Genomic DNA, 415,615 nt, shown 5'->3' on the forward strand with positions numbered 1-415,615 from the left:
GCCGCCGCCCCCCCGCCCCCCCCCCCCCCCGGGGGGCCCCCCCCCCCCCGGGGGGGGGGGGGGGGGGGGGGGGGGGGGGGGGGCGACCAGCGTCATCGGGAGGCGTCCCACCGCGTCGCGCAGGGATCGCGCCGCTGTGTCGTAGTCGCCGTCGCGCTCCTGTGCCGCGATGTGCCGAGCGCGTGCGTATGCCTCGATGAGAGGAGAGAGGGGGCCGGCGGAGAGCCGCCATGGGCCCTCCGCCCGTGCATGGATCGCGGACAGGAGGACGCCCGCCTGGAGCGCGTCGGCCTCCTCGGGGTTCCCCTCCCCGACGACGGCCGCTCGGGTGAGCGCGTCCATGGCCCGCGCGTCCGCGATCCCTGCGGCCGCGGCGGCGATGGCCCGGGCGGGCGCGCTCGGATCGGCCGGATCCGTCTCGCGTCCGTGTGCGAGATCTCGTATACGGGCGACGTCGTCGAGCAGCGTCTTCGCCCAGGACCCGTGGCTCGCCGCCGGGACAGCAGCCGGGTCGCATCATCCAGGCATCCGAGCGCGAAGGCGGCACGGCCGGCGATCAGCGCCGCCTCGGCGCGGGCGTGGTCCGATGAGCGCCCCGCGACCTCGGCCGCCACCGTGAACGCTCCGTGCAGGTCGCCGCTGCGCAGCAGCCGTTCGGCGAGGGGGAGCAGCGCAGCAGGCGACGGGGCGTTCGGCGCCTCGCTCTGCAGCGCGTGCCATGACGCGATGCGCGGTTCCGGGAGTAGAGCGCTCGCCCGGCTCAGCGAGCGGTGGACCTCCTTCCGATGCGCCGCGTCCTCCTCCTGGAGAAGCACCGCGCGTAGACGATCGTCGCGGAAGCGGAAGCGACCGTCGAAGAAGGCCAGCGCACCCGTGCTGCGATCGCTCAGCACGACCGCGATGTCGACGGCCGCGGCGGCGAGCAGCACGTCGGTCCGATCCGAGACCATGTGCGCCGCGACGGTCAGCAGCCGAAGCGATGCGGGATCGAGGTCGGCGACGATGCCCTCCACGGCCTTCCTGATCGCCCGAGGCGCGGGAAGCGGGTCGGGCAGCACGGCGTCGCCGAGCACCTGCTCGCGGGAGAGCACAGAGGCGATCCCGCGCACGGCGGCCGGATCGTGACGAGCGAAACGGGTGATCCGTGCGGCCACGTGCGGAGCGGGGCGCAGGCCGGTCGTGGTGTGGATGGTGCGCATCGCGGCGTTGATCCGCTCCACCATGCGCGTCCTCCGATCCGTGTCGTCCGCGGCCGACCGCCGCACGTCGCCACGCTAGAGCGACGGCGTTGACACGCCACTGCGCGCCTGTGGACGCTCCTGTGCGCCGCAGGGTTCGAGGCGGCAAGGGGGCGTGCCTAGACTGAGCGGATGCGTGCCCTCACCGAGGATCAGATCCGCGCGTCCTTCGTGAACGCGGTTCCCGACGAGGCCGCGGCCGTCTCGATGCCGCACGATCTGCTGTTGATCGAATGGGACTATCTCGACTTCCTCGCCTGGCGGGATCCGGTGCTCGGAAAGCAGGGCTATGTCATCGTCGAGCGGGAGGAGCGTCCGGTGGGCGTCGTGTTGCGCGCGTCGGACCCGGGGCGAACCCGTTCGGGGATGTGCGACGTCTGTCACACAATGCAGCCGGGCAACCAGGTGGTGCTCTTCGCTGCGCGCCGTGCCGGTGAGGCCGGGCGTCGGGGGTCCAGCGTGGGCACCTACCTGTGCGCCGACCTCTCCTGCCACGAGAGCGTGCGGCTGGCTCCGCCGCTCGCACCCAGTGAGATCCGCGCGGAACGGCACGCCGATCGTCGCCTGGACGGCACGGAACGGCGCATGAACGCCTTCGTCGACGCGATCCTCGCCGAAGGCTGAGGAACGGCGCGGCGGAGGCCCTCGAGGAACGCCTAGGCTGGTCGCGGATGCGCCTGCGGTCTCCGGCGGCGCTCCGGCCAGCGTCGTCCGAGCACGAGGAGCTTTCGATGTCCGCCCCTATCCGCCTCACCATCGAGGACGGGCTCGCCCGTCTCACCCTCAACCGCCCACGGCGGCTGAACGCCTTCAACGCCGAGCTGGCGCACGCGTGGGCGGAGACCACCGAGGAGGCGGTCGGCCGGGACGACGTCGGCGCGATCCTCATCGACGCCGAGGGGCCGGCCTTCTGCGCCGGCGGGGACGTGCTCGACATGGCGCAGACGATGGGCTCCGGCGGCGACATCGCAGAGCTCGCCGGCGTGATCAACCGCGGGATCCGTGCGCTGACGGAGTCCTCTGTCCCGGTGGTCGCCGCCGCTCAGGGGACGACCGCCGGTGGTGGTCTCGGAATCCTTCTCTGCAGCGACTACGCGGTGATCGGCGCGGATTCGCGGCTGGGGAGTCTGTACGCCAACATCGGTCTCACACCCGACCTGTCGGTCTCGGCGCAGCTCGCCCGCGCGATCGGTGAGCGCCGCGCTCTCCAGCTCGTGCTCCAGGACCGCCTTCTCGACGCCAGGGAAGCGGTCGAATGGGGGCTCGCGGCCGAAGCGGTGGCAGGCGAGGACGCGGCGTCTACCGCTCTCGCGGTCCGGGCACGGGCCGAAGAGGTCGCCCGCTTCTGGCTCGCCGGGGCCTTTCGCGCCTATGGCGAGGCGAAGCGCCTTGTCCGTTCGCAGCCGGATCGCACCTTCGCGGAGCAGCTGGCGGAGGAGGCACGGACGATCGGTGCCTCGTTCGATCGCGAGGAGGCGACGGTACGCGTGAAGGCTTTCGCAGAGGCGTCGGCGAAGCGCGGAGCCTGAGCACTCCTCCACGGCCGGCGAGGATCGTCCGTCGTCCACAATTCCGGGGCGGGACCTCTCCTCGCCGGGCGTGCGCGTGCCAGGATGAAAGGACTTCCGGACGAGAGGATCGCCATGTCGGAGCCCACGGCGCAGCCGGCCAAGAAGCCGAACACCTCCCTGCTGCTGCGCGGAGCCATCTGGATCGCCATCGGCGCGCTCATCGCCGCAGCCTTGGTCTGCGTCGTGTGGGTGCTCGTGGGCGATCAGCAGAATCTCGTCGGGCGCGCCTTCCTCACGATCCTGCTCCTCGCAGGCTTCGGAGGGATCGCCATCCTCGAGGCCAGCCTCGCGCCACGGCGCCCCGACTGGCTCGCCGTGGTGAGCATGGTCTCCTGGATCGTGGCGCTGCTCGTCGGTGCGGCGAAGATCTGGCTGCCCGCCGACGCCCCGAACGGCTTCGGCACGCGGGGCGTGGTCGGGACCGAGAGGTTCTTCCAGTTCCTGCTCGCCGTTCTCGTCCTGCAGCTCGCGGTCGTGCACGTTCGGATCTTCTGGAGGGCCGCGCAACGCTATGTGACGACGTTCACTCGGGTCGTCGCGTACACGACGTTCGTGTTCCTCGGCCTGCTCGTCTCGTTGCTCGTCTTCTTTCTCACCTTCCCGAACGTCTTCCATTACTCTGCGCTGTACTGGAGGATCGTGGTGGCTCTCACGATCCTTACCGCCGTAGGGTCGATGCTCATCCCGCTGCTCAACGCCCTCTTCGCGCCGAAACGCTCCCTGGGCGCCTTGCCTCCGACTCCTGGCTGGCCGACGTACGCTGACGGGATCACGCCGCTCCCGGTGCTCCATGATGGCTCGCCCGACGGGAACGCGTACTACGCTGGCGCTCCCACGGCGGAGGCGGCCGCCGCGGCTGCCGTCTCTGTTCCCTTCGTTCCCTCCCCTCCCGTTCCTCCGGTGCCTCCCGTCATTCCTCTTCCGCCGACTTTCGGAGGCCCCGGCGCCCCGGCGGCATCCGAGGTCGCCTCGATCGTCCCGGGCACCCCGCCGCCGGCCGACGCAGAGCCGCCTGTGTTCCCCGCCGCTCCGCCCGCCGCGCCGACCCGGCCGCAGCCGTGACCTCGGCGGAAGCGCTCCGTCTTCTCGCCGCGGAGATCGCGCAGGAGGCAGGCGCGCTGGCGCGTCAGCGGAGAAGCGAGGGCGTGGCGGTCGCTGCGACCAAGAGCTCGCTCGCCGACATCGTGACCGAGGCCGATCGCGAGGTCGAGGCGCTCATCAGGGCGCGCCTTGCCGAGGAACGCCCTGATGACGGTTTCCTCGGCGAGGAGTCGGGAACGCAGGACGGCACCTCAGGGCTGACCTGGGTCGTCGATCCGATCGACGGCACCGTCAACTATGCCGGCGGTTTCCCGTCATACTGCGTCAGCATCGGCGCGGTCGAGGGGCAGGTCACGCCCGAGACCTGGAACGGGGTCGCGGGTGCGGTGTTCGCTCCCGTCCTGGGCGAGCTGTTCACCGCGGCGCGTGGTGAGGGAGCATGGCTGGGGACGAGCAGGTTGCGAGTCTCGGAGCCAGGGCCAGCGGGGGCGTTGATCGCGACCGGATTCGGATACGACCCCACGACCCACGACGGAGACCTCGACACGGTGCGTCGCGTGATGCCTCTGGCCCGCGACCTCCGTCGGATCGGAGCAGCCGCCATCGATCTCAGCTATGTCGCCGCCGGGCGTCTCGACGGCTACTTCGAACGAGGCCTGAAGCCGTGGGATCTCGCCGCGGGCATGCTGCTCGTCCAGGAGGCGGGGGGAGCAGTGCGGCGACCGGATCCGACGGGAACATCGCGGGCGATGACCGTCGCGGGGTCGGTGGGCCTGGTCGACGAACTGGTCCTGCGCATCCGTGGCGTCCGTTGAGGCCCCGCGACAGCGTGCGAAGACGACCATGGCGAATCCTCTCCGCTCCTTGTAAGGTTTTCTCGATCGCTCTCCCGTCATACCCGACGGCGGGGGAGTCGGAAACCCGAGAGCCGTCCCCGCGGCTGATCCAGGAGTGACCCCTTGACTCTTGACCCCCCTGCGCCCGAGCCTGCGCCGACCCGTCGCTCGCTCCGTCAAGCGGCGCTGTCGGCCCGTGGCGGGGGTCCGGTCGAGCGTGCAGTGCTGCCGTCTGCCCACGGTCCCGGGGCTCTGCGTTCCCGCGCCGGTCGCCCCGGCTCCGGACAGGCCGCTCCGTCCTCACGTCCCTTCTCCGCTGCGCCCACCTCTGCTCTCCCCGCGGCCGTCGCTCCGTCTCCCTCGTCCTCCGGCCCGGAGACGGTGACGCTGACCGTCGCTGCCGCCCGGGAGCTCGCGGCGCGCCTGATCGCGGGCGAGTCGGAGCAGATCGCGACGGAGAACGTGCTCCGCCGTCGCCTTTCGCATGACCGCGACGAGGCTGGAGGGATCGAGTCGTCGTTCCCGGATTCCGGGGTATCGGGATCGCTTCCCGCGGTCGCCTCCGACGAGACGATCCAGGGCGCTGCCGCCGCGGTGTCAGCGAGCGGCACGCGAGTCTCTTCTTCTCCCGCTGCCAGACCGGTCCGCCCAGCCATCGCCCGACGGCGCATGCGGTGGTCCTTCCGGCGGATCTCTGCTGTGGGCGTGCCGGCAGGAGCCATGGGGTTCGCAGCGCTGCTCGCGATCGCGACGGTCCTCCCGACGCAGGCGATCGCCGGAGCCTCGGCAGAGTCGACAGCGGCATCGCTGGTGACGGCGGAGGGCAAGCCGGTGGACCGAGGGTCGAGAGACGGCATCCAGGCCTTCGTCTCCGGGACCGATGTGCCGCGCGCCACGCTCTCCGGCGCCGAGGGCTTCACCGCCGTCTCCCAGGCGCAGGTCGCTGCAGAGTCGGGAATCCGCTTCTCGGACTCGCTCTACACGAACGACAGGGCGGCGAAGATCCAATGGCCGTACGTCGTCGGGGTCGCGATGAGCTCGCCCTTCGGAATGCGTGACGGTGTGATGCACGAAGGCATCGACCTCGTGCCGGGCAATGGCGCCCCCATCCAGGCGATCGCCGACGGAACGGTGCGCCTGGCGTCCGAGAGCGATGGCGGCTACGGGGTCGGCGTCTACATCGATCATCTCATCGACGGGAAACTCGTCACCAGCCACTACGCGCACATGCAGTACGGGTCGTTGAGGGTGAAGACGGGCGACACGGTCAAGGTCGGCGATCCCGTGGGGCGCACGGGGGACACCGGTCACTCCTTCGGCCCGCACTTGCACTTCGAGCTCATCGTCGACGGCACGAAGATCGACCCTCTGCCGTGGCTGCTCGCGCATGCGGGGCGGCGTTGACCCGATTTCGGCGAGAGCGCCAGGAATGGTATTCTCGTCTGGTTGCCCGCGAGGGCGGCATGCCCCGATAGCTCAGTGGCAGAGCACTTCCATGGTAAGGAAGGGGTCGTCAGTTCAATCCTGACTCGGGGCTCGCAACATCCGGTCCGCCGGATGCCGTGCGGCAGGGTAGCTCAGTTGGTGAGAGCGCACGACTCATAATCGTGAGGTCGCGGGTTCAAGCCCCGCTCCTGCTACAGACAGCCCCGGATATCCGGGGCTTCTCCTTTCAGGGCAGAGGATTGCTCGCCGCGATCCGCGCGGCGAGCAAGGCTCCTCGCCCGGCGTACCGAGACCTCGTCACGAAGCTGAGGCGGTGCGGATCCTCACCTCGCGCTCCATACGCTTCTCATGGCGCTGCCTGCCTTTGAGCGCCTCGGCCTCCCGGTTCTTCGGCGGAGCGTTCGTCACGAGCTGGTCCAGCATCCGGCGGGTGGCCTGGGCGATCTCGTCGATCGCCTGCTCGAACGCCGGAGTGTTCGCGCGGGAGGGGCGGGTCGACCCGCTGACCTTCCGGACGAACTGGAGGGCGGCCTCCCTGACCTCGTCGTCGGTCGTGGGCGGCTCGAAGTTGTGGAGACAGCGGATGTTCCGGCACATGCCGCCGACGATAGCCCTGCTTCCGGGGGAACGCCACCACGGGCGGCGGCACGCCTCAGCTGCTCGTCTGCCCCCTGAACCATCGCGTGGGGATGTCTCCACGCTGCCATTCGAGAAGCCGCTCCATCGCATGCGCCGCGATCTCGAGCATCTGCTCGCGTGCTGGGTCGACCTCGGCCTGGGCGATCTCTTTGGCCTCGACGGCGACGAAGAAGAGGCGGTGGATCTCCTCACGTTGCGTGGCCACCCAGTGCACCACGGGCATGTCCTCGTGGTCGAGCAGGGCGACCGCCCTGACATAGTGCTCGTTCCGGCGGAGGCCGTTGAGGGCTGGATATCTGGCGACTTCGATGTCGAGCCCCGCCGCGGCCTCGGAGGTGAGGAGCTTGCAGAGTTCGATGATCGCCTCGGCTTGGCGGTCCTCGCGGCGGTGCTTCTCGCTCTGGCGCATCTGACGGACGACGAAGTAGGCGGCCACCGCGGCGGCGGCGATCGGCACTCCGACGACGGCGATGAGATCCCACAGCACATCGAGCGCTCCGCCCCCGTGCGATGCGAGCCAATCATGCATGTGCCCCCCCTATGTCGCAGATACGTCGGGGGCGAGGGGGAATCCGTCACGCGGCAGTCGGCGCTCTGGAGACGGGCCGGCGGCTCCTCCTGGCGCGCGGACGGGTTCTCCCACCGTTCGTGGAGGAGACGGTCAGCGCGCTTCCCGTTGGGAGGAGCATCGTCGTCTCCTCGGTCTCCGTGAACCTCAGTCGGCGAGGAGCGGGCGGGACCACTCTCACGGGAGTGCATGACGAAAGGAGCAGCCATGAAGAACATGCAGGGGATCGCCCTCGCGCTGCTGGTCACGGCGGGTCTCGTCGCGGCCGCGCCCGGGACGATGGCGGCGGAGGCCGCCTCCGCGAAACTCATCGTCGGCGGACACGATGTGCCTCAGGACGCATACCCGTTCCAGGCCTCGCTGCAGCTGGCAGCGAGCGGGAAGCACCATTGCGGCGCGACGCTGGTCTCACCCACGACGCTCGTCACCGCGGCTCATTGCGTCTTCGACGAGCAGAAACAGGAGTTCCGTCCCGCTCAGCTCCAGGCCGCGATCGGGCGGGTCAGCCTGTCCGACGTCGGACGGGGCGAGGAGAGAGGGATTGCCGCGATCGCCATCGATCCACGATATGACCGGAACCGCTCCTACGACATCGCCTATCTCTCGTTGACGGAGCCCGTGACCGACATCGCGCCGGTCGCCCTCCCTGCCCCCGACGCGCGTTCGCCGCTCGCGGCGCCGGGCCGCATGGCGACCATCGTGGGATGGGGCTACACCGAGGCCGATCCCACCCCGCTCCCCGACCGACTTCAGGGTGCAGACCTGCCCCTCCAGCCGGCGAAGAGGTGTGCGGCGGAGCTGTGGCACGAGTCCGCCTTGCGGCTGTGTGCCGGCGGCGCAGGGAAGGGGGTGAGCTTCGGCGACAGCGGCGGACCGCTCCTCGTCGACGACGGCGGCACGGTGACGCAGATCGGGATCGTGTCCAGCAGCGGCGAGACACCGGGACTGGGTGGCTTCACCTCTCTCCTCTCTCCCGACGTCCGTTCCTGGAAGCCGGATCTCTCCGAGCCGACCGCGTGACCTGAGGGGCGGGACCAGCCGGGTGCCGAGGCATCGGTCGCGCGAGCCGCATCCGGCGCAGGACGCCCAGAGGACGGACGATCCGTGCGCGAGAGTAGGCTGGGTCGCGCTGCGCCTGGGCGCGTGGCAGACAGGAGAGAGCGTGGGCGAAGGCGTCGTCGAGAGGATGCGAAGCCCGCGCGCCTACGCGGCCTTCGTCGGGACGGGCCTCGTGGCCGGCCTCCTCTCTGGTCTCTTCGGGGTCGGCGGCGGCACCGTCATCGTCCCGCTGCTCGTGCTCGTGCTCGGATTCGACCAGCGCCTCGCCGCGGGCACGTCTCTCGCCGCGATCGTCCCGACCGCGAGCATCGGCGTCATCTCCTACGCCGCATCCGGCTCCGTCGCCTGGATCCCCGCGCTCATCCTCGCCGTCGGAGCCGTGATCGGCGCGCAGATCGGCACCCGTCTGCTCCCGCGCATCTCGCAGACCGTTCTGCGCTGGTGCTTCGTCGGCTTCCTCGTGGTCGTGATCGTGAGCCTCTTCCTCGTGATCCCCTCCCGGGACGCGGTCCTGCATCTGACCTGGCTGACCGGGCCGCTCCTCGGCGTCGTCGGCCTGTTCACCGGCGTGCTCGCGGGACTGATCGGCGTCGGCGGCGGGGTGATCGTGGTGCCTGTCCTGATGCTCGCGTTCGGGACCAGCGATCTCGTCGCCAAGGGGACCTCGCTCCTGATGATGATCCCGACAGCGCTTTCCGGGACGATCGGCAACATCCGCCACCGCAACGTCGACCTGCTCGCGGCGGGGATCATCGGCGTCTCCGCGTGCACCACAACGGCGCTCGGCGCCTGGCTCGCGACACTCATCGATCCCTTCCTAGCCAACGTCCTCTTCGCCGCGTACCTCGTCGTCATCGCGGCGCAGATGGCGGTCAAGGCGATCCGGAGCCGCAAGCGTCGGGACTGATCCCTCGGCACGGCGGCATGGCGGATATCGGCCGGGCGGATCGAAGGGACGGGACGGCGCCTCGATAGGATCGAGGGGTGCCAGTGAACCCCGAGCTCGTCGGCCGCGCATTCGCGCAGACCGCGCCTTACCTCGTCGGACGGGAGAAGGTGCGCGAGTTCGCGCGCGCCGTCCTCGCCGACGCCCCGCAGCACTCCGACGTCGAGGCCGCACGGGCGCTCGGCTACGCGGACGTCGTGGCGCCACCCACCTTCGCGATGGTGGTCCAGGACCTCACCCTGCAGCAGCTCCTCGGCGAGCCGGACTCCGGGATCGTCCTGGCCCGGACCATCCACGCGGAGCAGCGGTTCGCCTACACGCGGCCGATCGTCGCCGGAGACGAGCTGCGCGCACAGCTCCGGGTCACGGGGATCCGCGCCCTCGGCGGGAACGCCATGGTCACGAGCGAGGCGGAGATCACCGATGGTGCCGGAGACCACGTCGTGACAGCCACCTCGGTGCTGCTGGTCGGAGAGGGGGAGTGATGTCGTACAGCCTGGGAGACGTCGTGGCCGAGCGGACGATCCACCTCACCCGTGAGTCGCTCGTCCGCTACGCGGGGGCCTCGGGGGACTTCAACCCCATCCACTATCGCGACGACGTCGCGGCCGCGGTCGGCCTTCCCGGCGTGCTCGCCCACGGGATGCTGACGATGGGGCTCGCCTCGTCCGTCGTCGTCTCGGCGCTCCCCGGCACCGCGCGTCTGATCGATTACGGCGTCCGGTTCACCAAGCCGGTCGTCATCGATCCCGACGCGGGGGCGGACGTCGAGGTCTCGGCGAAGGTCGGGGCGGTGGACGACGAGTCTGTGCGCATAGACCTCACGGTGAAGCACGCCGGGACGACAGTGCTCGTTAAGGCCCAGCTGCGTGTCGCGGCGGACTCGCTCTGACATGGGCGAGATCGACCCGATCCGGCTCGCCGAGCTGACGACGCTCCAGACCGGCGCGGCCCCCGCGCGCATGATCGACGCCGAGACGACCGACGAGCTGGTCGCCGCGCTCCACGACGTCTGGGAGCGCGGCGAGGAGTGGTTCGTGCTCGGCGGCGGTTCCAACCTCTTCGCCGGCGACGAGTCTTTCGCCGGCACGGTCGTGCGCATCCGCACGTCCGGGATCGAGACCCTGCCCTCTCCGCACCCCGGCCGCGTCCGGCTGCGCGTGCAGGCGGGCCACGACTGGGACGCGCTCGTCGCGTACGCCGTCGAGCACGGCCTCGCCGGGATCGAGGGCATGTCCGGGATACCCGGGACGGTCGGCGCAGCGCCGGTGCAGAACGTCGGCGCCTACGGTCAGGAGATCCAGGAGACGCTGGTCGAGGTCGAGCTGATCGACGAAGGCGCTCCGGCCCCTGTGACGGTCCCCGCCGTCGACCTCGGACTTGGCTTCCGCACGTCCGTGCTCAAGCACCATTACGGGTCGGTGCCCCAGCGGCGTGCGGTGATCCTGTCGGTCACGCTCGACCTCGCCGAGGTGGGCGAGGGAGGGCGTCTCGTGCGGGGGGAGCAGCTCCGTCGCGCTCTCGGCCTCGCGAACGACGATCCGGTGCCTCTCGCCTGGGTGCGGGAGCGGATCCTGGCGACGCGGTCCGCCAAGGGCATGATCTTCGACCCTGCCGACGCCGACACCCACGGCGCGGGGTCGTTCTTCCAGAACGCGATCGTCCCCGAGGCGGTGGCCCGGTCGCTGCCGCCGGAATGCCCCCGGTGGCCGGTGGCTCCCGACCTCGACACCGTCACGGTCATCCCGCTGGAGTCGTATGACGGGCTCGTCCCGGTCCCGCGGCGCGCATCCTCGGACGTCAAGGTCAGCGCTGCCTGGCTCATCGAGCACTCCGGCATAGGCAAGGGGTTCCGGCTGCCACGGTCGCGTGCCGGGGTCTCGACCAAGCATGCGCTCGCGCTCACCAATCGCGGCGGAGCCTCGGCAGGGGAGGTCGCCGAGCTCGCACGATTCGTCCAGAGCCGCGTGCACGCGGAGTTCGGCCTGCTGCTGCAGCCGGAGCCGGTGCTGGTAGACGTCGAGCTGTAGGCGCGGACGACCTGCGGGACAGCGGTCCGTGCGCAGGTCGGGACGGCCGCGGCGGATGAGGACGCGGCCGCCCCGAAACCGTCAGCCGCCGACGACCTCGGTGACCGCGCGGCCGGCGAAGGAAGGGATCGCGAGGCCGGTGAGGCGCGGCTCCGATGAGGTGATTCCCTCGGGGATCCATCCCTCGCCGAACATCGCCGCGGCCGCCGCCCCGGCGAGCGCGGGGAGGGACGCGGCGTTCCGCGGCTGCGCGAGGGCACCGAGGAGCAGGTCGTCGGCGCTCGTCGCGTGTGAGACGTGGGCCACCAGGAACCCGAAGGTCTCGGGCGCGGCGATCGGGTAGCTGTAGATCCAGTCGCCGACCCCGATGCTGAGCCGTCGGGCGCGATCGAGGGGCCCGTCCAGCGGATCCCCCCTGGTGTGCGCGAGAGGCGGAAGAGGATGTTCTGCATCGCGACGGATCCCAGTTCGTTGTCGTCGACGCGCACCACGGTGCCGAGCGCTTGGTACTGGGGGTCGGCGACCACCCCGCGCACGTCGTAGACGGGTGCGATCGCGGCCGAGGCCTCTTCGAACCGGGCGACGACCTCGTCGGCGTCGTGCCCTCCGATCCAGCTCTGGACCGCCGCGTCGAGCTCGTCGGCGTGCCGCGCCCGATCGTGCCCCGACGTGAACCATGGCTCGTCGAGGAGGTCCGCCCGGCCGACCAGGGTCATCACCCGCTCCGCGATCGACTGAGAGCTCGTCGAGACGGCCAGCCACACCCCGTCGCGCGAGCGGTAGACGTTGCGAGGGGCGTTGTTGACCGATCGGTTGCCGGTGCGCGGCTGGACGATGCCGAGCTGGTCCCACGCCGTGATCTGCCCTCCGAGAAGCATGAGGATCGGCTCGATGATGGCCATGTCGACCACCTGCCCCGATCCGTCGCGGTCGACGGATCGGAGCGCCGTCATCACCGCGAACGCGGTCGCGAGCGCGGCGATCCCGTCGGCCAGGCCGAACGGGGGCAGGGTCGGCGGCCCGTCCGGCGCGCCGGTGAGGGCGGCGAACCCGCTCATCGCCTCGGCGAGGCTGCCGAACCCGGGGCGGGAGGCGTAGGGGCCGAACTGCCCGAACGCGGTCACGCGGGCAAGGACCAGCCGTGGGTTGGCCTCGAGCAGCCGCTCCGGCGCCAGTCCTCAGCGCTCCAGCGTGCCGGGGCGGAAGTTCTCGATCATCACGTCCGCCTCGGCGACCAGGCGCAGGAGCAGCTCGGCGCCGGCAGGCTGCCCGAGATCGATCGTGACGGTGCGCTTGTTGCGGCCGAGCGTCTTCCGCCAGAGGTTGACGCCCTCCTTCTGCGGGCCGTGTCCGCGCGAGGCGTCGGGGCGAGAAGGGTGCTCCACCTTCACCACGTCGGCGCCGAAATCGCCGAGGAAGGTCGCGGCCAGCGGACCGGCGAACAGCGTCGAGACGTCGAGCACGCGGACGCCGGCGAGCGGGGACGGCGATGGAACGCCTTCCAGATCAGGGCTCTCGAACACGCGTCATGATAGCCACGTCCGCCCACAGCGTGCGGGGCGGCCCTGCACGCTCGGCGTCAGGCGAAGAGGCGCTGCAGACGCTGGACGCCCTCCAGGAGGGCGTCGTCGCCCAGGGCGTAGGACATCCGGATGTAGCCGGAGGGCCCGAAGGCCTCGCCGGGAACCACAGCCACCTCGGCCTGGTCGAGGATGAGGTCGGCGAGCTCCAGCGAGGTCGTCGGCGTCACCCCGCCCCAGGTGCGCCCGAGCAGGCCTTGGACATCGGGATAGACGTAGAAGGCTCCGAGCGGGTTGGGCACGACGAGCCCATCGATCGTGGAGAGCTCGGAGACGATGAGGCGGCGACGGCGGTCGAAGGCCTCGCGCATCTGCTCCGCCTCGGTCTGGGGACCGGTGAGCGCGGCGATCGCGGCCTTCTGCGCCACGTTGTTCACGTTGCTGGAGAGATGCGACTGGAGGTTCCCGGCGACCTTGATCGCGTCGGCCGGGCCGACCATCCAGCCCACCCGCCATCCGGTCATCGCATAGGTCTTCGCGACGCCGTTGACGAGGATCGTCTGCCCCGCGGCTGCGGGGACCGCCTCGACGATCGACATGGCCTTGACGCCCTCGTAGGTGAGGTTCTGGTAGATCTCGTCCGAGATGATCCAGATGCCGTGCTCGACCGCCCATTCGCCGATCGCCCTGGTCTCCTCGGCTGTGTAGACCGACCCGGTGGGGTTGGACGGGGAGACGAAGACGAGCACCGTGGTACGCGGGGTGCGTGCGGCCTCGAGCTGCTCGACCGTCACCTTGTAGTCCTGGTCGGCCCCGGCGAACACCTCCACCGGAACGCCGTCCGCGAGACGGATGGCCTCGGGGTAGGTGGTCCAGTAAGGGGCGGGCAGCAGGATCTCGTCGCCGGGGTTCACCACGGCCTGGAAGGCCTGGTAGACCGACTGCTTTCCACCGTTGGTCACGATCACCTGGCTCGGCGAGACCTCGAGACCGGAATCGCGCAGCGTCTTGGCGGCGATCGCCTCGCGCAGGGCGGGCAGGCCCGCGGCGGGCGTGTACCGGTAGCTGGCGGGGTCGGCGAGCGCCTCGGCCGCGGCGGCGACGATGAACGACGGCGTCGCGAAGTCGGGCTCGCCAGCGGCGTAGGAGATGACGGGCTTGCCCTCGGCCTTGAGGGCCTTGGCCTTGGCGTCCACCTTGAGGGTTGCGGACTCGGCGATGGCGGAGAGCTTGCGGGAGAGAGGTGCGCGTTCGGTCACCCTCCGATGCTACTGGGACGCCGCGCGTGTCGTGAGGATATGTCGGGACGGGAGGGGCATGCTCAGCGGCGGTCGATTCGGACGAGGTCGTCGAGTCCGGCGAAGGCATCGCGATCGCGGGTCACCAGCACGAGGCCGTGGGCGAGGGCGGTCGCGGCGAGCATCCTGTCCATCACGTGGGCGCGCGCTGACGAGCCGGCCGAGACCAGCCGCATCAGGATCGTGTCGTAGGCCTCCGCGCAGCGGTCGTCGAAAGGGAGGCCTTCGCCGAGGACGGAGCGCAGCGTGGTGAGACGCGCATGTCGGGCCTTGTACTCGGCGAGCGAGGTGGTCGTGTGGAGCCCTTTGAGGAGCTCGGCCCAGCTGAGGGCGCTCACCTGGAGGGCATCGAAGTCTGTCAGATCCGGTGGCGCCTCGCCCTGACCGGAGGAGGCGATCAGGATGTTCGTGTCGAGAAGCGCCCTCATCGCGACCAGGCGTCGCCGCCGCCGTCGAAGTCACCACGCTCGTCGCGGAGCTCTCGCGCCCAGGAGCCGTCGAGCGGCGTCGCGCGCAGGAGGGAGAGGAACTCGTCGGGCGACGCTCCGGGATCGCGGAGCGGAGGGACCAGACGCCCGATCTCGCGGCGATGACGGGTCACGACGTACGTCTCGCCGCGTTCCACCTCGTCGAGAGCGCGCGTCGGGTTCTGCCGGAGCTCGCCGACGGAGATGGTCTTCATCCCGATATTCTAGCAAATGTAGACAAAGGGCGTCAGCGCTCGACGAGGACGCCGTCAGCGTCGGCGTGGAGGTGCGCGCCAGGCCGGAACCGGACGCCGGCGATGGCGAGGATGATGTCCTCCTCGCCCGCGCCGGTCTTCGTGCTCTTGCGCGGGTTGGTGCCCAGGGTCTTGGCTCCCAGGGGCAAGGCGCCGATCGCGACGCTGTCACGGATCGCGCCGTGGAAGATGCGCCGTCCGCCGAAGGAGCGCAGCTGCCCCGTTCTCCCTGCGTTCCCGTCGCGAAGTCTGTCGCAATCGAACCGGTCAAGCGGACAGATCTCGCGACGGGAACACCGGGGCGGAGAGACGGGAGGGCGCCTCGGGCGGGGCGCTCAGCCCACCTCGACCAGGTGGGCGGCGTAGGCGCCGGTCGTGAGGAACGCCGGGAACTCCTCGCGCAGCGCCACATCGCGGAAGACGTCTGCCGCGTCGTCGAAGCGGTCGCCCTCGCGGCGGTCCACCGTGGCGAGCACGTCGCGGATCAGCCCCTCGACATGCTCCACCGTGATCGGGGTGCCGTCGGCGGTGGTGCGGTCCTGGTGGATCCACTGCCACACCTGCGAGCGGCTGATCTCGGCGGTCGCGGCGTCCTCCATGAGGTTGTCGATGGCCACGGCACCGAGGCCGCGCAGCCACGCCTCGATGTAGCGGATGGCGACCGAGACGTTGTCCCTGACCCCATCGGCGGTGATGGGACGTCCGATGTGCACGTCGAGCAGGTCCTCCGCCCGCACCTGCACGTCGTCGCGCTGCCGTTCCAGCTGGTTCGGACGTGTGCCGAGCACGGCGTCGAACTCCGCCTGCGCGACGGGGATGAGGTCGGGATGGGCGACCCACGTGCCGTCGAAGCCGTCACCGGCCTCGCGCTTCTTGTCTGCGGACACCTTCTCCACAGCCAGGGCGGTGACCTCGGGGTCGCGACGGTTCGGGATGAAGGCGCTCATGCCGCCGATCGCGAACGCGCCTCGCCTGTGGCAGGTCTTCACGAGCAGCTCGGTGTAGGCACGCATGAACGGCACGGTCATCGTGACCTCGCTGCGGTCGGGAAGCACGAAGCGCGCGCCTCGGCCGCGGTAGTTCTTGATGATCGAGAAGATGTAGTCCCAGCGTCCGGCGTTCAGGCCCGCGCAGTGGTCGCGCAGCTCGAACAGGATCTCCTCCATCTCGAACGCCGCGGGAAGGGTCTCGATGAGCACCGTCGCGCGGATCGTCCCGTGCGTGATGCCGAGGTACTCCTCGCTGAAGGAGAAGACGTCGTCCCACAGCCTCGCCTCCTCGCTCGACTCGAGCTTGGCGATGTAGAAGTACGGGCCGCGACCGGCGTCGATGAGCGCCTGAGCGTTGTGGAAGAAGTACAGGCCGAAGTCCACCAGCGAGCCGGAGGCCGCCATCGTCCTTCCGGTACGGTCGGTGAAGCCGATGTGCTGCTCCACGAGGTGCCATCCGCGAGGGCGCATCACGATGGTCGGTGTGCGCTCGGCCGTGACGCGGTACTCCTTGCCCTCGGCGTTCGTGAAGGAGAGCTCGCCGCGGATCGCGTCGCGCAGAGACAGCTGGCCGCCGATCACGTTCTGCCAGGTGGGGCTCGTGGCGTCCTCCTGGTCGGCGAGCCAGACGCGAGCGCCCGAGTTCAGGGCGTTGACGGTCATCTTCGGGTCGGTGGGGCCGGTGATCTCCACACGACGGTCCTCCAGGCCGGGGCCCGCGCCCGCGACGCGCCAGTCGGCGTCCTCACGGATGTGCGCCGTGTCCTCGCGGAAGCGGGGGTCGTGCCCGTTGCCGATCTCGAACCGGCGGCGCATGCGATCGGCGAGACGGTCGTGGCGACGGCCGGCGAAGCGGTGGTGGAGCTCGGCCAGGAACGCGAGGGCCTCTGGCGTGAGGATCTCGTCGAAGCGGTCGCGGAGGGCCCCGGCGACCGTGATCGCCGGTCCTTGCCGAGTGGTCGGCGTCGATGTGGTCGGGGGAGCGGTGGGAATGGTCATGACAGGGGTCCTTTGCAGAGCGGAAGCGGCGGGAGGCTGTGCGAGCCGACCCGCCGGCGGTCAGTGGAACTGGGCGGTCTCGGTGGAGCCGGCGAGGGCCAGGGTGGCGCTCTCGGGGTTGAGAGCGGTCGAGATGACGTCGAAGTAGCCGGTCCCCGCCTCGCGCTGGTGCTTGGTGGCGGTGTACCCGGTCGCCTCGGCGGCGAACTCGGCCTCCTGCAGCTCGACATAGGCGCTCATGGCGCGTTCGGCGTAGCCGCGGGCGAGATCGAACATCGAGTAGTTCAGGGCGTGGAAGCCGGCCAGCGTGATGAACTGGAACTTGTAGCCCAGGTCCGCCAGCTCCTGCTGGAACGTCGCGATCTCGGCGTCCGACAGGTGGCGCTTCCAGTTGAAGCTCGGCGAGCAGTTGTACGCCAGGAGCTTGCCGGGGTGCCGGGCGTGGATCGCGGTGGCGAACTCGCGCGCGAGCTCGATGTCCGGCTCCCCGGTCTCGACCCAGAGCAGGTCGGCGTAGGGGGCGAAGGCGAGCCCGCGGCTGATGACCGGCTCGATCCCTGCGCGGACCCGGTAGAAGCCCTCGGACGTGCGCTCTCCGGTGGTGAACTCTCGGTCGCGTTCGTCGACGTCGCTCGTGAGCAGATCGGCGGCGAGTGCGTCGGTACGGGCGATGATGAGCGTCGGCACGTCGGCGACGTCGGCGGCGAGGCGGGCCGCGTTCAGCGTGCGGATGTGCTGCAGGGTGGGCACCAGCACCTTCCCGCCCAGATGGCCGCACTTCTTCTCGCTCGCGAGCTGGTCCTCCCAGTGGATGCCGGCGGCGCCGGCCTGGATGAGCGACTGCGCGAGCTCGTAGGCGTTGAGCGGGCCGCCGAAGCCCGCCTCCGCGTCGGCGACGATCGGCGCCAGCCAGTCCCGGGTGACCTCGCCCTCGGCGTGCTCAAGCCCGTCCTGGCGCAGCAGCGCGTTGTTGATGCGGCGGACGACCGCCGGCACCGAGTTGGCCGGGTAGAGGGACTGGTCGGGGTAGGTCTGCCCGGCGAGGTTGCCGTCGGCGGCGACCTGCCAGCCGGAGAGGTAGATGGCCTTCAGGCCCGCGCGCACCTGCTGCACGGCCTGGCCGCCGGTGTAGGCGCCGAGCGCCCGGACGTAGTCCTCGGTGTGCAGGAGGTTCCAGAGGTTCTCGGCTCCTCGGCGGGCGAGGGTGTTCTCCTCGCGGACCGTGCCGCGGATCCGGATGACGTCCTCGGCGGTGTAGGTGCGCTCGATGCCGTCCCAGCGGGGATCGGCGTCCCAGATCGCCTGGAGCTCGGCCGCGGTCTGCGTCTGGTCGCCCGAGCGGAGGCCCGCAGGGCGGGGGGTGGGGTTCGTCATGTCTTCTCCTCGGTGGGGCCCGGCGACGATGCCGGGGTGGCGTGCTCCCACTCTGTGTGAAATTCCTCCTTCCACTTGACCGATTCAAGAGAGAATTTCATCGAGATTTCTGTTTTCGTGACAGACTCGGTCCCATGAGCACTCTTCGGAGCCCAGAAGACGCTGATGCGCTCACCATCGGCCGCCGGGTGCGGCGGCTGCGAACGTCGCGAGGCATGACCCTCGAGGAGCTCGCCTCGGCGGTCGGGCGGGCGCCGAGCCAGCTCTCGATGATCGAGACGGGCAAGCGCGAGCCGAAGCTGACGCTGCTCCAGGCGATCGCCCGCGCGCTGGGGACGACCATCGACGCGTTGCTGGAGGGGGAGCCGCTCGATGAGCGCAGCACGATGGAGATCGCCCTCGAGCGCGCGATGAAAGGGCAGACCTTCCAGGCGCTCGGCATCCCGTCGTTCCGCATCGGCAAGGTGCTTCCGTCTGAGGTGTTGTCGGCGCTGCTCGCGCTGCACGGCGAGATCGAGCGGCTCCGGGACGAGCGCGCGGCCACCCCGGAGGAGGCCAGGCGTGCGAACGTGGAGCTCCGCGACCTCATGCGGCGGCAGGACAACTACTTCGCCGACCTCGAGGCGGAGGCGGCGCGGCTCCTCGCCGCCGTGCGCCACCCCGGCGGACCGCTCACCCAACGCACCGCCTCAGAGATCGCCGCGCATCTCGGCTTCACGCTGCACTACACGGCGGATCTGCCGCAGACCACGCGCAGCGTCGCGGATCTCGCGAACGGCAGGCTGTACCTGTCCCCTCGTGTGCAGGCGAAGGGGGATGCGCGCACCGCGGTGCTCCAGGCGCTGTCGAGCCGGATCCTCGGCCATGCCGAGCCGCGGAGCTATGCGGAGTTCCTTCGGCAACGGGTGGAGACCAACTACCTCACCGGAGCGCTGCTCGTGCCGGAGGGACATGTCGTGCCGGTGCTGCAGGAGGCGAAGGCGCGGCGGGCGATCTCGATCGAGGATCTTCGTGACGCCTACTCCGTCTCCTACGAGACCGCCGCGCACCGGTTCACGAATCTTGCGACACGGCACCTGGGGATCCCCGTGCACTTCCTCAAGGTGCACGAGTCCGGCACGATCACGAAGGCCTACGAGAACGACGACGTGAACTTTCCGACCGATCGCCTCGGCGCGATCGAGGGGCAGATGTGCTGCCGGCGGTGGACGAGCCGCGTCGTCTTCGACGTGGAGGACCGGTTCAACCCGTACTACCAGTACACCGACACGGGGAACGGGACCTACTGGTGCACGGCGCGGGTGGAGCCGTCGAGCGAGGGGCTCCATTCGGTGAGCGTAGGCGTGCGGTTCGACGACACGCGCTGGTTCGTCGGGCGGGACACCCCGAACCGCGGCGTGTCGAAGCACTCGGTCGAGACGTGCTGCCGACGCGCCCCTGCGGAGCTGGAGGAGCGCTGGCGGAAGAACTCGTGGCCGAACGTCCGCACGCCCCGAACCCTTCTGGCGACGCTGCCGACCGGGGCGTTCCCCGGCGTCGACACGACCGACGTCTATGAGTTCCTCGACGCCCATGCCCCGGCCTGATCCCGGGCTCGTGGGGGAGGCTGGCTGCCGTTGATCCGCGTCCGTGCTCCGCTCAGGGGCGACGACGGTCTGAGGGTGGCGGAGACCCCGGACACGCCCGTGGTCCGGAGCCTCCGCCCTGCTTTCGAGTCAGAGGATCTTCATGTAGAGGTCTCCCCAGGACTGCGATCCGGCTGACGGGACGATCAGCCACTCGATCTCCAGCGTGGTCTCCGCGTTGAGGTTCGCGTTGTGCATGGACGTCTGCGTCTCGGTCCTTTCCCAGGTGCCGGTATAGCCGCCCTGGAGTCGGAGCAGCCTGACGGCGGCGGTCTCGGCGCCGTCAGGCCCGTTGTCCGGTGCGCCCTCCGGGGCCTTCTCGAGAGGGATGTCGGTTCCGACGGCGATGTCGAGGGAATGGGCTGTCCGCGTCGAGTCGCTGCGGCTGTCGATGTTCACGAAGGTCTCCCGCAGGGTCAGCGCCCCCTTGGCGTACACCGCCTGCCGTCTCTCCCCGAGCACGCTCTCCGCAGGAATCCGCTCGATCCCTGCCAAGGAGAACGTCTCGACGTCCGTCACGTTGGTCAAGGTCGGCGCCGTCCTCTCCAGCCACATCGGGACGCCGCCCGGTCGCCGAGAGTTGACGTGCCCGGAGAAGGCCTTTCCTCGATCGCTGTGCGTCAGGCTCAACGACAGGGTCTCCTCGACGGTCCTCCCGCCCAGGCTCAGCGTCATCGGCATCGTGCGGCGTTCGTCGATCCAGAGCGGGAGCTGCGGGTCGCCCGTCTTCACCACGGGGATCCTTCTCGCTGCCAGAACCCACGGGTCGCGGGTGCTGCGCTGATCCCGCGTCCCCTCGCCCCCGACGCCCGCAGACGTGGCGGACCCCGCCGGTGCGCTGGCGGCGGAGTCCGCGTGCGCGACGGGCAGGCATCCGGCGACGACGGCGAGGGCAGCCGCCCAGGCCCCGGTCGTCCGTGTCCATCTCCGCATCGTCGTGGTGGCGCTCCTGGTCATCTGTGTTCCTTTCTCCTGCGCTCGCACTCACGAGCGCCGTCCGTCTTCGAGCCGCCGGTCCTGGTGGCCGTCGCGTTCCGGGCACACCGGGAGGGCGACCGGAGAGCCGGCTTTTCGCATGCTAGTCTGATCATACTAGTTACATGATGATGAGTGAGGTTTCTATGTCTGTTGTGCGGAGCGTGCGCGTCCGGGGTCTGCGGGCCTTGGTCGGCGTCTCTCTCGTGTCCTGCATCGCGGTCGGCGCCGTGGGCACGGCGGCGCCGGCCTTCGCCGAGAGCGCGGCGCCTTCCGTCGCGGACGTCGGTCCCGACGTCGTGCTCAGCGGAAGGCAGCCTTCTGTGGAGTCCGAGTGGTACTCGAAGGACGGGAAGGAGTACGCGAAGTTCGTCGTCGACGTCGAGGCGTATCGCGACAGGCTCACCGATGCTCCGAGCAAGCTCAAGGTGACGGTGACCGCGAAGGACCTCCAGGGCAAAAGCCTGCTGTGGGGCTGGAGTCCGAACAGCTCGGACGTGACGCTGGCGGCCGACATGATGCTCCTCCGCAACGGGATCACCGCGGCGAGCCCGGCCGTCAAGGAGGAGGTGCGGCACAAGACGGATGACGACGGCTCGCTGACCGAGCTGTCCGTGACCCACGTGTTCGACCTGTACGGCGTGTCCGGAGCGTATGCGGTGAAGGTGACCCCCGCGGTGCTGGGCGGCTACTGGGGCGGGGGTACGGGGGGCTTCACGAAGGGGAACATCTACCCCAGGACCGAGACCTTGGAGATCGTCCTGGGGAAGTCCCTTGGCGTGCCGGTGGGCAAGGCGTCCGACACGGGCCCGTGGGCCGTCGGCGGAGGAACGCCGAACAAGTCCGAGATCAAGTGACTCCCGTTCGGATGGCGAAAACGGAGGAGGTCTCGTCATGAGTTTCCGTGAGCGGTCCCGCCAGACGCCGCACGGCGGGAAGAGCAGGGCCTGGGTCGGCTGGGTGGCGGCGGTGGGAGTCGCCGTCGTGGTCGCACCGATCGCCGCGGCCGATCCCGGCTCCGGGTTCTCCGGCGGCGCGCCGATCGCGGCGCCGGCGATGTCGGGAGGCCAGGGCGACCGAGGGCACCAGTATTCGCCGACGCCGGAGTATCAGGGCGAGCTGCCCGCCGCGTTCTACATCGTCGACGTGCGTCCGCCCGAGGAGGTGTTCCGGGACGGGTTCATGCCGCAGGGGCCGCAGGGAGACCTGCTGGGGCATGCGTGGCTTCCCTCGGGTGTGCCCGCGGGCCCTTTCCGCGACGTGCCCAGCGGGTTCATCCGTGCGGCGGGCACCGAGCAGGGGCGGGACGTCCTGCTCGGACAGCAGTGGCAGCGCCGGCCCTGGGTCTACCGGGTGGCGCCGGGTCCTGATCTCCATCACCTCCGGCAGAGCCTGCGGGCCGTGGCGGACAACGCCTGGGCGCGGGTTGCCGAGGCAGCCTGCCGCGGTGATATGGAGGCGCGGATGATCTGGACAGACTATGCCGAGATGGCCGAGGAGTGGCTCCGCCGGCAGGCTCATGTCGGCGGACGCCTGGACGAGTGGGTGGGCACCGACGTGATCACGCCCGATCGCATCCAGGACGCCAGGCAGGTCCGATGGGACGAGGTCCGGCAGGCCGAGGGCTTGGGCCCTGTGGTGCCCAACACTCCCGCGCCGGGGCGCTCGGGGGCGAACCCTGAGCTGATGAGCGTGCCCGCGACCAGGGAGCTGTTCACCGGCCTCCCCGGCCAGGAGCAGGCGCGTATCACGGGACGAGGGGCGCAGCTCCCGGTCGTCGGAGGGCCTCCCGACATCGAGGCGCCTCGCGGCAGCCACCTCCCCTAGAGGTCGAGACCGGTGAGGATCGCGGCGAGCCTGCGTTTCGAAGGCCACGTCTCGGGGGTGCGGGAGACGCAGGAGCGGACGCGGCGTCGGATCCCGGACAGGTCGCGTGGCGCCGGAGAAGGCCGGGGACGGAGGTCGTCGTCAGTCCCGGGCGGTCTGCAGCGCGGCCCAGAGCTCGGCGCGGGCGGGGAAGGACCCGAGGTCGGTGCCGAGAAGGCCCGAGGCCAGGGCGATCCGCGACCGCAGCGTATGACGATGGATGCCGAGGGTCGCCGCCGCCGGCTCCAGCCGGGCGTCGTGCTCGAGCCAGACGCGGAGCGTGCGTTCGAGGTCGCCGTCCTCGCGATCGTCGTGTCGCCGCAAAGGCGCGAGCAGCGACTCCGCCACGATCCGCGCCTCGTCGGTCGCGAGCGCGCTCAGCACGCTGGACTCGGCCGCCTCCGCGAAGTGGAGCACGCCGAGCGCAGGCTCTCGGCTCTCCGTCCCTCCGCCGCGGCCGGCGCGTCGCAGGGCCGTGAGCGCTTGGGCGTGGGCGCGGGAGAAGGCGCCGTAGTCCTCAGGGGCGGAAGCGCCGATCCGGAGGCCGATCTGCTCCGCCGCCTCGTCGAGAGCGCCGGCCTCGGCGGCGGGAAGGCAGATCACCAGACCGTCCGCCGACTCGGCGAGGAACACCGACGCCCCTGCGTCGCGGCGGTGCTCCCACCATTCGACGGCTGCACTGTCCCGCCCGCCGGTGGACACGGCGACCACGATCGGCGCCGACGGGAGCGAGCCGAGGACGCGGCGGGCGAGGGACGGGTCGTCGGCGAGGAGGGAGGTGAGGAGCTGACCGTGCAGCCGTCGTCGGCTACGGGCGAGCTGCTCGCTCTGCTCCAGGGAGAGCCCGGCCATCGCGATCACCGAGGTGACCACCGCCCTGCTCTCCGGATCCAGAGCGCCGGCGGCGATGGCGATCACGCCACGGAGATGTCCGGCCCGGCCCAGGGTGAAGAGAGTGCAGGGGCCGTTCCGCCCCTCGATCGTCCGGCTCGCGGAGGCTCCGCGTGCGAGGAGGTCTCCTGCGGCGACGGAGACCTCCTCGACGCCGGCCTCGCCGGGGACATCGGGGCCGGAGCCGGGCCCGTCGAGGCGGCTGCCCGTGGACCCGGCGGCGGATGCGCCTGTCGTTCGCGGTCCGCCGTGCACGAGGGCGCCGGCTCCGTCGTACATCCCCACCCAGCACCCCAGCCGTCGGGAGAGCTCGGTGAGGGTCGACTCCAGGCCGTGTGGACGCAGGGCGGCGAGAGCCAGGGCCCGCTGAGTCTCCAGCGCCCACGTGCGCCGGGCGTAGGCCTCGGCGGCGATCGCCTCGGCGTGGGCGCGGGCGATCGCGATGAACGGCGTGCCGTAGGGGACCTCGAACAGGGCGATCTCCTGTGCGGCGCAGGCGGTGACGAGCTCCTCGGGGATGCCCGCTCGATGGACGTCGGTGCCGAAGCCGAGTGCGAGGACGCCTCGGGCCGCGAGTCGCGCGACGTAGTCGGGGATGCGCGCGGGGTCGTCGTCCGAGAACTGCGTCCCGGTCGTGAGGAGCACGAGGTCGTCGGCGAGGAACGGCGTCGGATCGGCGAGGTCTGAGCTGTGAACCCACCGGACGGGCCGGTCAAGCGCGCCGACGGCCGGCCGTTCGTCGGAGACGAGGCGAAGGCCCAGGTCGCGTCGGCCCAGAAGGGTGCGCAGCGTCGGGGTCGAAGGCTCCACGATGCCTCCCGGTCAGAAGTCGTTGTACGAGGTGGCGAGTATCTGTCGACGATTGTACGATCCGGCGAATGCATCCGCCGTTCCGGCGTCGTAGCCTCAGCCTCATGACCCTCATCGACGACCTCCCCACGATTCCTGCCGGTGGCCCGTCGCTTCCGCAGGAGCGACGCGTCGTGACCCCCCTCCCCGGCCCCCGTTCCACGGAGATCCTCGCCCGCAAGGCCGACGCCGTCGCGGCCGGAGTGGCGCACACCGTGCCCGTCGCCGCGGTGGCGGCAGGCGGAGGCGTCGTCGTCGACGCGGACGGCAACTCGCTGATCGACCTGGGGTCCGGCATCGCCGTGACCTCCGTCGGCAACGCGCACCCCGCGGTCGCCGCGGCCATCGCCGCCCAGGCGGCACAGTTCACGCACACCTGCTTCATGATCTCCCCGTACGAGTCGTACATCGAGGTCGCCGAGACCCTGAACCGGCTCACCCCCGGCACGTTCGCGAAGAAGAGCGCCCTGTTCAACTCCGGTGCCGAGGCCGTCGAGAACGCGGTCAAGATCGCCCGCAAGCACACCGGCCGTCAGGCCGTCGTCGCCTTCGACCACGGCTATCACGGTCGCACCAACCTGACCATGGCGCTGACGGCGAAGTCGATGCCCTACAAGAGCGGCTTCGGCCCGTTCGCGCCCGAGGTCTACCGGGTGCCCGGCTCCTACCCGTATCGCGACGGCCTCACCGGGCCCGAGGCGGCGGCCCGTGCGATCACGCTCATCGAGAAGCAGATCGGCGCCGGCAACCTGGCGGCCGTCATCATCGAGCCGATCCAGGGCGAAGGCGGCTTCATCGTGCCTGCCGACGGGTTCCTGAACACCGTCGTGGACTGGTGCCGCGCGAATGGCGTCGTCTTCATCGCCGACGAGGTCCAGACCGGGTTCGCCCGGACCGGCGCGATGTTCGCGAGCGAGACCTTCGGCATCGAGCCCGACCTCATCACCACGGCGAAGGGGATCGCCGCGGGCCTCCCGCTCGCCGCGGTCACCGGTCGGGCGGAGATCATGGACTCCGCGCACGCGGGGGGGCTGGGCGGCACGTACGGCGGCAACCCCGTCGCCTGCGCCGCCGCGCTCGCCGCGCTCGCCGCCTTCGAGAACGAGGGACTGATCGAGCGTGCCCGACAGATCGGGACGACCCTCACCGGCCGCTTCACCGCGCTCCAGGCGACCGATCCCCGTGTCGGCGACGTCCGCGGGCACGGCGCGATGATCGCCGTCGAGTTCGTGCGCCCCGAGACGGGGGAGCCGGATGCGGCTCTCACCTCCGCGATCGCGAAGGCCGCGATCGCCCAGGGCGTGATCGTCCTCACCTGCGGCACGTTCGGGAACGTGATCCGCTTCCTCCCGCCGCTCACGATCGGGGACGACCTGCTCGCCGAGGGCCTCGACATCGTCGCCGCCGCGCTCGCGGCGGCCTGAGACCGCTGACCGCGACCCGGGTCGGGGGATACCGGGTCGCGGTCGGCCTTACCCTCATCCACAACGAAGGAGTTGCCATGAACATGCAGGAGCTCAGCCGCGACGTCGTCGTCATCGGCGCGGGCGCCGCGGGCCTCACCGCCGCCAACGAGCTGCGCAAGGCCGGCTTGTCGGTCGCCGTCCTGGAGGCGCGGGACCGTGTCGGCGGGCGTCTGTGGACCGACGTCATCGACGGCGCGATGCTCGAGATCGGCGGGCAGTGGGTCTCGCCCGACCAGGACGCGCTGATCCAGACGATCTCCGAGCTCGGGCTTGAGACGTTCAGCCGCTACCGTGAGGGCGACAGCGTGTACGTGGGCCCGGACGGCCAGGCGAAGCGCTTCACGGGGGAGATGTTCCCCGTGTCGGCAGAGACCGAGCGCGTCATCGCCGAGGTCACCGAGCGTCTGGACGCGATGGTCGCCGAGATCGACCCCGACCGCCCGTGGGCGCACCCCAAGGCCGCCGAGTGGGACGCGGTCTCCTGGGACGCATGGCTGCGTGCGCAGACCGACGATGACGAGGCCGTCCGCAACCTCGCCTTCGCCACCGGCTCGGCGATGCTGACCAAGCCCACGCACGCCTTCTCCCTCCTGCAGTCGCTGCTCATGGCCGCGTCGGCGGGCTCGTACTCGCATCTGGTGGACGCCGACTTCATCCTCGACAAGCGCGTCGTGGGCGGGCTCCAGCAGGTGCCGCTGCTGCTGGCCGAGCGTCTCGGCGACGACGTGCTGCTGAACCAGCCGGTCCGCACGCTCGAGTGGGGCGAGAACGGCGTGATCGCCACGACCGATTCGGTGACCGTCAGCGCGCGCTACGCGATCCTCGCCCACGCCCCCGTGCTCTACAGCCGCATCTCGTTCGTGCCGGCGCTCCCGCGTCGTCAGCACCAGCTGCACCAGCACCTCTCGATGGGCTTCGTGATCAAGGTCCACGCGGTCTACGAACGCCCGTTCTGGCGCGAGCAGGGCCTGTCCGGGACCGCGTTCAGCCCGTACGAGATCTCGCACGAGGCCTACGACAACACCAACCACGGCGACGAGCGCGGGACGCTCGTCGGGTTCGTGAGCGATCAGAACGCCGATGGCGTGTTCGAGCTCTCTGCCGAGGAACGCAAGGAGCGCATCCTCGAGTCGCTCTCGCACTACTACGGTCCCGAGGCCAAGGACCCGGTCGTCTACTACGAGAGCGACTGGGGGAGCGAGGAGTGGACCAGGGGAGCCTACGCCGCCAGCTTCGACCTGGGCGGACTCCACCGGTACGGGAAGGACCTGCGTGAGCCGGTCGGCCCGATCCACTTCGCCTGCAGCGACATGGCCGGCGCCGGGTATCAGCATGTCGACGGCGCGATCCGGATGGGCCGGCTCGCCGCCGCGCAGATCGTGGAAGCGAGCCGGGCATGACTGCCCCCGTCGTCGTCGGCTACACGGCGACGGACGCGGGCGGCGATGCCGTCGCCCTCGGCGCCAGGCTCGCCCGCGCGCTCGACACCAGCCTGCACCTGGTGATCGTGCTGCCCTACGAGGGGACCAGGAGCGCCGCCGTCGCACCGGAGCGTGCCTACGAGGACCATCTCCGTGCACAGGGAAAGAGGTGGCTGCGGGACGCGATGACCTCGGTGCCCTCCGACCTGGAGCGTCACGGACACGTCCGCTTCGCGGACTCCTACGCGGAGGGCCTGATCGCCGCCGGTGAGGAGTTCGGCGCGCGGCTGATCGTCGTCGGCACGGCCCGAGGCGGCCTCTTCGGCCGGCACACGCTCGGGAGCGTCGCCTCCGAGCTGCTGCACTCCTCGACGATCCCGGTGGCCCTGGCGCCGGCCGGCACCGCCCAGGCGGTCGACCTGCGCCTCCCGATCGGTCGGATCACGATCGCCGTCGGCTCCCGCCCCGGCGCCGAGGCGCTGCTGGAGGAGGGCACCGCGCTCGCAGCGGACTCGCGCAGCGACGTGCGCCTCGTCTCGCTCGTGCCGTTCGACGCGCCCCCCGGTCTCGACACCGGCGAGCTTCGCCAGGTCGGTGCTGCGCATGGCGAGGGCGTCCTCGCCGCTGCACGCGCCGTGCTGCCGGAGGGGATCGCCGTCGAGACCGCGCACGCCCCGGGGGACAGCGTGGAGGACGCGGTCGCCCACCTCGCCTGGCTTCCCGGCGAGATCGTCCTGGCCGGCTCCAGCCGGCTCGCCCAGCCTCGTCGTCTGTTCCTCGGCTCCACCGCGGCGAAGATGCTGCACGAACTGCCCGTCCCCATGATCGTCGTCCCGCGCAGCCGCAGGACCTCCACAGACTGAAGCCACCATGTCAGAGAAGTCACACACCGTCGTGTCCGACCCCGTCACCACCGGCATCTCCCAGAAGGGCCTGTCGGCGGGGACGCTCGGCCTCATCGGCGCCGTCGTCCTCGGCGTCTCCACGGTCGCACCGGCCTACACCTTCACCGCTGCGGTGGGGCCGACCGCCTCGGCGGTGGGCACGCAGGTGCCTGCGATCATTCTCGTCGGTTTCATCCCGATGCTGCTCGTCGCCTTCGGGTACCGCGAGCTCAACCGCGTGATGCCGGACTCCGGGACCTCCTTCACGTGGGCGACCAGGGCCTTCGGCCCGTGGATCGGATGGATGGCGGGCTGGGGGCTCGTCGCGGCGACGATCCTCGTCCTCTCCAACCTCGCGGGCATCGCGGTCGACTTCCTCTTCCTGCTCATCAGTCAGATCACCGGCAACGGCGACGTCGCCGAGCTCACGCGCAACCCGTTCATCAACGTGGCCGTCTGCCTCGCGTTCGTGGTCGCCGCGACCTGGGTCTCGTACCGCGACCTGCGCACCTCCGAGAAGCTGCAGTACTGGCTGGTCGGCTTCCAGGTCGTCGTCCTCGTCGTCTTCGCGATCACGGCGATCGTGCGGGCCGCCTCGGGCGACGCCTTCGACCCGACCCCGTTCGACCCCAACTGGTTCAACCCGTTCGCGGTCTCGTCCTTCTCCGCCGCGGTGGCAGGGCTCTCCCTGTCGATCTTCATCTTCTGGGGCTGGGACCTGACCCTCACGATGAACGAGGAGACGAAGGACCCGGAGAAGACGCCTGGACGTGCGGCGACCATCGTCGTGCTCACGATCGTCTTCCTCTACCTGCTGCTCGCCGTCGCCATGATCATGTTCGCCGGCGTCGGAGAGGGACCTCTCGGCCTGGGCAACCCGGACATCCAGGAGAACGTCTTCTTCGCCCTGTCGAACCCGATCATGGGCCCGCTCGGCTTCCTCGTCTCGCTCGCCGTGCTCACCAGCTCCGCCTCCTCGCTCCAGGCGACGTTCGCCTCGCCTACGCGGACGCTGCTCGCGATGGGCCACTACGGCGCGCTGCCGAAGAGGTTCGGCAGCGTGCACCCGCGCTTCTTCAGCCCCGGCTACGCCACGATCGTCGCCGCGATCGTCACGAGCGTCTTCTACGCGGTCATGCGCTTCGTCAGCGAGAACACGCTGTGGGACACGATCCTCGCCCTCGGCATGCTGATCTGCTTCTACTACGGCCTCACCGCGTTCGCCTGTGTCTGGTACTTCCGGCACCAGTGGTTCGACTCCGTGCGGGACGTCTTCTTCAAGCTCCTGTTCCCGCTCGTGGGCGGGGTGATCCTCGGAGTGCTCTTCGTCACGACGCTCATCGACACGATGGACCCGGCATACGGCAGCGGCTCGGAGATCTTCGGCGTCGGCCTCGTGTTCGTGCTCGGCATCGCCGTGATCGCGATCGGCATCGTGCTGATGATCGTCCAGGCCGTCCGCGAGCCCGCGTTCTTCCGCGGCACGATCCTCGGCACCGACGCGCCGCCCAGCGCCAGGGCTCGTCGCTCCTGACCGACCTCCAGAGAAAGAGATGCCATGACCACGCAGATCGCCCCGAACGAGCAGGAGCTCCTCGACCGCGTCCCCACCGGACTGTTCATCGGCGGGCAGTGGACCACGGCGGAGCGCACGTTCGACGTGCAGGACCCCGCGACCGGCGCGGTGATCCGCACGATCGCGGACGCCACGCCGGAGGACGGCCTGCGTGCGCTCGACGCCGCGGTCGCCGCGCAGGACGCCTGGGCGGCGACCCCTCCGCGCACCCGCAGCGACATCCTCCGCAGGGCCTTCGACCTCGTCCAGGCCCATAAGGAGGACCTGGCGCTCCTGATGACCCTGGAGATGGGCAAGCCCCTCGCCGAGGCACGCGGCGAGGTCGTCTACGGCGGCGAGTTCCTGCGCTGGTTCAGTGAGGAGGCCGTGCGGATCTCGGGACGCTACGGGCTCAATCCGGAGGGCACGGGACGCATGGTCGTCTCGCAGCGGCCGGTGGGACCGTCGTTCTTCATCACGCCGTGGAACTTCCCGTTCGCCATGGCGACGCGGAAGATCGCTCCCGCGCTCGCGGCCGGCTGCACCGTGATCATCAAGCCGCCGGCGCTGACGCCGCTGACGACGATGTTCTTCGCCACGCTTCTGGAGGAGGCAGGACTCCCCGCCGGTGTCGTGAACGTCGTCCCGACCTCCCGCTCCGGTGCGCTGTCCGGGCCGATCATCGCGGACCCGCGGTTGCGGAAGCTCTCGTTCACCGGGTCGACCGAGGTGGGTCGTCGGCTCATCGCGCAGGCAGCCGAGGGCGTGCTGCGGGTCTCGATGGAGCTCGGCGGGAACGCGCCGTTCGTCGTCTTCGAGGACGCCGACCTGGACAAGGCGGTCGAGGGTGCGCTGGCGGCGAAGTTCCGCAACATCGGACAGGCCTGCACGGCGGCCAACCGGTTCATCGTGCACCGTGACGTCGCCGACGAGTTCGCTCGCCGGGTGTCCGCCCGTGTCGAGGCGATGAAGGTCGGCCGGGGCACCGAGGAGGGCGTGGCCATCGGCCCGCTCATCGACGCGGACGCCGTGGCGAAGGCGGGCGAGCTGGTCGGCGACGCGGTGGACCGCGGAGCCAGGCTGCTCGCCGGCGGCAACGCCGTCGACGGCGTGGGGACGTTCTACGAGCCCACGGTCCTGACGGACGTCGTGGCCGGCAGTGCCATCCTGCGCGAGGAGATCTTCGGACCGGTGCTCGCGATCGCCACTTTCGCCGACGAGGCGGAGGCCGTGCGGCTGGCCAACGACACCGAGTACGGCCTGGTCTCGTACGTGTTCACCGAGGACCTCGCCCGGGGGCACCGGATGATCGACGCGCTCGAGACGGGCATGATGGGCCTCAACGTCGGGGTCGTGTCCAACGCCGCGGCGCCGTTCGGAGGGGTCAAGCAGTCCGGGGTCGGACGCGAGGGCGGATTCGAGGGGATCCATGAGTTCCTCTCCACGAAGTACACGCTGATCCCCACGGACTGACCACGCAGCTCCGTCCACCACCAGCAGCCAACCGAGAGGACTCCGACATGACCGAGTACGCCGTCGTCAATCCGGCCACGGGCGAGACCGTGGCCACCTACGACACCTTCACCGACGCGCAGATCGACGACGCGGTCGCCCGTGCGCACACCGCCGCGGCCTCCTGGGGGCGGACCCCGGTCGCCGAGCGGGCGGCCGTGATCCGCCGCATCGCCGAGCTGCACCGTGAGCGCCGCGAGGAGTTCGCCGAGATCATGGTGCGAGAGATGGGCAAGCCGCTCGCGGCGGCGCGGGGAGAGGTCGACTTCGCCGCGGACATCGTGGAGTTCTACGCGGACAACGCGGAGCGGATCACCGCCGACCAGCCGCTGGAGATCCTCGGCGAGGGCACCGCGGTGATCCGTCGTGCACCGCTCGGAGCGCTCTTCGGCATCATGCCGTGGAACTTCCCGGCCTACCAGGTCGCTCGTTTCGCCGCGCCGAACCTGGCGCTGGGCAACACGATCATCCTCAAGCACGCGCCGCAGTGTCCGGAGTCGGCGGCGCTGCTCGAGGAGATCTACCGCGCGGCGGGACTCCCCGAGGGCGGCTACGTCAACGTCTACGCGACCAACGAGCAGTCCGCCGCAGTCATCGCCGACCCTCGCGTCCAGGGCGTCTCGGTGACCGGCTCGGAGCGGGCCGGCGCCGCCGTCGCCGAGGTCGCGGGACGCAACCTCAAGAAGGTGGCGCTCGAGCTCGGCGGATCCGATCCGTTCATCCTCCTCTCCACCGACGACCTGGACGCGACCGTGCAGGCCGCGGTCGACGCGCGTCTGGACAACAACGGCCAGTCCTGCAACGGAGCCAAGCGCTTCATCGTGGTGGACGCCCTGTACGACGCGTTCGTGGAGAGGTTCGTCGCTGCGCTCGCCGCGGTCAAGGCATCCGACCCCATGCAGGAGGACACGCTTCTGGGGCCGCTCTCCTCTCTGGCCGCGGCCGAGCGCCTGCAGGAGCAGATCGACGCCGCCGTGGCGCAAGGTGCGACCCTGCTCACGGGCGGCACCCGCGAGGGCGCTTTCTTCGCGCCCACCGTGCTCGCCGACGTGACCTCGGAGATGGACGTCTACCGGGAGGAGCTCTTCGGCCCCGCCGGGACCGTCTACCGTGTCGCCGACGAGGACGCCGCAGTGGCGCTCGCGAACGACACGTCCTTCGGCCTCGGCTCATACGTGTTCACCACGGATCCTGTCCAGGCGGAGCGCGTCGCGAATCGTCTCGAGGCGGGCATGGTCTATGTGAACGTCGTGCTCGCCGACAGTCCTGAGCTGCCGTTCGGCGGGGTCAAGCGCAGCGGCACCTCGCGCGAGATGGGCCTGCTCGCCGCGGAGGAGTTCGTGAACAAGAAGCTCGTCCGCGTGGGCTGAGCCCTCCGCAAGCCCGGCATCGCCCGCGCCGCGGGCGATGCCGGGCTTTCTGTGTCAGGGGACGGCGCGGGGGGATCGGAGGGACGTCATCAGAGACAGGCGACCTTCGTCGCCTCGGGCCGGCTGCCCCTCCGGGACGAGAGCCCTCTCCCGTGCACGGCAAGGGGTAGCCTCGAAGGACCGGTCCCTTCGCGAGAGGATGCCATGACCACCGTCGCCGAGAACATCGTCCAGACTCTCCGTGCGAACGGGGTGAAGCGCGTCTACGGGATCCCGGGGGACTCGCTCAACGGATTCACCGATGCGCTGCGCAAGGACGGCGGGATCCGCTGGGTCCATGTACGCCACGAGGAGTCGGCGGCGTTCGCGGCCGCCGCCGAGGCCGCCCTCACCGGCGACCTCGCCGTCGTCGCCGGGTCCTGCGGGCCGGGCAACCTGCACCTCGTCAACGGGCTCTACGACGCCAACCGCTCACGGGTCCCGGTTCTCGCCATCGCGGCGCACATCCCGACGAGCGAGATCGGCACCGCCTACTTCCAGGAGACGCACCCGCAGGAGCTGTTCCGGGAGTCGAGCGTGTACGTCGAGTACGTCGCCGACCCCGGGCAGATGCCGCGGCTGCTGGAGATCGCGATGCGGACGGCGATCGAGCGTCGCGGCGTCGCAGTCCTCGTCATCCCCGGCGACGTCGCGCTCGCCGAGGTCAGGGCTCCGCGCGTGACGGTCCTCGAACGAGCCCGCCCCGTCGTCGTCCCGAGCGCGGAGGAGCTGGAGAAGGCCGCGACGCTCCTCAACGGCGCCGGGCGCGTCACCATCCTGGCCGGCGCGGGTGCGCAGGGCGCGCACGAGCCGCTCCTCGCGCTCGCCGACCGGCTGGCCGCTCCGATCGTGCATGCTCTCCGGGGCAAGGAGTTCGTGGAGTACGACAACCCGTTCGACGTCGGGATGACGGGGCTTCTCGGCTTCGCCTCCGGCTATCGGGCGATGGAGGGCGCCGACGCGCTGCTCGTGCTCGGCTCGGACTTCCCGTATCCCCAGTTCTACCCGGCGTCGGCCACGACGATCCAGGTCGACATCCGCGGCGAGCAGCTGGGCCGCCGGCACCCGCTCGACCTCGGGCTGGTCGGAGACGTCGGGGCCACGGCGGAGGCTCTGCTGCCGCGGCTGCGCGCGGGGCGGGATCGCGCCCACCTGGAGGACGCCACCGCGCACTACCGGAGGACGCGGGCGAAGCTCGACGAGCTCGCCGTGCCCTCGCGCGGTTCTGCGCCCATTCATCCGCAGTATCTCGCCCGCCTGCTCGACGAGGCCGCCGCGGACGACGCGGTGTTCACCGCGGACGTCGGCTCCCCGACGGTCTGGGCGGCGCGGTACCTGAGCATGAACGGCCGGCGCCGCCTGATCGGCTCCTTCACCCACGGGTCCATGGCGAACGCCCTGCTGCATGGGATCGGCGCACAGGCGGCTGAGCCGGAGCGACAGGTGGTCGCTCTCGCCGGCGACGGAGGGCTGACGATGATGCTCGGCGAGCTGATCACGCTGACGCAGAACGAGCTGCCGGTGAAGACGATCGTGGTGAACAACTCCTCCCTCAACTTCGTGGAACTGGAGATGAAGGCGGCGGGCTTCGTCAACTACGGGACCGGCCTCACGAACCCCGACTTCGCGGCCGTCGCGCAGGCGATGGGGCTCTTCGCGCGCCGGGTGGAGCGGTCAGAGGACCTCCCCGGCGCGTTGCGCGAGGTGCTCGCGCACGACGGCCCCGCCCTCCTCGACGTCGTCACCGAGCGGCAGGAGCTGTCGATGCCGCCGAACGTCACCGCGGAGCAGGTCAAGGGGTTCGCGCTCTACGCCATCCGCACGGTCCTGTCGGGGCGGGGCGACGAGCTGCTCGACCTGGCGAAGGCGAACTGGCGCCAGCTCTTCTGAGCCGGCCGGGTCAGTCCTCGGCGAGTGCGCGAACCTGGGCGGCCTCGGCGGCGCGACCCTGCCGCTCCAGGACGTCACCGAGCTCGAGCGCGGCGATCTGTCGGAGCGGCGGGACCTGCTCCGCCTGCTCCAGGACCGCACGGTAGGCCGCGATCGCGTCCTCGTCGCGCCCGTTGCCGCCGAGCACGCGGGCGGCGAGGAGCGCGGCGCTCCCGGCGGACTGCGCGTCTCCGGCCGCCGCATATCCGTCCGATGCCGTGAGGGCGGCCGAGACCGCCTCGTCGACACGGTCCATGGCGGCGTAGGCCCGCGCCCGAGAGTCGGTCACGTCGGCGAGCAGCCACGACGCCTCGTTCTCCGCCGCGAGGCGCTCGACCTCGTCGAAGAGCGCGAAGGCGCGCTCGTCCTGCTTCGCGCCGTAGGCCTGGCCGAGGTTGTGCAGCACCTCGACGACCGCGCCCAGCGCGTCGGGGGCGGTGCGGACCAGCCCGGCCGCCGCCTCGAGCGTCTCCACCGCCTCGTCCTGCTCGCCGAACTGTCCGAGCAGGCGCGCCTGCTCCAGCATCGCCATCGCCTGGTCCGCGGGCGCCTGCGCCTCGCCGAACAGTTCCGCGGCGTAGCCGAACGCGCCGTAGGCCTGGCCGTACTCCTCCGAGGCGCGCAGCGCGCGGGCGAGCATCGAGACCGTCATCGCCCGGCTTCCCGAGGAGACCTCGGCCTCCTCCTCCAGCTTCAGCACGTCGCCGAACACCTCGGCGGCCTCCGCCCCGTCGCCGGCGGCGAGCATCGCCCGGCCGACGCGGTACTTCGCGCCAGCCACGTCGCCGCCTTCCTGCTCGGCGAGGCGCGCGGTGACGCGATAGCGAGCCAGGGCCTGCTCCGGCTCGCCCGCGTCCTCCCAGAGCGCTCCTGCGAGCAGCTGCGCGTTGGCGAGGGCGCGGCGACCCCCGAGCTCGGCGAGGAGGCGGCTGAGCTCGTCGGCGTCTGCGGCGCCCGCGGCGAACTCCTCGCGGCCGCCCCGGATCCGGGCGCGCACCTCCAAGGCGCGGGCGCGGATGCCGGCGTGGGCGTCGGGATCGGAGAGCAGACGCTCGACCTGGACGAGGACCGCGTCGGTGTCGTCCTTCTGCAGCAGCGCCCCGATCGCGGCGAACACCGTTCCCCAGACCATCCGCGGGTCGTCGGCGGCGGCGAAATGTCGGGCCGCCTGCTCGGCGAGCTCGAGGGCCGCGTCCGGGTCGTCGCCGATGCGATGGGTCGCAAGGGTCAGCGCCATGTCGCCGCGGACGGAATCGGGAAGGCCCGCCGAGTCGGCATAGGCCAGGCGGAGCTCCTGATCCTCCTCCGGGGTCGCCTCGCCGAACATGGCGAGCCCGAACCGCTCCTCCACGGCAGCCTGCTCGTCGTCGCCGGCTTCGCGGAGGGTTCGCAGACGGTCGGGGAGCAGCGCCAGGGCCTCCTCGGTGCGGTCGAGATGCGCGAGCGCGGCCAGGCGCTGACCCGTGAGGATCACCCGTCGGCGCAGGTCGACCCCGTCGATCGCGTGGGGCAGAGCCTCCAGGGTCTCGTGCGCCGCGCCGAACGCGGCGAGCGCGATCGTCCGGCGGTACCAGCCGTCGGCGTCGGTGGGAGTGGTGTCCGGCGCAGTGGCGGGCAGCACGTCGGTGCGGATCGGGACGACGAAGTTCTCGGTCGCGAGCGCACGGGCGTCGGCGAGGCGACGGGCGTGGTTGTCGGAGCCGTCGCGCTCGTCGAAGCCCTTGCCGAGGCGCTCCGCCGCCGCCCACGACGAGACGGCGAGCTCCGTCGCGGTCCACGGCCCCTCGTGCGGTCCGAAGAAAGGGACGAGCTCGGGGGCGTCGGCCCCGCGCACGGGGGCATCGCCGTGACCGGCCGCGGTCACGCGGTCGAGGGTCGTCCCGATTGCGGTCAGCATCGAGAAGTGTGCCCGGACGTTGAGGCGGTCGTGCGCGAGCCATCCGATGTGCCGCTCGACGAGCGTGATCGCTCGTGCCTCGTTGCCGGTGATCGCGCAGAAGACGATGTTGCGGGCGATCGTGCCGAGCATGTCCGGGTTGTCTTTGGACAGGCGGTAGCTGCGCAGGTGCGCGGCCTTCGCCTCCTCCGGCTTCTCCTCGTGCAGATAGGGGATGAGAGAGATCGAGAGCGCGTGCTCCGGCTCCTCGCCGCAGGAGTATCCGCCCTCGATCATCTCCTCGACGAGACGGATCGCCTCCGGCTCGCGCCCGGTCTCCGCGAAGAACCCGGCGATCTGGCTCCGGCCGCAGGCGTCGCAGTGGCTGTGCGAGTCGCGCGGGGTCGCCTCCAGCCGGACGCGCAGCCGCTCGGCGTCATCGAGGCGCCCTGCCGCGTGCGCGTCCTCGAAACGCGCCATCAGCACCCCGCTCATGCCGAGACCCGCGGCCCGGTAGTGCGACTCCATGTCATCGAGCACCGCGCTGATCTGCTCCGGGGCGAACGCGGGCGAGGATCGCAGCGAGGACGCCATCCACTTGAACTGCCAGAGGAGGTCGGCGGCGCCGTTCTCGATGTCGGCGGGGAAGCGGGCGGGGTCCGCGTCATGCCGGGCGAGGCACCAGGCGAACGAGTTGAGCATCAGGTCGGTGAGTCCGCCCATGTTGGCCGAGGCGGTCTGCCGCATCCTGGCCTGATACTCCAGCTGCTCGTCCCCGATCTCCACGGCCAGCGCGACCGCCTCGTTCACGAGGTTCTGCTCGTGCGGCCCCCAGGGTGTGCGATCGATCTCCTCGATCAGCTGGGCGAAGCGCTTCTTCGGGCGAGGCATGCGGGTCTCCTTGGGGGTGTCGGAGGCGGCGACGGGACGAGGGCAGGGGTGCTCAGTCAGCCAGCGGCGGCAGCGGATGGATGGGGATCCCGGCCGAGAGGGCGACGAGGTCGGCGAGGGCCCCGGTCATGAGGGCGCGGTCGGCGTCGCCCAGCGGGCGATGTCCGGCCAGCAGAGCCTGGATGTACAGCAGCTGCACGGTGCGCGCGAAGACCGCGTCGTCGGTGACGTCGCGGAGGGCGCGCACCACGCGGTTCGACCAGTTCAGGCACAGTCGTGCGGCGAGGTCATCGCTCTCGCGCCCGAGGCCTGCCACGTCGTCGATGCGGTCGAGCACGCCGCCCCACAGCGCTCCGGTGATCCCCTTCGTGCGCGTGCGGTCGATCCGACGCAGCACGGCGGGATCGGCGACGTAGAGGGCGGGGAGCTCGGGCTGGTCGATCGTGCGGACGACGACCGCGCAGCCGATCTCCGCCAGGACCCCGCCGGCGCGCTCCTCGAGGGCGAGCGCGGCGGCACGGTCGTCCAGCGGCGGGGGGTCGAGACGGTCGAGCTCGCCCACGACGTCCACGCGCTCGACGGATACAGCAGGGTAGAGGTCGGGCAGGTGCCTGAGGAGATCCGCGTCGTAGAGGTAGCCGCCGTTGACGAGGATCTGGTCGCTCCTCCCGATCCCGGCGACCTGGCGGAATTCGTCCACGCTCTCGGCGTACCGGATCTGGGGGAAGCGCTCCACGAGGTCGCCCACCGTCATCGTCCCGCGGGTGGTCTCCACGGTCAGCCATCGGGTGATGAAGCGGGCCAGCTCCTCGTCGTGCCGGATGAGTGACTTCAGGCCGACCTCGTGCACGGCGACGAACTGCGCGAGCCGATGGGGCTCGCGTAGCCCGAGCTCCAGCACCCATCGTCGGATCCCCGCCCCGAGCTGCTCGCGCACGTGGGCGAGCGCCGCGTCCTCGACGAGCGACTCGCGGCTCGCGGTGGGGGAGAGCGCGGTGGAGTCCACGACGGCGCGCACGAAGAACGCCCAGTCGGGGAGGACGTCGTCGGCGCGCTCGGAGAGCAGCATCCGTCCGAGGTACATCCGCGTGGCCTGGCGGGCGCCCGGAGGCGGCGCGAACGGAAGGACGTAGGCGATGCCCTGCGTCCCCGTCCCCGGCTCGGAGAGCTCGATCATGTCGAGCGGGGCTGCGCCGAGCAGGTCCCTGCCGTACTGGAGAGCGTCCTCCGGGGCGTCGTGCGCCGAGAGGAAGGGTGCGGAACGGGTGATCGTCGCCGTCGAGCCGGAGGGAAGCTCGAGCTCCACCTCCACGGGGAGGAACTCGGCGAAGACGGTCGCGAGCTCGCGCACCGCCTCGGTGCGCAGGAGGTCGCCCTGGTCGAAGCGCGGAGTGAGGTGGACGCTCGTCCCGATGGGAAGGTCTCCGTCGAGCTCGCGGACGCGGAAGGTGCCGCTCGCCGATCCGATCCACTCCACCGGCGCGCCGCCACGGGCGCTGCGGGAGCGGATGACGATCTCGTCCGCGACCATGAAGCAGGACAGCAGACCGATGCCGAACTGGCCGAGGTAGTCGCTGCGGGGGAGGTCGAAGATGTCGCGCTTGGAGCTGCGGCCCACCGTGGCGAGGAGATCGGCGACCTCGGCGGCGGTGAGGCCCACTCCGTCATCGGTGAGGACGAACTCCTCGCGCTCCTCGGTGAGCGGGAGGATGCGGATGCGGCCGCCGCCGCCGTCCACCTCAGCGCGTGCGGCGATCGCGTCTCTCGCGTTCTGCAGGAGCTCGCGCAGGTAGACGCGCGGGCTGGAGTAGATATGGCGGCTGAGGAGGTCGACGACGCCTCGCAGATCGACCTGGAACTGCTGCTCGTCCGCGCTCATCATCGCTCCCTCCCGCGCACTCTTCCTCTGTCCTCTGCAACAGGATGGTGCTGGAGTCCGCGTGCCGAGCCTAACAACTCCGCTCTCGCCTGCCCACGAACCTCTTGGACGCGCCCGGGAAACCATCGGGGCGCAGACCGTTTCGACCCGGGGCGGAGCATGCCGTACACTGGTCGAGCAGTAGATGTCTGCATTCTTTCGCCGTGCCCTGGTCAGCGACCGGGTGGCGGAAGAAGGCGGGCGGAGGCCCCCGGGTCTCTAGGGCGGTAGCTCAATTGGCAGAGCAGCGGTCTCCAAAACCGCAGGTTGCAGGTTCGATTCCTGTCCGCCCTGCGCGTCAGCTCGTCGCTGACACACGAAAGGTACATTGAGGATGGTTCAGGACGCATCGGACGCTGTGGTCTCCGCAGCGAACGGCGGGGGGAGCCCGGGCAAGAGGCTGGGCTTCTTCGGACGGATCGCGCTCTTCTTCCGCCAGGTGATCGCCGAACTCCGCAAGGTCGTCACGCCGACGCGCAAGGAACTCGTCAAGTACACCCTTGTCGTCCTGGGGTTCGTCGTGGTGATGATGGGTCTCGTCTACGGGCTCGACCTGGTGTTCTCGTGGCTGACGACGCAAGTCTTCGGGGTTCCCGGGAAGTCTGCGTGACCCCGCGGCCGAAGCGCCGAACCTGACCGAAAGTGGAGCAAGTGTCTGAACGATTCACCGACGACGCCGACTGGGCCACCGCCGCAGAGCAGTCCAGCGAGGAGGACGAGGCCCAGGAGGGCAGCGTCCTCTCCGAGGAGGAGCGCGCCGTCACCGCCGCCGAGCAGGTCGCTCTGCACATCGAGGGCGACGGCGAGATCGAGGACATGGACGAAGACATCGACATCGAAGACCCGGAGGCGGACGCGATCGTGAACGACGCTCTCAACCTGGACGAGGCGGCGGAGTCCGAAGCCGCAGCCGAGGTCCTGAACGACGCGGTGGCCGAGGAGGCCGCCGATCTGGAGGCCTCGACCGCTGACGAGGTCGCTCCCTACGACGGCCCGGACGTGAACGGCGAGGCCGACGACGAAGGGGCGTCCGAGGAGGACCCCTACGAGGCGTTCCGCCTTGACCTGCGCATGCTTCCGGGCAAGTGGTACGTCATCCACTCCTACGCCGGCTTCGAGCGCAAGGTGAAGGCCAACATCGAGCAGCGCAAGTCGACGCTCGAGGTGGAGGACGACATCTATCAGGTCGAGGTCCCGATGGAGGACGTCGTCGAGATCAAGAACGGCCAGCGCAAGATGGTCACGCGCGTCCGGATCCCGGGCTACGTGCTCGTGCGCATGGAGCTCAACGAGGACACCTGGTCGGTCGTCCGCCACACTCCCGGCGTCACCGGCTTCGTCGGCAACGCCCACAACCCGACGCCGCTCCGTTTCGAAGAGGCCTTCAACATGCTGAAGTCGCTCGTCGAGGTCAAGGACGTGCCCACGGCCAAGGCCGTCGCGGCCAAGGGGGGCACGGCGGTGGCCCGTCCGCTCGCCGCCGAGATCGACTTCGAGGTCGGCGAGACCATCACGATCAAGGAGGGCTCGTTCGCCGGCCTTCCCGGATCCATCTCCGAGATCAAGCCGGAGAGCGGCAAGCTCACGGTCCTCGTCTCGCTGTTCGAGCGCGAGACCCCGGTCGAGCTGTCGTTCGACCAGGTCACCAAGATGATCTGATCCCGCAGCGGGTCCGCGAAAGCCCTGTCGGCGTGTCCGGCAGGGCTTTCGCGTCCCGGTGCGTCCCGCTGTTCCTCGTGTCCCAGCGATCCCTCTGGCTGAGCGGCATGAGCGGGATCCATGAGGTAGACTCGGGTGGTTTGCGGCGTGCTTTCGGCATGTCCGCGAACCCCACCGCGTCCCGGAACCGCCGGGTCCGCGGGAGAGCGGCTGCACACGGCATCCGCTCGAGAAAGGAAGAGAAATGGCACCGAAGAAGAAGGTGACCGGCCTGATCAAGCTTCAGATCAACGCCGGCGCCGCCAACCCGGCGCCGCCGATCGGCCCCGCGCTCGGTCAGCATGGCGTCAACATCATGGAGTTCTGCAAGGCGTACAACGCCGCGACGGAGTCGCAGCGCGGGAACGTCATCCCCGTCGAGATCACCGTCTACGAGGACCGCAGCTTCACCTTCATCCTGAAGACCCCGCCGGCCGCCGAGCTCATCAAGAAGGCCGCGGGTCTGCAGAAGGGCTCCGCTACGCCGCACACGGTCAAGGTCGGAAAGATCACGAAGGATCAGATCCGCCAGATCGCCGAGACCAAGCAGGCCGACCTGAACGCGAACGACCTCGACTCCGCGTCGAAGATCATCGCCGGGACCGCCCGTTCCATGGGCATCACGGTCGAGGACTGAGGGAGATAACGATGGCTACCAAGTCCAAGGCTTACAAGAACGCCGCCGCGAAGATCGAGGCGGACCGCTTCTACACCCCGACCGAGGCTGTCGCCCTCGCGAAGGAGACCGGCTCGGCGAAGTTCGACTCGACCGTCGAGGTCGCGTTGAAGCTCTCGGTCGACCCTCGTAAGGCCGACCAGATGGTGCGCGGCACCGTCATCCTCCCGCATGGCACGGGCAAGACCGCCCGCGTCATCGTGTTCGCGACCGGCCCCGCGGCCGAGGCGGCGATCGCGGCGGGCGCCGATGAGGTCGGCGGCGCCGAGCTCATCGAGAAGGTCGCCGGCGGCTGGACCGCGTTCGACGCGGCTGTCTCCACCCCGGAGCTCATGGGCCAGGTCGGCCGACTCGGCAAGGTTCTCGGCCCCCGCGGTCTGATGCCGAACCCGAAGACCGGCACCGTGACCCCGAACCCGGCCAAGGCCGTCGAGGAGATCAAGGGCGGAAAGATCGAGTTCCGCGTCGACAAGCACGCCAACGTGCACTTCGTCGTGGGCAAGGCCTCGTTCTCGGCTGAGCAGCTCGACCAGAACCTCGCCGCCGCGCTCGAGGAGATCGTGCGGCTGAAGCCGTCGAGCTCCAAGGGGCGCTACATCCAGAAGGGTGCCGTGTCGACCACGTTCGGCCCCGGCATCCCGCTGGATGTCAACGCCATCTGAGCCTGACGCTCACGTCACGAAGGCCCCCGCTTCGGCGGGGGCCTTCGTCTTTGCATCTTTCTTCGACGGCGGCTCCTCGTTCCCGTCGCTGGATCTGTCGCCTTCCGGACCCTGTGGCGACAGACCTCGCGACGGGAGTGACCGAGGGCAGGGGAGTCAGCCGAGAAAGACGGGCAGGAGCAGGCTGACGCCCATCACGACCAGGATCGCGGCGATGGCCGTGTCGAGGATCCGCCATGCACGCGGGGTGCGCAGCCAGCGCCCGAGGTGGCGCGCGCCGAACCCCAGACCGAAGAACCATACGATGCTCGCGAGGATCGCGCCGCCGGCGAACAGCCAGCGCTGCTCGCCGTGCGTCGCCGCGATGGAGCCGATCAGAAGCACGGTGTCCAGATAGACGTTGGGGTTGAGCCAGGTGAAGGCGAGGGTGGCGAGGACCACCGGCGCGAGCGGGCTGCGCGTGAGCGTGGCGGCGCGCCCGGTCCCTGCGCGCTCGCCCTGGACCTCCGCCGGGACGTCTTCCGCCGGAGACGGAGCGCTCCCTCCGAGAGCAGAGCCCGCGTGCGCCGGGGAGGCGTCGGCGAGGAGCGCCTCGCCATCCGCCTTCCACGCTCGCCGGGCGGCGAGGACTCCGTAGAGGATGAGCGAGACCGCGCCCGCCCAGCGCGCGACCACGATGAGCCACGGCAGTGACGAGACGACGTAGCCGAGGCCGGCGGTGCCGACGAGCACGAGCATCGCGTCGGAGGTCGCGCAGATCAGCACCACGGGCAGCACGTGCTCTTGGCGCAGCCCCTGGCGGAGCACATACACGTTCTGCGCGCCCACGGCGACGATGAGCGAGAACATGAGCCCGAGGCCGGCGAGGAGCGTGAGCATCCTCCGAGGATAGAGATGTCTTTGCCTTCACCTCCAGCGAAGTCTTCTTATGTGAATTTAGGATCGCTTATGTGCAGCTGGATCCGGACTTCGCGCGGACGATCGCGACCGTGCTCGACGAGGGCAGCTTCGACTTGGCCGCCCGCCGGCTGTCGCTCACGCCGTCCGCGGTGAGCCAGCGGGTCAAGACTCTCGAGCAGCAGCTCGGCCGCATCCTGCTCGTGCGCAGCAGGCCCGTGCGCGCGACCGAGGCAGGAGAGGCGGTGGCCCGGTTCGGGCGGCAGGTCGCGCTGCTCGAACGTGACGCCGTGGCCGGCTTCGGTCTCGCGGGCGAGTCCGAAGGCGTGCGGATCCGGGTGCCGCTCGGGGTCAACGCGGACTCGATGGCTACCTGGTTCCTCGCGCCGCTGTCCCGTCTCGCGGAACGCCATGAGGTGGAGTTCGACCTGCACCGGGACGACCAGAACTTCACAGCCCGGCTGCTCGAGTCCGGCACGGTGATGGCCGCCGTCACCTCCGAGGCGGAGCCGGTCGGCGGCTGCAGGGCGGAGCCCCTCGGCGCGCTGCGCTACGTCGCGGTGACGACCGCCGTCGCCATGGAGCGTTGGTTCCCCGCCGGGGTCACCGCCGAGGCGCTGTCGATCGCGCCCTTCGTCGACTTCGACCGTCGCGACCTCCTGCAGCACGACTGGCTCCGTGCGCGAGGTGTCGACTCCTGGACGGTTCCGCGGCACTACGTACCCGCCTCCGCCGACTTCGCGGCGGCCGTCGAGCTCGGGCTCGGCTGGGGGCTGTTGCCGGTGATGCAGGCCGAGGCGGCGCTCGCGACGGGGCGGCTGGTGCGTCTCGACGAGGCCGAGACCGCGGTCCCGCTGTTCTGGCAGCAGTGGAACCTGCGCTCTGCCCTCCTGGACGCGATCGCGGCCGAGATTCGTGCCGAGGCGTCCCGCGTGCTCGGCTGAGCGAACCGGATGCGGTGCCGGGGCGAACCGTGTGAACCGTCGTGCATCGATGGCGGATCGCCGCGGATCGCCCCGAGCCTCCCTGGTGCCGCGTGGCTGCGCGCCATAGGGTCGTGGCATGGCCTCTGAGCGCATCACGCTGACCGTGCCCGGCCCCGCGGGCGACCGGGAGATCGACCTGTCCAACCCGAACCGGGCGATCTGGCCGGCGCCGGAGAAGGGGCCAGGCGCAGGGACGCCGATCACCAAGGCCGAGCTCGCCGAGTACGTGCAGGCCGTCTCCGTCCCGTTCCTCGCGGCCAACGGCCACCGTCCCGTCTCCCTGGAGCGTTTCCGCGACGGGATCGGCGGCGAGAGCTTCTTCTCGAAGAACCCGCCGAAGGGGACGCCGGACTACGTCGAGAACGTCATGGTCACCTACAACAGCGGGCGTCGTCATCCGCAGCTCGTCCTCACCGAGGCCGCGGCCGTGGTCTGGGCCGTGCAGATGAACACGGTCGTCTTCCATCCCTGGGCTTCGGTCGCAGACGACACAGACAACCCCGTCGAGCTGCGCATCGACCTCGACCCGCAGCCGGGGACCGGGATCGCGGACGCGATCGTCGCCGCGCACGAGCTGCGGTCCGTGCTGCGGGAGGCAGGGCTCGATGCATTCATCAAGACGAGCGGCAACCGTGGCCTGCATGTGTTCTGCCCGATCGTCCCCGAGCACGAGTTCCTCGTCGTGCGGCACGCGGTGATCGCGGCCGGGCGCGAGCTCGAACGACGAATGCCGGATCGTGTGACGACGAACTGGTGGAAAGAGGAACGCGGCGAGCGCGTCTTCGTCGACTTCAACCAGGCCAACCGGGACAGGACCATGGCCGGCGCCTACAGCCCCCGCGCGCTTCCCGGGGCGACCGTATCCACCCCCATCGCCTGGGAGGAGCTGGACGATCTCGATCCCCACCGGTTCACGGTCCGCACGATCCCGCGGCGCCTTGAGGAGGTCGGCGATCCCTGGGCGCACATGTCCCGGAGTGCGGGCCGGATCGACGCGCTGCTGGAGTGGTGGGAGCGGGACGTGGCGGACGGGCTGGGCGAGCTGCCCTTCCCTCCCGAGTTCCCGAAGATGCCGGGGGAGCCGCCGCGCGTGCAGCCGAGCAAGAAGGTCGCCGCGAACTGGGATGAGAACGGCGAGCCGGTCGGTCCCTGATCCGCTTCCGTCGAGACTCCCGATCGGCCGGTGGAAACCCGGTCAGTCGATGACGTCGGCGAGGTCGTAGCCGGCGACGGTCTCCAACTGCTCGTACGTGCACGAGCGGGGCTCTCTGTCCTCCCGCCACCGGGCGAACTGGACGGTGTGCCGGAACCGCCAGCCCTCCAGCTGGTCGTAACGGACCTCGAGCACGCGTTCGGGGCGCAGACGGACGAACGAGACGTCCTTGCCGCCGCTGAAGCGGGAGCGCTCGCCCTCCCCGGTGACCGCCGCCCCGGTCTCGTCCCGTTCCACGAGGGGCGCCAGATCCTCGACCAGCTGCTGCCGCATCGCGTCACTCCACGCCGCCACGCCGCCGACCTGCCGCAGAACGCCGTCGTCGCCGTACAGACCCACCAGGAGCGAGCCGACACCGGATCCGCTCTTGTGCACCCGGTAGCCGAGCGCGACGACGTCGGCCGTACGCGCGTGCTTGACCTTCAGGAGCGTGCGCTTGCCCGGCGCGTAGGGGTGCGCGAGCGGTTTTGCGACGATCCCGTCGAGCCCGGCGCCCTCGAACTCCGCCAGCCATCGGGATGCCAGTCGCGGGTCCTCGGTCGTGCGCGTGAGGTGCAGCGGATGGGCGGCGCCGGCCAGGAGCGCCTCCAGACGTGCGCGACGCTCGGCGAACGGACGCTCGCGGAGATCCTCCTCGCCGTCGGCGAGGAGGTCGAAGGCGATGAACATCGCGGGCGTCTCCGTGGCCAGACGCTGCACCCGCGATTCGGCAGGGTGGATGCGCTGGCTCAGCGCCTCCCAGTCCAGGCGCTGCGATCCCGGCACGCCGGTCGCCACCACGATCTCCCCGTCGAGGAAGCACGGACGAGGGAGGAGGCGGGGGACAGCGTCCACGAGCTCGGGGAAGTACCGGGTGAGCGGCTTCGCGCCCCGCGAGCCGATCTCCACCTCGTCGCCGTCCCAGGCGAGGAGGCCGCGGAAGCCGTCCCACTTCGGTTCGAACAGCAGTCCGCCTTCGACCTTCGCCGGATCGGGGACGGCCGTCGCCGCCTTGGCGAGCATGGGTGCGGGGATCTCGTAGCGCATGGATCCATCCTGGCGTCCGCCGCGCCGGCGGGCCAGAGGCGAACGGGGTGGCGCCTCAGGGGGCGAACAGGTCGGCGAGCCCCACGCGCTCCCCGGCGTCCTCGAGCACGGTGCGCGCGGCATGCCACCCGGCCATGCCGTTCACCCCCGGCCCCGGCGGCGTGGCGGCGGACGCCAGGTACACGCCCGGCATCGGAGTGCGCCAGGGGGCGCGGGAGAGGACCGGTCGTGCCACTGCCTGACGCATCGTGAAGGCGCCGCCGAAGATGTCCCCGCCGATCTCGGCGGGATTGAGGCGAACACGGTCACGGGGGCGCACCGCGTGATGCGCGAGGATCCGGTCACGGAACCCGGGGGCGAACCGCTCGATCTGGGCGGTGACGAGCGCGGTCGCGTCGATGCCTGCGTCTGCGGGCGCGTGGATGTAGGCCCACAGCACGTGGCCTCCCGAGGGAGCGCGGCTGTCGTCGAGCACCGAGGGCTGGACGGCGAGCACGTAGGGGCGCTCGGAGACTCGTCCCTGTGCGACGGCGTTCTCGCTCGCCCAGATCTCCTCCCTCGTTCCTCCGACGTGCACAGTCGGAGCGAGAGCGACCTCGGGATTCGTCCACGGCACGGGGCCGTCGAGGGCGAAGTCGACCTTCGCCGCCGCCGCGCCGTACCGATAGGCGCGGATCGCCCGGGCATAGGACGGCGGGACATCGGGCATCGTCAGCGCGAGTCGGGGCGAGGTGTTCAGGACCAGCACATCTCCGTGGCCGGGCGTCCCCCAGTCCAGCCTCGACAGGTCGTGCACCGGAACGCCGGTGTGGATCGCGCCGCCGTGTGCGCGCAGGTCGTCGGCGAGAGCGTCGGCGATCCGCTGCGCACCGCCGCGGGGGTACGGCCAGCCGCCCGCGTGCGCCTGAGCCATGAGCAGGAGGCCGGCAGCGGCCGCGCTGAGCGAGGGCAGCGCGGTGTTGGCATGCGCGACGACACCGGCCACCAGCGCCGCGGCCTCCGGGGTGCGGAACGTCCGGGCGGCCAGCGGCGTGCCCTGCTCAAGCATCCGCAGACCGAAGCGGACGGCGGAGACCGGATCGTGGGGGAGGCGCAGCAGCGATCCGCCGGTGAGGTCGAGCACGCCCTCGATGCGCGAGCTCAGCGGCCGTAGCAGCGCGCGCCAGGCGCGGCCGTCCTGGCCGAGCGCATCGGCGGTCCGCTCCACGTCTCGCCAGGCGATCGCCGCTCGCCCGCCGTCAAGGGGGTGCGCATATGCCGCCTCCGGCATGATCCACTCGATCCGGTCTCGTCCGAAGGCGCGGAAGAACGGAGACGAATACGCGGCCGGGTGGACGGCGGCGCAGACGTCGTGCACGAAGCCGGGCAGCGTCGACTCCTCGCTGCGCACGCCGCCGCCGATCGCGTCGGCTGCCTCCAGGACCTGGACGGCAAAGCCGGCACGGGCGAGGGACACGGCCGCGGCGAGACCGTTCGGGCCGCTCCCGATGACGGTGGCGCGGGGCATGCGGCCAGTCTCGCACGGCGGATGCGGAGCCGGCGGACGCGTGGGATCCTGGAGGGGATGAACGAAGTCCAGGGCCCCACTCCCACCGGCACCTCCCGTCCCTACAAGTCGCTCGCGGAGGCGCTGCGCGCACATCGCGTCCCCGCCGAGAACCATGACCTCATCACCGCGATCGCGGACGCGGTCGGAATCAGCACCTTCATCGACCGCGGTCGCTACATCGAGGCGATCCGTCGCGGGGACGGGGCAGCGCTGCACATCGGGAAGACGTACACCAACGGTTTCGCCGAAGACGAGTCGATCCTCGTGGGCGGTCGCGCGCTGTCGCTCGCCCCGAGCGAGGGCCGCCCGCCGTACTTCTACGTCACCCATCCCAGTGCGCTCCCCGATGCGCCGGCGGTCAGGCGTACGGCCAGCGGCCGGGGCGCGAGCAGGCCGAGGCCGACGCCGCGGACGCCGAAGCCGGCCGAGCGGGACTACGGCGTCTGCGACGTGTGCTTCATGGTGAAGACGCCGTCCGGTGGGTGCGCCTGCGACTGACCGGACGGCGTCTCGCCGGAGCGCGGCTCAGACGAAGGCGCTCATCCCGGTGATGTCACGTCCGAGCAGGAGAGCCTGCATGCTCTCGGTGCCCTCGTAGGTGTGGATCGCCTCGATGTCGGCCATGTGCTGCATCACCCCGTTCTCGAGCAGGATGCCGTTGCCGCCGAGCAGATCGCGCGCGGTGGCGGCGATGCGCCGGGCGGTGCGGGTGTTGTGGAACTTCGCGAGAGACGCCTGTGTGGGGCGCAGCTCGCCGGCGGCGTCGAGATCGGCCATCCGCCGACAGAAGAGCTGCATCGAGGTCAGGTCCTCCAGCATCTGCGCGAGTCGCTCCTGGACCATCTGGAACTTCGCGAGCGGCTTGCCGAACTGGATGCGCTGCGTGGCGTAGGCGAGGGCCGCCTCGTAGCAGGCGGTGGCGTGACCCAGCGCCGACCAGGCCACACCGGAGCGGGTCGCATAGAGCACCGTCGAGGCGTCCTTGAAGCTCCGGGTCCCCGGGAGCACGGCCTCGAGCGGGACGCGCACGTCCTCGAGACGGATGTGTGCCTGGTGGATGCCGCGGAGCGAGGCCTTGCCGGCGATGACCGTGGCCACGTAGCCCGAAGTCTCCTGCTCGACGAGGAAGCAGCGGACGGCGCCGTGCTCCGGTGTCCCGTCGTCGTCGACGCGCGCCCAGACGAACGTGATGCCGCCGGAGGCGCCGTTGCCGATCCACTTCTTCGCGCCGCGGATGATCCACTCATCGCCTTCGCGTCGCGCCGTCGTCTCGAGCGAGACCGAGTCCGAGCCGTGGTCGGGCTCGGTGAGCGCGAACGAGGCGAGGACGGTGGCCTCGGCGATCGGCTTCAGCCAGCGGTCCTGCTGTGCGCTGCTGCCGAAGAGCGCGAGGGTGCGCAGGGCGAGTCCTCCCTGCACGGCGAGGATGGTGCCGAGCGAGCCGTCACCGCGGGAGATCTCCATGTTCACCAGGCCTGCGGCGAGTGGGGAGAGGCGCGTGAGCGCGGGGTGATCGACGCCGTCCACGACGAGATCACAGTCGCCCATCCGGCGTGCGGCGTCGAGCGGGTACTCCGCGCGGTCCCAGGCGTCGGCCATGCGGGGGGCGATCTCGTCGACGTAGGCGCGGGCCCGATCCCACGCCGCGCGGTCGGCGTCGGAGACGTCGGCGAAGACGGCGTAGTAGTCGGTGTCCTGCCGGCCCGTGACGTCGTAGGACGTGACGCTCTCGCCGGGAAATGGTGTTGCGCTGCTCATGGGGGCTCCATCCGATATGAGACCCAGTCTCACGTTCTCCGGGACAGCGTACCGCCGTGCGGGTTCCTGCAGGGGAACGGGTCGTCTCTGCGCGGATGAGGCTGCGACCGGCGGCCTCGGCGAAGGGCGGTTTCGGTGGCAGGCGCCCCGCGTGCTGTGCCGTGGCTAGCCGAGATCCTCGCGCAGGCGCCGGGTGATCTCCGCCATGGGCATCGAGCGGGGGAAGACGGCGACGACCATGGCATCGTCCTCGGGCGCTGTCGCCGTGTCGGGATGCACGGCGAAGCGTCGCATCACGTCATCCAGGGCCCGGCGCAGCACCGTCACGGGAACCCGCCCGCCACGGAGGAGGCGGCGGAGCACGTGGTTGTGCGCGGCGGTGACGTGAGCGGCGAAGCCGACGGCGTCGAGGGGGTCCATGCCGGGGAGAGACCGGCGCAGGTAGTCGTCGAAGAGGCGTTCGTATCGGAAGACGGTGACGATCTCGCGGTCGCGGAGGACCGGCTCCTTGCGGACCACCTCGTAGCGGCGACGTGCGAGCTGCGGGTCGTCGGCAAAACGCCGGAACACCATGACGGACGCCTCGCACACGGCCGCCCAGGGATTCGGGTGCGGACGATCGAGGTAGTCCCGCAGGGCGGTGAGCAGCTCCTCGTGGTCGGCGAACACGACGTCGTCCTTGCCGCCGAACTGCCGGAAGAAGGTGGAGCGTGAGATTCCCGCGGCCTTGGCGATCTGCTCGACCGACGTCGCGTCGAAGCCGTGCGTGGCGAAGAGGTCGAGGGCGGCGGCGACCACGGCGGTGCGTGCGGCGGACACGTCGGCGTGCTCTGTCATAGGACGAGAGCCTAGTCCCGCGCACGTGCAGCCGATGCGGGGGCCTGCGTCCCCTGCGTCGGTGTGAGCTTCGTGCGTCCGCTACATGGTGTTCAGGCGGAGGGGGTAAGCTGAGGGATTGGTCGATATCTCGACATCGAGAGACTTTTCCGGACCACAATCCCAGTGAAGGAAACGCAGTGGATCTGTACGAGTACCAGGCACGAGACCTTTTCGAATCCTACGGAGTGCCGGTGCTCGCCGGCATCGTCGCCGACACCCCCGAGGAGGTGAAGGCAGCGGCCGAGAAGCTCGGTGGCGTGGTCGTCGTGAAGGCCCAGGTCAAGACCGGCGGTCGGGGCAAGGCCGGCGGCGTGAAGGTGGCCAAGAGCCCGGACGAGGCCTACGAGGCCGCCAAGGCGATCCTGGGCCTGGACATCAAGGGCCACGTGGTCCAGCGCGTCATGGTCGCCGCCGGCGCCCGGATCGCGAAGGAGTTCTACTTCTCGGTGCTGCTGGACCGCGCCAACCGCTCGTACCTGAGCCTCTGCTCGGTCGAGGGCGGTATGGAGATCGAGCAGCTGGCGGTCGAGAAGCCCGAGGCGCTCGCGCGCGTCGAGGTCAACCCGCTCACCGGCATCGACAAGGACAAGGCGCTCGAGATCGCCAAGGCCGCGAACTTCCCGGGGGAGCTGCTCGACGCGGTCTCCGACGTGTTCGTCAAGCTCTACGAGGTCTACAAGGGCGAGGACGCGACCCTCGTCGAGGTCAACCCGCTCGTCCTCACCGAGGAGGGTGAGGTCATCGCCCTCGACGGCAAGGTGACTCTCGACGACAACGCCTCCGAGGTGCGTCACCCGCAGCACGAGGAGCTCGCAGACAAGGCCTCGGAGAACCCGCTCGAGGCCAAGGCCAAGGAGGCCGGTCTCAACTATGTCAAGCTCGACGGCCAGGTCGGGATCATCGGCAACGGCGCGGGTCTGGTCATGTCCACCCTCGACGTCGTCGCCTACGCCGGCGAGCGCCACGGCGCCGTGAAGCCCGCGAACTTCCTCGACATCGGCGGCGGCGCCTCGGCCGATGTGATGGCGGCGGGCCTCGACGTCATCCTCGGCGACACGCAGGTCAAGAGCGTGTTCGTGAACGTGTTCGGCGGCATCACGGCCTGCGACGCCGTCGCCAACGGCATCAAGGGCGCGCTGGAGAAGCTCGGAGCCGCCGCGACCAAGCCGCTCGTCGTGCGGCTCGACGGCAACCGGGTCGAGGAGGGCCGGGCGATTCTCGCCGAGTACGCCCACCCGCTGGTCACGCTCGCCGCCACCATGGACGAGGGCGCCGACAAGGCCGCTGAGCTGGCGAACGCCTGAGGCTTCGAGAAGAACTGAGGACAGAGAACAATGTCGATCTTCATCAACAAGGACTCCAAGGTCATCGTCCAGGGCATCACCGGCGGTGAGGGCACCAAGCACACGGCGCTCATGCTCAAGGCGGGCACCAACGTCGTCGGCGGCGTGAACGCACGCAAGGCGGGCACGACGGTCTCGCACACCGACAAGGACGGCAGCGCCGTCGAGCTCCCCGTCTTCGCCTCCGTCACCGAGGCCATGGAGAAGACCGGCGCCGACGTGTCGATCGCCTTCGTGCCGGCCGCGTTCACCAAGAGCGCCATGATCGAGGCGATCGACGCCGAGATCCCGCTGCTCGTGGTGATCACCGAGGGTGTGCCGGTCGGCGACAGCGCCGAGGCATGGGCCTACGCGACCGAGAAGGGCAACAAGACCCGCATCATCGGTCCCAACTGCCCCGGCATCATCACCCCTGGCGAGAGCCTGGTCGGCATCACGCCGGCGAACATCACGGGCAAGGGACCCATCGGCCTCGTCTCGAAGTCGGGCACCCTGACCTACCAGATGATGTTCGAACTGCGCGACCTGGGCTTCTCCACCGCCATCGGCATCGGCGGCGACCCTGTCATCGGCACCACCCACATCGACGCGCTCGCCGCGTTCGAGGCCGACCCCGAGACCAAGGCGATCGTGATGATCGGCGAGATCGGCGGCGACGCCGAGGAGCGCGCGGCCGAGTTCATCAAGGCCAACGTCACCAAGCCCGTCGTCGGCTACGTCGCGGGCTTCACCGCCCCCGAGGGCAAGACGATGGGGCACGCCGGCGCGATCGTGTCCGGCTCGGCCGGCACGGCGCAGGCCAAGAAGGAGGCCCTGGAGGCTGCGGGCGTGAAGGTCGGGAAGACCCCGTCCGAGACCGCGGCGCTCATGCGCGAGGTCGTCTCCGCGCTGTAAGCGCGATCGCGAGGAGGGCTCCGGGCTGCGGCTCGGGGCCCTCCGTCGTTCCGAGGGTGGCACGGTCGTCCGTGCCACCCTCTGAGCTCTCCCGGACAGCGGAGCGGGGAGGACCGGACACGGACATCGGCCCTCCCCGCCCGCGACACGGGCGTGGGCTGCTCAGCCGGCGAGCAGTGCCTCGATCGGGCCACGCGCGAAGAAGACCACGAACCCGGCCGTGACGATCCACAGCAGCGGGCTGATCGTGCGGGCCTTGCCGGAGAAGGAGCGCACGAGCACCCAGCTGATGAAGCCCGCGCCGATGCCGTTGGCGATCGAGTAGGTCATGGGCATGACGGTGACGGTCACGAAGACGGGGAAGAGCGCCCCGAAGTCGGTGAGGTCGATGAAGCGGATCTGGCTCATCATGAGTGCCCCGACGATGACGAGCGCCGCCGCGGCGACCTCGGTGGGGACGATCGAGACGAGGGGTGTGAAGAACATCGCGACGGCGAAGAGAAGCCCCGTCACGATGTTGGCGAAGCCCGTCCGCGCCCCTTCGCCGATCCCGGCGCCGGACTCGATGAAGACCGTGTTCGAGGAGCCCGAGGTGAGCCCGCCGGCGACCGCGCCGACGCCCTCGACGATCAACGCGGACTTCAGGCGGGGGAAGTTGCCGTTCTCGTCGGCCACGCCCGCCTCCTTCGACAGCCCGGTCATGGTGCCCATGGCGTCGAAGAAGTTGGTGAACACGAGCGTGAAGACGAGCATGAGCGCCGCGAGCGCGCCGATGCGGCCGAAAGCGCCGAAGAGGTCGACCTGGCCGATGAGGGAGAGGTCGGGGACGGAGATCAGCTGCGCGGGGAGCTTCGGCTCGGTCAGGCTCCATCCGCCGGGATTGACCGTGTCGCCGGAGACCTTGGGCCCGATGTGCCAGATCGCTTCCACGACGACCGCGAGCACGGTGCCCGAGACGAGGCCGATGAGGATGCCGCCTTTGACTCGCAGCGCGACGAGCGCAGCGGTCGCAAGCAGGGTGACGACGAAGATCAGCGTCGGGACCGTGGCGACCGATCCGCCGATCCCGAGGCCCACGGGCGGAGAGTCGCTACGGGTGGAGGTGACGAAGCCGGAGTTGACGAATCCGATGAAGGCGATGAAGAGCCCGATGCCGACGGTGATCGCCAGCTTGAGCTGCATCGGCACGGCATCGAAGATCAGCCGCCGCAGCCCCGTCGCGCTCAGCAGGACGATGATCAGACCGTTGACCACGACCAGACCCATCGCCTCGGCCCACGTGACCTCGCCGACGACGGAGAACGCGAGGAAGGCGTTGATCCCGAGACCGGCGGCGAAGCCGAACGGGAGGCGCGCGACGAGACCGAACAGGATCGTCATCACCGCCGCCGTGAACCCGGTCACGGCGCTGAGCTGCACGAAGCCCAGCCTCGTGCCGTCGACGTCGGCGGTCGTCGACAGGATGATCGGGTTGAGGATCACGATGTAGGCCATCGTGACGAAGGTGACGACGCCGCCGCGGACCTCCGCGCCGAAGGAGGAGCCGCGGCGGGTGATCTCGAAGAAGCGGTCGATCGCGTTGCGGGGCTCGGCGGGGGGCGCCGCCTGTTCCGCGGCAACGGGGGACGGGGGGACAGTTGACATGGGGAAACCTCCGTATCGACGCTAGCGCCTCGATGCGCTCGCGCGCGTCCCCGGGGCGCCGCGAGGAAGAGCACATAGGCTCGGGGAGACATGCAACGCCTTCTCATCGTGCTCCTCGCCGCCGTCGACGCGGCCGTCGCCGCTGCGGTGGGACTCGTCGCCCTGCTGGCTCCTCTGACGATCCTGTGGACCCTCGCCTTCGGCGTCGACGCGGAGTGGGGTGCGCTCTGGCCTGCCACCTCGGTGCTGTGGCAGCTGGGCCATGCGGTTCCGGTGGAGGTGGCCCTGCCAGCCGACGTCCTGCGTGGTGTGGGGATCTCACCGGACGCCGCGTCCTTCGCGATCTCGGTGCCGCCGCTGGCGCTGCTCGCTTTCACCGTGATCTTCGCGGCACGATCGGGCCGCCGCGCGGCGCGCGCGGGATCGTGGATCTCCGGCGTCCTCGGCGGCACAGCCGCGTTCGCCGCGTTGGCCGCCGTCGTCGTGTTCACCGGACGCCTCGACCTGGCGACGACCCCCTGGGTGCTGGGCATCGTCGCACCGTCGCTCGTCTATCTCGTCGGACTGCTCGTCGGGGCGGTGGCGACGGCATGGGCGGATGGCGACGGGGGCGTGATCGACGCCGTGCACGACCGGGTCGACGGCTGGGGCGACGGGGCGGGCATCCCGGGTGACACCGTCCGCGGGGCCGCGGTCGCGCTCACGACGCTGCTGGGCGCGGCCGGGGTCGCGTTCGCCGTCGCCGCGTTCCTTCGCGGGGGAGAAGCGGTCGCGCTCTATGAGTCGCTCCGGGTGGACGGTCTCGGCACCACCGTGATCTCGGTCGGACAGCTGGCCTACGTGCCGACGCTGTTGGTGTGGGCGGCGGCCTGGATCGCCGGTCCCGGCTTCGCCGTCGGCGTCGGAACCGCTGTGTCCCCTGCAGGCACCCAGGTCGGCGCGGTGCCCGCGGTTCCCGTGCTCGGCCTGCTTCCCGAAGTCTCCTCGCCCTGGGCGCTCGTCGTCGTGCTCGTGCCGATCGCCGCCGGAGCGCTGGCCGGGTGGACCGTGCGATCGCGCGCCGTCTCTCTGACCGGCGACCATGGGATCGGAGCCCGGGTCGCCACGGCGGTCGGGATCGCCGTGCTGGCCGGTGCCGGCGCGGCGCTCCTCGCGGCTCTGTCCTCGGGCTCGCTGGGCCCCGCCCGTCTCGCGCAGGCGGGACCCGCGCCGGGGCCGTTCGCCCTCGCCGTGGGACTCGAGGTTCTCGTGGGTGCGGCGATCATGCTGCTCGCGCCGCGGCATCGGAGCGAGCGGCTCTCCGGCGCGCGGCTAGACTGAACCCGTGCTCTCGGTCGCCGTCCTCATCTCGGGCACCGGCTCGAACCTCCGTGCCCTGCTCGACGCGGCAGCGGACCCCTCCTACCCCGCGCGCATCGTGGCGATCGGCGCCGACCGTGAGGCCGAGGGCCTCGCACACGCCGAGGAGTTCGGCATCCCCTCCTTCACCGTCCCCTGGAGCGGCCACACGAGCAGGGACGCCTGGGGAGAGGAGATCGATGCCCAGCTGCGCATCTGGCAGCCCGATCTCGTGGTGCTGAGCGGCCTCATGCGACTGCTCCCTCCTGCACTGGTCGCGGCGTGGTCGCCGCGGATCATCAACACCCATCCGGCCTATCTCCCGGAGTTCCCCGGCGCGCACGGCGTCCGCGACGCGCTGGACGCGGGGGTGGACCAGACAGGCGCGAGCGTGATCGTCGTGGACGACGGCATCGACACCGGCCCGATCCTGGCGCAGGAGCGGGTCCCCGTGCTCCCCGGCGACAACGAGCGTTCCCTGCATGAGCGGATCAAGCCCGTCGAGCGTCGGCTCCTCATCGACGTCGTCCGACGAATCGCCGCGGGCGAGCTCGCTCTCGATGGCGGCAGGCCCGCTCGCGCGGCCGAGACCCCCTGACCCCGTCCCCCACCCGGAAGGAACCCTCATGTCCGGCCCTCGCCACGATCCGTCGCTCTATCGCCCCCGTGACGTCGTTCCCGTTCGTCGCGCTCTCGTCTCCGTGAGCGACAAGACGGGCCTCGTGTCGCTCGCGCAGAGCCTTGCGGACGCCGGGGTCGAGATCGTCTCGACCGGCTCGACCGCGCAGACGATCCGGGACGCGGGTCTCGCCGTGACCGACGTCGCCGCCGTGACGGGCGTGGCGGAGATGCTCGACGGCAGGGTGAAGACCCTGCATCCGGGTGTCCATGCCGGCCTCCTCGCAGACCTCCGACTCGAGGACCATGAACGCCAGCTCGCCGATCAGGGCATCGCGCCGTTCGAGCTCGTCGTCGTCAACCTCTACCCGTTCGTGGAGACCGTGGCCTCCGGCGCCGCGGGCGATGACGTGGTCGAGCAGATCGACATCGGCGGGCCCGCGATGGTTCGCGCAGCGGCCAAGAACCATGCGAACGTGGCGATCGTGGTGTCGCCGGAGTCCTATCCTGCCGTCGTCGAGGCGGTCGCCGCGGGCGGGACCACCCTGGCTCAGCGCCGCGAGCTCGCCGCCCGCGCGTTCGCTCACACCGCTGCCTACGACTCCGCGGTCGCGCAGTGGTTCGCCGAGGGGACTCTCGCCGAGACCGGGGACCTCCCGGCGCACCTGACGATCAAGGCCGAGCGCCTGGCCACCCTGCGATACGGGGAGAACTCCCACCAGCGGGGCGCGATCTACACTCGCGCCGGCGGCCACGGCATCGCCCAGGCGACACAGCTGCAGGGCAAGGAGATGTCCTACAACAACTACGTCGACGCCGACGCGGCGCTCCGCGCGGCCTACGACATGGTGCTCCCCGCCGTCGCGATCATCAAGCACGCGAACCCCTGCGGAATCGCGACGACCGCGCCGAACGCCCTGGACCCGATCGCGAGTGCGCACCTGCGCGCGCATGAGTGCGACCCGGTCTCGGCATACGGGGGCGTGATCGCCGCGAACGGCACCGTGACGCTGAAGATGGCCGAGAACCTCAAGGACATCTTCACGGAGGTGATCGTCGCCCCCTCCTTCGAGCCGGAGGCGCTCGAGGTCTTCAAGGCCAAGAAGAACCTGCGCCTGCTCCAGCTCCCCGCGGACTGGCAGCAGGAGCGCATGGACGTGCGCCTCGTCTCCGGTGGTCTCCTGCTGCAGGACGCGGACCGCTTCCCCGACGACATCGTCTCGGTGGCCAAGGACTGGGAGCTGGTGTCCGGCGAGCGCCCCGACGAGGCCGAGATGGAGAACCTCATCTTCGCCTGGAAGGCGTGTCGGGCCGTGAAGTCCAACGCGATCGTCCTCGCCAAGGGCAACGCGACAGTGGGCGTGGGCATGGGACAGGTCAACCGGGTGGACTCGTGCCGGCTCGCCGTGGAGCGCGCGGGCGATCGCGCAGCCGGATCCGTCGCCGCCTCGGACGCGTTCTTCCCGTTCGCGGACGGCCCGCAGGTGCTGATCGACGCCGGCATCTCCGCGATCGTCCAGCCGGGCGGCTCGGTGCGCGACGACGAGGTCGTCGACGCTGCGCGCAAGGCGGGCGTGACCATGTTCTTCACCGGAGAGCGCCACTTCTTCCACTGAGCGCACTCGCTCTCGGCGAGGGCCTCCGCTCCTTTCACTGCGATGTCCGATTCCCGCCAGCCGGTGGGGTCGGAAGGTGGCAGGGTGGAGGACATGAGCCTCTTCGGGATGACCTTCGACGAGCGATACCGTGCGATCAGCGCGCGGGATCCTCGTTTCGACGGTCAGTTCGTCACCGCAGTGCGATCGACCGGGATCTACTGTCGTCCCAGCTGCCCTGCGCGCACCCCCAAGCCCGTGAACGTGACGTTCTACCCCACGAGCGCGGCCGCGCACGAGGCCGGATACCGGGCGTGCAAGCGATGCCTGCCCGAGGCGGCTCCTGGCTCTCCGGACTGGGACCTGCGCGGAGACGCCGCGGCACGGGCGATGCGGCTCGTCGCTGACGGCGTCGTGGAGCGGGAGGGTGTCGGCGGGCTCGCACGGCGTCTGGGCTATTCCCCGCGGCACCTGACCCGGCTGCTCTCCGCCGAGCTGGGCGCCGGCCCGCTCGCGCTCGCCCGTGCCCATCGCGCCCACACCGCGCGCATGCTCCTGGTCGGCACGGATCTGCCCATCGCGGACGTGGCCTTCTCGGCGGGCTTCGCCAGCGTCCGGCAGTTCAACGACACGGTACGGGAGGTTTTCGGGATGACGCCGGGGGAGCTGCGCTCCCGTCGCCAGGCGGCCCGCCGGACCCCGCCCCCGGGCTCAGCGCCAGAAGTCGCGGCTGAGGCGCCTGGGACCATCGATCTCCTGCTCCCGTATCGGGAGCCGTTCGACGCCGAGGGCCTCTTCGCCTGGATGCGCGCTCGCGCCCTGCCCGGCATGGAGAGCGCGGGAGAACGGTCGTTCGCCCGTCATCTCCGCCTCGACGGCGGGCCTGCGTGGTTTGAGGTGCGACAGGACGAGAAGGGCCGGATGCATCTGCGCGCACGTCTCACGCAGCTGGGCGATCTGGCCCCTCTCGTCTCGCGTGCGCGGCGTCTGTTCGACCTCGACGCGGACCCCCTCGCGGTGGACACCTCGCTCGCCGCGCATCCGGAGCTCGCCGCGCTCGTCGCCAGAGTGCCGGGGATCCGCGTCCCGGGGGCGGCGGACGCACAGGAGATGCTCATCCGCGCGATGGTCGGTCAGCAGATCACGGTCAGCGCGGCGCGGACCGCGCTGACCGCGCTGCTCGAGGCGCTCGGCGAACGCGTCGGCGAGGGGGAAGGAATCCTCTTCCCGACCATGAGCGCGATCGCCGAGCGGGGCGCGGAGGTCCTGCGGGGGCCGGCCGCGCGCATCCGGTCCGTCGTCGGTGCCGCCGCTGCGCTCGCCGACGGCTCTCTGCCGCTCGGGCTCGGGGACGACGGGGCACGGCAGCGTGAGGCGCTCCTGGCGATGCCGGGGATCGGGCCGTGGACCGCGGACTACGTGCGGATGCGGGTGATCGGTGATCCGGACGTCTTCCTCCCCGGCGACGTCGCCGTGCGGGCGGGCGCGGCGGTCGCCGGCCTCCCTGCCGAGGCCGGCCCTCTCGACCGATGGGCGCTCCGCGTCGCTCCGTGGCGCAGCTACCTCTCCGCCCATCTCTGGCGAACCGCGCCTGTGCGCCCTGCCCGCGCCGCGGCCCGCCCCGCCGCCTCCCGCCCCGAGCCTGCTCTTCCCGTCCCTGCCAGCGTCGTGCCGGCAGGGACGGATCGCCCATGACCGGATCTCCCACGACCAAGGAACGCCTATGACCTCTCTGCTCCAGACCGTCGACACCGCCGACGGCGCTTTCACCTTCCTTCTCGACGAGGACCGCCGGGTGCTCGCCTCCGGGTGGACCTCCGACCGCGGCGCGGTCCTGCGCCGTCTGGCCCCGGCGGATCGTCCGGCCGACGTGCGAGCGGCCGTGGCCGGCGAGGCGCGCAATCCCGCCGCGGAGGCCGTCGAGGCCTATTACGCCGGTGAGCTCGCCGCGATCGAGGACGTCGAAGTGATCCAGCGCGGCACCGCCATGCAGAACGAGGGATGGACGGCTCTGCGCCGTATCGCCCCGGGGCTACCGCTGACCTACACCGTCTTCGCCGAGGCGTTGGGCAGGCCACGCGCGGTACGCGCGGCGGGGTCGATCTGCGCCCGCAACGCGGCGGCTCTCTTCGTGCCATGCCATCGGGTGCTGCGCAGCGACGGCTCGTACGGCGGGTTCGCCTGGGGCGTCACCGTGAAGGAGAGCCTGCTCGCCCGGGAAGCGGGAGCCTGAGGGGAGGGGGCAGGCACTCGCCCGGACCTGAACCCTGGCCGAATCTGGCGCCGGTTCGGCGAGGACCGGGACTGGGCAGGCCGACCATCGCCGTCCCGACCGCTCGTCCTTCCCGACGAAGAGCTCCCTCCGTGCGCACCGTAGGATCGGCCCCACCGGAAGCCGATCGAAGGACGCCCATGAACGAGCTGCACCGTCGCGCCGTCGTCGCCGACACCCACAACGACCTGCTGGACGCGGTGTCCATGCGTTCGCCGGACCACTGGTCGGCGTTCTTCCGGTCGCAGTGGTATCCGCAGCTTCGCGACGGCGGGGTGGGCATCCAGGTGCTGCCGGTGTTCATCGACGAGCCCTTCCTCCCCGAAGGGGCGCTGCGGCGCACCCTCACCATGATCGAGGCCGGTCATCGGGTCGCGGAGGGAAACGTCGACGTCGTGGGCCTGTGCCTCGACGGCGCTGACGTGGACCGGGTGCTGCAGAGCGGCCGGATCGCCCTCGTCCTGGCTCTCGAGGGGATGCCGGGGCTGGACGGCGACGTGGCGATGCTGGAGACGATGTACCGGCTCGGCATCCGGATCGGGTCTCTGGCGCACTTCGGACGTGGCGCCTTCGCCGACGGCAGCGGAGAGGACGCGACCGGGGGGGGCGCCTGACACGGGCCGGGGTCAGGGCGGTCGAGGAGATGGAGCGACTGGGGATGATGTTCGACGTGAGCCATCTGGGTGCGCCCAGCGTCGGCCATGTGCTCGAGATCGCGACTCGCCCGCTCCTGGCCACGCACTCCTCGTCCCGTGCGCTGTTCGACCACCACCGCAACCTCACCGACGACCAGGTGTCCGCGATCGCGGCCGGTGGCGGAGTCGTCTGCGTGAACTTCTTCGCGCCCTATCTGCACGCCGACGACCACTCGATCGACCGGCTCGTGGATCACATCGAGCATCTCGCGGAGGTCGGCGGGATCGCACATGTGGGGCTCGGCCCGGACTTCGTCGAGGAGGTGCTCGCCGACACCACGCCGCCGTGCTGCGTCGTCGACGAGATCGAGGGCGTGCCGCTGGGGAGCTATATCCCCGGGCTCGAGGGGCCGTCCGGTCTTCCGCTCGTCACCGAGGCGCTGCTCCGACGAGGCTGGCCCGAGGACGATGTCCTCGCGGTCCTCGGCGGCAATGTGCACCGCCTGTTCCAGGCGGAGCTCGGCCGCCCAGGGGGCGCGCGCTGAGCCCGGACCGACGCCGTCGAGGGCCGGGAGGACAGAGACGCCCCTCCGGCCCTCATCCGCATTCGCATTCGCATTCGCGACGCCAGGGAATCCCTCTTGCAGAGGAATGGTCTCTTTCAATAGTCTGAAAGGCTGTCGCGCCGACCGGCCGATGCCGCCGAGCTCTGAGGAGGACGTCATGCCCACGATCACCCCTGCGTCGATCACCCGCGATGTCCCCAGCCCGGCCTACGCTCTTCCGCAAGGACCCGTCGTCCGCAACGGGTGACCATCGGCTATCCGCCTTTTCCGTACGGACGGTCGCGTCCGCCTCCTCTCCTTCCCCCGCCCCCCTTCCGCCTTTCGTCGTCTCCTCAGAGAAACATGTCCTCCACGTCTTCGTCGTCGTCCCTGTCCACCGTCGCCGCCCTGTGGCGGCTGAAACCCTTCGTCCGGCCGATCGTCCCGCGTCTGGTCGGCGGCGCGCTCAGCGCGCTCGCCGCCGCCGTGATCGCCCTGATGATCCCGATCGTCCTCGAACAGATCGTGCGTGGCCCGATCCAGAGCGGCGATGTGCCCCTCATCGTCTGGGGTGCCGTCGCCGTGCTTGCGCTCGCCGCGGGCGAGGCCGCCATGGTGTGGCTGCGGCGGTGGTTCGTGCTCACACCGGCCACCGAGGTCGAGTTCCGCATGCGGTCCGACCTGTACGCACGCCTGCAGACGCTGCCGGTCGCGTTCCATGACCGCTGGCAGTCGGGTCAGCTGCTGAGCCGCATGATGCAGGACATCAACCTCATCCGTCGCTGGCTCGCCTTCGGCATGATCCTCCTCGTCGTGAACCTCCTCACGATCGTCATCGGGGCCGTCCTGCTGTTCCAGTGGCACTGGCTGCTCGGCACGATCTTCCTCGTCACGGGCGTGCCGATGTGGATCCAGGGCTACTTCTTCGAGAAGCGCTACGGCATCCTCACGCGCCGCAGCCAGGATCAGGCGGGCGATCTCGCGACGAGCGTCGAGGAGAGCGTGCACGGGATCCGCGTGCTCAAGGCCTTCGGCCGTGGCCCGCACGCGCTGCGACGGTTCAGCCGACAGGCCGAGACCCTGCGCGAGACGGAGCTGAGCAAGGCCCGTGCCGTCGGGACCATCTGGTTCTGGCTCGACCTGATGCCGCAGGTCGCGTTCGGGCTGAGCCTGGTCTGCGGGATCTGGCTCATCGCGCAGGGCGCGATCGCGCTGCCTCAGCTCTTCGCCTTCTTCGCCATGGCGACGGTGCTGCGCTGGCCGATCGAGTCGATCGGGTTCCTCTTCTCGTTCCTGCTCGACGCGCGCACTGCCACGGACCGTGTGTTCGAGATCTTCTCCGAGACGAACACGATCACCGACCCGGCGAAGCCGAGGCATCTCGCGGAGCCGCGAGGCCGGCTCGTCTTCGAGGGTGCACGGTTCCGCTACCAGGATGCGCGCCCGGAGGAACGTGACCTGCTCGACGGGATCGACCTCGTGCTGGAGCCCGGGGAGACGATGGCGCTGGTGGGCCTCACCGGGTCCGGGAAGACGACGCTCACCACTCTCCCCGCACGGCTGTACGACGTGACCGGCGGGCGGGTGACGTTGGACGGCGTGGACGTGCGCGATCTTCCGCTCGCCGAGCTCCGGCGACATATCGCCATGGCGTTCGAGGACGCGACGCTCTTCTCCGCCAGCGTCCGGGAGAACGTGCTGCTCGGCCGCGCGGATCTGGACATGCGGAGCGAGGAGGCCGAGCGGGTCCTGCGCGAGGCTCTCGGCGTCGCCCAGGCGGGCTTCGTCGACACCCTCCCCGAAGGGGCGGAGACGATCATCGGTGAGGAGGGGCTGAGCCTGTCCGGCGGCCAGCGCCAGCGTCTTGCCCTTGCACGAGCCGTCGCGGCGGCCCCCAAGGTCCTCGTTCTGGACGACCCGCTGTCGGCGCTCGACGTCGACACGGAGGCGCTCGTGGAGGAGGCGCTGCGTCACGTCCTCGCCGAGACGACGGCGCTCGTCGTCGCTCACCGTCCCTCCACCGTCGCCCTCGCCGATCGGGTCGCGTTGCTGGAGCAGGGGCGGATCACGGCCGTGGGCACGCACACCGAGCTGCTGCGGTCGAGCGCGCACTATCGGCACGTGATCTCGAGCCTCGAAGCGGAGGAGGCGGCGCGGACGGGGGCGATCCCGATCATCGTCGACTCAGGGCCGTCGGAACCTGCGTCGCCGGACTCTCCCGGGGGCGGTGCGTCCGCCCGGACCACCGACGAGACCACGGAAGCCACGGAAGAGGAGGTGCAGGCATGACCAGCGCCATCGCGGGCACCCAGGACGAGGACCGCTCGAACTACACCCGTGAGGAGAGCCGTGCCATCCGCAGGCGTTCGCTGCGCCTGCTGAGCTCGCTCATCCATCCGTTGCGTGCGCGCATCGTCTTCGCCGCCGTCGTGCTCGTTCTGTCCACAGCGCTGCAGGTCTCTGGTCCGATCCTCATCGGGATCGGCCTCGACAAGGCCCTGCCCGTGCTCGTGCAGCGGGCGGACTGGATGCCGACGATCGTGGTCGGCGTCGTGTACCTGCTCGCAGGCGTCGTCGGATCGGCGCTGATCGGCTGGTATGTCGTGATCGCCGCGCGCATCACGCAGGCCGTGCTGCTGGATCTGCGCAAGCGCATCTTCCTGCACACGCAGCGGCTGAGCCTGGAGTTCCACGAGTCGTACACCTCGGGCCGCATCATCTCCCGACAGACGAGCGACCTCGACACGATCCGCGAGCTCTTGGACGGCGGTCTGAACAACCTCGTGTCCGGGGTGCTCTTCGGCGTGTTCACCTTCATCGCGCTCGTGATCGCCGACTGGCAGTCGGGGGTGATCCTCGCCCTCGCCGGGATCCCGCTCGTGCTCCTGATGCGCTGGTTCTACAGCCGCTCGCAGCTCGTCTACCGAGAGTCGCGCGTGATCAGCGCGAAGGTGATCGTCCAGTTCGTCGAGACGATGACCGGCATCCGTGCCGTGAAGTCCTTCCGCAAGGAGCCGCGCAACGAGGAGACCTTCGATCGCCTCGCCGGTGACTACCGTGACGTGAACCGTCGCTCGATGGTGCTGTTCGGCACGTTCGAGCCGGCGCTCATGGGTGTCGCCGCGCTGACGCTCGCCCTCGTCGTGCTCTGGGGCGGGATCCGGGTGTCGACCGGTGTGCTCGGTGTCGGCGTGCTGCTCTCGGCCGTTCTCTACGTGCGGAACTTCTTCGCGCCGATGCAGGAGATCGCGATGTTCCTGAACTCCTACCAGTCGGCGACCGCGGCGCTGGAGAAGGTCTCCGGCGTGCTGGAGGAGGAACCGAGCGTGCCGGACCCGGCGCGGCCCGTCGAGCTGAGAGAGGCGCGGGGCGCGATCCGCTTTGACGACGTGACTTTCGGGTACAACGGCGAGAAGACGATCCTGCCCCAGTTCGAGCTCGACATCCCGGCCGGTCAGACGATCGCACTGGTGGGGACGACGGGGGCGGGCAAGTCCACACTCGCCAAGCTCGTGTCGCGTTTCTACGACCCGACGCGGGGCGCGGTGACCCTCGACGGCGTGGACCTGCGCCGGCTGCATCCGAAGGACCTGCGGCGCGCGATCGTCATGGTCACGCAGGAGGCCTACCTGTTCAGCGGCACGGTGGCGGACAACATCGCTCTCGGCAAGCCCGACGCCACGCTCGACGAGATCCGTGCCGCCGCGCGGGCGGTCGGGGCGGACGAGTTCATCTCTTCGCTCCCGGACGGCTACGACACCGACGTGAACAAGCGCGGTGGTCGGGTCTCGGCCGGACAGCGGCAGCTGATCTCGTTCGCACGCGCCTTCCTCGCGGATCCTGCCGTGCTGATCCTCGACGAGGCGACCGCGTCGTTGGACATCCCGTCTGAGAGGCTGATCCAGGAAGCCCTGCAGACGCTGCTGGCCGATCGCACGGCGATCATCATCGCGCACCGGCTCTCGACGGTCGCGATCGCCGACCGCGTCCTGGTGATGGAGCACGGAAGGATCATCGAGGACGACACCCCGGAGGCGTTGATCGCGGGCACGGGGAAGTTCGCACAGCTGCACGCGGCGTGGCAGCAGACTCTGGTGTGACGCGCAGGCCCGGCAGGCGTCCGCCGCACATATCGCGCGGCGGGCGCCTGCGCGCCGAGGGCAACAATACGGTCGGGTCGAAGAAACCTTGTCGGTCCGTTGAGCTCGTTTGATCCGACGAAGTTGAGGTCGTCCGGCATTCGGGAGTACTGCGGCATCGCGGTGCCTCATCGCCGCCGGCGTCTTTCGGCAGGGCTGAGATGCAGCCCACGGGCTATCGAGCCTCCGACGGTGCGTTCGACCTCTTCCCATCGGTGCACGATCTGCTCGTACGTGAAGCGGAGGACGGTGTAGCCGCGCTGGACGAGCTCGGCGTCGTGCCGCACGTCGCGAAGCCGGTCGGATCGACTCGTGTGGTGGGCGAACCCGTCGAGCTGTGCGACGAGATGGGAGCCGATGAGCACGTCGACGTCGTGTCCCGCGAGCCGGACCTGCTGGCGGAGGGGCACGCCCCAAGGGCTCAGGCGTACCACGAACATCGTCTCGGGGCCGGAGTCGGAGAGGCCGCGGACGATCTGCGCGTACCGGCGTGAGCGGGGATCGGGCCAGCGGACGCTCGCCAGGGACTCGACGTCCAGCCTCTCCGCCCTCACCGCCGACTCCCACATGGTGAGAGCGTCCTCCTGGAAGAAGCAGCTCGCGATGTGGGCAAGCGCGTCCTCGATCGAGGACTCCAGCCGTCGCGGCCCGCGTTCGACGATCGCCGCCGCCCAGTGCAGACGGGCCTCGATCATCGGACGCCGTCCGTGGGGCGGGAGATGAAGGTGGAGCTCCTCGCCGGCGGTAGGAGGGATCCACCAGCCGCGGCGACGGGCGAGGGACAGGCATGTGAGCCGCCCTCCGGCTCTGGCCACGGCGAGGAGGTCAGCCGGCGCGTCGGCGACGCCGATCCACGTGGAGCGCAGACGGAGGACGGTGCCGCGGGCGATCTCGGAGCGCACCTGCGTCGGCGGATAGCCATGCTCGGACGCCTGGGCCCGATGCGCGACGCCGCCCTGCCTGCGCACCCAGTCTCGGAGTTCCATGACGGCGAGCCTGCCTCGGCGACGGCGCCTTGGAGCCCGCGTATACAGGACCGGTGGACAGGTCCGCGGAAGCCGCGTCGGTGGAGGGGCGGCGCTTTCGTCGGGTGAGAGCACCTTTGTCGGTCCAGAGGAGGTTGTGAGACCGACAAAGATGGTCCGGCCCGGCAAAGTGCATCCCTGACGGGCACAGGCCCGCGCGCAGGCGCCCCTCAGGACGGGAGGACGACGGCGGGCGATTCTGCGCGACGATGCAGAAAGAGGAAGGCGACGGGGCCTCGGTGGGGGAGGGGATCCGAAGCCCCGCCGCCGGTCGAAGGGGGTGACTCGACCGCGGAGCGGACGGATCACCGGGATGCGCTACGAGCTCACACGGACCTCGGCGATGACCTCGGCGTACTCGGTCTCGCCCACCGGGGTGAAGCCGACCCGGTGGAAGAACGCCTCGGGCCCGTCGTCGCCGGCCTCGTAGATGACGTCCACGTGGTCGAACCCGCGTCGGCGTGCCTCGTCGATGAGGCTCTCGACAGCGAAGCGTCCGACGCCGCGACCCTGATCGTCCGCATCGACGTTGATCCGCCAGAGGACGGAGCGGAAGTGCGGCTCCGGCGCCTCCGCGTCGAAGTTCGCGCTGACGAATCCCACGACCTCGTCACCGTCGAGCACCACCCGCTGCCAAGAGGTCTGCGGGTTCATGACGGTCGCCGCGATGCCATAGGAGACCGGCGCGAGGAACTGCTCCTGCCCGGGCTTCAAGGACAGGTTGTTGACAGCGACGATCGTCGCGGCGGAGAGTTCGACCAGTCGCAGATCCGTCATGCACCCAGGCTAACCCCTCCGGGTGCCGGGGCGACAGCGGACAGGCAACTCACAGCAGGATGCCGCTCAGGTATCTTGGTATCGAGACAAATGCCCGCGTGAAAACGGAGAGAGATCCCGGTGACCGACGACGCCATCATCTACACCTACACCGACGAGGCCCCGGCTCTCGCCACCGCGTCCTTCCTCCCGATCGTCCAGGCCTACGCCGGCCAGGCCGGCATCGAGGTGGAGACCAGGGACATCTCGCTGGCGGGACGCATCCTCGCCGCTTTCCCGCAGAAGCTCACCCCCGAGCAGCAGGTCAGCGACGCGCTCGCCGAGCTCGGCGGCCTCGCGACGCTCCCCGAGGCCAACATCATCAAGCTGCCGAACATCTCGGCCTCGATCCCGCAGCTGAAGGCCGCCATCGGGGAGCTCCAGCAGAAGGGCTACGACATCCCGGACTTCCCGGACGAGCCGGCGACGCTCGAGGAGAAGGACGTCCGCGCCCGATACGACCGGATCAAGGGATCCGCGGTCAACCCGGTTCTGCGCGAGGGCAACAGCGACCGTCGTGCGCCGCTGGCAGTGAAGAACTACGCGAAGAAGCACCCGCACCGCAACAAGCCGTTTGCCGAGGGATCGAAGACCCGGGTCGCGACGATGGGGCACGACGACTTCAAGTCCAACGAGAAGTCCTGGGTGGCGGCGAGCGACGATGTCCTCAGCATCCGTCACACCGCCGCCGACGGCACGGTCACCGTGCTCAAGGAAGGCCTCAAGGTCCTTCCTCGCGAGATCGTCGACGCGACCTTCCTCTCCGCGGCGAACCTCGACGCGTTCCTCGCAGAGACCCTGGCGGCGGCGAAGGCCGACGACCTGCTCTACTCCGTCCACCTCAAGGCGACGATGATGAAGGTCAGCGACCCGATCATCTTCGGCCACGTGGTCAAGGCGTTCTTCGCCGACGTGTTCGCCCGATACGGCGAGCAGCTCGCCGCCGCGGGTCTCAGCGCGAACGACGGTCTGGGATCGATCCTCGCCGGTCTGTCGGACGTCGCCGGCGGCGCGGAGATCGCCGCCGCATTCGAGAAGGCCCTCGCCGAGGGGCCGCGTCTCTCCTACGTCAACTCCGACAAGGGCATCACCAACCTGCACGTGCCGAGCGACGTGATCGTCGACGCGTCCATGCCGGCGCTGATCCGCAACGGCGGCAAGCTCTGGGGCAAGGACGGCGGCGAGGACGACACGATCGCGGTCATCCCCGACTCGTCCTACGCCGGCGTCTACCAGGCCGTGATCGACGACGTGATCGCGAACGGCCCGCTCGACCCCGCCACGATCGGCACCGTGCCGAACGTGGGCCTGATGGCCCAGGCCGCGGAGGAGTACGGCAGCCACGACAAGACGTTCGAGATCGCCACGGCCGGTCTGGTGCAGATCCTGGACAGCGAGGGCAACGCCCTCATCGAGCACGAGGTCGGCGCCGGCGACATCTGGCGGGCGACGCAGACCAAGCACATCGCCGTCATGGACTGGGTGAAGCTCGCCGTCACGCGCGCCAGGGCGACCGGTGCCCCCGCCGTGTTCTGGCTCGACGCCAATCGCTCGCATGACGCGCAGATCATCGCGAAGGTGCACCAGGGGCTGGCGCTCCTGGACACCCACGGCATCACGATCACGATCCTCGCCCCGGAGGAGGCCACCCGCTACACGCTCGCGCGCATGCGGCACGGCCTCGACACCATCTCGGTGACCGGTAACGTGCTTCGCGACTACCTCACGGACCTCTTCCCCATCCTCGAGGTCGGCACCAGCGCGAAGATGCTCTCCATCGTCCCGCTGCTCGCCGGCGGCGGCCTCTTCGAGACCGGGGCCGGCGGATCCGCGCCGAAGCACGTGCAGCAGCTGGTCGAGGAGGACTACCTCCGCTGGGACTCGCTGGGCGAGTTCTTCGCTCTGGCCGCCTCGCTCGAACACTTCGCCGACCGGACCGGCAATGAGAAGGCCCGGGTCCTGGCGGAGACGCTGGACGCCGCCACCGGAACCTTCCTGGAGGAGGATCGGTCGCCCGGCCGTGCGCTCGGCACGATCGACAACCGCGGCAGCCACTTCTACCTCGCGCTGTACTGGGCTCAGGAGCTCGCGGCGCAGAAGAAGGACGCGGTGCTCGCGAACGCCTTCGCTCCGGTCGCTCAGGCGCTCGCCGCCGACGAGCAGAAGATCGTCGCGGAGCTGGCCGCGGTCCAGGGAGCGCCGGTCGACATCGGCGGCTATTACCGCCCCGACGCGGCCAAGGTCTCGAAGGCCATGCGCCCGTCGGCGACGCTGAACGCCGTCATCGACGCGATGGCCTGATCAGGGGACCGGTCCTCGGCGACCGGGTCGACATGACAGAGGGCGGGCGCCACGGCACCCGCCCTCTGTCATGTCCGCGCTTTCGGCGTCAGTAGTGGACGTCGACCTCGACGCCCTCCGGCGACCAGTTGTAGAGCCACTGCGCACGCCATTCGGGCATGCCCACGCAGCCATGGCTCATGGGCGTTCCAAAGCTCGAGTGCCAGTAGACCCCGTGGAACGCCTCGTCACCGTTGAAGTACATGACCCACTTCACCTCGGGCTGGAAGTAGAACGGCGCCTGGGTGAGGTCCCGATTGCCCATGTTCTGCTCGTCGAGCTTCCAGTTGACCGCGAACGAGCCGGTGTGCGTGGCGAACTCGCCCGCGCCGGTGGAGACCGCCCAGGAGTCGACGACGGCGCCGTTCTCGATGGCCGAGACCGTCTGCGTGCTGAGGTTCACGTCGATCTTGCGCAACAGCGCGGTCGTCTGGAACGGGGTCTCCTTGACCGGCAGCTCGAAGTTCGCGCCGCCTCCTGAACCGAGCTGGCTCGCGAAGGCCGCTCCGACGCCGGACACGTCGCCGAGCTCGCGCCCGGTGACGCCGGGGACGATGCTCTCCAGCACCTTCCCCGAGGAGTCCACGACCGATCTCGCGTTGACGGGCTGACGATTGACCTGGCCGGGGAGGGCGTTCGCCGCGTTCTGGATCGCCGCCGCGTCGGCCTTGACGGTCAGCGCGCCATCAACGTTCGTCACCGAGAGCCAGCCGGCGGCGACGGCGGGATCGATCGGCACCGTGCGCTCGCCGCCGACGTAGAAGCCGACGGAGGAGAGCATTCCGTTGAGCTTGTCGACCATCGCCTTGGCGTCTGCGTCGGTGACGTCGGGGGCGACCTCGGCCGCGGCGGCGTCGAAGGCGACCGAGCCCTTCCCGTCGGCCATCGCCGCGGTGATCGCGGACGCCACGGCGTCGAGATCGACTCCCTTGCCGTTCGTCGCCGGGGTGGCGACGTAGGCCTTGGACGCGGGGTCGAAGGCCACGCCCGCCTCAACGGGGTCCTGATAGACGGAGGGGAGCCGGGCGCGCAGGATCTCCTCGGCTGTGCGAGGGTCGAGTGCGACCTCGCCGGGCGTCGGCGCGGGCATCCAGGCGGTGACGTTCCACATCGGATGTTCGGCGAACGCCTTGTCGGCCATCGCCGTGGCGTCGATGTGCGCGCCGAGGTCGGAGCCCTTGACGGTCACCTCCTCGCCGTTCGCGTCGGTGAAGGCGATCGGGATGTTCGCGATGCGACTGCTCAGGGCGTCTGCCGCGGCTCCAGGGGTCATTCCACCGACCGGGACGCCGGCGATCGTCACCCCGGGGGCGATGAGGACCGCGGAGGCGACGCCGGCGCCGATCGCGAGCACGCCGACGCCGATCGCGATCCATCGGCCGATGTGACGTCTCTTGCGCGGCGTCTCGTGCGGAGCCCATTCGACCGGGCGGCCGTCGTCGGGTCCGTCCGTCGCAGGGGGCACGACGCCTGTCCCGCCCGGCGCGCCCTCGAGCGGCGCGCCCTCCTGAGGGCGGGCGTCGTGTGCTGCGGTGCTCTGCGGTTCGGTTTCCGGCGCGGTGCTGTCCGGCTCGGCACCGTCGACGACCGGCGTCTTCCCGGTCGCGGCGCCCGGTGCTGCTATGAGATCTGTCACGGTTCACACCCCCTGTGGCGCACAGACGTCCACATCTTGATCATCGTACGGGATCGTGATAACAGAACGGCAACGGAAGTCTGGGAGCCGGTGCCCACGCCGTGAGGCGTGTCGGTCAGGAGCCTTGGCAGAGGTTCGTGAAGGCGGCCATGCTCTTCGACGCCGCGGCCTGGAGGGCGGGGAAGCCGGCCATGGCGGCCGGATCCTTCTCGAGGAAGGCCTTGCTGAGACCGTCGGTCAACGCGGTGAAGCTCTGGCTCACCGCCGCGGCGGCGGAGCTGACCTGCGCGTTGGTGATCTTCGCGGTCGCACCGGAGAGCGAGTCGGCCATCGTGAGGTAGGCGTCGACGGCCGCGCCGGGGTCGGACACCGCCGCGGACATGTCGAACGAGGCGATCTCGCTCCCCGCGGTCGTGATCGCCGTGGTCACCAGATCGCACGCCTCGGCGAGACTCTGCTCCTCGGCTTCGGCCGCACCGGTGTCTGTGGCGGCCGGGGGAGCGGAGGCGGCTCCGGCAGGCGGGGTAGACGTTGCCGTGTCCGGGCTGCTGCAGGCGGCGAGGCCGAGGGGCGCGACCACGGCGAGGACGAGAGCGGCGAGGCGACGGTTCATCGGGTCCTCCTGGGCGGCGGCGCGACGGCTGACTGTGCGTGCCGGTGATCGAGCCGGCACGCACAGTCAAGCACAGACGCCTGGCGTCGGGCTCAGAAGCGGGAGGGCGTGGATCAGGCGGGATCCACGACCGCGAGACCGTCGATCTCGACGAGCATCTCCTCGCGAGGGAGGCCGGTGAACACGGTGGTCCGGGAGGGCAGCACGCCGCTGGTCGTGTGGGCGGTCACGAACTGCCCGTAGGCCTCGTTCATGATCGGGAAGTCCTCGCGCTTCGTAAGGTACACACGGAGCATCACGACGTCGTCGAAGGTCGCACCCGCGGCCTCGACGATGGCCTTGACGTTCTCCAGCGTCCGGATGGTCTGCGCCGCGACGTCACCCGGGAACAGGTACTCGTTGGTCGTGGGATCCACCGGGCCCTGGCCGGAGACCTGGACGATCGGGCCCTTGCGGACCCCCTGAGAGAACGTGTGGGCGGGAGCGGGAGCAGCGTCGGTGGTGACGCGGGTCTTGGCGGTCATGTGTCCCAGCCTATTTCGTTCGGCGTCCGCACATATCCGCCTGCGGGCGATAGCGTGGACGTGTGCCTCTTCACATCCCCGATCCTGTCCTCGGTCCCTGGGCGAAGAGCGTGCCGCCTCGGCTGCATGGGCTCGCCCTGTCCGCCCTCCCCGCGGCGGGCGCGCGGCTCTCCGAGTTCGGCACTCCCGTGCTGGCCGTGCACGAGGACGCGATGGCGCATAACGAGGCGACGGTCTTCGCCTGGGCGGCGGAACGAGGACTGCGCCTGGCGCCGCATGGCAAGACGACCATGGCTCCCGCGCTGTGGCAGCGCCTGATCGACGCCGGCGCCTGGGGCATCACCGTGGCCACCCCCTGGCAGGCCGAGGTCGCGATCGAGGCGGGCGTCGAGCGTGTGCTGATCGCGAACGCCGTGACCGATGTGGCCTCCGCCCGCCGCCTCGGAGCGCACCTCGCCGCTGATCCGACGCGTCGGATCCTGGTCTGGGCGGACGCGGTCGTGACTGTCGACATCCTCGCCGAGGGACTGGCGGACGCAGTCCGGCCGCTCGACGTGCTCGTCGAGCTCGGCGGCGCCCACGGGCGTACCGGAGCGCGCACGGTGACGCAAGGCGAGGACATCGCCCGGGCGATCGCGGCGGCGCCGGGACTCCGTCTCGCCGGTGTCGCGGGCTATGAGGGTCCCTTCGGGCCGGATCGCGGCAGCTCCTCGGTCGCGGCGGTCGATGCCTACCTGGAACGGATGACGGAGCTCTTCGGGCGGATCCGCCCGCTCGTGGACCGTGCCGCCCCTCCGATCATCAGCGCCGGCGGCAGCGCATGGCCCGATCGCGTCGCCGCGGTCTTCGCCCCCCTCGCCGCCGAGGCCGAGGTGGTGCTCCGCTCCGGCGCGTTCCAGATCCACGACGACGGCTTCTATTCCCGGATGGCGCCGTTCGGGTCCGTCGTCGACGGCCCGCCACTGCGCGCGGCGATGCATGCCTGGGCGCGCGTCGTGTCCCAGCCCGAGGAGGGGCTGGCCCTGCTCGACGCGGGCCGGCGCGATGTGCCGTTCGACATCGACCTGCCGGTTCCGCAGGGCGTGGCCGGTGAGGTCACGGCGCTCAACGATCAGCACGCCTTCCTGCGGACTGCTCGGGCTGAGACGGTCGAGGTGGGGCAGGTCGTCCGACTCGGCCTCTCGCACCCGTGCACGGCCTTCGACAAATGGCGGGTGATCCCGGTGATCGATGATCCCGACGCGGATGACCCGCTGGTGATCGGTGCGGTGGCGACATGCTTCTGAACCTCAGCACGACCATCGCCGGGGACGGCGGGACGCGTGTCTATCGCGGCGCGACGGTGATCGACGGCACCGGATCCGCGCGCTTCGTCGCCGATGTCGTCGTCGAAGGCGGCAGGGTCGTCGCGGTGGCCCGTGCGGGGATGCAGAGCGGCATCAGGCTCCCCGATCCTCTTCCCGAGGGCAGCGTCGAGATCGACGCCCACGGGCTCGCCCTCGCTCCCGGTTTCATCGACATGCACGCGCACAGCGACCTCGCGGTGCTGCGTGGCGCGGACCACGCGGCGAAGCTGCTGCAGGGCGTGACCTGTGAGGTGATCGGTCAGGACGGGCTCGGCTACGCGCCCCTCGACGCCGCGACGGCCGATGCGGTCGCGGGGCAGATCGCGGGGTGGAACGGCGTCCCGGAGCAGAACGCGCCCCGCACCATGGCGGGCTTCCTCTCCGAGATCGATCGGGCCACGGCCGGCAACGTCGCCGTGCTCGTGCCGCAGGGGAACCTCCGGATGATGGTCGTCGGGCACGAGAACCGCTCCGCCACCGGGGAGGAACTGCGGCGGATGGGCGAGATCCTCGGTGCGGCGCTGGACGCCGGCGCCTTCGGGATGTCGAGCGGGCTCACCTACACCCCTGGCATGTACGCGGACACCGCCGAGCTCGAGCATCTGTGCCGGGTCGTCGCCGAGCGGGGCGGATACTGGGCGCCGCACACCCGCAGCTATGGCGGCGCGGCGTTGTCGGCGTACGCGGAGGCGCTCGACATCGGTCGTCGCACGGGCTGTGCGATCCACCTCACGCACGCCACCATGAACTTCCCCGCCAACCGCGGACGGGCCGAGGAGCTGCTCGCGCTCGTGGATGCGGCCATCGCCGACGGCGTGGACGTGACGATCGACACCTACCCGTACCTTCCCGGGGCGACGACCCTCGCGGCGCTCCTCCCGAGCAGGCTCGCGGCCGGCGGCAACCTCGTCGCGACCGTCGCCGCGCTCGACGAGGCGGGGCGCGAGGCGGTCCGCGTCGAGCTGGAGGAACTCGGCTGCGACGGATTCCACGGCGAGCGGGCGGACTGGTCGCTCATCGAGGTCTCCGGCACGGGGGTGGCCGATCTGAACCGGCTCGTCGGACGCACGATCGCGCAGATCGCCGAGTCCGAGGGGCGACGTCCCGTCGATGTCGTGCTGGACACCGTCGTCGCGGACGCGGGCGCAACCGGGGTGCTCATGCACATCGGCGACGAGGAGAACGTCCGCAGGATCATGCGCCACCCGCGGCATACGGCCGGAAGCGACGGCATCCTGATCGGCGCGAAACCTCACCCGCGGGGATTCGGGACCTTCCCGCGCTATCTCGGTCGCTACGTTCGCGAGCTCGGCGTGCTCGGGCTCGAGGAGGCGGTACGGCATCTGTCCGGCACACCGGCCGAACGGCTGGGCCTCCACCTCGGCGACGCGCCACGGGGGGTGATCCGCGAGGGGGCCACCGCCGACCTCGTCCTCTTCGACCCCGCCGCCGTCATCGACGTCGCGACGTTCGACAAACCGCGGCAGGCGCCGGTCGGGATCGTCGAGGTGCTGGTCTCCGGTGTACCCGTGGTGCGCGACGGCGCGGTCACGGGGGCGACCCCTGGACGAGCACTGCGGATGTCACCGCCGCCACACCGGGCGACGATCCCGCACGCCGACGGGATGATCGATCCGATCGCCCCGCCCTTCCACTGGACGCGGTCCACCCCGGTGCTCGGGGACGACGCGTTCGCGGGGGCCGCGGCCCTGCTCCGCGCCGAGGCGGACGCGGCTCCGGGGGACGGCGGCGCCGCCGTCCCCCGGACGCCGCCGATCCGTCTCCTCACCGACCCGGCTCTCGGCACCGCCGCCGACGCCGCCGGACGCATCGGCGCGGAGGCGTTTCGCGTCACTGTCGCCGCCGACGGCGTCGAGGTCCGCGGGGCTTCACCTGCCGGGGTCTTCCGCGGGGCCACGGTCCTGGCCCAGCTCCGTGCTCCCGAGAGGACCGAGGCACGTATCCCCGCAGGAACCTGGTCTGGCGCTCCCGCCTACGCCTGGCGTGGTGTGATGCTCGACGTCGCCCGCCACTTCCGTCCGGCGGAGGACGTGCGACGGCTGATCGACCGGTTGGCGGAGCTCCATCTGAACGTGCTGCACCTTCATCTCACCGACGACCAGGGATGGCGGTTCGAGGTGCCGGGGTATCCGCGACTCGTGGAGGTCGGCGCACGTCGTTCGGCGACGCAGCGCGGGCACGGCCCTCTCGCGAGGGTGGAGCCGGGGGTGCACGAGGGGTATTACACGACCGCCGAGCTCCGCGCGCTCGTGGGCTACGCCGCCGAGCGCTTCGTCACCCTCGTGCCGGAGGTGGAGCTTCCCGGACACGTGCAGGCCGCGCTCGCGGCCTATCCCGAGCTGCGCAACGCAGACGTCGCCGACGCTCCCGAGGAGGCGTGGCCCTCGTTCGGCGTCAACCCCAGGGTGCTCGCGCCCACGGAGGCGTCGCTCGCCTTCGGGCGCGCGGCGATCGACGCCCTCTGCGACGTCTTCGACTCACCCTGGATCGGGATCGGCGGCGACGAGGTGCCGGTGGAGGAGTGGGAGCACAGTCCCGCCGCCCAGGCGCGCATGGCCGAGCTGGGTCTTCCGGACGCCCACGCGGTGCAGCCGTGGTTCACGCGCGCCTTCGTCGCACACGTCAACTCCCGCGGGCGCACGGCGCTCGCCTGGGACGAGGTGCTCGAGGGCGATGTGCCGGAGGGCACCAGGGTCGCCGCCTGGCGCGGGCCCGTCGCGATCGCTGATGCGCTGCGCCGGGGCATCCCGGTCGTCGCCTGCCCCGACCTGGAGGTCTACCTGGACTACCGGCAGGCGGAGTCTCCCGATGAGCCGGTTCCGGTCGGGCCGCCGCTGACCATCGAGCATGCGTACACGCTGACGCTTCCGAACGGGGTCGAGGGCGGCCAGGCCAACGTGTGGACCGAGCACCTTCCGACCCGCGACCGGGTGGACTTCGCGGTGTTCCCCCGGCTCCTCGCGACAGCGGAGCGGCTCTGGCAGGGCGGCGTGCCGGGGGAGTACGCGGGATTCGCTGTCCGCCTGCCCCTCGGGCTCCGCCGACTGGCGGCGGCAGGAGTGCGCTATCGGCCTCTGGACGGACCGGCTCCCGCCCAGCGACGTCCGGGGATCCCTGGAAAGCCGATGACCGTGGAACGGCGCAAGGAGATCGTCGCCGGCCTTGTGGCGAGGGTCGTCGAGCGACAACGACAGCACCCGGCAAACCCCTGACCGGGGCGAAGATTCTCAGAGTAACGTTTCGGTAACCGGGCGAGGGGACACGGTCGGTGGAGCTTGCGCTCCGCCCTGTTCGTAAGGTGTACTAACAAACATGTCGGAGACGGTGGGGCAGGTTCGCCCGCAGAAGGAGGGGTCGTCGGCCGCCGCCACGGCCGACGGCGTCGCGGATCCGCACGCCTTCGGGCCGGGGCGAAACCTCCGGAGCAAGGGCAAGGTCCTCCCCGAGCACGCCCGCGGCCACAACCGCTCGCTCGTGCTTCAGACCCTGTACCACGCGGGAGCGATGAGCCGGGCCGACCTCTCCCGGGAGACCGGCCTCACACGCGTGACCATCTCCGACCTCGTCGCGGAGTTCATCGCGGACGGCATCGTCGTGGAGAAGGGGATCCGCGAGACGAACGGACCGGGCAAGCCCCCGATCCTCATCGACATCGACCGCGGGGGGCACCGGATCATCGGACTGGACCTCTCCGGACCCGGCGTCTTCGCCGGCGCTCTCCTGAGTCTGGACGGAGAGGTACGCGAGCGGTTGGAAGTGCCGCGTCCTCATGGCGGAGATGCCGCATACGAGGCCGTGCGCGCCCTTGCCTCGGATCTCGTCTCGTTGTCGCCCGTGCCCGTCTTGGGGATCGGCGTCGGCGCTCCGGGCATCGTGCGTCCGGACGGCATCGTCCTCAGCTCGCCGAACCTCGGGTGGAACGACTTCCCGCTCGAGCGCCTGCTCGGCACGGCCCTGGACCTCCCCGTCCTCGTGCGCAACGACGCGAACGCGGCAGCTCTCGCCGAGTACACCTTCGGCGCGGCGAACTCCGACATGCTCCTCGTCAAGATCGGACGCGGCGTCGGGGCGGGGTTGATCTCCGGCAGCCAGCCGCTCGTCGGCAGCCGTTACGCCGCAGGCGAGATCGGGCACGTCGTCGTGGGCACCGACGGCGGCCCGCGCTGCATCTGCGGGAAGAACGGCTGTCTCGAGGCCTGGCTCGGGGCGAACGGCCTTCGGCAGCGCCTGGAGGAGGCGGCGGACAGCGCGGAGCGCGACCGCGTGCTGCGCGACGCGGGCACCCGGCTCGCGGTGGCCGTGGCCCCGGTCGTGGCTGCGCTCGACCTCTCCGAGATCGTCCTGTCCGGCCCCGCCGACCTCCTGGACGGGGCGCTGCTGGAGGCGGCGAGGGCGACGCTCCTCGAACGCACCCTCGCCGGCGTCTTCGACGACATCGTGGTTCGCCTGACCACGCAGGAGGACATCGTCCTCCGTGGGGCGGCGGTCATGGTGCTCTCGAGCCAGCTGGGAGTGTCCTGAACCGATGAGCGAACTTCGTTCGCGCCGTCCTGAGGCGGTCGCGCACTGATGACCGTGCCGGAACGGGCCGGAGCCGGAGAGGCCCGGTCGATGCGACTCGGCCTGGACGTCGGCGGGACGAAGACCGACGCGGTGGCGCTCGACGGGACCGACCGGATCGTGGCACGCGTGCGCGTGCGCACCGGGTGGGGACGGGACGCGGTGGTCATGACGATCCTCGACGCGATCGCCGCCCTGCGGGCGGAGGGTTCCTTCGATCACGACGCCATCGCGTCGGTCGGCGTAGGGATCCCCGGGCTCGTGGACGCGGAGGGCGGTCGTGTCCTGCACGCCGTCAACCTCGGTGTGCAGGAGCTCGAGCTGGCGGCGGCCGTGCGCGAGGCCCTCGATGTCCCGTTCGCCGTCGAGAACGACGTGAAAGCCGCCGCTCTCGGCGCTGCCGCGCTCCACGGAGACCCGCCGTCGATGGCATACCTGAACCTCGGCACGGGTGTGGCCGCGGGCATCGTGGTCGACGGCGCGCTCTGGCGTGGCGCACGGGGGACGGCCGGCGAGGTGGGGCATATCTCGATCGACCCGCGTGGACGTCTCTGCGGCTGCGGACAGCGTGGCTGCGTGGAGTCGTTCTGTGGCGGCGGCGCCGTCGCCAAGGCCTGGGGACGCCCGGGGGAGCTGCCGATCCTGGACATCTTCGACGCGGCAGAGGGCGGTGACGCGACGGCGCGGGAGCTGCGTGAGGGGATCGCGTATGGCGCGGCCTCCGCGGTGCGGATCCTGGTGCTCAGCGCCGACGTCGAGACCGTGGTCCTCGGGGGTGGTCTCACCGCGCTGGGTGATCGGCTGCGGGGTGTGCTGACGCGCCGGCTGCGCGAGGAGGCGGAGGTCTCGGCGTTCCTTCGGTCGCTCCGTCTGGATGAGAGGATTGAGATGCTGCCTGCCGGATCCCCCGCGGCGGCACTCGGTGCGGCGCTGGTCGGCGCCGCGCACGATCGCGTCGGAACCGAACAGGGAGCAGAGAGTCATGGCTGAGGTCGTCATCGTCGAGAGCGCGGAGAGCGCGGGAGAGCTGGTCGCTGAGGAGATCGCGCGACTGATCGCAGCTCGTGCGGACGCAGTGCTGGGACTGGCGACCGGGTCGACGCCGCTCCCCGTCTACGCCGCTCTCCGCTCGCGTCTCGCCGGCGTCGACGTCTCGCAGGTGCGTGGCTTCGCCCTCGACGAGTACGTGGGGATCGATCCCGCGCACCCCGAGAGCTACCGATCGGTGATCACGCGCGAGGTCGTGGAGCCCCTCGGCCTGAACCCGGAGCTCATCCACGTGCCCGATGGCGCGACCGACGGCGTGGAGCATGCGGGCGCTGACTACGACGCGAAGATCAAGGCCGCAGGCGGGGTCGACCTGCAGATCCTCGGGATCGGCACGGACGGACACATCGGCTTCAACGAGCCCGGCTCCTCCTTCGCCTCGCGCACGCGCGTCAAGACGCTGACCGCACAGACCCGGGAGGACAACGCACGCTTCTTCGACTCGATCGACGACGTGCCGATGCACTGCATCACCCAGGGGCTGGGCACGATCCTCGAGGCTCGACACCTGGTGCTGCTCGCGTTCGGCGAGGGCAAGGCCCAAGCGGTCGCCGACGCCGTCGAGGGGCCGGTCGCGGCCGTCCTCCCTGCCTCGGCGATCCAGCTCCACCCGCACGCCACGGTCGTGGTCGACGAGGCGGCCGCCTCGCGGCTGAGGCTCTCCGACTACTACCGTTACACCTTTGCCCACAAGCCGGCTTGGCAGGGCATCTGAGGCGGCCCCGCCGGGTTGCGGCGCCGTGTGCGCGAGGCCCCGCGAGGAGCTTGTGAGACGACCCAGCGAGCGAGCCTCAGCGAGGCCAGGCGAGGGGGAGCAGATGCTCCTCGCTGAGCGGCGCGAGCGGGATGTCCGCGACGTCGTCCGGGGTAATCCAGCGGAGCTCGGCCAGCTCGGCCTGGACCCTGACGTCGGACTCCTCGGCACGGACGGCGAAGGCCGTCGCGATCACGCGGTGACCGGGCTCGTTCGCCGCAGCGGACACGAAGACGCCGAGCGGCCTCATCTCCGCGGGGGCGACCCGCATCCCCAGCTCCTCGTGGAGCTCACGGGCGAGCGTCTCCGCAGCGCTCTCACCCGGTTCCGGCTTGCCGCCGGGCTGCATGAACCGTACGGTACCGGTCTTGCGCACCACCAGGGCTCTGCCGGCGGCGTCGGTCACGACCGCGGCGCTCACGTGGATGTCAGGCAACGGATCCTCCTCTCGCGGCGAACACCTTCCCGGGATTGAGGATCCCGGACGGGTCGAAGACGCGGGCGATCCCACGCTGGATCTCCCACTGGTCCTCGCCCAGCTCCTCGGCCAGCCAGCGGCTCTTGAGTACGCCGATCCCGTGCTCGCCGGTCAGGGTCCCGCCCAGGCGGATCGCGGCCCGGAAGAGCGCGTCGGCCGCCCGCCAGATCTCTGGCGGCACCTCCGGGCCTTCGAAAACGAAGTTCGGGTGCAGATTGCCGTCGCCGGCATGCGCGACGGTCGGGATCGTCAGACCGAACTCGCGCTTGATCCGTGCGATCTCGTCGAACATCGCCGGCAGCGCGCTCCGTGGCACCGCGACGTCCTCGATCAGAGTGGTGCCGAGGGCCGCCATCGCGGGGTGCATCGCCCGGCGGATCGCCAGGAGCCGCTCGCCCTCCTCCCGGTCGCGCGAGAGCGTGACGGCGCCTCCGGCGTCCCGCAAGGTCGTCGCGATCCGACCTGCCTCGTCGACGGCAGCGGGACCGTCGGTCTGGATGGTGAGCTGAGCGGTCCCCGGCGCCGGGGCGGGGAGGGCGAGGAGAGAGTGGACGGCGGCGAGGCTCGTCCCGTCCATGAGCTCCATGATCGCGGGCTGCACGCCGGACGCAGTCACTGCGGCGGAGGCGACGGCGGCCGCACGTACGTCAGGAAACCCGGCGATGATCGTGCACGGGGCGTCCGCGCTGAGGCGACGGAGCTTGAGCGTGGCGCCGACGATCACGCCGAGCACGCCCTCGGAGCCGATCACGAGCGACGTGAGGTCGAAACCGGTCACGCCCTTCACGCTCCGGTGCCCGAGCCGCAGGAGACGCCCGTCGGCCAGGACGAGGTCCACACCCAGCACGGCGTCGCGCACGACGCCGTATTTCGCGCAGAGGAGCCCGCCGGCCCCGGTGGCGATGTTGCCGCCGACGGTCGAGATCTCCCGACTCGCGGGGTCGGGAGCCCACCACAGGCCGTGCGCGGCAAGGGCGCGGCCGAGGTCGCCGCCCAGGACTCCTGGTTCGACGACGGCGAGGAGGTCGTCGGGCCGGACCTCGAGGACCCGGTTCATCCGCAGCGTCGAGAGCGCGATCTCGCCCGGGCCGGCGTTCGCGCCGCCGGCGAGTCCGGTTCCCGCGCCGCGCGTCACGACGGGAGTGCGGGTCGCGTGCGCGATCCGCATCGTCTCCTGCACGTCGGCGACCGTCTCGGCATGCACGACGGCGAGCGGAACCCCGGGCGATGAATGCCCGGACTGGTCGGCTCTCGCCTCGGTGCGGGCGACGGTCGAGGTGTCGACACGCGGTCCGAGAGCGGCGCGAAGCCAGTCGACCGCCTCGGTGCCGCTCAACGTCTCATCCGAGGGCGCGACGACCGGCGACAAGGCCCGTGGCGACGGCCACGACCGCGAAGCCCAGCCCCACCCAGGTCTGGCCCATCGACCACCAGGCGATGGTCACTCCGGCGTAGATCACCAGCTCGACGACCGCACGGATGAACGGGTGCACGACCAGCACGGGTCGCGGAGAGAGGAACAGCGCCCAGATCACGAGGACGATGAGCGGGATGCCGATCGCGGAGACGACGTTCCATGGCAGCGACCAGGCGACGAGGCTCCACAGCACGAGCGAGGCGAGCGAGACCAACAGCACCACGACCCGCACGATGTCGAGGAGCGTGGCGCGGGGTCTCATCCCCGGGATCGTCGAGGGCTGCGAGGCGGAGGACATGCCTCCAGTTTATGGGGCCGTGGCCACCGCGCCGGTCGAGGTCTGCTCCGTCGGAGCAGACGGTCCGACGAGGGCTGGTGCCGGCGTCGTCACGACGAGGTCAAGCGGCTCCTCGGCCGGAGCCTGGTCCTCTGTGCGGGCCGGTTCCTCGGGGGCAGGCTGTGTGGCGGCCGAGGGGATCTTGATCACCGGGGAGTCCAGGACCGGGGTGGGCTCCGGTGTGGGGGTGGGTTCCGGCGTGGGCGTGGGCGTGGGTGTGGGCGTCGGTTCGATCGGGGCGGAGCTGCAGGCGGAGGCGTTCGCCCTGATCGTGTCGAGGTTCGTGATGGTCGCGGGCCCGACCTGCTGGTCCTTGACGTAGCGGAACTCGACCGTCGTGCCGAGGATGATCTGCTGGAACGAGGGGCGGATGTCCGATACGCCCTTCCCCGTCGTGTCGAGGGTCGCGCCCGTGATGCGATCCGTGCTGCCGCCGAGCAAGGCCTGAACCGTCGCGCCTGCGGCCCCGGTGATCGGCACGTAGTAGTGCAGGGCGCCCAGGGCGCCGTTCGGCTCGATGACACAGCGGATGTTCGTCAGGTCGATGGACGGAGAGCCCTCGGGGAGCCCTACCGGAGGCTCAGGGTCGACCGGTTTCTCCGGATCCACCGGCTTCTCAGGGTCGACCGGCTTCTCCGGATCCACCGGCTTCTCGGGCTCGGCCGGCTTCTCGGGCTCGGCCGGCTTCTCGGGCTCGGCCGGAGTGTCGACTCGGGCCGGTGTCTCGGCGGCTGCCTCAAGGACCGGCGCGTTCGCCGGTGGCTCGGTGGGTGCGACGACGGGAGCCGTGGGCGGCGGGGTGTCGAGAGGCAGCGGCTTGGCGACCTGGGCGTTCGACGGCGTCGCGACCTCTGCGACGATCCCTGGAGCGCCGGACTCGATGGCGCTGGGCTGCGACGTCGACGCGGGCTCGGCGACGAGTCCCGGCACGACGGCACCGGCGACGAGGGCGCCCGCGACCACCAGAGCCGCCGACCCCACGCCGACGAGAGCTCCGACGCCCGACACCACGCCCGCTCCGCCGGCAGCGGCGCCGGTCGATCCGCCGGCGGCAGCACCAGCAGTTCCGCCTGCGGACCCGCCGGTGCTCCCGGCCGATCCCACCGCGTGCGCGGCGGCGCCCGTCGTCCCCGCGCCCCCGGCGACCACCGCGCCCTGGACGACGGCGGACGGCATCGCCGCCAGCGCGACGACAGGCACGGCGACCGCACCCTGAAGCGTCGCGAGGTAGGTGCCGGCCCCGGTGACGCCCAGCACGAGCGGCAGCAGGACCAGAGCGAGGCGGTGCGAGACGTCCTTGGCCTCTGCGGCCACGATCATGCAGCGCGCGCAGTCCTCGAGGTGAACTTCGAGCTTGGACCGATCCCGCGTGCCGAGGTTTCCTCGGGAGTACGCGCCGAGACGCTCGATGGTCCACTCGCATTCGGAACCCATCTCCGCCGAGCGGAGGTGGGCCTGGATCCATGCCTCGCGCAGGCCCTCGCGGGCGCGGAAGGCGAGCTGCGACGTCGCGCCGGCCGTCATGCCGAGCAGCGGCGCGATCTCGGCCGGCTTCATCTGCTCGATCTCCGAGTACCAGAGCACCTCCTGCCAGCGGGTGGGAAGGCTCCGGAACGCCTGCGCGGTGAGGCTCTGGTCCAGGGCGTCGTTCGCAGCCTGATCGGTCGTCGACGGGTCTGGCACGGTGTCCAGCTCGTCGATCGCGGACTCGCGACGGGCGCGACCCCAGCCGGCAGCGGTGTTGCGGATGCTTGTGAAGAGATAGGCGCGGAAGGAGCCGGTCGGGCCTCCGCCTTTGAGGATCGCCTGGTAGATGCGAGCGAACGACTCCTGAACGAGGTCGTCGGCGTCGAAGGAGGCCGTGACCGATCGGGCGACGGTGATGCCGGAGCGGTAGTGGCGGCGCCAGAGCTCGGCGAAGGCCTGGGAGTCGCCCGATCGGGTCCGCAGGATCAGCTCCGCGTCGCCTCGGGGCTCGTCTGCGTCCGCGATGTCCGCGGGGAAGGAAGTCTGGTCGTCGCTCATACGTCGTTTCTCATCGGTGTCGTGGGTGCGCTCTCATGAAGAGAGACGCAGGTTCCCTCGATTCATCACGTCGGTCCTCCATTCTTCACCCTTGGGCTGGGAAGAGCCAGAGCGGCGAGGGATTTCGTCGCGCCGAACCCGTGGGGGTGACGGGTCTCGAACTTTTTCCTCAGAATTTTTTCGGCATCGCGTAATGAACCGTGGGGGACCGCATCTCATCCCGTAGAGACAGTCACGCAGGACTCCACCGGGGGGCGGAGGAACGCGGGGCGGCCGACGGTGGGGATTCCGCCGGCCGACAGGTCTCGGGAGCCTCGGGGGAGGAGTTCCCGGACCACTGCTCTCAGGAGAAAGGCCGGGAGATCACGCGCTGGGGAGCGAAGATCTCCCGGCCTCCACTCTCAGTCCCGGAGGGGAGCAGCCCGGCGAGACCGGCCGCTCAGATCGCGGTCGGTCCGCCGGTCCAGACCCGGACGACCTTCAGGTCGCGGTCGAGCAGCACCGCGTCGCCCGCGAGGCCGGGTGAGAGCGCACCGATCGCCGCAGCGGCCCCGATGGCCCTGGCGGGCGTCGAGGTCAGCGCGCGCACCGCCTCAGCGAGCGGCACCCCAGCCGCGACGGCATGCCGCAGCGCGACGTCCTGGGTCAGGGTGGAGCCCGCGATCGACCCGCTGTCCACGCGGGCCACGCCGTCGGTGACGGTGACCCGCAGTGAGCCGAGCACGTACTCGCCGTCCCGGGACCCGGCGGCGGCCATCGCGTCGGTCACGAGGGCCACCCGCCCCGGCGCCTCGTCGAAGACGAGCTTGATCACGTGCGGGTGCAGATGGATGTTGTCCGCGATGGCCTCGAGCGTCACCCGGGGATCGGCGGCAGCGGTGAGCACGGGGCCGGGGTCGCGATGGTGGATGGGACGCATCGCGTTGAAGGCATGGGTGAGGATCGTCGCGCCGGCATCGAAGGCGGCGCGCAGAGTGTCGTCGTCGGCGTCCGTGTGCCCCACCGCCGCGGCGGCGCCGGAGGCCACGACGAGGCGGATCGCCTCGAGACCTCCGGGAAGCTCGGGGGCGAGCGTGACCTGCCGGACCGTCCCCCGCCCTGCGTCCAGGAGCCGGCGGACCTCGTCGGCCTGCGGCGCGCGGAGCAGGTCGGGGTCGTGAGCGCCCTTGTGGCCCACGTCCAGGAAGGGGCCTTCCAGGTGCGAGCCGAGGATGTCGTCGTCGGTCTCGGTCAGATCCGCGATCGCCGACACGGATGCGGCCAACCGGTCGATGGAGGCCGTGACCAGGGAGACCACGGCGCGTGTGGTCCCATGGGAGCGGTGCATCGCTCGAGCGGTCCGGATCGCCTCCGCCCCGTCGTCGAACGCCGCGCCGGCGCCGCCGTGGCCGTGGATGTCGATGAAACCGGGGGTCAGCAACGCCCCGGGGCCGGCGATCGCCGTCGCGTCGACGAGGCGGTCGGCGGGCGTCCAGTCCGCGCCGTCGCCCCGTGCGACGATCCGGCCGTCCTCGAAGCGCACCCAGGCGTCGTCGGTGATGGTCCCTTCCGAGATGACGCGGGCGGAACGCACGACGAGCGAACCGCTCGTCGTGCTGTCGATCAGGCCGTCGGACATGCGCTCTCCTCTGCGGACGGAAGGGCGAGGTCTCGCCCCGGCGGTCTCTGACGCGACATCGCAAGATCGGTCAGGAAGGACCATGAACAAACCTACCCTCGCCCGCGTCGCCGAGCGAGCGTCACGCCACTCGCGTGGTCCGCTCGGTGCGCCCGCCTGCGGTCGGCTATGCTCGGGAACGTCGCGACTGGCGTCTGGGTGGGCCAACCACCGGGGAGCGACCGTTACGGATTCGACCGCGCGCCTGGGCCGATGAGGAATCTTTCCGTCGTCAAAGGAGAACGCCATGACAGACCCGTCCTTCAACGCGCCGCTCGCCGAGGTCGACCCGGAAATCGCCGAGGTCCTCGAGCGTGAGCTCAACCGCCAGCGCTCGTACCTTGAGATGATCGCGTCGGAGAACTTCGTCCCCGTCTCGGTTCTGCAGTCGCAGGGGTCCGTCCTGACCAACAAGTACGCCGAGGGCTACCCTGGGCGCCGCTATTACGGCGGCTGCGAGGAGGTAGACGTCGCCGAGGAGCTCGCGATCGCGCGGGCCAAGGCGCTGTTCGGCGCAGAGTTCGCCAACGTCCAGCCGCACTCGGGTGCCACGGCCAACGCGGCCGTGCTGCACGCGATCGCGCGACCCGGCGACACCCTTCTCGGGCTCTCGCTCGACCAGGGCGGCCACCTCACCCACGGCATGAAGATCAACTTCTCCGGCCGGCTCTACGACATCGTCGCCTACGGCGTGAACCCCGAGACCTCGACCATCGACATGGACGAGGTGCGCCGTCTCGCGATCGAGCACAAGCCGAAGGTCATCATCGCGGGATGGTCGGCCTACCCCCGCACGCTCGATTTCGCGGCCTTCCGGGCGATCGCGGACGAGGTAGGGGCCCTTCTCTGGGTCGACATGGCCCACTTCGCCGGCCTCGTCGCCGCGGGCCTGCACCCGAACCCGGTGCCGCACGCGCACGTCGTCTCCTCGACCGTGCACAAGACGATCGGGGGTCCGCGCTCCGGTTTCATCCTCACCAACGACGCCGAGATCGCGAAGAAGATCAACTCGGCCGTGTTCCCCGGCCAGCAGGGCGGGCCGCTCATGCACGTGATCGCGGCGAAGGCGACCGCGTTCAGGCTGGCCGGGACGCCGGAGTTCAAGGAGCGGCAGGAGCGTGTGCTGCGGGGCGCGGCCATCATCGCGGACCGACTCTCTCAGCAGGACGTGAAGGACGCGGGCATCGCCATCCGTTCGGGGGGAACGGACGTGCATCTCGTCCTCGTCGACCTCCGCGACGCCGAGATCGACGGCAAGCAGGCGGAGGACCTCCTGCATGAGATCCACATCACCGTCAACCGCAACGCCGTGCCGAACGACCCGCGTCCGCCGATGGTGACCTCGGGCCTGCGCATCGGCACCCCAGCACTCGCGACCCGTGGCTTCGGCGACGCCGAGTTCACCGAGGTCGCGGACGTGATCGCCCTCGCTCTGCTGCCCGGCGCCGACGTCGAGGCGCTTCGTGCGCGCGTCGACGCGCTCGCAGCCGCCTTCCCGCTGTACCCGGGCCTCAACCAGTAACCCGACCCGTCCCGCGCGACGGCGTCCGCGCGGGGAGACGGCAGCCTGTGCCGTCGTCTCGTCGTGGGTGCCGTCTCGCGGGGACACGACCGTGCGGAAGGAACGAAGGACGATGACCGCGAAGATCCTCGACGGGAAGGCCGCATCGGCCGAGATCAAGGCGGAGCTCGCAGAGCGCGTCGCCATGCTCCGCGCGAAGGGAGTCGTGCCCGGCATCGCGACGGTGCTGGTCGGCGCGGACCCCGCATCCCAGCTCTACGTGGGCATGAAGCACCGGCAGTCCGAGGCCGTCGGCATGAACTCGATCCAGCGTGAGCTCCCGGCCGATGCGACGCAGGAGGACGTTGAGCGCGTCCTCGACGAGCTCAACGCGGATCCGGCCTGCCACGGCTACATCGTGCAGCTGCCGCTCCCGACGCACCTCGACACCGACGCGATCCTGGAGCGGATCGATCCCGCCAAGGACGCGGACGGACTCCACCCGACGAATCTCGGGCGTCTGGTCCTGAACGTCAACGCGCCGATCGAGACCCCGCTGCCCTGCACTCCGCGCGGTGTGATCGAGCTGCTTCTGCGCAACGGCTACGACCTCAGGGGCAAGCATGTCGTCGTGGTGGGGCGCGGGGTCACCATCGGTCGGTCGATCGGCCTTCTGCTGACCCGGCGCGAGCTGAACGCCACGGTCACGCTCACCCATACCGGTACCGTCGACATGCCGCGGTACCTGCGTGAGGCCGACGTGATCGTCGCCGCGGCCGGCGTCAAGCACCTCATCCGCGCCGAGGACGTGAAGCCGGGCGCGGCCGTGCTCGACGTCGGGGTGACGCGTGAGGACGACCCCGAGACGGGACGGGCGAAGGTGTACGGAGACGTGGACCCCGCCGTCGCGGAGGTCGCCGGCTGGATCTCGCCGAACCCGGGGGGCGTCGGGCCGATGACCGTGGCCCTGCTCATGACCAACGTCGTGGAGGCGGCCGAGCGCGGCGCCTCCTGAGACGGTGTGCCCCGCTGGATCAGCCGAGCTCGTCGAGCATCCGACGCTGCTCCGGCGTGAGCCCGTCCTTCAGCTCTTCCCGTCCTGCTCGCGTCGCGGACGGGTCGGTCGGGGGTGTCGGCACGGGCGGAGCGTCCGCGCTCTGCTCCTTCCGACCGGACCCGCCGATCCGCGACTCCGCGGCGTCGTAGAGCTCTCCGGCCTTGGTCTGCACGCGATCGTCGATCTGGTCGTAGACGACCCAGGCGATGAGGAGGACGAGCGGAGGGATCACATATCCCCAGAAGAAGCCGTTCACGCGCACGCCGCTGAGCACGACCGTCGCGATCCAGACGATCAGCTCGACGACGAAGACGATGCCGTACTGCACGGTCTTCTCGCCGACGCGGGTGCGCGACGAGGCTGACCTCGCGGCGGCGCCGCGGAAGGCCCGGGCGAGGACGGGCTTGAGGAGCATGGACGCCGCGGTGAGGATGACCGCGGCCCATAGCGCGCTCCATCCCACGCGCACGGCGGGAAGGAGCAGCCCGATCGCCAGCAGGACGACGACGTTGAACACGTAGAGCGAGGCGACGCGTACCACGAGGTTTCTCATGGTCTCAGGGTGGCACACCTTCATAGGAGCGGGAAGGGCGTGGGGGGATCGCGGCGGGAAAGGAACACGGCCCGTCAGCGTCGAGACGCCGACGGGCCGTCGCCCGGCCCGGGTCAGGCGCGGTCTCTGCGTCGCCGCGCCGCGAGCGCCGTGGCCATCGCCCCGCTGCCCAGGAGCAGGAGGCCTGCGATCCCTGCGAGGCCGATCTCGCCGCCGGTGGCCGGGAGCGTCCCGGAGCCGCCCTTGCCTCCGCCGGACGGCGAGGGCGAAGGCGTCGGCGTGACCGGGGTCTCTTTCGCGATGACCTCGAATGCCGCCGTGGCGATCGTCGCCCTGCCCGCGGTCAGCGTCACCGTCCTCGTGCCCGCCGCGGTCGTGGAGCCGGACGGGAGGGCGGCGCTGAACGTGCCGTCCTCATCCGTGCGCACGGCGATCGGGGCGACCCCGCTCACGTCGACTCCGAGAACCAGATCGATGTCAGGGGCGAGGCCCGCACCGGTGACTGTTTGCGCGTCGCCTTCGCGCACAGAGACCGAGGCCACGGCGATCGCGGGCTCACCCGGCGCGCCCAGCGCCTCGCGGACCGCATCCGAGGCTCCGACCACCGGAAGCGTCACCGATGTGACCGAGGTGTCGACCGTGAGATCGGTGGACGTCGGCGGCAGCAGGGAGGTCTCCGTGTCGCTCGAGGCGATGAGGAGCTCGATCGCGTGACCGGCCTGAACCCGGTAGTCGACCGGGACGAAACCGAGCCTGAGGTCATACGAGGTCCCCGGGACCACCGTCTCGGTCGTGCGGATGTCCGTCCGGTTCTGCGGGTCGGTCCACGCGCGCGAGATGATGCGCGAGGTGCCGTCAGGGGAGCGGTCGGCGATCGCCAGCGTGATGTTCGCGGCGGGGCGGTTCAGCGCGATGCCGAGCGCGGCCGAGGCCTCGCCGCTCAGGCGAAGCTCGGTCGCGAGCGGGGCGCTCCGGTAGACGAGACGGTTCGGCGAGCTCGGCGCGCTGACCAGGTCCTGGAGCGAGATCGTCGAGTCGTCCGCGATGGTCTTCGTCTCGACCGCGCCGGTGCGAACCTCCGACTCGAGCGCGCCCACACCGGCGCCGCCGGCGGTCGGGAAGAACGTGACCTCGCCGGCGTCGACGTTCGGGAAGTCCGTGTCGTCGAACCAGGTCGTCCTGTCCTCGGCCTGGATGCGCACGCCGGAGTCGTTCTGCGCGCCGTTGTCCACGCCGAGCAGGTAGTGGGTGAACCACCGGTTCAGGTCGCGGGTCCACCCGGCCGCCGCGGGGAGGGAGCCCAGGTTGATGTGGCTGTACTGATGCAGGTAGAGCTTGGTCGGCACGCCGTTCGCCCGCATCGCCCGATACCAGTCGGTGGACTGGCTCACGCGCACGTTGAGGTCGCTCTGTCCGTGACCGATCAGGGTCGCCGCGCGGACGTCGCCCGCCCAGTTGAGCAGGTTGCGCTCGTCCCAGAAGTCGTTGTAGTCGCCCGACGCGCGGTCCTCCTTCTCCACGAACTCCTGCGCCGTCGGGGTGCAGCGCGCGCGGGCGGCGTCGTCAGGGAGGAGCGCGAGGACGTAGTTGTCGAGGTCCTCGCCCTGGTAACCCTGCGGGCCGTACATGCCACCGGCCACGTGGTAGTACTCATAGAAGTTCGACACCGGCGCCATGGGCGCGATCGCCTCGAGCCCCTCGACGCCGGTGGTCGCGGTGAGCAGCGGTAGGGCGCCGTCGTACGAGGTCCCCGTCATGGCGACCTTGCCGGCCGACCAGGCGGCGGAGCTCACCGGGTTTCCTGTGGCGTCGCGTGCGGTGACCCCGTCCTTGCCCGTGAGCCACTGGATCACGGCTTTGTTCGCCTCCGCCTCCTCGCGGTTGAGCATCTGCGGGCAACCGGTCGACTTGTTCGTCCCGACCGTCGACACCGCCATGAAGGCGAAGCCGCGGGAGAGCCAGTATGCGCCCGAGGGCGTCCCATAGGGGGAGTCGGAGTCGCCGGGGCGGTTCCATTCGCCGAACGCCGGCGTCGGCTTCGGCTGGCTCGGGTCCCAGAGCTCGCGGTACGGATTGTGCTGCGGCACCGCCTTGATCCCGCCGTAGTACGGGCTCGCGGCGATCACCGTGGGCACCGTCACCCCGCCGGCGGCGACGTTCGGCACCGAGAGCACGGCGTAGATCTCGTCGGGAGCGCCGTCGTGGTCGGTGTCGACGTTCGTCCTGATCCAGACCTCGCTCTTGGTGATCGCCTTCGGGTCGAGGGTGGCCTGCACCTGACCGTCGACGATGACGGGCTCGTAGGCGGAGGTCGCGGTCGAGGCCCTCTCCGTCGCCGGCGTCTCCGACCCTGCGGTAGGGGCCGGTGTCCCGGCGGGTGCGGAGGAGGAGACGGGTGCAGGAGTGGCCTCCGGCGAATCCTCGTCGTCGGCGAATGCGGAGGTGCCGGTGAGGACGGTGGCGGCCAGCGTCGCCGCCGCGAGGGCGAGACCGGTCACGGTGCGACGTGAGGGAAGGGAAGTCACGAACGAGGCTCCTTGGGGTGCAGTGCGAGGGAGCCGCGTTGCTCCGCCGCATCGTGCCGAGACGACACTGCGCATCACCCTAGCGAGGTCTGACGGATACCGCCTCTCTTTCGTCGCATATGGGTACATCCGCTCGGGACATGAAGGTGCCTGAGCCCGGTCGCGGGACCGGAGGCCCGTTCGCCAGCGTGGCCGGCGTGAGGATGCTCAGCCCTGGGCGTGGCCGAGGGTGCTCTCGATGCCGGTGATCCGTGCCTGCTCGTCGAAGCGGAAGGTCGCGGAACCGCTGGGGTCGGCGACCGTGGCGCCGCCGTAGGAGGCGTCGGTCCACTGCAGCGTCCAGCCGGCGAGACGGGCGAGGTCCCAGACCGACGTGCGGGGATCGGCGAGAGCCAGCGTGGAGAGGATCCGGGGGAGAGCGGACACGGCGTCCGCCACGGTGAGGGGAGGGAGGGGCGCGTCGAGCAGGAAGACGGCACGGGTGCCGCCGCCGACCGGCGCGGAGTAGTAGGGGGCGCGTCCGGCGATCTCGACGGCGACCGCGCCGACCTCATGCGCTGCCTGCACGATCCACTCCTCGGCATCGGCTCCGACGCTCGGCGGGAAGGCGAGCTCCGGCTCGGCGAGCGCCGCGATGCCGTGCGTCGTGCCGTAGTCGCGCAGTGCGGCGGAGACGCCGTCGTCGTCGCCTTGCGGGTGCGCCCAGGCCCAGAGCAGCGAGCGGGGTCCGGGGGCGAGCGTGGCGATCAGGTGCGCCCTGGTCACGAGCTGGCGACCAGGATCGTCGTTCGCCGTGAAGGTGAGCGTTCCTGCCGGGATGTCCGCGTCCCAGCGGTGCCCGCCGAGGGCGTCGGTCGCGGCGACCAGCTGTTCCTGGCGGAGGGCCACGAAGAGGGAGGCGCGGTCGGCGAGAGGAGCGAGGGCGTCGAAGCTCATGTCCCCAGTCTCGTTCGCGAAGCTATGAAAACGCCAGCGATCTCCACCGACTCGCGGTTCGCCGGCACGGCCGTGTCATCGTGCGGAGCCCCGCCGGCAGGACGAGCGGTCAGTAGCTGGCGCGGGACGCGTCGCCACCCGTCGGGATGAACCGGCTCGCCAGGGCCTCGGACGCGCGGGCCAGGAGCGCGACGTCGGCACCCACGGCGACGAAGCCGGCGCCCTGATCGAGGTAGGCGTCGGCCGCGACCGGATCGAAGGCGTTGACGCCCACCGGCTTGCTCGCGGCTCTGACGGCCTCGAACGTGCGCGTGACCGCGGCGACGACCTCGGGATGGTCCTGCTGGCCGAGGTGTCCCAGCGAGGCGGCGAGGTCGGAGGGCCCGACGAACACCGCGTCCACGCCGTCCACCGCGGCGATCTCCACCGCCGCCTCGACGCCGACGGCGTTCTCGATCTGCACGGTCAACGAGGTGTGCCGCGCCGAGTCGCGGAGGTAGTCGTCCACGCGGTTCCACCGCGCGCTCCGCGCGAGGGCGCTGCCCACTCCGCGCACGCCCTCCGGCGGGTAGCGGACGGCGCGCACAGCCTCGCGGGCCTCGGCGGCCGAGGACACCATCGGGACGAGGATGTTCTGTGCCCCGAGGTCGAGGGTCTGCTTGATCGCCACGGTGTCGTTGGACGCCACCCGCACGAGCGGCACGATCGGATAGGCGGCGGCGACCTGCAGCTGGAGCAGCACCGACTCCAGCGAGTTGGCCGAGTGCTCCATGTCGATGAGGAGCCAGTCCAGGCCGGAGCCGGCGGCGACCTCGGTCACGAGCGGGCTGCCGGAGCAGGCCCACATCCCGATGAGCGCGCGGTCGGACGCCTCCAGACGCTCGCGGAAGGAGGGGGCTAGACGAAGCGGCATGTGACGGTTCCCATCGGTCCGTAGTCGCACAGCACGCTGTCGCCGCGAGAGACCCACATCGGGCGGGTGAACGACCCCGCCAGGATGATCTCGCCCGCCTCCAGACGTGCGCCGTGCTGGTGGAGCTTGTTCGCGAGCCAGGCGACGCCGGTCGCCGGATGGTTGAGGACGCCGGCGGCGACACCCGTCTCCTCGATCGTCTCGTTGCGGTAGAGCATCGCCGACACCCACCGAAGGTCGATCCGGTCCGGCCGCATCGGAACGCCGCCGAGGACCATCCCGCCGTACGCGGCGTTGTCGGAGATCGTGTCGACGATCGTGCGCCCCTCCAGCTCGATGTGGGAGTTCAGGATCTCGAGCGCCGGCGTGACGTACTCGGTCGCGCGCAGCACGTCGAAGAGCGTGCAGTGCGGTCCTTCGAGCGGCTCCTGGAGGACGAAGGCCAGCTCGACCTCGACCCGTACGTTGGAGAAGTCGTCGAACGGGATGACAGAGCCGTTCTCCCACACCGTGTCGTCGAACATCACCCCGTAGTCGGGCTCGGCGATGCCGGTCGCCTGCTGCATGGCCTTGGAGGTGAGCCCGATCTTCCGGCCGACGAGACGGCGTCCCGCAGCGATCCGCGCGTCGCGCCACACGCCCTGGATCGCGTAGGAGTCCTCGACCGTGGCCTCCGGGTAGCGCGCCGTGATGCGGGGGATGACGCTCTTGGCCCGATCGGCCTCGGCGAGCTCGTCCGCGATCTGCGCGATCGTGTCGGGGTTCAGCATGACCTCATCCTCTCTCTTCCCTTCGCCCTGGCGTGGGGGTCAGAGCTGATGGCCGAGCTTGTACTCGCCCTGCTTCCACTCCGGCATCGCCTCGTCCTCGCCGGAGCGGGTGTAGGAGAAGCCGTCCGCACCGATCGTGACGGCCATCTCGGACGAGTCGGTGCGGGCGACGACCGGCTGCGGATGGCCGTCGAGGTCGAGCACGAGCGACGCATCGGTGTACCAGCTCGGGACCACGGGGTTGCCCCACCAGTCGCGGCGCTGGTTGTCGTGCACGTCCCAGGTGACGACCGGGTTGTCGGGGTCGCCCGTGTAGTAGTCCTGCGTGTAGACCTCGACGCGGTGGCCATCGGGGTCGCGCAGGTAGAGGTAGAACGCGTTGGAGACGCCGTGACGGCCTGGGCCCCGTTCGATCGCGTCGGAGCGGCGGAGGGCTCCGAGCTTGTCGCAGATCGCCAGAATGTTGTGCTTCTCGTGCGTCGCGAAGCACACGTGGTGCATCCGCGGTCCGTCGCCGCCGGTCATGGCGGTGTCGTGGACGGTGGGCTTGCGGCGCATCCAGGCGGCGTACACCGTGCCCTCCTCGTCCTGGATGTCCTCGGTGACGCGGAAGCCGAGGTCCTGCATGTGCTTCACCGCGCGGGGCACATCGGGGGTGACCTGGTTGAAGTGGTCCAGCCGCACGAGCTCGCCCGGCGTGTGCAGATCGTAGCGCCACGACATCCGCTCGACGTGGTCGGTCTGGTGGAAGAACTCGTACGGGAAGCCGAGCGGATCGATCACGCGCACGGAGTCGCCGACCCCCTTGACGAAGCCGGAGGGGTTGCGGCGCACGTCGCAGCCGAGCTCGGTGTAGAAGGCGACGGCGAGGTCGAGGTCGGCGGACGTCCGCACCCGGTACGAGAAGGCGGCGACCGCGGCGATCGGACCCTTGCGCAGCACGAGGTTGTGGTGGATGAACTCCTCTGTCGAGCGGAGGTAGATCGTCTCGTCGTCCTCCTCCGTCACGTACAGCCCGAGCACGTCGACGTAGAACTGCCGGGACGCGGCGAGGTCGGTGACGACGAGCTCCATGTAGGCGCAGCGGAGCACGTCCGGCGGTGGGGAGGAGGGGGTGGCGACGGGTCTGTCGGTGGCGATCGGCGCCTCCTGACTGACGTAGAAGCCGGAGGAGGTGAGGGTCATGTCTGCCCGATTGGTCATGTCAGCGTCCTTGCGTGAGTCGGAGTCTGCTCCCGTCGCGATATCTGTCGATGCCCGGGGTCCGGAGCGACGAATATCGCGACGGGAAGCAAGAGAGGGAGGGGCTAGCTCTTGCCGAAAGTCGGATTGTGCGGGGCGCCGAGCGTGATGTGCACGCTCTGCTGGTCGGTGTAGAAGTCGATCGACCGGTAGCCGCCCTCGTGCCCGAGGCCCGAGGCCTTCACCCCGCCGAACGGCGTGCGGAGGTCGCGGACGTTGTTCGAGTTCAGCCAGACCATCCCCGCATCGACCGCTTGCGCGAAGTTGTGCGCGCGCCTGAGATCGTTGGTCCAGACGTAGGCGGCGAGGCCATACCTCGTGTCGTTGGCGAGGCTCAGCGCCTCCTCCTCGGTGTCGAAGGGCGTGATCGCGACGACGGGGCCGAAGATCTCCTCCTGGAAGATCCGCGCGTCGGGGGACACGTCGGCGAACACCGTCGGGGCCACGTAGTTGCCCGTCGGGAACCCGTCCGGGCGTCCGCCACCGGCGACGAGGCGACCCTCTGTCTTGCCGATCTCAACGTAGCCCATGACCTTCTCGTAGTGCTCCGGGTGCACGAGCGCGCCGACCTCCGTGGCGGGGTCGTGCGGGTGGCCGACCTTGACGCGCTTCGCCTGGGCCGCATAGCGCTCGACGAACTCGTCGTACACCTCGCGCTGCACGAGGATGCGGCTGCCGGCGGTGCAGCGCTCTCCGTTGAGCGAGAAGACGCCGAAGATGCACGCGTCGATCGCGACGTCGAGGTCGGCGTCGGCGAAGACCACGGCCGGGCTCTTGCCGCCGAGCTCCATCGAGAGCCCCTTGAGGAACGGGGCCGCGTTGCCGAAGATGATCTGTCCCGTCCTGCTCTCGCCGGTGAAGGAGATGAGGGGCACGTCGGGGTGCTTCACGAGAGCGTCCCCTGCCTCCTCACCGAGGCCGTTGACGAGGTTGAAGACGCCCTGGGGGAGACCTGCCTCCTCGAAGATCCCGGCCCAGAGCGACGCCGAGAGCGGGGTGAACTCGGCCGGCTTGAGCACCACCGTGTTGCCGGTCGCGAGCGCGGGGCCGAGCTTCCACGACTCCAGCATGAACGGTGTGTTCCACGGGGTGATGAGTCCCGCGACGCCGATCGGCTTGCGGTTGACGTAGTTCATCTGTCGGCCCGGCACCTTGAAGGCGTCGTCGGCCTGCGCCACGATGAGGTCGGCGAAGAAGCGGAAGTTCTCCGCCGCGCGACGCGCCTGGCCCAGCGCCTGGGTGATCGGCAGCCCCGAGTCGAAGGACTCCAGCTCGGCCAGACGAGCGTCGCGCGACTCCACGATGTCGGCGATCCGGTGCAGCACGCGGCTCCGCTCGCGGGGGAGCATCCGCGGCCACGGGCCTTCGGCGAACGCGCGACGGGCGGCCGCGACGGCACGCTCGACGTCGGCCTTCTTGCCGGCGGCGGCGTGCACGTACGTCTCGTTCGTCACGGGGTTCAGCACCTCGAACGTGTCACCGTCGAGGGAGTCGACGAACTCGCCGTCGATGTAGTGCTGGATCTTCTCCGGCAGATCGGCCGGAGCGTAGGCGTCGGTCATCGTCGTCCTTCTGTCGTGGTCGCGGTGGGATGCGGGCTCTCGCTCTGTCGCGCGTTCAGGAACGCGTCCATCGTGCGCCAGCGGTGGTTGCGTGCGGCCAGCTCGATCTCGAGCGGGTCGGCGCCGGCGAGGATGAGGTCCAGGATCTGCCGGTGCTCCTCCACGGAATGTCTGGCGCGTCCCGGCACGAAGGCGAAGGTGGAGTCGCGGATCCCCGAGAGGCGCGCCCAGCCGCGGTGCACGAGGTCGAGGATGTGCGGGTTGGGGCAGGGTTCATAGAGCACCGAATGGAACCGGCGGTTGAGCTCGGTGAACGCGTGCGGGTCGAAGTGGTCCAGGAGGGCGCTCATGCGCTCGTTCACCTCCGCGGCGCGCTCGATCGTCGCCGCGTCCAGATACGGTGCGGACAGCGCCGTCGCCGCGCCCTCCACGAGCCCGAGGGTCTGCATCGTGTGTACGTACTCGCTCTCGTCGACGAGCGCGACCCGTGCGCCCACGTTCCGCTCGAACGTCACCAGCCCCTCGGCCTCGAGCCGGCGGATCGCCTCGCGTACGGGGACCACGCTCATCCCCAGCTCCTCGGCGATCGTGCCCAGCACCAGGCGATAGCCGGGGCCGAACGCGTGGGAGGCGATCCGCTCACGGACCCAGCCGTACGCCTGCTCCGACTTGCTGCCTCCCCGGACCGCGACGTCCTGTGCCGCGCTCATCTGCTCCCCTTGCCCGTCTCGTAGATCCTGCGCCAGTCGGCGTTCATCGGGAAGAGGCCGTCGACCGGGTGTCCCGCGGCGACCTGCTCGGCGATCCAGGCGTCCTCCTCCTCCTGGGCGAGGGCGTCGTCGACGACCTCCTCGACCAGCGGGGCCGGGATGACGATCACGCCGTCGCCGTCACCGACGATCACATCGCCGGGCTGCACCGTGGCGCCGCCGCAGGAGATCGTCATGTCCACGTCCCACGGGACGTGCCTGCGACCGAGGACCGACGGGTGCGCGCCGCGGGAGAAGACGGGGAGCCCGATCTCGGCGACGGCGTCGAAGTCGCGCACGCCGCCGTCGGTGACGACGCCGGCGGCGCCGCGGACCGTGGCGCGCAGAGCGAGGATGTCGCCGAGCGTTCCGGTGCCGGACTCGCCACGGGCCTCGATCACGATGACCTCGCCTTCGGCGACGGCGTCGAAGGCGCGCTTCTGGGCGTTGTAGCCGCCGCCGTGGGCGGCGAACAGATCCTCGCGCAACGGCACGAAGCGCAGCGTCTTGGCAACGCCGACGATCTTGGCGCCGGGGATGTTCGCGGAGACGCCCTCGATGAAGCAGGAGTGCAGCCCGCGCTTGCGCAGCTGTGAGGAGAGCCCCGCCGTCGGCGCGGCCTCCAGCTTGGCGCGCAGCTCGGGGGAGAGAGCGGGGCCGGCCGGCTTCTCTGCCGGAAGGCCCGCGGCCTCGCGCGAGCCCCAGGCTTCAGCGCGCTGCAGGTCGTCGACCGCAGGGAGGGATCCGAGCGCGGGATCGAACGGCGTCTCTCCCTGCACGACCGTGGTGCGCAGCGCGCCGGAGGACGGGGCGCCGGGGGCTTCCGGTGCGTCGACCTCGACTTCGACCACGTCGCCGGGCACGATGACGCTGGACCCGGCGGGAGTGCCCGTGAGGATCACGTCGCCCGGCTCGAGGGTGAGGTGCTGAGACAGATCGGCCACGAGCCGCGGAAGAGAGAAGAGCAGGCCCGCGGTCGTGTCGTCCTGGCGGAGGTCGCCGTTGACCCACGTGCGTACCCGGAGGGAGGCGGGGTCGACGAGCGCCGCGTCGATCAGCACAGGTCCGAGGGGCGTGTATCCGTCGCCGCCCTTGGAACGGACGTTGGAGCCCTTGTCGTTCGCCCGTAGGTCGTAGAGGCCCAGGTCGTTCGACGCCGTCACGAAGGCGACGTGCGACCAGGCGTCGTCGAGCGCCACACGGCGGGCGGCTGTGCCGATCACGAGCGCGATCTCGCCCTCGAAGGCGAGCAGCTCGGTGCCGGCGGGGCGCTCGACCCTGCCGTCGGTGCCGGCAACGGAGCTGGCCGGTTTGAGGAAATAGGACGGGGCGATGGGACGCCGGCCGCGCTGGTCCGCGCGCGAGACGTAGTTGAGGTGGATCGCGATGATCTTGCCGGGCCGGGGAATCGGGGCGGTCACAGGTCGCCTCCTCACAGGTCGGGACGGACGGAACGTCCGTGTTGCGTCGTATTCGAAATCGTATATTATCAGTTCACCCCTCGGCAAGCAGCACGCGTTGCCGTGACGATGAGGTCACTTCGCAAAGGAGATCCCCCCAATGAGCGGGCAGCCACAGCACGGGTTCACCCCCACCGGCACCATCGCGACCCCCGCCGATCGGCGGCGTGTCGTTTTCGCCACCGTCGTCGGCACCACGGTCGAGTGGTACGACTTCTTCATCTATGCCACCGCGGTCGGCCTCGTCTTCGGGCAGCTGTTCTTCGCGCCGCTCGGCGCCAACAGTGCGCTCGTCGGCTTCGCCACGGTCGGTGTGAGCTTCCTCTTCCGCCCGCTCGGGGCCTTCCTCGCGGGCCATTTCGGCGACAAGGTGGGCCGCAAGGCCGTGCTGATGTGGACGCTCATCATGATGGGAGCGGCCACCGCCCTCATCGGCATCCTCCCCGACTACAGCGCGATCGGACTCGCCGCGCCGATCCTCCTTGTGCTGCTGCGCATCCTGCAGGGGATCTCTGCGGGTGGCGAATGGGGCGGCGCGGTGCTCATGGCGGTCGAGCACGCGCCCAAGGCCAAGCGCGGGATCTTCGGCGCCTCGCCACAGATCGGCGTCCCGCTCGGCCTCCTCCTCGCCTCCGGCGTCATGGCCGTCATGGCACTCGTCGCCCCCGGCGACCAGTTCCTGGCCTGGGGGTGGCGGATCCCGTTCCTGCTCAGCGTCGTGCTGATCCTCGTCGGCTACTACGTGCGGCGAAAGGTCGAGGAGAGCCCGGTGTTCACCGAGCTCGCCGAGCGCAGGGAGGAGGCGAGGATGCCCATCGTGCAGCTCTTCCGCCGGCACCTCCTGCTCGTGATCGTGGCCGCGCTCGTCTTCGCGGGCAACAACGCCGTGGGCTACATGACCACCGGTGGCTACATCCAGGGTTACGCGACCGACCCCAAGGGGCCGCTCGCGCTCGACCGAGGTCCCGTGCTGTGGGCGGTCGCCGGGTCTGCCGTGACCTGGCTCCTCTCGACCCTCGTCGCCGGCTGGGTGTCGGACCTGGTCGGTCGGCGGACCACGTACATCGTCGGGTGGGTGCTGCAGCTCGGCGGCGTCTTCACCCTCTTCCCGCTCGTGAACACGGGGAGTGTCGGCGCGCTGTTCGCGGGCCTGGCGATCCTCACCATCGGACTCGGGTTCACATACGGGCCTCAGGCCGCGCTGTACACCGAGCTGTTCCCGGCCTCGATCCGTTTCTCGGGCGTCTCGATCTCGTACGCGATCGGTGCCATCGCCGGCGGCGCCTTCGCACCGATGATCGCGACGGCGATCGTGCAGAACACCGGTTCGACTCAGGCGGTGACCTGGTACCTCGCCGGGATGACGGTCCTCGGGCTCGTCGCCACCCTTCTGCTGCGCGACCGCAGCGGCATCCCCCTCGGCCCCGACCACGAGGCCGAGCAGTCGGTGAGTCCGATCCACGGCCTGGCCAAGGCCTGATCGGTCGTCGGCGGACCCGACGGCGGGAGTCGCGGGTCAGCCTCCGAGGGAGTCGCGGATCGTCCGGGCGGAGCGCTCGAGGCGATCCGCGATCTCCTCGTCGGACAGGCGGGTCGCCACGTGCACGACCGCGAGCGCGGTCGGAGGCTGTCCACGGGCGTCGAGGGGCACCGCGACCGAGCGGACCGTCGGGATGACCTCGTCGTGACTGGTGGCGAACCCGCGGGCACGAACCGTCGCCACGTCGGCGCGGAGGATCGCCGAGGCGTCGGCGGGCCAGTCCGCGTCGGGGAGCTGCGCGAGGATCGCCTTCCCCGGCGCGCCGACGGTGGCGGGGTGGCGGGCGCCCGGACGCTGTGCCACGCTCGCGATGGCGTGTCGAGGCTCCACGCTCGTGAGCGTGATGCACTCCTCGCCGTCGAGCACCGCGAGGAAGCACGTCATGCCGAGGTCGTTCGCCACGGCGGTCAGCTCCGGCAGGGCCTCGGCCTGGAGGTCGTGGGCGACCCCTGCCGCGAGGGCGGCCATTCGTGGCCCGAGGGCGGCGAGCCCCGCGGAGTCGCGGATGACGAGACCGTGATCCTCGAGCGTCCGCAGGAGGCGGTAGGCGATCGAGCGGTGCACCCCGAGGCGTGCGGCCAGCTCGTCGATCGTCAGGGGGCTGCGGGCGTCGGAGAGGATCTCCAGGATCCGGATGCCGCGGCTCAGGGTCTGCGAGGCGGGAGTGGCGGACATGGAGCTCCTTCCGGGTGGTGAAACGGCGAAGGTTCTTGAGCGGCGGATCCGGTCTCCGCTACTATGTTCAATAGTAGAACATTGTGTTCGTATATAGAATACAAGCCAGGCTGACGGTGCCGTCAGGAAGGGAACGACGACGATGCAGTTCCATCACCACGGATACGTCTCCGGCGACCCGCGCGTGCAGCCCATGGCCGAGCAGGGCGCCGCGCGCCCGTCCGAGCTCCCCGACGAGATGGATGTGCTCATCGTCGGGTCGGGACCCGCCGGAATGCTCCTCGCCGCGCAGATGTCGCAGTACCCCGGGGTCTCGACGCGCATCATCGAGCGGCGGGACGGACGTCTCGTGCTCGGTCAGGCCGACGGCATCCAGCCGCGCAGCGTCGAGACCTTCCAGGCGTTCGGCTTCGCGGAGCGCATCGTCGCGGAGGCCTACAACATCGCCTGGATGAACTTCTGGGGCCCCGACCCCGAGAATCCCGCGAACATCGTGCGCACGACGCGCACCGAGGACTACGCGCTGAAGATCAGCGAGTTCCCGCATCTGATCGTGAACCAGGCGCGTGTGCTCGACTACTTCGCCGAGGCGGCGGCGCACGGGCCAGGACGCATCGTGCCCGACTATGGGATCGAGTTCCTCGGCCTCACCGTGCACGGCGAAGGCGAGCACCCCGTCGAGGTGCGCGTGCGCCATGTCGCGGGTCACCGCGCAGGGGAGGAGCGCACCGTGCGGGCGAAGTACGTCGCCGGCTGCGACGGCGCCCGAAGCGGCGTGCGCGAGGCGATCGGGCGTAAGCACGTGGGAGGGTTCGCGGCGCACGCCTGGGGCGTGATGGACGTGCTCGTGAACACCGACTTCCCGGACTGGCGCACCAAGTGCGCCATCAACTCCACGGCGGGCAACATCCTGCACATCCCGCGCGAGGGCGGCTACCTCAGTCGGATGTACATCGACCTCGGCGAGGTCGCCGCCGACGACAACCACCAGGTGCGCCAGACACCGATCGAGACGATCATCGAGAAGGCGAACGCCATCCTGCACCCCTACACGCTCGACGTGAAGGAGGTCGCCTGGCACAGCGTCTACGAGGTCGGCCACCGCGTGACCGACCGGTTCGACGACGTGGAGGAGGGGTCGGGGCGCACGCCCCGGGTGTTCCTTGCCGGGGACGCCTGCCACACGCACAGCGCCAAGGCCGGCCAGGGGATGAACGTCTCGATGCAGGACGGCTTCAACCTCGGCTGGAAGCTGGGCGCGGTGCTCACCGGCCGCAGCCCCGAGGCGCTGCTGTCCACCTACTCCGCGGAGCGCCAGCCGGTCGCGCAGCAGCTCATAGACTTCGACCGCGAATGGTCTTCGCTCATGGCGCGCAAGCCCGAGGAGATCTCCAACCCGCAGGAGCTGGCGAACTACTACCTCGCCACGGCGGAGTTTCCTTCCGGGTTCATGACCCGGTACGCGCCGTCCTCGATCGTGGCCGCCTCCTCCCGGCAGGAGCTGGCCACGGGGTTCCCCCTCGGCAAGCGCTTCAAGTCTGCCGAGGTCGTGCGGGTCTGCGACGGCAACCCCGTGCATCTCGGTCACCATGCGCGCGCCGACGGGCGCTGGCGGATCTACGCCTTCGCCGACGCCCTCGTTCCGGGAGCGCCCTCCCCGCTCGCGTCGTGGGCGGCGTGGATCGGCTCGCCTGCCTCGCCCGTCCTGCGGCACACTCCGGCCGGCCGGGACGAGGACGCCGTCTTCGACGTGAAGGTGATCTATCAGCAGCCGTTCCAGGAGGTCGACCTCGGCGTCGTTCCCCCCGTGTTCCTGCCGACGTCGGGACCGCTCGGCCTCACCGACTGGGAGAAGGTGTTCGCCGCCGCGCCCAGCGCGTGGACCGAGACCGACATCTTCGAGGAGCGCGGGCTCTCGCGCGAGGGCGTCGTGGTCGTGGTGCGGCCCGACCAGTATGTTGCGGCGATCCTGCCTTTGTCGGCGACGACCGAGCTCGCGGAGTTCCTGGACGGGGCCTTCCTGCCCGCCCGCTGACGCCCGCCTGCGCCGGCGCCGCCCACCTGCGGGCCGACACGCGAGGTCAGCGGATGCGCGTCGCTCCGCCCGAGACCGCGATCCCGCCCGTCGCGGGGACGGTCACGGTGAGCAGGCTGGGCCGGCCCACGTGCTCGCCCTGCCGGATGCGGATCGTCTCGTCCGGCCGGACTCGTCCGATCGCACGCAGGTAGGCCCCGGTCGACGCGGCCGCCGACCCCGTGGCGGGGTCCTCGGTGATCCGTCCGACGGGGAAGAGGTTGCGTGCCCGGTACTCGTCCGGTGCGGAGCGGTGCAGCACGGTCACCGTGCCGGTCCATCCCCGCTCGGCCATGAGCGTCGCCAGCGGTGCCGGCGCGAAGCGGAACTGGTGGAAGAGCTCCGCGTCGGCGAGCACGATGATCGGGTGCCAGTTGCCGGCGAAGGCCTCGCGCGGAGGGAAGGCGGGGTCGAGATCGTCGAGGGCGAGCCCCAGGAGGTCGAGCAGCCGCCCGAGCGCTCCGGGGTCGATGTCGCGTACCTCGGGGGCGACGCTCGTGAAGGCCACCGTGGTGCCCGATTCCGTCACCGTCGAGGTGAGGAGCACCTCGCCGACGGAGGTGTCGAACACCATCTCGCCCGCGCCGTCCCGCTCCGCGAGCACGACCGCGGTCGCGACGGTTGCGTGGCCGCAGAACGGCACCTCGGCGCCAGGAGACCAGTACCGGATCGGATAGCGGCGCACGCCGTCGCGCACCTCGCCTCCAAGCACGAAAGCGGTCTCGGGATACCCCACCTCCGCCGCGATGCGCAGCATGTCGGCGTCGTCCAGCGTCGCGGCGTCGAGCACCACGCCTGCGGGGTTTCCGCCGTCGGGCGCGGCAGCGAAGGCGGCGTATCTCAGGACCTCGGGGGACTCGTCCGCGCTCATGTCCCCGAGCCTATTCGGAGGGCACGGCATGCCGCTCGCGGTTCGGCTCTGAGCGGAGAGACGGGTCGCAGGCGCCGAGGTCAGGAGTTCACGCGGATGATCTCCTGCTGATAGGGGGCGATCACGGTGCCGGAGATGCGGAGGTCGAGCACGAGGAACCGGCGCACGGCGGGGTCTTCTCCTGCCCAGGCGGCGAGGCGGTCGAGGTCGGCGAGCGTGCGGACGACCACGCCCTCGGCGCCGACCGCCGCGGCGAAGGCCGCGAAGTCGACCTCCGGGATCCGCATAGGGCCCTCGGCGAGTCCCTTGAGCCCGTAGAGGTTGACCTCGGCGCCATAGGCGGCGTCGTTCCAGATCACGGCCATGCTCCGCCCTCCGGCCGCGCGCACGGCCGACTCGAGGTCCGCGATGGCCATGAGCCCGCCGCCATCGCCGCTGGTGAGCACGACCGTCGCCTCCGGCCGGGCGGCCGTCGCGCCGACGACGCTCGGCCATCCCTGTCCGATGGACTGGAAGGCGGTGCCGACCATCATCATCCGATCCGGGGAGGAGACCGGCCAGTACATGTTGGCCCAGCCGATGAAGTGTCCTCCGTCCGAGACCACGATGCGGTCGTCGGGGAGCAGCTCGGCGATCCGGCGGGCGGCCGAGCGCGGATCGAGACGCCCGTCCGGCGCGAGCTCGTCGCCGGGTGCGTAGGCACGGGCGGCCGCGACGTCGACGCTCTCGCGCCATCCCGATCCCGAGGGGCGGTCGAGCCGTGCGACGAGGGCCTCCGCGACGAGACGGGCGTCACCGCGGACGAAGCCGCTCACGTGTGCATGGGTCGCCGCCGGGGCGACGTCGACCTGGAACACCCGTGTGCCAGGCGCGAAGAGCTCGCCGAAGCGCATCGTGAACTGGTTGAGGGAGGCGCCGAAGACCACTGCGACGTCGGCCTCGCGGACGACCGCCATCGCGCCGTCGGCACCGAACCCGCCGGTGACGCCGAGGTCGTAGCGCGCGTCGGGGAACACACCGCGCCCGAGCGCCGACGATGCGGTGAGCGCTCCGGTCGCCGCGGCCAGGGTGCCCAGAGCCTCGCCCGCCCCCGCCAGCCAGGCGCCGCGCCCGGCGAGGAGGAACGGACGGCGCGCGGCGCGCAGGGCGCCGGCGATCTCGGCGACCATCCCCTCGGCGAACTCCCCGGCCGGGGCGAGCGGGGCGGGGATCCGGGGGGCCGGCGCGGCAGGGACCTCGCCCGCGTCACGCGCGGCGACGTCGTAGGGGATCGCGAGGACGACGGGGACCCGGTACGTCAGTGCGTGCTCGACGGCGATCACGGTGGTGGCTGCCGCGTCGGCGCGGCCGGTCGTATAGGTGCGGGCGCCGACCGCGGAGGCAAGTGCGATCTGGTCCACGTCCCAGGGGCGGGGGCCGGAGGTCGGCTCGTCGCCGACGACGAGCACGAGCGGGATCCGTGCCTGGACCGACTCCGCGAGCGCGGTGAGGGTGTTGGTGAAGCCGGCCCCGTACGTGGCCGTGGCCGCGGCGATGCGGCCGGACGCGCGGTAGTGGGCGTCGGCGGCGACGACGGCTCCCTGCTCGTGGCGCACGGCGACGAAGCGCGCGCCGGTCTGCCTCTCGATCGCGTCGAGGAAGTAGGCGTTCCCGTTTCCCATGACGCCGAAGACGGCGTCGACGTGCTGGGCGAGGGTGAGGGCGACGTGGGCGGAGACCGAGGACATGGGGATGCCTTTCGAGACGGATAACGGAAGGGTCCGTATGTGTCTCGCCTCGCACACGTCGTCGCGCGCGAGCTTCGTGCCCCTTTTTCGAGCACCGGCGGTCGGGGATGCCGGACGTCTTGATCCTATCGACGGATCGGGGCGCCGAAAGGGCCAGAGCACGGTCGCGGGATCTTCCGGCGTTCTCGCGGTGACCCGCGTGGCAGAGTTGAGGCATGACGGATGCACCGGTCGAGCGCGAGACGCTCACGTGGGACGGCTTTGGCGTGGCGACGAGGGATCTTGCGCGCCGGATACTGGACAGCGGCTTCGAGCCCGAGGTGGTCGTCGCGATCGCCCGCGGCGGGCTGCTGCCGGCGGGTGCGATCGCCTACGGTCTCGGTGCGAAGAACTGCGGCGCGATCAACGTCGAGTTCTACACCGGCATCGGAACGGTCCTGGACGCTCCCGAGGTGCTTCCGCCGGAGCTTGACATGGAGTACCTGAAAGGGCGGCGGGTGCTGCTCGTGGACGACGTCGCCGACTCCGGTCGGACCCTCGCTCTCGCCGTGGATCTGCTCCGGGGCAAGGGCGCCGATGTGCGCTCGGTGACGATCTACGCCAAGCCGTCCACGATCCTCCAGCCCGACTTCGCGTGGAAGGACACCGATCTCTGGATCGACTTCCCCTGGTCGTCCAAGGGCACCGTCCGGGAGGAGGACGCCGGGCTCCCCGGCTCCGCCTGATCCCGTCCGCGGCGCCCGCTCAGCGAAGGCGCCCGTAGGCGTGAAGCGGGTGCTCGACGAGCTCCGCGACCCGGCGGAGGAAGGACGCGGCGTACCCGCCGTCGCACACCCGGTGGTCGAAGACGAGCGAGAGCTGCGCGATGCGGCGAGGGACGATCCTGCCCTTCACGACCCACGGCCGCTCGATCATGCGGCCCACCCCGAGGATCGCGACCTCCGGGTGGTTGATGATCGCGGCGGATCCGTCCACGCCGAGCGAGCCGTAGTTGTTGAGGGTGAAGGTCGATCCCTGCAGGCGCTCCTGCGGCGTCCTGCCCTCGCGGGCGGTGGCGGCGAGCTCCCGCAGCGCGGCGTCGAGCTCGTCCACGCTCAGCTCGTGCGCGCGGGGGAGCACGGGCACCAGCAGGCCTCGCGGGGTGTCCGCGGCGACGCCGAGGTTGACCCCGTCGAAGGTGACGATCTCGCCGGCGTCCTCGTCGAGGCGCCCGGCCAGCAGCGGGTGCTCGGACAGGGCGATGAGCACGAAGCGGGCGACGAGCGCGGTGATCGAGGGAGCCGAGACCCCCTGGTCCGCCATCTTCCGCCGCAGCCTCCAGAGGCGGGTGGCGTCGACGTCCACCCAGACGGTCGCCTCAGGGATCTCGGCCCGGCTGAGGCTGAGCTTCGCGCTCACGGCCTTGCGCAGCGGCGACATCCTCTCTCGCGCCGCGACCGAGAGCCCGTCCACGGCTGCGGTGCCGGCGATCGGAGCGGCCGAAGCAGCCCGGCGGGGCACGGCGCCAGCCGAGGTCGCGCCCACGACCGCGCGCTCGACGGCGGCGGCCATCACGTCGGCGCGCGTGATGGCGCCGTCGGACCCGGTGGGCGTGATCGCGAGGAGATCGACGCCGAGGTCGCGGGCGAGCCGGCGCACGATGGGCGACCGGACGGCGACGGCGCGGTGGGCGGGAACCCCGGGGCCGGCGATCTCTCCGCCGTCGCGGGGCGCAGAACGTCGCACCGATGCGACGCTGCCGGCCCGATCCGAGGGCCCGGCCGGAACAGCGTCGGTCGATCCGGCAGCCGGGACGAGCCTGGCGCGCCGTCTGCCGCCGCCAGTGCGCGCAGAGGTGCCGTAGCCGATCAGCACGTTGCCGGAGCCGGCGCGCTCCTCCGCGCGGTACGCCTCGTGCTCCACCTGTTCCCCGGACGGCTCGGAGCCCGACGGCTCCGGCCTGGATGCCTCGGCCTCGGACGGAGCGTCCCTGTCGTCACCGACCTCGAGGACGGGTGCTCCGACGTCGATGGTGTCGCCCGGCTCGCCGTGCAGGGCGAGCACGACGCCGGCGAACGGCGAGGGCAGTTCGACGATGCTCTTCGCGGTCTCGACCTCGGCGATCGGCTGGTCGGTGCGGATGACGTCGCCGACCTTCACGAGCCACTGCACCAGGCCCGCCTCGGTGAGCCCCTCGCCGAGGTCGGGTAGGCGGAACACGTGGGCGGTCGCGGTGGTCATCGCTTGCTCCGCTCGTCCGCCTCGGCGTCCTCGTCCCAGTGGAGGGTGTCGATCGCATCGAGGAGCCGGTCGGCGTCGGGAAGATACCAGTGCTCGAGCTTGGGCGGTGCGAACGGCACGTCGAAACCCGTCACACGGCGCACCGGCGCCTCGAGATGCTCGAAGCAGCGCTCGGACACCCGCGCCTGGATCTCGGAGGCGACGCTCACATAGCCCGGAGCCTCGGCGAGCACGACCGCGCGGCCGGTCGCGCGCACGGCGGCCGTCACGGTCTCGTCGTCGAACGGGGAGAGCGAACGGACGTCCACGACCTGGACGCTGCGGCCTTCGCCCGCCGCGATCTCGGCCGCCTCCAGGGCGACCGAGACCGAGGCGCCGTAGGTGAGCACCGTGACGTCGGTGCCGTCCCGGGCGATCCGTGCGGTGCCGAGGTCGGCGACGACCGACGTGTCCACCTCGCCCCTGGACCAATACAGCTTCTTCGGCTCGAGGAAGACGACCGGGTCGGGGGAGGAGATCGCCGCGCGGAGCATCGAGTAGGCGTCCTGCGGAGTCGAGGGCGTCACGACCGTGAGCCCGGGGGTGTGCGCGTAGTAGGCCTCGGACGAGTCGCAGTGATGCTCCACACCGCCGATCCCGCCGCCCACCGGGATCCGGATCACGAGCGGCATGCGGATCCCGCCGCGGGTGCGGTTGGTGAGCTTGGCGACATGGCTCACGACCTGCTCGAAGGCGGGGAGCGCGAACGCGTCGAACTGCATCTCCACGACCGGGCGCATGCCGTTCATGGCCATGCCGACGGCGGTGCCGACGATGCCGGACTCGGCCAGCGGCGTGTCGAAGCAGCGGTCCTCGCCGAAGCGCGCGGCGAGACCGTCGGTGATGCGGAAGACACCTCCGAGCGCTCCTACGTCCTCACCGAAGACGACGACGCCCGGATCGTCGGCGATCGCGTCGGCGAGGGCGCGGTTCAGCGCGGCGGCCATCGTCATCGTCTCGACCGGGGGCGTTCCCGTCCGGTCCGTCCTGCCTGCCTCCTCGGAGCGGCGGGCGGTACGCGGATCGTCGTGCATGAGGGTCATCGGGCACCTCCGGCGGTCGGGGCGGCGGGGGTGCGGGAGAGCTCTCCCCGCAGCAGTCCCCATTGCTCGTCGAGCTGGCTCGACCGCTCCGTGCGGACGAACCGGAACAGGTCCTCGGGGTCGAGGTCGGCGTCGGTGTTGAGGGCGATGCGCAGCTCCTGGGCGATCCGCTCGGCGCCGGCGGCGAACTCGTCCTCCGCCGCATCGTCCAACAGACCCTCCGCGAGGAGATGGGTGCGGAGACGCCGCAGCGGATCCCTCGCGAGCCATTCCTGGACCTCGGCGCGCTGGCGATAGCGCGTGTCATCGTCGGCGTTGGTGTGCGCCTGCATCCGATAGGTGTGCGCCTCGACGAGGGAGGGTCCTTGCCCCGCCCTGGCACGAGCGGCGGCCTCGCCCAGCACGGCGAGCACCGCGGCGATGTCGTTGCCGTCGACCCGCTGCCCCGGCATGCCGTAGCCGATCGCCTTGTGTGCGAGCGATGGCGCGTGGGTCTGCCGCGAGAGCGGCACGGAGATGGCGAACTCGTTGTTCTGCACGAAGAAGACCACCGGGACCTGGAACACGGCGGCGAAGTTCATCGCCTCGTGGAAGTCGCCCTCGCTCGTCGCGCCGTCGCCGCACAGCGCAAGCACCACGGTGTCCTCGCCGCGACGCTTGGCGGCGTAGGCGAAGCCGACTGCGTGGAGCAGCTGGGTCGCCAGGGGGGTCGCCTGCGGCGCGACCCGGCGCAGATGCGCGTCATAGCCCGAGTGCCAGTCGCCCTTCAGCAGCACCATGGCTTCGTCGGCGGGGACGCCACGGGCGATCACCGCCACCGAGTCGCGATAGGTGGGGAAGAGCCAGTCGTGTCCGCCGAGCACGAGGGCGGCGCCGATCTGGCAGGCCTCCTGGCCGTGCGACGAGGGGTAGACCGCGAGGCGCCCCTGACGCACGAGGGCGCCCGCCTGGTCGTTGATCCGCCGGCCTTCGACGAGGCCCCGGTAGGCGCGCAGGAGCGTGTCGGGGTCGGGCAGCGCGTAGACGTCGTCCTGGACGGTCACGCCGTCCGCGTCGATCAGCTGCACCGGGAGGTGCCGAGGGAGCAGGTGTTCCTGCATGGTCGTCCGCCTTCCTTGCCGAACCGGGTGAAGGTCAGTCTCCGCGTCGAGGGGCAAACGTCCAAGATGGAGGAGAGAAACGTGGACGAATGTGTGCATGTTCGGGCTGTTCCCGGCAGAGTGTCTTGCAGGACATGGACGTTCGGGCGGCGAAGGAGCCGAGGATGATCGAGATCGACGCGGTGGATCGGGCGATCCTCGCCGAGCTCAGGCGCGATGCGCGGGCGTCCATGACGGCGATCGCTGACGCCGTGCACATCTCCCGTGCCGGGGCCCACGCACGGATCAAGCGTCTTACCGACGCGGGCATCGTCACGGGGTACACCGTGCGCACCGATCCCGTGCTGCTGGGACATCACGCCTCGGCCTATGTCATGCTCGCGATCGAGCAGGCCACGTGGCAAGACGTGCGGGACCGGCTCCGGCGTATCCCCGAGATCGAGCACATGGCTCTCGCCGGCGGCGACTTCGACGTCATCCTCCTCGTCCGGGCTCGCGACGCCCGCGATCTTCGCCGGATCGTGCTGGAGGACATCCAGGCGATCCCGTCGATCCGCTCCACGCGGACGACCCTGATCTTCGAGGACTACTCGCTCGTCTGAGGGGGATCACGAGGACGCGCGACCGTCTGCGCGTGTTCCTGGTCTCCTCCGTGGCGCCGTGAGGCCCTCCGCGGGGCCTTGATCCCCTCGGCAGGGAGGAGGTAGCTTGTCCCGCATGATGACGGACTCCGCACGGGACGGGGCCGGGACATCCGTGCCGGCGTCCGGGGCGGCGGCCGTGGACGGGCGTCCGGCAGGCTCCTTTGTCGAGTCGAAGGCGTACGGCCTGATCGCGGCCCTCCTCCTCGGCTTCGGCGGGTTTCTGGCCCCCGTCGCAGGGTGGCTCGTGGGAGTCGTGATGGTGCTCACGAGCAGGCTCTGGCGACGGTGGGAGAAGGCGGTCGCCCTCCTGCTGCCGGTGGTCGTCGCGGTCGTGACCGCCGTCGTCTCGGCCGTGGGATCGTCGATCGCGTCAACCGCCTCCGGCGCCGGAGAAGCGCGCAACCCGCTCGTGCCGGCGTCCTACGAGCTCTGGCATGCCGGGATCGTCGGCGTCGTCGTGCTCGTCCCTGCGTGCGCCGCCTGGCTGATCTGGCGACTGATGCGCACGCCGGACCGCTGAGGCCAGGACGCGGGCGGGACGGGCTCCGGGTCAGCGGACGGTCAGCAGGATGTCGTCCCCGTCCGCGGCGACCTCGACCGAGGTGAGATCGGGGACGACGACATCGGGAGAGTGGGCCGCAGAGGCCTCGCCGACGCCGACCACCCGCATGCCCGCGGCGCGGGCGGCAGCGATGCCGGCCGCGGAGTCCTCGAACGCGATCGCGTCCGCGGGAGCGACGCCCAGGCGCTCGGCGCCGAGGAGGAAGCCCTGGGGGTCGGGCTTGGAGGCGGTGACGTCCTCCGCGGTCACATGCTCGGCCGGGACGACGAGGCCGGCCGCCCGCATCCGGGCCGTCATGAGGGGGACGTTGGCCGAGGTCACGATCGAGTGGCGCAGGCCCCGCAGCGCGGCGAGGAAGACGCCGGCGCCGGGGATCTCGACCACGCCGGCGACGTCGCCGCTCTCCCGTGCCAGCATCTCGTCGTTCTCGGCGAGGTTGACCGCGTGGTCCCGTTCGGGGAGCAGGATCGCCATGCTCTGGTGCCCCTGTCGTCCGTGCACGACCTCCAGCACCCGTCTCGTGTCGAGGCCGTGCGGCTTCGCCCACTGGAGCCAGAGCCGTTCGACGACCGCCGTGGAGTCGACGAGGGTTCCGTCCATGTCGAGCAGCAGGGCGCGGGCGCGAAAGGTCTGGGCCATGCCCTCAGCGTAGACGGCGCCGAGGGCGGGGCATGACCGGCGGGCCGCCAGCGTCGAGGGGCGGCAGGGTCGCCGACCGGCCGGATCGGTGCGAGGTTCGCGCGTCGCGTCCTACAGTGAAGGACTGTGGACGGCGCAGACGGCAGGCGGATCCGGTCAGAGACGATGCCGGAGTGGTGGAGGACCCGGGCGCGGCGGGTCCGTGAGCTCCTCCGGGGGCTGAGGACGCCGGCGCGGTCCACGGAGACGGTGGAGTCCATCGCCCTGCTCCTCGGGGCGGCGGCCTTCGCCGTGGGGTTCCCGGTGTCGTATCTGCTGTTCGCCGGCAGCACGCTCGCCATCACCGGAGCGGGCTCGATCGGCTGGTACGCGGCGGGCGGCGGGGCGATCGTCACGGCCGTCGCCTTCGTGCTCGGGCGGGTGGTGGTGCGGCCGGTCGCGGGGTCGCCCGACGAGCCCCGCGACGGGTTCAGCGTCCCCGGCGACCGTCTTCGCTGGTACGACCTGGTCGCGATCGGCGCGGCCTACTCGACGATCGCGCTGCTGGGCTGGCTGGGCGTCGCCGAGCTCCTCGCACTGTGCTTCACGGACGCCCCGGTCTTCGCGTTCCCCGGGTCGGTCCTCGTCGGCGTGGCCTTCGCCGTCACCGCCTATGTGGCCTTCCTCGCCGCGACCGAGCTCCGTCCGATGTCGCTCTCGCTGGGTCTGGCGGTCTTCCTCGTCGTGGGGGCCTTCGCGAGCATGCTGGCCTCCAGCGACGCGCACTGGTGGCAGGACAACCTGTCGGCGCTGGGGATGACGACCAACGAGGCCTCGTCCGTGTTCAACCCGATGCTCGTGCTGTCCGGGATCATCGTCGCGACCCTCGCCCGCTACGCCACCGCGGGGCTTCCGGCGCACGAGCGGCGCCAGCGTCGGGGACGGCTCGTCGTGCGGGTCGGCCTGATCCTCATCGGCCTGCTGCTCGCGGCCGTCGGCGTGTTCCCGGTGGACGTGTTCTTCCTCCTGCACAACACCGTCGCGACCGGGATGGCGGTGTGCTTCGCGGGAGTGGTCTGCGGGCTTCCCTGGGGCTGCTGCCCCGCCTGCCGCGGGTGTTCTTCGGGCTCGGGTACGTGTACGTGGCGGTGATCGCCCTGCTCGCGATCCTCTTCGCCGTCGGGTACTACAACCTCACCGCGGTCGAGCTCATCGCGGCCGTGCTCATCTTCAGCTGGATCATCGTGTTCCTGCGCACGACCGCCAGCGTCACGGCCCCGGCGCGGTTGCCGGAGCCGCGCGGCACCGGCGCCGTCGAGACGGTCGTCCCGTCGCGACGAGCGCCGGGCTGATGCAGCTCTGTCGGACCGCGTGCGCGATACGGTCCGACAGAGCGCGGCCGATCCGACGTCTCACTCGACGAGCTTGCCGGCGGTGTCCACGTCGCGGATGAGGACGGCGATCTCCTCCGGCACCGGCGGGATCTCCTCTCGGACGACGCCCGTCCGGGGCGACCACACCAGGTTCACCTGGAGGGCGGGATCGAGGTCGGGGTAGTCGCTGCGGTTGTGGCAGCCTCTGGTCTCCCTGCGCTCGAGCGCGGCCTCGAGAGTCGCCCGTGCGGCCAGCGCGGAGGAGCGGAGGTCGAAGGCATGTGCGAGGTCCTGGAACCCGGCGAGGTCGGGGTGGATCCCGATGCGGGCCATCCTGGCCTCGATCGCGTCGAGCTCGGCGAGGCCGGTGCGCAGCCCCTCCTCGTTCCGCACGACGCCGGCGTGGGCGGTCATGGTGTCGCGGATCGCCCGCTGCAGCGCCCTGACGTTCTCCGGGCCGTCGGCGGCGAGGAGATCGTCGATCTCGGCGCGGGCCTGCGCGACGGCGGCGGGGGAGCGTCGCGGCGCGTCGGCGTCCCTCGCCCGGGACGCGGCGGCACGGCCGACGATCCGCCCGAACACGAGCAGCTCGATGAGGGAGTTCCCCCCGAGCCGGTTGGCGCCGTGCAGTCCGCTGGCGGCCTCGCCGATCGCGTAGAGGCCGTCCACGTCGGTCCGGTGGTCCTCGGGATGCACCCAGACGCCGCCCATCGAGTAGTGCGCGGTCGGGGCGATCTCGATCGGATCGGTCGTGATGTCGAGCATCTGCAGCTCGAGCATCGTCTGGTAGACGCGGGGGAGCCGCGTCATGATCGTCTCGCGGGGGAGGTGCGAGACGTCCAGCCAGACGCCGCCGCGGGGCGTCCCCCGTCCCTCCGCGATCTCGGTGAAGGCCGCGAGGGCGACGCGGTCGCGGGTGGAGAGCTCCATCCGCTCCGGGTCGTAGCGCGACATGAAGCGCTCGCCGAGCGCGTTGCGGAGGATCCCGCCCTCGCCCCGCGCGGCCTCGGACACGAGGGTCCCCGCGGCGTCCTCCGGCTCGATGATCCCGGACGGATGGAACTGCACGAGCTCGGGGTCGCGGATCCGTCCGCCGGCCTCGACGGCGAGGCGGAACGAGTCTCCGGTGTTCTCGTCGCGGCGGGACGAGGTGCGGCGCCAGATGCGGTTGTGGCCGCCGGCGGCGAGGATGACCGCATCGGCGCGGATGAGATAGCGCGTGCCGTCGACGAGGTCGAACCCGTACGCGCCGAAGACCGTGCCGTCGTCCACGAGCAGACGCGTGACGTACACGGTGTCCATGATCGGGATCCGCAGCTCCTCGGCCCGGTCGACGAGGGTGCGCTGGATCTCCAGCCCGGTGTAGTCCCCCGCGAAGGCCGTGCGGCGATAGGTGTGTGCGCCGAAGAACCGCTGCGAGATGCGACCGTCGTCCTCACGGGCGAAGTTCATCCCGTAGCGTTCGAGGTCGCGGATGCCATCCTCCGCGCCCTGGGTCACGATCTGGACCGTGCGCGGGTCGGCGAGGAAGTAGCTCTCCTTGATGGTGTCCGCGGCGTGCTGCTGCCAGCTGTCGGCGGGGTCCATGGTGCCGAGAGCCGCGTTGATGCCGCCGGCGGCGAGGGAGGTGTGCGCGTCGTGCCGGGGGCGTTTGCCCACCGCGATCACGTCGACCCCTTGTTCGGCTGCCTCGATGGCGGCGCGCAGGCCGGACCCGCCGGTGCCGATGACGAGGACGGAGGTGGAGACGAGGCGTTCTGCTCCCGGAGCGCCCGGGGTGCGCGTGTGCTTCATGCGATCAACGCTAGAAGCGGCGTACTCATTACTCCAATGCATAATCCTGGTCGTATCGATGCGGCTAAGCTATGGTTATGAACCTCGAACAGCTCCGCGGCTTCGTCGAGGTCGCTCGCACCGGCAGCTTCACCAGGGCGGCCGCCGATCTGCACCTGGCCCAGCCCTCGTTGAGCCGGCAGATCTCCACCCTGGAGCGCGAGCTCGGCTCGGACCTTTTCCATCGGGCGCGCGGCAACATCGCGCTCACCTCGGCGGGGGAGACGCTTCTGCCCTATGCGCGGCGCATGCTCGCCGATGCAGAGGCGGTGCGTCAGGAGATGGACGAGATCGCCGGGCTGCGGCAGGGAAGGGTGCGCCTCGGCACCCCGCCGTCATTGTGCGCGAGCATCGTCGCGGAGGCGCTCGCCGCCTTCCGGATCGCCCATCCCGGGGTCGCGATCGAGATCGTCGAGCGCGGATCCCGGGGGCTCATCGCCGCGCTCGGCGAGGGCGCGCTGGATCTCGCCCTCGTGACCTCCTCGGATGCGGACGCCGTCATCCCGGTGAGCCTCACACGCATGGCGCTGCTCAACGAGGAGCTCGTGGTCGTCTCGGCAGCCTCACATCCGCCGCTGATCGGCCGCGGGCCGCTCATGCTCGCCGACGTCGCGCGGATCCCCCAGGTCGCGTTCCCGCGCAGCTACGACCTGCGGGCCACGACGGACGCGGCCTTCGCCGCTGCGGGGCTCACGCCGGCCATCGTCGTGGACGGCCCCGAGATGGACGCGGTCCTGCGTTTCGTGGAGCGGGGCGTGGGGATCGCGATCATCCCGGCGACCATGAGCATCGGGCGGGACGGGCTGCGGGCCACTCCGCTCGCGTCGCCGCGGCTCAGCCGCACGGTGAGTCTCGCACACCGAGCCGACGTCCGGCCCACCAGGGCGGCGGCGGTCATGCGGGACACGATCGTGGCGACCGCCGACGCCCTCGTCGGCGCGGGCGCCTTCGTCACGCGCGCCGACTGACCGGCCCCGAGGCGCGGCGCGGGACCGGCGGCCGGATCAGCGGGACGCGGCGGCGGCGAGCACCTCGACGATGCCCCGATAGGGACGCTCGGCGGCCCGGCTCATCCCGAGCTCGCATGCGCGGTTGCACGATGCGTGCAGCTCGGCGTCGATCTCGCGCACCTCGGCCGCCTCGGCCGCGGTCGCGGATGCGGTGAGCTCGGGGTGGAGCATCCCGCGGTCGCCCGCGAAGGCGCAACAGCCCCAGGCGTCCGGCACATGGACCTCTTCGGCCACGGCGCCGGCCAGGGCGAGCAACGCCGGGGTCGATCCCAGATGAGTGGAGGAGCACGTCGGATGGACCGTGATCGAGGCGGCGCGCGGGAGATCGCCGAGCGCGGGGAGCACACGGTCACGCAGGAATGCGACGCCGTCCACGATCTGCAGCGGCTCGGCGCTCGGAGCGTCGCGGAGGAGCCCGAGGAAGCCCTCCGTGCAGGAGGACGCGTCGCACACGACCGGGATCGCCCCCTCGCGGGAGGCCGCGACGACGGCGGCGACCACACGGTCCTGCATGCGCTGCTTCCCCGGACGGTACCCCTTGGAGGACCACGGGGTGCCGCAGCACAGCGCGTCGATGCCGTCGGGGACGTGCAGGCGCACGCCCGCCTGGGCGCACAGGTCCTGGAAGCTGCGCTGGAGCCCCGGCCCCTCGCCGGCCGGCCCGAACATCGCGCTCTGACAGGACGGCAGGTATACCGCGTCGGCCTCTCCGGCAGGCGTCGAGACGGCGACGGATCCGCGACGGGTGCCTCCGCCGGGAAGGTCCTCGCTCCACAACGGAAGGGTGTCCGCGCCGAGGACGGCTCTGGCCGCCGTGTTCGCGATCGTGACGAGCGGCGCCGGCGTCGCCTTCGCCACGGAGAGGGCGGTCGCCGCGGTGCGCGTCATCGTGCCCCAATGTCCGGCCGCCGCGTTCCACACCGTGGCGGCCGGCGCCTTCGCGCGCTCCGCCCTGAGCCGCCGGACGAGGTCCCCGGTGTTGATCAGCACCGGGCACGCGGTCTGGCACATGCCGTCGACGGCGCAGGTCTCCACGCCGTCGTAGCGGTAGGAGTCGTCCAGCTCGGCGGCGAGCGCGGTGTCGCCCGCCGCGCGCGCCTGCTCAGCGGCACGGCGCACGACGATCCGCTGCCGCGGGGTGAGGGTGAGATCTCGGCTCGGGCAGACCGGCTCGCAGTAGCCGCACTCGACGCAGCGGTCCACCTCCTCCTCCACCGGCACGGGCACCTTGATGTCGCGCAGGTGTGCCTCGTCGTCATCGGTCAGCAGCACTCCGGGGTTCAGGATCCCCCGCGGGTCGCAGGCCCGCTTGAGCTCCTGCATCACCGCGTAGAGCTCGTCGCCGTACTGGCGCCTGACGAACGGGGCCATCGCTCGACCGGTGCCGTGCTCGGCCTTGAGCACTCCGCCCTGTGCGAGGACGAGGTCGACCATGTCGTCGGTGAACGCCGCCAGCCGTGTCCTCCCCTCCACGGTGTCGAAGCGGTCGGTGATCATGAAGTGGATGTTCCCGTCCTTGGCGTGGCCGAAGATGACGGATCCGACGTACCCGTGCGCGTCGAAGAGCGCGGTGAGGGCTGTGCAGGTGTCGGCCAGACGTTCGACCGGGACGGCGACGTCCTCCAGCAGTGCCGTGGTGCCGGAAGGGCGGGCGCCCGCGATCGTGGTGTAGAGACCCTTCCGGATCTGCCAGAGCCCGGCGCGTGTCGCGGCATTGCTCGAGAACGTGGCGGGAAGCGTGAGGGAGAGGGCGGGGAGGAGGGTGTCGGCGTCGGCGATCCGTGCCCGCAACGCCTCCTCGTCCGGCTCCTGGTACTCGACGAGGAGGGCCGCGTGCTCCGCGACCTCCAGCGCCGCGATCCCGCCCGCCGGGTCCGGCGTCGTCCGGGCGACGCGCAGGCTCGCCGCGTCCATGAGCTCGATCGCGGCCGGACCCGTGGCGACGAGCGAGGGAAGGGCCTCGGTAGCCTTGCGCAGCGACGGGAAGACGAGGAGCGCGGTGGCGACCCGCGGATGCGCGGGGACGGTGCGGAAGACCGCCTCGGCGACGAATCCGAGAGTTCCCTCGCTGCCCACGAGCAGGTGGGCGAGGATGTCGACTGGGTCGTCGAAGTCGAGGAAAGCGTTGACGCCGTAGCCGATCGTGTTCTTGATCGCGAAGAGCCGCCTGATGGTCGCGACCGACGCGGCGTCGGCCCGCACCCGGTCACGGAGTCCGGCGAGGGCGTCGTGGAGAGCGGGGCGGGCGGCGCGGAGGCGCGCGTCGGCGTCGGGGACGGCGGTGTCCAGCGTCGTCCCGTCGGCGAGGACCATGGTCATCGAGGCGATGGTGCGGTACGTGTTCTGCTCCGTGCCGCAGGACATGCCGCTCGAGTTGTTCGCCACCACGCCGCCGATCGTGCACGCGATCTCGCTCGCCGGGTCGGGGCCGAGCTTACGCCCGTGCCGCGCGAGCCGTGCGTTGACCTGCCGGACCGTCGCCCCCGGCTGGACGCGTACGAGCGCGCCGTCGTCCTCGATCACGATCCGGCGGAACGCGCGGCGTGTGTCGATCTGGACTCCGTCGGCACTCGCCTGGCCGCTCAGGCTCGTGCCACCGGAGCGGAAGGCGATGGGGGTGCCGGCGTCGTTCGCCGCGGCGAGCACGCGCGCGACCGCCTCGGCGTCCTCGGCGACGACGACCGCGCGCGGGAGCAGCAGGTAGTGCGAGGCGTCATGCGCGGCCGCGTGTCGGTCGATCGCGCGGTCGCGCACGGCCTCCGTGCCGAGGAGGGCGCGGAGCTCGTCGATGAGGGGATCGGTGGCGGAGGGGATGGACACGGGTCTTCTCCAGGGGGGGCGTCGGGGCGTCGGGGCACGGATGTCAGATGCGACGCAGGGAGGCGGTGGCGTCGCGGGAGCGTCTGAGGGCGTCGATCGTCTCGTCGTGGCGGCGCTGGGCGGCTCCGATGAAGACCGCGTCGACGACGGCGAGCTGCGCCATCCGGCTCACCATCGCGCCGGCCCGGAACGCCGATTCCCTGGCGTAGGTGAACAGGACGTGGTCGGCGGTGTGCGCCAGCGCGGACGAGGGGGAGGAGGTGACGCCGATCGTGGTGGCGCCCCCCTCGTGCGCGGTGGCCACGAACCGTACGGTCTCGTCGGTCGCTCCGGAATGGGAGAAGGCGATCGCGACCGTGCGGGGGGCAGGGACGGCGGCCGAGGAGAGCGCCTCGTGCGGGTCGGCGAGGACGATCGCGCTCCGTCCGATCCGGAGGAGCTTGTGGCCGAGGTCCGCCGCGACGTACCAGCTCGCGCCGATCCCGTAGAGGAGGATCCGGTCCGCGCCGTCCACGGCGTCCACGACGGCCTCGAGCACGGTGTCGTCGAGGCGGGCGATCGTCTCTTCCAGGGCGAGGCGTTCCAGCGCGGCGAGCTTCTCGACCGCCTCCCGCAGCGAGTCCTCGGCACGGATGTCCGAGCCGTAGTCCGCGGATCCGGTGAACTGGGCGGACTCCCGTCCGAGCTCCGAGGCGAGGGCTCGACGCAGCTCTCCGTAGCCGCCGAGTCCGATCGCACGGCAGAAACGCACGACGGAGGCGACGGAGGACCCGCACGCCTCGGCGAGCTCGGTGATCGTCATCTCGACAGCCATGCCGGGACGCTCGCGGATCGCGACGGCGATGCGCGACTGGGACGGCGGGAGCGTGGCGGACGCGGCGTCGATCGTGGTCTGGATGCTCACCTGAAACATTGTTCCATTCAATGGGTCAATTATGTAGCATGTTTCCATGCATGTCTCGGCGACCGTCGCCGTCGACCTCGGGAAGTCGCGTTGCCGACTCGCCGTCGAGGGCGACGGCCCCCGCATCTTCCGCGACGGTCCCGGCACGCCGGGGCTGGCCGTCGATGGCGGTGTGGAGCAGGCGGTCGCGGCGATCCGTGGCCTGCTGCAGGAGGCGCTCGTCGCGCTCTCGGACGCGCCCTCGTTGCGCGTGGGCGTCGGTGCCGCGGGTGCGCTCGCCGACCCTGATGCCTCGGCCCTGCTTGCGGCGATCCTGGCCGACGCCGTCGGCGCCCCCGTCGCCGTCGCCTCCGACGTCGTGACCGCGCACGCCGGCGCGCTGCGCGGCGGACCGGGGGTCCTGCTCATCGCGGGGACCGGCGCGGTGGGGTTCGGGGTCGACGAACACGGCGCACGGCAGGCCGACGGCTGGGGCCCCGAGCTCGGCGACCTCGGCAGCGGCTCCTGGCTCGGGCGGGAGGCGGCTCGCGCCGTGCTTCGCGCTCGAGACGGGCTGGGGCCGGAGACCGCGCTCGCCGCCGCGTTCGCGGACCACCTCGGCGCCGCGGACTCTCCGATCACCTGGCTCGCAGGCGACACGCCGATCGCTCGACGGCTCGCGACCGCGGCGCCTCTCGTGCTCGACCTGGCGGATGCGGGAGACCCGGTGTCCGTCGCGATCCGGGACGAGGGCGTCCGCCTGCTCGCGGCCACGGCGCGCGCCGCGACCACGCACCTTGCGGCGGACGGGGACAGGACGCCTTCTGCGGCTGTCGCCCTCCACGGCGGCCTCCTCGACCATTCCGGCTATCGCGCCGCGGTCTCCGAGGCGCTCGCCGCCCATGATCTCGACGTCCGCCCCTCCTCGGGCGACGCCCTCACCGGTGCGGCGATGATCGCCGAGAACCGGGCTCCCCTCCACGAAAGGTTCGTGCACCGTGCAGGATGACGTCGTCCACCTCCGAGATCTCATCGACGAGCTGGCAGGCCTCGCCACCGAGACCGCCGACACCGGGCGAGGCGATCTCGACCTTCTGCCCACGATCGACCTCGTCCGGCGCATGAACGCCGAGGACGCCCGCGTCCCCGGTGCCGTCGCCGCGCAGGCGGAACGGATCGCGGAGGCCATCGACGCCATCACCGCACGGTTCCGTCGAGGCGGCCGCTTGATCTACCTCGGCGCGGGGACGGCGGGACGCATCGGCGTGCTCGACGCCTCGGAGTGCCCGCCGACCTTCGGCACGGATCCGTCACAGGTGGTCGGCATCATCGCCGGAGGGGACGTCGCCATCCGCTCCGCGGTCGAGAACGCCGAGGACGACGCCGAGGAGGCGGTGTCCGCGCTCCGCGCCCTGGGCGTGCGCGCCGAGGACACGGTGGTCGGCATCTCGGCCTCGGGCCGGACGCCGTACGTCCTCGGCGGGCTCGCCGCGGCGCGCGCGGCCGGGGCGTTGACGGTGGCGGTCGCCGCGAACGCCTCCTCGGCGATCGGTGCCGCGGCCGACATCGCGATCGACGTGGAGGTCGGGCCGGAGTTCCTCACCGGCTCGACCCGTCTGAAGTCGGGGACGGCGCAGAAGCTCGTCGTCAACATGCTCTCGACACTGTCGATGATCAAGCTCGGCAAGACCTACCAGGGCGTGATGGTGGACCTCCTCGCGACCAACGAGAAGCTGCGGGCGCGCTCGGTGCGCACGATCACCCAGCTCACCGGATGCTCGATCGACGAGGCGGTCGCCGCGCTCGGCCGTGCGGAGGGGTCGGTGAAACTCGCCCTCCTCCTGCTGATCTCCGGGGCTGAGCCCGAGACGGCGCGCACGGCGCTCGCGGCGTCGGGCGGTCTCCTGCGCGAGGCGATCGCCGTGCTCGCCTGAGCGCGGGTGCGTGAGCCTGGCTTCTGGCGCGTTCCTGAACGAGGGACGTCCGGAGGGACGCCGCGCGCCGCGTACCCTTGGTGAGGGACGATCCGCCCTCACCACCGCGCCGGCATCCCACGGCGCACGAATCGCATGCAAGGACGCTGATGAACGATTTCGCGGCACACCGCGACGACTGGAACGCACGGGAAGAGCTGGCGGAGCGGATGATCCCGCTCATCGGCGGGCTGAAGCGGGACCACGACGTGGTCACCTCGCTGCACGGCCATCGCCTGCTCGGGCTCTCGACGACCGGGCTGCTCGAGGTGCACGAGCGGATCGCCGGCCTCGGCCACGGCGAGGCCGCGCTCAAGGACACCCTCGCGGTGCTCGAGGCTCTTCGCGACCTCGCCCCCTCCGCCTCCTCCCTCGACGTCGCGCGACTGGCTGCGGGAGCGGCTGAGAGCGGGGAGGACCTCCGCACGCATCTGCGGCGCGTGCTCGCCCCCGCCCTCACCGGCGTGGCCGTCGCCGCCGAGCCCACCGATGTCGTCCTCTATGGCTTCGGCCGGATCGGGCGCCTCCTCGCGCGCATCCTCATCGCGCACACCGGCGGAGGGAGCGGTCTGCGGCTGCGGGCGATCGTCGTGCGCAAGGGATCTGAGAACGACCTCGTCAAGCGCGCCTCTCTTCTGCTGCGCGACTCCGTCCACGGCCGTTTCGAGGGGTCAGTGGACGTGGACGAGGCCGCGAACCAGATCATCGCCAACGGGACGCGGATCCAGGTCATCTACTCGGACGACCCCGCCACTGTCGACTACACCGCGTACGGCATCCATGACGCGATCGTGGTCGACAACACCGGCCGCTGGCGCGACGAGGCGGGGCTGCGCCGCCACCTGGAGTCCTCCGGCGTCGCCCGCGTTCTGCTCACGGCCCCGGGCAAGGGCGATCTGAAGAACATCGTGCACGGCATCAACCACGACCGCATCGAGGAAGGCGACCGGATCCTCTCTGCCGCCTCGTGCACGACCAACGCGATCACCCCGGTGCTCAAGGCCGTCGACGAGGCGTACGGGATCGTGCGCGGTCACGTCGAGACCGTCCACTCCTTCACGAACGACCAGAACCTCATCGACAACTTCCACAAGGGGGATCGACGTGGCCGGTCGGCGGTGCTGAACATGGTGATCACCGAGACCGGAGCGGCCAAGGCCGTCGCCCGCGCGCTGCCCGAGCTCGCCGGCAAGCTCACGGGCTCGGCGATCCGTGTGCCGACGCCCGACGTCTCCCTCGCCGTGCTGCATCTCGCGCTGGAGAACCCGGCCACCAAGGACGAGCTCAACGACTACCTCCGTCGGGTCTCACTGCACTCGAAGCTGCGTCAGCAGATCGACTATGTGGAGTCGCCCGAGGTCGTCTCGACCGACTTCGTCGGCTCTCATCGTGCGGGGATCGTCGACGGGCTCGCGACCATCGCGAACGACCGGGACGTGGTCCTCTACGTCTGGTACGACAACGAGTACGGCTACTCGTGCCAGGTGGTACGCGTGATCGAGACGATGGCCGGGTCGCATCCCGTCGTGCTGCCGGTGCGGCGCGAGGTGACCCTGCGCGGCTGAAGGCGGCGCTGCCAGCACGGGATGTCGACGGAGCAGGGCAGGATGGGCGCATGAGCACCCTCCTGTCCGAGCGGCTGCGCGCCCATCGGCTCACAGCCCCGGCCTCGACCGTCGTCGGGACGGCGAGGCACATGCTGGCCGTGCAGGCGCAGGACTTCCTGGCAGGACGGTGGGCGCTCGGCGTGCGGACCACCGGCGCCCCGCGCCTGTCCCGTGTCGACGCCGCCTTCGCGCGCGGCGACCTCGTGCGGTCCTGGACCATGCGCGGGACGCTGCACATCGTCCCGGCCGCCGACCTCCGCTGGATGCTGTCGGTGACGGCGGAACGGCAGCTGCGTCAGGCGGCGACCCGGCATCGATCCCTCGGCATCGACGCCGAGATGATCGGCCTCGTCGAGCGCCGACTGCGCGAGCGGCTGGCAGACGGAGGGCGCACCAGGGCTCAGCTCTTCGCCGACATCGAGGAGCTGGGCATCGATCCGGCCGGGCAGCGCGGGGTACATCTCCTCTGCGCGCTGTCGCTGCACGGTGTGCTCGTGCAGGGACCGGTCGTCCGACGGCCGGGCGCGGTGTCCCGTGAGCAGCTGTTCGTCCTCGCCGACGCGCACGTCCCGGAGGCGCCGGAGCCGGACGACCCGCTCGCCGAGTTCTTCATCCGCTACGTCGACGGACACGGTCCGGCCACCGCCGCCGACTTCGCCTGGTGGGCAGGGCTCCCCCTGGGAGTGGCGCGGGAGGCGGTCGAGCGCGCGGCCGGCCGGGTCCGTGAGCCGGAACCGGGGGTCTTCCTGGCTGCGTCCGCGCCCCGCAGAGCGCGCGGCGCGGACGACACCGCTGTCCACGCGCTGCCGATGTTCGATGAGTACTACATCTCCTACGCCGACCGCGGTCCCGTCGCCTCGGCCTCGGCGGCCGCCCTGATCGGGCCGGGGAAGAACGGCATGGTGCGGGCGAGCCTCATCGCGGGCGGCCGGGTCGTCGGCGCTTGGGCGCACTCCGCGGCCGTGGGACGCCATCGCGAGGATCCGGTGGCCGAGCTCTTCGCCGCGCTCGGCGAGCCGGTGGCCGCCGTCGTCGCGCCGGAGGACGTCTCGGCCGCTCTCCGGCGCTATGCCGACTTCCTCGCCTGACCGACCCGACGGCGCACCCGGAACCGTCGCCTGCGCGCTGCCTCGCCGTGCCGTCGCGCTGCCGCTATTCGCCGGCGTGACGATCGAGGAACGAGTAGACCTCGTTGTCGTCGACGCCGGGGAACGCGCCGCGGGGGAGCGGGGAGAACATGTGGGTGTGCACCCGGGCGCTCGGCCAGGCCTTTCCGGCCCATCGCGTCGCGATCCCGTCCGGCGCGCGACGACAGCAGGAGTCGTCCGGGCAGGTCGAGGTCGCCCGATGCGTCGTCTCCCTGCCGCGCCACCACCGGGCGTCGTCGAAGGGCACCCCGACCGTGATCGAGAAGCCTCCGCCGTCGGCCGAGCCGGTCTGGGTGGAGCACCAGAACGTCCCGGAGGGCGTGTCGGTGTATTGATAGTGCTCCGTGGTGCGGTTCTGCTGACTGAACGCGGCACGCGCCGAGAACTTCCGGCACACGCGCTGGCCCTCCACGGCGCCGGTGACGTCCATGGGGAGGGGGAGGTCGTCGTTCTCGTAGACGCGGGTGATCGCGCCGGTCTCGTCCACCCGGAGGAAGTGCAGCCGCATGCCGAGGTGCTCGGTGAGGAGGTTGGTCATCCGCATCCCCGCGGCCTCATGCGTGACCCCGAAGGCGTCGCGGAAGTCCTCGACGGCGAGGTTCCGGTCCTTCTTCGCCTGCTGCAGGAAGGCGACGCCCGCCGTCTCCGGGATGAGGCAGCAGGCCGCGAAGTAGTTGATCTCCAGACGCTGCTGGAGGAAGTCGGCGTAGTCGGTCGGAGGCGTGTGGCCGAGGAGGCGGTGCGCCATCGCCTGCAGCGCCATCGACCGCAGCCCGTGACCGCCGGGGATGGAGGCGGGCGGGAGATAGATCCGGCCGTTCTCCACATCGGTGACCGACCGGGTCGAGTGCGGGAGGTCGTCGACGTACAGGAGCTCGAAGCCCAGCTGCTCGGCCATGATGCTCACGGTCCGGTGCGTGAGCGCCCCCGTGCTGTGCCCTGCGGCCTTGAGCTGCTTCTCTGCCAGCTGCTCGATCTGCGGCAGGTGGTTGTTGTGCTCGCGCATCCGCACGCGGAGCTCGGTGTTGGCGCGGCGTGCCTCCTCCGGCGTCGCGATCGCCTCGCGTTCGCGACGATGCAGCTCACGATGCAAGCCGAGAATCGACTCGATCGTCTCGTCTGACATGCCCTTGGTGACCCGGACGGGGGCGACGCCCAGCTGACGGAACACCGAGCTGCGCTGCGCATGCTCCAGCTCGATCTCGAGCGCGGCGCGACGGTTGGGCGGCTCGTTCGAGATGAGGTCGGAGACCTGCGTGCCCGTCGCCTCGGCGATCGCCTGGAGCAGGGAGAGCTTGGGTTCCCTCTTGCCGTTCTCGATGAGGCTGAGCTGGGATCCGGCGACGCCGACCGTCGCTCCCAGCTCATCAAGCGTCAGACCGCTCTGCGTGCGGTGATGACGGATGCGGTGTCCGAGGGTCGCGAGCTCGAGTCCGTTGGCAGCCATTCCTTGATGATAGCGAAAGAATCAGATTTCTTATCTGAACTTTCATCCCGAAAGAGTCTCGATAGCGCTCAAGAATGGTCTCAACGCCCGCCTCTTCCAAGGAGCAGACATGGCCATCGCTGAGACGTCCACCCCGCGCACCCCCGCCGTCGCACCCGTGCGTGCGTTCGGCTCGGCGCCCGAGTACGACACTCCGGCGTTCGCCGAGCTCGCCGCCTGGGTCGAGGAGGTCCGCGCCCTCACCCAGCCCGCCGCAGTGCACTGGGTGGACGGCTCACGCGCGGAGAACGACGCGCTTCTGCGTGCGCTCGTGGACGAGGGCAAGCTGATCAAGCTCAACCCCGAGTGGCGTCCGGGCTCCTACCTCGCCCGCTCGCACCCGAGCGACGTCGCCCGCACCGAGGGGCGTACCTTCATCGCCTCCGAGCGCGAGGAGGATGCCGGCCCCACCAACAACTGGGCCGACCCGGCTGTGATGCGCGAGAAGATGAACGGCCTCTTCGAGGGCTCGATGCGCGGTCGCACGATGTACGTCGTGCCGTTCTCCATGGGAGCGGTCGGAGGCCCGCTCTCGCACATCGGCGTCCAGATCACCGACAGCGCCTACGCGGTCGCCTCGATCGGCATCATGACCCGGGTGGGCGCCGCCGTCACGCGGCAGATCGCGGAGGGCGCGCCGTGGGTGCGCACCGTGCACACCGTCGGCGCCCCGCTCGCCCCAGGAGAGACGGACGTCGAGTGGCCCTGCAACGACGAGAAGTACATCGTGCACTTCCCGGAGACGCTCGAGGTCTACTCCTACGGATCCGGCTACGGCGGCAACGCCATCCTCGCGAAGAAATGCTTCGCGCTGCGCATCGCCTCGGTGATCGCCCGCGACGAGGGGTGGCTCGCCGAGCACATGCTCCTGATCCGCGTGATCGATCCGAAGGGGAAGGCCTACCACGTGGCCGCCGCGTTCCCGTCGGCCTGTGGCAAGACCAACCTCGCGATGCTCCGTCCGACCATCCCCGGGTGGCGCGTCGAGACCCTCGGCGACGACATCACCTGGATCCGTCCCGGTGAGGACGGGCGCCTCTGGGCGATCAACCCCGAGGCGGGCTTCTTCGGAGTCGCCCCCGGGACCGGCGAGTCGACGAACGTGACGGCTGTGGAGACGCTCTGGGGCAACACGATCTTCACGAACGTGGCATTGCGCCCAGACGGCGACGTGTGGTGGGAGGGGCTCACCGACGAGGCGCCCGCCGAGCTCATCGACTGGCAGGGGCAGCCCTGGACGCCGGACTCCGGCCGTCCTGCGGCGCATCCGAACTCGCGCTTCACCGTCTCGGCGGCGCAGTGCCCGCAGATCTCAGAAGACTGGGAGCAGGCGGTCCCGCTCGACGTCATCCTCTTCGGCGGGCGGCGGGCGTCCAACGTGCCGCTCATCGTGGAGGCGACGGACTGGACGCACGGCGTGTTCCTCGGCTCGACCATCTCGTCCGAGCGGACCGCCGCTGCGGAGGGGACCGTGGGCGAGCTCCGTCGTGACCCGTTCGCGATGCTGCCCTTCTGCGGCTACAACATGGCCGACTACTTCGGCCACTGGTTGGCAGTGGGCCGCAGCGCCCGTTTCGATCGTGCGCCGAGGATCTTCCAGGTCAACTGGTTCCGCCGCGGCGAGGACGGCCGCTTCCTGTGGCCGGGGTTCGGCGACAACGCCAGGGTCATCGACTGGATCGTCCGTCGCGTCTCCGGCGAGGTCGGCGCGGTGGACAGCCCGATCGGACGCCTGCCAAAGACCGAGGACCTCAACCTCGAGGGGCTCGACATCCCCGAGGCCGATCTCGAGGAGCTGTTCACGGTCGACAGCGAGGCCTGGGGCGCGGAAGCCGATCTGACGGAGGAGTTCTACGACACCTTCGGAGACAAGCTCCCCGCGGCGCTTCGCGCCGAGCTGGCCTCCCTGCGCTACCGGCTCGCGCAAGCCTGAGCCGTGCGTCTCGTCGCCTTCCTCACAGCGGAGGCGGCCCCACGAACCGCGGCGGCGGGATGTCAGGGACGAACAAGCTGAGTGGTCCCCGGCATTCCGTCGCCGCGTCCTGTCATCGCGGAGACGGCTGTGCTCATCGTCTTCCGTACTTCTTGTGCACCGCCTGACGGCTCACGCCGAGAGCGCTGGCGATGGCCTGCCAGGAGTATCCGGCCACGCGTGCACGGCGGACCTGCGTCTCCTCGGCGCGAGCGATCTGGGCGCGGGCCTCGGCGAGCCGGTGCAGCTCTGCCAGCGGCTCGCCCCGGGGATCCATCGTCGAATCGGTGCGCGGAACGGACATCGGGCCTCCTCGGACAACTGCAGCGCTTCCTTCGAAACACTGCAGTCGTCAACTTACATTGACTAAACCGCTTTCGTCAAACAAAGTTGACGAAAGCGGTTTGATTGGATGACTGCATGCTTTTTCCGCTGAAGGCCAGACCGGGCGATCGCATTGCCGTGCTCTCGCCCTCCTTCGCCGCTCCCGCGGTTTCCGTGGCGCTGCATGAGCAGGCCATGGCGCGGTTGCGCCAGACGACCGGCCTCGTCCCCGTCGAGTACCCCACCACTCGGCTGAGGGGGGCAAGTCCGGCAGCCCGGGCGGCTGACGTGAACGCCGCGTTCGCGGATCCCGACATCCGTGCGATCATCGCGACCATCGGCGGAGACGATCAGGTCCTCGTCACCCCGCATCTGGACCCTTCGCTGCCGCGCACCGATCCGAAGCCCTTCCTCGGGTACAGCGACAACACGAACATCCTCTCCTGGCTCTGGCGTAACGGCGTCGCTGCCTTCCACGGCGGCTCGACCCAGATCCATCTCGGCGCCGGGCCGGAGGTCGACAACATTCACGCCCGGTCGCTCCGCGCTGCACTGCTCGAGGGCGGCGCCATCCTTCTCACCGAACCGGGGGAGTCCGAGGACTTCGGGCGCCGGTGGGAGAGCCCCCGCTCGCTCGTCGAGTTCGGAGACCGGAGCGAGAGCGGCTCATGGACCTGGTCGGGGCCGGAGCACCGTGTGGCCGGACGGACGTGGGGCGGTTGCTTCGAGGTGCTCGATCAGCTCGCTCTCGCCGATCGTCTGCCCGCGGCGGGCGAGCTCCGCGGCGCGGTACTCCTGCTGGAGGCGAGCGAGCGGCTGACGTCGGTGGAGACGATCACCTCCTGGGTTCGCGGGCTGGGGGAGAGGGGGATGCTCGCCGAGGTCGCCGGCGTCCTCGTCGCGCGCCCGCCGGTGAGCACCTTCGACGCGGTCCCGCCGGCGGAAGAGGCCCGACGGATGAGGGGCGCCCAGCGCGACGCCGTGGTCGCGGAGATCTCCCGCTACAACCCGGAGGCGGTCGTGTGCGTGGGCGTGCCGTTCGGGCACACCCGCCCGCAGTGGATCCTGCCCTACGGCGGCGAGGTCGTGCTGGACGGGGCGGCTCGGACCGTCACCGCTTGCTACGGCGACGTCGAGGCCGGGACAGGAGCGCGCCGCAGGACTACGCTGACGGGATGATCTACGAGCACCTCGGGGCTCGGCCCCGGATCGACGACACCGCCGTCATCGCGCCGTCCGCCGTGGTCTCCGGCGATGTACGGATCGGCCCGGGATGCCAGGTCCTGCATGGCGCGGTGATCACCGCGGAAGGCGGCCCGATCGTCCTCGGCGAGAATGTGATCGTCATGGAGAACGCGGTCATCCGGGCGAGTGCCACAGGCCCCGTGCACATCGGCGACCACGTGCTGATCGGCCCCGGGGCCTCGGTCTCCGGCGCGACGATCGCGGACGAGGTCTTCCTCGCCACCGGCACCCGAGTCTTCAACGGCGCACGGATCGGCGAGCGCGCGGAGGTGCGGATCAACGCTGTCGTGCACCTGCGCACGACCCTTCCCGCCGACGCCGTCGTGCCGATCGGCTGGGTAGCCGTGGGGGACCCGCTGCGAGTGCTGCCGCCCGACCGGCATCACGAGATCGCGGCGGCCCAGCAGGAGCTCGACTTCCCGGGATACGTCTTCGGCCTTGACCGCGAGACACCGGATCTCATGGTCCAGCTCACCGAGCGCTATGGCCGCTCGCTCGCCCGCCACGCCGACGACCGCGAGATCGGCTGAGCCCTCAGAGCCGATCTCGAAGGTCAGGTCAGATGACGCCCTGCGCGAGCATCGCCCCGGCGACGCGCTCGAACGCCGCGCAGTTCGCACCCACCACGTAGTCGCCGGGAGCGTCGTAGCGCTCGGCGGCGTAGAACGCGGCGTGGTGGACGTCGGCCATGATCTCGCGCAGCCTCTGCTCGCTCTCGGCGAAGCCCCACCGCTGACGGGCGGCGTTCTGGCTCATCTCCAGTGCCGAGGTCGCCACGCCACCGGCGTTCGCGGCCTTGCCAGGGGCGAACAGCACGCCGGCGCGCTGGAACACCTCGACGGCCTCGGGCACGCAGGGCATGTTCGCACCTTCGGCGACAGCACGGACGCCACCGGCGACGAGCGCCCTCGCAGACTCCTCGCTCAGCTCGTTCTGCGTCGCGGACGGGATCGCGATGTCGACCGGGACCTCCCAGACGTTCCCACCCTCGACGAAGCGGGCACCGGGACGCCGCGCGGCATATTCGACGATGCGTCCGCGCTCGACCTCCTTGATCTGACGGAGAAGGGCCAGGTCGATCCCGGCGTCGTCGCGGACGTAGCCGGACGAGTCGGACGCCGTCACCGCACGCGCTCCGAGCTGCTGCGCCTTCTCGATCGCGTAGATCGCGACGTTCCCCGACCCCGAGACCGCCACGCGCTTGCCCTCGAGGGATTCCCCGTGCACGTCGAGCATCTCCTGCACGAAGAACACGGCGCCATAGCCGGTGGCCTCCGTGCGCACCTGCGCGCCGCCCCAGCCGATCCCCTTGCCGGTGAGGATCCCCGACTCGTGACGGTTGGTGATCTTGCGGTACATGCCGAACAGGTAGCCGATCTCACGACCGCCGACGCCGATGTCGCCCGCGGGGACGTCGGTGTGCTCGCCGATGTGCCGGTACAGCTCGTTCATGAACGACTGGCAGAAGCGCATGACCTCCGCGTCGGACCTGCCGTGCGGGTCGAAGTCGGATCCGCCCTTGCCTCCGCCGATGCCCTGGCCGGTGAGCGCGTTCTTGAAGATCTGCTCGAAGCCGAGGAACTTGATGATCGACAGGTTGACCGACGGATGGAAGCGCAGCCCGCCCTTGTAGGGGCCGAGAACCGAGGAGAACTGGATCCGATAGCCGCGGTTGACCTGCAGACGCCCGGCGTCGTCGATCCACGGCACGCGGAACATGATCTGTCGCTCCGGCTCGACCAGGCGCTCCAGCACGCCGTTCTCCCCGAGCTCCGGGTGCTTCTCGAGCACCGGGGCGATCGAGTGCAGCACCTCGTGCACGGCCTGGTGGAACTCCGGCTCGTGCGGACTGCGCGCCTGCACGGTGTCGAAGACGGGCTGCACGGCGGGGGCGAGCGGGTGGAACTCAGGGGCGATCGTAGAGGTCTCGGTCACGCGAGGACTTTCTGGACGAGGAGACGAGGGGAGCGATCGTGTCGCGGGGGAGCCGGATGCGGCGCGAGGTTTCACTCTAGCGCGGCCTCAGCCGGTGTTCTGCAGCCCGGCGGCGACCCCGCTCACGGAGAGCAGGAGCAGTCGCTGGAGATCCGGCGGGGTCGGCGCCGTCTCGTCCGCGGCCGCCGCGCGCAGACCGCGCAGCGCGCGCAGCTGCAGCAGCGAGAGCGCGTCGACGTAGGGGCTGCGCATCTTCACTGCCCGCTGCAGCACCGGTTTGTCCTCCAGGAGCTCGGATCCGCCGGTGAGGCGGATCACCCAGGTGCGGGTGAGCTCCAGTTCTTCCAGGACGAGCGCGGCGAGCTCGGGGCGGTCGCCCAGGTCGAGGTAGCGGCGCGCGATTCGGAGGTCGGTCTTGGCCAGGCTCATCGCGACGTTGTCGATCATCGTGTGCAGAAGAGGCCAGTCGCGATACGCCGCACGCAGCACCTCCTCGTCGCCGACCGCCTCCAGGGCGGTGCCGAGGCCGAACCAGCCGGCCAGGTTGATCCGCGCCTGGGTCCACGCGAAGACCCACGGGATCGCACGGAGGTCCTCAAGCGACTCGACCGACAGGCCACGGCGCGCGGGCCGGGAGCCGAGCGCGAGCAGGCCGATCTCCTCGAGCGGGGTCACGGTCGCGAACCAGGGCGCGAACCCGTCGGCGCGCACGAGCGAGAAGAAACGCTCCCGGGAGGCCGCGTCCATGGCCGCCGCGACGTCCGCGAAGCGCGCGGCGGCCTCGCTCGTACGGCGCTCGACCTCGGGGGAAGAAGCGAGGAGCGTCGCTGCCGCGACCTGGTCGATGTGGCGCATCGCGATCGCCGGCTCGCCGTACCGGGCGAAGATCACCTCTCCCTGCTCCGTGAGCTTGAACCGGCCGTCGACCGAGTGCGGCGGCTGGGCGAGGATGGCCGAGTTCGCGGGTCCTCCGCCGCGGCCCAGCGCGCCGCCGCGGCCGTGGAAGAGGGTCAGCTCGATCCCGGAGTCCCGTGCCCAGCGCGCGATCTCGGCCTGGGCCTCGTAGAGCGCGAGGTTGGCGGCGACCGGTCCGACGTCCTTCGAGGAGTCGGAGTACCCGAGCATGACCTCCAGGCGTCGGCCGGTCTGGGCGAGGCGGGAGGCGAACTCGGGATGCGTCACGACCTCGGCGAGGATGCCGGGGGCGGCCTGGAGGTCGGCGAAGGTCTCGAAGAGCGGGACCACGTCGAGCACCGGGCCGCCGCCGTCCGGGAAGGCGCGGCGGGCGAGCCGGTGGACGTTCACGAGGTCCTCCGCGGACCGGGTGAAGGAGACGACGTAGCGGCCCGCCGCGCGCGGTCCCCGCTCGCGCTGGATGTCGGCGATCGCGCGGAAGACCTCGAGCACCTCCTCGGTCTCCGCGCTCAACGCCCCGCCGGCCTCCAGCTCGGCGAGCGCCCGCGCGTGCACCTGCGAGTGCTGGCGGACCTCGAGCTCGGCGAGGTGGAACCCGTAGGTCTCCACCTGCCAGACGAGGTGCTGGACGCCGCCGAAGGCGTGGCGCAGGGCGCCGGCCGCCCGGAGCGACTCCTGGACGACGCGCAGATCCGCGAGCAGATCGTCGGGGCCGGCGTAGCCGTGATCCTCGCCCTGACGGGTGGCGGCGATGCGACGGGCCAGGAGCAGCAGCACGCGGCGGTGCGGCTCGTCGGGCGAGCGCTTGGCGATCTCCGCGGCCGCCGCCGGGTCGTCCTCGCTCAGACCCGCCCATAGGCGCATCAGCTCGTCGCTGGGCGGGGTGTCCCCGGCATCGAGGGTGAGCGTGCGCCCGATCCGCTCGAACGCACGCTCCAGGCCGCGGAGCACATGGTCCGCGGCGATCGCTGCGGCCTCTCGGGTCACCGTCGCGGTGACGAAGGGATTGCCGTCGCGGTCTCCGCCCACCCAGGAGCCGATCCGCACGAACGCCGGCGCCAGCGGTGCGGAGCTGCCGGACTCCTCGCCGCGCAGCTCGTCGTCGATCCGGCGGTAGACGTGGGGGACCGTGGTGAACAGCGTCTCGTCGAAGACGCTCATGACGGTGCGAACCTCGTCGGCGGGCGCTGGCTTCTCGGCGCGGAGCGGAGCGGTGCGCCAGAGGGTGTCGATCTCCTCCAGCATCCGGCGGCGGGCGCGGTGCTCCTCCGCGCCGCCGGTGCTCGCGGCGTCGTGCTGCACGAGCAGGGCGGCGAGACGGCGGATGCTCGACGACACCGCCCGGCGGCGGGCCTCGGTGGGATGGGCGGTGAAGACGGGATGGAAGCGGAGCGCGCTCAGCCTGCGACGAGCCTCCTCCTCGCCGACCTCGTCGCGGAGACGGGAGAAGGCGGCGGCCACCGTGTCGGCGGCGTCCTCGCGGCCGGGGCGTCCGGCGCGCTCGCGGAGCACGCGGACACGCTGATGCTCTTCGGCGAGGTTCACGAGATGGAAATAGGCGGTGAAGGCACGGGCGACCTCGTCCGCCCGTTCGACCGTGAAGGAGTCGGCGATCTCGACCGCCCGCTCGAAGGCATCGGAGCTCTCGTCCGTGTACGCCTGGATCGTGGCGGTCCGCAGACGCTCGACGTCCTCGAAGAGGCCTTCGCCGCCGTACTCGCGGAGCACCTGGCCGAGCAGGGCGCCGAGCATCCGGACGTCGGCGCGCATCTCGTCGGGGATCCCTCTCCCGGCCTCGAAACGGCCGACGAGGGCGATGGCCTCGGTGGTGGTGGGTTCGGGGGTCACGGTTCGAGGGTAATGCGCCCGCGGCGTGCCCTCGAACCCGCAGGCGGGGCAGGGCGGACATACGATGGACACGATGTCTTCCCGTCTGCGGCTTCTCCGCTCCCAGCAGTTTCCGGCCATCCTCCTTCTCACGGTCGCGGGGCTCGGGCTCCTGCTCGCCAACACTCCGGCCCACGACGGTATCGCCGGCCTGCTGGAGACGCACCTGGCGGTGCCCGGCACGGCGCTCGACCTGTCGATCGAGCATTGGATCTCCGACGGGCTCCTGGCGGTCTTCTTCTTCGTCGTCGCGCTCGAGCTCCAGTACGAGCTGACGCGGGGGGACCTCAACAGCGCACGCAAGGCGGTGCAGCCCGCGATCGCGGCCGCCGGCGGGATCCTGGTGCCGATCGCGCTTTACCTCCTCATCGCGGGCGGCCCCGAGACGAGCAGCGGATGGCCGATCCCGACGGCGACCGACATCGCCTTCGCTCTGGGCGTTCTCGCGGTCTTCGGCCGGGGAATCCCGTCGGCCGTTCGGGTGTTCCTGCTCGCCCTTGCCATTCTCGATGACATCGTGGGGATCGTCTTCATCGCGGTGGTCTTCGCGAAGGACCTGAACCTGGGTCTGCTCGCCCTCGGCGTCGTCGCCGTGATCGTGTTCGGTGTGCTGAGCCGACTGCTGCGCGGTCCGGCACGGCTGCCGGTGGGGATCCTCATGGTCGTGGTCGGACTGGTCGCCTGGGGGCTCGTGGCGTCCTCCGGCGTGCATGCGACGATCGCCGGTGTGATGCTGGGCCTCGTGATGGCGCCGCGGCCGGCTGACGCGGCGCGGCATGTGCTGGAACCCTGGGTCAACGCGATCGTGTTGCCGCTGTTCGCCTTCGTCGCCGCCTTCGTCGTGATCCCGCAGGTGTCGCCGACCGAGCTCTCGCCGGCTTTCTGGGGTATCGTCATCGCCCTTCCGGTCGGCAAGGTCCTCGGGATCGCAGGGTTCGGCTGGGTCGCGATGCGCATCCGCCCCCGCGGTGCACCGGCGGCCATCCCCTTCCCTGACCTTCTCGCCGCAGGAGCCCTCGGCGGCATCGGGTTCACCGTGTCGCTCCTGCTCGCGAACCTCGCCTTCGCAGGCGAGCTCGCTCTCCGCGATCAGGCGATCCTCGGCGTGCTCGTCGGATCCCTCGTCGCGCTCGCCCTGGCGGCGCTCCTCGTGTCCGCGCGGGCACGGGGCTACCGTCGCGCCGCCCAGGACGCCGCATGAGCGCGGTCGGCAAGGGGACCGATCCGCGGGATCCGCTCCGCGCGGCCGCCGAGACGATGCGGGACGTGCGCGACCGATGTGCATGGTCGCAGCGGATGACGCACCGCGGGCTTGTGCCGTATCTGGTGGAGGAGTCCTACGAGCTCATCGACGCGGTCGAGACCGACGACAGAGCCGGGCTCCGTGAAGAGCTGGGCGACCTCCTCTGGCAGGTGCTCTTCCACGCGGCGATCGCTGCGGAAGACCCGGACGAACCCTTCGACGTCGACGACGTCGCCCGCGCCGTCACCGAGAAGATGCGGCGTCGTCATCCGCATGTCTTCGGCGACGCCGTGGCGACGACGCCGGAAGAGGTGCTCGTTCACTGGAACGCGGCGAAGGCCGCGGAGAAGAGCACACGGCGGAGCGTGCTCGACGGTGTCCCTCGGGGGATGCCGGCGCTCGCGCTCGCGCAGAAGCTCTTGGGCAGGGCAGACGGTGTCGGCGTCGGGATCCCGGCTTCCTCGCCGGGTGAGGCGCCGTCGGCGCCGGCGTCCGAGGCGGAGCTGGGAGACGCGCTCCTCGCCCTCGTCGCCCGGGCACGGGGGGCCGGATGGGACGCGGAGCGGGCGCTCCGCGAGCGGGTGCGTGCGCTCGAGGACGAGGTGCGCACGGCCGAGGGCTGAGGCGGAGCGTGTCGCGCGACCTGGGATGATGGATGCGTGGCCACCGTGAACCCTCCGCGCGGGATGCGCGATTTCCTTCCTGCCGACAAGGCGCGCCGGGAGCGCGTGCTCGCCGTGATCCGGGAGCGGTATCGGGCGCATGGCTTCGACGAGATCGAGACCCCCGTGGTCGAGGAGTACGACCGTCTGCATGCGGGGATCGGCGGCGACAACGAGAAGCTCTCCTACGCGATCCTGCGGCGAGGTCTCGACGCCGACGCGATCCGTGCGGCCGCGGACCAGCCCGCCGGGCTGTCCGACCTCGGGCTCCGTTACGACCTCACCGTCCCGCTCGCCCGGTTCTACGCGAGCAACCGCGGGCAGCTGCCCGGTGTGTTCCGCTCGATCCAGATCGGCCCGGTCTGGAGGGCGGAGCGCCCGCAGAAGGGGCGTTACCGCCAGTTCGTCCAGTGCGACATCGACGTGATCGGGGATGACTCCGCGCGGGCCGAGGCCGAGCTCGTCGTGGCATCGCTCGACACGATCGACGCCCTCGGGCTCGACGGCGGCACGGTCCGTGTGAACGACCGGCGCGCCCTGGACTGGATGCTCGACTCCTTCGGCTTCGCCGGCCCCGAGCGTCCCGGCGTGCTCATCACCATCGACAAGCTCGACAAGATCGGCTCGCAGGGCATCGTCGCCGAGCTCCGTGACCGTGGGGCGACGGTAGCGGCGGTCGACGCCTTCGAGGCGTTCCTGCGCCGCCCTCGGACCACCGAGTACCACCCGTACGGGGAGCGGCAGATCCGTGCGGCGCTGCCCGAGGGTGCGCCGGACGACGTCATCGCCCACCTCGTCGGACTCGGGGAGGCCGTCGCGGCGGCCCGCCCCGCGGCCGACGGCGCCGATCCCGTGCCGTTGGCCTTCGATCCCTTCCTCGTCAGGGGCATGGGCTATTACACCGGCACGATCCTCGAGCTCGCGCACCCCTCGGTCGACTACTCGCTCGGCGGTGGCGGGCGATACGACGGCATGATCGGCCGTTTCCTGGGGCAGGACGTGCCCGCGGTCGGGTTCTCGATCGGCTTCGAGCGGATCGTCGACCTCGTCGCCGACCGTGAGCGGGACGCCGCTTCGGCCGTGGTGCTCGTGCATGATGCCGACGTGCCGGTCGCCGAGCTCCTCGCGCACAAGGCCGCCCTGCTGGCGACCGGCGGCGTGGGTCGCGTGCGCCTGGAGCAGCGGACGAAGAACCTGAAGGCGCTCCTGGAGCGTGCGTCCGCCGACGGGTACACCACCTTCGCTTCGGTGCGGGCGGGCGACGCCGTCGGCGCCGTGGAGCTGCGCCCGCTCGGCTGAGTGGCCCGTCCGCCATCTCGCGGTCATTCGCCGTTCATCCGATCAGGGTGGGATCGGCGCATGGCTCGTGCACGCGGGAGGCTCCCGGCCGCCAGAGCGACGGCGCTGAGCGTCACCGTCGTGGCGATGGCGGTGACGACGGTCGGTGCGCTGCGACTCACCCTTGTCCGTCAGGCCGCCCTCGCCCGGCGCCGGATCGGAAAGCCCCTCGGTGAGGACGCCGTCGACGCCGACCGGGTGTGGCGGCGACGACTCGACGGCGCACCGCTCGATCTGCTGCTGCTGGGCGACTCCCTCGCCGCCGGGCTCGGGGTCGAACGGCGGAAGGACACTCTCGGCGGTCGTCTGGCCCGATCCGTGGCGCGTCGGCTGCGCAGACCGGTGCGTCTGCGCACGGCGGCGGTCGTCGGCTCCGAGTCGCCCGACCTCGAGGCGCAGCTCGATGCACTGCCCCGTCGCTACCGCCCCGAGGTCGCGGTGATCGTCGTCGGCGGCAACGACGTGACCCATCGGATCCCGACCACGGTCTCGGTTCGTCATCTGGACGCGGCGATCGCGCGGCTGCGGCGATGCGGTGCCGAGGTGGTCGTGGGGACCTGCCCCGATCTCGGCGCGCTGCGTCCGGTGCCTCAGCCGCTGCGCCATCTCGCGTCCCGGATCTCGCGGCGTCTCGCCGAGGCCCAGGCGAAGGCCGCGGCAGCGGCTGGCGCCGAGCCGGTGGACCTGCATCGCGCGGTCGGACCGTTGTTCGCGCAGGAACCGGACGAGATGTTCAGCCGCGACCGCTTCCATCCGAGCGCGCTCGGCTACCGGCGCACCGCGGAGGCTCTGCTCCCCGCGGTCGTGCGCGGAGCAGAGCGGGCCCTCAGGCGTCGGGGGCGACCTCGGTCGGCGGCTGCGTGAAGGCGGCCGCCCACTCGGCGACCCTTCGTGCGCTCTCCTCGGGGGAGAGGTCCTCGACGCGGGTCATGATCGACCACCGGACGCCGAAGGGGTCGCGAATGCTCGCGTACCGATCGCCGGAGACGAAGGTCGAGGGCTCCTCCCGCACGGTGGCGCCCGCCGCGACCGCACGTGCCACCAGCGCGTCGACGTCGGAGACGTACAGACCGAGCGAGTAGCAGTCCTCCCCGCCGGCGGGTGCAGGGACGAGGCGGTACTCCGGGCTCGGCTCGCCCAGCTGGAGCAGGCCGAGGCCGAAATCGAGATCGGCGTGCGCGACGACACCGCCGAACTCCGTCACATCGACGACGCGGGCGCCGAAGACGTCGCGGTAGAAGGCGATCGCCTCCGCGGCGCGAGGGATAGCGAGAAACGGGGTGAGGGAGGTCGCCGTGTTCGGGCGGCCCTCCGTCGTGTGCACGCCGGTCACGCCGGTCGTGGGGGTCTCGTTCGTGGTCATGACCTCACGGTATGGATGTGCTGTCGCCCACGGCTTGAAGATCCGCGACACCTTGCGGTCCTACGCTGGTGCACATGGTGAACCCCGCGCGTGGCGTGCTGTATCCGGACCGGCTCCCCGCGTTCCACCGTCTCCCCGCCCCGCCCAGCGCCGAGGAACTGGTGGACTGGATCTGGATCCCGGAGTGGAAGATCGAGCCAGGCGGAACCTCGCGGCAGGAGGTCGTCGCCTATCCCGCGCTCAACCTCGTGGTCGAGCGGGACGGGGTCTCGATCATCGGGGCGACGACGCGGCTCAGCCACCGTGATCTCGTCGGCAGCGGATGGGCGGTCGGCGCGCTCCTGCGCCCCGCCGCCGTCATCGCCCTCGTCCCCGATCCCGCAGCCCTTCGCGACGGCGCCCGCCAGCTGGACGCCCCTGGACTGCTCGACGCGGTCCGGTCCGCGATGGCGACAGGCGAGGGGCGTCGGGAGCGTGCCGCGTCGGCGCTCGCCGCCTGGCTGTCGCGACGCGTGGGCCCTGTTCCCGAGCCCGCCAGGCAGGCGAACGCCATGGCGGACCTCCTCATGGGCGACCCTTCGGTGCGCGATCCGGAGGCTGCTGCCGCGCGGCTCTCCGTCTCGGTGCGAACGCTGCAGCGGATGGCCCACCGGGCGGTCGGCCTGCCGCCCGCGGCGATGATCCGGCGTCGGCGCCTGCAGGAGGCCGCGGCGCTTGTGAGAGAGGGCCATGATGTGGATCTCGCGACGATCGCCGCAGATCTCGGCTACGCCGATCACGCCCATCTGACGAACGACTTCCGCGCGGTCCTCGGGTTCACGCCGTCGGCGTACCGCGCCGGCCCGCGCTGAGTCGAAGGCGGACGACGCGGAGGAGCAGACCTGCGGCGAGGACCGCGACCCCGACCGCCGAGGACGTGGGCGGCAGGGTGAGGACGAGGAGGAGGCATCCTGCCGTTCCGCCGGCGGCGGTCGCGCGACGGCGCAGCGATCCGGATCGGTACCGGGAGAACGCCGCGAGGTTGGCCACGGCGTAGTAGAGCAGCACGCCGAACGACGAGAAGCCGATGACGCCGTGCAGGTCGGTGAGCAGGACGACGAGGGCGACGATGCCGCCGGCGGTGAGCTGGGCGCGACGCGGCACCCGATGCACGGGATCGATACGGGCGAGAAGGCGGGGGAGATCGGACTCCCGCGCCATCGCGAGCGTCGTGCGACCGATGCCGCCGAGGAGGGCGAGCAGGGCGCCGAGAGACGCGGTGGCCGCGGCGATCCGCACCGCCGTGTCCGCCCACGGGCCCCAGCCGGCCACGGCCACGACGTCCGCGAGCGGCGAGGCGGAGGAGGTGACGTCACCGCCGAGGGCCAGTGCGACGGCGCCTCCGACGAGAAGGTAGGCGCCCAGCGCGCCGCCGAGCGAGATCGCGATCGCACGGGGAATGGTGGTCGCCGGTTCTCGGACCTCCTCGCCCATCGTGGCGATTCTGGCGTAGCCGGCGAAGGCGAAGAACAGCAGTCCTGCACCCTGGAGCACTCCGTACGCCGTCGGGTCGGGGAGCGGGGCGGGAGCGGCCGCGGGAAGCGCGACCCCCGCGGCGATCACCACGAGCGCGAGACCGAGGATCGTGATCACGACCAGAGCCTGCGTCGCTCGCGCCGTGCGGGTCACACCGAGACAGGTCACGACGGTGAGCGCGACGACCGCCAGCGCGGCGACCAGAGAACGGAAGGGAGGCGGAGCGACGTAGGCGGCGAACGTCATCGCCATCGCCGCACAGCTCGCCAGCTTGCCGATCACGAAGCACCAGCCCGCGGCGTACCCCCACCATGGTCCGAGCTCCGCGCGGCCGAAGGCGTAGGCGCCGCCCGAGACCGGATGGGTGGCGGCGAGCCAGGCGGAGGAGGAGGCGTTGCAGAACGCGACGACCGCCGCGACGCCGAGGGCGATCCAGAGGCCTGCTCCTGCAGCGTCCACGGCCGGTCCCCACACGGCGAAGACACCGGCGCCCATCATCGCCCCGAGACCGATGGCCACCGCGTCCGGGAGCGTCAGCCGGCGTGCGAGGGACATCCCCTCATCATGCCCCGCTTCGGTGAACGGCGGGTGTCCGGCGCCTCAGGTCGTGCGGGGACGAGGAAGGCGCAGAAGCAGCGGGGTGTCGGCGCCGAGGAAGACGGTCTGCTCGCTGGGGATCAGACGCCCGAAGTCCCGGATCGGGTCCTCGGTGCCCGGGTTGCGGAGAAAGAGCGGGTGGGCTCCCGAGGAGACCTGGAGGCGTAGTCGTGATCCACGGCCGAACCGGTGGGCGATCGGCGCGAGTACGATCCGCACTCGCCGTCTCGTTCCGGGCGCGGCGTCCGGACCGAGACGGAGGTAGCCGTCGGTGATCATCCGAGACACGTCATGGGTGTCGACCTCGCACAGGCGGACGAACACGTCCACGCGGGGATTGGACGAGGCGATCTCAAGATCGACGACGGGGGATCCCATGATCAGCTCGTCGTCGTCGAGCCGCGCGGTGGTGAACGTCAGGACGTCGTCGCGGCGTTCCCTGACCTCCTGCCGGCGGCGCCCCGCCGAGAACGGGTTGAGCGTGCGTCCGCCGGCACTGGGCGTGGGGTCGGCGGGGTCGTAGCGATACGTCGCCGTCCCCGCGGGGCGAACCCGCCCGTGATGCTCCAGCGTGCCGTCCGCCTCGGCCTCCCAGACCTCGGACGTCGCCGGCGGCGGCCATTCGGCGAGATCCTGCCAGCCGCCGCCTCCGGTGACCTCGACGCGCACGGCGGGCCCGGCCATCGGGTCGTCGAAGCCGCGAAGCGCCTCGCCCGCGCCGACGGCCAGCGTCTCCGGTGCGCCGTGCCGCCAGTCGCCTACGATCAGGCGCACTGGCACCCCTGCCTCTCGCAGCGCGGCGTAGTCGTCGAGCTGTCCTTCCAGGAAGAGGTCCTGCCAGCCGGCGAGCAGCACGGTCGGCGGGATCGTCGCCGGGTCCTGCGCGAAGCGCAGAGGCGTCCACCACGGATCGCCCGCGTCACTGTGCTCGATCCAGTCGCGGAAGAACGGCGGGTCTCCGGCGCGGGCGCGGACGACGGCCTCCGCGGGAGGGAGAGCGAAGGACGCGCGGCGCAGGCGACCATACGACAGCAGCATCCGCCAGAGGCGGGACACCGCAGGGTGCTCCTGCAGGTCGAGCGCGTAGGCCCAGGCGAGGAGGGTCTCCATCCCGAAGCCGCCGCCGCGGTAGAGGATCGCGTCGTCGAAGGAGCGTGCCGAGACGGCGACGCCGAGGGCATCCGGACGCTGGTCCTCCTCGCACATCGCCCACTGGGTGACGCCGAAGTAGCTGCCGCCCCACGTGTGCACCGGGCCGGTGGCCCACGGTTGGGCGCGCAGCCAGCGCAGGGCCGCTCGTCCGTCGGCGGCCTCGTTGTGCAGCGGGTCGAAGGTCCCCTCCGACCCGAAGGTGCCGCGGCAGCTCTGAACCACGACGTGGTGTCCGCGCTCTGCGAAGAACAGGGCGGCGCCGGCGATGCTCTCGCGACCGTACGGCGTCCGGACGAAGAGCGTGGTGCCGCCCGCTCCCTCCGCGCTCCAATGGTCGGTGAGGAGGGCGTTCCCCGACCCGCCCGGAACGCGGAGGCCTCGCTCCACGGTCACGCCGCTATGCGTGGGAGGGGGCATCCCGGGGGTGCGGGTGAGCAGGCGATGCTCGCGGCGGGCGGCGCGGCTCAGCCGCGGCGTCGATCCGCTCATCGTCCTCCCTCGGTCAGATCGCCGCGATCGCGGCAGTCGGCGTCGCCGGCGTGCAGATGCCGCGCTCTCGACGGGAAAGCCTAGTCACGCCGCCGATGGCCTTCCTGGGCCGCGGGGGAGGGGTCTGCCGTCAGAGGGGTGGTCATCGCCCCTCTGTCACCCGCTTCTTCTCGCGGACGTACACCTCGCGGCGGACCCTTGCGACCACGTCGCCGCCCCGATCGGTGATCTCGGTCTCGAACCACTCCAGGACCTTCGCGCCTCCGCGGGCGCGCTCGCGCACAGCCTCGGCCCGCTCCCGGGGGACGTGGAACTCCGCGGTGAGCACACCACGGCCCGGTTTCAGGAACTCGATCTCGCCCCGGGTGTCCCAGACCACGTAGTCGCGCCCGAGCTGGTGCATCAGGAGCATGAAGAAGTACGGATCGGTCATCGCCGACATGGACCCGCCGAACGCGGTCTTCACGTAGTTGCGGGTGAAGAGGTTCACGTGGAGCTCCACGGTCGCGTGCGTCCAGTCCTGACTGAACCGGCGGACGCGGATGCCGCTGAACAGGTGGGGGAGCCACAGGCTCATGCCGACGGCGAGACGGCGGGGCGTGATGCGCATGAGGTCAGTGTGGACCGGACCACCGCCGAGGGCGAACCGGATGGAGGGTGGCGACAATAGTTCTATTTGAGTTAGAATTATTGACTAAGGACAGGTGAGGAGGTGACGATGCTGATCCGGGTCGATCCGGGGGCCGCCCGCCCCATCTACGAGCAGATCGCCGCATCTGTCCGCACCGACATCGCCGCCGGGCGGCTGCGCCCGGGCGATCGTCTCCCGCCCGCCCGGGAGGTGGCCGCGGCGGTGGACGTCAACGTGCACACCGTCCTGCGCGCCTACCAGCAGCTCCGCGATGACGGGCTCATCGATCTGCGTCGCGGCCGTGGGGCGATCGTCGCGGCGTCGGCGGCCCCGCTCGCCGAGCTCTCGCACGAGATCCGTGCCCTCGTGGCTCACGCCGCCCGCCTCGGTCTCTCGCCCGCCGCCCTCGCCGCTCTCGTGAAGGAGACGACGCCATGACGATCTCGAACGCCATGACGGCATCGATCGCGGAGATCCACCGCGCCAGAACGCTCTTCCGATGGGTCGGGCTGTATCTGCCGCTCGTCCTGCTCCTCGGAGCGCTCGTGACCGTCGCGATCTGGCTCCCGCGACTGCCGGATCCCGCAGCGATGCACTGGGGGCGGAACGGCGCGGACGGGTTCGGCCCTCGGTGGACCGCGCTGGGCCCGCCGTTGCTGGGCATCGCCGTCGTGCTCCTCATCGGCCTGCTCGCCCTGTCTGCGCACCGGCTGCCCGGTGCGGGAACCGCGCAGAACCGGGGCGGTGTGGTGACCGATCGCGAGGGCGTGCCGCGATGGTCGGTCACGGCGCGCTTCCTCGGGGCGATGAACCTCGGCCTGGCCGGTCTCCTGTCCTTCCTGGCGATCGTCGCCGCGGGGGTTCAGCTCGGCCTCGTGGACGCCCGGCAGGCTCCCGACATCGGGCCATGGATGCTCCTGGGGGCCGCCCTCGCGGTCGTGCTCGTCGTGGCGGGCTGGCTCCTCCAGCCGCGGGTGGACTCTGTCGCGGACGTCGCGACGCCCGCCGAGCCCGCGCCCCTCGGGGACGACGAGCGCGTCGCCTGGATCGGCACCGCGACGATCGGCCGGGCAGGGGCGTGGGTGCTGGGGCCGCTCCTGCTCGTGACCTTCGCGCTCGCGGTGGCCTTGGCCGCGACCGGCGGGCCGATGGCGTGGGTGTTCCTCCTCGTCATCGTCCTGGTCTCGGTGGTCGCGGCGGTCAGCTCCGTCTTCCATGTCCGGGTGTCGTCGGGCGGGCTCTCGGTGCGCTCGCTGGCCGGCTGGCCGCGGATCCGCATCCCGGCCGACGAGATCGACGCCGTGGGAGTGGTTCCCGTCGCGCCGATGGCCGACTTCGGCGGCTGGGGCTGGCGGATCGGTCTCGACGGACGGATGGGCGTGGTCCTCCGGGCCGGCGATGCGCTGCAGGTGCGCCGCCGGGCGGGGCGGACGATCGTGGTGACGGTCGACGACGCGGATCAGGCCGCGAGCGTCCTCGCCGCGGTGGTGGCGCGTCGTCGCAGGGAAGGATCCGGGGACTCTCGGACGATCGAAGGAGATTCGGAATGACGGAGACGAACGCGTCTGCGGGAACTCGGCCGAACGGTGTGCCCTGGGCCGCGGTGGTCCTCTATGTCGTCCTGGCGTGCGGTCTCGCCTGGCTGGTCGCCCTGCCGCTGTGGCTGGGCGACGGCCTTCGCGAGCCCTTCGCGCCGCTCTTGCTGCCCGTGATGATGTACACGCCCGCCGTGGCCACGATGCTCGTCGTGCTGATCCTCCGCGTGCCGGCGCGTGGCGAGCGGCTGCGGTTCCTGGGCATGTGGCCGCTGCGGCCGGCGAAGCGCGTGGTGTGGATGTGTGTGCTGGGCCTTCTCGCTCCGGTCGTGCTCGTCTTCGCCGCGGTGCTCGTCGCAGGCGCGTTCGGCTGGATCCGGCTCGACCTTCTCGGCTTCTCCGGCTTCGAGGAGGTGTTGCGCGCGCAAGTGCCGGAGGGGACGCCGCTCCCGCCCGCGGGGCTGCTGATCGGTGCGCAGCTCGTGTCGATCCCGATCGCCGCGGCGACCGTGAACGCGCTCGCCGCCTTCGGCGAGGAGCTCGGCTGGCGGGGGTTCCTTCTCCCCGCGCTGCGCCCGCTCGGCACGGCGACCGCGCTTCTCCTCCACGGCGTTGTCTGGGGGCTGTGGCACGCGCCGATCATCCTCCTCGGCTACAACTTCAACCGCCCGGACCTCGTCGGAGTGCTGCTGATGACGGGTGGCTGCATCGCCTGGGGCGTTCTTCTCGGGTGGCTGCGGCTCCGTTCGGGCTCTGTGTGGCCAGCCGTCTTCGCCCACGGTGCGCTGAACGCGTCGGCGGGGATGTTCGTCTGGTTCTACGCGGCCGGCACCACGACTGACCTGGCATTATCGGGCGCGCTGGGCGTCGCCGGCTGGATCGTCTGCGCTGTGGTGATCGCGGCGCTCGCCCTGAGCGGGCAGTTCCGCCGGCAGCCTGGGCTCCGCCCGTCCCCGGAGATCACGACCGGTCGGCCGCGACCCTAGCGGCCGGTCGCACGGGCGTCGTCGCTGGGTGAGAATGCGCAGACACTCCTCTCGTGAGCGTCACGTCAATGGAGGACGGAGGAGCCGACGCCATCGGCGGTCACCGAGTCCAGCACGATCAGCCGCTCCCAGTTGGAATTGCTCTGAGCGATGAACTGACGATGTCGGTCTGACGTCTGATATTCGTCGTGTGCGGCCGCGTTCTCCCAGACGAAATGGAAGGAGACGGTGAAGGCGGTGTAGTTCTGCAGATAAGGAACCTGCTGGTGCCGGACGAGCCCGGTCGCCAGCACTGCTGCGCTGAACCCGATCTGTCCAGGGTGACCGGTGAGCAGCCGGCGTCCGAGCTGCAGCTGCCTCTCGACCGCGTCGGAGCCGGTGTCCTTCATCAGGATGTAGATGCTGTGGCGGATCGTGCCTCGCTCTTCCGACGCCATCGATGTCTCCTTGCTCCTTCGCGTCCTGGTCGACGCCTCGGTCTCGGTGATCCTTGGTTATCACGGAGCATGCGGTTCGCAGACGCCCGTGCGGAACATCTCGGCTTTCGGCACGGTTTTCTCCCCGAACCACGGAGCAATGTCACGGCTATGGCGTCGTTCGCAAGGCCGGACAGAATGTCTCCGATTCGCATTCAAAAGAGAAACCCTGGGTTGACCGTGAAAAACAGGTTCCTAGACTCTGGGTCGACCGCGTGAATGCGCGGAGGAAGAGGGGGACGATGGATCGCGCCCAGCAGATCTTGAAGGATTCGGCAGTCAATCGGGGCCCGGCGTTCGATGAGGAGACCCGTAAGAGGCTCGGTATCGTCGGCCGGCTGCCCTCCGCCGTCGAGGACCTGGGCACGCAGGTGGCCCGGAGCCTGCGTCAGCTGAAGCAGCTTCCGGACGATCTCGCACGGTACATCTATCTGGACGCGCTGCACGACCGGAACGAGACCCTGTACTACCGGCTGCTGGTGGACCATCTCCCGGAGCTTCTGCCGATCGTCTACGACCCCACGATCGGCGACGCCATCATGGAGTGGTCGCACGACTACCGGATCTCCCGGGCGGTGTACCTCTCGATCGACCGTCCCGAGGACATCGAGGAGTCCTTCGCCTCGCTCGAGCTCGGCCCGGACGACGTCGACCTCGTCGCGGTGTCCGACGCGGAGCAGATCCTCGGCATCGGCGACTGGGGCGTGAACGGGACCGACATCGCCGTGGGCAAGCTGGCGATCTACTCGGCGGCGGCCGGGATCGACCCTCGTCGGGTCATCGCCGTGAACCTCGACGTCGGAACCGACAACGAGACCCTGCTCAACGATCCGCTGTATCTCGGGAACCGCCACGCGCGTGTCCGCGGCGCGGAGTACGACGCCTTCATCGACAGGTACCTGGCGACCGTCGCCAGGCTCTTTCCTCAGGCGCTCCTGCATTTCGAGGACTTCGGCGCGTCGAACGCGCGCCGCATCCTCTCGGAGAACACGGACCGCTATCGGATCTTCAACGACGACATGCAGGGTACGGGAGCGATCGTCCTTGCCGCCGTGATCTCCGGCCTTCGGATCACAGGCCAGCGGTTCGCCGATCAGCGTCTGGTGGTCTTCGGCGCGGGAACCGCGGGGACGGGCATGGCGGATCAGATCTGCGCCGCGATGAAGCGGGACGGCCTCTCCGACGACGAGGCGCGGCGCCGCGTCTGGCTCATCGACAGGAACGGGCTGGTCATGGACGACATGGCGGACCTGCCTCCCTACCAGCAGCCCTATGCGCGCTCCGCCGCAGATGTCGACGGATGGGGCTCGGGACCGTTCGACCTTCTCACTGTCGTCACACGGGTCAAGCCGACGATCCTCCTCGGCACGTCGACCGTCCGTGGGGCCTTCACGAAGGAGGTCGTCGAGGCCCTCGCCGCGGGGACGCCGACTCCCATCCTCCTGCCGTTGTCGAACCCGACGAGCCGCATCGAGGTGATGCCGGAGCAGGCGATCGCCTGGTCGGGCGGCCGGGCGCTGGTCGCCTCCGGCATTCCCGTCGAGCCGGTCGAGTTCGAGGGCAGCCGCTACGAGATCGGGCAGGCGAACAACGCGCTCCTGTTCCCCGGTCTCGGGCTGGGGGTGATCGTGTCCGGCGCAAGGCATGTCACGGACGGGATGCTCTCCGCCGCCGCAGAGGCGGTCGCAGGGCGGGTCGACGTCAGCCGTCGTGGCGCGGCCCTGCTTCCGCCGGTACAGGATCTCCGCGCCGTCTCGGCGACCGTGGCGGTGGCCGTCGCGAAGGCGGCCGCGTCCGACGGGGTCGCCACTCGTGAGCACGACGACCTCGTGCAAGCCGTCCAGGATGCGATGTGGCTGCCCGTCTACCAGAAGCCGGAGGCGTGGGGCGGATGGTGATACCGAAGATCCGCGACATCCCGATCGGCATCGATGCGCGCGGCGCCCGACAGGAGTTCGACAGCATGGGCGCCGTCGAGGTGCCGGCGGACAGATACTGGGGTGCGCAGACCCAGCGCTCGCTCGTCCACTTCTCCATCGGTCACGATCGCATGCCGAAGGAGGTCTACCACGCGTACGGCCTCGTCAAGAAGGTCGCGGCCATCGTCAACGAGCGCACGGGGCGCCTCCCGGCATGGAAGGCGAGGGCGATCATCCGCGCGGCGGAGGAGACCAGCCGAGGCGAGCTCGACGAGCACTATCCGCTCTACGTCTGGCAGACGGGCTCAGGCACCCAGAGCAACATGAACGTCAACGAGGTGATCGCGAACAGGGCGATCCAGCTGCTGGGCGGGCGGCTCGGCTCGCAGAGCCCTGTCGCCCCGAACGACGACGTCAACATGGGGCAGTCCAGCAACGACACCTTCCCCACGGCGATGCACATCGCCTCGCTCCAGATGATCGACGATCGGCTCCTCCCACAGCTCGCGAAGCTGCGGGAGACGCTCCACCGGAAGTCCGAGGAGTGGATGAGCGTGGTCAAGATCGGGCGCACGCACCTCGAGGACGCCGTGCCGCTCACCGTGGGGCAGGAGTGGTCCGGGTACGCGGCGCAGCTGGACGCCTGCGCCGCTGAGCTGGACCACGCGCGTCGAAGCCTGCAAGAGCTGGCGATGGGCGGCACGGCGGTCGGCACAGGCCTGAACGCCCCGGAGGGTTTCGGAGCCGCCGTCGCCCGTGAGCTCTCGGAGCTGACCGGCACGGCCTACGCGACCGCGCCGAACAAGTTCGCGGCATTGGGCTCCCTCGACGCCATGGTGCGGGCCCATGCCGCCCTGCGGGGCATCGCCGTGGCCGCGATGAAGATCGCGAACGACATGAGATGGCTGGCCTCGGGGCCGAGGAGCGGGATCGGAGAGCTCCTGCTGCCTCAGAACGAGCCCGGCTCCTCGATCATGCCGGGGAAGGTCAATCCGACGCAGTGCGAGGCGATGGTGATGATCTCCATCCAGGTGATCGGCAACGACACCGCCGTCGCCTTCGCAGGCTCGCAGGGAAACTTCGAGCTCAACGCGATGCGCCCGCTGATCATCAACTCCTTCCTTCACTCGGCCGAGATCCTCGCCGACGGGATCGACAGGTTCCTGCGCTACTCGGTAGCCGACACGGCGCTGAACCAGGAGGTCATCGGCGGCCATGTCGAGCGCAGCCTCATGCTCGTCACCGCGCTGAGCCCGGAGATCGGCTACCGGCGGGCCGCGCGCATCGCCGAGCAGGCCCTGGCGAAGAACCTGTCGCTCCGCGATGCCGCCATCGCCAGCGGCCTGGTCACCGCTGAGCAGTTCGACCGGGTCGTGGATCCGACGAGGATGACGGGGACGGGCCTCGCCGGCGCCTAACGTGAGGCCCGTCCCCGGCGCGACGACGGTTGACGGCGACGTCGTGGACGGATTTGCTGGGAGCATGGCCGAACCGACACCGCAGAGCTGGCGCGCCGCCGACGACTACCTTGCCGACATCCTCGTCGGCCACGATCCCGCGCTGGAGGCCGCGCTCGCCGCGCAGGCCGCCGCAGGACTGCCGGCGATCGAGGTCGCCCCGGTCAGCGGGAAGCTGCTGAGCCTCCTCGTCCGCATCGCCGGCGCGCGGCGGGTGCTCGAGATCGGCACTCTCGGCGGATACTCGACGATCTGGCTGGCGCGCGCGGTCGGCGACGGGGGACGCGTCGTCACGATCGAGGCGGAGCCGGGGAACGCCGCCGTCGCGCGGTCCAGCATCGACGTGGCGGGGGTGGCGGATCGGGTGGAGATCCGGGTCGGCCGTGGCGCAGATGTGCTGCCCGGGCTCGTCGGGGAGGAGCCGTTCGACCTCGTGTTCATCGACGCGGACAAAGAGTCGAACACCCTGTATCTCGACTGGGCGGCGCGCCTGGGGCGGCCAGGAACCGTCATCGTGCTCGACAACGTCGGACGCGAGGGAGAGATCGTGGACGGGACGTCGACCGATCCCAAGGTCGTCGGCACCAGAGCCGGGCTGCGGATGCTGGGCGAGGACCCGCGGTTCGACGCGACCGCCCTGCAGACCGTCGGCGTGAAGGGCTGGGACGGCGTGGCGCTCGCCCTGGTCGTCTGATCGTCGGCATGACGGGTCGGCCTCTTCGCGCGACGGGCGCTCGCTAGACTGAGAGCGGACCGACGCCGCTCCACCTTCCCTTCCCTTTGAGCAAGGAGCACACCCGTGGCACTGATCGAGGCTGTAGGCGCACGCGAGATCCTGGACTCGCGCGGCAACCCGACCGTCGAGGTGGAGGTGCTCCTCGATGACGGCATCGTGCAGCGCGCCGCCGTCCCCTCCGGAGCATCGACCGGTGCCTTCGAGGCGTACGAGCTCCGCGACGGCGACAAGGGCCGCTACGGGGGCAAGGGCGTGCTGAAGGCGGTCGAGGCCGTGATCGACGAGCTGGGCCCGGCGATCGAGGGCGTCGAGGCGAGTGAGCAGCGCGTCATCGACGAGATCCTCGTCGAGGTCGACGGCACGGACAACAAGAAGCGAGTCGGCGCCAACGCCATCCTGGGCGTGAGCCTGGCAGTCGCCAAGGCCGCGGCCGACTCGGCCGACCTCCCGCTGTTCCGCTACCTGGGCGGTCCTCACGCGCATGTCCTGCCGGTTCCGCTCTTCAACGTCATCAACGGCGGAGAGCACGCTGACAACGGCATCGACATGCAGGAGTTCTTCCTCGCGCCGATCGGAGCGGACACTTACGCGGAATCGCTCCGCTGGGGCGTGGAGACCTATCACGTCCTCAAGGCCGAGCTCAAGGCCGCCGGCTACGCGACTGGCCTCGGCGACGAGGGCGGGTTCGCTCCCGACCTTCCCAGCAACCGTGAGGGGCTGGACTTCCTCGTCAAAGCGATCGAGAAGGCCGGCTTCACCCCTGGCGCCGACATCGCACTCGGTCTCGACGTCGCGGCCACCGAGTTCTTCCGCGACGGGGTCTACCGTCTCGACGACAAGGACTGGGACGCCGCCGCCCTCACCGAGTACTACGTCGGCCTGGTGAACGACTACCCGATCGTCACGATCGAGGACGCCCTCGCCGAGGACGACTGGGACAACTGGAAGGCGCTGACCGATGCGCTCGGCAGCAAGGTCCAGCTCGTCGGCGACGACCTCTTCGTGACCAACCCGGCGCGCCTCGCCGACGGCATCGCGCGCGGCGTCGCGAACTCGCTCCTGGTCAAGGTCAACCAGATCGGCACGCTCTCCGAGACCCTCGACGCGGTGAGCCTCGCACAGCGCTCCGGGTACACCGCGATGCTCTCGCACCGTTCCGGGGAGACCGAGGACACCACGATCGCCGACCTCGTCGTGGCGACCAACGCCGGCCAGATCAAGGCCGGTGCGCCTGCCCGCAGCGAGCGGGTCGCGAAGTACAATCAGCTTCTGCGCATCGAGGAGGAGCTGGGTGACGCCGCGGTGTTCGCCGGGCGTTCCGCCTTCCCGCGCTTCAAAGGCTGACCAGGGGTTCCTGCGCAGCGACGCGACCTGAGCGAAGGGGGAGTCATGGCACGACGGCCGGCTCCCCCTTCGTCGTCCTCACGGCAGGACCGTGTGACCGCGACGCCACCCGCCGTGACGGAGCAGCAGGGCGATCGGCGCTCTGTCGACGTCCGAGGATGGGTCGGCGGCATCCGGCTCTCCGGGTTCATGGCCATCATGCTCTCCCTCGTCGTCCTCGGAGCCTGGGTGCTGGTGCCTACCTTCGGCACCTACCTCGAGCAACGGCAGAAGATCGCGGCGTTGGAGCAGTCCGCGAAGGTGACGTCCGACAAGATCGCGGAGCTCAAGCAGCAACGGGAGCGTTGGAAGGATCCGGCGTTCATCACCACGCAGGCCAGGGAACGTCTGTTCTACGCCAAGCCGGGTGAGGTGCTCTACCTGGTCGACAACGATCTGGATCCCGCGCTCGTCCCTCCGGAGCAGGCCTCGGTGAGCGACAAGGTCCAGGAGAAGCCCTCGGACTGGATGCCGCAGCTGTTGCGGAGCCTCACCTTCGCAGGGCTCGCCCAGCCGGTGACCGACGCGCCGTCCGGTTGAGCCGCCGCCTCCTCGAGACGGGACGCGGCCCGTCTCGAGGAGGCGTCCAGCGCGGCCTCGGGCGCTCGTACAGGCGCGTCCCTTACGCTGGAGCGGTGACCACGCCCCCCTACGCTCCGCCCACGGACGCCGAGCTCGACGTCGTCTCCGTGCAGCTCGGTCGCGCAGCCCGTGGTGTGGTCGGCATCGCGGCGCGGTGCGTCTGCGGGAACCCGACCGTGGTCGCAACGAACCCGCGTCTGCCCGACGGCACGCCCTTTCCGACCTTCTACTACCTCACTCACCCCGCGGCGACCGCTGCGATGTCGACGCTCGAGGCGACCCAGGTGATGCCGGAGCTCGCCGCGCTCCTCGACGACGCGGAGACCTCGGGGTCCTATCGGAGGGCGCACGAGGCGTATCTCGCTGACCGGGCGCGCTTCGGGGAGGTCGCCGAGATCGACGGCGTCTCAGCCGGAGGGATGCCGACGCGGGTGAAGTGCCTGCACGCGCTCGCCGGCCATGCGCTGGCGGCGGGGCCGGGCGTCAACCCCATCGGCGACGAGGCGCTGCGCCGCTCGTGGTGGTCCCCGGAGAAGTGCGAATGCGCGCAGCCCGGTGCCGCCGCCCGGCCGGGGGCCGCGGAGGCGGAATGAGCGGGGCGTCGTGACGGCGGTCGATAGCGCGCGCTCGCTCCGCTCCGGGCTGCGCATCGTCGCGGGAGCGGTGGCGGTCGCGGCGTCGGCGCTGCTGATCGCGGCGAGCCCGACACCCGGCCCGAGCCCGAGCACGGATCCGGTGCAGGCAGCCGAGTATTGGCTCGACGGGGCGCGCGTGCGTGATGCCTGGGCGGTCACCCGGGGCGCGGGCGTGACCGTCGCGGTTATCGACACCGGCGTCGCCAAGGGGCCGGCCTTCGACGCGGCGGTGACGGACGGGACGGACGTCTCCCAGCTCGGGAGTCCGGATGGACGGACGCCGATCGGACCGATAGACCCCGAGCACGGGTCTCTCGTCGCCTCACTCGTGGCAGGACGACCCGGACCGAACGGAGCCGGGATGATCGGCGTCGCGCCCGAGGCGAACCTGCTCGCCATCTCGGTCGGGTTCGGCGCGTCCGCGCCGGTCCCGTTCGCCAAACAGGTCGCGGACGCGATGGTGTGGGCGGTCGACCACGGCGCGAAGGTCATCAACCTCTCCTTCACCACCAACACGCTGGACTGGGATCGGAGTTGGGACGATGCCTTCCTCTACGCCTTCCAGCACGACGTGGTCGTGGTCGTCGCGGCGGGGAACCGAGGGAGCGGAACCACCTCGGTCGGGGCTCCGGCCACGATCCCCGGTGTGCTGACCGTCGCCGGAGTGGACCAGCACGGCGTGGCGAGCCGGTCGGCTTCGACCCAGGGGATCACGATCGGGGTGTCCGCTCCGAGCGAGGGGCTCCTCGGAGTCGCCCCCGACGGGCAGGTGATCCGGTGGGACGGCACCAGCGGCGCGGCCCCGATCGTCGCGGGCATCGCCGCCCTCGTCCGCTCGGCCCATCCCGATCTCGACGCCGCGAACGTGATCAACCGGATCATCCGCACGGCGAAGCCCGCGCCGTCGGCCGGCACGGCGGCGCCGGATCCGCTGCTCTACGGCTCGGGCATCGTCGACGCCGCCGCCGCGGTCTCCGGCACGGTGCCGTCGGTGTCCGAGAACCCCATGGGAAGCCTCGAATCCTGGGTGAAGCTGTACCGGCGGTCGGCGCCGACGCCGGCGCCGACCGAGACATCCGCGCCCTACACGGTGCCGCCGCTTCCGCCCGCGGAGTCCGCCGCCGAAGCCGGGTCGGCTTTCATCCCGTCACGGGAGACACTGCTGTACGGGACGCTGCCGCTCATCGCCGCGACCTCCGCAGGGGTGCTCATCGCTCTCGCCGCGAGCGCCGCCGTGCGCCGCATCCGCATCGGTGCTCGTCCTGCACCTGTCTCCTCGGAAGCGCGGCCACGGGAGGGGAGGGGAAGCGGCACGGCGTCGCCCTCCGCCTGATCGATCCCCAGCGGGCGCACATCGCCGTGAGATACCCTGCCGCTCGCTGAGGTCACGGTCCCTGGTAGTCTGGTTCCGCTTGGCGTCACCGCAGCTGCCCGGCGCATCCGAATCGGCGCGCGCCCGACGCACGCCAATACCCTGACGACGAGGAGCAGTCCCCCCGTGGCGAAGAATCCTTCTGTGCCTAAGATCCTGATTGTCGGCGGAGGCTACGCGGGCTTCTACACCGCGTGGAAGCTCGAGAAGCGCCTGCGCAGGGGCGAGGCCGAGGTCACGATGGTCGACCCGCTCCCGTACATGACGTATCAGCCGTTCCTTCCGGAGGTCGCGGCAGGGTCCATCGAGGCGCGCCACTCCGTCGTCGCCCACCGGCGTCACCTCAAGCGCACCACCGTGCTCACCGCGAAGGTGACCGGCATCGACCACGCGAACAAGGTCGCCACGATCACCCCGCCGGTCGGCGAGTCATACGAGTTCGGGTACGACCAGATCGTCGTGACGGCCGGAGCGGTGTCCCGGACCTTCCCGATCCCCGGGATCGCCGACAACGCGATCGGCCTGAAGACGGTCGAGGAAGCGGTCGCGATCCGTGACCGGGTCATGTCGAACTTCGACAAGGCGGCGTCCCTCCCGCCGGGTCCGGCGCGTGACCGCCTGCTGACGGTCGTCGTGGTCGGTGGCGGATTCGCAGGCATCGAGGTCTTCGCGGAGCTCCGTTCGCTCTCGTCCGCGCTCGTGGCGAAGTATCCGCAGATCTCCTTCGAGGACACTCACTTCCACCTGATCGAGGCGATGGGGCGGATCATGCCCGAGGTCTCGCTCAAGACGAGCGAATGGGTGCTCAAGGACCTCGCCAAGCGCGGAGCGAACGTGCACCTCGACACACAGGTCACGGGAGCGGTCGACGGGAACGTCGAGCTCTCCACGGGAGAGGTCATCCCGACCGACGTCATCGTCTGGACGGCCGGTGTGATGGCCAACCCGACTGTCGTCCGCGGCGGCGACCTCCCCGTCGAGGAGAGGGGCCGTATCCGGACCCGCGCCGACCTGCGCGTGGGCACCGAGGAGGAGTTCGTCGAGGGGGCATGGGCGGCTGGCGATGTCTCCGCGGTCCCCGACCTCTCGGGCGGCGGTGTGGGAGGCTATTGCGTCCCCAACGCGCAGCATGCGGTTCGCCAGGCCAAGCTCCTGGCGAAGAACCTCGTCGCCGTGCTCCGCGGCGAGGAGACCAAGCAGTACTTCCACAAGAATCTCGGTGCCGTCGCAGGGCTCGGCCTCTACAACGGTGTGTTCCAGTCCGGCAAGATCGCGATCAAGGGCTTCTTTGCCTGGGTCGCGCACCGGGGTTACCACGGACTGGCGATGCCGTCGTGGGAGCGCAAGTGGCGTGTGCTGTGGGGCTGGTGGCACAACCTGTGGCTCGGTCGCGACATCGTGAACCTCGAGACCGTGCAGAACCCGCGTTACGTCTTCGAGGAGTTCGCCGCTCGTCCGCGCCCGGCTGCCGACGCGGCGCCGGTCGCCTCGGCGCCGGCGGAGAAGGCCAAGGCCGCTCCGGCAAAGGCGGAGAAGGCCGCCGCGTCCTGACGGATCTCTGCGACCCTCTGCGTGAATGCCCGTGTCCTCCGACACGGGCATTCGTCGTCTCCGGCGGGGGCCGGACGGCGGCGGGGTCGGTCGATCGGAGCCGCGCGGACGTGGGTCAGTGGAGGGCACGACGGGGGATGCGCCGGTGGGCACCCGTCGCGTGACCTTTCGACGGTAGCCGTGTCGGGGCGTCGCGGCGGTGCTATGGTGGCCCGCAATGCGCCGCGGCGCATCGGTCTCGTTCGTTCAGGCGCGTGACGCGAGGAGGTCTCGACCATGTCCGAGAAGCGCATCAGGGTGAACCCGTTGCATCGCCGTCCGGGGGACGCGTCGTCCGTCAGCAAGGACCGGATGCCGGCGCACAGCATGGACCCGCTGAGCGCGTACCACATCGTCCGTGACGAGACCATGCTCGACGGGAACGCCCGGCTCAACCTCGCCACGTTCGTCACCACCTGGATGGACGAGGAGGCGCAGCGGCTGTACGCGGACGCCTTCGACAAGAACATGATCGACAAGGACGAGTATCCGCAGACCGCGGCGATCGAGACCGCCTGCCAGCGGATGATCGCGGATCTCTGGCACGCGCCGGATCCGGACACTGCTCCGGCCACCTCGACGGTCGGCTCTTCCGAGGCCTGCATGCTCGCCGGCCTCGCGTTGAAGCGGCGGTGGCAGCACCGGCGGAAGGCGGCGGGCGCAGAAGTCGAGCGGCCCAACCTCGTGATGTCCAGTGCCGTCCAGGTGTGCTGGGAGAAGTTCTGCAACTACTTCGAGGTGGAGCCCCGTTTCGTGCCGGTCAGCGCCGAGCACCCGATGCTCGACGGGTCTCTCCTGGGCGACTACGTGGACGAGAACACCATCGGCGTCGTCGCGATCCTCGGCGTGACGTATACCGGTGCCTACGAGCCGGTCGGCGAGATCGCCGCCGCGCTGGACGAGATCGAGCGGCGACGGGGCCTCGATGTGCCGGTCCATGTGGATGCGGCGTCCGGCGGCATGGTCGCTCCCTTCCTCGACGAAGACCTCGTCTGGGACTTCCGGGTGCCCAGGGTCGCATCGATCAACACGTCGGGGCACAAGTACGGCCTGGTCTATCCGGGCCTGGGCTGGATCATCTGGCGCGACGAGGACGCGCTCCCCGAGTCGATGGTGTTCCGGGTGGACTATCTGGGCGGCGACATGCCGACGCTCGCGCTCAACTTCTCCCGACCCGGTGCGCAGGTGCTGCTCCAGTTCTATCTTTTCCTCCGCCTCGGGAGGGAGGGCTATGCCGAGGTCCAGGGCGCTTCGCGCGCGGTGGCCTCGTATCTTGCTGACGGGATCGGCGCGATCGACGCATTCGAGCTCGTGAGCGACGGCTCCACCATCCCGGTCTTCGCCTGGCGCCTGAAAGAAGGGCCACGGAACTGGACGCTCTACGACCTCTCCGACCGGCTGCGGATGCGGGGATGGCTCGTCCCCGCATACCCGCTCCCCGTCGACCTGCAGGAGATCGTCGTGCAGCGGATCGTCGTGCGCAACGGCATGACCCACGACCTCGCCGAGGCGTTGCTGAGGGCGCTCCGAGACGAGGTCGCCTACCTGGAGGCGCTGACGTCACCGCTGCCCCGCGGCGACGAGCGCGGCGGATTCCGTCACTGAGAAACCTCTTCGGGAGTCAGAGGGAAGACCCCCGCGGCGCTCCGTCGAGCCCATCTCCCCACGGCGACATATCCACCGGTACGGGCTCGGCGCGACGACCCGCCTCATGTCCGCCGCCGCATCGGCACGGATGCGAGCCGCATGGGATCGGCGCGCCGACCAGCATCTCGCCGTGCTCGAGGAGCACCGGGACCCGGCCGCCGCCGCGGCACGCTCCCGCGCTCATACGAAGGCCGCGCCCTGGGCCCCAGAGGTGCGTCCCGTCGGCAGCAGACCGGCCGTGCTACCCGGACGCCGGAGCAGTCGGCGATGCTTGGCGACGGCATCGACCTGCAGGCATGGGCAGACGCCGCCCGCGCCCTAGGCGGAGCAGCCTGGGGCGAGTTACCTTGGAGGAGTCGCCAACGAACGCCGGACGAGCGATGGTGACTTCGCATGCTGACAGAGATCGAGGTTCCCGTGGACCCCACATCGAACGCCGCACACGAGACCCACGCCAAGCGCCCCGGCGGCGGCGTCATCACCGGCTGGGTCGCCGTCTTTCTCGCCGGCCTCCTCGCCTTCCTTAACGCGACAACGGCAACGGAAGCCGGCTGGCGGGCGTTCTTCATCGCCTGCGGAGCAGTGCTGATCGTGGGAGGCGCGATCCTCATCGCACGCTGGTACCGCACGCAAGGCCGCTCCGAACAGCACAGCTCAGACTGAACCCGCCCTGACACGACGAAGACCCCGCACCCTCCGAGAATGGAGGGTGCGGGGTCTTCGTGCGGTGTCAAGCTGCTCGCAGGTAAGTATCGGATCCTGAGAATTTGGCCGATCGTTGCCCGTCGCGTTCTATGTTCTGAACAGGGATTACCGGTGCCCCCGCTGGGATTCGAACCCAGACTGAAGCGAGTTTAAGTCGCCTGCCTCTGCCGTTGGGCTACGGGGGCCTCCGCGCCAAGGGCACGATTCGAGCCTAATGCCGTGAAGCGGACGCACGCCGTAGGGTGGGGGAGTGCTCGACCTCACCGCCGAACAGAGCAGTATCGCCGCCAACGGTCTCCCGCGTCGCTCCGGGCCGTCCGCGAGGCGTCCGTGGGAGGACCCGGCTCGCTGGTGGCCCAGGCTGAGCACCGCCACGGTTCATCTTCCCGCGCCTGTCGGGGCGGTCGACCTCGACGCCCTTCGCTACAACGCGATGGACATGGCGGTGCGGGCGGGCGGTCTGCCGATCCGCGTCGCGACCAAGTCCGTCCGGGTGCGCGCGGTGCTCGATGCCGTCCTCCGTCTCCCCGGATACCGAGGCCTCTTGGCCTTCACCTTGCCCGAGGCGCTGTGGCTCGCCGAGGAGCACGACGACATCGTGCTCGCCTATCCGACCGTCGACCGGCAGGCCCTCGCTCGCCTGTTCTCCGACGACCGGGCCGCGGCACGCATCACACTCATGGTCGACGACCTCGCCCAGCTCGACCTCATCGACGCGGTCGCCCCTCCCGCACAGCGTCCGAGCGTCCGCGTCGCGATCGACGCCGACGCCTCTCTCCGCTCAGCGGCGCTCGGCCACATCGGCGTTCGCCGTTCGTCGCTCTACACGCCTGAGGAGGTCGCCCGATTCGCCCGGAAGGTCGCCGAGCGCGACGGCTTCCGCTTGGTGGGGCTGCAGATGTACGAGGCGCAGATCGCCGGGCAGGGCGACGCGACGGGGAGCGGCGACACGCTGATCCGCCTGGTGCAGGCACGGTCGAGGGAGGAGCTTCGAGCCCGGCGGATCGAGATCGTCCGCGCGGTCGAGGGGCTCGTCCCGCTGGAGTTCGTCACCGGCGGAGGGACCGGGTCGCTCGAGTTCTCCGGCGGCGACCACGCCCTCACGGAGATCACCGCGGGAAGCGGCCTGCTCGCCGGCCACCTCTTCGACGGCTATCGCTCCTTCTCGCCCGCGCCGGCGGCGGCGCTCGCCTTCGACGTTGTGCGCCGCCCCGCGCCGGACATCGCCACGGTCCTCGGCGGAGGGTGGATCGCCTCGGGTCCGGCGGTGGAGTCACGCCAGCCCCGGCCCGTCTGGCCGCGAGGTCTGCGGACGATGCCGCGCGAAGCGGCGGGTGAGGTCCAGACGCCGCTGCGCGGCCCTGAGGCGGCCGGCCTGAGGATCGGCGACCGCGTGTGGTTCCGGCACGCCAAGAGCGGCGAGGCAGCCGAGCGGATCGAGCGATATCACCTCGTGGACGGTGACCGGGTGATCGACGAGCTCCTCACCTATCGCGGTGAAGGGAAGGCGTTCCTGTGACCAGACCAGGTGGAACGTGGCAGAACTGGGGGCGGTCGGCATCCGTCCGTCCGATGCGGGTGGAGCGCCCGCGGAGCCCGGAGGGTGTGCAGCGCGCGGTCATCGCCGCAGGGAGGCAAGGGCTGCGAGTCAAAGCCGTCGGCGCCGGGCACAGCTTCACAGGCATCGCTGTCGCCCCGGACGTGCTCCTGGAGCTCGACGAGCTGCAGGGACTGGTGGCGGTGGACGAGGAACGGCAGAGAGCCACACTGCTCGCGGGGACCCGGCTGCACCGCATCCCGGGTCTTCTCGCGCCGTATGGACTCGCGATGGAGAACCTCGGCGACATCGACCGGCAGTCGATCTCCGGGGCGATCTCGACCGGCACCCATGGCACAGGGACGCGGTTCGGCGGTCTCGCCACGCAGGTGACCGGTGTCACGCTCATCACCGCCGCAGGGGAGTTCCTGCGGATCGACGAGGGGAACCAGCCCGAGCTCCTGCCCGCAGTCGCCCTGGGTCTCGGCGCCCTCGGCGTGATGGTGGAGGTCACCCTCCAGTGCGTCCCCGCGTTCGTGATGCACGAGATCGACAGGCCGGTGCCGCTGGAGGAACTCCTCACAGACGTCCATGAACGCGCGGCGGTGACCGACCACTTCGAGTTCTACTGGTTCCCGCACACCGATGTGGCTCTCACGAAGAGCACCGAGCGCCTGCCCGCCACCGCGACGCGCCGTCCTCTTCCGGTCGTGGGGAAGTGGATCGACGAGACGCTGCTCTCCAACGGCGTCTACCGGGCGGTGTGTGCGGCGGGAGCCGTGGTGCCGGCGATCACGCCTCCGTTCAGCAGGCTCGCCGTCCGCCTCACGGGTGATCGTGAGTACACCGACCTCTCGCATCGTGTCCTCACGCAGCGCCGCACCGTGCGGTTCCGCGAGATGGAGTACGCGATCCCTGCCGCGGAGGTCGTGCCCGCATTCCACGCGGTCAGGCAGCTCATCGCGCGGCGCGGATGGCGGATCGAGTTTCCGATCGAGGTGCGCTTCGCCGCCGCCGACGACCGTTGGCTCTCGACCGCTCACGGACGCGAGACGGCGTACATCGCGGTGCACCGCTATTGGCGACACGACCCCCGCGCGTACTTCGATGCGGTCGAGCGCATCATGCGCGAGCACGGTGGCCGACCGCACTGGGGGAAGCTTCACACCCTTGGCCATGAGGAGCTCGCAGACAGCTATCCGCGGTTCGGCGACTTCCTCGCGTTGCGGGAGCGGATGGACCCCGAACGTCGTTTCGGGAACCGCTATCTCTCCCGTGTGCTCGGCGAGTGAGGCTCGGTCCACGGTCCCAGGGGACGTCCGGAATCGGGGTCTAGGATGAGAGAAACGCGCTGAAGGGGGGCTGCCTTCCATGGAAGGGCTCGTTCCGGTTCTGATCGTCATCGGTGTGATCGTGGCGCTGGCGGTCATCGTCGGCATCTACCTCTGGTCGACGTACAACTCGCTCGTGCAGCTCAACGTGCGCGTGGACGAGGCCTGGAGCGACATCACCGTCCAGCTCAAGAGACGCGCGGATCTCGTGCCCAATCTCATCGAGACGGTGAAGGGCTATGCCTCCCACGAGAAGGCGGTGTTCGAGAACGTCACGCGCGCGAGGGCAGAGACCCTTGCCGCGCAGGGCCCGGCCGAGGCGGGAGTCGCCGAGGGGCATCTCCAGCAGGCGCTGAAGAGCCTCTTCGCGGTCGCCGAGGCGTACCCGCAGCTGCAGGCGAGCCAGAACTTCCTGCAGGTGCAGCATGCCTTGGTCGACACAGAGGACAAGGTCCAGGCGTCGCGCCGGTTCTACAACGGGGGCGTCCGAGAGCTGAACACCAAGATCAAGGTCTTCCCGAACAATCTCTTCGCCCGCAACCTCGGCTTCGCCGAGCGGGAGTTCTTCGAGGTCGTGGACGGCGCGGCGATCGCCGAGCCGCCTCGCGTCCAGTTCTGACCCGCGGAGGTCCCTGCGGGAGGGGGCTAGGCCGTCCTCCTAGCGGCGCTGCGGCTCGGGAGTGATCTGGACAGCGTAGGCTGCGGCCGCGAGCTCGGCCATCTCGCCAGGTCTGCTGACGCGATGACCGGTCAGGTCCTCGACCCGCCGGAGCCGATATCGGACCGTGTTGGGGTGGCAGTGCAGCAGTTTCGCCGACGCGGACGCCGACCCGCCGGCGTGGATGTAAGTGTCCAACGTCTTCAGGAGGACGATGCGATCGGTCTCCGGGAGATCGAGGACGGGTCCGAGGACCTCGTCGGCGAGTCGCCCGGCCTCCTGGAGGTCGGCGGCAATCATCGCGGCGATCGGGCTCGCCGCGATGGTGCGTACTCTCGTTCCGGTGTGCGCGGTCGCCAGAAGCGCGGCTCGCGCGAGCCGCAGCGCACGCGGGCCGTCGGTGCGGGAGCGGAAGGGCGGGCTCACGCCGACCCTCGCGGTGGAGGAGGTTCGGAGCACGGCGAGGACGTCGTCGATGGTGATGGCGCCGGAGAGCGCGACGACTCCGAGGTGAAGAGCGGGTGTGTGCCGCCAGCCCGAGACGCAGCCGCGCTCCGCGAGGTGACGGGCGATCCCGGGAAGCGTCTCCTCGCTCTGCGCGGCAACCACGACGAGATCGGCTTCGCGGGGGAATCCGAGGAGGAAGGCGGCTTCCCAGGGGCCTGTGCCCTCGCTGGCCTGCCCGGTCAGCAGCACCTCCACGAGCGCGGCACGACGGCGCTCCTGCGTGACCAGCCGCTCGGCCATGGCGGAGCGGTACGCCTCGGTGAGGGCGGCGGCATGCTTGTCGGCCGCGTCCCAGATCCGTGCCGAGACGGACAGCAGGCGAGTGAGCGGCTCCGTCCGCGTGCTTCCCGAGGCATGCTCGACGAGCGCGGTCCAGAGCACGCCGGACGCGATGCGGCAGATCTGCAGGACCTCGGGAAGGGGCGCATCCTGGTACGCCCGTCGCCGCCCTGTCCGCTCGGGGATGGAGAGGTCTGGAGGCGTGTCCGGATCGCAGAGCGAGCGCAGAAGGAAGCGGAGGTCGTCCTCGATCGATCCGCGAAGCTCTTCGGCGGAGACGCGCGTCCCGTCGCGATAGACCTCCAGGGTCTCGCCGGCGCGCCGGTACGTCTTCTCGACCAACGGCGGAAGAGGGAGCTCGCTCCACAGGGCGAGCTCGTCGGAGCATCCTGCCGTCATCGGCTCTCGATGGCGGCGAGCGCGGCGGGGTCGTTCCCGATCGCATGCGCTGCGGAGAGATCTCCTCGCTGATCGAGGGGCGCCACGAGAGGAGGGCTGCCCTTCCGCCCTCTCTTCGGTCCGGGAAGCGCACCCGAGTGCTCGTCATCGAACATCTGGAAGGAGCGGTCCGCCAACGCCGTGTGCACGCTCGCCGGTCGCGGCCGGTAGACGCGGGTGTTCTCTTCTCGTGTCATCTCTCGCACAACGCCCCCCTCTTGCGGTACTCGGTGCAGAACGACCGAGGATCAGGACATCCTCACAGCGCGGGAGCGAAGGTGTCGACCCTGCTCCGCAGGAGGAACATGTTTGGTCGTGAGTCCTCACGCTGTCGCCGCGAACGACACCGGTTGTCGTCGGATCCAACGTCTCCTGAGCGATGTGGACGTCGCGGGAGGGGGAAAGCGTTCGGCGGGTCCGGCGCTGGTGCAGCACCTCGCGTCACGCGACGGCGTCGACGTTCTCTGACTCCTCGGCCTGGGCCTGCGCGAACGCGGCTTCCGTCCGATGGTGATCGTGGCGCGTGGAGGTCGGGTGCAGCGCCTGCAGCACGGCGGCGAGGTCATCCGTCGCGTCGCCCCAGCGGGAGATCGAGACGTGCTCCAGTCCTTGCCATTCCGCGGCCCGGAGGAGCTCGGCGGCGATCCGCTCCGTGTCGTGCCCCGGTCGGGCCTGAGGCTCCCACCACGCCGACTGCACGCGCAGGGTGGAGGCCGGGCGGTCCGCTTTCAGATCGACGCGGGCCGCGATCCGGTCGCCGACGAGCACGGGGAGCGAGTAGTACCCGTAACGGCGCTGGGCCGCAGGGGTGTAGATCTCGATGCGGTAGTCCAGCTCGAAGGCGCGCAGTGCGCGATCGCGGAACCAGACGACCGGGTCGAACGGCGTGAGGAGGGCCGTCGCCTCGATCCGCCGGGGGAGCGAGGCATCCGCATGCAGCCACGCCGGGACCGGGCGCCCTCCGCGCTCCCAGCCGCGGACGCGGACCGACCGGACCTCTCCTGCCTCCTCCAGCTCTTCGAGGGCTCGCAGCACGGCCGGTCGGTCTTTGATCCGGTAATAGTCGGCGAGATCGGCCGCCGTCGCCACCCCGTGTGAGCGTGCGGCCCGACGCACCAGCTCGCGCACCGCCTCTTCGCGGGAGACGACACGCTCCCTGGCGCCGGCCGGGATGACGTGCTCGGCGAGAGCGTAACGGCGCTCGAAACCGGTCCGACCCGCGATCGCCACGTCGCCGATCCGCCAGAGATGCTCGAGAGCGTGCTTGACCTCGTCCCAATCCCACCAGGATCCACGGTTGCGAGGCGCGTCGCCACGGATGTCGGCGGGTCGCGACGGTCCGCGGTGACGGAGCTCGTCGCGGACCCAGTCGAGCGTCTGCGGTGACCCCCCGCCCCAGGATCCGCCGTTCCTGGCGCGGAAGGCCTCCATGCGGAAGCGCCATAGCGCCCAGTCGTCGATGGGGATGAAGGTCGCCTCGTGCGCGAGGTACTCGACGTAACGAGATGTGCGCGTGAGGAACGCGCGGTCGACGACTGCCGGATCATAGACGCCGAGCCGTGAGAACAGGGGCATGTAGTGCGAGCGGGCGAACACGTTCACGGAGTCGATCTGCAGCACGCCCATGCGCGCCATGGCGGTATGGACATGCCGCGCCTGAGGGTGCTCGGGCCGCCGTCGGGAGAAGCCCTGCGCGCCCAGGGCGACGCGGCGGGCCTCTGCGGCGCTGAGGGTGTCGGTCACGCCGTCAGCATACGGTCGGCGACCGACATCGGGCGGTCCGTGCGCGCCGTACACTTGGCGGATGAGCGACGAGAGCCGACCCCGCCTCCGCGACCTCCTCCAGAACCGGACCGTTTCGGGCGATCTCGACCAGACGTTGCCCTCCGGCCTGCGCATCGCGACCGCGTATGCCTGGCGGTTCCTCGTGATCGCCGCTGCGGTGGCCGCCTTCGTCTGGCTGGTCATCCAGCTGAAGCTCCTGGTCATCCCACTCCTGGTCGCGCTCCTCGTGGCGGCCCTGCTCTGGCCCGCTTTCGAGGCGATGATCCGTGGCCGTGTGCCGCGCTGGCTGGCGATCGTCGTCTGCGTCATCGGGACACTCGCGATCGTCTCCGGCCTCCTCTGGCTCGTGGTGTGGCAGATCACACAGCAGTGGAGCGATGTGCAGCATCGCACACAGGAGGCGATCGGCACCTTCCGTGCGTTCCTGATCGACGGCCCGTTCCATCTGTCGGCCGGCCAGATCGAGGAGTACATCTCGCAGGGGCTCGGGCTCCTCCAGGAACAGGCGCAGACGCTCTGGTCGGGAGCGCTCGCGATCGGCACGACCTTCGGGCATGTCGCGACCGGTGCCGTGCTCGCGCTCTTCATCCTCCTCTGCCTCCTGGCCGACGGCGCAGGGATCTGGCGCTGGAGCGTACGGCTCTTCCCCCAGAGCGCGCGAGCGGCGGTCGACGCTGCGGGGCGAAACGGGTGGTCCACCGTGGTCAACTACGCGCGCACGCAGCTGCTGGTCGCCACGATCGACGCGGTGGGCATCGGACTCGGCGCCTTCCTGCTCGGCGTCCCGCTGGCGATCCCCGTGGCGGTCCTGGTCTTCCTCGGCTCGTTCATCCCGATCGTCGGTGCCGTCGTCACCGGGGCGCTCGCGGTGTTCCTCGCGCTGGTCTACAACGGTCCGTGGATCGCGCTCTGGATGCTCGTCGTCGTGCTCGCAGTGCAGCAGCTGGAGGGGCACGTCCTGCAGCCGCTCCTCATGGGATCGGCCGTGAAGGTCCATCCGCTCGCCGTCGTGCTCGTCGTCGCAGGCGGGGCGATGATCGCCGGCATCCCCGGCGCGCTCTTCGCCGTGCCGTTGGCGGCGTTCGTGAACGTGGCGGCCGTCACCATCAGCAGCGGGGCCTGGCGCACCGGCGCCGATCCGAACGGGGACTACATCTGGAGCACCGTGCCACGGGCACGAAGAGGAGAGACACGATGACGACAGCCGATCAGATGCCGACCCTCGCCGAGATCGAGACCGCGGCCCGTGGTCTCGACGGCGTGGTCACGCACACACCCGCTCTGCCCTCGCGGGCGCTGGCGGACGCGATCGGCTCGCCGGTGCTGCTCAAGATGGAGAACCTTCAGCGCACCGGCTCGTTCAAGCTCCGCGGCGCCGTGCACCGCCTCTCGCGGCTCACTCCGGAAGAGCGCACCCGAGGGGTGGTGGCGGCCTCGGCCGGGAACCACGCACAGGGGGTGGCCTTCGCGGCGCAGGCGCTAGGAATCCCCGCGACGATCTTCATGCCGATCGGCGTGCCGGTGCCCAAGCTCCTCGCCACGCGCGGTTACGGCGCCGAGGTGGTGCTGGAGGGCGAGACGGTCGCCACCTCGCTCCGCCTCGCGGCCGAATACGCGGAGCGGACCGGAGCAGTGCTCATCCATCCCTTCGACCATCGCGACATCGTGGTGGGACAGGGGACCCTCGGGCTGGAGATCGTCGAGGACGTCCCCGACGTGGACACGGTCATCATGGGCATCGGCGGCGGAGGGCTCATCGCCGGTGTCGCCGCAGCGGTGAAGGCGGCCGCGGCTCAGCGCGGACGCGAGGTCAGGATCATCGGCGTCCAGGCGGCGAACGCCGCGGCGATGCCGCCGTCGCTCGAGGCAGGAGAGCCGGTGGAGATCCAGACGACGCCGACGATCGCGGACGGCATCCTCGTCGCCAGACCGGGCGACGTGCCGTTCGGGATCGTCCGTGCCCTCGTCGACGAGGTCGTCACGGTGACAGACGATGACATCGCCAGAGCGCTCCTCGTGCTCCTGGAGCAGGCGAAGGTCGTCGTCGAGCCCGCGGGCGCGGTCGGCGTGGCCGCCCTCCTGGCCGGGAAGGTCTCCGCGACGGGCACGACGGTCGCTGTGCTCTCGGGCGGCAACATCGATCCGCTGCTGCTGCAGCGCGTGGTCGCGCACGGTCTTGCCGCCTCAGGACGCTACCTCACGATCCGCATCCCGCTGCCGGATCGCCCTGGCCAGTTGGCCCGGGTCTCCGAGCTCATCGCGCACGCCGGCGCGAACGTCATCGAGGCGATGCACACGCGGCACGGTCACGGGCTGCAGATCAGCGAGGTGTTCCTCGAGCTGAGCGTGGAGACCCGAGGGGCGGAGCATTCCGAGCTGACGCTCGACACCCTCCGGGCTGCGGGCTTCGAGCCGATCGTCGTCCCGGACTGACCCGGCGAGGCCGGCTGACCGGCCGTCGGAAAGGGAGAGGCGCCGGCAACGTCCTCGGGACGTGCGGCGCCTCTCCGGCGAGGCCGGTCAGCCGGCGAAGGTCTCCACCTTCAGGATCTCGACCGCGATCGAACGTCCGCTCGGCGCCTCGTACGAGGTCTTCTCGCCGACCTTGAGACCCTGGATCGCGGAGCCGAGGGGGCTCGCCTCGCTGTACACGTCGAGGTCCGTGCCGCCGGCGATCTCGCGACTGCCGAGAAGGAACACCTCTTCGCCGCCGGCGACGAGCGCGGTCACCACGGTGCCGGGCTCGACCACGCCGCGGCTCGCCGGCGCCTCGCCGACCTTGGCGGTCTTCAGCAGCTGCTCGAGGGTGCGGATGCGGGCCTCCTGCTTGCCCTGCTCGTCCTTGGCGGCGTGGTATCCGCCGTTCTCCTTGAGGTCGCCCTCCTCGCGGGCCGCCTCGATGCGCTTCGCGATCTCCTCGCGGCCGACGGTGGACAGGTGCTCGAGCTCGGCGACGAGACGATCGTACGCCTCCTGCGTGAGGAAGGGGACCTGAGCGTCGTTCGACACGGCGATACTCCTTTGATTCGGATCCCGACGACGAAGCCCGTCGGGATATGGCAAGACGCCCCGGCACCGTGCCGGGGCGTCGTTGATCGAGACGAGCCTATGCGACCCAGCAGGAGTTCACCAAACCCGTCGTCGCCAGCCCCAGGGTCGGCACGGTCTCGACGAACGCCCTCGCATGCTCGGACGAGGCAGGGTACTCCACCACGCGCCAGCCGACGATCCCGAACTCCTCGTCCTGGGCCTCGACGATGCAGTGCACAGGTCGGTCGCGGGGTGCGGTGATCTGGAAGGACACGGTCACCGTGTGCTCGTCGACCACCTCATAGCCCGTACGTGTGGCCTCGACGTCGTCGGCTGTCGCCGCCACGGTGATCCACCCGGCTGCGCCCACGGCGAGGACCGAGAGGGATCCGAGGACGATCCAGGGGAGACGGCCGCGAGGGGTGCGTCCGTAGCGCTCGTCGAGCTGGGCGGGCGTCGTCACGGCGGGGCTCTTCCGATCGTTAGGCTGGTTGTTCCAGGCTAACGCGTGATTCCGGGAAGGCGGACACATGATCGATGCGCTTCTGCGGACGGCGGTCTCGCCGACTCCGTCGCCGACGCCCGCCGTCGACCCGACCCTCGTCACCCCCGGGCCGGTCGGCTTCGCAGTGATGGCGCTGCTCGTGGTCGTGGTGGTGGTGATCGTCTGGGACATGCAGCGCCGTATCCGTCGTGTGCGCTATCGCGAGGAGGTACGCGAGGAGCTCGACGCCGAAGAGCGGGCGGCAAAGGACGGAGTCGCCGAGGACGGCGCGCGCGCCACGGCGGTGGCCGACGAGCCGGGCGAGGACGGGATCTCGGGGCGCTGGCGACCCGATCCGCGCTGACAACCTCGCGTGACATCGCCGCGCGGGGGTCAGCCGGAAAGGCCGAGCGACGGCGACGCGGGTGAGAGCGCGATGAGAAGGCACGCGGTCCAGTGACAGAGGAACGCCAGGACCGTGCAGACGTGGAAGATCTCGTGGAACCCGAAGTGCCCCGGCCACGGGTTCGGGCGTTTGAGCGCGTAGACGACCGCGCCGAAGGTGTAGAGCAGCCCGCCGACGAGGACGAGCACCATCATCGCGACGTTCGCGTTCACGAGATCGACGATGTACATGACCGCAGCCCATCCGAGCAGGATGTACAGGGCCACGTAGAGCCAGCGCGGCGCGTTGATCCACAGCACGCGGAAGAGGATCCCGAGGATCGCTCCGCTCCACACGAGGACGAGCAGCAGGGTGCCTTTGCCGGGCGGCAGGGCGAGGGTTGCGATCGGCGTGTACGTGCCGGCGATGAGCAGCAGGATGTTCGCGTGGTCGATGCGCTTCAGGATGCCCTTGACGGTGGGGCCCCAGTTGAAGCGGTGATAGACCGCCGAGTTGCCGAAGAGGAGCAGGGAGGTGGCCATGAAGACCGCCGACGCCCACTTCGCCGGGGCGCCCTGGGCGAGGGCGATGAGCACCACGCCGGCGGCGATCGCGACGGGGAACGTCCCCGCATGGATCCAGCCGCGCCAGGTCGGCTTGATCTCGGCGTGCGCGTCCTCCGCCGCGGCGTCCAGCAGGGGGAGCTGAGGCACGTCGGGAACACGGGGGCGTGGGGTGGCTCTGCTCATGCGCACACTCTAAGCCGCTCCGCATTCCGTCGGCCGTACATATCCCGTGCGACCACGGGGAGTCGCGTCCCGCCCGGCGGTCGTCGTATCTGCACGGTAGCGTAGGGACGTGAGTGCTCGGTCAGATCAGGGGAGCGGTCCGCTCTACCGGCTCTACATCCGCCGCCTGCGGCGCCGGATGGACCCGTCGGCCATGCCGCATCACGTCGCGATGATGATCGACGGCAACAGACGCTGGGCCCGACAGCTCGGCTATGCGTCGGCTGCGCACGGCCATCGTGCCGGTGCGGCGAAGATGCGTGAGTTCCTGGGCTGGTGTGACGACCTGGGGATCCGAGTCGTCTCGCTGTACCTGCTGTCGGCGGACAACATCGTCAAGCGCGACTCGGCTGAGATCACGGACCTGATCGAGATCATCGGCGAGCTCGCCGATGCGCTGTCCCACGAAGGGAACTGGCGGGTCAAGCACGTAGGCCGGGCAGAGATCCTGCCCGAGCCTCTTGCCCGCGTTCTCGCCGAGGCCGAGGAGCGCACCCACGGGCACACGGGACTCCACGTCAACCTCGCTGTCGGCTACGGCGGACGCAACGAGATCGTCGACGCGGTGCGAAGCATCGTGTCTCACCATGAGGCCTCCGGAGGGACGCTCGAGGATCTGGCCGCGCACCTGACGCCGGAGATGATCGGCGAGCATCTCTACACGGGAGGACAGCCCGACCCCGACCTCGTGATCCGCACGAGCGGCGAGCAACGCCTGAGCGACTTCCTGCTGTGGCAGAGCGCGCACAGCGAGTTCTACTTCGTCGAGGCGTTGGGTCCTGATCTGCGTGAGGTCGACTTCCTGCGTGCGATCCGCGACTACGCCGACCGCGATCGCCGTTTCGGCAAGTGACCGTGCGAGTCCCCCGCTGGCGCGGAGGCGTCCGTGCCAGACTGGCGCGGTGAACGCGATCCAGGACTACCTCGACTCCTTCGCCGAGACGACGGGCTATCTGAACTGGGGCGCCTTCGGACCCATCTCCCCCGTGGTGCGTGCGGCGACGGTCTCCGACACCGCGCTCCTCTCGACCGGACGCTCCGATGCGCTCGCCGAGGTCTGGGAGCGGGCGACGGAGGCGCGCACGGGCCTCGCGGCGATGCTGGACGCGTCAGTCGACGAGATCACACTGCACGCGGCGTCCTCGCCGGCCCTCCAGCATGCGCTCGCCGGGCTTCGTGGTCACGTCGTCGCCTCGGCCGCGGAGTTCCCGAGCGTCACCGTGACGCTCGACCGTGCCGCCGCGGCGTCCCGCGGCGTGCTCGTCCCCCGCTGGATCGCGCCTCCGGCAACGTATGTCACCCCGGAGGCGGTGGCCGATGCGCTGGACGACGAGGTCACGGCGCTGATCGTCAGCCACGTCGACTTCCGCAGCGGCTACCGTGCCGATCTCGGGGCGCTTCGTGACGTCCTCGGTCCCCGCCGGCTCCTCATCGTCGACGCCGTGCAGTCGTTCGGCGTGGTGGACGACGATCTCACTGTCGCGGACGTGGTCGTCGGACACGGCTACAAGTGGCTGCGAGCCGGGCGCGGCACCGGCTTCGCGCGCTTCACCGCACGCGCGAGGGAGCAGATCGAGCCGGTGCTCAGCGGGTTCACGGCGACCAGCGCCCCGGGGCTTCCGGCCGACGAGCTTCCTCCGCCGGCGGCGACCGGACAGGCCTATGCGACGAGCTCGCCCGACCACCTCGCGGCCGGGCGCCTGGCCGCTGCCCTGGGTGAGGTCGGGGCGGTGGGGGTGCCGGCGATCGCCGAACGGCTTGCGGCGAACGTCGATCTGGTGATCGAGAGCGCAGACCGCCACGGCGTGCCCGTGTCCTCTCCGCGGGAGCGGGAGCAGCGGGCGGGTCTCGTCGTGCTGACGCCCGCGGACGCGACCGGTCTCGGCATGGTCTTGGCGGAGGCCGGCATCACGGTGACGGTGCGCGACGGTGCTGTGCGCGTCGCGCCCCACGCCGGGACCGATGCGGAGACCCTCGATCTGCTGGACGACGCGCTGGCATCCGCGAGGAAGTTCATCTCCCGGTAACCGGACTGTCGCGTGTCGGAGCACGAGGACGACCCCTTGCGGTCGTACGTTCAGGGCATCGGGCACGGTGCCCGATCGGGTCGGCCTTCGGATCGCGACTCGTGGCCCCTGGTCGACTCGCCTAGCACCGGGAAGGATCCCGGGTCGGGAGAGGGTCGTGGCCGCACAGTCCATCAACAAGGCAGCACACCGGATCACCGCCGAGACCGAGGCGGCGTCCCCGCTCGATCAGGAGCTTCGCACCTATGTGCTCGACACGTCCGTGCTCCTGTCCGATCCGCACGCGTTCTTCCGTTTCGCCGAGCACTCCATCGTCCTCCCGGTCGTCGTGATCGGCGAACTGGAGGCCAAGCGTCATGACCCTGAGCTCGGCTTCTTCGCGCGAAAGGCGCTGCGCCACCTCGATGAGCTGCGGGTCGAGCACGGGCGGTTGGACTTCCCCGTTCCGATCGGCGAGGGCGGCACTCTTCGTGTCGAGCTGAACAACACCGACCAGAGCGTGCTTCCGAGCGGGATCCGACTGAACGACAACGACAGTCGCATCCTCGCGGTCGCGATGCACCTCGCCCAGGACGGCCAGGACGTCACGATCGTCTCGAAGGACCTGCCGATGCGCGTCAAGGCGGCCTCGCTGGGCCTGAACGCAGAGGAGTACCTGGCGGAGCAGGCGGTGGACTCGGGATGGACCGGGATCGCGACGCTGAACCTGTCCGGTGACGAGATCAGCGATCTCTACGAGAGCGAGGTCGGCTCCAGCGAGGAGGCACGGGGTCTTCCGGCGAACACGGGCCTGATCATCCATTCCGAGCGCGGAGCGGCGCTCGGGCGGATGACCGGCGACGGAGAGTTCGCGCTCGTCCGGGGCGACCGCGAGGTGTTCGGCCTGCACGGTCGCTCGGCGGAGCAGCGCATCGCGATCGACCTGCTCCTCGACCCGGACGTGGGAATCGTCTCGCTCGGCGGCAGGGCGGGGACAGGGAAGTCGGCGCTCGCGCTCTGCGCCGGGCTGGAGGCCGTCCTGGAACGCCACCAGCAGAAGAAGATCATCGTCTTCCGGCCGCTTTTCGCCGTCGGCGGTCAGGAGCTGGGATATCTGCCCGGCGACCAGGGGGAGAAGATGAACCCCTGGGGTCAGGCGGTCTATGACACGCTCGGCTCGGTCGTCTCCGGGAACGTCCTGGACGAGGTCGTGGAGCGGGGGATGCTCGAGGTCCTTCCACTCACGCACATTCGTGGACGCTCGCTGCATGACGCCTTCGTGATCGTCGATGAGGCGCAGTCCTTGGAACGAAACGTCCTCCTCACCGTCCTGAGTCGCATGGGACAGAACTCCCGTGTCGTCCTGACACACGATGTCGGACAGCGCGACAACCTGCGGGTCGGGCGTCACGACGGCATCGCCAGCGTGATCGAGACGCTCAAGGGGCATGATCTGTTCGGGCACGTGACGCTGCAGCGTTCCGAGCGATCCGCGATCGCGGCCTTGGTGACCGAGCTCCTGGAGGGTGGCGAGCTCAGCTGAGGGCAGGAGGGGCACCGGCTGCCCGGTGCCCCTCCTGTCGCGACGGTCACGACACCGGCACGGCCGTGACGACGAGGTTGTCAGCGAACTGGGCGGCGGCTCCGACGGACGTGTCGATACGACCGGCGCAGGTGACGAGGACGAGCTGACGGGGGCCGGCGGTGGCCCACATCGACGGGTCGAGGCCGTCCCTGGCCACGACCGTGGCGGCGGTGACGTACCAGTGCCGTCGGGCACCGGCGCCGTCGGCGGTGACGATCCGATCGCCGGGTCGGAGCGCTGACAGGCGCGCCATCGGCGCGAACCGGCCTGTCCGGTCCACGACGTGTCCGGCGATGAACGTCGATCCGGTCTCGGCCTCCAGGGGCGCGCCGTCGGTGAAGACGGCCGCCTTCTCGGGGCTGGGGACGGCGAAGTCGCCCTTGTCGTCGAGGCCGAGGGGGACGAGCGGGACACGAAGCCCCGCAGCCGGAGCGCTGAGCATGTGCGGGCCGAGATCCTCGGCGATCGGAGCGGGCGAGGGAGTGACCTGATCCGGAGACAGCGTGAAGACTCTCGGGGCCTCCAGCGCTGCCCGTGTCGTCGCCGTTCCCGCATGATCGAGGAGGCGGGCGAATCCGAGGCAGGCGACGATCGCCCCCGCCGCCGTGATGAGGACGAGGACGATCGCGACCGTGATCCGTGGGCCACGGCGGGTCGACGGCGCGCCCTGGCGGGATGTCTCCGTGAACGTCATGGGGCCTTCCTGTGTGAGGCGGAGAAGCGGGGCCTGTGCTCCGTTTCGGGGGAGCACAGGGCACAGGCCCCTGGGTGACCCGTGAGGAGGGGACGCTCGGGTCCGCTCCCGCCCCACGGGTCGGTCTTTGTCACCCGGCGGTCATTCGGCGGCGCTCGGACCCGTGTCCGAGCGCCCAGGCCGTGTGCGGAGCATGAGAGGGGCGGTCGCCACGCCCGCGACCGCGAGGCCGCCGAGGCCGGTCATCCCGAGGGAGAGGAGGAGGTCGTCCTGCGCGAGAGGGCCGCCCGTGTGCGCCCTCGGGCCTACGGGTGCGCCCGCGGACTCCGGCGTGGCCGACGGGGCGACGGACGCAGGGCTCGGCGTGGGGACGGGGGACGGGGCCGGCGTGTTGACGATCGCCCCGAACGACGGGTTCATGTCGCTGCCGCGGACCACGGTCGTGAAGGCCTTATCCGTCCTGTCGTAGCCGGCGGGGGCCTTTGTCTCGGTGAGCATGTAGGAGCCCTTCAGGATCCCCTCGACGCGGATCCTCCCGGCGTCCACGTCCCTGTCCAGCGGGCCGTTGTCGGCGACGGTCCTGTCGTAGCCGGACGGGCCGATGAGGCGGAACTCGGCGCCGCCCAGCAGTCGGCCTTCCCCGTCCTCCTTGGACCAGGACAGCGAACCTCGGTACCCGTTGGCCTCGCCGCCGCCGGTGTCGTAGAGCATGTCGTACCTCGCGGTCAGATCGCCCGCGGTCGCGGTGTTGGTGAGGACCGTGTCATCGGGCACGTCGCCGTCAACCGTCATGTCGTACGCGACCCAGTACGCCTGCCTGCCGGTGTCGTTGACACTGTCGGGCGTGAAGGCCACGGTGAACGAGTGAGAGGTCTCGTCGTACGAGACGCTGTAGAGGGACGGGTCAAGGATCGTGGTGGTGATGGCGCCGCTCGCGTCCCGCACCCTGGTCTGTGCGAACAGGCTCTCCTTCCTCAGCCGGGTCCTCGGGTCGTACACGTCGCGCACGACGAGTCCCGCACGGGTCAGGTCGTCGCCCGGGATACCGAAGTAGTAGTGGATGGTCCCGTCCGCATCCTCCGTATGGCCCTTGTAGAGCGTCGAGGGGAGGCCGCCCTGACGGGCCATGATCTGAGTGTCGGTGTGCAGCGTCCGGCCCGTTCCGGTGCTCCAGTCCAGGCCCGCGCCGTTCGTGGGTCGCGTCGCGATGACGGTGAACGTCGCCTCGCCGCTCACCCGGCCGTGGGTGCTGACGTAGTCGGTGAAGGTACAGAAGGCGGTCGTGGCGGTGACGGCGCAGTCGGCGACCGGCACGCCTGCCGGGTCCGTGATCGTCCGCGACCCCAGCCGACCTTCGACCTTGTCGCTGAAGTTGATCGTCACCCGGTCTCCTTCGACGGCATCCTCCGGAACCGTGTAGACGACGGTGACGTCGATGGTGGTTCCCGTCTCCACGGTCCTCGGTGCGGTGGAGAGGTCCACGATGGTGTCGATCTCCTCTGCCTGTGCGGCAGGAGCGACGGCGAGCGCCGTTCCCGCGCCGACCAACAAGGCGACGGCCGCGCCGGTCAACGCTCGGATTCCCGAGCGTGTGGTCGTCTTGCTCATGCGTTGATTCCCCATTCGGTTCTTCTCTGTTGCGAGTCGGAAGCGGCTGTCTGCGCGGCTGGACCGGCACGGAGCCGCCGTCGATCGCGCTGGCCTCGCCCCGGCCGCGTGCCGCACGCCGGCACATATGGCGTCGTCGAGGCGGGAGTCGTGTTCGGTTCGTCCGCTGCGGAGCCGGTCTCAGACACGGCTGCCGTCGGAATCCGGCGCAGCACGGCGCCATCGTCTGCCGGCGGCTCTGATCCGCAGCAACTCGTCCCGCTCGTCAGCAGGCCATCCCGCCCGTCTCGACGAGTCGGTGCCGTCGTCGGCCAGGGCTGTGTCTGCTTAGGCTGTTCTGCTGGCACGCGTCGAGGAGTCCTGTAGGACCCGCATCACACGCATGCCGACCGTCTCGGCCGAGATGCCGGAACGGTTCCAGCGATACCCGGTCGGTGCCGCTGCTCCTTTTGACACGGTCCCGGCGGATAGAGGCTCGTCGACCGTATCGTGCCGCCACGACTCGGCCGCCCCCGCGCCCAACTCGATGACACGTAATACATTACTGTATTTTTCCACCGCGTCCATCATTTTTGATGAGTCGAGAGAGGCGGCAGATGCGAGGCGTCGTGGGGCGACGTCCGCGAGAAGGTTGTCTCTGCGAAAGCCGGATCAGGCCTCGTCCGTCGGATCCTCTTCGTCGGCCGCGGCATCGCGGCGTCTGCGCGAGGCGAGGAAGGCGAGTCCGGCGACTGTCAGCGCCCCCGCTCCCGCCAGGAGCGCGCCCACGCCGCCGCCGCCCGTCGTGGCCAAGCTGCCGGCCTCGGAAGCAGGCGGGATCACGGGCGTCGGCGAGGCGCTCCCGGTCGGTACGGACGACGGAACGGGTGTGGGCGTCGGTGTCGGGGTGGAGGTCGGTGTCGGAGTGGGCGTCGGAGCCGTGAGGGGGAAGACCTGGACGATGGACGGGCGCGGCACGACGGTCGAGCCGCCGCCGGCGGTCATGAGCGGCGCGGGCCTCATGGCGTCGGGGAACCGGGAGGACGGCGCCTCGAACGAGCCGTCCTCGCCCGGGTGCTGGACCGCCACGAAGACGTGGCCCTCCTCGTCATGGATGACCGGTCCGCACGTCTCCGCCTCGCGCGGAACCGAGAGGAACTGCTCGACCTTCCCCCGCTCGGGTCCGTCCAGGACCACACGGAAGAGGCCGTCGTTGTAGCCGATCGTGCTGGGTGCGCCGTCCGTGGAGATCCACAGGTTTCCCGCCGAGTCGAACGCGAGGTTGTCCGGGCAGGAGATGGGCGAGACCTGGTCCGCCGGGAAGCCGGAGAAGTAGGCCGTGGGGTTGGTGGCGGGATCCCCGGCGACGAGGAGGAGCGTCCAGGTGAAGGTCCTCGCCGTCTGGTCCCCGGCGCTCTCGGTGATCTCCACGATGTGCCCGTCACGGTTCTGCGCACGCGGATTGACCTCGTCTGCCGGGGCCTTGCCACTGGTGCCGCGGTTGCTGTTGTTGGTGCAGGCCACGTAGACGCGCCCGGTCGCAGGGTGCGGTTGCACGTCCTCCGGCCGGTCCATCTTGGTGGCGCCCGCCCGGTCCGCGGCGATCCTGGTGTACACGAGGACCTCTTCGACGGTCATTCCCTCGATGGCCGAGACGCCGTCGAGGACGAGCGGGAGCCACTCCCCGGTGCCGCCGAAGCCGCCGTCGGAGGGGACGGCGCCGGACCCGTCGATCTCCGCGGCCGGCGAGTCTCCGGAGAAACGGGCGACGAACAGGTCACCGTGCTCCAGGAGGGTCATGTTGTGAGCGCGGTCGCCGTCGACGAAGGAGTCCCGGGAGACGAACTTGTAGAGGTAGTCGAAGCGCTCGTCGTCCCCGGTGTAGGCGACGACCTTCCCGTTCGCCGCCACGATGACGTTCGCGCCCTCATGCTTGAGGCGCCCGAGAGAGGTGTGCTTGCGCGGCGTCGAGGTGGGGTCGGTGGGGTCGACCTCGACGATCCAGCCGAATCGGTTGACCTCGTTCTCGTAGCCCGGGGTGCGGGCGTCGAAGCGCTGGTCCACCTCTTCCCAGCCACGCGCGGTCGCGGCGTCTTGCAAGCCATAGCGGCGATCCGTCGCCGAGACGCCCTCGGAGCGGAAGTAGCCGTTGAAGTTCTCCTCCCCGCTGAGGATCGTCCCCCAGGGCGTCGTCCCGCCTGAGCAGTTTCCGAAGGTGCCCAGAGGCGTGGTGCCCGCCGGATCATCGACGGTCCGCAGGAGAGCGGAGCCCGCGGCGGGCCCGGTGAAGGCATAGGGGGTGTCGTCAAGGAAACGACGGTTCAGCGGCGCTCCGACGACCGGCGTCCAGGGCGCGGTCTCGTCCTCTCGCCGCAGCTCCACCACACTCAGGCCGTGGGCCTTGAGCCCGACCCGACGCACCCGGTCGGGGTCGTCCGTGAGCTGCGAGGAGGGGAACATGATCCCCTCGTTGGTGTACTCGTGGTTGACGAAGAGGATCGCCGTGGTCGCTGAGGTGCGGATGACGTCGGTGTAGTCGACGTTGTAGCCGAACTGCCGAGCCTGCGCGTCCGGCGTCTGGTCGTTCACGTCGAAAGCCGGGCTGTCGGCGAACAGCGGGTCACCCCAACGGATGATCGGCGTCCAGTCGAAGCCTTCCGGCACGACGAAGCCGTCGACGGTGTGGGCGATCGGCTCGATCGGCGCGAAACCGAAGGCGCCGCCCGCGCCGACCGGCGCCAGGGGCATCCCCGTCGAAGCGGTCGCGGGCTGCACGCCGGAAAGAGCGGGAGCGAGGACGATCGTGGCGGCTCCGACGGCGCCGAGGCCGAACAGCGCGCGCCGAGAGAGCTGGGCATCCACGATGTCGCGGAAGTAGCCGTTGGACGACACGTTGCAGACGCCCTTGGAGCATGCATCTCCGCATTTCAGGTGGCAGGTGACGGCGCTGCGCTTGCCCTTGACGTGCTGCGCCATGGGCAGCGAGGTGCGACCGACGTTGATGACCATGTGAGCTCTCCTTGGCGCGGGAACGGCGGCCGGCCATCTGCCGGACCGGCTGTCTCCGCAGGACAGCACAGCAATCTCCGGTGTCCGGATGGTGACGCCCATCCGAAATCGGGGTGACCGAAGGCCGGCCTCCCCGAGAACGCGAAGGAGGCGGCGAGGTCTACCTCGCCACACCTTCCGACCCGGCTCACCTCATAGCCGGTCGTCGGCGAGGATCACGGGAGGCATTGCCCGCCGTGAGGGGTGTCGCTCTCCTCGGGGTTCCGCACACAGGGCAGGGGATAGGTCATGGGGTCGAAGGGCGCACCCGTGTCGCGGAGCACTGCATTGGTCAACGGGAGGCCATAGACCTGACTGAGGTAGGTGACCCAGGTGCGCACCTCGCCGCGCCCGAGGAGACGCTCGAAGCGGACGACCTCGGCGACGTCGATCGCGGAGGTGAACGTCGTGGCTCCGATGCTCGCGGCGCCGATCGTCATCCAGGGGACCGGGGGCGTCTCCAGGGGGAACGTCGCCGGCTGGCCTTGCACCGGCTCCGTGGCGAGATTCCCAAGACAGAAGTTGATGCTCCCCGATACCTTGCGGACGCCGTTCTCGACGTACCACCGGGTCGCGAAGACGCGCCAGGAGCCGATGCCGTACCCGGAGCCGCCGTCGAAGGCGCCATAGTCGACGACCCGCGTCCCCCAGATGCTTCCTCCCACCTGGTGCGGGAGCTTCTCGTAACCGTTGTCGCCCAGATAATGGCTTTGCAGCGCATTGCCGTCGATCCGGGAGGCGGGCCCGTTGGGTCGCATCTTCCCATCCGCGTCTGCATGGCCGATCAGCTGCGACCACTGGGCGGGTCCGTCCCGTCGGTCCCCGACCTGGCCGTCGCGGACACGCGCCACGACGATGACGGTGAAGCTGCTCGTCGAGGTCGCCGCCGGCACGGGAAGGACCAGTTGCGTCTTCGCCCCGCGATCGAAGCGCAGGGCCGGACGTCCGCCTGGGCCGTCGCAGATCAGGCGCGGTCGTGCGTCCAGGGGTGTGTTCCACCCCGAGAGCGTGCGGAGAGCGGGATCGAGGGTGACGGCGTCGGGGCCGTTGGGGATGGCGGACTTCCACGTGCCCACACCCTCATAGGTGGCGGCGATCACGTCCTCTGCCCGAAGCCAGGCTGACGGAGTGGCTCCTCCGGCCGGCGCCTGCCGGGCGGGGGCGGTGTAGCTGACGGTGACGGGATCGGAGAACGGTCCATTGCCTTTGGTCGCTGTGCTCCCGAAGAAGCGATAGCTGTAGGTGGAGCCGGAGGCGACCCGGTCGATCATCCCCTTGGACTTGGCAGGGTCGAAACCGAGAAGGCTAGTCCATGTCGACGCGGCTGTCGCGACCCCGTTCGTGCGCTGCACGCTGTACCAGTTGTACGCCGAGCCACCCCCGTCGGCCATGTCCCAGCTGAGGTTCACTCGGTTGCCGGGGAGAGCGACCCCGCGGAGGGTAGGTTTCGCGATGGGGCGCGGCCCCTTCGCCATCCCGTCGATCTCCGGGATGCCGCGCACCTCCCAGACGACAGCCTTCCGAGCGGCACCGGGAAAAGCCGGGTAGAGGCGGAGCACGCTGTCACGCTCGAGCGCCTCGGTGTCGATGTAGGCGCCGGAGGAGCTGATGAAGGCTCCGCTCTCGTCCGTCGTCTGGGCGCCGTTGTCGATCGTGTAACGGTTCCAGGTGAGTCCGCCGTCGACGCTCGTGAAAGCGAAGAGCGAGGACGTGGGAAAGGGGGTCCCTGCATAGCCTTGCTCGCCGGGGACGTAGGTGTTGCCGTTCATGTCATGGTCGTCCACCTCGGCTGCCACGACGACGACCAGGCCCGAGGACGTGTATGCCATCGTGGGCATGGCGGCGTGGAGGCCGTCGCGGTGGGGGACGAGCTTTGTACGGGTGACGGCGCCGGTCTCGGGGTCGACCCGGGCGACCCACGTCGAGCGATGACGCCTGTTGTCCTCGATGCTGGCGCCGGGACTCTCATCGGGATCGGCCCACGCGGCGCCGACGATCGGCACCCCGCCCGCGCCGACCGCGACGCGTGCCCCGACAGCGTTGTTTCGCATGTGGTGGGGTGTGCTAGCGGTGAAGGGCGGTCCGGGAAAGACCACCTTCACATTCCCGGGAACCAGCACCGAAGGGTTCGCGGGGTCGTACATCGGCGGACGGAACGTCTCGGGAGCAATCCCCGTCGACGGGTCGCTGCCGGGCTGCCGCCAGGTGTGCCCGCCGTCGTCGGAGCGCATGATCGAGATGTCACGGCGCGGCCAACCGTTGGTCTGTCGGTCCTCGGACACCATGAACTCCGGGACGGTGTACATGATGGACGACGTGCCGCTCCCCTTTGCGAAGGCGATGTCGTGACCGTAGACCGCCAGGGTGTCGCCAGGGACCAGGTCGTCTCTGCCTCCCGGAGTCGGGTAGGTCCCGTGGGCCATCGGATGGGTGAGGCCGGGAAGCACCCACGGCCCGGCTCCCGTGTCGCGGCGCCTCGTGTTCGGACGATCGACACGGACGAAGGTCTGCCGCTCCGACACCCATCGGAGGAGCAGGACTTGAAGCTCGTTGCCTCGGGCCACGAGGTAGAGATGTCCGGTGTAGGGGTCGCGGAAGAACCGTCGGTAGTAGGAGGAGTTGTTGACGGAGCCCGGAGAGGACATCACCGTCGACCATGCGTCCTCTGTCCGCCCCGATGTCGCCTTGACGGCGTGAGGGCGCGTCGATCGCTGCAGGTAGAGCCCGGTGCTGTTCGCGTAGGTCGGTCCGTGCGACGAGGCGTGGGCGATCACCGTTCCCTCCTCGGTGACGGCGACCGACGCGCCGCGATGGCCGACGTTGGTGGCGTCGTACCAGGCTGTCATGACCTCCGCCGCCTCTTGGGCATGTCGGTTGTTCTTCGGATAACGGACGACAGTGAGCTTCCCCCACAGCACCCATGATTGTGGCTGGGCCTCGGGGACGAACAGCGTGTCGGCGACGTAGACGGCGTCGGCATCGGACCAGATCGGGTTATGCAGTCCGATGGTGGACGGCACTCGTCCCGCTGCAGCGTCGCCTTTGACGGTGACCCAGCCGTCCTGGGTCACCTGAGGGCCTTGAGGTGGGAAGATGCTGCCCGTCGAGTTCAGCGAGGCGAGGACCGTTCCCGTCACGGTCAGCACCGTGGTCTTCGGCGTCACGTTCGGCGGGAGGGCGCCCCCCGCCGGCGCGCCACCGCGAACGCCCTCCACAGCGTTCGCGGCGGGGCTGGCGGTCAGCGCGGCGGCGGTGATCCCGGCACCGACACCGAGGAATCCTCGTCGACTCACTCCCTGCGGAACGGCATCGTCTGTTGTCTCGGTCATCTATGCTCCTCGATTCGGGACTTCACGCCGAACGTAGCGAGCGAGGGGTCGTCGGCTCAAGGCCGGCGCGTCGCTCATCGTCGCGCGGCCGATACCCCGAAGGGGCCGAGAGGACGGATCCTCTCGGCCCCTTCGGGGATGATGACGGGCGTCAGCCGGCGTGCGTCATCGACAGCAGATCGAGCTTCTGGTCCAGCACGTCGAGGGTGATCTCGCCGCGCTCGACGTAGCCGAGGTCGATCACCGCGTCGCGGATGGTGATGCCCTTGGCGACGGCGTGCTTGGCGATCTTGGCGGCCGCCTCATAGCCGATGACCTTGTTCAGCGGGGTCACGATCGACGGCGACATGCCGGCGAAGGCCGCAGCACGCTCGAGGTTGGCCTGCAGCCCGTCCACGGTCTTGTCCGCGAGCACCCGCACGGCGTTGGCGAGCAGCCGGATGGACTCCAGGAGCGCGGTTCCCATGACCGGGATCGCGACGTTGAGCTCGAAAGAGCCAGAGGCGCCCGCCCACGCGACGGTCGCGTCGTTGCCGATCACCCGCGCGCAGACCATCAGCACGGCCTCGGGGACGACCGGGTTGACCTTGCCCGGCATGATCGACGAACCCGGCTGCAGGTCGGGGATGTGCAGCTCCCCGAGCCCGGTGTTGGGCCCAGAGCCCATCCAGCGGAGGTCGTTGTTGATCTTCGTCAGCGAGACGGCGATCGTGCGCAGGGCGCCGGACGCCTCGACGAGGCCGTCGCGGTTGGCCTGGGCCTCGAAGTGGTCCTTGGCCTCGCTGATCGGGAGCTCGGTCTCGGCCGCGAGGAGCGCGATGACCTTCTGCGGGAAGCCCAGCGGGGTGTTGATCCCCGTGCCGACCGCGGTGCCGCCGAGCGGCACCTCCGCGACGCGCGGAAGCGCGGCCCGCACGCGCTCGATCCCGAGACGGACCTGGCGGGCGTAGCCGCCGAACTCCTGGCCCAGGGTGACCGGCGTGGCGTCCATGAGGTGGGTTCGACCGGACTTGACGGCGTCCTTCCACAGCTCGGCCTTCGTCTCCAGAGCGACGGCGAGGTGGTCGAGCGCGGGGATGAGCGTGTCGATGAGCGCCTGGGTGACGGCGATGTGCACCGAGGTCGGGAAGACGTCGTTGGATGACTGCGAGGCGTTCACGTGGTCGTTGGGATGCACGTTCGCGCCGAGGATCCGTGTCGCGAGCGTGGCCAGGACCTCGTTCATGTTCATGTTCGAGGACGTGCCGGACCCGGTCTGATAGGTGTCGACCGGGAACTCGCCGTCGTGTCGTCCCGCCGCGACCTCGTCCGCGGCCTGGGCGATCGCGTCGGCGATGGCGCCGTCGAGCGTCCCCAGCTCCTTGTTCGCGAGGGCCGCGGCCTTCTTGATGCGGGCGAGCGCGGCGATCTGCGTGGACTCCAGACCCTTCCCCGAGATGGGGAAGTTCTCCACGGCACGCTGGGTCTGTGCGCCGTACAGGGCGTTCACGGGCACGCGCACCTCGCCCATGGTGTCGTGTTCGATGCGGTACTGCGCTTCTTCGCCGCTGTGCTGGGTGTCGGTCACTGCTTGTTCCTCCGGATGTGACGGGAAATGCGGCCGCTAGGCCGAGGTGGCGAGGGCCGCGTCGTCGGCGAGGCCCACGGAGACGATGGGCACTGCGGTGCCCTCGGTGAGTCGGTAGTTGGCGCCGACGATGCCCAGGCGCCCCTCGGCGACGGCGGCACTGATGAGCTCGGACGACTGCAACAGGTCGGCGACGGTGTTGCGCAGATGCTCCCGTCCGACGAGCTCGGCGTCGATGTCCTCGGGCGTCGTCCCTCCGGTCTGGGCCAGCACCTTGCGGGCGGCGGGGATGATCGGGGCGATGAGCTTCCAGATATGCGGCGGAAGCGGCGTCGCGTCGATCGCGGTCCCGTCGATCGCGGCCCGCACCGCGCCGCAGCTGTCATGCGCGAGGACGACGATCAGAGGGACGCCGAGGACCTCGACCGCGTACTCGAGGCTCGCGACGATCGACTCGCCGAGCACCTGCCCGGCGTTGCGCACGACGAAGAGGTCGCCCAGTCCTTTGTCGAAGATGATCTCGGCGGACAGTCGCGAGTCCGAGCATCCGAAGAGCGTGGCCATCGGCGCCTGGCCCTCGGCGAGCTCGTGCCTCTTCCCCACATCCTGGTTCGGGTGGGCGGGCATCCCCGCGACGAATCGACGGTTGCCGTCGAGCATCTGCCGCCAGGCCTCGTCGGGGGTCAGCCGGGGGAGCGGCCACGTGGTCATCGTGCCTCCTGCAGGGCGTCGAGCTGGGGGGAGATCTCGGTGGCGAGTGCTGCGGCAGCCTTCACGCTCAGCGAGCCGTAGATGAGGACGTAGTCGGCGCCGGCCTGCGTGCCGATGGCGTAGGAGACGTTGCCCGTGTCGTCGGGACGGGCGATCTTGTACTCGTCCCATTCCCGGCCGGCGATGGTCACGGTCCCGGCCGCGGCCGTGCCCTTGAGCGGGGAGGCCGCCCATGTGGCGGTGGCGCGCATGGCCTGGGCGATGTGCGCGAATCCGCGGGCGGTCTCGTCGGTCGGGGCGATCGTCACGTCCCAGACCGGAACCGATCCGCCGACCAGCTCCGCCCTGTTGACCGCCCAGCCATCGGGGACAACGGGGACGACCACCGGGTGGCCGACGGCGGTCTCGGCGTTCGCGGCGATGCCGGAGAGGTCCACAGGTGGGCGCGGGGCGGGCTCGCCCCGCGGGACGATCAGCACGATCACGAGGACGAGGGCGAGGGTCACGATGATCGCCGCGATGAGCCCGGTGAAGGTCTGGCTCGACCGATACGCGGCGGAGGAGGCGGCCTTGCGCTCGGCGGTCTCCTGAGGGGTCTCCGGTCGGCCGAGCTCTGCGACGACCGGGGCGCTGTCGCGACGGCTCACGAGGGGCTCCCCTCCGTGTCGGCGCGGGCGGCGTCAAGGCGCCGTTTGGCGCCGAGGAGCCACTCCTCGCATCGCGCGGCGAGGGCCTCGCCGCGCTCCCAGAGGGCGAGAGACTGCTCAAGCGTGGGCGCGCCCTGCTCCAGCTCCGCCACCACCCGGACCAGTTCGTCCCTGGCCTGCTCGAAGGTGAGCGTCGCGGGATCGGCGGGACGCGTCGCCCCCGGGCTCGCGGACTCCTCGCTCACGGTCACCCCTCCATCCTAGCCGCGCGGGGTCGACGTCCCGCTTTGGCGCCCGTCCGGTGCGGGGGAGGGAGCGGTGGTCTCAGGGACCTCGCCCTCGGAGACCGCGCGGAGCGAGCCGCGGTCGACGGTGATCGTGAGCGGCACGCCGGCCGGGGCCGCTGCCGCGTCGCGGAGGATCACGCCGCCGTCGAGGTGCGCGATCGCGTAGCCGCGGGCGAGGGTGGCGGCGGGGGAGAGCGCGCGGAGCGAGGCGCGCAGCTCCGCGGTGTGCCTCGCTCCCTCGTCCCGGAGCCGGGAGACCGACTCGCGGCCGCGTGCGACGAGGAGATGGACCTCTTGCGCGCGACGATCGATGAGCGGCTCAGGGGAGCGGAGGACAGGGCGTGATCGTAGCTGCTCGAGCTGGGCAATGTCATGGGTGACGCGCTGCACGACACGGGAGAGGGCGCGCGTGCGCAGCTGTGCCACGAGGGTGCGCTGCTCGCCGACGTCGGGGACGACCCGTTTCGCCGCGTCCGTCGGAGTGGAGGCTCGGAGGTCGGCGACGTCGTCCAGAAGCGGATGGTCGTTCTCGTGCCCGATCGCGCTGACGACCGGAGTCGTCGCTCCGGCCACGGCGCGGATCAGCCGCTCGTCGCTGAAGCCGAGCAGCGTCTGTGGATCGCCGCCGCCCCGGGCGATGACGATGACGTCGACCTCGGGGTCGGCGTCGAGGGCGCGCAGCGCCGCGAGCGTCTCGGGCACGCAGCGCTCGCCCTGCACCGCCGCATGAACGGTACGGAACCTCACCTGCGGCCACCGCAGCTCGGCGTTGCGGTGCACGTCCTTCTCCGCGTCGGAGTTCTCCCCGGTGATCAGCCCGATCACGTGGGGGAGGAAAGGGAGGCGTCGTTTGCGCGCCGGATCGAACAGCCCTTCCCTGCGCAGCTGTGCACGAAGCCGCTCCAGACGCTCCAGCTGGTCGCCGAGTCCGACGTGCCTCATCGACGAGACCGCGAAGCCGAAGTCGCCGCTCTTGACGAAGTAGTCGGCTTTCACCGCGGCGACGACGTGGTCGCCCACAGACAGGTCCCCGGGGATCCGGGGGCGGACGCTCGACCAGATCCGGATCGAGATCTGTGCGTCCGAGCGGGTGTCCTTGAGGCGGGCGAACACGTTGCCGCCCCGGAGGTTCCAGGCGGTGATCTCGCCCTCGACCCAGACCGTGTTCCACCGGGCGACGAAGTCGCGGATCGTCGCGTTCAGACGCGCCACGGAGGTGGGCGCGTCGGCCGTGGAGTCGCGGGGAGCGACCGAATCAGCCGGAGGGGCCTCTCCGGGCACGGGGACGGGCTCGAAGGAGGTCATCTCCAGCTCCTCCTCGGGTGCCACGCCGGTAGACTCGGCATGTGATGTCGACTGCTGTCCCGCTGCCCGTGCCGCAGGTGCCTCGTGCCCGCCGGACCGCGCCGCGAGAGCGCCTTCAGGATAACCCGGTGAACGGGCGCAAGCGTGTGCTGCTCGCGGCGCCGCGCGGATACTGCGCCGGTGTGGACCGGGCCGTCGTCGCGGTGGAGAAGGCCCTGCAGCGTTATGGCGCGCCGGTGTACGTGCGCAAGCAGATCGTGCACAACATCCACGTCGTCACGGAGCTCGAGGCTCAGGGAGCAGTGTTCGTCGACGAGGTCGACGAGGTGCCGGAGGGCGCCCACGTCGTCTTCAGCGCCCACGGTGTGTCGCCGGCCGTCGTGTCGGCGGCGGCCGACCGGGGACTGCACGCGATCGACGCGACCTGCCCGCTGGTCACCAAGGTCCACCGCGAGGCGGTGCGGTTCGCTCGCGACGACTACGAGATCCTGCTCATCGGGCACGAGGGGCATGAAGAGGTCGAGGGGACCGCAGGAGAGGCGCCGGACAACGTCACGATCGTCAACTCCCCGGACGAGGCGGACACGGTCGAGGTCAAGGACCCGTCCAAGGTTGTCTGGCTCTCGCAGACGACGCTGTCGGTGGACGAGACGATGGAGACGGTGAACCGGCTTCGCAGCCGGTTCCCCGAGCTGCACGACCCGCCCTCGGACGACATCTGCTACGCGACGCAGAACCGTCAGGTCGCGATCAAGAAGGTCGCCGCCGAGGCCGACCTGGTGATCGTCGTCGGATCCGCGAACTCCTCCAACAGCGTCCGGCTCGTCGAGGTCGCGCTGGAGCACGGGGCGAAGGCCGCGTATCGCGTGGACTACGCCGACGAGGTGCGTCAGGAGTGGCTCGAGGGCGTCGTGACGGTCGGCGTGACCAGCGGCGCCTCGGTGCCCGAGGTGCTGGTGGAAGAGGTGCTCACCGCGCTCGCCGAGGCCGGATACGGCGACGTCGACGAGGTCCGCACGGCCGAGGAGGACCTCATGTTCTCGCTGCCGAAGGAGCTCCGCCAGGACGTCTCCGGTCAGCGCGACGAACGAGCGCTCGGCGGAAGGGTCGGCCGCTGACCGTGTCCGAGCCCCGTCCGCAGTTCGGTGAGTACGCCTCGCCCGAGGAGCAGAGCCGTCGGGCCGGACGGGAGTTCGTCCCGACGAATGCGCTCGCCCCGGGCGTCACCGCGCCGTCCTCCGTCGCCGCGTCACCGCCCGGCCGGGCGGTGGTCGGTGCGCATGATGCAGACACGAACGGGGCTGCGGATACCACCGCGGAGCGCCCGGTCCGGCCGATCGACCGTGCGGCGACCATCGCGCTCCTCGCCTATGGCCTTGTGAACGTGATCCTCACCGTCATCTCCTATCGTGACGTCCCTCGTCTGATGGACCAGAGCCTGGAGATGCTCGGGGTCGGCGGGAAGTTCACCAGCTTCGAGGCCGGACGGACCTGGGGCACGATCGCATCGGTCGTCCTCATCGCAGGGTGGACGGTCACGGCCGCCTGGGCGGTGACATGGCTGCGCAGGCGACGACTGACGTGGTGGATCCCGGTCGTCGGTGCCGTCGTCTTCACGATCGCGGCCGCGATCTGCCTCACCGTGCCGATGTTCGGCGATCCTGCGTTCGTCTCCTATCTGGACACGATCCGCGGCGGCTGACCAACTGCCTGGGTCTCGACCCGCCGCTCGATGAGCCGTTAGCCTGCCATCCGACGGGCCGAAACGGATACGGCGGCGTGGATGCGGCGATGCCCCGGCTCGCAGGATCCAGGGCATCGCCGCATCCACGCGGAAGTCGTCAGCTCTGCGACTTCCCGAACGAGCCGAGCTGACGGGTCGACTCGGCCACTCGGGCGGCCATCGCCGACTCGGCGACCTTGCCCCAGGCGCGCGGGTCGTAGACCTTCTTGTTGCCGACCTCGCCGTCCACCTTCAGGACGCCGTCGTAGTTCGAGAACATGTAGCCTGCGATCGACCGGGTGAAGGCGTACTGGGTGTCGGTGTCGATGTTCATCTTCACGACGCCGTTCGCGACCGCGAGCGCGATCTCCTCGTCCGTCGACCCGGAGCCGCCGTGGAAGACGAGGTCGAGCGGCTTCGGGCCGGTGCCGTACTTCGCCGCGACCTGCTCCTGGATCTCGCCGAGCAGCTCGGGGCGGAGCTTGACGTTGCCCGGCTTGTACACGCCGTGCACATTGCCGAAGGTGAGGGCGGCGATGTATCGGCCCTGGTCGCCGAGGCCGAGGGACTGGACGGCCTGGTCCACGTCGGCGAAGGTGGTGTAGAGCGCATCGTTCGAGCCCTCGTGGCGGACGCCGTCTTCCTCGCCGCCGACCACCCCGATCTCGACCTCGAGAATGGCGTTGATGTTCTTCATTCGCGGGAGGAGATCCTTGGCGATCTCGATGTTCTCCCCGAGGGGGACCGCCGAGCCGTCCCACATATGAGACTGGAAGATCGGGTTGCGGCCGGCCCTCACCTCTTCCTCCGATGCGGCGATCAGCGGCTCGACGAAGCCGGCGAGGGCGTCCTTCGGGCAGTGGTCGGTGTGGAGGGCCACGGTGACGGGGTAGGACTTGGCGACCTCGGTGGCGTACTTGGCGAAGGCGAGGGCACCGGTCGCGCGCGCCTTGACCGTGTGACCCGCGAAGTAGTCGGCACCGCCGGTGGTGACCTGGATGATGCCGTCCGAGCCGGCCTCGGTCAGGCCCTGCAGCACGGCATGGATCGTCTGCGAGCTCGAGACGTTGAACGCGGGGTAGGCGAAGCCGCCCGCCTTCGCGCGGTCGAGCATCTCTGCGTACTGATCCGGGGTGGCAACGGGCATGGCATCTCCTGTGCTGAGCGACGGTTTGCTCTGCCACTCTATCCCCGTGCGATCCGGGGTTCTGATGCCTGATCCGCGGTGGACGACGGGCTGATCTTCAGCCTTGTAAAGAACCTCATATCTTTCGTTGAACACATGTGCAAAACCGCGAATCTCTGCGCGCAGCCGCCCTAGGCTGACCTTCATGGTGAGCCTCACAGCCGATCTCAGCCCTCTTCGCCCCGACCGTAACCTCGCCCTGGAGCTCGTCCGTGCGACGGAGGCCGCGGCCATCCGTGCCGTCCCGTTCATCGGCCGCGGTGCCAAGGAGGAGGCCGACGGCGCTGCGGTCGACGCCATGCGCGCCTTTCTCGGCACCGTCGACTTCGACGGGGAGGTCGTGATCGGCGAAGGGGAGAAGGACAACGCGCCCATGCTCTTCAACGGCGAACGGGTCGGGACGGGCCGTGGCCCTTCCTGCGACATCGCCGTGGACCCGATCGATGGGACCTCGCTCACCGCGGCGGGCCGCCAGAACGCCCTCTCGGTGATCGCCGTGTCCGATCGAGGCACGATGCTCGACGCGTCGAGCATCTTCTATATGGACAAGCTCGTGACGGGTCCGGCCGGCGTCGGCGTCGTCGACATCCGCCTCCCTATCGGCGAGAACATCCGCCGTCTCGCGGGGGCGCTGGACAAGCCCGTCGAGGAGATCGTCGTCTCCGTGCTCAACCGCCCGCGGCATGACGATCTCATCCGGGAGATCCGCGAGGCCGGCGCCGGGACCCGTCTGATGTCGGACGGCGATGTGGCCGGCGGGATCAACGCGGCGCGCCATGGTGCTCGGACCGACATGTGCGTGGGGATCGGTGGCAGCCCGGAGGGGATCGTCACCGCCTGTGCGATCAAGGCGCTCGGCGGTCACATCCAGGGCCGGCTCTGGCCTCGCGACGACGAGGAGCGCCAGCGCGGCATCGACGCCGGGCTCGATCTGGACAAGGTCTACGAGGCCGACGACCTCGTGCAGGGCAACAACACGATCTTCGTGGCGACCGGTGTGACCGATGGCCAGCTCGTGGCCGGCGTGCGCCGCGAGAGCGGATACGTCTACACCGAGAGCGTCGTGCTGCGCAGCGCGTCTGGCACTCTCCGCCGGATCGCCTCGGAGCACCTCGTCTCCAAGTGGCTCTGAACGTCGGCCGCCGGTCTTCGTCCTGAGCCGATCGGCCGCGCACGAGGCGGCCGATCGGTGGTCCGCCGCCTCGTCCCGCTCAGGAGGCGGTCAGTGGAACGTTATCGAGCCGGTACCCCGGATCGGCCGTGGCGTGCGGCGGATCAGTCGATGACTGGCACAATGGAAGCCGTCTGCACCGCATCGGCGCCGGGCGTCGAGCAAGGAGAAGGGCGAGCGGATGACTTCCGAGAACGTGTACCGGCACACGACGGTCACTGACACCGGCACGGTCACCGTCGTCGAGATGGATCCCTCTCGACGCGCTGATGTGCTCTTCCGTGTACGGCGCGAAGAGGGGCACGAGATCAGCTCCTGGTGGATGATCGGCGCCTTCGTGTTGTTCTCCGGCGCGGTGATCGCGATGCTCAGCTTCGTTCCCGGCGGGGCATGACGCCTTTCGGCTCGTTGGTCTGACCCTCTGCGCCATCTCGGACCTCCGATCCCTGCTGTGCAGTGGCTCGCGTCTGCGCGATCTCGGGAGAGCGTGAGGGCATCCTTCATCGGCGACCCTCATCCGCGGCGTGTTCGGTCGGGGCGTTCTCGGCGATCCTCGTTCGGATCTCGCCGAGCTCGGCGCTGATGCCGAGGTCGGGGTCGATGACGGGATCGTTGCCGACGTCGAAGCTCTCCTTTGCTGCTGCGTCGTCATCGGGGTCGAGGTCCGGGGCTGCGTGCGGTGTCGGGACGGTCAGCTCCTCTGCGGTGAGGCGACGGGTCCCCTCGGCGATCATCGCGGGCGCCGTCAACGTGCCGGGGTCGATCCCGGGAAAGCGCCGGGCGGTCACGAGCACGCGGCTCTCAAGGGATCCGGCGAATCTGTTGTAGCTGTCCACTGTGCGCTCAAGGGCACGACGCAGGTCGTCTGCGTGATGGGCGAGCACGCTGAGCCGGTCGTACAGCTGCGTGCCCAGAGAGAGCAGGGTCCGCGCCTCTTCCGACACCTCCTGCTGCGTCCAGGTGTAGGCGACGGTCTTGAGGACGGCCCAGAGGTTGACGGGGGAGGCGAGCGCCACTCGCTTGCCGAAGGCGTGGTCGAGAAGGGTCGGGTCCTCGTCGATCGCGGAGGCGAGGAGCGACTCGCTGGGCAGGAAGCAGATGACGAACTCTGGCCCGGCGTCGAGCCCGGACCAGTAGGCCTTCTTGGCGAGCGCGTCCACGTGTGCGCGCACGGCCTTGACGTGCTGCTGCATGAGCGGCCGGCGCCGCGCGTCGTCGGCGGGGCTCAGGGCGCTGGCCTCCAGATAGGCGTCCAACGGCACCTTCGCATCGACGGCGATCGAGGCTCCGCCGGCGAGGCGGATGACCATGTCCGGCCGTCCTCGCCCGGCGTCGGAGGTGATGGTGGCCTGGAGATCGAAGTCGACGTGCCGGGTGAGCCCTGCCGCTTCCACCACCCGCCGCAGCTGCGTCTCCCCCCAGACGCCGCGGGTCGCGGTGGAGCGCAGGGCGCCCGCGAGCGACTCGGTCGTCGCCCGCAGCGCCTCGTCGGACTCGTGTGCCCGCCGCAGCTGCTCGCTCAACGCGCCGAACTGGGCGTGACGGTCCTGTTCGAGCGCGGTGACGGTTCGCTGCATGACATGCAGCGTCTCGCGGACCGGGGCGAGCGCAGTGAGGACGGCGTTCTCCTGCTGGGTGCGCTCGGCCGCGGCGCGCTGCTCGGCGCGCGCATGCTCGACCGCGTCGCGATAGAGGTCGTACTGACGGTCGCGCTCATCGCGGAGCGCGTCGGCCTCGGCGGCTGTGCGGGCGATCTCCGAGGCCGCCCGGGAGCGGGAGAGGAGCCAGCCCATGGCCACACCGACGACGAGCGAGATCAGAGCGATGAGGGAAACGGGCGTGGCATCCATAGGGGCATGCTGCTCCTGGCCACCGACATCGGGGCGGAAGACGAGGCGGAAGGGTCGGAGCGTCGCTAGGGTCGTGCGGCGTACTCGCCGAGAACCGCCCGCATCCCCGACAGCCCGAACTGCTCTGCGATCAGAGCGGCAGGGTGCCCGCCCGCGTTCTGATCGGCTCCCGCGTCGAGCAGCATCCGCAGAAGCTGCTCGTTGCGCCGGAACACCGCGCAGGCGAGAGCTGTCTGACCGTGGGAGTTGACGGCGTCCGGGTCCGCGCCGCGGTGCAGGAGGTTCGCCACGACCTCCTCCTGCTCGGCATAGGCGGCCACGATCAGGAGCGTGTCTCCGCGGGGGTTGCGGACGTCGAGCGGGACTCCCGCATCGATCATCTCCCCGAGGGGGCCGGTTCGACCGGTACGGGCTAGGTCGAAGGTGCCCTCGATCACCTCGGGGCTGAGGGCGGGCGTGCTCTGGTCCGTCATTCGTCCATTGTCGTGTCCTGTGGCAGGGAGGGTGCTGACCGCGTCAGGCGGCCGCCTGCTCTGCCCTGGGGGTCGGAGCCGCCGCGATGCGCACGCCCAGGGAGGCGGCGAGCTCGTCCACCGAGTCGGCCCCGGAACGTCGCGCGGCGTCGATCACGATCTGGGCGCAGGCGCGGGCGTCCGCGAGGGCGTCGTGATGTGGGAAGGCGTCGAAACCGGCCGCTGCGGCTGCCACGGGCAGTCGGTAGGAGTCGAGGTCGTACACCTTGCGAGCGACATGCAGGCTGCACAGCGAGCGGTAGGGCGGGGGCTCGTCGCCTGTCGCCTCGCAGGCGCGACGGAGCACGTTCAGATCGAACCCGGCGTTGTGCGCCACGAGCACGTCGGCGCCGGCGAACCCGCACAGCCGGTCGAGCTGCTCGCTCCACCCCGGGGCGTCGGCGACCTGCCAGGCCTGGATTCCGTGGATCCGGACGTTCCACTCCTGGAACTCGTCGTGCCCGGCCGGCGGCCGGATGAGCCACCCGCTGCTCGCGACGACTTCTCCGTCGCGGACGCGCACCAGCCCGACCGAGCATGCCGACGCCGGACTGGAGTTCGCCGTCTCGAAGTCGATCGCGGTGAAGTCCAGGGGCACCCGTCCACTCTCTCCCGCTCGGCGGATGACGCGGCGCAGGCGCGCCGGGGTCACGTCGATGCGCAGGCGTAGCCTGAGGACATGGACACGGAACGCGCGACGAGCTTCGGGGCGGAGACCGGCAACTACGACGCGGGGCGACCGGAGTATCCGGCCGACGCCGTCGCGTGGCTGCTGGATCCGTTGCCCTCCGGGACGCGTCGAGTGGCCGACATCGGCGCGGGCACGGGCAAGCTCACCCGGGCGCTGGTCTTGCTGGGCGCCGAGGCCGTGGCGATCGACCCCGATGCCGCGATGCTCGCGGCCCTCTCTCGGAACCTGCCTGACGTCCCGGTGCACGTCGGCACCGCCGAGAGCCTTCCACTGGCGGATGCGAGCGTGGACGCCGCCGTCTTCGGCCAGTCCTGGCACTGGGTCGATCAGGCGTCCGCGTCGAGGGAGGTCGGACGGGCCGTCCGTCCGGGCGGTGTGATCGGAGCGATCTGGAACGTCCGCGACGAGCGCGTGGACTGGGTGCGGCGCCTGACCGCGATCATGCACGGAAGCCCCGCCGAGCGGATGGTCGCCGACGGAGGACCGCGTTTCGTGGCGCCGTTCGGCGGCGTGGAGTCGTGGCGTGGGGAGTGGTCGCGTCCGATGACCCGTGCGCAGCTGCATGCGATGGCCCGCTCGCGCAGCTACATCATCACCGCGCCCGCTGAGGAGAAGGAGCGCGTGGCGCGGGAGATGGACGCGCTGTTCGACGAGATCGGACTCGTGGGGGAGGGGACCGTCGACCTGCCGTACGTCACTGTGGCCTTCCGGGCCCGCCGCGCCTGATCATCGCCGGCGCGCTCGAGATGAAGTTCTATTCATCGTTTAGTCGTCCCACATTGGTTCGTGCATCCTGGCTCGAATCTCGGCATCGTCGGCCTCGGAGTCGATCTCAGGTCGGGAGTTGGTCCCGTGCAATCGCGGAACGGTGTGCACGGACTCAAACCACTCGGTTGGGAGTTCGTGTGCCTTGGTGGCGTGGGTCGTAACCTGAGCTGCAATCGCGTTGCCTCTTACGCGCAACCAGACGGCAGCTATCAGACCTTGCTGATCGAGGTGAAGCACCGTTGGAGCAAAGTGTTGACTGGAGACCGGTGTGAGCTGTCCGATCCGTTCGCCATCGATTCGGATTTCGATCAGACTTTTCGGAGCTTTAGCGGAACCGCCACGAATGATTGAGAGCGTGCCGATCACCAAGGCGTCGCCGTTCGCAGTCACGTACTCGGCGAGGATCTCCTGGTGATTCTCCTCTCCGGTCACCTGCAGCGAGCCGCCCCAGGGGAGCATGCTGTAGCCCTCAAAAGGTGGATCATTGATCGGTAGGAGGAGATGTGCGTCGTTGAGGGCGACACGGACGTTCGCGTGGTGGCGGAGTTTGCGGGTGTCCGAGTAATCGCGCCGCGCGACAGCCCAGATCCGGGCGCCGACCGCCGGAACGAAGCCCGCCTGGACGACTTGTTGTGCGACTGGTTGGATAACCGCGGCGACTTCCTTTTCGAGATAGCCAACGTGATGTCCGCCGATCATCACCTTGACGGCGTTTCGATCATGGGGATTGGAAGGCTCGGGAACCAGCAGGGCGACGAGTGAATCATCGACGATCTCCTGATCGAGCTTTGGGCTCCTGCCGAGTGCTCGATGCACCTCATCTATGCGCGCGAACTCGCCGGCAACCTCAGTTTCGGGGCGTCCGTTGCAGCCTGGCAGATAGAATGGCGGAAAAGACACTGCACGGGCTTCGAGCTCTTTCGCTTCGCGGAGCGCGCGTGCTTTGGCCTCGAGTCGTTCGCGAGCTCGACTTTCTTCGAGTTCCCTTTCCTCACGCTTCCGTTGGGCTTCGCGACGGGCTTCCACCTCTCTTGCGAGCCTCTCCAGTTCGGCCCGTTCACGTTCGCGCCGCGCTGCTTCCTCTCGTGCCGAGCGTGCCTGTTGGCGCATCTCGCGGCGAGTCATCGGGCGCTCCGCGCTCTGAACCGGAAGCTGCATAAGCGGATCGGTCCCCTGAACGCCGTTGTCTGCGACGTGGTCCGTCCAGGTGCTCCCGTCCCAATAGCGGTATTGATGGCGGCCCGTCGGGTCCGGGTGCCAGTCTGCCAGGGGAATTTCGTTGCTCATCATGATCCTGTCCAGGGGAGCGCGTTATCGGAGGCGCAATCTTGATTTGATCATGGCACTACCTCGGCGAAGAAACCTGCCCAACTGCTGGAGTAGTCGGCCTCACGCCGAGCACGGAACGTCGCGTCCGCCGGTAGACTCGTGCCCCGTGGCTCTCACCATCGGAATCGTCGGACTGCCCAACGTCGGCAAGTCCACCCTCTTCAACGCCCTCACCAAGAACGACGTGCTCGCGGCGAACTATCCGTTCGCGACGATCGAGCCGAACGTCGGCGTGGTGAGCCTGCCTGACCCGCGGCTGGACGTGCTCGCCGGGATCTTCGGCAGCGAGCGGATCCTCCCCGCGACGGTCTCGTTCGTCGACATCGCCGGCATCGTCCGTGGCGCGAGCGAGGGGGAGGGACTGGGCAACCAGTTCCTCGCCAACATCCGTGAGGCCGACGCGATCGCGCAGGTCGTGCGGGGCTTCGCGGACGACGACGTCGTGCACGTGGACGGGTCGGTCAACCCGGCTTCGGACATGGAGACCATCAACGCCGAGCTCATGCTCGCCGATCTCCAGACGTTGGAGAAGGCCCTCCCTCGGTACGAGAAGGAGGTGCGGGGGAAGAAAGCCGACCCTGCCGTCCTCGACGCCGCCAAGGCTGCGAAGGACGCCCTGGAGCGAGGCCAGTTGCTCTCCACCAGCGGCATCGACCTGGCGCCGGTCAGGGAGCTCGGCCTGCTGACGTCCAAGCCCGTGATCTTCGTCTTCAACGTGGACGAGGCGGTGCTCACGGACGCTGCCCGCAAGGCGGAGCTCGCGGCGCTGGTCGCGCCCGCGCAGGCGATCTTCCTCGATGCGAAGATCGAGTCCGAGCTCATCGATCTCGACCCCGCCGACGCCGCCGAGCTCCTCGCCTCGACCGGTCAGGACGAGTCCGGCCTCGACCAGCTCGCGCGCATCGGCTTCGACACCCTGGGACTGCAGACCTACCTCACCGCCGGCCCCAAGGAGGCGCGGGCCTGGACCATCGGCAAGGGCTGGAAGGCGCCGCAGGCCGCAGGCGTCATCCACACCGACTTCGAGAAGGGCTTCATCAAGGCGGAGGTCATCTCGTTCGACGACCTCGTCGAGACCGGCTCCGTCGCCGAGGCCCGCGCCAAAGGCAAGGCCCGCCTGGAGGGCAAGGACTACGTCATGCAGGACGGCGACGTGGTGGAATTTAGGTTCTCGAACTGATTCTGGGTCGGTTGTTCTTGGTTCGAGTCCAGGTACTCCAGTAAGACAGATAGCCCAGGAGATCCGCTTCAAAACGGATCACCGGGCTTCATTTGTGCGAGGTCGCCGCGAGCGCATCCCCGGGGAAATCCCCGGAAACTGCGCAGTGTCTTGCGCCCTTCGCTACTCGGTCGGGCCGAGCTGTTGTTCCAGGAACTCGGCGTAAACAAACTTCCAGTGGCTCAGCTGGATCAGCGAGTCGTAGACATCCATCTCGAACATCCCTGCCCACACGTCGTCCTTCTTCTGCCCCATCTTGCCAGCGGCAGCTCGCTTTCGATTCCAGTGCACGTGGCCCGTGTACATGGCCTCGTTGATGACATCGATCGGTTTACCAGAATGGTGCAGCGACATGGCGAGTTTGGTATCGAACCCTTGGATGGTACATGCCAGTATGTCGGCCATTTTGATCAGGTATCCGTTCATCAGCTTGTTCTGGATGAGCCGATAACGGTTGTGTCGCTTGGCGGCGATGGGATCGATCTCGTTGAGCCTCCGCCCGACGATTCTCCACACCTTCTGGAAGCTCCCATCTTCATCGGACTTCTCCAACTGGCGCAGGGTAACAAGCGCTCCTCGCATCGTGTCGGCCGGGGGTAGGTTGCGCTCAACTTGTCCTCCGCCAGACTCTTGCGCATGGAACGTTATTCCGCCGTCGAAGCTCAGCACGGTCATGGAGGCCAGGTCGCGGCACGTGTGCACGAACTGTTGAAGCAGTTCGACCTCGTCCTGCGAGTAGTTCGCCCTCGGGAAGCTGTCGGGGTCAGGTACATGAAAGACCTGCCGCAACATCTTCCACCAATACTGAAAAGCCTCAGGCCGTTGCGCATATTGGGAGTAGGGCGCGCGCGATTCAGGCGTCTGGCGCAGGAGCCAGGCGCGGAACGGCTCAGTGTGAAGAGTGACGGTATCGGTATTCGGGTCGGGCATGGTACCTCGGTGGTTATGGCATCGTGCTGCGCGGGTGCGCGTTCAAGCTGCACGCTACAGCTGGCCACTGACATTGCCGATCTGCGGAACCGGAGCGGCGGCGGGACGGCTCGCGACTGCGGCGAGGCGGGCCATGTCGTCGGTGTGGTCGGCGCTGAACAGGTTCAGGTAGCGCTTGTGCATGGCGGCGATATCGGCGTGGCCCAGATACTCTGCTCTACTCGAAGAGGCACGTAGCTCGCAGCGATACTGCTCACATGCGAGTACCGGATGGGGCAGGAAGGCGGACAAGATGCCTATCTGTAACGTAACCTGGTGGAGTTCCGCTTCAACGTCTGACGTCTGGTCGATGAGAACGCCGTCAGGGGGACGTGCCGCGGATGGAGCGCATGTACGAAGAGCATCAGCCCGACTCGCCCGTCCTGCAGTGCGTGTGGCAAGCGCGGGCGACGAAGGATGAACGTTACCTCGTCCCGGCGGTCGAGTACTGGGATCTGTGGTTCGCCCGTGCACCTGACGGAAAGGTGCGCGCGGGCCTGGCTGGTCCGACTCGGCCACCGCTGGGTCCGCTCGACGATCGGGGAGCATAGTTGGGGCGTTCAGCTGAAGGCTCATGTCGTCCTGCCTGGAGTGAGCAAGCAGCTCCTGCTCGGCGGTGAGCAGCAGCTCGTTGTCGAGGCCGGGCACGTCGTGATCGCGCAGCATGTCGTGGCGTTCCCGGAATTCGACCTTGAGGCCTTCGCCGATCGCCTTCTGGAGCTCGATGTCCTGCGCTGCGACGACGATGTCCTGCGCCTGCTCTCCGGCGATGATGCGGGATACTCGGAGCGGCACCGGCAGCGCCGGGTGCGCGCCGCAACCGGCCTCACGCGCAAGCAGATCGAGCAGCTGTCCCGAGCCCGGGAAGCGTTCACCCTGCTGCTGCAGGGGGTGTCGCCGAGCGAGAGCGCCGCGCGGTGCGGGTTCGCGGATCAGGCGCACTTGACCCGCTCGTTGAGAGCTTTCCACGGCCAGACACCGGCCCAGGTGCTGTCGAGCCGATGATGGCGGAAACGTTCAATACCGTCACTGTCACCGGATGATGGACTGAGGACGTCGCATCCACCGCCAGTACAGGAGCAAACGATGTCTGCACCCGCCGCCCCCGAGGGCTATGCCACCGTCAACCCGTTCATCATCACCACGAACGCCGATGAGCTGACCAGGTTCGTGATCGAGGTCTTCGGCGGCGAGGAGCGCGCAGAGGCCCGCACGATCGATGAGGACGGGTTGCTGCTGCAGGCCGAGGTGCGCGTCGGTACGACCACCATCATGCTCGCCGAGCGCAAGCCCGACTGGCCTTTCACGCCGAGCTTGCTCCAGGTCTACGTCGATGACCTCGACGCGGTGCTCGAGCGCGCTCTCGCGCGCGGGGCGCGTCTGGTCACGAAGCCGACCGACTTCTTCGGCACGCAGTTCGCTCGCGTGCAGGACTCGAGTGCGAACCTGTGGTGGATCTGGCAGCACGGTGATGCGGTCTGGGCCGCCGAAGACGGCGAGAACGAGTGGGCGGCCGAGGGCGCCATCGAAGGATGGGGTGGGGTGTCGCCCGAACTCGCCTACATCCACGACACCCCGCTGGAGGCGATGACCGCCTTGCGCGACCCGAGGGGCTCGCAGCACTGACCAGGGCTGTCAGTCAGAGGTCGCTCCGTCCGCAACGTGCGGTTCCAAGTTAACGCCTAGCGTTATTGACGCGGGGCGTTATATGATGGGTGCGTGATCAGGTCGTTCGGGAGCAAGGAGACCGAACGACTGTGGAGTCGTGAACGCGTCCCGTCGATCGATCCCCGGATCCACTCGGTGGCGCTGCGTAAGCTTCGCCAGGTGGGATCTGCGCAGTCGCTTGACGATCTGCGCGTCCCGCCGGGCAACCGGCTCGAAGTGCTCAGGGGCGATCGGCTCGGCCAGCACAGCATCAGGATCAATGACCAGTGGCGGATCTGCTTCGTGTGGACAGACGCTGGACCAGAGGAGGTGGAGATCGTTGACTATCACTGACAAGATTCCTCCGATTCACCCGGGTGAGGTGCTCATGGAGGACTTCATCAAGGGGTTCGAGATCACGCAGAACCGCCTCGCGGTGGCGATCGGGGTGCCTCCACGGCGTATCAACGAGATCGTGCACGGCAAGCGGGGCGTTACCGCGGACACCGCGTTGCGCCTGGCGAAGTACTTCGGTACTTCTGCGGAGTTCTGGGTCAATCTGCAGAGCCACTACGAGCTCGACCTCGCAGAGGACGTTGCGGGGGCGCAGATCGCGTCGATCACGCCGTTGAAGGTCGCGTGAATGCGATCCGTCTGACGGGGCGTCTTCTCTGCGCTGACAAGATCGAGGCGGCTATCGTTCTGCGCCATCTCGATCAGCACATCGCGCTCACACGTGCGGAACCGGGATGTCTTCAGTTCAACGTCGAACCGACAGGTGACCCGCTCGTCTGGACGGTCCGCGAGAGGTTCGTAGATCAGACAGCGTTCGACGCGCACCAGTCGCGCGTCAGAGCAAGCGAGTGGGGTCGAGCGACTGCACGCATCAAGCGTGGCTATGTGATTGTGCCAGACGTGATGGTGTCAGACGCTGACGAACGGTGACGTCGCGCTCGAGGGTTGACGTCGCCCTGCGACGCGACGCGGTAGAGGAGCTCCGCTTCAACGACTGATCCCGGAGGCAGAGCGCTGTCGAGCCCCGAGGCAGGGCACAGGAGCGCAGTCGTGCACGCCCCGTCTATGCGGTTGCGGGCCCCTAGACTTCCGCTGTGCATGATGCTCCCCCCAGCACCCGGAGCACCGGGAAGATGCTCCTCATCGCTGTGGCTGTCGTGGCGGTAGGCGTGCCCTTCGTGCTCGCGGCGTGGATCGGCCTCATCTTCCTCGCGGAGCACCTCGAGCTGAATCTGACCGCGAACGAGGTGTTCGCCTGGCTCCTCGCGGTGATCGTCGCGTCCGTGCTCTGGCCGATCGCTTTGCGCGCGACGCATCGGCTGTTCTGGGGGCAGCGCCAGCGCAAGCTCGGAGGCCCAGACCCGGCCAAGGGTGTTCCCGGGCCGCCCGTGCCGAAGGTCGGCGTGACGCGTGGCGATCGTCTGGGGCGCATCACCGTCGTCGTTCTCGGCGGGCTTGCGCTGCTGGTCATCAGCGGCTCACAGGAGATCACCGCGCTGCTCACGGTCGGGATCGGCTCGGCGAGCAGCGGCCCGCGCTCGGCGTGGCTGCTGCTGCAGCTGGCGGTCTTCCTGCTGCTCTTCGCCCTGTTCCTGCCGGCCCTGTGGCTGACCGATCGCGTGCTGAGGAAGGTTCCGCGGACGGATCCACGCCGGATGGCCCTCGAGATCCGGCAGGACTGGTACCTCGCCGCTGTGACGGCGTGGGTGATGTGCCTGATGCTCGGATACCTCTTCGCCTATCTCGTGCTCACCCGCCTCTGAACGTCGGGTTTCTCGGCAAGTGACCACCACCGTCGAGCGAACGCAGGGCTCGTACCGCCGGGGTCCTCGGCGAGCGATGCGGGCAACGGCCGACAGCAGTGTCCGTCAGCCGAGCGGGAACGGCCCGAAGCGGCCCCAGGCGATGAAGAGCATGGCAGCGAGGAAGACGAGATCACCGAGGAGTTCCTTGTGCTCCGCCCGGCGGATCCGCTCGGTGACGGCGCCCGCCATGTAGAGGGCCATGCCCGAGGCGGCCATCGGAACGAGGACCGGCGCGATGTTCAGCAGCGCGGGAAGGATCAGTCCGAGCCCGCCGAGGATCTCGACGACCCCCATGAACTTCACGTTGCCTGGCGTGAAGTCCAGCGGCCAGCCCAGCTTGGCTCCGTACTTCTCATAGGGAGCGACAAGTTTGACGATGCCGCCTGCGACGAACCCGATGGCGAAGACGGCCGCGACGACCCAGAGTGCGATGTCCATGGTCAGCCTTTCCGATTGCGATGCGTACAGAGAGTAAGACGAGTTGTCGTCGCCGTGCGTGTCAGGGCCACGGCAGGGAAGAGTATCGGACGGCGGGCGAGGGCGCTCCGGCTCCCGGTGTCCTCGCTCTCTCGCCGGGTAGGCTCTTTGCGGGAAGATCCCGTCCGCAGGCAACCCCGCAGAGAGACGAGAATGACGCAGAACAGCATCTTCGAGCCCGACGGCCGCGCCGTCCCGTACTTCGACGAAGGGCACGGGGAGGGCCCGGCCCTCGTCCTCATCCCTGGGCGTGGCCTCGAGGGAGGAGCGCTGGGCTCGGTCGCGCACATCCTCGCCGAGGAGGGATACCGCGTCGTCCGGATCGGAGCCCGCCGCGTGTCCGACGACAAGCAGGTGACGCGCGAGGAGTGGATCGAGGACGTCCTCGCGGTGATGGACCACATCGGCCTCGGCAGCGCCTGGATCGGCGGGCACGGTGTCGGCGGCACGGTCGCCCGTGCCCTCGCCGCCGCGCACGTCGATCGCGCGGACGGCCTGCTGCTGCTTGCCGTGGAGGACGAGGACATCGCCCTCCCGTCGAGCCTGCCCGTGCTCATCATCCAGGGCAGCGATGACGAGGTCATGCCACCGGCGAACGGCGAGAAGCTGCGCGCCACGGCGCCGGAGCGGGCGAGCCTGGTGACGATGGCCGGCGGAGAGCACCTGTTCCCGGTGACGCACGCGGTCGACACCGCCTTCGCGATCGAGGACTATCTCGCCTGGGACTGAGCCCCCGGAATTGAGTCCTCGGCACTCAGCACCCGAGGCGGAACGGCCGGGGCGGAAAGGTCGGGGCGTGCAACGGTAGCCGGCGGCTCGGGCCTCGGCTGAGCTCGCCCGGCGCGGCAGGGCGTCACCGCGGGACGGCGTGACGCGCAGGCCTCACGGAACTCGCCCCCCTGGATGTCGACGTCGGGTGTCAGGATAGGCGCATGCCGGAGTCGCCAGAGGTGCAGGCGCTGGTCGAGTTCCTCGACGAGCGGATGAGCGGTCGTGCCGTGGCCGGGGTCGAGGAGGTCGACCCGCGGGCGCTGAAGACGAGGGAGCGTCCGCCGGCCGGACTCATCGGCGCGCGGATCGCTGCCGTGCGCCGATACGGCAAGCACCTCGCCCTGGACACGGACGCCGGCTGGCTCGTCGTGAGCTTCGGGCGCAACGGATGGATCCGGTGGAACCCTGGCGACGGCGCTCCCGCGGGCGCGGCGCAGCGGGTCGCCAGGATCGTGCTCGACGACGGCGCGCGGGCGGATATCGTCGAGACCGGTGACTTCCTGGCCGTGGGGCTGTGGGCGGTGGATGCGCCGGCGGACGTCGCTGCCATCGCCGCGCTGGGTCCTGATCCGCTGGCGTCGGACTTCGTCGCGGACGACCTGGAGCGGGCTCTGGGGACGCGACGCAAGCAGCTCAAGGCCTTGTTGCAGGAGCAGCGCTCTCTCGCGGGGATCGGCAACGCCTATTCCGACGAGATCCTGCATCGCGCGCGACTGTCTCCGACGGTCCACGCCGCCGCTCTGTCCCGGTCCGAGCGCGAACGCCTCTTCGTGGCGATGATCGATGTCCTGCGCGGAGCGGTCGACGATCGGCGAGGGCTCCCGCCCGATCGCCTCAAGCAGGCGAAGGTCGCGGCGATGATCGTGCACGGTCGGGGAGGGACGCTCTGTCCGGTCTGCGGCGCCACGATCGTGGATCGCGTCTTCGCCGGCGCGTCCGCTCAGCTCTGCCCGGTCTGCCAGGCAGGCGACGAAAGGTGAGCATGACGCGCTTTCGTCTCCACGGCGGAGGCTGCGTAGGCAGGGATCGCGGCCGAGGCAGCGCGAGATCCTGATCGCTGTCCGACGGGAACGCTGGTCAGACGGCGACCTTCTCCTCACGCAGCCGGGGTGTGACGCGACGGGCGGGATGGAACCCCGCCTTGTCGGCATAGAAGGCGCGGATCACGTCCATGTCCGCCCCGACGTCGCCGGTGAGCTCGATCGTCGGCCCGAGACCGGTCGTCATCGTCGTCCGATCGACGTAGCCGAGGGTGACCGACATGCCGGTCTCGCGCGCGATCCGGTAGAACCCGGACTTCCAGTGCTCATGCGCGCCCCGAGTGCCGTCGGGGGTCACGACGAGCCCGAAGACCTCGCCGGAGCGCACGCGCGCGACGACGCCCTCGACGACCCGCCCCGGATCCGCACGATCGACGGGGATGCCGCCAAGCCTGCGCATGATCGGGCCGCGCCAGCCGGCGAAGAGGCTCTTCTTGCCGAGCCAGCGCACGTCGACGCCGAGCCGCCACGCGATCGCGAGCATCAGCACGAAGTCCCAGTTCGACGTGTGGGGAGCGCCGACGAGGACCGTCGGTCGGGTCGGCGCCGGCTCGCTCGCGAGCCTCCAGCGGCTGAAGGCCCAGAAGAGGCGGGAGAGGAGGCGTCGGAACATCCCGCAACGATAGGCCACCGCGTATGCAGTGCACGGCATGCGTCGGCGCCCGCGCTAGCATCCCGACATGAGCAACATCTCGCGTGCCCATCTGCTGCGGGTCCGGGCGCTGGTGTCTCTCGTCGTGGGGGTCGCTGTCGGGGCGATGGCGGGCCCAGGACTCGGGGTCGCCGCAGGGGTTCTCGCCGGATGGGGTGCCCTCGCCCTCGTGAGCACCGTGTGGGTGCTGGCGGTGGTGTGGCCGATGGATGCGGCCCAGACCCGATCGCATGCGACGGTCGAGGACCCGGGGCGTCGGGTGGCGCGGGCCATCGCGGTCCTCGGAAGCGTGGCGAGCCTTGCCGCCCTGCTCGTGGTCGTCGTGCAGGCCCGACATGAGCAGGGTGCGACGCAGCTGCTCCTCGCCGGGATCGCCGTGGTGAGCGTCGCCGCCTCGTGGGCGCTCATCCAGGTCGACTACATGCTCCGCTACGCGCGTCTCTACTACACCGCTCCGGTCGGCGGCATCGTCTTCAACCAGGAGGAGAACCCGGAGTACACCGACTTCGCGTACTTCTCGGTCGGTCTCGGCATGACCTACCAGGTCGCGGACACGAACGTCACACAGAACGCGTTCCGTCGTATCGTGATCGCCCAGACGATGCTCGCCTATCTCTTCGGTGCGGTGATCCTCGGGACGATCATCAACCTGCTCACCGGTCTCAGCTGAGACCGGCGTCTGCCGGCTCGTCGCTCTCGGACGAATCGGGCTCCCAGCGGAGGAGGTCGCCGGGCTGGCATTCGAGGACGTCGCAGATCGCGTCCAGGGTGGTGAAGCGCACGGCTTTCGCCCGGCCGTTCTTGAGCACGGCGAGGTTGGCCGGGGTGATGCCGATCCGCTCCGCGAGCGTGCCGACAGACATCTTGCGGCGCGCGAGCATGACGTCGATGTCGACGGTGATGGGCATCAGACCACCTCGTCCAGCTCAGCGCGGAGATGCCGTGCCTCGGTGTCTGTCGACACCGCCTGCGCGAGGAGCGCGCGCATGACGACGACGAGCAAGGCGACGCCGGCGATCACGAGCGAGGCGCCGCAGACGAGGCCGACGGCGCCGGGAGCGGTGTCGCCGAGAGCCAGGACGATCGCGAGGGCGAGAGCGAGCAGGGCGGCGGCGGCGATCGCCCCGATGATGATGTCGACGTAGCGGAACGCGCGATGAGAGAAGACGGCGCCCTGCCCGGTGAGAGTGAGGAGGAACCAGATGCACACGCCGCACACCTGGAGCGTCATCACGCCGAGCACGGCCACGATCACGAGGGCGACCCGCGTCCACGGATCCTCCGCGGTGAGGTCGTTCCAGAACAACGGGACGAAGACCGCCTGCACGACGAGCGACCCGGCGAGGGCGATCACGATGATGGCCTTGAGAGTGGGGACCAGCGGCTTCGGCATGGATATCCTCTCGTTGATCAATAGAAAGCTATCGAATAACGATAGCTGATGATCGCCTGGACCATGCGCGGCGAGAGTGCGACGGAGCCGCCGCAGCCGAGGCGTGCGGCGGCTCCTGAGCCGTTGCCGACCGGGCGTCAGACCGGTTGGGGGAGGACCGAGAAGGACACGGCTCCCTCCTCATCGACCGCGGCGTCGAGGACTTTGTCGGACAGCGCGATGGCTGCCCCCTCCTCGAGATAGACATGAGCGCCCGGAACGCTGAGGACCGCGTCCTCGGGGTCGGGCTGGGGGACCACGACGACCGCGAGCCGGGACTCCCCGGCCGGGCCCATCGTCGCGGTGTGGATTCGCAGGCCGGCGTCCTCGGCGTCGCTCTGGCGGTTGACCAGAGTGGCGACGATGGCGGAGGCGTTGTCGGTCAGGGTGAGCACGTCGGGCTCTCCTTCCGGTTGCGGACATGCGGCGGTCGCCGACATGTCCGGGCCACGATTCCGGATCGATCAGTGAGCCTCAACCCCCTTGACGGTGATTCGGAGGGTCTTCCCACGGCATTCCCATGGACGAGGACGAAACGTCACGGCGGGAGGAGACCCTGACGTGGGTGGACGCCATGGATCAAAGACCGTGCCCCTGGCCCCGCCGCGTGCGTCGCAGGACGCCCGGCACGGCGTACCAGAGCCCGGCGACGAGCAGGACGGCGCAGACGAGCGTCGCGATCCCCGCTGTCCTGCCGATCGTGAAGTCCACGATCAGCGTCGTGACTCCCACAGTCAGCAGGCCGATCACGATGAGGTCGACGGCGACGATCCGGGCGGTCACGTCGACGAGCTCCGCTTTCCGGTGCTGGCGGAACAGGGCACGGTGCAGGCATACCGGAGTGACGGCGAGGATCGTCGCGATCGCGGCAAGGGCGACGAGAACGACGTAGAGACCGACCTGCTCGGGGGCGAGGGACGAGAAGCGAGGCTGGAACGCGACGGCGAGAAGGAAGCCGGTGAGGATCTGGGTGCCCGTCTGCATCACACGCAGCTCTTGGAGCAGCTCGTCCCAGTTGCGGTCGGCGCGTTCGGCGGACGACTCGTCTCTTCCGTCGTCGAAGGATCCCACCGGCTGTACGGTACTCCGCGTGATGCGGTCGCGGAACCCTCAGTACCGATCGCGCAGTACCGATCGCGGGATCCGCTCAGGTCGCGGATCCTGGTTCTGCCGACGCGGGCGGGGAACGGTGAGCCGTCTCGCCCGCGCCGCCGTCGCGCAGCGGGCGTACGATGGAGCGATGACCAGTCAGACGGACGCGAGGAACGCATCCGAGACCCCGCGAGAGGATGCTCACCGGCCGCTGTCGTCGCCGCCCGGCCTCCTCGTCCTGCCGTCGGACAGCGATGCCCGAAGCTGCAGTGGGGGCGTCTGCGCCCTGCCCGGCGCGAAGAGCGCCGACGCCTAAGCCTTCGCCTCGCCGCGGGCGTCGCTGGCCATCTTGCGCCCCTGACCTCTGGTCGCCCTCCGTGGTCCGATGGTGTGGCTACGAGGACGGCAGGGGACAGGATGGGCCCGACCAACGCCGAGGCCCATCCCGTTCGCCGGATCAGTGACCGGCGGGCATCCCCTCGGCACCCTCGGGTGCCTCCTCGGGCTTGCGGACGAAGAACGCCCCGACGATCGTGATCGTCAGAAGCACTGCGCCGATGAGGAACGCGGCACGAGCGCCGGAACCGCCCGCAGCGGCCTCGGCGGTGCCGGAGGCGGCCGTCGAGGCGGTCACCGCCGACATCACCGCGATCATGAGGGCGATCCCCGCGGCGCCGGCGACCTGCTGCGTGGTGGACAGCACCGCGCTGCCGTGCGAGTAGAACTGCGGCTGGATCGACGCGAGCGATGCCGTGAACAGCGGGGTGAAGGTGAGGGCCAGCCCGATCGACAGGATGGTCTGCACTACGGCGATCGTCCAGACCGGCGTCGACTCGCTGACGGTCGTGAAGAACCACAGGGACGCGGTCGCGATGATCGTGCCGGGAACCAGGAGCACGCGTGGCCCGCGGGCGTCGTACACGCGCCCGATGAGCGGTCCGAGCAGACCCATGGCGAGCGAGCCGGGAAGGACCAGCAGACCGGTCTCCAGCGCGGAGACGTGCAGCACACCCTGGAGGTAGAGCGGCAGCACGGTGACCGTCCCGAAGAACGCCATCGACAGCACGAGCATCATGAGGATGGAGATCGAGAAGTTCGTCGAGCGGAAGACGCGCAGATCGAGCAGCGCGTCGTCGACCTTCTGCAGCGCCAGCTGACGCCAGACGAACAGCACGAGCGCGACGACGCCGACGGTGAGCGACACGGTCATGACCATGCCGGACGAGGCCGCGGCCGCCGCGTCGGCGCCGTGACCGCCCCCGCCGATGCGGGTGAGACCGTAGACGAGTCCGCCGAAGCCGAACGCGGAGAGCACGATCGACAGCACGTCGATCGGCGCGTGCTTGGGCTCGCCGATGTTGTGGATCCACTTGGCGCCGACCCCGAGAGCGATGAGCGCGATCGGGAGCACCATGCCGAAGATCCAGCGCCAGCCGACCGAGTCCAGCATGAGGCCGGCGACCGACGGGCCGATCGCAGGGGCCAGCGACATCACGATGCTGACGCGGCCCATCATGCGCCCGCGGGACTGCGCGGGCACGAGCGTCATCAGCGTCGTCATGAGCAGCGGCATCATGATCGCCGTCCCCGAGGCCTGGACCACGCGGGCCACGACCAGCAGCGGGAAGCCGGGGGAGAGGAAGGCGATGAGCGTGCCGAGCGAGAACAAGGACATCGCGGCGATGAAGACCTGGCGCGTCGTGAACTTCTGCAGCAGGAACCCGGTGGTCGGGATCACGATGGCCATCGTGAGCATGAACGCCGTGGTCAGCCACTGGGCGTCGACGGCGGTGATGCCCAGATCGCCGATGAGGTGCGGGATCGCCACGCCCATCGTCGTCTCGTTGAGGATGGCGACGAACGCGGCGGCGAGCAGGAGCCAGATGATCCGGCTCTCGTCGCGGCCGATCGCCCCGGGGGCGGCGGTCGCGGGGACCGAGCCGGTGTCGACGTGGGACAAGGGTGCCTCCAGGCGGAATCGAAGAAGGAAGGAAAAGCGAGGGATGGAGGTAGCGGAGTGCGCTGAGACCTTACAGCGTAACCACTGCCTCCGACATTCCATTCCCCGCTGCTCTGTTCCGTCCCTCGCGGCGGTCGTTTCCCGGTCGGGGGAGACGAATACGCTGAAGTCCATGAGCATGGGCGGAGTGGGTGGCGGCCGGGGCGGTTTCCGCGGTGTGGACGAGGCGGCTCAGCGCAGGCTCAACGCCCAGGCTCCGCAGGTCGACGGCCTCGGCCGCCGTGTGGCGGCGCTGTTCCGCGACTACCGTGGCCGCCTGCTTCTGACGGGGATCCTCGTCGTCCTCGGCGCGGCGATCGCCGTGGTCCCTCCGCTCATCGTGCAGCGGATCTTCGACGACGCTCTCTTCCCGGTGGCCGGCGGTGGCCCGCACCTTGACCTTCTGCTCACGCTCGTGCTCGCGATGATCGGGCTCTTCCTGCTCTCCGCCGTTCTCGGCGTCGCGCAGACCTGGCTCACCGCGACCGTGGGCAACAGCGTCACCGGAGATCTCCGCGTCCGTCTGTTCGAGCACCTGCAGGCGATGGAGCTGGGCTTCTTCACCCGTACGAAGACCGGGGTGATCCAGTCGCGTCTGCAGAACGACGTCGGCGGCGTCTCCGGGGTGCTGACGAACACCGTGACGAGCATCCTCGGGAACACCGTCACCGTCGTCGCCTCTCTGGTCGCGATGATCCTGATCGACTGGCGGCTCACGCTGATCGCGGTCGTCATCATGCCCGTCCTCGTGATCGTCCAGCGCCGCGTCGGCCAGGTCCGGGCTCGGATCGCGGGGGAGACCCAGGAGTCGTTGTCGGAGCTGACCTCGATCACCCAGGAGACCTTGAGCGTCTCGGGGATCCTGCTGTCCAAGTCCTTCAACCGGCAGCGGACAGAGTCGACGCGGTATCAGGACGAGAATCGCAACCAGGTCCGGTTGCAGGTGCGTCGTGCGATGAGCGGCCAGGGGTTCTTCGCGGTGGTACAGGTGATCATGTCGTCCGTGCCTGCCATCATCTATCTCGTCGCCGGATATCTCGTCGCCGGCGGGACGGGGGCGATCACCGCGGGCACGATCGTCGCCTTCACCACCGTGCAGGCCCGTCTGCTCATGCCGCTCATCGGCCTCATGCGTGTCGCGTTGGACGTGCAGACCTCGTCCGCGCTGTTCGCCCGGATCTTCGAGTACCTCGATCTCGTGCCGCAGATCCAGGACGCTCCGGCCGCGATCCCCGTCGCCGAGGCTCCCGGTCCTCGCGGTCGCATCGAGTTCCGCGACGTCGTGTTCCGCTACCCGGATGCGACCCCCGATGCTCGTCCGACGCTCGGCGGCGTCTCGTTCGTCGCCGAGCCCGGCGCGCACGTCGCGTTCGTCGGCCCGTCCGGGGCGGGGAAGACCACGATCCTCTACCTCGCCCCGCGGCTGTATCAGGCCGACGGCGGGGAGGTGCTGTTCAGCGGCGCGGACGTGCGGTCGCTCACCCAGGAGTCGATCATCGACGAGATCGGCATCGTCTCCCAGGACACGTACCTCTTCCATGCCTCGATCCGGGAGAACCTCCGCTACGCCAAGCCCGACGCGACCGAGGAGGAGCTCGTCGCGGCCTGCACGGCCGCGAACATCCACCATGTCATCGCGGGGTTCGAGAACGGCTACGACACCGTCGTCGGCGAGCGCGGCTATCGCCTCTCCGGTGGAGAGAAGCAGCGCATCGCGATCGCCCGCGTGCTCCTGAAGGACCCTCCGGTGCTGCTTCTGGACGAGGCGACCTCGGCGCTCGACACGGTCTCTGAGCGCGTCGTCCAGGAGGCGCTGGACGAGGCGGCGAGGGGGAGGACGACGCTCACGATCGCGCACCGTCTCTCGACCGTCATGGGCGCCGACGTGATCCACGTGGTCGAGGGCGGACGTATCGTCGAGTCGGGCACCCATGCAGAGCTGCTGGCGCGGGGCGGGCTCTACGCCGATCTCGCCGCGCAGCAGGTCGCCGCCGCCCGGGTCGAGGGCGACCTCCCCGACTGACCTGACCGGTCTCGTATCAGGGGTCGGGACCGTGCGGGGGCTCGTCCCGTGACGTGCTCGTTCCCTGAGGGTCACCAGGTCAGGGCGTCGGCGAGCGTCGGGTCCGGAGAGGTGCGCGCGTACTCCGGCAGGGCGCGCAGGTCGGAGAGGAACGTCGTGAGCGTCGCCGCGTACGCCGGGTCGGGGTGGTTCGCGGCGATGCGCGCGAGCGGGGGCACGTCCATCGCGAGGATGAGGTCCAGCCGTGCGACGACGGCGTCCGATGCGCCTGCCGCGAGAAGCACGTCGATGCCGCCGCGCAGGGCGGAGAGATAGTCGCGCAGAGTGGGGAGACGGTCCTTGGCCTGGGTGATCGAGGTGCCCTCGGCCCGGAGGCGCCAGTGCACGGCGACATCGGGGAGCACGTCGAAGGCCTCTGCGCGTGTATACATCTGCTGGGCGATGATCTGGTCCTCGTAGGCGACGCCGAGGGGGAACCGTATGCCGTCCCAGAACTTCGCACGGCTCACCTTCGACCACGCCACGATGTTCCCTGAGGCGTGGGGATGCTCTCGGATGGTGGTCCGCTGCCGGGGCGGCGAGGTCGAGGCAGAGACCCAGGGCTGCACGCGACCTGGGCGGTACACGCCGTCCGCGCCGGCCCGGGTGCGCACGTACGCGGCGACCGCGAAGTCGCTGCCGGTCTCGGCGAGCGAGGCGGTGAGACGGGTCAGCGCCGTGGGAGCCAGCTCGTCGTCACCGTCGAGGAAGCCGAGATACGGGGTGTCGACGAGGTCCAGGGCGGTGTTACGTGCGGCGCTGAGGCCTCGGGGCTGGTCGTGTCGGACGAGGACGAAGCGGGGGTCCGATCTCGCCGCGGCCGCGAAGATCGCTCCCGTCGCGTCGACCGAGCCGTCGTCGACGAGGATCGCCCGCCAGCGACGCTCGGTCTGAGCCTGGAGCGAGGCGAGGGCCGCCGGTGCGTAGCGTTCCACGTCGCGGCCGGGAACGATCACGGTCACGAGGGGGCTCACCCGTTCGAGTCTAGGACCGTTCTCGTCAAGGTATCAGGATGCGACAGCGGCCACGGCCTCGCCGACGAGAGCGGCGAGGCGTTCCGGGGCGTCGCCGGGGAGCCCTTCCCGGCCGACGGTGAACCGCACCGATGTCAGGGCGTCCTCCGGGGCGATCCCGAGGGCGAGCAGCACATGCGAGGGGTCATCGCTGCCCGCGGCACAGGCTGAGCCGCTTGAGGAGACGACCCCGCGTCGTTCGAGCTCCAGCAGCACAGCCTCGCCGCTGACGCCGGCGAACGTGAAGCTCGCCGCCCCTGGGAGGCGGTCTCCGGCAGGGGCGCCGGTGAGTCGTGCGGACGGCACGGACTCCCGCACTCCGGCGATGAAGCGCGCGGTCTCGGCCCCGACGCGGCTCCTGGCTTCCTCTCGCTCGGCGTCGGCGATCTCCAGCGCCATGGCCATGCCGACCGCGCCGGCGACGTTCTCCGTCCCCGACCGGCGACCGCGCTCCTGCCCGCCGCCGTGCAGGAGAGGTTCGAGGGGCACCCGTCCGCGCACGGCGAGGACGCCGATGCCCTTGGGGGCGCCGACCTTGTGCCCGGCGATCGAGATCGCGTCCGCACCCAGGCCCGCGATCGGCAGCCAGCCGGCCGACTGCACGGCGTCCACGTGGACAGGGACACCCGCGACCGCAGCGACCGCCGCGAGCGCGGGGACCTCTTGGATCGTGCCCACCTCGTTGTTCGCGTGCCCGAAGGAGATGAGAGCGGTGTCGGGGCGAAGGGCGTCGCGGAGGTCGGTGGGAGCGATCCGCCCCGTGTCGTCGACCGGGACGAGGGTCGTCTCGACATCGTGGAACCGGCGGAGGTAGTCCGCCGACTCGAGGATGGACTCGTGTTCGATCGGCGTCGTGACGAGATGACGGCGGCCCTGCGCTCGCGCGGCGAGGACGATCCCCTTGACGGCGAGGTTGTTCGCCTCGGTCCCGCCCGCGGTGAAGACGACGTCGCCGGGGCGCATGCCGAGGACCTGCGCCACCCTGACGCGTGCGTCGGCCAGGGCGTCTGCCGCCGCCTCGCCCGCGGTGTGATGGCTCGACGGATTGCCGAAGACCCTGGTGAGGTAGGGGACCATGGCCTCGAGCACCTCGGGGCGCACGGGCGATGTCGCCGCGTGATCGAGGTAGCGCAGTCCGGACACGATCGCCTCAGTCGATCCGCACGTCCAGGCCGAGGTCCAGCGCCCTGGCGGAATGGGTGAGCGCGCCGACGGAGATGACGTCGACACCGGTCTCGGCGATCCCGCGGACGGTGCTGAGGCCCACGCCTCCCGACGCCTCCACGATCGCACGTCCGTCGATCAGCGCCACGCCGTCGCGGAGATCGTCGAGCGTGAAGTTGTCCAGGAGCACGGTGTGTGCGCCTCCGGCCAGGACGGGCTCGATCTGGTCGATCCGGTCTACCTCGACCACCGCATGCACGGTGTGCGGGAGGGAGTCGAACGCCTGGCGCAGCGCGGAGGCGAGGTCGGCTCCGCCCCGCTGCAGCACCGCGAGATGGTTGTCCTTCGCCATGACGGCGTCGGAGAGGGAGAAGCGATGGTTGCGTCCGCCGCCTGCGGAGACCGCGTGTCGTTCGAATGCGCGAAGGCCGGGCGTGGTCTTACGGGTGTCGGCGATGCGCGCGCCCGTCCCCTCGACGGCAGCGACGTACGCGGCCGTGAGGGTCGAGATCCCGCTCATCCGCTGCGCGAAGTTGAGGGCGACGCGCTCGGCGGTCAGCACGGAGCGAGCGGGGCCGGAGGCCGTCGCGAGGACGTCTCCCGTGACGAACGGATCGCCGTCCGCAAAGTGCAGATCGACGATCACCGAGGGATCGGTGAGGGCGAACGCCGTGGCGAACGCCTCACCGCCGCTGAAGACGCCCGGCTCACGGGCGACAAGGTCCGCGGTGGACGACGCGTCGGCGGGGATGAGCGCGGTGCTCGTGAGGTCGCCCCAGGGAGCGTCCTCCTCGAGAGCGGCGCCCACGACGCGGGTGAGGATCGCGGGGGTCAGGACGGAGAGGGTCATCGGACTCCGATCGGGGCGGCGGCCGGCTCCGCGGCCGCGATGTGGTGAGCACCGGCCGGGACCGGACGGGCGAGAGCGGCGGAGATCATGGCCTCGGCGAGCAGGAGGAGGTTCGCATCCTCCTGGGCGGCGGGAGACGACGTGGCGGGGGAGAGCGGGCCGAGTGCCTGCGCCGAGCGCCAGGAGTGAACGGTTCGAAGCGCGTCGCCCAGCCCCGCCGGTGTCCGGGCGAGGCCGACCTCGTCCCACATGAGGCGCTGCAGTGCGGTGCGGAGATCCGTCGAGGGGGCTCGCGGACGCGGGTCCGCCGGGTCCGCCGGGCGGAGGGACGTGGTGTCGGGAGCCGAGATGGGCCGGCCCGCCGGGGCGGGCACAGCTCCCTGCGGCAGATCGGCTGCGGCGGAGGACGTCTCGAGAGCCGCTGCAGCCCGCGCTCCGAACACCGCCCCCTCGAGGAGGGAGTTGGACGCGAGGCGGTTGGCCCCGTGCACCCCGGTTCGCGCGACCTCGCCGACCGCGTACAGGCCGGGGATCGACGTGCGGCCATCGGTGTCGGTGCTGACCCCGCCCATCAGATAGTGCGCCGCAGGGGTGACGGGAATCGGCGACCGTGCCCAGTCGAGGCCGCGCTCGCGCGTCACCCGGTCGATCGTGGGGAACCTCCGCGCGAGGAACGTCGCTCCCAGCGCTGTGGCGTCCAGATGCACGGGAGACCCCTGCTCCGCCGCGCGGAGCGCGATCGCACGGGCGACGACGTCGCGGGACGCGAGCTCGCCGTCGGGGTGGGCGTCGAAGACGAAGCGGCGTCCCGTGTCGTCGACGAGGACCGCGCCCTCGCCGCGCACGGCCTCGGAGATGAGGAACGCGGGCGATCCGACGGCGAGGACCGTCGGGTGGAACTGCACGAACTCCAGGTCGCAGACGGCGGCGCCGGCGCGAAGGGCGGCGGCGATCCCGTCGCCCGTGGCGCTCCGGGGGTTCGTGGTGTGCGCGAACAGCTGGCCGGCCCCGCCGGTGGCGAGGATCACGCGATCGGCGTCGATGAGGACCGGCCGTCCCTCGATGAGGAAGCGGGCCCCGCGCGCCGCCCCTCCGGTCAGCTCCAGATCGGTGAGGAAGGCGTGCTCGCGGACGGCGATCGCGCTACCGCGGACCGCCGCGGTCAGCGCGAGGGAGATCGCGGCGCCGGTCGCGTCCCCGCCGGCATGGGCGATCCGGGCCGCCGAGTGCGCGGCCTCCCGCCCGAGCAGAAGCCGGCCGTCGCCTCCTCGGTCGAAGCCGACTCCCCGGCCCACGAGTTCGGCGATCGTCGCGGCGGCGGCCTGGACGAGCACGTCCACGGCGACGGGATCGCTCAGGCCGTCGCCGGCGGCGAGGGTGTCGGCGGCGTGCGCGGCGGGGCCGTCGCCGGGGCCGTACGCTCCGGCGATGCCTCCCTGCGCGAACGCCGTCGCCCCGTCGGCGAGAGCGCCCTTGAGCGCGAGCACCACCTCGTGGCCGGCCTCCTGCGCGTGCAGGGCGGTCGTGAGGCCGGCGATCCCTGCCCCGACGACGAGGATCTTCATCGAGCCGTGCTCTCCGCGTCCGCCGGCGGCTTCGCCGCGAGCATCCGCTCCAGGGCGATCCGCGCGGGATCGGCGACGTCGGCGGGGACGGTGATCCGGTTGGGCGTGCGTCCGGCGACGAGGTCCTCCAGGACCCAGGCGAGGTATCCGGGGTGGATGCGGTACATCGTCGAGCAGGGGCAGACGACCGGGTCGAGGCAGAAGATCTCGTGCTGCGGATACTGGGCGGCGAGACGCCGCACGAGGTTGATCTCGGTGCCGACCGCGAAGACCGTGGGCTCGGTGGCGGCGGCGATGGCCTTGCGGATGTAGTCGGTCGATCCTGCCTCGTCGGCGGCGTCCACCACTTCCATCGGGCACTCGGGGTGCACGATGACCCGGACGCCGGGGTGCTCCGCGCGTGCTTTGTCGATCTGGTCGACGGTGAACCGGCGGTGCACCGAGCAGAAGCCGTGCCAGAGGATCACTCGTGATGCGCGCAGCGTCGTCGCATCGTTCCCGCCGAGCGCTCGCCGCGGGTTCCACATCGGCATCCGCTCGAGCGGCACGCCCATCGCCTTGGCCGTGTTGCGGCCGAGGTGCTGGTCGGGGAAGAAGAGCACCCGACGACCGCGGGCGAACGCCCACTCCAGCACCGTCCGCGCGTTGGACGAGGTGCACACGATCCCGCCGTGACGCCCGACGAACCCCTTGATCGCGGCCGAGGAGTTCATGTAGGTCACGGGGACGACGGGCACGAGCCCGTCGGCGTCGGGCTCGTCGAGCGGTCCGAGCACGTCGGCCAGCTGCTCCCAGCACTCCTCGACCTGATCGATGTCGGCCATGTCGGCCATCGAGCAGCCTGCGGCCAGGTTCGGCAAGATCACCGACTGGGCCGGACCGGAGAGCAGATCCGCCGTCTCCGCCATGAAATGCACGCCGCAGAAGACGATCGCCGACGCGTCTGAGCGTTCCCTGGCGGCGGTGGCGAGCTGGAAGGAGTCGCCCACGTAGTCGGCGTGCCGTACGACCTCCTCGCGTTGGTAGAAATGACCGAGCACGACCACGCGGTCGCCGAGCGTCGCCCTGGCCGCACGGATGCGCTGGTCGAGCTCCTCCTCGGAGGCCTCGCGGTACTCGGCGGGCAGCTCGCCCTGGCGGGGTGCTCCGGCGGGGATCACGTCGCCCATCGAGGATCCCGGCCCGTAGCCAGGGATCGTGTCGAAGTTCCAGGGGCCGGCCGCGAGATCGGTCGCGCAGGTCGCGTCCGTCGAGGCCCCGGCGACGATCGCCTGGATCGCGTGATCGACGGAGGCGTCGCGGAGCGTGGGGGAGGGCAGGGGGCTCGGAGTCATGACGTCCTTGTCTCTTCGGGGGCGAGCGGGCCGCGGTCGGCCAGTTCGACGTCGGTGTTGTAGCGGTACAGGCGTGCGGGGCGATGGCTGCCGGTGCGGAAGTTCTCGGTGGGGATGAGGTTTCCCGCGCTCTCCACCTGGCGGCGGAAGTTCGCCGGATCCAATCGGCGGCCGAGGATGGTCTCGTAGGCCTCTCGAAGCTCGGCGAGGGTGAACTCCGGTGGCAGAAAGCCGTGCGCGACCCGGCTGTAGCCGACCTTGCTCCGCAGCCGCCAGAGTGCGTAGTCGATGATCTGGGCGTGATCGAAGGCGAGCGGGGGGAGGTCCGCCGCGTCGTGCCAGTCGACGTTCTCGGGGGCGAGGCCGGTCGCGCGATAGGCGGCGCTCTGGGCGTCCACGGCATCCGAACGGAGGAGCGCCCAGTACACGACCGAGACGACGCGGTCGGGCGAGCGGTTCACGGCGCCGAAGGCGTAGAGCTGCTCGAGGTAGGTCGGCGTGAGACCGGTCGTCTCGCCGAGTGTGCGTGCGGCCGCCTCCTCCAGGCTCTCGCGCGGGTCGAGCCAGCCCCCGGGAAGCGCCCGGCAGCCGCGGTGCGGATCGCGGATGCGGCGGACGAGGGGGAGGGAGATGCGCTGCTGCCCGTCCGTCTCGCGGCGGAGAGTGAGGATCACGGTCGACACGGCGACACGGATCACGGACCCCTCGCTTCGAGTCACCATGACCTTAACCTCATGGGGTCGATCTTAGAGTCCCACTGACCAGAAGTCCACCTTTCTGACGAGTGCGGTACGCACGCGCGCACGCTAGAGTGAGCGGGACAAACGAATAAGGCCGTACGATCCGTGCGGGAGAGCCCGGTGCACGCAGCCGGGCACCGAAGGAGCAAGCCTCCCCGCCAATCTCTCAGGTATCCGCACCGCCCGGATCCGGCCACTCTGGAAAGCGACTCCCGTCCCGGGGGTCCGCCGACGGTGAAAGCCCCCTCCGCACTGGTGCAGGGCGAAGCTCTCAGGCCCATGACAGAGGGGGAGTTCTCGGATGCCCGCGCCGCGGGCGTCTCACCGATCCGCGGGAGAACTCCATGACCGAACCCCGTTACACGTCTCTCCGAGAGCGCCATGAGGCGCTTGGGGCATCCTTCACGGACTTCGGAGGCTGGCAGATGCCGGTCCGCTACACGTCCGATCTCGCCGAGCATCACGCGGTACGCCAGGCCGCAGGCATCTTCGACATCTCCCACATGGCCGAGTTCACCGTCGTGGGCGCCGGAGCAGGGGACTATCTCGACAACGCGCTGGCAGGCCGTCTGTCTGCGCTCGCCGTGGGCAAGGCGAAATACTCGCTGCTGCTGGCGGAGGACGGCGGCATCATCGACGACGTCATCGTCTACCGTCTCGCCGACGACGACTTCCTCATCATCTCCAACGCCGGCAACCGTGAAGCGGTCCGCGCGGCCCTGCTCGCTCGTGTCACGAGCGACGAGGTCGCCGTCGAGGACGTCTCCGACGCCTACGCCCTCATCGCGGTGCAAGGGCCGAAGGCCGAGGCGATCCTCTCGGAGACCCCGGGTATCGATGACGTGTCGATCCCGTGGGCGGAGCAGAAGTACTACGCCTGGGCGTCTGCGACCTACGACGGCACGGCGATCCTGCTTGCGCGCACCGGCTACACCGGCGAGGACGGCTTCGAGCTTCTCGTCGCTGCCTCGGACGCGTCGACGCTGTGGGACGCGATCCTCGCCGCGGGCGAGAGCCACGGTCTGGTCCCCGCCGGTCTCGCTGCCAGGGACACGCTGCGACTCGAGGCCGGCATGCCCCTGTACGGCCACGAGCTGACCCGCGAGACCAAGCCCGCTCAGGCCGGTCTCGGTCGTGTCGTGGTCGCCGACAAGGAGCGTTTCGTCGGCAAGGGCGCCGTGATCCCGGCGGAGGACGCCCCGGTGCTCGTCGGCCTCGTCGCGGAGGGCCGCCGCGCCGGCCGTGCCGGCTACGCCGTCGTCCTGGAGGACGGCACGGCCGTCGGCGAGGTCACCAGCGGCGCTCTGAGCCCTACCCTCGGCCATCCGATCGCGATGGCGTACATCGCGCCCGAGGCCGCTGACCAGACCCTGTTCCTGGACGTGCGGGGGACGAGGATCCCCGCGACCGTCACCGCCCTGCCTTTCTACCGGAGGAAGAAATGACCGATCTGAACAACCTGCGCTACAGCGAAGAGCACGAGTGGGTCGCTGTCGACGGCGCCTCGGCGACCATCGGCATCACGGACTACGCGGCCGAGAAGCTCGGCGATGTCGTCTTCATCGAGCTTCCCGCCGTCGGCACCGAGATCGCGGCCGGATCGGTCGTGGGCGAGATCGAGTCGACCAAGTCGGTCGGCGAGCTCTACGCCCCCGTGAACGGCACGGTCGTCGAGGTCAACGACGCCGTCGTGGACGACCCCTCGCTCGTGAACGCCGCGCCCTTCGAAGGCGGCTGGCTGCTCAAGCTCGCGATCGACGAGAACGCCGCTGACGGCCTCCTCGATCGCGACGCGTACGTCGCCATCACGGAGGGCTGAGAGAGTGACCGCGTTCTCCGACCGGCACATCGGGACCACCGCCGAGGCCCAGCGAACGATGCTCGACGCGCTGGGGATCGCGTCGGCCGAGGGGGAGCGTCCCGTCGACGCGCTCATGCGTGAGGCGGTGCCCGCCGCGATCCGACGTGACCGCTCCGCCGGATCCGCGCTCCCGCCTGCCGCCTCCGAATCGGACGCGCTCGCGGAGCTCCGCGCCCTGGCCTCCCGGAACACCGTGAATCGTTCCATGATCGGTCAGGGCTACTACGGCACGATCACGCCGAGCGTGATCCAGCGGAACGTCCTGGAGAACCCGTCCTGGTACACGGCCTACACGCCTTATCAGCCGGAGATCTCACAGGGACGTCTGGAGGCGTTGATCAACTTCCAGACGATGGTGTCCGAGCTCACCGGACTCGACACCGCGAACGCCTCGATGCTGGACGAGTCCACCGCGGTCGCCGAGGGCATGCTGCTCGCGCGACGCGCCTCGAAGGCGGCGTCGAACGTCTTCGTGATCGATGCCGACGCCCTGCCGCAGACCAAGGCGCTGCTCGCCACGCGCGCGGACGCCGTCGGGATCGAGCTCGTCGAACGCGACCTCACGGGGGGAGAGACCCTGCCGGAGGCGCTGTTCGGCGTGTTCGTGCAGTATCCGGGCGCCTCCGGGCGGGTCTGGGACCCCTCCGCCGTGATCGAGGCGGCCCACCTCGCCGGCGGACTCGCCGTCGTCGCCGCGGACCTGCTCGCCCTCACCCTCCTGGCCTCGCCGGGATCCCTGGGAGCAGACGTTGCCGTCGGAACGACGCAGCGCTTCGGTGTGCCGATGGGCTTCGGCGGGCCGCATGCCGGCTATATGGCGGTTCGGTCGGGCCTGGAGCGCCAGCTCCCCGGACGCCTGGTCGGTGTCTCCCAGGACGCGGACGGGCATCCCGCCTACCGCCTTTCACTGCAGACCCGCGAGCAGCACATCCGCCGTGAGAAGGCCACGTCGAACATCTGCACCGCTCAGGTGCTCCTTGCCGTGATGGCCTCGATGTACGCGGTCTATCACGGCCCGGACGGCCTCCGTGCGATCGCGACCCACGCGGCGACCAAGGCCCGTCTCCTCGCCGCGCAGCTCGAGAAGGCCGGCGCCGAGGTCGTGCACGCCGACTACTTCGACACCCTCACGGTCCTGACCCCCGGACGAGCTGCCGAGATCGTCCGCCGCGCGCACGATCTCGGCATGCTGCTGCATCTCGTCGACGCCGACACCGTGAGCGTCTCCACCGACGAGACGACGACGGACGAGGACATCCTCCGCGTCGCATCGGCGTTCGGAGCGGGGGAGGAGCCGTTCGCCTACATCCCGGCGACGAGCCTGCCCGCCGCGCTGTTGCGGCAGGACGAGTACCTCACGCACCCTGTGTTCCGCGCGCACCGGAGCGAGACCGCCATGATGCGCTATCTCAAGGCGCTCGCGGACCGTGACTACGCGCTCGATCGTGGCATGATCCCCCTCGGCTCGTGCACGATGAAGCTCAACGCGGCCACCGAGATGGCCGCGATCACCTGGCCGGAGTTCGCTCAGCTGCACCCGCTGGCCCCGGCTTCGGACGTGGCGGGGACGCTCGAGCTCATCGACCAGCTGGAGGGCTGGCTCGCCGACGTCACCGGCTACGACGCGGTGTCCCTGCAGCCCAACGCCGGCTCGCAGGGAGAGCTCGCCGGACTCCTCGCGATCCGCGGCTACCATCTCGCGAACGGAGACACGCAGCGCACGGTCTGCCTGATCCCGTCCTCCGCGCACGGCACGAACGCCGCCTCCGCGGTGCTGGCGGGAATGAGTGTCGTGGTCGTGGCCTGCGACGAGCTGGGCAACGTCGACCTCGCCGACCTGCGCGTGAAGATCGCAGAGAACGCAGAGACGCTCGCGGCCCTGATGATCACATACCCCTCCACCCATGGCGTCTACGAGCACGATGTGCTCGACATCACCGCCGCCGTGCACGAGGCGGGAGGACAGGTCTACATCGACGGCGCGAATCTCAACGCGCTGCTCGGCTACGCCCGGTTCGGCGACCTCGGGGGCGACGTCTCGCACCTCAACCTGCACAAGACGTTCGCGATCCCGCACGGCGGCGGCGGACCAGGCGTCGGTCCCGTCGCGGCGAAGGCTCATCTCGCACCGTTCCTTCCCGGGCACCCGCTCGCGCAGCGGGCGGAGCACGCGGGGGGCTTCGTGTTCGAGGGCGGCCCGGTGTCGGCGGCGCCGTACGGGTCCGCCGGCGTCCTGCCGATCTCGTGGGCGTATGTGCGGATGATGGGCGCGGACGGCCTCCGCGACGCGACGGCGGCGGCGGTGCTCGCCGCGAACTACGTCGCTGCGCGCCTGGAGGGCCACTTCCCCGTGCTCTATACCGGGGAGAGCGGTCGTGTCGCGCACGAATGCATCCTCGACCTCCGCCCGCTCAAGGAGACGACGGGCATCACGGTGGACGATGTGGCCAAGCGCCTCATCGACTACGGCTTCCACGCCCCCACCATGTCGTTTCCCGTCGCGGGCACGCTCATGGTCGAGCCGACCGAGTCCGAGGACCTCGACGAGCTGGACCGTTTCGTCGAGGCGATGATCCATATCAAGGCCGAGGCCGACGCGGTCGCCGCCGGGCAGTGGACCGCGGACGACAACCCGCTCGTGAACGCTCCGCACACCGCGGTCTCGCTCATCGCGGGGGAATGGGCGCATCCGTACACGCGCGAGCAGGCCGCCTACCCGGTTCGCTCGCTGACGACCCGAAAGTACTGGGCTCCGGTGCGTCGTATCGATCAGGCCTATGGCGACCGCAACCTTGTGTGCGCCTGTCCGCCGATCGAGGCCTTCGCCTGAATCCCGACGATCAGTGGTCGAACGCCCCGGACCCGCTCCGGGGCGTTCGCGTATCCGACAGGCGTCGGACGCCGACCGGAGCGCCGCGGAGGCGGATGGAGCGGCGGGCGTTCACGGTCGCGTGGCGGCACGACGGGCGGCTCCGTTGTTGTTACCGCTGCGTAACAGTTGGCCGATCTGTCACCGGAGCGGAGGATCGCCCGGTTAGGCTCGGTTCATCCCTACGCATTCGACGAAGAGTGCGCAGTTGACGTAATCAGTCCACAGGAGGACACAAGTGAAGCGCAACAAGATCGCCCTTGCGGGCATCGCGCTGCTCGCGGCGGGCACCCTCGCGCTCGCGGGCTGCGCAGGCGGATCCAACCCCGACAGCTCCGGCAAGCCGGCGGCGGGGGGCGACGCCTCGGCCATCATCAAGACGAACGGTTCGGAGCCCGAGAACCCGCTGATCCCGACCAACACCAACGAGGTCGGCGGCGGCAAGATCCTCGACTCGATCTTCGCGGGTCTCGCCTACTACGACGGCAAGGGCGCGCTGGTCAACGACATGGCCGAGGAGATCAAGGTCGACGGCCCGACGAAGCTGACGGTCACCCTCAAGAAGGGCCAGAAGTTCAGCGACGGCACCGAGGTCAAGGCCGACAACTTCATCAAGGCCTGGGACTTCGGCGCGCAGCTCTCCAACAAGCAGCTGAACCAGTCCTGGTTCTCCGACATCGTGGGCTTCAACGCCGACGCGGACTCGCCGCTGACCGGACTCGTGAAGGTCGACGACACGACGTTCACGATCGAGCTCACCAGCCCGGTCGCCGCGGACTTCGCCACGCGTCTCGGCTACTCCGCGTTCTACCCGCTCCCCGACGCCGCCTTCAACGACATGGCGGCGTTCGGTGAGAAGCCGATCGGCAACGGCCCCTACAAGCTCGCCGAGGGTGAGGCCTGGAAGCACGGCGTCAGCATCGACCTCGTCAAGAACGAGGACTACCAGGGCGGGCGCAAGGTCCAGAACGGCGGCCTGACGATCACGTTCTACTCGTCGCTGGACGCTGCCTACGCCGACCTGCAGTCGGGCGAGGTCGATGTGATCGACGCGATCCCGGACACCGCGATCTCGACCTTCGAGAGCGACCTGGGCGACCGTGCGGTCAACCAGCCGGCCGCGATCTTCCAGTCCTTCACGATCGGTGAGCAGGTCGCTCACTTCTCGGGCGAGGAAGGCAAGCTCCGTCGCGCCGCGATCTCGATGTCGATCGACCGCCCGGCGATCACCAAGACGGTCTTCAACAACACCCGCACCCCGGCCGGCGACTTCACCTCCCCGGTGATCGACGGCTGGAGCGACAAGCTCGAGGGCGCCGACGTGCTGACCTACAACAAGGACGAGGCGAAGAAGCTGTGGGCCGAGGCCGACAAGATCTCGCCGTGGTCGGGCACCTTCCAGATCGCGTACAACTCCGACGGCGGCCACCAGACCTGGGTCGACGCGGTGTCCAACTCGATCAAGAACACGCTCGGCATCGAGGCGGCGGGCGCTCCGTACGTCGACTTCGCCACGCTCCGTTCCGCGGTCAACGCCCGCGGCGCTGACGGCAAGCGCACGATCCAGACGGCCAACCGGTCCGGCTGGCAGGCCGACTACCCGGCGCAGTACAACTTCCTCTTCCCGCTGTACTCCACGGGCGCGTCCTCGAACGACGGCGACTACGCCAACCCCGAGGTCGACAAGCTCCTCGAAGAGGGCGCTTCGGCGACCGACGCCTCGAAGGCGACCGAGGACTTCGAGAAGGCTCAGGAGATCCTTCTGAAGGACCTCCCCGCCATTCCGCTGTGGTATTCGAACGTGTCCGGTGGCTACGGCGAGAAGGTGCAGAACGTCACCTTCGGCTGGAACTCCGTGCCGCTCTACTACGAGATCACCAAGACGAAGTAATCCCCGTGGGGCACTGAGCCGCGAGGCGGCGACGCGGAGTCGTCGTCGCCTCGCGGCTCGTCCTGTGGGAACGTCACCTCCACGAAAGGAGAGGGATGCTCTCGTATATCATCCGGCGTCTGCTGCAGTTGATCCCCGTGTTCTTCGGGGCCACGCTGCTCATCTACGCCCTCGTCTTCCTCATGCCGGGCGACCCGATCGCGGCGCTCTTCGGCGACAAGCCGCCGAGCCCCCAGCTTCTCGCTGCGGTGCGCGCTCAGTATCACCTGGACCAGCCGTTCCTGGTGCAGTACTACTACTACATCCTGGGCGTGTTCCAGGGCGACATGGGCACCACGTTCTCCGGCCAGTCGGTCAACGAGGTCCTGTCCCGGACGCTCCCCGTCACCGGGCGCCTGGCGATCATGGCGATCGGGATCGAGTTCACGCTGGCGATCATCATCGGAACCATCTCCGCCCTCCGCAAGGGCAAGATCTTCGACAATGGGGCGCTGGTCGTCTCGCTGGTCTTCCTGTCGATGCCGATCTTCGTCGTCGCTTTCCTCGGTCAGTACTTCCTCGCGATCAAGCTGGGCTGGTTCCGTCCAACCGTCGGTGGCCAGAACGACTGGGGCGACCTCTGGCTGCCCGCGATCGTGCTGGGCCTGAGCCTCTTCGCCACCAGCATGCGACTCATGCGCGGCTCGGTGCTCGACACGCTCAACCAGGACTGGGTCCGCACCGCGTACAGCAAGGGCCTGCCGCGCCACCGGGTCATCCCGGTGCACGTCCTGCGCAACTCCCTCATCCCGGTGATCACAAACTCCGCCACCAACTTCGGCGTGCTGCTGGTCGGCGCGACCGTGACCGAGCACATCTTCAACATCCCGGGCGTCGGCAACACGCTGTTCCAGGCGACGTTGAAGCATGAGGGACCCACCATCGTGTCCTTCGTGACGGTGTTCGTGATCATCTACGTTCTCGTCAACCTGCTCGTGGACCTGCTCTACGGGCTGCTCGACCCGAGGATCCGCTATGTCCGATGAAAGAAACGCGCACTACGTCGCTCCGGTGACGGAGATCCCCGCGGCGACAGACGCCGTCAGGGTCTCCGGCAAGCCGGCGAGCCTCTGGCGGGACGGGTGGCGTGACCTCCGTCGCCGACCGATGTTCTGGATCTCGCTCGCCGTCGTCGCGCTCGTGCTGCTCATGGCGGCCTGGCCGACGCTGTTCACGCAGACGCCGCCCAACAACGGCTGTGAGCTCTCCAACTCGAACGGCGGTCCGGCTGCAGGTCACCCGCTCGGGTACACGTTCCAGGGCTGCGACATCTATGCCCGCATGGTGTGGGGCTCACGGACCTCCGTGAGCGTCGGCCTGCTCGCCACACTGATCAGCTCAGGCATCGGTCTGATCATGGGGGCGCTCGCGGGGTACTACGGAGGATGGGTCGACGCGGTGCTCTCGCGCATCGGCGACATCTTCTTCTCGATCCCCTACATCCTCGCGGCCGTGGTCGTGATGACGGTCTTCTCGCAGTTCCGCAACGTGCTCACCCTCGCGCTGGCGATCGGTGGGTTCGCCTGGGCCTCGACGGCCAGGGTCGTCCGCGCCGAGATCCTCCGGGTGAGGCAGGCGGAATACGTGACCGCGTCCCGAGCTCTGGGGCGCTCGCGCTTCAGCACTCTGGTCGCCCACGTGGTCCCCAATGCGATCGCGCCGCTCCTCGTGCTCGCCACCCTGTCGCTCGCGGCGTCGATCGTGGCCGAGGCCACGCTGACGTTCCTGGGAGTCGGGCTCGGCGGAGACACGATGTCCTGGGGCAACGACATCAGCCAGGCGCAGTCCTCGCTGCGCGTTGCTCCGATGGCGCTGATCTACCCCTCCATCGCGCTCACGGTCACCGTGCTCGCGTTCATCATGCTGGGCGAGCTCATCCGAGACGCCCTCGACCCGAGAGCGAGGGCCAGCCGATGAGCGCTCCCGCGGAGAGCGGCGCCACCGCGCCGATCCTGAGCGTCCGCGACCTCAAGGTCGCCTTCAAGGGGCAGGACGGACTGCGCGAGGTCCTGCACGGCGTGAGCTTCGACCTCTACGCCGGGGAGACGGTCGCGATCGTGGGCGAGTCGGGTTCCGGCAAGTCGACCACCGCGACGGCGATCGTGAACCTGCTGCCGGGAACCGGCCGGGTCACCGAGGGCAGCATCGCGCTCGACGGGCGGGAGCTCACGACGCTCAGCCGCCGTGAGATCGAGCAGGTGCGCGGCCGGGACATCGGCTTCGTCCCGCAGGACCCGATGGCGAGCCTCAACCCCGTGTGGCCGATCGGGTTCCAGGTGAAGGAGGCGATCCGCGCCAACGGCATCGCCCAGGGACGCGACGCGGTCAAGGCCAGAGCGGTCGAGGTGCTCCAGCAGGCCGGTCTTGCCGACGCCGAGAAGCGGCTGCATCAGTATCCGCACCAGTTCTCTGGCGGCATGCGCCAGCGCGCCCTGATCGGGATCGGTCTCGCGGCCGACCCGAAGCTGCTCATCGCCGATGAGCCCACCTCGGCTCTGGATGTGACGGTGCAGCGCGTGATCCTGGATCACATGGCGACGCTGACCAGGGAGCGCGGGACGTCCGTGCTGCTCATCACGCATGACCTGGGTCTCGCCGCCGAGCGCGCCGAGAAGATCATCGTGATGAACAACGGCACGATCGTGGAGTCGGGGCCGAGCAGGGCGATCCTGGAGAACCCGCAGCATCCGTACACCAAGCGACTCGTCGCGGCGGCGCCCAGCATCGCCTCGCAGCGCATCCAGGCCGTGGTCGAGGACCGCGGCGTGGAGACCATGGAGGACCTATCGGACATCCCGCCGACCGTCCGTGTGTCAGGTCTCACGAAGGACTACAAGATCCGCCAGGGCGGGTTCCGCAGCGAGCCTTTCCGTGCGGTGGACGACGTGTCCTTCGAGATCCCGCGGGGGAAGACGCTCGCGCTCGTGGGCGAGTCCGGATCGGGCAAGTCCACGGTCGCGAAGATGATCCTCAAGCTCGAGGAGCCGTCGGCGGGCACGATCGAGATCGACGGGAAGGATGTCTCGCGCCTCTCCAACGCCCAGGCGTTCGCGCTCCGGCGGCGGATGCAGCCGGTGTTCCAGGACCCGTACGGTTCGATGGACCCGCTGCGCAACATCGGCAACACGATCGCCGAGCCGTTGAGCATCCACGGCATCGGCGACACCGCGTCGCGGCGTGAGCGGGCGCTCGAGCTGCTCGACCAGGTGTCGCTGCCGCGGGAGATCGTCACCCGATATCCGAACGAGCTCTCCGGAGGCCAGCGCCAGCGCGTGGCCATCGCGCGTGCGCTGGCGCTCAAGCCCGACATCGTCGTCCTCGACGAGGCGGTCTCGGCGCTGGACGTCCTGGTGCAGGCGTCGATCCTGAAGCTCCTCGCCGACCTCCAGTCGGAGCTGGGGCTGACCTATCTGTTCATCACGCATGACCTCGCGGTCGTCCGTGTCTCCAGCGATCTCGTGTGCGTCATGGAGAAGGGGCGAGCGGTCGAGCAGGGCACGGTGGACGAGATCTTCGCCAACCCGCAGCAGGAGTACACGGACCGTCTGTTGCAGGCGATTCCCGGCGCCTCGATCACGCTGGGAGGCGGCGGCTCGTGAGCCCCGCGGAGCGTCCGGAGGGCGGGCGGACCTACCGCTCGCCCTCGGGCGTCATCTCCCTCGTGATCGCCGCCGCGCTCGCCGTCTTCCTCCTGGGCGACGCCGTCGTACGGGGGAGCTGGACGCAGATGCTGTCCTACGCGCCCTGGGTCCTGCTGGCGCTGTGGATCGTGTACGAGCTGGTGTTCGTCTCGGCGGTGCACGTGGACGACGACGGTGTCCTGGTGCGCAACCTCTTGCGGCGCACCGCCTTCGGCTGGCGCCGTGTGAAGGACGTCGATCTGCGGTGGCAGCTGGAGTTCGCGCTGGACGACGGCACGAAGGTGTCGTGTTTCGGCGGGCCAGGCCGCTCCCGCCCGCCGCGGCAGACCGGGCGCGGCGGCGATGCGGAATACAAGGTCCCGTCGAGCCTGCGCACCCTCACCGAGGTCCGGGACCGCTGGGAGGCGGCGATCGACGCCAGGGACCGTCCGGGAGCCGAGGCTCCGATCCGCCGCAGCTGGGATGTGCCCGCGCTCATCGCGCTGCTCGTGATCCTGGCCTGGGCGGCTGCCGCCGTCGTCATCGCCTATGCCTGACAGGCCACAGCGCCCGGCGACGGCAGGTTCGACGCCGCCCGCGTCGGCGCTGCGAGCCGGGGCAAGGTGACGAGACTGCATCTCCGTCACGAGACCTAGTAGCAGATCGGCCGTCTCGTGATGCAGATGCAGTCTCGCGGACACGCGCACGACGGCACTCACAGTCGCCTCTCACGGCCGAGCGAGATCAGCGTCCGGAGTCTCGCCTCCTGCGGCTGACCGGCGACCGGCACACCGGCGGCACGCAGTAGTCGTCCCAAGCGGTGCGGCGTGCTGACATCGTCCCAGCCCCATCGCACCACAGGGCCGATGTTTCGACGCAGCCGTGATTCCCGGTCCTTCTCCGCCGCGATCGCCTCTGGTGCATCTCGGAACGCTCCGGAGTACTTCGCGAGCCCGTCCGCCTCGCCGATGAGGGGCACCGAGGGCCAGAAGAAGTCCGCTCTGTCTTCCTTGCCTTCGGTGCGGAACCTCGTCTGCACCTCCGGGATCGCCAGTCCGGACCATTCGATGGCCGCGAGGCTCAGCGACTCCAGGACGCTCTCCGGCTTGCCGGTCGCGCGGGACAGCGCCCACCGTGCGTGATCGCGGTTGCGCGAGGAGGAGCGCGTCTCGTTGACCGCCTGGAGGACATCGGAAGTGAGCCCCGTCGTCGTGCGGAGGAGCGCGTCGGCGAACGCGAGTCCCTCGGCGGAGGGGGTTGTTCGCGCGATGTCGACGACGGTGTCCGCGACGGATGTGGCGGTGATGCCGTCGAGCGACACGAGGTCGCGGTGGTCACGGGAGGTGTATATGCGTACATTGGCGTTGCGTCTGCTCGTCCCCGTCATGTCTATGATGTGGACGAGCTGCGAAGGCCCGCCGATGACGACTCCCCGGAGAGCGGCGGCCGCGCGGTGGCTGAAGATCGTGTCGGGGCGCGTTGCCGCCACCGCACGGACTTTCGCGACGTACTGCTCCCAGGGCGGGCTCGTGCGCCACGCATCGGCGTCGACGTAGACGCCGGGGACGACGCGGACGAAGCGTCCCCCGCGCCATGCGCGGTTGATCGTCATGGCCGCCGCATGTTCGCCTGCTCTGATGAGCGGGAGTGGGGAGAGGAGGGGGCTCAGCGATTCGAGCGCGGTCGTCATGCTCCCAGGTTCCGCGAGACCGAGCCGTTCTCTTGCCCGAATCACGTGATTGGTGAGGAGAAGCGCCGAACCGTCGCCTGTGCAGGGCCGGCGCCGCTCGCCTTTCTCCTGGCGAGACCGCCGGAGTGTCCGCGGGAGGAGCGCTCTTCGGCGGGTCCGTGAAGGGTGCGGCTCAGCCGGGAAGGCCGAAGAGCGCGGGCCAGGTCGCGGCGGCCCAGGGGTAGCCGACGAACGCTGCCGCATCGATGAGGAAGTGCGCGACGAGGAACGGCAGCAGGCGTCCGGAACGCTGGAAGAGAAGCCCGAAGAGCAGGCCCATCGCGAGGTTGCCGACGAAGGCGCCGGGACCCTGGTACAGGTGGTAGCTGGCGCGGAGGACCGAGGTGGAGAGGATGATCGGCCACGGTCCCCAGCCCAACTGCCGCAGCCGGTGGAAGAGATAGCCGAGCACCACGAACTCCTCCTGCACCGCGGCGCGGGCGGCGGCGAGGAGGAGGACCGGGACGGTCCACCAGTGAGCAGACTGCGCACCGGGGTCGACCGAGACGAAGAGGTCGAGCGAGCGGCCGACGAGGTAGAGCGCGATCCCCGGGATCCCGATCGCGAGGACGAGGCCCGCCCCGATGCCGGCGTCCCGTCCGATGCGTCTGCCGTCCAGCCCCAGGGCGCCCAGACGGGGGCGCATCGGCTGCCAGAGCAGAAAGCACACGAGCAGCACCGGCACGATCGAGAAGCCGATCCCCAGCACCTGGTACACGAGATCGAACACCTCCCGGTCGCTGCGGGAGGGGTTGAGCGTCGCGGTCTGATCGCTCAGCGGCCTGCTGTCCGTGAGCCGGTACGCGAGCTGCACGATCGCGTAGATCGCGGACTGCCCGAGACCCAGGGCGAGGACGATCGCGATCTCCCCCCACAGCCGGGCGCGGGAGGGAGCAGGGGAGTCCATGGGGCACGATGCTACGCGCTCCCGCTCCGCCACGGAGAAAGCCCCCGTTCCGGTGCGTTATCCTGGAACGTCGGAATCCCGGCGCATCCCACTCGCATCCTTAGGACTCCTGCATGGCGCACGCCCTCCGCACAGACCTCCGCAACGTCGCAATCGTCGCCCACGTCGATCACGGCAAGACCACGCTGGTGGACGCGATGCTCCGTCAGACCGGATCGTTCGGCGAGCACTCGCACGTCGAGGAGCGCGCCATGGACTCGAACGACCTGGAGCGCGAGAAGGGCATCACGATCCTCGCCAAGAACACGGCGATCACCTACAACGGCGCGCACACCGAGACTCCGGTCACCATCAACGTGATCGACACTCCCGGCCACGCGGACTTCGGCGGCGAGGTCGAGCGCGGACTCTCGATGGTGGACGGCGTGGTGCTGCTCGTCGACGCGAGCGAGGGCCCGTTGCCGCAGACGCGTTTCGTCCTGCGCAAGGCGCTCGAGGCGAAGCTTCCCGTCATCCTCCTCGTCAACAAGACCGACCGCCCGGACGCCCGTATCGCCGAGGTGGAGGGTGAGGCGCACGACCTGCTGCTGGGTCTCGCCTCGGACCTCGTGGACGACGTCCCGGACCTCGATGTCGACGCGCTGCTGGACGTCCCCGTCGTCTACGCCTCGGGGCGTGCCGGCGCCGCCTCGCGCAACCGCCCGGAGAACGGAGCGCTGCCCGACAACGACGATCTCGAGCCGCTGTTCGAGGCGATCCTCGAGCACGTCCCGGCTCCGTCCTACGACGACGAGGCGCCGCTGCAGGCCTGGGTGACCAACCTCGACTCCAGTCCGTTCCTCGGGCGGCTCGCGCTCCTGCGTGTCTTCAACGGCACGCTCAAGAAGGGGCAGACGGTCGCCTGGGTACGCCACGACGGCACCCACACCAACGCCAGGATCACGGAGCTGCTGAAGACCAGGGCGCTGGAGCGCTACCCCGCAGAGAGCGCGGCGCCCGGCGACATCGTGGCGATCGCGGGGATCGAGGAGATCACGATCGGCGAGACGATCGCCGATCCCGAGGACGTGCGTCCGCTCCCGGCCATCACCGTCGACGACCCGGCGATCTCGATGACGATCGGCACGAACACCTCGCCGCTGGTCGGCAAGGTCAAGGGGCACAAGCTCACCGCCCGCATGGTGAAGGACCGCCTGGACCGTGAGCTCATCGGAAACGTGTCGCTGAAGGTCGTAGACATCGGCCGTCCCGACGCCTGGGAGGTGCAGGGGCGCGGAGAGCTGGCACTGGCGATCCTCGTCGAGAACATGCGGCGGGAGGGCTTCGAGCTCACCGTGGGCAAGCCTCAGGTGGTCACTCGCAAGGGAGAGAACGGCAAGGTCCAGGAGCCGTTCGAGCATCTCACGATCGATGCGCCGGAGGAGTACCTCGGCGCGATCACGCAGCTTCTCGCCGGCCGCAAAGGCCGCATGGAGGGAATGACCAACCACGGCACCGGCTGGGTGCGCATGGAGTTCGTCGTCCCCTCGCGGGGTCTCATCGGGTTCCGGACCGAGTTCATGTCGACGACCCGGGGCACCGGGATCGCCAACGCGATCTCCCACGGATACGACGACTGGGCGGGGCAGATCGTCGCTCGCGCCTCTGGCTCGATCGTGGCCGACCGTGCCGGCGTCGCGACGCCCTTCGCCATGATGGCCCTTCAGGAGCGGATGAGCTTCTTCGTGCAGCCCACGGAAGAGGTGTACGAGGGCATGGTCGTGGGCGAGAACACCCGGGCCGATGACATGGACGTCAACATCACCAAGGAGAAGAAGCTCACGAACATGCGCTCCTCCACCGCGGACGAGCTCGAGCGGCTCACCCCGCCACGGCAGCTGTCGCTGGAGGAGAGTCTGGAGTTCGCGCGCGACGACGAATGCGTCGAGGTGACACCCGAGAAGGTCCGTATCCGCAAGGTGATCCTCGACCAGACCATCCGCGCTCGTGAGACCGCGCGACAGAAGCGCCAGGACGCGAACGCCTGAGCCCGAGCGGCCCCATGCCCCGCCTCCGTCGAGGCGGGGCATGGTCGTCTCGCTCGGCGGAATGACCGTGCTTCTCGCGCGACGCGAGCAGTCAGCGCAGCTCCGAGATCAGGACGGCCATCGTTCCGGGCTCCAGCGCCTCGAAGACGTGTGGGGCGTCGCCCGGATAGCTGAGGTAGTCGCCGGGCTCCAGAGACTCGGCCGCGTCTGCCGGGCCGACGAGGGCGGTGCCGGACACGAGGACCACGTGCTCGGTGGTGCCCGGATGGTGCGGGCGTGAGCGGCGGGGTTCCCCCGGCTCGGCCTGGATGAGATACACGTCACGGCGCGCGTGGGGCGGACAGGCCGACAGGAGGGTCGCACTGTAGGGCGCGGCGGAGGAGGGGACTCGGGGCGCTTGGCCGAGGTCCCGAGCCCGGATCAGCGTCGGTTCGGTGGCGGGACGGTCGACGAGGTCGGCGAAGGGGATCCCCAGTGCGTCGCCGAGCGCCCACAGGGTCTCGACGTTGGGATTGCCTGACCCTCCTTCGAGCTGCGAGACGGTGGCCTTGGAGACGCCGGCCCGTCGGGCGAGCTCGGACACGGAGATCCCCGCCGTCTCCCGCTCGCGGCGGAGGGCGTGGGCGATGCGTTCGCGAAGCTCCATGTGTTCAGTATCACAAACGACCGTTCACCTTGACGATCATTCTGCGGATGTCCAGAATGGTGGACATGCGTTCGGTGAAGCGAACACGCGCGGGGGAGCCCTCCGCCGAGGAGGTCGAGACCCGCATCGCGCGGCGGGAGGCGATCGGGGTCGTGATCGCCACGAGCGCCTACGGCATCTCCTTCGGGGCGCTCGCGGTGGCCTCAGGGCTCGACGTGTGGCAGACCTGCGTGCTGAGCCTGGTCATGTTCACCGGAGGCTCGCAGTTCGCGTTCGTCGGCGTCATCGGGGCGGGAGGGATCGCGGCCCTGCCCGCGGCGATCGCCTCGGCGGCGCTGCTCGGCGTGCGGAACGTCGCATACGGGATCCGGATGTCGCCGGTGATCGGCGCCGGCTTCTGGAAACGCCTCGCCGCCTCGCATGTGACGATCGATGAGTCCACGGCGGTCTCGCTCGCGCAGACCACGATCAGGGCGCGTACCCTCGGGTTCTGGCTGACCGGTCTCGGCATCTATGCCGGCTGGAATCTCAGCACCCTCGTCGGCGCTCTCCTCGGCGACGTGCTGGGCGATCCCCAGGCCTACGGCCTCGACGCCGCGGCCGCCGCGGCGTTTCTCGCTCTCCTCTGGCCTCGGCTGAGGCAGCGGCAGGCGATCGTCGTCGGCGTCGCCGCGGCGGTCGTCGCCACGGCGCTCACGCCCGTCCTGATGCCGGGTGTGCCGGTGCTCATCGCCGCCCTGGTGGCGATCCTCGTCGGATGGTTCAACCTCTTCGCCCCTGCGTCGGCGGAGCGGAACGCGAGCGAGGAGGCGCGCGGGTGACCCTGTGGAACGCGGTGCTGCTCGCCGCGATCGTGTGCCTCGGCCTCAAGGGCATCGGATACCTCGTGCCGCCGTCGGTGCTCGAGGCGCCCCGCCCCGCCCGCATCTCCGATCTGCTGACGGTCGCGCTGCTCGCCGCTCTCGCGGCGGTTCAGACCTTGGCCCTGGGCACGGCCGTCGTCGTGGACGCGCGGGTGCCGGCCGTGCTCGTCGCCGCCGGCCTGCTCTGGCTTCGGCAGCCGTTCCTCGTCGTGGTCATCGCCGCCGCCGCGGTGGCGGCGCTGCTGCGTCTCATCGGCTGGGCCGTCTAGCATCGCCGTCGATCGGCCAGGGGGACGAGCGCGCGAGCGGACGTGCGTCTCCCGGCTCAGGCTCGCGGACGCCGCTGCTCCCATCGCTCCCTGGTGAGGAAGGCGAGCTGCCCTGTCTTGTCCGGCAGGCGCACCTGCGGGCCGAGGACGAAGCCGGCCTTCCGCTCGAAGAAGGCCACCGCTCGCTCGTTGCGGACGTCGGGCTCGACCACCAGCCGGTCCACCTCGACACGGGAGAAGACGAACTCGGCGACCAGATCGATCAGGTGCAGGGAGAACCGAGGGACCGGCGCGCCGCGATCCCCGATGAGGAAGTGCAGGCCCACGTCGCCGGGCAGCGTGTCGTAGACGTCGCCGAGCGGATCGTCCTCGGGGGCGTATGCCTGCAGCAGCGCGCTGCGGGTTCCGTCGCGGCGCACGACGAAGGCGTGATGGGTGGGTAGCCCGTCGACGTAGAGGTACAGATCCCGCAGCTCGTCGCGGGGGAGATCCGCGAGCCCCCAGAAACGGGACTCCGGACGGGTCACCCACTCGTGAAGCAGGTCGATGTCCGCGAAAGGATCGAGCACGACGAACTCGACGTGCCCGATGGTCGGTGAGCGGGTCGTGTAGACGAGCGTGCCGGCGGGGCCGCTCACCAGACGGTCGGCTCGCATGGCGGTCATCGCTCTCCTGTTCTCGCCGGGGCGTGCGGGGCGGTGGGGGAGCCGGCGGGCTCGTCGGGGGTGAGCGCGCTCCAGTCGGTGACGACGCGTGCGGGGCGGACGTCGATCCAGCGTGGATGCTGGTCGGCGAAGTGCGGAGACCTCGGATCTCCCGAGGCGCCGAACGGCACGTTCCACAGGCTCTGCTCGCGGTCGGCCAGGTCCCAGGCCCATCGTGCGACCGAACCTCGGATGCTGCGGTCGGTGAGGCCCGGCACCGACCCGGTGCAGCGGACGGCGTCGCCGTCGCCGTCGAGCGGGGTCGTCATCCCGGCCCCGGGCGGGGTCACCCCGGGGAGGTCGGCGAGGACGTGCAGCGGCAGCATTCGGTGGGTCGAGCCCCAGACCGGTGCCGTGGCGGCCTGGCTCAGCGAGGACACCAGCATGCCGGAGACGTCCGGCCGCAGGGCGGGATGGCCGAGCAGGCGGGGCAGAGCCATGGCCACCTGCCCTTCGACGCTCATCCAGGGCTCGAAGATCGCGCCGAAGCCATGAGGCGCGCGCAGGGGCGCGACAAGCGGATGCGCGACGACCGCCTGGACGAGGGCCGTGCGCCATGCCGCGAAGACGCCGGCGCCGCGGGACGCGGCATCCATCCGGCCATCCCATCGAAGGAGCGCTGCCCTCGCCTCCGCGGCCGGCGCCGGGAGATCTCCCGTGGGCAGGAGGGCGAGCAGCGAAGTCCGAGCGCCGCTGACGGTGTCTCCCCAGATCTCCGTGAAGCCCGTGCTCCGACCCGGCCTGACGGTATCGAGCAACTGCGCGATGCGCTCTGCCCTGTGTGACGAGGGATAGGCCCAGCCGTAGTCGACCTCTGGCCGGGACGGGCGCTGATTGGCGTCGACCGCGACGTCGGAGACCACTCTGGCCGGGGCGAGTCTCCGGTCCGGGACGGGGCCGACCGTCTCGGCCCGCAGCGCTCTTCGGCGCCCGGCTCTCGGGCGCTCTGGCAGCCTCCCCACGGTCGCGGACAGCACGGTCCCCTCGCGGTCGGCGGCCAGGACGCGGTTGACCGGGTCGACCCAGGAGGAGAACGCCTCGATCACTTCCGTGGCCGTGCGCGCACGCAGCAGAGGAAGGAGCGCATCGCCGCCGAGGTCGGTGTTCGTCCGTGCGGGCTGCCGGATGCTCCATCCACGCAGCTCGTCGCCGTCGGGGCGCAGTTCCGTGACCACGCATCCGCGGGCCGTCTCCAGCGCCTCGACCGTGGGGCCCGGCCCACCGCCGCGCATGTGGACGACGGAGCGGTGCACGTCGACCGGCTCCCAGCCGTCCGGCCCCCGCGCCTCGTAGCCGTCTCCCCGCGTACGGAGCCGCTCCTCGAACACGTCGACGCTGTGAGCGACCGCGTTCGTGACACCCCAGGCCGCTGAGCCGGTGTGCCCGAAGTGCGGGACGCCGGGAACCCCGGGGAAGGCGAGGCCGACCACGTCGAACTCGTCGCAGGCGAGGCGGATCTGCTGGTAGACGCCGGGGAGCTCGAGAAGACGGTGCGGATCACCGGCGAGCAGAGGCAGCCCGCTGGCCGTCCTCGTTCCGTGCAGCGCCCAGGCGTTGCTCCCGGCCGTGGGCAGGGTCTCGTCGTTCCCGTCGTCTCCGGCGAACACGTCCACCCACGGATCCCCGAGGGTGGCGGCGACGTGCTCGCGCCACAGCACGCTCGGGAACGTCGAGAAGAGGGCGTGCGCGACGTGGAGGACGCCGAGAGGGTCGTGATCCTCCCATGGCGTGAGCGGTCGCGTGTCGCCGAACCGCTCGTCGAGGACACGGAACTCAGCGACGGCGGACGCAGAGTCGCGCAGTCCGATCCGCACTCCCGCGGCGTAGTCGGCCACGAACCTCCCGGACGCCTCGTCGAGACGGGAGTACGCGCGTCGTGCGGTGTCGTCGAGCCGTGCGCGGCGCGCGAAGACGTCCCACGCCAGGCCAGCCTCTCCGATGAGCTCGGAGAGGCGACCGGCTGCCCGCAGCCGATCGACCTCGATCTGCCAGGCGCGGTCGCGTGCCGTCACCTCGCCCTGTGCGCGGGCGAGGTCTCGCACGTCGGTCGCGCGGATGTGCGGGATGCCCAGCGCGTCTCGGAAGACCTCCGCCATCCGTCAACCCGCCGCCGTGACGGGCCGCGTCGCTCGGGCGTCCCCCGCGGCGACGCGGGCCGCCACCCAGGTGATCAACGGTCCGGCGGAGGAGGGGCGGAGCTCAGGCATGTCATCGACTCCTTGATTCGGCTGCCCATCGTAAGCACAACAAGGCGTCGGAATACAGGTCCGTTTTGTCGTATATCGGCTCATAGCTGCGATGGCTAGGCTCGTCTCGTGCGTGATTCCAAGCTCTCCCGGGTGTTGTCGTGGGTCGGGACGCTGATCGTCGGTGCCGTCTACGGCCTGGCAGCGACGATCGGCCACGCCGCCATGATCGGCCCGCTCCCGGTCGGCCTCGTCGCCGGGGCGATCTCGTGCGCGGCGCTGCTGATCGCCATTCGCACTCTCACCGGCGACCGCTGGGCTGTGGTTGCGGCGGGCCTCGGCATGATCGCCGCGGTGCTGGTGATCTCGGGTCGCGGTCCCGGCGGGTCGGTCGTGGTGCAGAACGGTCTCCTCGGACAGGTCTGGACCTACCTCGCCGCGGGCATCGTGCTGCTCGTGATCGCCTGGCCGGACCTCTCTCGGCTGCGCGCCTCGGCGCTCACGGACGGGGCCACCCCGCAGCCCGGCGCGTCACCGACGCCGATGGCCGGACGTAGACTGGAACCGTGACTTATGTGATCGCTCTTCCGTGCGTCGATGTGAAGGATCGTGCCTGTATCGACGAGTGCCCCGTGGACTGCATCTACGAGGGAGAGCGTTCTCTTTACATTCATCCGGACGAGTGCGTCGACTGCGGCGCCTGCGAGCCGGTCTGCCCTGTCGAGGCCATCTACTACGAGGACGACCTCCCCGAGGAGTGGGCTGATTACTACAAGGCGAACGTGGAGTTCTTCGAGGAGATCGGCTCCCCGGGCGGGGCGGCCAAGGTCGGAGTGATCCATCACGACCATCCCATCGTCAAGGCGCTTCCTCCGCAGGGGCAGTAGCCGATGAGCGTCCGCGACCTCGCCGGCTACCCGTGGGACGCCGTCGCGCCGTATCGTGAGCGTGCAGCCGCGCATCCCGGGGGGATCGTGGATCTCTCGATCGGGTCGCCCGTCGACCCCACCCCCGAGGTCGTCCGCCGGGCCCTGACCGATGCCACGGACGCGCACGCCTACCCGCAGACCGCGGGCACCCCGACGCTGCGCGAGGCGGTCGTGGCCTGGTATGCGCGCCGCCGGGGCGTGCCCGATCTCCGCGTGGAGAACGTGCTGCCGACGGTCGGCTCCAAGGAGCTGGTCGCCCTCCTCCCGACGCTGCTCGGGCTGGGAGAGGGCGATATCGTCGTGCACCCCCGTGTCGCCTACCCGACCTATGAGGTGGGCGCACGGGTCGCCGGGGCCACCGCGGTTCCCGCGGACGATCCCGCGGAGTGGCCCGAGGGTGCCCGCCTGATCTGGATCAACACACCGGGAAACCCCGACGGACGGACGTGGACCGTCTCCGAGCTCGCGGCGGCGGTGCGTCGGGCCCGCGAGCTCGGCGCCGTGCTGGTGAGCGACGAGTGCTATGCGGAGTTGGGGTGGGACGGCCCCTGGGCGAGTCAGCCCGTGCCGTCGGTGCTCGACCCGCGGGCCACCGGAGGAACACGATCCGGTCTGCTGAGCGTGTACTCGTTGAGCAAGCAGTCCAACCTCGCCGGATATCGAGCCGCGTTCGTGGCGGGCTGCGCGACCGTCGTCGGACGCCTGCTCGACGCGCGCAAGCATCTCGGGCTGATGCTGCCGGCGCCCGTGCAGTACGCCATGACCGTCGCGCTCGGCGACGACGAGCACGTTGCCGCGCAGAAGGAGCTCTACCGGGAGCGCAGGGAGCTGCTGCTGCCGGCGGTGCGGGCCGCCGGATTCCGGGTCGACGGCTCCGAGGCCGGGCTCTATCTGTGGGTCACGGAGGGGCGCGACGCGTGGGAGTCGCTGGGACGGCTCTCCGACCTCGGCATCCTGGCCGGTCCGGGCCCGTTCTACGGGACCTCTTCGGGCGAGCACGTGAGGCTCTCGTTGACCGCGACGACGGAGCGGGTGGCCGCCGCCGCGGAGCGCCTGCGCGCCGTTTCGCCCTGAAACTGTAGCTTCGCACGGCAGAACCGCGCCTCTCTTGGGGGATGTCACAGTTGGCCTGTGCGCGGACTAGGCTGTAATGGCGATTCGGCCGGCCCGGCCTCGGCACCACGCCGCACATCGCCCTCGACGAACAACCCTTGCAAGGAGGTCCGCGTGAGCGCAGCGGGAGATCGGCCCACGAAGGCGACTCTGACGATCGGCGACACGACCGCCGAGTTCCCGGTCCTGCATGGCACCGAAGGCCACGACAGCATCGACTTCTCGACGCTCACGCGGCAGACCGGACACACCGCTCTCGACTACGGGTACGTCAACACCGCGTCGACCAAGTCCGAGATCACCTTCATCGACGGCGACCAGGGAATCCTCCGGTATCGGGGCTATCCGATCGACCAGATCGCGAAGAACTGCACCTATCTCGAGGTCGCCTGGCTCCTCATCTATGGCGAGCTGCCCACGCCCGCCGAGCTCGCCGACTTCGATGAGCGCATCCGCCGCCACACGTTGCTGCACGAAGACCTCAAGCACTTCTTCTCCGCGCTCCCGCACACGGCGCATCCGATGTCGGTGCTGTCCTCGGCCGTGGCGGCGCTGTCGACCTACTACGAGAACGAGTCCGATCCGCACAACCCGGAGCATGTCGAGCTCAACACCGTGCGGATGCTCGCGAAGCTGCCGGTGATCGCCGCCTATGCCCACAAGAAGAGCGTGGGGCAGGCGTTCCTCTACCCGGACAACTCTCTGAGCTTCGTGGACAACTTCCTCAAGCTCAACTTCGGCGTCATGAGCGAGCCGTACGAGGCCAACCCGGTCATGTCGAAGGCGCTTGAACTGCTCCTCATCCTGCACGAGGACCACGAGCAGAACGCGTCGACCTCCACCGTCCGCCTCGTCGGCTCCACCGGGGCGAACCAGTTCGCCTCCATCTCCGCGGGCATCCAGGCGCTCTCCGGTCCGCTTCACGGTGGCGCGAACGAGGCCGTGCTGACGATGCTCGGTCAGATCCGTGACTCGGGACAGAGCGTGCAGCGCTTCGTCGAGCGGGTGAAGAACAAGGAGGAAGGCGTCAAGCTCATGGGCTTCGGGCACCGGGTCTACAAGAACTACGACCCGCGTGCCAAGCTCGTCAAGGAGGCGGCGGACGAGGTCCTCGCCGAGCTCGGAGTCACCGATCCGCTTCTCGACCTCGCGAAGGAGCTCGAGGAGATCGCCCTCGCCGACGACTACTTCAAGGAGCGCCGGCTCTACCCGAACGTCGACTTCTACACGGGCGTCATCTACAAGGCGATGGGCTTCCCCACGCGCATGTTCACGGTCCTGTTCGCGATCGGCCGCCTCCCCGGCTGGCTGGCGCAGTGGCGTGAGCTCCAGAACGACCCCCAGACGAAGATCGGCCGTCCGCAGCAGCTGTACACGGGATCGGCGGCCAGAGACTTCCGTCGCGCCTGACCCAGGCCCGAAAGAGAGACGCCCGCGCTCCGCGCGGGCGTCTCTCTTTCGGAGGATGCCGAAGACTCGGACGGGCGGTGAGCCCCCGCCGCAGCACCCCGGGGCGAGGATCAGCCCCGAGGACGACCGGCGCCCTGGCCTCGGCCCGTGCCCTGGCCGGCTGCGCGGCCCTGGACGGAGCCGTGGCCCTGGCCGGTGCCTTGCCCGGAACGCCGCCGGCGCCGCCGCCGTGAGGGCGCGTCGCCAGCCGTGGTCGAGGCGTCGGCGCCGGGCTGACGCCCGCCGTTCTCCGTCGACGGAGCCGTCCGCCTGCCCGACGGGCGGGACACGCCTCCGGCGGGCTTCCTCTTCGCCGTGGGCCGGGGCGCGGGCGCCGCCTTCGGGGCGGGGCGGACGTGCGCCGCACGTTCGCCGACCAGCTCCTGCACGGTCGGGGAGTCGGCCGAGACCTGCTCGATGGCCGCCGCGATGCTGGCCTTGCGGAGCAGGGACTTCACGTCCTGCCGCTGCTCCGGGAGGAGCACCGTCACCACGGTCCCCGCGGCCCCGGCGCGAGCGGTCCGGCCGGAACGGTGCAGGTACGCCTTGTGCTCGGCCGGCGGGTCCACGTGCACCACGAGATCCACCCCGTCCACATGCACGCCGCGGGCCGCGACATCGGTGGCGACGAGCACACGGACCCCGCCGTCGTCCGGATCGCCGGAGAACGCCGCGAGGTTGCGCTCACGAGCGCTCTGGGAGAGGTTCCCCTGCAGGTCCACGGCGGGGATGCCTGATGCGGTGAGCTGCTTGGCGAGCTTCTTCGCCTGGTGCTTGGTGCGTGTGAAGAGGATCCGGCGGCCGGTGCCGGCGGCGAGGACGTTCACGAGCGCCTTCTTCCCCTCGGCGTCGGCGACCTCGAGCACCCGGTGCGTCATGTCGCCGACGGGGACGCTCGCCTCGTCGACCTCGTGGCTGACCGGGGAGGTGAGGAACCGACGGGCGAGCACGTCGATGCCGTTGTCGAGCGTCGCGCTGAACAGCAGGCGCTGACCGCCCGCCGGCGTGGCGGCGAGGATCCTGGTGACGCCGGGGAGGAAGCCGAGGTCAGCCATGTGGTCGGCCTCGTCGAGCACGGCGATCTCGATGGCGTCGAGGCGGGCGACCCCCTGCTTCATGAGGTCTTCGAGCCGACCAGGGCAGGCCACCACGATGTCGACGCCGCGGCGCAGCGCCTCCTCCTGCGGGCGCTGGCTCACGCCGCCGAAGACGGTCGTCACCTTCAGGCCCGCGGCGCGGGCGAGCGGGGCGACCGTCGCCGCGATCTGCGAGGCGAGCTCGCGGGTGGGCGCCAGGACGAGGCCGCGCGGGTGCCCTGAGCGCGCCTGCCGGCCCGTGAGGCGAGTGACGAGCGGGATCGCGAAGGCGAGGGTCTTGCCGCTCCCGGTGCGGCCACGACCGAGGAGGTCGCGCCCGGCGAGCGAGTCCGGCAGCGTGTCCCGCTGGATCGGGAATGGCTCTGTCTTGCCGGACTCGGCAAGAACGGCGGCCAGCGGCGCGGGTACGCCGAGTTCGAGGAAGGAAGGCACAGTGGGCTCCATCGTGCGCGTAGACGCGCGGTAAGGGACGGGGTTGGCGATGGCGCAGACGGACGATCCGTGCGCATGGTTTCGCCGTTCGAAAGGCCAGTCGATGCTGGGGAGCCGGAAAGGCTCGCTGTGGTCCGCAGAGACCCCGTGACGACGACGCAGCCGCCGGGAGGTCCGGACGACCTCCACAGTCTACCCGGGATGGGGGCCTACGCGTGCAGCGCCTCGTTCAGGGCGACGCCGACACCCGTGCGGCGGACCGCCTCGACCGCGCCGGAGAGCGAGTTCCGGCGGAACAGCAGGCCGTCGCGGCCGGACAGCTCCACCCCCTTCACCACGGGGCGGTGGCCGTCCGCGGTCGGCCCCTCATCGGCGAGGACGACCTTCGTCCCTCCGGTGACGTACAGGCCTGCCTCGACGACGCAGTCGTCACCCAACGAGATGCCGATCCCCGCGTTCGCGCCGAGCAGCGTCCTGGCGCCGATCGAGACGCGGTGCGTCCCGCCGCCGGAGAGCGTGCCCATGATCGAGGCGCCGCCGCCGATGTCGCTGCCGTCTCCGACGACGACGCCCTGGGAGATGCGCCCCTCGACCATCGAGGCGCCGAGCGTGCCGGCGTTGAAGTTCACGAAGCCCTCGTGCATCACGGTCGTCCCCGGCGCGAGATGCGCGCCGAGGCGAACGCGAGAGGCATCCGCGATCCGAACGCCTTCGGGGAGGACATAGTCCGTGAGCCGAGGGAACTTGTCGACCGACTGGATCTGGATCCCCGCGTACTGGAGCAGCGGGCGCAGGCGCGCGGCATCGGCGGGGAGCATCGGGCCCGCCGACGTCCAGGCCACGGTGGGGAGGTACGCGAAGATCCCGTCGAGATTGAGGTCGTTGGGGCGGACGAGCAGGTGCGAGAGCGCGTGCAGGCGAAGGTAGGCGTCGGCGGTGGAGGCCGGCGCCGCGTCGAGATCGATCCCGAGCTGGATCAGTTCGGTGGCCACGTTGCGCTGTTCGTCCTCGCCCGCGAACGCCTCCCAGGTCGCGGACGCCGCCGCGATGTCCCCGGCCGACGGCGTCTCCGAGGACACCTCGGGGAACCAGGCGTCCAGGACCGTGCCGTCCCCGGCGATCGTGGTCAGTCCGGAGCCGAAGATCGTGCGCGCGTCGCTCATGCCCTCTACGGTATCGAATCCCCTCCCGGACCCACGAGGCGGTCCGGGCGGCTCACGGCCACCTCAGGGAGAGGCCGGAAGCGCCCACTAGGCTGTGATCCATGCGCCTCGATCTGTCCTCGTCTTCCATCGAGCTCACCCGGGCGATCTGCGACATCCCCAGCGTTTCAGGCGGCGAGGGCGTTCTGGCCGACCTCATCGAGGAGGCGGTGTCCGCCGTCCGTCACCTCGAGGTCATCCGACACGGCAACACGGTGGTCGCCCGCACCCGGCTCGGCCGTCCGCAGCGGGTGGTGATCGCCGGGCACATCGACACGGTGCCGATCAACAGCAACGTCCCGACCCGCGAGGTCGAGGTCGACGGCGCTCCGTTCCTCTGGGGGAGGGGAACGGTCGACATGAAGGCCGGCGTGGCCGTTCAGCTGAAGCTCGCCGCCGAGCTCGCCGAGCCCGCGGTCGATGTGACGTGGATGTGGTACGACAACGAGGAGGTCGAAGCCTCACGAAACGGACTCGCGCTCCTCGTGGCTGCGCGTCCGGACCTCTTCTCCGCCGACTTCGCGATCCTCGGGGAGCCCAGCGATGGCCAGGTCGAGGGCGGGTGCAACGGTACCCTCCGCGCGATCGTGCGCACCGAGGGCGTCCGTGCCCACAGCGCCCGGGCATGGATCGGGGAGAACGCGATCCACCGCGCGGCGCCGATCCTTGCGCGGCTCGCGGAGTATCGCCCGCGCGAGGCGACCGTGGACGGCCTCGTGTACCGGGAGGGGCTGAACGCCGTCCGGATCAGCGGCGGAGTGGCAGGCAACGTCATCCCCGACGCCTGCGAGGTCGAGGTGAACTATCGTTTCGCGCCGAACAAGACCGCCGACGAGGCGGCAGCCCACGTGCGCAACGTCTTCGCGGGGTTCCCCGTAGAGATCACCGATTCGGCTGAGGGCGCGCGGCCCGGCCTCGACGCCCCGATCGCGCAGAGATTCGTCGCCGCCGTCGGTGCGACGCCGATGCCGAAGTACGGCTGGACCGATGTCGCGCGCTTCTCGGCCCTGGGCATCCCGGCCGTCAACTACGGACCGGGTGACCCTCATCTCGCTCACCATGACGATGAGCGGGTGCCGCTCGCCCAGATCGTGGCCGTCGAGGACGGGCTTCGTGCATGGCTCCGTGGCGCAGAGGCCTGAGATGACAACGCTCCCGGCTTTCTCCTCGTCCCCGGTGCGCCGCCGCTCCCTGACGCGCCTGTTCGTCCGGATGCCCGCCAGCGTGGGCGTTCTCCTCGTCTACGTCGCGGCGAGGGTGGTGACCACGGGAATGTTCGCCGTGGGCACGCAGCTCTCTGGACCGAACTCGCGTTTCGGCGTGAACGCGGGGATCGGCGACTTCGTGCTCGCGTGGGACGCGCAGTGGTACTGGTACATCGCCCTCCACGGATACCCGACCCAGCTCCCGCTCACGCCGGACGGTGCGGTCGCTGAGAACTCCTGGGCGTTCATGCCCCTCTACCCCTGGATCGCGCAGATCGTCGGGTTCCCCTTCGGAAGCTGGGGCGTGGGGGCGATGATCGTCTCGCTCGTCTCCGGCTACGTGGCCTGTCTCGTGATGTATCGGATGATGGCCCGCAAGATCGGACGCACTGCAGCGCTCTGGTCGGCCGTGTTCCTCGCCGCGGGGCCGCTGGGAGCACTGTTCCAGATCGGGTACGCGGAGGCGCTGTTCATGGTGTTCCTGCTGCTGGCGCTGGACGGCCTGATCCGTCGTCGTTACGGGAGGATCTACATCTTGATCCCGCTCATGGGCTTCTCCCGTCCCGGGGAGCTGGCCTTTGCGCTGCTGCTGGGACTCGTGCTGGTGATGCGCTGGCTTCGTCGGCGGAGCGATCCGCTTCACGGACGCGAGGTCGCGCATTTCTTCGCCCTCGGGGCGCTCGGAGTCGTGGTCGGCTTCGCCTGGCAGATCATCGCGGCGGTGGCGGCAGGCCGTCCGGACGCCTACCTGGCGACCGAGCTCGCCTGGCGTCGCAACTGGATCCGAGGGAGCGCCGGCGACTTCTTCCCCTTCGAGGGGTGGATCACGGCCGCGCAGATGTGGTTCCGGATCTGGCACCTGCCGCAGTGGCTCGGCCTCGTCGTCCTGGTGCTGCTGGTGATCGCCGCGGTGGCGATGCTGCTCTTCGGGCCGCGGGTGCGCAGGCTCGGGCCCGAGATCCGACTCTGGAGCGCCAGCTACCTCCTCTACCTGCTGGCGGTCTTCTTCCCGCAGTCCAGCACGTTGCGGCTGCTCTTCCCGCTCTCTCCGCTCTGGGGAGCGCTGGCGATCCCGCGGGCGAAGGGATTCCGCTGGGGAGTGCTCGTGGTGTGTCTGATCCTGCAGTGGCTGTGGATCTACAACGTCTTCGCCATGGGGAACACTTTCTGGCGGGTCCCCTGACCGCTCCCGACACGGATCGCGGGCGGTGCACCCGATAAGATGTTCCTGTAGACCACCGAGGAAAGGGAGCACCGCGATGGCAGCGATGAAGCCGAGGACCGGAGACGGACCCATGGAGGCCGTGAAGGAGGGGCGCCTCATCATCGTCCGCGTTCCGCTCGAGGGCGGCGGCCGGTTGGTCGTCTCCGTCAACGACGCCGAGGCAAAGGAGCTTCACGACGTGCTCGGTGCCGTCGTCGGCGCCTGAGCCCGTTCAACCTCCCGGAGGGGCGGTCGTTCTTCGGAACGGTCGCCCCTCCGGCGTTCGAGGCCGACCTCGGACCTGAGAGGTCGATCTCAGTCCTGAGCGGGGAGGCTGGTGAGCTGGAGCAGCCCCTCGCCCGTGCTGGAGAGGGCCGCGAGGACCGCAGGGGACTGCTGGGTCTCCTGGATCAGCGAGCGATAGGCGACGGTCACCGCGTCGCGCTGCACGGGATCGGCGACGCGCCCGCCGCCGAGGACACGGGGGATGAGCACCGTGCCGCCGGCGCGTACGAGACGCAGCCCGTGCTCGACATATTCGATGACGTTCTCGGGATCGGCGTCGACGAGGACGACGTCGTATGCGGCCTCGTTCATACGTGGCAGGACATCGGCCGCGCGGCCTGCGATGAACCGCGCGCGGGTGGGCGCGACCTTGGCGTCGTGGAAAGCGGAGCGTGCCGCAGCGAGGTGCTCGGGCTCGTTGTCGATCGAGGTGAGCACGGCCCTCGGCGCGCCGCGGAGCAGCCACAGCCCGGAGACGCCGGCTCCCGTCCCGATCTCGACGATCGAGCGGGCCCCCGTCGCGGCGGCGATCACGGCGCACTGCGCTCCGACGGCCGGGCTGATCGGCGTCGCGCCGAGCTCCATCGCGTGGACCCTGGCGCGCGCGATGGCGTCCGGCTCGACGATGGCCTCACGCACGTATCGTGCGTTCGCGTCCTGCTCGCTCATGGTTCTTTCTCCGCCTCGGTGAGCCCTGCGGAACCTTCCCGGCCGCGGGCCTCTTTCCAGCGTAGAGGCAGCGGACGTGCGCGACCGCCAGGCGCGGCGGTAGCCTTGTCACATGTTCTTCGGCCTGACCATCGAGAAGATCCTTCTCATCGGCGTGATCGCCGCGCTCCTCATCGGGCCGGAGCGCCTGCCTCAGTACGCGGAGCGATTCGCCCAGTTCGTCAGGCGTGCCGGCGAGTTCATGCGCGGTGCGAAGGACAAGGTGAAGGAGGAGGTCGGTCCGGAGCTCAACGACATGGACTGGCGCAAGCTCGACCCCCGCCAGTACGATCCGCGCCGCATCATCCGGGACGCTCTCCTGGACGACTCGCCTCCGGCGTCGGCCGCTGTCGCCGCGACGGCGACGACGGCCGTGGCGGCCTCGGCCGCCGCGTCTTCTCCGGCCAGCGCGCCGCCGCCGCGCGTGTTCTCGGCGGCGGAGCCTCCGCCATACGATCCCGAGGCCACCTAGGCCGGGTCGAAGGCCGCAGATCGCCCGAAGAGGGCGTTCTCGGCCGATCAGCGTGTCGGGGAGAGCGGGAGGGACCGTCCGACGAGGCGCCGCCCCTCTCCCTCCACGGCGTCTGCGAGCCTCTCGATGGCCTGTGCCGCCGGATCTCCAGGATCTGCGAGCACGATGGGCATGCCGTCGTCGCCTCCGGCGCGCAGGGCTTGGCTGAGCGGCACCGAGGCGAGCAGCGGGACCGGATCGTTCCCGGCGGAGAGAGCCTCGGCGACGGTCTGTCCGCCGCCGGCCCCGAAGAGGTCGAGTACCGTGCCGTCGGGGAGGGTCAGCGCCGTCATGTTCTCGACCACGCCGATGATCCGCTGGCCGGTCTGCCGCGCGACCAGGCCGCTGCGGATCGCCACCTCGGCGGCGGCCTCCTGCGGCGTCGTCACGACGAGGACCTCGGCGTGGGGGAGCAGCTGGCCGAGGGAGATCGCGATGTCCCCGGTCCCCGGTGGCATGTCGATGAGCAGGACGTCCAGGTCGCCGAAGAACACGTCCGTGAGGAACTGCTGGATGGTCCGGTGCAGCATGGGACCACGCCAGGCCACGACGGACTCGCCGTCGCGGAGGAACATCCCGATCGAGATCGCCTTCACCTCGTGTGCGAGGGGAGGGATGATCAGATCGTCGATGCGGGTGGGCGAAGGCACGGTGTCATCCCGCCCCATGCCGAGGAGCGCGGGAATCGAGAACCCGTGCACGTCCGCGTCGATGAGGCCGACGCGCCGGCCGCGTGCGGCGAGCGCGACGGCGAGGTTCGCGGTGACCGACGACTTGCCCACTCCGCCCTTGCCGCTGGTCACGGCGATGACCCGGGTGAGCGACTCCGGTCCGAACGGCATCTGCCGGGTGGGGCGTCCCTCCCGCAGCCTCTCCGTGAGGGCGCGTCGTTCCTCCGGGGTCATGACGCCGACGTCGACGGCGACCTCGTCGATCCCTGGCACCGCGGCGGCCGCGCGGCGGACGTCGCTCTCGATCCGGGTCGCTGCGGGGCAGCCGACGATCGTCAGCGCGATCCCGACTCTGGCACTGCCGGCCTCGACCGTGATCTCGCGGAGCATGTCGAGCTCGGCGAGCGGACGACGCAGCTCGGGATCGACGACCGCCCCGACGGCGCGACGGACCTCGTCGGCGATCGTGGCACTCATCGACCGGGCTCCTGCGCCCGACGCCCGTCGTCCTCGTCGCGCAGTTCGGCGAGCAGGGCCTTGAGCTCCTGGCGCAGCGCGTCACGGGTCAGCGGCTGCGCGGTGTGCTCCTCGAGCGCCATCCGCAGCGCGACGATCTCTCTGGCCAGGTACTCGGTGTCGGCGAGGTTCCGCTCGGCACGCTGACGATCCTGCTCGATCTGCACACGGTCGCGGTCGTCCTGTCTGTTCTGGGCGAGCAGGATCAGCGGGGCCGCGTAGGAGGCCTGCAGGGAGAGGATGAGCGTCAGGAGGGTGAAGTTCGTCGCGGCGGGGTCGAACTGCCACTCGCGGGGCATCGTGATGTTCCATACCAGCCAGATCGTGACGAAGACGCTCATGCCGATGAGGAAGCCCGAGGTGCCCATCCCGCGAGCGAAGGCCTCGGAGAACCGGCCGAACCGGTCGCTCGAGCTCTGCGAGCCGCGAGCGCGCATGCCTCCGAGCCCGCGAGGCGCGTCCAGACGAGGCCCGTTGCTGCGCGCCATCATCCGACGCTCCCGTTCATGGGCACGGCGCCAGGGGAAGAGGTGCGGCCGCTGAGGGCCGCGTGGTGCTCGTCGTCCACGCCATGCGACCGCCAGTCCTCGGGGAGCAGGTAGTCGAGCACGTCGTCGACGCTGACCGCGCCGACGAGCCGATGGGCCTGGTCGACGACGGGGAGCGAGACGAGATCGTAGCTGGCGAGCATACGCGCGACCTCCTGCGCCGATGCCGTCACAGGCACGGGCTCGAGACTGTCGTCGACGATCGCGCCGAGACGCTCGTGCGGGGGATAGCGGAGCATCCGCTGGAAGTGGACGACGCCGAGCAGTCGTCCGGTGGGCGTCTCGAACGGCGGGAGCGTGAGGAACACCGCGGCGGCGAGCGCGGGATGCAGCTCGTGCCGCCGGATGAGGGCGAGCGCCTCGGCGACGGTGGCGTCGGCGGAGAGGATGATCGGCTCCGGCGTCATCAGGCCGCCGGCAGTGTCGGGGCTGTAGCGGAGGAGCATCCGGACGTCCTCGGCCTCCTCCGGCTCCATGAGCTCGAGGAGGTGCTCGAGACGGTTCGGCGGCAGTTGGGCGAGGAGGTCCGCAGCGTCGTCCGGCTCCATCTGGTCGAGGATGTCCGCCGCCCGCTCATCGCCGAGGCGGTCGAGGATGTGCATCTGCTCGTCCTCGGGCATCTCCTCGAGGGCGTCGGCGAGGCGTTCGTCCGGGAGCTCCCCCGCCACCTCCATCCTGCGTTGCTGGGGAAGGTCGAGGAGCGTGTTGGCGAGGTCGGCGGGGCGCAGTTCGGAGAAGCTCGCAACCAGCTGTTCCGCCGACTGCGCCTCGCCCGTGCGGCGCTGCTCGCGCACCTCGCTCCACGCGGCGAAGGTCGTCGGGCCCTTGGCGAACGGGGAGGCGCTGGTCTTGGGCTTGCGGAGGAAGAGCTGCCCCACCGACCATTCCCCGAGCCGGTTGGGCTCGATCGCGACGTCCTCGATCACGGCGGTCCCGCTCCCGTCCGCGAGGTCGACGCGGCGGCCGAGAAGCTCCGCCATGACGCGCACCTCGCCGTTGCGGGGCTTGAAACGCCGTACGTTCATGAGCCCCGAGGTGATGACCTGTCCCGTGCTGATCGAGGTGACGCGGCCGATCGAGAGGAACACCTGGCGGCGGCCGGGGATCTCGCACACGAGTCCGATCACCCGAGGGGCCGCGGTACTTCGGTACACGACGACGACGTCCCGGACCTTGCCGAGCCGATCGCCGGCGGGGTCGAACACGGCGCAGCCGGCCAGGCGCGCGACGAATACCCGCTGTGTGCTCATGGGATCAGTGTAATGTCCGGGAATCGTGTATCTTGAGGGGGCTCGTGCCGGGGTGCGGTGAGCTGAACCTTCTCCGATGGGAGAGGCGAGAGCCGAGCGGAAGTCCTGCCAGGGGGCAGGCGCGGGGGATTTGGGGTGTGTTCTCGAATGTTGAGGGCAAGCAGGGGGCGTCTGCCGTGGCGGCGTATCCTCTCTGGAATAGGTGTGGTTCTCGTTGTGGGAGCAGGGGTGTTGACCCCGGGGGCGGCATGGTCGGCGGAGGGCCTTCAGAGGGTGGACGCTCCAGGAGCGGACATGGTGCCTTTCGACTCTTCGGAGCCGGCCGTGATCGGATCGGGTGGCTTGCCGACGATCTTCGTTCGGCTCGATCGTCCCGATGGGGCGGGGCACGTGACGACTCCAATTCCGAACAATGCTGTGCGCAGATTCGAAGCGATCGCGTTCAATTCGGCGGACAACTTCTTGTATGCCGTTGACTTCGACCTGAACATGTTATTGCGAATCGACAGCACGGGATCATTCGAGGACCTTTTCGGGCTGCCACATCCGTCCCCTGGGTCATGGGAAGGAGGGACGTACACGTCCGCGACCTTCGGAGCTGGGAGCGATGCGAACATTCTCTACCTGTTGCCGGGCTACGGACTTCGCCGCTTGACGACGGTGGATGTGACGACGGGGCAGTCGGCGGCGGTGCAGCTCTCGCAACCGGTCCCGGGCAATGACATGGTCTACAAGGACGGGCTGCTCTGGCAGTTCAACCAGGATTCCGCCTACCGGATCGATCCGTCCACGGGGGGCGTCGACGTATTCGACGCGACAGCCCTGGGCCTAGCCGTTCAGGCGTCCTATAGGTCCTACGACGCTCAATGGCTCTACGGTAACGGGAACGTCGGCATCGCGCAGGGGGATCATGTGTATCAGATCTCCATCTCCGGCCCCGACTCCGAGCATCCCTCGTTCCGCCTCGTCGACGATGCCCCTGCGGTGATCGAGTTGACTGACGGGACTTCGATCGCAGGATCTCCGGTAGACGTAGGACTGTCCCAAGGCGGAGACGAGACCTTCACGCCCGGCAGGTCATATGAGTACACGATCACGCTGACCAATAACGGCGGGGGAACCTCGAGCGGCTCACGAGTCGAGGGCACCGTCCCTGTCGGACTGCTCTCCCCGGAGGTATTGACGCCCGGCTGCACGATCGCCGAAGGCTCTTTGGCCTGTGCTTTCGGCGCGATGCAGGCGGGGGCCACGAAGACCATCCTGGTCAGGGGGACCGCTGCCGACGACTCGACGGAGGACGCCCTTCGCAGCACGGTGACGGTGGTCGGGAACGAGGCCGACCCGGTGGCAAGCAACGACGACGCCGTGTTCGCGCCGAAACCTGTACCAGCTCCGGCTCTGTCACTGCAGGCGTCCGTAGACAGAACGAGCGTGACCGGTGCGGGACAGGGGATCGTCTTCTCATTCCCGGTGACAAACACCGGAAACGTGGAAGTACGGGATGTGTCCGTCTCCAGCGGTGGAAAGGTGAGTAACGCGACCTGCCCCGCAGATGCCGCGGCGCTCGCCCCGGGGGCGACGGTGACCTGTTCGGCGGTGTACATCGCCGTCGACGCCGATCTCACAGGCAACCCGATCATGGCCACGGTGACTGCTGCAGGCATCGACCCTGACGGTGGCGCCGTGGTGACCGGACCTGTGACGACCTCGGTCGAGACGGTGCTCCCAGAGATCTCGGAGACTTCCGCACCGGTCACGCCTGCTCCGACGACGGTGGTGACCCCGCGCCCCTCCGGGTCAGGGTTGGCCGCCACCGGCGGTGCGAGCATGGCGGTTCTGGGTGCCGTCGCGGTCCTCCTGGTCATGGCGGGGGTCGCTACGCTGGCCACCCGGCGTCGCGCGTAGCCGTCATTCCGCCGGCAGGACGCTCCGGTTGGCTGGTCGTCGCCCCGCATCTGCCGATCAGGTGGTCCGTGGGAGAATGGAGGGATGAGCATGATGAACCGTCCGCCAGGCACCGCCGAGGTCGGCGAGACCGTCGCCTCGGTGCGCGAGTACGAGGCCGCGCAGAAGCTGGTCTCCACGCTCATCGCAGGAGAGGTCCCTGCGCGTGACATCGCGATCGTCGGAATGGGCGTGCGCACGATCGAGCGCGTCACCGGACGCCTCGGGTACGCGACGGCGGCTCGGTCCGGGGCCATGAACGGCCTTCTCATCGGGCTCTTCCTCTCCGCGATCTTCGTGCTGGGGAATCCTGCCGCTCCGATCCAGGCTTTCGTCGGCGTGCTGTTCGTCGGCGTCGCGATGGGGATGATCCTGAGTCTCGTGACATACGCGATCGTGCGCCGCCGCCGTGACTATGCGAGCGTCATGCAGCTGGCCGCCGACCACTACGAGGTGACGGTCTTGCCCGGTTCGCTCTCGAAGGCTCGGCAGGTGCTGGGCCGGTCGTCGGCTCCCGCCCGCCCGGCCGCTCCCGCAGCGGTGGCTCCCGATGCGGCGCCACCGCGCTACGGCGAGCGCGTGTCGCCCGGAACGACGCAGGTCCCTGCTGCCCAGAGCCCTGCCCAGGACCCTGGGGCACCGCAGCCGGCTCCCCGATCGGCGTCGCAGGACGAGGAGCCGCCGCGGTATGGCGAGCGCATCGCTCCTCCTCCTCCGGCTCGTTCGGCTGCCGAGGCCGCGGCAGCTGCCCCGTCTGGGAATCCGGCCGCGGACGGCGCCACATCCGCGGCCCAGCGCGCCGGGCGTGCAGCGTCTGCCCCTGAGATCGACGCGGTGGACGGGCCCGAGACCCCTCTCCGGTCCGCTGTCGGCACTGCGGCCGACGCCGAGTCCGAGGCGGAGCAGGCGATCGCTGCCGACTCCGAGCCGTCTGGCGAGGCCGGGTCCGCGGCGCCGGAGGGGGACGGCGAGTCCGCCTCGCGGCCATGACCTCCGTCCCGGAGCAGGCCGCCGAGCGCGAGATCTCTGTGACGGTCCCGCTCCCGGCCGGTCCGGTCGAGATCCCCGTGGTCATCGGCGAGGTGGACGGCGCGGAGGCGACGGTGATCGTCGCGCACGGCGCCGGCGCGGGCAAGGACCATCCCTTCCTCACGGGCTTCACCGATGCGTTGCGGCGCGAGGGGCTCTCGACCGTGCGTTTCGACTTTCCCTACGTCGTCGCGGGGCGGCATATGCCGGGCCCGGCGACCCATGCCATCCTCGCGTGGCGGGCCGTGGTCGACGCCGTCCCCGGCACAGGGATCGTCGTCGGCGGTGGCAAGTCCTACGGCGGGCGGATGGCGTCGATGGCCGCCGCGGAGGGTCTCGCCGTCGATGCCCTGGTCTATCTGGGCTATCCCTTGCACCCACCGGGGAGGCCGGAGAAGCCGCGGACCGCGCATCTGTCGGCCGTGGCCGTGCCACAGCTCTTCATCGAGGGAGCGAACGATCCGTTCATCCAGCCTCTCGCCCAGTTCGACGAGGCTGTGGCGATGTGTCGTGATGCTCGGGTCACCTGGGTCGAGGGCGGAGGCCACTCCTTCGAGGTGAAAGGGCACGCACGCCCGGCGGATGAGATCGGGGCCTCCCTCGCGCCGGCCGTCGCGGACTTCGTCCGGACGCTCTGACGGCCCCGGCCGGCACGGAGACCTTCGCGGAGCGGTCGAGCAGCGCCGGTGTCGCGGCCGAGAGCCCCTCCGCCCGCCGCAGCGCGCGACGGACGGAGGACCCACTCAGCTCTGAAGCCTCGCGATCCACGCCTCGACCTCGGCGGAGGTGCGGGGGATGTCTGCCGAGAGGTTCACCGGCCCCTGCTCTGTCATCAGGATGTCGTCCTCGATACGGACACCGATGCCGCGATACTCCTCGGGGACAGTCAGGTCGTCGATCTGGAAGTAGAGGCCCGGCTCGATCGTGAAGACCATGCCCGGCTCGATGAGGCCGTCGTAGTACATCTCGCGACGGGCCTGTGCGCAGTCGTGCACGTCGATGCCGAGGTGGTGGCTCGTGCCGTGCACCATGTAGCGGCGATGCTGGCCGCCGCGATCGGCGTCGAGCGCCTCCTCCGCCGAGACGGGCAGCAGGCCCCACTCGGCCGTGCGAGCCGCGATGGCCTCCATGGCGGCCTCGTGCACGGCCCGGAAGGGGACGCCCACCTTCGCGGCGGCGAAGGCGGCGTCCGCGGCCTCGACGACCGCGTCGTACACCCGGCGCTGCACCGGGCTGAAGGTGCCGGACACGGGGAGGGTACGCGTGATGTCCGCCGTGTAGAGGCTGTCGGTCTCGACACCCGCGTCGACGAGGATCAGGTCGCCGGGGATCACCGCCCCGTCGTTGCGGGTCCAGTGCAGGTAGCAGGCGTGCGGCCCGGAGGCCGCGATCGTGTCGTACCCCTCCCAGTTGCCGTCGCTGCGGGCGCGCTGGTGGAAAACACCCTCGACGACGCGCTCGCCCCGGGCGTGGGCGATCGCGCGGGGGAGGTCGCGGATCACGTCGGCGAACCCGTCGGCGGTGATCGCGACCGCGCGCCGCATCTCCGCCACCTCGTACTCGTCCTTCGTGAGGCGCAGCTCGGACACGAAGCGGGTCAGCTCCTCGTCGGCGTCCACGACGAGCTCGCCCTCGACGGTGGTGAGGGCGTCGAGGTGGGCGGTGGCGACCCCCAGATCGGCTGCCACCGCGGCCAGCGACGGTCGCGGCCCGATCCAGAACTCTCCGATCGTGGCGTCGGAGTAGAACTCCGCCGTCGTGCGGTCGGCACGCTCGCGGAAATACAGTGTGACCTCGTGGCCTTCGGACACGGGCTCGAAGACCAGCACCGAGTCCGGCTCAGAATCGGTTGCCCAGCCGGTGAGGTGCGCGAAGGCCGAATGCGCGCGGAACGGGTAGTCGGTGTCGTTGCTGCGCTGCTTGAGGGAGCCGGCGGGGACCACCAGGCGCTTTCCCGGGAACGCCGCGGACACTGTTGCTCGCCGCGCCGCCGCGTACCGAGCCTGGGCACGTGCCGAGGGGGCGGACGCCGGGCGTTCGGCCCAGCCGGAGGAGATCGTGTCGAGGAAGCCCTGAGGGAAGGGCTGGCGTCGGTTCGTGACCGAGGTGGTCTTCTCTGCATCGGGGGTCGTCGTCGACTCTTCGATCGTGTCGTGGTCTGCGGTGCTCATGTCTCCAGTCTCTCACCGCCCGTGTCACGCCGCACGGTGCCGGCCTGTCCCTCGGACACGCGCCTCGGGCGGGAGCCGAATAGGCTGGGAGGATCATGTCCGAGCCCGTTTCGTCCTCGACGCCGTCGTCTCGGCGTCCCATGGCCTGGCTTTGGGTGTTCGCCGGCGATGCGATCCTCGTCCTCGTCTTCGCCACGATCGGCCGGGCCAGTCATGAGCGCGGGCTCAGCGTTCTCGGCGTGCTGGAGACGGCATGGCCTTTCCTCGCGGCCCTCGTCGTGGGTTGGATCGCCCTGCGCGCCTGGTCGGCGCCGATGGCGGTGATCCGCACCGGTCTGCCGCTGTGGGGCATCACGGTGGCGGGCGGGATGGCGCTGCGCGCGCTCTCCGGAGCCGGCGTCGCGCTGCCCTTCGTCATCGTCGCCGCGGCAACCCTTCTGCTCCTGCTCGTCGTCTGGCGCCTTGTGGCAGGCCTCGTCGCCCGGAGTCGATCCCGTCGCCTGACGCGCTAGTCGCCCGGCAGCACCGGCATCATCGCGCGGGCTCGAGCTGTGCGATGAGCGCGCGGTGGTCGCTCTCGCCGTCCGTGGCGTCGAGCACTGCCGACCCGCTCGCCCGCCATTGCGGAGTCGCCATGACATGGTCGATCGGAGCGCCGGCGAGAGCAGGGAGCGACGATGGCCACGTGCCGAGGATCCCGGACCCGGAGCGCGAGGCGACGTCGCGGCAGGCGCCCATGTCGCCGCCGTCCTTGCCGAGCGAGGCCATGTGGTCGAGCGTGGCGTTGAAGTCGCCGGCGAGGATGACGTTCCCGCCGGGGCACTGGTCGGCGATCCAGCGCAGGTCCTCTCGCCATCCGTCCATGTCGTCGGGACGAGGCGCGACGGCATGGACGGCGACGACCGTAGGGCCCTTGCCATCCACGGGCATGACCACCGCGCTCGGAACCGAGCTGGTGTTGCTCGTGCCGTCGGCCGAGGACTCGAGCACTGAGTAGTCGCCGAGATCAGGGGAGATGAGGATCGTGGTCTGCCAGGAGTCCGGCCCCTTCTCCACGTCGGGCCGGAACTGCACGTGGTGCACCCACATGGGGTGGTTTTGATCACGGAGCATGATGGCGATCTGCTCCCCGACGTCCTCGGTCGTCTCGGGGAGCGCGACGATGTCGGCCTTCTGCTCGACGATGGTGCGCGCGATCTCCGCGGCGGGAACGGCCTCGCCGGCCGTGTTCCAGGCGAGCACTCGCACGCTCTCCGCCGTCTTGGCCGGCAGCCCGGCAGGGGCGAGACCGCGGATCGCGCCGATCGTCGCGGAGGCGCCGGCTCCGAGGAGGGCGATGATCGCGATCGACGCGGCGAAGCCGCGCAGCGGGCGGGCGAGGGAGAGGAGGAGCGCCAGCAGGAAGATTCCGACGTACGCGACGACGAGAAGCCCCCGCGCCGCCACGAGCTGGGTGAGGGGGAAGGTCTGCTCCAGGTGGAAGAACTGCGGCCAGGTCAGGACCGCCGTGGCGATCACGAAGAGCACGGTGAGCAGGATACCCAGCAGTCGAAACATCGTGCACGAGCCTAGGGGACGTCCGCTGTGAGACCACTGGTGCGGACGTCTACGGCAGAGCGCCCTCCGCGAACGTGGGGGTGGCGCTCGCTACGCTCGAGGGATGACGGAAGACGCGCCGACCGGACGGTTCCACGGGCCGAGCGATCTGCATCTGCACTCGAACCGCTCCGACGGCACGGAGCCGCCGGCCGAGGTCGTCGCGCAAGCGCACGCGCACGGGGTGCGCACGATCGCGCTCACCGACCATGACACCACGGCCGGATGGGAGGAAGCGCGCGCCGAGGCGGTGCGCCGGGGGATGACCTTCATCCCCGGAATGGAGCTCTCGACGAGAGAGGGCTGGCGTAGCATCCACATGCTCGCCTACCTCTTCGATCCCACCTCCCCCGAGCTCGTGGCCGAGATGGAACGGATCCGTGACGACCGCATCGGGCGTGCGGAGCGGATCGTCCGCAACATCGGACGTGACTACCCGATCACCTGGGAGGACGTGCAGACGCAGACCTCCGGCGATGCCACCGTGGGGCGGCCGCACATCGCCGACGCGCTGGTCGCCCTGGGGCTCGTCGCCGACCGGTCGGCGGCCTTCGCCGGGATCCTGCATCCGCGCGAGGGCTACTACGAGGGGCACTACGCTCCCGACCCGGCGCGCGCAGTACGCCTCATCACCCGCGCCGGCGGGGTCGCCGTGGTCGCCCATCCGGCGCCGTCGGGGCGGAGTCAGATGGTCCCCGTCCCGCTCCTGGAGGAGCTCATCGCGGCGGGCCTCGCGGGGGTCGAGATCGACCATCGGGAGAACACCTCGTCAGGCAAGCGGGTGCTGAGGGACCTCGCCGCAGACCATCGCCTCATCGTCACCGGGTCCAGCGACTACCACGGCGCAGGCAAGCCCAATCGTCCGGGCGAGAACACCACGGCGGACGCGATGGTCCGACGGATCCTGGAGCGCGGCACCGGAGCGACGGCGACCTTCCCGGACATCTGAGCCTAGGGCGAGAGCGGGTCGACGGTCGGCTAGCGGGTCGCTGTCCGACCGTCGGTGGCCGGTCAGGCGCCGGTCGCGGGCGCGTTTCCGGTGCCGCCGCGGCGACGACGACGGCGCCGCTGCGGCGCGGCCTTGCCGTCATGGTGCTCGGAGCCCTGGCCGTCGTGCGTGCCCGCACCTTCGGCGGTGCGATCCGTGGGCGCGGTGTCGGTGTTCGTCGCGGTCGGCGCCGCCGTCTCGGCGTCGCCGGCGAACGTGGCGCCTACCCGCTCCGCGTCCGATGCTCGGCGACGGCGACGGCGGCGACGCGTGCCGCTCTCGGAGGTGCCTTCGGCCGCCGCGTCGGCGGCGCGCTCGGGCTGGCGCGGCTTGCGAGCCGGCCTCTCCGCCGTCGGCGCGGTCACGATACGGCCCTTGGTCCCCGCGGGGATGTCGAGGTCCGCGTAGAGGTGGGGGCTGGAGGAGTAGGTCTCGATCGGCTCGGGCTGGCCGAACTCCAGCGCCCGGTTGATGAGCGCCCACTTGTGCAGGTCTTCCCAGTCGACGAAGGTGACAGCGATCCCGGTGCGACCGGCGCGGCCGGTGCGGCCGGCACGGTGCAGATAGGTCTTCTCCTCGTCCGGGATCGTGTGGTTGATCACGTGCGTCACGTCGTCGACGTCGATGCCGCGTGCGGCGACGTCGGTCGCGACCAGGACGTCCTTCTTGCCCGCCTTGAACGCTGCCATCGAGCGCTCACGCTGCTCCTGGCCCATATCGCCGTGCACGCCCCCGACGTTGAAGCCGCGATCGCTCAACTCGTCCACGAGCCGCTGCGCCGCGCGCTTGGTACGGGTGAAGATGACGGTCTTGCCTCTTCCCTCGGCCTGCAGGATGCGGGCGATGACCTCGTCCTTGTCGAGCGAGTGAGCCCGGTAGACGAGATGGCGGATGTTGGCCTGCGTGAGCCCTTCGTCGGGATCGTTGGCCCTGATGTGGATCGGGTTCGACATGAACCGGCGGGCCAAGGCCACGATCGGGCCCGGCATCGTCGCGCTGAACAGCTGGGTGTGGCGGACCGCGGGGACCTTCTGGAAGATCTTCTCGATATCGGCGAGGAAGCCGAGGTCGAGCATCTTGTCCGCCTCGTCGAGAACGACCTCCGTCGCGTTCGAGAGATCGAGGAGCCGTTGCCCTGCGAGATCGATCAGACGGCCGGGCGTGCCGACCACGATCTGCGCGCCGGCCTTGAGCTGCTCGATCTGACCTTCGTAGGCCTTGCCGCCGTAGATCGCGACGACGTGCGTGGAGCGCCCCGAGGTCAGCAGGTCCATGTCCTCGTACACCTGGACGGCGAGCTCGCGGGTGGGGACGACGATCAGCGCCTTGACACCAGGCGCCGGGTTCTGGCCGAGTCGTTGCACGACGGGGATTCCGAAGCCGAAGGTCTTGCCGGTGCCGGTCTTCGCCTGACCGATGATGTCCTGGCCGGGAAGCCCCAGCGGGATCGTCTGCTCCTGGATGGGGAAGGCATCCACGATGCCCTTCGACGCGAGAGCGTCGACGATGTCCTGATCGATGCCGAGATCGGCGAATGTCGTCACGTGTTCTGCAAGCCTGTCCGGCAGCCCCTCGCTAGGTCGGGGTCCGCCTCGAAAACGGATCCACGCCGTTTCTCGAAGCACAGGCGCGGGGCTCCGATCCCTCGCCGGAGCCTTTCCAGAGTACCCGAGGAGGCCGCGCCGGTGGTGAGGCCGCGCGGAGGCGAGCGCGGGGCGCAGTAGGCTGAGCGGGTGGTGAGGTGGTTCTGGCAGCGCAAGACGCCGCGGCGTTCGCTCGTCCTCCGCTCACGGGGGGATTTCGGCGACACCGCACGCGTCGACTTCGCCGAGCTCGCGCCCGACCTGAACACGTTCCTGGGCCAGGCCGCCTACCTGCAGCTCGGGTACTTCGAGACGCTCACCCGGCTCATCCGCGCGACTCCTGAGCTGGGAGAGAAGGAGGCGCTCTCACGTGCGGCCGGCGCGGCGCTGGAGAAGCATCGGGGCATCGTCGAGGTGATCCGGAGCCGGGGCGACGAGCCCACCGAGGTCATGCTGCCCTTCCGTGAGGAGCTCGACGCGTTCCGTCGCAAGACCATCGGCGTCCGCCCCCGCGAGACGCTTCTCGCGGTCTACCTCACCGCAGGCATGCTCGACGATTTCTATCTCGCGCTCGCGTCGGGCTACGGCAAGAGCGGAGACCGGGTGGCGGAGATCCTCGCGCGCGACGATGCGCGCGACGAGATCGTCGGCATCATCCAGGACACGATCACGAGCGATGAGGAATGGCGATCCCTGCTGTCGATGTGGGGTCGTCGGCTCGTGGGCGACACGCTGCTCGTCGCACGTACCGCGTTGCGGCGCCCGGAGCCGGGTGCGGCGGACGATGCGCGCGTGGAGCCTGTCTTCACTGAGCTCATGGGCGCGCATGCCCGGCGGATGGACGCGATGGGACTGGCGTCCTAGCAGAGGCTTCTCTCCGCGGTTCCGTCGCGCGCGACGAACCGGGTGCGTGAAGGAGACGTCTGGCGGTCTTCCGGCTCCTGCAGGGGCGCTCGCGACGGGGAGAAGGGACCAGCGGGACGCGGCTCAGATGCCCAGCGCGGCGCGCTGGGCGGCATCGGACCGGCGACGCATCGCGGTGAGCGTGACGGTGGCGGCGACGCTCGCCGCGACCCCGCCACCGATGGCGAGCAGCCAGAGCCAGAGGCTGTTCTCGCCGAGCCCGGACCATTGGCCGATCGTGTAGGCCACGGCAGCGACCGCCGTCGAGACCGCTGGCGCCACGGCGAGCCCGCGGAGACCGCGAGACGGCACGAGGAAGTGCACCGCGATGCCAAGGGCGCAGGCGGCGATGATCGCCAGCAGGATGTACATGGCCGACCGCTCAGGCGACGAAGCCCACCCGGCGGGACTCTTCGGTGCCGAGCTCCACGTAGCCGAGGTTGGCGGTGGGGACGATGTAGGAGTTTCCCTTGACATCGGAGAAGGTCACGTGGCTCGCGTTCTGGTCGAGCGCGGACGTGATCTGACCGCGGACCTCGTCGGCAGGAGTGCTGGTCTCGAAGCTCAGCTCGCGGCCGGTGTTGATGATGCCGATGCGGATTTCCACGGGTGCGCTCCTCGCAGGTCAGGACGGCGGTACAGACATCGACTCTAGCGCGGGCTGGCCGAGCCGGGCCGGCCCGAGGGGGCGTGGCCGCCCGTGTTCGCGGACAGCGATTGTCTGTCGCCGCGGCTAGCGTGGAGGGATGCCAGAGGACCCCCGTCAGAGCGACGTCGTCACCGCAGCGCCTGACGCCTCCGGCACCGTCATCGGGGCGCCGGGGACGGGCAAGACCCATGCGCTGATCGAGCGGGCGGCACGGCTGCTCACCACGGAGGACGAACCGCTCGGCGTCGATGAGGTGCTCGTCCTCACGCCCAATCGCCAGGCGGCGACCGCCCTGCGCGACCGACTCGGCGTGCGGATCGGCGTCGCCACGCCGGGACCATTGGCCCGTTCGCTGGGGTCCTTCGCCTTCCAGATCGTGCGGGGGACGATGGTGCATGCCGGGCTGGAGCCCCCCGCCCTCCTGACCGGCGCCGATCAGGATCGCCTCATCGCCGACCTTCTCGAGGCCGATCCGGACGAGGACAAGGCTGCCCGTGGCGACCAGATCCCCTGGCCGCCGGAGATCGGACCGGCCGTCCGGGCCTCGCGGACGTTCCGCTCGGAGCTGCGGTCGTTCCTCGCAGAATGCGTCGAGCGCGGGGCCACGCCCGAGGAGCTGCGTGCGACCGGACGACCCGCCTGGGTCGCCGCGGCCGCCTTCTCCGAGGAGTACCGGCGGGTGCTCGATCGGCTCCGCTCCGCGCACCGGGACGCGGCGGAGCTCCTCGCCGAGGCCGGTACGATCCTGCGCACGGCCCACGCCGCCCGGCTGGGACCCCTCGGACGCCTCAAGGCCGTCCTCGTCGACGATGCGCAGGAGCTCACGGTCGGCGGCGTCGCGATGGTGGCGGCTCTGCGTGCGCGGGGGGTCGCGGTCATGGCGTTCGGCGACCCCGACATCTCCTCGGGCGCTTTCCGCGGCGCGGGACCCGAGCTGTTCGCGCAGCTCACGGGCGTCCTCGGCGACGTGTACGTTCTCGACCGTCCTCATCGGCAGGACGAGGCTCTCGTCGCCCTCACTCGCACGGTCACCCAGGCGATCGGCGCCGCCGGGCGCGTGGAGCACCGGCGTGCTCCCTCGGCTCCGCATCTCTCGCCGTCCCCGATCGAGGAGGGCGCGCCTGCGGTCGAGGCCTTCCTCGCCCCGTCGCCGCACGAGGAGATCGACCGGATCGCGGCAGCGCTGCGGGAATGGCACGTCATGGCGGGGATCCCCTGGGAGCGGATGGCCGTGATCGCGCACGACACGCGCCAGGTGAGCGGGCTGGAGACCGAGCTGGCCGCACGTGAGGTGCCCACTCGCGCAGCGGGCGTCCAGCGTCCCCTGGGGAGCGAGGGCGTGGTCCGCGACATCATCGGCGTGCTCCGGCTCGCGCTCCTCCCCGTCGAGGAACGCGGAGCGGAGGAGCTCGCCGAAGCCCTGCGCACGCCGTTCGGTGGTCTGGACGGGGTGGGACTGAGGCGGCTGCGGGCGCGTCTGCGTCACCGCGAGCTCGAAGGAGGCGGATCGACGCCGGCGAGGGAGCTTCTTCGCCTGGCGCTCGCCGAACCGGGCCAGCTCACCCTGATCGACACTCCTGAGGCGAGGGTCGCCGACCGCTTCGGCACGATGCTGCGCGACGTGCACGAGGCGGCCGTGCGCGGGGAGACGGTCCACGACCTCCTGTGGCGGGTCTGGGACGCCGCCCGCGCCGTCGACGGCCGACGCCTCGCCGCTGCCTGGCAGGAGAGAGCCAGCGCGCCGGGCGGAGCGGAGACGGCGCGGGCGCTGGACGCCCTGGTCGCGCTCTTCGACGCGGCCAAGCGCACGGTCGAGCGGGGCGGCGAGAACCGGCCCAGGGCCTTCGCGGATGAGATCCTCGGCAGCGAGGTCCCGGAGGACTCGCTCTCCTCTCCCGAACGCCCGGGCGTGGTCACCCTGCTGACGCCTGCGACCGCCCTCGGGACCGAGTTCGACGCCGTGGTGGTCGCCGGGGTGCAGGACGGCGTGTGGCCCAACGTCCGACTCCGCGGCGGACTCCTCGGCTCCTGGCAGCTGGCGGAGGCGCTCGCGGCCGGACGCCGTGGGGAACCCGAGCATGAGCACAGCGCCCTCGACCGTCGTCGTGCCGCGCTGCATGACGAGCTCCGGCTCTTCGTCCGCGCGCTCTCCCGGGCCAGGCGCCGGCTGCTCGTGACTGCCGTGGACGATGACGAGAACGGCCCGAGCCCGTTCTTCGCCTTCCTCCCTCCGCCGACGCCGCCGGACGACGAGCGCGGTGCGCATCCGCTGACCCTGCGCGGTCTTGTCGCCCGTCACCGCCGGACTCTCACGACCTCCGCCGAAGCGACCGCGCGTGCAGAGGCGGCGGGGCAGCTGCGGCTCCTCGCGGAGGCAGGCGTCCCCGGTGCCGACCCCGTGGAGTGGTACGGCGGGCTCGCACCGTCGACGACGGCGCCCCTCCGAGACCTCGCGGCCGCCGGGGTTCGCGTGTCGCCGTCGCGGCTCGAGTCATATGAGGAATGCGGGCTGAACTGGGCCGTGACCGCTCTCGGCGGCGACACGGCCGTGCCGCCGTCCGCCGGGATCGGGACCATCGTGCACGAGGCCATGGAGAGGGTGCGCGACGGTGACCTCGAGGCGATGCGCGCCGTCCTCGCCGAGCACTGGCCGGAGCTCGACTTCGAGACGCCCTGGATCGCGCGCAAGGAGCGCCGGCGCGCCGAGCTGTACGTCGACCGCCTGCACGCCTATCTGAAGGCGGTGACGCGCGAAGGTGGCGAGGTGATCGCCGCCGAGACGGCGTTCCGTTTCGCGGTGGACATCGGGGGCGACGCCGAGGAGGAAGCGGAGGAGCGGCTCGCTGCCCACCCCGTCGACGAGCAGGACACCGCGGGCCAGGCGCTCGTGAGCGGCGTGATCGACCGGGTGGAGGTCTATCCTCCCGGCGCCGGGGAGCATGGTCCCGCGCGCGGCCAGAGGTGGGCGCCGATGGCGGGCGGAGGCGACGACCGCCGGGTGGTCGTGGTCGATCTGAAGACCGGCAAGTACGAGCCGGACACCGAGGCCGCGGTCGCCGAGCACGCCCAGCTCGCCGCCTATCAGGTCGCGGTAGAGCAGGGGCTCGTCGAGGGCGCCGATCCTGACGCGCTCGCCGGCGCGCGGCTGGTGATCGTGTCCAAGACGGTGGGGAAGAGCGACTACCGGATCGCGCATCAGCACGCGCTCGCCGACGAGGAGCGGGCGGCCTTCCTCCGCAGGGTCGCGGACGCCGGGCGAGGCATGGCCGCGAGCAGCTTCACCGCCCAGGTCGACGCGCACTGCGCGGACACGCAGGTGCGGGTCTCGCCGTGTCGCATCCACACCATCGGGGCGGTGAGCTCGTGACCGCCTGGGCAGACGGATTCGGCATCTGCGCGACCGATCTCGCCGCGGCACTCGGCCAGCCGCTTCCGACGGCGGCACAGCAGCGGGTGATCGAGGCTCCTCCTGAGCCGGCACTCGTCGTGGCCGGAGCCGGCAGCGGGAAGACCGAGACGATGGCCGCCAGGGTCGTCTGGCTGGTCGCGAACGGGCACGTCCGCCGAGACGAGGTGCTCGGCCTGACCTTCACTCGCAAGGCCGCGGGCGAGCTCGCCGAGCGCATCTCCGCACGTCTGGCGGTCGTGGACGAGTACGGGCGCCGCGGGCTCCTCCCTCATCTGCCCGAGCTGGTCGCCACCGGTGCTCTTCGTCGTGTGGACGAGGCGGCCCCGGGGCGTCAACGGGAGACGGTCCGCACCCACCTCCTCGACGAGCTCGCCGCAGCGCGGAGGACCGGCTGGGATCCGGCGGCTCCGCGTGGCGCCGAAGACCTGATGATCCGTCCGCGTGTCTCCACGTACAACGCGTTCGCGGATGCGATCGTGCGCGAGCACGCGCCCCGGATCGGGCGGGATCCGGAGGCGGCGATGCTCAGCCAGTCGGCCTCCTGGCTGCTGGCCAGGACCGTCGTCCTCCGCGCCGATCTCCCCGGCCTGGAGGAGATCGACCGCGCGCTGGGCGGCGTGATCGACGCGGTCCAGCGCGTGGCGGGGGAGGCGCTGGACCATCGGGCCGATCTCGACGAGATCGAGCGGATCGCGCTCGCCCAGGCCGCTGCGTTCGAGCCCTATCGGACGAACGCGGCGGTGGACGCCGCCGCGGTCAATCTCTCGGCGATGCCCGTGCTCGTCCGACTCGTTCGCGAGTACATCGCGGAGAAGGGGCGGCGAGGGGTGCTCGACTTCGCCGATCAGGTCGGTGGCGCGTTCGACATCGTCGAGTCGGCGCCCGACGTGCGAGCCGAGCTCCGTGAGCAGCACCGTGTCGTGCTGCTCGACGAGTATCAGGACACATCTGTCGTGCAGACGCGCTTCCTGTCCGCGTTGTTCCACGACGCGCCGGTCATGGCGGTCGGCGATCCTCACCAGTCGATATACGGCTGGCGGGGGGCGAGCGCCGACAACCTCTACGGCTTCGCACGGGAGTTCGCTCGTGAGCAGACGGCCCGCAGCTACAGTCTGATGACGAGCTGGCGCAACGACCGCCGGATCCTTGATGCGGCCAACGCGGTCCTGGCGCCGCTGCAGCGACCCGGGCTGGACGTCCCGCCGCTCGAGCCGCGGCCGGGGGCAGGAGACGGAGGCGTCGCCGCGCGGTTCCCGCTCACGGCGGATGAGGAGGCCGCGGAGGTCGCGGCCTGGTTCGTGGAGCGACGAGCTGCCCATCGCGCGGCGGACGGGAACGTGCGTCCCCACACCGGCGCGATCCTCTTCCGCTCCAAACGTCACATGCAGAGCTTCGCCAACGCCCTCGCCCATGCCGGGGTTCCGCACCGCATCCTCGGTCTCGGCGGTCTCCTGTCCACGCCCGAGGTCGTGGACGTGGTCTCGGTCCTGCGGGTGCTGCACGATCCGACCGCGGGATCTGCGCTCATCCGCCTGCTGGTCGGGCCGAGATTCGCCGTCGGCGTCGCCGACATGGCGGCGTTGCACGACCTCGCGACGACCCTCGCGCAGCGCGACGGCGCCCTCGTGCCGCTCCCGGACGAGGTGCGTCAGCGGCTGCGCTCCTCGCGGGGGGCGGACGAGGCGGTGTCGATCGTGGACGCCGTCGACTTCGTGCGGGGGACGCCGGACGACTATCGTCTGCTGGCGTCGATCACGCCGGAGGGGAGGTCGCGTCTGCGAGCGGCGGGGGAGATGCTGGAGCGGCTGCGGCGCGCGGCGGGCCAGCCGATCCCGGAGCTCGTCCGGCTCATCGAGCTGGAGCTGCGGCTGGACATCGAGCTCGCCGTGAACGAGACGCGAGGACCGGCGCGCGTCGCCATGACCCAGCTGCGGGCTTTCGGGGACGAGGTGCGGGCCTTCCTCGCCGCTGACGACCGAGGAACCCTCGGCAGCCTTCTCGCCTGGCTCGACAAGGCCGAGAGCACCGACGAGCTGATGCCTCGTCCCGAGCCCCCGGAGCCTGGGGTGGTCCAGCTGCTCACGATCCATGGCTCGAAGGGACTGGAGTGGGACGCGGTCGCAGTGGTGCGGCTCGTCGAGGACGAGCTGCCCGGGCGGATCGCCGACACCTCCGGCTGGTTCGGCTTCGGCGTGGTCCCCTTTCCCCTGCGCGGCGACAGCGATGCACTGCCGTCCTTCCGGTGGGATCCGGACGAGGCGATGGAGACAGCCGGCGCCGACCCGTCGAGGCGTCACAAGGCGGCGCTCGACTCCCTTGCGGCGGGCTACACGAAGGCCCATCCGGCGGGCGGAGCCCTGCGGCGGTTCAAGGACGCCTATCGCGACTATCAACGGCAGGAGGAACGCCGCCTCGCCTACGTGGCGGTGACCCGTGCACGCAGCGATCTCCTGCTCACGGGGTCGCACTGGGCCGGCCAGAAGAGGCCGCGCCGCCCGAGTCCGTTCCTGCAGGAGGCGATCGAGGCATGGGGGCTCCCGCCGATCGGCGAGACGGATCCCGATCAGAACCCCTACGAGGGCGCGGCTCTCACCGTCACGTGGCCGCTCGACCCGCTCGGTGCCCGCCGCGACGGGGTCGAGGCCGCGGCGGCGGCCGTCCGTGCCGCGGCGGAGACGGGCTCGCGGCCCGCACCGAGCCGCGAGCTGGAACGTCTGCTCGCCGAGCGCGCCGCACGCCTCCGCGGCATCGACGCCGACGCTCCGACGCGCGTGCCGGCGTCCCGGTTCAAGGACTACGTGAGCGATTTCCGTGGCACGGTGCGCTCCCTGGCCCGGCCCATGCCGGAGCGCCCCTACCGCCAGACCCGCCTGGGCACCCTGTTCCATGCGTGGGTCGAGCATCGGTCGGGACTCGTCGGGGCGGGGCCGGTGCTCGACGACGCGCTCTGGGAGGGGGAGGACGCGGAAGGCGTCGGCGCCGACGAGGGAGCTCAGGCCGACGCCGCGGACCTCGCCCGGCTCCGCGAGATCTTCGAGAGCTCCGAATGGGCGCCTCTCCAGCCCATCGCGGTGGAGACGGAGATCGACTTCACGCTGCCGCCGATCGAGGACGAGCCGGGACGGATCGTGATCTGCAAGCTGGACGCCGTGTACCGCCGGGAAGGGGGGCGCATCGAGATCGTGGACTGGAAGACGGGGCGCCCGCCCGCGACGGCATCCGAGCGCGAGGAGCGGATGCTGCAGCTCGCGCTCTACCGGCTGGCCTATCACCGGCGGTATGGGGTTCCGCTGACGGAGATCGACGTCGCGCTGTACTACGTGGCGGACGACCTCGTCATCCGCGGCGATCGGATCTACTCCGAGGAGGAGCTGGTCCAGCGCTGGAACGCTGCGCGGGCGGCACGCTGAGCTTCGGCCTCGTCCGCCGACGGGTCGTGCGTGTTACCGCGCGTGCCATCCGACCGGGGACGGGCATCGGGCTCGTCGAGAGCCGAGCGGGCGGCCGTGAGGGCGTCACTGAGGTCGCTCGTCGGCTCCTCATCCGCGGTCGCCGCTGTTCCTGCCCTGGCGGTCGCGGCATCGTCCATGGGGAGGTCGCCGTCCCGGAGCGTCCCGGGGGCGGCGTCCTCGGGGAAGGGGAGAGCACCGCGGGGGCCGAACGCGGCCGTGTCGTCGGCGATCACTCCTGCGAAGGTCCGCGGGTCGTAGGCGTCGGTCTGCATCGAGGTGTCGATGTCGGCGGGAGCATGCTCCGGGACGCTCTCGAGCGCTACCATCGCCTCGTCGACCCCCGCGCCGGGGCCAGGACGAGGCACCAGATCGTTGCGGACGCCGTCGGCGAGCGCGTCGAGCAGCTGCGCGGCGTCGTCGACGATGTCGTCTCGCCGGGTCTCGTGGCCATGGAGCAGCCATCGAGCGAACTCCAGCTCGGCGAGCATCCGCGAGCGCGCGCGAAGTGCCGGATCCGGGGCTCGCAGGGTGGTCGCCGCATACGCCCGAAGCACGTCCTCGGTGGCGTCCGGGGCGGATGCGAGCCAGGCGAGGTCGGTGGCGGGATCGCCGATCGAAAGCCCGTGCCAGCTGATCACGCCCGAGACCCGGGGGCCGAAGGCCTCGTCGTCCTCGTAGAGGAAAGAGGTGTCGGTGGCGCCCCCGAGGATCACGGTGGACTCGAACCGCCAGAGCTCGTCCGACTCGACCGCCTCACGCCAGCGGACCGTGAGACGGGCGGAGACTCGGCCGGTCGCCGCGGCGCGGTCGACGAGAGTCCGGACGTCCTCCCGGATCTGTACGGGGGAGCGGTCGGAGAGCCCTGCGCTGCGCACGATGGACATCGGCAGCGCGTGGATGCGTGCGATCGCGGCTCCTGCCGCCTCGGCGGTGCCACGTCCGGCAGGGATGTTCCCGGCCTCCACCTGGAAGCCCGGGACCAGCGACGTCACCAGGGCCGGCTGATCGCCGACACGGGTCTGTCCGAGCAGATCGGGGGCGAGGAAAGGGAGCAGCTCTCTCGCACCGGGGGTCAGCGCGCGGAGGGCGAGGGCCTCCGCGGAGAGCTCCGCCGCGGTCTCGTCGTCGCGGGAGACGCGGATCGTCGCTTCGCGGCCGTCGGCCAGGGTCGCCACCGCGGAGTCGAACCGGGCGTCACCGCCGGAGGTGAGCGCGCGGGCGCCGACGACCTCGGCTCCGGGCACGGCAGCCGTGACCGCCGCGGCTAGAGTGAAGGGAGTGCGAGCCATGCCACCAGGTTAGGTCGGTGGCGCCGTCCGCCCGGCCGCGCCACGCCTGAGACGGCCACGCCCGCGAGAGAGGGAGCGGATGATCGCGAGGGAAGGAATCCTGGATCGCGTCGGAGGCGAACGGGAGCTTCCCGGGATCGTCGACCGGCTGCGCGAGCAGGAGGACACGCGTGTCCTCCTCGTGCATCGCGGTCGTGCCGTCGTCGACGAGGCCGGGGTGCTCCGTCTCCTCACCGTCGTCGAGGCGCAGTCGTCGTCCACCGGCGACGCGGACGGGATCCGATGGGCGCTGATCGGACGCCGCGCGGATCGGTCCCCGGTGCTCCTCGCCGCGCTTCCCTCGAACGCCGAGCCTCCGGGGGATGAGCGGTGGGGCGGCATCCGCGAGATCGCCGCGATGTTGCCTGACGAGGACGCCGAGATCCTCGTCACCGGAATGGCCCTGGCCGGCTGGCTTCTGGAAGCGATGTTCTGTCCGATCTGCGGCGCGGAGGCCGAGGTGCGTCAGGCCGGGTGGTCGCGGCACTGCGCCTCCTGCGTGCGCGATCTCTTCCCCCGCACCGATCCCGCCGTGATCGTAGCGGTCGAGAGCGCGGACGGCGAGCGACTGCTGCTCGGCGCGAACGCGGCTTGGGCAGGGCGCGTGCACTCGTGCTTCGCCGGCTTCGTCGAGGCGGGGGAGTCCCTCGAGACGACGGTGCATCGCGAGATCGGCGAGGAGGCCGGGGTGAGGCTGCGTGACGTGCGATACCGCGGGTCGCAGCCGTGGCCGTTCCCGCGATCGCTGATGATCGGCTTCCGGGCGACGGCGATCGACGAGGAAGAGGCACACGGAGACGGCGAGGAGATCGTCGCCGTGCGCTGGCTCACGCGTGCCGAGATCGGGTCGGCACTCACCGGCGACGGCCCTGTCGCCCTCCCCGGTCCTGCGTCGATCGCGCGCGCCCTCATCGAGGACTGGCACCGGGAGCGCGTATGAGCGCCCTCGACGGGCTCGACGCCCGGCAACGCGAGGCCGCATCCGTCCTGCGCGGACCTGTGGCCGTGCTCGCGGGTGCGGGGACCGGGAAGACCAGGGTCATCACCCACCGGATCGCGCACGGCGTGGAGACGGGGGCATATTCGCCGGCACGGGTGATGGCGGTGACCTTCACAGCCAAAGCCGCCGGGGAGCTGCGTGGCCGGCTGCGGGCGCTTGGGGTGGAGGGCGTGGCCGCGCGCACCTTCCACGCCGCCGCGCTGTCGCAGCTCAACTTCTTCTGGCCGCAGCTGGCAGGGAATCCCGCGCCGAGGATCGTCGACAACAAGGTCCGGCTTCTCGCCCAGGCCGCCGACACCCTCCGGATCCGACCCGACACGGCGACCCTCCGCGACGTCGCCGCCGAGATCGAATGGCGCAAGGTGTCGATGCTCTCGATCGAGGAGGCGGCCGCACGCGGCCGCGCGGTCGGTCGGCTCGACCCCCAGGCTCTCGCGGACATCGCCCGTGCGTACGAGGCGTTGAAGGACGAGCGCCATCAGCTCGACTTCGAGGACGTGCTGCTTGCCTGCGCGGGGATGCTCGAGACGGAGGCAAGGGTCGCTGCGGCCGTGCGCGAGCAGTACCGCCACTTCACGGTGGACGAGTTCCAGGACGTCTCGCCGCTCCAGAACCGTCTGCTGGAGCTCTGGCTCGGCGAGCGGCGAGACCTCTGCGTCGTCGGGGACGCGTCACAGACGATCTACTCGTTCGCCGGAGCCGACCAGCGTTTTCTCCTCGATTTCGAGAGGACCTACCCGGACGCGACCGTCGTTCGGCTGGAGACGAACTACCGCTCGGCCGAACCGGTGCTCGCTGCGGCGAACGCGCTCATGCGCGGGCGTCCTGGCGCACTGGAGCTGGTGCCCGCGCGTGCCTACCCGCAGGCCGAGCCTCCCACCGTGACCGCCTTCGATCTGGACACGGACGAGGCGGCGGGTGTGGCCGCGTCGATCTCGCGGCGGCTGGCCGAAGGGGTGCAGGCGCAGGACGTCGCGGTGCTCTACCGCGCGCATTCGCAGTCCGCGCTGATCCTGCAGGCCCTCGCGGTGCGGGGGATCGCGGCGACGGTGCTCGGGGGGAAGCGCTTCTTCGACATGCCGGAGGTCCGCCAGGCCGTCCTCGCGCTTCGCGGCGCGGCCGTGGCCCCGACGGATCGGGGCTTCCTCCCCGCGGTGCGCGACGTGCTTCGCGGTCTCGGCTTCACGGATGACCCGCCCGAGGCCGGCGGTGCCCTCCGCGACGGATGGGAGGCGCGCAGGGCGTTGCTGCAGCTCGCCGAGGACGCGGGACCCGGGATGACGCTCCGCACCTTCAGCGACGCGCTGCTGGCCAGAGCGAAGGATCAGCACGAGCCGGCGATGCAGACCGTCACGCTGTCGACGCTGCACGCCGCCAAGGGGCTGGAATGGCCACACGTGTATCTGGCCGGATGGTCGGAGGGTCTGCTGCCGATCTCCTACGCCACCGGCCTCGATGCGGTCGACGAGGAGCGGAGGCTTGCCTATGTCGGGATCACGCGGGCCGCGCGAACGTTGGCAGTGAGCTGGTCGCGGGAATCGGCGCGTGCGGAACGGCGAGCGTCGCGGTTCCTGGGAGAGATCGGCAACGGCATTCTGCGTGAAAGCGCACCGAGCGCGAGGCGCGCCGCCCCTCCGCGGTGATCCGGACGATCCGAGACGATCCGAGCCGGATCGTCTCGGCGTCCTCCGACAGCAGCTGCGCGAGGACGTCCGCCGCCGCCGCGATCCGTCGCAGCGGCACGCGCCCCGGCGGCCGCCGCAGCATCTGCGTGTGCACCGCCGCCCAGGCCGGGTCGTGATCGCGGTCGCCGGCGTCGCGGCAGGACAGGCAGGGCGTCCGCCCCGGGACCACGAGCGGGCCGATCGTCGCACCTGCCGCGTCGAACGAGAGCGGAAGATGCGGACGGTCGTCGGCGAGGGCGGCCGTGGAGTCGACCGCGGCCGAGACGCCGGCCGCGACGGGCACGAGCGTTGCTGTGTCATCCTCGGCGCCCGCCATGTCCAGACCGGAGTCAGCCAGGGCCTCGCCGAGTCGGATCGCCGTCTGCGGGTCGATGTCCGGGAGCACGGTCAAGCGGACCAGGCGCGGCTCCGACGAGGCGACCAGGACCGGTGCGAGGTGCTCGCGCAGTGCACGGGCCGCGGCTCGTGGCGCGCCGCACTTGTGCGCCACGAGGTCGAACGAGAGCGCGGGGACTCCCGTCCGGAGCGCATGCAGCAGCCGTTCGATCCAGGCCTCGCCCGCGCTCAGCGTCAACACGGCGTCGGGGCCGAACTGGACCGTCTCGGCGTCCCGCCAGAGGAGCGGATGCGCGGGGTCGAGGAGGAGGGTCGGCATGGACAGATTCTCGCCGGCACCACCCGTCCACGGATCGCCGATCTGCGATCCGTGGAGAACTCGTCCTGTTCGGCAGCGGGGGAGGAGCCGATCAGACCGGCCTCTCGCCGCCGTTCGGGTCCGCTCCCGGGTCCTCCGTCCTGCCCTCGGTGCCGGTCTCGTCGGAAGGGCTTGTCTCGCCGGGAGAGCCGTCCCCTCCCGGCGAGGCCTCAGAGCCGGGTGCGCCCTCGGCGAACTCGCCGTCCAGGAGCCGTGTCAGTGCCTCGTCCATCTCATCAGGCTGGGGCTGCTCGCCGCGGGCACGAGCCTGAAGGCGGGCGACGAGCGCCGACGGGTCGTCGATGTCGTCCGCGGTCGGCATGAGGTCGGGATAGTCCCACAGGGCATCACGGTCTGCGACACCGACCGCGTCTGTGACTGCCTGCCACATCGCTGCGGCCTCGCGCAGGCGCCGGGGGCGGAGCTGGAGGCCGACGAGGGCTCCGAGGGCATCCTCCGCCGGGCCGCCAGCAGCCCGGCGGCGCCGAGCGGCCTCCGCGATGCGCGGGCTTTCGGGCAGACGCGCGGTCGCCGCCGATGTGACGACGTCGACCCACCCGTCGATCGTCGCGATGAGGTTCTCCAGACGCTCCAGCGCCTCGCGTTGAGCGTCGGACTGCGCGGGGAGGAGAGCGCCTCCCTCGATCGCCGCGCGCAGCTCCTCGGGGTCGCTCGGGTCCAGTCGGCCCGCCACGTCTTCGAGCGCGTCCATGTCCACGGCCACGCCACGGGCGAAGTCGGTGATCTGCGACATGACGTGCAGATGGAGCCAGCGCGCGTGCCGGTACAGCCGTGCGTAGGAGATCTCCCGGGCGGCGAGGTACAGCGCGATCTGGTCCTCGGGGATCTCCAGGCCCTCGCCGAAGGCCGCGAGGTTCTGCGGCACGATCGCGGCCGTGCCGGCAGGGAGGACCGGGATCCCGACGTCGCCGCCGGAGACCACCTCGAGGGAGAGGTTCCCCAGCACCTGGCCGAACTGCATCGCGAACACCGAGGATCCGAGGCCACGCATCAGGCGACCGGCGCCTTCGACGATCCCCCTCATCTCCTCGGGAGTCTGCCCCTGCAGAGCTGTGGTCAGCGCGTCGGCGATGCTGGTCGACACCGGTGCGGCGACCTCCTTCCAGATCGGAAGGGTCTGCTCGACCCATTCGCCGCGGGTCAGAGCCTTGGGCGGTGCGGAGAGCTCCGAGATCGTGGTCGCCTCGCCCACCCACAGGTCGGCGAGGACGAAGGCGTCGGCGATCGAGGAACGGCTGCCGTCGGTGACGCCCTGTCCCTCGCGGTTGGCGATGTGCAGCGCCTGGCGGAGCGTCGCCTCCCACGGGTCGGCGCCCGTTGCGCCTTGCATCTGCTGCAGGAAGGCCGTCATCATCGCGGGGTCGATCCGGAGGCCTTCGAGACCTTCCATCCCGTCGAGGGCACTCAGATCGAGGTCGTCGCCCTGGGCGCCCAGCATCTTGCGCAGGAACTCTCGGAAGTCGTCGGGATTCGGGTCGTTCTCTGCCATTGCCAGGCCCTCTCAGCACGTGTATAGCCGCTGCGTCCTACGCTAGTCACACGGAAGCGGATCGCGGCCCGTCCAGGACCGCATCGCTGTACGCCGGTCGCGAACGACCACCCGCCGGCCGTCAGTCAGGAGGATCAGTGACGCCCACGCGCGCACGCAGCCGTTCGGCGACGATCGGAGTGACGGCGCTCGTCGTCGCGCTCGTCGGGCTCCTCGTGATCACCTTCCTGCCGTTGCCGTATGTGATCCAGCAGCCGGGGCCGGTGTACAACACCCTCGGCGAGGTGGAGGACAAAGAGGGCGTCAAGACGCCGCTCATCACCGTCGCGGGCGCGCAGACCTATGAGACCGGCGGGGCGCTCGACCTCACGACCGTGCAGGTGGTCGGCAACCGCGAGCGGACGCCCTCGTGGATGGAGCTCATCTCCGCCTGGATGGACCCGTCGCGCGCGGTCGTCCCTCTCGACGCGGTCTTTCCACAGGGGGTGACGACCGAGCAGCGCAACCAGCAGAACCAGCTGCTCATGGTCAACTCCCAGCAGGAGGCGATCGCCGCTGCGCTGCGTGAGCTGGGCTACGAGGTGCCGGTGACGATCGAGGTCGATGCGGTCACCGACGACGGCGCGGCGAAAGGGGTCCTGCAGAAGGACGACCGGATCACGGCGATCGACGGGAAGGGGGTCGTCGACGTGGACGCGCTGCGCGCCTTCGTCCAGGACAGCGCCGGTGCGCCGCTCGCGCTCACGATCGACCGTGACGGGACCACCCAGGAGCTCACGGTGACGCCGAAGCAGCAGGAGGTCGACGGCACGCCCACGTGGCTCCTCGGCGTCACTCTGCGGCATGAGTACGCGTTCCCGATCGATGTCAGCCTCCGTCTCGACGACGTCGGCGGTCCGAGCGCCGGGATGATGTTCGCGCTGGGGATCATCGACGTGCTCACCCCCGGCGAGATCAACGGCGGCCAGCAGGTGGCCGGTACGGGCACGATCGCGGCGGACGGCAGCGTCGGCCCGATCGGCGGGATCCGACAGAAGCTGTATGGGGCCCGCGGTGCGGGCGCGGAGTATTTCCTCGCGCCCGGCGCGAACTGCGGCGAGGTCGTCGGCCACGTGCCAGACGGTCTCACCGTGATCCGCACCGACACGCTCAGTGACTCGCTGACGGCGCTGAAGACGATCGCGGATCACGGGGACGTCGGCGCCCTGCCCACCTGCACTGCGTTGCAAGGGTGACGGCGATCCCTGCCCAGAGCCGATCCGCCTGGCTCTGGCGTTCGCGACGGGCGAAGGGCGGCTCGCGCGGTCTCAGGCGCCGCTGAAGGACGCCGACCTAGGATGGAACGGTGACCACGACCTCGGCGCCGAAACCGGCCACACCTCGCACCTCCCGACGCATCCTGACCGTCTCGGTGGTGATCGTCGCCGCGCTCATCGCCGGCTTCTTCGCCTTCGCGTCGCTCTACACGGATTTCCTCTGGTATGAGCAGCTGAACTTCTCCGAGGTGCTGACCACACGGTGGATCGCGACCGCGGCGATGTTCCTCGTCGGCTTCCTCGGCATGGCCGTGCCGCTGTTCGTGGCCATCCAGCTGGCCTACCGGCTGCGCCCGGTGTACGCACGACTGAGCTCTCAGCTCGACCGCTATCAGGAGGTCATCGAGCCGCTGCGGCGTCTGGCCATGTGGGGCATGCCGGTGTTCTTCGGACTGTTCGCCGGCTTCGCCGCGGCGGGGCAGTGGGAGACCGTGTGGCTGTGGGTCAACGGCACGGCGACAGACACCGTCGACCCGCAGTTCGGTCTGGACACCGGCTTCTACATGTTCGCCATGCCGTTCTATCAGGCGGTCCTCGGCTTCGCCTCGGCTGTGCTGATCCTCTGCCTGCTCGTCACCGCTCTCGTGTCGTACCTCTACGGATCGGTGCGCGTCGGGCAGGGCGAGCTGCGCATCTCGAAGGCGGCGCGCATCCAGCTCGCCGTGCTGGCAGGTCTTTATCTCCTGGTCCAGGCGGTCAGCCTCTGGACGGACCGTTACAAGACACTCGTGACACCGGACGACAGGATCACCGGCGCCGCCTACACCGGCGCCAACGCGACCATCCCCGGTCTGTCGATCCTGGCGATCCTGGCCGCCGTCGTCGCGATCCTCTTCTTCGTCACCGCGCTCGTCGGACGCTGGCGCTTCCCGCTCGCCGCGACGGCGCTGCTCGTGGTCGCCGCGCTCGTGGTCGGCATCGGCTATCCCTGGGTCGTGAACACCTTCCAGGTGAAGCCGAACCAGAACGCCCTGCAGGCGGAGTACTACCAGCGCAACATCGACGCGACCAAGGCCGCGTTCGGGATCGACCAGCTCGAGACCACGGCGTTCAAGGCGAAGACCGACGCCCAGCCCGGACAGCTGCGCACCGACGCCGACACCACGGCGTCGATCCGCATCCTCGACCCGAACATCGTGTCGCCGGCGGTGCAGCAGCTCGAGCAGTACCGCAGCTATTATCAGTTCCCCGACACGCTCGACGTCGACCGCTACCAGATCGACGGCACGACGCAGGACACCGTGGTCGCGGTCCGCGAGCTCGACACGGCGAAGCTCGGCGACGCACAGAGCTGGAACAACAACACGGTCGTCTACACGCACGGCTACGGCCTCGTCGCCGCGGCGGGCAACAAGCGCACCGCCGACGGAGAGCCCCAGTTCCTCGAGCGCGGCATCCCGTCCGCGGGCTTCCTCACCAACAGTGAGAAGTTCGAACCGCGCGTCTACTTCGGCGAGAAGTCGCCGCAGTACTCGATCGTCGGGGCGCCCGAGGGAGCGGACGACGTCGAGATCGACTACCCACGCGGTGGGGACGGCTCGAACGAGACCAAGACCACCTTCCGTGGCGACGGAGGTCCGCGTATCGGGGACTTCTTCACGAAGATGCTCTACGCGCTGAAGTTCCAGTCCGAGCAGATCCTCTTCTCCGACTATGTGAACCAGGACTCGCAGATCCTTTACGACCGCAACCCCAAGACCCGTGTGCAGAAGGTCGCGCCCTACCTCACGCTCGATGAGGACCCGTACCCGAGCGTGGTGGACGGGCGGATCGTCTGGATCATCGACGGATACACGACCAGCTCGACCTACCCGTATTCCAAGAGCGTGAACCTTCCGCGGGCGATCAACGACAACAACGCCAACGCGCCGGGCTTCGCCACCGAGGACGTCAACTACATCCGCAACTCCGTCAAGGCCACCGTCGACGCCTACGACGGCAAGGTGACCCTCTACGCCTGGGACGATCAGGACCCGGTGCTGAAGACCTGGCAGAAGGTCTACCCGTCCGCGCTCAAGTCGGTCGCCGACATGTCGGCAGACCTCATGAGCCACGTGCGGTACCCCACCGACCTGTTCAAGGTGCAGCGGTCGATGCTCGGCGTCTACCACGTCGACGACGCCCGTTCCTTCGCCCAGCAGGACAACCGGTGGGAGACCCCGGATGACCCCCAGGACAGCGCGAAGAAGCAGGCGCCGTACTACCTGAGCATGAAGATGCCGGGGCAGGAGTCGCCGCGGTACTCGATGTTCACGACCTTCATCCCGTCCTCGCAGGGCGCGAACAGCCGAAACGTGCTGATGGGCTACCTCGCCGTCGACTCGGATGCCGGCTCGACGGCAGGCAAGAAGTCCGCGTCGTACGGGCAGCTGAGGATGCTCGAGATCGACGCCGACACGACCGTGCCCGGTCCCGGTCAGGTGGCGAACACCTTCAGCTCGGATCCGACGATCTCGCAGCAGCTGAACGTGCTGAAGATCGGCCAGTCGGAGGTGCTCCACGGCAACCTCCTGACGATCCCGGTCGGAGGCGGTCTGCTCTACGTGCAGCCGGTATACGTCCAGGCCTCGAAGGGCACGAAGCTCCCGCGCCTGCAGAAGGTCCTCGTGGCCTTCGGCGACAGGGTCGCCTTCGCAGACACCCTCACCGCTGCGCTCGACGAGATCTTCGGCGGTGACGCGGGGGCGGCGGGCGGCGACAGCAACACCCTGGTCACTGATCCCGGCGGCACGGTCGAGCAGAAGCCGCAGACGGCAGACGCGCTCCGAGCGGCCGCGCTCCAGGAGGCGAAGGCGGCGATGACGGAGCGTGATGCCGCGTTGAAGGCCGGGGACCTCGCCACGTTCGGCGCGGCAGACAAGAAGCTCGCCGACGCGGTCAACAAGCTTCTCGAGCTCGAGGCCCAGGCCACGGGCCAGGGCGACGCCAACCAGAGCGGCTCGAGCAAGTAGGCCCCACGATCGAAGGGCGCTCCCGAGAGGGGGCGCCCTTCGATGTTCCCGCACGCGATCGCTCCGGTGGGATGACTCCTGCCTCGTCAGGATCAGGCGGGCGCCACGAGGCAAAGATAAAGGCCCTCGATCCGGATTTCTCCTGATCGAGGGCCTTCTTTTGTTGCGGGGACAGGATTTGAACCTGCGACCTCCGGGTTATGAGCCCGGCGAGCTACCGAACTGCTCCACCCCGCGGCACAAGAAACGACTCTAGCACGGCTGCCGGAGGCGGTCCAAATCGAGGCGGATGGGGAAGGATGAGGGGATGACCGAGGGAAGCGTCGTCGTCGCCGTGTGTCAGTTCGCCCCCACGCGCGATCGTGAGAGCAACCGCGCCCGTGTCGCCGCGCTCGCGACCGAGGCCGCAGAGCGAGGCGCGCGGGTGATCGTCCTCCCCGAGTACGCCAGCTACTTCGTCGACCCCCTGGACGGGACGCTGGGGGAGAACGCCGAGTCGCTCGACGGGCCGTTCGTGCGCTCGCTCCACGCGCTCGCGGTCGCACACGACGTGATCCTCGTCGCCGGCGTCGTGGAGCGCGCGGAGACGGAGGGGCGCGTGCACAACACCGTGGTCGCGGTCGCCGCGGACGGCATCCGGGCCCGTTACCGCAAGCAGCACCTCTACGACGCCTTCGGCCAGACCGAGTCCGACTGGATCGCGGCGGGCGAGACAGGCGCGGCGGAGACCTTCGAGGCAGGCGGCCTGCGCTTCGGGGTGATGACCTGCTATGACCTTCGGTTTCCCGAGGTGGCCCGTACTCTCGCGGATGCGGGGGCGGAAGTGATCCTCGTCCCCGCGGAGTGGGTGCGTGGCCCGCTCAAGGAACGGCATTGGACGACGTTGCTCGCCGCGCGGGCGATCGAGAACACGGCGTACGTCGTCGCGGCCGACCACCCGGGACCGATCGGCGTCGGCCTCTCGGCGGTGGTCGATCCGCAGGGGGTGACGGTCGCCGGCATCGGAGCGGGGGAAGGGGTCGCGTTCGCCGTCCTCACGCGCGCCGCCGTCGAACGGACCAGAGAGGTCAACCCCGCGCTGCGTCTGCGTCGCTACCGCGTCGTGCCGGATGAGACCGGGCACTGAGGCAGCGGCAGCGCCGCAGGCGGAGGCGCTGTCAGCCGCGGAGGAGGGCCAGGCGCTCGGATGCCTCGCGGATCACCTCGGGCCGTTTGCAGGCGGCGAAGCGCACCAGGCCGGCGACGTGGTCGACATGTTCCGCGCGCACGAAGGCGGTGAGCGGGATCGCGGCCACGCCCGCGCGCTCGGGAAGGGCGCGGCAGAACTCGGCGGCGTCCCTCCCGCCGAGGGCTGTCGCATCAGCCACGGTGAAGTACCCGCCACGGGGCGGGAGGACGTCGAACCCGGCGGCGCGGAGTCCGTCGCCGAGCAGGACGTGCTTGCGGTGCAGCACCGCGGCCGCGTCCTGGAAGAAGGCGTCGTCCAGGCGCAGCCCGACGGCGACCGCGGACTGGAACGGGCCGCCGTTGACATAGGTGAGGAACTGCTTCACCGTGAGGACGGCGGTGATGAGCTCCGCTGGGCCATGCACCCAGCCGATCTTCCATCCGGTGACCGAGAACGTCTTGCCCGCAGACGAGATCGTCAGCGTGCGCCCGGCGGCCCCGGGCATCGTCGCGATCGGTTCGTGGGCGCTCTCGAAGACGAGGTGCTCGTAGACCTCGTCGGTGACGATGACGGCATCGTGCCGGTGTGCGAGCCGGACGATCTCGTTCCGCGCCTCGGCGGAGAGGACCGTGCCGGTCGGATTGTGCGGATCGTTCACGAGGATGATCCTGGTGCGATCGGTCACCGCCGCGGCGAGCTCTTCGAGATCGGGCTGGAAGTCCGGGCGGCGGAGAGGGACGGTCCGCAATCGGGCGCCGGAGAGGGCGGCGGCTGCGGCATAGGAGTCGTAGAACGGCTCGAATACGACGATCTCGTCGTCCGGGCCTTCGACGAGCGCCAGAAGAGTCGCGGTCAGCGCCTCCGTCGCACCGGCGGTCACGATGACCTCCCGGGCGGGGTCGACCTCGATCCCGTAGAAGCGCCGCTGGTGCTCGGCGATCGCGGCGAGCAGGTCGGGGACGCCGCGCCCTGGCGGATACTGGTTGTCCCCTCGGGCGATCGCGGCGCGGGCGGCCTCTCGCATCGCGACGGGGCCGTCCTCGTCCGGGAAGCCCTGGCCGAGGTTGAGTGCTCCGGTCCGCGCAGCGAGCGCGGACATCTCCGCGAAGATGGTGGGTGCGACGCTCCCGTCGGGCGAGAGGAGACCGGCCCCCGCGGCGGTGCGGCGCCACGCGCCGGTCACGGTTCCCATGCCGTCCAGGCTAATGGCATAGAGGAATCCCAAGCCGGGCATAGGAAAAGCACAGCCGTCGGCGTCACTCTGGAGGAGCAATGTCCGAAGGAGCAGAAATGAACGATCAGACCCCTCGCCCCGAGTCCGGTGCCGGTCACGACGTCCCCGCCGCGTTCTCGTCGAACACCTCCGTGCCGACAGGCGCTCCGTCGGGCGACCCGGCGTTCACGAGCACCGCGCAGACGGAGCCCATCCCACCGGGGGGCACCGCTCCGCTCGGGTCGAGCCATGGTGTGGCCTCCGGAGGCGCCTCCTTCGGCCCCGCCGCGCAGCCTGAGTCCGCGATGCCCGCCGCGCCCAGGGAGAAGCGGAGCGTCGGCGGAGCCACCATCGCGGCGATGGTCATCGCCGCCGCCCTCGTAGGCGGGGCGGCGGGGTTCGGCGCCAGCGCCCTCGGTGGTGCCTTCGCCGCGCAGAGCTCTTCCTCTCCCGCGGCCGGTCCGTCTACGGTCACCGTCAACAACCCCGAGTCGGTCTCGGCGGCGACCGGGGTCGCGGCGAAGGTCGTGCCCTCGGTGGTCACGATCGAGGTGCAGGGCGGCTCCTCCAGCGGCAGCGGGTCCGGGGTCGTCCTGGACAAGAAGGGCAACATCCTCACCAACGCGCACGTCGTGACTCTCGACGGCGCCGCCTCGAACCCGGCGATCCGAGTCACCACCTCTGACGGGCGCATCCTGAACGCCACCGTGGTCGGAGTCGACGCGACCTACGACCTGGCGGTCATCAAGGTCGAGGATGGCAGCGGCCTCACCCCGATTGAGTTCGCGGACTCCTCCAAACTCAACGTCGGCGCTCAGACGATCGCCGTCGGCGCCCCGCTAGGCCTGTCCAACTCGGTCACGACCGGCATCGTCAGCGCGCTCAACCGGAGCATCCAGATCCAGTCCTCCGCAGCGCCGGACAACGGCTCCGACCAGTCACAGGACCCGAACCAGCAGGACCCGGATCAGCAGCCTTTCCAGTTCGACATCCCCGGACGCGGGCAGCAGTCCTCCGGCGCGAAGGCTCAGATCTCCATCTCGGTCATCCAGACCGATGCGGCGATCAACCCGGGCAACTCCGGCGGCGCTCTCGTGGACGGCGACGGCAAGCTCATCGGCATCAACGTCGCGATCGCGAGCGCGGGCAGCAGTCAGTCCGGCGAGCAGTCGGGAAACATCGGCGTCGGCTTCGCGATCCCCTCGGACATCGCCAAGCGGGTGTCCAGCGAGATCATCGAGAAGGGCACCGCCACACACGGTCTGCTCGGTGCCACGGTGCTGGACGCGAGCAGGGTGCAGGGCGCACAGGTGGTCGGCGCGGCGATCAAGGACGTCGTCGCCGGCGGTGCCGCGGAGGCGGCGGGGCTGAAGTCCGGCGACATCGTCACCGAGTTCAACGGCACGCCGATCACCGGCGCGAGCGACCTCACCGCGCAGGTGCGCGCGGCGGCGGCCGGCAGCAAGGCGGAGATCACGGTCGTTCGGGACGGACGTTCGCAGAAGCTCACGGCGACGCTCGGGGCCATGGGATCGTGACCGCGGAGGAGGAGCGGCTGCATCCGTGACTCGCCACCCCGGCTCCCTCAGGAAAGGACGCCACCCCGCGATAGGCTCGCGGGGTGGCGTCCTTCTCCTTTCGCGCGGGCAACGCCGGGAAGCTCCTCCGCATCCCCTTCTACCTGGCGGGCCGCATCGCCAACGCGGTCGTCCCGCGGGGCGACCGCTGGGTCTTCGGCTGCGGGGCGGGGATCGGCGACGGAGCTCTGGCCCTTTGGCCGATCGTGCGGGAGCAAGGGCACCCTGCGGTCTGGCTGACAGGGTCGGAGCGCGAGGAGACAGATGCTCACGCGCTCGGCATCCCGACACTGCCGAGAGACAGCCTGCGGGGCTGGTGGGCGACGGCTCGCGCGGGCGTGGTGGTGGTGACCCACGGCCTCGGCGACGTGAACCGATACGCCTCCTCCGGTGCCTTCGTGGTGCAGCTCTGGCACGGGATCCCGCTCAAGCGCATCGGCCTGGACTCGCCGGCGACCGTGCAGAGCGCGATCCTTCCCGGGTCCGGTCTCGTGCGTCGCGTGCTCGGCCTCCTCTACCGCGAGACTGCGCGGCGGATCCGTGTGCTCCCTGCCGCCTCGGACCGAGCTCGCGGCCGCCTCGAGTCCGCGTTCGGGCTCGGGGTCGAGCAGGTGCTCGTCACCGGTGAGCCGCGCGTGGACGTGCTCTCCGCCGGCACGCCGGGCGAGCGCAGGGCGGCCGCGGAGGAGCGATTGAACACGGTGACCGGTGCACTGCCTCTCGATGCGCGCGTGCTGCTGTACGCGCCGACATGGCGCGACGGCGCCCCCGACCCGGCGGTGCCGTCTGCGGCGGAGTGGGCACGGATCCTGCGTCTTCTCGAGGACCGGAACGCGGTGCTTCTGGTGAGGTCGCATCCTCTCGGCGAGGGCGGCTATCAGCCTCCGGCCGACGCGGACCGGATCCGGCTGATCGGGGCGTCGGTCCTCGCCGACGTGACCCCGATCCTGCCGGCTGTGGACGTCTTGATCACCGATTACTCGTCGCTCGCCTACGACGTGGGGCTCCTCGGGATGCCGGTCGTGTATCTCGCCCCCGACCCCGAGGACTACGCTCGCAGTAGGGGCTTCTACGGAGCGTATCGCGACGTGGCAGGGGACGACTTCGCCCGGGATTGGGGCGACGCGCTGGTCCAGATCGACCAGGTGCTCGGGGACCATGACGAGTTCACCGCGCGCTCTGCGCGATCCAGTACTCTGAGCGCCGAGATGCATGCGTATCGCGATGGGCGCAACGCCTGGCGCGTCTACCGAGCGATCCGCAGCCGGGTCGTCCTCGGGCCGAAGGGAGCCGAATGACCAGCGTCCTCGTCCAGGAGGAGAAGGAGACGCTCGTCGTCTCGGGTACGGGTCCCCGGCCCTCGCAGGCTGCGCTGATCGGTCCGCGGGCGCGGGCGACGGGGCGGGTCTCAGGCGGCGGCAAGACGTGGAAGGCGTCGTTCCCGCTTCGTGCATCACGGTGGGGCGGCGCCGCGTTGCCGCTGCCCGCAGGGGAGTACCGCCTGGAGGTGGAGGGGCAGGACCTCTCCGGGCTCATGCTCGGTCCGACGCTGCTGCCGATCCTCCGGGTCGCGGTGAGCGGCGCGCGCGTCGACATCGCCGCTCCGCTCGATCCCGCCCACGAGACCCCTGAGGGGCAGCTCGCGCTGGAGGGTCGGTACCTCGCCCTCCCCGGCGGCACGGAGAACGCGGTTTTCTTCGAGAGCTTCTACGGGCAGAGCACCGGGTGCAATCCCGGGGCGATCGATCGCGAGCTCGCCGCCCGTGCCCCGGGCGTCACTCGTTACTGGAGCGTGACGGACCTGTCCATCGCGATCCCCGACGGCGCCGTCCCGGTCGTCGAGGGGTCGCCGGAGTGGTGGCGCGCCCGCGGCGCCGCACGGTTGCTCGTCGTCAACGACTGGCTCCGACGGCGTTTCGATCGCAAGCCTGGTCAGCGGGTGCTTCAGACATGGCACGGGACGCCGCTCAAGCGTCTTGCGCTGCACCGGCCCGGATTCCGTCCCCGGCGTGCGCTCGCGGTGATCCGGGAGTCGCGGCGCTGGGACGCCCTGCTCGCGCAGAACCCCTACGCCGCACGCGTCCTGCGCAAAGCCTACGCCTTCCTCCGCCGGCCGGTCTGGGTCGACGGCTACCCGCGCAACGACGTCCTGGTGACGGGCGACGCCGGTGCCGTCCGCACCCGGCTCGGCATCGGCGAGGGCGAGACCGTCCTCCTCTACGCCCCGACCTGGAGAGACGACCGCACGGAGATGGTGGACTTCGTGGACCCCGAGGACCTGGCGCGCCGGGCCGATGCGGTGGTCCTCGTCCGTGGGCACTCGCGCACGATCAAGCCGGGGCGCGACAGAGACGGCGCGCGCGTGATCGACGTGACCGGCTATCCGGACACCGGAGAGCTGCTGCTGGCGGCCGACGCGCTCATCACCGACTACTCCTCGGTGATGTTCGACTTCAGCGTCTCCGGCAAGCCGATGTACTTCCTCGTCCCTGACCTCGAGCACTACCGGGGCAAGCTCCGTGGGTTCTACTTCGATCTTGCCGCGCGCGCCCCCGGGCCCCTCGTGCGCTCACAGGACGAGCTCGTCGACGCGCTCGCTGACCTCGGCACGGTGGCGAGATACGCCGATCGCTACGTGTCCTGGCAGGCGCAGTTCAACGCCCGGGACGACGGCGCCGCAGCCGCACGCGTGGTTTCCCGCATCCTCGATCTCGGCTATCTGCGGCCCTGACGGCTCGTCAGGCCCCGGCGGCTCAGGGCAGCGGCGTGTTGCGAGTGCCGAGACGAGACGCGTCGACAGTGCCGCGTGCGCCACGGAAGACCCCGCCGAGGAACCCCAGGGCCCAGGAGACGTGCATCGTGGGGATCACGATCAGGGTCCAGAGCCGTTCCGAAAGGTCGCGGGGAGGATCGGAGCGTCGGCGCGGGGCGATAGCGAGGGCGACGATGAGAAGGAGATAGGCGGCGATCGGCAGATAGACGATCGAGGCGATCGCCGAGGCGACCCCGTCGAGGACGCCCGTGAGCTGCAGGGTCGCGATGAGCGCGGCGAGGACGACGTTCAGCACCAGCGCCGGCGGAGCGAAGAAACGGAGGCCGTTGCGCCGGCCGTATCGCCGGACGAGCTCTCCGCGCCATGCTCCGGTCGCCCGGAACTGACGGGCCAGTCTCGCCCAGCTCTCTCGTGGCCAGTAGGTCACGGCCAGGTCGGGGTCGAACCAGACTCGGTGCCCGGCGCGTCGGATCCGTAAGTTCAGCTCCCAGTCCTCGCCGCGCCGGATGCTCTCGTCGAATCCGCCCACTTCGTCGAGCACATGCCGTCGCATCACGCCGAGGTAGGCGGACTCCGCCTCGCCCTCCCGGGTCCCGCCGTGGTACGAGCCTCCGCCGAGCCCGGCGGGGGAGTTGTAGGCCCTTGCCGCCGCGCGTTGGAACGGCGTCCGCCCGTCTGCCCGCATCACGCCGCCGACGTTCGCGGCACCGGTTCGACGCAGGGTGTCGATGGCACGCCTGGTGTACCCGGGCGCAAGCTCGGAGTGGGCGTCGACACGGACGATCGTGGCATAGCGGCTCGCCGCGATCGCGGCATTGAGTCCGACGGGGATGTGCGCGGCCGGGTTGTGCACGATCCGTAGGCGCCGGTCGGCGGACGCCAGGCGCTCGGCGAGTGCCGTGGTGCCGTCGGTGGAGGGGCCGAGAGCGAGGATGAGCTCCATCGGGCCGTCCACATCCTGCGCAAGCACGGAGGACACCGCGTGCTCCAGGTATCCGTGCTCGTTCAGCACGGGCATCACGAACGAGACGCCCGCGGGCAGGGGGGTGCTGTCGTTCGCCACCCGATGATCATGTCATGTGCTGCGGACCCACACCTGAGCGTTCCGCTCGCTCGGTACCCTTGAAGGATGGCCGCTGTCTCGGATGCCCGCAAAGCGTATCGACTCCTGCGCCGCGCGCTCGCCTCCCGGGCCGCGGTGCAGCGCGTGCGCCGTGCCGTCGAGGCACAGCCGTCGCCGAGGGGGCGTTTCCGCATCGCCGTCTATTACGCGGACGGTCCCGTGAACATGTACCAGATACGCCAGTGGTACCGGCCGTTGGCCGAGCTCGGCGAGACCTGGCCCGTCGTGGTCCTCTCGCGTTCGGCGACGGGCGCGGAGGCGTTGCTCGAGGACGCCGCGCTGCCGGTCGCGTTCGTGCAGACCGTCCGCGAGCTGGAGCAGTACCTGGCGGAACAGGACATCCGTATCGTCCTCTATGTCAATCAGAACACCCGTAATTTCCAGATGTTCCGTTACGGCCGGCGGTGGCACGTCTTCATCAACCACGGCGAGTCCGACAAGATGTACATGACGACCAACCAGTACAAGGCGTACGACTACGCCCTGGTCGCGGGTCAGGCGGCCCGCGACCGTCTGGCTCGGGTTCTGTGGGATTATGACATCGACCGACGCACGCTCGTGATCGGCCGGCCGCAGACGGATCACTATTCGGGGACGCTTCCGTACGTCGAGGACGAGCGTACGGTCGTGCTCTATGCCCCCACCTGGGAGGGGGATCGTCCTGCCGCCCACTATGGATCGATCCGCACGCACGGGGAGGCGCTTGCCGCCGCGGTGCTCGCGAGCGATCGGCACCGGCTGATCTACCGCCCGCATCCCCGGAGCGGGGCCGTCGATCCCGAATACGGTGCCGCGGACCGCCGTATCGTGCGGGCGATCGAGATGGCGAACGCCGCTGACCCGGGTGCGGCGCACGTGTACGACGACGGTCCCGATCTGGGCTGGCAGCTGGCCGCCGCCGACGTCGCGGTCGTCGACATCTCGGCGATGGTCTATGACCGCCTCGCCGTGGGCAAGCCCTTGCTCGTCACCCGTCCGGCAAACCCGCAGGCCCAGATCGACACCGGCGGCTACCTCTCCGAATGCGAATGGCTGGGCGCGGCCGATGCAGGACGGATCGTGGCGGAGACCGACCGGATCCGCGATGACGCGATCGCAGCCGAGCGCCTGGAGCGGTGGGTGCGCCATTACTTCGGCGACACCGCCCCGGGGGCTGCCACAGCCGCTTTCCATGCTGCGATCACCGAGCTGATGGACGAGTGGGAGCGTTGGCACGGTGGCACGGCCCCTACGCAAGGGCTGGCCGAGGAGGACCCGGCGGATCGTGCCGACGAGGACGACTCCGATCCGGAGCTCGGCTAGCGCGTTCCCGTCTGTGCCGGCCTTGTGAGGCGGCATGGTCTTTATGCCCTTGGCATTCAGTCAGGTTCATGTATGCCTGCATGGTTCGAGCGGATCGCCACGATGCTGGAGGTATGAAGGAACCCCGGTCGAGAGCCTCCGAGCATGTCGGACGGCTCGTCGGGGATCTGCGGACCAAGGCCTCTCTCAGCAGAGCGAAGCTCGCTGCGCTCGCCGACATGGATGTGTCGCATCTGGCGCGGATCGAGGGAGGGAAGGGCAATCCCACGCTGTTCGTGCTGATCCAGCTCGCGACGGCCCTCGAGGTCCCGCCCACCGTCTTCCTGGAGGGGCTGTCGGCGTCTGATCTGCCGGAGGATGTGAAGCCCTATTCCGAGGCCGGGTACCGCAAGGCGCTGCGTGCGCTCCGCGGACGTGCGCGAGACTGGCCTCAGACGACGAATCGCCAGACATACTCCAACCCGTCGCCGGGGCGGAACCACGCGAGCGTGAGCACCAGATCATCGGGGTCGGCGTCGCACAGGCAGATCTCCAGCTGCTCTCCCTGCTCCACGCGGCCCCATAGCTGAGTGCGCTGCGCGCCGCTTCCGGTGCTCGCGAATACGCGGACGAAGTCCACTGCGCGTGTGTCTCCGTTGGTGACGACGGGATGAGCGCGATCCCGCCGGTCGATGGTCCATGGGACGGCATAGGCGGGAGTCTTGCCGGCGTCGTCGAGCTGCAACATGCGGTCAGCGTAGGGAGGGGCGGGGACGAGGTAACCGTGTGGAGGGCCTCGGGACCGGAGCCGGTGGAGAAGAGAGGACTTCCTCGGGGATGTGCAGGGACCTTGGCGGGTCAGCGGCCCTCGTCGGCGTCGTGCGGGACGTCCCGGCGACGTACGGCCTGGACCGCCTTGCGCCCTGCCCAGCCGATGCCGCGTGCCGCCGTGCTGGCCGCGCCGATCGCGGCGGAACCGGTGAACTGCGCGCCCCGGAGGAGGCGGGACTCGAGCCGCTCCGCCCCGGGAACGGGTTCGAGCTCTGCGGGAAGGACGGCGGGTGCCGGCCCGAAGGCGCGGCGGGAGGTGACGAGGACCCGTCGTCCGAGGATGTTGTTGCCTGCTCCGCCGACCGCGGCGCCCACGCCGAACGGGAGGGCCTTGCCGAGGAAGGAGGCGCCTCCGCGCGCCGCGAACTGCTTGACGAAGGTCGTCTTGAGCCGATCGACCAGCGGGCCCACGGCCGCGCGCGGGAGTGTCTTGGTCACCAGCTCACCCCAGTAGGCGCCGCGGCTGCCGGCCCGGCCTGTCGCCTGGCCGGCCAGCTGCGAGACGAGGGCGACCCCCTCCTTGCCCATCATGAGGGTCATGACCAGGGCGCGGGCTCGATCGGGGTTCGTGACCGAGATGCCGTGGACTTCGGCGACCGACTGGGCGAACAGCGCGGTGGACTCCACGAACCCGGCAGTCTCGACGCCCGACAGGGCGAGGGTCACACCCGTGGTGATGCCGGGGATCACCGCTGTGGCCCCGACCGCCGCTCCGCCGGCCGTGACCGCGGCGAGGTACCGGCGTTCGAGGGAGCGGACGATCTCGTCCGGCGTCGCCTCCGGGTGGCGCAGGCGGATGCTGCGGATGTGCGCGAGGACCAGGGGACGCTGTACGGCCAGCACGCGGTCGATCCCGCGCACCCACAGCGGATGCCCCTCGGTACCCGCAGGCGGCTTCCCGCCGTCCCAGGGGGCGTCGTCGGGGAGCGAGTGGATCTTGTGCACCTTCCCGGTCATGCAGTGATCCTATGACCGCATCCCCGCGAGAACGTCGAGCCCCGGGGATCGGCGGCAGGTCAGACGTAGAGGTTCGCGCGCTCCAGATCCTCGGCGAAGTCGACCTCGACGGCGTAGAGGTCGGAGATGTCCATGGGCTCGATGAGGACGCCGTTCTCAGCGATCGCGAGCTCGAGGCCGCGCTCGAAGTAGTCCTGATCGTCCACGCGCTGGAGCTGCCGCATGAACGCGGTCTTGTGGGCAGAGGAGACGTAGTTGATGCCGACCGCCTCGCCGATGCCCTCGACGACGGTCTTCGAGAGCTCTTTGATGTAGCCTTCGGCGCCGATGGTGTACTTGACCTCTTCATCGCTGACCTTCGCGGTGTTGACGGTCACGAAGGACTGGTCTCGCTCGATGAGGTCGATGGCACGCCCGAGCACGAGCGGGTCGAAGACGACGTCGCCGTTCATCCAGAGCACGCCGGCCTTGCCCGTGGCGCCGAGGCCGCGCAGAAGGCTCTTCGACGTGTTCGTCTCGTCGTAACGCTCGTTGTGCACATAGTTGACGTGCGGGAAGGCCTCGACGATCGCCTCGGCCCGGTAGCCGACGACCGTCGTGATGCGAGCGTCGTCGCCGAACGCGGCGCGGATGTTGTCGTGCTGCTGTCGCATGATCGAACGGCCGTCCCCGAGCTGTGTCAGCGGCTTCGGGAGGGCGCGACCGAGTCGCGAGCCCATGCCCGCAGCGAGAATGATGGTCTGAAGAGTCACAGAACGGCTCCTGTTGCGTGTGTTCACGGTCGATTCATCGACGGGACACTTCTTCGTGCCGCCGATCATGCTATCGAGCCGGGCTGGGGATGCCGGAGGCGATCTCCCTCCCGTTGTCGTTTCGTGACCGACTGCACGGGTGGCTTTCAGGAACCGAATCGGGTCAGAAGCGAGACTCACGACGTTTTCCGCGGTCGATCCGGCATATTGCGCGGGCGGATTGATACCCTCTGTGGGTGACCGCCCCTCTGCCTGACTCCTCGTCGCCTGATTCGAACGCACCGGACGAGACCGCCGAGGAGAGCGGATCGCCCGGCAGCCTCCCTGTGGCGGGGGAGAGCACCGGGGGAGACGCGGGAACGGCGGATCGAGCCGCGAAGCCGACGGCGGCGCGCGGCGGACGAGCAGGTGAGGCGGCGAAGCGCGGCACCACGGCGAAGGCCAAGGCGACGAAGACGGCGGCGGTCAAGGCGCGGGCCACGCAGACGGCCGCGAAGAGCGCGGCGGCCAAGGCCACGGTGGCGAAGGCGACGGCGGCGCGCACGGCGGCGGCGAAGGCGGCGGCGTCCAAAGCCCAGGAGGCAAAAGCGGAGGAGAAGGCCCACGAGGCCGAGGACGAGGCGGCGAGGGTTGCGGCGGTCAAGGCGGCGACGCCGAGGGCGAAGAAACCCGCGGGCCCGGCGCCGAAGGCATCCACGCGGAAGACGACGGCTCCGGGGGCGTCGAAGGCGCAGAGCCCCGCGACGGCAAAGAGCCCCGCGAAGAAGGCGACGCCAGCGGCGAAGAAGGCCGGGACGACCGCAACGACGGCGAAGAACAGGGCCGTTGCGGCGAAGCGGCCGCTGGTGCGCGCCGAGAACACGACCGACGTCGCCGAGGTGAACGCTCCGACCGTGCGTGAGGCGGTTCGCGCGGAGGCCGATTCGACCGGGACCGCTCCAGCCTCCGTCGACGAAGGCGCGGTGACATCGTCCGACGGGGAGACGACGGAGGACACGGCGACGCCAGGAGACGAGGAGCAGACCCCTGCTGAGACCTTCGCCGGGACGGGCGAGCCGGACGCGGACCAGTACGCGCTCGTCGTCCGGGGCCTGGCGAAGACGTTCGGCGACCATCGCGCGGTCGACGGCATCAGCCTCACCGTGCCGGCCGGCTCGTTCTACGGGATCGTCGGACCCAACGGCGCGGGTAAGACCACGACGCTGTCGATCGTCGCCGGGCTCCTCAGCGCGGACGAGGGAACGGTGCACGTCTGCGGTGTCGATCAGAGGAAGGATCCGCAGGAGGCCAAGAGGCTCATGGGCGTCCTGCCGGACCGGCTCCGCACCTTCGACCGTCTCACGGGCAGGCAGCTGCTTCACTACTATGGGCTCCTTCGTGGCCTCGCGGCCGACGTCGTCGAGAAGCGCACCGCGGACCTGGCTCGCGCCTTCGACCTCACGGGAGCCCTCGGGCGGGTCGTCTCGGACTACTCCGCCGGCATGACCAAGAAGGTCATGCTCGCCGGCGCGATGATCCACTCGCCCCGGGTTCTCGTCCTCGATGAGCCCTTCGAGTCGGTCGACCCTGTCTCGTCGGGCGTGATCCTCGACATCCTGGGGGCCTATGTCGCGCACGGCGGGACGGTCATCCTGTCCAGCCATGGGATGGACCTCGTGGAGAGGGTCTGCTCGCGGATCGCGATCATCGTGGGCGGGGAGGTGCTCGCAGAGGGGACCGTCGACGAGGTGCGTGCGGGACAGACTCTGGAGCAGCGTTTCGTCGAGCTGTCCGGCGGCGCCGGCGAGGTGGAGGGGCTGGAGTGGCTGCACGCGTTCTCCGACTGAGAGTGGCGCTCCTGGCAGGAGCCGTCCGTGGCGACCGTGCGCGTGCCTCCCGTATGCTGCTGGCGCTCCTCCTCACCGCGGCGGCCACGGTCATCGCCGTCCTCGCGATCCTCAGCCTCGCCTCGGGGGCGATCGCCGTGGCGCGAGCCGTGATGGTCACCGGCGGCTCGGCCATCGTGCTCGGGTTCTTCCTCGCCCCGATCCTCGCCGGCGCGGTCGACCAGCTCGATCCGCGACGGTTCGCCGTCTTCGGCCTGGACGACCGCCGACTGCCGGCGGCGCTCGCTCTCGCCGCCCTGTTCAGTGTTCCGTCACTGGCACTCATCGCGGTGGAGGCTGCGTCCGCCGTGACCACGATCTCGCTCGGCGCACCCTGGCCGATCGCCGTGCTCGGCGCGTTCCTCTCGCTCGCGACCGCAGTGCTCGCCGCTCGGATCGGCATGGCGCTCGCCGCGATGCTCCTTCCGGAGCGGCGGTCCAGAGAGCTCACCGGACTGTTCGCGCTGGCCGTCGTCGTGGTGGCCGTGCCGGTCGGCGTCTTCGTCGCCTCTTTGGGGTGGAACGGGAACGCCCCGGAGACCCTCGCCGGGATCGCCGCCGTCCTCGGTTTCACTCCGTTCGGCGCGGCTGCGGCATTCCCGCTGCACGCCGCGGCGGGTAACCTCCCTGGCACGTGGGTGACCGGGGTGCTCGCGGTGCTCACCACCGTCGTTGTCGCCGTCGTCTGGGCGTGGCTGGTCCGGCGGGCCTTGACCACGACCGAGCGCCCGACGGCCGTCCGCGAGCGGCCGGGGCTCGGCTGGTTCGCGCTTCTGCCGTCCAATGCCTTCGGAGCGATCGCTGCGCGCAGCCTCGTCTACTGGCTGCGCGACCGGCGTTACCTGGTGAACATCGTGATCGTGCCGGTGGCGGGAGTCCTCGCCGCGGTCCCTCTTCTCGTCGCGGGCGTGCCGCTCCCGCTCGCCGCCGCCCTCCCGGTCCCGATCATGGCGCTGTTCTTCGGATGGCTCCCGCACAATGACGTCGCCTATGACTCCACTGCCCTGTGGACACATGTCGCGAGCGGTGTGCGAGGGCTTCCCGACCGACTCGGCCGGCTGGTCCCGGTCCTGCTCATCGCGATCCCGGTGCTCGCCGTCGCGATCTCCGTGACGCTCGCCGTGATCGGACGATGGATGCTCCTTCCGACGGTGACCGGTGTGGCGATCAGCCTCCTGCTCTCCGGGCTCGGTCTCTCGAGCATCGCCTCCGCGGTCTCGCCCTACGCCGTCTCTCGTCCGGGAGACAGTCCGTTCCAGCAGCCGCAGCGTTCTGCCTCTCGGGGACTGCTCGGTCAGTCTCTGGCCCTCCTCGGACCGATCGTGCTGAGCGGGCCGACCCTCGCGCTCGCCTGGTTCGCGCTCGTCGACCCGGAGGCATCGGTCTTCGCGCCTCTCTGGGCCGGCCTCCTCACTGGCTCTCTCGTGCTCATGATCGGCGTGCTCGTCGGCGGGCGCGTCTACGAGCGCAGTGGCGAGCGGCTGATGGAGTTCGTCGAGACCGCTTGATCGGCGGCAGGCCGGAGCCCTCCGAGGCGTGCACGGCTAGAATCGCGCTATGAGTACCCCGCTGGACGCGCCCGATCAGGGCGGTGTCGCCACCCTGGACCGCGAACTCGAGCAGCTCCTCGAGGAGGAGCTTCAGGAGCCGGGAGACCATGAGCGGTTCTCCCACTACGTGAAGAAGGAGAAGATCCTCGAGTCGGCGCTCACCGGAAAGCCGGTGCGCGCGCTGTGCGGCAAGAAGTGGACTCCAGGTCGTGACCCGGAGAAGTTCCCGGTCTGTCCCACCTGCAAGGAGATCTATGAGTCGATGGCCCGCTGAGCCGACCGACCTGTCGTGCTCAGCCCGCGTCGACGAAGACGGTCGGGATCGCCGGATCCGACTTGCTGAGCGCCAGAGCACGTACCGGCAGCTCCTCGCGAACCCGAAGATGATGCTCGCGAGCGGCGACGGTGCCGGCCGTGCCCTCGGCAGATCGGTCGATCTCACCGTGATCGACAAGGGTCACCTGCAGTGCTCGTCCGTCCGGATGATCGGCCGCCGTCCCCACCTCTTCGAAGCCGTCGGCCACCGATATGGTCTCGGACCGGGCAACGCCGTCGGCGAGCAGACGGAAGGCCGCCTTGCGTCCCCCGTGCGACGCCTTGTCCTGTGACGCCTTCGCGACTGCGACCCAGGCGCCGTCGGAGCCCTGCCGGGCGACGAGCTTGTAGACCATGCTGGCCGTCGGATACCCGGATCCCGTGACGACCGACGTCCCCACTCCGTACGCATCCACGGGGGAGGCCGCGAGGGCGGCGATCGCGTACTCGTCGAGGTCGCTCGTCACTGTGATGCGTGTGCCTGTCGCGCCGAGCTCGTCGAGTTGCGCCCGTACCTCGGCGGCGACGAGCGGGAGATCGCCGGAGTCGATCCTGACCCCTCCTAGTCCGGTTCCGGCCACTCGGATCGCCGTCTCGACGCCGCGTCGGATGTCGTAGGTGTCCACGAGCAGTGTCGTGCCCGCGCCCAGCGCGTCGACCTGGGCGCGGAAGGCGTCCTCCTCGGTGTCGTGCAGGAGAGTCCACGAGTGCGCTGCGGTCCCCATCGTCGGGATGCCCCAGCGGCGTCCCGCCTCGAGGTTGCTCGTCGCACCGAAGCCGGCGATGTACGCCGCTCTCGCTGCGGCGATGGCGGAGTCCTCGGCCGTGCGTCGGGAACCCATCTCCGCCAGCGGTCGGTCTCCGGCCGCTATCGCCATGCGGGACGCGGCGGTCGCGACCGCCGAGTCGTGGTTCAGCACGCTGAGCGCCAGCGTCTCCAGGATCACCGCGTCGGCGAACGTGCCTTCGACGGTGAGGACGGGGGAGCCGGGAAAGTAGAGCTCGCCCTCGCGATAGCCGCGGATCGTGCCGCCGAAGCGATAGCCCTCCAGATAGCGCAGCGCCTCGGTGTCGACGACCTTCCCGTCGCGGAGATAGCGCAGTTCGTCCTCGCCGAACCGGAAGTCCCGCAGCAGGGAGAGCAGGCGCCCTGTGCCGGCGACGACCCCGAACCGGCGTCCGCCGGAGAGACGGCGGGAGAACAGCTCGAACACGGAGGGCCGGGAGGCGGTGCCATCGCGCAGCGACGCCTCCAGCATCGTCAGCTCGTAGCGGTCGGTCTTCAGCGCGGTCGAACCGGTCATGACCGACAGTGTATGGCCGTGGAGGGTGAGGGGCCGCGAAGGCAGAGCCGGAGGTCGGGCTAGGCTGGGGGACCATGAACGACGCGCCGATCGGCATCTTCGACTCCGGTGTCGGCGGGCTCACGGTGGCGAGGGCCATCCGCGCGCAGCTGCCCCGCGAATCGTTCGTCTACATCGGCGACACCGCGCACACGCCCTATGGCCCCAAGCCCATCGCGGATGTGCGTCGTTATGCGCTCGACGTGCTCGACACCCTCGTCGACCAGGGCGTGAAGATGCTCGTGATCGCCTGCAACACCGCCTCGGCCGCGATGCTGCGCGACGCCAGGGAGCGCTACGCCGTTCCGGTGGTCGAGGTGATCGGCCCCGCCGTTCGCCGGGCGATGTCGACGACGCGCAACGGGCGGATCGGCGTGATCGGCACGGTCGGCACGATCGGGTCCCGTGCCTACCAGGACATGCTGGAGGTGAACGAACGGCTCGAGGTCTTCGCCGCGGCGTGTCCGCGCTTCGTCGAGTTCGTCGAAGCCGGGATCACCGACAGCCCCGAGGTGCTCGCCGTGGCGGAGGAGTATCTCGCACCGCTGCGCGCCGCCGACGTCGACACGCTCGTCCTCGGCTGCACGCACTACCCGTTCCTTCGCGGCGCGATCGGCTACGTGATGGGCGAGGGGGTCTCGCTCGTGTCGAGCGACGACGAGACAGCCGGCGACGTGTTCCGCCAGCTCGTCCGTGGTGACCTGCTCGCGTCGCAGGACGCCACCGCGAGCTATGTCTACGAGGCGACCGGCGACTCCGCCGACGACTTCACCGCGCTCGCCAACCGGCTCATGGGCCGCGAGGTGCGCGACGTCCAGCTCGTGCAGACCGGGGTCATCGACCTCCCGGGCGCAGAGAGGCTCCGGGGCTGACCCGGACACGCGATCGATCGACAGAGGAGAGACAATGACCGAGGCGAGTCCCCAGGACACCGTGCGGGCCGACGGGCGCGCCGTCGACCGCCTGCGTACGATCACGATCGAGCGCGGATGGAGCGCCCAGGCGGAAGGCTCGGCGCTGATCAGCTTCGGAGGCACGAAGGTGCTGTGCACAGCCTCCTTCACGAACGGGGTCCCGCGTTGGCTGACCGGCAAGGGCAAGGGCTGGGTCACGGCGGAGTACGCGATGCTGCCCCGGGCGACCAACGAGCGCAACGACAGGGAGAGCGTCAAGGGCCGGATCGGCGGCCGGACACATGAGATCTCCCGGCTCATCGGCCGGGCGTTGCGTGCGGTCGTGGACACCAAGGCCCTGGGGGAGAACACGATCGTCATCGACTGCGACGTGCTTCAGGCGGATGGCGGCACGCGCACCGCCGCCATAACCGGAGCGTACGTGGCTCTCGCGGACGCGATCGAGTGGGGACGACGAAAGCGGTTCATCGGGCAGAAGGCCACCGTGCTGCACGATTCGGTCGCCGCGGTCTCCGTGGGGATCATCGACGGCGAGCCGATGCTCGACCTCGCCTACGTCGAGGACGTCCGGGCGGAGACCGACATGAACGTCGTCGTCACCGGTCGTGGCCTGTTCGTCGAGGTGCAGGGGACGGCGGAGGGTGCGCCCTTCGACAAGCGGGAGCTGGACGCGTTGCTCGAGCTCGGCGTGAACGGGTGCGCCCAGCTGCGCGAGCACCAGATCGCGGCGCTGTCCGCATGAGCCGCCGGGTCGTCCTCGCAACGCACAATCCACACAAGATCGAGGAGTTCGGCGCGATCGTCGCCGTCACGCGCCCCGATGTCGAGGTGATCGGCTATGACGGGCCCGAACCGGTGGAGGACGGCATCACGTTCCGCGAGAACGCGCTGATCAAGGCCCGCGCCGCCGCCGCTCACACCGGCCTTCCCGCGCTCGCCGACGACTCGGGGATCTGCGTGGACGCGCTCGGCGGCGCGCCGGGTGCGTTCTCGGCGTACTGGGCCGGACAGCGGAAGGACGCGGTCGCCAACCGGGAGCTGCTGCTCGATCAGCTCCGCGACATCCGCGACCCTCGGCGTGGCGCACGGTTCGTCTCCACGATCGCGCTCGTGATCCCGCGGGAGGGGGACGTCGCGGTCGAGCATGTCGTCGAGGGCGTCTGGCCAGGGCGTCTGTCCGCGAGCGCCCGGGGGGAGAACGGCTTCGGATACGACCCCGTGTTCGTCCCCGACGGTCAGCCGGCGGGGAGCGAGCGGACGCTGGGCGAGTGGTCGGCCGAGGAGAAGAACGGGGATTCCCACCGTGCGCGAGCCTTCCGGGCGCTGGTCCCGCTCCTCGCCGCCCTCTGAGGCCGCGCGGCTACTGAGAATCGTTACCCTTCCCGAGTAGACGAAACGGCCCCGGGATCGCCGTCCCCAGCCCTAGCCTGGAGGCATGCACGATCACGCACCCGCCCAGGGCGGCATCCGTTCCGCCGGCAACCGGCGGCTCCTCGCGATCTCGCTGACCATCACCGCCACGGTGATGATCGTCCAGGTCGTCGGCGCCCTCCTCTCCGGCTCTCTGGCGCTGCTCGCCGACGCGGCGCACATGTTCACCGACTCCTCGGCGCTCGTGATCGCGCTCATCGCGAGCGCGGTCGCCGCGCGCCCGGCGGACGACCGTCGCACCTTCGGCTATCAGCGGGCCGAGGTCTTCGGCGCGCTGATCAACGCCGTCATCCTCATCGTGCTCTCGGTGAGCGTGGCGGTGCAGGGCGTCCAGCGCCTCGTCGAGCCCGGAGAGATCGAGGTCGCGGGACCGCTGATGCTCACCGTCGCCGTGGTCGGGATGCTCGCCAACGCGACGTCGATGTGGCTCCTCAGCGCGGCGCAGAAGAAGAGCATCAACGTGCGCGGGGCCTACCTGGAGGTGATGGGGGACCTCATCGGCTCGGCCATGGTGATCGTCGCGGCGATCGTCATCGTGACCACGGGCTGGATGCCGGCCGACGCCATCGCCTCGCTCGTGATCGCGGCGATGATCGTGCCGCGGGCGATCGTGCTCCTGCGTGAGGTCTTCTCTGTGCTCGCCGAGTCCGCGCCGAAGGGAACCGACGTGAGCGACATGCGGCAACACCTGCTGGAGACCCCCGGCGTCACCGGCGTCCATGATGTGCACGTGTGGCAGCTGACCCGTGGCGCTCCCGTCTTCACCGCGCACGTCTCGGTCGATCCGGCTCTGATCGCCGCCGGGCGTTCGGCCGCCTTGCTGGAGGAGCTGCAGGCCTGCCTCGCCGATCATTTCGACGTCGAACACTCGACGTTCCAGATCGAGCCGGCGGACCGCGCGGGGTGCGACGCCGTCCACGCCTGAGGTCGAAGCGGGCGCGGCGGCAGGGTCGCCGGCGAGTCATCCTGAGGGATGACGACGGTACCGCCCGCGAGGGACGACGTCTCGGGCGGATCCGCGTAACGTCGCGGAAGACCCGAACCGAGGAGCAGCATGCCCTATCTCGATCTCGCCGTCATCGCCGGACTTCTCGCGACCCTCCTCGTGGGCTTCCTGACCCGGCGGCGCTCTCCGCTGATCGTCTCGGCGGTCGGAACGGCGGCCCTCGTGGCGCTGGGGGTCGCCTTCGTGGCGGAGGGGTCGCGATGGCAGCTGGTCGCCATCGCCGTCTCCGCCCTCCTCGTCGCGGGAGCGGTGCTCTGGGCGCGCTCCGGTGGCTCGCGAGGACTGGCCAGGGCCTCCGGCGTCGCTCTCGCCGTCGTCCTGGTCGTGCTCGGCGGCGCGGCGTGGGGGCTGCCGCCCGTGCACGTCCCCGCTCCGGGCGGGCCGTATGCGGTCGGGGTCGCCTCCACCGTATGGGTCGACGATGCCCGTGATGCCCGAGGCGGCGACGGCGGGGAAGGACGTCGATCGATCCCCGCCACCATCTGGTATCCGGCGTCGAGCACGGGGGACCGGACCGAATACCTCCCCGACCGAGGGAGAGCGGACGAGCTGGCCACGGCCCTCGCCGCGCAGTACGGGATGCCGCCGTTGCTCCTCGACGGTCTCCTCCGCGCTCGAGCGAACGCCTCCTGGGACGCACCGGCGGAGGAGGGATCCTTCCCAGTGGTCATCGCCTCACCGGGGACCTCCAGCACCCGTTGGCTGATGACGTCGTGGGCAGAGGAGATCGCGAGCAGGGGAACGGTCGTCGTCGCCGTCGACCATCCCTACGACGCCGTGGCGGCCGAGCTCCACGACGGGGGCACCGTCCGTGGCGATCTGACCACGACCGGCGACGACATGCTCGACCAGGCGCTCGCCGACGGCTGGGCGAGGGTGCGCGCCGCCGACATCCTCGCTGTCGTCGACGAGCTGACGCAGGCCGGTGACCGCCTTCCGGCGCTGCACGCCGCGGACCCGAGTCGCATCGTCGCCGCAGGACACTCACTGGGCGGCGCCGCGGCCGTCGAGGCGGCGCGGCTCGATCCGCGGATCCGCGGGGTCGTCGACATCGACGGCATGCCCCGCTCTCCGGCGGGCACGGTCCTCGGACGCCCTGCCGTGTTCGTCGTCGCCGGTGACGCAGATCCCAACCCGGTCTACGACGCCGCGGTCCTGGGGTACCTTCGGGACGGCGCGGCGGCGCGGCTGACAGTCGACGGGGTGACCCATCTGAGCCTCGTCGACACGGGACTCCTTCTCGCTCCTGTCCCGGGGATCACCGGTCTTCGCGGACCGGAGGGGCCGCGGCTCGCCGCACGGGCGACGGAGATCGTCCTCGATGCGGTGACGACGGGGACCGATCCGGACAGCACCGCCCTGGCCGCCCTGGGACGGGTCGGCTGACGCGCCGCGGCGCCGTTCGTCCCGGGTCAGGTGTCGATCGTCAGGGCTCGATCTCGATCTCGATCTCGCTCTGGTCCTTGTCCGGGCGCAGCCCGCGCCATCGCGCGTGACGGAGGATGCGGTCGGGCGTCCAGTTGGCGTACTCGACCTCGCCGACCAGCCGCGGCTCGACCCAGAGCGCGTCGGACGCGTCGGCGGGCGGGACGAGATCGACGGGGCAGGTGTCGACGCGGAGGACGTCGAGCTCGCGGCCGAGATGCATGAGCATCCGGTCCGTGAATCCGGTGCCGACGCGTCCCGCGTAGCGAAGACCCGAAGGCATCGCTCCGTCGGGGACGGCGAGGAGCAGCGAGCCGATCCGGCCCGAGCGATCGCCTTTGCCAGGACGGATCCCGACGACCACCACCTCCTGCGTTCTGGTGTGCTTCACCTTGAGCCAGCGCGACGAGCGCCGGCCGGGAAGATAGGGGGAGGCGGGATCCTTGACCACGATCCCCTCCAGTCCCAGACGGGCGCTGGTCTCCAGCGCCGCTTCGACGTCGTCGAACACGGGCGGGACCACGACCGCGGCATCGCATCCCTCCGCCATCCGCTCGAGGAGCTCACGGCGGTCGCGCAGCGGCAGCCGTGTGACGTCATGGCCGTTCAGGCTCAGCAGGTCGAACAGATGGTAGCGGACAGGGACCCGCACGACCTCGCGCTCGATCTCTCTGGCACGGGTCAGGTGCATCCTCGCCTGCAGCTGCGTGAAGCTCGGCCGCCCCGTCCCGTCGAGTGCGATGATCTCTCCGTCCACGACCGCGTCGTCGACGGAGAGGTGCGGCGCGCCGTCCGCGGTCAGCTCCGGATAGCGTCCGGTGATGTCGGTGCCGCTTCGGGCGCGGAGCGTGAGCCGGCCCTCCCGGTCTCCCTCCCGATGCCAGGTGCCGATCGCGCGGATCCCGTCCCATTTGATCTCCGCCCAGCCGCTCAGCGTCCGCACGCTGCCCGGCGTGCCGTGCTCGGCGAGCATCGGCAGCGGCGACGTCGAGGCCTCGGGAGCGGCAGCGGACTGTTCGGGGTCCGCCGCCCGGGGTACCCCGACGGCCGGCGCCGGCGTGTGGCGTGCCCGTCGCCGCGAGCCGTGGTCCACCATCCGGTGCAGCAGCCACGAGGATTTCTCCCCTTCGCCACTGGTGCGGATGAGAGCGAGTCTGGCGGTGCCGAGAGGCCCTCCTGGCCGCCCGGTGAAGGTGCCGATCACCTCGTCCTCCCGCCATTTCTCCAGCTCGACCGTGCCGGTGTCCCACACGGTCATCTCGCCGGCGCCGTACTCGCCGTGCGGGATCGTCCCGGCGAACGTCAGATACTCCAGCGGATGGGGCTCTGTCATCACCGCCAGGTGGTTGCGGTCGGTGCGGGCCGGGACGCCCTTCGGCACCGCCCAGCTGACGAGGACTCCCGCGTCCTCGATGCGCAGGTCATAGTGCAGGCGCCTGGCGTGATGCTCCTGAACGACGAAGCGACGGGCCGTCCCGCTCGCGCCGGGAAGCGGCGGTCCGTTCGGCATCGGCTCCGGCGTCTTCCGCGCGTCGCGCTTGTCGAGATACGAGATGAGGGCGTGAGGCTCGTCGTCGCTCGCGTCGAGCGCATGGAACGGATCGACCCCTGCCGCGACGCGGTCGAGCACCTCGTCGAACCTGAGCTGGCGGAGCGAGGGGTCGTCGAGCTCCGCCCAGGTGCGAGGCGCGGCCACCCAGGGTTGCGCTCGTCCGCGGAGCGAGTACGGCGAGATCGTGGTCTTCTTGCCGTTGTTCTGGCTCCAGTCGATGAAGACCTTTCCCGTGCGCAGCGCCCGGGACATCGTGCTGATCGCGAGCTGCGGATGATCGGCCTCGATCGCCCGTGCCAGCTCGTGAGCGACCGCGGAGATCTGCTCGCTCGTCTGTGTGCCGGGCAGCGCGGCGTAGAGATGGATCCCTTTGCTGCCGCTGGTCACCGGGACGGGCGGCAGGCCCATTCCCTCGAGGATCGGCCGCAGCAGCCGGGCCACCTCCGCGCACTGGGCGAGATCGGCGCCGGGGCCGGGATCGAGGTCCAGCACGATCCGGTCGGGATCCCGTCTGATCCCGTCGGCGTCGAACCGCCATTGGGGGACGTGCAGCTCGATCGCGGCGATCTGCGCGAGCCAGACGAGTGCGGGGACGTCGTCCACGAGCGGATAGTCCTTCGGGCCTCCCGAATGCTCGATCGGCAGCCGGCGGACCCAGTCGGGCGCCCCCGGCTCGAGCTGCTTGGCGAAGAACGGCGTCGTCGGCGCGGCGGCGGTGCCCACCCCGTCGACCCAGCGCTTACGAGTGACGGGCCGCCCCGCGAGGGCGGGGAGGAGGGCAGGGGCGATACGGACGTAGTAGTCGATGATCTCGCCCTTGGTGGTTCCGGTCTCGGGATAGACGACCTTGCCGAGGTTGGTGACGCGCAGGCGCCGGCCGCCCACGTGGACGACCTGCTCGTCGTCGCCCCCTCCGCTCCCGGCCGCGCCGGTTGTCCTGCCTCCCATGCGCCCAGGCTAGCCGCCGTGCGCGCCGTGCGCGCCGTGCGCTGGTGCGAGGGGAGCGACTGGTGTGTACTGGTGCGATGAGGACGATCTGGAAGGGCGCGCTCACCTTCGGCCTGGTCAACGTGCCGATCAAGGTGTACTCCGCGACCGAGGACCATGACGTGCCACTGCATCAGGTCCATGCGGCCGACGGCGGACGGATCCGGTACCAGCGCACATGCGAGGTGTGCGGCGAGACGGTCGCCTACGCCGACATCGATCGCGCGTTCGTCGAGGACGGGCAGACGGTCGTGCTCACCAAGGAGGACCTCTCCGCCCTCCCCGCTGAGCGCAGCAGAGAGATCGACGTGGTCGAATTCGTCCCCTCTGATCAGGTCGACCTGCTCACCTTGGACAAGGCGTACTACCTGGAGCCGGACTCGGCGTCCCCCAAGGCCTACGTTCTCCTGCGGCGCACGCTGGAGCAGACCGACCGCACGGCCATCGTGCGATTCACGTTGCGTCAGAAGACCCGGCTGGCCGCTCTCCGCGTTCGCGGGGACGTGCTCGTCCTGCAGACCCTGCTCTGGGCCGACGAGGTACGGGAGGCGGCATTCCCGGCGCTCGACGAGCCCGTGAAGATCTCGGACAAGGAGCTGGAGCTCTCGGCGAGCCTCGTCGAGAGCTTCTCCGGGGACTTCGACCCTGCGGCCTACGTCGACGAGTATCAGGCGGAGCTCCGCACCCTCATCGAGGCGAAGATCGAGAAGGGGGAGTCCTTCGAGGTCGCGGACACGTTCGACCAGCCGGAGTCGGGCGGTGGCGAGGTCATCGACCTCATGGAGGCCCTTCGCGCGAGCGTCGAGCGCTCACGCGCGGCGCGATCGGAGGGGGAGCGGGCGAAGGACGCGGGCTGAGCCGTGTCGTCCTTCCGCCCGCTCGGCCGGGGTGCGGCGTTCAGCCCTCGACGGACGGAGCGGCCTCTGGCGCGGCGGACGCCTCGCGCTCCTTCTTGACCTTGCGACGCTCGGAGAGGTAGTGCCAGAGCGTGATCAGCGCGGTGCCGCCGACGGCGATCAGCAGGATGACGTCGATGTACTTCGTCACGAGGTCGGCGACCCACGGGATGTAGGCGATCAGATAGCCGACCATGGTGAGCCCGAAGCCCCACAGCAGCGCGCCGATGAGGTTGTAGAGCGTGTACTTGCGCCACGGCATGTGGCCGACCCCGGCGGCGACCGGCGCGAAGGTCCGCACGATCGGGACGAAGCGGGCGAGGATGACGGTCAGACCGCCGAAGCGCTCGAAGAAGGCGTTGGTGCGTTCGACGTTCTTCTTGCTGAACAGTCCGGACTCTTTGCGTTCGAAGACCGCGGGTCCGCCCTTGTGGCCGATGATGTATCCGACCTCGCCGCCGATGAAGGCCGCGAGCGCGATGAGCAGGGTGACGACCCAGATGTTCACTCCGAACACGTTGTTCGTGTTGGTCAGCAGCCCCGCGATGATCAGGAGGGTGTCGCCGGGCAGGAGGAAGCCGACGAGGAGACCGGTCTCCGCGAAGACGATGAAGCAGACGACGAGCAGGGCCCAGGGGCCGGCGGCGCCGATGATGGTCTGCGGGTCGAGCCAGGGTATGAGAGCGGCGTGGTGCACAGGATTCCCGTCGGTATGGTGTCGGCGGTCAGGACCGTCCGCAGGGTGCGGACGGGGTTCGCGGCGCGCGAGCGCGTGCTACTCCGTGCGGAAGGTGGGACTTGAACCCACACGCCCGGAGGCACAGGAACCTAAATCCTGCGTGTCTGCCAGTTTCACCACTCCCGCGGGTCGGTTCAGTCTACTGATCCGGATCCCCGGCTTTCCTGGGGGTTGACCCCCGGTTTCCGGGAGGGATTCCCCGACCTGTGGATAACTTTCGAGGCGTGACGGCGGATCTTGTCAGGATGCACGGATGAGCAGTTCCCCCGCGACCGTCGCCGAGCGCGTCCGCGCCCGGCTGCGGGCCGAGCGAACCGACCCGTCGATGGATCCCGACGGCGCCCGCCGTATCGCGCAGTTCGAGGTCCGGCGGCACAACGATCTCGCCCTGGCGCGCGGTGGGTCGATGATCGACGACGAGGCAGGCACGGTCCGAGACATCCTGGCCGGGGTGAGCGGTTTCGGCGCTCTGCAACCGCTCCTCGACGATCCCGAGATCGAGGAGATTATGTCCATGCACCGGGGTAGGCCCGAGGCTACACCACGCAGAACGGCCCCTGGGTGCTCCCGCCGTCTGCGGGGCCCAGGGGCCGTGTCTCGGGCAGCGGTTACTTAACCGCGACGAAGACCTTGTCCGGCACCATGCCGGGCCGGATGGCGAGAACGCCCTTGTCGATGTCCACTGACGGGACGGCGATGGCTACGCTTCCCGAGGCGCTTGCGCCCTTGTAGATGACGTCGATGGGCATGGAGTCCGGGAGGACGGCAATGGCCTTGGTGCGGTCAACGGTCTGTCCGCCGGCGGTGACGTAATCGACGCCGACCAGAGCGGGCGTCGCTCCGTTCGCATCGTCGCCTGTGTAGGTGACGGTGTAGTTGACGGTGATGTACTGCGAGCCCTCCGGGGCGGGCTGGTTGAACTGGTTCGCCTCGGCGACGGTCTGCTGCGCGTCGAGGTTGACGCTGTTGACGACGACGGTCCAGTCCTTGCCCGTGATCGTCGAGCCCAGCGCGGCGGGGTTCTCTCGGGTGCCGCTCTTCGCCTCGGCCGCGGGCTTCTCGGCGGCCGGGGATGCGGCGGGCTTGCCACCGCTCGGCGGGGTCACTGAGGGGGCGGAGCACCCGGCCAGGGCGAGGGCGCCCGCGAGGGCGACGCTGGCGAGGGCAAGAGAGCGCTTCATAGGGATTTGCCTTTGCTGTGAGACGTAAATGGAACTGCTATGCGAAGACTAGCGGGTCGCGCGGACATCGCGCATACGCGCGTATCTCTTGGCCCGCCGGGCCCGCATGTAGCGTGCGGTCGGTGGCAGGATCACCAGGGCCCAGAGGAGCGCCCCGAGGGGGAGCGCCACCTCCGGGGACAGGTAGTCGGGAGCGATGTTGGGCATGGTGGTGTCCTTAGAAGAGCGGGGGCGGGGTTTCGGAGATGATGTCTCCGCCAGGGAAGTGGAGATAGCGTCCGGATCCGGTGACCTCTTCGCACCTCAGCCTCAGAACGCTGGGTGCGGGAGTCTCCGCCCCGCCCCGCTCCAGATATTCGACAAGGGCCTTGAGTCGCGCGACACTGTCGCGGGCCTGCCCGAGCGAGAGGTTGCACGCCTGACAGAGGAGGCCACGGACGCAACGGCCACACGACGCAGCGCGGGACGGGCAGCATTTGTGGTCGTGGTCGATGTGCCACTCGTGCCGCCTCGAATCAGTCGATCCGCAAGCGGCGCACTTGGCGGCGCTCAGAAGCATGTCGAGCTCGTCAACGGTCATGCCGTAGCGGGCGGCGCGATTTGCGAACGCAGGGGTGCCCCGGCGCGCCGCCGTCTCAGGTGTGTACCGGCTCCCGGCCTTGGTGCACCTGGGGCTACAACGACGGTGGTTTCCCCGCTTTGGGGTGAAGGTGGACTCACACACGACACACGTCCGCGGAGTAGGGTCGAAGCTCACCGGTCTGCCTCCTCAGCGCCGAGCGCCGCACGCATGGCGGCGATACCCTCCGAGCGGAGGCGCTGAACCTTCGAGCGGGTCATGCCCCGGCGGTGCGCGATCTCGCTATCGGGCAGCGGGTCGAGGTCCGTGAAGCCGTAGGCGTCACGGATGATGCCTCCACGTACCGAGTCGACGGCGGTGAATGCGATGGCGCAGGTCGCCGCGTCCTCGACGGTGGCGTAGCCGCGCTCTTCGGTGAGGCCAGTAATCTGCGTGTCCCATCCGGCGCCTCCGGTGAGGCTTCCTCCCGAGAGGCTGATGTCGCTTCCGGGCGATGCGGTAGAGATATGGGCGACGTGACCCTCGAAGCTGTCAGCGTCTATCGCTGCGCGTACGGCGTGGATCGTCTCATCCGCCATACCGAGCGCGCGAGCGGCGGCCATGACGTCGCCGCCAGCGCCTGCCTCTCGGCGAGCCTGGTAGAACTTCCGCCGCGTCCGGGCGGGCACGCTGAGGCCGGGGTGGAGGCCGTACTCGTGTTCGGTCTCCTGCGCTTGATGCCCCAGGCGTCGCGCAACGCGCTCCGTCCCATCGCACGAGGCCACCGTCTCCCAGAACGCGAGAAGGACGTTGGCGCGCGCCTCGTCAGAGGTCACGTTCCCGCCGGAGCGGGTGACCTCTCGCGCCACGAGCGCACGGAGGGCGGGCGCGTACTGCATGAGGAGGTCGTTCTTGGCGTCGTTGTCCCCGTGCTGTGCGCGATCGATGAGCGAAAGCTCCGCCTCAAGTTCGAGCGGCGCCACGCCGCCGAGCGGCAGGTCGAAGATGGCGGCGATAGAGATGGTCGCGGTCATGGCGGTCCCTTCGGTGGTGTCCCTGGGTCGGGACAGGTGTCCCTATGTCGGGACAGATTTGGATAACGAAAACGCCCCGTGAGGCGTGGTGACAGTCTGTCCCGACATAGGGACGTTGTCGATGCGACACGCCGCGGTGTCCCGATATAGGGATAGGATTTGAGGTATGAGTCCTCGTGGAACTACTGCTGCTCCAGGGCGCCTAGCCCAATCGGTTGCGCGCTCGCTCTTCGCTGGCGCCCCGTCTCTCCGTGAGCTTGAAGAAGCGACGGGGTTGAGCCGGAACTATCTGCACGAGCGCGCCACCCTCAAGAAGCCGCTGACGCTCAATGACGTCGAGGTCCTCTGTCAGGCGATGGGCCTGGGTGACCCCACGGCGTTCATGGTCGAGGCGGCGAAGGCGGCGCGCTAGCTCTCCGATGGTCTGCGCTGGCTCTCGGATATTCGAACATCCGTTCGAAATTGGAGTGTGCCGGTACCCTCGGACATTCACCTACGCGCGTATGCCTGCCCATGCGTCCCGGGCGTCTGTGAGTGAGCGTGCGGCGTTGGTCGCTGTCTCGCTGATGTCCTCCAGTGCGACCTCTGTTTCCAGCACGGCGGCGCGGAGGCGGAGGCGGCGCTCGTCGGTGGCTGTGTCCTCGGTGGGCCGCGAGACGCCGCCTGACCCCCGCTCTGGAGTGTCGAGTCGCTTGGATGGTCCGAGGGGTGGGAGGTAGTCGAGACCGATGGTCTTGGCGTACTCCTTGCAGAGGATGACGAGGGCGGATCCGGCGGCGCGGATGCGAGCGGCGGGGCTCAGGGTCACGGGGTTTCCTTTCGTGGGTAGTGGGTCAGGCCGCGTCGAGCTCGGCGGGGACGTGGTAGCCAGAGCCCCAGGAGCGGCCGTAGACCTCTGGATCGCTGACGATGGGGATGGAGTAGAACGAGGACTCCATGAGGCGGCCGATTTCGTGGATGACCTCCTCGGCGTCGGCGGCGTCGGCCTGCGCGATGAGCTCGTCGTGCACGGGCAGGAGGAGCGTGTCGCCGAGGCCAGCGTCGAAGATGTCGACGATGGCCTGCGCGAGGAGATCGCGCGCCGTGCTCTGTACGACGTAGTTTGTTGCTGCGTAGAGCCGGTCACGGTCTAGCGGGAGGTGTCTGCCGGAGACCGTGATGACCTCGCGCTTCCCGTACTGGGCCCGGGACTGGAGGCGGGCGCCGTAGCGCTTGATGCCCGGGAACGTCGCGTCGTATGCCGCCATTGCGGGTTTGACATCGGCGATGGGGACGCCCGTCTGTCGCGACACCGTCGTTGCCCCGCCGCCGTAGACCTTGCCGAAGCCGATAGCCTTGGCGACCTTGCGCTGTCGCTTGGTGAAGTCGGGCCCGAAGACCTTGGCGGCGGTGAAGTCGTGAAGGTCGGTCCCGGACTTGATCGCCTCCATGAGCGTCTCGTCCTGGCAGAGCGCCGCTAGCACGCGCATCTCCACCTGGGAGTAGTCGGCGGCGATGATGAGCTTCCCGGGGTCAGCGATCATGGCTCGACGGATCGTCCAGTCGCCGGAGGGGAGCTGCTGGAGCGGCGGCTTGGAGATGCTCATGCGGGCGGTGCGGGCAGACAGTCCCCCGATGGTCGGATGGATTCGGTCATCGCTGTCCTTGAGCTTGAGGAAGGACTCCACGTAGCTCGTGCGCCACTTCCCGGCTCGCTTGGCGCGGAGGACGGCGTCGGCGAGAGGGTTGGGGGTGCGGGACTCGATGGGACTCCACTGGTCGTCGAGGTCCGCGAGCGACATGAGGACCGCCTTGTCGACCTTCCACGCACCCGAGGGGGTCTTCTCGGTGAGTGCCTCGCCCATGCCGAGGAGTGCGTCGGCGACCTGGGCGGTCGAATTGACGTTCTCGACGCCGTAGCGGGCGGCGGTCTGGGCGAAGTGCTCAGCCTCGTCCGCGAGTCGCTGGTCGAGGGTGTGGACGTAGGGGACGTCGATGAGGACGCCTCGGCGCTCCATGACCATGAGGAGTCCCTGGAGATGGTGCTCGAACTTGGACAGGTCGTTGAGGCCGAGGTCCTTGATGATCGGGGCCAGCTCTGCGAAGAGACGAGCGCCGAGGAGCACGTCGAGCCCGGCGTAGCGGACGTACGTCGGATGATCGATAGGGATGTGCGCCCAGCCGTCGTTCTTGGTGCAGGGCTTCCCGGTCTGGGGGTTCTTGATCGAGCGGAATACGGCGTTGAGACCGTCCTGTGTGTCAGGCGCGCTGTCGTCGACGTAGATGGCCGCAAGCTCCTTGAGCCGGAGGCCCGCCCCTCCCTCGCTCTGCTGTCGGGGGTCGATGAGGTGGGCGAAGACTCGGGTGTCGAAGGTCCGGGAGACAAGTTCCTCGAAGGGCACGCCGACGTGGCGGTCGAGCACCTTGAGGTCGTAGGGGGCGTTGTGCATGGTGAACGCCAGCGGCATCCGGAGCGCCTTGGCGATCACGTCACGGAAGATGTCGGCGCGGAGTACCCAGGCCTCTCGGGCGTCGCCGATCTGGAAGAGGCGTAGCTCGAATCCAGGGGCGTAGATGTCGAGTCCAGAGGTCTCCGTGTCGACGCAGAGCACCTTGCCGGCGCGGGACAGGAAATCGTAGAACCCGGTCAGCTCCGAGCGGCGCTCGGGCATATAGATGTGGCACTCGTCCCCGGCGAGCGAGTGGGTGAAGTGGATCATGCGGAGGGTCTCCGGTGTCGGCGTGCCCCGCCCTCCCAGGAGATCAGCGGAAGGGCGGGGCGGACGGGCAGGGGAAGGGAGCCTTAGCTCGTTGATGTCTGCGTGCGCCGCTCGGCTGCATCGGCGACGATCTCTGCGCGCTTACGGTCGAGTCCCTGATCGACAAGGACGGAGATGATCGCGCTGCGCGAGATGGTGGCGTCGTTGATGTCACCGAGCGCGGTGAGACAGGCGAGGGCGATGTAGTACTCCTCGCCGTCTGCGAAGCGCGCGAAGACGTCTCCGACAGCATCGAGCGTCGCGTCAACAACCTCGACGAGATCACCGATGGCAGGCTCCTGCTCCCCCCGGAACTCGACCCGGCCCCCGAGGGTGTCCGAGTAATACGGGGCTGAGGTGACGCGGTGCGTTGGGTGGAAGGCCATAGGTGTTCCTCTCAGAGAACGGCGTCGAGGTCGGCGCCGGTTATCGGTGTCGTTGAAGAGGGGGCCGGAGTGCTCACGCCTGCTCGCGCGATTTTCGGGGCGACTTCTTCCGGCTCGGCGTGCACCCGCGGGGCGCGCTTGATGCCAGCGAAGACGACGCCAGTAGAGGCGCGCTTCTGGTGGGCGCCGCGCTCCTTGAGCGCTCCGTAGAACGCCCGCTGGCTCCAGCCCTGGAGGTCCCGGAGGTTCTCCTCCTCGGCCCAGGTGCGGAAGTCGTTCCAGAGCGTCTTGCCCGCTACCTTGTGCGCCTCGTCGTCGTCCAGTAGGTACTTCCCCGGGAGGAATCCCTGGAGGATGTCGGATGCAGCGCGGTACTGGCGGTTCGCGTCGGCGACGGTTCCCGGGTCTCCGAGGCCCTGCTCGTACCATTCCCTGGCGCCGCGGACGGCCCAGGCGAGGATCCCTTGTGCCTCGTCGAGGAGCTTGGTCGCGAGTCGCGGGTCGCGCTCATGCGGCGCGAAGTACCTGTCCCAGTTGACGAGCTTGACTCGCCGCCACAGGCCCTCATCCTGGCCGCGGAACTGGGGCTCGAAGTTAGTGGCGAGCTGGAGGAGAAACTCGGGTCGGAACTCGAAGAACTCTTGTCGCATGAAGCGGGCGGCGATGAGGTCGCGACCGGTGACGCGCTTGAGCACAGCTTCGGCCATACGCTTGCCCTGCTCGCCCTCTGAGGCCATGACGAGACGGGCGCCCTTGAGCGCGGCGAGGTCGTTGGGGATCCCGCCGGACGGCTTGGTCTCGAAGGTCGAGAAGGGTGTCGTCGTCGTGATCTCGCGGAAGACCTCGGTGAGGGTGTCGGTGAAGACGCTCTTGCCGTTCGCGCCCTTGCCCAGGTGGATGACGAAGCACTGCTCGGTCGTGTGGCCGGTGATCCCGTAGCCGATCAGGCGGCGCATGAATCCAGGCATGGCGGGGTCTCGCGGGAAGACCTCCCCGAGGAACGCCTCCCAGCGGGCGGCCGTGGCCTGCGGGTCGTAGTCCAGAGAGATCCGTCGGGAGAGGAGGAGCGACGGATCGTGTGGCCGGAGTTCGCCCGTTTTGAGATCTACGACCCCGTTCCGGACGGCCAGGAGGTCCGGGTGCCGGTCAAAGTCGTTGATGCTGGCGGGGACTCCTTCGACGGCCTGGAGCTCGCGGAGCATAGAGTCGATGCCGCGGGTCGTCTGGACGTGTGCCGAGTAGCGCTGGAACCGGGTGGCGCGCCTCTTGTTACGCTCGCGCTCCTCCTCGGTAGCGCCTTCCGTTGCCGCCTGCGACGCCTCACGGGCGAGACGCTTGACGATGTCGGCGACGGCCTGCGCGTGGGTGCGGACGGCCTGCCGATCGTCGATGCGCCAGACGCCGTGCTCCAGGAGGAGGAAACCGGCTTCCGCGGTGAACTTCACGCCCGAGTCGCGGGAGGAGAGGTAGTCGCGGAGGTAGCGGGCCCCTCCGAGATCGGACAAGGCATATTCCGTCTCGTCCCAGGCGAGGAGCGCGGCCTCGCGGTGCTTGACGGGCTTCGCGTGAGTGATTGCACGAATGACCTCCCGGGAGAAGCCCTGCCGATCGCGAGCCCGCCAGTCGGTAAGGTCGAGGCCGTCCTCCAGATCGAGCACCCGGACGGAGACTCCCCGCGAGGCGAGCCCCTCGGCGAGGGTCGCAGAGAATCGGCGGCCTGCCGGGTCGCCGTCGCCCGCGACCACGGCCTCCCGGTCGCCGATCCAAGAAGCGACCTCGTCGACGACCGCGGGGTTGTTGACGCGCGAGGCCCCAGCGATTCCGATGGTGTCGTAGCCGAGTGCTGCTCCGGTGAGTGCGTCGCCGGGCCCCTCGCAGATGAGTACCTCGGGCCAGCCCGACGAGCCGGGGAAGAAGCCCAGCGGGGACCACGAGCCGCCCTCGGGTGACTTCGGCCCCTGCCAACGGACAGCGGCGTCCCTCTCCAGGGCACGAGCCTGAAAATTCCGGGCGATACCCTCCGGCGTGCGGAAGGGGACCACGAGGCGAGGGCCACCACCGATGTCGTCCACGTAGCCGAGGCCGAGGCGCGCGATGTCCTCCGGCGCGATGCCGAAGCGGTCCGCCGCGTATGCGTAGGCCTCGACGACGGGCTTGCCTCCGTGCGGCGCGCCGGTCAGGGCGGAGGCGTAGCCGTCGAGACGCATGGCGAGGCCAGCAATGGCGCCAGGCGTAGCCGGAAGCGCCGCGGTGGCACGCTTGGTCCGCGGGACATCGTCGCCTGCGGTCATCGTCGCGAGGTCGCGCATTGTCAGGCCCAGGGCCTTGACGACATCTGACGTCGCGCACATGGCGCGGCACTTGACGAGCACCTTGCCCGAGTCGGAGACGGTCACGCGGAGAGAGGCGTGGGAGTCCGAGTGGGACGGGCATGTGGCGAGGTAGCCGTCGGCGGTGTCCTCGACTCCGTCGAGCCTGGCGAGAAGATCGGTGAGGGTCATAGAGCGGGCCCCTTTCAGAGGAACGTGCTGAGGATGTGCTCGGCGAGGAGCGGTGGGACGGCGTTGCCGATCTGGAGGAAGCGCTTGGTCTGGGGACCCTGGAAGGGGAAGGCCGCCGGGTAGGACTGGAGCGTCGCGGCCTGCGCGGTCGTGAGGCGGAGGGCGCCGTCCATCTGCCGTTGCGTGCCGGTTCGGTAGCCCCTCCGGGGGAGTCGCGGATCCCCGGCGACAGTGGGCTCGGGGATGTCGATACGGCCCCAGGCGGCAACAGCCTCCGGGCTTGGTCGCCGGGCGCGCTCGGATGTCGGCCGCTCAGTGTCCAGCGCGGGACCGATCCGCCAGCCTCCTCCGCTCCCGTCGAGGGTCGGCGCCGGGGCGGTTATGGGCCGCTCGTAGGGGATGCTTCCGCGCTTGGACCGGCCCCCGTCCGCGTCCCGAGCCACGGCCGTGAAGTTGTTGGTCCGGACTGTGTATCCGTCCGCAGCCCAGGCCTTCCACGAGCACGCCGTCTCGGTGACCGTCTGGGCCGGCTCTGACGCCGGGCGAAGGTCGCGAGCGCGGTAGGCAACACCTTCGACGACAACCTCATCGCGGCCGTCGGAGACGCGCGGGCGTCCGACAAGGGTGTCAGACGCCCAGCCCAGCGCCTCCGCCATCGAGACCCACGGGAGGACACCCTCGTCGAGGCGCTGCGGGTCGCGGCTGTAGTAGCGGGAGTGAGTCGGCGTCGGGAGCGAGGCCTCGGCGCCGTCACGGCGGGCCACGAGGATGGCGCGGCGTCGCGTCTGCGGCACACCGTACTGCTCGGCGTTGAGGACGCCGACCGCGACCGAGTAGCCGAATTCGGAGCGGAGGACGTCGCCGATGGCCTCCCACACAGGGAGCACAGTCGGCACCTGCTCCAGCGCCACGAAGGTCGGGCGGAAGCGGGCGACGTAGGCCAGGGGAGTGAGGACGAGGGCCGTACGGTCGTCGAGCCCGGCTCCGGCGCTTCGGAGGTCGACGGACGGGTCCGCGGCGGCCGGGATGAGACGGAAGACGTCGTCGAGGGCACGGCGGCCAGCGCCCTTCCCGGCCACGCTGAACGTCTGGCACGGCGGCGAGGCGATGAGGATGGTCCGGTAGTCGTTCGCGAAGCCTCCGGCGTCGAGCCAGAGTTCAAGGCCCCGCTCGGCTTCGGGGGAGCGGCGATCCTCCAGGCCGTCCCAGACATCGCGGAAAACGGTGGACATGCCCGCGGCGTCGCGAGTGGCTACGGCCTCGGGCACGATCTCTACGCCGTGCTCCTCGATCCCGAGGCGCTGACATGCGACGCCCCAGCCCGACCCGGCGAACAGATCGAGCGCGACGAGTGGTTGGTCGTGTGTGGTCGCCATACCAGGCGGCCCCCTCTCTGCGTTCGTTGACGCTGAGGAGGGGGCCGCGGGGCGGAGAGGTGCCTAGTCCGCCTGTCCAGTCGTTGGCGGTGCAGACTGGAGGGTCCGAAGGAGGCGAGTGAAGGTGGCGATGTCCATTACGGCGTAGCCTTCGGCTGTCGACTTCCTGGGGCGCTTGATGAAGGCGACGCCGTAAGGCTGGCCTGCTCGGGCGGACTGGACGTTGGCACCTGCAACGCCGTCGCGGAGCGCGGAGGCCAAGTCCTTGTAGGCCTTGCACTGGCCTGCGAAGGGGTCGATGCCGTGGACGTCGCCGGTATCGAGCTGGCCGGTCTGGGCGACGCGGCGCGCCGGGATGCCGTTGTCTCGGAGGTAGGCGACCACGTCGGACTCGTAGGCGGTGCCCTTGCGCTTGGCGGCGTTAGCCACGGAGCACCTCGGCGAAGGCCTCCGGGGCCTCGGCGTAGCGGAGATACGCCTGGCCGGTGCCGGTGCCGTGGCTCACGATGGCAGCTCGGCCACGGGCGTCTCGCGCCAGCTCGGCAACCTCATCGGCGCTCATCGGGCGGTCCTTCTGCCGATGCGCCGGAACGGCCCCAGGGCAACGATGGTCCGCTCCAGGGCGGTGAGGATGCCCTCGTACGCCGGATCGCTGCGACCAACACGCTCCAGCCGGGCGCGCGCGGTCTCGGCGCGGGAGAGCACGGTGCGAGCCTCAGTCAGTACATCAGAGACACGGTGGCCGTCACGCTCAGCGCTCATCCCGCGTGCTCCTTGATCTTGTCGGGTCGGAAGCCCGCCCAGCGGTCGATGATGCGGCCGACGCTGTCGCGGGCCTCTACGATGGGCGCCGACGCGAGGCCGGAACGCTTGAACCCGTCGAGCTCGGCGGCCCGGGCTGGCGTGTCGATGCCGGGGCACTCATCGACCGCGAGGCCTTCGCGGAGGGCTGTCTTGATGGTCATGTCGCACTGCGGGCAGTGCGCGAGGCTCTTGGTGTGGACGGTGAGGGTGGTCATGCGGCCTTTCGGAAAGATGGGGAAGCCCCCGCCCGGGGGTGAGCCGAGCGGGGGCGGGGAGAGGGCAGCGTCAGCGTGCGCGGATCGCTGACGAGATGGCGTTACCGGTGCCGAGGATGAGGCACCATCCCAGGGTGAGGAGAGCGGTGAGGCCTGCGACAGCGGAGCCCGTCACGCCGAGCGCGGGGAAGATCAGGACCCCGGCGAGGACCGGGATACCGATGTAGACCAGGGCCGTCGCGATGACCGCGAGGACGAGGACCAGGATCACCGTGGCTGCGATGCCCCTGGTCGTCTTCGCGTTCCTGTCGATGAATGTGGCGGTCACGCGGCACCCTTGACGATGAGCTCGGACTTGGTATAGCTCACGGTCTGTCCCGCGCGGGGGCCGTTCTTCGCGACGAAGGAGACCGGGGACAGCTTGAGGGTGGCGGCGACCGGGCCTTCTGCGGCTTCGAGCTTCTCGTCGACTCCGTTGTAGGCCAGGTCGGAGGCGAAGCCCCACGACCCCGTCTTGAACTTAAAGACGCCGAGGTCGGGCTCGTCGGCGAGGCGGAAGAAGAGATCGATGTCAGGGATGGCCCCGATGTCCTTCTTGGCCTTGCGTTCGGCGAAGGTCAGATCCGCGTCTGGGTCGCGCTCGTCGGTGGGGTGTCCCTGCTCGTCGAGGATGTGCTCTCCGTCGCTGACGTAGATTGGCTTGCCGGAGCGGCCCCAGAGGACCATGCGCTGGCGGAGGTCGCTCGCCTTCTCGATCACGATGTCAACCTCGGTGGAGGCGGTGAAGACCTCGATGTTGTCCTCGCCCTTCGAGGCCCACTCCTGCGGCTCGTCTCCTCCCAGAAGCTCGTGAATCTTCGCCGCGACGTCAGGGTCGCCGGTCGTCATGCGCCACTCGTCGAGAGCCTGCGGGCGGTCGTCGATCATGTGGCCGGAGCGGAAGCGGCCGACGACATCGTCGGCGAACTTCTGACGGGGCTTCGGCTGATTGGCGGGGTCGGTGCCCCAGATTTTCAGTGCCATGTAGTGCGGTGTCTCTTCTCTGTGTCGGTCAGGCCGAGGGCCTGCTGTGTCGGACGTTGAGGAGGGGGCCTGGGAGCGCCGAGGTGCTCAGCGCCCTTTCTTCGCGACTTGGTTGGGTCAGGCCAGGTCGTCCAGGAGGGAGTGGACCTTGGGGTCGCCCGGCTCGTAGGCGTCGATGATGTCCTCGGGGCGTGCGGCCGTCGGCGGCCGGGTCATGCGCGGACCCAGACGCTGAGGAGTGCCGTGATGAGTTCGGCGCCCTCGGCCATGGTGAGCCCGCCCTGCTGGATGACGGTGACGACCATCGCGCACGCCCCGAAGCGGTCGAGCGCATCGGTCATGAAGCGAGTCCCTTAGGTACGTCGTCCCCTTCCAGGAGGACCTTGAACGACAGGCGGGCGGCAGAGTGCCAGACCACGACCCCCTCTGGCCGGTCGAACCCGGGAGCCACCATGGAGCCGTGCGTACGGAGGTACTCGACGAAGCGGGGGACCGCGTCGATAGAATCCTGTCCGAGGGTGGCGTTGAGGATCAGCACGACTCCCAGGCCGGGGACGGCGGAGAGGTCGGTGAGCCCCCAGCGGCCAGCGTTGAAGAGCGAGAAGCGGCGCTCCCCGTTCGTCAGGCCGTAGCCGCGCTGGATCCCGGAGCCCCACCATTCGCCATAGTGGCGACCCGGGCCGAGGGTGCCGACGAGTGCCTCGGCGTTATCCCGGACGTAGGCCGCGAAGCCGAAGTTGTCGGCCTTCGGCGTGATGAACCGGGTGCGTGACTGCGCGAAGACGACGAGCTCGTCGCCATGGGGTCCCACGACGTCGATGGCGTAGCCGTCGTCCGCCGGATCGAGGAGACGCTCTACGGCACCCTCGGCGTCGCGGACGTGCTCAAGCTCGGCGATGGGCACGATGACAACGGCCGCATTGGTGCCGTCGATCTTCTCCGTAACCAGAACGCTGCGATTCAAGCGCGGGATCTTAGGCCACGGCTCGAAGGGGACGCTCATCGGCGGGCTCCCTTCGGACGTGGAGTGACGGTGGTGAAGCGGGAGACGAGGTCCGCGCGGGGGTGGATGCCGTAGCCGTCCGCCCAAGCGACCGTGTATCGGTCACCGGGGAGGACGTCGGCGACCCGCCCCCATCGGTCGGGGTCGAGCGCGAGCGCGACGTTGTCACCCTTGCGGAGAGCTTTGGGGCGCTCGGGATAGAGGTGGACGGGGCCGAGGGGCTTGGGGCGTGGGGCGTTCATGCGGCGGCCTTTCGGTCGGACCTTGCGGCGGCGAGGTCGAGGCGATGGACGATGCGGCGGCGGGCCCGCGAGCCAGGCGGCAAGGCCAGGGCGGCGCGGAGCTTGTCGGCCCGGCGGCGCTCGGTGCGCTCGCCGGGCGTCTCCCGCCCGGCGTATACGTGCATGCCGGGGCGCTGGAGGCCGCGGAGGATGGCGAGCTGGAAGGAATTGGACTCGGTCATATGCGGAGGTCCTTTCAGAGCCCGCGAATCATGCGGAGGGTGTATGCGGCGTGCGCCTCGTCAGCGGGGAGGCTTGCGCCGTCCCGGATGATGAGGTCGCTCAGGCCGTGCTCGTAGCCGAGACGGTCGGTCAGCGCGTGCGCGGTGCCCGTGACGTCGACGAGCCACAGGTCGGAGTCCTGATCGATGTAGACGCCGGGCGCGAGGTCGTCGGGCTGGGGGTCGATTCCGGCGCTCATGCCACGCTCCTCTTGGAGCGTCGGGTGGAAGGCGCGGCTGAGGGCGAAGCCGGCTCTGGATCTGGCTGACTGCCCGAAGGGGCGTTGAACGGGCCGTAGAGAGAGGCGAAGAAGGGAAGATCGAGGATCGGTGACTCGTGCGTCGTGTCTCCGACGGAGACGACTGCGAAGGCGGCGCCGGGATCCGTGATGCGGACGACCACGTTCTCGTCGACGGTGGAGATGTATTCGCCAGGAATGGAGGGGATGGTGATGTCGGTACTTGTCATTTGATTCGCTCCCTTTCTGTGGGGTCGGACGTTGAGGAGGGGGCCGGGGTGTGCGGGACTGCCCAGGCAACGAGAAAAGGCCCCCGGCGTCCGTCTCATGCATGACGGGCCGGGGGCCAGATGGTTGCCGCTAGACGGCTAGCTGCGGGCCGGGGAGGCTCGGGCGGTCGTGACCTCGGTAGTACGCGATGGCTGCTAGTACCTCCGCGATTCGGCGGGACCTGCGAGCGCCCATGTGGGGGAGCACGGCGGCCATGACGGCCTCCGCCCGCTCGCCGGACACCTCCGCGTTCCAGGTCGGCGAGGCGGGGGCTTGGCGGAGCGACAGACGCTCTCCAGTGCCCATGAGCCGCGCCGCACGCTGGACGATGTCGCGGTCGGTCATCTGGACCCGCACGCGGGCGTAGCGTCCGCGGTGAGCGTCGAATGCTCCCTCGCCCTCAAGGAGACCGGCGAGCCAGATGGCTGACTCACGGTCGATGTCAAGGGCGGACGTCACTCGATGAGCCCCTGGGCGACAGAGCGGGTCACTCGGAGACCTCCTCATAGGGAGCGAAGCGGCTAGCCGGTCCCCAGAAGTAGTGGCGGGGCCCTCCGGTGCGAGTCGAGACGAGGCCCGCGACGGCTCCCTCGCGGGTGAAGAACGGGGCGATCTTGTCCTGGTCGCGGTCGAGGACTCCGTAGTCGCCGTCGTTGAGGCGGACGAGGACGTAGCGCTCGGGGTCGGTCGGCGGGTTCGGCGTGTGGGCGAGTTCGTCGGCGAGCTTGTGGAGCTCGTCGGCGAGCGAGGTGAGGAACGCCGACTTGTCGGCCTGGAACTTCAGCGTGACAGGAACGGTCGCGTGGGCGGATGCCATGATGGTGGTGCCTTTCAGATCTTGGCGCGGGGTGCGCGTCTGCGTGCGGTGGATGGGGCGATGGAGCCAGGACCGGAGGCCACGGGCACTGAGACGACGGTCTTCTTGAGGTCGTCCCATTCGAAGACGGCGCGGAGATGCCTGAAGACCTCGAACATTTCCTCGTCGGCCCGGACGGGCGTTAGATGCCAGCCTTCGGGGCGAATGTGGAGCACGGCGGCACCGTCGCTCTTGACATTCGGGACGCGCGTTCCGTCCGGGCGGAGGATGTGCTTGGCGAATCGGTATGCTGCGAGCTGGAGACCGACCTCTTCATGGACGCCGGACCTGGTCGTCTTGTTGTCCATGTAGATGACCTGGCCGTCGATCTTGGCGACCGCGTCGAAAGAGCCGGCATACTCGTGCGTGTCATCCCAGACGGTTTCCTCCATGTGGAGGTACTCGGGCTGGCAGACGTCGAGGAATTCAGCGAAATGGTCTCGGTATGGCTGGAGCGATTCGTGGACGTACTTCACCGGGTCCCCGCCAGCCATGCGCTCGAAGATGTCGTGCGCCGCGGTGCCGATGTCGGCGGCCTTCTTGGTCACGCGCCGGGGCGCGCCCTTGAGCATGTCGATAGCGGCCTCTGGATCTCGCCGCATGTAGTCCTGGAGGACGTCGAGATTGTTGACGGCCTCCTCGGCGACAAGCTTGGCGGCCCAGTATTGGAGGAAACTCTTGTCGAGATTCTTGAGGATGGACGTGACGCCGGGGTACTTGTCCCCGGTCGTGGGCTCGACATAGAAGCGGGAGCCCATCCGCTTGATGGTGTTGACCTTGGGCGTAGTCACGCCGTGTGGCCTCCTTTGCGTCGATGGATGGTGACGTTGAGGAGGGGGCCGGTAGTCGCCGGGGTGCCCAGCATGCCGCCGGAACGGACGGGCGATGTCGAAGTGTCAGTTCAAACCGACACTCCCTATTCCTCTATGAGGCGAGCTCTCTCTCATAGGTGGAATAGAGAGTGTCGAAACGAACCGACACTTCGACACTGGTCCGGGCACGCAAAAGAGCCCCCGCCCGCCTCGGGGTGAGGGGAGCGGGGGCTCAGTCAGCTACAGCGACGAGACAAGCTCGTCGACCTCAGTGGACAGGTCGGATAGGGTGCCGTCGTTGACGATCCGGCGATTGTCGACGAAGTCGTCCAATGCCGTCTCCGACGAGTGCGTATCCTCCGCGGCGTCGAGGTCTGGACGGACGACTCGGACCGTGGTGCCGCCCTTGCGCTCGATGAGCTCGGCCTCGTTGGGGAAGCGGACGTCGGTGAAGACGAGCGCCTCGCCCTCGGCGGCGGCCTTCTGGATCCGGTGCTCGGCCAGGACGATCCATACGTCGTCGCCGAGAATCTCGCGGAGCCCGTGCTTGGCGCCGAGCGTGTCGCGGACGCCCTCCGTACCGAGGCGCTGGAGGAAGCGTCGGAACTCGGGGTACTCCTCCTTGGCGCGCTCGTAGCCGTGCTCGGCGAGGGCCTCCGAGTACGTCACGTAGTGCACGAGGTGGTGCCCGCCCCTCGCGTCTTCCACATGGACGCCCACGACGGGGTCAATGGCAAGCGCCATGTCGCGTAGCGGATCCGCGAAGGCCGCGACGGCGTAGCCGTGATCAGCGAGTCGGCTGGCGGCGGTGTTCTTGCCGGAGCGCTTCTTGCCGAGGAGGCCCACGAGTGGGGCATCCGACTTCGGGGCGTAGAGCCCTGGGGTCGTCGGCTTGATGATCGGGTAGTCGGCGGTCACTGGGCGGCTCCCGGCTTGAAGGTCCGGATCTGCTCCAGGAAGCTGGCGCGCTCCTCGGGGGTGACGCCGTAGTAGTTGTCCCGCCCCCTGACGATGGCGAACGCCTCGGCGGCATTGATGACGGCAGCGCGCGGGCCGTTCTCGAAGTCCTCGATGCTCTCGACATACTCGCCGTAGCTGTTGCAAGAGCATCCGCTGTCATGGAGCCAGAAGAACAGGCGGCGCGACTTCGAGTAGTAGACGCCCAGGGAGTCCCAGGAGTACATTTCTCCGCTGTCGAGGCGGGCGACCTCCTCGAAGTCCTCGGTGCCCTCGACCGGCTCATACTCCCAGGTGTCGCGATTGAGCTTAGTTAATGCGACCATTAGGCCGTCTCCTCTCCGTCGATGAATAGACGCTGAGGAGGGGGCCGGATGGCGGACTGATGCCTACTAGTGGCGGCCGTTCGGTGGGCCGCTGGGGATCAGGGTGCGGATGTACGCGCGATGCGCGCGCTCGCACGCGCCGCGGAGCGTCATCCCGTACCCCAGCAGCTCGCCCTGCATCGTGACGCGGTAGCGCGGAGAGCCATCCACGCGCCGGAGCTCGATCACGGCGTACTCCCGTCCCAGGCCGTCACGGAGACGCCAAGTGCCGAGCGGGTCCTCCTCGGCGGCCATGATCGGATGCCATCGCATGCGGGGATTGTACGCCGCATGTCGGACACCGCCCCTACTCTGGGGTCATGCTCATCGGTCTGATCCGTCCCCGCGAGACCCGCACGATCCCCGTCCAGGGCCACGAGCTCGACGAACTCCAAGAGCGGATCACGGCGGATACCCCGCCCGGGTGGGAGACGATCTCCGCCCCGGTGTCCATGTCGAAGCGCGACACGACCCTTACCGCGGAGGGGACGATCGCGCGGCGTGACGGGCTGGAGGAGATCGAGGCGGAGGACATGGACGGGATCCTCGCGAAGGTCCCCGAGGGGTACCAGTTGCTCTCCGTCCGGGCGGTGTAGATCGGATTCGAGTCTCCCCTGGACACAGATTCCACATTGTGTGTAATATCGAGGTATCGGAGGAAGCCACGAGGGCAGGCCTCACGAGGACGGGGAGTCCACATCATGGAGATCACTACCACCAGCGAAGAGCGCTACGGTCGGACGGTCTACCACGTCTACCGCAACGGCGTCGCCTTCTTCCTTACGACCGCGGGTTACACGATCGCGGAGGAGCTGGATCTGACCGAGGCCATCGCTGAGGCGCTGCCCGCGCAGTATGACGTGCGCTATCACCCCGCCCGGTCGGCGATCGGCTCGGAGGCGTACTGGGCGATCACTGAGGGCGACAGGACGGTCGCGAAGGCGCGGCGAGTGGAAGACATCGTCCCGGCTGCTCTGCGCGCCGCTGAGGCCCCGAAGCGCCAGCCGGTGAAGCCTGCGGCCGAGGAGCCCGCCCAGGTGCCGCTGCGGTCTGCGGCGGAGGTCTTCGGCCGGCGAGTGGTCCGCGTGATCAATCACGGCGACGACCACACCACCACCTACTACAGCGACGGAAGTTCCTACGACAACGAGATGGGATGGACCCGATGACCACGACCACCGACTACTTCGCCTGGAAGGCCCGTGAGGTCTTCCAGGCGGCGGGAGGGGACCCGGCTCTTGCGGGCCCCCTCGGGGAATGGGCGCGGACGGCGAAGGGCCGCGCAGACGCATCAGGGGTGCTCGTCGCCCAGGATGGGGCGATCCTCGGGGAGACGGTGCGGATCGGTCGCAGCCCCCAGGTGACCGCCTCTCACGTGAAGACGGAGACCGCTCGACGGTGGGGGCTCACGGTGACCGAGGTTGGGCTCGCGGTCGGGCAGGTCTCCCGCGCATACGGGCAGCCGGTCATCCACCTCACCGTGGCGGACCTCACTATGGGGGCGGGGCCACGGTGAGCCCGGCGGAGCTTCGGTCGATCCGGGAGCAGGTGGGGTACTCGATCGAGGACCTTGCCCGCGCCCTGAGCAAATCCCGGTCGATCATCCAGAAATGGGAGGCGGGGAAAGCGCCAATCCCCGGGGCCGTCGCGGGAGATATCGAGGCGATGCAGGACGACTATCAGGACGACCTGGAGAAGGCGCTGGCCCGTGCGGAGTCGGAGATCATCGTCTGGCCGGGCCCCCTCGATGATGACTCCTGGGATGCCACGGGGCGCCCGTCCCGGTGGTGGCGGCAGATCGCGGCGCAGTGCCGACAGGAGCACGGCTCCCGGATCATCTACCGCTCCGAGCCGGTCCACGTCCCGCATGACCCGATGAGCCTCCTGGAGGAATCGTGAGCTGGAATTTCATGCAGGTCGAGGTCATCCCCGACGACAGGCTCATACGCCCGATGATCGGCCCAGGAGGGCTCACCCGCGACCAGGCGCGAGCCGAGGTCCGCTCGATTCTCGCCCGGTTCGCGGAGATCCAGCCCGCCGTCCGCTCCCTCGTCACCGCTTGGGAGAAAGACGCGGACGACACGGTCTATGCGGGGCCTTTCACGTGGACGATCTACGAGGCCGAAGACCCCCGCGGCGGAGCGATGGAATGGCTGGAAGACTACGCCGACACGATCCGCAAAGCCGGCGTCCCCGTCACCATCGCCGCTCTCCCCTGATACTCTGCCCATACCTCCCTGCCACAGCGGGGATGACCCCAACTCGGTTGTAGACGACCACCCCTCCCCGCACACGGGGATACAACGACGAAAGGCCCCCACCCTCCAGATGCAGAGGATGGGGGCCAAGTCGAGTGTATGGCGTTAGACGCCAGGGGCGAGCGACGGCGAGCCGGAGCCCGACGCCGCAATGCCCTTGAGGAGGGACACCAGAGCGGCGACGCCCGCGCCAGCGGCGACGCCGATCCATGCAGCGGGGCTACCGATATCAAAGCCAGTGGCGGTCAGCGCGGCCAGCGCGCCGCCGGCGGCGGATGTGATGACCCGCTCTACGAGGTCCGCCCAGAAGCGGGCTGTGAAGAGCGCGGGACGCGAGTCGAGGGCGGTAGCCGCTCGTCGCTCGGCCCGCGTGCGGGGGAGTGTCATGGGTCTCCTTCGACTTACTGGAAGAGCGCGGGGCCGACCTTGCCGAGGACACCGCCGATGACGGCAGCGGCCCCAGCGACGATCCAAACTTTGCGCTCAAGGGACCGGATTCGGGTCTCGTGGTCCTTGATCTGATCGGACATGGACGGCACGATGGCGACAGAGTCGCGGACCTCTGTGACGAGGTCGTAGACCTCGCGGAGAGTGATGACGGCTGGCGCCGGGCCGACGGGCCCAGTCATCGTCACGACGCCTTTCCGAGGAGGCCGTTGACGGCGTCGCGGAGGGACTGGAGCCACGAGCGGGAGACGGGGATGTCGTCCGGCTTGGGGACCGGAGGGTTCGCGATCTCCTGGGCACGCTCGACGATCCGGTCGAGGTCCATCGATGGGCCAGGGCAGGCCGTGGCGCCGATGCTCGGGTCGAGCTTGATACGCGCCTCGTCATGCCCGAGTACGTGCTCTCGGTCGATGGGGAAGCCGTATCGCTTCGCGGCCCAGGCGACGAGGGCGGCGATGGTCTCGTGGGACTCGTCGGAGATGACCCAGGTTGGCGCGCCGCTGACGTTCTGCGTCTCGACGGTCACGGCCTGCTGGTCGATGGTACGGCCGGTCGTCCACTGGCGGTCGTCCGGGTGGACGATCTTGTAGGCTGTGCCGTCCGAGCCGACAAGCCAGGTTGGAGAGACCTCGCGGTCGTTCGCCTCCATGAAGCGCTTGACCTGGTCCTCGGCGGGCCGAGTGTCGGCGGCGTGGTGGACGATGAAGTAGCTGACCCTGCCCGTGCGCTTCTCACGGTTGTCGCTCCAGCGCCCGGCCCACCTACCTGGTACGGTCGGGTCGTCCTCGCGGGTAGGCGGCTTGGTGGGCTCGGGCTTCGGCTCTGGCGTCGGCGTCGGCGTCGGCGTCGGGGCCGGGGCCGGGCCCTGCCCGTTCAGGTCGGCCAGTCCGTCGACGCTTCGAGGGGAGAGGCCGCCGAGCCAGAACCAGGCAGCGGAGTGGGCGCCGCGGAGCCATCGGTCCTCGCCATCGATCTTCTCGCCGCGCTTCCATCCATTGAAGTCACCGACCTCGTTGGGCTCCAGGAAGGTCACCTGAGGGGCCTTGGTAGTGGCGTCAGAACGGCCCTTGACGCCGTCGGCGTCGGCGCGGCGCTGGTGCTCCGCGATCGGGGCGTCACCGAGGTACGGCAGGCCGTCGAGGCTCATCGGAGTGAGGCCACCCGTCCAGAAGTAGAGGCCTGAGTAGGCGCCCTTGGCCCACTGGATGATGCCGTCCACGTTCTCGCCGTAGACCCATCCCGCGAAGGTGCCGATCTCGCCTTCGACGAGGAAGGCGTCGGCGACTTCCGGGGAGACTGTGGTCGGCTCCCGTCGAGCCCGAACGCCTCCAGCACCGGCCCGACGCTGGTTGGCTTCAAGGGCTGCCGGGAGAGCTCCGTCAAGGGATCCGGTGTACTCGTAGTGCCAGCCCTCGGGGCGGGAGAAATAGTGCCCGGCGTTGGTGAAGCCGTGCGCAGGTGCGATCTCTACGAGGACGTTGGACCGGTGAGTGCCGATGGTCGTGACCCCGTTGTCCTCGCCGCTGTCGTAGAGGTCGAGGGCACGGGGTCCGATGGGGCCGTCCTCCTCGTGGTTGGAGGTTCCGGGGTAGGCGGCCAGTGCGCCGCCATTCTGATACGCCCGCCAGGCCTCCCACTGCTCCTCGCGGGTGCGGGTAGCGTCGCGGATGTGGAGTTCGCAGCCGGTGCGGGCGAGGAAGTCGGCGGCGAGGCCGTTGAAGGCGGCGGCGACGTGGACCTCGACACGGCAGCCGTCAATGTAGGTGTAGGAGTAGGCCATTGGCCCCCTTCAGTGTGAATCCGTGGTCGGGAGAGATCGGGCACGCAGAAGCCCCGCACGGTGGCGGGGCGGGAGGCAGTTTTTCGAGGTGCCCAGCTCGGCAGGGTTTACCCGCGGGTGTAGTAGACCCCGTTCGATCCCACGCCGGAGGAGTTGTTGACCTTGACGAGGACGTTTCCGGGGGTGCCGGAGGGCATGGTCGCGGTGATCTGGGTGGCGGTGGTGGAGAGGATCGTCGCTGCCGTCCCGCCCACGGAGACCTGCTGGGCTCCGGCCAGGCCGCGTCCGGTGATGGTGATGGTCGCCCCGGCACCGGCCCCAGAAGGGGTGATGCTGTCGATGATCGCCGGAGTGAACGTCGCCCCCGTGTAGAGGCTCTTCCACTGGGAGCCGTTGCAGACCGCGGGACCCACCCCGAGCCCGACGAGCCCGGAGGCGTTGGAGTTCCAGCAGGCGGCCCCGGCTGTAGGGATCACGGTGGTCACGTCGATGGGGAGGGTGGGGTCGGAGACCGTCACTCCCACGTCGTACCCGCCACGGGCCAGGACGCTCCCGGCCGGCATGCGGATCGCCCCATGGATCTCAGACCCCACCACGGACGGGTCAAGGAAGGTGATCTTCCCGCCCGCTTCGCTGGTTGCGGTGACGTTGGAGAGGTAGACCTTGGTGGGTCCGGCGGTGGAGAGGATGCGCCCCCCGGTGGGGTGGGTGAGGGCGACATCCTGCATCCGCACCACCATCGCCGACCTGACCCGGGCATTGTTCTCCGTCTGGACGACGTTCGTCGGGGACTCCACATCCTGGAGGGTGAGGCGGGCGATCGGCCCACGAATGTGCACGATGCCCCGCGACCCGGCCTCGCCACGGGCTTTGGTGACGGACAGGTCCGTGATCGACCCCTGCGCCGCACCCACGTACGCGACCGTCCCACCGGTCCCGGACCCGCCCCGGGCGGTACACCCAGAGATCCTGACCACCCCCAGCGGGGCATCCGCGTAGAGGGCGTGCGTCTGACCGTTGTTGCCGATCCCGACCCCGGCGAGGGGCCGGTTGTGGATGTTCTCCACGACGAGGTTGTCGATCTTCACGCCGCGGGACCCGTCGAGGATGTGCACCAGACCCCCGTCACTGGTGGACTGGCGGTTCACGGAGCTGTTGCGGATGGTGATGTTGCGGGCGTCGCAGCCGGACACGATACCGAGACCGCCCAGACCACCCGCACCAGACCCCTGGAAATACAACAGCCCCTCCGTCGCACCCGATGTGGAGTGCTCGGCGGGCACGATCACATGCACATCCTCGAAAAGCACGTTCGTGGCGGTGGTGTCGCCGACCTCATCACCACGGATACACAACGGCCGCGTCCGAGTCGTGCCACTCACGCCGCGGACCTGGACGTTGCGGACCTCGGTGTTGGTGCCGGAGATGAGCTTGAACGCGGCGAGGGAGCCGTCGGGGTAGATGCCGGACGCTTCGACGCCGATGACATCCCCGATGACATCCCCGTACGGGTACCAGTCGGTCGAGGTGATGGCGAGCATGTCGTCATGCGTTTTCCCGTACAGGCCGGAGACGGTGCCACCGGACGCGGGACCCTGGATATGCACACCATCCGACCAGGAATCGAAATGGATGTCCCGGACATCCCACCGCTGGACGTCCCCCAGCGAGATGGCGTATTTCCCCGCCTTGGAGAGGATCGTGAGCCCGTGCAGTTTCAGGCCACGGACGCGACGGGCGCGGAGCACATGCGTGTGCCACCGCACCCCCGGGCTGTTGCCCTTGTCCCAGACACCGCCGATGACCTCCACATCCTGCGCAATGTCATACACCTCCGCCACGCCCGCCGTCACCAGGTGAGAACAGGCACCACGGACAGTCGCCGTGTCCCCCGTGACGGACACGATCTCCCCGTACGCGATCACCCCGTACTCGATCGTGGAGTGGTAGACGGCGATGGCACGGCCCACGTCCGCTGCGGTCAGCCCCAGCGACGCAGACGACACCCGCACGAGGCCGGAGGCTGTCGTGCCCGGGACGGTGGTCGCATCGGACACACCCGTCCTGAGTGGGGCCACCTGGCCGATGTGCGCGAGGTTCGACGTAGAACCGGGGGCAAGGCGGATCGTCGCCCCACGAGCATCCACCGTCGTCCGGGACGGGATCACCACCGCACCCGACACCAGAAAATCACCCACCAGCGAGACACGGCGACGGATACCAAAAGTGGATGTCGCCGCGAGAGCCGCGTTCAGCATCGCGGTTGCGTCGGTGGACACGCCGGGCGAGGTGACGACCCTGTCGAAGTTCTTGACGAGGGCGAAGCGGGTCTCGGAGGGGACACCCACAAGCTCGGCGATAGCCTCGTCCGCGGGTACGGCGTTCATACCAGGAAGACCCCGGTCTCCCTGGTCGCCCTTCTCACCTTTGGTTCCTTGAGGCCCGGGGATGGCAATGGTCTTGCGGTCAAATATCTGCATCGTGTGGCCGCCTTAGTTTGCCTGGACGAGGAATTGGACTGTGAGGTATGGCTGCAAGTTGTTGTGCGGCTTTCCTTCGCCGGAATCGCCAGTCTGGCGGCCCGCTGGGTAGTCGCCGTCTTCACCGGCCGTTCTCAGCCAGGTCCCGGGGCTGGGTGCCCAGGTTCCAGTGTTGCCGCCCTTAGAGACGACGACATTCCAGAAGTGGTCGGTGTGGCTGTGCTTTGCATTCTCTTCGGCCGTGAGAGCGTGCGTCTTCGCGCCGCCCGTTCGTCCGGGAGAATTGAATTCCGGCTGTGAGAGATCGAGGCCTACGGGGACCCGCCCGTTGAAGTTAGGCAGTGCGAAGGTTGAAACGCCATCGCCGGGTCCGTAGGTAGTGCCGATCAGAGAGAATAGCTCGTGGTACTCGGTGCGCGAGAGGTTACGGCCGTCGAGGGGTTGCTTTCCTTCAGGGATAGGGCCTGTGAGCCACATGGTGACGGTGCCAACGGGGTCCTTGCCGCCCGCTGGATCGGGGTCGGGCTCTGGCTCCACGCTTGCCGCGACCGTCGCCGCCTCCAGGTGGAAATAGCCGTCAGCGAGCCGTTCGGTGTGGCCGTCAGGTGCAGTGATAGTCACGTGCCAGTCGCCTCCTTCGCGGGCGTCCCACGCGGGGTCTTTAAGGGTGTCTGGCGTGACGGTGAAGGTCGTCACGCCGTTTGCGGAGGTGGTCGCGGGGAGGCGGGCCCATGTCTCGCCGAGGCTGGACTTGAGCACCAGTTCCCCGGCCCACCCGCTCAGGTCCTTGGGCGCGAACGTGGCGCCGTCGGTAGACTGTTGCCACTCGACGCCCCAGCGGTTTACGGCATCGCGGAAGAGGATGACGTCGCCCCGGCCGCTGTCTTCGGTCAGTACGCTCATATGGTCCTTTCTCAGACGACGGAATATCCGGCGTAGACGGAGAGATTGGCGATATTGCTTGGCTGTGCGGTGAATGGCGCTGGATTTAGTGGCTTCATCTGGAACTCCACTAGAACAACGGGCGGGAGAGGAGCGAGTTCACGCACAGAGGACACGGTCAAGATATTCTGAACAACGCTCGTTCCGGCGTCTTTCGCGGCCGGGATTTCAGCGGAGGGTGTCCCATTGATGAGGATTCGGCAATGCGATGTCGTCAGGCCGCCGCTCGTCATGTCGAGCACGGTTCCCTGCGCAGTTGCCTGCACGACCACACGGGACTTATCCGTGGGGGAGGTCAGGCTGACGCTCGCGACGGTCTGCCAACTGGCGTTCCCGGAGAGTCCGAATCCCTTGTTGACCTCCTCGGCGGACTCCACCTGAGGGAGGCGGGTGACGAGGTCGGTGAGCGCCTGGATCTGTGCCTGGAGCTTCCGAACGACCTGGTAGGAGGCGGTACCACCGGGGGCCGATGCCTCGCGAGCGAGGGCGGCGTCGGCTTGCATCTGGCGTCGGACTGCGGAGAAGGGGTCCGCGTCGGCTGGGTCATATCCCATTGCGCTGTCGTCCTCTCACGGCGAGCCACTCGGAGGCGTCGCCGGAGACGGCGAGGATCTTGAGCGGTACCTCGGTCGGCCCGTAGGCCGGATGATTGATGCGGACATTCGCCCAGTCGCCCGGGTGCGGAGCGTGACGGCGGTGGACTCGGAGCTCGTACACCTCGGGGAACGTCGTCCCGCGCTGCGCGCGTTCGTCGGTGTGAGCCTTGAGCGTGGAGAGCTCGGAGACGCTCGCGGCCGACGTCAACGCCTTCTGCATCACGGGCCAGCCGATCTCGGTGAGCGCGGGGGTCTGCGAGCGGGCGGCGAGGACGATGTCGTCTGACCGTCCGCCGAAGCCCCACACGTCGGATGCGAGGAGCGATGCGTCCTCGGAGATCCGGACGAGGGCGACACCCTGACGCGGCAGCAGGGTGTTCCACCTGTGCGTGCTGTCGATGAGCTCCGGCGCGCCCTGGAGCGTGAAGACGATTCCTCCATCGGGACGGAGGAACGGCGTGAATCGGAGCTCGGGCGCGTTGATGACTCCCGTGAGGAGTTCCAGACGAGACGCGACGGTGTTGAGCTCCCAGCCCTTGTAGCTGCGGACGTACGTACCGCCCTCACGCTCCGGCGTGAGGATCGGCAGCGTGCCCCAGGCGAGCGCCAGGTCGACGAGGTCGGCAGCGATGTCCACGTAGGAGCCCCGGAGCTGGGTGAACCACTCTGGGGCGGGGTTGTCCTCGTCGATGAGCACCTCGCCGTCGACGAACTTCTCGCGGAGGGAGGGGTTGAGGACGAGCCGGTCTTCCAGCGTGCGCCAGATGGAACCGGCGGCGGTGATCGTGTAGCCCGTCGGCGTAAGTTCGCGGTCGGTCACGGGGCCGGCGCAGAGGACGGACTCCCCGTCGATGACCGCGAGAATCGTCCGAGCGGCGTGCGTTCGTTGCCAGACCTTGAGCCGCTGGGACTCCCGCGTCCAGCTAGAGGAGACGCGGATCTCGCCGTACGCAGAGTTATAGGGGAGCTCGAAGGTGAACTTTCCAGGAACCCGCGCGAGCCGATTTCCGGTGCGGGTATCGAATGCAACGACTCTCAGCGCCATCCCGGCCGCACCTCCACGGCCACATGTGCGGCGTCCGAGTCGATGACCAGGGGGCTCCGGCCGGGAGGCAGAAGTGGGACGTCGTCCTCGATGAGGCCCATGGTGACGTCGCTTCCGCGGGCGTCTCGGGCCGTGCCGGTGCGGAGGTCGATGGTGATGCTCTGCGAGTTGCCCACCCATCGGATTCGGTGCCCGGCGAGCGACACGTTGATGCGCGTGGCGCGGCCCGAGGTGACGATTCGCCAGGGGAGGACTGGGGTCCCCCCTGCGTTCTCGACGTGGTCGCCGCTGAATGCGGCGCGACGTCCGTACTTGATCGGGTCCGGTGCGGTCACGATGAGCGAGAAGGCGACGGCGTAGTCGTCGAGGCGCTTGAGGGTCGGGGCTGCCGACTGGAACGCGGTGATCTCGCGCGCTCCGTGCTCATCCTCGACCACGACCGGGAACTCTCCGTCGAGGGATGCGAGCCAGTCCTCCGCGGCGGCACGGGCGAGAGTGGAGGTCTCGGCGACGTGCGCGCCGCGGATGGTGACTGTGCGCGGTGAGAGGAGGAATCGGGACGGCCAGTAGCCGCCGTCCCCGTCTGGCACTGGATCGGATGTGGCACGAGGCGCGGGCGGGGTGTACCAACCATCTAGGCCCTCGTCCTCCAGCCACCAGGTGGAGGGCCGGAAGAGGCGATAGGCGCGTCCGTCGGAGAGGACACGCTTGTTCACTGTGACGCGGATGGCTACCTCCGTCGGAGTCGATCGGCGACGACCCCGGCGGCGAGCTCGGGGTCGTTGGTGTGGACATGGATGTCGGGGCCGCTGTAGTCGCGGTCCTGGTCGCCTCTGAGTGCTTCCGTCTGCCGGTCGATGGAGCCGGTCAGGCCGCCCCGAGGGATGGCCTTGGATACGTCGGCAGTGAGGGCGAGATGCGTTCCGTCTGCGGCGTTGATGGCGCTGTTCGCCATGTCCTCGGTGGCCGACTCGACACGGCCGGTCATCGATTCGATGCCGAGTGCGAAGCCCTCGCCGACGAAGGCGCCGAGGCCTTTGAAGACCCGCGATGGCGACTTAATGCCGAGGATGCTCTTTGCCCAGTCGACGACACCATTGAATGTGTCGGCGATCCGGTCCATGAGCCAGCCGACCATGTCGGAGATTCCGTTCCAGAATCCGCGGATCAGATCGCCGCCGGCAGAGACGAGCCAGTTTCCGATCCCGCCGATTACGCTCATTATGCGGCCATAAATGCCGCCAATGACACCCATTACGGCGTTCACGCCATTCTGGACGGCGCCGGTAATGGCGTTCCAGATTCCGGAGAAGAAATCTGCGACCGCGCCCCAGACGGAATTCCACACTGCCTGAATATTGCGGACGGTGCCCATGACGAATTCTCCGACTTGCAGAAGGATTGGCGTCAGGAATGCAACCAGGCCATTCCAGATATCGGTGAAGAATGACGATATTCCGGACCAGATTCCGTTCCACCATTCGGCGACCGCTTGGAAGGTGGTGGTGATGGCGGAGGCCACGGCCTCTACGATCGGGGAGACCAGGGAGGCAATGAGGTTCCAGGCCCAAGTGACCGCGGCGACAATTCCGTCCCAGATAACCTTTAGTGCGGCGGCGGCAATAAGGAAGACGTTCACCCAGGCTTCGACGTAGAAGCGGATCATTCCGCCGATCACGTCAAAAACGGGCTTTAGGAAATCAGAAATTGCGGTCCAGACTCCGATGAAGAAGTCGGAGATTCCGGTCCACAGTCCGACGAAAAAGTCGGAAAGCCCGGTCCAAATGGCGGTGGCGACGTTGACAATGTTCGCCCAGGCTTCGCCAAGCCACTTCATGAACCCTTCCCAGATCGCGCGTCCTACATCGGTCTGAGTGAAGAACCAGATGAGACCGGCGACGAGAGCGGTGATCGCCGTGATGACGAGCACGATCGGATTGGCATTCATGACCGCATTGAAGACGGCCTGTGCGGCAGCGGCGATCTTGGTGGCGTTGCTGACGACTGTCTGAATTGCGCCGTACACCTTTGCAGCGGCTCCGGCCACGAGCATCGCGCCCTGTGCGCCGTAGGTGACGGCGATAAGCGCGGTCTGCACGGCGCGGAATCCGGCGATGGCGAGGACGACGCCTCCGATGACCCCGCCGACGGCGGCGAGGGCTCCGAGCCAATCGCGGTTCGCTACTACCCAGCCAATAACTGCGGCGACCGCCTGCACGACCGGCGGCACGATGGCAGCGACAGCGGCGGCGATGCCCGCGAGCACGCTCCCGGCGAGCGGCAGGAGGGCGGCGAGGAGGTCCGCGGCGGCGCTGACGAGGGACGCCATGGCCGCCGCCAGCGCCGGGAGCGATGGGGCGATGGCGGTGAGAACCGACCCGAGCGCCTCGCCGACGATGGGGAGCGCTGCGCCGAGAAGAGAGGCGAGCGCGCCGACCGGGGAGAGGAGCGGGAGTGCGGTCTTGGCGCTGGACCCGAGCGCGTCGAAGACGGCGCGGATTCCGTCGCCGATGGGAGCGAGGGTGTCCTTGACGACTCGCCCGAGCCCGAGGAAGGCCTCGCGGAGGCCGAGGATGACGCCGACGGGGACGTCGCCCTCCTGGAGTCGCAGTGCGTCGCGGGTCTTGCTGCTGAGGTCGCCCGACACGAGGAGGTCGAGGACTGCCGGGATCTGCGTCCGAAGAGCCTGGAGCGGCGGATTGATGGCGCTCTGGATGCGCTGGCCGAGGGGGCCGAGGGTCTTCTCAAGGCGGCTCTGAATCGAGTCCGTGACCGACGTGACGACGTTGAAGAATTCCTTGAAAAGCGGGAAGATGCCGCCCGTCAGCGTGGCTCCGAGGCGGGAGAATGCAGCCCGCATGTTCGCGAGCGCCCCCTCGGTCGTGTTCCCCGATGCGAGCGCCGCGCCGCCGATGTTCGCGGCCATGGCGGCGTTGAAGGTCTCGAAGTCGATTTGCCCCTTGGAGACCATCTCGGAGATCTCCGCCGAGGTCTTGCCGAGTTGCTTGCCGAGGAACTGGAGGACGGGGACCCCGCGGCTCGTGAGCTGGAGGAGGTCGTCGCCCTGGAGCTTCCCGCGGGCGGCGACGGAGCCGAAGATCGCGCCCATGCTCTGGAAGTCGAGCCCGGCGATAGTCGCGGTGTCGGCGACGGTCTTGAGGACGCCCGTGAGCTGCTCGCCTGGGGCGATACCAGAGGCGACCATGGACGCCGCGACGGACGCGGCTTCGCCGAGGCCGAAGGCGGTACCCTTCACGCTGGCGAGGGCGTTGTCCATGATGCCCTTGACGGCATCTGCGGAGTGGCCGAGGCCGGTGAGCTTGGCGGTGGCGTTCTCGATCTGCATCTGGCGTGCCAGGCCGCCACCGATGACGGCCTTGAGGCCGGCGTATCCGACGATGGCGCCGCCGATGCCCGCGGCGAGCTTGGCGAGCGGCGCGGCCATGCCAGACATGAGGGAGGCGCCTCCACGGCGCCCGGCCTCCAGCATCTGCCCGTCGACGTCCTTGGAGAGGGTCTTGCCGAAACCCTTGGCGCTCGGGATGATCGAGAGCGTTGCGTAGCCGAGATTCTGCGCCATGGGGCTCCTAGGTCTGGGGTGCGAGGCGCGCCGCTTGGGCCTCCAGTCGGGAGCGGAGGTCGCGGTAGCGGTCGGCGCGAGAGATCGCCGAGGGCTTGGCCGGGTGGGGCTTGCCGGTGAGCGCGTGGAAGACGTCCGCGAGGAGGAAAGAGTTGACGTCCCATCCGGCGGCGGAGTCCGGGAGGCTGAGACGGCGGAGGGCGGCGTCAGGGGGGAGGTGCTTGATGAGCACGGACAGCCGCCGGAGGGAGAGCTCTCCGCGGTAGAGGTCGCCGAGAGCGACGCCGTAGAAGCGGATGAGGTCCGCCTCTATGGCGTCGCGAGTGTCTCGGCGTCGCAGTCTCGCGGAGAGCTCGCTCAGTTTCCCGCGATGCCGATGGCCTCCTGGACGGCGGTCATGAAGCCCTCCAGGTCGGACACCTGCGGGCAGGCGGCCTTCATAGCTCGGAAGTCGGCGGCGCTTAGGACTTCGCGGAGGAAAGTGATGATCTTGCCGTCCTCGAAGCGCTCCAGCGCCTCCGTGGACCACGCGCTCGACGGGGCGAGCTTGTAGGTGTGTCCGGCGTAGTCGAAGGAGATGAGGTCGTTGAGGGCCTCGGCGGCGGTCGGGTTCGAGGTGGTCTTGCGTGCGGCCATGGGGTCGCTCCTTTGCGCGGGTGGGGTGTGGATGAGGTGCGCGGGTGGTATGGCAAAGGGGGAGAGACCCCGCGCGGATCTCTCCCCCTCGTGAGGGGTGGTTACGCTGTGCGCTTCCAGGTGACGGTGCCGTCAGTGACGGTGTCGCCCACGGCGGGTGGCGTCGGGGCGGTCGTGCCGGACTTGCCTGCGCTGGTCGCCTGGAGGGTGGCGCCACCGCTGAGGGAGACGACCGCGTCCAGTGCGTAGGAGGTGTTGGCCTTCCACGCCGACGGGGCGGCGGCCTCGGGGTCATGCTCGATGTCGGTGTAGAGGACGCCGTCGGAGTCCGGGAAGATAATGACCGTGATGTCGTAGACCGTCGGGTCCTTCTCGTTGTCCTTGATCTCGGCGACTTCCTGCACCTCGGCGACGGACACGACGCGGCGGCGGATGCGGCCGTTGTCGCGGGTCTCGAAGCCGATAGCGAAGCGGTCTCCTGCGGTGGGGACCTTGACCGTCGCCTTGCGGACGCCGCCGGTCGAGGTGCGGGTAGAGCCCGGGTTGATCAGGCCGAAGGTCACCGCGTTGTCTTCGAGGGCGACGAAGCGAATCGTGCGCTTGTGCTTGCTCTTGGAGCGGCGGTAGAGGAGGCCGCCCCAGGCGTAGCGCTCGGAGGTCTCGTCCTCTCGCTTCTCGGTGAAGCCTTCCTCGCCGTCGAGGAGGCCGGCTGGCTTCCAGGAGGCTCCCCAGGGGGACACGAGGTCTTGGGGGCCAGCGGTGAGGACGGGCGCGATGTAGACGTCAGCACCGGCCCAGAGGTTGGTAGCGGCGGGGTTTCCTGCCATGTGTCAGTCCTTTCGAGGGATTGAGCGTGGGCGGAGATGCGCCGTCACGCTCACGAGCGCGAAGAGAGCGCCCGTGTCGGGGTCGGTGCCGGAGACCGGCCCGGAGCCGGGGGAGAAGCCGCGGATTGACTCGGATGTCTGCTCGGCGAGGAGCACGGCCTCGATGAGGGAGGCGCGGTCGAGTGCGCGGCCCTCGTCGGTGTCGTAGACCGTGATACGGACGAGTGCGTCGGCTGATGCCGGTCCCCGCGTCGGTGGATTGGAGCGCGTCATGATCCACGGTGGGATGGCGCCGGTCTTCGGGTCCTTGGGCGGTTCCTTCGTCGAGACGGTGGCCGTCTCGCCGTAGGCGGGGAGGACCTCGCGGAGGAGGTCTCTGGCGGAGCGCTGAACATTCGGGAACAGGATTGGATCCGTCATCGGATCCTCCGGGCGTTCATCTCCAGACCTGCCGCGGTGGCGGCCATCGAGAGCGTGCCGTGCTTCGCTTCGAGAGCGATGCCCGCGGGGTGTGCGATGGTCACTCCCGATGCGGCGCGGTCAGTGGTGTAGTCCTCGACAACGATTCGCGCTGGGCCGTCATGGGCCGTGACCTTCGCCAGGGATCCGACCGTGGCGGCAGCCTTGCTGACTGCGGCTCGTGTCTCTGCGCCGTTGAGGAGCGCCTTGATTGCACCTCGGTTGAGCCGGACGGTCATTACGGGATCACCGCCGCGGAGCGCTTGAGGCGGGCGGAGGTGAGGGTTCCTGCCGCGAAGGAGCGGCGAACGCGCGGGGTGGTCTCGACGTCCCAGCACTCGCCCTGAGCGGTGACGACGCGAGTGGTCTTCGGGTCGAAGCTGAGCCGTCGGCCGACGACGAGGAGCGCCTCGTCCTTCTCTAGGGTGATGCCCTCGGACTGGACGACGACGCCAGCGGCGGTCCCGCGGACGATATTCGCGCGGGGGACGCGCTTGAGTGCGGCGGGGTCCCAGACGAAGGAGATGACGGGGTCGCCGTCCGAGTCGGCGTCTGTGATGCCGGTCCACAGGGCGACACCGGCCTCGGCGGAGGTCTCAGAGATCAAGCGGGACCTCCAGCCATGGCGTAGGACGGGAACCGTCCACGGGGACGTAGAACGTTCGGTAGGGGCGGGCGGGGCCGTAGGCGGACGGCGTCCGGGCGGAGCCGACGAATCCGCCGCGCCGACCGGTCGCGGCCTTGAGAATCTGCGCGAGCTCGCGGGGCGTGAGATACGCGCCGGAGGTCTCCGACAGGCCAACCATGTGCTCGCCGAAGGTCTCTTGGTGGAGCCCACGGGGGTTCTCGAACTCGCGGCGGGCGGCCTTGAGGATGACGACCCGGACGACGCTTGGGGTCTCCTGTCGCCAGCGATCAGCGACGGTGTCCGCGACCTCGCCGAGGACGAGGGCGATCGCGTCTTCCAGCGCGGAGGCGAGGCGGATGGAGTCCTCCTCCATGTCGATTCGGTCGGCTCCGATACGAGCGACCAGGTCGTCGATGGTGGGGAGGGAGGGCATGTCTTGACTCCTCTGCGTCGGAGGGACAGGGGACACCGGGGGCCCAGGTGAGGGCCCCCGGCGCAGAGGATGGTTAGACCAGGGTCGAGACGTCCGGGACGTGGATGATCCCGCCGTTCGGGACCGGCTCGAAGGTCACCTTGCGAGTAGCCCGGTCAACCTTCTTCTGGAATGTCGGCAGGATCCCCACGCCGACGAAGGTGGCGAGGATCGAGCGATCCACGGTCTTCATCGCGTCGTAGTCGCGGAGGTAGCGGATGCTGTACCCGCCCGCGTTGGTCATGGCCCCGAAGCTCGCGCCGGCCGGGACGGCGGGGGCACGGGTGACGAGCGTCACGCTGGAGCGGTGGAAGGCGAGGATCTCGTTCTCCGCCACGCGGGTCGACTCGATGAGCGTGAAGCCCGAGACCTTGCCGACAGAGCCCTCGCGGAGAGCGGCGGTGGAGCCGGACTGCGAGGCGTCGACGATGGCCTTGGCGTTCAGGAGGTCAAGGTAGACCTGCGTGCCGACGACCAGGTTGAGGCCGTCCGCCGGAATGTGCCGGTCGAGGAGGACCTTGCGGAGGCCGGAGAAGAACTTCACCGGGTTCGCCGCGTCGTACTTGAGGGTGCCGAGGTCAGCCGCGGGCACGGCCAGGAGCTTCTTGGCGAGGCGGTCCTCGATGTCCTCGGCGATGGCCGCCGCCTGCGGGCGGAGCACCTGGCCGGAGAAGTCGGTCAGGTTCAGGTTCAGATCGGCCTCCGACAGCGGGACGGCCGAGTAGACCATCTTCTTGTCGAGGTTCAGGGTCGTCCCCGACTCGATGATCGCGTCGAGCTCGATGTTGCTCGTGACGTCGTCGATCTCGCGCTCACGCGGAAGCAGGACGTTCGGGAACTTGATCTTGATGGGGCGGTTGGCTGTGCCCGGGGCGAGGAACTCGTCCTGGTAGTCGTGGCCGACGAGGGCGCTGAGGTAGGCGTCCTCCTGGAGGAGCTTGGCGGCGACTACGGCGACCTGGGGGGCGTCGTAGTCGAAAGTGTGACCGGTGCTAGTAGGCATGCGGGCCTTTCAGGTGGAGGATTATCGGATGGCGGCGACGATGGCGTCGGCGTCGAACGCCGGGGCGTCGTCGCCTCCGTGGCCGGGAGTGAGCGCGGCCTTGGGGCGGGAGGAGAGCACGGGCTTGGGCTCCGGCTCCGGGGTGTCCTTGTCCGACTCGCCCAGTGCTGCGGTGAGGTCGGCGATCTGCTGGGCGATGGCCTCGTCGGTCTCGCCCGTGATGAAGCCGTGGAGCTTCTCGGGGAGCCCCGACCTGGCGAGCACTGCCTCGCGTCGGGCCGCCTTGAGGTCGCTTTCGGCGCGTTCGGCTCGGGCCTGAGCCTTCTCAAGCTCGGTCTTGTCGGCGTCGGCGCGCTCCTGCTCTGCCTGCTCGTAGGCGTCGAGCTTCGCCTTGAGCGCCTTGACGTCATCGCGGGAAGAGGTCAGGGCCTTCCAGGCTGTGGCGGCGTCGAAGTCGTCGCCCCACGGGTGCTCGGCGGCCTCCTTGGGCTCGTCAGCGGGGGCGGGGTCGACGTTCGGGTCGGTGTCGGACATGCGGCGTCTCCTTGGACGTTGGGCACCCTCCGGCCTTGCGTGGGGTGCTGGTGGTGCGTGCGGGCACGCAAAAGGCCCCCAGTGGTGTGCTGAGGGCCCGGGGTACGGTTAGGCGGCGAGGACGTGTGCCTTGAGGCGGTCTGCGCGGCGTCGGGCTCGCTGTGCGTCGGTCTTGCGTCGGCGCATGATCTCCGCGAAGGAATGCTCGCCGGCCTGCGGTAGGAACTTCTCCGGCACAGGCATGCCTCGGGACTCGTACCAGGCGCGCATGGTCGCGCGCTTGTCGGCGTCCCAGGCCTCGCGGTAGAAGCGGGCTTCGGGGCTCCAGCCTCCGTCTGGCTCGTCGTAGGTGACCAGACGAACGGAGCATCCACAGCGGTCGTGCGCTCGGAAGCTGACCGTGTCCTCGGAGTAGACAGGGCCTCGCGAGACGAGCATCGCGCAGAAAGCGCACGGGTTGCCGTCGGAGACCCGCGCCCATCCGCGGATGCGCTTGTGCGCACGGGCGAGGCGCGTGAGTCGGTTCCGGCCAGCGTTGAGCACCTGTCGCTTCGCCGAGCCGAGCATGGCGGACTTCGCGACAGCGAGCGCCTCAGCGACGGGGAGGCCCTGCCGGTGAAGGTACTCAGCGCGGGAGAGCGCCTGCGAGGAGGCGGCGGAGAGGGAGGACTTGATCACTGCCGCGGGTCGAGGATCGGCGGTCACCGCGGGCATACCCGTGGTGTCGAGACCCTTGAACGCGAGGAGCTTGCGGTAGTAGTCGTCAGCTCGCCGCTCCGAGAGGATGCGCCCGGCGCCGATGAGGGTGACGGCCTTCTCGCGGAAGACGAGGAACGTCTTGGCGAGGTCAGCGGGGTCGACGGTCTCGTCCCAGAGTCGGGAGAGCGCGGCCTGGACGGTCGCGGCCTGGCGTACCTGCTGGGCCATGTGCGCCTGGGCCATGGCGAGGGATGCATCTGCCATGCGCTGGTGCCCCCTGCCTAGGTAGATTCGAGCCCTGCGGCGTCGGTGGTCGGCATTCGAAGCGAGACAGGCACCGCCCCCGTAAACTCCAGCCCGTCCAGCCCCACGCGCTCGGCGGCGTCGGCCGGGTCGGCTCCGGCTCGGATGAGCACTCCGAGTGCGTCGGCCTTCGCCTTCTCTGCCGATGGGTCGATCGAGGGCGGCGCGGCAGTCTGTCGGCTGATCTCGGCGGTGAGCTCCGCGAGCGGGTCAGCCGCCTGGAGCTCTCGCCACCGCTGGAGCTTGGAGTCGGTGACGCCGGGAACGTCGTCCCACAGCGCTTCCTTCGGCACACCAAGGCTCTCGGCGAGCTGCGCGAGCGCCGCCACCTTGGTCTGGATGACTTCGCCTGTCGTGTCGCGCCAGCGGACCTCGGCTTCTGCGGGCGGGGTCTCGTCACCGGCGGCCTGTGCGGCGAGCCGGAAGACCTGCTCCCACGCCTCTCCGAAGAGGAGTTGGTACTCGGCGATCTTGCGGTTCGTCTTGTGGCGGCGGGCGTACAACGCCTCGCCGGTCACGTTCGTCATGTTGCCGGCGAAGAGGTCAGCGTCGATCTGGGCGGCGGCGGCCAGCGAGGACACCGCGAGCTTGTACTCGGCGTGGTGGTCGGCAAGCTGCGTCTGCGCGAAGTCTCCGAACTTAGCCTCGTGGGAGTCCGAGATCCAGAGGCGGTTGACTGCGGCCTCGAACCCCTCCAGCGGCTCGCCGAACGTCGGAGAGTCGGGGTTGTCGTCCGTCGGGATCGCGAGGCCTGTGGCCCAGCGCTGACGGAAGCTCGCGTACTGCATGCCGATGAGGATGTTGAAGACGGCCTCGTTGATGCGGTCCTGGTGGCCCTTGAACGGGGTCACGATGCCCACGGCTTGGCCGTCGAGCCTGTCGCGGAAGCGGACGAAGGGGACGACGCCCAGGTCGTGCGTCGCGCGGCTCTTCTCGACGTAGTCGGCGTTCTCGGTGCGAGAGTAGGTGACGACCTCGTTGCCCTCGTACACTTCGACGAGGCGGCCCTTGCCGTCTGGGGTCTTGCCTAGGCGCCGGATAGCGACGACAGGGAACTCGTCGTCTTCGTCCTCGTACCACGCCATCGACCGGAGCGACGAAAGCGGCTTGATGAGCGGTCCGCGGTCGTCCTTGCCGGGCAGCACGAGGACGTAGGCAGCACCGTACTCCAGTGCTCCGCGGTGCACGATCGACTGGCGTGCGTCCAGGCCGTTGGCCTGGAAGTATCGCCACACGGGCTCGTTGGCGTCGTTGGTCGCCGTGCGGAAGCCGTCGAGGGCGAGCGCCTGGGAGAACTCCGTCGGGATCAGGGGGAGCCAGTTGGTCTTGGACCGCTGCGCGAGATGCTTGAATTCGGCCTTCGCTCCCTGTGGGGTGTACGGGTCGTCGTGGTCGCCCTCCAGGTAACGCTTGGGGAGCCCGAGGCGTCCGTTGCGCTGGAGGTCCTGGTCGAGTTTGCCGTCGAGCTCCGCGGCGCGCGCGGGCGTGATTGCCATGTGGCACTCCTTGGGGATCGGGGCTAGAAGCCGTAGAGGCGGCCGGGGGTCTTGCGTCGCTTGCCCAGGCCATCGGCCAGGACGCGCGACCGGGCCATCCGCGCCAGCACGAGGGCGGCGAGGGCGTCGACCTTCTTGGGTGACTCGCGACTTTCCTTGCCGAAGTAGACGCCCCAGCGGTTGATCCGGCGGCGGGCGTTCAGGACGTGACGGGTGAGGATCTCGGCGCCGTTGAGCCCCTGGGATTCGCCGGCCAGGAGGCCATGGCTAGTCCAGGGGAGCTCCCGGTCGGTGATGTTCCGGTGCAGTGCCTCGACGGCGCGGGTGGTGTCCATCTGGTGACTGCGCATGTCCCAGCCCACGGCGTGGCGGGTCGTGGCCTTGACGAGGAGTCGTTCGCCGTAGGCGTCTCGCCAGGCGTCGATGTCGGTCTCCCAGTAGGCGACGTCTGAAAAGAAGGCGACGACGTCGAGGTGGGAGAAAGCGAAGTCGACGGCATCGCGGACGTCGGCCTTGGGGACTGCCCAGCCCTGGCCGGCAGGGCCCTCAGGCTTCTCCCAGATCGCAAGGAGGAACGGGGCGCCGTCGTCGACGCGCACGGCGACGAGTGCTGTGGAGTCGTCGGTGAGGGAGCCGTCGAAGCCGAGGACGACGGTGTCGCCGGAGCGGTAGCCGGTCGGCTTCATCGGGTCGCCGAGAGCGAGCGGCGGCACCTCGGCGCGGTTTGCGTGCCATTCGGCGGGGGAGGTCCAGGCGTCAGCGGCGGCGATGATCTGGTTGAGGTAGAAGCGGCGGGCCTGCTCGGGCGGGAGGTCCGGGTCGTAGAACTCGCGGAGGATTCGGTCGAGGTTGACCCAGTGGGAATCGCCGTAGGCGAGCCGGAGGCCCTCGCGGACGGCCTCTCGGGCGGAGAGGTCGATGTCGTCGGGAGCTTGCCGCGAGTCATAGAGGATTCCGTCGGCAGCGGCGCGGCCCTCGCGGATGGCGAGGTACGCGAGATAGGACTTCTCGGCGACGGAGTCCATACCGGGCTCATGCGCGTTGGTCGTCTCGATGGAGCGGCCGTCCACCTTGCCGAGGTTTCGTCGGATCACGTCGGCGAGGTCGTGGCCGCGGTTGCCCTTGGTCCAGTGGTGCGTTTCGTCGAGGATCGCGAACGTATAGCGGCCGCCCTCAGCCGTGGCCGCGGAGGCCGTGACCGCCACGAGCTTGCCGCCGGTCGGGGTCAGGATCCTCGTCATGCCGATGTCGAGGTAGTCGACGAGTGCGGGCGACGAGGCCATCGCCCGGATGGCGTCGGTCGTGTTCTTGGTCTGTGTCTCGGAGACTCCCGCGATGACGACCCAGGGCATCGGGTGTGGTGCCCCGTAGAGGATCCCGTCCTCTTCTACGGGTACTACGGGGCCGCATAGCTCGGCGAGCGCGATGGCGCCGAGGAAGGGCGACTTGCCCCACCCCTTGGCGCGGCGGAGGACGGCACGGCGACAGGAGAAGCGCCAGCCCACGGCGCGGCCGAAGCTGTCGAGCTTGGTGGGCTCCACGGCGTAGAAGTGGAGAATGAAGTTCCTCTGCTCGGCCGTGAGCTTGATGAGAGCGTCGACCCCGTCGGGGCGGTAGAGGGAGGCCTCGATCCAGTCGGAGACAACGTCGCCGATCGTGTTTCCATCGGCGGGGAAGGGCGGCAGGAGGTCGAGCAACGGCGGCCTCCTTCGGCGATCAGAATGGGGCGGCGCGTGTGTTGGGCGTTACGTTCGCCGGGCGGCCAGCCCAGCGCTTGTTGGCGAGGGCCGAGGCGGCGGCGGATGCGCCGGAGCGGTTAGAGAGCCCGAGGCCCCGGATGGAGTCGAGGGCGGCGCGGCGGTACTGGCGCACCTCGGAGATGAGAGGATGGGCGACGTCCTGGCCCATCGAGCCCTTGACCATGAGCCCGTCCTCATTGATCTGGGACTGCATGTTGTCGGCCTCGGACAGGAGGTCACAGGCGGCGTAGAGGGCGCTTAGCGACGACTTTTCGAGGTCGGGGTGGTCCTCGGAGACCTCGCGGAATACGCGCTTGGCGCCAGCCGACCAGGAGGTGCGGGCGCGGAAGGTCGAGGCCATGGCGTTCCTCCCTCGGTCGATTCGAACAAAACTTCGATTTGGGGGCACTCGGAAAACGGGAGGGCATGCGCATCTACCGGCTGACGCTATGCCGTACCGGGCTGGCGCTTAGGGGTGCCTGGTTGAAATGAAAATGCGGCTGGAGATTGCGGGACAATGAAGAACAGAATTTCGAATTATCGCGCAAATGCGTTTATCGGAATGCCGGATGTGGTTCCGCTTCACGTCGTTGCGTGAGTCGCGGTCGGCGGGCGGCGTGGCCCTCGGCCGAACTCTTGCGGCCGTGGTGCCAGGAGCACAGCGATTGGAGGTTGTCCTCGTCGTGGTCATTTCCACGGGTCTTGTGGTCAACCTGGTTCGCCCACGCCCCACAGATGCGACCCTGAGAATCGCGAGCCTGACACCGGTACGAATCGCGGCGGAGCACGCGCACGCGGCGCACCGGCCAATCGTGGGGCAGGTCAGCCTTCCGGGCGCTTGTTTCCCATCCCATCGGCGAGCACCTCCTCAAGGCAGACGAGAGTACCCCTCCGCTCAAGCCGGGGACAGCGAGCGGAGGGGCGGGGCCCTACCGGGCATCTACGCCAGGGGTAGGGCGGCGACCGGGGCCCGAGGGGAGGCGGGCGCATCCGGAAGAACTATTGGGGGGCAGTCGCTCTTATCACCTACCCGTCCACGACGAGCGACCTTTACCGGGTGGCATGGCCCCGACCCACATAGGCTTGCGAGAGGGCAAAGGCTCATCAGCATTTGTGGGCTTGCATACCTCCCAGGAGTCGAACCTGGCACGCGCGGTTTTGGAGACCGCCGCTCTTCCGCTGAGCTAGAGGCATAGATGCCGGTAGAACACAACGACCGGCGGCGTCAGGGGACGTCTCCCCACGTAGGTGTATCCGGGCGCTACCCGGCCTCACTACGGTGGCTGTCCCGCGCCGAGGAGTCGAACCTCGGTGCACGGGCGGGGGACCGATTCACTCCCGGCTACGGCGGGTGCCCATCCTCCGCCCCCTCGGTCCTAGAGGGGCGTTAGGGCGATTTCAAGTGCGTCGGTACGCCAGGGGTCGAACCTGGAGCCTCCCGCGCTTCAAGCGGGCGCTCTGCCAATTGAGCTACGAACCGTGGTGGGGGAGTCGGCCGCGATATCGGCGCGCGCCGGTCCCGGCGTCGTCTAGATGGCAGGTCTCGAACCTGCGACCTCCCGGTCCCAAACCGGGCGCTCTACCTACTGAGCTACATCCAGAAGCGCCCGGCTCGCTGAGATCTCGCTGGGCGGCCAGCCGCGGGGCTAGCGGGGCTGGGCTGGTTGTTCCCTCGCCTGGATTCGAACCAGGATTGCCCGGTTCAGAGCCGGGGGGCCTGCCAGTTAGCCGACGCGGGAGTAGCCTCCGTGCCGGGCCGCTATCTGTATCAGCGCGCCCGGGCGACGGAGTCACGGTGTGGCTATGTGGGCCTCTATCTAATAAGGGGGCCGCGGGTGCTCACGCCGGCTCACGGGGTTCCTCGGCGGGGATCGTCTGTAGGAAGCCCTGGATCTCGTCGTCGCCGAACGGAGGCGGGCCCAGCGTAAACTCGGCCACAGCAAGGCACTTGCCGAGGGCAGCGACCCAGGCGCGTGTGTCGTGACCGGCCATGCGGCCGTCGTCCAACGCGAACGCGACTATGGACCCGGCGTGGGCGACGATATCGGCTGACGCGAGGCCCGGATTACCCGGCGCCGCGTTCCGCCATCTCACGAGGAGCTTGTCCAGCGGGGCGGTAGCGAGCGACCCTGACTCCTCGGGCTTTGGGTGCTCCATGATCGGCATTGCGGCTCCTTCCGTCGGGTGTGGGCATTGAGGAGGGGGCCGCGCATCGGCGGACTGCCCGACATAAGCCAATCGCTGATAATCGGCCGACATAAGCAAAGACCCCCGCGCCGGGATGAGCCGGTACGGGGGTCTTGAGATGGGGCTAGCTGTTCCGGGCTCGGCGTCCCGATAGGTGCACATCCCACCACGAGCGGTCTAGGCCGCGCCAGCCGTACTCGTCGCCGAGGGCCCGCACGGCCTCATCTCGGTTGCGGAAGTCGCCGACGAAAGTGAGCTCAACCGCGCCGATTCCACGGAGATCCTCGATGTCCTCCTCACTGAGGGCCGATGGTAGGCGGGCGGTGTACTCGGTCATGCGCTCAGCCTTTCACACACAGGATCGTGCTTAGGCGCTCGACGACGTCGACAAGGTCGCGCTGTGCGGCGACGACGTTCTCGATGTCCTTGTACGCGAGCGAGATCTCGTCGATGACGCCCTCATCCGTGCGCGCCTCGATGCCCTGCATGGTGCGCTTGACGTCGTCGACGGTGAAGCGCTTCTTGGCGGCGTTGCGCGACATCTTCCGTCCGGCGCCGTGGGAGGCGCTCTGGAAGCTGGCCGGGTTGCCCTTGCCGCGCACGATGTAGGAGCCGGTCGCCATGGAGCCCGGGATGAGGGCGAACTCGCCGTCCTTGGCCGAGATGGCGCCCTTGCGGGTGACGATCATCTCGCGGCCGTCGATGACCTCCTCGGCGACGTAGTTGTGATGGCAGTTGATTTCCTCGTCGAAGAGGACGACGTAACCGACGCGGTCGCCCGAGGAGTCGAAATGCGCGCGAAGCTCGCGCTTGACGAGTTCCATCATGATCGTCCGCGAGTGCATGGCGTACTCCTGCGCCCAGCGGAGGTCGTGGAGGTAGGCGTCCATCTCCGGCGTGCCCTTGTAGAAGAGGGAGAGCTCGCGGAGGTGTTCGGGGAGGTCGGCGTTCGCCGGGAGCCCGCGGGCGATCTCCATATGCCGCTGGGCGAGCGTGTTGCCGATGCCACGGGATCCGGAGTGCAGGGTGATCCAGATACGGCCCGAGGAGTCCGTGCAGAGTTCGATGAAGTGGTTACCGCCGCCGAGGGTGCCGAGCGCGTCCCACGCGCGGGACTCCTGCTCAGCGACAGGGGCGCGAAGGGCGTCGAAGCGGCGCATGAGCGCGTGCGCGGCGCCAGCCTCGATCCCGTGCCGGGCGTCATGCTGGCGATTGTGTACCGAGAAGCCAACAGGAACCACGGCCTCGAAGCGAGAGCGGAGACGCCGGAGGTCGGTCGCTGTGAGATCTTCCAGCATGAGCGACGTCCGGACGGCGTTGACGCCACAGCCGATGTCCACGCCGACGGCGGCAGGCGCGAGGGCCTGCTCCATGGCGATGACGGAGCCGACGGTGGCGCCCTTGCCGAAGTGGACATCGGGCATCACGCGGAGGCCGTGGAGGCCGGGGAGTTCGGAGACGTCGCGGAGCTGCTGGAGCGCAGCCTCTTCGATGGTCTCCTCCTCCGCCCAGGAGAGGACGGTAGCGGAGGTGCCGGTGAGGGAAACGGGGAAAGTCATGATGCGCCTTTCAATACGAGGTGGATAAGGGGCAGGAGCACGAAGACAGCGAGGAAGCTGATGTAGGAAGCGATGACGAGCTCGTCGGAGGAATATGGGCGACGGGAGGTCATCGGGTGCTCCCGCCTGGTTGGTGCGTAGACTCCCGGTCATGAGCCGCGACCGCGCCTACTACCTGCTCGCCGGGATCGCCATGATGCTCGGCTTCGTGACCACCCGCGGCCAGCCGTCGTTCTGGGATGGGATCGGCTGGGGACTCGCGGTAGGAGCCGTCGCGGCGTTCGTCGCAGCCTGGGTTGCCGGGAAGCGGGAGACTCCGACCACAGGTGAGTCCTCCGACTGACCCGAGGTACGAGCCTGGCGGATGCACCACCTGGAAGACCGCACCCATCGCAACCGCCTCATCGATGACGGCTGGGATGTCCTTGTAGTCGGGGTCGAGGCCGGCCCGGATCTGCCCCATACGCACGACCAAGTCGAACCGCGAATGCTCGCTGTCAGCCATCGTGCTCATTTCGCCTCCTCGCTCCCGACTGGGCGGTCTGCCTGCTCGTCGTCGTGTATGGCCTTGAGCTTCTTCGCGAGCGAGTAGAAGAGCCGCGCGGCGGTGAGCTTGTCCACCCTGAGACCCTTGAGCTCGGTTGCGATCTGGTCGCCCTCCTCGCGGAGGATCACGATGCCGAGAGCTCCGCGGCCGTCGATGACCTCCATCTGAATGTCGTCCATCAGCTCGTCTCCTCGCTCCCGTTTGGGCGGTCTGTGGCGGTCCAGTGGTGGATCACGTCCTCATCGCTCATCGCATCGTGATCCGCAGGGCACAGCGACTCACCACACCCGCTCATGCGTCGTCTCCGAACGTGTCGCACGCGGCGCAGCAGGGGCTTCCGTTTGGGCGGTCTGTGTGGCACCCGCACACGCATTTCGCCACGCCGCCGATGTACTCCGGGTTGGTCTTCCCGGTGCATCGGCCGCGATCGTAGACGAGGCAAGCCGCGCTCAGGTCATAGGGATGCATCATCGCTCTGCGCTCCCGTTTGGGCGATCCGTGGCCACGCCGAGCGCCGCGCGAACAGCGTCGTCCATCGCCAGGCGGGCTCGTGCCGCATCGACCTTTCGGCGGCATCCCGCGCAGTCGTCCGGTCCCGACCCAGCATCGAGCCCTTCGAGGTCGCTGGGCAGGATGAAGACGAAGCCTGTCCCACAGAGCGTGCGGTTGTCGGCGTCGTAGTAGTGCGCCTTGCGCGCGTTCGGGGGCCAGTACCACCCCTTCCCATCTCGGATGCGCTCAGCGGTCGCCAGGCGCATCACGCCGGACCTTGCTCGATCGGCGTTCATCGTTCACTCCCGTATGGGCGTTTCGGGATGGCGACGAACAGGAAGCAGGCTGGGCATCGGGGGCCCCAGTCGGTCCAGATGAGGGTCACGTCACCACATCGCGGGCAGGTCGGTTCCTCTGCGGTCCTACTCATCGGTCCTCCTCACTACCGTCTGGGCGGTTGGGCGCTCCGGTCCAATCGATCCCGCAGCGGCAATAGGCGTCGCCGCACTCTGGACAATCAGCGTCTCGCCTCCCTGGCGAACAAGTCAGGGCGGTCACCTGCTCAGGCGTGTACGTCATGCTCCGTCTCCTTCCGTCTCGATGTGGCTGTGCTCGTCATGCGGGATCGGACGCCCGGCGACCATGCAGAAGCGTGACCTCCGCTCCCCGCATCGCCCACACCCCGATCCCGCCAAAGCGCCGCGCGTACCAGGCATGCCCGTAGCGATCACAAGCGGTCACGGCCAGATCCTCCCGTCTCGTCAGCGGGAACCGGCAGCCACGGATATCGGACCTTGGTCGCCAGGACGACCCGGTCCGGCTGGCCGGCCGGGTCACGCTCCTCATTGCCCCTCCAGAGCGTTGCCTCGGCCTCTGCGTACTCGCGCAGAATGGTCTCGGATTCGAGCGGCTCCAGAGTCCCGTCATCCTCGCGCCAGCACGCGGCATACCAACGCCGCCCTTCGCCCTGCCCGGCCAGTGCGGCGGCGCGCACCTCGGCAGCCCACCGCACCCCATCCTCGAAGCCCGCCATCATCAAGTCCGCGTCATACCGGTCACGGATGTTCGCATGCGAGTAGCGGCTCAGATACTCGGCACGGATCTCGTCATCGGTCGGCGTGTAGTCGCTCATTTCAGCTCCTCCTTCATGCTCTTCGCGAGGTTCGCGATGTTTCTTCTCCCCCACGCCGCCGCGCTGGCACATGCGGAGCGTGTCGGCGGCGATCCGCGCGACGTACTCGACCGTCTCGGCGCGCACCTCAGCATCGTGAGCGACAAGCCAGCGGTCGAACTCTTCGGCTGTGATCGGTGGCCAATAGTCCACTGCGGAGCGCCGCACATCTTCGGTCGTCGGCGTGTAGTCGCTCATCGGATCTCCTCCCTCGGCTCGGCGTACTTCAAGGTCAGCCCGGCGCACTCTCGCCGTGCGTACCCGTAGTGCTTCCACGCCGGGGTCACGTCCCGCCACCCCTGGCGGTCGAAGAAGATCCGCTTGCCGCAGTTCTTGCATCGCTCCATCGCACTCATCGGTTCCCTCCCTCGGCTGCCTCGCCCTGCACGGTCGGGGTGTCTGGCAGCATGTCGAGGATGCGCTGCGCGTGATACCGGAACTTGTCGCCCTGGTTCTCGCAGTACAGGCGCACGCGCTCCAGCGCCGCTGCCGGCTCGCCCTGCACGGTGCGGCTGAAGCCAGCAGCCCACCGCGCGCCCCGCTTGAACGCCGACGCACAGTAGGCGTCGAGTTCCTTGACCGAGAACACCGCGCGCGTTTGCGCTTCTGAGTACTCGCGGTCGATCGGCCAGATGCGCCGCGCTTCAGCTTCCCGCTCGTCGTCGGTTGGGGTGCCCTGCTCGGGGCGGCGGAAGCGCACGCCGGCCAAGAAAGCGCGTTCCGCGACATCAGCGAAGGCTTCGTTCTCCGCCGCCAGCTTGCTCTCCGGATACTCGGCATCCGCATACGCCTGCGCAGCCATCCGCTCGTCCTCGGTCGGGGCGTGCGCCTCGCCCTGGACGGTGCGGTGGAAGCCGGCAATCACACGATCCGCGGCCGCAAACGAAGGGGCGCGGCGTTCTGCGACAGCCTGCCAGAAGAAGCCCTCATAGGTCTTCTGGGCGACAGGATCGCCCAAGAACGCATCCGAGGCCGGCTCGGAATCCCTCCAAGCCTCGGGGTCAATGAGGCGCGCTAGCGCTTCCCGGTCGTCGTCGGTCGGGGCGTGCGCGGCATCGACCACGGCGACCAGATCGCGGGCCAGCTCGTCAAGCACCCGCTCGTCCTGCTCAGCGGAGTGAGACACCCCCATGTGGGGCACCATCTTCTCGTCGATCATCCGGCGCACCTTCTCGACCAACTGCTCACGGCTCATTCGTCGACGCTCCTTCCCACAAGCTCGCTCCCCATCGGCATGCTGAGGACGATCGCGTCACCGTCCACACGCCAGGACGCGTCTCCGGCGCGTCCGTAGAACTCCTCGACCGCCTCAAGAAGCTCGCCGAGGTCGCCGCCCCGGACGTACGTCACGTCAGAGTGCTCCGTCTTGCGGTACCGGCTGATGGTCATGCTCCCGTCGCTCCCGCCTCGATGTACGGGTTGGTCTTCACGTTCTGGTAGCCGATCGCGCCGTACTCGTAATCCGCTCGCAGCAGTCCGGCCCTCTCGCCCTCCGCCCACGCTTCGGCTTGTGCGCGCCGGATCAGAGGCATGAGGGCGTCGGCCGCGTCCTCGTACATCTCGACCAGCCATGCCTCTGCATGACCCTCGTCAAGCCAATCGGCCAGGGTGCGTGCGATCTCGCCTCGAATGTCGGTCATAGCCCCAGCCCCTCTCGAATCATCCGCGCCGCCTGCACGTCCTGATCGCCGGTCAAGCCGGCGGCTTCGATGAAGCCCGGCTTCGATTCATTCGGCATAGACCAGAGCGCGAGCAGGTTCGCGATGCGCTGCTGCTCCACCAGGGCGAGCACAGCTTCCGCGACGGCGAGCGTCGCGTTGTTCTGCACGGACTCGCTAACCTGGCCCTCCACCTCCTGCTGCTCGTGCGCCCAGTCGATGTGCATCCGCGCTTCGGCGGCGTGGTCGATACGGTCACTCATCGGTCTCTCCCTCTTCCTCCAGATGCCCCCGGATCAGGTGTGCGAGGCATGCCGCATGCCATTTCCAGCAGCCGTCCCAGTGCGTCGCCACGCGCCCGTGATGCTCAGCGATCACGTCATCCACGACCGCGCGAATCGGATCACTCATCGACGCCCCGAAGGACATAGACGGTGTCTGCGGGCTGGACGGTGGCCTCCCACGCGCGGAGGATCGCGAGGTCGTGGCCTGCGGCGGACTCGAAGCCACGGATCTCGGCGACCTTGTCGTGCCCGAGGTGGAGGTCGGAGGTGTAGAAGGTGCGGGGCTGACGTTTCATCGGGGGAGGTCCAATCCTCGGCGACTGGCCTCCGCGATGAGGCGGGAGAGGTCGTCGCGGTCGAGTTCGGCAAGGCGGCCGAAACCCTGTCGCTTGTTCGCGCGTGCGCGGCTGGCGGTGGCGCGGATCCGGCGTCGTAGCTGGCGGTCGGTTACCTCGGGCATCGGGCCCTCGTAGCGGCATCGTCGGGCATGCTGACGGGCGGACTTGCGATGGTGGGCCTCACTGCCTCCCACCGTGAGGACGTATCCGGCGAGGATCGAAGCCGCGAGGATCACGAACACGCCGAGGATGACGGCGGACTGGGGAGTGTTCACGGCCAAACCGCCCCTTCACGTCGCAGGAGGTCCTGAATGCGAGTCGCAAGTTCGACCTCCCGGGGGCCCGCCGAGGGATCGGCGAGTGCCTCATCGGCCTCTTGCCAGATGGCCCACGCGAGGCGGCCTACGCGAGCGGCCATGAAGGCAGCGCCAGAGGCGAACTTGATCCGGTCCTCGACGTTCCCGGGGTCGGGGTAGCGCCGGTCGGCCTCCTTGAGCACGGCGGCGTGGGTTGCGGGACCGAGGATGTACTCGGACTCGGAGATTGTGGTGGTCATGCGCGGTCCTTCCAGACGGTGGCGGCGAGGACCGGCTCGTGGCGGACACGGCGGTCGTGCGGCTCTACCAGGTCGTCGTCGGTGGCCGGGGGAGCGATGTCGATGGAGATGGAGAGGGTGGTCATCGGGGATCCACCTCCTTGCCGAGCGCCAGGCGGACGAGTAGATAGACGCCAGCGCCCAGGGCGATTGGCGCGGCGATGGGCCAGATGAGGAAGGCGAGAGCGATCCGGGCCGTCCACGTCGCGAACGATGGGTCGCCCTGGTCGAAGTGAAGGAACAGGGCGAGCACAGCGCAGCCAAGGAAGCCGACGATGGCGAGGCCTAGATAGGTCTGGAGTAGGACGAGACTGAGCATGTGGGGCCCTTTCTTCAACGTGATTCGTTGAAGAGGGGGCCGGAGTGCCCTGGGCTGCTCAGTGTCGAAGTGTCGGTTCGTTTCGACACTCTCTATTCCACCTATGAGAGAGAGCTCGCCTCATAGAGGAATAGGGAGTGTCGGTTTGAACTGACACTTCGACACTACGAGGTCTCCGCCGGCGCCCTCCGACGAGCGGAGGCCTACTCGGTGGCCTCTCCCGCCCACAAGATGCGCATGCGTTCGTGCGCGTGAAATCGAGCGCCGGGGTACGGGGCAGGTTTCACGATGACGCGATCGATCGCAAGTCGGAGGAGCGCGCGCGCTTCGAGGACCGGCGCGGTCTGGATCGCAGGCAGGGAGAGTTCCGGGTCGAGTAGCCCGGCGAGATTGGCCTCTGGCTCGGGGAGAGCCTCCAGCGCCCCGCGGGCGTCAGTGATCTGAGCGGCAAGAGCCCCGACGATCCTCTCGTGGCGCTCGGGCGGGAGCACACCGCGTACGTAGTGGTCATGGTCCGCCGCCTCCACCTTGGCTTCTAGCGTTCGCAGACGCTCGCGCAGCTCCTCCCGCTCGCGGAGTGGGGCAGGGTCGTTGCGCGCAAGCCACCGATCCGCGACGGCCGCGAGGAGCGGGTCGTCGGGCTCCAGCTTGGCGAGACGGTGCGCCCACTCCCGTTTGACGGCGTCCTCCAGCACTGAGAGCGTGACACTCAAAGGGCGCAGGCACGGGTCGCCGACATAGTCCCGCTTCCGGCATCTGTACGCGTTGCCGAAGGAGTTGCAGGTACGCTGGCACGAGTCGCAGATCACGAGCCCGCCTCCGAGCAAGGTCTCCGGCTGGCGCACGGCCCGCATGCCTCGGCCGTATCGCCGGAGCCGTGAGTCGAGCTCGGCCAGGAGGGCCATGCGCTCTCCCTCGGAGACAATCGGCGGCTCTCCCTCGGCCATAAGCGATACGGTCTCGCCCGTGTCGGGGTCGCGCCATGGGTGGAGGTCGGAACCCTGGTAGCCCGCGGCTCTCTCCTCCCGGTGATCGGGTACAAGGCCTGCCAAGGCGGGCGATCGCAGAACCACCGACATGGTCGACGATCGCCAATGGGAGGCGCCGCGCCGGGTAGGGATACCGCGGGCGTTCCAGTCTCGGCAGACGCTCAGCATGGTCTCTCCATCGCGCAGCCGCTCGTAGGCCTCCCGCACAAGGGGAGCCTCAGTCGGGTGCCGTCGGAGCTTTCGGTCTGCGCCGACGATGTAGCCGAAGGGGGCAGAGCCCCCGAGATACCGGCCCGCCTTGCGCTCCACCTCCTTCTTGGCACGTACTCGTATCGACGCATTCGCCGACTCCGCCCGTGCTTGCTCCGACACGATGACAATTACCATCCTTGAGCCAGGAACGGTCGAGTCCAGCGAGTCCTTGAGGAAGAAGAGCCGCCCCCCTGCGGTGTCGACAGCGTCCAGCACCGTGCCCACCTGTCCGGCACCCTGGCGGCTCAGACGGTCTAGCTTCCAAACGGCGAGCGTCCCGACCTCTCCGGAGGTCACCGCATCGACGGCGGCGTCGAAGCTAGGCCGCTTCACTCCCCGCTGGTACCCGGACTTACCGGCGTCGCGCCAGACCTTGCGCACGGTGAGCCCTTCACGTGCGGCCCAGGAGCGGAGGTCCGCCTCCTGACGTTCGATGGAGTCCTTGCCCTCCTTGTCGATGGAGAGTCGGAGGTAGAGGTCTACCAGGTCGGCGTGGGGCATACAGGGTCCTATTCGTGATCGGTGGCGCTTAGGAGGGGGCCGAGCCGCCCCTTACTGCTCGGTACATCAACCGAGCCTCCGAGGAGATCTGGCTGAACGGTCCCGACCGCGTCTTCGTCGCTCGCGGCGGACGGAGCGAACGGCTCGCGATCCGCATCACCGAGGCCGAGCTGCGCGATCTCGTCGAGCGCATGCTGCACAGCACGGGGCGGCGCGTCGACCTCGCTCAGCCGTTCGTGGACGCCTCTCTCCCGGACGGGTCGCGGCTGCACGTGGCGATCGCCGATACTGGTAGGTCCGATTGTTGAAGAGTGCACTTTTCGCGCCTTTTTCGTCGATGATGCGGAGGTTCACGCGCGAAGGGTGTTGGCGGCCATGCCTGAGCACGGTAGGTGAACATCCGGTGACAAAGCCATCGCGAACTCGCGGATTGATTCGATAGATGTCAATATAGAAGCATGTCGAATCAAGAAGTCGAACTGGTCATCGTCGGGTCCGGTCCCGCCGGATACACGGCGGCGGTCTACGCGGCGCGTGCGGGTCTCGCGCCGGTCGTGATCGCGGGCTCGGTGACCGCGGGCGGTGCGTTGATGACGACGACGGAGGTGGAGAACTTCCCGGGCTTCGTCGATGGCGTGCAGGGACCGGAGCTGATGGAGTCGATGCGGGCGCAGGCCGAGCGATTCGGCGCTCGGATCGTCTACGACGACGCGATCCGCCTCGAGCTCGACGGCGACGTGAAGACCATCGAGACCGGTGCCGGGGCGACGTACCGGGCGCGGGCGGTGGTCCTCACGATGGGTTCCGCGTACCGCAAGCTCGGCCTCTCCGAAGAAGAGCGGCTGTCGGGGCACGGAGTGTCCTGGTGCGCGACGTGCGACGGGTTCTTCTTCCGCGAGCAGGAGATCGTCGTGGTCGGCGGCGGGGACTCCGCGATGGAGGAGGCCCTGTTTCTCACCCGGTTCGCGTCGAAGGTGACCGTCGTGCACCGCCGGGACGAGTTCCGCGCGTCGAGGATCATGGCGCAGCGCGTGCTGGAGGACCCGAAGATCGAGGTCGCCTGGAACAGTGAGGTCGCTGCGATCCTCGGCGATGAGCAGGTCACCGGGCTCACGCTGCGCGACACCGTCACCGGGGCCGAGCGCACGCTCGACGCGACGGGGGTGTTCGTCGCGATCGGGCACGACCCGCGTTCCGAGCTCGTGACCGGGCAGGTCGACACCGACGCGGACGGGTATGTGCGGGTCGCGCACCCGTCGACGCGGACGAACCTGCCCGGGGTGTTCGCGGCCGGGGATCTCGTCGATCACACGTACCGGCAGGCGATCACCGCCGCGGGCACCGGCTGCGCGGCCGCGCAGGACGCCCAGCACTACCTGTCGAACCTCGAACCCACCACCGTTCCTGAGCTTGCTTTGGAGGTCTCCGCATGAGCATCGTCACTCCCGTCACCGACGCTACTTTCCGGGCTGAGGTGATCGAGTCCGAGCTACCCGTCGTGGTCGACATCTGGGCGACCTGGTGCGGCCCGTGCAAGGCGATCGCCCCGATCCTGGACCAGCTCGCCAGCGACTACGCGGGCCGGGTGAAGATCGTGAAGGTCGACGCCGACCAGAACCCCGAGACCGTGACCGCGGCCGGCGTGACCTCGATCCCCACCCTCGGGTTCTACCGGAACGGAGAGCGGGTGGACGTGCTGATCGGCGCGCACCCGAAACCCGTCTACGTCGCGAAGATCGAAGAGCTGCTCGCATGACCGACACCCTGACCCGCACCGCCCCGAAACGGCTCTCCACCCTCGACAAGTGGCTTCCGCTGTGGATCGGCTTCGCGATGGTCGCGGGCCTCTTGCTCGGTCGTTTCGTGCCCGCACTTTCTGACGCGCTCTCTGCGATGGAGGTCGGCGGGATCTCGATCCCGATCGGGCTGGGCCTGCTGGTGATGATGTACCCGGTGCTCGCGAAGGTCCGCTACGACAAGGTCGCCGCCGTCACGGGCGACAAGAAGCTCCTCGTCTCCTCGCTCGTGCTGAACTGGCTCGTGGGGCCCGCGGTGATGTTCGCGCTCGCGTGGATCTTCCTGCCCGACCTGCCGGAGTACCGGACCGGGCTGATCATCGTGGGTCTCGCGCGCTGCATCGCGATGGTCGTGATCTGGAACGATCTCGCGTGCGGTGACCGGGAGGCGACCGCGGTGCTGGTCGCGATCAACTCGGTCTTCCAGGTCGTGATGTTCTCGGTGCTGGGCTGGTTCTACCTGACCGTGCTGCCGGGCTGGCTGGGGCTGGATGCGCAGGGGCTGGAGATCTCGGTCTGGCAGATCGCCTTGAACGTGCTCGTGTTCCTCGGCATCCCGCTCGTCGCGGGCTTCGCGTCCCGGTTCATCGGCGAGAAGCGCAAGGGGCGCGACTGGTACGAGGAGAAGTTCCTCCCGAGGATCGGGCCGTGGGCGCTCTATGGGCTGCTGTTCACGATCGTGCTGCTGTTCGCCCTGCAGGGCGAACAGGTCACCTCCCACCCGATGGACGTCGCCAGGATCGCGCTGCCGCTGCTGGTCTACTTCGCACTGATGTGGTTCGCCGGCATCCTGCTGGGCAAGGCACTCGGTCTGGGCTACGCGCGCTCCACGACGCTCGCGTTCACCGCCGCGGGCAACAACTTCGAGCTCGCCATCGCGGTCGCGATCGGCACCTTCGGCGCGGCATCCGGCCAGGCCTTGGCCGGGGTCGTCGGCCCGCTCATCGAAGTGCCCGTGCTCGTGGGCCTGGTCTACGTCTCACTCTGGGCCGCGAAGGCCTGGTTCCACACCGATCCCTACGCCACCGAATCGAGGACGTCATGACCGACACGACCGTCATCTCTGACGCCGACGCGTGCGCACCGTCCACGGCGCACGCGATCGGCACCGAGGCCGCCACGACCGTGGCCGGGGCACTGAAAGCGCTCGCTGACCCGCTGCGGCTGCGGATGCTCTCCGCGATCGCGACCGACCCGCGCGGCGAGTCCTGCGTGTGCGACCTCGCGGACCTCGCCGAGGTGTCGCAGCCGACCGTTTCGCACCACTTGAAGGTGTTGAAGGAGACCGGGATGCTGCTGTCCGAGCGCCGCGGCACCTGGGTCTACTACCGCATCGCCCCGGGCAAACAGCGCGCCGTCGCAGCCCTCCTCGACGCGTTCGCTCCCGCCGCGGCCGTCACCGACGACCCCGAAGACACCGCGGCACGGACCGCGGCCCTGCAGCAGATGGACGCCCGAGTCACCAGGCTCGCGGAGGAGCTCGCGGACGAGCTGGCCGGGCTGAACCGGGACCTCGTGATCGCGATCGTGCGCGAGTCCTACGCCGGCCTGGTGCGTTCGGCGAAGCTGACGGCGCACATGATCCCGCTGACCGAGCGGTTCGCCCGGCAGCGCCTCGCCGACCTGACGCGGGACCGCTCGGCCGGGGTGCCGCAGGTGTTGTTCGTCTGCGTGCAGAACGCGGGCCGCTCCCAGCTCGCCGCCGCGATCGTCAACCAGCTCGCCGACGGCCGCGTCGTCGCACGCTCCGCAGGATCCGCCCCGGCGTCGGACGTGCACCCGCACGTGCGCTCGCTGCTCACCGAGATCGAGGGCGCGCAGGAGGCCGAGACGGCGTTCCCGAAGCCGCTCACCGACGACGCGGTGCGCGCCGCAGACGTGGTGGTCACGATGGGCTGCGGCGACGTCTGCCCGATCATCCCCGGCGTCCGCTATGAGGACTGGGCCGTGGGCGATCCTGCGCTGGCCTCGCCCGAGGGCGTCGAAGCGATCCGCCAGGACATCGAGGGCCGCGTCCGCGGCCTCCTCGCCACCCTCACCGACTGAAAGAAGCGAACAACCATGACCGACCAGAAGCCTTCCGTCCTCTTCGTCTGCGTCCACAACGCCGGCCGTTCCCAGATGGCCGCCGGCTATCTCCGCGAGTTGGCGGGCGACCGCGTCGAGGTCCGCTCCGCCGGGTCCATGCCCGCCGACCAGATCAACCCGGTCGCCGTCGAGGCGATGCGCGAGGAGGGCATCGACATCACCGCCGAACAGCCCAAGGTGCTCACCACCGAGGCCGTGCAGGCCTCCGACGTGGTGATCACGATGGGTTGCGGCGACGCTTGCCCGTTCTTCCCGGGCAAGCGGTACGAGGACTGGAAGCTCGACGACCCGGCGGGGCAGGGCATCGATGCGGTGCGCCCGATTCGCGACGACATCAAGGCCCGCGTCGAGACCCTCCTCGCCGAACTGCTCGTCTGAGGAGCTGCGAGCAGCGGAGGGGCAGAGGCCAATGGCCCTACCCCTCCGGTGTGTTTCCGGGTCCGCGAACTTTACGGCGAACACCGTTGTGCCGTGAGGTGTGACCCAGTGATCGCGTCACCGGTCGTTCTCGCTCTACCGGGATGCGCCTCGCATCGCTGCTTCGATCTGCTCCTGCGTGGGCGCTCCGGCGTACCCGCTTTCCGTCGCGTAGACCCGGCACGCCAGCGAGCGAACCGGGGCCGTCGGGAACAGGTCGACGTCGTCGAGGAGGATCGTGGGCGAGCCTCCGAACTGGGTGCTCGCCGCCTCGGCCTCGGTTCGGATCGTCACCAGCTCGACAGGAACGGCCCCGAGCCCGAGAGCATCCAGCGCCGCGCGTGCGTTGGCTTCGGCGATTGCCGTGTTCGGGCAGTCGACGATGTGCAGCAGTTCGACCTTCATGCGGTCGGCTCCTTCCGAGTCCGGGCGGCGCGCAGTCCGTTGAGGATGACGACGACCTCGGCGATCTCGTGCACCAGGACCACGGCGGCGAGGCCCAGGACGCCGAACAGGGCCAGCGGGAGCAGCGCGGTGATGATCAGCAGCGACAGGATGATGTTCTGGTTGATGATGTGCCGCCCCCGACGGGCGTGGTCGAACGCGCGCGGGAGAAGCCGCAGGTCGTGACCGGTGAAGGCCACGTCGGCCGACTCGATCGCGGCGTCGGAGCCCGTCGCGCCCATCGCGATACCGATGTCCGCGGCGGCCAGCGCAGGGGCGTCGTTGATGCCGTCGCCGATCATCGCGACCGGCCCCTTCGCACCGAACTCTGCGATCGCGGCGGCCTTGTCTTCGGGGCGCAGCTCGGCGCGGACGTCATCGATCCCTGCTTGCGCAGCGAGGGCGCGGGCGGTGCGGGCGTTGTCGCCGGTGAGCATGGTCACCCCGATGCCCTGGGTCGCGAGGGTGCGCACGACCTCGGGGACCTCCGGTCGCAGCTCGTCGCGGACGCCGATCGCGGCGACCGGGACGCCGTCGCGGTGGACGATCACGACCGTCATGCCTTGCTCCTCCAGCCCCGCGACCCGGTCGCCGAGCGTCCCGGCGTGCAGCCAGCGGGGACTGCCGACCGTGACCCGCGCGCCGTCGAGCTCGCCCTCGATGCCGTGACCGGCCTGCTCGGTCACGCCCTCCGCCGCAGGGGCATCCGGCACAGCGGCGGTGATCGCGGCCGCGAGCGGGTGGGTGCTGTGCTGCTCCAACGCGGCCGCCCACGCCAGCGCCTCCGCCTCGCTCACACCGTCTACGGTGAGGACGGCGGCGACGGCGGGCTCGTTGCGGGTGAGGGTGCCGGTCTTGTCGACGGCGACGTGACGGATCACGCCGAACCGCTCGAACGCGGCACCCGACTTGATGATCACGCCGAACTTGCTCGCCGAGCCGATCGCGGCCACCACAGTCAGCGGGACCGAGATCGCCAACGCGCACGGCGACGCCGCCACCAGCACCACGAGAGCGCGGGCGATCCACAGCTCCGGGTCGCCGAACAGCGACCCGATGATCGCGACCAGGGCGGCGAGGATCAGCACGCCCGGGACGAGGGGGCGGGCGATTCGGTCGGCGAGACGGGCGCGGTCGCCCTTCTCGGCCTGAGCCTTCTCCACCAGGTCGACGATCGTGGTCAGCGAGTTGTCGGTGCCGGCCGCGGTCGTCTCGACCTCCAGCGCCCCAGCGGTGTTGATCGCACCGGCTGAGACCGTGTCGCCGGGCTCGACCTCGACCGGGATCGACTCCCCGGTGATCGCGGAGGTGTCCAGGCTGGAGCGCCCCGTGCGGACGATGCCGTCGGTCGCGATCCGCTCGCCCGGCCGCACCAGCATCAGCTGCCCCACTTGGAGATCCTTCGCCGGGACCTCAACCGAGGTACCGTCGCGGCGGACGGTCGCGGTCTCCGGGACGAGCTTGAGCAGCGCCCGGAGCCCGCCGCGGGCGCGGTCCATGGCTTTGTCTTCCAGTGCCTCGGCGATCGAGTACAGGAACGCCAGCGCTGCGGCCTCCTCGACATAGCCGAGGATCACCGCACCGACCGCGCTGATCGTCATCAGCAGCCCGATGCCGAGCTTACCCTTGAACAGCTTCCGAATCGCGCCCGGGGTGAACGTCGATGCACCCAGCAGCAGGCCGATCCAGAACAACACCAAGGCCGGGATCTCCATCCCAGACCACTCCAGGACCAGGCCAGTGAGGAAGGCGATGCCGGAGAAGACCGGGACCATGATCCCGCGGTCCCGCCACCAGGGGTGTTCCGCCTCCTCAGCCTCTTCGCTGATGGTGGTCTCGAGCTCGTCGTGCTCGCAGCCGCACGCCGCGCTCACTCGCTCGCTCCCATCCCGCAGCAGCCCGGCACCGTGCACGCCGCGTCCATGCAGGGCGCGTGCTCGTCTACCGCGAGAGTCACGTCCACCAACGCGGTCAGCGCCGCCGCCAGGTGCGGGTCCGCGATCTCGTAGCGCGTCTGCCTCCCCTCGGGCTCAGCGACCACGATCCCGCAGTCGCGCAAGCAGGTCAGGTGGTTCGAGACGTTCGAGCGGGTCAGTTTCAGCTCGCGCGAGAGCACGGCGGGATAGCTCGGGCCGGCGAGCAGGGTCATCAGGATCCGGGAACGCGTCGGGTCCGCCATCGCCCGGCCGAGCCGGTTCATGACGTCAAGACGCGAAGCAATAGTCAGCACACACTGACTATACAGCCAGCACTGACATGAACCGAATGGGTAGTGAACCTACGAGGCCGAACCCACGCCGAGCTGGATGAGCTGCGGGGCCGGCGCGCAACACGATTCCGTGCTGGCAGACTCGTCCGGCGCGTCGAAGAGGCCGGAGCCTCCGCACACGCCGGTGTCCGGCAGAGCGAGCTCCACGCGCTCGGCGGCCTCGTGGTCCCCGGCGATCGCGGCGACGACGCTGCGCACCTGCTCGAACCCGGTCAGAGCGAGGAACGTCGGCGCACGCCCGTAGGACTTCGCACCGACGATGTAGAAGCCCGACTCGGGCTGGGCGAGATCAGCAGCGCCCGTGGCCCGCACGGAGCCGCACGAGTGCACGTTCGGATCAACCTCCGCAGCGATCTTCGACGGGGCCTGCAGGCGCATGTCGAGGTCGAGACGGATCTCCGAGAGGAAGGACAAGTCTGGGCGGAAGCCGGTCGCGACGAACACCCGAGCGGCAGGGTCGAGCCGGCGGCCGTCCTCCGCGATGAGCACCGCCTGACCGCCATCGATGACGACCTGCTCCGTGCGGAATCCAGTGACGAGATCGACGAGCCCGTCCTCGACGGCCTTCTTCGCCCGCTGTCCCAGCGCGCCGCGCTCGGGCAGCTCGTCGGCGCTGCCGCCGCCGAAGGTGTTGCCGACCGCGCCGCGCCGGAGCACCCAGGTGATCCGCGTCCCCGGCTCGCGCTTGGCCACGCGAGAGAGCGTACCGATCGTCGTCGCGGCGGAGTGGCCGTTGCCGACCACCACGATGTGCTGGCCAGCCAGCGCGGTCGCGTCCTCGATCGCGGGCATGCGATGCTCCAGGAGCTCCGCATCGACTGCAGCGCGTTCCCCGAGCGCGGGCAGCCCGTCAGCTCCGGCAGGGCTCGGAGTGCGCCAGGTGCCCGAAGCGTCGATCACCGCACGCGCTTCGATCCGCTCCTCGGTGCCGTCCGCGCGCTCGACGTGGACGACGAAGGGCTGCTCGGCGCGGCCGGCGTCGACGGAGAGGTCGCGGCCCTCCCGGCCGACGCCGACGACCCGCGTCCCGTAGCGCACGCGGTCGCCGAGCACATTGCTGAGGGGCGCGAGGTACCGCTCGATCCACTGCGCGCCGGTCGGGTAGCCCTGCGTCGGGGCCGACCATCCAGTCGGCTCCAGCAGACGTCGCGACGCGGGGTCGGTGAGCTCCGTCCACGGCGAGAACAAGCGCACGTGGCCCCATTCGGCCACTGCCGAAGCGGCGGCGTCGCCGGACTCCAGGACGAGCGGTTCGAGCCCCCGCTCGATCAGATGGGCTGCGGCGGCCAGTCCCTGCGGACCAGCACCGATGACGACGACAGGGTTCACTGCGACCTCCATGCATTGACGTTCTTCGATGTGAGACAAGACGATCCTGACGCTCATATCGACGGATGTCAATACGTCGGGCAGAATAGAGCCATGAACGCACTGCCCGTCACCATCGACACCAGCGCCGACTCCTGCTGCACCCCCGGCCAGGCGATGGACGACGGCACCGCCCACGACCTCGCGAAGGTCTTCAAGGCCCTCGGCGACCCGACGCGGGTGAAGCTGCTCTCGATGATCGTCGGGAGCAGCGCCGGCGAGATGTGCGTCTGCGACCTCACCGACCCCGTGGGCCTGTCGCAGCCGACGATCTCCCACCACATGAAGCTGCTCGTCGAGGCCGGCCTCGTCACGCGCGAGCAGCGCGGGAAATGGGCGTACTACCAGCCGACCACCGGCACGCTCGCCGACGCGGCGAAGGCGCTGCTGGGCTGAGCTTCGTTGTCAGGCGGACGCCGAACGGATCTTTGGGTAGTCGGACCAGTCCCCACTGGCGAGGCGCGACCACGCGGCGGCCGACGCCGGCGTTATGCCGAGCAAGTCGGACACGATCCGCGGGTGCATCTGCCGGGTGAGTTCGATGAGGGCGGTCGTCCGGGCGCTTCCGGAGCGGAGCCCTTCGGCGCGGAGGCGGCGACTGATCGGCCCCGGGGTGAGATGGAGCCCCGGGTTTCTGCCGGGGAATAGCCATCCTTCGGGATGGCGCATCGACGCGTCGACCAGGTCGATGATCGCGTCTCCGAGAATCTTGGGGAGCTCGATAGGTTCCGCCCCGATAGTGAGCTTCACGGGCTGGGAGGTCGCGTCGACCTGATCGCGGGTGAGGGTGATGATGCGGGTGAGCTGGATGCCGTAGAGGAGAACGAGCAGGCCCGCAGCACGGGTCTTCGAGTCCATGTCCGAATCGGTGAGGAATCGACGGGCCATCTGCCATCGATGGTCGGACTCGTAGTGCCGGCCCTCGAGGCGACTCGGCCGGAACTCGACGCGTAGGGTGCTCAACTGGTGGCGTCGCAACCAGCGGGTGAATGGTGCCAACGCGTCCCGCTGACTCGGGGAGTCCGTGAGGAACGCGTCGAGGCGGCGTTGGGGGAAGGTGGCGAGCGTCTCGCGCTGCGATCGGATTTCGTGCAGGAGCGCGGCACAGTACCTGAGCGCTGCGCGTTGCCGTTGGAAGCCAGCCGCAGGGCTCGACGGGCCGCGAGACACCGCCCGGAATGCGCGCGTCGAACGGAGCAACTCCCAGGTGCAGTACCGGCGCAGGACAAGCCGGTCTTCGGCGTGCCCAACCTCCGATAGCCAGTTCTCGAGCCAGTGGTCGAAGCGCGCGGCCTCGACGTCAAGCTCCGGCAGTACGCCGGAGCGAACCAGCAGCGAAAGGAGGAATGCCACGGACTGCCCCGACTGGGCTCTGGTCATGATCGCGTCGGCGGCGAGAGGCAGGGTCCCCTCGGCGAGTTCGCGGAGCACGGCGGCACATTTGCTCTTGTGCTGCCACCGCTCCAGAGAATTCGCCTTGCCATGGTGCGTGAGCAGGTAGTCAGCAAGAGGCTGAAGCTCCGGGCGGATATCGCCGGTCTCGTCGCCGAGGAGTCGTTGGATGGTGATCGGTCGGCGGCACTCGGCACAGAGGCGATGCTTGCGCACTTCTTCGATCGAACCGCAGCCGGGACACGCCATCGTGATCGGCGTGCCGGCGCAATCCGCGCAGACCTTCTGGTCGTTCATGAACCCGGTGAGGAACACCTTGCGCCCGCATTCAGGGCAGGGTTGCGGCGTGCGCATCGCGTAGTAGCAGCGGGCGCAGACGCGTCGCCCGTCGAGATGGGATGCGACCCGGCCGGGCTCTCCGCAGAGCCCGCAGGTCTTGACTGGCGCGGTGTAACAGGCCAGGCAGACGAGCTCGGGGCGACGGACGACGATGGTCGCGTGCTGACCGCACCGGGAGCAATGGTCGAAGGAACGGGGATCAGCACGCCAGCATTCACGGCAGTACCGCTTCCCGTCGATGGTGCGCTGCACCGGCCTCACCTGGCCGCAGGTCGCGCATGCGACGGATCTGGCGTTCCGTTCGCAGCGGGAGCAGCGACGTCCGCCGCTCGGCGTCTTGTGCGGCATGCGGACAGCACGGCCGCACGACTCGCACGTCGGCAGGACAACCCGACTCGCGCCCTCGGCGACGAGCGCGTGCGCAAGGTCCTGAACCGTCACAGGCACATTCGCGTGACGTCCTTCGAGAACTCCGGGTTGCTTGAGGAGAGCGAGCTCGAGCAGGCGTTGCGTGAGCGGCACCGGAGCGACCGTGCTCACGATCTCAACGAGACGTTCCGTCGGGATCTCGATCGCGACCCACTGGATGAGCATCACGACCTCTGCGACACGCGGCTCCTGCGGCGGCTTGGCCACGACGGTCTACTTGGTGCGTGGACGGCGGATGGTGGCGCGAACGGGCCTGAGATCGCCGATCGACCCGCGAGTCGCTTCTTCGCCCACGGCGATCGGGGCCGCGGCCTCGCGGCGGGTGATCGTCACAAGATCGTCGAGGGAGCACTCCAGCGCGTCGCAGAGTGCGGCGAGGACGTCGAGACGCACCCGTTGCGGCGGTTGCGTCACCAGCCGATAGACCTGCTCTCGGGAGAGGCCGATGCCGCGCTCCTCAAGCAGAGGTCTCAGCTTGGAGGTCTGGAAGATGCCGCGTGACGCCATCACGCTGCGCAGGTTCCATCCGGTCTCAAGTTCAACGGTCATTCCGCTTCTCCTTCGATGAGGGCCTTCAATGCCTCTGCAAGCACCCGGTTCTTGTAGTCCGAACTGACGGAGGCGTAGATCGACGTCGTCGACGCGTGCATGTGCCCGACCTGCTCCTGCACGAATCGCTCGGCGTAGCCGAACTCGAGCAGGTGCGTGACGTAGGAATGCCGGAGGCTGTGCAGCGTCAGATCCTTCGACAGGCCGGCCTCGTCCCGCAGTTCCGCGAACCTCCGGTCGAGATAGCCGGCGGACAGGCGGGTGCGTCGCTCGGTCACCCAGAGCGCGTCGAGGTCGTCACCGGGCGCAAACCGTTCCCGGGCCTGTTCGAGCCACTGCTGCATGCCCGGCACCCACCAGTCGAACTCCGGCACCAGCAGCACTGTGCGACGACGAGGAGCGCCGCCGCCAGCCGCCTTCGCCCACCGCACGTGGATCGCACCGTAGCGTCCCCATTGGCGCATCTTGGCGTTGTGGTGCAGGTCGACGGTGTCGAGCATCACCACCTCGGTGCGGCGCAGCCCGAACGCGTAGACCGTCTTCAGCAGCTGCGCGTCCCGCAGCGCCCCGAGCGCGCCTTTTCGTCCCGAGCTCACGAGCAACTCAACCCGGGCGTCAGCGGTGTCGAACAGGCGCTCCAGCTCGTCGTAGGTGAACGGCCGGCGCTTTCCGTCGCCCTCGAACTCGAACCGATGCGCGACCGTGTTCCATGGCAAGCACACCTGCGACGGGATCTCGCCGAACTCCCGTTCGCAGATCTCCATCCAGTCGTACAACGGATTCGTCAGGTAGTCGCAGAACCCGCGGATTGCGCCATGGTGGTGACGCAGAGTGGACAGCGCCAGCCTGCGATCGGTGGCTTCCCTTGTGAACTCGTCAACGTCAGCGACCGTCCACTTCCACGGCGGCTTGTCCGCGAACTCCCGGAAGCGGGCCACCGTCGCCACGCGGTTCTGGATGGTCTGCTCACGGAGCCCTCGCGACAGCTGCTGATTCCGCCAGCCGTCCATCATCGCGTCGAAGACCTGCTGCTCCGGGTTCGCCAAAGCGACGTTCGACGCCGAGGTGAGCAGTCGAAGTGCGGCTGGAGAGCTCCCAAAATCTTGCATTAGATGCAACAAAGTATGGGATAGTGCATCACCGAGTCAAGTCGGATCTTGGGAGGCGCGTGATCTCGCTGTTAGGGTCAGAGCGGACCAGCCCGACCGAGACCAATAGTCCTCGTTTGCAAGTGTCAACAGTTGCATTCGCTGCAACATGCGAGGGTTCGTCGTCCGCGGCTCGTGGGCGGTCAACATCCGCAAGTTCCTTCCCCGATACCGGTCCCTGGCCACCCTGGTCGCTCATGGCACGATGCCTGCGGACGCGGCGACGCTGCTTTCCCGGACGATGCGCGAGGGCGGCAGCGTCATCGTCTCCGGCCCGACGCACGCCGGCAAGACGACACTGCTCGCCGCGCTGCTCGCGGAGTGCGGCGAGCAGCGGATCATCACGGCTGAGGAGACGTTCGAGCTCGGCGTCGACGCCGCCGATCTTGTTGCGCTGCAGGGACGTCAGGCGAGCCTGGAGGGGGCCGGCGAGATCACCCTCCGGCGACTGGTCAAGGAGGCGCTGCGGATGCGCCCCGACCGTCTCGTGATCGGAGAGGTCAGGGACGCGGAGGCGCTCGACCTGGTCCTCGCGCTGAACACCGGCGTTCCGGGAGCAGCGACGGTGCATGCCAACTCCGCCGCCGACGCGCTGGAGAAGCTCTCGATGCTCCCGCTGTTGGCGGGACGCAACATCGATCGAGGGTTCATCGCTCCGGCGCTCGCCGCCGCCGTGTCTCTCGTCGTGCACTGTGAGAGAGCGGCAGACGGGCGCAGGCGCGTGGCCGAGATCGTCCGACCGGAGGGCCTCACGGAGGACGGGAGGATCCGAGTGCACGCGTTGTATCGTGCCGGGGACGGGAGTCGGTCGTGACGGTGCTGCTCGGCGCGGTGCTCGCGGCCGGACTCGTCCTCGTCGTCTCGCCGTGGCTCTGGCCTGTGCGTGTCGGGGAGCGACGCTCGCTCGCCGACGGGCCGCTCACTCGACTCCTGCGGGAGGCCGGGGTCGAGATCACACCGCATGCGGTGCTGGCCGGCGCCGTCGGGGCCGGGATCATGGCCGCATCCCTCGCCTGGCTCGTGACCGGCTCGGGGGCGTTCGCGATCGTGCTGGCGGTCTTGGGCGCGGTGGCGCCGTTCGCATATCTGCGTGCGCGGCGGCTCCGCCTCCTGCGCCTCCGGCGTGGCCTCTGGCCCGACGTGTGCGACCTGCTCGTCGCCTCCATCCGGGTCGGAGTCTCGCTTCCGGACGCGGTCGCGGCGCTCGCCGAGTCGGCGCCCACCCCGCTGCGTGCCGGCTTTGCCGGTTTCGCGCGAGACCTCCACTCGACGGGACGCTTCGATGCGGCGGCGGCTCGGCTGAAGGAGCGCTTCGCAGACCCTGTCGCCGATCGGATCCTGGAGTCGCTCCGGATGGCACGCGAGGTCGGGGGCACAGAGCTGACCACGGTGCTGCGCGCTCTCTCCGCTTCTGTCCGTGCCGAAGCGGCGCTCCGCGCGGAGGTCGAGGCGCGGCAGTCCTGGATCCGAGGGGCGGCCGTGCTCGGCGCGATCGCACCATGGGTGATCCTCTGCCTCCTGCTCCTCCGTCCCGAGGGCGCCGAGGCATACGGGACGCCGGCGGGAGCGGCAGTGATCCTGGGCGGCGCGCTCGTGTCGATCCTCGCGTTCCGCATGATGATCCGGATCGGACGCCTTCCGGAGCCTCGACGGTGGTTCCGATGAACGCGGTGACCTCGGCGGCGATCGCGATATTGCTCGGCGGTGCCCTCGCGGGTGGGCTGCTGCTCTGCCTCGCGGCTCTGCCACGCTGGCGCGCCGCGCCGCTCGTCGTCCGGATCGCCCCGTACCTCCGCGACGTCGCCGATCTCCCCGAGGCGCGCGCTGCACAGTCCTCTGCCCGTCGTGGCATCGGAGATCTGCTGCTCCGTGCGGCGAGTCTGTCCGACCGTGGCGATGCCGCCCTTGTCGTCCGGCTCGCGCAGGCGGGGATCCGGCAACCACCGACCTCCTTCCGTGCCCGTCGTCTTGCATGGATGCTCGGTGGTCTCGCGGCCGGATCGGCGATCACCATCGTGCTCGCCTTCGCCGGCCGGATGAGCATCCCCGCGCTCCTGCTGCCCGTGATCTGCTCGCTGGCGGCAGGCCTCGCCAGCGATGCCAGGCTCGCCACCCGTGCGCACGCCCGGGTCAGCCGTCTGAGGGAGGAGATGCCGACGGTGCTCGAGTTCCTCGCCCTGTCTCTCTCGGCGGGGGAGGCGCTCCCCGACGCGCTACGGCGGGTGGGGGCGGTGGGTTCAGGGGAACTGAGCGGAGAGCTCCGCGACGTGATCCTGGCCGTCCGCACGGGATCCGGGCTGGCCGATGCGCTGAGCGACTGCGCGCGTCGTCTGCAGATCCCCGCTTTCGCCCGTGCCGTCGACCAGATCGTCGCCGCACTCGAACGGGGGGCGCCGCTCGCCGCCGTCCTTCAGGCGCAGGCCGCGGACGCACGGGAGAACACCAAGAGAGGGCTCATCGAGAGGGCGGGACGCAAGGAGATCTACATGCTCCTTCCCCTCGTCTTCCTCATCCTGCCGCTGAGCGTGATCTTCGCGGTCTTCCCGGGGGTCTTCGTCCTCCGGCTTGGCATCGGATGACGGTGCCGTCAACGTCTCACGACATCTGCTTCGCGAAAGGAAAAATCCATGAGGGTCAACAGAACGACGATGAACGTCTCGCCTGGCACGCGGGACGTCGCCGATCTCTCGCCGTGCATCGGCGACGATCCGGAGCGTGGCGACGTGCCGGGGTGGGTGCTCATCACGCTGATGACCGCGGGACTCGTGGTCCTGATCTGGGCGGTCGCCGGCCCTGCGCTCACCGCGCTGTTCGAACAGGCGATCGCCAAGGTCGGAGGACTCTGAGGGTGCTCCTCCGCGCCCGTCCGCTCCCCGCTGCGCTCCTCGGACGGCGAGAGCGAGCCTCGTCACAGACTGAGCGAGGTTCCGCTCCGGTCGAGTTCCTGCTCGTCGGGACGGTGCTCACGGCTCTCACGCTCGCGGTGCTCCAGCTCGGCTTCGTCGTCTACATACGCAACATCGTGCACGATGCCGCCGTCGAGGGCGCTCAGGTCGCCGCGCTCGCTGACGCGCGGGAGGGCGACGGCGTCGCACGGACGAAGGAGGCCGTCGCGCGGGCGGTCGGGGAGGGGTTCGTCGAGGACGCGTCCGTCATCGAGACGTCCTCTCTGGGAGTGCCGACGATGGAGATGAGAGTCAGGGCCGTCCTGCCGGTCGTCGGCCTCATCGGGATCCCCGCGAGTCTGGAGGTGAGCGGGCGTGCGCCGAAGGAGTCCTTCGAACCGGACCGCTGATCGGTTCGCCTGGCGGACGGAGCGGCACGACGAGGCAGGCTCGGCGTCGCTCGAGTTCGTGCTGGCTGGCGTGATCCTTCTCGTCCCCCTCGCGTATCTCGTCCTCACGCTGGGCGCCGTGCAGGACCACCTGCTGGGCGTCCAGTCGGCCGCGCGGAGCACAGCGCGCGTGGTGAGCATCGCGGTCGCCCCCGATGAGGCGGAGCGACGGGCCGCGCTGACGATCGCCGCCGCTGTCGCGGAGTACGGGCTGGACGAGGCGTCGGTCGAGACCGAGGTGCGATGCATCCCCGCGTCCCTCGTGTGCCCTGCGCCGGGTGCGCTCGTTGTCGTGACGGTGTCGGCGCGGGTGGCGCTCCCTGCTGTGCCCGCGGTTCTCGGCCTCGAGCGGCTCGGTGCGATCCCCGTCTCGGCCTCCGCGGCGTACCGGGTCCCGAGGACGGGCGGCGCGGGATGACGATCATCGGATCGCGTCGACGGCAGAAACGACGAGGGACACCTCGCCGATCAGTCGTCTTCCCGCCACCAGCCGCCGCGGGGGAGCGGGGCGAGGAGAGCGGCTCGACCCTGCCGCTGATCCTCGGGTACATGCTGCTCGCGTTGTCGGTCGTTTACGTCTGCGTCTGCGCGACCGATCTCTATCTCGCGCAGAAACGGCTGGACGCGGTGGCGGATGCCGCGGCGCTTGCCGGAGCGGACGGCTATCTGCTGACGCTCGACGGCGCAGAGGGCGCCGGCGTTCGGACGACGTTGACGGACGAGGCGGTCCTGGAGCTTGCGGAGCCCATCGTCGGCGCGCTGGACCAGCGTGTGCTCCTTGTGGCCGCAACGGCGCCCGATGGTGTCTCGTCCCGAGTGACGGTGCGCACGACCTGGACTCCGCCGCTGCTGAGCGCGTTCGTCCGCGATACGGTCACGATCGAGGCGACCGCGACCAGTCGCACGGCTCTGCGCTGATCGCGAGTGAGGCGCCCGACGAGAGATCGCCGCGGTCTCCTGAGGCGCCGCGTCACGCTGTCCCGCCGACGTGGTGCCGGTGGGGAGATGCTCCGGACGGGTGGCGAGGGGCGCTGTGCGCCGGGATGGGTGAGCCTGCGTCCTCGGCCCTGCCCACCCCGACGCGGTCCTCTATCACCTGTTGCGACGGTGTCGAAGGAGGGTGAGGGTGCCGAGCGTGAGGAAGACCACAGCGAGGCCCGCCGCCGCTATGAGCGGGACCGCGTCCGCCCCCGTCACCGCGAGGGCGGGAATGGCCACCGGCTTCGACGTCGGAGTCGCAGTCGGCGTGGGCGTCGGCGAAGGCGCCGGAGGGATGCGCAGCGCGGTCTCCGCGACGGATGGCTCCGAAGCGATCGTCCCGTGGGCGGAGACGGCTGCGGCCGTCGCCGTGTTGGTCAGCATCCCCACGGCGGCGTCGGCGGGGACCGTGGTGTAGGTCGCGGTGCAGGTGATCGTCTCGCCCGGGGCGAGTGCCGTGGCGGGGCACGTCGGGACCGGGTCGGCGCCGTTCCCGTTGAACGCGTCCTCGGCGATGGCGAGGCTCGTCAGCGGCATGTTGCCGGTGTTGGTGACCATGAAGGAATAGACCACCTTCTGCCCGATCTCGTCGACGGCGTCCCGATCGGCGGTCTTGACGAGCCCGAGCGACGGACGAGGAGAGTCGACCGGGGTTCTCGTCGTGGACGGCGGGGAGACGACGACCGCCCCGCCCGGCCCGGAACCGCTGGCGGTGGCGGTGTTCTCCACCCGGCCGGCTCTCTCGTCGGCGGCAGTGATCGTGTAGGGAGCGGCCGTCGCGCACGTCTGACGCTCGCCGGGGTTCAGCACGGTCGCGGGGCAGGTCACGGTGCCCGCCTTCGGGTCGTCGACGACGATGCCGGTCAGCGGCGTGTTGCCGGTGTTCGTCACCGTGAAGGTGTAGGAGACGGTGTCTCCGGCGTCGGCGAGGCCGTCGCCATCCACGTCGACCGGCGTGCCGGCGTGCTTCACGAGCCCGATCCCGGGAGCGGTGACGGTGAGGGTGGCGTCCGCGGGCGGGTTCAGACCCGTCAGCGTCATGTTCCCCGGCCCGTTGGTGTAGGTGCCCGCGGAGGTCGCGGTCACGGCGACCGAGACCGTGCACGACGGCGCGCCGTCGCCGAGGTCCCCCTGGACCGTGATCGTGTCCGAGCCGGTGGCTGCCGTCACGGCGCCGCCGCAGGTCGTGGAGGTACCGGCGGGGCTCGCGACCGTCAGTCCTGCGGGAAGCCGATCCGTGAAGGACCATCCGCGCTTGGCGGCGAGCTCTGCGGTGTTCGCCACGGTGAAGGTCAGGGTGCTTGCCTGGCCCGGCGCCACCGAGGTCGGCGAGAACGACTTGTCCACCTGAGGGGAGACGTCCAGCACCCGCACGTTGTCGAACGCCGCGTCGTTGCCCATGTAGGCGCCATTCGCGTTCTGGATACGGAGCCCCAGGCTCGCCCCGCGGAACAGGACGGCCTCGTTCAGGGTGTACGTCCCGACCCTGACCGCCGTCGGAGCGAGCACTCCGACGGCGGGGGCAGTGACGATCTTGGTCGACGTGCAGGCGTCGACGACGTTGCCGATCCTCGTCGCGCTGCCGTTCTCGTCCAAGAAGGAGAACAGATAGCGAGGACCGGAGTTCTGGCAGTTCACCGCCGCCGCGTCGATGCTGAAGGTCAGGAAGCGCCCAGACCCCGAGGCGAGCGGGATGTTGCTCGCGGTCTGGAGCTCGGTCGTGTTGGCTCCGGGATCTCGGGTGTCGGTGTAGGCGGTGACCGCGTGATTGGCGGAGGGTGTCGCCGCACCGCTCTGGACTCCCAGTGCGTAGGCGAGCTGGTTCAGGTAGGAGACGGCCGTCTGGTTGGCGCAGTTGCCGACGGCGGCCGTCGGCATGTCGAAGCTCCGGATCTGGCCGTTGCAGTCGACCTGCCAGACGCCGTCTGCGGTATACCGTTGTCCGGATCGGCCGGCGTAGGCGGTCAGATCCAGGGGAGTCTGACCCACGCCGTTCTCGAAGTCCTCGGCGAACACCGCCGTGCCGGGCTGCGGGGAGCCCGGTGTCCCTGGCGCGGCGTTCGCCGGCGCGGCGACCAGCGTGGTCGCCGTCACCGCCGACGCTGTCAGGCACAGGGCGCCGAGGAGCGCGAGCGCTCCGTATCCCACCGGGGAGCCGACTCGTCGCGGGCGATGGTCATCGAGTTTCACAGCGGCGTTCCTTCGATCCGTCGGTCTGGTCTGAGCAGGGGCATCACGGCCCCGCCCTGGTCGGCACCCCGGCGCGCATCGAGGCAGGAGGCTGCTGCGAGCGCGCGGGCGACCTCTCCCATTGATGCCGTGTTCTGCGGCGTCGTTCAGGGCGTACGGACGAGTTGGTGAGATTCGTTCTCTGACGGGGGGACTTTCTCGCCCCGACGCGGTCAGTCCGCCCTGCGGGGCACGAAACGGGGGATCCAGCGGAGGAACCCGAGCGCGCCGACGAGACCGAGGACGCCGAGGGTGCCGGTCGCGACCGCGAGGGAGGAGAGCGCGGCGACGCCGGAGAAGAGCAGGGGCGCCGCAGCGCCGCCGGCGTCCGTGAGGGTTCGCCAGGAGCCGAGGAACGCCGCCGGCTCGTCCTGCGGGGCGACGTCGGCGCCGAGGGTGAGGAGGATGCCGCTGGACAGGCCGTTGCCGACCCCCAGCACCGCCGCGATCATGCCGAACCACAGCACCGCCGTCTGGCCCTCGTGCGTGAACGAGAGGATGAGGAACCCGGAGCCCATAAGCAGCATCGCAGGGAGGGCGGCCCACAGACGACCGAAGCGGTCCATCACCTGACCGCTCGCATAGAAGAGAGCGAAGTCGATCGCCCCGGAGACGCCGACGACGAGGGCGATGCTCGACGCGTCGAGGCCGATCGACACGCCCCACAGGGGGAGGATGACCTGACGGGCTGACCGGACGGCGGAGAGGCTCGCCGCGGCGAGCCCGAGCCGTGAAAGCACTCCGCGGTGGTGCCACATCGTGCGGAGCACCCCCGCGCGCTCGTGCGCCGGGATCGAGCCCGTCACCGGCTCGCCCGAGTCCTCGACCGATGCGGACACCGCTCCGGAGGACCCCCGGCCCGACGTCCGTGCCGCATCGGCCTCGGGGTCGGGGCCCAGCAGCACGAGCAGGATGAGTCCGAGCAGACAGATCGCGAAGAACCACAGGGTCGCCAGCGGTGTGCCGAAGACGCCGAGCAGCGCGGCGGCGAGGAAAGGCCCGACGAACATGCCGAGGCGGAAGGAGCCGCCGAGGAACGACAGCGCCCGCGCCCGGAAGGCCAGAGGCACGCGCGTGGTCATGAAGGCATGCCGGGCCAGGCCGAAGGCCGCGGCCGACATCCCGATCACGAACACCGCGGCCGTGAACAGCGCCAGGCTGGGGGCGAGCGCGCTCGCGACGGCGCCGAGCAGGGAGACCCCGCCCGCGATCACCATCGTGTAGCGCTCGCCGATCCGCGACACGAGCCAGCCGGCGGGAAGGTTGCCGCAGAGCTGGCCGACGACGATCGCCGAGGCGATCAGCGCCGCGGCGGCGATGTCGGCGCCGCGTCCGGAGGCGATCACGGGGATGAGGGGGAGTACCGCGCCTTCGCCGACGGAGAACAGCAGTGTCGGGAGGTACACCATCGGGCCGAACCGCCAGAGGACGGAGGCGGCGCGGTCGGTCATGCCTTCACGCTACTCCGGCCCGTCCTGGCGAGCCCGCGGCCCGGGACGTCGGACGGACGGATCGGAGGGGATAGTCTGGGACTGCCATGCTCGAACTCGATCTCTCCGCCGACATCGCGGCCCTCCGACAGACCTTCGGCGACATCCGGGAGGTCGTGGACGTCGACGGCCTCCGCGCCGACATCGCCCGGCTCAGCGAGGAGGCAGGCGCTCCCGGCCTCTGGGACGACCCGGAGACGGCGCAGAAGGTGACCAGCGCCCTCAGCCACAGGCAGGCCGAGCTCAAACGCGTCACCGAGATCGAGCAGCGCCTCGACGACCTCGAGGTGCTCGTCGACCTCGCCAACGAGATGGAGGACGAGGACTCGGCGGCCGAGGCCAGGTCCGAGCTCGCCGCCCTCACCGAGGTGATCAACCAGCTCGAGGTGCAGACGCTCCTGGACGGCGAGTACGACGGGCGCGCGGCGATCATCACGATCCGCTCCGGCGCTGGCGGCGACGACGCCACCGACTTCGCCGAGATGCTGCTGCGCATGTACCTGCGGTGGGCCGAGCAGCACAAGTACCCGGTCAAGGTCATGGACACGTCCTACGCCGAGGGTGCGGGGATCAAGTCGGCGACCTTCGAGGTCGACGCGCCCTACGCGTTCGGCACCCTCTCGGTCGAGGCGGGGACCCATCGCCTGGCGCGGATCAGCCCCTTCGGATCGGCCGACAAGCGTCAGACCTCCTTCGCGGCGGTTGAGGTGATCCCGCTCATGGAGGAGGCGACCGAGGTCGACATCCCCGAGGGCGACATCCGTGTCGACGTCTTCCGTTCCTCGGGTCCCGGCGGCCAGTCCGTGAACACGACCGACTCGGCCGTGCGCATCACCCACCTCCCGACCGGCATCGTCGTGTCGATGCAGAACGAGAAGTCTCAGATCCAGAACCGCGCGGCGGCCATGCGCGTGCTCCAGACCCGGCTCCTCCTGCTGCAGAAGGAGGAGGAGGCTGCGAAGAAGAAGGAGCTCGCGGGGAACATCACCGCGAGCTGGGGCGACCAGATGCGCTCCTACTTCCTCTATGGTCAGCAGCTGGTCAAGGACCTGCGGACCGGGTACGAGTCGGGAAACCCCGCGACGGTGTTCGACGGTGACCTCGACGGCTTCATCTCGGCGGGGATCCGCTGGCGCAAGCGCAAGGACGAGGACTGACCTCGCCGGCACGCAGGGGTTCCCGCATGCGGGGTGTCGCACCGGGGACGAGGACGGCCCCCGCTTAGGCTCATTAGGCCATGATCCGATTCGAGAGTGTCACCAAGCGCTATCGCGGGACCAAGCGTCCTGCGCTCAGCGGCGTCGACTTCGAAGTGCAGCGAGGCGAGTTCGTCTTCCTCGTCGGAGCCTCGGGATCGGGGAAGTCCTCCTGCCTGCAGCTCATCCTGCGCGAGGAGACGCCCACATCGGGCCGCATCGCCGTGCTCGGCCGCGACCTGCGCACGATCGCCAACCGCAAGGTCCCCTACTTCCGGCGCAACATCGGCTCGGTGTTCCAGGACTTTCGTCTGCTCCCGTCCAAGACCGTGTTCCAGAACGTCGCCTTCACGCTGCAGGTGACCGGGTCCTCCCGCGGGTTCATCCAGCAGGCCGTCCCGGAGGCGCTGGCCCTCGTCGGCCTCGCCGGCAAGGAGAAGCGTCTCCCGCACGAGCTCTCCGGCGGTGAGCAGCAGCGCGTCGCGATCGCCAGGGCGATCGTCAACCGGCCGCAGATCGTGCTCGCAGACGAGCCGACGGGCAACCTCGATCCTGCGACGTCCGTCGACATCATGCAGCTGCTCGCTCGGATCAACGCCGGCGGGACCACGGTCCTCATGGCCACGCACGAGGCCGCGTTCGTGGACCAGATGCAGCGCCGCGTGATCGAGCTCCGCGATGGCGAGATGGTGCGCGACGAGGCGGGCGGCGGTTATGGCGACCGCTCGAACGTCCCTGTCCTCGAGCCCGAGGCTGTCAAGGGCGCCGCCGCGACAGCCGCGCTCACGGCCGTGCTCGAGGTGCAGCGTCAGACGACGGCGGAGAACGCCACGGGCGCGGTGCCGGCCCCGGCCGAGCAGGCTCCTCCTGCCGCACAGACGGGGGGCGACGAGCAGACCGCGACGACGGGGCAGGCGACTCCGGCCCCGGAACGCGCGAACCCGATCACGCTCCCGCCGGTGGATGTCGCCGAGCTCGGCGTCGCCGATCGGCTGGGGCTCGATACCGGCAACGACGAGGAAGTGGGTCCGACGTCATGAGGATCGGACTCATCCTCTCCGAGGCCTTCACCGGCCTCCGCCGCAACGCATCGATGGTCATCTCCGTCGTCCTCGTCACCTTCGTCTCCCTCACCTTCGTCGGTGCCGCGATCCTCATGCAGGCGCAGATCGGGACGATGCGCGCGTTCTGGGAGGACCGAGCGCAGATCGCGGTCTACATGTGCTCCTCCGTCTCGTCGAACGAGGGCTGCATCGACGGCGTGGCGAGCCAGGACCAGATCGACGCCGTCCGGCAGGAGCTCGAGGGGTCGACCCTCAAACCGCTCATCGCCGATCTGAAGTTCGAGTCGCAGGACGAGGCGTACGAGAAGACGATCGAGCTCTTCGGTGGCGACTACGCCAACCTCATCTCCGCCGATCAGGCCAACGCCGTGTTCTGGATCAACCTCGAGGACCAGACCAGGGCGGACGTGATCAAAGAGGCGTTCCAGGGTGTGAAGGGTGTCGAGGAGGTCAAAGACCAGCTCGAGTACCTCGATCCGCTCTTCACCGCGCTGACGGTCGCCACCTACATCGCGGTGGGCATCGCGGTGCTCATGCTCATCGCCGCGGTCCTGCTGATCGGCACGACCATCCGTCTGTCCGCTTACGCCAGACGTCGGGAGATCGGGATCATGCGCCTCGTCGGCGCCTCGAACAGGTTCATCCAGACCCCGTTCGTCCTGGAGGGCGTGTTCGCCGCCGTGATCGGCTCTGTGCTCGCCAGCGCCGCGGTGGTGCTGGGAGTGCAGTTCGGGGTGCAGGAGTATCTTTCTCGCCGCGTCTCGTTCATCACGTCGTGGATCACCGTTCAGGACGCGCTCCTGGTCGTGCCCGTCCTCATCGGGATCGGCGTCGTGCTCGCAGCCCTGTCGGCAGGGTTCGCGATCCGCCGCTGGCTGCGGGCCTGATCGTCGCGAAGCGGGAGCGACCCGGCGTGTTGCTACACTGATGGGCTGCCCTCGTCGCGATCCGCGCGCGGGCGACCACGCCGGATCACAGACGCACAGGAGAGAGCCATGCCCAGGGAACGCGGGGAGAAGGTCGTCGCGACCAATCGTCGCGCACGTCACGACTACACGCTCGAGAAGTCGTACGAGGCGGGGCTGGTGCTCACCGGGACCGAAGTGAAGTCGTTGCGCCAGGGACGGGCGAACCTCACCGACGGATACGCTTACGTCAAGGGTGGCGAGGCGTTCCTCGACGCCGTGCACATCCCCGAGTACTCGCAGGGACACTGGACCAACCACTCGGCCAAGCGCGTGCGCAAGCTTCTCCTGCACAAGGAGGAGATCGCCAAGCTTCAGCATGCGGTCTCCGCTGGTGGCTACACCCTCGTGCCGTTGCGTCTCTACTTCTCGGACGGCCGTGCGAAGGTCGAGATCGCTCTCGCCAAGGGCAAGCGGGAATATGACAAGCGGCAGGCTCTCCGCGAGCGGCAGGACTCGCGCGAGGCCGAGCGGGCCATGCGCCTGCGCAACCGCCTCGGCGAGTAGCCGCGCGTCGTCCGGCGCGGACGCGTCGGCTCAGCCGCCCAGGTCGGGCGAGAAGCCGAAGACCCGCCCGAGGAAGCGGAGCTCGGTCTCGGCGGCATGCATGATGGTCTCGGCCTGACGGAAGCCGTGCCCCTCGCCGGGATAGAGCACGTACTCGTGCGGGACGCCCCGTGCGGCCAGGCCGTCTCGGATCGCCTCGGACTGCGCCGGCGGCACGACCGCGTCGTCCTCGCCCTGGAGGATGAGGACGGGAACGTCGATCCGGTCCGCGTGCGTGAGGGGAGAGCGCTCGAGGTACGTCGCCTCGGCCTGTGGCAGCGGGCCGATGAGACCGTCGAGGTAATGGCGTTCGAAGTCGTGCGTGTCGGCGGCGAGCAGGCGTGCGTCCGCGACGCCGTACCGGTCGATGCCGGCGGCGAAGACGCCACCGCGCACAAGCGCGCCGAGCACGGTCCACCCTCCCGCGGAGCCTCCGCGGATCGCGATCCGCCCGGGGTCCGCGACTCCGGACTCCGCGAGCCCGCGCGCGGCCGTGAGCACGTCGTCGACGTCCACGACGCCCCACTGGCCGGCGAGGCGCTCGCGGTAGTCGCGTCCGTACCCGGTCGATCCGCCGTAGTTGACCTCCAGGACGCCGATGCCGCGACTGGTCAGGTACGCGATCCACAGGGCGACCGCGCCGGCGACGTGGTCGGTCGGTCCGCCGTGCACGGAGACGACGTAGGGCGGAAGCTCATCCGCCGGGGCGATCGTGGTGGGGTTGGCCGGCGGATGGTCGAAGGCGTGCACGGGCCCGTGCCGGCCCTCGAAGGTCACGGGCCGGGCAGGGGGCACCCATGCCGTGTCGACATGATCGCCCCCGCGCACGGGCTCGGCACGCGCGCTGTCGAGACCGATCAGCCAGAGTCCTGGCGTGACGGCGCCTCCCTGGCCCGAGACGAGGGCGTGGATCTCGTCCCCGCTCTCCCACACATCCTCGATGCCGAGGCTCGCGTCGATCGGGATCTCGAGAGCACGGGCGGTGCCGTCGCGCGCGATCACGACGAGCTCGTCGGACCCGTTCGTCCGGACGGCGAGGATGCGACCGTCCGGGAGCGGACGGTACCAGCGCTGTCCGAGCACCCAGAGACCGCCGCCGGTGTCGGCGTCGGCCGGGGCGATCGTCGTGCTCTCTCCGATGGGGCGGAGACCTTCGAGCTCGGCTCGTCGCAGGTTCCAGCGTCCGCCGGGGTCGTCGGCGAAGAGCAGGGTGCGATCGTCGATCCACTCCGGTTGCAGGGCGGCGCGTGCGGACACGTCGATCACCTGGTCGTCACTCCCGAACACCCGCAGTCGAGCGGCCTCCCAGGGCATCCGGGTCCCGCCCCACTCCACGACGGCGACCCTCGTCCCGTCCGGGGAGAGCGCCGGGTGGGCCCAGAAGGAGTCACCACGGACGATCCATCCCAGAGCCGCATCGTCGTCGGCGGCGGAGCCGTCCAGCGGGATCTCGACGACCGCCCGTTCGTGCGGCTGAGGGCGGAGGTCCTCTCGGATGGCGAAGAGGCGGCCGTGCTGGAGTGAGAGCCCGCCATAGCGCGCGCCTTCGGAGGTCAGCGGATCCGGATCGGTCGCCCCCGGAGCGAGCCGGCGGACGCGCTGGTCGCCGCCGTCGACGAAGAGGAGGGCGCCGTCCCTGTCGACCGTCCACGCGCCGCCGCCATACTCATGGACACGGGAGCGTGCGCTCCACGGCGCGGGGAGCACGTCGACGATCTCCCCTGCAGCGCCACGGCGGCGGACGCTGGTCCGTCCTCGTTCGGCGGGGACCGACTCGCCCCACCACGCCTCTCCGGCCACGAAACGGGCTCCGTCGAGGCGGACGCCCCCGGAGGCGAGGTTCGCGGCGGACAAGGGCGAGGGCCAGGAGCCGTAGGGGGCAGACATGTCTCGAGCCTAACCAGCGGGCGCTGACACACGGCGTCACACAAGTGTGCGGCGAGAGGCGCGCGTCCATAGCGTGATGGTCAGGCATCCGAGCCCGGATGCCGGAGCCGTGGCCGCCGAGCCAGCTCGGACCGAGTCAGAGCAGGGAGTGCCGATGTCCTTCGCCTCGACGTCCGACACGCCCTCGGAGGGCGCCTGTCCGGCGCCGGCCGTCCCGTTCTCGTTCGAGCTCTATCCGCCGCGTTCCGCGTCGCCCTCCGAGGCGTTGCATGAGACGGTTCGGCGCCTCGCGGCGGCCGGTCCCCGGTTTCTCTCCGTCACATACGGCGCGGGGGGCTCCACCGGTGGTCGGTCGCTGGAGGTCCTCCGCTACATCCGGGAGCACACCGACGTCGAGCCGCTCGCGCATCTCACCTGTGTGGGGAACACCTACGCGGGGGCCACGCGCCTCATCCGGGAGTTCCTCGACGCGGGCATCCTCAGCTTCCTCGCGCTGCGGGGCGACCCGCCGGCCGGTGAGACGGCGCCTTTCCTCGGCGATCTGGAGAGCGCCGCTCAGCTCGTCCAGCTCATCGACCGGGCCCAGGCGGAGCGCGCGCCCTACGAGGAGCAGCCCGTGCCGGGTCTCCCTGGCGCCGTCCGGGTGTCGCCGAGGCGCAAGGTGAACATCGCGGTCGCGGCGTTCCCGAACGGGCACCCCCGATCCTCGCATCGCACGCAGGACGTCGAGGCGTTGGTGGCGAAGCAGGCGGCGGGCGCGACCCTGGCCATCACACAGCTGTTCTTCCACGCCGACGACTATCTCGCGTTCGTCGAGCGGGCGCGTCTCGCGGGCGTCACGATCCCGATCCTCCCCGGGATCATGCCGATCACGTCACCGGCCCGGCTGCGACGGGTCCTCGAGCTCTCCGGCGAGGAGTTGCCGAGCGAGCTCGCGATCGCGCTGGAGGTGGAGCCGACGACCGAGGGGAGGGCGGAGATCGGGATCGCCTCCGCCGCGGCGCTCGCCCGCGAGGTCGTCGCGGGGGGCGCCCCCGGGGTCCACCTCTACGCGTTCAACCAGCACACCACCGTCCTCCGCGTCCTCGAGGACGCGGGGCTCCTGCACTCGTCCGCGGCACGTTGAGGCGCGGAGAGCCGGACACCCAGAGAAATGAGGAGCGACATGACCGCATTCCCCGATGGCACGATCCTCGGCTACCCCCGTATCGGGCGTCGCCGCGAGCTGAAGAAGGCCGTCGAGGCCTTCTGGGCTGGCCAGATCGGCGAGGAGGAGCTGGAGGCGACCGCCGCGGCGCTGCGGGCGGCGAACCGGGAGCGCCTGGCGTCGCGGGGGCTCGGCCGCGCCGACTCCTCGATCCCCGAGTCGTTCTCGTTCTATGACCAGGTCCTGGACGCGGCGGTGACGGTGGGGGCGATCCCGGAGCGGTTCGAGGAGCTCCGTGGCGACGACGGCGCGATCGGCCTCCCGGCGTACTTCACGATCGCACGCGGCGAGGGCGACCGGGCGCCGCTCGAGATGACCAAGTGGTTCGACACGAACTATCACTACCTCGTCCCCGAGATCTCCCCGACGACGGCGTTCTCGCTCTCGAGCGATCGTCTGGTGCGGGAGACCGCGGAGGCCGTCTCGGCGGGCTATCGCACCCGTCCCGTCATCGTAGGCCCTGTCACCTTCCTCGCGCTGTCCAAAGCGGCCGACGGGGCGCCGGGTGGCTTCTCCCCGCTGTCGCGGCTGGAGGACCTGGTCCCCGTCTACGCGGAGCTGCTCGGCCGGCTGAAGGCCGTGGGCGCGGAGTGGGTGCAGCTGGACGAGCCGGCGCTCGTGAGCGAGTCGCTGCCGGTCCCGTCCGCCGAGCTGGGCGCCGCGGCAGCACGCGCCTATGCGGCGCTCGGTGCGGTCGCCGACCGACCGTCGATCTTCGTCGCAGCCCCGTACGCGTCCCTCGGCGAGAACCTCGCGGTCCTCGCCGCGGCGCCGATCGAGGCGATCGGTCTCGACCTCGTTCGCGGCACAGTGCCGGAGGACGTCGTCGCCGGTCTCGCGAGCAAGACCCTCGTCGGCGGCGTGATCGACGGGCACAACGTCTGGCGCGGCGACCTCGCCGCGGCCTTCGACGCGCTCGAGCGGCTGCGAGCGCTCGGCGCTCCGGTCGCGGCGGCGACCTCGACCTCGCTGCTGCACGTTCCGCACGACGTCGAGGATGAGACCAGGCTCGGAGCACGCCTCGTCTCCTGGCTCGCCTTCGCCGATCAGAAGGCGGAGCAGGTCGTGACCCTGGCCCGGGGGCTCCGCGAGGGGCGCGTGGCGATCACGGCCGAGCTCGACGCCGCCTCCGCAGCGCTCGTCGATCGCCTCGGCGCCCCCGGCGTGCGTGACGGAGCGGTCAGGGAGCGCGCCGCCGCGCTCGGCGGCGGAGACTTCGCCCGGGACGACTATGCCGTACGGGTCTCGGCGCAGGAGTCGCTGGGATTGCCGGCGCTTCCGCTCACCACCATCGGCTCCTTCCCGCAGACCGGGGACATCCGCCGCGCCCGTGCCCGGTTCACCCGAGGCGAGATCCCCGTCGAGGACTACGAGGGCTTCCTCCGGGACGAGGTCGCCCGCGTGGTCTCGCTCCAGGAGGACCTCGGGCTCGACGTCCTGGTGCACGGCGAGCCCGAGCGCAACGACATGGTGCAGTACTTCGCGGAGAGCCTCGATGGCTTCGAAGTGACCGAGCACGGCTGGGTGCAGTCGTACGGCTCCAGGGCGACGCGCCCGTCGATCCTCTGGGGCGACGTGGCACGGCCCGCGCCCATGACGGTGGCCTGGTCCGCCTATGCGCAGTCGCTCACGACGAAGCCGATGAAGGGGATGCTCACCGGCCCGGTGACGATCCTCGCCTGGTCCTTCGTGCGTGACGACCAGCCGCTCGCGGAGACCGCGAACCAGGTGGCCCTTGCGCTCCGTGACGAGATCTCCGATCTGGAGGCGGCCGGCATCGGCATCGTGCAGGTCGACGAGCCGGCCCTGCGCGAGCTGCTTCCGCTCAAGAAGGCGGACCAGCCCTCCTACCTCCGGTGGTCGGTGGACGCTTTCCGGCTCGCCACCGCCGGCGCGGCGCCGGCGACCCAGGTGCATACCCACCTCTGCTACTCGGAGTTCGGCGTGGTCATCGACGCCATCCGTGCGCTCGACGCCGACGTCACCTCCATCGAGGCCGCCCGGAGCAGGATGGAGGTGGTGACCGACATCGCTGCCGCCGGCTTCGACCACGGAATCGGTCCTGGCGTGTACGACATCCATTCGCCGCGCGTGCCGAGCGTGGACGAGGTCGAGTCGCTGCTGCGGCGCGCGGTCGCCGAGATCCCCACTCGACAGCTCTGGGTGAACCCGGACTGCGGGCTCAAGACGCGTGGGTACGAGGAGACGAACGCCTCGCTGCGCAACATCGTGGAGGCCACTCGTCGCGTCAGGGCGGAGGTGGCCGCGGTCGTCTGATCCCGGTCCGTGTCTGGGATGAGGGGGCCTCGTCGGCGTCGGCCGCCGGTGAGGCCCCCTCGCCGCTCGAGCTCGCGGGCGCCGAACAGCGCGACTCTGACCGGAAGGCTCAGACGGCGCGGAGGACGGCCACGACCTTGCCCAGGACTACGGCCTCGTCGCCGAGGATCGGCTCGAACGCCGAGTTGCGGGGGAGCAGCCAGGTGTGGCCGTCCCGGCGTCGGAAGGTCTTGACCGTCGCCTCGCCGTCCAACATCGCCGCGACGATCTCACCGTTGTCGGCGGTGTTCTGGGCGCGCACCACGACCCAGTCGCCGTCGCAGATCGCCGCGTCGATCATCGACTCGCCTGAGACCTTGAGCATGAAGAGATCGCCTTTGCCGACGAGCTGGCGGGGGAGAGGGAAGATCTCCTCCACCTGCTGCTCGGCGGTGATCGGGATTCCTGCGGCGATCCGGCCGACCAACGGCACGAGCGCGGCGTCGCCGACCGATGGCGCGAGGTCGGCGGGGTTCTCGCCGGCCGTGCCGGGAAGGTCGATGAGGACTTCCATCGCGCGGGTCTTGCCGGGGTCGCGACGGAGGTATCCGCTCAGCTCGAGCTGGCCGAGCTGATGAGTCACGCTGGAGAGGGACTTGAGTCCGACGGCGTCGCCGATCTCGCGCATGCTCGGCGGGTACCCGTTGCGGGCGATCGAGGTCTGGATGACCTCGAGGATCGCCATCTGCTTGGGGCTGAGGTTCTTCCGACGCCGGGTGCGTGAGGCCTCGGGGGTGGGCGTCGCGCCATCGCTCATGGCTTCTCCTCCGTCTGCTCCGCCGGTGCGGATTCGAATGTCGGTGGCCCGTGGTGGGCTGTCGTTATCGAAACCGTATCCGAGGAAGGCTCCGAATCGGAAGATCCGTTCGAGCGTGTCCGGGTCTTCGTCGAAAGATCTCTCGAACACCGCTTGACAGATGTTCGAATTCGAAGCTATCTTCGGAACGTAGCTTCGCACCCTGAGGTTTTGGGGAGCGTACAGCCGCATCAGACGTCCCAAGGAGCAGCCGACATGAGCAGCATCACTCTCGCCCCCGCGTTCTCCGACTCCGTCCCGCGTTCGCGGGCTGGAGCGGCGGTCCTCCCGGCCGAGACCGCGGCCGCCGGCCTTTCTGCGTCGTCGGCTCCGAAGACGCGACTCCGGATCACCGCCCGCGGCCGTCGGGTGCTCGCAGGGCTTGTCGCCCTCCCCGTGGCCGGGGCGATCGCCTTCGCGGTTCTGGGCGGTGGCACGGCTCTCGCCTCGGGGACGCAGACGAGCGGCGCCAGCTTCCAGACGGTGACCGTCATGCCGGGGGACTCGCTGTGGTCGATCGCCACCGAGATCGCACCCGACGCCGACCCCCGCGATGTCGTCGACGCGATCGCCCGTCTGAACCTCATCCGGAGCGGCACGCTGGAGATCGGTCAGAAGATCTCGATTCCCGCGCAGTATTCGTCGGCCAGGTGAGCCCTTCGTAGAGAACCTGCGCCAAGGATCCTGAGCGACCTGCTCGGGGGTGCGCCGTGGCGTCTCGACGCGTCGGCGAAGGACGGTTCCGCGTCGTAGCATGGCAAGGGTGACTGCCTCTCTCGACGATCTCCCGTTGCGCGACGATCTCCGCGGCATGCGCCCATACGGCGCGCCGCAGGCGCCGCTGCCGGTCGCCCTCAACGTGAACGAGAACACCCACCCGGTGCCGGAGCAGGTCGCCAGCGACATCCTTGACGACATTGCGGTGGCGTTGCACGAGGTCAACCGTTACCCCGACCGGGAGTTCACCACACTGCGGGAAGGGTTCGCAGGCTATCTGGGGCACGGCCTGGGAGCGGAGAGCATCTGGGCCGGCAACGGCTCGAACGAGGTCCTTCAGCACATCCTGCAGGCCTTCGCCGGCCCGGGGCGGACGGTCTTCGGGTTCGCGCCGACGTACTCGATGTATCCGCTCCTGGCACAGGGCACCGGTGCGCGGTGGCGGGCGGGCGCACGGCAATCGGACTATTCGCTCATCGTCGAGGATGCCGTCGCGCAGATCGCCGAGGCAGACCCCGACGTGGTGCTGCTCTGCGCCCCTAACAATCCCACGGGCACGCCTCTCGGACTCGACGTGATCGAGGCCGTGTACGAGACGACGAGAGGGATCGTCGTCGTCGACGAGGCATACCAGGAGTTCGCTCCGAAGGAGGCGCCGTCGGCGCTCTCGCTCCTGGAAGGACGCCCGCGCCTCGCCGTCTCCCGCACGATGAGCAAGGCCTTCGCTTTCGCCGGGGCGCGGGTCGGCTACCTCGCCGCCGATCCAGCGTTCATCGACGCGCTCCGGCTGGTCCGCCTGCCGTACCACCTGAGCGCGCTGACCCAGGCCGCGGCCGTGGCGGCGTTGCGCAACGCGCCGACCATGCTCGCGATGGTGGACGAGATCGTCGCGCAGCGCGACCGGATCTCCGCCACTCTCGAGGCGATCGGCTACGCACCGCACGAGTCATGGACGAACTTCGTGCTCTTCGGCGATGTGGCGGATCCGGCGGCGACCTGGCGTGCGCTCTATGACCGCGGGGTGCTCATCCGCGACGTCGGGATCCCCGGTCACCTGCGTGTCACAGCCGGCACCGAGGCGGAGACGACCGCGTTCCTGGACGCCCTCGCCTCGGTAGGATCTGCCGTATGACCGCCCGCACCGCCACGCGCATCCGCTCGACCTCGGAGTCGACCGTCGAGCTCGAGCTGAACCTCGACGGCACGGGACGGAGCCGCATCGACACGTCGGTGCCCTTCTTCGACCATCTCCTCACGGCGTTTGCGAAGCACTCCCTCACCGACCTCACGGTGCGGGCCTCGGGCGACACCGACATCGACGCGCACCACACCGTCGAGGACGTCTCGATCGTGCTCGGGCAGGCGATCCGCGACGCGCTCGGCGACAAGTCGGGGATCTCGCGTTACGGCGATGCCCTCGTGCCCCTTGACGAGGCGCTCGCGCAGGCGGTCGTCGACGTCTCGGGGCGCCCCTACCTCGTGCACGACGGCGAGCCGGACGGGTTCGCACTGCACCTCGTCGGCGGGCACTTCACCGGGTCGCTCGTCCGCCACGCGTTCGAGGCGATCGCTTTCAATGCTGGCCTGACCGTGCACGTCCGCGTGCTCGGCGGCCGCGACCCGCACCACATCGCGGAGGCGGAGTTCAAGGCGTTCGCCCGTGCGTTTCGGCAGGCCAAGGCTCTGGATCCGCTGATCGAGGGTGTGCCGTCCACCAAGGGCGCGCTGTGATCAGGCCCCGCGTCGCGGTCTTCGACTACGGGTCGGGCAATGTCCACTCGGCGGTGAAGGCGCTCGCTCGGGCCGGCGCCGATGCCGAGCTCACTGCCGACCGATCCGCCGCGCTCGAGGCGGACGGGCTGGTGGTCCCCGGCGTGGGCGCCTTCGCGGCGGTGCGTGAGGCGCTTCTGGCCCAGAGGGGGGACGAGCTGATCGAGCGCCGGCTCGCCGGAGGCCGGCCGGTGCTCGGGATCTGCGTCGGCATGCAGGTGATGTTCTCACGCGGTGTCGAGCGGGGAGCGGATGTGGAGGGTCTGGGCGAGTGGCCGGGTGTCGTACGCGAGCTCGACGCTCCCGTGCTTCCCCACATGGGCTGGAACACCGTCGAGCCGGATTCGGGGAGCGTGCTCTTCCGCGGCGTCGAGGATGAGCGCTTCTACTTCGTGCACTCCTTCGCCGCGCAGTCCTGGGAGCTGGACGTCATCCCGCCGTTCCCACAGCCGACGCTCACCTGGAGCACCTACGGGAGTCGCTTCCTCGCCGCTGTCGAGAACGGGCCCCTCTCAGCCACGCAGTTCCACCCGGAGAAGTCGGGGGACGCCGGCATCCAGCTTCTGCGGAATTGGATCGGATCCCTCTAGCCTCCCCACGCCGCCATGGTCGCCAGGGGTGGTTCACGTCGGTTTGAACGCCCGCACGGGGGCGGCTAGTGTCGGTTCTCGTGCCGCGCAGGACCCTCGAGGCATGAACGGTCGGCGACCAAAGGACGACATGAACGACTTCGCACAGGCTCCCTCCCTGACGCTCCTTCCGGCGGTGGACGTGGCGGGGGGACAGGCTGTCCGCCTCACCCAGGGCGAGGCGGGCTCCGAGACCAGCTATGGGGACCCGATCGACGCCGCGGCGGAGTGGGCCGAGCAGGGAGCGGAGTGGATCCACCTCGTGGATCTCGACGCCGCCTTCGGACGAGGCAACAACGCCGCGATCCTGCGCAAGGTCATCAAGCGCTTTGCTCACGTGAGCGTCGAGCTCTCCGGCGGCATTCGCGACGACGCGACGCTGGAGGCCGCGCTGGAGAGCGGGGCGGCCCGGATCAACCTGGGCACCGCGGCGCTGGAGAACCCGGAGTGGGCGGCCGACGTCATCGCGCGTTATGGCGAGGCGATCGCGGTCGGTCTCGACGTGCGCGGCACGACGCTCGCCGCCCGCGGCTGGACCAAGGAGGGCGGCGACCTCTGGACGGTCTTGGATCGCCTCGAGGACGCCGGCTGCAGCCGCTACGTCGTCACGGACGTGACGAAGGACGGAACCCTGCGCGGGCCGAACCTGGATCTCCTCCGCGAGGTCACCTCTCGCACCCCGAAACCGGTCGTCGCGTCGGGCGGCATCGCCGACCTCGACGACGTGGCGGCGCTCCGCGAGCTTGTCCCGCTGGGCGTCGAGGGCGCGATCGTGGGCAAGGCCCTGTACGCCGGCGCGTTCACCCTCGCCGAGGCGCTGGATGTCGCCGGAGCCTGACGCCTGCGGGCACGGCGAACCCGGCGACTCCGCCGGGGTGCCTTGGGCAGGCAGGAGCTTCGAGCCCAACCCGCACGCGGCCGACGACGGCTCGGCCGACCCGGCGCTGCTCGACGCGCTGCTCCGGTTCCGCGCCGGCGAAGGCGACCAGACCGCGGTCGTGGACGCCTTCCGTGCCGCACGTGTGCTGATCCCGCTCGTCGCGGAGAGGGGCGAGGAAGGCCTCGCGCCCAGCGGGCTCGTCGTGGACAAGACCCAGGAGCTCTCCCTCGTCACGGTGGCCGCGCCCGACGGGCGGCGCGTGCAGCCCGTCTTCTCCTCGGTCGCCACGATGTCCGCATGGGACCGTACAGCGCGGCCCATCCCCGTCGAGGCGGCGCGTGTGGCGCTCGCGGCCTCCGCAGAGGACACCGATCTGATCGTGCTCGACCCCGGGTCGCAGACGGAGTTCGTCCTCCGCCGTCCCGCGGTCTGGGCTGTGGCCCAGGGGCAGCCCTGGGAACCGAGCTTCCTCTCGCCGGAGGTGTACACCGGCCTGCAGGAGAGCGTCGCCGCCGAGCTCGCGGTGATCGACGTCTCCGTCGCCCCGGGGGACGCGGAGGCGCGCCTGCGCGGTCCGGAGCTCGTGGTCGTCCTGGAGCTGGTCGACGGGCTCGACCAGGGGCAGCTTGACGCGGTCCTCGCGCGTCTCGCGCAGCGGTGGGCTGCGGACGATCGGATCGCCGTCCTCGTCGACTCGCTCAGGGTCCAGCTCCGCAGGAGCGCCTGAGGCCGCGGGGAGAGGCCGGCGGCGGAGCCGCGATCGGGAAGACAGCGGTCAGGTGACCGGTCCCGTCCACTTCTCGCCAGGGCCCTGGCCGATCGGGTCCTTGATGACCGAGGCCTCACGGAAGGCGAGCTGGAGCGAGCGCAGCCCGTCGCGCAACGACCGCGCGTGCATGTCGCTGATCTCCGGCGCGCCGGCCGTGACGAGGCCGGCGAGCGCGTTGATGAGCTTGCGCGCCTCGTCGAGATCGAGCTGCGTCTCCGGATCGTCGGCGAGGCCGACCTTCACCGCCGCCGCGCTCATCAGGTGCACCGCCGTGGTGGTGATCACCTCGACGGCGGGGACATCGGCGATGTCGCGGGACGCGGCGCTTGAGGCTTCGTCCTGTCGCTCCCAATGGTCATGGCGGTCGTCGGCGGGCGTGCTCGGTCCCGGAATCGTCACGTCGTGGTGCTTTCTGATAGACTTCTGCGGGCTCCGGAGCGTTGTGCTCCGGCACGAAAGAGGATTCGATCCCACCCGCGCTTGCCGTTCCAGGCTACCGGGTTCTGCACTCCGCCGGCCGCGTGCCGGTAGTCCGGGTGCGAAGCCGGCTTCTGCGAACGCCGGCGGGTGGGGAGACTCCCGATTTCGCCCGGGACGTGACTGCGTCCCGGCGGCTGTCACCCACGTCTAAGGAGTTCCGCATCAGCGATCCCCGCACCAATGAGCGCATCCGCGTTCCCGAGGTCCGCCTCGTGGGACCGGCGGGTGAGCAGATCGGCGTCGTCCGCATCGAGGCGGCGCTGCGTCTCGCGCAGGAAGCCGACCTCGACCTCGTCGAGGTGGCCCCGAACTCGAAGCCTCCCGTGGTCAAGATCATGGACTACGGGAAGTTCAAGTACGAGGCCGCCCAGAAGGCGAAGGAAGCTCGTCGCAATCAGGCCAACACGGTCCTGAAGGAGGTGCGCTTCCGGCTGAAGATTGAGGCGCACGACTACACCACCAAGCTCAAGCGGGCGGAGGGGTTCCTCAAGGCCGGCGACAAGGTCAAGGCGATGATCCTGTTCCGCGGACGCGAGCAGTCCCGCCCGGAGCAGGGCGTTCGTCTGCTCCGGAAGTTCGCCGAAGACGTGGCCGAGTTCGGCACGGTCGAGTCCAATCCGACCATCGACGGACGCAACATGGTCATGGTCGTCGCCCCGGTCAAGAACAAGTCCGAGGCCAAGGCGGAGCAGAACGCGCAGCGCGCGGCCAACAAGCAGGCCGCCCGCGAGGCCAAGGCAGGCGCCTCGGCGCCGGCCGAGGCGGCGGACTGACCTCCGCGGGCACCGGCCCCACGAAGACTCCCGTCTCGCACGGGTAGCCCCCGTCGCCCTCTGGGCGCCACACGAAGGAAGAGAAGATGCCGAAGCAGAAGACCCATTCGGGTGCCAAGAAGCGCTTCAAGATCACCGGCAGCGGCAAGCTGAAGAAGCAGCAGGCGAACATGCGCCACAACCTCGAGCACAAGTCGAGCCGTCGCACCCGTCGCCTCAACCAGGACCAGGTGCTGTCGGCTGCCGACGCCAAGGTCGCCAAGAAGCTCCTCGGCCGCTGACCGCCGATCGCACGAATAGGAACACACGAAAATGGCTAGAGTCAAGCGCGCCGTCAACGCGCAGAAGAAGCGTCGCGTCATCCTCGAGCGGGCCTCGGGCTATCGCGGTCAGCGTTCGCGTCTGTACCGTAAGGCGAAGGAGCAGGTCACCCACTCGCTCGTCTACGCGTACCGCGACCGTCGCAAGCGCAAGGGCGACTTCCGTCGTCTGTGGATTCAGCGGATCAACGCTGCCGCCCGTCAGAACGGCATCACCTACAACCGGTTCATCCAGGGCCTGGGCCTCGCCGGTGTGCAGGTCGACCGTCGGATGCTCGCCGAGCTCGCTGTGAACGAGCCGGCGACCTTCGCCTCGCTCGTCGAGACGGCCAAGAAGGCCCTGCCTTCGGACGTCAACGCGCCGAAGTCGGCAGCGTAAGCAACGGCATTCACGGGGCGTCCTCCTGCGAGAGGACGCCCCGTCGTCGTCCCCGGGATCTCTGTCGCATTCCTTAGACTGATGTCGTGCTGGAGAATCCCCGATCGCCGCGTGTCCGGGCCGTCGCCAAACTGACCAAACGCAGTGCCAGGACCGAGACGGGGCTTTTCCTCCTCGAAGGTCCGCAAGCGGTGCGCGAGGCCCTCTCCTACCGACCGGACGCGATCGTCGAGCTCTTCGCGACGCCGACGGGGTGGGAGAAGCACCCCGACATCCGAGGAGCCGCGGAGAGCGGGGGCGTGCGCGTCGAGTACGTGACCGAGTACGTGCTCAACGCGATGGCCGACACCGTGACCCCGCAGGGGCTTGTCGCGGTGGCGCAGCAGACGCCCACCTCCGTCCGAGACATCTTCGCCGCGTCCCCTCGTCTCATCGCGATCTGCGAGGAGGTGCGGGATCCGGGGAACCTCGGCACCATCATCCGTGCCGCCGACGCCGCCGGCGCCGACGCCGTCGTTCTCACCGGGCGCACGGTCGATCCGTACAACCCCAAGGTCGTCCGTGCCACGACGGGGTCGCTCTTCCACCTTCCGGTGTCCGTCGGGGGCGACCTCGCGGACGTGGTCGAGCGTGCTCACGGGGCAGGCCTGAACGTCCTCGCCGCCGACGTGAAAGGTGACGACCTCCTCGAAGCCCGTGCCGACGGCCTTCTCGGCAGGCCCACAGCGTGGCTCTTCGGCAATGAGGCGCGAGGGCTGGAGGGCAGCGCCCTTGCCCTGGCCGATCGTTCCCTGAGGCTGCCGATCTTCGGTCGCGCGGAGTCGCTCAACCTCGCCACAGCGGCGAGCGTCTGCCTCTACGAGAGCGCGTTCGCGCAGCGGGCCGGCGCGGAGAGCTGACGTCCCGCGGGAGCGCTCCTCCGCTGTCCGGGCGCAGGATCACATCTCCATAACGGGGCGGAGCAGAGACCTCATATCGCGTGGTGTCGCTTCTAGGTTGGGAGCATGGCACAGAGCAGTGCACCGCTGGTTGTGGTGGAGAACGTTCAGAAGCACTATGGGGACTTCCAGGCCCTCACCGACATCGATCTGAGCGTCGAGAAGGGGGAAGTGGTTGTCATCATCGGTCCGTCGGGCTCGGGGAAGTCGACCCTCTGCCGGACGATCAACCGTCTCGAGACCATCACGAGCGGTTCCATCCGCATCGACGGTGCAGAGCTTCCGGCCGAGGGCAAGGCGCTCGCGCGTCTGCGCGCGGACGTCGGTATGGTCTTCCAGTCGTTCAACCTCTTCGCGCATCTCACGATCCTCGAGAACGTGACCCTCGGCCCGATCAGGGTCCGCGGCCTCAAGAAGGCCGATGCCGAGAAGGAGGCGATGCAGCTGCTGGAGCGTGTGGGCGTGGGCAAGCAGGCGTCGAAGCTGCCTGCGCAGCTGTCCGGCGGACAGCAGCAGCGCGTCGCGATCGCGCGCGCCCTGGCGATGCATCCGAAAGTGATGCTCTTCGACGAGCCCACCAGCGCGCTCGACCCTGAGATGATCAACGAGGTCCTCGATGTGATGGTCGAGCTCGCCGCCGAGGGGATGACCATGATCGTCGTCACCCACGAGATGGGCTTCGCGCGGAAGGCCGCCAACCGGGTGGTCTTCATGGCCGATGGCCGCATCGTCGAGGAGAACAGCCCGGAGGAGTTCTTCACCAACCCGCAGAGCGACCGGGCCAAGGACTTCCTCTCCAAGCTGCTCACCCACTGAGCCCTTCCCTGCCGTCGATCCGTCCCGTGGATCGTCATCCCCCGCCGAACGAGAAGTCCCCCGCACCCGAGGCCACCTGCACCGATACGAAGGAGAAATCACATGCGACGTACACGAGGACTCGCCGCCGTCGGCATCGCCGCGGCAGCGCTGCTCGCCCTGACCGGCTGCAACAGCGGAAGCCCGAGCAGCCCCGGTGCCGGCGACGCGACCGGCGGCAGCGACAAGCCGCTCTTCGAGGTGGCCAAAGACGTCAAGCTCGAGGGCAGCCCGACCTTCGACCGGATCGCCAAGAACGGCAAGATCACGATCGGCGTGAAGGAGGACCAGCCGAACCTGGGATACCTCGACGTCACGAGCGGTGAGCGCACGGGCTTCGACATCGACATCGCGCGCTGGATCGCGGCGTCCCTCGGCTACGACGAGAGCAAGATCACGTTCAAGCCGATCGCCTCGGCCAACCGCGAGCAGGCCATCGTGAACGGTGACATCGACTACTACGTCGGCACCTACTCGATCACCGACAAGCGCAAGGAGCAGATCGACTTCGCCGGTCCGTACTTCGTCACCGGTCAGGGGCTGCTTGTGGCCAAGGACAGCACGATCAAGAGCGAGAAGGACCTCAACGACAAGACGACGGTCTGCTCCGCGACCGGCTCGACCCCGATCCAGAACATCCGGACCAACTTCCCGAACGTGCCGACCAAGGAGTTCGACCTGTACTCGGCCTGCGTCGAGGAGTTGCTGAACGGCGGCGTGCAGGCTGTCACGACCGACCAGGCGATCCTCATCGGGTACGCGGCGAAGGACCCGGACAACCTCAAGGTCGTGGGCGAGCCCTTCACCACAGAGAAGTACGGGGTCGGCCTCGCGAAGGGCGACACCGTCCTGCGCACGCACGTGAACGACCTCTTCACCGACGGCGGCACGACCTGGACCGCGATCTTCGAGAAGAACCTCGGATCGTCCGGCATCTCGGTCGAGCAGCCCACGGTGGACGCGTACTGATCATCCTCGTCGGGCGGGAGCGGCCGTAGCGCCGCTCCCACCCGCCTTTCAACGGAAGGAGCTCCATGGGCGTCATCGTCGACAACATGGACCTCTGGGGCGTCGCGCTGCGCAACACCCTCATCCTCTTCTTCGCCGGCGGGCTCCTTGCCCTCGTGCTCGGGATCGTCGTCGGCGCGATGCGGGTCTCCCCGATCCCGATCGCCCGCGCGTTCGGAACGGTCTACGTCAACCTGATCCGGAACACTCCGCTGACCCTGGTCTTCTTCATCTTCATCTTCGGATACCCGCAGCTGGGCTTGCCGAAGCTGGACACCACGGTGCTCGGGATCCTCGCGATCGGCATCTACACGGCCACTTATGTCGCCGAGGTGCTGCGGGCGGGGATCAACACCGTTCCGGTGGGGCAGGCGGAGGCGGCCCGCGCGATCGGGCTGCCGTTCGGTCAGGTGATGACCCTCGTCGTCCTCCCTCAGGCCTTCCGCTCGGTCGTCCCGCCGATGATGAGCGTCTTCATCGCCCTGCTCAAGAACACCACGGTCGCCGCAGGGTTCTCGGTGCTGGAGCTCGGCGCCATCCGCGCGAACCTCAGTGAGCGCGGCGAGAACGCGCTCGCGGTGCTGCTCTGGGTCGCGGCGATCTTCGTCGCCCTCGTCCTGCTCCTCAGCTGGGCGCAGCGCGCCCTCGAGAACAAGTGGAGGATCGCGCGATGACTTCCGTGCTCTACGACGTCCCCGGTCCCAAGGCGATCCTGCGCAACCGGATTCTGGGAGCGGTCACCGTCCTGATCGTCCTCGCGGGCCTCGGGTTCGTGGGGTACCGCTTCTGGGTCACGGGTCAGTTCGACGCGTCTCGGTGGTATGTCTTCACCTTCTCGAACGTGTGGATGCAGATCCTCAAAGCGCTCGGGAACACCCTCGGCGCCTTCGCGCTCGCCGCCGTGCTGAGCCTCGCCCTCGGGTTCCTCCTCGCGATCGGACGTCTCTCGGACCACGCCTGGGTGCGCGTCCCTGTCACGGTCGTGACCGAGTTCTTCCGTGCGGTCCCGGTGCTCGTGCTGATGATGCTGCTCTTCTACGGCCTGCCCGTGGTGGGCATGAAGATGGACCCGTACTGGGCCGTGGTGCTCGCCCTCATGGTCTACAACGGCTCGGTGCTCGCGGAGGTGCTGCGCGCCGGCATCGAGGCGCTCCCTCGTGGGCAGAAGGAGGCCGGTTTCGCGATCGGCCTGCGCAAGAGCGGCGTCATGCGGCTGATTCTTCTGCCCCAGGCCATCCGGGCGATGCTCCCGGTCATCGTCGCCCAGCTCGTCGTCACCATGAAGGACACCGCGCTCGGCTTCATCATCACCTACCCGGAGCTCCTGTACTACGCGAAGCTGCTCAGCTCGCAGCAGGGCCGGCCGATCCTGCAGTCCGCATTCGTCATCGGCGGCATCTACATCGTCATGTGCCTCATCCTCTCCGGCATCGCGAAGTGGCTCGAGGGTCGTACCCGCCGTTCGCCCAAGCTCAAGGCGGTTGCCGGCGATATGACGACGGAGGATCCGCGTCTGCGCGAGGAGTCGACGGTGACGCAGGTGATCGCCCAGCAGCGAGGACCGCGACGACGATGAGCGACGGCGGGAGACTCGCGGTGCCGTGCCCGCGATTCTCCCGCCACCCGCGCCGGTAGACTCGGTTCTCGTGTCCGACAACCCCGCCATCACGCCCCAGGCCGTGGAGTCGGCGGTCGCCGACGCGCTCGCCGCGATCGCCGCTGCCACCGACACCGCCGCGCTGAGAGCCGCCCGTGCCGTCCATGTCGCCGAGGGATCGCCCCTCGCCGTGCTGAACGCCTCCATGAGGCAGGTCGCTCCTGAAGACAAGGCCGCCTTCGGCAAACTCATCGGACAGGGGCGGGGGCAGGTCACCCAGGCGCTGGCCGCGAAAGAGGCCGAGCTTGCCGAGGCCGAGACAGCTGCGCGGCTCGAGGCCGAGCGGATTGACGTGACCGCGGTCCCGTCCCGCGCCCGCGTGGGCGCCCGGCACCCGCTGGGGCTCATGCAGGACCAGATCTCGGACATCTTCGTCGGCATGGGATGGGAGATCGCGGAAGGCCCGGAGCTCGAGCACGAGTGGTTCAACTTCGACGCGCTCAACTTCGACGTCGACCACCCTGCGCGTCAGGAGCAGGACACGTTCTACGTCGATCCCGCGGCCCGGCACCTCGTGATGCGCACGCACACGAGCCCGGTGCAGGTGCGCTCGATGCTCGACCGCGAGGTCCCGATCTACGTGCTGTGTCCCGGGCGCGTGTATCGCACCGACGAGTTCGATGCGACGCATCTGCCCGTCTTCACACAGGTGGAAGGACTCGTCGTCGACAAGGGCATCACGATGGCGCACCTCAAGGGCACGCTCGACCATCTCGCGCGTCAGCTCTTCGGGCCGGAGGCGAAGACCCGCTTCCGCACGAACTTCTTCCCCTTCACCGAGCCCTCGGCGGAGTTCGACCTGTGGCATCCGACCTTCAAGGGCGGGGCGCGCTGGATCGAGTGGGGCGGATGCGGCATGGTCAACGCGAACGTGCTGCGCGCGGCGGGCATAGATCCCGAGGTCTACAGCGGCTTCGCGTTCGGGATGGGCGTCGAGCGCGCCCTGATGTTCCGCAGCGACGTGCAGGACATGCGCGACATGGCCGAGGGCGATATCCGTTTCAGCGAGCAGTTCGGGATGGTGGTGTGATGCGCGTCCCGCTTTCGTGGCTGCGTGAGTACGTCGAGGTCGAGGAGGGCGCGACTCCCGAGCACGTCTTGGCGTCTCTCGTGGCCGTCGGGTTCGAGGAGGAGGACGTCCACCGCTTCGATGTCACGGGCCCGGTCGTCGTGGGACAGGTGCTCTCCTTCGAGGAGGAGCCGCAGTCCAACGGCAAGACGATCCGCTGGTGTCAGATCGACGTGGGCGAGGGTGAGCCTCGCGGGATCGTCTGCGGTGCCCACAACTTCGCGGTCGGGGACAAGGTCGTCGTGACCCTTCCCGGCGCGGTGCTTCCCGGACCGTTCCCGATCGCCGCTCGCAAGACCTACGGGCACGTCTCGGACGGCATGATCGCCTCCGCACGGGAGCTGGGCCTGGGAGACGAGCACAACGGCATCCTCGTCCTCTCCGCGCTGGGCGTCGACGCCCCGGTCGGGGCGGACGCGATCACCCTGCTCGGCCTCGACGATGTCGCGGTCGAGATCAACGTCACCCCGGATCGTGGCTATGCCTTCTCGCTTCGCGGCGTCGCTCGCGAGTACGGGCACGCGACCGGGGCGGCGTTCCGCGACCCCGCGGAGCGTGACTTCGCCGAGCTCCAGCCCGGTACCGGCTTCACGGCCGTCGTGGACGATGCGGCCCCCCTGCGCGGGCGCGTCGGTGCGAGCGAGTTCGTCACCCGCGTCGTGCGGGGCGTGGACCCGTCTCGTCCCACACCGCCGTGGATGATCGCTCGGCTCACGCTCGCGGGCATGCGCTCGCTCGGTGTGCTCGTGGACATCACGAACTACGTGATGCTGGAGCTCGGCAACCCGGTGCACGGTTACGATCTCGACAAGCTCGCCGGCGGTATCACGGTCCGTCGTGCGCAGCCGGGGGAGCGGATCACGACTCTCGACGGGCAGGAGCGGACCCTCCACGCCGAAGACCTGCTCATCGCCGACGAATCCGGCCCGATCGGTCTCGCCGGCGTGATGGGGGGAGGCGCGACGGAGATGGGCGACGAGACGCGCAACGTCCTGATCGAGGCGGCCACGTTCGACCCGGTGACGATCGCTCGGACGGCACGGCGGCACAAGCTGCCCAGCGAGGCGTCCAAGCGCTTCGAGCGCGGCGTCGACCCGCTGATCCCGTTCGCGGCCGCCCGGCGCGTCGCCGACCTCATGGTCGAGCTCGCCGGCGGGACGCTGACCGAGGAGGGCGGTGCGCTGTTCTCCGAGGTCTTCGTGGAGGGGATCGCGCTGCCTGCCGGCTTCGTGCAGGGTTTGATCGGTGTCGACTACACCGATGACGAGGTCACCGGAGTGCTCGAGAGGATCGGCGCCGAGGTCACCGGCGCGGACCCGGACGGCTCAGGGGCGGGCTGGCAGGTCATCCCACCTGCCTGGCGCCCCGACCTCACGGACAAGTGGACGCTCGCAGAGGAGGTCGCCCGCATTCTCGGTCTCGACCGGATTCCCTCGGTGCTCCCCACTCCGCCGTCCGGGCGGGGATACACCGATGCGCAGCGGGGGCGGCGTCGCGTCGCCGATGCGCTGGCGGCCGCGGGGCTGGTCGAGACCCCGTCGTTCCCGTTCACGACGGAGGCGCAGAACGACCAGCATGGCTCCGCATCCGGCGTGCACCTGCCGAGCGTGCGCATGGCGAACCCGCTCGACGGGCAGGCGCCGTTCCTCCGTCGCTCGCTCGTCCCCGGCCTCCTGCAGACCGCGCACCGGAACATCGCCCGCGGGCTCGTGGATCTGGCGCTCTTCGAGTCCGGCAGCGTCTTCCTCCCTGAGGAGGGGAGGGTCTACGGCACAGACGACATCCCGCCGCTCGGGGCGCGTCCGTCGGACGAGACGATCGCCGGGCTGAACGCCGCGATTCCTCCGCAGCGCCGTCACCTCGCCGCGCTGTTCACGGGCAACGCCTCGCCCCGTCAGCCCGGTCGAGCGCCGGAAGCCGCCGGGATCGCCGATGCCCTCGATGCGCTCCGTGTCGTCGGCATCGCAGCGGGAGCGGAGATCGAGGTCGCACAGGGCCGGCGTGCCGCGCTGCATCCTGGCCGCACCGGTGTCCTGCGCGTCGCCGGCGAGGAGGTCGGATACGTCGGTGAACTGCACCCCTCGGTCGCTGCCGAGGCAGACGTCCCTGGTCGCGCAGCGGTGTTCGAGCTCGACCTCGATCGCGTCCTCGCTCTCGCAGGGGACCGCGTCGTCGCGGCGGCACTGTCCCCGTTCCCCGCGGCGACACAGGACGTCTCGCTCGTGGTCCCGGTCGGGCTCGCCGCTGCAGACCTGTGCGCAGCGCTCGTGGACGGCGCGGGAGCATTGTTGGAGTCCGCGCGCCTGGTCGACGACTACCGCGGCGAGGGCGTGGACGGAGGGACGAAGAGCCTGACCTTCGCGCTTCGCTTCCGCGCCCCCGACCGCACGCTCACCGCGGCCGAGGCCACCGAGGCCAAGCTCGCGGGGGTCGCCGTGGCCGCCGAGCGCTTCGGAGCGGTCATCCGCGACTGACACGAGTCCCGCGCACGGTCGTGGCCGAGCGGAGGAAGCAGCGTCAGCGCGAGGGCCAGTGCCAGGCGGGACGTTCGAGCGGGAGCTGGCCGAGGATCCGCGTGCCCGCGCCCTGGGAGACGAGCTCGACGATCTCGCCTCCGGCCCGCTCCAGCGATCTCCGGAGGGGCGCGGCGTGCGTGACGACGACGACCTGGGTCCTCGCCGCCGCGGCGGCGAGGAGGGCACCGAGCGGCTCCAGGAGGCTCTCGTGCAGGCTCGCCTCCGGCTCGTTGACGATGATGAGCGGCGGCGGTGCCGCGGGCAGCAGCGCGGCGGTGAGGAGCAGGAAGCGCAGCGTCCCGTCCGAGAGCTCGGCGGCGGACAGCGAACGCAGCAGGCCCGGTTGGCGTAGTCGCAGCAGGAAGACGCCGTCGAGCACATCGATCTCGACCCGCGCGCCCGGGAAGGCGTGTTCCACGGCCGCGTCCGGCTCCACTCCTGCCCCCGCGTCGCGGAGCGTCGCCCACACGGCCGCGAGGTCCGCGCCGTCGTCGCTGAGCCACGGTGTGCGCGTGCCGACGCGGGGCAGACGCGCGGGAGCCGTCTCGTCGGTGCGGAAGTGGTCGTAGAAGCGCCAGCGCTCCATGTCGTGGCGGAGGGACACGAGCTCGGGCTGCGCACCGCCGTCCGCGAGGTCGAGGAGCACGCTCTGCCCGGTTCCCATCGGCTGGTCCAGCGATCTCCAACCGTCTCCGCGGACACGGACGCCGGCACGGTTCCGATCGACGAGGAGGGTCGCCGGGCGGGCGAAAGGGCCGGTGAAGACCTGCTCCCGCTTGATCTCCGGATCACGGAGGAACGGACTGTCCTGGCTCGCCTGCGGCAAGCCGAGGTCCAGCAGATATCCGAGGCCGTCGCCGGCGAAGCCGAGACGGACCGAGACCGGACGCGTGCGTCTGGTCCCCTGAGCGGGCACACCCTCCTTGGGCGACTCCGGACCTGCCCAGAGCACAGAGTCCAGGCCTCCCTCGCGCGCGATCGCCCCCACGGTGCCGCCGCGCCCCGCGGCGGCCAGCAGCCGCAGGGCGCGGTAGAGGTTCGATTTGCCGGCGCCGTTCGCCCCGGTGACGACCGTGAGCGGGCCCAACGGCATGACGACATCGACGAGCGAGCGGTATCCGGAGATCGCGAGCGTGCTGAGCATGCGCCCATCATCCTAGCGGCGGGCGACATCAGGTCCGGTCGGCGGGGCGCCGTTCGGGGGCACGCATGCCGTCCTCCTGGCGACGGGCCGTGGCGCCGCTCCGGTGCGCCTCGCGCTGTGTGCGGAGCACAGGGCCCCAGCCGCTGATCGTGAGGAGCCTTCGCGGAATCGCCTTGAGCAGCAGCTGGATCAGAGGACCGATCCCGACGGCGTACAGCACCGTGCCGACCCCGACGGTACCGCCGAGCAGCCACCCCACGGCAACGACGGAGATCTCGATCACGGTCCGGATGAGGCGGACGGAGCGGCCCGTCCGGTGCACCAACCCCGTGGTCAGACCGTCGCGCGGGCCAGGGCCCAGCCCCGCGCCGACGTAGAGGACGGTCGCGACGGCGTTCAGGAGGACGCCACCGAGGAGGTACGCGATCTGCGCCGTCAACGACGACGGCGAGGGCAGGACCGCGAGGGTGGCGTCGACCGTGACGGCGAGCACGACGATGTTCGCGATCGTCCCGACTCCCGGGCGGTTGCGCAGCGGGATCCAGGCCAGGAGGACCACTGCGCCGGTCAGCGCCGAGGCCCAGCCGATGCTCATCCCGGTCCGGGCGGACAGACCCTGGTGGAAGACGTCCCAGGGGTCCAGGCCGAGCCCTGCACGGACCATGAGCGCCATCGAGAAACCGTACAGCGACAGGCCGGCCAGAAGGGCGAGGCCCTGTCCGCTCCACACCAGCCACCTCTTCTTCATTCTCCGAGCGTGCGGATAATTGGATTGCCTAGCAATAGCCAGTTGATCAATACTGGCTTCTATGACGGAGCGAGCGATCACCGCGGAGAGCCTTCGGCGGCAGTTGGGCTCCTGGCGTACCGCAGGAGTCGCCGGTCCCGTCTACCGGGCGCTGGCCGATGGGATCGCTTTGCTCGTCGTGGACGGACGGCTCCCGCTCGAGGCGCGGATCCCCAGCGAGCGCGCCCTCTCGGCCGCGCTGCGGGTGAGCCGGACGACGGTCACCGCCGCCTACGCTGCGCTGCGCGAGGACGGGTATCTGCGCGGGCATCAGTCCGCCAGGAGCACGGTCGCGCTTCCCGGGGCGGAGGTCTCGGCCCTCACCGCAGATCGGACACCGACCGCCATCGACCTGCAGAGCGCCGCGACCGTCGCGCCGGGCGCGACGGTCCTGCGTGCCTATCAGGCCGCGGTCGCCGCCCTGCCGATCCATGTGCGGGGGAGCGGCCATGAGCGCCTCGGCATCCCGGTGCTGCGGTCGCGGATCGCGGCGCGCTTCACCCGGCGAGGCCTGCCGACGACAGAGGGCCAGATCCTCGTCACCAGCGGGGCGCAGCAGGCGATCTCGCTCCTGCTGAACGTCCTCATCGAGCCCGGCGACCGGGTCCTGGTCGAACAGCCCACCTATCACGGGGCACTCGAGGCGATCGCGGTGCGCGGAGCTCGGCCGGTGCCGGTCCCGCTGCACACGCACGTCCCGGACCCCGGCTGGGACCTCGCCGGTATAGAGGCGGCGATCCGGCAGACCGCGCCCAACCTCGCCTATCTCGTGCCCGACAACCACAACCCCACCGGACTGACCATGTCTCTCGCACGGCGGCAGGAGCTCGCGGGCATCGTGACACGCACCCGCACCAGGCTCATCGTCGACGAGACGCTCGTCGACACCTGGTGGCGGGAGCCGGGGCCCGCCCCGTTGGCGTCCCTCGTCTCGCGATCCGACCTCGCCATCACCGTCGGGTCGATGGCGAAGTCGTTCTGGGGCGGTATGCGCGTGGGGTGGATCAGAGCCGACGAGACGGTCGTCGCAGGACTGCTCGCGGCACGCTCGTCGATGGACACGGGGACGCCGATCGTCGAACAGCTCGCCGCGGCGGAGCTGCTCTCCTGGGCAGACGAGATCGAGGCGGAGCAGCGGGAGGCGCTGCGGAGCCGGCGGTCGACGCTCGTCAGGGAGCTGGGTCGGTCGCTGCCGGACTGGGAGCTGCTCGACGCCGACGGCGGTCTGTGCGTCTGGGCGCGACTGCCCACCCCCTCGAGCACGGCGCTGGCGGCCGCCGCGGCCCGGCTCGGCTGCCGTATCGCCCCAGGACCCCGGTTCGGCGTGGGCGGACCGCTTGAACGGTTTGTGCGGATCCCCTTCTCACTGCCGGAAGAGGAGCTGCGCGCCGGCGTCGCACTGCTCGCCCGTGCCTGGGCGGCGGTGACCGGAGCGGGCGCGGGCGTGGATCCGCCGGCTGAGATCGTCATGGTGGGGTGAGGGCGCAGCCGGCGAGGACATGCAGGCCGTAAGGGGCTCCGTGCCCCATGGGATTTGCATCGTCGTGAAGCATCACGCTATGGTCGCGACATGCTTCCGGCTGCGCCCGCCTCCGCCACGCTCGTCCCGAGCGTCGCTCCAGAGCGCCGACGCCGCAGCCGCCGAGGCGGCCGCCGACTCTAGGCGACCCCGCGCTCTCGTCCCGGTGCTTTCGGAGACGGTCGAGCGTCGGCGTCGCCGCCCCGGCTCCTCCGACCCCGACCGTTAAGGTAGAAGCATGACGTATTCCGTCGCCGTCTCCGGCGCATCCGGCTACGCGGGCGGCGAGATCCTCCGCCTCCTCGCGGGCCACCCCGACATCGAGATCCGCACCGTCACCGCGCACTCGAACGCCGGTCAGCCGCTCGTCGAGCACCAGCCTCATCTGCGCTCCCTCGCGCACCTCACCCTTCGTGATACGACGCCGGAGGTCCTCGCCGGCCATGACGTCGTCTTCCTCGCCCTGCCGCACGGTCAGTCTGGCCAGTACACCGACGCCCTCGGCGCTGCGCCTCTGGTGATCGACGCGGGGGCGGACCACCGTCTCACCTCGCAGGACGCCTGGGACGCCTTCTACGGCGGGGCCTTCCACGAGCCCTGGGCGTACGGCGTGCCGGAGCTCCTCGTCGGGGGGACGAAGCAGCGCGAGACGCTGCGCGGCGCGAGCCGGATCGCCGCCCCCGGGTGCAACGCCTCGACCGTGAGCCTGAGCCTCGGGCCCGGCGTCGCAGCGGGCGTGATCGATCCCGCCGACATCGTGAGCGTGCTCGCGGTCGGTCCTTCCGGCGCGGGGAAGAGCCTGAAGACGAACCTCCTCGCGAGCGAGATCCTCAGCTCGGCGAACCCCTACGCCGTCGGCGGCACCCATCGGCACATCCCGGAGATCCGCCAGGCGCTCGCCGCCGCAGCGGGGACCGACGGATCTGAGATCCGCATCTCCTTCACTCCCGTCCTCGTGCCGATGGCGCGCGGCATTCTGGCGACGAGCACCGCCCCGATCGCCCCCGGCGTCTCGGACGAGCAGATCAGGGACACCTGGGAGCGGGCATACGCCGATGAGCCTTTTGTGCAGCTGCTTCCGGCCGGACGGTTCCCCCGCACCGCAGACGTCGTCGGGGCGAACACCGCTCTCCTCGGTCTCGCGATCGACCGGGCGGCGAACCGGGTCACGGTCGTCGCCGCCGTCGACAACCTCGTCAAAGGGACCGCAGGAGCGGCGGTCCAGTCCATGAACCTCGCGCTCGGCCTCCCTGAAGGAACAGCGCTGACCACGAACGGAGTCGCGCCGTGAGCGTCACCGCCCCGCAGGGATTCGAGGCAGCCGGTGTCGCCGCCGGTCTCAAGAGCACGGGCAAGCCCGATGTCGCCGTGATCGTCAACCGCGGTCCGCGCAAGGTTGGCGCCGCGGTCTTCACCAGCAACCGGGCCAAGGCCAACCCGATCCTCTGGTCCCAGGAGGTCGTCAAGGACGGCACCGTCGAGGCCGTCGTGCTCAACTCGGGCGGTGCGAACTGCTTCACCGGCAGCTTCGGGTTCCAGACCAGCCACCTCACCGCCGAGAAGGCGGCGGAGCTCCTCGGCGTCAGCGCGGGTGACGTCGTCGTCTGCTCCACCGGCCTCATCGGCACGGGGGACGAGACGTTCCGCCGCCGGGTGCTGGAGGGCGTCGATGCGGGTGTCCGCGCGTTGAGCGCCGAGGGAGGTCTCTCCGCCGCCGAGGCGATCATGACGACGGACACGGTCGCCAAGACCGCGGTCGTCTCCGGCGACGGCTGGACGATCGGCGGGATGGCGAAGGGGGCGGGCATGCTCGCGCCGGGGCTCGCGACGATGCTCGTCGTGATCACGACCGATGCCGATCTCGACGCCGACGAGGCTGACGCTGCCCTCCGGCGGGCGACGGACGCCACCTTCGATCGGCTCGACTCGGACGGCTGCATGTCGACGAACGACCAGGTCACCCTGTTGGCCAACGGCGCCTCCGGGATGCGACCGGACCCGGAGGCGTTCGCCGCGGCGCTCGCGGCGCTCAGCGGCGACCTTGCGAAGAAGCTCCAGCAGGACGCCGAGGGGGCGAGCCATGACATCACGATCGAGGTCCGGGGCGCGGCGAGCGAGGACGAGGCCGTCGAAGTGGGCCGATCGGTCGCCCGCAACAACCTCTTCAAAGCCGCGATCTTCGGGAACGACCCGAACTGGGGGCGTGTGCTGGCGGCGATCGGCACGACGTCCGCGCAGTTCGATCCGTACGACGTGGACGTATGGATGAACGGCGTCCGTGTGTGCTCGGCAGGAGGCCCCGATCGGCCGCGCGAGGACGTCGACCTCACGCCGCGCGCGACCGATCTCGTCATCGACCTGAAGGCCGGGGCCGCGAGCGCGACCATTCTCACGAACGATCTCACCCACGACTACGTCCACGAGAACAGCGCCTACTCCTCATGAGCGACCTGCAAGACACCGCCCCCGAGATCGCCGCCGAGAAGGCCGCGACCCTCATCGACTCCCTGCCCTGGCTGAAGAGGTTCCGCGATCAGATCGTCGTCGTCAAGTACGGCGGCAACGCGATGATCAGCGACGAGCTGCAGGACGCCTTCGCCCAGGACATCGCCTATCTGCGCTATGTGGGAGTCCAGCCCGTCGTCGTGCACGGCGGCGGACCGCAGATCTCGAACATGCTCGACAGGCTCGCAATCCCGAGCGAGTTCAAGGGCGGCTACCGGGTCACCTCGACCGAGGCGATCAGCGTCGTGCGCATGGTGCTCACCGGGCACATCAACCCGCAGCTCGTGGCGAAGATCAACAGCCATGGCCCGATCGCGACAGGACTCAGCGGAGAGGACGCCGGGTTGTTCGGCGGCCGCCGCCGCGGGGTGATCCTCGACGGCGAGGAGGTCGACCTCGGCCGGGTGGGCGACGTGGTCCAGGTCGACCCGACCCCGGTGCTGGACCATCTCGCGGCGGGGCGCATCCCGGTCGTGTCCAGCATCGCGCCGGATCTGGACCATCCAGGCCAGTCTCTCAACGTCAACGCGGACGCTGCGGCCTCGGCGCTGGCGACCGCTCTCGGCGCGGTGAAGCTCGTGATCCTCACGGACGTCGCGGGACTCTACGCGGACTGGCCGAACCGGGATTCGCTGGTCTCCCATATCACCGCCTCCGAGCTGGCCGAGATGCTCCCTTCGCTGGAGTCCGGCATGATCCCGAAGATGCGCGCCTGTCTGGACGCGGTCCAGGGAGGGGTCACGGCTGCGGCCATCATCGACGGCCGAGTCGCACACTCGGTCCTCGTCGAGCTCTTTACCAGCGAGGGGATCGGCACGGAAGTGGTCGCGGACGGAGAGGCGGTCGCCGGATGAGCGATTGGCAGCAGAGCGCAACGAACGACCTGATGAGCCTGGGCGGACGACTCGCCCTGCTCACGCGCGGCGAAGGGTCGTCGGTCTGGGACGCCGACGGTCGTCGCTATCTCGACTTCCTCGGCGGGATCGCGGTCAACTCCCTCGGGCACGCCCATCCCGTCTTCGTCGAGGCGGTGTCGCGTCAGGCTGCGACCCTCACGCACATCTCGAACTACTTCGCCTCGCCCGCGCAGCTGGAGCTGGCCGCGCGTCTGAAGCGTCTGGCCGGCACTGGCGACGCCGGGCGGGTGTTCCTCGCGAACTCGGGTGCTGAGGCCAACGAGATGGCCATCAAGCTCGCGCGTCTGCATGGCAACAAGAGCGGCCGCACGACCATCCTCGTGATCGAGGGCGCCTTCCACGGACGGACGATGGGAACCCTCTCGCTCACGCCTAAGGCCGCGTACCGCGAGCCGTTCGAGCCTGCGCTTCCCGGTGTCCGCACCGTCGCACGGACGATCGCCGGGCTTGACGAGGCGTTCGACGACACGGTCTCGGCGATCGTGATCGAGCCGATCCAGGGCGAGGCCGGGGTCGTGGAGCTCCCCGAGGGCTTCCTCGCCCGGGCACGAGAGCTCGCCACCGCGCACGATGCCCTCTTGATCCTGGACGAGGTGCAGACCGGCTCGGGGCGCACGGGGGAGTGGTTCGCCTTCCAGGGCGCCGGCATCGTCCCGGACGCGGTCACCGTCGCGAAGAGCATCGCGGGCGGCTTCCCGATGGGAGCCCTCATCACGTTCGGCGCGGCGAGCGGGCTGTTCTACCCGGGCACCCACAACTCGACCTTCGGCGGCAATCCGCTTGCCAGCACGGTCGCCAACGCGGTGCTCGCGCACATCGAGGACGAGAGCCTCCTGATGAACGTCCGCGCGCGGGGGGCGGAGCTGCGCGCGGCGGTCCGTGGACTTCCCCTCGTGAAGGGCACCCGGGGAGCCGGTCTCCTCATCGGCATCGTGCTTGACCGCCCCGTCGCCGCGGTGGTCCGCGAGGCGGCTCAGGAGCGTGGACTGATCGTCAACGCCCCGACCGACGATGTCATCCGCATCGCACCCGCCTACACGATCGGCGATGCCGAGGTGGCGGAGTTCCTCGATCTCTTCGGGGCCACGCTCGCCGCGGTCGCCGAGACCCTCGACCCCGAATCCCATCCCACCGCCACGGAGAGTCCCGCATGACCCGCCACCTGCTTCGCGACGACGACCTCAGCCCTGCCGAGCAGGCCGAGGTCCTGGATCTCGCGATCGAGCTGAAGAAGGACCGGTGGGCTGACAAGTCCCTCGCCGGTCCGCAGACCGTCGCGGTGATCTTCGACAAATCCTCGACCAGGACTCGCGTGTCCTTCGCGGTCGGCATCGCCGATCTCGGCGGCTCCCCGTTGATCATCTCCACGGCCAACAGCCAGCTGGGCGGCAAGGAGACGCCGTCCGACACCGCCCGGGTGCTGGAACGCCAGGTCGCCGCGATCGTCTGGCGAACCTACGCGCAGTCGGGGCTCGAGGAGATGGCCGCGGGGACGCGCGTGCCGGTGATCAACGCCCTCTCGGATGACTTCCATCCCTGCCAGCTGCTCGCCGACCTGCTCACGATCCGTGAGCACAAGGGGGAGCTCGCGGGTCTGACGCTGTCGTTCTTCGGCGACGGGCGCAGCAACATGGCCCACTCCTACGTGCTCGCCGGCGTCACTGCCGGGATGCACGTCCGCGTCGCCTCTCCCTCCGCCTATGCGCCGCGCGCCGACGTGATCGAGGCTGCCGAGCGCCGTGCGGCGGAGACCGGGGGATCGATCACGCTCTTCACCGCCCCGGACGAGGCGGCGGTCGGCGCCGACGTCGTGGTCACCGACACCTGGGTGTCGATGGGCAAGGAGGAGGAGAAACGAGAGCGGCTCCGTGATCTCGGCGCGTACAAGGTCACGACCGGGATGATGGAGCTGGCCGCTCCTGGTGCGATCTTCATTCACTGCCTGCCTGCCGATCGAGGATACGAAGTGGACTCCGAGGTGATCGACGGTCCGCAGAGCGTCGTGTGGGATGAGGCGGAGAACCGGCTCCACGCTCAGAAGGCTCTGCTGGTCTGGCTTCTCGGGAAGCAGGGCGAGAAGTGAGCGCCGACGGCGGAGGGACGACCAACGAAGGCGCGCTCTGGGGTGCACGCTTCGCCGGCGGACCCAGTCCCGAGCTTGCTCTGCTCAGTCGCTCGACGCATTTCGACTGGGTACTGGCGCCCTATGACATCGCGGGGTCCCGTGCCCACGCCAAGGCATTGGCGGCGGCGGGATACCTGGAGCCCGACGAGGAGCGCCGCATGGACGAGGGCCTGGACACCCTCGCCCGGGCGGTCGCCGACGGCTCGCTGCGGCCGGACCCCGCCGACGAGGACGTGCACGGCGCTCTCGAGGCGGCGCTCATTCGTGAGGTCGGTCCCGAGCTCGGCGGACGTCTTCGCGCCGGGCGGAGTCGCAACGACCAGATCGCGACTCTCGTGCGGATGTATCTCATCGACCATGCCAGGGTGATCGCACGCGACGTGCTCCGGCTGATCGATGCCCTCGTCGCTCAGGCCGAGGCGCACCCTTCGGCGATCCTCCCCGGCCGCACGCATCTGCAGCACGCGCAGCCGGTGCTGCTCGCGCATCACCTCCAGGCACATGCCTGGCCGCTCGTGCGCGACCTCGAGCGACTGGTCGACTGGCGGGCACGGGCCGGCGTCTCCCCCTACGGCGGGGGTGCGCTGGCGGGATCGACGCTCGGACTAGACCCGGCTCTCGTCGCGCGGGAGCTCGGTCTCGACCGTCCGGCGGAGAACTCGCTCGACGCCACTGCGGCGCGGGACGTGGTGGCAGAGTTCGCGTTCGTCGCGGCGACGATCGGGGTGAACCTCTCCCGGCTCTCGGAGGAGATGATCCTCTGGAACACACGGGAGTTCGGTTTCGTGACCCTCGACGACGGGTACTCCACGGGATCGAGCATCATGCCCCAGAAGAAGAACCCCGACATCGCCGAGCTCGCCCGGGGGAAGTCCGGCCGGCTGATCGGCAACCTCTCCGGGCTCCTCGCCACGCTCAAGGGGCTCCCTCTCGCCTACAACCGCGACCTCCAAGAGGACAAGGAGCCGATCTTCGACTCGGTCGTGACGCTGGAGACCGTGCTGCCGGCGTTCACCGGCATGGTCGCGACGCTTCGCTTCCACACCGAGCGGATGGCCGAGCTCGCCCCTCAGGGTTTCTCGCTCGCGACCGACGTCGCGGAATGGCTGGTCAAGAACCGGGTGCCGTTCCGTGAGGCACACGAGATCTCCGGGGCTTTGGTCCGGGCGTGCGAGGAACGAGGGATCGGGCTCGAGGACGCCTCCGACGGCTTGCTCGCCGAGGTGTCGTCGCACCTCGTGCCCTCCGTGCGCGAGGTCCTCACGGTCCAGGGCTCTGTCGCCAGTCGTGACGGAGCAGGAGGGACGGCGCCCGTGCGCGTCGAGGAGCAGCGAGTCGAGCTGGTCGCGCGTGCGCAGACGGCCGCGCATGCCCTCGGACTGTGACCCCGATCCGGCGGATGCGGCCCTCGGGTGCCGGAGGCTCCGACACGCCCGGGATCCTGCGACGATTTGCCCGGATCCGTAGGTCCGCGTAAGTTATTACCTGTTCGCCCCAAGCGGTAGAGCGAAAGGGCCGGAAGGCCTGACTCCCCAAGCGGCGAACAACTCCCAACCTTCGAGCAAGAGCTTCCCCTGTGGTGGCCGATGCGCTAGAATGGGAAACTCGCTTCTCCGTCTCGCCTCCGGGTGCAGGGAGGAGCGAGAGACGTTGCCCCACCTGCGATGCCGCGAGGCTGATCTGTGGGAGCATCCGTTCCTTGAGAACTCAACAGCGTGCACTTGTCAAATGCCAAGTAACCTCGCCTCGGCTTCGGCTGGGGGAGATTCCTTTGGATCGAAGACCACTCTTTTTGGGTGGCATTGGATGAAGTCAGTTGATTTTGTCTCTTTGGTCAGTTTCGAACTCGCTGCGGCCTCGTTTTCCCGGGGTTGTATGCATTTTTTCTTTACGGAGAGTTTGATCCTGGCTCAGGATGAACGCTGGCGGCGTGCTTAACACATGCAAGTCGAACGATGAACCCTTAGCTTGCTTTGGGGGATTAGTGGCGAACGGGTGAGTAACACGTGAGCAACCTGCCCTTCACTCTGGGATAAGCGCTGGAAACGGCGTCTAATACTGGATATGAGACGCAACCGCATGGTTAGTGTTTGGAAAGATTTTTTGGTGGAGGATGGGCTCGCGGCCTATCAGCTTGTTGGTGAGGTAATGGCTCACCAAGGCGTCGACGGGTAGCCGGCCTGAGAGGGTGACCGGCCACACTGGGACTGAGACACGGCCCAGACTCCTACGGGAGGCAGCAGTGGGGAATATTGCACAATGGGCGGAAGCCTGATGCAGCAACGCCGCGTGAGGGATGACGGCCTTCGGGTTGTAAACCTCTTTTAGCAGGGAAGAAGCGTGAGTGACGGTACCTGCAGAAAAAGCGCCGGCTAACTACGTGCCAGCAGCCGCGGTAATACGTAGGGCGCAAGCGTTATCCGGAATTATTGGGCGTAAAGAGCTCGTAGGCGGTCTGTCGCGTCTGCTGTGAAATCCCGAGGCTCAACCTCGGGCCTGCAGTGGGTACGGGCAGACTAGAGTGCGGTAGGGGAGATTGGAATTCCTGGTGTAGCGGTGGAATGCGCAGATATCAGGAGGAACACCGATGGCGAAGGCAGATCTCTGGGCCGTAACTGACGCTGAGGAGCGAAAGGGTGGGGAGCAAACAGGCTTAGATACCCTGGTAGTCCACCCCGTAAACGTTGGGAACTAGTTGTGGGGTCCTTTCCACGGATTCCGTGACGCAGCTAACGCATTAAGTTCCCCGCCTGGGGAGTACGGCCGCAAGGCTAAAACTCAAAGGAATTGACGGGGACCCGCACAAGCGGCGGAGCATGCGGATTAATTCGATGCAACGCGAAGAACCTTACCAAGGCTTGACATACACGAGAACGGGCCAGAAATGGTCAACTCTTTGGACACTCGTGAACAGGTGGTGCATGGTTGTCGTCAGCTCGTGTCGTGAGATGTTGGGTTAAGTCCCGCAACGAGCGCAACCCTCGTTCTATGTTGCCAGCACGTTATGGTGGGAACTCATGGGATACTGCCGGGGTCAACTCGGAGGAAGGTGGGGATGACGTCAAATCATCATGCCCCTTATGTCTTGGGCTTCACGCATGCTACAATGGCCGGTACAAAGGGCTGCAATACCGTGAGGTGGAGCGAATCCCAAAAAGCCGGTCCCAGTTCGGATTGAGGTCTGCAACTCGACCTCATGAAGTCGGAGTCGCTAGTAATCGCAGATCAGCAACGCTGCGGTGAATACGTTCCCGGGTCTTGTACACACCGCCCGTCAAGTCATGAAAGTCGGTAACACCTGAAGCCGGTGGCCTAACCCTTGTGGAGGGAGCCGTCGAAGGTGGGATCGGTAATTAGGACTAAGTCGTAACAAGGTAGCCGTACCGGAAGGTGCGGCTGGATCACCTCCTTTCTAAGGAGCATCTGACACTTTCGGGTGTCCAGAACCCAGGTCGAATCCGAATGTGGTTCGCTGGGGCTCATGGGTGGAACGTTTGACATGGCATCAGCGCAGTTTGTTTCTCTGAGTACGCCGTTCGCGGTGGGAAAGGGGGGATGGGTGAGCGGGGTGTCTGCACGCTGTTGGGTCCTGAGGGACCGGATGTGAGTCCGTTCCTCTGGGCCTCTTGCTGTCTTCCTTTGTGGGAGGTGGGGAGGGGTGCCGCCCGTACTTTGAGAACTACACAGTGGACGCGAGCATCTTCGACATGGCCCTTTGGGGTTGTGTCGTTTTGATGATCTTAAAGATCATTAGTCAATTTCGAATTTTTCGATTCTTGATGAACTCATGTGATTTCAAGTCTTTAAGAGCAAACGGTGGATGCCTTGGCATCTGGAGCCGAAGAAGGACGTAGCAATCTGCGATAAGCCTCGGGGAACTGATAAGCGAGTTTTGATCCGAGGATGTCCGAATGGGGAAACCCCGCTGGGCGGCGTGCCGACCTAGTGACTCCCGCCTGAATATATAGGGCGGGTAGAGGGAACGTGGGGAAGTGAAACATCTCAGTACCCACAGGAAGAGAAAGCAACCGCGATTCCGTTAGTAGTGGCGAGCGAAACCGGATCAGGCTAAACCGGGTGTGTGTGATAGCCGGCAGGCGTTGCATGCTCGGGGTTGTGGGACATACCTGATTTTTCTGCCGAAGGATCGACGTGACAGAAGCGTATAGACGAACGGTCTTGAAAGGCCGGTCATAGAGGGTGCCAACCCCGTAGTCGAAATGCGTGTTCTGGCGTGGTGTGTATCCCAAGTAGCACGGGGCCCGAGAAATCCCGTGTGAATCTGTCAGGACCACCTGATAAGCCTAAATACTCCCAGATGACCGATAGCGGACAAGTACCGTGAGGGAAAGGTGAAAAGTACCCCGGGAGGGGAGTGAAATAGTACCTGAAACCGTTTGCTTACAAACCGTTGGAGCACCCCTGGTAGGTGTGACAGCGTGCCTTTTGAAGAATGAGCCTGCGAGTTAGTGATATGTGGCGAGGTTAACCCGTGTGGGGTAGCCGTAGCGAAAGCGAGTCTGAATAGGGCGTTTTAGTCGCATGTCCTAGACCCGAAGCGAAGTGATCTATCCATGGCCAGGCTGAAGCGACGGTAAGACGTCGTGGAGGGCCGAACCCACTTAGGTTGAAAACTGAGGGGATGAGCTGTGGATAGGGGTGAAAGGCCAATCAAACTTCGTGATAGCTGGTTCTCTCCGAAATGCATTTAGGTGCAGCGTTGCGTGTTTCTTGCCGGAGGTAGAGCTACTGGATGGCCGATGGGCCCTACAAGGTTACTGACGTCAGCCAAACTCCGAATGCCGGTAAGTGAGAGCGCAGCAGTGAGACTGTGGGGGATAAGCTTCATAGTCGAGAGGGAAACAACCCAGACCACCAACTAAGGTCCCTAAGCGCGTGCTAAGTGGGAAAGGATGTGGAGTTGCTCAGACAACCAGGAGGTTGGCTTAGAAGCAGCCACCCTTGAAAGAGTGCGTAATAGCTCACTGGTCAAGTGATTCCGCGCCGACAATGTAACGGGGCTCAAGCACGCCACCGAAGTTGTGGCATTGACATTATTGGTAGGCCTTCGTGGTCCAGCCGTGTTGATGGGTAGGAGAGCGTCGTGTGGCGAGTGAAGCGGCGGTGTGAACCAGCCGTGGACGCTACACGAGTGAGAATGCAGGCATGAGTAGCGAAAGACGTGTGAGAAACACGTCCTCCGGAAGACCAAGGGTTCCAGGGTCAAGCTAATCTTCCCTGGGTAAGTCGGGACCTAAGGCGAGGCCGACAGGCGTAGTCGATGGACAACGGGTTGATATTCCCGTACCGGCGAAGAACCGCCCAAGCTAATCCAGTGGTGCTAAGCGCCCAAACCAGTGCATCGTCACCTTCGGGTGGCACCGTGCTGGGGAGCGCGCGACCCCATGCTGGTGCGGCTAGCGTATTAACAGGTGTGACGCAGGAAGGTAGCCCAAGCCAGGCGATGGTTGTCCTGGTGCAAGTGCGTAGGCCGAACGGTAGGCAAATCCGCCGTTCATGCAGGCTGAGACACGATGCGGATGAAAAGTGGGTGATCCTATGCTGCCGAGAAAAGCATCGACGCGAGGTTCTAGCTGCCCGTACCCCAAACCGACTCAGGTGGTCAGGTAGAGAATACCAAGGAGATCGAGAGAATCGTGGTTAAGGAACTCGGCAAAATGCCCCCGTAACTTCGGGAGAAGGGGGGCCATCCACTTATTAGGATTTACTCCGAAAGGGTGTGGTGGCCGCAGAGACTAGTGGGTAGCGACTGTTTACTAAAAACACAGGTCCGTGCCAAGTCGCAAGACGATGTATACGGACTGACGCCTGCCCGGTGCTGGAAGGTTAAGAGGACGGGTTAGCTTCGGCGAAGCTCAGAATTTAAGCCCCAGTAAACGGCGGTGGTAACTATAACCATCCTAAGGTAGCGAAATTCCTTGTCGGGTAAGTTCCGACCTGCACGAATGGCGTAACGACTTCCCAACTGTCTCAACCGCGAACTCGGCGAAATTGCATTACGAGTAAAGATGCTCGTTACGCGCAGCAGGACGGAAAGACCCCGTGACCTTTACTACAGCTTGGTATTGGTGTTCGGTGTGGCTTGTGTAGGATAGGTGGGAGACTTTGAAGCGTGGACGCCAGTTCATGTGGAGTCATTGTTGAAATACCACTCTGGTCACTCTGGATATCTAACTTCGAACCGTGATCCGGTTCAGGGACAGTGCCTGGTGGGTAGTTTAACTGGGGCGGTTGCCTCCCAAAGAGTAACGGAGGCGCCCAAAGGTTCCCTCAACCTGGTTGGCAATCAGGTGTCGAGTGTAAGTGCACAAGGGAGCTTGACTGTGAGACTGACAGGTCGAGCAGGGACGAAAGTCGGGACTAGTGATCCGGCAGTGGCTTGTGGAAGCGCTGTCGCTCAACGGATAAAAGGTACCTCGGGGATAACAGGCTGATCTTGCCCAAGAGTCCATATCGACGGCATGGTTTGGCACCTCGATGTCGGCTCGTCGCATCCTGGGGCTGGAGTAGGTCCCAAGGGTTGGGCTGTTCGCCCATTAAAGCGGTACGCGAGCTGGGTTTAGAACGTCGTGAGACAGTTCGGTCCCTATCCGCTGCGCGCGTAGGAAGTTTGAGAGGATCTGACCCTAGTACGAGAGGACCGGGTTGGACGAACCTCTGGTGTGCCAGTTGTTCCGCCAGGAGCACCGCTGGTTAGCTACGTTCGGGATGGATAACCGCTGAAAGCATCTAAGCGGGAAGCCGGCCTCAAGATGAGACTTCCATCACCTTCGGGTGGAGAGGCTCCCAGCCAGACTACTGGGTTGATAGGCCAGATGTGGAAGCACGGTAACGTGTGCAGCTGACTGGTACTAATAAGCCGATGACTTGATAACACACCGTTCTTGGTGCTTGCGTCCACTTTGTGGTTCTCGACGTATGGTCGGGAACCACACAACATCTTGTGTTGTGTGTATGACTGAAACGTCAATAGTGTTTCGGCGGCCATAGCGTGAGGGAAACGCCCGGTCACATTCCGAACCCGGAAGCTAAGCCTCACAGCGCCGATGGTACTGCAGGGGGGACCCTGTGGGAGAGTAGGACACCGCCGGACTCCCTTTACGGAATGGCCACCCAGAGATGGGTGGCCATTCTGCGTTAAC

At 69.7% G+C, this 415,615-nt stretch carries 400 protein-coding genes, 10 tRNA genes, 3 rRNA genes, 4 pseudogenes and 3 riboswitches; of the genes and pseudogenes, 207 read left to right on the forward strand and 210 right to left on the reverse strand.

What is annotated here, in order from left to right:
• Positions 1–92: 92 nt before the first annotated feature.
• Complete coding sequence (locus tag ACP15J_RS07420) at positions 93–1,265, reverse strand: hypothetical protein (protein ID WP_424936375.1); 1,173 nt, start codon at positions 1,263–1,265, stop codon at positions 93–95.
• 105 nt (positions 1,266–1,370) lie between these two features.
• Between ACP15J_RS07420 and ACP15J_RS07425 the strand changes: the two genes are divergently transcribed.
• The 7 genes from ACP15J_RS07425 to ACP15J_RS07455 all read left to right on the forward strand — a co-directional run bounded on the left by ACP15J_RS07425 (position 1,371) and on the right by ACP15J_RS07455 (position 6,326).
• A complete protein-coding gene (locus ACP15J_RS07425; RefSeq protein ID WP_424936376.1) occupies positions 1,371–1,862 on the forward strand; it encodes an FBP domain-containing protein in 492 nt (163 codons plus the stop codon).
• Between the two features lie 107 nt (positions 1,863–1,969).
• Entirely contained in the window at positions 1,970–2,767 is a 798-nt protein-coding gene (locus ACP15J_RS07430; RefSeq protein WP_424936377.1) for an enoyl-CoA hydratase/isomerase family protein, read from the forward strand.
• Positions 2,768–2,881: 114 nt separating this feature from the next.
• Positions 2,882–3,871, forward strand: a complete 990-nt coding sequence (locus ACP15J_RS07435) for a hypothetical protein (protein WP_424936378.1) — start codon at positions 2,882–2,884, stop codon at positions 3,869–3,871.
• Positions 3,868–4,665 (forward strand): inositol monophosphatase family protein, encoded by a 798-nt coding sequence (locus ACP15J_RS07440; RefSeq protein ID WP_424936379.1) that lies wholly within the window; start codon positions 3,868–3,870, stop codon positions 4,663–4,665. Before ACP15J_RS07435 ends, ACP15J_RS07440 begins: the two co-directional genes overlap by 4 nt.
• 144 nt (positions 4,666–4,809) lie before the next feature.
• Positions 4,810–6,090, forward strand: coding sequence for a peptidoglycan DD-metalloendopeptidase family protein (locus ACP15J_RS07445; RefSeq protein ID WP_424936380.1), 1,281 nt, complete (start codon positions 4,810–4,812; stop codon positions 6,088–6,090).
• 61 nt (positions 6,091–6,151) lie between these two features.
• Positions 6,152–6,223, forward strand: a tRNA-Thr gene (locus ACP15J_RS07450).
• A 29-nt stretch (positions 6,224–6,252) separates the two neighbouring features.
• A tRNA-Met gene (locus ACP15J_RS07455) sits at positions 6,253–6,326 on the forward strand.
• 103 nt (positions 6,327–6,429) lie between these two features.
• On the opposite strand, the gene ACP15J_RS07460 is transcribed toward ACP15J_RS07455, so the two are convergent.
• Together ACP15J_RS07460 and ACP15J_RS07465 are read right to left on the reverse strand one after the other, a co-directional pair.
• Positions 6,430–6,729 (reverse strand): DUF2277 domain-containing protein, encoded by a 300-nt coding sequence (locus tag ACP15J_RS07460; RefSeq protein WP_197220486.1) that lies wholly within the window; start codon positions 6,727–6,729, stop codon positions 6,430–6,432.
• A gap of 55 nt (positions 6,730–6,784) precedes the next feature.
• The gene (locus ACP15J_RS07465; protein WP_424936381.1) at positions 6,785–7,300 is read right to left on the reverse strand and encodes a hypothetical protein; all 516 of its coding nucleotides are present in this window, start codon (positions 7,298–7,300) and stop codon (positions 6,785–6,787) included.
• Positions 7,301–7,546: 246 nt separating this feature from the next.
• On the opposite strand from ACP15J_RS07465, the gene ACP15J_RS07470 reads away from it, so the two are divergent.
• From ACP15J_RS07470 to ACP15J_RS07490, 5 genes are all read left to right on the forward strand, one after another.
• Positions 7,547–8,359: a S1 family peptidase gene (locus ACP15J_RS07470; protein WP_424936382.1), complete on the forward strand. Its 813-nt coding sequence runs from the start codon at positions 7,547–7,549 to the stop codon at positions 8,357–8,359.
• A 166-nt stretch (positions 8,360–8,525) separates the two neighbouring features.
• Complete coding sequence (locus ACP15J_RS07475; protein WP_424980911.1) at positions 8,526–9,305, forward strand: sulfite exporter TauE/SafE family protein; 780 nt, start codon at positions 8,526–8,528, stop codon at positions 9,303–9,305.
• 77 nt (positions 9,306–9,382) lie between these two features.
• On the forward strand, positions 9,383–9,829 hold the full coding sequence (locus tag ACP15J_RS07480) for an FAS1-like dehydratase domain-containing protein (RefSeq protein WP_424936384.1): 447 nt from the start codon (positions 9,383–9,385) through the stop codon (positions 9,827–9,829).
• Entirely contained in the window at positions 9,829–10,236 is a 408-nt protein-coding gene (locus ACP15J_RS07485) for a MaoC/PaaZ C-terminal domain-containing protein (protein ID WP_424936385.1), read from the forward strand. Before ACP15J_RS07480 ends, ACP15J_RS07485 begins: the two co-directional genes overlap by 1 nt.
• Before the next feature lies 1 nt (position 10,237).
• A complete protein-coding gene (locus tag ACP15J_RS07490; RefSeq protein WP_424936386.1) occupies positions 10,238–11,374 on the forward strand; it encodes a UDP-N-acetylmuramate dehydrogenase in 1,137 nt (378 codons plus the stop codon).
• Positions 11,375–11,455: 81 nt separating this feature from the next.
• On the opposite strand, the gene ACP15J_RS07495 is transcribed toward ACP15J_RS07490, so the two are convergent.
• The 8 genes and pseudogenes from ACP15J_RS07495 to aceA form a co-directional block, all read right to left on the reverse strand.
• Positions 11,456–11,680, reverse strand: coding sequence for a hypothetical protein (locus tag ACP15J_RS07495; RefSeq protein WP_424936387.1), 225 nt, complete (start codon positions 11,678–11,680; stop codon positions 11,456–11,458).
• A 143-nt stretch (positions 11,681–11,823) separates the two neighbouring features.
• Positions 11,824–12,897 (reverse strand): annotated as a pseudogene (locus ACP15J_RS07500) (CaiB/BaiF CoA transferase family protein); the annotation flags it as partial.
• A 56-nt stretch (positions 12,898–12,953) separates the two neighbouring features.
• The gene (locus ACP15J_RS07505; RefSeq protein ID WP_424936388.1) at positions 12,954–14,153 is read right to left on the reverse strand and encodes a pyridoxal phosphate-dependent aminotransferase; all 1,200 of its coding nucleotides are present in this window, start codon (positions 14,151–14,153) and stop codon (positions 12,954–12,956) included.
• 62 nt (positions 14,154–14,215) lie between these two features.
• Complete coding sequence (locus ACP15J_RS07510) at positions 14,216–14,620, reverse strand: PIN domain-containing protein (RefSeq protein WP_424936389.1); 405 nt, start codon at positions 14,618–14,620, stop codon at positions 14,216–14,218.
• Positions 14,617–14,874 (reverse strand): type II toxin-antitoxin system Phd/YefM family antitoxin, encoded by a 258-nt coding sequence (locus ACP15J_RS07515; RefSeq protein ID WP_424936390.1) that lies wholly within the window; start codon positions 14,872–14,874, stop codon positions 14,617–14,619. Before ACP15J_RS07515 ends, ACP15J_RS07510 begins: the two co-directional genes overlap by 4 nt.
• A gap of 32 nt (positions 14,875–14,906) precedes the next feature.
• Positions 14,907–15,194 (reverse strand): hypothetical protein, encoded by a 288-nt coding sequence (locus tag ACP15J_RS07520; protein WP_424936753.1) that lies wholly within the window; start codon positions 15,192–15,194, stop codon positions 14,907–14,909.
• A gap of 54 nt (positions 15,195–15,248) precedes the next feature.
• The gene (gene aceB / locus ACP15J_RS07525) at positions 15,249–16,901 is read right to left on the reverse strand and encodes a malate synthase A (RefSeq protein WP_424936391.1); all 1,653 of its coding nucleotides are present in this window, start codon (positions 16,899–16,901) and stop codon (positions 15,249–15,251) included.
• A 60-nt stretch (positions 16,902–16,961) separates the two neighbouring features.
• Positions 16,962–18,275 (reverse strand): isocitrate lyase, encoded by a 1,314-nt coding sequence (gene aceA / locus ACP15J_RS07530; protein WP_424936392.1) that lies wholly within the window; start codon positions 18,273–18,275, stop codon positions 16,962–16,964.
• 134 nt (positions 18,276–18,409) lie between these two features.
• Here aceA and ACP15J_RS07535 point away from each other — a divergent pair, with 134 nt between their 5' ends.
• Positions 18,410–19,861, forward strand: coding sequence for a helix-turn-helix domain-containing protein (locus tag ACP15J_RS07535; protein WP_424936393.1), 1,452 nt, complete (start codon positions 18,410–18,412; stop codon positions 19,859–19,861).
• Positions 19,862–19,990: 129 nt separating this feature from the next.
• Here ACP15J_RS07535 and ACP15J_RS07540 read toward each other — a convergent pair whose 3' ends face one another.
• Entirely contained in the window at positions 19,991–20,857 is an 867-nt protein-coding gene (locus tag ACP15J_RS07540; protein WP_424936394.1) for a hypothetical protein, read from the reverse strand.
• 164 nt (positions 20,858–21,021) lie between these two features.
• Between ACP15J_RS07540 and ACP15J_RS07545 the strand changes: the two genes are divergently transcribed.
• On the forward strand, positions 21,022–21,732 hold the full coding sequence (locus ACP15J_RS07545) for a hypothetical protein (RefSeq protein ID WP_424936395.1): 711 nt from the start codon (positions 21,022–21,024) through the stop codon (positions 21,730–21,732).
• A gap of 37 nt (positions 21,733–21,769) precedes the next feature.
• Positions 21,770–22,702: a hypothetical protein gene (locus tag ACP15J_RS07550; RefSeq protein WP_424936396.1), complete on the forward strand. Its 933-nt coding sequence runs from the start codon at positions 21,770–21,772 to the stop codon at positions 22,700–22,702.
• 141 nt (positions 22,703–22,843) lie between these two features.
• Here the strand turns inward: ACP15J_RS07550 and ACP15J_RS07555 are convergent, their stop codons facing one another.
• Positions 22,844–24,442 (reverse strand): PucR family transcriptional regulator, encoded by a 1,599-nt coding sequence (locus tag ACP15J_RS07555; RefSeq protein ID WP_424936397.1) that lies wholly within the window; start codon positions 24,440–24,442, stop codon positions 22,844–22,846.
• Between the two features lie 104 nt (positions 24,443–24,546).
• Between ACP15J_RS07555 and gabT the strand changes: the two genes are divergently transcribed.
• From gabT to poxB, 7 genes are all read left to right on the forward strand, one after another.
• Complete coding sequence (gene gabT, locus ACP15J_RS07560) at positions 24,547–25,905, forward strand: 4-aminobutyrate--2-oxoglutarate transaminase (protein ID WP_424936398.1); 1,359 nt, start codon at positions 24,547–24,549, stop codon at positions 25,903–25,905.
• Between the two features lie 83 nt (positions 25,906–25,988).
• A complete protein-coding gene (locus tag ACP15J_RS07565; RefSeq protein WP_424980912.1) occupies positions 25,989–27,347 on the forward strand; it encodes a flavin monoamine oxidase family protein in 1,359 nt (452 codons plus the stop codon).
• Complete coding sequence (locus tag ACP15J_RS07570; protein WP_424936400.1) at positions 27,344–28,231, forward strand: universal stress protein; 888 nt, start codon at positions 27,344–27,346, stop codon at positions 28,229–28,231. Before ACP15J_RS07565 ends, ACP15J_RS07570 begins: the two co-directional genes overlap by 4 nt.
• Positions 28,232–28,238: 7 nt before the next feature.
• Positions 28,239–29,786, forward strand: coding sequence for an APC family permease (locus ACP15J_RS07575; RefSeq protein ID WP_424936401.1), 1,548 nt, complete (start codon positions 28,239–28,241; stop codon positions 29,784–29,786).
• Between the two features lie 24 nt (positions 29,787–29,810).
• Entirely contained in the window at positions 29,811–31,280 is a 1,470-nt protein-coding gene (locus ACP15J_RS07580) for an NAD-dependent succinate-semialdehyde dehydrogenase (RefSeq protein ID WP_424936402.1), read from the forward strand.
• Between the two features lie 47 nt (positions 31,281–31,327).
• A complete protein-coding gene (locus ACP15J_RS07585; protein ID WP_424936403.1) occupies positions 31,328–32,689 on the forward strand; it encodes an NAD-dependent succinate-semialdehyde dehydrogenase in 1,362 nt (453 codons plus the stop codon).
• Between the two features lie 204 nt (positions 32,690–32,893).
• Positions 32,894–34,618 (forward strand): ubiquinone-dependent pyruvate dehydrogenase, encoded by a 1,725-nt coding sequence (gene poxB / locus ACP15J_RS07590; protein WP_424936404.1) that lies wholly within the window; start codon positions 32,894–32,896, stop codon positions 34,616–34,618.
• Positions 34,619–34,628: 10 nt separating this feature from the next.
• Here the strand turns inward: poxB and ACP15J_RS07595 are convergent, their stop codons facing one another.
• On the reverse strand, positions 34,629–37,424 hold the full coding sequence (locus ACP15J_RS07595) for a hypothetical protein (RefSeq protein WP_424936405.1): 2,796 nt from the start codon (positions 37,422–37,424) through the stop codon (positions 34,629–34,631).
• A gap of 52 nt (positions 37,425–37,476) precedes the next feature.
• On the reverse strand, positions 37,477–39,303 hold the full coding sequence (locus ACP15J_RS07600; protein WP_424936406.1) for an HSP90 family protein: 1,827 nt from the start codon (positions 39,301–39,303) through the stop codon (positions 37,477–37,479).
• Between the two features lie 260 nt (positions 39,304–39,563).
• Between ACP15J_RS07600 and ACP15J_RS07605 the strand changes: the two genes are divergently transcribed.
• The 5 genes from ACP15J_RS07605 (at position 39,564) to rplA (ending at position 42,378) form a co-directional block, all read left to right on the forward strand.
• Positions 39,564–39,636 (forward strand) — tRNA-Trp (locus ACP15J_RS07605).
• A gap of 40 nt (positions 39,637–39,676) precedes the next feature.
• Positions 39,677–39,952 (forward strand): preprotein translocase subunit SecE, encoded by a 276-nt coding sequence (gene secE, locus ACP15J_RS07610; RefSeq protein WP_197220661.1) that lies wholly within the window; start codon positions 39,677–39,679, stop codon positions 39,950–39,952.
• 41 nt (positions 39,953–39,993) lie between these two features.
• Positions 39,994–41,001, forward strand: a complete 1,008-nt coding sequence (gene nusG, locus ACP15J_RS07615) for a transcription termination/antitermination protein NusG (RefSeq protein ID WP_424936407.1) — start codon at positions 39,994–39,996, stop codon at positions 40,999–41,001.
• 244 nt (positions 41,002–41,245) lie between these two features.
• Complete coding sequence (rplK, locus tag ACP15J_RS07620) at positions 41,246–41,677, forward strand: 50S ribosomal protein L11 (RefSeq protein ID WP_424936408.1); 432 nt, start codon at positions 41,246–41,248, stop codon at positions 41,675–41,677.
• An 11-nt stretch (positions 41,678–41,688) separates the two neighbouring features.
• Positions 41,689–42,378, forward strand: a complete 690-nt coding sequence (gene rplA / locus ACP15J_RS07625; protein ID WP_424936409.1) for a 50S ribosomal protein L1 — start codon at positions 41,689–41,691, stop codon at positions 42,376–42,378.
• 156 nt (positions 42,379–42,534) lie between these two features.
• Here the strand turns inward: rplA and ACP15J_RS07630 are convergent, their stop codons facing one another.
• On the reverse strand, positions 42,535–43,257 hold the full coding sequence (locus tag ACP15J_RS07630) for a LysE/ArgO family amino acid transporter (protein WP_424936410.1): 723 nt from the start codon (positions 43,255–43,257) through the stop codon (positions 42,535–42,537).
• 71 nt (positions 43,258–43,328) lie between these two features.
• Between ACP15J_RS07630 and ACP15J_RS07635 the strand changes: the two genes are divergently transcribed.
• Positions 43,329–44,219 (forward strand): LysR family transcriptional regulator ArgP, encoded by an 891-nt coding sequence (locus tag ACP15J_RS07635; protein WP_424936411.1) that lies wholly within the window; start codon positions 43,329–43,331, stop codon positions 44,217–44,219.
• A gap of 118 nt (positions 44,220–44,337) precedes the next feature.
• Positions 44,338–45,414, forward strand: a complete 1,077-nt coding sequence (ligD, locus tag ACP15J_RS07640) for a non-homologous end-joining DNA ligase (protein ID WP_424936412.1) — start codon at positions 44,338–44,340, stop codon at positions 45,412–45,414.
• Between the two features lie 42 nt (positions 45,415–45,456).
• Here ligD and ACP15J_RS07645 read toward each other — a convergent pair whose 3' ends face one another.
• Entirely contained in the window at positions 45,457–46,500 is a 1,044-nt protein-coding gene (locus ACP15J_RS07645) for an ATP-dependent DNA ligase (protein WP_424936413.1), read from the reverse strand.
• 55 nt (positions 46,501–46,555) lie between these two features.
• On the reverse strand, positions 46,556–48,007 hold the full coding sequence (locus tag ACP15J_RS07650) for a phytoene desaturase family protein (RefSeq protein ID WP_424936414.1): 1,452 nt from the start codon (positions 48,005–48,007) through the stop codon (positions 46,556–46,558).
• A gap of 57 nt (positions 48,008–48,064) precedes the next feature.
• Between ACP15J_RS07650 and ACP15J_RS07655 the strand changes: the two genes are divergently transcribed.
• Positions 48,065–48,547 (forward strand): hypothetical protein, encoded by a 483-nt coding sequence (locus ACP15J_RS07655; RefSeq protein ID WP_424936415.1) that lies wholly within the window; start codon positions 48,065–48,067, stop codon positions 48,545–48,547.
• Positions 48,548–48,574: 27 nt separating this feature from the next.
• Here ACP15J_RS07655 and ACP15J_RS07660 read toward each other — a convergent pair whose 3' ends face one another.
• Together ACP15J_RS07660 and ACP15J_RS07665 are read right to left on the reverse strand one after the other, a co-directional pair.
• Entirely contained in the window at positions 48,575–49,807 is a 1,233-nt protein-coding gene (locus tag ACP15J_RS07660; protein WP_424936416.1) for an acyl-CoA dehydrogenase family protein, read from the reverse strand.
• A gap of 165 nt (positions 49,808–49,972) precedes the next feature.
• Positions 49,973–50,644: a TetR family transcriptional regulator gene (locus ACP15J_RS07665; RefSeq protein WP_424936417.1), complete on the reverse strand. Its 672-nt coding sequence runs from the start codon at positions 50,642–50,644 to the stop codon at positions 49,973–49,975.
• Positions 50,645–50,823: 179 nt separating this feature from the next.
• Between ACP15J_RS07665 and sucC the strand changes: the two genes are divergently transcribed.
• Both sucC and sucD read left to right on the forward strand, forming a co-directional pair.
• Complete coding sequence (gene sucC / locus ACP15J_RS07670) at positions 50,824–51,990, forward strand: ADP-forming succinate--CoA ligase subunit beta (RefSeq protein WP_424936418.1); 1,167 nt, start codon at positions 50,824–50,826, stop codon at positions 51,988–51,990.
• Positions 51,991–52,020: 30 nt separating this feature from the next.
• Positions 52,021–52,923, forward strand: coding sequence for a succinate--CoA ligase subunit alpha (sucD, locus tag ACP15J_RS07675; protein WP_424936419.1), 903 nt, complete (start codon positions 52,021–52,023; stop codon positions 52,921–52,923).
• Positions 52,924–53,085: 162 nt separating this feature from the next.
• Here the strand turns inward: sucD and ACP15J_RS07680 are convergent, their stop codons facing one another.
• Complete coding sequence (locus tag ACP15J_RS07680) at positions 53,086–54,567, reverse strand: NCS2 family permease (protein WP_424936420.1); 1,482 nt, start codon at positions 54,565–54,567, stop codon at positions 53,086–53,088.
• A gap of 90 nt (positions 54,568–54,657) precedes the next feature.
• Between ACP15J_RS07680 and ACP15J_RS07685 the strand changes: the two genes are divergently transcribed.
• The 9 genes from ACP15J_RS07685 to ACP15J_RS07725 all read left to right on the forward strand — a co-directional run bounded on the left by ACP15J_RS07685 (position 54,658) and on the right by ACP15J_RS07725 (position 65,670).
• The gene (locus tag ACP15J_RS07685; RefSeq protein WP_424936421.1) at positions 54,658–55,887 is read left to right on the forward strand and encodes a DUF6350 family protein; all 1,230 of its coding nucleotides are present in this window, start codon (positions 54,658–54,660) and stop codon (positions 55,885–55,887) included.
• 4 nt (positions 55,888–55,891) lie between these two features.
• Positions 55,892–56,503 (forward strand): phosphoribosylglycinamide formyltransferase, encoded by a 612-nt coding sequence (purN, locus tag ACP15J_RS07690; RefSeq protein ID WP_424936422.1) that lies wholly within the window; start codon positions 55,892–55,894, stop codon positions 56,501–56,503.
• 28 nt (positions 56,504–56,531) lie between these two features.
• Positions 56,532–58,139, forward strand: a complete 1,608-nt coding sequence (gene purH, locus ACP15J_RS07695; RefSeq protein WP_424936423.1) for a bifunctional phosphoribosylaminoimidazolecarboxamide formyltransferase/IMP cyclohydrolase — start codon at positions 56,532–56,534, stop codon at positions 58,137–58,139.
• Between the two features lie 93 nt (positions 58,140–58,232).
• Positions 58,233–59,813, forward strand: coding sequence for an AlkA N-terminal domain-containing protein (locus tag ACP15J_RS07700; RefSeq protein ID WP_424936424.1), 1,581 nt, complete (start codon positions 58,233–58,235; stop codon positions 59,811–59,813).
• 28 nt (positions 59,814–59,841) lie between these two features.
• Positions 59,842–60,351, forward strand: a complete 510-nt coding sequence (locus ACP15J_RS07705; protein WP_424936425.1) for a methylated-DNA--[protein]-cysteine S-methyltransferase — start codon at positions 59,842–59,844, stop codon at positions 60,349–60,351.
• 179 nt (positions 60,352–60,530) lie between these two features.
• Positions 60,531–61,004 carry a membrane dipeptidase gene (locus tag ACP15J_RS07710; protein ID WP_424936426.1) on the forward strand — a complete coding sequence of 158 codons (474 nt, stop codon included), beginning with the start codon at positions 60,531–60,533 and terminating at the stop codon, positions 61,002–61,004.
• 29 nt (positions 61,005–61,033) lie between these two features.
• Positions 61,034–61,570 carry a dipeptidase gene (locus ACP15J_RS07715; protein WP_424936427.1) on the forward strand — a complete coding sequence of 179 codons (537 nt, stop codon included), beginning with the start codon at positions 61,034–61,036 and terminating at the stop codon, positions 61,568–61,570.
• A 363-nt stretch (positions 61,571–61,933) separates the two neighbouring features.
• The gene (locus ACP15J_RS07720) at positions 61,934–63,859 is read left to right on the forward strand and encodes an ABC transporter ATP-binding protein (protein ID WP_424936428.1); all 1,926 of its coding nucleotides are present in this window, start codon (positions 61,934–61,936) and stop codon (positions 63,857–63,859) included.
• Positions 63,856–65,670, forward strand: a complete 1,815-nt coding sequence (locus tag ACP15J_RS07725) for an ABC transporter ATP-binding protein (RefSeq protein WP_424936429.1) — start codon at positions 63,856–63,858, stop codon at positions 65,668–65,670. Before ACP15J_RS07720 ends, ACP15J_RS07725 begins: the two co-directional genes overlap by 4 nt.
• 167 nt (positions 65,671–65,837) lie before the next feature.
• Here ACP15J_RS07725 and ACP15J_RS07730 read toward each other — a convergent pair whose 3' ends face one another.
• On the reverse strand, positions 65,838–66,695 hold the full coding sequence (locus ACP15J_RS07730; RefSeq protein WP_424936430.1) for an endonuclease domain-containing protein: 858 nt from the start codon (positions 66,693–66,695) through the stop codon (positions 65,838–65,840).
• Between the two features lie 357 nt (positions 66,696–67,052).
• Positions 67,053–67,511, reverse strand: coding sequence for a GNAT family N-acetyltransferase (locus ACP15J_RS07735; protein ID WP_197219918.1), 459 nt, complete (start codon positions 67,509–67,511; stop codon positions 67,053–67,055).
• A 120-nt stretch (positions 67,512–67,631) separates the two neighbouring features.
• Between ACP15J_RS07735 and ACP15J_RS07740 the strand changes: the two genes are divergently transcribed.
• The gene (locus ACP15J_RS07740) at positions 67,632–69,851 is read left to right on the forward strand and encodes an NADP-dependent isocitrate dehydrogenase (protein WP_424936431.1); all 2,220 of its coding nucleotides are present in this window, start codon (positions 67,632–67,634) and stop codon (positions 69,849–69,851) included.
• Between the two features lie 88 nt (positions 69,852–69,939).
• On the opposite strand, the gene ACP15J_RS07745 is transcribed toward ACP15J_RS07740, so the two are convergent.
• The 3 genes from ACP15J_RS07745 to ACP15J_RS07755 form a co-directional block, all read right to left on the reverse strand.
• Complete coding sequence (locus ACP15J_RS07745) at positions 69,940–71,526, reverse strand: L,D-transpeptidase (protein WP_424936432.1); 1,587 nt, start codon at positions 71,524–71,526, stop codon at positions 69,940–69,942.
• 115 nt (positions 71,527–71,641) lie between these two features.
• Entirely contained in the window at positions 71,642–72,139 is a 498-nt protein-coding gene (locus tag ACP15J_RS07750) for a hypothetical protein (protein WP_424936433.1), read from the reverse strand.
• Positions 72,140–72,252: 113 nt separating this feature from the next.
• Positions 72,253–72,663: a RidA family protein gene (locus ACP15J_RS07755; RefSeq protein WP_424936434.1), complete on the reverse strand. Its 411-nt coding sequence runs from the start codon at positions 72,661–72,663 to the stop codon at positions 72,253–72,255.
• A 62-nt stretch (positions 72,664–72,725) separates the two neighbouring features.
• Between ACP15J_RS07755 and ACP15J_RS07760 the strand changes: the two genes are divergently transcribed.
• From ACP15J_RS07760 to nagB, 5 genes are all read left to right on the forward strand, one after another.
• Positions 72,726–73,949 carry an amino acid deaminase gene (locus tag ACP15J_RS07760; protein ID WP_424936435.1) on the forward strand — a complete coding sequence of 408 codons (1,224 nt, stop codon included), beginning with the start codon at positions 72,726–72,728 and terminating at the stop codon, positions 73,947–73,949.
• Complete coding sequence (locus tag ACP15J_RS07765; protein WP_424936436.1) at positions 73,940–77,242, forward strand: family 20 glycosylhydrolase; 3,303 nt, start codon at positions 73,940–73,942, stop codon at positions 77,240–77,242. Before ACP15J_RS07760 ends, ACP15J_RS07765 begins: the two co-directional genes overlap by 10 nt.
• A gap of 100 nt (positions 77,243–77,342) precedes the next feature.
• Positions 77,343–78,551, forward strand: a complete 1,209-nt coding sequence (locus tag ACP15J_RS07770) for an ROK family transcriptional regulator (protein WP_424936437.1) — start codon at positions 77,343–77,345, stop codon at positions 78,549–78,551.
• A gap of 90 nt (positions 78,552–78,641) precedes the next feature.
• Positions 78,642–79,580 carry an ROK family protein gene (locus ACP15J_RS07775; RefSeq protein WP_424980913.1) on the forward strand — a complete coding sequence of 313 codons (939 nt, stop codon included), beginning with the start codon at positions 78,642–78,644 and terminating at the stop codon, positions 79,578–79,580.
• Complete coding sequence (gene nagB / locus ACP15J_RS07780; RefSeq protein WP_424936439.1) at positions 79,573–80,352, forward strand: glucosamine-6-phosphate deaminase; 780 nt, start codon at positions 79,573–79,575, stop codon at positions 80,350–80,352. Before ACP15J_RS07775 ends, nagB begins: the two co-directional genes overlap by 8 nt.
• Before the next feature lie 76 nt (positions 80,353–80,428).
• Here nagB and ACP15J_RS07785 read toward each other — a convergent pair whose 3' ends face one another.
• From ACP15J_RS07785 to nagA, 5 genes are all read right to left on the reverse strand, one after another.
• The gene (locus tag ACP15J_RS07785) at positions 80,429–80,827 is read right to left on the reverse strand and encodes an NUDIX hydrolase (RefSeq protein ID WP_424936440.1); all 399 of its coding nucleotides are present in this window, start codon (positions 80,825–80,827) and stop codon (positions 80,429–80,431) included.
• A complete protein-coding gene (locus ACP15J_RS07790) occupies positions 80,820–82,205 on the reverse strand; it encodes an FAD-binding oxidoreductase (RefSeq protein WP_424936441.1) in 1,386 nt (461 codons plus the stop codon). The genes ACP15J_RS07785 and ACP15J_RS07790 overlap by 8 nt, the downstream gene beginning before the upstream one ends.
• 4 nt (positions 82,206–82,209) lie before the next feature.
• Positions 82,210–82,584 (reverse strand): YrdB family protein, encoded by a 375-nt coding sequence (locus ACP15J_RS07795; RefSeq protein WP_424936442.1) that lies wholly within the window; start codon positions 82,582–82,584, stop codon positions 82,210–82,212.
• A gap of 9 nt (positions 82,585–82,593) precedes the next feature.
• Positions 82,594–84,648, reverse strand: coding sequence for a sigma-70 family RNA polymerase sigma factor (locus ACP15J_RS07800; RefSeq protein ID WP_424936443.1), 2,055 nt, complete (start codon positions 84,646–84,648; stop codon positions 82,594–82,596).
• A gap of 439 nt (positions 84,649–85,087) precedes the next feature.
• Positions 85,088–86,266, reverse strand: a complete 1,179-nt coding sequence (gene nagA, locus ACP15J_RS07805) for an N-acetylglucosamine-6-phosphate deacetylase (protein ID WP_424936444.1) — start codon at positions 86,264–86,266, stop codon at positions 85,088–85,090.
• Positions 86,267–86,439: 173 nt separating this feature from the next.
• A riboswitch (ZMP/ZTP riboswitch) is annotated at positions 86,440–86,523 on the forward strand.
• A gap of 29 nt (positions 86,524–86,552) precedes the next feature.
• Between nagA and glyA the strand changes: the two genes are divergently transcribed.
• Together glyA and ACP15J_RS07815 are read left to right on the forward strand one after the other, a co-directional pair.
• On the forward strand, positions 86,553–87,827 hold the full coding sequence (gene glyA, locus ACP15J_RS07810; RefSeq protein WP_424936445.1) for a serine hydroxymethyltransferase: 1,275 nt from the start codon (positions 86,553–86,555) through the stop codon (positions 87,825–87,827).
• 112 nt (positions 87,828–87,939) lie between these two features.
• Positions 87,940–88,821 carry a bifunctional methylenetetrahydrofolate dehydrogenase/methenyltetrahydrofolate cyclohydrolase gene (locus ACP15J_RS07815; RefSeq protein WP_424936446.1) on the forward strand — a complete coding sequence of 294 codons (882 nt, stop codon included), beginning with the start codon at positions 87,940–87,942 and terminating at the stop codon, positions 88,819–88,821.
• A gap of 19 nt (positions 88,822–88,840) precedes the next feature.
• Here ACP15J_RS07815 and ACP15J_RS07820 read toward each other — a convergent pair whose 3' ends face one another.
• The 9 genes from ACP15J_RS07820 to ACP15J_RS07860 all read right to left on the reverse strand — a co-directional run bounded on the left by ACP15J_RS07820 (position 88,841) and on the right by ACP15J_RS07860 (position 99,534).
• Positions 88,841–89,416, reverse strand: coding sequence for a phage holin family protein (locus tag ACP15J_RS07820; RefSeq protein WP_424936447.1), 576 nt, complete (start codon positions 89,414–89,416; stop codon positions 88,841–88,843).
• Positions 89,417–89,529: 113 nt separating this feature from the next.
• Positions 89,530–91,941, reverse strand: a complete 2,412-nt coding sequence (locus ACP15J_RS07825; RefSeq protein WP_424936448.1) for a CocE/NonD family hydrolase — start codon at positions 91,939–91,941, stop codon at positions 89,530–89,532.
• A gap of 207 nt (positions 91,942–92,148) precedes the next feature.
• Complete coding sequence (locus ACP15J_RS07830) at positions 92,149–92,877, reverse strand: DUF6882 domain-containing protein (RefSeq protein ID WP_424936449.1); 729 nt, start codon at positions 92,875–92,877, stop codon at positions 92,149–92,151.
• A 109-nt stretch (positions 92,878–92,986) separates the two neighbouring features.
• Entirely contained in the window at positions 92,987–93,790 is an 804-nt protein-coding gene (locus tag ACP15J_RS07835; protein ID WP_424936450.1) for an HpcH/HpaI aldolase family protein, read from the reverse strand.
• On the reverse strand, positions 93,775–94,560 hold the full coding sequence (gene hpaH, locus ACP15J_RS07840) for a 2-oxo-hept-4-ene-1,7-dioate hydratase (RefSeq protein ID WP_424936451.1): 786 nt from the start codon (positions 94,558–94,560) through the stop codon (positions 93,775–93,777). Before hpaH ends, ACP15J_RS07835 begins: the two co-directional genes overlap by 16 nt.
• Before the next feature lie 39 nt (positions 94,561–94,599).
• Positions 94,600–95,763, reverse strand: a complete 1,164-nt coding sequence (gene hpaD / locus ACP15J_RS07845; RefSeq protein WP_197220439.1) for a 3,4-dihydroxyphenylacetate 2,3-dioxygenase — start codon at positions 95,761–95,763, stop codon at positions 94,600–94,602.
• A gap of 104 nt (positions 95,764–95,867) precedes the next feature.
• Complete coding sequence (gene hpaE / locus ACP15J_RS07850; protein ID WP_424936452.1) at positions 95,868–97,364, reverse strand: 5-carboxymethyl-2-hydroxymuconate semialdehyde dehydrogenase; 1,497 nt, start codon at positions 97,362–97,364, stop codon at positions 95,868–95,870.
• A complete protein-coding gene (locus ACP15J_RS07855; protein ID WP_424936453.1) occupies positions 97,361–98,074 on the reverse strand; it encodes a GntR family transcriptional regulator in 714 nt (237 codons plus the stop codon). Before ACP15J_RS07855 ends, hpaE begins: the two co-directional genes overlap by 4 nt.
• Positions 98,071–99,534 carry a fumarylacetoacetate hydrolase family protein gene (locus ACP15J_RS07860; RefSeq protein ID WP_424936454.1) on the reverse strand — a complete coding sequence of 488 codons (1,464 nt, stop codon included), beginning with the start codon at positions 99,532–99,534 and terminating at the stop codon, positions 98,071–98,073. The genes ACP15J_RS07855 and ACP15J_RS07860 overlap by 4 nt, the downstream gene beginning before the upstream one ends.
• 139 nt (positions 99,535–99,673) lie before the next feature.
• Between ACP15J_RS07860 and ACP15J_RS07865 the strand changes: the two genes are divergently transcribed.
• Positions 99,674–101,053: an MFS transporter gene (locus ACP15J_RS07865; protein WP_424936455.1), complete on the forward strand. Its 1,380-nt coding sequence runs from the start codon at positions 99,674–99,676 to the stop codon at positions 101,051–101,053.
• Between the two features lie 36 nt (positions 101,054–101,089).
• Here ACP15J_RS07865 and ACP15J_RS07870 read toward each other — a convergent pair whose 3' ends face one another.
• Positions 101,090–101,788, reverse strand: coding sequence for an IclR family transcriptional regulator (locus ACP15J_RS07870; RefSeq protein ID WP_424936456.1), 699 nt, complete (start codon positions 101,786–101,788; stop codon positions 101,090–101,092).
• Between the two features lie 142 nt (positions 101,789–101,930).
• On the opposite strand from ACP15J_RS07870, the gene ACP15J_RS07875 reads away from it, so the two are divergent.
• Entirely contained in the window at positions 101,931–103,823 is a 1,893-nt protein-coding gene (locus tag ACP15J_RS07875) for an FAD-binding monooxygenase (RefSeq protein ID WP_424936457.1), read from the forward strand.
• A gap of 46 nt (positions 103,824–103,869) precedes the next feature.
• Here ACP15J_RS07875 and ACP15J_RS07880 read toward each other — a convergent pair whose 3' ends face one another.
• A complete protein-coding gene (locus tag ACP15J_RS07880) occupies positions 103,870–104,733 on the reverse strand; it encodes a PhzF family phenazine biosynthesis protein (protein ID WP_424936458.1) in 864 nt (287 codons plus the stop codon).
• Positions 104,734–104,813: 80 nt separating this feature from the next.
• Positions 104,814–106,460: a thiamine pyrophosphate-binding protein gene (locus tag ACP15J_RS07885; protein ID WP_424936459.1), complete on the reverse strand. Its 1,647-nt coding sequence runs from the start codon at positions 106,458–106,460 to the stop codon at positions 104,814–104,816.
• 215 nt (positions 106,461–106,675) lie between these two features.
• Between ACP15J_RS07885 and ACP15J_RS07890 the strand changes: the two genes are divergently transcribed.
• The gene (locus ACP15J_RS07890; protein ID WP_424936460.1) at positions 106,676–107,185 is read left to right on the forward strand and encodes a phosphoribosyltransferase; all 510 of its coding nucleotides are present in this window, start codon (positions 106,676–106,678) and stop codon (positions 107,183–107,185) included.
• A gap of 19 nt (positions 107,186–107,204) precedes the next feature.
• Here ACP15J_RS07890 and ACP15J_RS07895 read toward each other — a convergent pair whose 3' ends face one another.
• The 3 genes from ACP15J_RS07895 to ACP15J_RS07905 are packed head-to-tail and all read right to left on the reverse strand — an operon-like array spanning position 107,205 to position 110,862.
• Entirely contained in the window at positions 107,205–108,680 is a 1,476-nt protein-coding gene (locus ACP15J_RS07895) for a dihydrolipoamide acetyltransferase family protein (RefSeq protein WP_424936461.1), read from the reverse strand.
• Positions 108,677–109,762: an alpha-ketoacid dehydrogenase subunit beta gene (locus ACP15J_RS07900; RefSeq protein ID WP_424936462.1), complete on the reverse strand. Its 1,086-nt coding sequence runs from the start codon at positions 109,760–109,762 to the stop codon at positions 108,677–108,679. Before ACP15J_RS07900 ends, ACP15J_RS07895 begins: the two co-directional genes overlap by 4 nt.
• On the reverse strand, positions 109,759–110,862 hold the full coding sequence (locus ACP15J_RS07905) for a thiamine pyrophosphate-dependent enzyme (RefSeq protein ID WP_424936463.1): 1,104 nt from the start codon (positions 110,860–110,862) through the stop codon (positions 109,759–109,761). Before ACP15J_RS07905 ends, ACP15J_RS07900 begins: the two co-directional genes overlap by 4 nt.
• A gap of 164 nt (positions 110,863–111,026) precedes the next feature.
• Here ACP15J_RS07905 and ACP15J_RS07910 point away from each other — a divergent pair, with 164 nt between their 5' ends.
• Both ACP15J_RS07910 and ACP15J_RS07915 read left to right on the forward strand, forming a co-directional pair.
• Positions 111,027–111,464, forward strand: a complete 438-nt coding sequence (locus tag ACP15J_RS07910; protein WP_424936464.1) for an Lrp/AsnC family transcriptional regulator — start codon at positions 111,027–111,029, stop codon at positions 111,462–111,464.
• 115 nt (positions 111,465–111,579) lie between these two features.
• The gene (locus tag ACP15J_RS07915; protein ID WP_424936465.1) at positions 111,580–112,026 is read left to right on the forward strand and encodes a hypothetical protein; all 447 of its coding nucleotides are present in this window, start codon (positions 111,580–111,582) and stop codon (positions 112,024–112,026) included.
• 30 nt (positions 112,027–112,056) lie between these two features.
• On the opposite strand, the gene ACP15J_RS07920 is transcribed toward ACP15J_RS07915, so the two are convergent.
• The gene (locus ACP15J_RS07920; RefSeq protein ID WP_424936466.1) at positions 112,057–112,707 is read right to left on the reverse strand and encodes an HAD-IA family hydrolase; all 651 of its coding nucleotides are present in this window, start codon (positions 112,705–112,707) and stop codon (positions 112,057–112,059) included.
• A 126-nt stretch (positions 112,708–112,833) separates the two neighbouring features.
• Here ACP15J_RS07920 and ACP15J_RS07925 point away from each other — a divergent pair, with 126 nt between their 5' ends.
• A complete protein-coding gene (locus ACP15J_RS07925; protein WP_424936467.1) occupies positions 112,834–113,838 on the forward strand; it encodes a hypothetical protein in 1,005 nt (334 codons plus the stop codon).
• Complete coding sequence (locus ACP15J_RS07930; protein ID WP_424936468.1) at positions 113,829–114,038, forward strand: hypothetical protein; 210 nt, start codon at positions 113,829–113,831, stop codon at positions 114,036–114,038. Before ACP15J_RS07925 ends, ACP15J_RS07930 begins: the two co-directional genes overlap by 10 nt.
• Before the next feature lie 60 nt (positions 114,039–114,098).
• Here ACP15J_RS07930 and ACP15J_RS07935 read toward each other — a convergent pair whose 3' ends face one another.
• A complete protein-coding gene (locus ACP15J_RS07935; RefSeq protein WP_424980914.1) occupies positions 114,099–114,434 on the reverse strand; it encodes a hypothetical protein in 336 nt (111 codons plus the stop codon).
• Positions 114,435–114,665: 231 nt separating this feature from the next.
• Positions 114,666–115,895 (reverse strand): annotated as a pseudogene (locus ACP15J_RS07940) (FAD-binding protein); the annotation flags it as partial.
• Between the two features lie 35 nt (positions 115,896–115,930).
• Here ACP15J_RS07940 and ACP15J_RS07945 point away from each other — a divergent pair.
• A complete protein-coding gene (locus tag ACP15J_RS07945; RefSeq protein ID WP_424936470.1) occupies positions 115,931–116,860 on the forward strand; it encodes a LysR family transcriptional regulator in 930 nt (309 codons plus the stop codon).
• 36 nt (positions 116,861–116,896) lie between these two features.
• Here the strand turns inward: ACP15J_RS07945 and ACP15J_RS07950 are convergent, their stop codons facing one another.
• A complete protein-coding gene (locus tag ACP15J_RS07950; protein ID WP_424980915.1) occupies positions 116,897–119,716 on the reverse strand; it encodes an FAD-binding and (Fe-S)-binding domain-containing protein in 2,820 nt (939 codons plus the stop codon).
• A 49-nt stretch (positions 119,717–119,765) separates the two neighbouring features.
• Positions 119,766–120,626 (reverse strand): MurR/RpiR family transcriptional regulator, encoded by an 861-nt coding sequence (locus ACP15J_RS07955; protein WP_424936472.1) that lies wholly within the window; start codon positions 120,624–120,626, stop codon positions 119,766–119,768.
• 46 nt (positions 120,627–120,672) lie between these two features.
• Here ACP15J_RS07955 and ACP15J_RS07960 point away from each other — a divergent pair, with 46 nt between their 5' ends.
• From ACP15J_RS07960 to ACP15J_RS07975, 4 genes are all read left to right on the forward strand, one after another.
• Positions 120,673–121,614, forward strand: coding sequence for an N-acetylglucosamine kinase (locus tag ACP15J_RS07960; protein ID WP_424936473.1), 942 nt, complete (start codon positions 120,673–120,675; stop codon positions 121,612–121,614).
• The gene (gene murQ / locus ACP15J_RS07965; protein WP_424936474.1) at positions 121,604–122,539 is read left to right on the forward strand and encodes an N-acetylmuramic acid 6-phosphate etherase; all 936 of its coding nucleotides are present in this window, start codon (positions 121,604–121,606) and stop codon (positions 122,537–122,539) included. Before ACP15J_RS07960 ends, murQ begins: the two co-directional genes overlap by 11 nt.
• A 149-nt stretch (positions 122,540–122,688) precedes the next feature.
• The gene (locus tag ACP15J_RS07970) at positions 122,689–124,143 is read left to right on the forward strand and encodes a glyceraldehyde-3-phosphate dehydrogenase (protein ID WP_424936475.1); all 1,455 of its coding nucleotides are present in this window, start codon (positions 122,689–122,691) and stop codon (positions 124,141–124,143) included.
• Between the two features lie 50 nt (positions 124,144–124,193).
• A complete protein-coding gene (locus ACP15J_RS07975) occupies positions 124,194–125,273 on the forward strand; it encodes a winged helix DNA-binding domain-containing protein (protein WP_424936476.1) in 1,080 nt (359 codons plus the stop codon).
• A 64-nt stretch (positions 125,274–125,337) separates the two neighbouring features.
• On the opposite strand, the gene ACP15J_RS07980 is transcribed toward ACP15J_RS07975, so the two are convergent.
• The gene (locus tag ACP15J_RS07980; RefSeq protein WP_424936477.1) at positions 125,338–126,780 is read right to left on the reverse strand and encodes a helix-turn-helix domain-containing protein; all 1,443 of its coding nucleotides are present in this window, start codon (positions 126,778–126,780) and stop codon (positions 125,338–125,340) included.
• A gap of 109 nt (positions 126,781–126,889) precedes the next feature.
• Between ACP15J_RS07980 and ACP15J_RS07985 the strand changes: the two genes are divergently transcribed.
• A complete protein-coding gene (locus ACP15J_RS07985; protein ID WP_424936478.1) occupies positions 126,890–128,752 on the forward strand; it encodes a phosphoenolpyruvate carboxykinase (GTP) in 1,863 nt (620 codons plus the stop codon).
• A gap of 133 nt (positions 128,753–128,885) precedes the next feature.
• On the opposite strand, the gene ACP15J_RS07990 is transcribed toward ACP15J_RS07985, so the two are convergent.
• Positions 128,886–129,095: a helix-turn-helix domain-containing protein gene (locus ACP15J_RS07990; RefSeq protein ID WP_424936479.1), complete on the reverse strand. Its 210-nt coding sequence runs from the start codon at positions 129,093–129,095 to the stop codon at positions 128,886–128,888.
• Between the two features lie 116 nt (positions 129,096–129,211).
• Between ACP15J_RS07990 and ACP15J_RS07995 the strand changes: the two genes are divergently transcribed.
• Both ACP15J_RS07995 and ACP15J_RS08000 read left to right on the forward strand, forming a co-directional pair.
• Positions 129,212–130,294 (forward strand): LD-carboxypeptidase, encoded by a 1,083-nt coding sequence (locus ACP15J_RS07995; RefSeq protein ID WP_424936480.1) that lies wholly within the window; start codon positions 129,212–129,214, stop codon positions 130,292–130,294.
• Positions 130,291–130,890 carry a gamma carbonic anhydrase family protein gene (locus tag ACP15J_RS08000; protein ID WP_424936481.1) on the forward strand — a complete coding sequence of 200 codons (600 nt, stop codon included), beginning with the start codon at positions 130,291–130,293 and terminating at the stop codon, positions 130,888–130,890. The genes ACP15J_RS07995 and ACP15J_RS08000 overlap by 4 nt, the downstream gene beginning before the upstream one ends.
• 28 nt (positions 130,891–130,918) lie before the next feature.
• Here ACP15J_RS08000 and gdhA read toward each other — a convergent pair whose 3' ends face one another.
• Positions 130,919–132,295, reverse strand: coding sequence for an NADP-specific glutamate dehydrogenase (gene gdhA, locus ACP15J_RS08005; protein ID WP_424936482.1), 1,377 nt, complete (start codon positions 132,293–132,295; stop codon positions 130,919–130,921).
• A gap of 87 nt (positions 132,296–132,382) precedes the next feature.
• Positions 132,383–134,980 (reverse strand): phosphoenolpyruvate carboxylase, encoded by a 2,598-nt coding sequence (locus ACP15J_RS08010; protein ID WP_424980916.1) that lies wholly within the window; start codon positions 134,978–134,980, stop codon positions 132,383–132,385.
• Between the two features lie 151 nt (positions 134,981–135,131).
• Between ACP15J_RS08010 and nhaA the strand changes: the two genes are divergently transcribed.
• The 4 genes from nhaA to ACP15J_RS08030 all read left to right on the forward strand — a co-directional run bounded on the left by nhaA (position 135,132) and on the right by ACP15J_RS08030 (position 139,204).
• Positions 135,132–136,298 carry a Na+/H+ antiporter NhaA gene (gene nhaA, locus ACP15J_RS08015; RefSeq protein ID WP_424936484.1) on the forward strand — a complete coding sequence of 389 codons (1,167 nt, stop codon included), beginning with the start codon at positions 135,132–135,134 and terminating at the stop codon, positions 136,296–136,298.
• On the forward strand, positions 136,295–136,963 hold the full coding sequence (locus ACP15J_RS08020) for a MazG family protein (RefSeq protein ID WP_424936485.1): 669 nt from the start codon (positions 136,295–136,297) through the stop codon (positions 136,961–136,963). Before nhaA ends, ACP15J_RS08020 begins: the two co-directional genes overlap by 4 nt.
• 63 nt (positions 136,964–137,026) lie before the next feature.
• The gene (locus ACP15J_RS08025) at positions 137,027–138,301 is read left to right on the forward strand and encodes a histidine--tRNA ligase (protein ID WP_424980917.1); all 1,275 of its coding nucleotides are present in this window, start codon (positions 137,027–137,029) and stop codon (positions 138,299–138,301) included.
• 60 nt (positions 138,302–138,361) lie between these two features.
• Positions 138,362–139,204, forward strand: coding sequence for an SGNH/GDSL hydrolase family protein (locus ACP15J_RS08030; RefSeq protein WP_424936487.1), 843 nt, complete (start codon positions 138,362–138,364; stop codon positions 139,202–139,204).
• Here ACP15J_RS08030 and ACP15J_RS08035 read toward each other — a convergent pair.
• Complete coding sequence (locus ACP15J_RS08035) at positions 139,167–139,703, reverse strand: VOC family protein (protein ID WP_424936488.1); 537 nt, start codon at positions 139,701–139,703, stop codon at positions 139,167–139,169. The genes ACP15J_RS08030 and ACP15J_RS08035 overlap by 38 nt on opposite strands.
• A 74-nt stretch (positions 139,704–139,777) precedes the next feature.
• On the opposite strand from ACP15J_RS08035, the gene ACP15J_RS08040 reads away from it, so the two are divergent.
• A complete protein-coding gene (locus tag ACP15J_RS08040; protein ID WP_424936489.1) occupies positions 139,778–140,554 on the forward strand; it encodes a helix-turn-helix domain-containing protein in 777 nt (258 codons plus the stop codon).
• Here the strand turns inward: ACP15J_RS08040 and ACP15J_RS08045 are convergent.
• From ACP15J_RS08045 to ACP15J_RS08055, 3 genes are all read right to left on the reverse strand, one after another.
• On the reverse strand, positions 140,520–141,773 hold the full coding sequence (locus tag ACP15J_RS08045; RefSeq protein WP_424936490.1) for an APC family permease: 1,254 nt from the start codon (positions 141,771–141,773) through the stop codon (positions 140,520–140,522). The two genes, ACP15J_RS08040 and ACP15J_RS08045, sit on opposite strands and share 35 nt — an antisense overlap.
• A gap of 45 nt (positions 141,774–141,818) precedes the next feature.
• A complete protein-coding gene (locus ACP15J_RS08050; protein ID WP_424936491.1) occupies positions 141,819–143,456 on the reverse strand; it encodes a CocE/NonD family hydrolase in 1,638 nt (545 codons plus the stop codon).
• A gap of 142 nt (positions 143,457–143,598) precedes the next feature.
• Positions 143,599–144,066, reverse strand: a complete 468-nt coding sequence (locus ACP15J_RS08055) for a DUF4442 domain-containing protein (RefSeq protein WP_424936492.1) — start codon at positions 144,064–144,066, stop codon at positions 143,599–143,601.
• 108 nt (positions 144,067–144,174) lie between these two features.
• Here ACP15J_RS08055 and ACP15J_RS08060 point away from each other — a divergent pair, with 108 nt between their 5' ends.
• The 3 genes from ACP15J_RS08060 to ACP15J_RS08070 are packed head-to-tail and all read left to right on the forward strand — an operon-like array spanning position 144,175 to position 146,608.
• The gene (locus tag ACP15J_RS08060) at positions 144,175–144,525 is read left to right on the forward strand and encodes a GntR family transcriptional regulator (RefSeq protein ID WP_424936493.1); all 351 of its coding nucleotides are present in this window, start codon (positions 144,175–144,177) and stop codon (positions 144,523–144,525) included.
• The gene (locus ACP15J_RS08065; RefSeq protein WP_424936494.1) at positions 144,522–145,637 is read left to right on the forward strand and encodes a DUF1648 domain-containing protein; all 1,116 of its coding nucleotides are present in this window, start codon (positions 144,522–144,524) and stop codon (positions 145,635–145,637) included. Before ACP15J_RS08060 ends, ACP15J_RS08065 begins: the two co-directional genes overlap by 4 nt.
• A complete protein-coding gene (locus ACP15J_RS08070) occupies positions 145,634–146,608 on the forward strand; it encodes a lysostaphin resistance A-like protein (protein WP_424936495.1) in 975 nt (324 codons plus the stop codon). The genes ACP15J_RS08065 and ACP15J_RS08070 overlap by 4 nt, the downstream gene beginning before the upstream one ends.
• A gap of 65 nt (positions 146,609–146,673) precedes the next feature.
• On the opposite strand, the gene ACP15J_RS08075 is transcribed toward ACP15J_RS08070, so the two are convergent.
• Positions 146,674–147,045 (reverse strand): Dabb family protein, encoded by a 372-nt coding sequence (locus ACP15J_RS08075; protein WP_424936496.1) that lies wholly within the window; start codon positions 147,043–147,045, stop codon positions 146,674–146,676.
• 254 nt (positions 147,046–147,299) lie between these two features.
• On the opposite strand from ACP15J_RS08075, the gene ACP15J_RS08080 reads away from it, so the two are divergent.
• The 10 genes from ACP15J_RS08080 (at position 147,300) to ACP15J_RS08125 (ending at position 159,068) form a co-directional block, all read left to right on the forward strand.
• A complete protein-coding gene (locus ACP15J_RS08080; protein ID WP_424936497.1) occupies positions 147,300–148,982 on the forward strand; it encodes an NAD-dependent malic enzyme in 1,683 nt (560 codons plus the stop codon).
• Complete coding sequence (gene fumC / locus ACP15J_RS08085; protein WP_424936498.1) at positions 148,976–150,421, forward strand: class II fumarate hydratase; 1,446 nt, start codon at positions 148,976–148,978, stop codon at positions 150,419–150,421. The genes ACP15J_RS08080 and fumC overlap by 7 nt, the downstream gene beginning before the upstream one ends.
• 64 nt (positions 150,422–150,485) lie before the next feature.
• Positions 150,486–151,154 carry an O-methyltransferase gene (locus tag ACP15J_RS08090; protein WP_424936499.1) on the forward strand — a complete coding sequence of 223 codons (669 nt, stop codon included), beginning with the start codon at positions 150,486–150,488 and terminating at the stop codon, positions 151,152–151,154.
• Between the two features lie 105 nt (positions 151,155–151,259).
• Positions 151,260–152,540 carry a phosphopyruvate hydratase gene (gene eno, locus ACP15J_RS08095; RefSeq protein ID WP_424936500.1) on the forward strand — a complete coding sequence of 427 codons (1,281 nt, stop codon included), beginning with the start codon at positions 151,260–151,262 and terminating at the stop codon, positions 152,538–152,540.
• A gap of 45 nt (positions 152,541–152,585) precedes the next feature.
• On the forward strand, positions 152,586–153,119 hold the full coding sequence (locus ACP15J_RS08100) for an FtsB family cell division protein (protein WP_424936501.1): 534 nt from the start codon (positions 152,586–152,588) through the stop codon (positions 153,117–153,119).
• A gap of 95 nt (positions 153,120–153,214) precedes the next feature.
• Positions 153,215–153,754, forward strand: coding sequence for a DUF501 domain-containing protein (locus tag ACP15J_RS08105; RefSeq protein ID WP_424936502.1), 540 nt, complete (start codon positions 153,215–153,217; stop codon positions 153,752–153,754).
• A 10-nt stretch (positions 153,755–153,764) separates the two neighbouring features.
• Entirely contained in the window at positions 153,765–155,129 is a 1,365-nt protein-coding gene (locus ACP15J_RS08110) for a S8 family serine peptidase (protein WP_424936503.1), read from the forward strand.
• A 183-nt stretch (positions 155,130–155,312) separates the two neighbouring features.
• The gene (locus ACP15J_RS08115) at positions 155,313–156,719 is read left to right on the forward strand and encodes an NAD(P)/FAD-dependent oxidoreductase (RefSeq protein ID WP_424936504.1); all 1,407 of its coding nucleotides are present in this window, start codon (positions 155,313–155,315) and stop codon (positions 156,717–156,719) included.
• A gap of 276 nt (positions 156,720–156,995) precedes the next feature.
• On the forward strand, positions 156,996–158,363 hold the full coding sequence (locus ACP15J_RS08120) for a glutamate decarboxylase (RefSeq protein WP_424936505.1): 1,368 nt from the start codon (positions 156,996–156,998) through the stop codon (positions 158,361–158,363).
• A 435-nt stretch (positions 158,364–158,798) separates the two neighbouring features.
• Positions 158,799–159,068 (forward strand): hypothetical protein, encoded by a 270-nt coding sequence (locus ACP15J_RS08125; RefSeq protein ID WP_424936506.1) that lies wholly within the window; start codon positions 158,799–158,801, stop codon positions 159,066–159,068.
• Between the two features lie 154 nt (positions 159,069–159,222).
• Here the strand turns inward: ACP15J_RS08125 and ACP15J_RS08130 are convergent.
• Positions 159,223–159,295 (reverse strand) — tRNA-Leu (locus ACP15J_RS08130).
• Between the two features lie 65 nt (positions 159,296–159,360).
• Between ACP15J_RS08130 and ACP15J_RS08135 the strand changes: the two genes are divergently transcribed.
• From ACP15J_RS08135 to ACP15J_RS08145, 3 genes are all read left to right on the forward strand, one after another.
• Entirely contained in the window at positions 159,361–160,629 is a 1,269-nt protein-coding gene (locus ACP15J_RS08135; RefSeq protein ID WP_424936507.1) for an alanine racemase, read from the forward strand.
• Complete coding sequence (locus ACP15J_RS08140) at positions 160,626–161,939, forward strand: D-arabinono-1,4-lactone oxidase (RefSeq protein ID WP_424936508.1); 1,314 nt, start codon at positions 160,626–160,628, stop codon at positions 161,937–161,939. Before ACP15J_RS08135 ends, ACP15J_RS08140 begins: the two co-directional genes overlap by 4 nt.
• Positions 161,940–162,018: 79 nt before the next feature.
• Positions 162,019–162,597 (forward strand): LemA family protein, encoded by a 579-nt coding sequence (locus ACP15J_RS08145; protein ID WP_424936509.1) that lies wholly within the window; start codon positions 162,019–162,021, stop codon positions 162,595–162,597.
• Between the two features lie 39 nt (positions 162,598–162,636).
• Here ACP15J_RS08145 and ACP15J_RS08150 read toward each other — a convergent pair whose 3' ends face one another.
• From ACP15J_RS08150 to ACP15J_RS08160, 3 genes are all read right to left on the reverse strand, one after another.
• Complete coding sequence (locus tag ACP15J_RS08150) at positions 162,637–163,821, reverse strand: PucR family transcriptional regulator (RefSeq protein ID WP_424936510.1); 1,185 nt, start codon at positions 163,819–163,821, stop codon at positions 162,637–162,639.
• On the reverse strand, positions 163,818–164,057 hold the full coding sequence (locus ACP15J_RS08155; RefSeq protein WP_424936511.1) for a hypothetical protein: 240 nt from the start codon (positions 164,055–164,057) through the stop codon (positions 163,818–163,820). The genes ACP15J_RS08150 and ACP15J_RS08155 overlap by 4 nt, the downstream gene beginning before the upstream one ends.
• Before the next feature lie 244 nt (positions 164,058–164,301).
• Complete coding sequence (locus ACP15J_RS08160) at positions 164,302–165,603, reverse strand: winged helix-turn-helix domain-containing protein (protein WP_424936512.1); 1,302 nt, start codon at positions 165,601–165,603, stop codon at positions 164,302–164,304.
• A 61-nt stretch (positions 165,604–165,664) separates the two neighbouring features.
• Between ACP15J_RS08160 and ACP15J_RS08165 the strand changes: the two genes are divergently transcribed.
• Complete coding sequence (locus tag ACP15J_RS08165) at positions 165,665–166,843, forward strand: AI-2E family transporter (protein ID WP_424936513.1); 1,179 nt, start codon at positions 165,665–165,667, stop codon at positions 166,841–166,843.
• Positions 166,840–168,078: a threonine ammonia-lyase gene (gene ilvA, locus ACP15J_RS08170; RefSeq protein WP_424936514.1), complete on the forward strand. Its 1,239-nt coding sequence runs from the start codon at positions 166,840–166,842 to the stop codon at positions 168,076–168,078. Before ACP15J_RS08165 ends, ilvA begins: the two co-directional genes overlap by 4 nt.
• An 87-nt stretch (positions 168,079–168,165) precedes the next feature.
• Here the strand turns inward: ilvA and greA are convergent, their stop codons facing one another.
• On the reverse strand, positions 168,166–168,654 hold the full coding sequence (greA, locus tag ACP15J_RS08175; protein ID WP_424936515.1) for a transcription elongation factor GreA: 489 nt from the start codon (positions 168,652–168,654) through the stop codon (positions 168,166–168,168).
• 97 nt (positions 168,655–168,751) lie between these two features.
• The gene (locus ACP15J_RS08180) at positions 168,752–169,138 is read right to left on the reverse strand and encodes a DUF4307 domain-containing protein (RefSeq protein WP_424936516.1); all 387 of its coding nucleotides are present in this window, start codon (positions 169,136–169,138) and stop codon (positions 168,752–168,754) included.
• Between the two features lie 67 nt (positions 169,139–169,205).
• On the opposite strand from ACP15J_RS08180, the gene ACP15J_RS08185 reads away from it, so the two are divergent.
• Positions 169,206–169,523: a hypothetical protein gene (locus ACP15J_RS08185; protein WP_424936517.1), complete on the forward strand. Its 318-nt coding sequence runs from the start codon at positions 169,206–169,208 to the stop codon at positions 169,521–169,523.
• A 29-nt stretch (positions 169,524–169,552) separates the two neighbouring features.
• Here the strand turns inward: ACP15J_RS08185 and trhA are convergent, their stop codons facing one another.
• A complete protein-coding gene (gene trhA, locus ACP15J_RS08190) occupies positions 169,553–170,293 on the reverse strand; it encodes a PAQR family membrane homeostasis protein TrhA (protein WP_424936518.1) in 741 nt (246 codons plus the stop codon).
• A gap of 109 nt (positions 170,294–170,402) precedes the next feature.
• Between trhA and ACP15J_RS08195 the strand changes: the two genes are divergently transcribed.
• The 3 genes from ACP15J_RS08195 to ACP15J_RS08205 all read left to right on the forward strand — a co-directional run bounded on the left by ACP15J_RS08195 (position 170,403) and on the right by ACP15J_RS08205 (position 173,881).
• Positions 170,403–171,185 (forward strand): isoprenyl transferase, encoded by a 783-nt coding sequence (locus tag ACP15J_RS08195; RefSeq protein WP_424936519.1) that lies wholly within the window; start codon positions 170,403–170,405, stop codon positions 171,183–171,185.
• 49 nt (positions 171,186–171,234) lie between these two features.
• Positions 171,235–172,359 (forward strand): aminotransferase class V-fold PLP-dependent enzyme, encoded by a 1,125-nt coding sequence (locus ACP15J_RS08200; protein ID WP_424936520.1) that lies wholly within the window; start codon positions 171,235–171,237, stop codon positions 172,357–172,359.
• A 193-nt stretch (positions 172,360–172,552) separates the two neighbouring features.
• Positions 172,553–173,881 carry a PhoH family protein gene (locus ACP15J_RS08205; protein WP_424980918.1) on the forward strand — a complete coding sequence of 443 codons (1,329 nt, stop codon included), beginning with the start codon at positions 172,553–172,555 and terminating at the stop codon, positions 173,879–173,881.
• Between the two features lie 46 nt (positions 173,882–173,927).
• Here ACP15J_RS08205 and ACP15J_RS08210 read toward each other — a convergent pair whose 3' ends face one another.
• The 9 genes from ACP15J_RS08210 to xseA form a co-directional block, all read right to left on the reverse strand.
• Positions 173,928–174,617, reverse strand: coding sequence for a class F sortase (locus ACP15J_RS08210; protein ID WP_424936522.1), 690 nt, complete (start codon positions 174,615–174,617; stop codon positions 173,928–173,930).
• A 141-nt stretch (positions 174,618–174,758) separates the two neighbouring features.
• Complete coding sequence (locus ACP15J_RS08215) at positions 174,759–176,225, reverse strand: prealbumin-like fold domain-containing protein (protein ID WP_424936523.1); 1,467 nt, start codon at positions 176,223–176,225, stop codon at positions 174,759–174,761.
• A 651-nt stretch (positions 176,226–176,876) separates the two neighbouring features.
• Positions 176,877–179,213, reverse strand: coding sequence for a PhoX family protein (locus tag ACP15J_RS08220; protein ID WP_424936524.1), 2,337 nt, complete (start codon positions 179,211–179,213; stop codon positions 176,877–176,879).
• A 215-nt stretch (positions 179,214–179,428) separates the two neighbouring features.
• Positions 179,429–182,581, reverse strand: coding sequence for a hypothetical protein (locus ACP15J_RS08225; RefSeq protein WP_424936525.1), 3,153 nt, complete (start codon positions 182,579–182,581; stop codon positions 179,429–179,431).
• A gap of 151 nt (positions 182,582–182,732) precedes the next feature.
• Positions 182,733–184,148 (reverse strand): class II fumarate hydratase, encoded by a 1,416-nt coding sequence (locus tag ACP15J_RS08230; protein ID WP_424936526.1) that lies wholly within the window; start codon positions 184,146–184,148, stop codon positions 182,733–182,735.
• 36 nt (positions 184,149–184,184) lie between these two features.
• Positions 184,185–184,859 (reverse strand): carbonic anhydrase, encoded by a 675-nt coding sequence (locus tag ACP15J_RS08235; RefSeq protein ID WP_424936527.1) that lies wholly within the window; start codon positions 184,857–184,859, stop codon positions 184,185–184,187.
• Positions 184,856–185,506, reverse strand: a complete 651-nt coding sequence (locus tag ACP15J_RS08240; protein ID WP_424936528.1) for a DUF4245 family protein — start codon at positions 185,504–185,506, stop codon at positions 184,856–184,858. The genes ACP15J_RS08235 and ACP15J_RS08240 overlap by 4 nt, the downstream gene beginning before the upstream one ends.
• On the reverse strand, positions 185,503–185,751 hold the full coding sequence (locus ACP15J_RS08245) for an exodeoxyribonuclease VII small subunit (protein ID WP_424980919.1): 249 nt from the start codon (positions 185,749–185,751) through the stop codon (positions 185,503–185,505). The genes ACP15J_RS08240 and ACP15J_RS08245 overlap by 4 nt, the downstream gene beginning before the upstream one ends.
• Positions 185,752–185,766: 15 nt before the next feature.
• Positions 185,767–187,098, reverse strand: coding sequence for an exodeoxyribonuclease VII large subunit (gene xseA, locus ACP15J_RS08250; protein WP_424936530.1), 1,332 nt, complete (start codon positions 187,096–187,098; stop codon positions 185,767–185,769).
• Between the two features lie 44 nt (positions 187,099–187,142).
• Between xseA and ACP15J_RS08255 the strand changes: the two genes are divergently transcribed.
• Positions 187,143–188,216, forward strand: coding sequence for a 4-hydroxy-3-methylbut-2-enyl diphosphate reductase (locus ACP15J_RS08255; protein ID WP_424936531.1), 1,074 nt, complete (start codon positions 187,143–187,145; stop codon positions 188,214–188,216).
• A 2-nt stretch (positions 188,217–188,218) separates the two neighbouring features.
• A complete protein-coding gene (locus tag ACP15J_RS08260) occupies positions 188,219–188,800 on the forward strand; it encodes a DUF6264 family protein (protein WP_424936532.1) in 582 nt (193 codons plus the stop codon).
• A gap of 139 nt (positions 188,801–188,939) precedes the next feature.
• Here the strand turns inward: ACP15J_RS08260 and fbaA are convergent, their stop codons facing one another.
• A complete protein-coding gene (fbaA, locus tag ACP15J_RS08265) occupies positions 188,940–189,968 on the reverse strand; it encodes a class II fructose-bisphosphate aldolase (RefSeq protein ID WP_197220464.1) in 1,029 nt (342 codons plus the stop codon).
• Between the two features lie 184 nt (positions 189,969–190,152).
• Between fbaA and glpX the strand changes: the two genes are divergently transcribed.
• Both glpX and ACP15J_RS08275 read left to right on the forward strand, forming a co-directional pair.
• A complete protein-coding gene (glpX, locus tag ACP15J_RS08270) occupies positions 190,153–191,139 on the forward strand; it encodes a class II fructose-bisphosphatase (protein ID WP_424936533.1) in 987 nt (328 codons plus the stop codon).
• A gap of 220 nt (positions 191,140–191,359) precedes the next feature.
• On the forward strand, positions 191,360–191,572 hold the full coding sequence (locus ACP15J_RS08275) for a hypothetical protein (RefSeq protein ID WP_197220257.1): 213 nt from the start codon (positions 191,360–191,362) through the stop codon (positions 191,570–191,572).
• A 106-nt stretch (positions 191,573–191,678) separates the two neighbouring features.
• On the opposite strand, the gene ACP15J_RS08280 is transcribed toward ACP15J_RS08275, so the two are convergent.
• From ACP15J_RS08280 to ACP15J_RS08290, 3 genes are all read right to left on the reverse strand, one after another.
• The gene (locus ACP15J_RS08280) at positions 191,679–193,028 is read right to left on the reverse strand and encodes a DNA recombination protein RmuC (RefSeq protein ID WP_424936534.1); all 1,350 of its coding nucleotides are present in this window, start codon (positions 193,026–193,028) and stop codon (positions 191,679–191,681) included.
• Positions 193,029–193,093: 65 nt separating this feature from the next.
• On the reverse strand, positions 193,094–193,501 hold the full coding sequence (locus ACP15J_RS08285; RefSeq protein WP_424936535.1) for an ankyrin repeat domain-containing protein: 408 nt from the start codon (positions 193,499–193,501) through the stop codon (positions 193,094–193,096).
• A gap of 43 nt (positions 193,502–193,544) precedes the next feature.
• Positions 193,545–194,138 carry a 3'-5' exonuclease gene (locus ACP15J_RS08290; RefSeq protein ID WP_424936536.1) on the reverse strand — a complete coding sequence of 198 codons (594 nt, stop codon included), beginning with the start codon at positions 194,136–194,138 and terminating at the stop codon, positions 193,545–193,547.
• 81 nt (positions 194,139–194,219) lie between these two features.
• Here ACP15J_RS08290 and ACP15J_RS08295 point away from each other — a divergent pair, with 81 nt between their 5' ends.
• A complete protein-coding gene (locus ACP15J_RS08295) occupies positions 194,220–194,957 on the forward strand; it encodes a class I SAM-dependent methyltransferase (protein WP_424936537.1) in 738 nt (245 codons plus the stop codon).
• A gap of 39 nt (positions 194,958–194,996) precedes the next feature.
• Here ACP15J_RS08295 and ACP15J_RS08300 read toward each other — a convergent pair whose 3' ends face one another.
• Positions 194,997–196,286, reverse strand: coding sequence for an HIRAN domain-containing protein (locus ACP15J_RS08300; protein ID WP_424936538.1), 1,290 nt, complete (start codon positions 196,284–196,286; stop codon positions 194,997–194,999).
• 148 nt (positions 196,287–196,434) lie between these two features.
• Here ACP15J_RS08300 and ychF point away from each other — a divergent pair, with 148 nt between their 5' ends.
• Positions 196,435–197,508, forward strand: a complete 1,074-nt coding sequence (gene ychF, locus ACP15J_RS08305) for a redox-regulated ATPase YchF (RefSeq protein WP_424936539.1) — start codon at positions 196,435–196,437, stop codon at positions 197,506–197,508.
• Between the two features lie 162 nt (positions 197,509–197,670).
• Here the strand turns inward: ychF and ACP15J_RS08310 are convergent, their stop codons facing one another.
• Both ACP15J_RS08310 and ACP15J_RS08315 read right to left on the reverse strand, forming a co-directional pair.
• On the reverse strand, positions 197,671–198,477 hold the full coding sequence (locus ACP15J_RS08310) for a hypothetical protein (RefSeq protein ID WP_197220014.1): 807 nt from the start codon (positions 198,475–198,477) through the stop codon (positions 197,671–197,673).
• 54 nt (positions 198,478–198,531) lie between these two features.
• The gene (locus tag ACP15J_RS08315) at positions 198,532–198,768 is read right to left on the reverse strand and encodes a hypothetical protein (RefSeq protein WP_424936540.1); all 237 of its coding nucleotides are present in this window, start codon (positions 198,766–198,768) and stop codon (positions 198,532–198,534) included.
• A gap of 339 nt (positions 198,769–199,107) precedes the next feature.
• On the opposite strand from ACP15J_RS08315, the gene ACP15J_RS08320 reads away from it, so the two are divergent.
• The 6 genes from ACP15J_RS08320 to ACP15J_RS08345 all read left to right on the forward strand — a co-directional run bounded on the left by ACP15J_RS08320 (position 199,108) and on the right by ACP15J_RS08345 (position 201,941).
• Positions 199,108–199,521 (forward strand): helix-turn-helix domain-containing protein, encoded by a 414-nt coding sequence (locus tag ACP15J_RS08320; RefSeq protein ID WP_424936541.1) that lies wholly within the window; start codon positions 199,108–199,110, stop codon positions 199,519–199,521.
• An 81-nt stretch (positions 199,522–199,602) separates the two neighbouring features.
• Positions 199,603–200,142 (forward strand): VOC family protein, encoded by a 540-nt coding sequence (locus ACP15J_RS08325; protein WP_424936542.1) that lies wholly within the window; start codon positions 199,603–199,605, stop codon positions 200,140–200,142.
• A gap of 93 nt (positions 200,143–200,235) precedes the next feature.
• Positions 200,236–200,517: a type II toxin-antitoxin system RelE/ParE family toxin gene (locus tag ACP15J_RS08330; protein ID WP_197219987.1), complete on the forward strand. Its 282-nt coding sequence runs from the start codon at positions 200,236–200,238 to the stop codon at positions 200,515–200,517.
• Positions 200,504–200,806 carry a HigA family addiction module antitoxin gene (locus ACP15J_RS08335; RefSeq protein WP_197219986.1) on the forward strand — a complete coding sequence of 101 codons (303 nt, stop codon included), beginning with the start codon at positions 200,504–200,506 and terminating at the stop codon, positions 200,804–200,806. The genes ACP15J_RS08330 and ACP15J_RS08335 overlap by 14 nt, the downstream gene beginning before the upstream one ends.
• Positions 200,803–201,108 carry an antibiotic biosynthesis monooxygenase gene (locus ACP15J_RS08340; RefSeq protein WP_197219985.1) on the forward strand — a complete coding sequence of 102 codons (306 nt, stop codon included), beginning with the start codon at positions 200,803–200,805 and terminating at the stop codon, positions 201,106–201,108. The genes ACP15J_RS08335 and ACP15J_RS08340 overlap by 4 nt, the downstream gene beginning before the upstream one ends.
• A gap of 164 nt (positions 201,109–201,272) precedes the next feature.
• Entirely contained in the window at positions 201,273–201,941 is a 669-nt protein-coding gene (locus ACP15J_RS08345) for a hypothetical protein (RefSeq protein WP_424936543.1), read from the forward strand.
• A gap of 105 nt (positions 201,942–202,046) precedes the next feature.
• On the opposite strand, the gene ACP15J_RS08350 is transcribed toward ACP15J_RS08345, so the two are convergent.
• Positions 202,047–202,421, reverse strand: coding sequence for a DoxX family protein (locus tag ACP15J_RS08350; RefSeq protein ID WP_197219870.1), 375 nt, complete (start codon positions 202,419–202,421; stop codon positions 202,047–202,049).
• A gap of 192 nt (positions 202,422–202,613) precedes the next feature.
• Between ACP15J_RS08350 and ACP15J_RS08355 the strand changes: the two genes are divergently transcribed.
• Both ACP15J_RS08355 and ACP15J_RS08360 read left to right on the forward strand, forming a co-directional pair.
• Positions 202,614–203,189: an alpha/beta fold hydrolase gene (locus ACP15J_RS08355; protein WP_424936544.1), complete on the forward strand. Its 576-nt coding sequence runs from the start codon at positions 202,614–202,616 to the stop codon at positions 203,187–203,189.
• Between the two features lie 203 nt (positions 203,190–203,392).
• The gene (locus tag ACP15J_RS08360) at positions 203,393–204,211 is read left to right on the forward strand and encodes a DNA-formamidopyrimidine glycosylase family protein (protein ID WP_424936545.1); all 819 of its coding nucleotides are present in this window, start codon (positions 203,393–203,395) and stop codon (positions 204,209–204,211) included.
• 97 nt (positions 204,212–204,308) lie between these two features.
• On the opposite strand, the gene ACP15J_RS08365 is transcribed toward ACP15J_RS08360, so the two are convergent.
• A complete protein-coding gene (locus ACP15J_RS08365; protein WP_424936546.1) occupies positions 204,309–204,884 on the reverse strand; it encodes a 1-acyl-sn-glycerol-3-phosphate acyltransferase in 576 nt (191 codons plus the stop codon).
• Between the two features lie 67 nt (positions 204,885–204,951).
• Here ACP15J_RS08365 and ACP15J_RS08370 point away from each other — a divergent pair, with 67 nt between their 5' ends.
• A complete protein-coding gene (locus ACP15J_RS08370) occupies positions 204,952–205,593 on the forward strand; it encodes a DUF1345 domain-containing protein (RefSeq protein ID WP_424936547.1) in 642 nt (213 codons plus the stop codon).
• On the opposite strand, the gene ACP15J_RS08375 is transcribed toward ACP15J_RS08370, so the two are convergent.
• The 5 genes from ACP15J_RS08375 to ACP15J_RS08395 all read right to left on the reverse strand — a co-directional run bounded on the left by ACP15J_RS08375 (position 205,586) and on the right by ACP15J_RS08395 (position 209,407).
• A complete protein-coding gene (locus ACP15J_RS08375; protein ID WP_424936548.1) occupies positions 205,586–205,831 on the reverse strand; it encodes a helix-turn-helix domain-containing protein in 246 nt (81 codons plus the stop codon). The two genes, ACP15J_RS08370 and ACP15J_RS08375, sit on opposite strands and share 8 nt — an antisense overlap.
• Positions 205,831–206,316, reverse strand: coding sequence for a DUF2975 domain-containing protein (locus ACP15J_RS08380; RefSeq protein ID WP_424936549.1), 486 nt, complete (start codon positions 206,314–206,316; stop codon positions 205,831–205,833). The genes ACP15J_RS08375 and ACP15J_RS08380 overlap by 1 nt, the downstream gene beginning before the upstream one ends.
• A 137-nt stretch (positions 206,317–206,453) precedes the next feature.
• Positions 206,454–206,750, reverse strand: a complete 297-nt coding sequence (locus ACP15J_RS08385; protein WP_424936550.1) for an iron-sulfur cluster biosynthesis protein — start codon at positions 206,748–206,750, stop codon at positions 206,454–206,456.
• Between the two features lie 184 nt (positions 206,751–206,934).
• A complete protein-coding gene (locus tag ACP15J_RS08390) occupies positions 206,935–207,426 on the reverse strand; it encodes a DUF6328 family protein (protein WP_424936551.1) in 492 nt (163 codons plus the stop codon).
• 478 nt (positions 207,427–207,904) lie between these two features.
• On the reverse strand, positions 207,905–209,407 hold the full coding sequence (locus ACP15J_RS08395; protein WP_424936552.1) for an MDR family MFS transporter: 1,503 nt from the start codon (positions 209,405–209,407) through the stop codon (positions 207,905–207,907).
• 178 nt (positions 209,408–209,585) lie between these two features.
• On the opposite strand from ACP15J_RS08395, the gene ACP15J_RS08400 reads away from it, so the two are divergent.
• Positions 209,586–211,469, forward strand: coding sequence for an ABC transporter ATP-binding protein (locus ACP15J_RS08400; protein WP_424980920.1), 1,884 nt, complete (start codon positions 209,586–209,588; stop codon positions 211,467–211,469).
• Positions 211,470–211,540: 71 nt separating this feature from the next.
• Here the strand turns inward: ACP15J_RS08400 and ACP15J_RS08405 are convergent, their stop codons facing one another.
• From ACP15J_RS08405 to ACP15J_RS08430, 6 genes are read right to left on the reverse strand one after another with little or no spacing between them, the layout of a single operon-like run.
• Positions 211,541–212,482: a glycosyltransferase family 2 protein gene (locus ACP15J_RS08405; protein WP_424936554.1), complete on the reverse strand. Its 942-nt coding sequence runs from the start codon at positions 212,480–212,482 to the stop codon at positions 211,541–211,543.
• 33 nt (positions 212,483–212,515) lie between these two features.
• Complete coding sequence (locus ACP15J_RS08410) at positions 212,516–213,655, reverse strand: cysteine desulfurase family protein (RefSeq protein WP_424980921.1); 1,140 nt, start codon at positions 213,653–213,655, stop codon at positions 212,516–212,518.
• Positions 213,656–213,671: 16 nt separating this feature from the next.
• Complete coding sequence (nadC, locus tag ACP15J_RS08415; RefSeq protein ID WP_424936556.1) at positions 213,672–214,535, reverse strand: carboxylating nicotinate-nucleotide diphosphorylase; 864 nt, start codon at positions 214,533–214,535, stop codon at positions 213,672–213,674.
• Complete coding sequence (nadB, locus tag ACP15J_RS08420) at positions 214,532–216,100, reverse strand: L-aspartate oxidase (RefSeq protein WP_424936557.1); 1,569 nt, start codon at positions 216,098–216,100, stop codon at positions 214,532–214,534. Before nadB ends, nadC begins: the two co-directional genes overlap by 4 nt.
• Entirely contained in the window at positions 216,097–217,434 is a 1,338-nt protein-coding gene (gene nadA, locus ACP15J_RS08425; RefSeq protein WP_424936558.1) for a quinolinate synthase NadA, read from the reverse strand. The genes nadB and nadA overlap by 4 nt, the downstream gene beginning before the upstream one ends.
• Positions 217,431–218,156 carry an NUDIX hydrolase gene (locus ACP15J_RS08430; protein ID WP_424936559.1) on the reverse strand — a complete coding sequence of 242 codons (726 nt, stop codon included), beginning with the start codon at positions 218,154–218,156 and terminating at the stop codon, positions 217,431–217,433. Before ACP15J_RS08430 ends, nadA begins: the two co-directional genes overlap by 4 nt.
• 116 nt (positions 218,157–218,272) lie before the next feature.
• A riboswitch (glycine riboswitch) is annotated at positions 218,273–218,366 on the forward strand.
• A gap of 1 nt (position 218,367) precedes the next feature.
• Positions 218,368–218,467: riboswitch (glycine riboswitch) on the forward strand.
• A 51-nt stretch (positions 218,468–218,518) separates the two neighbouring features.
• Between ACP15J_RS08430 and gcvT the strand changes: the two genes are divergently transcribed.
• The 8 genes from gcvT to ACP15J_RS08470 all read left to right on the forward strand — a co-directional run bounded on the left by gcvT (position 218,519) and on the right by ACP15J_RS08470 (position 229,011).
• Positions 218,519–219,619, forward strand: a complete 1,101-nt coding sequence (gene gcvT, locus ACP15J_RS08435; RefSeq protein WP_424936560.1) for a glycine cleavage system aminomethyltransferase GcvT — start codon at positions 218,519–218,521, stop codon at positions 219,617–219,619.
• Positions 219,616–219,993, forward strand: a complete 378-nt coding sequence (gene gcvH / locus ACP15J_RS08440; protein WP_424936561.1) for a glycine cleavage system protein GcvH — start codon at positions 219,616–219,618, stop codon at positions 219,991–219,993. The genes gcvT and gcvH overlap by 4 nt, the downstream gene beginning before the upstream one ends.
• A gap of 58 nt (positions 219,994–220,051) precedes the next feature.
• Entirely contained in the window at positions 220,052–222,865 is a 2,814-nt protein-coding gene (gene gcvP, locus ACP15J_RS08445) for an aminomethyl-transferring glycine dehydrogenase (RefSeq protein WP_424980922.1), read from the forward strand.
• A 277-nt stretch (positions 222,866–223,142) separates the two neighbouring features.
• Positions 223,143–224,795 (forward strand): peptide ABC transporter substrate-binding protein, encoded by a 1,653-nt coding sequence (locus tag ACP15J_RS08450; RefSeq protein ID WP_424936563.1) that lies wholly within the window; start codon positions 223,143–223,145, stop codon positions 224,793–224,795.
• Positions 224,796–224,890: 95 nt separating this feature from the next.
• A complete protein-coding gene (locus ACP15J_RS08455) occupies positions 224,891–225,820 on the forward strand; it encodes an ABC transporter permease (protein ID WP_197220571.1) in 930 nt (309 codons plus the stop codon).
• On the forward strand, positions 225,810–226,751 hold the full coding sequence (locus ACP15J_RS08460; protein WP_424936564.1) for an ABC transporter permease: 942 nt from the start codon (positions 225,810–225,812) through the stop codon (positions 226,749–226,751). Before ACP15J_RS08455 ends, ACP15J_RS08460 begins: the two co-directional genes overlap by 11 nt.
• Positions 226,748–228,433, forward strand: coding sequence for a dipeptide ABC transporter ATP-binding protein (locus ACP15J_RS08465; RefSeq protein WP_424936565.1), 1,686 nt, complete (start codon positions 226,748–226,750; stop codon positions 228,431–228,433). The genes ACP15J_RS08460 and ACP15J_RS08465 overlap by 4 nt, the downstream gene beginning before the upstream one ends.
• The gene (locus ACP15J_RS08470) at positions 228,430–229,011 is read left to right on the forward strand and encodes a PH domain-containing protein (protein ID WP_424936566.1); all 582 of its coding nucleotides are present in this window, start codon (positions 228,430–228,432) and stop codon (positions 229,009–229,011) included. The genes ACP15J_RS08465 and ACP15J_RS08470 overlap by 4 nt, the downstream gene beginning before the upstream one ends.
• A 158-nt stretch (positions 229,012–229,169) precedes the next feature.
• On the opposite strand, the gene ACP15J_RS08475 is transcribed toward ACP15J_RS08470, so the two are convergent.
• Complete coding sequence (locus tag ACP15J_RS08475) at positions 229,170–230,144, reverse strand: hypothetical protein (RefSeq protein ID WP_424936567.1); 975 nt, start codon at positions 230,142–230,144, stop codon at positions 229,170–229,172.
• 172 nt (positions 230,145–230,316) lie between these two features.
• The gene (locus ACP15J_RS08480; protein WP_424936568.1) at positions 230,317–231,090 is read right to left on the reverse strand and encodes a CPBP family intramembrane glutamic endopeptidase; all 774 of its coding nucleotides are present in this window, start codon (positions 231,088–231,090) and stop codon (positions 230,317–230,319) included.
• Positions 231,091–231,203: 113 nt separating this feature from the next.
• Between ACP15J_RS08480 and typA the strand changes: the two genes are divergently transcribed.
• A complete protein-coding gene (typA, locus tag ACP15J_RS08485) occupies positions 231,204–233,117 on the forward strand; it encodes a translational GTPase TypA (protein ID WP_424936569.1) in 1,914 nt (637 codons plus the stop codon).
• A gap of 91 nt (positions 233,118–233,208) precedes the next feature.
• Here typA and ACP15J_RS08490 read toward each other — a convergent pair whose 3' ends face one another.
• Positions 233,209–233,763, reverse strand: coding sequence for a helix-turn-helix domain-containing protein (locus ACP15J_RS08490; protein WP_424936570.1), 555 nt, complete (start codon positions 233,761–233,763; stop codon positions 233,209–233,211).
• A gap of 65 nt (positions 233,764–233,828) precedes the next feature.
• Here ACP15J_RS08490 and ACP15J_RS08495 point away from each other — a divergent pair, with 65 nt between their 5' ends.
• Positions 233,829–234,584: an AzlC family ABC transporter permease gene (locus ACP15J_RS08495; RefSeq protein ID WP_424936571.1), complete on the forward strand. Its 756-nt coding sequence runs from the start codon at positions 233,829–233,831 to the stop codon at positions 234,582–234,584.
• Positions 234,581–234,895 carry an AzlD domain-containing protein gene (locus ACP15J_RS08500; protein ID WP_424936572.1) on the forward strand — a complete coding sequence of 105 codons (315 nt, stop codon included), beginning with the start codon at positions 234,581–234,583 and terminating at the stop codon, positions 234,893–234,895. The genes ACP15J_RS08495 and ACP15J_RS08500 overlap by 4 nt, the downstream gene beginning before the upstream one ends.
• A gap of 56 nt (positions 234,896–234,951) precedes the next feature.
• Here ACP15J_RS08500 and ACP15J_RS08505 read toward each other — a convergent pair whose 3' ends face one another.
• Together ACP15J_RS08505 and ACP15J_RS08510 are read right to left on the reverse strand one after the other, a co-directional pair.
• Positions 234,952–235,560: a GNAT family N-acetyltransferase gene (locus tag ACP15J_RS08505; protein WP_424936573.1), complete on the reverse strand. Its 609-nt coding sequence runs from the start codon at positions 235,558–235,560 to the stop codon at positions 234,952–234,954.
• Positions 235,557–237,695 (reverse strand): penicillin acylase family protein, encoded by a 2,139-nt coding sequence (locus tag ACP15J_RS08510; protein WP_424936574.1) that lies wholly within the window; start codon positions 237,693–237,695, stop codon positions 235,557–235,559. The genes ACP15J_RS08505 and ACP15J_RS08510 overlap by 4 nt, the downstream gene beginning before the upstream one ends.
• Before the next feature lie 219 nt (positions 237,696–237,914).
• On the opposite strand from ACP15J_RS08510, the gene ACP15J_RS08515 reads away from it, so the two are divergent.
• The 4 genes from ACP15J_RS08515 to ACP15J_RS08530 all read left to right on the forward strand — a co-directional run bounded on the left by ACP15J_RS08515 (position 237,915) and on the right by ACP15J_RS08530 (position 241,237).
• Positions 237,915–238,355, forward strand: coding sequence for a hypothetical protein (locus tag ACP15J_RS08515; RefSeq protein ID WP_424936575.1), 441 nt, complete (start codon positions 237,915–237,917; stop codon positions 238,353–238,355).
• Positions 238,352–238,672, forward strand: a complete 321-nt coding sequence (gene fdxA, locus ACP15J_RS08520) for a ferredoxin (protein ID WP_424936576.1) — start codon at positions 238,352–238,354, stop codon at positions 238,670–238,672. Before ACP15J_RS08515 ends, fdxA begins: the two co-directional genes overlap by 4 nt.
• Positions 238,673–238,675: 3 nt before the next feature.
• A complete protein-coding gene (gene dapC / locus ACP15J_RS08525; protein WP_424936577.1) occupies positions 238,676–239,788 on the forward strand; it encodes a succinyldiaminopimelate transaminase in 1,113 nt (370 codons plus the stop codon).
• A 153-nt stretch (positions 239,789–239,941) separates the two neighbouring features.
• Positions 239,942–241,237 carry a citrate synthase gene (locus ACP15J_RS08530; RefSeq protein ID WP_424936578.1) on the forward strand — a complete coding sequence of 432 codons (1,296 nt, stop codon included), beginning with the start codon at positions 239,942–239,944 and terminating at the stop codon, positions 241,235–241,237.
• A gap of 110 nt (positions 241,238–241,347) precedes the next feature.
• Here ACP15J_RS08530 and ACP15J_RS08535 read toward each other — a convergent pair whose 3' ends face one another.
• Positions 241,348–242,817 (reverse strand): DEAD/DEAH box helicase, encoded by a 1,470-nt coding sequence (locus ACP15J_RS08535; protein WP_424980904.1) that lies wholly within the window; start codon positions 242,815–242,817, stop codon positions 241,348–241,350.
• Positions 242,818–243,014: 197 nt separating this feature from the next.
• The gene (gene dapD, locus ACP15J_RS08540) at positions 243,015–243,968 is read right to left on the reverse strand and encodes a 2,3,4,5-tetrahydropyridine-2,6-dicarboxylate N-succinyltransferase (protein WP_424936580.1); all 954 of its coding nucleotides are present in this window, start codon (positions 243,966–243,968) and stop codon (positions 243,015–243,017) included.
• A gap of 101 nt (positions 243,969–244,069) precedes the next feature.
• Between dapD and dapE the strand changes: the two genes are divergently transcribed.
• The 3 genes from dapE (at position 244,070) to ACP15J_RS08555 (ending at position 246,642) form a co-directional block, all read left to right on the forward strand.
• On the forward strand, positions 244,070–245,149 hold the full coding sequence (dapE, locus tag ACP15J_RS08545; RefSeq protein ID WP_424936581.1) for a succinyl-diaminopimelate desuccinylase: 1,080 nt from the start codon (positions 244,070–244,072) through the stop codon (positions 245,147–245,149).
• Position 245,150: 1 nt separating this feature from the next.
• A complete protein-coding gene (locus ACP15J_RS08550) occupies positions 245,151–246,395 on the forward strand; it encodes a hypothetical protein (protein ID WP_424936582.1) in 1,245 nt (414 codons plus the stop codon).
• 76 nt (positions 246,396–246,471) lie between these two features.
• On the forward strand, positions 246,472–246,642 hold the full coding sequence (locus ACP15J_RS08555) for a DUF3117 domain-containing protein (protein WP_197220161.1): 171 nt from the start codon (positions 246,472–246,474) through the stop codon (positions 246,640–246,642).
• 89 nt (positions 246,643–246,731) lie between these two features.
• Here the strand turns inward: ACP15J_RS08555 and ACP15J_RS08560 are convergent, their stop codons facing one another.
• A complete protein-coding gene (locus ACP15J_RS08560; protein WP_424936583.1) occupies positions 246,732–247,370 on the reverse strand; it encodes an O-methyltransferase in 639 nt (212 codons plus the stop codon).
• Positions 247,371–247,482: 112 nt separating this feature from the next.
• Between ACP15J_RS08560 and ACP15J_RS08565 the strand changes: the two genes are divergently transcribed.
• On the forward strand, positions 247,483–247,881 hold the full coding sequence (locus ACP15J_RS08565) for a hypothetical protein (RefSeq protein ID WP_424936584.1): 399 nt from the start codon (positions 247,483–247,485) through the stop codon (positions 247,879–247,881).
• A gap of 47 nt (positions 247,882–247,928) precedes the next feature.
• On the opposite strand, the gene ACP15J_RS08570 is transcribed toward ACP15J_RS08565, so the two are convergent.
• From ACP15J_RS08570 to ACP15J_RS08580, 3 genes are read right to left on the reverse strand one after another with little or no spacing between them, the layout of a single operon-like run.
• Complete coding sequence (locus ACP15J_RS08570; RefSeq protein WP_424936585.1) at positions 247,929–249,068, reverse strand: Mrp/NBP35 family ATP-binding protein; 1,140 nt, start codon at positions 249,066–249,068, stop codon at positions 247,929–247,931.
• The gene (locus ACP15J_RS08575; protein ID WP_424936586.1) at positions 249,065–249,595 is read right to left on the reverse strand and encodes a DUF1003 domain-containing protein; all 531 of its coding nucleotides are present in this window, start codon (positions 249,593–249,595) and stop codon (positions 249,065–249,067) included. Before ACP15J_RS08575 ends, ACP15J_RS08570 begins: the two co-directional genes overlap by 4 nt.
• Positions 249,595–250,905 carry a magnesium transporter MgtE N-terminal domain-containing protein gene (locus ACP15J_RS08580; protein WP_424936587.1) on the reverse strand — a complete coding sequence of 437 codons (1,311 nt, stop codon included), beginning with the start codon at positions 250,903–250,905 and terminating at the stop codon, positions 249,595–249,597. The genes ACP15J_RS08575 and ACP15J_RS08580 overlap by 1 nt, the downstream gene beginning before the upstream one ends.
• A 294-nt stretch (positions 250,906–251,199) precedes the next feature.
• On the opposite strand from ACP15J_RS08580, the gene ACP15J_RS08585 reads away from it, so the two are divergent.
• The 3 genes from ACP15J_RS08585 (at position 251,200) to ACP15J_RS08595 (ending at position 254,516) form a co-directional block, all read left to right on the forward strand.
• Complete coding sequence (locus ACP15J_RS08585) at positions 251,200–252,810, forward strand: DUF6923 family protein (RefSeq protein ID WP_424936588.1); 1,611 nt, start codon at positions 251,200–251,202, stop codon at positions 252,808–252,810.
• 84 nt (positions 252,811–252,894) lie between these two features.
• Entirely contained in the window at positions 252,895–253,839 is a 945-nt protein-coding gene (locus ACP15J_RS08590; RefSeq protein ID WP_424936589.1) for a general stress protein, read from the forward strand.
• Positions 253,836–254,516, forward strand: coding sequence for an alpha/beta family hydrolase (locus tag ACP15J_RS08595; protein ID WP_424936590.1), 681 nt, complete (start codon positions 253,836–253,838; stop codon positions 254,514–254,516). Before ACP15J_RS08590 ends, ACP15J_RS08595 begins: the two co-directional genes overlap by 4 nt.
• Positions 254,517–254,621: 105 nt before the next feature.
• Here ACP15J_RS08595 and ACP15J_RS08600 read toward each other — a convergent pair whose 3' ends face one another.
• Positions 254,622–256,049 (reverse strand): aminopeptidase P family protein, encoded by a 1,428-nt coding sequence (locus tag ACP15J_RS08600; RefSeq protein ID WP_424936591.1) that lies wholly within the window; start codon positions 256,047–256,049, stop codon positions 254,622–254,624.
• 95 nt (positions 256,050–256,144) lie between these two features.
• Here ACP15J_RS08600 and ACP15J_RS08605 point away from each other — a divergent pair, with 95 nt between their 5' ends.
• Positions 256,145–256,561: a DUF3054 domain-containing protein gene (locus ACP15J_RS08605; protein WP_424936592.1), complete on the forward strand. Its 417-nt coding sequence runs from the start codon at positions 256,145–256,147 to the stop codon at positions 256,559–256,561.
• Between the two features lie 19 nt (positions 256,562–256,580).
• Here ACP15J_RS08605 and ACP15J_RS08610 read toward each other — a convergent pair whose 3' ends face one another.
• Positions 256,581–257,606, reverse strand: a complete 1,026-nt coding sequence (locus ACP15J_RS08610; protein ID WP_424936593.1) for an endonuclease/exonuclease/phosphatase family protein — start codon at positions 257,604–257,606, stop codon at positions 256,581–256,583.
• 103 nt (positions 257,607–257,709) lie between these two features.
• On the opposite strand from ACP15J_RS08610, the gene ACP15J_RS08615 reads away from it, so the two are divergent.
• A complete protein-coding gene (locus ACP15J_RS08615; protein WP_424936594.1) occupies positions 257,710–258,594 on the forward strand; it encodes a PHP domain-containing protein in 885 nt (294 codons plus the stop codon).
• Positions 258,595–258,656: 62 nt separating this feature from the next.
• Here ACP15J_RS08615 and ACP15J_RS08620 read toward each other — a convergent pair whose 3' ends face one another.
• The gene (locus tag ACP15J_RS08620; RefSeq protein ID WP_424936595.1) at positions 258,657–260,177 is read right to left on the reverse strand and encodes a DEAD/DEAH box helicase; all 1,521 of its coding nucleotides are present in this window, start codon (positions 260,175–260,177) and stop codon (positions 258,657–258,659) included.
• A gap of 189 nt (positions 260,178–260,366) precedes the next feature.
• Here ACP15J_RS08620 and ACP15J_RS08625 point away from each other — a divergent pair, with 189 nt between their 5' ends.
• On the forward strand, positions 260,367–261,080 hold the full coding sequence (locus ACP15J_RS08625; protein WP_424936596.1) for a ferritin-like fold-containing protein: 714 nt from the start codon (positions 260,367–260,369) through the stop codon (positions 261,078–261,080).
• 123 nt (positions 261,081–261,203) lie between these two features.
• On the opposite strand, the gene ACP15J_RS08630 is transcribed toward ACP15J_RS08625, so the two are convergent.
• Both ACP15J_RS08630 and ACP15J_RS08635 read right to left on the reverse strand, forming a co-directional pair.
• Positions 261,204–261,491, reverse strand: a complete 288-nt coding sequence (locus tag ACP15J_RS08630; protein ID WP_424936597.1) for a hypothetical protein — start codon at positions 261,489–261,491, stop codon at positions 261,204–261,206.
• A gap of 10 nt (positions 261,492–261,501) precedes the next feature.
• On the reverse strand, positions 261,502–261,726 hold the full coding sequence (locus ACP15J_RS08635; protein ID WP_424936598.1) for a DUF3107 domain-containing protein: 225 nt from the start codon (positions 261,724–261,726) through the stop codon (positions 261,502–261,504).
• A 139-nt stretch (positions 261,727–261,865) separates the two neighbouring features.
• Here ACP15J_RS08635 and ACP15J_RS08640 point away from each other — a divergent pair, with 139 nt between their 5' ends.
• Together ACP15J_RS08640 and ACP15J_RS08645 are read left to right on the forward strand one after the other, a co-directional pair.
• Positions 261,866–265,135 (forward strand): ATP-dependent helicase, encoded by a 3,270-nt coding sequence (locus ACP15J_RS08640; RefSeq protein WP_424936599.1) that lies wholly within the window; start codon positions 261,866–261,868, stop codon positions 265,133–265,135.
• Positions 265,132–268,587 carry a UvrD-helicase domain-containing protein gene (locus ACP15J_RS08645; RefSeq protein ID WP_424980923.1) on the forward strand — a complete coding sequence of 1,152 codons (3,456 nt, stop codon included), beginning with the start codon at positions 265,132–265,134 and terminating at the stop codon, positions 268,585–268,587. Before ACP15J_RS08640 ends, ACP15J_RS08645 begins: the two co-directional genes overlap by 4 nt.
• Here ACP15J_RS08645 and ACP15J_RS08650 read toward each other — a convergent pair.
• Positions 268,533–269,918 carry a phosphotransferase gene (locus tag ACP15J_RS08650; protein ID WP_424936601.1) on the reverse strand — a complete coding sequence of 462 codons (1,386 nt, stop codon included), beginning with the start codon at positions 269,916–269,918 and terminating at the stop codon, positions 268,533–268,535. The genes ACP15J_RS08645 and ACP15J_RS08650 overlap by 55 nt on opposite strands.
• Positions 269,919–269,997: 79 nt before the next feature.
• Between ACP15J_RS08650 and nudC the strand changes: the two genes are divergently transcribed.
• Positions 269,998–270,897 carry an NAD(+) diphosphatase gene (nudC, locus tag ACP15J_RS08655; RefSeq protein WP_424936602.1) on the forward strand — a complete coding sequence of 300 codons (900 nt, stop codon included), beginning with the start codon at positions 269,998–270,000 and terminating at the stop codon, positions 270,895–270,897.
• Positions 270,894–272,600 (forward strand): ATP-dependent helicase, encoded by a 1,707-nt coding sequence (locus ACP15J_RS08660; protein WP_424936603.1) that lies wholly within the window; start codon positions 270,894–270,896, stop codon positions 272,598–272,600. The genes nudC and ACP15J_RS08660 overlap by 4 nt, the downstream gene beginning before the upstream one ends.
• Positions 272,601–273,388: 788 nt before the next feature.
• Here the strand turns inward: ACP15J_RS08660 and ACP15J_RS08665 are convergent.
• Positions 273,389–274,846, reverse strand: a complete 1,458-nt coding sequence (locus ACP15J_RS08665; protein ID WP_424936604.1) for a zinc-dependent metalloprotease — start codon at positions 274,844–274,846, stop codon at positions 273,389–273,391.
• A 137-nt stretch (positions 274,847–274,983) separates the two neighbouring features.
• Here ACP15J_RS08665 and ACP15J_RS08670 point away from each other — a divergent pair, with 137 nt between their 5' ends.
• Positions 274,984–276,081 (forward strand): YlbL family protein, encoded by a 1,098-nt coding sequence (locus tag ACP15J_RS08670; RefSeq protein ID WP_424936605.1) that lies wholly within the window; start codon positions 274,984–274,986, stop codon positions 276,079–276,081.
• Positions 276,082–276,191: 110 nt separating this feature from the next.
• On the forward strand, positions 276,192–279,113 hold the full coding sequence (locus tag ACP15J_RS08675; protein WP_424936606.1) for a UPF0182 family protein: 2,922 nt from the start codon (positions 276,192–276,194) through the stop codon (positions 279,111–279,113).
• Positions 279,114–279,276: 163 nt separating this feature from the next.
• On the opposite strand, the gene ACP15J_RS08680 is transcribed toward ACP15J_RS08675, so the two are convergent.
• A tRNA-Met gene (locus ACP15J_RS08680) sits at positions 279,277–279,350 on the reverse strand.
• Positions 279,351–279,420: 70 nt separating this feature from the next.
• On the opposite strand from ACP15J_RS08680, the gene ACP15J_RS08685 reads away from it, so the two are divergent.
• Positions 279,421–280,239 carry a carbon-nitrogen hydrolase family protein gene (locus ACP15J_RS08685; RefSeq protein ID WP_424936607.1) on the forward strand — a complete coding sequence of 273 codons (819 nt, stop codon included), beginning with the start codon at positions 279,421–279,423 and terminating at the stop codon, positions 280,237–280,239.
• A 31-nt stretch (positions 280,240–280,270) separates the two neighbouring features.
• Here ACP15J_RS08685 and ACP15J_RS08690 read toward each other — a convergent pair whose 3' ends face one another.
• Entirely contained in the window at positions 280,271–281,473 is a 1,203-nt protein-coding gene (locus tag ACP15J_RS08690; RefSeq protein WP_424936608.1) for an aminotransferase class I/II-fold pyridoxal phosphate-dependent enzyme, read from the reverse strand.
• A gap of 98 nt (positions 281,474–281,571) precedes the next feature.
• Here ACP15J_RS08690 and ACP15J_RS08695 point away from each other — a divergent pair, with 98 nt between their 5' ends.
• From ACP15J_RS08695 to ACP15J_RS08705, 3 genes are all read left to right on the forward strand, one after another.
• Positions 281,572–283,032 (forward strand): S1C family serine protease, encoded by a 1,461-nt coding sequence (locus ACP15J_RS08695; protein ID WP_424936609.1) that lies wholly within the window; start codon positions 281,572–281,574, stop codon positions 283,030–283,032.
• An 83-nt stretch (positions 283,033–283,115) separates the two neighbouring features.
• Entirely contained in the window at positions 283,116–284,369 is a 1,254-nt protein-coding gene (locus ACP15J_RS08700; RefSeq protein ID WP_424936610.1) for a CDP-glycerol glycerophosphotransferase family protein, read from the forward strand.
• Complete coding sequence (locus ACP15J_RS08705) at positions 284,366–285,802, forward strand: CDP-glycerol glycerophosphotransferase family protein (protein ID WP_424936611.1); 1,437 nt, start codon at positions 284,366–284,368, stop codon at positions 285,800–285,802. The genes ACP15J_RS08700 and ACP15J_RS08705 overlap by 4 nt, the downstream gene beginning before the upstream one ends.
• A gap of 22 nt (positions 285,803–285,824) precedes the next feature.
• Here the strand turns inward: ACP15J_RS08705 and ACP15J_RS08710 are convergent, their stop codons facing one another.
• On the reverse strand, positions 285,825–286,907 hold the full coding sequence (locus ACP15J_RS08710; RefSeq protein WP_424936612.1) for a glycosyltransferase family 2 protein: 1,083 nt from the start codon (positions 286,905–286,907) through the stop codon (positions 285,825–285,827).
• 66 nt (positions 286,908–286,973) lie between these two features.
• Between ACP15J_RS08710 and ACP15J_RS08715 the strand changes: the two genes are divergently transcribed.
• Positions 286,974–288,269, forward strand: coding sequence for a CDP-glycerol glycerophosphotransferase family protein (locus tag ACP15J_RS08715; RefSeq protein ID WP_424936613.1), 1,296 nt, complete (start codon positions 286,974–286,976; stop codon positions 288,267–288,269).
• Positions 288,270–288,382: 113 nt separating this feature from the next.
• Positions 288,383–288,577, forward strand: a pseudogene (locus ACP15J_RS08720) (helix-turn-helix domain-containing protein); the annotation flags it as partial.
• A gap of 122 nt (positions 288,578–288,699) precedes the next feature.
• Here the strand turns inward: ACP15J_RS08720 and ACP15J_RS08725 are convergent.
• From ACP15J_RS08725 to ACP15J_RS08735, 3 genes are all read right to left on the reverse strand, one after another.
• Positions 288,700–288,996, reverse strand: coding sequence for a hypothetical protein (locus ACP15J_RS08725; RefSeq protein ID WP_424936755.1), 297 nt, complete (start codon positions 288,994–288,996; stop codon positions 288,700–288,702).
• A 110-nt stretch (positions 288,997–289,106) separates the two neighbouring features.
• Entirely contained in the window at positions 289,107–290,036 is a 930-nt protein-coding gene (locus ACP15J_RS08730) for a hypothetical protein (RefSeq protein WP_424936614.1), read from the reverse strand.
• 59 nt (positions 290,037–290,095) lie between these two features.
• Complete coding sequence (locus tag ACP15J_RS08735) at positions 290,096–290,788, reverse strand: NTP transferase domain-containing protein (protein ID WP_424936615.1); 693 nt, start codon at positions 290,786–290,788, stop codon at positions 290,096–290,098.
• A 236-nt stretch (positions 290,789–291,024) separates the two neighbouring features.
• Between ACP15J_RS08735 and ACP15J_RS08740 the strand changes: the two genes are divergently transcribed.
• Genes ACP15J_RS08740 through ACP15J_RS08750 form a run of 3 tightly spaced genes read left to right on the forward strand, consistent with a single transcriptional unit; the run spans position 291,025 to position 294,477 of the window.
• Positions 291,025–292,614: an ABC transporter ATP-binding protein gene (locus ACP15J_RS08740; RefSeq protein WP_424936616.1), complete on the forward strand. Its 1,590-nt coding sequence runs from the start codon at positions 291,025–291,027 to the stop codon at positions 292,612–292,614.
• A complete protein-coding gene (locus ACP15J_RS08745) occupies positions 292,590–294,161 on the forward strand; it encodes a hypothetical protein (protein WP_424936617.1) in 1,572 nt (523 codons plus the stop codon). Before ACP15J_RS08740 ends, ACP15J_RS08745 begins: the two co-directional genes overlap by 25 nt.
• Before the next feature lie 49 nt (positions 294,162–294,210).
• Positions 294,211–294,477, forward strand: a complete 267-nt coding sequence (locus ACP15J_RS08750; RefSeq protein ID WP_197220361.1) for a DUF3039 domain-containing protein — start codon at positions 294,211–294,213, stop codon at positions 294,475–294,477.
• 19 nt (positions 294,478–294,496) lie between these two features.
• Here ACP15J_RS08750 and ACP15J_RS08755 read toward each other — a convergent pair whose 3' ends face one another.
• Positions 294,497–295,822 (reverse strand): nicotinate phosphoribosyltransferase, encoded by a 1,326-nt coding sequence (locus tag ACP15J_RS08755; RefSeq protein WP_424936618.1) that lies wholly within the window; start codon positions 295,820–295,822, stop codon positions 294,497–294,499.
• A 74-nt stretch (positions 295,823–295,896) separates the two neighbouring features.
• Here ACP15J_RS08755 and murI point away from each other — a divergent pair, with 74 nt between their 5' ends.
• The 5 genes from murI (at position 295,897) to ACP15J_RS08780 (ending at position 300,598) form a co-directional block, all read left to right on the forward strand.
• Positions 295,897–296,733 carry a glutamate racemase gene (murI, locus tag ACP15J_RS08760; RefSeq protein ID WP_424936619.1) on the forward strand — a complete coding sequence of 279 codons (837 nt, stop codon included), beginning with the start codon at positions 295,897–295,899 and terminating at the stop codon, positions 296,731–296,733.
• A 34-nt stretch (positions 296,734–296,767) separates the two neighbouring features.
• Positions 296,768–297,517 (forward strand): ribonuclease PH, encoded by a 750-nt coding sequence (rph, locus tag ACP15J_RS08765; RefSeq protein WP_424980905.1) that lies wholly within the window; start codon positions 296,768–296,770, stop codon positions 297,515–297,517.
• A complete protein-coding gene (rdgB, locus tag ACP15J_RS08770) occupies positions 297,514–298,125 on the forward strand; it encodes an RdgB/HAM1 family non-canonical purine NTP pyrophosphatase (protein ID WP_424936620.1) in 612 nt (203 codons plus the stop codon). The genes rph and rdgB overlap by 4 nt, the downstream gene beginning before the upstream one ends.
• A gap of 85 nt (positions 298,126–298,210) precedes the next feature.
• Positions 298,211–299,131, forward strand: a complete 921-nt coding sequence (locus ACP15J_RS08775; RefSeq protein WP_424936621.1) for a cation diffusion facilitator family transporter — start codon at positions 298,211–298,213, stop codon at positions 299,129–299,131.
• A 129-nt stretch (positions 299,132–299,260) separates the two neighbouring features.
• A complete protein-coding gene (locus ACP15J_RS08780) occupies positions 299,261–300,598 on the forward strand; it encodes an alpha/beta hydrolase family protein (RefSeq protein ID WP_424936622.1) in 1,338 nt (445 codons plus the stop codon).
• A gap of 40 nt (positions 300,599–300,638) precedes the next feature.
• Here the strand turns inward: ACP15J_RS08780 and ACP15J_RS08785 are convergent, their stop codons facing one another.
• A complete protein-coding gene (locus ACP15J_RS08785) occupies positions 300,639–303,137 on the reverse strand; it encodes an ATP-dependent DNA ligase (RefSeq protein WP_424936623.1) in 2,499 nt (832 codons plus the stop codon).
• 77 nt (positions 303,138–303,214) lie between these two features.
• On the opposite strand from ACP15J_RS08785, the gene ACP15J_RS08790 reads away from it, so the two are divergent.
• Positions 303,215–304,033, forward strand: a complete 819-nt coding sequence (locus tag ACP15J_RS08790; protein WP_424936624.1) for a Ku protein — start codon at positions 303,215–303,217, stop codon at positions 304,031–304,033.
• Positions 304,034–304,073: 40 nt separating this feature from the next.
• Here ACP15J_RS08790 and ACP15J_RS08795 read toward each other — a convergent pair whose 3' ends face one another.
• Both ACP15J_RS08795 and ACP15J_RS08800 read right to left on the reverse strand, forming a co-directional pair.
• Positions 304,074–304,769: a DedA family protein gene (locus ACP15J_RS08795; protein ID WP_424936625.1), complete on the reverse strand. Its 696-nt coding sequence runs from the start codon at positions 304,767–304,769 to the stop codon at positions 304,074–304,076.
• Between the two features lie 86 nt (positions 304,770–304,855).
• Positions 304,856–304,937: transfer RNA gene (locus ACP15J_RS08800), tRNA-Leu, on the reverse strand.
• 127 nt (positions 304,938–305,064) lie between these two features.
• Between ACP15J_RS08800 and ACP15J_RS08805 the strand changes: the two genes are divergently transcribed.
• A complete protein-coding gene (locus ACP15J_RS08805) occupies positions 305,065–305,427 on the forward strand; it encodes a hypothetical protein (protein ID WP_424936626.1) in 363 nt (120 codons plus the stop codon).
• On the opposite strand, the gene ACP15J_RS08810 is transcribed toward ACP15J_RS08805, so the two are convergent.
• From ACP15J_RS08810 to ACP15J_RS08825, 4 genes are read right to left on the reverse strand one after another with little or no spacing between them, the layout of a single operon-like run.
• Complete coding sequence (locus ACP15J_RS08810) at positions 305,420–305,992, reverse strand: hypothetical protein (RefSeq protein WP_424936627.1); 573 nt, start codon at positions 305,990–305,992, stop codon at positions 305,420–305,422. The two genes, ACP15J_RS08805 and ACP15J_RS08810, sit on opposite strands and share 8 nt — an antisense overlap.
• A 48-nt stretch (positions 305,993–306,040) precedes the next feature.
• The gene (locus ACP15J_RS08815) at positions 306,041–306,199 is read right to left on the reverse strand and encodes a hypothetical protein (RefSeq protein ID WP_424936628.1); all 159 of its coding nucleotides are present in this window, start codon (positions 306,197–306,199) and stop codon (positions 306,041–306,043) included.
• A gap of 10 nt (positions 306,200–306,209) precedes the next feature.
• A complete protein-coding gene (locus ACP15J_RS08820) occupies positions 306,210–306,749 on the reverse strand; it encodes an endonuclease domain-containing protein (protein WP_424936629.1) in 540 nt (179 codons plus the stop codon).
• Complete coding sequence (locus tag ACP15J_RS08825) at positions 306,746–307,585, reverse strand: hypothetical protein (RefSeq protein WP_424936630.1); 840 nt, start codon at positions 307,583–307,585, stop codon at positions 306,746–306,748. Before ACP15J_RS08825 ends, ACP15J_RS08820 begins: the two co-directional genes overlap by 4 nt.
• A gap of 274 nt (positions 307,586–307,859) precedes the next feature.
• Here ACP15J_RS08825 and ACP15J_RS08830 point away from each other — a divergent pair, with 274 nt between their 5' ends.
• On the forward strand, positions 307,860–307,997 hold the full coding sequence (locus tag ACP15J_RS08830) for a hypothetical protein (protein ID WP_424936631.1): 138 nt from the start codon (positions 307,860–307,862) through the stop codon (positions 307,995–307,997).
• Between the two features lie 81 nt (positions 307,998–308,078).
• On the opposite strand, the gene ACP15J_RS08835 is transcribed toward ACP15J_RS08830, so the two are convergent.
• The 23 genes from ACP15J_RS08835 to ACP15J_RS08945 all read right to left on the reverse strand — a co-directional run bounded on the left by ACP15J_RS08835 (position 308,079) and on the right by ACP15J_RS08945 (position 321,905).
• Complete coding sequence (locus ACP15J_RS08835) at positions 308,079–308,393, reverse strand: DUF7169 domain-containing protein (RefSeq protein WP_424936632.1); 315 nt, start codon at positions 308,391–308,393, stop codon at positions 308,079–308,081.
• A gap of 25 nt (positions 308,394–308,418) precedes the next feature.
• Positions 308,419–310,284 (reverse strand): DNA polymerase, encoded by a 1,866-nt coding sequence (locus ACP15J_RS08840; protein WP_424936633.1) that lies wholly within the window; start codon positions 310,282–310,284, stop codon positions 308,419–308,421.
• Positions 310,285–310,367: 83 nt separating this feature from the next.
• Positions 310,368–310,709 (reverse strand): hypothetical protein, encoded by a 342-nt coding sequence (locus ACP15J_RS08845; RefSeq protein ID WP_424936634.1) that lies wholly within the window; start codon positions 310,707–310,709, stop codon positions 310,368–310,370.
• 11 nt (positions 310,710–310,720) lie between these two features.
• Positions 310,721–313,210 (reverse strand): phage/plasmid primase, P4 family, encoded by a 2,490-nt coding sequence (locus ACP15J_RS08850; protein ID WP_424936635.1) that lies wholly within the window; start codon positions 313,208–313,210, stop codon positions 310,721–310,723.
• A gap of 14 nt (positions 313,211–313,224) precedes the next feature.
• Positions 313,225–314,586, reverse strand: coding sequence for a DNA cytosine methyltransferase (locus ACP15J_RS08855; protein WP_424936636.1), 1,362 nt, complete (start codon positions 314,584–314,586; stop codon positions 313,225–313,227).
• 63 nt (positions 314,587–314,649) lie between these two features.
• Positions 314,650–315,015: a hypothetical protein gene (locus tag ACP15J_RS08860; RefSeq protein ID WP_424936637.1), complete on the reverse strand. Its 366-nt coding sequence runs from the start codon at positions 315,013–315,015 to the stop codon at positions 314,650–314,652.
• Positions 315,008–315,148 carry a hypothetical protein gene (locus ACP15J_RS08865; RefSeq protein WP_424936638.1) on the reverse strand — a complete coding sequence of 47 codons (141 nt, stop codon included), beginning with the start codon at positions 315,146–315,148 and terminating at the stop codon, positions 315,008–315,010. Before ACP15J_RS08865 ends, ACP15J_RS08860 begins: the two co-directional genes overlap by 8 nt.
• Entirely contained in the window at positions 315,145–315,348 is a 204-nt protein-coding gene (locus tag ACP15J_RS08870) for a hypothetical protein (protein ID WP_424936639.1), read from the reverse strand. Before ACP15J_RS08870 ends, ACP15J_RS08865 begins: the two co-directional genes overlap by 4 nt.
• Entirely contained in the window at positions 315,345–315,605 is a 261-nt protein-coding gene (locus ACP15J_RS08875; RefSeq protein ID WP_424936640.1) for an NrdH-redoxin, read from the reverse strand. Before ACP15J_RS08875 ends, ACP15J_RS08870 begins: the two co-directional genes overlap by 4 nt.
• A 70-nt stretch (positions 315,606–315,675) precedes the next feature.
• Entirely contained in the window at positions 315,676–315,933 is a 258-nt protein-coding gene (locus ACP15J_RS08880; RefSeq protein WP_424936641.1) for a hypothetical protein, read from the reverse strand.
• Positions 315,930–316,628: a hypothetical protein gene (locus ACP15J_RS08885; protein ID WP_424936642.1), complete on the reverse strand. Its 699-nt coding sequence runs from the start codon at positions 316,626–316,628 to the stop codon at positions 315,930–315,932. The genes ACP15J_RS08880 and ACP15J_RS08885 overlap by 4 nt, the downstream gene beginning before the upstream one ends.
• A gap of 212 nt (positions 316,629–316,840) precedes the next feature.
• Complete coding sequence (locus ACP15J_RS08890) at positions 316,841–316,969, reverse strand: hypothetical protein (RefSeq protein ID WP_424936643.1); 129 nt, start codon at positions 316,967–316,969, stop codon at positions 316,841–316,843.
• On the reverse strand, positions 316,966–317,631 hold the full coding sequence (locus tag ACP15J_RS08895) for an RNA ligase family protein (RefSeq protein ID WP_424936644.1): 666 nt from the start codon (positions 317,629–317,631) through the stop codon (positions 316,966–316,968). The genes ACP15J_RS08890 and ACP15J_RS08895 overlap by 4 nt, the downstream gene beginning before the upstream one ends.
• Positions 317,628–317,873: a hypothetical protein gene (locus ACP15J_RS08900; protein WP_424936645.1), complete on the reverse strand. Its 246-nt coding sequence runs from the start codon at positions 317,871–317,873 to the stop codon at positions 317,628–317,630. The genes ACP15J_RS08895 and ACP15J_RS08900 overlap by 4 nt, the downstream gene beginning before the upstream one ends.
• Positions 317,870–318,094 carry a hypothetical protein gene (locus tag ACP15J_RS08905; RefSeq protein WP_424936646.1) on the reverse strand — a complete coding sequence of 75 codons (225 nt, stop codon included), beginning with the start codon at positions 318,092–318,094 and terminating at the stop codon, positions 317,870–317,872. The genes ACP15J_RS08900 and ACP15J_RS08905 overlap by 4 nt, the downstream gene beginning before the upstream one ends.
• Positions 318,095–318,108: 14 nt before the next feature.
• Complete coding sequence (locus tag ACP15J_RS08910; protein ID WP_424936647.1) at positions 318,109–318,333, reverse strand: hypothetical protein; 225 nt, start codon at positions 318,331–318,333, stop codon at positions 318,109–318,111.
• Positions 318,330–318,602: a hypothetical protein gene (locus ACP15J_RS08915; RefSeq protein WP_424936648.1), complete on the reverse strand. Its 273-nt coding sequence runs from the start codon at positions 318,600–318,602 to the stop codon at positions 318,330–318,332. The genes ACP15J_RS08910 and ACP15J_RS08915 overlap by 4 nt, the downstream gene beginning before the upstream one ends.
• Before the next feature lie 130 nt (positions 318,603–318,732).
• A complete protein-coding gene (locus ACP15J_RS08920) occupies positions 318,733–319,101 on the reverse strand; it encodes a hypothetical protein (protein WP_424936649.1) in 369 nt (122 codons plus the stop codon).
• A gap of 28 nt (positions 319,102–319,129) precedes the next feature.
• Positions 319,130–319,459 carry a hypothetical protein gene (locus ACP15J_RS08925; RefSeq protein ID WP_424936650.1) on the reverse strand — a complete coding sequence of 110 codons (330 nt, stop codon included), beginning with the start codon at positions 319,457–319,459 and terminating at the stop codon, positions 319,130–319,132.
• A 14-nt stretch (positions 319,460–319,473) separates the two neighbouring features.
• Positions 319,474–320,289 (reverse strand): hypothetical protein, encoded by an 816-nt coding sequence (locus tag ACP15J_RS08930; protein ID WP_424936651.1) that lies wholly within the window; start codon positions 320,287–320,289, stop codon positions 319,474–319,476.
• Between the two features lie 261 nt (positions 320,290–320,550).
• On the reverse strand, positions 320,551–321,228 hold the full coding sequence (locus ACP15J_RS08935; protein ID WP_424936652.1) for a hypothetical protein: 678 nt from the start codon (positions 321,226–321,228) through the stop codon (positions 320,551–320,553).
• Positions 321,225–321,593: a DUF7574 domain-containing protein gene (locus tag ACP15J_RS08940; protein WP_424936653.1), complete on the reverse strand. Its 369-nt coding sequence runs from the start codon at positions 321,591–321,593 to the stop codon at positions 321,225–321,227. Before ACP15J_RS08940 ends, ACP15J_RS08935 begins: the two co-directional genes overlap by 4 nt.
• A 66-nt stretch (positions 321,594–321,659) precedes the next feature.
• A complete protein-coding gene (locus tag ACP15J_RS08945) occupies positions 321,660–321,905 on the reverse strand; it encodes a hypothetical protein (RefSeq protein WP_424936654.1) in 246 nt (81 codons plus the stop codon).
• 47 nt (positions 321,906–321,952) lie between these two features.
• Here ACP15J_RS08945 and ACP15J_RS08950 point away from each other — a divergent pair, with 47 nt between their 5' ends.
• The 5 genes from ACP15J_RS08950 to ACP15J_RS08970 all read left to right on the forward strand — a co-directional run bounded on the left by ACP15J_RS08950 (position 321,953) and on the right by ACP15J_RS08970 (position 323,851).
• Complete coding sequence (locus ACP15J_RS08950) at positions 321,953–322,228, forward strand: hypothetical protein (RefSeq protein WP_424936655.1); 276 nt, start codon at positions 321,953–321,955, stop codon at positions 322,226–322,228.
• Positions 322,229–322,333: 105 nt separating this feature from the next.
• Positions 322,334–322,801, forward strand: a complete 468-nt coding sequence (locus tag ACP15J_RS08955) for a hypothetical protein (RefSeq protein ID WP_424936656.1) — start codon at positions 322,334–322,336, stop codon at positions 322,799–322,801.
• Positions 322,798–323,148 (forward strand): hypothetical protein, encoded by a 351-nt coding sequence (locus tag ACP15J_RS08960; RefSeq protein ID WP_424936657.1) that lies wholly within the window; start codon positions 322,798–322,800, stop codon positions 323,146–323,148. The genes ACP15J_RS08955 and ACP15J_RS08960 overlap by 4 nt, the downstream gene beginning before the upstream one ends.
• Entirely contained in the window at positions 323,145–323,531 is a 387-nt protein-coding gene (locus ACP15J_RS08965; RefSeq protein WP_424936658.1) for a helix-turn-helix domain-containing protein, read from the forward strand. The genes ACP15J_RS08960 and ACP15J_RS08965 overlap by 4 nt, the downstream gene beginning before the upstream one ends.
• On the forward strand, positions 323,528–323,851 hold the full coding sequence (locus ACP15J_RS08970; RefSeq protein ID WP_424936659.1) for a hypothetical protein: 324 nt from the start codon (positions 323,528–323,530) through the stop codon (positions 323,849–323,851). Before ACP15J_RS08965 ends, ACP15J_RS08970 begins: the two co-directional genes overlap by 4 nt.
• Positions 323,852–323,995: 144 nt before the next feature.
• Here the strand turns inward: ACP15J_RS08970 and ACP15J_RS08975 are convergent, their stop codons facing one another.
• The 29 genes from ACP15J_RS08975 to ACP15J_RS09115 form a co-directional block, all read right to left on the reverse strand.
• Complete coding sequence (locus tag ACP15J_RS08975) at positions 323,996–324,277, reverse strand: holin (protein ID WP_424936660.1); 282 nt, start codon at positions 324,275–324,277, stop codon at positions 323,996–323,998.
• 14 nt (positions 324,278–324,291) lie between these two features.
• Entirely contained in the window at positions 324,292–324,519 is a 228-nt protein-coding gene (locus ACP15J_RS08980) for a hypothetical protein (RefSeq protein WP_424936661.1), read from the reverse strand.
• Between the two features lie 2 nt (positions 324,520–324,521).
• On the reverse strand, positions 324,522–326,117 hold the full coding sequence (locus ACP15J_RS08985; protein WP_424936662.1) for an N-acetylmuramoyl-L-alanine amidase: 1,596 nt from the start codon (positions 326,115–326,117) through the stop codon (positions 324,522–324,524).
• Between the two features lie 107 nt (positions 326,118–326,224).
• A complete protein-coding gene (locus ACP15J_RS08990) occupies positions 326,225–328,504 on the reverse strand; it encodes an IPT/TIG domain-containing protein (protein ID WP_424936663.1) in 2,280 nt (759 codons plus the stop codon).
• A 105-nt stretch (positions 328,505–328,609) separates the two neighbouring features.
• Positions 328,610–329,500, reverse strand: coding sequence for a phage tail protein (locus ACP15J_RS08995; protein ID WP_424936664.1), 891 nt, complete (start codon positions 329,498–329,500; stop codon positions 328,610–328,612).
• 11 nt (positions 329,501–329,511) lie between these two features.
• Positions 329,512–330,042: a hypothetical protein gene (locus ACP15J_RS09000; protein ID WP_424936665.1), complete on the reverse strand. Its 531-nt coding sequence runs from the start codon at positions 330,040–330,042 to the stop codon at positions 329,512–329,514.
• 40 nt (positions 330,043–330,082) lie between these two features.
• The gene (locus ACP15J_RS09005; protein WP_424936666.1) at positions 330,083–331,180 is read right to left on the reverse strand and encodes a hypothetical protein; all 1,098 of its coding nucleotides are present in this window, start codon (positions 331,178–331,180) and stop codon (positions 330,083–330,085) included.
• Positions 331,171–331,896: a hypothetical protein gene (locus ACP15J_RS09010; protein WP_424936667.1), complete on the reverse strand. Its 726-nt coding sequence runs from the start codon at positions 331,894–331,896 to the stop codon at positions 331,171–331,173. The genes ACP15J_RS09005 and ACP15J_RS09010 overlap by 10 nt, the downstream gene beginning before the upstream one ends.
• A 14-nt stretch (positions 331,897–331,910) precedes the next feature.
• Positions 331,911–334,760, reverse strand: coding sequence for a tape measure protein (locus ACP15J_RS09015; RefSeq protein ID WP_424936668.1), 2,850 nt, complete (start codon positions 334,758–334,760; stop codon positions 331,911–331,913).
• A gap of 7 nt (positions 334,761–334,767) precedes the next feature.
• Complete coding sequence (locus ACP15J_RS09020) at positions 334,768–334,992, reverse strand: hypothetical protein (RefSeq protein WP_424936669.1); 225 nt, start codon at positions 334,990–334,992, stop codon at positions 334,768–334,770.
• A gap of 125 nt (positions 334,993–335,117) precedes the next feature.
• Complete coding sequence (locus tag ACP15J_RS09025; protein ID WP_424936670.1) at positions 335,118–335,396, reverse strand: hypothetical protein; 279 nt, start codon at positions 335,394–335,396, stop codon at positions 335,118–335,120.
• Between the two features lie 101 nt (positions 335,397–335,497).
• Positions 335,498–336,223, reverse strand: coding sequence for a hypothetical protein (locus ACP15J_RS09030; protein ID WP_424936671.1), 726 nt, complete (start codon positions 336,221–336,223; stop codon positions 335,498–335,500).
• Positions 336,224–336,226: 3 nt separating this feature from the next.
• Positions 336,227–336,643 (reverse strand): hypothetical protein, encoded by a 417-nt coding sequence (locus ACP15J_RS09035; protein WP_424936672.1) that lies wholly within the window; start codon positions 336,641–336,643, stop codon positions 336,227–336,229.
• Positions 336,640–336,921: a hypothetical protein gene (locus ACP15J_RS09040; protein WP_424936673.1), complete on the reverse strand. Its 282-nt coding sequence runs from the start codon at positions 336,919–336,921 to the stop codon at positions 336,640–336,642. Before ACP15J_RS09040 ends, ACP15J_RS09035 begins: the two co-directional genes overlap by 4 nt.
• Positions 336,921–337,289, reverse strand: coding sequence for a hypothetical protein (locus tag ACP15J_RS09045; protein ID WP_424936674.1), 369 nt, complete (start codon positions 337,287–337,289; stop codon positions 336,921–336,923). Before ACP15J_RS09045 ends, ACP15J_RS09040 begins: the two co-directional genes overlap by 1 nt.
• The gene (locus ACP15J_RS09050) at positions 337,279–337,743 is read right to left on the reverse strand and encodes a hypothetical protein (protein WP_424936675.1); all 465 of its coding nucleotides are present in this window, start codon (positions 337,741–337,743) and stop codon (positions 337,279–337,281) included. Before ACP15J_RS09050 ends, ACP15J_RS09045 begins: the two co-directional genes overlap by 11 nt.
• A gap of 73 nt (positions 337,744–337,816) precedes the next feature.
• Entirely contained in the window at positions 337,817–338,785 is a 969-nt protein-coding gene (locus ACP15J_RS09055; protein WP_424936676.1) for a P22 phage major capsid protein family protein, read from the reverse strand.
• A gap of 21 nt (positions 338,786–338,806) precedes the next feature.
• A complete protein-coding gene (locus ACP15J_RS09060) occupies positions 338,807–339,319 on the reverse strand; it encodes a hypothetical protein (protein ID WP_424936677.1) in 513 nt (170 codons plus the stop codon).
• 108 nt (positions 339,320–339,427) lie between these two features.
• A complete protein-coding gene (locus ACP15J_RS09065; RefSeq protein WP_424936678.1) occupies positions 339,428–340,282 on the reverse strand; it encodes a hypothetical protein in 855 nt (284 codons plus the stop codon).
• Positions 340,283–340,299: 17 nt separating this feature from the next.
• On the reverse strand, positions 340,300–341,817 hold the full coding sequence (locus ACP15J_RS09070) for a phage portal protein (protein ID WP_424936679.1): 1,518 nt from the start codon (positions 341,815–341,817) through the stop codon (positions 340,300–340,302).
• A gap of 23 nt (positions 341,818–341,840) precedes the next feature.
• Entirely contained in the window at positions 341,841–343,514 is a 1,674-nt protein-coding gene (locus ACP15J_RS09075) for a hypothetical protein (RefSeq protein WP_424936680.1), read from the reverse strand.
• Between the two features lie 19 nt (positions 343,515–343,533).
• Entirely contained in the window at positions 343,534–343,917 is a 384-nt protein-coding gene (locus tag ACP15J_RS09080) for a P27 family phage terminase small subunit (protein WP_424936681.1), read from the reverse strand.
• Positions 343,918–344,678: 761 nt separating this feature from the next.
• Positions 344,679–344,750 (reverse strand) — tRNA-Trp (locus tag ACP15J_RS09085).
• 213 nt (positions 344,751–344,963) lie between these two features.
• Positions 344,964–345,036: transfer RNA gene (locus ACP15J_RS09090), tRNA-Phe, on the reverse strand.
• Positions 345,037–345,084: 48 nt separating this feature from the next.
• Positions 345,085–345,157: transfer RNA gene (locus ACP15J_RS09095), tRNA-Pro, on the reverse strand.
• A 66-nt stretch (positions 345,158–345,223) separates the two neighbouring features.
• Positions 345,224–345,295: transfer RNA gene (locus tag ACP15J_RS09100), tRNA-Gln, on the reverse strand.
• Between the two features lie 100 nt (positions 345,296–345,395).
• Positions 345,396–345,722: a hypothetical protein gene (locus ACP15J_RS09105; protein WP_424936682.1), complete on the reverse strand. Its 327-nt coding sequence runs from the start codon at positions 345,720–345,722 to the stop codon at positions 345,396–345,398.
• A gap of 145 nt (positions 345,723–345,867) precedes the next feature.
• Positions 345,868–346,080 (reverse strand): hypothetical protein, encoded by a 213-nt coding sequence (locus ACP15J_RS09110; RefSeq protein WP_424936683.1) that lies wholly within the window; start codon positions 346,078–346,080, stop codon positions 345,868–345,870.
• Between the two features lie 4 nt (positions 346,081–346,084).
• Entirely contained in the window at positions 346,085–347,302 is a 1,218-nt protein-coding gene (locus ACP15J_RS09115) for an RtcB family protein (protein WP_424936684.1), read from the reverse strand.
• A gap of 151 nt (positions 347,303–347,453) precedes the next feature.
• Between ACP15J_RS09115 and ACP15J_RS09120 the strand changes: the two genes are divergently transcribed.
• Positions 347,454–347,645: a hypothetical protein gene (locus ACP15J_RS09120; protein ID WP_424936685.1), complete on the forward strand. Its 192-nt coding sequence runs from the start codon at positions 347,454–347,456 to the stop codon at positions 347,643–347,645.
• 167 nt (positions 347,646–347,812) lie between these two features.
• Here ACP15J_RS09120 and ACP15J_RS09125 read toward each other — a convergent pair whose 3' ends face one another.
• From ACP15J_RS09125 to ACP15J_RS09200, 16 genes are all read right to left on the reverse strand, one after another.
• Entirely contained in the window at positions 347,813–348,028 is a 216-nt protein-coding gene (locus ACP15J_RS09125) for a hypothetical protein (protein WP_424936686.1), read from the reverse strand.
• Positions 348,029–348,316: 288 nt separating this feature from the next.
• Positions 348,317–348,637: a hypothetical protein gene (locus ACP15J_RS09130; protein WP_424936687.1), complete on the reverse strand. Its 321-nt coding sequence runs from the start codon at positions 348,635–348,637 to the stop codon at positions 348,317–348,319.
• Between the two features lie 319 nt (positions 348,638–348,956).
• Positions 348,957–349,082 carry a hypothetical protein gene (locus ACP15J_RS09135; RefSeq protein ID WP_424936688.1) on the reverse strand — a complete coding sequence of 42 codons (126 nt, stop codon included), beginning with the start codon at positions 349,080–349,082 and terminating at the stop codon, positions 348,957–348,959.
• A complete protein-coding gene (locus tag ACP15J_RS09140; RefSeq protein WP_424936689.1) occupies positions 349,069–349,710 on the reverse strand; it encodes a hypothetical protein in 642 nt (213 codons plus the stop codon). Before ACP15J_RS09140 ends, ACP15J_RS09135 begins: the two co-directional genes overlap by 14 nt.
• Positions 349,707–349,868 carry a hypothetical protein gene (locus ACP15J_RS09145; protein ID WP_424936690.1) on the reverse strand — a complete coding sequence of 54 codons (162 nt, stop codon included), beginning with the start codon at positions 349,866–349,868 and terminating at the stop codon, positions 349,707–349,709. Before ACP15J_RS09145 ends, ACP15J_RS09140 begins: the two co-directional genes overlap by 4 nt.
• Positions 349,865–350,707 carry a hypothetical protein gene (locus ACP15J_RS09150; protein ID WP_424936691.1) on the reverse strand — a complete coding sequence of 281 codons (843 nt, stop codon included), beginning with the start codon at positions 350,705–350,707 and terminating at the stop codon, positions 349,865–349,867. The genes ACP15J_RS09145 and ACP15J_RS09150 overlap by 4 nt, the downstream gene beginning before the upstream one ends.
• Entirely contained in the window at positions 350,704–350,901 is a 198-nt protein-coding gene (locus tag ACP15J_RS09155; RefSeq protein ID WP_424936692.1) for a hypothetical protein, read from the reverse strand. Before ACP15J_RS09155 ends, ACP15J_RS09150 begins: the two co-directional genes overlap by 4 nt.
• Complete coding sequence (locus tag ACP15J_RS09160) at positions 350,898–351,152, reverse strand: hypothetical protein (RefSeq protein WP_424936693.1); 255 nt, start codon at positions 351,150–351,152, stop codon at positions 350,898–350,900. Before ACP15J_RS09160 ends, ACP15J_RS09155 begins: the two co-directional genes overlap by 4 nt.
• Positions 351,149–351,433, reverse strand: coding sequence for a hypothetical protein (locus ACP15J_RS09165; RefSeq protein WP_424936694.1), 285 nt, complete (start codon positions 351,431–351,433; stop codon positions 351,149–351,151). Before ACP15J_RS09165 ends, ACP15J_RS09160 begins: the two co-directional genes overlap by 4 nt.
• The gene (locus tag ACP15J_RS09170) at positions 351,426–351,581 is read right to left on the reverse strand and encodes a hypothetical protein (RefSeq protein ID WP_424936695.1); all 156 of its coding nucleotides are present in this window, start codon (positions 351,579–351,581) and stop codon (positions 351,426–351,428) included. The genes ACP15J_RS09165 and ACP15J_RS09170 overlap by 8 nt, the downstream gene beginning before the upstream one ends.
• Positions 351,574–351,750, reverse strand: coding sequence for a hypothetical protein (locus ACP15J_RS09175; protein ID WP_424936696.1), 177 nt, complete (start codon positions 351,748–351,750; stop codon positions 351,574–351,576). The genes ACP15J_RS09170 and ACP15J_RS09175 overlap by 8 nt, the downstream gene beginning before the upstream one ends.
• Positions 351,747–352,067 (reverse strand): hypothetical protein, encoded by a 321-nt coding sequence (locus tag ACP15J_RS09180; RefSeq protein WP_424936697.1) that lies wholly within the window; start codon positions 352,065–352,067, stop codon positions 351,747–351,749. The genes ACP15J_RS09175 and ACP15J_RS09180 overlap by 4 nt, the downstream gene beginning before the upstream one ends.
• Positions 352,064–352,348: a hypothetical protein gene (locus ACP15J_RS09185; RefSeq protein WP_424936698.1), complete on the reverse strand. Its 285-nt coding sequence runs from the start codon at positions 352,346–352,348 to the stop codon at positions 352,064–352,066. The genes ACP15J_RS09180 and ACP15J_RS09185 overlap by 4 nt, the downstream gene beginning before the upstream one ends.
• A complete protein-coding gene (locus ACP15J_RS09190) occupies positions 352,345–352,473 on the reverse strand; it encodes a hypothetical protein (RefSeq protein ID WP_424936699.1) in 129 nt (42 codons plus the stop codon). The genes ACP15J_RS09185 and ACP15J_RS09190 overlap by 4 nt, the downstream gene beginning before the upstream one ends.
• The gene (locus ACP15J_RS09195) at positions 352,470–352,706 is read right to left on the reverse strand and encodes a hypothetical protein (protein ID WP_424936700.1); all 237 of its coding nucleotides are present in this window, start codon (positions 352,704–352,706) and stop codon (positions 352,470–352,472) included. Before ACP15J_RS09195 ends, ACP15J_RS09190 begins: the two co-directional genes overlap by 4 nt.
• 203 nt (positions 352,707–352,909) lie before the next feature.
• On the reverse strand, positions 352,910–354,448 hold the full coding sequence (locus ACP15J_RS09200) for a recombinase family protein (protein WP_424936701.1): 1,539 nt from the start codon (positions 354,446–354,448) through the stop codon (positions 352,910–352,912).
• Between the two features lie 80 nt (positions 354,449–354,528).
• Here ACP15J_RS09200 and ACP15J_RS09205 point away from each other — a divergent pair.
• The 6 genes and pseudogenes from ACP15J_RS09205 to ACP15J_RS09230 all read left to right on the forward strand — a co-directional run.
• A pseudogene (locus ACP15J_RS09205) lies at positions 354,529–354,744 on the forward strand (CpaF family protein); the annotation flags it as partial.
• A gap of 162 nt (positions 354,745–354,906) precedes the next feature.
• Positions 354,907–355,881: a thioredoxin-disulfide reductase gene (trxB, locus tag ACP15J_RS09210; RefSeq protein ID WP_098408603.1), complete on the forward strand. Its 975-nt coding sequence runs from the start codon at positions 354,907–354,909 to the stop codon at positions 355,879–355,881.
• Positions 355,878–356,204, forward strand: a complete 327-nt coding sequence (gene trxA, locus ACP15J_RS09215; protein WP_144882514.1) for a thioredoxin — start codon at positions 355,878–355,880, stop codon at positions 356,202–356,204. The genes trxB and trxA overlap by 4 nt, the downstream gene beginning before the upstream one ends.
• Positions 356,201–357,289 (forward strand): ACR3 family arsenite efflux transporter, encoded by a 1,089-nt coding sequence (arsB, locus tag ACP15J_RS09220; protein ID WP_144882515.1) that lies wholly within the window; start codon positions 356,201–356,203, stop codon positions 357,287–357,289. The genes trxA and arsB overlap by 4 nt, the downstream gene beginning before the upstream one ends.
• Positions 357,286–358,290: a metalloregulator ArsR/SmtB family transcription factor gene (locus ACP15J_RS09225; RefSeq protein WP_144882516.1), complete on the forward strand. Its 1,005-nt coding sequence runs from the start codon at positions 357,286–357,288 to the stop codon at positions 358,288–358,290. The genes arsB and ACP15J_RS09225 overlap by 4 nt, the downstream gene beginning before the upstream one ends.
• 15 nt (positions 358,291–358,305) lie before the next feature.
• Positions 358,306–358,710 (forward strand): arsenate reductase ArsC, encoded by a 405-nt coding sequence (locus tag ACP15J_RS09230; RefSeq protein WP_098408599.1) that lies wholly within the window; start codon positions 358,306–358,308, stop codon positions 358,708–358,710.
• 135 nt (positions 358,711–358,845) lie between these two features.
• Here ACP15J_RS09230 and ACP15J_RS09235 read toward each other — a convergent pair whose 3' ends face one another.
• The 4 genes from ACP15J_RS09235 to ACP15J_RS09250 are packed head-to-tail and all read right to left on the reverse strand — an operon-like array spanning position 358,846 to position 362,803.
• The gene (locus ACP15J_RS09235) at positions 358,846–359,154 is read right to left on the reverse strand and encodes a hypothetical protein (RefSeq protein WP_098408598.1); all 309 of its coding nucleotides are present in this window, start codon (positions 359,152–359,154) and stop codon (positions 358,846–358,848) included.
• Positions 359,151–361,067 carry a heavy metal translocating P-type ATPase gene (locus tag ACP15J_RS09240; protein ID WP_374459344.1) on the reverse strand — a complete coding sequence of 639 codons (1,917 nt, stop codon included), beginning with the start codon at positions 361,065–361,067 and terminating at the stop codon, positions 359,151–359,153. Before ACP15J_RS09240 ends, ACP15J_RS09235 begins: the two co-directional genes overlap by 4 nt.
• On the reverse strand, positions 361,064–361,423 hold the full coding sequence (gene cmtR, locus ACP15J_RS09245; RefSeq protein ID WP_144882518.1) for a Cd(II)/Pb(II)-sensing metalloregulatory transcriptional regulator CmtR: 360 nt from the start codon (positions 361,421–361,423) through the stop codon (positions 361,064–361,066). The genes ACP15J_RS09240 and cmtR overlap by 4 nt, the downstream gene beginning before the upstream one ends.
• 48 nt (positions 361,424–361,471) lie before the next feature.
• Positions 361,472–362,803, reverse strand: coding sequence for an NAD(P)-binding domain-containing protein (locus ACP15J_RS09250; protein WP_424936702.1), 1,332 nt, complete (start codon positions 362,801–362,803; stop codon positions 361,472–361,474).
• 81 nt (positions 362,804–362,884) lie between these two features.
• Between ACP15J_RS09250 and ACP15J_RS09255 the strand changes: the two genes are divergently transcribed.
• A complete protein-coding gene (locus tag ACP15J_RS09255; protein ID WP_098408594.1) occupies positions 362,885–363,226 on the forward strand; it encodes an ArsR/SmtB family transcription factor in 342 nt (113 codons plus the stop codon).
• Between the two features lie 9 nt (positions 363,227–363,235).
• Here ACP15J_RS09255 and ACP15J_RS09260 read toward each other — a convergent pair whose 3' ends face one another.
• The 3 genes from ACP15J_RS09260 to ACP15J_RS09270 form a co-directional block, all read right to left on the reverse strand.
• Positions 363,236–364,813 (reverse strand): hypothetical protein, encoded by a 1,578-nt coding sequence (locus ACP15J_RS09260; RefSeq protein ID WP_424936703.1) that lies wholly within the window; start codon positions 364,811–364,813, stop codon positions 363,236–363,238.
• 390 nt (positions 364,814–365,203) lie between these two features.
• Positions 365,204–365,539 (reverse strand): helix-turn-helix domain-containing protein, encoded by a 336-nt coding sequence (locus ACP15J_RS09265; protein WP_098408593.1) that lies wholly within the window; start codon positions 365,537–365,539, stop codon positions 365,204–365,206.
• On the reverse strand, positions 365,536–366,585 hold the full coding sequence (locus ACP15J_RS09270) for a tyrosine-type recombinase/integrase (protein ID WP_424936704.1): 1,050 nt from the start codon (positions 366,583–366,585) through the stop codon (positions 365,536–365,538). Before ACP15J_RS09270 ends, ACP15J_RS09265 begins: the two co-directional genes overlap by 4 nt.
• A 211-nt stretch (positions 366,586–366,796) precedes the next feature.
• Between ACP15J_RS09270 and ACP15J_RS09275 the strand changes: the two genes are divergently transcribed.
• The 7 genes from ACP15J_RS09275 to ACP15J_RS09305 all read left to right on the forward strand — a co-directional run bounded on the left by ACP15J_RS09275 (position 366,797) and on the right by ACP15J_RS09305 (position 370,939).
• Positions 366,797–367,501, forward strand: a complete 705-nt coding sequence (locus ACP15J_RS09275) for a CpaF family protein (RefSeq protein WP_424936705.1) — start codon at positions 366,797–366,799, stop codon at positions 367,499–367,501.
• Positions 367,498–368,352 carry a type II secretion system F family protein gene (locus ACP15J_RS09280; RefSeq protein WP_424936706.1) on the forward strand — a complete coding sequence of 285 codons (855 nt, stop codon included), beginning with the start codon at positions 367,498–367,500 and terminating at the stop codon, positions 368,350–368,352. The genes ACP15J_RS09275 and ACP15J_RS09280 overlap by 4 nt, the downstream gene beginning before the upstream one ends.
• Positions 368,349–369,266 (forward strand): type II secretion system F family protein, encoded by a 918-nt coding sequence (locus ACP15J_RS09285; protein ID WP_424936707.1) that lies wholly within the window; start codon positions 368,349–368,351, stop codon positions 369,264–369,266. The genes ACP15J_RS09280 and ACP15J_RS09285 overlap by 4 nt, the downstream gene beginning before the upstream one ends.
• Before the next feature lie 69 nt (positions 369,267–369,335).
• Positions 369,336–369,533, forward strand: coding sequence for a hypothetical protein (locus ACP15J_RS09290; RefSeq protein ID WP_424980924.1), 198 nt, complete (start codon positions 369,336–369,338; stop codon positions 369,531–369,533).
• 2 nt (positions 369,534–369,535) lie between these two features.
• The gene (locus tag ACP15J_RS09295; RefSeq protein ID WP_424936709.1) at positions 369,536–369,982 is read left to right on the forward strand and encodes a TadE/TadG family type IV pilus assembly protein; all 447 of its coding nucleotides are present in this window, start codon (positions 369,536–369,538) and stop codon (positions 369,980–369,982) included.
• On the forward strand, positions 369,948–370,439 hold the full coding sequence (locus tag ACP15J_RS09300; RefSeq protein ID WP_424936710.1) for a hypothetical protein: 492 nt from the start codon (positions 369,948–369,950) through the stop codon (positions 370,437–370,439). The genes ACP15J_RS09295 and ACP15J_RS09300 overlap by 35 nt, the downstream gene beginning before the upstream one ends.
• Positions 370,436–370,939, forward strand: coding sequence for a pilus assembly protein TadG-related protein (locus ACP15J_RS09305; RefSeq protein ID WP_424936711.1), 504 nt, complete (start codon positions 370,436–370,438; stop codon positions 370,937–370,939). The genes ACP15J_RS09300 and ACP15J_RS09305 overlap by 4 nt, the downstream gene beginning before the upstream one ends.
• 174 nt (positions 370,940–371,113) lie before the next feature.
• Here the strand turns inward: ACP15J_RS09305 and ACP15J_RS09310 are convergent, their stop codons facing one another.
• Together ACP15J_RS09310 and ACP15J_RS09315 are read right to left on the reverse strand one after the other, a co-directional pair.
• Complete coding sequence (locus tag ACP15J_RS09310) at positions 371,114–373,189, reverse strand: DUF7507 domain-containing protein (RefSeq protein ID WP_424936712.1); 2,076 nt, start codon at positions 373,187–373,189, stop codon at positions 371,114–371,116.
• Positions 373,190–373,401: 212 nt separating this feature from the next.
• Entirely contained in the window at positions 373,402–374,679 is a 1,278-nt protein-coding gene (locus tag ACP15J_RS09315) for an MFS transporter (protein WP_424936713.1), read from the reverse strand.
• An 86-nt stretch (positions 374,680–374,765) separates the two neighbouring features.
• Here ACP15J_RS09315 and prfB point away from each other — a divergent pair, with 86 nt between their 5' ends.
• The 4 genes from prfB to smpB all read left to right on the forward strand — a co-directional run bounded on the left by prfB (position 374,766) and on the right by smpB (position 378,450).
• The gene (gene prfB, locus ACP15J_RS09320; RefSeq protein ID WP_424936714.1) at positions 374,766–375,875 is read left to right on the forward strand and encodes a peptide chain release factor 2; all 1,110 of its coding nucleotides are present in this window, start codon (positions 374,766–374,768) and stop codon (positions 375,873–375,875) included.
• 80 nt (positions 375,876–375,955) lie between these two features.
• Complete coding sequence (gene ftsE, locus ACP15J_RS09325) at positions 375,956–376,954, forward strand: cell division ATP-binding protein FtsE (protein ID WP_424980906.1); 999 nt, start codon at positions 375,956–375,958, stop codon at positions 376,952–376,954.
• Positions 376,951–377,865: a permease-like cell division protein FtsX gene (gene ftsX / locus ACP15J_RS09330; protein ID WP_424936715.1), complete on the forward strand. Its 915-nt coding sequence runs from the start codon at positions 376,951–376,953 to the stop codon at positions 377,863–377,865. The genes ftsE and ftsX overlap by 4 nt, the downstream gene beginning before the upstream one ends.
• Before the next feature lie 108 nt (positions 377,866–377,973).
• On the forward strand, positions 377,974–378,450 hold the full coding sequence (smpB, locus tag ACP15J_RS09335) for an SsrA-binding protein SmpB (RefSeq protein ID WP_424936716.1): 477 nt from the start codon (positions 377,974–377,976) through the stop codon (positions 378,448–378,450).
• Between the two features lie 30 nt (positions 378,451–378,480).
• Here smpB and ACP15J_RS09340 read toward each other — a convergent pair whose 3' ends face one another.
• Positions 378,481–380,376, reverse strand: a complete 1,896-nt coding sequence (locus tag ACP15J_RS09340) for a S9 family peptidase (protein WP_424936717.1) — start codon at positions 380,374–380,376, stop codon at positions 378,481–378,483.
• Between the two features lie 154 nt (positions 380,377–380,530).
• Here ACP15J_RS09340 and ACP15J_RS09345 point away from each other — a divergent pair, with 154 nt between their 5' ends.
• Together ACP15J_RS09345 and metE are read left to right on the forward strand one after the other, a co-directional pair.
• Positions 380,531–381,502, forward strand: a complete 972-nt coding sequence (locus ACP15J_RS09345) for a methylenetetrahydrofolate reductase (protein ID WP_424936718.1) — start codon at positions 380,531–380,533, stop codon at positions 381,500–381,502.
• Positions 381,503–381,541: 39 nt separating this feature from the next.
• Positions 381,542–383,860 (forward strand): 5-methyltetrahydropteroyltriglutamate--homocysteine S-methyltransferase, encoded by a 2,319-nt coding sequence (gene metE / locus ACP15J_RS09350; protein WP_424936719.1) that lies wholly within the window; start codon positions 381,542–381,544, stop codon positions 383,858–383,860.
• 109 nt (positions 383,861–383,969) lie between these two features.
• Here the strand turns inward: metE and lexA are convergent, their stop codons facing one another.
• A complete protein-coding gene (gene lexA / locus ACP15J_RS09355; protein WP_424936720.1) occupies positions 383,970–384,656 on the reverse strand; it encodes a transcriptional repressor LexA in 687 nt (228 codons plus the stop codon).
• 255 nt (positions 384,657–384,911) lie between these two features.
• Between lexA and ACP15J_RS09360 the strand changes: the two genes are divergently transcribed.
• The 6 genes from ACP15J_RS09360 to ACP15J_RS09385 all read left to right on the forward strand — a co-directional run bounded on the left by ACP15J_RS09360 (position 384,912) and on the right by ACP15J_RS09385 (position 389,418).
• Positions 384,912–385,349 (forward strand): LysM peptidoglycan-binding domain-containing protein, encoded by a 438-nt coding sequence (locus tag ACP15J_RS09360; protein ID WP_424936721.1) that lies wholly within the window; start codon positions 384,912–384,914, stop codon positions 385,347–385,349.
• A 100-nt stretch (positions 385,350–385,449) separates the two neighbouring features.
• Positions 385,450–386,544, forward strand: a complete 1,095-nt coding sequence (locus ACP15J_RS09365; RefSeq protein WP_424980907.1) for a histidinol-phosphate transaminase — start codon at positions 385,450–385,452, stop codon at positions 386,542–386,544.
• Positions 386,541–387,143 (forward strand): imidazoleglycerol-phosphate dehydratase HisB, encoded by a 603-nt coding sequence (hisB, locus tag ACP15J_RS09370; protein WP_424936723.1) that lies wholly within the window; start codon positions 386,541–386,543, stop codon positions 387,141–387,143. The genes ACP15J_RS09365 and hisB overlap by 4 nt, the downstream gene beginning before the upstream one ends.
• Positions 387,140–387,772 (forward strand): imidazole glycerol phosphate synthase subunit HisH, encoded by a 633-nt coding sequence (gene hisH / locus ACP15J_RS09375; protein WP_424936724.1) that lies wholly within the window; start codon positions 387,140–387,142, stop codon positions 387,770–387,772. Before hisB ends, hisH begins: the two co-directional genes overlap by 4 nt.
• Before the next feature lie 130 nt (positions 387,773–387,902).
• Positions 387,903–388,649, forward strand: a complete 747-nt coding sequence (gene priA, locus ACP15J_RS09380) for a bifunctional 1-(5-phosphoribosyl)-5-((5-phosphoribosylamino)methylideneamino)imidazole-4-carboxamide isomerase/phosphoribosylanthranilate isomerase PriA (RefSeq protein ID WP_424936725.1) — start codon at positions 387,903–387,905, stop codon at positions 388,647–388,649.
• A complete protein-coding gene (locus ACP15J_RS09385) occupies positions 388,633–389,418 on the forward strand; it encodes an SseB family protein (RefSeq protein ID WP_424936726.1) in 786 nt (261 codons plus the stop codon). The genes priA and ACP15J_RS09385 overlap by 17 nt, the downstream gene beginning before the upstream one ends.
• Before the next feature lie 48 nt (positions 389,419–389,466).
• Here the strand turns inward: ACP15J_RS09385 and ACP15J_RS09390 are convergent, their stop codons facing one another.
• Entirely contained in the window at positions 389,467–389,853 is a 387-nt protein-coding gene (locus ACP15J_RS09390) for a DUF1844 domain-containing protein (RefSeq protein ID WP_424980925.1), read from the reverse strand.
• Between the two features lie 203 nt (positions 389,854–390,056).
• Here ACP15J_RS09390 and infC point away from each other — a divergent pair, with 203 nt between their 5' ends.
• The 10 genes from infC (at position 390,057) to pheT (ending at position 399,413) form a co-directional block, all read left to right on the forward strand.
• Positions 390,057–390,713, forward strand: a complete 657-nt coding sequence (gene infC, locus ACP15J_RS09395; RefSeq protein ID WP_424936728.1) for a translation initiation factor IF-3 — start codon at positions 390,057–390,059, stop codon at positions 390,711–390,713.
• Positions 390,714–390,799: 86 nt separating this feature from the next.
• Positions 390,800–390,994: a 50S ribosomal protein L35 gene (rpmI, locus tag ACP15J_RS09400; RefSeq protein WP_424936729.1), complete on the forward strand. Its 195-nt coding sequence runs from the start codon at positions 390,800–390,802 to the stop codon at positions 390,992–390,994.
• A gap of 31 nt (positions 390,995–391,025) precedes the next feature.
• Positions 391,026–391,412, forward strand: a complete 387-nt coding sequence (gene rplT, locus ACP15J_RS09405; protein ID WP_067243488.1) for a 50S ribosomal protein L20 — start codon at positions 391,026–391,028, stop codon at positions 391,410–391,412.
• Positions 391,413–391,498: 86 nt separating this feature from the next.
• Positions 391,499–392,311 (forward strand): TrmH family RNA methyltransferase, encoded by an 813-nt coding sequence (locus ACP15J_RS09410; protein ID WP_424936730.1) that lies wholly within the window; start codon positions 391,499–391,501, stop codon positions 392,309–392,311.
• A 105-nt stretch (positions 392,312–392,416) separates the two neighbouring features.
• Positions 392,417–393,166, forward strand: coding sequence for an amino acid ABC transporter ATP-binding protein (locus ACP15J_RS09415; RefSeq protein ID WP_424936731.1), 750 nt, complete (start codon positions 392,417–392,419; stop codon positions 393,164–393,166).
• Positions 393,167–393,268: 102 nt separating this feature from the next.
• On the forward strand, positions 393,269–394,174 hold the full coding sequence (locus ACP15J_RS09420; RefSeq protein ID WP_424936732.1) for a glutamate ABC transporter substrate-binding protein: 906 nt from the start codon (positions 393,269–393,271) through the stop codon (positions 394,172–394,174).
• A 65-nt stretch (positions 394,175–394,239) separates the two neighbouring features.
• A complete protein-coding gene (locus ACP15J_RS09425; protein WP_424936733.1) occupies positions 394,240–394,887 on the forward strand; it encodes an amino acid ABC transporter permease in 648 nt (215 codons plus the stop codon).
• Complete coding sequence (locus ACP15J_RS09430; protein ID WP_424936734.1) at positions 394,884–395,789, forward strand: amino acid ABC transporter permease; 906 nt, start codon at positions 394,884–394,886, stop codon at positions 395,787–395,789. The genes ACP15J_RS09425 and ACP15J_RS09430 overlap by 4 nt, the downstream gene beginning before the upstream one ends.
• 70 nt (positions 395,790–395,859) lie before the next feature.
• Positions 395,860–396,900, forward strand: a complete 1,041-nt coding sequence (gene pheS, locus ACP15J_RS09435; RefSeq protein WP_424936735.1) for a phenylalanine--tRNA ligase subunit alpha — start codon at positions 395,860–395,862, stop codon at positions 396,898–396,900.
• Positions 396,900–399,413 carry a phenylalanine--tRNA ligase subunit beta gene (pheT, locus tag ACP15J_RS09440; RefSeq protein ID WP_424936736.1) on the forward strand — a complete coding sequence of 838 codons (2,514 nt, stop codon included), beginning with the start codon at positions 396,900–396,902 and terminating at the stop codon, positions 399,411–399,413. Before pheS ends, pheT begins: the two co-directional genes overlap by 1 nt.
• 43 nt (positions 399,414–399,456) lie before the next feature.
• Here the strand turns inward: pheT and ACP15J_RS09445 are convergent, their stop codons facing one another.
• Together ACP15J_RS09445 and ACP15J_RS09450 are read right to left on the reverse strand one after the other, a co-directional pair.
• Positions 399,457–400,599, reverse strand: coding sequence for an AAA family ATPase (locus ACP15J_RS09445; protein ID WP_424936737.1), 1,143 nt, complete (start codon positions 400,597–400,599; stop codon positions 399,457–399,459).
• A 28-nt stretch (positions 400,600–400,627) separates the two neighbouring features.
• Entirely contained in the window at positions 400,628–401,347 is a 720-nt protein-coding gene (locus ACP15J_RS09450) for a YczE/YyaS/YitT family protein (RefSeq protein ID WP_424936738.1), read from the reverse strand.
• Between the two features lie 61 nt (positions 401,348–401,408).
• On the opposite strand from ACP15J_RS09450, the gene ACP15J_RS09455 reads away from it, so the two are divergent.
• The 10 genes from ACP15J_RS09455 (at position 401,409) to rrf (ending at position 415,566) form a co-directional block, all read left to right on the forward strand.
• Positions 401,409–402,866, forward strand: a complete 1,458-nt coding sequence (locus ACP15J_RS09455; protein ID WP_424936739.1) for a PLP-dependent aminotransferase family protein — start codon at positions 401,409–401,411, stop codon at positions 402,864–402,866.
• A gap of 277 nt (positions 402,867–403,143) precedes the next feature.
• Positions 403,144–404,196 (forward strand): N-acetyl-gamma-glutamyl-phosphate reductase, encoded by a 1,053-nt coding sequence (argC, locus tag ACP15J_RS09460; RefSeq protein WP_424936740.1) that lies wholly within the window; start codon positions 403,144–403,146, stop codon positions 404,194–404,196.
• Entirely contained in the window at positions 404,193–405,350 is a 1,158-nt protein-coding gene (argJ, locus tag ACP15J_RS09465) for a bifunctional glutamate N-acetyltransferase/amino-acid acetyltransferase ArgJ (protein WP_424936741.1), read from the forward strand. The genes argC and argJ overlap by 4 nt, the downstream gene beginning before the upstream one ends.
• On the forward strand, positions 405,347–406,264 hold the full coding sequence (gene argB / locus ACP15J_RS09470) for an acetylglutamate kinase (protein ID WP_424936742.1): 918 nt from the start codon (positions 405,347–405,349) through the stop codon (positions 406,262–406,264). The genes argJ and argB overlap by 4 nt, the downstream gene beginning before the upstream one ends.
• Positions 406,261–407,481, forward strand: a complete 1,221-nt coding sequence (locus tag ACP15J_RS09475; RefSeq protein WP_424936743.1) for an acetylornithine transaminase — start codon at positions 406,261–406,263, stop codon at positions 407,479–407,481. Before argB ends, ACP15J_RS09475 begins: the two co-directional genes overlap by 4 nt.
• Positions 407,478–408,410, forward strand: coding sequence for an ornithine carbamoyltransferase (gene argF, locus ACP15J_RS09480; RefSeq protein WP_424936744.1), 933 nt, complete (start codon positions 407,478–407,480; stop codon positions 408,408–408,410). The genes ACP15J_RS09475 and argF overlap by 4 nt, the downstream gene beginning before the upstream one ends.
• Positions 408,407–409,837, forward strand: coding sequence for an argininosuccinate lyase (argH, locus tag ACP15J_RS09485; RefSeq protein WP_424936745.1), 1,431 nt, complete (start codon positions 408,407–408,409; stop codon positions 409,835–409,837). Before argF ends, argH begins: the two co-directional genes overlap by 4 nt.
• A gap of 502 nt (positions 409,838–410,339) precedes the next feature.
• A 16S ribosomal RNA gene (locus ACP15J_RS09490) occupies positions 410,340–411,864 on the forward strand.
• A gap of 381 nt (positions 411,865–412,245) precedes the next feature.
• Positions 412,246–415,348: ribosomal RNA gene (locus tag ACP15J_RS09495) — 23S ribosomal RNA — on the forward strand.
• Positions 415,349–415,449: 101 nt separating this feature from the next.
• Positions 415,450–415,566: ribosomal RNA gene (gene rrf, locus ACP15J_RS09500) — 5S ribosomal RNA — on the forward strand.
• The 16S, 23S and 5S rRNA genes sit together here, the layout of an rRNA operon.
• Positions 415,567–415,615 lie beyond the last annotated feature (49 nt).

Origin of the sequence: Microbacterium sp. S308A+ (assembly GCF_049800815.1) — a bacterium.
In the GTDB taxonomy this organism is placed as follows: Bacteria; Actinomycetota; Actinomycetes; order Actinomycetales; family Microbacteriaceae; genus Microbacterium.

Bases quoted from the DNA above. Each gene is read 5' to 3' on its own strand.
- ACP15J_RS09175 (WP_424936696.1), bottom strand. From the start codon at position 351,750: ATGAAACGTCAGCCCCGCACCTTCTACACCTCCGACCTCCACCTCGGG.
- fumC (WP_424936498.1), top strand. From the start codon at position 148,976: ATGGTGATACCGAAGATCCGCGACATCCCGATCGGCATCGATGCGCGC.
- ACP15J_RS08985 (WP_424936662.1), bottom strand. From the start codon at position 326,117: ATGGCCTACTCCTACACCTACATTGACGGCTGCCGTGTCGAGGTCCAC.
- ACP15J_RS08215 (WP_424936523.1), bottom strand. From the start codon at position 176,225: ATGAGCAAGACGACCACACGCTCGGGAATCCGAGCGTTGACCGGCGCG.
- ACP15J_RS08350 (WP_197219870.1), bottom strand. From the start codon at position 202,421: ATGGACATCGCACTCTGGGTCGTCGCGGCCGTCTTCGCCATCGGGTTC.
- ACP15J_RS08030 (WP_424936487.1), top strand. From the start codon at position 138,362: ATGGCTCGTGCACGCGGGAGGCTCCCGGCCGCCAGAGCGACGGCGCTG.
- ACP15J_RS08185 (WP_424936517.1), top strand. From the start codon at position 169,206: ATGATCGATGCGCTTCTGCGGACGGCGGTCTCGCCGACTCCGTCGCCG.
- nadA (WP_424936558.1), bottom strand. From the start codon at position 217,434: ATGACTCCGAGCCCCCTGCCCTCCCCCACGCTCCGCGACGCCTCCGTC.
- gcvP (WP_424980922.1), top strand. From the start codon at position 220,052: ATGCTCGACGCGCTGGGGATCGCGTCGGCCGAGGGGGAGCGTCCCGTC.
- ACP15J_RS07430 (WP_424936377.1), top strand. From the start codon at position 1,970: ATGTCCGCCCCTATCCGCCTCACCATCGAGGACGGGCTCGCCCGTCTC.
- ACP15J_RS08365 (WP_424936546.1), bottom strand. From the start codon at position 204,884: ATGTTCCGACGCCTCCTCTCCCGCCTCTTCTGGGCCTTCAGCCGCTGG.
- ACP15J_RS07700 (WP_424936424.1), top strand. From the start codon at position 58,233: ATGAGCCTCTTCGGGATGACCTTCGACGAGCGATACCGTGCGATCAGC.
- glyA (WP_424936445.1), top strand. From the start codon at position 86,553: ATGACAGACCCGTCCTTCAACGCGCCGCTCGCCGAGGTCGACCCGGAA.
- hpaH (WP_424936451.1), bottom strand. From the start codon at position 94,560: ATGCTGAACCCCGACACGATCGCGCAGATCGCGGACGAGCTCGCCGAG.
- ACP15J_RS07820 (WP_424936447.1), bottom strand. From the start codon at position 89,416: ATGAGAAACCTCGTGGTACGCGTCGCCTCGCTCTACGTGTTCAACGTC.
- ACP15J_RS09080 (WP_424936681.1), bottom strand. From the start codon at position 343,917: ATGGCCTCGACCTTCCGCGCCCGCACCTCCTGGTCGGCTGGCGCCAAG.
- ACP15J_RS08750 (WP_197220361.1), top strand. From the start codon at position 294,211: ATGAGTACCCCGCTGGACGCGCCCGATCAGGGCGGTGTCGCCACCCTG.
- ACP15J_RS07595 (WP_424936405.1), bottom strand. From the start codon at position 37,424: ATGCCTCGCCCGAAGAAGCGCTTCGCCCAGCTGATCGAGGAGATCGAT.
- xseA (WP_424936530.1), bottom strand. From the start codon at position 187,098: ATGACCTCCTTCGAGCCCGTCCCCGTGCCCGGAGAGGCCCCTCCGGCT.
- ACP15J_RS09315 (WP_424936713.1), bottom strand. From the start codon at position 374,679: ATGACCGACCGCGCCGCCTCCGTCCTCTGGCGGTTCGGCCCGATGGTG.
- ACP15J_RS07735 (WP_197219918.1), bottom strand. From the start codon at position 67,511: ATGACGGATCTGCGACTGGTCGAACTCTCCGCCGCGACGATCGTCGCT.
- ACP15J_RS07425 (WP_424936376.1), top strand. From the start codon at position 1,371: ATGCGTGCCCTCACCGAGGATCAGATCCGCGCGTCCTTCGTGAACGCG.
- nadC (WP_424936556.1), bottom strand. From the start codon at position 214,535: ATGACCCTCTCCGTCCTGACCCCCGCGATCCTCACCCGCGTCGTGGGC.
- smpB (WP_424936716.1), top strand. From the start codon at position 377,974: ATGCCCAGGGAACGCGGGGAGAAGGTCGTCGCGACCAATCGTCGCGCA.
- arsB (WP_144882515.1), top strand. From the start codon at position 356,201: ATGACCGACACCCTGACCCGCACCGCCCCGAAACGGCTCTCCACCCTC.
- ACP15J_RS09285 (WP_424936707.1), top strand. From the start codon at position 368,349: ATGAACGCGGTGACCTCGGCGGCGATCGCGATATTGCTCGGCGGTGCC.
- ACP15J_RS08960 (WP_424936657.1), top strand. From the start codon at position 322,798: ATGACCACGACCACCGACTACTTCGCCTGGAAGGCCCGTGAGGTCTTC.
- ACP15J_RS08605 (WP_424936592.1), top strand. From the start codon at position 256,145: ATGTCCGAGCCCGTTTCGTCCTCGACGCCGTCGTCTCGGCGTCCCATG.
- ACP15J_RS08475 (WP_424936567.1), bottom strand. From the start codon at position 230,144: ATGACGACCGCGCTCGAATCGCTGAGCCCCCTCCTCTCCCCACTCCCG.
- nhaA (WP_424936484.1), top strand. From the start codon at position 135,132: ATGTCTTCCCGTCTGCGGCTTCTCCGCTCCCAGCAGTTTCCGGCCATC.
- ACP15J_RS09170 (WP_424936695.1), bottom strand. From the start codon at position 351,581: ATGAGTGATCCGATTCGCGCGGTCGTGGATGACGTGATCGCTGAGCAT.
- ACP15J_RS07580 (WP_424936402.1), top strand. From the start codon at position 29,811: ATGACCACGCAGATCGCCCCGAACGAGCAGGAGCTCCTCGACCGCGTC.
- ACP15J_RS07880 (WP_424936458.1), bottom strand. From the start codon at position 104,733: ATGAGCGCGGACGAGTCCCCCGAGGTCCTGAGATACGCCGCCTTCGCT.
- ACP15J_RS08560 (WP_424936583.1), bottom strand. From the start codon at position 247,370: ATGAGCGAGCAGGACGCGAACGCACGATACGTGCGTGAGGCCATCGTC.
- ACP15J_RS07795 (WP_424936442.1), bottom strand. From the start codon at position 82,584: ATGTCCTCCGCCTCGCAGCCCTCGACGATCCCGGGGATGAGACCCCGC.
- ACP15J_RS08650 (WP_424936601.1), bottom strand. From the start codon at position 269,918: ATGGCTCGCACTCCCTTCACTCTAGCCGCGGCGGTCACGGCTGCCGTG.
- ACP15J_RS08990 (WP_424936663.1), bottom strand. From the start codon at position 328,504: ATGAACGCCGTACCCGCGGACGAGGCTATCGCCGAGCTTGTGGGTGTC.
- ACP15J_RS07980 (WP_424936477.1), bottom strand. From the start codon at position 126,780: ATGGCTGCCAACGGACTCGAGCTCGCGACCCTCGGACACCGCATCCGT.
- ACP15J_RS08660 (WP_424936603.1), top strand. From the start codon at position 270,894: ATGAGCGCCCTCGACGGGCTCGACGCCCGGCAACGCGAGGCCGCATCC.
- ACP15J_RS08295 (WP_424936537.1), top strand. From the start codon at position 194,220: ATGGACACGGAACGCGCGACGAGCTTCGGGGCGGAGACCGGCAACTAC.
- ACP15J_RS07585 (WP_424936403.1), top strand. From the start codon at position 31,328: ATGACCGAGTACGCCGTCGTCAATCCGGCCACGGGCGAGACCGTGGCC.
- ACP15J_RS08870 (WP_424936639.1), bottom strand. From the start codon at position 315,348: ATGAGCGCTGAGCGTGACGGCCACCGTGTCTCTGATGTACTGACTGAG.
- ACP15J_RS09040 (WP_424936673.1), bottom strand. From the start codon at position 336,921: ATGACCGTCCGGCTCAACCGAGGTGCAATCAAGGCGCTCCTCAACGGC.
- ACP15J_RS08590 (WP_424936589.1), top strand. From the start codon at position 252,895: ATGAGCATGATGAACCGTCCGCCAGGCACCGCCGAGGTCGGCGAGACC.
- ACP15J_RS08325 (WP_424936542.1), top strand. From the start codon at position 199,603: ATGTCTGCACCCGCCGCCCCCGAGGGCTATGCCACCGTCAACCCGTTC.
- hpaE (WP_424936452.1), bottom strand. From the start codon at position 97,364: ATGACCGACGCCTACGCTCCGGCCGATCTGCCGGAGAAGATCCAGCAC.
- gabT (WP_424936398.1), top strand. From the start codon at position 24,547: ATGACCCTCATCGACGACCTCCCCACGATTCCTGCCGGTGGCCCGTCG.
- ACP15J_RS09070 (WP_424936679.1), bottom strand. From the start codon at position 341,817: ATGGCAATCACGCCCGCGCGCGCCGCGGAGCTCGACGGCAAACTCGAC.
- priA (WP_424936725.1), top strand. From the start codon at position 387,903: ATGAACGACTTCGCACAGGCTCCCTCCCTGACGCTCCTTCCGGCGGTG.
- ACP15J_RS09275 (WP_424936705.1), top strand. From the start codon at position 366,797: ATGCGAGGGTTCGTCGTCCGCGGCTCGTGGGCGGTCAACATCCGCAAG.
- ACP15J_RS08940 (WP_424936653.1), bottom strand. From the start codon at position 321,593: ATGGTCGCATTAACTAAGCTCAATCGCGACACCTGGGAGTATGAGCCG.
- purH (WP_424936423.1), top strand. From the start codon at position 56,532: ATGTCCGGCCCTCGCCACGATCCGTCGCTCTATCGCCCCCGTGACGTC.
- ACP15J_RS08995 (WP_424936664.1), bottom strand. From the start codon at position 329,500: ATGAGCGTACTGACCGAAGACAGCGGCCGGGGCGACGTCATCCTCTTC.
- ACP15J_RS07460 (WP_197220486.1), bottom strand. From the start codon at position 6,729: ATGTGCCGGAACATCCGCTGTCTCCACAACTTCGAGCCGCCCACGACC.
- ACP15J_RS07470 (WP_424936382.1), top strand. From the start codon at position 7,547: ATGAAGAACATGCAGGGGATCGCCCTCGCGCTGCTGGTCACGGCGGGT.
- ACP15J_RS08585 (WP_424936588.1), top strand. From the start codon at position 251,200: ATGGTGCCTTTCGACTCTTCGGAGCCGGCCGTGATCGGATCGGGTGGC.
- sucD (WP_424936419.1), top strand. From the start codon at position 52,021: ATGTCGATCTTCATCAACAAGGACTCCAAGGTCATCGTCCAGGGCATC.
- ACP15J_RS08505 (WP_424936573.1), bottom strand. From the start codon at position 235,560: ATGACCGCCATGCGAGCCGACCGTCTGGTGAGCGGCCCCGCCGGCACG.
- ACP15J_RS07660 (WP_424936416.1), bottom strand. From the start codon at position 49,807: ATGAGCAGCGCAACACCATTTCCCGGCGAGAGCGTCACGTCCTACGAC.
- ACP15J_RS09385 (WP_424936726.1), top strand. From the start codon at position 388,633: ATGTCGCCGGAGCCTGACGCCTGCGGGCACGGCGAACCCGGCGACTCC.
- aceA (WP_424936392.1), bottom strand. From the start codon at position 18,275: ATGACGAACCCCACCCCCCGCCCTGCGGGCCTCCGCTCGGGCGACCAG.
- hisB (WP_424936723.1), top strand. From the start codon at position 386,541: ATGACCGCCCGCACCGCCACGCGCATCCGCTCGACCTCGGAGTCGACC.
- ACP15J_RS08955 (WP_424936656.1), top strand. From the start codon at position 322,334: ATGGAGATCACTACCACCAGCGAAGAGCGCTACGGTCGGACGGTCTAC.
- ACP15J_RS09105 (WP_424936682.1), bottom strand. From the start codon at position 345,722: ATGCCGATCATGGAGCACCCAAAGCCCGAGGAGTCAGGGTCGCTCGCT.
- ACP15J_RS08455 (WP_197220571.1), top strand. From the start codon at position 224,891: ATGCTCTCGTATATCATCCGGCGTCTGCTGCAGTTGATCCCCGTGTTC.
- ACP15J_RS09475 (WP_424936743.1), top strand. From the start codon at position 406,261: ATGAGCGATTGGCAGCAGAGCGCAACGAACGACCTGATGAGCCTGGGC.
- argF (WP_424936744.1), top strand. From the start codon at position 407,478: ATGACCCGCCACCTGCTTCGCGACGACGACCTCAGCCCTGCCGAGCAG.
- ACP15J_RS09200 (WP_424936701.1), bottom strand. From the start codon at position 354,448: ATGCCCCACGCCGACCTGGTAGACCTCTACCTCCGACTCTCCATCGAC.
- dapE (WP_424936581.1), top strand. From the start codon at position 244,070: ATGCGCCTCGATCTGTCCTCGTCTTCCATCGAGCTCACCCGGGCGATC.
- ACP15J_RS08000 (WP_424936481.1), top strand. From the start codon at position 130,291: ATGATCTACGAGCACCTCGGGGCTCGGCCCCGGATCGACGACACCGCC.
- ACP15J_RS07775 (WP_424980913.1), top strand. From the start codon at position 78,642: ATGCGACTCGGCCTGGACGTCGGCGGGACGAAGACCGACGCGGTGGCG.
- ACP15J_RS07475 (WP_424980911.1), top strand. From the start codon at position 8,526: ATGCGAAGCCCGCGCGCCTACGCGGCCTTCGTCGGGACGGGCCTCGTG.
- ACP15J_RS08285 (WP_424936535.1), bottom strand. From the start codon at position 193,501: ATGACGGACCAGAGCACGCCCGCCCTCAGCCCCGAGGTGATCGAGGGC.
- ACP15J_RS08145 (WP_424936509.1), top strand. From the start codon at position 162,019: ATGGAAGGGCTCGTTCCGGTTCTGATCGTCATCGGTGTGATCGTGGCG.
- ACP15J_RS08805 (WP_424936626.1), top strand. From the start codon at position 305,065: ATGAGCAGTTCCCCCGCGACCGTCGCCGAGCGCGTCCGCGCCCGGCTG.
- ACP15J_RS09255 (WP_098408594.1), top strand. From the start codon at position 362,885: ATGAACGCACTGCCCGTCACCATCGACACCAGCGCCGACTCCTGCTGC.
- ACP15J_RS07915 (WP_424936465.1), top strand. From the start codon at position 111,580: ATGATGACGGACTCCGCACGGGACGGGGCCGGGACATCCGTGCCGGCG.
- ACP15J_RS07715 (WP_424936427.1), top strand. From the start codon at position 61,034: ATGGAGCGACTGGGGATGATGTTCGACGTGAGCCATCTGGGTGCGCCC.
- ACP15J_RS08615 (WP_424936594.1), top strand. From the start codon at position 257,710: ATGACGGAAGACGCGCCGACCGGACGGTTCCACGGGCCGAGCGATCTG.
- ACP15J_RS08070 (WP_424936495.1), top strand. From the start codon at position 145,634: ATGACGGAGACGAACGCGTCTGCGGGAACTCGGCCGAACGGTGTGCCC.
- ACP15J_RS07855 (WP_424936453.1), bottom strand. From the start codon at position 98,074: ATGAGCGCGGCACAGGACGTCGCGGTCCGGGGAGGCAGCAAGTCGGAG.
- ACP15J_RS08725 (WP_424936755.1), bottom strand. From the start codon at position 288,996: ATGTTGCAGCTCGACGACGCCGGCAAGACTCCCGCCTATGCCGTCCCA.
- dapC (WP_424936577.1), top strand. From the start codon at position 238,676: ATGAGCGTCCGCGACCTCGCCGGCTACCCGTGGGACGCCGTCGCGCCG.
- pheT (WP_424936736.1), top strand. From the start codon at position 396,900: ATGCGCGTCCCGCTTTCGTGGCTGCGTGAGTACGTCGAGGTCGAGGAG.
- ACP15J_RS08950 (WP_424936655.1), top strand. From the start codon at position 321,953: ATGCTCATCGGTCTGATCCGTCCCCGCGAGACCCGCACGATCCCCGTC.
- rph (WP_424980905.1), top strand. From the start codon at position 296,768: ATGACCGAGGCGAGTCCCCAGGACACCGTGCGGGCCGACGGGCGCGCC.
- ACP15J_RS08255 (WP_424936531.1), top strand. From the start codon at position 187,143: ATGTCGACTGCTGTCCCGCTGCCCGTGCCGCAGGTGCCTCGTGCCCGC.
- ACP15J_RS08775 (WP_424936621.1), top strand. From the start codon at position 298,211: ATGCACGATCACGCACCCGCCCAGGGCGGCATCCGTTCCGCCGGCAAC.
- murI (WP_424936619.1), top strand. From the start codon at position 295,897: ATGAACGACGCGCCGATCGGCATCTTCGACTCCGGTGTCGGCGGGCTC.
- ACP15J_RS07630 (WP_424936410.1), bottom strand. From the start codon at position 43,257: ATGCTCACGCTCCTCGCCGGCCTCGGGCTCATGTTCTCGCTCATCGTC.
- trxB (WP_098408603.1), top strand. From the start codon at position 354,907: ATGTCGAATCAAGAAGTCGAACTGGTCATCGTCGGGTCCGGTCCCGCC.
- ACP15J_RS09150 (WP_424936691.1), bottom strand. From the start codon at position 350,707: ATGAGCCGTGAGCAGTTGGTCGAGAAGGTGCGCCGGATGATCGACGAG.
- ilvA (WP_424936514.1), top strand. From the start codon at position 166,840: ATGACGACAGCCGATCAGATGCCGACCCTCGCCGAGATCGAGACCGCG.
- nagB (WP_424936439.1), top strand. From the start codon at position 79,573: ATGGCTGAGGTCGTCATCGTCGAGAGCGCGGAGAGCGCGGGAGAGCTG.
- ACP15J_RS08090 (WP_424936499.1), top strand. From the start codon at position 150,486: ATGGCCGAACCGACACCGCAGAGCTGGCGCGCCGCCGACGACTACCTT.
- ACP15J_RS08495 (WP_424936571.1), top strand. From the start codon at position 233,829: ATGCGTTCGGTGAAGCGAACACGCGCGGGGGAGCCCTCCGCCGAGGAG.
- ACP15J_RS07945 (WP_424936470.1), top strand. From the start codon at position 115,931: ATGAACCTCGAACAGCTCCGCGGCTTCGTCGAGGTCGCTCGCACCGGC.
- ACP15J_RS09165 (WP_424936694.1), bottom strand. From the start codon at position 351,433: ATGAGTGACCGTATCGACCACGCCGCCGAAGCGCGGATGCACATCGAC.
- lexA (WP_424936720.1), bottom strand. From the start codon at position 384,656: ATGAGCGATGGCGCGACGCCCACCCCCGAGGCCTCACGCACCCGGCGT.
- ACP15J_RS09290 (WP_424980924.1), top strand. From the start codon at position 369,336: ATGAACGTCTCGCCTGGCACGCGGGACGTCGCCGATCTCTCGCCGTGC.
- ACP15J_RS08790 (WP_424936624.1), top strand. From the start codon at position 303,215: ATGAGGACGATCTGGAAGGGCGCGCTCACCTTCGGCCTGGTCAACGTG.
- ACP15J_RS09050 (WP_424936675.1), bottom strand. From the start codon at position 337,743: ATGCCCTCCCTCCCCACCATCGACGACCTGGTCGCTCGTATCGGAGCC.
- ACP15J_RS07710 (WP_424936426.1), top strand. From the start codon at position 60,531: ATGAACGAGCTGCACCGTCGCGCCGTCGTCGCCGACACCCACAACGAC.
- glpX (WP_424936533.1), top strand. From the start codon at position 190,153: ATGGTGAGCCTCACAGCCGATCTCAGCCCTCTTCGCCCCGACCGTAAC.
- ACP15J_RS07875 (WP_424936457.1), top strand. From the start codon at position 101,931: ATGCAGTTCCATCACCACGGATACGTCTCCGGCGACCCGCGCGTGCAG.
- ACP15J_RS08875 (WP_424936640.1), bottom strand. From the start codon at position 315,605: ATGACCACCCTCACCGTCCACACCAAGAGCCTCGCGCACTGCCCGCAG.
- ACP15J_RS08900 (WP_424936645.1), bottom strand. From the start codon at position 317,873: ATGAACGCCCCACGCCCCAAGCCCCTCGGCCCCGTCCACCTCTATCCC.
- ACP15J_RS07570 (WP_424936400.1), top strand. From the start codon at position 27,344: ATGACTGCCCCCGTCGTCGTCGGCTACACGGCGACGGACGCGGGCGGC.
- ACP15J_RS09190 (WP_424936699.1), bottom strand. From the start codon at position 352,473: ATGACCACCCTCTCCATCTCCATCGACATCGCTCCCCCGGCCACCGAC.
- ACP15J_RS08040 (WP_424936489.1), top strand. From the start codon at position 139,778: ATGGTGAACCCCGCGCGTGGCGTGCTGTATCCGGACCGGCTCCCCGCG.
- rplT (WP_067243488.1), top strand. From the start codon at position 391,026: ATGGCTAGAGTCAAGCGCGCCGTCAACGCGCAGAAGAAGCGTCGCGTC.
- ACP15J_RS08300 (WP_424936538.1), bottom strand. From the start codon at position 196,286: ATGAGCAACGAAATTCCCCTGGCAGACTGGCACCCGGACCCGACGGGC.
- ACP15J_RS08730 (WP_424936614.1), bottom strand. From the start codon at position 290,036: ATGACCGGGAAGGTGCACAAGATCCACTCGCTCCCCGACGACGCCCCC.
- ACP15J_RS07565 (WP_424980912.1), top strand. From the start codon at position 25,989: ATGCAGGAGCTCAGCCGCGACGTCGTCGTCATCGGCGCGGGCGCCGCG.
- trxA (WP_144882514.1), top strand. From the start codon at position 355,878: ATGAGCATCGTCACTCCCGTCACCGACGCTACTTTCCGGGCTGAGGTG.
- ACP15J_RS07575 (WP_424936401.1), top strand. From the start codon at position 28,239: ATGTCAGAGAAGTCACACACCGTCGTGTCCGACCCCGTCACCACCGGC.
- ACP15J_RS09115 (WP_424936684.1), bottom strand. From the start codon at position 347,302: ATGACTTTCCCCGTTTCCCTCACCGGCACCTCCGCTACCGTCCTCTCC.
- ACP15J_RS08055 (WP_424936492.1), bottom strand. From the start codon at position 144,066: ATGCGCATCACGCCCCGCCGTCTCGCCGTCGGCATGAGCCTGTGGCTC.
- ACP15J_RS07645 (WP_424936413.1), bottom strand. From the start codon at position 46,500: ATGCGCTACGAGATCCCCGCACCCATGCTCGCCAAGGCGGCGACGGCC.
- ACP15J_RS08630 (WP_424936597.1), bottom strand. From the start codon at position 261,491: ATGTACATCCTGCTGGCGATCATCGCCGCCTGCGCCCTTGGCATCGCG.
- ACP15J_RS09055 (WP_424936676.1), bottom strand. From the start codon at position 338,785: ATGCCTACTAGCACCGGTCACACTTTCGACTACGACGCCCCCCAGGTC.
- ACP15J_RS07685 (WP_424936421.1), top strand. From the start codon at position 54,658: ATGCAACGCCTTCTCATCGTGCTCCTCGCCGCCGTCGACGCGGCCGTC.
- ACP15J_RS08865 (WP_424936638.1), bottom strand. From the start codon at position 315,148: ATGAGCGCCGATGAGGTTGCCGAGCTGGCGCGAGACGCCCGTGGCCGA.
- ACP15J_RS08925 (WP_424936650.1), bottom strand. From the start codon at position 319,459: ATGGCATCCGCCCACGCGACCGTTCCTGTCACGCTGAAGTTCCAGGCC.
- ACP15J_RS09225 (WP_144882516.1), top strand. From the start codon at position 357,286: ATGACCGACACGACCGTCATCTCTGACGCCGACGCGTGCGCACCGTCC.
- ACP15J_RS08050 (WP_424936491.1), bottom strand. From the start codon at position 143,456: ATGAGCGGATCGACGCCGCGGCTGAGCCGCGCCGCCCGCCGCGAGCAT.
- ACP15J_RS08010 (WP_424980916.1), bottom strand. From the start codon at position 134,980: ATGCGCGCCGACGTCCGGATGCTCGGCGCCCTGCTCGGCCAGGTGCTC.
- ACP15J_RS08045 (WP_424936490.1), bottom strand. From the start codon at position 141,773: ATGTCCCTCGCACGCCGGCTGACGCTCCCGGACGCGGTGGCCATCGGT.
- ACP15J_RS08810 (WP_424936627.1), bottom strand. From the start codon at position 305,992: ATGAAGCGCTCTCTTGCCCTCGCCAGCGTCGCCCTCGCGGGCGCCCTC.
- ACP15J_RS09430 (WP_424936734.1), top strand. From the start codon at position 394,884: ATGACTTCCGTGCTCTACGACGTCCCCGGTCCCAAGGCGATCCTGCGC.
- ACP15J_RS08460 (WP_424936564.1), top strand. From the start codon at position 225,810: ATGTCCGATGAAAGAAACGCGCACTACGTCGCTCCGGTGACGGAGATC.
- ACP15J_RS08155 (WP_424936511.1), bottom strand. From the start codon at position 164,057: ATGACACGAGAAGAGAACACCCGCGTCTACCGGCCGCGACCGGCGAGC.
- ACP15J_RS09140 (WP_424936689.1), bottom strand. From the start codon at position 349,710: ATGAGCGACTACACGCCGACGACCGAAGATGTGCGGCGCTCCGCAGTG.
- ACP15J_RS08210 (WP_424936522.1), bottom strand. From the start codon at position 174,617: ATGACGTTCACGGAGACATCCCGCCAGGGCGCGCCGTCGACCCGCCGT.
- ACP15J_RS09110 (WP_424936683.1), bottom strand. From the start codon at position 346,080: ATGACCGAGTACACCGCCCGCCTACCATCGGCCCTCAGTGAGGAGGAC.
- dapD (WP_424936580.1), bottom strand. From the start codon at position 243,968: ATGAGCGACGCGCGCACGATCTTCGGCTCCGGACTGACCACGATCGCC.
- nadB (WP_424936557.1), bottom strand. From the start codon at position 216,100: ATGAAGATCCTCGTCGTCGGGGCAGGGATCGCCGGCCTCACGACCGCC.
- ACP15J_RS09145 (WP_424936690.1), bottom strand. From the start codon at position 349,868: ATGAGTGCGATGGAGCGATGCAAGAACTGCGGCAAGCGGATCTTCTTC.
- hpaD (WP_197220439.1), bottom strand. From the start codon at position 95,763: ATGACCAATCGGGCAGACATGACCCTCACCTCCTCCGGCTTCTACGTC.
- ACP15J_RS08065 (WP_424936494.1), top strand. From the start codon at position 144,522: ATGACGATCTCGAACGCCATGACGGCATCGATCGCGGAGATCCACCGC.
- ACP15J_RS09235 (WP_098408598.1), bottom strand. From the start codon at position 359,154: ATGAAGGTCGAACTGCTGCACATCGTCGACTGCCCGAACACGGCAATC.
- ACP15J_RS08550 (WP_424936582.1), top strand. From the start codon at position 245,151: ATGACAACGCTCCCGGCTTTCTCCTCGTCCCCGGTGCGCCGCCGCTCC.
- ACP15J_RS08060 (WP_424936493.1), top strand. From the start codon at position 144,175: ATGCTGATCCGGGTCGATCCGGGGGCCGCCCGCCCCATCTACGAGCAG.
- ACP15J_RS07600 (WP_424936406.1), bottom strand. From the start codon at position 39,303: ATGAGCGCGGACGAGCAGCAGTTCCAGGTCGATCTGCGAGGCGTCGTC.
- trhA (WP_424936518.1), bottom strand. From the start codon at position 170,293: ATGAGCAGAGCCACCCCACGCCCCCGTGTTCCCGACGTGCCTCAGCTC.
- ACP15J_RS09250 (WP_424936702.1), bottom strand. From the start codon at position 362,803: ATGGAGGTCGCAGTGAACCCTGTCGTCGTCATCGGTGCTGGTCCGCAG.
- ACP15J_RS07905 (WP_424936463.1), bottom strand. From the start codon at position 110,862: ATGCAGGAACACCTGCTCCCTCGGCACCTCCCGGTGCAGCTGATCGAC.
- argC (WP_424936740.1), top strand. From the start codon at position 403,144: ATGACGTATTCCGTCGCCGTCTCCGGCGCATCCGGCTACGCGGGCGGC.
- ACP15J_RS08975 (WP_424936660.1), bottom strand. From the start codon at position 324,277: ATGACACTCCCCCGCACGCGGGCCGAGCGACGAGCGGCTACCGCCCTC.
- ACP15J_RS08220 (WP_424936524.1), bottom strand. From the start codon at position 179,213: ATGGTCATCAACGTCGGTCGCACCTCGCTGCCCATGGCGCAGCACGTC.
- ACP15J_RS07680 (WP_424936420.1), bottom strand. From the start codon at position 54,567: ATGTCAACTGTCCCCCCGTCCCCCGTTGCCGCGGAACAGGCGGCGCCC.
- ACP15J_RS08905 (WP_424936646.1), bottom strand. From the start codon at position 318,094: ATGACCGAGTCCAATTCCTTCCAGCTCGCCATCCTCCGCGGCCTCCAG.
- secE (WP_197220661.1), top strand. From the start codon at position 39,677: ATGGTTCAGGACGCATCGGACGCTGTGGTCTCCGCAGCGAACGGCGGG.
- ACP15J_RS08855 (WP_424936636.1), bottom strand. From the start codon at position 314,586: ATGGCGACCACACACGACCAACCACTCGTCGCGCTCGATCTGTTCGCC.
- ACP15J_RS08120 (WP_424936505.1), top strand. From the start codon at position 156,996: ATGTCCGAGAAGCGCATCAGGGTGAACCCGTTGCATCGCCGTCCGGGG.
- aceB (WP_424936391.1), bottom strand. From the start codon at position 16,901: ATGACCATTCCCACCGCTCCCCCGACCACATCGACGCCGACCACTCGG.
- ACP15J_RS08225 (WP_424936525.1), bottom strand. From the start codon at position 182,581: ATGACCGAGACAACAGACGATGCCGTTCCGCAGGGAGTGAGTCGACGA.
- ACP15J_RS08355 (WP_424936544.1), top strand. From the start codon at position 202,614: ATGACGCAGAACAGCATCTTCGAGCCCGACGGCCGCGCCGTCCCGTAC.
- ACP15J_RS07970 (WP_424936475.1), top strand. From the start codon at position 122,689: ATGAACGATTTCGCGGCACACCGCGACGACTGGAACGCACGGGAAGAG.
- ACP15J_RS08020 (WP_424936485.1), top strand. From the start codon at position 136,295: ATGAGCGCGGTCGGCAAGGGGACCGATCCGCGGGATCCGCTCCGCGCG.
- ACP15J_RS08360 (WP_424936545.1), top strand. From the start codon at position 203,393: ATGCCGGAGTCGCCAGAGGTGCAGGCGCTGGTCGAGTTCCTCGACGAG.
- ACP15J_RS07995 (WP_424936480.1), top strand. From the start codon at position 129,212: ATGCTTTTTCCGCTGAAGGCCAGACCGGGCGATCGCATTGCCGTGCTC.
- ACP15J_RS09160 (WP_424936693.1), bottom strand. From the start codon at position 351,152: ATGACCGACATTCGAGGCGAGATCGCACGCACCCTGGCCGATTGGCTT.
- ACP15J_RS08840 (WP_424936633.1), bottom strand. From the start codon at position 310,284: ATGATCCACTTCACCCACTCGCTCGCCGGGGACGAGTGCCACATCTAT.
- ACP15J_RS09015 (WP_424936668.1), bottom strand. From the start codon at position 334,760: ATGGCGCAGAATCTCGGCTACGCAACGCTCTCGATCATCCCGAGCGCC.
- ACP15J_RS08150 (WP_424936510.1), bottom strand. From the start codon at position 163,821: ATGACGGCAGGATGCTCCGACGAGCTCGCCCTGTGGAGCGAGCTCCCT.
- ACP15J_RS08430 (WP_424936559.1), bottom strand. From the start codon at position 218,156: ATGGTGACTCGAAGCGAGGGGTCCGTGATCCGTGTCGCCGTGTCGACC.
- ACP15J_RS09195 (WP_424936700.1), bottom strand. From the start codon at position 352,706: ATGCTCAGTCTCGTCCTACTCCAGACCTATCTAGGCCTCGCCATCGTC.
- ACP15J_RS09415 (WP_424936731.1), top strand. From the start codon at position 392,417: ATGGCACAGAGCAGTGCACCGCTGGTTGTGGTGGAGAACGTTCAGAAG.
- ACP15J_RS07650 (WP_424936414.1), bottom strand. From the start codon at position 48,007: ATGCCCCGCGCCACCGTCATCGGGAGCGGCCCGAACGGTCTCGCCGCG.
- ACP15J_RS07465 (WP_424936381.1), bottom strand. From the start codon at position 7,300: ATGCATGATTGGCTCGCATCGCACGGGGGCGGAGCGCTCGATGTGCTG.
- ACP15J_RS08640 (WP_424936599.1), top strand. From the start codon at position 261,866: ATGCCAGAGGACCCCCGTCAGAGCGACGTCGTCACCGCAGCGCCTGAC.
- ACP15J_RS07490 (WP_424936386.1), top strand. From the start codon at position 10,238: ATGGGCGAGATCGACCCGATCCGGCTCGCCGAGCTGACGACGCTCCAG.
- ACP15J_RS08375 (WP_424936548.1), bottom strand. From the start codon at position 205,831: ATGCCCATCACCGTCGACATCGACGTCATGCTCGCGCGCCGCAAGATG.
- ftsE (WP_424980906.1), top strand. From the start codon at position 375,956: ATGATCCGATTCGAGAGTGTCACCAAGCGCTATCGCGGGACCAAGCGT.
- ACP15J_RS09125 (WP_424936686.1), bottom strand. From the start codon at position 348,028: ATGGACGACATTCAGATGGAGGTCATCGACGGCCGCGGAGCTCTCGGC.
- ACP15J_RS07885 (WP_424936459.1), bottom strand. From the start codon at position 106,460: ATGTCCTCGGTCTCCGCCCACGTCGCCCTCACCCTCGCCCAGCACGTC.
- ACP15J_RS07550 (WP_424936396.1), top strand. From the start codon at position 21,770: ATGAGTTTCCGTGAGCGGTCCCGCCAGACGCCGCACGGCGGGAAGAGC.
- ACP15J_RS08370 (WP_424936547.1), top strand. From the start codon at position 204,952: ATGAGCAACATCTCGCGTGCCCATCTGCTGCGGGTCCGGGCGCTGGTG.
- metE (WP_424936719.1), top strand. From the start codon at position 381,542: ATGACCGCATTCCCCGATGGCACGATCCTCGGCTACCCCCGTATCGGG.
- nudC (WP_424936602.1), top strand. From the start codon at position 269,998: ATGATCGCGAGGGAAGGAATCCTGGATCGCGTCGGAGGCGAACGGGAG.
- ACP15J_RS08690 (WP_424936608.1), bottom strand. From the start codon at position 281,473: ATGGGAACCGTGACCGGCGCGTGGCGCCGCACCGCCGCGGGGGCCGGT.
- rplA (WP_424936409.1), top strand. From the start codon at position 41,689: ATGGCTACCAAGTCCAAGGCTTACAAGAACGCCGCCGCGAAGATCGAG.
- ACP15J_RS09365 (WP_424980907.1), top strand. From the start codon at position 385,450: ATGGCAAGGGTGACTGCCTCTCTCGACGATCTCCCGTTGCGCGACGAT.
- ACP15J_RS08075 (WP_424936496.1), bottom strand. From the start codon at position 147,045: ATGGCGTCGGAAGAGCGAGGCACGATCCGCCACAGCATCTACATCCTG.
- ACP15J_RS07765 (WP_424936436.1), top strand. From the start codon at position 73,940: ATGCTTCTGAACCTCAGCACGACCATCGCCGGGGACGGCGGGACGCGT.
- ftsX (WP_424936715.1), top strand. From the start codon at position 376,951: ATGAGGATCGGACTCATCCTCTCCGAGGCCTTCACCGGCCTCCGCCGC.
- typA (WP_424936569.1), top strand. From the start codon at position 231,204: ATGGCGCACGCCCTCCGCACAGACCTCCGCAACGTCGCAATCGTCGCC.
- rdgB (WP_424936620.1), top strand. From the start codon at position 297,514: ATGAGCCGCCGGGTCGTCCTCGCAACGCACAATCCACACAAGATCGAG.
- ACP15J_RS09000 (WP_424936665.1), bottom strand. From the start codon at position 330,042: ATGCAAGCCGACGCCGCCCTCGCTCGCGAGGCATCGGCCCCCGGTGGT.
- ACP15J_RS08785 (WP_424936623.1), bottom strand. From the start codon at position 303,137: ATGGGAGGCAGGACAACCGGCGCGGCCGGGAGCGGAGGGGGCGACGAC.
- ACP15J_RS07830 (WP_424936449.1), bottom strand. From the start codon at position 92,877: ATGAGCTTCGACGCCCTCGCTCCTCTCGCCGACCGCGCCTCCCTCTTC.
- ACP15J_RS08910 (WP_424936647.1), bottom strand. From the start codon at position 318,333: ATGAGCGCCGGAATCGACCCCCAGCCCGACGACCTCGCGCCCGGCGTC.
- ACP15J_RS09030 (WP_424936671.1), bottom strand. From the start codon at position 336,223: ATGGCAGGAAACCCCGCCGCTACCAACCTCTGGGCCGGTGCTGACGTC.
- argB (WP_424936742.1), top strand. From the start codon at position 405,347: ATGAGCGACCTGCAAGACACCGCCCCCGAGATCGCCGCCGAGAAGGCC.
- ACP15J_RS07865 (WP_424936455.1), top strand. From the start codon at position 99,674: ATGAGCGGGCAGCCACAGCACGGGTTCACCCCCACCGGCACCATCGCG.
- ACP15J_RS08610 (WP_424936593.1), bottom strand. From the start codon at position 257,606: ATGTTTCGACTGCTGGGTATCCTGCTCACCGTGCTCTTCGTGATCGCC.
- ACP15J_RS08280 (WP_424936534.1), bottom strand. From the start codon at position 193,028: ATGGATGCCACGCCCGTTTCCCTCATCGCTCTGATCTCGCTCGTCGTC.
- ACP15J_RS07870 (WP_424936456.1), bottom strand. From the start codon at position 101,788: ATGTCCGCCACTCCCGCCTCGCAGACCCTGAGCCGCGGCATCCGGATC.
- ACP15J_RS09265 (WP_098408593.1), bottom strand. From the start codon at position 365,539: ATGACCGTTGAACTTGAGACCGGATGGAACCTGCGCAGCGTGATGGCG.
- ACP15J_RS08580 (WP_424936587.1), bottom strand. From the start codon at position 250,905: ATGAGCACACAGCGGGTATTCGTCGCGCGCCTGGCCGGCTGCGCCGTG.
- ACP15J_RS07910 (WP_424936464.1), top strand. From the start codon at position 111,027: ATGATCGAGATCGACGCGGTGGATCGGGCGATCCTCGCCGAGCTCAGG.
- ACP15J_RS08570 (WP_424936585.1), bottom strand. From the start codon at position 249,068: ATGAGTGCCACGATCGCCGACGAGGTCCGTCGCGCCGTCGGGGCGGTC.
- ACP15J_RS07515 (WP_424936390.1), bottom strand. From the start codon at position 14,874: ATGAAGACCATCTCCGTCGGCGAGCTCCGGCAGAACCCGACGCGCGCT.
- ACP15J_RS09155 (WP_424936692.1), bottom strand. From the start codon at position 350,901: ATGACCATCAGCCGGTACCGCAAGACGGAGCACTCTGACGTGACGTAC.
- ACP15J_RS07835 (WP_424936450.1), bottom strand. From the start codon at position 93,790: ATGCCGCTTCGTCTAGCCCCCTCCTTCCGCGAGCGTCTGGAGGCGTCC.
- gcvT (WP_424936560.1), top strand. From the start codon at position 218,519: ATGACCGAACCCCGTTACACGTCTCTCCGAGAGCGCCATGAGGCGCTT.
- ACP15J_RS08400 (WP_424980920.1), top strand. From the start codon at position 209,586: ATGGGCGGAGTGGGTGGCGGCCGGGGCGGTTTCCGCGGTGTGGACGAG.
- ligD (WP_424936412.1), top strand. From the start codon at position 44,338: ATGGCCTCTGAGCGCATCACGCTGACCGTGCCCGGCCCCGCGGGCGAC.
- ACP15J_RS08755 (WP_424936618.1), bottom strand. From the start codon at position 295,822: ATGACCGGTTCGACCGCGCTGAAGACCGACCGCTACGAGCTGACGATG.
- ACP15J_RS07720 (WP_424936428.1), top strand. From the start codon at position 61,934: ATGTCCTCCACGTCTTCGTCGTCGTCCCTGTCCACCGTCGCCGCCCTG.
- ACP15J_RS07975 (WP_424936476.1), top strand. From the start codon at position 124,194: ATGAGCACCCTCCTGTCCGAGCGGCTGCGCGCCCATCGGCTCACAGCC.
- ACP15J_RS07665 (WP_424936417.1), bottom strand. From the start codon at position 50,644: ATGACAGAGCACGCCGACGTGTCCGCCGCACGCACCGCCGTGGTCGCC.
- ACP15J_RS08235 (WP_424936527.1), bottom strand. From the start codon at position 184,859: ATGACCACGTGGCCGCTCCCCCGGCTGACCCCCGACGAGGCCTGGCGG.
- ACP15J_RS07435 (WP_424936378.1), top strand. From the start codon at position 2,882: ATGTCGGAGCCCACGGCGCAGCCGGCCAAGAAGCCGAACACCTCCCTG.
- ACP15J_RS08310 (WP_197220014.1), bottom strand. From the start codon at position 198,477: ATGCCCGACCCGAATACCGATACCGTCACTCTTCACACTGAGCCGTTC.
- ACP15J_RS07990 (WP_424936479.1), bottom strand. From the start codon at position 129,095: ATGTCCGTTCCGCGCACCGATTCGACGATGGATCCCCGGGGCGAGCCG.
- ACP15J_RS09420 (WP_424936732.1), top strand. From the start codon at position 393,269: ATGCGACGTACACGAGGACTCGCCGCCGTCGGCATCGCCGCGGCAGCG.
- ACP15J_RS08695 (WP_424936609.1), top strand. From the start codon at position 281,572: ATGAACGATCAGACCCCTCGCCCCGAGTCCGGTGCCGGTCACGACGTC.
- ACP15J_RS07510 (WP_424936389.1), bottom strand. From the start codon at position 14,620: ATGAGGGCGCTTCTCGACACGAACATCCTGATCGCCTCCTCCGGTCAG.
- ACP15J_RS07890 (WP_424936460.1), top strand. From the start codon at position 106,676: ATGACGGATGCACCGGTCGAGCGCGAGACGCTCACGTGGGACGGCTTT.
- prfB (WP_424936714.1), top strand. From the start codon at position 374,766: ATGCTCGAACTCGATCTCTCCGCCGACATCGCGGCCCTCCGACAGACC.
- ACP15J_RS09305 (WP_424936711.1), top strand. From the start codon at position 370,436: ATGACGATCATCGGATCGCGTCGACGGCAGAAACGACGAGGGACACCT.
- ACP15J_RS09230 (WP_098408599.1), top strand. From the start codon at position 358,306: ATGACCGACCAGAAGCCTTCCGTCCTCTTCGTCTGCGTCCACAACGCC.
- ACP15J_RS08490 (WP_424936570.1), bottom strand. From the start codon at position 233,763: ATGGAGCTTCGCGAACGCATCGCCCACGCCCTCCGCCGCGAGCGGGAG.
- poxB (WP_424936404.1), top strand. From the start codon at position 32,894: ATGACCACCGTCGCCGAGAACATCGTCCAGACTCTCCGTGCGAACGGG.
- ACP15J_RS09340 (WP_424936717.1), bottom strand. From the start codon at position 380,376: ATGTCTGCCCCCTACGGCTCCTGGCCCTCGCCCTTGTCCGCCGCGAAC.
- ACP15J_RS07485 (WP_424936385.1), top strand. From the start codon at position 9,829: ATGTCGTACAGCCTGGGAGACGTCGTGGCCGAGCGGACGATCCACCTC.
- ACP15J_RS08465 (WP_424936565.1), top strand. From the start codon at position 226,748: ATGAGCGCTCCCGCGGAGAGCGGCGCCACCGCGCCGATCCTGAGCGTC.
- ACP15J_RS07655 (WP_424936415.1), top strand. From the start codon at position 48,065: ATGAACGAAGTCCAGGGCCCCACTCCCACCGGCACCTCCCGTCCCTAC.
- ACP15J_RS08275 (WP_197220257.1), top strand. From the start codon at position 191,360: ATGACTTCCGAGAACGTGTACCGGCACACGACGGTCACTGACACCGGC.
- ACP15J_RS07895 (WP_424936461.1), bottom strand. From the start codon at position 108,680: ATGACCACCGCGACCGCCCACGTGTTCCGCCTACCCGACCTCGGCGAG.
- ACP15J_RS08825 (WP_424936630.1), bottom strand. From the start codon at position 307,585: ATGACCGCGACCATCTCTATCGCCGCCATCTTCGACCTGCCGCTCGGC.
- fbaA (WP_197220464.1), bottom strand. From the start codon at position 189,968: ATGCCCGTTGCCACCCCGGATCAGTACGCAGAGATGCTCGACCGCGCG.
- ACP15J_RS09445 (WP_424936737.1), bottom strand. From the start codon at position 400,599: ATGCTCAGCACGCTCGCGATCTCCGGATACCGCTCGCTCGTCGATGTC.
- ACP15J_RS08035 (WP_424936488.1), bottom strand. From the start codon at position 139,703: ATGACCACGAACGAGACCCCCACGACCGGCGTGACCGGCGTGCACACG.
- ACP15J_RS08380 (WP_424936549.1), bottom strand. From the start codon at position 206,316: ATGCCGAAGCCGCTGGTCCCCACTCTCAAGGCCATCATCGTGATCGCC.
- ACP15J_RS07730 (WP_424936430.1), bottom strand. From the start codon at position 66,695: ATGGAACTCCGAGACTGGGTGCGCAGGCAGGGCGGCGTCGCGCATCGG.
- ACP15J_RS08890 (WP_424936643.1), bottom strand. From the start codon at position 316,969: ATGACCGATGCGCTCGACCGCTTCGGGGCGTGCGCGATGGTCGTCACC.
- ACP15J_RS08510 (WP_424936574.1), bottom strand. From the start codon at position 237,695: ATGGCGGAGGTCTTCCGAGACGCGCTGGGCATCCCGCACATCCGCGCG.
- ACP15J_RS08845 (WP_424936634.1), bottom strand. From the start codon at position 310,709: ATGGCCTTCCACCCAACGCACCGCGTCACCTCAGCCCCGTATTACTCG.
- ACP15J_RS08595 (WP_424936590.1), top strand. From the start codon at position 253,836: ATGACCTCCGTCCCGGAGCAGGCCGCCGAGCGCGAGATCTCTGTGACG.
- rplK (WP_424936408.1), top strand. From the start codon at position 41,246: ATGGCACCGAAGAAGAAGGTGACCGGCCTGATCAAGCTTCAGATCAAC.
- ACP15J_RS09035 (WP_424936672.1), bottom strand. From the start codon at position 336,643: ATGACGGATCCAATCCTGTTCCCGAATGTTCAGCGCTCCGCCAGAGAC.
- ACP15J_RS08100 (WP_424936501.1), top strand. From the start codon at position 152,586: ATGGCACGACGGCCGGCTCCCCCTTCGTCGTCCTCACGGCAGGACCGT.
- gcvH (WP_424936561.1), top strand. From the start codon at position 219,616: ATGACCGATCTGAACAACCTGCGCTACAGCGAAGAGCACGAGTGGGTC.
- ACP15J_RS08555 (WP_197220161.1), top strand. From the start codon at position 246,472: ATGGCAGCGATGAAGCCGAGGACCGGAGACGGACCCATGGAGGCCGTG.
- ACP15J_RS09120 (WP_424936685.1), top strand. From the start codon at position 347,454: ATGAGCCGCGACCGCGCCTACTACCTGCTCGCCGGGATCGCCATGATG.
- ACP15J_RS08125 (WP_424936506.1), top strand. From the start codon at position 158,799: ATGCTGACAGAGATCGAGGTTCCCGTGGACCCCACATCGAACGCCGCA.
- ACP15J_RS08980 (WP_424936661.1), bottom strand. From the start codon at position 324,519: ATGACTGGGCCCGTCGGCCCGGCGCCAGCCGTCATCACTCTCCGCGAG.
- ACP15J_RS09455 (WP_424936739.1), top strand. From the start codon at position 401,409: ATGACGGAGCGAGCGATCACCGCGGAGAGCCTTCGGCGGCAGTTGGGC.
- ACP15J_RS09130 (WP_424936687.1), bottom strand. From the start codon at position 348,637: ATGAACGCCGATCGAGCAAGGTCCGGCGTGATGCGCCTGGCGACCGCT.
- ACP15J_RS07755 (WP_424936434.1), bottom strand. From the start codon at position 72,663: ATGACCGCCAAGACCCGCGTCACCACCGACGCTGCTCCCGCTCCCGCC.
- ACP15J_RS08165 (WP_424936513.1), top strand. From the start codon at position 165,665: ATGAGCGACGAGAGCCGACCCCGCCTCCGCGACCTCCTCCAGAACCGG.
- ACP15J_RS09060 (WP_424936677.1), bottom strand. From the start codon at position 339,319: ATGTCCGACACCGACCCGAACGTCGACCCCGCCCCCGCTGACGAGCCC.
- ACP15J_RS07800 (WP_424936443.1), bottom strand. From the start codon at position 84,648: ATGAGCGACGACCAGACTTCCTTCCCCGCGGACATCGCGGACGCAGAC.
- nagA (WP_424936444.1), bottom strand. From the start codon at position 86,266: ATGTCCGACGGCCTGATCGACAGCACGACGAGCGGTTCGCTCGTCGTG.
- ACP15J_RS08895 (WP_424936644.1), bottom strand. From the start codon at position 317,631: ATGAGCGTCCCCTTCGAGCCGTGGCCTAAGATCCCGCGCTTGAATCGC.
- ACP15J_RS08025 (WP_424980917.1), top strand. From the start codon at position 137,027: ATGCGCGATTTCCTTCCTGCCGACAAGGCGCGCCGGGAGCGCGTGCTC.
- rpmI (WP_424936729.1), top strand. From the start codon at position 390,800: ATGCCGAAGCAGAAGACCCATTCGGGTGCCAAGAAGCGCTTCAAGATC.
- ACP15J_RS07920 (WP_424936466.1), bottom strand. From the start codon at position 112,707: ATGGCCCAGACCTTTCGCGCCCGCGCCCTGCTGCTCGACATGGACGGA.
- ACP15J_RS08850 (WP_424936635.1), bottom strand. From the start codon at position 313,210: ATGACCCTCACCGATCTTCTCGCCAGGCTCGACGGAGTCGAGGACACC.
- ACP15J_RS07770 (WP_424936437.1), top strand. From the start codon at position 77,343: ATGTCGGAGACGGTGGGGCAGGTTCGCCCGCAGAAGGAGGGGTCGTCG.
- ACP15J_RS08915 (WP_424936648.1), bottom strand. From the start codon at position 318,602: ATGACAAGTACCGACATCACCATCCCCTCCATTCCTGGCGAATACATC.
- ACP15J_RS07540 (WP_424936394.1), bottom strand. From the start codon at position 20,857: ATGACCAGGAGCGCCACCACGACGATGCGGAGATGGACACGGACGACC.
- ACP15J_RS08535 (WP_424980904.1), bottom strand. From the start codon at position 242,817: ATGGAGCCCACTGTGCCTTCCTTCCTCGAACTCGGCGTACCCGCGCCG.
- ACP15J_RS08815 (WP_424936628.1), bottom strand. From the start codon at position 306,199: ATGCCCAACATCGCTCCCGACTACCTGTCCCCGGAGGTGGCGCTCCCC.
- ACP15J_RS07900 (WP_424936462.1), bottom strand. From the start codon at position 109,762: ATGACCCTCATGCACGACGATCCGCGTACCGCCCGCCGCTCCGAGGAG.
- ACP15J_RS07750 (WP_424936433.1), bottom strand. From the start codon at position 72,139: ATGAACCGTCGCCTCGCCGCTCTCGTCCTCGCCGTGGTCGCGCCCCTC.
- ACP15J_RS07815 (WP_424936446.1), top strand. From the start codon at position 87,940: ATGACCGCGAAGATCCTCGACGGGAAGGCCGCATCGGCCGAGATCAAG.
- ACP15J_RS08565 (WP_424936584.1), top strand. From the start codon at position 247,483: ATGTTCTTCGGCCTGACCATCGAGAAGATCCTTCTCATCGGCGTGATC.
- ACP15J_RS08575 (WP_424936586.1), bottom strand. From the start codon at position 249,595: ATGGCGCGCAGCAACGGGCCTCGTCTGGACGCGCCTCGCGGGCTCGGA.
- ACP15J_RS09450 (WP_424936738.1), bottom strand. From the start codon at position 401,347: ATGAAGAAGAGGTGGCTGGTGTGGAGCGGACAGGGCCTCGCCCTTCTG.
- ACP15J_RS07705 (WP_424936425.1), top strand. From the start codon at position 59,842: ATGACCTCTCTGCTCCAGACCGTCGACACCGCCGACGGCGCTTTCACC.
- ACP15J_RS07985 (WP_424936478.1), top strand. From the start codon at position 126,890: ATGGCCATCGCTGAGACGTCCACCCCGCGCACCCCCGCCGTCGCACCC.
- ACP15J_RS08665 (WP_424936604.1), bottom strand. From the start codon at position 274,846: ATGGCAGAGAACGACCCGAATCCCGACGACTTCCGAGAGTTCCTGCGC.
- ACP15J_RS08885 (WP_424936642.1), bottom strand. From the start codon at position 316,628: ATGGCACTGAAAATCTGGGGCACCGACCCCGCCAATCAGCCGAAGCCC.
- ACP15J_RS09345 (WP_424936718.1), top strand. From the start codon at position 380,531: ATGTCCTTCGCCTCGACGTCCGACACGCCCTCGGAGGGCGCCTGTCCG.
- ACP15J_RS07960 (WP_424936473.1), top strand. From the start codon at position 120,673: ATGCATGTCTCGGCGACCGTCGCCGTCGACCTCGGGAAGTCGCGTTGC.
- ACP15J_RS08705 (WP_424936611.1), top strand. From the start codon at position 284,366: ATGACCAGCGTCCTCGTCCAGGAGGAGAAGGAGACGCTCGTCGTCTCG.
- ACP15J_RS07535 (WP_424936393.1), top strand. From the start codon at position 18,410: ATGAGCACTCTTCGGAGCCCAGAAGACGCTGATGCGCTCACCATCGGC.
- ACP15J_RS08945 (WP_424936654.1), bottom strand. From the start codon at position 321,905: ATGCGATGGCATCCGATCATGGCCGCCGAGGAGGACCCGCTCGGCACT.
- ACP15J_RS07725 (WP_424936429.1), top strand. From the start codon at position 63,856: ATGACCAGCGCCATCGCGGGCACCCAGGACGAGGACCGCTCGAACTAC.
- ACP15J_RS09360 (WP_424936721.1), top strand. From the start codon at position 384,912: ATGAGCAGCATCACTCTCGCCCCCGCGTTCTCCGACTCCGTCCCGCGT.
- ACP15J_RS08685 (WP_424936607.1), top strand. From the start codon at position 279,421: ATGACCGAGGGAAGCGTCGTCGTCGCCGTGTGTCAGTTCGCCCCCACG.
- ACP15J_RS08780 (WP_424936622.1), top strand. From the start codon at position 299,261: ATGCCCTATCTCGATCTCGCCGTCATCGCCGGACTTCTCGCGACCCTC.
- ACP15J_RS08715 (WP_424936613.1), top strand. From the start codon at position 286,974: ATGGCCGCTGTCTCGGATGCCCGCAAAGCGTATCGACTCCTGCGCCGC.
- ACP15J_RS09025 (WP_424936670.1), bottom strand. From the start codon at position 335,396: ATGGCCGCACGCAAGACCACCTCGAACCCGACCGCCGCCGAGGCCCTC.
- ACP15J_RS07545 (WP_424936395.1), top strand. From the start codon at position 21,022: ATGTCTGTTGTGCGGAGCGTGCGCGTCCGGGGTCTGCGGGCCTTGGTC.
- ACP15J_RS08480 (WP_424936568.1), bottom strand. From the start codon at position 231,090: ATGGACTCCCCTGCTCCCTCCCGCGCCCGGCTGTGGGGGGAGATCGCG.
- ACP15J_RS09065 (WP_424936678.1), bottom strand. From the start codon at position 340,282: ATGGCAGATGCATCCCTCGCCATGGCCCAGGCGCACATGGCCCAGCAG.
- ACP15J_RS09425 (WP_424936733.1), top strand. From the start codon at position 394,240: ATGGGCGTCATCGTCGACAACATGGACCTCTGGGGCGTCGCGCTGCGC.
- ACP15J_RS09005 (WP_424936666.1), bottom strand. From the start codon at position 331,180: ATGGCGCTGAGAGTCGTTGCATTCGATACCCGCACCGGAAATCGGCTC.
- ACP15J_RS09185 (WP_424936698.1), bottom strand. From the start codon at position 352,348: ATGACCACCACAATCTCCGAGTCCGAGTACATCCTCGGTCCCGCAACC.
- ACP15J_RS08600 (WP_424936591.1), bottom strand. From the start codon at position 256,049: ATGAGCACCGCAGACCACGACACGATCGAAGAGTCGACGACGACCCCC.